The organism is Ensifer adhaerens (genome assembly GCF_028993555.1).
Lineage (GTDB): Bacteria > Pseudomonadota > Alphaproteobacteria > Rhizobiales > Rhizobiaceae > Ensifer > Ensifer adhaerens_I.
Map to the genome: position 1 here is coordinate 229972 of NZ_CP118612.1, position 393869 is coordinate 623840.

At 59.0% G+C, this 393869-nt stretch carries 375 protein-coding genes and 25 pseudogenes (1 of these 400 running past the window's edge); 213 read left to right on the forward strand and 187 right to left on the reverse strand.

Annotated features, from left to right (window positions below):
- Positions 1-104, reverse strand: the 5' end (the start) of a protein-coding gene (locus tag PWG15_RS33905; protein WP_275027856.1) for a beta strand repeat-containing protein. Its footprint begins 5533 nt before the window's first position; the window shows 104 of its 5637 coding nt (coding positions 1-104); its start codon is at positions 102-104; the stop codon falls past the left edge of the window.
- A 1083-nt stretch (positions 105-1187) separates the two neighbouring features.
- On the opposite strand from PWG15_RS33905, the gene PWG15_RS33910 reads away from it, so the two are divergent.
- The 5 genes from PWG15_RS33910 to PWG15_RS33930 all read left to right on the forward strand — a co-directional run bounded on the left by PWG15_RS33910 (position 1188) and on the right by PWG15_RS33930 (position 7650).
- Positions 1188-2897, forward strand: a complete 1710-nt coding sequence (locus tag PWG15_RS33910) for a peptide ABC transporter substrate-binding protein (protein WP_275027857.1) — start codon at positions 1188-1190, stop codon at positions 2895-2897.
- 23 nt (positions 2898-2920) lie between these two features.
- Positions 2921-5617, forward strand: a complete 2697-nt coding sequence (locus PWG15_RS33915) for an adenylate/guanylate cyclase domain-containing protein (RefSeq protein WP_275027858.1) — start codon at positions 2921-2923, stop codon at positions 5615-5617.
- 286 nt (positions 5618-5903) lie between these two features.
- Positions 5904-6170, forward strand: coding sequence for a hypothetical protein (locus tag PWG15_RS33920; protein ID WP_275027859.1), 267 nt, complete (start codon positions 5904-5906; stop codon positions 6168-6170).
- Positions 6171-6327: 157 nt separating this feature from the next.
- Positions 6328-7008: a hypothetical protein gene (locus PWG15_RS33925; protein WP_275027861.1), complete on the forward strand. Its 681-nt coding sequence runs from the start codon at positions 6328-6330 to the stop codon at positions 7006-7008.
- A gap of 294 nt (positions 7009-7302) precedes the next feature.
- Positions 7303-7650 carry a hypothetical protein gene (locus PWG15_RS33930; RefSeq protein ID WP_275027863.1) on the forward strand — a complete coding sequence of 116 codons (348 nt, stop codon included), beginning with the start codon at positions 7303-7305 and terminating at the stop codon, positions 7648-7650.
- Between the two features lie 264 nt (positions 7651-7914).
- Here PWG15_RS33930 and PWG15_RS33935 read toward each other — a convergent pair whose 3' ends face one another.
- From PWG15_RS33935 to PWG15_RS33945, 3 genes are all read right to left on the reverse strand, one after another.
- The gene (locus PWG15_RS33935) at positions 7915-8706 is read right to left on the reverse strand and encodes a hypothetical protein (protein WP_425536850.1); all 792 of its coding nucleotides are present in this window, start codon (positions 8704-8706) and stop codon (positions 7915-7917) included.
- Between the two features lie 9 nt (positions 8707-8715).
- On the reverse strand, positions 8716-9981 hold the full coding sequence (locus PWG15_RS33940; RefSeq protein ID WP_275027978.1) for an alpha/beta hydrolase: 1266 nt from the start codon (positions 9979-9981) through the stop codon (positions 8716-8718).
- A 433-nt stretch (positions 9982-10414) separates the two neighbouring features.
- Positions 10415-12229, reverse strand: a complete 1815-nt coding sequence (locus tag PWG15_RS33945; RefSeq protein WP_275027864.1) for an adenylate cyclase — start codon at positions 12227-12229, stop codon at positions 10415-10417.
- Positions 12230-12876: 647 nt separating this feature from the next.
- Here PWG15_RS33945 and PWG15_RS33950 point away from each other — a divergent pair.
- The 4 genes from PWG15_RS33950 (at position 12877) to PWG15_RS33965 (ending at position 17090) form a co-directional block, all read left to right on the forward strand.
- A complete protein-coding gene (locus PWG15_RS33950; protein ID WP_275027866.1) occupies positions 12877-13302 on the forward strand; it encodes a hypothetical protein in 426 nt (141 codons plus the stop codon).
- A gap of 62 nt (positions 13303-13364) precedes the next feature.
- On the forward strand, positions 13365-13901 hold the full coding sequence (locus PWG15_RS33955) for an OmpA family protein (protein ID WP_425536854.1): 537 nt from the start codon (positions 13365-13367) through the stop codon (positions 13899-13901).
- A gap of 86 nt (positions 13902-13987) precedes the next feature.
- Entirely contained in the window at positions 13988-15430 is a 1443-nt protein-coding gene (locus tag PWG15_RS33960; RefSeq protein WP_275027868.1) for a DUF1254 domain-containing protein, read from the forward strand.
- A gap of 820 nt (positions 15431-16250) precedes the next feature.
- Positions 16251-17090 carry a polysaccharide lyase family 20 protein gene (locus tag PWG15_RS33965; protein WP_275027981.1) on the forward strand — a complete coding sequence of 280 codons (840 nt, stop codon included), beginning with the start codon at positions 16251-16253 and terminating at the stop codon, positions 17088-17090.
- Between the two features lie 246 nt (positions 17091-17336).
- On the opposite strand, the pseudogene PWG15_RS36600 reads toward PWG15_RS33965, so the two are convergent.
- The 3 genes and pseudogenes from PWG15_RS36600 to PWG15_RS33975 all read right to left on the reverse strand — a co-directional run.
- Positions 17337-17439, reverse strand: a pseudogene (locus PWG15_RS36600) (AAA family ATPase); the annotation flags it as partial.
- A 132-nt stretch (positions 17440-17571) separates the two neighbouring features.
- On the reverse strand, positions 17572-17904 hold the full coding sequence (locus tag PWG15_RS33970; RefSeq protein ID WP_275027870.1) for a type II toxin-antitoxin system RelE/ParE family toxin: 333 nt from the start codon (positions 17902-17904) through the stop codon (positions 17572-17574).
- The gene (locus PWG15_RS33975; protein ID WP_275027871.1) at positions 17904-18179 is read right to left on the reverse strand and encodes a type II toxin-antitoxin system Phd/YefM family antitoxin; all 276 of its coding nucleotides are present in this window, start codon (positions 18177-18179) and stop codon (positions 17904-17906) included. Before PWG15_RS33975 ends, PWG15_RS33970 begins: the two co-directional genes overlap by 1 nt.
- Before the next feature lie 439 nt (positions 18180-18618).
- Here PWG15_RS33975 and PWG15_RS33980 point away from each other — a divergent pair, with 439 nt between their 5' ends.
- Positions 18619-19731, forward strand: a complete 1113-nt coding sequence (locus PWG15_RS33980; protein ID WP_275027872.1) for a septal ring lytic transglycosylase RlpA family protein — start codon at positions 18619-18621, stop codon at positions 19729-19731.
- A 495-nt stretch (positions 19732-20226) separates the two neighbouring features.
- Here PWG15_RS33980 and PWG15_RS33985 read toward each other — a convergent pair whose 3' ends face one another.
- The 4 genes from PWG15_RS33985 to PWG15_RS34000 all read right to left on the reverse strand — a co-directional run bounded on the left by PWG15_RS33985 (position 20227) and on the right by PWG15_RS34000 (position 24550).
- On the reverse strand, positions 20227-20637 hold the full coding sequence (locus tag PWG15_RS33985; RefSeq protein ID WP_275027874.1) for a low affinity iron permease family protein: 411 nt from the start codon (positions 20635-20637) through the stop codon (positions 20227-20229).
- Positions 20638-20698: 61 nt separating this feature from the next.
- Positions 20699-20947 (reverse strand): DUF982 domain-containing protein, encoded by a 249-nt coding sequence (locus PWG15_RS33990; protein ID WP_275027876.1) that lies wholly within the window; start codon positions 20945-20947, stop codon positions 20699-20701.
- A 117-nt stretch (positions 20948-21064) separates the two neighbouring features.
- The gene (locus tag PWG15_RS33995) at positions 21065-23002 is read right to left on the reverse strand and encodes an ABC transporter ATP-binding protein/permease (RefSeq protein WP_275027878.1); all 1938 of its coding nucleotides are present in this window, start codon (positions 23000-23002) and stop codon (positions 21065-21067) included.
- Positions 23003-23563: 561 nt separating this feature from the next.
- Positions 23564-24550, reverse strand: a complete 987-nt coding sequence (locus PWG15_RS34000; protein WP_425536851.1) for a L,D-transpeptidase family protein — start codon at positions 24548-24550, stop codon at positions 23564-23566.
- Positions 24551-24735: 185 nt separating this feature from the next.
- On the opposite strand from PWG15_RS34000, the gene PWG15_RS34005 reads away from it, so the two are divergent.
- Entirely contained in the window at positions 24736-24966 is a 231-nt protein-coding gene (locus PWG15_RS34005) for a hypothetical protein (protein WP_275027880.1), read from the forward strand.
- A gap of 247 nt (positions 24967-25213) precedes the next feature.
- On the opposite strand, the gene PWG15_RS34010 is transcribed toward PWG15_RS34005, so the two are convergent.
- From PWG15_RS34010 to PWG15_RS34025, 4 genes are all read right to left on the reverse strand, one after another.
- The gene (locus PWG15_RS34010; protein WP_275027881.1) at positions 25214-25807 is read right to left on the reverse strand and encodes a general stress protein; all 594 of its coding nucleotides are present in this window, start codon (positions 25805-25807) and stop codon (positions 25214-25216) included.
- Between the two features lie 22 nt (positions 25808-25829).
- On the reverse strand, positions 25830-26150 hold the full coding sequence (locus PWG15_RS34015; RefSeq protein WP_275027983.1) for a PepSY domain-containing protein: 321 nt from the start codon (positions 26148-26150) through the stop codon (positions 25830-25832).
- Between the two features lie 205 nt (positions 26151-26355).
- Positions 26356-26610 (reverse strand): hypothetical protein, encoded by a 255-nt coding sequence (locus tag PWG15_RS34020; protein ID WP_275027882.1) that lies wholly within the window; start codon positions 26608-26610, stop codon positions 26356-26358.
- 2347 nt (positions 26611-28957) lie between these two features.
- A complete protein-coding gene (locus PWG15_RS34025; protein ID WP_275027883.1) occupies positions 28958-29233 on the reverse strand; it encodes a hypothetical protein in 276 nt (91 codons plus the stop codon).
- A 172-nt stretch (positions 29234-29405) separates the two neighbouring features.
- Here PWG15_RS34025 and PWG15_RS34030 point away from each other — a divergent pair, with 172 nt between their 5' ends.
- Positions 29406-29708 (forward strand): low temperature requirement protein A, encoded by a 303-nt coding sequence (locus PWG15_RS34030; protein WP_275027884.1) that lies wholly within the window; start codon positions 29406-29408, stop codon positions 29706-29708.
- A gap of 134 nt (positions 29709-29842) precedes the next feature.
- On the opposite strand, the gene PWG15_RS34035 is transcribed toward PWG15_RS34030, so the two are convergent.
- The 6 genes from PWG15_RS34035 to PWG15_RS34060 all read right to left on the reverse strand — a co-directional run bounded on the left by PWG15_RS34035 (position 29843) and on the right by PWG15_RS34060 (position 34630).
- Positions 29843-30139 carry a PRC-barrel domain-containing protein gene (locus PWG15_RS34035; RefSeq protein ID WP_275027885.1) on the reverse strand — a complete coding sequence of 99 codons (297 nt, stop codon included), beginning with the start codon at positions 30137-30139 and terminating at the stop codon, positions 29843-29845.
- 194 nt (positions 30140-30333) lie between these two features.
- Entirely contained in the window at positions 30334-31554 is a 1221-nt protein-coding gene (locus tag PWG15_RS34040; protein WP_275027886.1) for an NAD(P)/FAD-dependent oxidoreductase, read from the reverse strand.
- 187 nt (positions 31555-31741) lie between these two features.
- The gene (locus PWG15_RS34045; RefSeq protein ID WP_275027887.1) at positions 31742-32176 is read right to left on the reverse strand and encodes a pyridoxamine 5'-phosphate oxidase family protein; all 435 of its coding nucleotides are present in this window, start codon (positions 32174-32176) and stop codon (positions 31742-31744) included.
- A gap of 200 nt (positions 32177-32376) precedes the next feature.
- Positions 32377-33423: a glutathione synthetase gene (locus tag PWG15_RS34050; protein WP_275027889.1), complete on the reverse strand. Its 1047-nt coding sequence runs from the start codon at positions 33421-33423 to the stop codon at positions 32377-32379.
- A gap of 482 nt (positions 33424-33905) precedes the next feature.
- Positions 33906-34109: a CsbD family protein gene (locus tag PWG15_RS34055; RefSeq protein ID WP_275027891.1), complete on the reverse strand. Its 204-nt coding sequence runs from the start codon at positions 34107-34109 to the stop codon at positions 33906-33908.
- Positions 34110-34381: 272 nt separating this feature from the next.
- Complete coding sequence (locus tag PWG15_RS34060) at positions 34382-34630, reverse strand: hypothetical protein (protein ID WP_275027893.1); 249 nt, start codon at positions 34628-34630, stop codon at positions 34382-34384.
- A 169-nt stretch (positions 34631-34799) separates the two neighbouring features.
- Between PWG15_RS34060 and PWG15_RS34065 the strand changes: the two genes are divergently transcribed.
- Complete coding sequence (locus tag PWG15_RS34065) at positions 34800-35291, forward strand: YciE/YciF ferroxidase family protein (protein WP_275027894.1); 492 nt, start codon at positions 34800-34802, stop codon at positions 35289-35291.
- 134 nt (positions 35292-35425) lie between these two features.
- Here PWG15_RS34065 and PWG15_RS34070 read toward each other — a convergent pair whose 3' ends face one another.
- From PWG15_RS34070 to PWG15_RS34080, 3 genes are all read right to left on the reverse strand, one after another.
- Entirely contained in the window at positions 35426-35605 is a 180-nt protein-coding gene (locus PWG15_RS34070) for a hypothetical protein (protein WP_275027896.1), read from the reverse strand.
- A 267-nt stretch (positions 35606-35872) separates the two neighbouring features.
- Positions 35873-36901 (reverse strand): DNA topoisomerase IB, encoded by a 1029-nt coding sequence (locus tag PWG15_RS34075; protein WP_342457084.1) that lies wholly within the window; start codon positions 36899-36901, stop codon positions 35873-35875.
- On the reverse strand, positions 36902-37057 hold the full coding sequence (locus PWG15_RS34080; protein WP_275027899.1) for a DUF3309 family protein: 156 nt from the start codon (positions 37055-37057) through the stop codon (positions 36902-36904). It abuts the gene before it with no gap.
- A 278-nt stretch (positions 37058-37335) separates the two neighbouring features.
- Between PWG15_RS34080 and PWG15_RS34085 the strand changes: the two genes are divergently transcribed.
- From PWG15_RS34085 to PWG15_RS34105, 5 genes and pseudogenes are all read left to right on the forward strand, one after another.
- Positions 37336-37656 carry a hypothetical protein gene (locus PWG15_RS34085; protein WP_275027901.1) on the forward strand — a complete coding sequence of 107 codons (321 nt, stop codon included), beginning with the start codon at positions 37336-37338 and terminating at the stop codon, positions 37654-37656.
- Entirely contained in the window at positions 37656-38267 is a 612-nt protein-coding gene (locus PWG15_RS34090; protein ID WP_275027903.1) for a response regulator, read from the forward strand. The genes PWG15_RS34085 and PWG15_RS34090 overlap by 1 nt, the downstream gene beginning before the upstream one ends.
- A gap of 156 nt (positions 38268-38423) precedes the next feature.
- Positions 38424-38645: a DUF2934 domain-containing protein gene (locus PWG15_RS34095; protein ID WP_275027905.1), complete on the forward strand. Its 222-nt coding sequence runs from the start codon at positions 38424-38426 to the stop codon at positions 38643-38645.
- A 32-nt stretch (positions 38646-38677) separates the two neighbouring features.
- Positions 38678-39115 carry a CBS domain-containing protein gene (locus PWG15_RS34100; protein ID WP_275027907.1) on the forward strand — a complete coding sequence of 146 codons (438 nt, stop codon included), beginning with the start codon at positions 38678-38680 and terminating at the stop codon, positions 39113-39115.
- Positions 39116-39138: 23 nt separating this feature from the next.
- A pseudogene (locus PWG15_RS34105) lies at positions 39139-39585 on the forward strand (HD domain-containing protein); the annotation flags it as partial.
- A 219-nt stretch (positions 39586-39804) separates the two neighbouring features.
- On the opposite strand, the gene PWG15_RS34110 reads toward PWG15_RS34105, so the two are convergent.
- From PWG15_RS34110 to PWG15_RS34145, 8 genes and pseudogenes are all read right to left on the reverse strand, one after another.
- Positions 39805-40323 (reverse strand): sigma-70 family RNA polymerase sigma factor, encoded by a 519-nt coding sequence (locus PWG15_RS34110; RefSeq protein WP_275027909.1) that lies wholly within the window; start codon positions 40321-40323, stop codon positions 39805-39807.
- 235 nt (positions 40324-40558) lie between these two features.
- On the reverse strand, positions 40559-42604 hold the full coding sequence (locus PWG15_RS34115) for a PAS domain S-box protein (protein ID WP_275027911.1): 2046 nt from the start codon (positions 42602-42604) through the stop codon (positions 40559-40561).
- A gap of 144 nt (positions 42605-42748) precedes the next feature.
- Positions 42749-46453 (reverse strand): response regulator, encoded by a 3705-nt coding sequence (locus PWG15_RS34120; RefSeq protein ID WP_275027913.1) that lies wholly within the window; start codon positions 46451-46453, stop codon positions 42749-42751.
- Positions 46454-46716: 263 nt separating this feature from the next.
- Positions 46717-47169: an aspartate 1-decarboxylase gene (gene panD, locus PWG15_RS34125; RefSeq protein ID WP_275027916.1), complete on the reverse strand. Its 453-nt coding sequence runs from the start codon at positions 47167-47169 to the stop codon at positions 46717-46719.
- Between the two features lie 59 nt (positions 47170-47228).
- On the reverse strand, positions 47229-48890 hold the full coding sequence (locus PWG15_RS34130) for an electron transfer flavoprotein-ubiquinone oxidoreductase (protein WP_275027918.1): 1662 nt from the start codon (positions 48888-48890) through the stop codon (positions 47229-47231).
- Between the two features lie 95 nt (positions 48891-48985).
- Positions 48986-49492: an aldehyde dehydrogenase family protein gene (locus tag PWG15_RS34135; protein ID WP_275027919.1), complete on the reverse strand. Its 507-nt coding sequence runs from the start codon at positions 49490-49492 to the stop codon at positions 48986-48988.
- Between the two features lie 91 nt (positions 49493-49583).
- Positions 49584-50015, reverse strand: a pseudogene (locus PWG15_RS34140) (aldehyde dehydrogenase family protein); the annotation flags it as partial.
- A gap of 7 nt (positions 50016-50022) precedes the next feature.
- A complete protein-coding gene (locus PWG15_RS34145) occupies positions 50023-51639 on the reverse strand; it encodes a 5-guanidino-2-oxopentanoate decarboxylase (protein WP_275027920.1) in 1617 nt (538 codons plus the stop codon).
- A gap of 468 nt (positions 51640-52107) precedes the next feature.
- On the opposite strand from PWG15_RS34145, the gene PWG15_RS34150 reads away from it, so the two are divergent.
- The 9 genes from PWG15_RS34150 to PWG15_RS34190 all read left to right on the forward strand — a co-directional run bounded on the left by PWG15_RS34150 (position 52108) and on the right by PWG15_RS34190 (position 60532).
- A complete protein-coding gene (locus PWG15_RS34150; protein WP_275027921.1) occupies positions 52108-53049 on the forward strand; it encodes a LysR family transcriptional regulator in 942 nt (313 codons plus the stop codon).
- Between the two features lie 104 nt (positions 53050-53153).
- A complete protein-coding gene (locus PWG15_RS34155) occupies positions 53154-53927 on the forward strand; it encodes an ABC transporter ATP-binding protein (RefSeq protein WP_275027922.1) in 774 nt (257 codons plus the stop codon).
- Between the two features lie 24 nt (positions 53928-53951).
- Positions 53952-54722, forward strand: a complete 771-nt coding sequence (locus PWG15_RS34160; RefSeq protein ID WP_275027924.1) for a transporter substrate-binding domain-containing protein — start codon at positions 53952-53954, stop codon at positions 54720-54722.
- A gap of 54 nt (positions 54723-54776) precedes the next feature.
- Positions 54777-55454: an ABC transporter permease gene (locus PWG15_RS34165; protein ID WP_275027925.1), complete on the forward strand. Its 678-nt coding sequence runs from the start codon at positions 54777-54779 to the stop codon at positions 55452-55454.
- 7 nt (positions 55455-55461) lie between these two features.
- Positions 55462-56139, forward strand: a complete 678-nt coding sequence (locus PWG15_RS34170; RefSeq protein WP_275027927.1) for an ABC transporter permease — start codon at positions 55462-55464, stop codon at positions 56137-56139.
- 374 nt (positions 56140-56513) lie between these two features.
- The gene (locus PWG15_RS36605) at positions 56514-57182 is read left to right on the forward strand and encodes a carbon-nitrogen hydrolase family protein (protein ID WP_425536855.1); all 669 of its coding nucleotides are present in this window, start codon (positions 56514-56516) and stop codon (positions 57180-57182) included.
- 88 nt (positions 57183-57270) lie between these two features.
- Complete coding sequence (locus PWG15_RS34180; protein ID WP_275027930.1) at positions 57271-58776, forward strand: FAD-binding oxidoreductase; 1506 nt, start codon at positions 57271-57273, stop codon at positions 58774-58776.
- On the forward strand, positions 58773-59522 hold the full coding sequence (locus PWG15_RS34185; RefSeq protein WP_275027932.1) for an electron transfer flavoprotein subunit beta/FixA family protein: 750 nt from the start codon (positions 58773-58775) through the stop codon (positions 59520-59522). Before PWG15_RS34180 ends, PWG15_RS34185 begins: the two co-directional genes overlap by 4 nt.
- Positions 59523-59545: 23 nt before the next feature.
- Complete coding sequence (locus PWG15_RS34190; protein ID WP_275027934.1) at positions 59546-60532, forward strand: electron transfer flavoprotein subunit alpha/FixB family protein; 987 nt, start codon at positions 59546-59548, stop codon at positions 60530-60532.
- Positions 60533-60573: 41 nt separating this feature from the next.
- On the opposite strand, the gene PWG15_RS34195 is transcribed toward PWG15_RS34190, so the two are convergent.
- Positions 60574-61473, reverse strand: coding sequence for an NAD(P)H-binding protein (locus tag PWG15_RS34195; RefSeq protein ID WP_342457085.1), 900 nt, complete (start codon positions 61471-61473; stop codon positions 60574-60576).
- A gap of 186 nt (positions 61474-61659) precedes the next feature.
- On the opposite strand from PWG15_RS34195, the gene PWG15_RS34200 reads away from it, so the two are divergent.
- The 5 genes from PWG15_RS34200 (at position 61660) to PWG15_RS34220 (ending at position 64095) form a co-directional block, all read left to right on the forward strand.
- Complete coding sequence (locus PWG15_RS34200) at positions 61660-62073, forward strand: winged helix-turn-helix transcriptional regulator (protein ID WP_275027936.1); 414 nt, start codon at positions 61660-61662, stop codon at positions 62071-62073.
- On the forward strand, positions 62070-62525 hold the full coding sequence (locus tag PWG15_RS34205) for a DUF2971 domain-containing protein (protein WP_275027937.1): 456 nt from the start codon (positions 62070-62072) through the stop codon (positions 62523-62525). The genes PWG15_RS34200 and PWG15_RS34205 overlap by 4 nt, the downstream gene beginning before the upstream one ends.
- Positions 62526-62634: 109 nt before the next feature.
- Entirely contained in the window at positions 62635-62901 is a 267-nt protein-coding gene (locus PWG15_RS34210; protein WP_275027938.1) for a helix-turn-helix domain-containing protein, read from the forward strand.
- A 497-nt stretch (positions 62902-63398) separates the two neighbouring features.
- The gene (locus PWG15_RS34215; protein ID WP_275027940.1) at positions 63399-63677 is read left to right on the forward strand and encodes a type II toxin-antitoxin system Phd/YefM family antitoxin; all 279 of its coding nucleotides are present in this window, start codon (positions 63399-63401) and stop codon (positions 63675-63677) included.
- Entirely contained in the window at positions 63664-64095 is a 432-nt protein-coding gene (locus PWG15_RS34220; RefSeq protein WP_060520843.1) for a hypothetical protein, read from the forward strand. The genes PWG15_RS34215 and PWG15_RS34220 overlap by 14 nt, the downstream gene beginning before the upstream one ends.
- 367 nt (positions 64096-64462) lie before the next feature.
- On the opposite strand, the gene PWG15_RS34225 is transcribed toward PWG15_RS34220, so the two are convergent.
- Positions 64463-65218: an SDR family NAD(P)-dependent oxidoreductase gene (locus PWG15_RS34225; protein ID WP_275027942.1), complete on the reverse strand. Its 756-nt coding sequence runs from the start codon at positions 65216-65218 to the stop codon at positions 64463-64465.
- Positions 65219-65375: 157 nt separating this feature from the next.
- Entirely contained in the window at positions 65376-66317 is a 942-nt protein-coding gene (locus tag PWG15_RS34230; RefSeq protein WP_275027943.1) for a LysR family transcriptional regulator, read from the reverse strand.
- A gap of 326 nt (positions 66318-66643) precedes the next feature.
- Between PWG15_RS34230 and PWG15_RS34235 the strand changes: the two genes are divergently transcribed.
- The 5 genes from PWG15_RS34235 (at position 66644) to PWG15_RS34255 (ending at position 70025) form a co-directional block, all read left to right on the forward strand.
- Positions 66644-66946, forward strand: a complete 303-nt coding sequence (locus tag PWG15_RS34235) for a hypothetical protein (protein ID WP_275027944.1) — start codon at positions 66644-66646, stop codon at positions 66944-66946.
- A gap of 130 nt (positions 66947-67076) precedes the next feature.
- Positions 67077-68210 (forward strand): beta-keto acid cleavage family enzyme, encoded by a 1134-nt coding sequence (locus tag PWG15_RS34240; protein ID WP_275027945.1) that lies wholly within the window; start codon positions 67077-67079, stop codon positions 68208-68210.
- Positions 68211-68298: 88 nt separating this feature from the next.
- Entirely contained in the window at positions 68299-68760 is a 462-nt protein-coding gene (locus PWG15_RS34245) for a VOC family protein (protein WP_275027947.1), read from the forward strand.
- Positions 68699-69454 (forward strand): carboxymuconolactone decarboxylase family protein, encoded by a 756-nt coding sequence (locus tag PWG15_RS34250; RefSeq protein WP_275027948.1) that lies wholly within the window; start codon positions 68699-68701, stop codon positions 69452-69454. The genes PWG15_RS34245 and PWG15_RS34250 overlap by 62 nt, the downstream gene beginning before the upstream one ends.
- Positions 69441-70025 (forward strand): hypothetical protein, encoded by a 585-nt coding sequence (locus PWG15_RS34255; protein ID WP_275027950.1) that lies wholly within the window; start codon positions 69441-69443, stop codon positions 70023-70025. Before PWG15_RS34250 ends, PWG15_RS34255 begins: the two co-directional genes overlap by 14 nt.
- A gap of 219 nt (positions 70026-70244) precedes the next feature.
- Here the strand turns inward: PWG15_RS34255 and PWG15_RS34260 are convergent, their stop codons facing one another.
- Complete coding sequence (locus tag PWG15_RS34260; protein ID WP_275027951.1) at positions 70245-72011, reverse strand: hypothetical protein; 1767 nt, start codon at positions 72009-72011, stop codon at positions 70245-70247.
- 1201 nt (positions 72012-73212) lie between these two features.
- On the opposite strand from PWG15_RS34260, the pseudogene PWG15_RS34265 reads away from it, so the two are divergent.
- The 4 genes and pseudogenes from PWG15_RS34265 to PWG15_RS36610 all read left to right on the forward strand — a co-directional run.
- A pseudogene (locus tag PWG15_RS34265) lies at positions 73213-73557 on the forward strand (DDE-type integrase/transposase/recombinase); the annotation flags it as partial.
- A gap of 346 nt (positions 73558-73903) precedes the next feature.
- A complete protein-coding gene (locus tag PWG15_RS34270) occupies positions 73904-75241 on the forward strand; it encodes a type II toxin-antitoxin system HipA family toxin (protein WP_275027953.1) in 1338 nt (445 codons plus the stop codon).
- 4 nt (positions 75242-75245) lie between these two features.
- Entirely contained in the window at positions 75246-75533 is a 288-nt protein-coding gene (locus tag PWG15_RS34275) for a type II toxin-antitoxin system RelB family anti-toxin (protein WP_275027954.1), read from the forward strand.
- Positions 75534-75681: 148 nt separating this feature from the next.
- The gene (locus tag PWG15_RS36610) at positions 75682-76152 is read left to right on the forward strand and encodes a proline racemase family protein (RefSeq protein WP_425536852.1); all 471 of its coding nucleotides are present in this window, start codon (positions 75682-75684) and stop codon (positions 76150-76152) included.
- Positions 76153-76261: 109 nt separating this feature from the next.
- Here the strand turns inward: PWG15_RS36610 and PWG15_RS36615 are convergent, their stop codons facing one another.
- Positions 76262-76558 carry a PAS domain-containing protein gene (locus PWG15_RS36615; RefSeq protein ID WP_425536853.1) on the reverse strand — a complete coding sequence of 99 codons (297 nt, stop codon included), beginning with the start codon at positions 76556-76558 and terminating at the stop codon, positions 76262-76264.
- A gap of 283 nt (positions 76559-76841) precedes the next feature.
- On the opposite strand from PWG15_RS36615, the gene PWG15_RS34280 reads away from it, so the two are divergent.
- The gene (locus tag PWG15_RS34280; protein ID WP_064817045.1) at positions 76842-76988 is read left to right on the forward strand and encodes a DUF1127 domain-containing protein; all 147 of its coding nucleotides are present in this window, start codon (positions 76842-76844) and stop codon (positions 76986-76988) included.
- Positions 76989-77419: 431 nt separating this feature from the next.
- On the opposite strand, the gene PWG15_RS34285 is transcribed toward PWG15_RS34280, so the two are convergent.
- Positions 77420-77740, reverse strand: a complete 321-nt coding sequence (locus PWG15_RS34285) for an ArsR/SmtB family transcription factor (RefSeq protein ID WP_275027955.1) — start codon at positions 77738-77740, stop codon at positions 77420-77422.
- Positions 77741-77942: 202 nt separating this feature from the next.
- On the opposite strand from PWG15_RS34285, the gene PWG15_RS34290 reads away from it, so the two are divergent.
- Positions 77943-78401 carry a transposase gene (locus PWG15_RS34290; protein ID WP_275027956.1) on the forward strand — a complete coding sequence of 153 codons (459 nt, stop codon included), beginning with the start codon at positions 77943-77945 and terminating at the stop codon, positions 78399-78401.
- 161 nt (positions 78402-78562) lie between these two features.
- Positions 78563-79147, forward strand: coding sequence for a hypothetical protein (locus tag PWG15_RS34295; protein WP_275027957.1), 585 nt, complete (start codon positions 78563-78565; stop codon positions 79145-79147).
- A 30-nt stretch (positions 79148-79177) separates the two neighbouring features.
- Here the strand turns inward: PWG15_RS34295 and PWG15_RS34300 are convergent, their stop codons facing one another.
- Together PWG15_RS34300 and PWG15_RS34305 are read right to left on the reverse strand one after the other, a co-directional pair.
- Positions 79178-79585 carry a PAS domain-containing protein gene (locus PWG15_RS34300; RefSeq protein ID WP_275027958.1) on the reverse strand — a complete coding sequence of 136 codons (408 nt, stop codon included), beginning with the start codon at positions 79583-79585 and terminating at the stop codon, positions 79178-79180.
- Between the two features lie 91 nt (positions 79586-79676).
- Positions 79677-79928: pseudogene (locus tag PWG15_RS34305) on the reverse strand (IS66 family transposase); the annotation flags it as partial.
- Between the two features lie 255 nt (positions 79929-80183).
- On the opposite strand from PWG15_RS34305, the gene PWG15_RS34310 reads away from it, so the two are divergent.
- The 14 genes from PWG15_RS34310 to PWG15_RS34380 all read left to right on the forward strand — a co-directional run bounded on the left by PWG15_RS34310 (position 80184) and on the right by PWG15_RS34380 (position 96606).
- On the forward strand, positions 80184-82223 hold the full coding sequence (locus tag PWG15_RS34310; protein ID WP_275027961.1) for a tetratricopeptide repeat protein: 2040 nt from the start codon (positions 80184-80186) through the stop codon (positions 82221-82223).
- Between the two features lie 372 nt (positions 82224-82595).
- On the forward strand, positions 82596-83243 hold the full coding sequence (gene nthA / locus PWG15_RS34320) for a nitrile hydratase subunit alpha (RefSeq protein ID WP_275027303.1): 648 nt from the start codon (positions 82596-82598) through the stop codon (positions 83241-83243).
- Positions 83243-83899: a nitrile hydratase subunit beta gene (nthB, locus tag PWG15_RS34325; RefSeq protein ID WP_275027304.1), complete on the forward strand. Its 657-nt coding sequence runs from the start codon at positions 83243-83245 to the stop codon at positions 83897-83899. Before nthA ends, nthB begins: the two co-directional genes overlap by 1 nt.
- Complete coding sequence (locus PWG15_RS34330) at positions 83886-84242, forward strand: nitrile hydratase accessory protein (RefSeq protein ID WP_275027305.1); 357 nt, start codon at positions 83886-83888, stop codon at positions 84240-84242. Before nthB ends, PWG15_RS34330 begins: the two co-directional genes overlap by 14 nt.
- A gap of 336 nt (positions 84243-84578) precedes the next feature.
- Positions 84579-86948: a LuxR family transcriptional regulator gene (locus PWG15_RS34335; RefSeq protein ID WP_275027306.1), complete on the forward strand. Its 2370-nt coding sequence runs from the start codon at positions 84579-84581 to the stop codon at positions 86946-86948.
- Positions 86949-87130: 182 nt separating this feature from the next.
- Positions 87131-88159 (forward strand): ABC transporter permease, encoded by a 1029-nt coding sequence (locus PWG15_RS34340; protein WP_275027307.1) that lies wholly within the window; start codon positions 87131-87133, stop codon positions 88157-88159.
- Positions 88159-89019: an ABC transporter permease gene (locus PWG15_RS34345; protein WP_275027308.1), complete on the forward strand. Its 861-nt coding sequence runs from the start codon at positions 88159-88161 to the stop codon at positions 89017-89019. The genes PWG15_RS34340 and PWG15_RS34345 overlap by 1 nt, the downstream gene beginning before the upstream one ends.
- A 1-nt stretch (position 89020) precedes the next feature.
- Positions 89021-90691 (forward strand): ATP-binding cassette domain-containing protein, encoded by a 1671-nt coding sequence (locus PWG15_RS34350; RefSeq protein ID WP_275027309.1) that lies wholly within the window; start codon positions 89021-89023, stop codon positions 90689-90691.
- Positions 90692-90738: 47 nt separating this feature from the next.
- Positions 90739-92298 carry a hydantoinase/oxoprolinase N-terminal domain-containing protein gene (locus PWG15_RS34355; protein ID WP_275027310.1) on the forward strand — a complete coding sequence of 520 codons (1560 nt, stop codon included), beginning with the start codon at positions 90739-90741 and terminating at the stop codon, positions 92296-92298.
- Positions 92291-93421, forward strand: coding sequence for an S-methyl thiohydantoin desulfurase family protein (locus PWG15_RS34360; protein ID WP_275027311.1), 1131 nt, complete (start codon positions 92291-92293; stop codon positions 93419-93421). The genes PWG15_RS34355 and PWG15_RS34360 overlap by 8 nt, the downstream gene beginning before the upstream one ends.
- A complete protein-coding gene (locus PWG15_RS34365; protein ID WP_275027313.1) occupies positions 93418-93690 on the forward strand; it encodes a hypothetical protein in 273 nt (90 codons plus the stop codon). The genes PWG15_RS34360 and PWG15_RS34365 overlap by 4 nt, the downstream gene beginning before the upstream one ends.
- A 104-nt stretch (positions 93691-93794) precedes the next feature.
- On the forward strand, positions 93795-95372 hold the full coding sequence (locus PWG15_RS34370) for an ABC transporter substrate-binding protein (protein ID WP_425536856.1): 1578 nt from the start codon (positions 93795-93797) through the stop codon (positions 95370-95372).
- 668 nt (positions 95373-96040) lie between these two features.
- Complete coding sequence (locus PWG15_RS34375; RefSeq protein ID WP_275027986.1) at positions 96041-96280, forward strand: type II toxin-antitoxin system ParD family antitoxin; 240 nt, start codon at positions 96041-96043, stop codon at positions 96278-96280.
- Entirely contained in the window at positions 96277-96606 is a 330-nt protein-coding gene (locus tag PWG15_RS34380) for a type II toxin-antitoxin system RelE/ParE family toxin (protein ID WP_275027316.1), read from the forward strand. Before PWG15_RS34375 ends, PWG15_RS34380 begins: the two co-directional genes overlap by 4 nt.
- A 332-nt stretch (positions 96607-96938) precedes the next feature.
- On the opposite strand, the gene PWG15_RS34385 is transcribed toward PWG15_RS34380, so the two are convergent.
- Together PWG15_RS34385 and PWG15_RS34390 are read right to left on the reverse strand one after the other, a co-directional pair.
- Complete coding sequence (locus PWG15_RS34385) at positions 96939-98435, reverse strand: GNAT family N-acetyltransferase (protein ID WP_275027318.1); 1497 nt, start codon at positions 98433-98435, stop codon at positions 96939-96941.
- 762 nt (positions 98436-99197) lie between these two features.
- Positions 99198-100070 (reverse strand): LysR family transcriptional regulator, encoded by an 873-nt coding sequence (locus PWG15_RS34390; protein WP_275027319.1) that lies wholly within the window; start codon positions 100068-100070, stop codon positions 99198-99200.
- 94 nt (positions 100071-100164) lie between these two features.
- On the opposite strand from PWG15_RS34390, the gene PWG15_RS34395 reads away from it, so the two are divergent.
- Positions 100165-100884, forward strand: a complete 720-nt coding sequence (locus tag PWG15_RS34395; protein ID WP_275027320.1) for a glutamine amidotransferase — start codon at positions 100165-100167, stop codon at positions 100882-100884.
- 12 nt (positions 100885-100896) lie between these two features.
- On the opposite strand, the gene PWG15_RS34400 is transcribed toward PWG15_RS34395, so the two are convergent.
- Both PWG15_RS34400 and PWG15_RS34405 read right to left on the reverse strand, forming a co-directional pair.
- Positions 100897-101448, reverse strand: a complete 552-nt coding sequence (locus PWG15_RS34400) for an IS630 family transposase (RefSeq protein WP_275027321.1) — start codon at positions 101446-101448, stop codon at positions 100897-100899.
- A gap of 7 nt (positions 101449-101455) precedes the next feature.
- Positions 101456-101848, reverse strand: coding sequence for a helix-turn-helix domain-containing protein (locus tag PWG15_RS34405; RefSeq protein WP_275027322.1), 393 nt, complete (start codon positions 101846-101848; stop codon positions 101456-101458).
- A 104-nt stretch (positions 101849-101952) separates the two neighbouring features.
- On the opposite strand from PWG15_RS34405, the gene PWG15_RS34410 reads away from it, so the two are divergent.
- The 4 genes from PWG15_RS34410 to PWG15_RS34425 all read left to right on the forward strand — a co-directional run bounded on the left by PWG15_RS34410 (position 101953) and on the right by PWG15_RS34425 (position 105311).
- Positions 101953-102645, forward strand: coding sequence for an aspartate/glutamate racemase family protein (locus PWG15_RS34410; protein WP_275027324.1), 693 nt, complete (start codon positions 101953-101955; stop codon positions 102643-102645).
- 402 nt (positions 102646-103047) lie between these two features.
- Complete coding sequence (locus PWG15_RS34415; RefSeq protein ID WP_275027325.1) at positions 103048-103845, forward strand: DUF1194 domain-containing protein; 798 nt, start codon at positions 103048-103050, stop codon at positions 103843-103845.
- Positions 103846-104018: 173 nt separating this feature from the next.
- Positions 104019-104693 carry an XRE family transcriptional regulator gene (locus PWG15_RS34420; protein WP_275027326.1) on the forward strand — a complete coding sequence of 225 codons (675 nt, stop codon included), beginning with the start codon at positions 104019-104021 and terminating at the stop codon, positions 104691-104693.
- Positions 104694-105311 (forward strand): RES family NAD+ phosphorylase, encoded by a 618-nt coding sequence (locus PWG15_RS34425; RefSeq protein ID WP_275027327.1) that lies wholly within the window; start codon positions 104694-104696, stop codon positions 105309-105311.
- Positions 105312-105659: 348 nt separating this feature from the next.
- Here PWG15_RS34425 and PWG15_RS34430 read toward each other — a convergent pair whose 3' ends face one another.
- On the reverse strand, positions 105660-106592 hold the full coding sequence (locus PWG15_RS34430; protein ID WP_275027329.1) for a LysR substrate-binding domain-containing protein: 933 nt from the start codon (positions 106590-106592) through the stop codon (positions 105660-105662).
- An 87-nt stretch (positions 106593-106679) separates the two neighbouring features.
- Here PWG15_RS34430 and PWG15_RS34435 point away from each other — a divergent pair, with 87 nt between their 5' ends.
- From PWG15_RS34435 to PWG15_RS34445, 3 genes are read left to right on the forward strand one after another with little or no spacing between them, the layout of a single operon-like run.
- A complete protein-coding gene (locus tag PWG15_RS34435) occupies positions 106680-107159 on the forward strand; it encodes a RidA family protein (RefSeq protein ID WP_275027330.1) in 480 nt (159 codons plus the stop codon).
- Positions 107156-108349: an aminotransferase class V-fold PLP-dependent enzyme gene (locus PWG15_RS34440; protein ID WP_275027988.1), complete on the forward strand. Its 1194-nt coding sequence runs from the start codon at positions 107156-107158 to the stop codon at positions 108347-108349. Before PWG15_RS34435 ends, PWG15_RS34440 begins: the two co-directional genes overlap by 4 nt.
- A gap of 15 nt (positions 108350-108364) precedes the next feature.
- Positions 108365-109147, forward strand: coding sequence for an SDR family oxidoreductase (locus PWG15_RS34445; RefSeq protein WP_275027332.1), 783 nt, complete (start codon positions 108365-108367; stop codon positions 109145-109147).
- A gap of 340 nt (positions 109148-109487) precedes the next feature.
- Here the strand turns inward: PWG15_RS34445 and PWG15_RS34450 are convergent, their stop codons facing one another.
- Positions 109488-109730: a type II toxin-antitoxin system RelB family anti-toxin gene (locus PWG15_RS34450; protein ID WP_275027334.1), complete on the reverse strand. Its 243-nt coding sequence runs from the start codon at positions 109728-109730 to the stop codon at positions 109488-109490.
- An 87-nt stretch (positions 109731-109817) separates the two neighbouring features.
- Between PWG15_RS34450 and PWG15_RS34455 the strand changes: the two genes are divergently transcribed.
- Positions 109818-110708: a LysR family transcriptional regulator gene (locus tag PWG15_RS34455; protein WP_275027335.1), complete on the forward strand. Its 891-nt coding sequence runs from the start codon at positions 109818-109820 to the stop codon at positions 110706-110708.
- Between the two features lie 51 nt (positions 110709-110759).
- On the opposite strand, the gene PWG15_RS34460 is transcribed toward PWG15_RS34455, so the two are convergent.
- From PWG15_RS34460 to PWG15_RS34470, 3 genes and pseudogenes are all read right to left on the reverse strand, one after another.
- A complete protein-coding gene (locus tag PWG15_RS34460; protein ID WP_275027336.1) occupies positions 110760-111083 on the reverse strand; it encodes a type II toxin-antitoxin system RelB family anti-toxin transcriptional regulator in 324 nt (107 codons plus the stop codon).
- Positions 111073-111432, reverse strand: coding sequence for a type II toxin-antitoxin system RelE/ParE family toxin (locus tag PWG15_RS34465; protein ID WP_015241874.1), 360 nt, complete (start codon positions 111430-111432; stop codon positions 111073-111075). Before PWG15_RS34465 ends, PWG15_RS34460 begins: the two co-directional genes overlap by 11 nt.
- A gap of 404 nt (positions 111433-111836) precedes the next feature.
- Positions 111837-112122 (reverse strand): annotated as a pseudogene (locus PWG15_RS34470) (GSU2403 family nucleotidyltransferase fold protein); the annotation flags it as partial.
- Positions 112123-112266: 144 nt separating this feature from the next.
- Here PWG15_RS34470 and PWG15_RS34475 point away from each other — a divergent pair.
- Positions 112267-112575 carry a type II toxin-antitoxin system RelB/DinJ family antitoxin gene (locus tag PWG15_RS34475; RefSeq protein ID WP_275027338.1) on the forward strand — a complete coding sequence of 103 codons (309 nt, stop codon included), beginning with the start codon at positions 112267-112269 and terminating at the stop codon, positions 112573-112575.
- A pseudogene (locus tag PWG15_RS34480) lies at positions 112572-112854 on the forward strand (type II toxin-antitoxin system RelE/ParE family toxin). Before PWG15_RS34475 ends, PWG15_RS34480 begins: the two are co-directional and overlap by 4 nt.
- A 141-nt stretch (positions 112855-112995) precedes the next feature.
- On the opposite strand, the pseudogene PWG15_RS36620 reads toward PWG15_RS34480, so the two are convergent.
- The 7 genes and pseudogenes from PWG15_RS36620 to PWG15_RS34515 all read right to left on the reverse strand — a co-directional run.
- Positions 112996-113193: pseudogene (locus PWG15_RS36620) on the reverse strand (hypothetical protein); the annotation flags it as partial.
- A gap of 120 nt (positions 113194-113313) precedes the next feature.
- Entirely contained in the window at positions 113314-114444 is a 1131-nt protein-coding gene (locus PWG15_RS34490; RefSeq protein ID WP_275027339.1) for a serine hydrolase domain-containing protein, read from the reverse strand.
- Positions 114404-114679: a serine hydrolase gene (locus tag PWG15_RS34495; RefSeq protein ID WP_275027340.1), complete on the reverse strand. Its 276-nt coding sequence runs from the start codon at positions 114677-114679 to the stop codon at positions 114404-114406. The genes PWG15_RS34490 and PWG15_RS34495 overlap by 41 nt, the downstream gene beginning before the upstream one ends.
- 42 nt (positions 114680-114721) lie before the next feature.
- Positions 114722-116047, reverse strand: a complete 1326-nt coding sequence (locus tag PWG15_RS34500) for an amidase family protein (protein ID WP_275027341.1) — start codon at positions 116045-116047, stop codon at positions 114722-114724.
- Complete coding sequence (locus PWG15_RS34505) at positions 116037-116912, reverse strand: ABC transporter substrate-binding protein (RefSeq protein WP_275027342.1); 876 nt, start codon at positions 116910-116912, stop codon at positions 116037-116039. The genes PWG15_RS34500 and PWG15_RS34505 overlap by 11 nt, the downstream gene beginning before the upstream one ends.
- Before the next feature lie 85 nt (positions 116913-116997).
- Positions 116998-117936: a transporter substrate-binding domain-containing protein gene (locus tag PWG15_RS34510; protein ID WP_275027345.1), complete on the reverse strand. Its 939-nt coding sequence runs from the start codon at positions 117934-117936 to the stop codon at positions 116998-117000.
- 23 nt (positions 117937-117959) lie between these two features.
- Entirely contained in the window at positions 117960-118727 is a 768-nt protein-coding gene (locus tag PWG15_RS34515) for an amino acid ABC transporter ATP-binding protein (protein ID WP_275027346.1), read from the reverse strand.
- A 115-nt stretch (positions 118728-118842) separates the two neighbouring features.
- Between PWG15_RS34515 and PWG15_RS34520 the strand changes: the two are divergent.
- Positions 118843-119019 (forward strand): annotated as a pseudogene (locus tag PWG15_RS34520) (ornithine cyclodeaminase family protein); the annotation flags it as partial.
- A gap of 143 nt (positions 119020-119162) precedes the next feature.
- Here PWG15_RS34520 and PWG15_RS34525 read toward each other — a convergent pair.
- The 5 genes from PWG15_RS34525 to PWG15_RS34545 form a co-directional block, all read right to left on the reverse strand.
- On the reverse strand, positions 119163-119900 hold the full coding sequence (locus PWG15_RS34525) for an ABC transporter ATP-binding protein (protein WP_275027347.1): 738 nt from the start codon (positions 119898-119900) through the stop codon (positions 119163-119165).
- A complete protein-coding gene (locus PWG15_RS34530) occupies positions 119897-120694 on the reverse strand; it encodes an ABC transporter ATP-binding protein (protein ID WP_275027350.1) in 798 nt (265 codons plus the stop codon). Before PWG15_RS34530 ends, PWG15_RS34525 begins: the two co-directional genes overlap by 4 nt.
- Before the next feature lie 11 nt (positions 120695-120705).
- Complete coding sequence (locus tag PWG15_RS34535) at positions 120706-121983, reverse strand: ABC transporter permease subunit (RefSeq protein WP_275027351.1); 1278 nt, start codon at positions 121981-121983, stop codon at positions 120706-120708.
- Between the two features lie 2 nt (positions 121984-121985).
- Entirely contained in the window at positions 121986-122951 is a 966-nt protein-coding gene (locus tag PWG15_RS34540; RefSeq protein ID WP_275027352.1) for a branched-chain amino acid ABC transporter permease, read from the reverse strand.
- A gap of 102 nt (positions 122952-123053) precedes the next feature.
- Positions 123054-124241: a branched-chain amino acid ABC transporter substrate-binding protein gene (locus PWG15_RS34545; protein ID WP_275027353.1), complete on the reverse strand. Its 1188-nt coding sequence runs from the start codon at positions 124239-124241 to the stop codon at positions 123054-123056.
- Between the two features lie 171 nt (positions 124242-124412).
- Here PWG15_RS34545 and PWG15_RS34550 point away from each other — a divergent pair, with 171 nt between their 5' ends.
- Positions 124413-125252, forward strand: coding sequence for a helix-turn-helix domain-containing protein (locus PWG15_RS34550; protein ID WP_275027354.1), 840 nt, complete (start codon positions 124413-124415; stop codon positions 125250-125252).
- 4 nt (positions 125253-125256) lie between these two features.
- Here PWG15_RS34550 and PWG15_RS34555 read toward each other — a convergent pair whose 3' ends face one another.
- Genes PWG15_RS34555 through PWG15_RS34565 form a run of 3 tightly spaced genes read right to left on the reverse strand, consistent with a single transcriptional unit; the run spans position 125257 to position 128380 of the window.
- Positions 125257-126636, reverse strand: a complete 1380-nt coding sequence (locus tag PWG15_RS34555; protein ID WP_275027356.1) for an aspartate ammonia-lyase — start codon at positions 126634-126636, stop codon at positions 125257-125259.
- Positions 126633-127622 carry an asparaginase domain-containing protein gene (locus PWG15_RS34560; RefSeq protein ID WP_275027358.1) on the reverse strand — a complete coding sequence of 330 codons (990 nt, stop codon included), beginning with the start codon at positions 127620-127622 and terminating at the stop codon, positions 126633-126635. The genes PWG15_RS34555 and PWG15_RS34560 overlap by 4 nt, the downstream gene beginning before the upstream one ends.
- Complete coding sequence (locus PWG15_RS34565; RefSeq protein WP_275027359.1) at positions 127619-128380, reverse strand: aspartate/glutamate racemase family protein; 762 nt, start codon at positions 128378-128380, stop codon at positions 127619-127621. Before PWG15_RS34565 ends, PWG15_RS34560 begins: the two co-directional genes overlap by 4 nt.
- A 450-nt stretch (positions 128381-128830) precedes the next feature.
- Between PWG15_RS34565 and PWG15_RS34570 the strand changes: the two genes are divergently transcribed.
- Positions 128831-129109 (forward strand): CopG family ribbon-helix-helix protein, encoded by a 279-nt coding sequence (locus tag PWG15_RS34570; RefSeq protein ID WP_275027360.1) that lies wholly within the window; start codon positions 128831-128833, stop codon positions 129107-129109.
- Positions 129097-129387 carry a type II toxin-antitoxin system RelE/ParE family toxin gene (locus PWG15_RS34575; RefSeq protein ID WP_275027361.1) on the forward strand — a complete coding sequence of 97 codons (291 nt, stop codon included), beginning with the start codon at positions 129097-129099 and terminating at the stop codon, positions 129385-129387. The genes PWG15_RS34570 and PWG15_RS34575 overlap by 13 nt, the downstream gene beginning before the upstream one ends.
- 375 nt (positions 129388-129762) lie before the next feature.
- Here PWG15_RS34575 and PWG15_RS36500 read toward each other — a convergent pair.
- Both PWG15_RS36500 and PWG15_RS34580 read right to left on the reverse strand, forming a co-directional pair.
- Positions 129763-129904: pseudogene (locus PWG15_RS36500) on the reverse strand (Fic family protein); the annotation flags it as partial.
- A gap of 245 nt (positions 129905-130149) precedes the next feature.
- Positions 130150-131166, reverse strand: coding sequence for a LacI family DNA-binding transcriptional regulator (locus tag PWG15_RS34580; protein WP_275027362.1), 1017 nt, complete (start codon positions 131164-131166; stop codon positions 130150-130152).
- A gap of 137 nt (positions 131167-131303) precedes the next feature.
- Between PWG15_RS34580 and PWG15_RS34585 the strand changes: the two genes are divergently transcribed.
- From PWG15_RS34585 to PWG15_RS34615, 7 genes and pseudogenes are all read left to right on the forward strand, one after another.
- On the forward strand, positions 131304-132338 hold the full coding sequence (locus PWG15_RS34585; RefSeq protein ID WP_275027363.1) for a Gfo/Idh/MocA family protein: 1035 nt from the start codon (positions 131304-131306) through the stop codon (positions 132336-132338).
- A gap of 10 nt (positions 132339-132348) precedes the next feature.
- Positions 132349-133251: a sugar phosphate isomerase/epimerase family protein gene (locus PWG15_RS34590; protein ID WP_275027364.1), complete on the forward strand. Its 903-nt coding sequence runs from the start codon at positions 132349-132351 to the stop codon at positions 133249-133251.
- 59 nt (positions 133252-133310) lie between these two features.
- Positions 133311-134543, forward strand: a complete 1233-nt coding sequence (locus PWG15_RS34595; protein ID WP_275027365.1) for an ABC transporter substrate-binding protein — start codon at positions 133311-133313, stop codon at positions 134541-134543.
- Positions 134544-134743: 200 nt separating this feature from the next.
- Positions 134744-135646, forward strand: coding sequence for a carbohydrate ABC transporter permease (locus PWG15_RS34600; protein WP_275027368.1), 903 nt, complete (start codon positions 134744-134746; stop codon positions 135644-135646).
- Positions 135643-136470, forward strand: a complete 828-nt coding sequence (locus PWG15_RS34605) for a carbohydrate ABC transporter permease (RefSeq protein ID WP_275027370.1) — start codon at positions 135643-135645, stop codon at positions 136468-136470. Before PWG15_RS34600 ends, PWG15_RS34605 begins: the two co-directional genes overlap by 4 nt.
- A complete protein-coding gene (locus PWG15_RS34610; protein WP_275027371.1) occupies positions 136467-137540 on the forward strand; it encodes an ABC transporter ATP-binding protein in 1074 nt (357 codons plus the stop codon). The genes PWG15_RS34605 and PWG15_RS34610 overlap by 4 nt, the downstream gene beginning before the upstream one ends.
- 199 nt (positions 137541-137739) lie before the next feature.
- Positions 137740-137975 (forward strand): annotated as a pseudogene (locus PWG15_RS34615) (GMC oxidoreductase); the annotation flags it as partial.
- Between the two features lie 172 nt (positions 137976-138147).
- Here the strand turns inward: PWG15_RS34615 and PWG15_RS34620 are convergent.
- Both PWG15_RS34620 and PWG15_RS34625 read right to left on the reverse strand, forming a co-directional pair.
- The gene (locus PWG15_RS34620; RefSeq protein WP_275027373.1) at positions 138148-139335 is read right to left on the reverse strand and encodes an IS481 family transposase; all 1188 of its coding nucleotides are present in this window, start codon (positions 139333-139335) and stop codon (positions 138148-138150) included.
- A 101-nt stretch (positions 139336-139436) separates the two neighbouring features.
- Positions 139437-139958, reverse strand: coding sequence for a DUF6428 family protein (locus PWG15_RS34625; protein WP_275027374.1), 522 nt, complete (start codon positions 139956-139958; stop codon positions 139437-139439).
- Positions 139959-140001: 43 nt separating this feature from the next.
- Between PWG15_RS34625 and PWG15_RS34630 the strand changes: the two genes are divergently transcribed.
- From PWG15_RS34630 to PWG15_RS34640, 3 genes and pseudogenes are all read left to right on the forward strand, one after another.
- On the forward strand, positions 140002-140343 hold the full coding sequence (locus tag PWG15_RS34630; protein WP_275027375.1) for an ArsR/SmtB family transcription factor: 342 nt from the start codon (positions 140002-140004) through the stop codon (positions 140341-140343).
- 19 nt (positions 140344-140362) lie between these two features.
- Complete coding sequence (arsK, locus tag PWG15_RS34635) at positions 140363-141565, forward strand: arsenite efflux MFS transporter ArsK (RefSeq protein ID WP_275027376.1); 1203 nt, start codon at positions 140363-140365, stop codon at positions 141563-141565.
- Positions 141566-141795: 230 nt separating this feature from the next.
- Positions 141796-142422, forward strand: a pseudogene (locus PWG15_RS34640) (TSUP family transporter).
- A 59-nt stretch (positions 142423-142481) separates the two neighbouring features.
- On the opposite strand, the gene PWG15_RS34645 reads toward PWG15_RS34640, so the two are convergent.
- From PWG15_RS34645 to PWG15_RS34665, 5 genes are all read right to left on the reverse strand, one after another.
- Entirely contained in the window at positions 142482-143252 is a 771-nt protein-coding gene (locus PWG15_RS34645; protein ID WP_275027377.1) for an SDR family NAD(P)-dependent oxidoreductase, read from the reverse strand.
- 259 nt (positions 143253-143511) lie between these two features.
- Positions 143512-143703, reverse strand: coding sequence for a DUF6494 family protein (locus PWG15_RS34650; RefSeq protein WP_275027378.1), 192 nt, complete (start codon positions 143701-143703; stop codon positions 143512-143514).
- Between the two features lie 107 nt (positions 143704-143810).
- Positions 143811-144092: a GDCCVxC domain-containing (seleno)protein gene (locus PWG15_RS34655; protein ID WP_425536841.1), complete on the reverse strand. Its 282-nt coding sequence runs from the start codon at positions 144090-144092 to the stop codon at positions 143811-143813.
- A 183-nt stretch (positions 144093-144275) separates the two neighbouring features.
- Entirely contained in the window at positions 144276-144899 is a 624-nt protein-coding gene (arsH, locus tag PWG15_RS34660) for an arsenical resistance protein ArsH (protein WP_275027379.1), read from the reverse strand.
- A gap of 155 nt (positions 144900-145054) precedes the next feature.
- On the reverse strand, positions 145055-145912 hold the full coding sequence (locus tag PWG15_RS34665; RefSeq protein WP_275027380.1) for an aldo/keto reductase: 858 nt from the start codon (positions 145910-145912) through the stop codon (positions 145055-145057).
- Positions 145913-146081: 169 nt separating this feature from the next.
- Here PWG15_RS34665 and PWG15_RS34670 point away from each other — a divergent pair, with 169 nt between their 5' ends.
- From PWG15_RS34670 to PWG15_RS34720, 10 genes are all read left to right on the forward strand, one after another.
- Positions 146082-146975, forward strand: a complete 894-nt coding sequence (locus PWG15_RS34670) for a LysR family transcriptional regulator (protein ID WP_275027381.1) — start codon at positions 146082-146084, stop codon at positions 146973-146975.
- A 127-nt stretch (positions 146976-147102) separates the two neighbouring features.
- Complete coding sequence (locus PWG15_RS34675) at positions 147103-148179, forward strand: alpha/beta hydrolase (RefSeq protein WP_275027382.1); 1077 nt, start codon at positions 147103-147105, stop codon at positions 148177-148179.
- Between the two features lie 54 nt (positions 148180-148233).
- Positions 148234-149337: an alpha/beta hydrolase gene (locus PWG15_RS34680; protein ID WP_275027383.1), complete on the forward strand. Its 1104-nt coding sequence runs from the start codon at positions 148234-148236 to the stop codon at positions 149335-149337.
- A 155-nt stretch (positions 149338-149492) separates the two neighbouring features.
- A complete protein-coding gene (locus PWG15_RS34685) occupies positions 149493-149837 on the forward strand; it encodes a carboxymuconolactone decarboxylase family protein (protein ID WP_275027384.1) in 345 nt (114 codons plus the stop codon).
- A 1-nt stretch (position 149838) separates the two neighbouring features.
- The gene (locus PWG15_RS34690; protein WP_275027386.1) at positions 149839-150330 is read left to right on the forward strand and encodes a (R)-mandelonitrile lyase; all 492 of its coding nucleotides are present in this window, start codon (positions 149839-149841) and stop codon (positions 150328-150330) included.
- Entirely contained in the window at positions 150323-150796 is a 474-nt protein-coding gene (locus PWG15_RS34695) for a cytochrome P460 family protein (protein ID WP_275027387.1), read from the forward strand. The genes PWG15_RS34690 and PWG15_RS34695 overlap by 8 nt, the downstream gene beginning before the upstream one ends.
- A gap of 34 nt (positions 150797-150830) precedes the next feature.
- Positions 150831-151529 carry a DUF4405 domain-containing protein gene (locus tag PWG15_RS34700; RefSeq protein WP_275027389.1) on the forward strand — a complete coding sequence of 233 codons (699 nt, stop codon included), beginning with the start codon at positions 150831-150833 and terminating at the stop codon, positions 151527-151529.
- A 1124-nt stretch (positions 151530-152653) separates the two neighbouring features.
- The gene (locus tag PWG15_RS34705) at positions 152654-153094 is read left to right on the forward strand and encodes a universal stress protein (RefSeq protein ID WP_275027390.1); all 441 of its coding nucleotides are present in this window, start codon (positions 152654-152656) and stop codon (positions 153092-153094) included.
- Between the two features lie 242 nt (positions 153095-153336).
- Positions 153337-153459, forward strand: a complete 123-nt coding sequence (locus PWG15_RS34715) for a hypothetical protein (RefSeq protein ID WP_275027391.1) — start codon at positions 153337-153339, stop codon at positions 153457-153459.
- A 435-nt stretch (positions 153460-153894) separates the two neighbouring features.
- Complete coding sequence (locus PWG15_RS34720; RefSeq protein WP_275027392.1) at positions 153895-154209, forward strand: c-type cytochrome; 315 nt, start codon at positions 153895-153897, stop codon at positions 154207-154209.
- Positions 154210-154608: 399 nt separating this feature from the next.
- Here PWG15_RS34720 and PWG15_RS34725 read toward each other — a convergent pair whose 3' ends face one another.
- The 3 genes from PWG15_RS34725 to PWG15_RS34735 form a co-directional block, all read right to left on the reverse strand.
- Positions 154609-155142: a CYTH domain-containing protein gene (locus PWG15_RS34725; protein ID WP_275027393.1), complete on the reverse strand. Its 534-nt coding sequence runs from the start codon at positions 155140-155142 to the stop codon at positions 154609-154611.
- 681 nt (positions 155143-155823) lie between these two features.
- Positions 155824-156603: a polyphosphate kinase 2 gene (gene ppk2, locus PWG15_RS34730; RefSeq protein ID WP_275027990.1), complete on the reverse strand. Its 780-nt coding sequence runs from the start codon at positions 156601-156603 to the stop codon at positions 155824-155826.
- A gap of 197 nt (positions 156604-156800) precedes the next feature.
- Positions 156801-157019: a VIT1/CCC1 transporter family protein gene (locus tag PWG15_RS34735; protein WP_275027394.1), complete on the reverse strand. Its 219-nt coding sequence runs from the start codon at positions 157017-157019 to the stop codon at positions 156801-156803.
- Between the two features lie 287 nt (positions 157020-157306).
- On the opposite strand from PWG15_RS34735, the gene PWG15_RS34740 reads away from it, so the two are divergent.
- The 3 genes from PWG15_RS34740 to PWG15_RS34750 all read left to right on the forward strand — a co-directional run bounded on the left by PWG15_RS34740 (position 157307) and on the right by PWG15_RS34750 (position 161248).
- Positions 157307-157546 carry a hypothetical protein gene (locus PWG15_RS34740; RefSeq protein ID WP_275027395.1) on the forward strand — a complete coding sequence of 80 codons (240 nt, stop codon included), beginning with the start codon at positions 157307-157309 and terminating at the stop codon, positions 157544-157546.
- Between the two features lie 249 nt (positions 157547-157795).
- Positions 157796-159901 carry a mechanosensitive ion channel family protein gene (locus tag PWG15_RS34745; RefSeq protein WP_425536842.1) on the forward strand — a complete coding sequence of 702 codons (2106 nt, stop codon included), beginning with the start codon at positions 157796-157798 and terminating at the stop codon, positions 159899-159901.
- 69 nt (positions 159902-159970) lie between these two features.
- Positions 159971-161248: a DUF2254 domain-containing protein gene (locus PWG15_RS34750; protein WP_275027396.1), complete on the forward strand. Its 1278-nt coding sequence runs from the start codon at positions 159971-159973 to the stop codon at positions 161246-161248.
- A 46-nt stretch (positions 161249-161294) separates the two neighbouring features.
- Here PWG15_RS34750 and PWG15_RS34755 read toward each other — a convergent pair whose 3' ends face one another.
- From PWG15_RS34755 to PWG15_RS34770, 4 genes and pseudogenes are all read right to left on the reverse strand, one after another.
- Positions 161295-162104, reverse strand: a complete 810-nt coding sequence (locus PWG15_RS34755) for a MarC family protein (protein WP_275027397.1) — start codon at positions 162102-162104, stop codon at positions 161295-161297.
- Between the two features lie 273 nt (positions 162105-162377).
- Entirely contained in the window at positions 162378-162854 is a 477-nt protein-coding gene (locus PWG15_RS34760; protein WP_275027398.1) for a Rossmann-fold NAD(P)-binding domain-containing protein, read from the reverse strand.
- 461 nt (positions 162855-163315) lie between these two features.
- Entirely contained in the window at positions 163316-163714 is a 399-nt protein-coding gene (locus PWG15_RS34765; protein WP_342457087.1) for a GNAT family N-acetyltransferase, read from the reverse strand.
- A gap of 186 nt (positions 163715-163900) precedes the next feature.
- Positions 163901-164932, reverse strand: a pseudogene (locus tag PWG15_RS34770) (zinc-dependent alcohol dehydrogenase family protein); the annotation flags it as partial.
- 370 nt (positions 164933-165302) lie between these two features.
- Between PWG15_RS34770 and PWG15_RS34775 the strand changes: the two are divergent.
- Positions 165303-165989, forward strand: a complete 687-nt coding sequence (locus PWG15_RS34775; RefSeq protein ID WP_275027399.1) for a pentapeptide repeat-containing protein — start codon at positions 165303-165305, stop codon at positions 165987-165989.
- 314 nt (positions 165990-166303) lie between these two features.
- Here the strand turns inward: PWG15_RS34775 and PWG15_RS34780 are convergent, their stop codons facing one another.
- The gene (locus PWG15_RS34780) at positions 166304-167656 is read right to left on the reverse strand and encodes an adenylate/guanylate cyclase domain-containing protein (RefSeq protein WP_275027401.1); all 1353 of its coding nucleotides are present in this window, start codon (positions 167654-167656) and stop codon (positions 166304-166306) included.
- A 457-nt stretch (positions 167657-168113) separates the two neighbouring features.
- Between PWG15_RS34780 and PWG15_RS36625 the strand changes: the two genes are divergently transcribed.
- Positions 168114-168470, forward strand: a complete 357-nt coding sequence (locus PWG15_RS36625) for a hypothetical protein (RefSeq protein ID WP_425536857.1) — start codon at positions 168114-168116, stop codon at positions 168468-168470.
- A gap of 43 nt (positions 168471-168513) precedes the next feature.
- The gene (locus PWG15_RS34785) at positions 168514-168837 is read left to right on the forward strand and encodes a hypothetical protein (RefSeq protein ID WP_275027402.1); all 324 of its coding nucleotides are present in this window, start codon (positions 168514-168516) and stop codon (positions 168835-168837) included.
- A gap of 27 nt (positions 168838-168864) precedes the next feature.
- On the opposite strand, the pseudogene PWG15_RS34790 reads toward PWG15_RS34785, so the two are convergent.
- Positions 168865-171176: pseudogene (locus tag PWG15_RS34790) on the reverse strand (heavy metal translocating P-type ATPase).
- 81 nt (positions 171177-171257) lie between these two features.
- Positions 171258-171758, reverse strand: coding sequence for a universal stress protein (locus tag PWG15_RS34795; protein WP_275027404.1), 501 nt, complete (start codon positions 171756-171758; stop codon positions 171258-171260).
- A 138-nt stretch (positions 171759-171896) separates the two neighbouring features.
- On the opposite strand from PWG15_RS34795, the gene PWG15_RS34800 reads away from it, so the two are divergent.
- Complete coding sequence (locus tag PWG15_RS34800; protein WP_275027405.1) at positions 171897-173147, forward strand: MgtC/SapB family protein; 1251 nt, start codon at positions 171897-171899, stop codon at positions 173145-173147.
- Here the strand turns inward: PWG15_RS34800 and PWG15_RS34805 are convergent.
- Positions 173137-175812 (reverse strand): cation-translocating P-type ATPase, encoded by a 2676-nt coding sequence (locus PWG15_RS34805; protein WP_275027406.1) that lies wholly within the window; start codon positions 175810-175812, stop codon positions 173137-173139. The two genes, PWG15_RS34800 and PWG15_RS34805, sit on opposite strands and share 11 nt — an antisense overlap.
- Positions 175813-175845: 33 nt before the next feature.
- The gene (locus tag PWG15_RS34810) at positions 175846-176502 is read right to left on the reverse strand and encodes a BON domain-containing protein (protein ID WP_275027993.1); all 657 of its coding nucleotides are present in this window, start codon (positions 176500-176502) and stop codon (positions 175846-175848) included.
- Positions 176503-176641: 139 nt separating this feature from the next.
- Between PWG15_RS34810 and PWG15_RS34815 the strand changes: the two genes are divergently transcribed.
- Entirely contained in the window at positions 176642-177094 is a 453-nt protein-coding gene (locus tag PWG15_RS34815) for a pyridoxamine 5'-phosphate oxidase family protein (protein ID WP_275027407.1), read from the forward strand.
- 57 nt (positions 177095-177151) lie between these two features.
- Here PWG15_RS34815 and PWG15_RS34820 read toward each other — a convergent pair whose 3' ends face one another.
- The 3 genes from PWG15_RS34820 to PWG15_RS34830 all read right to left on the reverse strand — a co-directional run bounded on the left by PWG15_RS34820 (position 177152) and on the right by PWG15_RS34830 (position 180888).
- On the reverse strand, positions 177152-177985 hold the full coding sequence (locus PWG15_RS34820) for a universal stress protein (RefSeq protein WP_275027408.1): 834 nt from the start codon (positions 177983-177985) through the stop codon (positions 177152-177154).
- Positions 177986-178240: 255 nt separating this feature from the next.
- Complete coding sequence (locus PWG15_RS34825) at positions 178241-180130, reverse strand: hybrid sensor histidine kinase/response regulator (RefSeq protein WP_275027409.1); 1890 nt, start codon at positions 180128-180130, stop codon at positions 178241-178243.
- 17 nt (positions 180131-180147) lie between these two features.
- Positions 180148-180888 (reverse strand): helix-turn-helix domain-containing protein, encoded by a 741-nt coding sequence (locus tag PWG15_RS34830; RefSeq protein ID WP_275027411.1) that lies wholly within the window; start codon positions 180886-180888, stop codon positions 180148-180150.
- Between the two features lie 139 nt (positions 180889-181027).
- Between PWG15_RS34830 and PWG15_RS34835 the strand changes: the two genes are divergently transcribed.
- Entirely contained in the window at positions 181028-181768 is a 741-nt protein-coding gene (locus PWG15_RS34835) for a response regulator (protein ID WP_275027413.1), read from the forward strand.
- 35 nt (positions 181769-181803) lie between these two features.
- On the opposite strand, the gene PWG15_RS34840 is transcribed toward PWG15_RS34835, so the two are convergent.
- Positions 181804-182247, reverse strand: a complete 444-nt coding sequence (locus tag PWG15_RS34840) for a hypothetical protein (protein WP_275027414.1) — start codon at positions 182245-182247, stop codon at positions 181804-181806.
- A 220-nt stretch (positions 182248-182467) separates the two neighbouring features.
- Here PWG15_RS34840 and argF point away from each other — a divergent pair, with 220 nt between their 5' ends.
- From argF to PWG15_RS34865, 5 genes are all read left to right on the forward strand, one after another.
- Entirely contained in the window at positions 182468-183463 is a 996-nt protein-coding gene (gene argF, locus PWG15_RS34845) for an ornithine carbamoyltransferase (protein ID WP_275027415.1), read from the forward strand.
- 90 nt (positions 183464-183553) lie between these two features.
- Positions 183554-185149, forward strand: coding sequence for an MBL fold metallo-hydrolase (locus PWG15_RS34850; protein ID WP_275027416.1), 1596 nt, complete (start codon positions 183554-183556; stop codon positions 185147-185149).
- Positions 185150-185197: 48 nt separating this feature from the next.
- A complete protein-coding gene (locus tag PWG15_RS34855) occupies positions 185198-185764 on the forward strand; it encodes a hypothetical protein (RefSeq protein WP_275027417.1) in 567 nt (188 codons plus the stop codon).
- A 62-nt stretch (positions 185765-185826) separates the two neighbouring features.
- Positions 185827-187149, forward strand: a complete 1323-nt coding sequence (locus tag PWG15_RS34860; protein WP_275027418.1) for a trypsin-like peptidase domain-containing protein — start codon at positions 185827-185829, stop codon at positions 187147-187149.
- 53 nt (positions 187150-187202) lie between these two features.
- Positions 187203-188315, forward strand: coding sequence for a site-2 protease family protein (locus PWG15_RS34865; RefSeq protein WP_275027420.1), 1113 nt, complete (start codon positions 187203-187205; stop codon positions 188313-188315).
- A gap of 11 nt (positions 188316-188326) precedes the next feature.
- Here PWG15_RS34865 and PWG15_RS34870 read toward each other — a convergent pair whose 3' ends face one another.
- From PWG15_RS34870 to PWG15_RS34905, 8 genes are all read right to left on the reverse strand, one after another.
- Positions 188327-189526, reverse strand: coding sequence for an efflux RND transporter periplasmic adaptor subunit (locus tag PWG15_RS34870; protein WP_275027421.1), 1200 nt, complete (start codon positions 189524-189526; stop codon positions 188327-188329).
- Between the two features lie 3 nt (positions 189527-189529).
- Positions 189530-191893, reverse strand: coding sequence for an ABC transporter permease (locus tag PWG15_RS34875; RefSeq protein WP_275027422.1), 2364 nt, complete (start codon positions 191891-191893; stop codon positions 189530-189532).
- 9 nt (positions 191894-191902) lie between these two features.
- Positions 191903-192622 carry an ABC transporter ATP-binding protein gene (locus PWG15_RS34880; RefSeq protein WP_275027424.1) on the reverse strand — a complete coding sequence of 240 codons (720 nt, stop codon included), beginning with the start codon at positions 192620-192622 and terminating at the stop codon, positions 191903-191905.
- A gap of 51 nt (positions 192623-192673) precedes the next feature.
- Positions 192674-193132, reverse strand: a complete 459-nt coding sequence (locus PWG15_RS34885) for a host attachment protein (RefSeq protein ID WP_342457077.1) — start codon at positions 193130-193132, stop codon at positions 192674-192676.
- A 16-nt stretch (positions 193133-193148) separates the two neighbouring features.
- Positions 193149-193979 (reverse strand): universal stress protein, encoded by an 831-nt coding sequence (locus PWG15_RS34890; protein WP_275027425.1) that lies wholly within the window; start codon positions 193977-193979, stop codon positions 193149-193151.
- A 70-nt stretch (positions 193980-194049) separates the two neighbouring features.
- Positions 194050-194574, reverse strand: a complete 525-nt coding sequence (locus tag PWG15_RS34895; protein ID WP_275027426.1) for an Hsp20/alpha crystallin family protein — start codon at positions 194572-194574, stop codon at positions 194050-194052.
- A 152-nt stretch (positions 194575-194726) separates the two neighbouring features.
- Positions 194727-194978, reverse strand: a complete 252-nt coding sequence (locus PWG15_RS34900) for a hypothetical protein (protein ID WP_275027427.1) — start codon at positions 194976-194978, stop codon at positions 194727-194729.
- 87 nt (positions 194979-195065) lie between these two features.
- The gene (locus PWG15_RS34905; protein ID WP_275027428.1) at positions 195066-196022 is read right to left on the reverse strand and encodes a glucokinase; all 957 of its coding nucleotides are present in this window, start codon (positions 196020-196022) and stop codon (positions 195066-195068) included.
- A 128-nt stretch (positions 196023-196150) separates the two neighbouring features.
- On the opposite strand from PWG15_RS34905, the pseudogene ppsA reads away from it, so the two are divergent.
- A pseudogene (gene ppsA, locus PWG15_RS34910) lies at positions 196151-198524 on the forward strand (phosphoenolpyruvate synthase).
- Between the two features lie 28 nt (positions 198525-198552).
- Here the strand turns inward: ppsA and PWG15_RS34915 are convergent.
- Both PWG15_RS34915 and groL read right to left on the reverse strand, forming a co-directional pair.
- Positions 198553-198873, reverse strand: coding sequence for an ATPase inhibitor subunit zeta (locus tag PWG15_RS34915; RefSeq protein WP_275027429.1), 321 nt, complete (start codon positions 198871-198873; stop codon positions 198553-198555).
- Positions 198874-198899: 26 nt separating this feature from the next.
- Complete coding sequence (gene groL, locus PWG15_RS34920; protein WP_275027430.1) at positions 198900-200522, reverse strand: chaperonin GroEL; 1623 nt, start codon at positions 200520-200522, stop codon at positions 198900-198902.
- A 187-nt stretch (positions 200523-200709) separates the two neighbouring features.
- On the opposite strand from groL, the gene PWG15_RS34925 reads away from it, so the two are divergent.
- Complete coding sequence (locus PWG15_RS34925) at positions 200710-201498, forward strand: universal stress protein (RefSeq protein ID WP_275027997.1); 789 nt, start codon at positions 200710-200712, stop codon at positions 201496-201498.
- 58 nt (positions 201499-201556) lie between these two features.
- Positions 201557-202558, forward strand: coding sequence for a hypothetical protein (locus tag PWG15_RS34930; protein ID WP_275027431.1), 1002 nt, complete (start codon positions 201557-201559; stop codon positions 202556-202558).
- On the opposite strand, the gene PWG15_RS34935 is transcribed toward PWG15_RS34930, so the two are convergent.
- The 3 genes from PWG15_RS34935 to PWG15_RS34945 all read right to left on the reverse strand — a co-directional run bounded on the left by PWG15_RS34935 (position 202541) and on the right by PWG15_RS34945 (position 204942).
- A complete protein-coding gene (locus PWG15_RS34935) occupies positions 202541-203521 on the reverse strand; it encodes a ribose-phosphate diphosphokinase (protein ID WP_275027432.1) in 981 nt (326 codons plus the stop codon). The genes PWG15_RS34930 and PWG15_RS34935 overlap by 18 nt on opposite strands.
- Before the next feature lie 82 nt (positions 203522-203603).
- Positions 203604-204446, reverse strand: a complete 843-nt coding sequence (locus PWG15_RS34940) for a helix-hairpin-helix domain-containing protein (RefSeq protein WP_275027434.1) — start codon at positions 204444-204446, stop codon at positions 203604-203606.
- 76 nt (positions 204447-204522) lie between these two features.
- The gene (locus tag PWG15_RS34945; protein ID WP_275027436.1) at positions 204523-204942 is read right to left on the reverse strand and encodes a DUF3775 domain-containing protein; all 420 of its coding nucleotides are present in this window, start codon (positions 204940-204942) and stop codon (positions 204523-204525) included.
- A 108-nt stretch (positions 204943-205050) separates the two neighbouring features.
- Here PWG15_RS34945 and PWG15_RS34950 point away from each other — a divergent pair, with 108 nt between their 5' ends.
- From PWG15_RS34950 to PWG15_RS34960, 3 genes are read left to right on the forward strand one after another with little or no spacing between them, the layout of a single operon-like run.
- Entirely contained in the window at positions 205051-205215 is a 165-nt protein-coding gene (locus PWG15_RS34950) for a hypothetical protein (RefSeq protein ID WP_275027437.1), read from the forward strand.
- A gap of 10 nt (positions 205216-205225) precedes the next feature.
- Positions 205226-206767, forward strand: coding sequence for a bifunctional aminoglycoside phosphotransferase/ATP-binding protein (locus PWG15_RS34955; RefSeq protein WP_275027438.1), 1542 nt, complete (start codon positions 205226-205228; stop codon positions 206765-206767).
- Positions 206768-206794: 27 nt separating this feature from the next.
- Positions 206795-207556, forward strand: coding sequence for a diacylglycerol kinase catalytic domain-containing protein (locus PWG15_RS34960; protein ID WP_275027439.1), 762 nt, complete (start codon positions 206795-206797; stop codon positions 207554-207556).
- Between the two features lie 481 nt (positions 207557-208037).
- On the opposite strand, the gene PWG15_RS34965 is transcribed toward PWG15_RS34960, so the two are convergent.
- From PWG15_RS34965 to PWG15_RS34980, 4 genes are all read right to left on the reverse strand, one after another.
- The gene (locus PWG15_RS34965; protein ID WP_275027440.1) at positions 208038-208343 is read right to left on the reverse strand and encodes a c-type cytochrome; all 306 of its coding nucleotides are present in this window, start codon (positions 208341-208343) and stop codon (positions 208038-208040) included.
- A 33-nt stretch (positions 208344-208376) separates the two neighbouring features.
- Positions 208377-208775: a hypothetical protein gene (locus tag PWG15_RS34970; RefSeq protein WP_275027441.1), complete on the reverse strand. Its 399-nt coding sequence runs from the start codon at positions 208773-208775 to the stop codon at positions 208377-208379.
- 209 nt (positions 208776-208984) lie between these two features.
- Positions 208985-209635 (reverse strand): thioredoxin domain-containing protein, encoded by a 651-nt coding sequence (locus PWG15_RS34975; protein WP_275027442.1) that lies wholly within the window; start codon positions 209633-209635, stop codon positions 208985-208987.
- Positions 209636-209640: 5 nt separating this feature from the next.
- Positions 209641-210117, reverse strand: a complete 477-nt coding sequence (locus tag PWG15_RS34980; RefSeq protein ID WP_275027443.1) for a hypothetical protein — start codon at positions 210115-210117, stop codon at positions 209641-209643.
- A 138-nt stretch (positions 210118-210255) separates the two neighbouring features.
- On the opposite strand from PWG15_RS34980, the gene PWG15_RS34985 reads away from it, so the two are divergent.
- From PWG15_RS34985 to PWG15_RS35025, 9 genes are all read left to right on the forward strand, one after another.
- Positions 210256-210825, forward strand: a complete 570-nt coding sequence (locus PWG15_RS34985; RefSeq protein ID WP_275027445.1) for a TetR/AcrR family transcriptional regulator — start codon at positions 210256-210258, stop codon at positions 210823-210825.
- Between the two features lie 112 nt (positions 210826-210937).
- On the forward strand, positions 210938-211087 hold the full coding sequence (locus tag PWG15_RS34990) for a hypothetical protein (protein ID WP_275027447.1): 150 nt from the start codon (positions 210938-210940) through the stop codon (positions 211085-211087).
- 323 nt (positions 211088-211410) lie between these two features.
- Positions 211411-211641, forward strand: a complete 231-nt coding sequence (locus tag PWG15_RS34995) for a ChaB family protein (protein ID WP_275027448.1) — start codon at positions 211411-211413, stop codon at positions 211639-211641.
- Between the two features lie 5 nt (positions 211642-211646).
- Positions 211647-211988 carry a DUF5335 family protein gene (locus PWG15_RS35000; RefSeq protein WP_275027449.1) on the forward strand — a complete coding sequence of 114 codons (342 nt, stop codon included), beginning with the start codon at positions 211647-211649 and terminating at the stop codon, positions 211986-211988.
- Positions 211989-212062: 74 nt separating this feature from the next.
- Positions 212063-213046: a zinc-dependent alcohol dehydrogenase family protein gene (locus PWG15_RS35005; protein WP_275027451.1), complete on the forward strand. Its 984-nt coding sequence runs from the start codon at positions 212063-212065 to the stop codon at positions 213044-213046.
- Positions 213047-213099: 53 nt separating this feature from the next.
- Positions 213100-213744, forward strand: a complete 645-nt coding sequence (locus PWG15_RS35010) for a phosphoribosyltransferase (protein WP_342457078.1) — start codon at positions 213100-213102, stop codon at positions 213742-213744.
- A 412-nt stretch (positions 213745-214156) separates the two neighbouring features.
- Complete coding sequence (locus PWG15_RS35015; protein WP_275027453.1) at positions 214157-215146, forward strand: ABC transporter substrate-binding protein; 990 nt, start codon at positions 214157-214159, stop codon at positions 215144-215146.
- Positions 215143-215967, forward strand: coding sequence for an ABC transporter ATP-binding protein (locus tag PWG15_RS35020; protein ID WP_275027454.1), 825 nt, complete (start codon positions 215143-215145; stop codon positions 215965-215967). The genes PWG15_RS35015 and PWG15_RS35020 overlap by 4 nt, the downstream gene beginning before the upstream one ends.
- Positions 215964-216731, forward strand: coding sequence for an ABC transporter permease (locus tag PWG15_RS35025; protein ID WP_275027455.1), 768 nt, complete (start codon positions 215964-215966; stop codon positions 216729-216731). The genes PWG15_RS35020 and PWG15_RS35025 overlap by 4 nt, the downstream gene beginning before the upstream one ends.
- Before the next feature lie 54 nt (positions 216732-216785).
- Here the strand turns inward: PWG15_RS35025 and PWG15_RS35030 are convergent, their stop codons facing one another.
- From PWG15_RS35030 to PWG15_RS35050, 5 genes are all read right to left on the reverse strand, one after another.
- Positions 216786-218513, reverse strand: coding sequence for a chloride channel protein (locus PWG15_RS35030; RefSeq protein WP_275028000.1), 1728 nt, complete (start codon positions 218511-218513; stop codon positions 216786-216788).
- 194 nt (positions 218514-218707) lie between these two features.
- Positions 218708-219499 carry a sulfite exporter TauE/SafE family protein gene (locus PWG15_RS35035; protein WP_275028002.1) on the reverse strand — a complete coding sequence of 264 codons (792 nt, stop codon included), beginning with the start codon at positions 219497-219499 and terminating at the stop codon, positions 218708-218710.
- A gap of 95 nt (positions 219500-219594) precedes the next feature.
- Positions 219595-220029, reverse strand: coding sequence for a YeeE/YedE family protein (locus PWG15_RS35040; RefSeq protein ID WP_275027456.1), 435 nt, complete (start codon positions 220027-220029; stop codon positions 219595-219597).
- Complete coding sequence (locus PWG15_RS35045; RefSeq protein ID WP_275027458.1) at positions 220029-220457, reverse strand: YeeE/YedE family protein; 429 nt, start codon at positions 220455-220457, stop codon at positions 220029-220031. Before PWG15_RS35045 ends, PWG15_RS35040 begins: the two co-directional genes overlap by 1 nt.
- Before the next feature lie 5 nt (positions 220458-220462).
- Positions 220463-221401, reverse strand: coding sequence for an MBL fold metallo-hydrolase (locus PWG15_RS35050; RefSeq protein ID WP_275027460.1), 939 nt, complete (start codon positions 221399-221401; stop codon positions 220463-220465).
- A gap of 128 nt (positions 221402-221529) precedes the next feature.
- Between PWG15_RS35050 and PWG15_RS35055 the strand changes: the two genes are divergently transcribed.
- The 5 genes from PWG15_RS35055 to PWG15_RS35075 all read left to right on the forward strand — a co-directional run bounded on the left by PWG15_RS35055 (position 221530) and on the right by PWG15_RS35075 (position 224955).
- Positions 221530-222168: a peroxiredoxin gene (locus PWG15_RS35055; RefSeq protein WP_275027462.1), complete on the forward strand. Its 639-nt coding sequence runs from the start codon at positions 221530-221532 to the stop codon at positions 222166-222168.
- The gene (locus tag PWG15_RS35060) at positions 222165-222593 is read left to right on the forward strand and encodes an ArsR/SmtB family transcription factor (protein ID WP_275027463.1); all 429 of its coding nucleotides are present in this window, start codon (positions 222165-222167) and stop codon (positions 222591-222593) included. Before PWG15_RS35055 ends, PWG15_RS35060 begins: the two co-directional genes overlap by 4 nt.
- A 147-nt stretch (positions 222594-222740) precedes the next feature.
- Positions 222741-223745, forward strand: coding sequence for an LOG family protein (locus PWG15_RS35065; protein ID WP_275027464.1), 1005 nt, complete (start codon positions 222741-222743; stop codon positions 223743-223745).
- A 466-nt stretch (positions 223746-224211) separates the two neighbouring features.
- Positions 224212-224568, forward strand: coding sequence for an EF-hand domain-containing protein (locus tag PWG15_RS35070; protein WP_275027465.1), 357 nt, complete (start codon positions 224212-224214; stop codon positions 224566-224568).
- A 141-nt stretch (positions 224569-224709) separates the two neighbouring features.
- Positions 224710-224955, forward strand: coding sequence for a hypothetical protein (locus PWG15_RS35075; protein ID WP_275027466.1), 246 nt, complete (start codon positions 224710-224712; stop codon positions 224953-224955).
- A 366-nt stretch (positions 224956-225321) separates the two neighbouring features.
- On the opposite strand, the gene PWG15_RS35080 is transcribed toward PWG15_RS35075, so the two are convergent.
- Together PWG15_RS35080 and PWG15_RS35085 are read right to left on the reverse strand one after the other, a co-directional pair.
- Positions 225322-225885, reverse strand: coding sequence for a cytochrome b/b6 domain-containing protein (locus tag PWG15_RS35080; RefSeq protein WP_275027467.1), 564 nt, complete (start codon positions 225883-225885; stop codon positions 225322-225324).
- Positions 225882-226157, reverse strand: coding sequence for a PepSY domain-containing protein (locus PWG15_RS35085; RefSeq protein ID WP_275027470.1), 276 nt, complete (start codon positions 226155-226157; stop codon positions 225882-225884). Before PWG15_RS35085 ends, PWG15_RS35080 begins: the two co-directional genes overlap by 4 nt.
- Here PWG15_RS35085 and PWG15_RS35090 point away from each other — a divergent pair, their 5' ends adjacent.
- Genes PWG15_RS35090 through PWG15_RS35110 form a run of 5 tightly spaced genes read left to right on the forward strand, consistent with a single transcriptional unit; the run spans position 226158 to position 232227 of the window.
- Positions 226158-226634, forward strand: coding sequence for a PepSY domain-containing protein (locus tag PWG15_RS35090; RefSeq protein ID WP_275027471.1), 477 nt, complete (start codon positions 226158-226160; stop codon positions 226632-226634).
- On the forward strand, positions 226631-227296 hold the full coding sequence (locus PWG15_RS35095) for a response regulator transcription factor (RefSeq protein WP_275027472.1): 666 nt from the start codon (positions 226631-226633) through the stop codon (positions 227294-227296). The genes PWG15_RS35090 and PWG15_RS35095 overlap by 4 nt, the downstream gene beginning before the upstream one ends.
- Before the next feature lies 1 nt (position 227297).
- A complete protein-coding gene (locus PWG15_RS35100; protein ID WP_275027473.1) occupies positions 227298-228668 on the forward strand; it encodes a sensor histidine kinase in 1371 nt (456 codons plus the stop codon).
- A gap of 4 nt (positions 228669-228672) precedes the next feature.
- A complete protein-coding gene (locus tag PWG15_RS35105) occupies positions 228673-230517 on the forward strand; it encodes a heavy metal translocating P-type ATPase (RefSeq protein ID WP_275027474.1) in 1845 nt (614 codons plus the stop codon).
- A gap of 60 nt (positions 230518-230577) precedes the next feature.
- The gene (locus PWG15_RS35110) at positions 230578-232227 is read left to right on the forward strand and encodes a SulP family inorganic anion transporter (protein ID WP_275028004.1); all 1650 of its coding nucleotides are present in this window, start codon (positions 230578-230580) and stop codon (positions 232225-232227) included.
- A gap of 687 nt (positions 232228-232914) precedes the next feature.
- On the opposite strand, the pseudogene PWG15_RS36505 reads toward PWG15_RS35110, so the two are convergent.
- Positions 232915-233019, reverse strand: a pseudogene (locus tag PWG15_RS36505) (IS1595-like element ISPepr2 family transposase); the annotation flags it as partial.
- Positions 233020-233303: 284 nt separating this feature from the next.
- Here PWG15_RS36505 and PWG15_RS35115 point away from each other — a divergent pair.
- The gene (locus tag PWG15_RS35115; protein ID WP_275027475.1) at positions 233304-233555 is read left to right on the forward strand and encodes a hypothetical protein; all 252 of its coding nucleotides are present in this window, start codon (positions 233304-233306) and stop codon (positions 233553-233555) included.
- A gap of 111 nt (positions 233556-233666) precedes the next feature.
- Positions 233667-234533: a hypothetical protein gene (locus PWG15_RS35120; protein WP_275027477.1), complete on the forward strand. Its 867-nt coding sequence runs from the start codon at positions 233667-233669 to the stop codon at positions 234531-234533.
- 177 nt (positions 234534-234710) lie between these two features.
- Here PWG15_RS35120 and PWG15_RS35125 read toward each other — a convergent pair whose 3' ends face one another.
- The 3 genes from PWG15_RS35125 to PWG15_RS35135 all read right to left on the reverse strand — a co-directional run bounded on the left by PWG15_RS35125 (position 234711) and on the right by PWG15_RS35135 (position 238893).
- A complete protein-coding gene (locus PWG15_RS35125; RefSeq protein WP_275027479.1) occupies positions 234711-236363 on the reverse strand; it encodes a bifunctional aspartate transaminase/aspartate 4-decarboxylase in 1653 nt (550 codons plus the stop codon).
- 145 nt (positions 236364-236508) lie between these two features.
- Positions 236509-237489: a DUF2950 domain-containing protein gene (locus PWG15_RS35130; protein WP_275027480.1), complete on the reverse strand. Its 981-nt coding sequence runs from the start codon at positions 237487-237489 to the stop codon at positions 236509-236511.
- Positions 237490-237510: 21 nt separating this feature from the next.
- Positions 237511-238893: a DUF3300 domain-containing protein gene (locus PWG15_RS35135; RefSeq protein ID WP_275027481.1), complete on the reverse strand. Its 1383-nt coding sequence runs from the start codon at positions 238891-238893 to the stop codon at positions 237511-237513.
- Between the two features lie 282 nt (positions 238894-239175).
- On the opposite strand from PWG15_RS35135, the gene aspT reads away from it, so the two are divergent.
- The 8 genes and pseudogenes from aspT (at position 239176) to PWG15_RS35170 (ending at position 246647) form a co-directional block, all read left to right on the forward strand.
- Complete coding sequence (gene aspT, locus PWG15_RS35140) at positions 239176-240867, forward strand: aspartate-alanine antiporter (protein WP_275025892.1); 1692 nt, start codon at positions 239176-239178, stop codon at positions 240865-240867.
- Positions 240868-241211: 344 nt separating this feature from the next.
- Positions 241212-241460: a CopG family ribbon-helix-helix protein gene (locus PWG15_RS35145; RefSeq protein ID WP_275027482.1), complete on the forward strand. Its 249-nt coding sequence runs from the start codon at positions 241212-241214 to the stop codon at positions 241458-241460.
- Positions 241457-241747 carry a type II toxin-antitoxin system RelE/ParE family toxin gene (locus tag PWG15_RS35150; protein WP_275027483.1) on the forward strand — a complete coding sequence of 97 codons (291 nt, stop codon included), beginning with the start codon at positions 241457-241459 and terminating at the stop codon, positions 241745-241747. The genes PWG15_RS35145 and PWG15_RS35150 overlap by 4 nt, the downstream gene beginning before the upstream one ends.
- A 606-nt stretch (positions 241748-242353) precedes the next feature.
- Positions 242354-244186: a calcium-binding protein gene (locus PWG15_RS35155; RefSeq protein WP_275027485.1), complete on the forward strand. Its 1833-nt coding sequence runs from the start codon at positions 242354-242356 to the stop codon at positions 244184-244186.
- 201 nt (positions 244187-244387) lie between these two features.
- Positions 244388-244558 (forward strand): annotated as a pseudogene (locus PWG15_RS36510) (intradiol ring-cleavage dioxygenase); the annotation flags it as partial.
- Positions 244559-244634: 76 nt separating this feature from the next.
- Positions 244635-244883: a hypothetical protein gene (locus PWG15_RS36515; RefSeq protein WP_342457089.1), complete on the forward strand. Its 249-nt coding sequence runs from the start codon at positions 244635-244637 to the stop codon at positions 244881-244883.
- 938 nt (positions 244884-245821) lie between these two features.
- Entirely contained in the window at positions 245822-246109 is a 288-nt protein-coding gene (locus PWG15_RS35165; RefSeq protein ID WP_275027486.1) for a hypothetical protein, read from the forward strand.
- Between the two features lie 187 nt (positions 246110-246296).
- On the forward strand, positions 246297-246647 hold the full coding sequence (locus tag PWG15_RS35170) for a phasin family protein (RefSeq protein ID WP_275027487.1): 351 nt from the start codon (positions 246297-246299) through the stop codon (positions 246645-246647).
- Between the two features lie 156 nt (positions 246648-246803).
- Here the strand turns inward: PWG15_RS35170 and PWG15_RS35175 are convergent, their stop codons facing one another.
- Positions 246804-246932, reverse strand: a complete 129-nt coding sequence (locus PWG15_RS35175; protein WP_275027488.1) for a hypothetical protein — start codon at positions 246930-246932, stop codon at positions 246804-246806.
- Positions 246933-247228: 296 nt separating this feature from the next.
- Positions 247229-247507, reverse strand: a complete 279-nt coding sequence (locus PWG15_RS35180) for an HU family DNA-binding protein (RefSeq protein ID WP_275028005.1) — start codon at positions 247505-247507, stop codon at positions 247229-247231.
- A gap of 368 nt (positions 247508-247875) precedes the next feature.
- On the opposite strand from PWG15_RS35180, the gene PWG15_RS35185 reads away from it, so the two are divergent.
- Complete coding sequence (locus tag PWG15_RS35185) at positions 247876-248034, forward strand: hypothetical protein (RefSeq protein ID WP_275027489.1); 159 nt, start codon at positions 247876-247878, stop codon at positions 248032-248034.
- 496 nt (positions 248035-248530) lie between these two features.
- Here the strand turns inward: PWG15_RS35185 and PWG15_RS35190 are convergent, their stop codons facing one another.
- The 10 genes from PWG15_RS35190 to PWG15_RS35235 all read right to left on the reverse strand — a co-directional run bounded on the left by PWG15_RS35190 (position 248531) and on the right by PWG15_RS35235 (position 262359).
- A complete protein-coding gene (locus PWG15_RS35190) occupies positions 248531-248776 on the reverse strand; it encodes a hypothetical protein (RefSeq protein WP_275027490.1) in 246 nt (81 codons plus the stop codon).
- Positions 248777-249289: 513 nt separating this feature from the next.
- Positions 249290-251506, reverse strand: a complete 2217-nt coding sequence (locus PWG15_RS35195) for a methyl-accepting chemotaxis protein (protein WP_275027491.1) — start codon at positions 251504-251506, stop codon at positions 249290-249292.
- Positions 251507-251764: 258 nt separating this feature from the next.
- Complete coding sequence (locus tag PWG15_RS35200) at positions 251765-252079, reverse strand: hypothetical protein (protein ID WP_275027492.1); 315 nt, start codon at positions 252077-252079, stop codon at positions 251765-251767.
- The gene (gene cysG, locus PWG15_RS35205; protein ID WP_275027494.1) at positions 252079-253548 is read right to left on the reverse strand and encodes a siroheme synthase CysG; all 1470 of its coding nucleotides are present in this window, start codon (positions 253546-253548) and stop codon (positions 252079-252081) included. Before cysG ends, PWG15_RS35200 begins: the two co-directional genes overlap by 1 nt.
- Complete coding sequence (locus PWG15_RS35210) at positions 253520-256174, reverse strand: nitrate reductase (protein ID WP_275027496.1); 2655 nt, start codon at positions 256172-256174, stop codon at positions 253520-253522. Before PWG15_RS35210 ends, cysG begins: the two co-directional genes overlap by 29 nt.
- Position 256175: 1 nt before the next feature.
- Positions 256176-256505, reverse strand: a complete 330-nt coding sequence (gene nirD / locus PWG15_RS35215) for a nitrite reductase small subunit NirD (protein ID WP_275027498.1) — start codon at positions 256503-256505, stop codon at positions 256176-256178.
- A 10-nt stretch (positions 256506-256515) separates the two neighbouring features.
- The gene (nirB, locus tag PWG15_RS35220; protein WP_275027499.1) at positions 256516-258966 is read right to left on the reverse strand and encodes a nitrite reductase large subunit NirB; all 2451 of its coding nucleotides are present in this window, start codon (positions 258964-258966) and stop codon (positions 256516-256518) included.
- 18 nt (positions 258967-258984) lie between these two features.
- Complete coding sequence (locus PWG15_RS35225) at positions 258985-260229, reverse strand: MFS transporter (RefSeq protein ID WP_275027500.1); 1245 nt, start codon at positions 260227-260229, stop codon at positions 258985-258987.
- A gap of 313 nt (positions 260230-260542) precedes the next feature.
- Complete coding sequence (locus tag PWG15_RS35230; protein WP_275027502.1) at positions 260543-261760, reverse strand: CmpA/NrtA family ABC transporter substrate-binding protein; 1218 nt, start codon at positions 261758-261760, stop codon at positions 260543-260545.
- Complete coding sequence (locus PWG15_RS35235) at positions 261757-262359, reverse strand: ANTAR domain-containing response regulator (protein ID WP_275027503.1); 603 nt, start codon at positions 262357-262359, stop codon at positions 261757-261759. Before PWG15_RS35235 ends, PWG15_RS35230 begins: the two co-directional genes overlap by 4 nt.
- 383 nt (positions 262360-262742) lie before the next feature.
- On the opposite strand from PWG15_RS35235, the gene PWG15_RS35240 reads away from it, so the two are divergent.
- The 4 genes from PWG15_RS35240 to PWG15_RS35255 all read left to right on the forward strand — a co-directional run bounded on the left by PWG15_RS35240 (position 262743) and on the right by PWG15_RS35255 (position 265080).
- On the forward strand, positions 262743-263057 hold the full coding sequence (locus PWG15_RS35240) for a winged helix-turn-helix domain-containing protein (protein WP_275027504.1): 315 nt from the start codon (positions 262743-262745) through the stop codon (positions 263055-263057).
- Between the two features lie 389 nt (positions 263058-263446).
- Positions 263447-263869: a SyrB-like regulator gene (locus PWG15_RS35245; RefSeq protein WP_275027505.1), complete on the forward strand. Its 423-nt coding sequence runs from the start codon at positions 263447-263449 to the stop codon at positions 263867-263869.
- Positions 263870-263989: 120 nt separating this feature from the next.
- Positions 263990-264508 carry a hypothetical protein gene (locus tag PWG15_RS35250; protein ID WP_275027506.1) on the forward strand — a complete coding sequence of 173 codons (519 nt, stop codon included), beginning with the start codon at positions 263990-263992 and terminating at the stop codon, positions 264506-264508.
- A gap of 32 nt (positions 264509-264540) precedes the next feature.
- On the forward strand, positions 264541-265080 hold the full coding sequence (locus PWG15_RS35255) for a hypothetical protein (protein WP_275027507.1): 540 nt from the start codon (positions 264541-264543) through the stop codon (positions 265078-265080).
- A 49-nt stretch (positions 265081-265129) separates the two neighbouring features.
- On the opposite strand, the gene PWG15_RS35260 is transcribed toward PWG15_RS35255, so the two are convergent.
- Complete coding sequence (locus tag PWG15_RS35260) at positions 265130-265333, reverse strand: cold-shock protein (RefSeq protein WP_275027509.1); 204 nt, start codon at positions 265331-265333, stop codon at positions 265130-265132.
- 254 nt (positions 265334-265587) lie between these two features.
- On the opposite strand from PWG15_RS35260, the gene PWG15_RS35265 reads away from it, so the two are divergent.
- Both PWG15_RS35265 and PWG15_RS35270 read left to right on the forward strand, forming a co-directional pair.
- Positions 265588-266037, forward strand: a complete 450-nt coding sequence (locus tag PWG15_RS35265; RefSeq protein WP_275027510.1) for a helix-turn-helix transcriptional regulator — start codon at positions 265588-265590, stop codon at positions 266035-266037.
- Positions 266038-266323: 286 nt separating this feature from the next.
- Entirely contained in the window at positions 266324-267361 is a 1038-nt protein-coding gene (locus tag PWG15_RS35270) for a medium chain dehydrogenase/reductase family protein (RefSeq protein ID WP_275027512.1), read from the forward strand.
- An 18-nt stretch (positions 267362-267379) separates the two neighbouring features.
- Here the strand turns inward: PWG15_RS35270 and PWG15_RS35275 are convergent, their stop codons facing one another.
- Complete coding sequence (locus PWG15_RS35275; RefSeq protein ID WP_275027515.1) at positions 267380-268393, reverse strand: methyltransferase; 1014 nt, start codon at positions 268391-268393, stop codon at positions 267380-267382.
- 191 nt (positions 268394-268584) lie between these two features.
- On the reverse strand, positions 268585-268809 hold the full coding sequence (locus PWG15_RS35280) for a hypothetical protein (protein ID WP_275027516.1): 225 nt from the start codon (positions 268807-268809) through the stop codon (positions 268585-268587).
- 190 nt (positions 268810-268999) lie between these two features.
- Here PWG15_RS35280 and PWG15_RS35285 point away from each other — a divergent pair, with 190 nt between their 5' ends.
- A complete protein-coding gene (locus PWG15_RS35285; RefSeq protein ID WP_275027517.1) occupies positions 269000-271186 on the forward strand; it encodes an adenylate/guanylate cyclase domain-containing protein in 2187 nt (728 codons plus the stop codon).
- Positions 271187-271206: 20 nt separating this feature from the next.
- Here the strand turns inward: PWG15_RS35285 and PWG15_RS35290 are convergent, their stop codons facing one another.
- The 3 genes and pseudogenes from PWG15_RS35290 to PWG15_RS35300 form a co-directional block, all read right to left on the reverse strand.
- Positions 271207-271719 (reverse strand): YHS domain-containing (seleno)protein, encoded by a 513-nt coding sequence (locus tag PWG15_RS35290; RefSeq protein ID WP_275027518.1) that lies wholly within the window; start codon positions 271717-271719, stop codon positions 271207-271209.
- 13 nt (positions 271720-271732) lie between these two features.
- On the reverse strand, positions 271733-272326 hold the full coding sequence (locus PWG15_RS35295) for an ankyrin repeat domain-containing protein (RefSeq protein WP_275027521.1): 594 nt from the start codon (positions 272324-272326) through the stop codon (positions 271733-271735).
- A gap of 68 nt (positions 272327-272394) precedes the next feature.
- Positions 272395-272523: pseudogene (locus PWG15_RS35300) on the reverse strand (BON domain-containing protein); the annotation flags it as partial.
- 296 nt (positions 272524-272819) lie between these two features.
- Here PWG15_RS35300 and PWG15_RS35305 point away from each other — a divergent pair.
- Both PWG15_RS35305 and PWG15_RS35310 read left to right on the forward strand, forming a co-directional pair.
- Positions 272820-273179, forward strand: coding sequence for an EF-hand domain-containing protein (locus tag PWG15_RS35305; RefSeq protein ID WP_275027522.1), 360 nt, complete (start codon positions 272820-272822; stop codon positions 273177-273179).
- A gap of 369 nt (positions 273180-273548) precedes the next feature.
- Positions 273549-274043 (forward strand): DUF4405 domain-containing protein, encoded by a 495-nt coding sequence (locus PWG15_RS35310; RefSeq protein WP_275027523.1) that lies wholly within the window; start codon positions 273549-273551, stop codon positions 274041-274043.
- Positions 274044-274257: 214 nt separating this feature from the next.
- Here the strand turns inward: PWG15_RS35310 and PWG15_RS35315 are convergent, their stop codons facing one another.
- The gene (locus tag PWG15_RS35315; RefSeq protein WP_342457088.1) at positions 274258-275292 is read right to left on the reverse strand and encodes a LacI family DNA-binding transcriptional regulator; all 1035 of its coding nucleotides are present in this window, start codon (positions 275290-275292) and stop codon (positions 274258-274260) included.
- A gap of 260 nt (positions 275293-275552) precedes the next feature.
- On the opposite strand from PWG15_RS35315, the gene PWG15_RS35320 reads away from it, so the two are divergent.
- From PWG15_RS35320 to PWG15_RS35355, 8 genes are all read left to right on the forward strand, one after another.
- The gene (locus tag PWG15_RS35320; protein ID WP_275028006.1) at positions 275553-277037 is read left to right on the forward strand and encodes a sugar ABC transporter ATP-binding protein; all 1485 of its coding nucleotides are present in this window, start codon (positions 275553-275555) and stop codon (positions 277035-277037) included.
- 17 nt (positions 277038-277054) lie between these two features.
- The gene (locus PWG15_RS35325; RefSeq protein ID WP_275028007.1) at positions 277055-278050 is read left to right on the forward strand and encodes an ABC transporter permease; all 996 of its coding nucleotides are present in this window, start codon (positions 277055-277057) and stop codon (positions 278048-278050) included.
- A gap of 101 nt (positions 278051-278151) precedes the next feature.
- Complete coding sequence (locus PWG15_RS35330) at positions 278152-279069, forward strand: sugar ABC transporter substrate-binding protein (protein ID WP_275027526.1); 918 nt, start codon at positions 278152-278154, stop codon at positions 279067-279069.
- A gap of 74 nt (positions 279070-279143) precedes the next feature.
- On the forward strand, positions 279144-280082 hold the full coding sequence (locus PWG15_RS35335; protein ID WP_275028008.1) for a sugar phosphate isomerase/epimerase family protein: 939 nt from the start codon (positions 279144-279146) through the stop codon (positions 280080-280082).
- A 20-nt stretch (positions 280083-280102) separates the two neighbouring features.
- On the forward strand, positions 280103-281137 hold the full coding sequence (locus tag PWG15_RS35340; protein ID WP_275027527.1) for a Gfo/Idh/MocA family protein: 1035 nt from the start codon (positions 280103-280105) through the stop codon (positions 281135-281137).
- 35 nt (positions 281138-281172) lie between these two features.
- Positions 281173-282078, forward strand: coding sequence for a sugar phosphate isomerase/epimerase family protein (locus PWG15_RS35345; RefSeq protein WP_275027529.1), 906 nt, complete (start codon positions 281173-281175; stop codon positions 282076-282078).
- A 22-nt stretch (positions 282079-282100) separates the two neighbouring features.
- Positions 282101-283126, forward strand: coding sequence for a Gfo/Idh/MocA family oxidoreductase (locus PWG15_RS35350; protein ID WP_275027531.1), 1026 nt, complete (start codon positions 282101-282103; stop codon positions 283124-283126).
- A gap of 87 nt (positions 283127-283213) precedes the next feature.
- Positions 283214-283492, forward strand: a complete 279-nt coding sequence (locus PWG15_RS35355; protein WP_275027533.1) for a MurR/RpiR family transcriptional regulator — start codon at positions 283214-283216, stop codon at positions 283490-283492.
- Between the two features lie 145 nt (positions 283493-283637).
- Here PWG15_RS35355 and PWG15_RS35360 read toward each other — a convergent pair whose 3' ends face one another.
- Positions 283638-283982 (reverse strand): helix-turn-helix domain-containing protein, encoded by a 345-nt coding sequence (locus PWG15_RS35360; RefSeq protein WP_275027534.1) that lies wholly within the window; start codon positions 283980-283982, stop codon positions 283638-283640.
- Positions 283983-284063: 81 nt separating this feature from the next.
- Here PWG15_RS35360 and PWG15_RS35365 point away from each other — a divergent pair, with 81 nt between their 5' ends.
- A complete protein-coding gene (locus tag PWG15_RS35365; RefSeq protein WP_275027537.1) occupies positions 284064-284954 on the forward strand; it encodes a LysR family transcriptional regulator in 891 nt (296 codons plus the stop codon).
- A 44-nt stretch (positions 284955-284998) separates the two neighbouring features.
- Here PWG15_RS35365 and PWG15_RS35370 read toward each other — a convergent pair whose 3' ends face one another.
- From PWG15_RS35370 to PWG15_RS35395, 6 genes are all read right to left on the reverse strand, one after another.
- On the reverse strand, positions 284999-285202 hold the full coding sequence (locus tag PWG15_RS35370) for a cold-shock protein (RefSeq protein ID WP_275027539.1): 204 nt from the start codon (positions 285200-285202) through the stop codon (positions 284999-285001).
- Between the two features lie 464 nt (positions 285203-285666).
- On the reverse strand, positions 285667-286992 hold the full coding sequence (gene hisD, locus PWG15_RS35375) for a histidinol dehydrogenase (RefSeq protein WP_275027540.1): 1326 nt from the start codon (positions 286990-286992) through the stop codon (positions 285667-285669).
- Positions 286993-287106: 114 nt separating this feature from the next.
- Positions 287107-287883 (reverse strand): ABC transporter ATP-binding protein, encoded by a 777-nt coding sequence (locus PWG15_RS35380; RefSeq protein ID WP_275027542.1) that lies wholly within the window; start codon positions 287881-287883, stop codon positions 287107-287109.
- A complete protein-coding gene (locus PWG15_RS35385) occupies positions 287883-288686 on the reverse strand; it encodes an ABC transporter permease (RefSeq protein WP_275027543.1) in 804 nt (267 codons plus the stop codon). The genes PWG15_RS35380 and PWG15_RS35385 overlap by 1 nt, the downstream gene beginning before the upstream one ends.
- A 190-nt stretch (positions 288687-288876) precedes the next feature.
- Positions 288877-289869 (reverse strand): ABC transporter substrate-binding protein, encoded by a 993-nt coding sequence (locus PWG15_RS35390; protein ID WP_275027544.1) that lies wholly within the window; start codon positions 289867-289869, stop codon positions 288877-288879.
- Positions 289870-289941: 72 nt separating this feature from the next.
- Positions 289942-291948, reverse strand: coding sequence for a N,N-dimethylformamidase beta subunit family domain-containing protein (locus PWG15_RS35395; protein WP_275027545.1), 2007 nt, complete (start codon positions 291946-291948; stop codon positions 289942-289944).
- Between the two features lie 177 nt (positions 291949-292125).
- Here PWG15_RS35395 and PWG15_RS35400 point away from each other — a divergent pair, with 177 nt between their 5' ends.
- The 7 genes from PWG15_RS35400 to PWG15_RS35430 all read left to right on the forward strand — a co-directional run bounded on the left by PWG15_RS35400 (position 292126) and on the right by PWG15_RS35430 (position 299950).
- The gene (locus PWG15_RS35400) at positions 292126-292971 is read left to right on the forward strand and encodes a helix-turn-helix transcriptional regulator (protein WP_275027546.1); all 846 of its coding nucleotides are present in this window, start codon (positions 292126-292128) and stop codon (positions 292969-292971) included.
- Between the two features lie 301 nt (positions 292972-293272).
- The gene (glmS, locus tag PWG15_RS35405) at positions 293273-293737 is read left to right on the forward strand and encodes a methylaspartate mutase subunit S (RefSeq protein ID WP_275027547.1); all 465 of its coding nucleotides are present in this window, start codon (positions 293273-293275) and stop codon (positions 293735-293737) included.
- Positions 293734-295137, forward strand: coding sequence for a glutamate mutase L (locus tag PWG15_RS35410; RefSeq protein ID WP_275027548.1), 1404 nt, complete (start codon positions 293734-293736; stop codon positions 295135-295137). Before glmS ends, PWG15_RS35410 begins: the two co-directional genes overlap by 4 nt.
- On the forward strand, positions 295134-296615 hold the full coding sequence (locus tag PWG15_RS35415; protein WP_275027549.1) for a methylaspartate mutase subunit E: 1482 nt from the start codon (positions 295134-295136) through the stop codon (positions 296613-296615). Before PWG15_RS35410 ends, PWG15_RS35415 begins: the two co-directional genes overlap by 4 nt.
- Before the next feature lie 23 nt (positions 296616-296638).
- Positions 296639-297901 carry a methylaspartate ammonia-lyase gene (locus PWG15_RS35420; protein WP_275027550.1) on the forward strand — a complete coding sequence of 421 codons (1263 nt, stop codon included), beginning with the start codon at positions 296639-296641 and terminating at the stop codon, positions 297899-297901.
- A complete protein-coding gene (locus tag PWG15_RS35425; protein WP_275027551.1) occupies positions 297898-299073 on the forward strand; it encodes a CaiB/BaiF CoA transferase family protein in 1176 nt (391 codons plus the stop codon). The genes PWG15_RS35420 and PWG15_RS35425 overlap by 4 nt, the downstream gene beginning before the upstream one ends.
- A 28-nt stretch (positions 299074-299101) precedes the next feature.
- Positions 299102-299950 (forward strand): HpcH/HpaI aldolase/citrate lyase family protein, encoded by an 849-nt coding sequence (locus PWG15_RS35430; protein WP_275027552.1) that lies wholly within the window; start codon positions 299102-299104, stop codon positions 299948-299950.
- Here the strand turns inward: PWG15_RS35430 and PWG15_RS35435 are convergent.
- Positions 299901-300857 carry a LysR family transcriptional regulator gene (locus PWG15_RS35435; RefSeq protein WP_275027553.1) on the reverse strand — a complete coding sequence of 319 codons (957 nt, stop codon included), beginning with the start codon at positions 300855-300857 and terminating at the stop codon, positions 299901-299903. The genes PWG15_RS35430 and PWG15_RS35435 overlap by 50 nt on opposite strands.
- 261 nt (positions 300858-301118) lie before the next feature.
- Here PWG15_RS35435 and PWG15_RS35440 point away from each other — a divergent pair, with 261 nt between their 5' ends.
- Positions 301119-302621 (forward strand): fumarate hydratase, encoded by a 1503-nt coding sequence (locus tag PWG15_RS35440; RefSeq protein ID WP_275027554.1) that lies wholly within the window; start codon positions 301119-301121, stop codon positions 302619-302621.
- A gap of 135 nt (positions 302622-302756) precedes the next feature.
- Here PWG15_RS35440 and PWG15_RS35445 read toward each other — a convergent pair.
- Positions 302757-303164: pseudogene (locus PWG15_RS35445) on the reverse strand (EAL domain-containing protein); the annotation flags it as partial.
- 182 nt (positions 303165-303346) lie between these two features.
- On the opposite strand from PWG15_RS35445, the gene PWG15_RS35450 reads away from it, so the two are divergent.
- Positions 303347-304996: a Glu/Leu/Phe/Val dehydrogenase dimerization domain-containing protein gene (locus tag PWG15_RS35450; RefSeq protein WP_275027555.1), complete on the forward strand. Its 1650-nt coding sequence runs from the start codon at positions 303347-303349 to the stop codon at positions 304994-304996.
- Between the two features lie 39 nt (positions 304997-305035).
- Positions 305036-308002: a hybrid sensor histidine kinase/response regulator gene (locus PWG15_RS35455; RefSeq protein ID WP_275027556.1), complete on the forward strand. Its 2967-nt coding sequence runs from the start codon at positions 305036-305038 to the stop codon at positions 308000-308002.
- A 429-nt stretch (positions 308003-308431) separates the two neighbouring features.
- Here PWG15_RS35455 and ligD read toward each other — a convergent pair whose 3' ends face one another.
- Positions 308432-309502, reverse strand: coding sequence for a non-homologous end-joining DNA ligase (ligD, locus tag PWG15_RS35460; RefSeq protein ID WP_275027557.1), 1071 nt, complete (start codon positions 309500-309502; stop codon positions 308432-308434).
- 52 nt (positions 309503-309554) lie between these two features.
- On the opposite strand from ligD, the gene PWG15_RS35465 reads away from it, so the two are divergent.
- Entirely contained in the window at positions 309555-310412 is an 858-nt protein-coding gene (locus PWG15_RS35465) for a thermonuclease family protein (protein ID WP_275027558.1), read from the forward strand.
- A gap of 64 nt (positions 310413-310476) precedes the next feature.
- Here PWG15_RS35465 and PWG15_RS35470 read toward each other — a convergent pair whose 3' ends face one another.
- Complete coding sequence (locus tag PWG15_RS35470) at positions 310477-310965, reverse strand: GNAT family N-acetyltransferase (protein WP_275027559.1); 489 nt, start codon at positions 310963-310965, stop codon at positions 310477-310479.
- Positions 310966-311647: 682 nt separating this feature from the next.
- Between PWG15_RS35470 and PWG15_RS35475 the strand changes: the two genes are divergently transcribed.
- From PWG15_RS35475 to PWG15_RS35485, 3 genes are all read left to right on the forward strand, one after another.
- Positions 311648-311992, forward strand: a complete 345-nt coding sequence (locus PWG15_RS35475; protein WP_275027560.1) for a hypothetical protein — start codon at positions 311648-311650, stop codon at positions 311990-311992.
- On the forward strand, positions 311989-312399 hold the full coding sequence (locus PWG15_RS35480; protein ID WP_275027561.1) for a PAS domain-containing protein: 411 nt from the start codon (positions 311989-311991) through the stop codon (positions 312397-312399). The genes PWG15_RS35475 and PWG15_RS35480 overlap by 4 nt, the downstream gene beginning before the upstream one ends.
- 371 nt (positions 312400-312770) lie before the next feature.
- Complete coding sequence (locus tag PWG15_RS35485; protein WP_275027562.1) at positions 312771-313067, forward strand: antibiotic biosynthesis monooxygenase family protein; 297 nt, start codon at positions 312771-312773, stop codon at positions 313065-313067.
- 189 nt (positions 313068-313256) lie between these two features.
- Here the strand turns inward: PWG15_RS35485 and PWG15_RS35490 are convergent, their stop codons facing one another.
- Together PWG15_RS35490 and PWG15_RS35495 are read right to left on the reverse strand one after the other, a co-directional pair.
- Positions 313257-313547, reverse strand: a complete 291-nt coding sequence (locus PWG15_RS35490) for a hypothetical protein (protein ID WP_275027563.1) — start codon at positions 313545-313547, stop codon at positions 313257-313259.
- 641 nt (positions 313548-314188) lie between these two features.
- Positions 314189-314494, reverse strand: coding sequence for a DUF982 domain-containing protein (locus tag PWG15_RS35495; protein WP_275027564.1), 306 nt, complete (start codon positions 314492-314494; stop codon positions 314189-314191).
- Between the two features lie 592 nt (positions 314495-315086).
- Between PWG15_RS35495 and panD (PWG15_RS35500) the strand changes: the two genes are divergently transcribed.
- Positions 315087-315539: an aspartate 1-decarboxylase gene (panD, locus tag PWG15_RS35500; RefSeq protein ID WP_275027565.1), complete on the forward strand. Its 453-nt coding sequence runs from the start codon at positions 315087-315089 to the stop codon at positions 315537-315539.
- A gap of 57 nt (positions 315540-315596) precedes the next feature.
- Here panD (PWG15_RS35500) and dinB read toward each other — a convergent pair whose 3' ends face one another.
- On the reverse strand, positions 315597-316679 hold the full coding sequence (dinB, locus tag PWG15_RS35505; RefSeq protein WP_275027566.1) for a DNA polymerase IV: 1083 nt from the start codon (positions 316677-316679) through the stop codon (positions 315597-315599).
- Positions 316680-317077: 398 nt separating this feature from the next.
- Positions 317078-318331 (reverse strand): ATP-binding protein, encoded by a 1254-nt coding sequence (locus PWG15_RS35510; RefSeq protein WP_275027567.1) that lies wholly within the window; start codon positions 318329-318331, stop codon positions 317078-317080.
- A gap of 354 nt (positions 318332-318685) precedes the next feature.
- Here PWG15_RS35510 and PWG15_RS36520 point away from each other — a divergent pair, with 354 nt between their 5' ends.
- Complete coding sequence (locus PWG15_RS36520; RefSeq protein WP_342457079.1) at positions 318686-319036, forward strand: hypothetical protein; 351 nt, start codon at positions 318686-318688, stop codon at positions 319034-319036.
- On the opposite strand, the gene PWG15_RS35520 is transcribed toward PWG15_RS36520, so the two are convergent.
- Complete coding sequence (locus tag PWG15_RS35520; protein ID WP_275027571.1) at positions 318997-319206, reverse strand: hypothetical protein; 210 nt, start codon at positions 319204-319206, stop codon at positions 318997-318999. The two genes, PWG15_RS36520 and PWG15_RS35520, sit on opposite strands and share 40 nt — an antisense overlap.
- A gap of 766 nt (positions 319207-319972) precedes the next feature.
- Between PWG15_RS35520 and PWG15_RS35525 the strand changes: the two genes are divergently transcribed.
- Positions 319973-320824: a DUF932 domain-containing protein gene (locus PWG15_RS35525; protein WP_275027572.1), complete on the forward strand. Its 852-nt coding sequence runs from the start codon at positions 319973-319975 to the stop codon at positions 320822-320824.
- Between the two features lie 220 nt (positions 320825-321044).
- Here the strand turns inward: PWG15_RS35525 and PWG15_RS35530 are convergent, their stop codons facing one another.
- Positions 321045-321341, reverse strand: a complete 297-nt coding sequence (locus PWG15_RS35530) for a hypothetical protein (RefSeq protein ID WP_425536843.1) — start codon at positions 321339-321341, stop codon at positions 321045-321047.
- Positions 321342-321700: 359 nt separating this feature from the next.
- Here PWG15_RS35530 and PWG15_RS35535 point away from each other — a divergent pair, with 359 nt between their 5' ends.
- Positions 321701-322012: a DUF736 domain-containing protein gene (locus PWG15_RS35535; protein WP_275027573.1), complete on the forward strand. Its 312-nt coding sequence runs from the start codon at positions 321701-321703 to the stop codon at positions 322010-322012.
- A 46-nt stretch (positions 322013-322058) separates the two neighbouring features.
- Here the strand turns inward: PWG15_RS35535 and PWG15_RS35540 are convergent, their stop codons facing one another.
- From PWG15_RS35540 to traC, 4 genes are read right to left on the reverse strand one after another with little or no spacing between them, the layout of a single operon-like run.
- Positions 322059-322418, reverse strand: coding sequence for a WGR domain-containing protein (locus tag PWG15_RS35540; RefSeq protein WP_275027574.1), 360 nt, complete (start codon positions 322416-322418; stop codon positions 322059-322061).
- A gap of 25 nt (positions 322419-322443) precedes the next feature.
- Positions 322444-324357 (reverse strand): Ti-type conjugative transfer system protein TraG, encoded by a 1914-nt coding sequence (traG, locus tag PWG15_RS35545; protein WP_275027575.1) that lies wholly within the window; start codon positions 324355-324357, stop codon positions 322444-322446.
- A complete protein-coding gene (traD, locus tag PWG15_RS35550) occupies positions 324344-324559 on the reverse strand; it encodes a conjugal transfer protein TraD (RefSeq protein ID WP_275027577.1) in 216 nt (71 codons plus the stop codon). The genes traG and traD overlap by 14 nt, the downstream gene beginning before the upstream one ends.
- A gap of 4 nt (positions 324560-324563) precedes the next feature.
- Positions 324564-324830 carry a conjugal transfer protein TraC gene (gene traC, locus PWG15_RS35555; protein ID WP_275027579.1) on the reverse strand — a complete coding sequence of 89 codons (267 nt, stop codon included), beginning with the start codon at positions 324828-324830 and terminating at the stop codon, positions 324564-324566.
- 251 nt (positions 324831-325081) lie between these two features.
- On the opposite strand from traC, the gene traA reads away from it, so the two are divergent.
- From traA to PWG15_RS35575, 4 genes are read left to right on the forward strand one after another with little or no spacing between them, the layout of a single operon-like run.
- Positions 325082-328387 (forward strand): Ti-type conjugative transfer relaxase TraA, encoded by a 3306-nt coding sequence (traA, locus tag PWG15_RS35560; RefSeq protein ID WP_275027580.1) that lies wholly within the window; start codon positions 325082-325084, stop codon positions 328385-328387.
- Positions 328384-328950: a conjugative transfer signal peptidase TraF gene (gene traF / locus PWG15_RS35565; protein WP_275027581.1), complete on the forward strand. Its 567-nt coding sequence runs from the start codon at positions 328384-328386 to the stop codon at positions 328948-328950. Before traA ends, traF begins: the two co-directional genes overlap by 4 nt.
- Entirely contained in the window at positions 328940-330103 is a 1164-nt protein-coding gene (locus PWG15_RS35570) for a conjugal transfer protein TraB (RefSeq protein ID WP_275027582.1), read from the forward strand. The genes traF and PWG15_RS35570 overlap by 11 nt, the downstream gene beginning before the upstream one ends.
- 13 nt (positions 330104-330116) lie before the next feature.
- Complete coding sequence (locus PWG15_RS35575; protein WP_275027583.1) at positions 330117-330740, forward strand: lysozyme family protein; 624 nt, start codon at positions 330117-330119, stop codon at positions 330738-330740.
- A gap of 21 nt (positions 330741-330761) precedes the next feature.
- On the opposite strand, the gene PWG15_RS35580 is transcribed toward PWG15_RS35575, so the two are convergent.
- A complete protein-coding gene (locus PWG15_RS35580; RefSeq protein WP_275027585.1) occupies positions 330762-331184 on the reverse strand; it encodes a type II toxin-antitoxin system VapC family toxin in 423 nt (140 codons plus the stop codon).
- The gene (locus PWG15_RS35585) at positions 331181-331438 is read right to left on the reverse strand and encodes a type II toxin-antitoxin system Phd/YefM family antitoxin (protein ID WP_275028010.1); all 258 of its coding nucleotides are present in this window, start codon (positions 331436-331438) and stop codon (positions 331181-331183) included. Before PWG15_RS35585 ends, PWG15_RS35580 begins: the two co-directional genes overlap by 4 nt.
- A 322-nt stretch (positions 331439-331760) precedes the next feature.
- Here PWG15_RS35585 and PWG15_RS35590 point away from each other — a divergent pair.
- Both PWG15_RS35590 and PWG15_RS36630 read left to right on the forward strand, forming a co-directional pair.
- Positions 331761-332153, forward strand: a pseudogene (locus tag PWG15_RS35590) (flagellin); the annotation flags it as partial.
- Between the two features lie 960 nt (positions 332154-333113).
- The gene (locus PWG15_RS36630) at positions 333114-333611 is read left to right on the forward strand and encodes a flagellin (protein WP_425536858.1); all 498 of its coding nucleotides are present in this window, start codon (positions 333114-333116) and stop codon (positions 333609-333611) included.
- 55 nt (positions 333612-333666) lie between these two features.
- Here the strand turns inward: PWG15_RS36630 and PWG15_RS35600 are convergent, their stop codons facing one another.
- A complete protein-coding gene (locus tag PWG15_RS35600) occupies positions 333667-334362 on the reverse strand; it encodes a helix-turn-helix domain-containing protein (RefSeq protein ID WP_275028011.1) in 696 nt (231 codons plus the stop codon).
- A gap of 230 nt (positions 334363-334592) precedes the next feature.
- Here PWG15_RS35600 and PWG15_RS35605 point away from each other — a divergent pair, with 230 nt between their 5' ends.
- From PWG15_RS35605 to PWG15_RS35635, 7 genes are all read left to right on the forward strand, one after another.
- Complete coding sequence (locus PWG15_RS35605) at positions 334593-335624, forward strand: ABC transporter substrate-binding protein (protein WP_275028012.1); 1032 nt, start codon at positions 334593-334595, stop codon at positions 335622-335624.
- Between the two features lie 131 nt (positions 335625-335755).
- Complete coding sequence (locus tag PWG15_RS35610) at positions 335756-336538, forward strand: ABC transporter permease (RefSeq protein WP_425536859.1); 783 nt, start codon at positions 335756-335758, stop codon at positions 336536-336538.
- Positions 336535-337338, forward strand: a complete 804-nt coding sequence (locus PWG15_RS35615; protein WP_275027587.1) for an ABC transporter permease — start codon at positions 336535-336537, stop codon at positions 337336-337338. The genes PWG15_RS35610 and PWG15_RS35615 overlap by 4 nt, the downstream gene beginning before the upstream one ends.
- Entirely contained in the window at positions 337335-338417 is a 1083-nt protein-coding gene (locus PWG15_RS35620) for an ABC transporter ATP-binding protein (protein ID WP_275027588.1), read from the forward strand. Before PWG15_RS35615 ends, PWG15_RS35620 begins: the two co-directional genes overlap by 4 nt.
- Positions 338418-338529: 112 nt before the next feature.
- A complete protein-coding gene (locus tag PWG15_RS35625) occupies positions 338530-339396 on the forward strand; it encodes a TauD/TfdA dioxygenase family protein (RefSeq protein ID WP_275027589.1) in 867 nt (288 codons plus the stop codon).
- A 26-nt stretch (positions 339397-339422) separates the two neighbouring features.
- Positions 339423-340073, forward strand: coding sequence for an RraA family protein (locus tag PWG15_RS35630; protein ID WP_275027590.1), 651 nt, complete (start codon positions 339423-339425; stop codon positions 340071-340073).
- Positions 340070-340921: a carbon-nitrogen hydrolase family protein gene (locus tag PWG15_RS35635; protein WP_275027592.1), complete on the forward strand. Its 852-nt coding sequence runs from the start codon at positions 340070-340072 to the stop codon at positions 340919-340921. Before PWG15_RS35630 ends, PWG15_RS35635 begins: the two co-directional genes overlap by 4 nt.
- Before the next feature lie 6 nt (positions 340922-340927).
- Here PWG15_RS35635 and PWG15_RS35640 read toward each other — a convergent pair whose 3' ends face one another.
- Positions 340928-341152 carry a type II toxin-antitoxin system RelB family anti-toxin gene (locus PWG15_RS35640; protein ID WP_275027594.1) on the reverse strand — a complete coding sequence of 75 codons (225 nt, stop codon included), beginning with the start codon at positions 341150-341152 and terminating at the stop codon, positions 340928-340930.
- Between the two features lie 127 nt (positions 341153-341279).
- On the opposite strand from PWG15_RS35640, the gene PWG15_RS36635 reads away from it, so the two are divergent.
- The 5 genes and pseudogenes from PWG15_RS36635 to PWG15_RS35665 form a co-directional block, all read left to right on the forward strand.
- Positions 341280-341675: a helix-turn-helix domain-containing protein gene (locus PWG15_RS36635; RefSeq protein WP_425536844.1), complete on the forward strand. Its 396-nt coding sequence runs from the start codon at positions 341280-341282 to the stop codon at positions 341673-341675.
- A 376-nt stretch (positions 341676-342051) separates the two neighbouring features.
- Positions 342052-342552 (forward strand): annotated as a pseudogene (locus tag PWG15_RS36640) (aldehyde dehydrogenase family protein); the annotation flags it as partial.
- Between the two features lie 26 nt (positions 342553-342578).
- On the forward strand, positions 342579-342965 hold the full coding sequence (locus PWG15_RS35655) for a RidA family protein (protein WP_275027595.1): 387 nt from the start codon (positions 342579-342581) through the stop codon (positions 342963-342965).
- Positions 342966-343619: 654 nt separating this feature from the next.
- Positions 343620-344714: a nucleotidyltransferase family protein gene (locus PWG15_RS35660; RefSeq protein ID WP_275027596.1), complete on the forward strand. Its 1095-nt coding sequence runs from the start codon at positions 343620-343622 to the stop codon at positions 344712-344714.
- 300 nt (positions 344715-345014) lie between these two features.
- Positions 345015-345281: pseudogene (locus PWG15_RS35665) on the forward strand (HlyD family type I secretion periplasmic adaptor subunit); the annotation flags it as partial.
- A gap of 233 nt (positions 345282-345514) precedes the next feature.
- On the opposite strand, the gene PWG15_RS36645 reads toward PWG15_RS35665, so the two are convergent.
- The 6 genes from PWG15_RS36645 to PWG15_RS35690 all read right to left on the reverse strand — a co-directional run bounded on the left by PWG15_RS36645 (position 345515) and on the right by PWG15_RS35690 (position 352447).
- Positions 345515-345691, reverse strand: coding sequence for a cadherin-like domain-containing protein (locus PWG15_RS36645; protein WP_425536860.1), 177 nt, complete (start codon positions 345689-345691; stop codon positions 345515-345517).
- Positions 345609-346895 carry a cadherin-like domain-containing protein gene (locus PWG15_RS35670; RefSeq protein WP_275027597.1) on the reverse strand — a complete coding sequence of 429 codons (1287 nt, stop codon included), beginning with the start codon at positions 346893-346895 and terminating at the stop codon, positions 345609-345611. The genes PWG15_RS36645 and PWG15_RS35670 overlap by 83 nt, the downstream gene beginning before the upstream one ends.
- Positions 346896-347296: 401 nt before the next feature.
- Complete coding sequence (locus PWG15_RS35675) at positions 347297-349090, reverse strand: ABC transporter ATP-binding protein (RefSeq protein WP_275027599.1); 1794 nt, start codon at positions 349088-349090, stop codon at positions 347297-347299.
- A gap of 12 nt (positions 349091-349102) precedes the next feature.
- Positions 349103-350131, reverse strand: a complete 1029-nt coding sequence (locus tag PWG15_RS35680; RefSeq protein WP_275027601.1) for a glycosyltransferase family 2 protein — start codon at positions 350129-350131, stop codon at positions 349103-349105.
- 1 nt (position 350132) lies between these two features.
- A complete protein-coding gene (locus PWG15_RS35685; RefSeq protein ID WP_275027603.1) occupies positions 350133-351236 on the reverse strand; it encodes a glycosyltransferase family 2 protein in 1104 nt (367 codons plus the stop codon).
- Positions 351233-352447, reverse strand: a complete 1215-nt coding sequence (locus PWG15_RS35690) for an acyltransferase family protein (RefSeq protein WP_275027605.1) — start codon at positions 352445-352447, stop codon at positions 351233-351235. The genes PWG15_RS35685 and PWG15_RS35690 overlap by 4 nt, the downstream gene beginning before the upstream one ends.
- A gap of 348 nt (positions 352448-352795) precedes the next feature.
- On the opposite strand from PWG15_RS35690, the gene PWG15_RS36650 reads away from it, so the two are divergent.
- On the forward strand, positions 352796-352969 hold the full coding sequence (locus PWG15_RS36650) for a DNA ligase-like domain-containing protein (RefSeq protein ID WP_425536845.1): 174 nt from the start codon (positions 352796-352798) through the stop codon (positions 352967-352969).
- 458 nt (positions 352970-353427) lie between these two features.
- Positions 353428-354765, forward strand: a complete 1338-nt coding sequence (locus PWG15_RS35700) for a TadE/TadG family type IV pilus assembly protein (RefSeq protein ID WP_275027606.1) — start codon at positions 353428-353430, stop codon at positions 354763-354765.
- 65 nt (positions 354766-354830) lie between these two features.
- Here the strand turns inward: PWG15_RS35700 and PWG15_RS35705 are convergent, their stop codons facing one another.
- A complete protein-coding gene (locus PWG15_RS35705; RefSeq protein ID WP_275027607.1) occupies positions 354831-355334 on the reverse strand; it encodes a hypothetical protein in 504 nt (167 codons plus the stop codon).
- 166 nt (positions 355335-355500) lie between these two features.
- Positions 355501-355605: pseudogene (locus PWG15_RS35710) on the reverse strand (type II toxin-antitoxin system VapC family toxin); the annotation flags it as partial.
- Between the two features lie 260 nt (positions 355606-355865).
- Here PWG15_RS35710 and PWG15_RS35715 point away from each other — a divergent pair.
- The 5 genes and pseudogenes from PWG15_RS35715 to PWG15_RS35735 all read left to right on the forward strand — a co-directional run bounded on the left by PWG15_RS35715 (position 355866) and on the right by PWG15_RS35735 (position 364036).
- Entirely contained in the window at positions 355866-357608 is a 1743-nt protein-coding gene (locus tag PWG15_RS35715) for an adenylate/guanylate cyclase domain-containing protein (protein WP_275027608.1), read from the forward strand.
- 161 nt (positions 357609-357769) lie between these two features.
- Positions 357770-358925 (forward strand): annotated as a pseudogene (locus PWG15_RS35720) (PDDEXK nuclease domain-containing protein).
- Between the two features lie 403 nt (positions 358926-359328).
- Positions 359329-362394 (forward strand): GAF domain-containing protein, encoded by a 3066-nt coding sequence (locus PWG15_RS35725; protein WP_275027609.1) that lies wholly within the window; start codon positions 359329-359331, stop codon positions 362392-362394.
- Positions 362391-362780: a response regulator gene (locus tag PWG15_RS35730; RefSeq protein ID WP_275027611.1), complete on the forward strand. Its 390-nt coding sequence runs from the start codon at positions 362391-362393 to the stop codon at positions 362778-362780. The genes PWG15_RS35725 and PWG15_RS35730 overlap by 4 nt, the downstream gene beginning before the upstream one ends.
- The gene (locus PWG15_RS35735) at positions 362777-364036 is read left to right on the forward strand and encodes an adenylate/guanylate cyclase domain-containing protein (RefSeq protein WP_275028014.1); all 1260 of its coding nucleotides are present in this window, start codon (positions 362777-362779) and stop codon (positions 364034-364036) included. Before PWG15_RS35730 ends, PWG15_RS35735 begins: the two co-directional genes overlap by 4 nt.
- 81 nt (positions 364037-364117) lie before the next feature.
- On the opposite strand, the gene PWG15_RS35740 is transcribed toward PWG15_RS35735, so the two are convergent.
- Together PWG15_RS35740 and PWG15_RS35745 are read right to left on the reverse strand one after the other, a co-directional pair.
- Positions 364118-364537: a type II toxin-antitoxin system VapC family toxin gene (locus PWG15_RS35740; protein WP_275027612.1), complete on the reverse strand. Its 420-nt coding sequence runs from the start codon at positions 364535-364537 to the stop codon at positions 364118-364120.
- Complete coding sequence (locus tag PWG15_RS35745; RefSeq protein ID WP_275027613.1) at positions 364534-364788, reverse strand: FitA-like ribbon-helix-helix domain-containing protein; 255 nt, start codon at positions 364786-364788, stop codon at positions 364534-364536. Before PWG15_RS35745 ends, PWG15_RS35740 begins: the two co-directional genes overlap by 4 nt.
- Positions 364789-365596: 808 nt before the next feature.
- Between PWG15_RS35745 and PWG15_RS35750 the strand changes: the two genes are divergently transcribed.
- The 4 genes and pseudogenes from PWG15_RS35750 (at position 365597) to PWG15_RS35765 (ending at position 367590) form a co-directional block, all read left to right on the forward strand.
- Positions 365597-366082: an adenosine-specific kinase gene (locus PWG15_RS35750; protein ID WP_275027614.1), complete on the forward strand. Its 486-nt coding sequence runs from the start codon at positions 365597-365599 to the stop codon at positions 366080-366082.
- Between the two features lie 350 nt (positions 366083-366432).
- Positions 366433-366732: a HigA family addiction module antitoxin gene (locus PWG15_RS35755; protein ID WP_275027615.1), complete on the forward strand. Its 300-nt coding sequence runs from the start codon at positions 366433-366435 to the stop codon at positions 366730-366732.
- 217 nt (positions 366733-366949) lie between these two features.
- Positions 366950-367183: an AbrB/MazE/SpoVT family DNA-binding domain-containing protein gene (locus PWG15_RS35760; protein WP_275027616.1), complete on the forward strand. Its 234-nt coding sequence runs from the start codon at positions 366950-366952 to the stop codon at positions 367181-367183.
- A pseudogene (locus tag PWG15_RS35765) lies at positions 367180-367590 on the forward strand (type II toxin-antitoxin system VapC family toxin). Before PWG15_RS35760 ends, PWG15_RS35765 begins: the two are co-directional and overlap by 4 nt.
- 201 nt (positions 367591-367791) lie before the next feature.
- Here the strand turns inward: PWG15_RS35765 and PWG15_RS35770 are convergent.
- The 3 genes from PWG15_RS35770 to PWG15_RS35780 all read right to left on the reverse strand — a co-directional run bounded on the left by PWG15_RS35770 (position 367792) and on the right by PWG15_RS35780 (position 375278).
- Positions 367792-369318 (reverse strand): HlyD family type I secretion periplasmic adaptor subunit, encoded by a 1527-nt coding sequence (locus tag PWG15_RS35770; RefSeq protein ID WP_275027618.1) that lies wholly within the window; start codon positions 369316-369318, stop codon positions 367792-367794.
- A 5-nt stretch (positions 369319-369323) separates the two neighbouring features.
- Positions 369324-371084 (reverse strand): type I secretion system permease/ATPase, encoded by a 1761-nt coding sequence (locus PWG15_RS35775; RefSeq protein WP_275027619.1) that lies wholly within the window; start codon positions 371082-371084, stop codon positions 369324-369326.
- Between the two features lie 69 nt (positions 371085-371153).
- Positions 371154-375278, reverse strand: coding sequence for a beta strand repeat-containing protein (locus PWG15_RS35780; protein ID WP_275027621.1), 4125 nt, complete (start codon positions 375276-375278; stop codon positions 371154-371156).
- Between the two features lie 628 nt (positions 375279-375906).
- On the opposite strand from PWG15_RS35780, the gene PWG15_RS35785 reads away from it, so the two are divergent.
- The 3 genes from PWG15_RS35785 (at position 375907) to PWG15_RS35795 (ending at position 379044) form a co-directional block, all read left to right on the forward strand.
- Positions 375907-376146 carry a hypothetical protein gene (locus PWG15_RS35785; protein ID WP_275027623.1) on the forward strand — a complete coding sequence of 80 codons (240 nt, stop codon included), beginning with the start codon at positions 375907-375909 and terminating at the stop codon, positions 376144-376146.
- 469 nt (positions 376147-376615) lie between these two features.
- Positions 376616-377665, forward strand: coding sequence for an ornithine cyclodeaminase (locus PWG15_RS35790; RefSeq protein ID WP_275027624.1), 1050 nt, complete (start codon positions 376616-376618; stop codon positions 377663-377665).
- 44 nt (positions 377666-377709) lie between these two features.
- Entirely contained in the window at positions 377710-379044 is a 1335-nt protein-coding gene (locus PWG15_RS35795) for an MmgE/PrpD family protein (protein WP_275027630.1), read from the forward strand.
- Between the two features lie 12 nt (positions 379045-379056).
- Here the strand turns inward: PWG15_RS35795 and PWG15_RS35800 are convergent, their stop codons facing one another.
- On the reverse strand, positions 379057-380403 hold the full coding sequence (locus PWG15_RS35800) for an amidohydrolase (RefSeq protein WP_275027631.1): 1347 nt from the start codon (positions 380401-380403) through the stop codon (positions 379057-379059).
- A gap of 16 nt (positions 380404-380419) precedes the next feature.
- A complete protein-coding gene (locus PWG15_RS35805) occupies positions 380420-381427 on the reverse strand; it encodes a winged helix-turn-helix transcriptional regulator (RefSeq protein ID WP_275028015.1) in 1008 nt (335 codons plus the stop codon).
- Positions 381428-381923: 496 nt separating this feature from the next.
- On the opposite strand from PWG15_RS35805, the gene PWG15_RS35810 reads away from it, so the two are divergent.
- A complete protein-coding gene (locus tag PWG15_RS35810) occupies positions 381924-382655 on the forward strand; it encodes a winged helix-turn-helix domain-containing protein (protein ID WP_275027632.1) in 732 nt (243 codons plus the stop codon).
- A gap of 153 nt (positions 382656-382808) precedes the next feature.
- The gene (locus PWG15_RS35815; protein ID WP_275027633.1) at positions 382809-383525 is read left to right on the forward strand and encodes an autoinducer binding domain-containing protein; all 717 of its coding nucleotides are present in this window, start codon (positions 382809-382811) and stop codon (positions 383523-383525) included.
- A gap of 14 nt (positions 383526-383539) precedes the next feature.
- On the opposite strand, the gene trbI is transcribed toward PWG15_RS35815, so the two are convergent.
- The 11 genes from trbI to PWG15_RS35870 are packed head-to-tail and all read right to left on the reverse strand — an operon-like array spanning position 383540 to position 393453.
- Entirely contained in the window at positions 383540-384820 is a 1281-nt protein-coding gene (trbI, locus tag PWG15_RS35820) for an IncP-type conjugal transfer protein TrbI (RefSeq protein ID WP_275027634.1), read from the reverse strand.
- A gap of 9 nt (positions 384821-384829) precedes the next feature.
- Complete coding sequence (locus tag PWG15_RS35825) at positions 384830-385270, reverse strand: conjugal transfer lipoprotein TrbH (RefSeq protein ID WP_275027635.1); 441 nt, start codon at positions 385268-385270, stop codon at positions 384830-384832.
- Between the two features lie 4 nt (positions 385271-385274).
- On the reverse strand, positions 385275-386063 hold the full coding sequence (trbG, locus tag PWG15_RS35830) for a P-type conjugative transfer protein TrbG (RefSeq protein ID WP_275028016.1): 789 nt from the start codon (positions 386061-386063) through the stop codon (positions 385275-385277).
- A 41-nt stretch (positions 386064-386104) separates the two neighbouring features.
- Positions 386105-386767, reverse strand: coding sequence for a conjugal transfer protein TrbF (trbF, locus tag PWG15_RS35835; RefSeq protein WP_275027636.1), 663 nt, complete (start codon positions 386765-386767; stop codon positions 386105-386107).
- Between the two features lie 20 nt (positions 386768-386787).
- Entirely contained in the window at positions 386788-387918 is a 1131-nt protein-coding gene (trbL, locus tag PWG15_RS35840) for a P-type conjugative transfer protein TrbL (protein WP_275027637.1), read from the reverse strand.
- Between the two features lie 53 nt (positions 387919-387971).
- Positions 387972-388766: a P-type conjugative transfer protein TrbJ gene (gene trbJ / locus PWG15_RS35845; protein WP_275027638.1), complete on the reverse strand. Its 795-nt coding sequence runs from the start codon at positions 388764-388766 to the stop codon at positions 387972-387974.
- Positions 388738-391188 carry a conjugal transfer protein TrbE gene (locus tag PWG15_RS35850; protein ID WP_275028018.1) on the reverse strand — a complete coding sequence of 817 codons (2451 nt, stop codon included), beginning with the start codon at positions 391186-391188 and terminating at the stop codon, positions 388738-388740. Before PWG15_RS35850 ends, trbJ begins: the two co-directional genes overlap by 29 nt.
- Before the next feature lie 8 nt (positions 391189-391196).
- Positions 391197-391496 carry a conjugal transfer protein TrbD gene (locus tag PWG15_RS35855; RefSeq protein ID WP_275027639.1) on the reverse strand — a complete coding sequence of 100 codons (300 nt, stop codon included), beginning with the start codon at positions 391494-391496 and terminating at the stop codon, positions 391197-391199.
- Entirely contained in the window at positions 391489-391866 is a 378-nt protein-coding gene (locus PWG15_RS35860) for a TrbC/VirB2 family protein (RefSeq protein ID WP_275027640.1), read from the reverse strand. Before PWG15_RS35860 ends, PWG15_RS35855 begins: the two co-directional genes overlap by 8 nt.
- Complete coding sequence (gene trbB, locus PWG15_RS35865; RefSeq protein WP_275027641.1) at positions 391856-392821, reverse strand: P-type conjugative transfer ATPase TrbB; 966 nt, start codon at positions 392819-392821, stop codon at positions 391856-391858. Before trbB ends, PWG15_RS35860 begins: the two co-directional genes overlap by 11 nt.
- A complete protein-coding gene (locus PWG15_RS35870; protein ID WP_275027642.1) occupies positions 392818-393453 on the reverse strand; it encodes an acyl-homoserine-lactone synthase in 636 nt (211 codons plus the stop codon). The genes trbB and PWG15_RS35870 overlap by 4 nt, the downstream gene beginning before the upstream one ends.
- Positions 393454-393869: the final 416 nt, after the last annotated feature.

Consider the following 393869-nt stretch of genomic DNA (forward strand, 5'->3'; position numbering starts at 1 on the left):
TACACAAGCGTGGCGTTGGTGTTGGACGAAGAATCAATATCGTTGTCGGTAAGACCAGTGCTCTCGTCAACGATGATGTCTTGAGTCAAAATGTCCAGTGCCATCAAGAAATCCTCCGAGGAAATGAATTGTAAAAATAGTGATGCTCCGGACACTCAGAAGATAAGGCCGAATCCACGTCAGATACTGAAAATGTTCTTTGTGTAATCCCCATTGCATGTGTTTTCCGGTCGCCAATGTTTCTGTTCGACTTTGCGGCACATGCTCTAAATTCGGACGCTACGCCGCTTCCACAGACCCTTCAAGTAATCCTTAATAACTATCTGATATATCTATGGTTGCATAATATTAGTAAAGCCTTAAGTGTTGGCGGGCCTCCGCCTTGCGCCCTGTTCTGTTGACTCTGCAAGCATGCATTCCCTTCGCCGCATTCCAAAACGGTACCCGACCCGCTCCATTTCCCGGCAATCTGTGGCGGCCGCAAACTGTTCTTCTGTGAACCACAGTGGCATTCTCAAGCAATTGAAAGTGGGATGCTAAACTCATAGGTTGTGCTCGAGGATCAACTCGCAAAGGTATCTGTGTAGGACCTATTCCAGATTCCATCAGACTTAGGTCCTATACGCGCCGCTGCTCGGCGCCCAATCTCAGAACTTTCTGGTGCTGTCCATTCAGCTTCGATGTAACCCGAGGTGATTATTGCTAGCCCGCTTTCAGCGCACTGCCTGCTGAGAAGGCGGCGTCACTCTTTTCGTCATGATTGATCCTAGAGCCAGTCCAAGCTGCAATCGCATACGTGGCAAGTTTTCGATAGGGATTTGTGATGGAGGCCCAAGCTGCTCACCATCGGCGAATCTTCTTCCGTTCGCGTCCAATGCAGCCATTAACTTTTCCAGCCTCCTACGACCGAATGCAATGCTCGTCAGCTCCAACAACTGTGTCGCTGGGAACAGTATTCGGCGATCCCGTGGTGGCAGGCACGATCGGCTTCGCGGCACCGCCTTCGGGAAGGCGTTGCGCTCGTTCTCCACCGCAGCAATTTAACCGGGAACTATTGCCAAGAGCTCGCATCGGGGCCAAATTGCGCGATTGCTAATAATATAAAGGTGGAGCAGCCGATGCGAGACGCTTCACGGCGGGGGGTGGGGTTATCACATGAACTTAGCGCTAGAGGGGCGTTCTTCCTGATGATAATCGCGTTGCTGTTGGTGTGTATCCCGCAACGCGCAATGTCGACGGACTTGGACAGCGAAACGCTGAGACTGTTGTTGTGGCAGGCGCCGAGCACACTTAACCCTCATTTGGCGCCCGGTATCAAGGATCAGACCGCCAGTCGAATAGTCTATGAGCCGCTGGCGAGTTTTGACAGGGAAGGTAACCTGGTCCCCTTTTTGGCTGCCGAGATTCCATCCCGCGAGAACGGTCAGGTCGCTGCCAACGGCAGATCTGTGACGTGGAAGCTGAAACCGAACATCAAATGGTCGGACGGCGTTCCCTTCACAGCGAAGGATGTCCTGTTCACCTTTGCCTACATCACCAACGGAGACGTGGGTTCGTCGAGCAGCGGATCGTATAAGTCGGTCGAGAGGGTTGAGGCCCTCGACGAGTTGACGGTGAAGGTCACGTTCAAAAACGTCAATCCCGCGTGGTCGCTACCCTTTGTCGGTGTGCAGGGGATGATCATTCCGGAACATGTGTTCGCCGCATATAACAACAAAGACGCCACCAATGCTCCAGCCAATTTCGCGCCAATCGGAACCGGCCCCTACCGCCTCAAGGAATTCCGTACGCAAGATGTACTTCTTATCGGCGAAGACGTCGTCAACACGGTCAAGATCATCTTCGAGCCAAATCCCGAGTATCGCGACCGCGCCAGCTTGAGTTTCAAGGAGGTCACGCTCGAGGGCGGCGGCGATGCCAACACTGCAGCGAACGCGGTGTTGAGCGAAGGCATCATCGATTTTGCCTGGAACCTCCAAGTGGGCGAGGCTGAACTCCGCCGGCTCGAGGCCAAGGGAATCGGCAGGGTCGCTCTTTATTGGGGCTCCTATGTCGAGCGCGTGATGCTCAACTTCAGCGATCCCAGACACGAGACGGCCGATGGCGAACGCTCAAGCACGCAGTTTCCCCATCCGATCTTGACCGACAGGCGCGTTCGACAGGCGCTGGCTGTTGCGATTGACCGCGGGAAGATCGCCGAACTTTACGGGAGGAGCGGCCGTGCCGCGGCCAATCTTCTGGTCGCACCGGCTCCCTTCGCCTCGCAAAATACACGATGGGAATTCAATGCCGACAAGGCTCGCGCGCTGCTCGATGAGGCGGGCTGGCGCGACAGCGATGGCGACACCGTTCGGGACAAGGACGGCGTTCCGCTCACGTTGGTTTTCCAGACTTCGTTCAACTCGATGCGAGAGGCAACCCAGGACATCATCAAGGCAGATTTGGCCTCGGTCGGAGTCCGGATAGAAAACAAGCTGATCGATTCAAGCATCTTCCTGGGGGCGACTCCAGACAGCACCAACACAAGACGGCACTTTTATTCCGATTTGGAGGAATTTGCCTATGGAAACAAAGGTCCCGATCCCGGCAGTTACATGATCGGCTGGACCTGCGCTGAAGCCGCGCAGAAGACGAACAACTGGTCGGGATCGAATTGGGCCCGCTACTGCAATGCTGACTACGACGCGCTGTTCCGAGCGTCGGCAATCGAAATCGATCCGGAGAAACGACGCAGACTTTTCGTAGCGATGAATGACCATGTGATCAACGACGTCGCTGTCATTCCGCTCGTCGAGTGGGCCTACGTCTCGGGCCTTCGCAACGACATTGCCGGCTATGATCCGACGCCCTGGGACTCCGAAACCTGGAACATTGCGAGCTGGCACCGCGAGAAGTGATCCGCTGGAGTGGGAGCGGCGGCATGGCGTCTGAAGAGCTGAGCATCAAGAAAACCCGCCAAACGCACCTTGCTCTCTGGCGGATGCTCACGCGAGCGGTCGCGCCGGCTATGCAACGACTCAACATCGGCGGCAAGCTGACAATCGGCTTTGGCGTTCTACTGGCCCTGCTGCTGTTTGTCGTCGGATTGAATTATCTCGTTAGTATTGAAGCCGTCCGCAATATCAATAGAACCACCAATCTGAGTGCGCCAAGCGCAGTTGCGTCGGCGCGGGCGCAGGCGAACCTGCTGCGCATGCTGGGGGAAGTCAGGGGCTATCTGGCTTTGGGTGATGAGTCTTACCGGGATCGGTACCGGCTGGCGAACGACGCATTCCGGGCGGACATGGGTACGCTCGAAGCCCTCTTGCGCGCGAAAGGCGTGTCAGCGACGAGAGCCGCAGGCGGCGATGTTGAGCAGGCGATGCGGGAGTTCAGCGCTAAGCTCGCGGCGTGGAAACCACTGCCTGATCAACTGTTCGAACTGAGAAACGATCAGTTGCGCAGGGAGCCGGCACTCAAAATCCTCATTACCGATGCCAATCCGCTCATCGCAACGATCGTGGCATCGGCCAAGGCCATGATGCTGACCCAACAAAACCGGGAAGCAACGCCGACCAACACGGCGCTCCTTGTAGAGGTCGCGTCGTTTCAGAGCTCGTTTTACGCAATGGTCGCGGGGCTACGTGGTTATGTAACAACCGGGAGGGAAAGTTTCAAATACGAGTACCAAACAAATCTTACCGTCAACGAAACTGCGTGGTCACACATAGCCAAGAGCAAGGTATTGGCGCCCAATGAGTTCACGTTGGTCGAAAAGATTTCGAAAAGCCGCACTGCTTTCCTAGAGCTTGCGCCCAGAATGTTCGACGCGGTGGAAGGCGAGCACGCCCGTGAGGATCTTTATCTTTTCCGCACAGAGGCCGTTCCTCTTGCGGAAAGGATGCTTGAGATCTTGGACAGCGTTGCCAAGCATGAGCAGCAACGTCTGCAAGTCGACCTGGGCAGCGGCAGGGACCAGCTCGTAAGAGCGCAACGGATAATAATTTCTGTTGGCGCATCGGCTGTCCTGCTGGGGCTGCTCCTCGGCACATTATTTCGTGAGAACATTGCCGGTCCAGTCCAGCGGCTAACTCGGGTGGCCGATCGGGTACGCAAAGGAGACTTTGCGGCGCGTGCCAAAGTCGAGTCCGGAGACGAGATAGGAAAATTGGCGGCGACCTTCAACAGCATGACCGCGCAGCTGGGCGAAAACCTTGAGGATCTGGAGAGCCGCCGCAAAGAGCAGGAGACTGCGGCAAGAAGATTTCGCCGCCAGAGTGAGTATCTAGGTGCCTTGCACGATACCTCGCTCGGCTTGATTGCCCGCCTGGACCTTACCGAGCTTCTGTCAGATCTTACTGCCCGGGCAGCGCAATTACTTGGGACCGAACATGGCTACGTCTATCTGGTGGAGGATTCGGGCGAGGCGCTCAAGCGCATGGTTGGGGTCGGGGTATATACCACACACATTGGCCAGAGGTTGATCAGGAGCGAGGGCGTAGCTGGAACCGTCTGGAACACCGGTGAAGCGCTCGTGGTCAACGACTACCAGAACTGGTCGGGGCGCGCCGCAGCAGCGGCTCAGATGGATGTGACCATCCGGGCGATCATGGGTGTGCCGCTCAAATCTGGCGAGACCATCGTAGGCGTGCTCGGCATCGCGTATGACGATGCCTCAGCGCTCGAGTTTGGCGCTGAAGAAGTTGAATTGCTGAAGCGCTTCGGTCAACTCGCCTCGATTGCCCTAGAGAACGCACGACTCCATACAGCGACGGAAAGCGCCAGGTATCAAACCGAGGAAGCGAGCAAACGCGTGCGTGAGCAGAACCACATGCTCGAATCCTTGTCCAGTAAGCTGTCCAAGTACCTTTCCCCGCAGGTCTATGCGTCGATCTTCTCGGGCAAGCAAAATGTAGAGATCTCCTCAATACGAAAAAAGCTCACCGTCTTTTTCTCCGACATCGCTGATTTCACAGCGACTACCGACAAGCTCGAATCCGAGGAACTGACCGAGTTGCTTAATCATTACCTCACTGAGATGGCTAGGATCGCACTGGGGCACGGCGCAACGATCGACAAGTATGTTGGCGATGCCATCTTGGCCTTTTTCGGCGACCCGGAATCGAAGGGTACTAAGCAGGATGCGCTCGCCTGTGTCAGGATGGCGATAGCAATGCAGAAGCGGATGCAGGGGCTGCAGGCGGAATGGGCCAACGCTGGTTTTAAACTGCCGTTCCATCTGCGCATCGGTATCAATACTGGATATTGCACCGTCGGCAATTTCGGCAGCGAGGATCGAATGGACTATACGATCATTGGCGGCGAAGTTAATCTTGCCTCGCGCCTTCAGGCGTATGCCGATCTGGGAGGCATTCTGCTGGCGCACGAGACCTACGCGCTCGTCAGGGACGAGATTGAGGCTGAAGAGCTGCCCCCGCAGACGATCAAGGGTTTTTCGCACCCTGTTCCGTCGTATCGGGTTCTTGGGATTCGGGACGATCAACAAGTTCCCGCAGGAGTGGTTTGCCACATTCAGGAGGGATTACGGCTTGAGATCGACGTCGCAGTACTGAGGGGGGCCGGCCGTGCCGATGCTATTAAGGTGCTCGAGAAATATATGCGAGAGCTGCGCGGTTAATGCCCGAAAGCTGCTGTCGTTTGGCACTTCTGTGGTTGCCTTCCGTTTGGCAAGACGTTTCTGACCAGGAGCGAGTGCGCAGTGGAACTGTGACGCGAGGCGATTTCCGTCGATAACGTTGGCGACCAAACGACAGCTTGCGCGAGTAAACCGCGTCGTACTCCTGTAGGTTACAGTTACGTACCTTGCGCCTTTCCTGCCAGCGCTCACGATGGCAGAAAAAGCAGCGCCGAAATTTGGCATCGCCCTTCCTTGAATTTAGGCACCACACAAACGGATAGATCAAATGGGAAAGGGTGTTGAATTCGTAACGAGCTACTTCAAAACGAGCGGTCAGGCGATCGAGGAACTCGCCGCCCAATGCGAGGCCTTCCGCGACCTCTGTGACGATTTCGCGATAGCTAACGAGGAGAAGAACCGATGGCGGCGCTCCACATCTTCCGATCGGCAACAGCGGATCGCTGAGTATCAGGAACTCATAGACAGCATCCTTATCGACATCGAGCGGGAGCTGGAAAGGTTCGGCAAGGGCCCTTTCGCAAAGCCATCCTAATCCGAGGAAATCATCTTTCAGATCACGCGACAGGAGGCAGTTTGATGATGAACGCGAGTGACCGACTATGCTGTGTCAGAGGACGATAGGTGCGCGCTGCTAATTCAATCTGAGGCTCCTGTAATAGGGCCAACTGGGACAAGAGGGAGTGATACAGATGAACAAATTATCCGGCGTATGCCTGGTCGCCCTGGCGGCGGGCATGCTATCCACCGCGCCAACGTTCGCTCAGGACGCCATCTCAGCGCCGGCGCAAAAGACGATCGGCGCGACAAAATCGCAAATGGTACCGTCTCTGGCCGTTCTCAATTCTGCGGGGGCAAAACTCGAAGACGGCAAGCTCACGATGTCCGGCATCACCGCCAATTCGATCGTCTTTGCCGATCGGCCGGTGCGATCTGCAGGTCACGTCCTGACCTCCGAGTTCATCAAGCAATGGGGTGAGGGAACGGACAGCTTCGCCAAGGACCCCCCTAATGCGACAATTTCAGTCCTGAGCAGCAAAGGCGATTCGGTCGCTGATGCGGTAGTCGTCTTGAAGACCCCCAAGCTAGAGGGTGGCAATCTGACTTTCGACGTTGCCGTCCTGGAAGGTGATCTGGCCGGGGCGGACGGCCCGGCATCGCTGTTTATCGACTGGTTTGCTGCACGAGGCCCGTACGGCGGAGTAGCGGTTGGTGGTCGCGCCCCCGTCTGGCGCGGTGGATGGTATGCGCACCCGGGAGCCTATTACGGTGCGGGCGTTGTCGCCGGGGCTGCCGTCGGCGCGGCGGCTGCCGAGCGTCGCTACTACGCTCCTCCGGCCTGTGGCTACTATCCCTATCCGCCCTGCTACTAAGAGAGAGCCTTGGGCATCAGCAAACACTAATCGTATACGAGGGAATGGCTTCGAGAGAGCCATCCCTTTGCATTCCCTGGTAGGGCGTTTGGGCACTACGCAGCTTCTGACGCAACAGGCGATGGTGCGCGACGGGCGATTACCATTCAAGCGCCACCAACGGGCCTGCTTGCACCGCCTCAACAAAACATAGCCATCCGGCGCCGTTCCCGTGCAGTCGCGACGGGACAGGCCGGTAACCATGCGTTTCGTTGCCGCTTGGCCGCGAGCGCAACCCAAGAGAGGAGCATGACAATGAAACGCATCGCAACTTTTTCCGTGATCGTCGCCCTGTCCGCTTTGAGCTATGGCGGAACAGCTTATGCTCAGGCCGAAATGAACTGGCCAGCCAATATCGAAAAATCGGTGAGTGAATTCAAGGGCGACAAAGTCAGCGTCGTTCAGATCAGCACACTGGCGGAACAGAATCAAACCCGCTTGTGGGTGGAAAACGCGACGCCGGAACAACGTAAAGCCCTGCTCACGGCGATCGAAGCCAACAAGCCCCTCGTCGAACAGTTGAAGGCGCAAAATGTTGAGATAGAAAATATCGGCGGCGCCGAACAGGCCACTGACGGCGGACTGACAATCTACGTTCGCTAACCGTCCTTTGCCGATGAAGCGGGATACGGAAATATACCGCGTCCCGCTTCATTCTCACTCCACAATCCAACTTCCGTGCTAATTCCTCCGGGACAGACATCACGAAGCTGCGCGCCATATCTATAGGCCTGAGGATTGCAGAACATGCAGGGCAGCTTACGCCGGCGCCACTGCCGCTACATGCTGTGCGGGATGCCAATGGCAACATGATCCCGTGTGGATGCCGAGGCCGCCGGATATGAGGCTAACTAAGCGCGATAAGCCCTAGAATTTTACGGCGAGCCCGAGGATTGGACCCTGCTGGACCGCATCAAACAGGAAGCCATCGTTGTTGTAGTCGACACCCAGCGCACGATAGCCGGCGATTGCCGATATTCGATCGTTGAACTCGTAGCCGATAGCCATCGCAACATCCCAGTCGATGTCGGCGCCACCTCCACCCACCAGTCCCCATCCCGTCAGGTAAACGTGCGGGGTCAGGGAATATCTGCCGCGCAATCCAACTATGCCATCAAGCCAGGAGGCATCATCGTTCCGTTCGATGCCGCCCAGGATGCCACCGTTGAAGCGGATCGTGGTCTCGACCGACCAGATCCGAACCCCACCAACGAGGTCCAAATGCCCCTGCGGCGCATCGATGACAGCGTATCCAACGCCCAACAGGCCGGAGAATGTCTGCGAAGTCACATCGACGCCGGTTGCCAGGATACCATCGGGCGTGTCGCCGTCGGCTCCTAGCTTCGTGTACATAATGTCGCCGATAACGCTAAAGCGGCCGTTGCGAGCCTCGCCTGCAGCCATAAAGGCGAAATCGAGATTGCTGAGAATATCCCCGAAGTCTGCGTCCATTTCCACGGTCGGTAGTCCGAATTGCTTCGTTTCTCCCGACAGCCCTGCCATCCAAAAATATGGCGCAACGGAAAACGACCATCCGCTCGGGCCTTCGGCCGTCTGCGGATCTTTCGTGAGAAGAGGGGAAACGTCGGCGGCAAGCGCATTCCCGCCAACCATTGTCACGATTGTGGCCGCCAAGCCGAGATTGATATAGCAATTCATAGCCGATCCTTACTTTTGGTGCGAGCGACACGTGGGAGCGCGCTCTAAGCTCTGATTTGAAACACACTCCTTGGCTGCGACCTTCTCCTTGGCGCCCGACCGGCCCGCTAACCCACTAAGGTGGTGAGCGTAGTTTTCGCGTGTCGCTTGATCGACAACGGCGACCGGTGCAGCGAGGACCAGGCCCGCAGCGCTGCCCGCCGCCGCCGCAACCCCCGTCGTTCCAGCGATGAGGTGATCCCCAAGGCCCATCTTGCTGTCGGTCAACGTCTGGCCCTCGGAAATCCGGGTGCCGATCAATTGGACAACTTGCGGCGATTCCGCGAACTTGCCATGGTGCATGCTGTCTCCGGCCTTCACCTTGGTCAGATCAATGACGGTGATATCGTGGTCGGCCAACTCCTGCTTGTAAGGGGCCTGCTCCGGATCGATCGATCCCAGTCGGGGAATGTCACCCCAGACCCTGCGCGAGAAAGCCAGTGCCCGGTCGTCCTGCGACACGAAAAGAGTGAACCGCGGGTGCTGATTGCCCATGTCCTCGATCTGCGAGCGGAACACATCGACGTCAACGTCGGGGGCTGCGAGCATCACGTTCTTGAACTTTGCCGGCAGGCGACCATTACGGATTGCCATCTGGCGAAGCGCTTCCAAGGTAAGCCAGTTCCCCATCGAATGAGCAAGGATCGAGACATCCTTCACCTCCTCGTCCGCAGCCAGATATTGGAACAGAGATTCCAGCGCGTTGCGGGTATAGTTGGTGCTTTCACGGTCATAGCCGTAAGCCAAGAGGCTGCCCCGCGATGGCCAGGTCACAAGAACGGGCGCGCTCGTGACGCCGGAATCATGAACGATCTGAGCAAAACGGTAGACGGAGTCTTCGAAGCGATTGTTGAACCCGTGGATGAACACGAGCACGCTTTGGTCGGGACTCTTCCTGACCGAAGCGTTCAGCCAGGCCTTAGCTTCAGTCTTTGTCAATTCGTCCGCTTTCACAGTTGCAAAGTCGGTCGCCGGGTTGGCGGGCAGCTTCTTTGGCCAAGCCACCTCACCGACCTTCCGCACAGCGGGGATGGATACGGCGATGTCCGCAAACGTTGGCGCACGCGCCCGCTCGCCCGAGAACATTTCACCGGGCACTTTTGAGCGGTCACGCGTCGTCGTGATCAACATTTCCACCCGGCTTGCATCGGCTGACGTCTCGGCGACGGGCATCAAAACACCCTTCGGGTGGCCGCCGCATCCCGAAACCGTGATGAGCGTCAAGCAAAGGATCATCCGGCGCAGGCGACTTGAGAATGAAGCGACGTGTGCATCGCTGGTTTCAGATTTGATCAAAACGCTTCCGATTCCTGAATCTTGGCTCTAGCAATAATAGACGCCGACGGCACAACGTCTCACGGTCCGCCGAGCCACGCCCGCGACGCTCACAGGCGTCAAAGGGCGACCGACACGAGCCTCGGCGTGCTTGGCAAAACCGTAGAGTCCACGGATCGACATCTGCTCTGCGACAACGATCGCGGGAAGCAACAGCGCGGCAATAAACAGAACGAGCGGATCATAGGCCTATGCCTTCCAGGTGCTTGCAAGCGTCAGTCGCCGGCTGGCGTCTGATATCGGCAAACTGTAGATGCCGCTGAGAATGAACACCCGTAACGTCTGGTAGGCTCTGTGGGGGCAGACTGTAGGATCTGCCCGCTGTGGAAAAGCCTCAGGGGATTTTGCCTGCGGCGGCGGCCAATACCTTCGCTTCGACTTCCTCGGCGCTCGGCACGGGAAGACCCGCCTTGCGCAGCGACGCGATCATCCGCAGATTGTCCATCGGCTGAATGTTGCGTTTCCTGTGCTCCTCGATGATGTTCGGTATGTAGTCCGGACGCATCTTCATGAAGATTTCTCCCTCGCGCCTCGCGTCCTCCAACAATCCAGCGTCGGCGTAGATGGCGGTTGCGACGAGGTGAAACAGAGGGAACTGTTGCAGGTTAGTCTTGCGGATGAGGCTCACCGCTTTATCAGTATCGTTCAGCATATAGGCCGCGAGTGCCCGCGCTCCGTGATAGAAGCTTGCGCCACCAGGATTAAGCGCAAGAGCTCTGTCGAGGAGATCCGCGCCACGCTGCCACTGGCCGCCGATAGCGAGTCGCGTTCCAAACTCACCCAATAGCTCCGTGTCGTTCGGGTTGATTGCCAGGGCCTCCTCGCCGACCTCAAGCGCTTCGGTGAGCTGTTGGTTGAAGAACAGTGCGACCATCAGAGATTGAAGCGCCCGAGTGTTTCCTGGTTCCAGTTCAACTGCCCGGCGGGCCGAGCGCAACGCCCGCTCCAGCGGCGTCGGCTCACCAATCCTGAGGTTGAAGCGGAAGCGATCTTCATCCAGGTAGACGATGGACGACATTGCCCATGCTGTCGCATAACTTGGGTAACGTGCAACGACGCTTTCAAGACACTCTCGGGCGTTGAGATGGGTCTCCGGGCTGAGTTCTGAACGATAGGCATAGAAGCGGAGTGTGCAGTTGTAGATCCCGAGGTCGTCTGGTGGAGGGTTCACCGTTGCAGCATGCGCGATGACGCCATATGGCTGGGCTACAGCGGCCGCAACCTTGTTCGCGACGTCGGATTGGATGGCGAAAAGTTCCCGGCTTGTTAGGTCATCGTCGTAGGTCTGCGACCAGAGGATTGCTCCGTCGGATGTGTCCAATAGACGCGCCGTCACTCGGATCTTAGAACCAGACACCCTCACGCCGCCAGCAAGCAGATAACGAGCACCGAGCCCACCACGAATTTCGGAAGCTTCAACCTGTGGGGAGAGAGTTTTCGACGTTTCACGGCCGAAGACCATGATCTCCTTGAACCGGGGCAGGGCGGTGAGCAATTCCTCTGTCAGCCCGGCTGCGTACAGATGAGCCTGCGGGCCGTCGCCGAGATTGGCAAAAGGTGCGATGACCAGTGTCGGTTCATCAGGCGACTTTGCTGTTCCACCCTGTTTCGCGGCCTCGATCAAACGCTCGCTCCCCCAGTAGGTCGGCGCGACAAGACCGATGAGGCCAACAATGCCAAGCACCAGCCACCCACGACGCGCCCGGGATTGGCGTAGCTGCTTATCTCCCTCCTCGACAGAGGCAGAGACGGCGGCCGTGGACATCGGGCCGTTCCAGGCGAACGAGGGCGCGTAGCGTCCTTTTGGAATATCTATCCTGACGGGATCGTCCTGTCCGGCAACGAGGTAATAGCGCTCGAGCGCTCGCCTTAGCCGCCCGGCCTCGATGCGAACAACCGGGTCATCCTGGGTGAAGTCTTCCTTCCGTTTGAATACCTCGACCGCGATCGTGTAGCCCTTTAAGCGATGGGCTCGTCCCGCAAGGGCCTCCTCGACGACGAAACTGAGAAACGCCGGGCCTCGGCCTCCTTTTGGAAACTCCGCACTGGAAATGATGCGTGCAAGTTGGTCACGAATATCTGTCGGGCTCGGCACAGACCCAGACGATTCCGCCATATTTTCCGATCCGCGTGGCACAAAGGTGTCCATCAATCGCTCCAATTACGCCCACAGTCGCAGCAATCACAGATTTAGTTCGCACTACTTCATGTAACCTACGCTACCGAGGTCAGCTCGTCCAGAATCAGGCCGACAGCCCTGAGGTTCTTTTGCGCGCAGCCGCCGGTTTCCGACGTCGCGCGCGGAAATGCTAGTCGAGTCAATTTAGGCGGATTCGCAGAAAATATTTGATGGAGCTTCGCAGTCGACACGGTGAATGAGGGGCGTTCGCGCGGCCGTGCAAGGGCTGCGCAACTGGTACAGAAAGCCTCGCTGAGGCTCCCCTGTCGCTGGATGCGGCGCATGGAAACCGCAGCGATAGCCGTTCGTGATTGCTTTTCGCAGATCAATGGAGCGCTCCTGTCGGAAAGTGGCTACCGCGCGCGATGGCGCTGATGGGCAACGATGTCATCAGCCCAAGAATCTCTCTTGATTGGCTGCCGTGCCCGAGACCGGCATGTCGGCGAATTGCCACCGTCTAGCCTCCGTTCCTGCGAGAATGCCGACCGTAGCAGGGGCGTTGGATACTGTAACCTACTTCCCTTTTGGCGATCGCATTGAGCATGTCAACGCTGGCTCACGCCTCGGCTATTGGGCCGGGCAGCAGAGTTTAACGCCGTTTTCGATCGGACTTGCCAATGACGAACAGAATTGCAGTTTTCGGAGGAACGATAGTTCTCACTGTTCTTGCCCTCGCCACCGATGGTCGAGCAGACACCATCAGCTATGCCGATGCGGTGAGTTTGCTCGCCAACGACTGCGGCTCGGATATCCGGAAGTACTGCAAGGGGCTCAACCTCGGCGGCGGCCGTATCCAGACCTGCCTTGAGCAGAACGAGGGCAAGGTCTCCCCGGCCTGTACCGTGACACTGGCGAACGTGATCACGTCGATAAGTCAGCGTCAGTCGGCGCAGTCGTCCTTTGCGACGATTTGCAAACACGACATCGCCCAGTACTGCAAAAGCGTCAAAGGGGAGGGCAATGTTCTTTCCTGTCTGAACAAGGCGACGCGCGTGAACGAAGGGCAATGCGGCCAGGCCATCATCGACGCCGGATGGCGTTGAGACCTTTTTTGAGCACGAAAGGCAAGACGATGAAGGGGATTCAATTTAGCGCGTTGCTGACGATGGGGCTCATGATGTCCGCCAGCGAGGGGGTGGCGCAGGAAATCAATGACAAGCAACTTGTACGTACGCTGGGTAGGGTGGAAAGTGCTGCGCCCGCAATCGACGTTGCGCTCCTCGCAGAGGAGGCATCGGCAAGTGCGGGCAAAGGTGTCGCCAACCTTCCGAACTGGCAGAAACTTTCCAAGTTGTCGCAACTGATCGTAGATATCGAATTCGAAAATGGCTCCGTCGCCATCGAGCCGAAATCTTACCGCACGGTTGGTCTGATCGCCGACGCGTTGCATCATCCCAACCTGCGGCGCTACAAATTTCTCGTCGTCGGTCACACGAGTTCGACGGGAGACGCGCAACACAATCTCGAACTGAGTGCGCAGCGTGCGAACGCCATAACTGAGGCGCTTTCCACCACTTTTGCGATCGCACCAGACCGCTTGTATTCGATCGGTGTGGGCGAGGAGTGGCCGCTGGATACAGCCAACCCGAAAGCGGCGGAAAACCGGCGGGTCCAATTGATAAACCTTGGTCTCGTCAAATAGCTCGCGCTAGCCAGCTTTAATCCTGGAGTGGGCGACGAGATTTTCTGCTTCGCTTTTCGTTACACAAATTTTTTGGAGGGATAGTAATGGATATCACGCGTCGTGAGTTGACGGTTGCCGGTCTTGGTCTGATGGCTGCCGGTTCTATGGGGTCTTCGGCTGACGCCAACGATGGACTGGTGGCAAATTTGCCGGAAGGTCTAGACGAATTTGCCTCGGCGGTCGAAGCCTACATCTACGCCTATCCGCTCGTGACAATGGAGATCACCCGCCGCGTGATCACCAACGTCGCCGAGGTCAAAGGAACCCGAGGTCCGATGGGGCATGTCATCAAACTGCGCCAGTATCCGGATGCCAAATTCCGCGACGTGACGGCGCCCAACGCCGATACGCTCTATACGACCGCCTTCTTCGATGTGGGTGATGAACCCTGGGTGGTCAGCCTGCCCGACCTCAAAGATCGTTATGCTCTGTTTCCGATGCTGGACGGCTGGACGACGGTATTCGACGTTCCTGGAAAGCGGACGACCGGTACAGGGGCGCAGACCTTCGTGGTGACAGGACCTGGATGGGAGGGGACGCTCCCGGACGGAGTGAAGGAATACAAGTCGCCAACAAGCATCGTCTGGTTGCTCGGGCGCATCTACTGCACGGGCACCCCGGAGGACTACGCGGAGGTTCACAAACTGCAGGATGAAGTGAAGCTTTACCCCTTGAGCGCATGGGGCAAGGATTGGACCCCATCCAAGGGCAAGGTCGATCCGTCGGTCGACATGAAGACCGCCGTTCGCGAGCAAGTCAACAAGATGGACGCCGTCGAATACTTCAGCCTGTTTGCCGAACTTCTAAAAAGAAACCCGCCGAGCGAGGCAGATGCACCCATGGTGGCCAAGCTCGCCGAGCTGGGGATCGTTCCCGGCAAGGACTTCGACAAGACCAAGTTCGACCCCGCATTTGCAAAGCGCGTCCCTGAGCTCGGTTTTGCTCGCATCATGCTGCATTTCAAATTTAGCGACGGCGACGTTCAGGACATCGACGGCTGGGGCTTCACAACTAAGACCGGCATCTACGGCACCAATTATGTCCAGCGTGCCTTGATAACTGCAATCGGTCTTGGAGCAAACCGGCCACAGGATGCAATCTACCCAACGTCGACGAAGTCGGGAGGTGGGCTGATCAAACGGGCCTACAATGGGTCCGAGAAGTATGTGCTGACGTTCAAGAAAGGCCTTACTCCGCCGGTTGGGGGCTTCTGGTCACTGACTATGTATGATGCGGGCTACTTCTTTGTCGACAACCCGCTGAACCGTTATTCGATCAGTGCAAGGGAGCCGCTCAAGGCCAACTCGGACGGCTCTATCGACCTGTTGATCCAGCACGAATCTCCGGGAGCCGACATGGAATCAAACTGGCTGCCTGCTCCTACGGGGAAATTTATCCTCATGATGCGTCTGTATTGGCCGAACGAGGCCAATCCCTCCATCATCGACGGCACGTGGACGATCCCGCCGGTGAGAAATGTGAGCTAATTGCAAGCTGGCACTGGGCGGCTTCACGCCGCCCATTCGTTGCCGTCACCTGGGCGCGTGATCAATTCGGCCCTCAAAGGCCGGTCTCACGCTCAGCTCGGTCCCTGCAGCGAACCAGCGCCTGGTAGCTACACGCCGTCACAGTTCGGCCTGGCTCGGAAGTTTGACAAATGACCAAGTTGAGCCGGGTTGGCAAAGGCAACGGAAGAAATGGGGAGGGCAACCACATCCTGCCCAGCTCGGATTCATGGGAAAGGGTCTCTGCATGAAGCATGCGGAGTTCGTGACGTACATTCGTCAAACCTATGCTCGCCTTTTCGATCCAGATACGAGCGAGGAGACATGGTCTCTTTTCCTGACTGCCAATACGGGTTGGAACGGCTTGATCGAGGAGTATCTACGGCGCGTCGAAATGTACCTCAGCAAACGCGGGCTGCTTTCCAAGGTCTACATTCGACAAATAGAGGAAAAATGGGGCGGTCTACGCTGCTACCTCAGACCGACGAATGACTTTCGCCTTTCGGCAGAAGCGACCGCTGCGCTTGGCGGCATCTATCACGATATAGCGGGCCGGTCGTACCATACCTGTGACGTGTGCGGTGGAACCGGACGATTGAAGTCCATCAACGGCACATACCTCACCCGATGCAACGATCACATCTCTGACCGCAGGTTCATGACGGGTCTTGCGAGTGTCGAGGATGTGGCGAAGGTATTGGATAGCGCTACCAGCGCACCCCATGGGAACGGCGAGGTCGCGGCTCCACTCCCTTGGGAGGCCAACCTTGTTGACGGTTTCGAAGGTGACCGCTTCTCGCCCATGGGTGGTCTCTACTATCGCGATAATGTCGAGCAACGCGCAGGTTCAGTGGAATTTCAGCGCGACGTCACCTTTGGCAGTGCCGGCGCGTTGAAGCTAAGCGTCCGACCGCTCTTTGACGGCGAAGCCCATCGAAGCGAGCGGGCGGAGGTGTGGGAACGCACGGCTCTGCGCGTACCCTATGACAAGGCAGTCTGGTACGGCTTTTCGGTGAAGTTTGCCGACCCAATCCCGCAGCGGGATCACCGCCATCTGATTGCCCAATGGAAGCGCGAGATCGGCCCGGAGGCGAGGGGTGACTATAGTCCCTTCCTGGCACTTCGTCTGGTTCGGGGTCGCCTTTTTGCGACGGTTGAGACCACTTTTCCGGTGATCCCTGGGATGTTTTTGCCAACTGGCGCACCGGTTCTCACGCCGGTTTGGCTGCGGCCGGGAAAGCGGCAGATGCGTGCACTGGTTGCCACCGACCTTGGCTGGACGCCAGCAGATGGGCACCTTTTCACCGCCTACACGGACCGCATCACTGTCATCCCCAGGGGGCATGAGCTGCCAGCGCCGCATAGTGGCTGGATTGACTTTGCAGTGATGACCCGGCCCGGGCCGGATGGTACAGGGCATATCGAACTCTTTGCCAACGACCGTTGGGTCGTGACGGTCCGAGGCCATATCGGCCATGATGAACAAGGGCTGGGCACTAGGCAGTATTTCAAGTTCGGCCCCTACCGCTCGGCATCTCAGGGCGAATGGACGCTTTACTTCGACAATTTTCGACGCTCCACACGCAGCGAAGATGTTCTCGGACCGGCTGGACTTGCGGCGCTACGCTTAGCAGGCTTGTAGAACCTGGGAGGCGCAACACAACGATGTCATGCCGCTGGAAATTTCCTCAAAAGTGCCGAAATAAAATTTGCCAGTTATGCCGAGGTGGGTAGCAAGCATACGGGCGGAGTGATGAGGGCTTTGGAACGGATGTGCTCTGGCATCAGTTCCGCATCGATCGGAGGTGAGGGTCACAGCACCGCGTTCGTAGCGACCGTTGGCGAGCTGGAGAAAAGGTTAACGCTGCTCGCGACGACCGGCAGATAAGCCCGTCAGGGTTTTGATGGTCGCGAGCGTGCCCAGCTGCAATGCCGTTCTTGATACGACTGTTCTCGCGCAGCGTTAGTTCTTCCGATAGTAGAATGTCGGACGAACCTCGCACTCTAAAGGCGTGGTTGAACAGGCGATTGGTAGAGTTGTCCGACCATACTGATCGCAACCGAAGTCAGACCGCGATTTGCCATGCTGCCGTCTGCGATCGTTTGACCTTGGGGAATTGTTCTCACCTTGTTGCTCGAAACAAGTGTCGTTCAAGCAACGACTGCATGTCTCGGCGCCCGTCGGCGACGCAGTAAATGATGACATCCGATCCGAGGATGCGGTAGATCATCCGCCACGGTTTGTGATGTAGCTCGCGGTATTCGGTAATTCCGATCGGTGCGAGTTCCTTTGGGATGTTCCCTCGAGCTGGCATATCTTCTAGGCTCGAGGCGGCTGCCTCGACTTCGCCAAGTATCCGTTCGGCTGTTTCGACTCCGTCGCGACCGGCAATGAACCGGTAGAGATCCTCGATATCTTGTTCCGCATCTTCGGAGAGTAAGACGGTGTAAGGCATCAGGACCGGGAAACGCGTTGCCGGATCCGCTTGAATGATTCGGATGCGCGATCGAACTTGCCCGCTTCGACTTGCTTATTGGTGAGGGCCAGCACCTTCAACAAAGCGATTGTCTCTTGGGTTTCCTCATACACGGTAACGTCCTGGAGCACGGCTCTTGCCTCGCCATGCACCGTGAGCACGACAGGCTCACGATTTTCAGCCAGCGAACGAACGATCTCGGGCGCATGCGCCTTGAGATAGCTGATAGGTTTTACCTGCTGCGAGAGCTTCATACACCGATCTCCAATTTGACCAGAAGATAGACCTTTAAATGGTCGAAGGCAATCTCTCGGGCTCAGCTCCTAGCGGACGCTTGATCGGCTTGATTTTACCGACACATACTGTTCGGCCTTCGTATCCCATCAAGGCGAGGGATCGTGTGGCCTTCAGGTCTCAGCTGGATCATAGACAAGTGGGTATTTCTTCCCCCCAAAGAGGCCTCACGCGCAGCGAGGCCGGGGTGACTCCAACCACGCTGTGTGCGGTCCCGTGGAACTTTTTGGCGTCAGATCTGATTTTACAGTCACTTCAACGGATGGAGCGAATTAATGGCGAGACCCCAAGTGCAGTGATGCATCGACGAGTGCCACAGCTGCTATTCCGTGGCTGACATGAGCGCTTATGCCGAGGCTTGCCGCAGTTGCATGGAAGTCCGTCGCTAGCGTTGGACAGATGGTCATTGAGGTAAATACGCCTGCGAAAGGTGTGCGATGGTTGGCTATTATGGTGATCTGCGCCTGCTGTGCTACCTGTACGACCACGCAAGCGCCCAACACGAACCGCAGCAAAGCATATATCTCCGAAAAGGTATACGGAGTGAAGGCTAACCCGGTCGCCTACCACAAGAATGTCGCCAAGGGCGGTGGCCGCTATGTGGTTGGCAAGCCCTATGTAGTGAAAGGCAAGAGTTATTTTCCGAAGGAGGACCCGAACTACGACATGAAGGGGGTAGCTTCCTGGTACGGCTCCGCTTTTCGGGGGAGGCGGACCGCAAACGGCGAAGATTATGACCCGAAACACCTGTCCGCCGCACATCCGACCCTTCCCTTGCCCAGCTATGTTCGGGTGACCAATCTTGAAAACGGTTCTTCGCTCATCCTGCGTGTCAACGATCGCGGACCTTATCGAAAGGGTCGCATCATCGACGTTTCCAGCAAGGCAGCAGACATGCTGGACCTGAAGCACCGTGGCACGGCATCCGTTCGGGTGCAGTATGTGGGGCGCGCCCGCTTGGGTGGAGACGACATGCCCTACCTCCTAGCCTCCTACCTCAAGAAGAGGGACGGTTTTCCAGCCGTCAATCCTGAGCCTCAAATCACAACCGGCGTGATGGTGGCCTCGGATCGGTCGATTGGCGACCCGTTGCGAAGCGACAGTCAGTCTTTCTCTCCGACGCGGACGAACTTTGCCGGAACAACGCGGAGCGCCTCTTACCAGACTGGGACGAACTCCGCGGTCACATCGCAGACATCTAACCAACTCGCGATGTTGCGTGAGACTGGCCACCTTAATTCTGATTGGCTGTCCGAATACACACCGTCGATGTCACGAAGCGCCAAGATTGCACCACAGACTCACGAAATACGCTCCCTGACGGGGTTTGGTGTCAAATATTGCCTGGACGAGGACGGCGATGACGGTTTGCGCGACATGTGTGGGGTTCAAGTTCTCCCTCTCGCGGCCGGCAGCGGCACCAAGCGTCTTACCGGGATATTCTCCATAAGGCGACGCCGCTCTTGCCAAAGAGACGGTCGCTGGTGGGGCACAACGTTAGGTCTTACCTAACTCGCAAAGGTTCATCACAGGACGTGCCCGGCAGATTGAGCGTTAAAATTCGAAACGAGGATCAGAAGTTCGATCGGGCCGAGCGATTGACGTTCGCGCCGAGACACCTATTCACCGGCAGGTAACCTCCGACGTCATCCCTTTGGGTCGAATTCGGATTGTCGCACTCGGCTTGCTAGGCGATCGGGAGACGCAGGATGGCATGGGTTTTGGTGAGCGGGCGCGAGCTCAAGCGGTTGTCGAATTTCATTGACGATCGTCATCGCCCGGCGCGATGAGGCCTCGCTATCCGCTAAGCTGTGAAAAGCCCGCTTCGCAGGCGGCGACTGGATGGGCCAGTTCGGGGGCGCTGTAGTAGGTACATGGAGGCGACTGCGACGTCACGATCCATTCCGGCGAGAACTCATAGGGATGTCATCGCGCCAAAAAGGCGGCAAAGCCGGGCGACCTCGACTCTCGGGAATTGAAGGGGTTCGGCGGTCAAGCGCGGCTTGTTTACTTCGACTGGCTTTTTCTCGCATTTCTTTCGTCATGCGCACTCTGCAGCATTGCGTTCGAGCGCCGTGCCGCCTTCTCACATCGAGCATGGAGTTCTTCCAGCTCCTTGTCGGTCAGCCTCTCGATGCCGACGAAATCATTTTCGGCGTCCGTGAACAAAATGATTTCGTCGAGTTTGGCTTGGAGCGCCGCACCGTCGCGGTTTTGCGTGTTCTGGATCAGAAATACCATGAGAAAGGTGACAATGGTCGTTGCGGTGTTGATCACCAATTGCCACGTTTCGGAGAAACCGAAAATGGGGCCTGATAGCGCCCATACGAGGACTGCCGCCACGCAAAGAAGGAAGGCAATGGGGCTTCCCGCGGCATGTGCGATTGAGGTGGCGAACCTTGCGAAAAAACGATCCATGACGCCACCTATGGTTCGACGACCCACGCGGAAGGGATACGCGTGGCAGATTGCGATCGACCTAAGATTGGATGTCGTCGTCCAAGATAGGGAATGAAGATTCGATGGCTGCGCCGATGAAGGCTTTCCGCGAAAGCCCGGGCTCTTCGCCGCGCTCCAACGCGGCATGGCAGTGATTTCTTGCGCGTTCGAAGAACCAACCGCCCTGTGGCATTTCGCTCAGATACTGCAGCGCATCCTCTGGTCCGTTGATGGTGCGCTCGCCTCTCGCACCAACCCTAATCGGGTGATCCCAAATAGCAGGTTGCATTTGCTTTGCCTCGCTTCTCGCGAAGAACGCCTGGCCCTGAGGTTTGTTCCTTCACCCATCAGGAAGATAGCGGCCCGTATCCTTCGTGGGCAGGCGAGGCAGCGGGACCGAGGCAACTTACGTGTCGTTGCCTCGCGCTTTGCGCCAGTCTGCTATTGGCTTCTTGTCAGCGACGCCCGTTTCGATCACGAGAACGCTGTCGAAGACGTCGGCCCCGCCTTCAGATTGTATCGACGAAATATCATGCATGATCGCAACCACCGTGGCCTGTGGGCAATGTTCTTTGATTGACTTATGGAACGCTTGAACCGCCTGGCCATCAAGTGCGCTTGTCGCCTCGTCGAGAAAGATCAAACCCGGCTTCAGCAACAGGATTTTTGCAAGGACGAGTTTCTGCTTTTCACCCCCGGACAGAAGTTTGTCCCAATGTTGCCCCTCGCGACCTTCGCTCGAAAGCTCGCCAGCAAACTCTTCGAGCCCGGCCTCTTCCAACGCGCTCACGACGGCTGCGTCGCCATGCACCGCGGCCTCATCCGGTAGACAGACGAGGTCCTTCAGGCAAACTCCTTGGAGCTTGACGTCTTGAGCGGCGAAAAGAGTTCTTACAGTGTCGGGGGTTGCGATCAGGCCGCGGCCGTGCGCCCAAAGGCCGTTTATCGCCTTGAGAAGTGAGGTCTTCCCACTGCCCGATTCACCGATCATCAACGTCCATTCGCCGGGAGCGAAATCCAGCTTCTCGACGCTCAGAAACGGTTTGTCGTCGCCGGTATGCAAGAGCTCGACGGATTGGATGCTCAACCCTCGTGCGCCGTCCTGCGTTGCGTACTCAAACGCCGAAGGTCCGCTTCGGGCATAATAATCTTGCGGCCGTTGCACCGTTTCTATCGCTTGCGCAAGTTCTGTTATGCGGCGTGCGTCCGCCCTTAACGTTGCAATGTCGGGCATCGCATGAATGAACCAAGAGCATTCATTGATGAGGGCCGTCGCAAGCTCGGCGCCGGTGACATATTCCTGGAGGCTGATGGTCTTGTCGACGTAAGGCAAAAGACCGGGTGCATAGGCGACGATGCGTGAGCCGATGAAATTGTGCACGAGTTCAAAGCCCATGTAGCCCGCAGTTACCCGGTTGAGGCTCGCCCAGGTTTGGTCGATATCTCGATACCGTCGCCCGTGGAGTGTCTTTTGCGCCGGTTCGCCCCTGATGACCGCAACGTGAAAACTGCGGTGCAACAATTGGTTCAACTCGCTGCGATAGCTGCCTTCGGCCGATTGGATGCGGAGCGAGAGGCCTTGCAGGATTCCGCCGAGCCTGGCTGCGATAAATGTATTGAGCGGTACATAGATCGCGATCGCGAGTAGCGTCAGGCAGGCGCTTCCGTAGCTGCCGAGGAAATCAAGTCCTCTGACGGAGCTCGAAGTTTCGATCAGCTTGCCCCCGACGAACCCGAGCGACAGCACAACTCCGGCAATTCCCACGCCAAGCCCGATCGCACCGCCCGTCATGCCCTTTATTGCCTCCTGCACCCTCTGATCGATGTTGTCGGGCGATGAAGACTCTGTCTCGCTCGAGGCACCAAACCCGTTCTGCTGCAGGTGGAAGTGCGTGTGATTGGAATCCAGGAGCGCTTGGTTGAAACGTTCGTCCAACCACTGGCGCCATTTTCGGTGGAGGGTGGTCGAAAAAAAATGTCGTACCGCAGTGAACCCCGCGTCCCTCGTAATCGCAATTGCGGCAAGTGTTGCTGCCGTGCTCAGGAGTGACGAGGGGGAGGTGGGAACAGTGGGATGATGAAAATTGGCGATCCGATTGACCAGTTCGCCAGAGGTCAACGCAAACCAGACACTTGCTTGAGCTGACAATCCTGTGAGCAGCAGGATGAGAAATGTCAGGCTCCAGGCCTCGCGCCAACGCTCGGAAAGCCAGTAGGCCAGCAACAGGCCCCAGAAACTGCGCATGGAGGAAACAGGGCTGCGTGGTCGCCGCCGTTTCCCTCCGGAGGGCCATTTGACCAGTGCTGTTGCCCGTTGTGCGTTGCTGCGCACGACATCGCTCAAACTCATCTTCATGACTTGGGGCGGGGATCAGGCTTGTCAAACTCGAATCTTGTCGCCAGCAACGGACGGCGCGCAGGTACTCCGATGGAATGCAGCGCACGTTTGATGGCGATGGAGTCGAGCGGGTGCAGGAGCCTGACCACGTCGAGCACTGTTTGATCTTGGCTCGTTGCATAAGAATGTGCATATCGAAGCCGTCGAAGCCCTAGTCGAACTCTCTTGAAGTTACGCTGTAGCCGGCGCATGGGATATCCGGCGCCAGCGGCCTCCAGCGGTCTGCAAGGCGCGGCGTGAATGTTGCGAAACTCGTAGGAGGAGTACCGATATCCGCGCTGGAGCGGAGTCAGTGGGGCGCTCGCTCGCCCCCCTTCACAAAAGAAAGTGTCGATGCCGGCGCCCGAGACACGATGATGTCGAACATTGTCCATCGAAAATCTTCTTCCTTCGATTATGAGGTGTGGTAAGCGAACCGATGCAGCGCAGTCTTAGTTGCCCAAACCTAGCACCGCCTGGCTCCTGTGCGCATTGGAGCAGCGCCTTCCAGATCGGGCAGAGGCAGGCCTAGTCGACGAAGTCGACGGTGACTCCAGGTTTGACCATTGCCGCTAGTTCTTCCGCGTCCCAGTTCGTCAGCCGGATGCATCCGTGCGATCCGGATTTATCTATCAATGAGGGCTCCGGCGTGCCGTGAATGCCGTAGGTTGGTTGCGAGAGGTCAATCCAGACGCTGCCGACCGGGCTGTTGGGACCGCCAGGCAATGTCATGATTTTCTTGTTTGTGCCCTGCCGGAAGTTAACTTTGGGATTGTAGGTATAGGGCGGCATCCGAACCACGCCTTTGATCTTCTGCGTGCCGGACGGGGAAGGGTTTTCCTCGCTCCCGATGGTGGCGGGATAGGCCGCAATAAGCGTTCCGTCGTCGGCGAAGGCCAGCAATTGTCTCGTTCGCTTATGCGCCTCAATGCGCTTCACGGAACCTTGCCTCGGACTATCGGGTATCGCGACCCAGATCGTTTCTCCGGCAACAAACTTGGCAGCTGGATTGAGCTCCGTTAGAAGGTGTTCATCCATGTGAAAGCGCTCGGCGAGCTTCTCGACGATGCCTGTATAACCCAGCCGCTCCATCTTGGCCTGTTCCGAATAATCCTTCGGGATGGCTGGGACCAAGCCTTCTGCGTCGCCCTGCGAAATGGCATAGGGCTCAACCGCCGGTCGTTGGTCCGAAAGTCGGTCGATCACATCCGGATCCAGTCTCCCGTCTAAGGGCAGATGCTGCATTGCCTCGAACGCCGCAATCGCTTTGGCTACGTTCTGGCCGTCGTATCCGTCTATGACCCCGGGAGACGTGCCCGCTCGATCGAGAAGTATCTGGAGCCGCGTAACAGCGGGGTCGGGTGCTTGTGCTGGCGTGTTCGATTGATTTGATGGAAGGGCGACAATCATAGCATTGTTGATATCGTCCGGCTTAAGCGGCTGGCCTAGGGCAATTCCTTGGAAGGCTATAAGCAGCAAGGCCGCAAGAGCGATGTTGTTCATTCGCGTCCTCATTTCGAGCCTTTGGACTCTCCCGAACCGGAGCGACCTTAGCGCCCCGCAAACGTCGCACGGTGGCATTTTGGATACTAAACCCGAGCACCAACAATTGGTTCCCGGGTCGAGGAAATGCGAATCGGAAGAAGGGAGAGCTCAGCCTGTTCGGCGGCTACAGCGACGCATGCGTGAGGAGAAAACTCATGGCCAAGGCTGAAACGACACGAGATCATGACAATGTTCGATATTGGGCAGAGGCACGCAAGCGGCGGCCAACCCGTTTGAAATGCGCCGATGAAGATGAGATTTTACGGATTGATTTCAGCGAGCGGGATGTCCAACTGGGGCTGATCTCATGGGAGGAGTCTTTCCGGTTACTCGACAATAATCGACTATTCTTTCTGCACCTGGACAAAGTCGGCGATGGCGCCTGAGACGGTTTTACAAGTTTGGCGATCGCGCCTAGATCAAACAGGAGTCGGGCTTGGAACGTGCCTGGCTGAACAGGCTTCTGCCTACCCGCTTGGAGTTGAAATGGGTTTCGCTGTCGCAGGTTGTAAGGACGAGACTGACGTTTTGAGTGCGATCGCGCCAGTAGCACCCAAAAAATCGGCCCCGAGCGGGGCCGAAATCGAGTTCCCGGGCCGCATGACAAACGCCTCTGCGGCCCTCCTGTTTGCGTCAAAGCCGATAGCGAAGACGGTCTTTCTCGATCTCCTCGGCAGTGTAGGGATCGAGCCTTTCGTCGAAGCCCCTCCAGCCCTGCTCGAGGTATGCCGCGCGGCGTTGTTCGGGATCTACCCAGCTGCCCCGGCGTAGGATGACCTGGGCGTCCGCGTAGAGGCTCTCGTCAACCCGGGCGCTAACAACAGCTCCGCCGCGGCGCACGCCCTCGGCATAGACATGGGCATGGGCCTCGGGGACGCCAGATTCGGTCATCGCGCCGATCAGTCCCCCCGCGGCGCCACCGGCAACGGCGCCGGCGGCTGCACCTGCTGCCGTTGCGGCTAACCAGCCTGCCGCCACCACAGGTCCGACGCCGGGAATGGCCATGACCCCAAGCCCGGTCAAAAGCCCTCCGATGCCGCCAACTGCAGCACCTAGACCTGCGCCTGTGCCTGCGCCTTCGGCAGCGTCGCTGTCTTTGGAGTACCGGTCACCGACATTGTTGGAGACGATACTGATATCGTCAGACGGCACGCCGCGATCTTCCAGCGCGCTTACCGCCGCGCGGGCATCGGAGTAATCGTCAAAGAGTCCACTAACGGTTTTCATGGGGGTTCCTCGCTGTTTTGGATTAGTTGGCGACCACGTTTCCCTGGTAGTCGAGTGCGACCTGGACGGACTTTCCGTCCTTCATGGCGCTGCCGCGCCAGACGCCTTCGCTATCGAGCTTAAGACCGGCAACGTCGGTGTAACCGGCTTCAACGATGCGTTTCTTAGCCTGGTCTTCGGTGAAACTGTTTGCCCCGGCAACCGGAGCGGTGGGATTGGTGGAGTCCGGCGTCGCCACGGCCGGCGTGTCACCGTTCGTAGTCGCCGGAGGCGTGGAAGTCTGCGCGAGCGCGCCAAAGGTCGATACGCCGAGGAATACCGCGGCGAGCAGCAGTTTTTTCATGATGTCTACATCCTTGTTCTCAAGCCCGTGGAAGGCACTACCGGTCAAACTTTGCTCGAGTTTTTTGGTTCCTGAGTTTTTGCCGCTCACGCAGATCTCGACTTCTCGAAAATACGTGTCGGTCTCCTCGAATCTTGCTCGGGGTAGGGACGCTCCGATTGGCGTTGCGACGGGGGGACAACAGACGCCTCGAAGCAGCGCTGGCCTACATGGCATCCATGCCCTTGATCGCATTCTCGAGATGCGATTTGCACTTTTCCATGTCATTGGCAGTTATGGCATCTTTTGCCATGCCCAATTCCTTGGTGGATTCGATCTTCTTCGCGCCGTCGGAGATTTGTCCGATCTGTTGTTCGGCCTTCGCAATCGAGGCTTCGTCACAGACGACATTCGTTTGTGCAATGGCAGGGGCGGCGAACACCGCCAGGACGGCGAGGGTAGCTGCTGATTTCAAGATCATGGTTGTTCTCCTTTCGCCGGCAAGACACCGGCTCGCTTTTAAGATGACCGAACGGCACAACGACGGATCTGTTCCCTCAAACGGGTGTCGAAAATCATAGTTTTTTCAAGGAACTTTCAGGTGATCGGGACGTTTGAGCCCGCGCATTCCGCGCTCATTTAATCGCTTGCTGGTCGACGCTTGTTTGAGGAAATTGGGTCAGTGTCTCCATGTCCGAAATTCGACAAAGCGGAGCGATCGTGGCGGTTGCATTTCGGAAAGGCGGGGTAAATCCTACGAATCACGACATAGCGGGCAAACGATCCTGCGTGCCGCTTCGACAAGACGCTATCGACAGCGCTCTGGCGCCGCGCATGCGCTGCAGGACATGCAGGAACAGCGACGGCATCACAATCAAGGTCGGGAAGCTGAAGCGATAGACAGAAACCCACTCACACCCGGCAAGGTCGCACGCTCGCCTGCGGGTAGTCTCTATATCGCGCTCCAGTCTGCATTTTCATCGGGGCTGCGACATCAGCGCCGTTGGCTGCGCTAGCTACGTGATCGGCCGCATCGATGAACAGCATGCCGCAATCGAAGAGCTTGACCGGATTGGGGAGAAGTCCGGGAACCGCGAACCTCGGAAGTGCGAGATTATCTCGTACCTGCACTCTGTGGGACGCTACGCTGAGATTGAGTTCGCGCCCTGATCTCTTTGACAGTAAAGGAACCTCCTCCGGGGTGGCGGAGGCTCCCTGGGGCAGTGCGCGACTACAAGCAGTACATGTAGCCGCGCCTCATATGCTACACCTCAGCGGTAACACCACAACTCATCCATTCTGGGTAAGACGACTCCGACAGTGCGGAGCCGTTGAGGTGACCGTCGCCCTTGGAGAGCGATCAAGAAGTTGAACTGCGCAACTCCCTCGGTAGGCCCCACATCTAGCGGGGACACTAATGGCAGGTGGGGCCTAGAGGTGCCTCGATCTGGTCAAGGATCGAGAGCATTCTCAAACGTAGGGCGGCGGAAAAGGTTCCGCCATGGGACTACAGTCCCATCCAGCAGGCGCAAAGGTCTTAAGGTCGTTGTCGCACTGTACGTTCGCGTTAGTTTTCTCGTTAGCCCAAGCAGCACAGCCCTTTACTGCCTTGGGTGGGCAACGGCGCCGAGCGCCTCTTTGCACCCGCAGGGCTGAGCTTTGCTGTCGTTGCCCGATTGGGATTGAGGATCTTGCTAATGTACGAACGACACACATACGGCGCACCAGAGCGCAAATTTACGACAGGTCTACCCGTCGGGATGATGCTTCTGTCAGTGGTGGTGATCACCGCTTACCTGCTCGTCGCAGGTGCTTCGAGCGACAGCGGCCGCCCGATCACCACCGTCCTTCCCAAGCCTACTGTGGCCACTTCTCATTAACAAGGCACGGCAAGGCTCCCGGCTAGGTGGTACCCAACTGAGGGAACAGCATGGGCTTGATGCTTGGGAAAGGCTCGTTTGGCCATGGCGCTGCCGCGTCATCGCCAGCAGCTCCGCGAGACCAGGGACCAGAGACTCTTCGATCTCTTCGAGACCTATGCACTGACTTCAACGATACGCGACAACCTCCCGCGAGAGGTGCCCCGACGGGACGATCTGATAGGCGCTCGTCGCCCCGTCGGGCGGCACCTGGACGCTGCTCATAGCCGGCGCTGACGCATAGGGAACATTTCGGATCGGTGGCCGTTCTAGCTTTGCCGGTGATCCACGATGCCGGATCGTCGGCTGGGCTCCAAGAGCTTCACGCGCTCTTCTCCAACGGAGCCCATCGAGGCACACTGTGTGGCTCCGTCCTACCCGCGGAGCCATCCATTCGGGCTGCCTCGACCCTTCACATCGGCTCATTTCCGTTCATCGCGTTCGACATATGCGTCTTTCAATTTGTCGCTCTCGTTCGATGCAAGTGCTTTCTTGGCCATCGCCAATTCCTTGTTGGCGTAGTCCTTCTTCATCGCGTCTTTCATGGCCTCTACGTGTTGGACAAGTTCGATTGAACACACGCGATATTGGACAAGGTAGAAAGCCCAGCAAGCGCGAGTAGCACTGTCGCTGTCAATAGTGTCTTCAGCATCGGTATCTCCGCTTCAACTCGTTGAATGTCGAGCCGACCCCGAGCGAAAGCCGAGACGAACCAGGGCGGACGCAAGACACGCTAACGGCGATGTCGAGTGGCTGACGGACAACGGAGGCTTCTGCGGGCTGACTTAGCGGCGAGAAAGCCGACGGCGGCTGGCCGATGCAGAAGGTCGGTAAGAAGCTTACGGGCCAACTCCGACGGCATCGAACGCAACGATCTCCGGAGGTAACATAATGTCGACCCCACAGCGCCTAGCGACTGCTCTTGGGAACCTCTTCGTCGAAGCGGGTCTTTTCGCGCGCCGGGTCGTCGTCGAGGATCTCCTCAACGCTATCTTCGGGCAAGGCCTCGTCCGATTCCATGTTGGCCTCATCGCGGCTCGGAACGGGCGGCACCCGGCCGTCGGGATCTGCTCCCGACCGGTCTGGCGCTGGAATCGGTTCGAGATCCATCTCTGGCGGACGTGGCTTCGAGATGGGCTCCGGCATCGGTTCGTCGCCGGCTTTTACGTCGTTGGGTTCGCTCATCACGTGATTCCTTTCCTGTTGGAAAATGAACCAGCGGCCGCCGGTAATGTTCCGTATCGGGAGGCATTCTAATGAGCAGCGTTCCTGAGTGGATCGGCAAGAGCGATGACGAGAAGGTGCCGCGAGCCATATGGCGGCGTCTGTCAGCTTTCCGCCAAGAAGATCATGGCCGATGAAGCTTGGGATATTCGCATCTCTCTTCACCGCGGGCAGGAGGTCGCGGCAGAAAGGGCGAAAAGGAAAACGGCCGGAACCTGTCGCTCACAACCTGTTCACCTATGGGCATCTTCCGATCATGGCCCGGATTATTCTGACGGCTGTTGGCCAGAACTTTTCCCTTTCGAATGCGGAGGAAGATGCCAGCCTGACGACAGCGTCAGTCGTGGTCGGTGGCCCGGCACTATTCCTCTGTGGCAACGTATGGGTGAAGCTGAAGGGGGCGAGCCGTTGCCCGTATCTCACATGGCCGGCCTAATGGCACTCGGTTCGTTGATGGCGGCGTTCTCGTTTCTGCCGACCTATGCCCTCAGTCTAGGCGCGGAGGGTGGAAGCGATGTTCAGGTTCCCACCCCATGGCCAAGTTCTATGAATCCGCCAGCGCTCCGGTTGTTAGTCCAGATGCTCTGGCATTTCCTTGAGCTGATCCTTCGTCCAGGTGGTGATGGCATGAACGTCGCCATCATCGTCGCGCATAAAGTCGAGATCCGCCAGCGGCAAGGCTACCGGTTTCGCACCAATCCCGAGGAAGCCGCCAACATCGATGATTGCGGTGCTGTTGGCGCCGACGCCGTGAAGGTGATCTACCGTTCCGACCTTGTCATCGTCCACGCCGTAGATGATCGCCCCCTCTAGGTTTGCGGGCGTCAGTTCGGAAGTATCAAGGCGCACATGGTTGGTATGGTCCATCTCTCTAGTCTCCGGTTAAGTCGGGCTAACAGAACTGATTCAGCGGAAAACGGTTCCATTGATCATGGAAGCCAGATCAACTCCCATCGCTACAGCCCACCTGCATCAGGCGCCCGAGCTTGAGAAAGGTTTTTTGTCGTGATCAGTCGCAAGTTGCCGAGGTGCGCCCCGGTCAAGGCGAGTTCGCAAAATCTTCAGCGAAACGCGAACAATTCGCTGTCCGGATCCTGGTGCCCCAATATTGCCGACGACACGATTTCCGCGGCGATCTGGCTATAGGTGATGCCGTTTCCGCCATATCCCATCACAGCATAAACGTTTTTCAGCGCTGGAACCGGACCGATTATCGGAAGCCCGTCGGCGGCCACGCCGAAGGCTGCAGCCCATTGGTACGCTGGCTCGGCAATTGGTATTTTCAGGAGTGCCGACAGCTTCGCCCGCAAAGTTCTGGATTTCGAACTGAGCTTGACGGAGTCCTGATGTGCCGTGGGGTCCTCTTCGTCCTCGCCTCCGACGATAATGCGACCATCCGCGGTCGAGCGAATATAGAGGTAGGGATCCGATCCCTCCCATACCACATAGTCCTTGAGCCAGTTTGGCCGCGGATGGTGTGGTTTGGTTGCGAGTGCCCAGGTGGAGACAATCCGGTGCTCTTGGTTGGCCACCGCATCAAGGAACTCGTAGCCGGTGCAAAAGACGACATGCCTGGCCTGTATGATCTCTCCTTTTGATGTCGCGGCGGCGTTCCAGTCATGGAGGCTGCGAATATCCGTGATCTCAGTGTCTTCTACTATCGCCACGCCTTCTGCCTGTGCCTTGCGCCAAAGGCCGGCGGTCAATTGTGCGGGATTTGCGGACGCGGAGATCGCGGCTTCGATTGCAGCGGTCCGCTCCAATCCAAAATTCTCACGCAGTTGGGTGGCGTTGAGAAACACTGCTGAAATGCCAGCCTTGTCGCGCGCCGCAGCCTCAGCTTTAAGCGCTCTTGCACCATAGGTGTTTCCAGCCAGGTACAGCGATTTCTTCCGCTCAAGATGGCAGCAGATCCCAAGATTGTCGACAAGCGAGGTTAGCGTTTCCACGGCCCTGGCGGAGCGTTGCCAGGCGCGCCTGGCTTTGGCTTGTCCAACCATCGCAGTCAGCCTGTGCAAAGGCACGTCGATCTCATGCTGGATCATCGCGGTGCTGGCCAGGGTGCTGCCTTGCACCGGTTGGCGTCGATCGACGACGAGGATTGTCAGGTTCTGTTTGGCAAGAGACAGGGCCATCAAAGCCCCTCCAATGCCGGCGCCAACAATCAGCACGTCGACGATGTTGGCAGGGATGCGTTGTTGAGCCGCGATCTGGACCTTCCGGGTGGTCGTCCACAATGGCTGGAAGGACCGCAGTTTTCGCTTGCGCGTGATTGTCTGCAATTCGTGGCTCTCCTGTGTGCGTCGTACTCCTCGGTGCCGTCTCAGGTAGGGAGACATGAGAAGAGCTGGGCCGGGCGGTCGACTAGTCAAGCTGCCCGGTCCAACGTTCGCCGGCCCAACTCTGCCTCGTTCGGCCGAAAGCAATGGCTGGGAGGGACGCTGCGATGAAAAGAGAGGCCATGCCGCCCTATGGGATCGTGATGTTCCCGCTGTCGTCGCCATCCCAATAACTGATCCGCGACGCGCGGACTTTGATCAGCACGAGACCGTGTGTGTCTACGCCTTGCGGGAACCAGCTTCCGAGATCGCTCACCCAGTGCTTCTTGAACATCTCCCTGTCCTTGACGAGAGAGGCGTTCCCTTCAATCGCAATGAATATACCGAGCTTACCGAGCAGGCTTGGAGGAGCAGTGTAGGTGAGACCAACCTGAGGGTCCGCATTTATGTCGGCAATCTTGCGCGAGTCCCAGTAGCAGAAGAACCAGGAATCTCCGTCGTACTCCACGTCGCCATTATTGCTCATCGGTCGGCTGCGGACCACGCCATCCACACTCTTTGTTGAAAGCATTCCAAAATCGATGCTCTTCAGTTCCTTGGAGATGTCACTCAGTGTCAAGCTCATTGTCGTGCTCCTTTGGCGACTGCTGGTCTTAACCGTGCTTGCTCAAAGAGGTTCCCTTGCGTGTTCGAACAATGTTGCCTGTCAATGAGCTACGGTCGTTTCGACAACACTGTTTCCGGAGGTAATCTTGCCACGCACCACGACGTCGGGCAGTCCGGTCGGCCGCGTCGGCGGAACGGGAGCCATTCTACGGCTGAAGGTTAAAGGGTCGACAAGATGCGGTTGCTCAACGCACCGCGGTACGTTTTCCTGATTTCGACTTTGTTCTCAAGCGAATCCAGGATGTCCTCGCAGAAGTCGACATCACAAAGTTCACGAATGGTCTGAAGTCCGCCGGGCGTAAACACGTTGATCTCCAACAACTTGTCCCCGACGATATCGAGACCGACCAGGAACATGCCGTCCTCGACGAGCTTCGGGCGCAGCGTTTCCGCGATCGCCAGCATCTCTTTCGTGACGTTGGCTGGTTTTGGCGTCCCTCTGGCATGGAGATTGGAGCGCACATCTCCCTTGGCGGGAACGCGCCTGAACGCAGCATAGACGTCACCACGCCTAAGCGGCCTTCCGTTCATCAGGAACAGCCGCGTATCGCCTTCTGAGGCTTTTGGAAGATAACCCTGGGCAATTAGATAGCCGACTTCGCCAACACCGTCGACGATCTGATTGAGATTTGATTCAGTGCTGGTTGCGATCCTGAAAACGTTCTTTCCGCCCGATCCCTGCAGCGGTTTGATAATCACGCCATCCGGATGCTTCTCTATGAACGCCCTGATTTCCTCGATATCCCTGGAGATCAATGTTGTGGGGCGAACAGAGGCTGGAAAATCCTGGAAGTAAAGCTTGTCCTGGGCCAAGGCTAGGCCGCAGGGGTCGTTCACGACGATCGTGCCCCGTTCGGCGGAGAGGCGACCGAAATTGGCGCCGGCATGTGCGGCCCAAGGTCGGCTATCAGCATCTTCCGAAGGGTCATTGCGCAGGAACAACACATCGACCTCTTCAACGTTGACGAGGGTTCGTTCGCGCTCCGGTGCCGTCAGAGCGCGCAGAAGCGTCTCCGGCTTTTTGGGCCGAGCCTCCGTGAAGTCTGCCGCTCGGAGCATCAAGGCGTCGTCGGGGCGCAGGATGAAATCGCCCGGCGCGACGTAGAGAACGTCATGCCCACGCGAAAGCGCGGCGAGCGCCAGCGATGTCGTTGTGAACGTGGGTCTCTCAGTCTCGAGCGTGTTGACGAGGAAGGCAATGCGCATGGCTGCTCCTAGCTGGGGGCTGGTCATTTCCGGATCGCGTCGGCTGCAAGCGTCGGCGCGTTATCTGCGAAAATTAGAGCGCGTGGCCGCCATACCAAGCCTGCGGAACAACGCGCTGATCAAATGGTTGGGCGCGGGAAAGGAGGTTTTCGATGATTTTGATCCTACCGGAGTTCGATTGCCGAGGCGGCGAGGTAGCTGACATTTCGGGCCTCGTTGCATCGATCAAATGTGCCTTGAATGCTGAGGCCTCACTGGAGACGAGAAACCTCAATTTCAGGGTGCTTGGGAACAGTGTCGTCATTGAAGGCGCGGTCGATCTGCCAGGAGGGGCGAGTGTTGTTCAGCGGCTTGCTGACCATCTCGCCGGTCCAGGTCGTGTCATCGTCCGGATCAGCTGTCCGCGCGATTGAGTAGGATGACAACCGATCGGTCAGTGCTGCCGGGCAGCGCCCGGCAGCCGTTGCGATAAGGCCTACCGCTCAAAATGCCTGACGATCGTACCAGTCATCCACCTCGCGGCGAATGCGGTCCTTCTCGATGCCGTAGAGCTCCTGGATTCTGCCTTCGAGCTGTTCGCGATTGCCGTCGATCTGATCGAGATCGTCGTCGGTCAGCCGACCCCACTGCTCCTTGATTTTGCCCTTTACCTGCTTCCAATTTCCTTCGACACGGTTCCAATCCATGACGGTTCCTCCTTTGGTTTAGAACACTAGCCAAACCCTCAAGCATCGATTTGGTTCTCACGATCGTTGACATCCGGCCGACAAGCATACCGTTGGTCGAGATGTCCCGCGTGAAGGGACGCAAGCGGGGCACCCAAAAAAGAAGGCCTCCACGAAGGAGACCAAGGGCGAGTTTCCGGTGTGCATCCAACTCAGCTTCGCCGCGTTGGTTCCGACTGAGTGTCGTGCTGCGGTTCGCTCCGTTGATGCGCTAGTCGGCTTGATGATCTTCTTCAATCGATGCCACGTATGCTGCGCTCACGCATGAATTGATCGAGATTGGACCGGGCCGGACCCAACCGAACGAAGATTTCGCGCGCTTCCATGGGTGCAAGACCATATTTGGCTATGAACTCTGCCAGGTCATAGTGACCCCGATAAATGATTTCCTTTGGATCTACGACCCTGGCGCGAACCCGTCTCGGGACAACCTGCCCGTCGATCGGCTTGGAATCACGCAAAGCGGATTGGTTCTCTTTCATTTTGGCCTCCCATTTTTCTTGGCGGCATCGACGCTCCGCTGGAACCTGTGCCGAAACGAAGGCCGCGCGTCTGTGAGCCAAGTCTTCCAAACCGCATTTTGTTCCCGTGCGGAACCTTTGCACCTGCGCGATGTTGGAGCGGCTCCACCAGACCGCAAAGGAGATTGTTATGCCAGAAAAGACGCTTGAAACGCTGTTTCATGATGGCCTGAAGGACATCTACTACGCTGAAAGGCAGATATTGAAAGCACTGCCGAAGATGGCGCGCGCGGCGCAGTTGCCGGATAGCAAGGCAGCGTTCGAAAGGCACCGGGACGAAACTGAAGTTCATGTGGAACGTCTGCAGCAGGTCTTCGAAATCTTCGGCAAGCGCGCCCAGGGAAAGACCTGCGAGGCCATTCAGGGCATTATCGCGGAGGGCGAGGAGATCATGGAGGAATTCAAGGGGAGCCCTGCACTTGATGCGGGTCTCATCTCGTCTGCCCAGGCGGTCGAGCACTATGAAATTTCCCGCTATGGCACCTTGAGGACCTGGGCCAAGCAACTCGGGCTGCAGGAGGCGGTGTCGCTTCTCGACCAGACCCTTCAGGAAGAAGGCGCCACCGACAAGGCACTGAGCAAGCTTGCGGTGACAGCGGCGAATATCAAGGCCGCCGCCTGATGGCGTTGGACGCTTGGAGGCGGAGACCCTTCAAGCGTCCGCTTCTGCTCTTCGAACGTCAGCTTCAATTCCGTAGATCGAAGTCAAGCGCGAAGCCAGGGCAAACTGAAGAGCCGTGGATCTGCACCTTGAGGTCAATCGACCCTGCCCATCAGGGCAGTGCCGAGGCTGCCGAGGGCGAAGGAGGCGCCGAATGCATAGATCTGCAGCGCTAGTGCAAGCGGATCGATCACACTGGTATGCCCGAGAGCGCGCGGATAAAAGGCAAGGATTACCACTGCCGTCAGGGTGCCGATGACGAACCCTGAAAACATGTGCCATACCACAAAGCGTATGAGCTTTGGCATTTCGGCACCCCGTTTCTGGCCGAACTATCCGGCCATGGTTTTCAGCGCTTTCGGGCCTCGGATCACATAGCGGAACAAAGCCATGGCCGTCGGCTGGATGCACCGGTCCGATCCAATCCACTTGCGCCCGTCTGGACCTCCCGTAAAGATCCATGCCCAATCGCGCTGACACGCATTTGTTCCGCGAGGCATTTGGCGTTGTGGAGGCCGAAAAGGGCGGAAGGTAATCGGCCCTCACCTTGACGCTTCGGTCTCAAGGAACCGCAGCAAATGAAGTTCGTCCGCGCGTAATCCTGCAATGGGCCGCGCGTTCCTTCGCCGCTTTCTCGTGGACGATGTCGCATCTCGATCGGAAAGCGCGAGAATGGCAGGGTGGATGTAGCTCTTGCGACAGACCGCTTTCGTATTGTGCAGGACTTGCGAGGCCGCTTCGCACATGTGCTTGATGGTGGGTCGGGTACCGCTGTTTAACGCTTGCCGCGCGGCGGCGAATGCGGCGACACTTCCGGCCCAGGTCCTGAACGTCTTTGCCGATATTGGTGCTGCGGCAATCTCGGCGAGGTAGCGGTTGAAGCGGCCAGAATCGATCGGTTGCGGGCGGCCCTCGGGGTCGATGGATACAAAAAGCTCCCGCCCGGGCAGATCCGAGATTTCCTCCAGAACGCGTTGCAGGCGAGGATTTTTAAGACGCCGTCTGATACGGCGTCCGCCCTTTCCCTTAAAATCCAGTTCAATACAATCCGGCTTAATTCTGAGATGGCGCTTCAGGAGCGTTGTGGCGCCATAGGTCCCGTTTTCGGCCACATAGGTCGAACTGCCGATGCGAAGGGGTTCCTGGTCGAGAAGCGCCGCAAGCGCTGCAAGCACCGTTGTTGCGGCTACCGTTTCTCCTTCCATCTGGCGCCTGACCTTTCGACGTATCCGCGGCAAGGCCCGGGCGAAGGCTGAGAGTTGATCGAATTTCTCCTGATTGCGCATCTGCTGCCACTGAATGTGATAGCGGTACTGCTTCCTGCCTTTGACATCATAACCGGTGGCCTGAAGGTGGCCGTTTTCTTTGGTGCAAATCCACACGCGCTCGTAGGCAGGCGGCAATCCGAGCGCCTCGATCCGGGAGATGATCTTGGGATCCTTGAGGAGGGAGCCGTCCGGACATCGATAGCGGAAGCCCTTTTTTAGGCGCGTTCGGGTAAAACCGGGCTCCGTGCCGGAGACATAGACAAGCTCGGCGCCGGCCGGCTGCATGGCGTTGGCCGCATCCAATCAGATACGCCCCATCAACAGGAGAACGACAAGGACGACGACGATCACTCCAAGCAACCCGGAGGGACCATAGCCCCACCCCGAGGAGTGCGGCCAGGCAGGGAATGCACCGACCAAAAGCAGGATGAGAATTATCAACAACACAGTTCCGAGCATGGTTCGGCCCTTTCGTTTGGTTCAAACACTCTCAATCCAACCTCAAGCGAAAAGGAATGTTCCGACGCGGGGGGGGCGAAGCGGGGTTGGAAATCCGCGCGGGAACGATTGCCGTCGACGCGCGTTTTTGCTGACTGAAGATCAAAGGTTTGAAGAGGTCGCGGCGGCAGAGAGAGGTCTGTGCGCACACTTGGCATTTGGTTCCGGTTATGCTTGCGCAACGGATTGCGCCGCGTACAACGTGCGTCGATACGGAATGAGAAAAGGTTGGCTTCCCCTTGCGCAAGGTCTATCCTTTTGGTGGCCTCCTCGCGGAAGGCGACGAGCAAATCCGAACTCGCAATGGTTTGACGGCTGGGACGAAGATGGCTTCGGTCAAGAAGACGAGCGACGACGCCGAGAAAATTTTCACAACCGACGCTACGGACCAGCCCGTTGGCGCCGGATGCGCCGAAGTCGACGATATTCCGGATCGTCTGCTGATACTTGCAAACAGGCTGCAAAAAGCGCTCGACTCGCGCAGAGTGGCCCATGGCGAACACCCCCGGCTTCAAGAAGAATTGAGGCGGTCATTAAAGCGGATCGAGGACGAGAAATGATGCGCGACCTGCAGCAATTGCGGGTATTGGTTGCCGAGGATGAATTCCTCGTCGCAAACGACATTGCGCTGTTGTTGGAGGAGGCAGGAGCAACCATCATAGGCCCGACACCTACGGTACAAGAGGCGTTGAAAAGCCTTTCGGTTGCGGAAAACATCCAGGTTGCCGTTCTCGACATCAATCTGAACGGCGAGTTGATCTATCCCGTTGCCGACGAACTCGCACGCCGTTCGGTTCCGCTTATCTTCTTCAGCGGCTATGAATCTTTGAATCTTCCCGAGCGTTTCAGTAGTTCGGCACGCCTTAGTAAATGTGTCAGCGCCTCGGATCTCGTCAGCGCCGTCTTTGAACAGCATCTTCAGAATTTGTCGACGTTGATGCCTGTTGGGACCGAATTCCATGAGTACAGCATTGTCGACCTCGTGCCCGGGCTTCGCTTAAGGGCACGCCGACTGATGGTGAACGTGGCAGCGGCCGATGGTCTGGTCGAGCGCACGCTCGAGCGAGCCATTGTTCTGGCGCCGACCAGGCGAAGGTCCCAGCCGCTTGGTGAGTGGCTTCACGCGCTGATGGCGATCATCCACAGCGAAAGTCCTTTTGGACCCAATTGAACGGTGCACGGTGTTCCGCACGTGAGCCGACCGCACCGTCCCCGCTACCTGACACAAAACACCTTCGCGGCTTGAGCTGCTCCCGGGAAAATTGACTGGAACAATTCTTTGTTTCCTTGGTTTGCGATTTCAATCCACCAAGGAGGATTCATTGTCATGGATGACAAAGAGGAACGTATCCGCCGCCGCGCTCATGCCATTTGGGAAAGCGAAGGGCGCCCTTTCGGCGAGGAGGAACGGCATTGGGAACAGGCACGTCGAGAAATTGAAGAAGTATTGCCGTCCCAGTCGACTGATTCGAGCGAAGGTGAGGGCACGGGAACGATCGTCGCGCCGGCGACAGCTCCCCACGGTAGGGCTCCGGCCAAACCCGAATGAGCCGACCAAAGCTTAACGGAAGGAATGGATCAATGCGTATCGCCGAAATCATGAGCAGAGATTTGCATGTGGCGCGTCCCGATGACCTGGTTCAAAATATTGCACGCGAGATGGCTGACAACGATATCGGGTTCCTGCCGGTCGGCGAAAACGACCGCCTCGTCGGAATGATTACGGATCGCGACATTGTGGTGCGATGTGTGGCGGACGGGCGTGATGGGAAAACCCGTATCGGCGACATCATGACGACCGATGTCAAATACTGCTTTGACGACGACGAGTTGTCCGAGGTCGCGCGTAAAATGGGTGCCGAACAGATTAGACGCTTGCCGGTCGTCAATCACGATAAACGGCTCGTCGGCATCGTGTCCTTGGCCGACGCGGCGCGGGGAGATCCGGGGCTTGCGGGTGTCGGGCTGAAGGGTGTCACGTCGCCAGGCGGTGCTCACAACCAAAGGCCGCCGCAGTGACCAATGCGCGCGAAAGCCGCCTCTTGTGGCATTCACCGGTTCCCCCGTCTGAGACAGAAGAATGCAGTTGGGCGCGAGAAGTGGCAGCGCATGCGCATGCCGGTCAGCGCGACAAGGCAGGCGAGCCCTACTTCGACCACGTTCAGCGCGTTGCGGACGCTGTCGCCGGGGAGAAGGCTAAGACGGTCGCTTACCTGCATGACGTTTTGGAAAAAGCACCGGGCTGGACGCTCGAACGATTGAGGGAGGTCGGCTTTTCTGCGGAGGTCATCAGCGCCGTCCGGGCACTTACACTTCAGGCGGGTGAGACGAAGGACGCCTTGACCCTTCGCGCTACGTCAACCCCCCTGAGCTTGGCAGTGAAGCGAGCCGATTTGCAGGATAATCTGCGGCAATTGGAGGGGAAAGGCGAAAGCGGCGCTGAATATCGACGCAGACTCTACCTGTTGGACCAGGCCTCACGAGGACAAGCCGCACCGCCAGAACCTCGAAACGATGGTGAACTCACAGGTCAACGATCGGCCCGCTCGCCCACCAACAGAGACAAGTGGAGGATCGTTTATCATGCCAATGTTGCCGTTAGAGCGGTTCTGGCGATCCTCTTCGGCCTCTTTGTTGCGGCCGTCGGCTTGGCGGTTTGGATTCTGGTATCCTGATAGGTGTTTGTCCGTATAAGGATGGAGGTAATTTCAGGGAACTGGAACGCCGCCCATCCGGTAGGCAAGTTCGTCGCGCGCTCGGCTGAGCCTGCTCTTAATGGTGCCGACTGCACAGTCGCAGATGTCGGCCGCTTCCTTGTAGCTTAGACCATATCCAGCAACCAGGATCAGCACTTCGCGATGATCGGGCGCCATGGCTTCGAGCGCGCCGCGCAGTTCGTGGGTCAAGACGCACCAGTCCTGCGATGCCGGCATCGGGATCGGTAGCTCGGCGCAATTGACGGGGCCCGGCGCTTCGCGTCGACGCAGCTTGTACTGAGTTCGAAAAGCGTTGTGCATGATGGTGAAAAGCCAGGATTTTAGGTTGGTTCCAGGCTCAAAGCCGTCAATGCCGCGCAATGCTCGAAAGAGCGTTTCCTGTAACAGATCATCCGCTTCGCAACTCGACGACACGAACGTGCGTGCAAACGCCCGAAGGGCCGGAATGAGGTCGACAACCTGGGTCTCCAGCGGCGGAGGCCGCTGGTTCGTTTGGTGTATAACAGGCATTGAAGCTTGCCTTTCGCAACAGTGCAATGGGCTCCTCTAACAATGCGCCGTCGGCATTTAAGTTCCGGCTACAATGTAATGGGCCGATAGGTCCCCGTTCGACCTGTGAGATGTTTGGCATTGCCTCCCGTCAGCCGGACATCGCGTCAGTCTCGAGATTGTCGCGCCACTGTATTTATTGGGCCACACCGGCAATCGACAGCCGGGCCGTTGAGCATTGCAAGGGAAGGCTAGGCTAATCGTGCGGCTCCAGCCGATCCTTCGGAACAACGAGGTGTATGACGAGCCCATCGGGATGCCACTCGCGCAGGATTTCTCCCCCGAATTGCTTTTCAATGGTTAGTTTCGCGAGCTTCGTGCCGAAACCTTCAGCCGTTGTTTCGACGACCGGCGGGCCGCCGCGCTCGGTCCAGATCAGTTCGAGCGAAGCCCCTCGGTCAATGCAATCGAGGTCGAGATAGCCAGTGTCCGTTGAAAGCGCCCCATATTTGGCGGCGTTGGTCGCAAACTCATGTACGACGAGCGAAAAGCCGGTGATCGCCGCGCGCGAGACACCCAGATCGCATCCCCGCGTCGTCACCCGGCGCAGGCCCCGGCCGTTCTCGCCGTCATATGGCGACAGGATTGTGGCAAGGAGCGGCTGCAGGTTGGCCCGACCTTCGCTTGAACCATCGCCAAGGGGCGCTGGCAAGGTGAGCACGTGGGCCCGGGCCAGCGATCCCAATCGTGCGACAACAGCAGAGGCGAGTTCGTCGGTCGACGTTGCCGATTTGGCGCTCAGCGATACCACGCTGCTCGATACCATAAACAGGTTCTTGACCCTATGCGCCATCTCCTGGATCAGCAGGTCCTTTTGCTGTTCAGCTTGCTTGCGTTCGCTGATGTCGCGGGCAATCTTCGAGGCGCCAATGACCACGCCGGCATTGTCGCGGATTGGCGAGATCCTGAGCGAGATCGGCATCAACCCGCCATCCTTGCGCTGCCGGAGTGTCTCGAAGTGATCAACGCGGTGGCCAGAGCGCACTTGTGCCAGGAAGTCCAGCTCCTCGCCCTGGCGATCATCGGGAATCAAAAGCGTGACCGATCTTCCGATGGTCTCTTCGGCCGTATAGCCGTAGAGCCGCTCGGCGCCCGCGTTCCAACTGCTGATGATGCCATCCAAGTCCATTGATAGGATTGCGTCTTCCGAGGATTCGACGATCGCGGCAAGCTGGTGGGCGGCATGTTCGGCCTGCCGGCGGACGGCGACCTCACGCTCGGCGGCCTTGAGCAAGTGGGCGTTGTCGATCGCGATTGCGGCATGAGCGGCGATGGAGGTCACCGCGTTCTCCGCGTCGGCGGCAAAGATGCCGGGTAGATCATGACCGAAGAACAACCCGCCATGCACCTCGCCCGAACGCGAAACCACCGGAACTGCCAGATAGCTGACGACCGGCAGATGCCCTTTTGGCATGCCGAAATGCGGTGCCGATTGGCCATAGCGCGGGTCGACACGGATATCGTCCGAGCGCACAACACCCAGACCGCGGAACGTCGGCTCGAACACGGCGGTATTGCGAGGCAGCTGGAACTTGTCGAAAGCCGCGCGCGGAGCTCCCGAAAGTGCGTAGAGTGTGTAGTGCTCGCCTTGTGGGTCGATGAGATTGTAGAAAAAGGCACCGAATTTTGCGCCGGTAAGTTCGGTTGCCGCGTCCGTCACCGTCTGTACGATGCGATCGAGATCGAGATTGCTGGCTATCGCCTTTGCAATCCGGTCGACCGCCTCCAGCCGGCGTTCGGCAGCCTTGCGCTGGGAGATATCGAGAATGCTGACATAGGCGCGCTCGTGGTGTGCTCCCTCGAAAGTAATCGTGAAGACAACGTCCAATCGCCGTCCTCGCAGCGTGCGAAGAACAGTGTCGCTACCAAATCGCCGGCGTCCTTCCCAGATCGTTATCAACTCTTCCATGAAAATCGGCGCCGTTTCGGGGAGGAAAACGTTTGCGAGCGATCTTAGCAGCTCGCCCTTCTCGGCCGCCTCGAACAGCTCCACCGTGAATGGGTTGACGTCGATGATGCGCACGCGCGCTATCGCCTCGTCCAGTCGGTCAGGGTGCGCCTCAAGATAGGCACGCAGATCCTCAATGCCGTCGGACCGAAACGTCTTGAGGAGCTCGGATACGCCGGAAAAATCCTGTTCCCACACGGCGACCCCAGCGTATTCGAAAATGTCGCGAAACCTTCTTTCGCTGTCACGAAAGGCCTGTTCAGATGCCTTGGGATCGCTGATTTCGACCAGCATTTTGGTTGCTCCCACGAACTCCGGTGACATGTCATCATCGACGGCAGGCACAAATCAGGGCAGGGGATTGCTGCTCAACGGAGCGACCCAAATGGTACCTCAAGCAAGTACAAAAGCAATCCGCAACGCCGCCGACTCCTTTGGTCAATGACGCAATCTAAGGACCGCATTGGACTTCGCTACAAGCAATGCTGCGGCCTCGATCAACTGCTGAGAAGTGAAAGGCTTCATCAGTAGCCTCGCGCCGGCAAAGCCCGTTGGCAGTGCCTCACGGCCGTAACCCGTGACGAAGACAAACGGGATTTTCTTCCGGGCCAAGGCGGCCGCGATCTCTCCGACCGATTGCCCGTGCAGGTTCGCGTCGACCATCGCCCCGTCCAATTGCTCCCGATCGATGATGCGCAACGCATCGTCTATCGTCGACGCCGGCCCCACCACATGGGCATGCTCGTCCTCAAGCACCGAGGCGATCTCAAAGGCAATCAGGGGCTCGTCTTCAATGATCGCAAATTTCTTTCCGTTGATGTTCGCCGAACCCGAGTTCACGCCCAGCGGAGAGCCCTTCGATAAGGGACCCGCGGCCTCAGTTGGATTGCTTTCAATGAAATCCGGCTCCAGCGGAAGAACGATCTCCCAACGTATCCCGTTTGCCTCGATCGAGCGATGCGCATGGCCGCCGCCGCCGCTTAGTACCTGCTCTATCAGCTTCGTTCCAAAACCCTGGTCGCCTAGCGACTTTACGGATGGTCCGCCTCGTTCTCGCCAGTCAAGGCGAAGAGTGTCGTCCTTCAGAACCCAGTCGATTGATACCGTGCCGGCCCGGGTCGAAAGCGAACCATACTTGACTGCATTGGTCCCGAGTTCGTGCACCATCATAGCCATATGCAGCGCCGTTTGCGGATCGAGCCTAATTGGCGGACCGGAGACCACGACACGATCATCGTCAACCGCTCCAGGCAGCAGTTGATCGCGGAAAATGTCTTCCAGCTCCGCACCCTCCCAGCCGGTACGGCTCAAAAGCGAGTGCATTCGCGACATCGACTGAAGGCGCCCGCTGAAGCTCTCGGTGAAGGCCGCCGGATCCTTGGCTGAACGCAGCGTCTGCCGCGCAATCGCCTGTATCGACGCGAGCATATTCTTGACCCGGTGACTGAGTTCGCTCAGCAAAAGCTGCTGGGTTTCTTCTGCACGCTTGCGGTCGGTAATGTCGCGGGCTGCGCCGAACCACTCGATGATGTCTCCGTCGTTGCCGAGGAGGGGTACCGCACGCGAATGGGTCCATCCAAGACTTCCGTCAACCAGTATGACCCGGTGATCCATTTCGAAGGTAGTCTTGTTCCGGATGGCATCCTCGATATTCGTCAGGATATGTGTCTGATCGGCGGCAGGGATATATCTCTCGAGCCAACTGTCACTTGGATCCTCGGTGTCGGCCACAAAGTCCTTGCCTTGCAGGTATCGCATCTCCCGCCAGTCAGGGCTCATGCGATAGACGATGTCAGAGCTCGCTGTGACGTAGGCGCGAAACCGCTCCTCGCTTGCTCGCAAACTCTCCGCCGCTTTGGTTCGCTGATGGGCCATCTTGAGATGCGCCTCGACGCGCGCCAACAATTCACGTGCGCTGAATGGCTTGATCAAGTAGTCGTCGGCGCCTGCCTGCATGCCCTCGATCCGGCTTTCTTCGCCGGCGCGTGCCGACAGAACGATGATTGGAATGGTGCTTGTTTGCTGGTCTGAACGAAGCCTCTCGAGCAATTCCAGTCCATCAAACCCTGGCATCATAACGTCTGTGAGAATGAGGTCCGGTCGTCGAGAAGCTATTGAAGCGAGTGCTGCTTGCCCATCGCCGACGACCGTCACGTCGTACTGGCCGCCGAGTAGACGGCGCATGTAGTCTCGCATGTCAGAGTTGTCATCCACGACCAACAGGGACGGGCGGCGACCATTGCTCGCCTGCACTACGTGGGCAGCAGGTTCGACTTCGGATAGTTCTGCGTCTTGGTCTGAATCGGGCAGCCATCGAAGGGCCTCTTCCACGAAAGGCGAAATGCCAATTGCTGTTGATGGGCGACTGTCACCTGTGCCGGCTTGATCGGTTGCCAGGTGGCTGTTTCCTTGTGGGATGGCGACCCTTACAGTCGTGCCTTTGCCAAGATGGCTGTCGGCCGAGACCGTCCCACCGTGAAGCTTTACGAGTTCCTGAACAAAAGCCAGTCCGATGCCGGATCCTTCCCGACTACGCCCCTTGGCGCCTTCGACGCGATGGAATCGCTCAAACAGTCGAGGCATTTCTTCGGGTGGAATACCGATTCCCGTATCGCAGACCGTCAGAACGAAATTGTCTGCATCGGTCGTCAGCTTGACAGCGATCTCTCCTTCCAAGGTGAATTTGAAGGCATTGGAGAGAAGGTTGAGAACGATCTTTTCCCACATCTGACGATCGACGTGGGCCGGTGCGGGAAGCGGAGGCGTATCGACGGTCAGGCGCAATCCCGCTTTTTCCGTCGCGGATCGGAAGGCGCTTGCAAGTTCCGCCGTTGCTGAGGCGAGGTCGGTCGGCTCGAATTGCGCCTGCAGCCGTCCCGCCTCTATACGTGAGAATTCCAGCAGCGTGTTCACCAGCTTGAGCAGCCGGAGGGAATTGCGGTGAGCGATGAGCAGCCGCTCACGATCGCCGGGCAACCGGTCGCCTCGCGCTATCAGGTCTTCGATATGGCCGAGCATCAGCGTCAGCGGCGTGCGAAACTCGTGACTGACATTCGAAAAGAACACGGTCTTTGCGCGGTCGATCTCCGCCAGCGCTTCGGCGCGTTTGCGTTCGTCTTCATAAGACTGCGCATTTGATATCGCGCTTGCGACTTGCGCTTTCATGAGTTGCAGGAAGTCGTAATAATGCTCGTCCAGTTTCAAGCGTGGATTGATGCCAACGACCAGAAAGCCGGTTGCTTCCCGTGCGTTGGCGGCGGCCACCGGCAGCACGATTGCCGTGTGCGGAAGATCGCGTGGAGTTTCACCTGCAGTTGCCGGGAAACGCGAACCCAGATCATCCACGATTCTAAGTGCTAAGGTCGTGTCAAAGTGCCAGCCTTCGCCACTGTCGTGCTGCGTCAGCCTCACAGCTTGCGGGCACATTGCATGGCCATGCTCCAGGCCGGACAGCCCGGAAAGGCGCGCCCGTTTGCGGGCGGGATCGAGTAGGTAGAGAAGGGCGAAGGGAACATCCCTTTGGTGCTTTGCGAATGTCTCTGCGGCCGTCGTGCACGCTTCGATAGGTGTGCGCGCATCGCCCGAACGAGATGCCAGATCGCGAAGCACAACAATCCGGCGCTCTCCAATGACCTTGTCAGTAATTTCGGTCACGGTGGCGAGGACGCCGCCGATCCCGTTTTCGGCTGCTTCGTCAGGAACGGGGCTGTAGGCAATGGTGAAATGGGTCTCTTCGAGGAAGCCGTGCCGGTTGATCTCCAACTCGATGTCGTCGTTCCACGTCGCGGGCCCACCGTTGAACGGAGTGTCGATCAGTGGCTTCAGGATATGCCAGATCTCGCTCCAGCATTCACTGACCGGTTTGCCGAGCGCCCAGGAGTGCTTGGCGCCAAGTACCGGCCGATAGGCATCGTTGTAGATTGAAACATATTGCGGCCCCCACCACAGCAGCAGCGGGAAGCGGTTCACCAGGAGGAAAGGGATCATGACCCTCAGCGTCGGCGACCATTGCTCCATTGGCCCGATGGGCGTCGCGGACCAGTCGTAGTCCTGAATCAAGGTTTCCATCTCGCCGTGGCCCGCAGGCGACGAAGCATCGATGAGGGGCTGGTCCCGGTCGGCCGTGCTTTTGGCGTCTGACATGACGCGGATCCCCGATAGACTACGCTTAAGGACCTTAAACGCCAGGTACTGAAAACAGTTCCGATTCCGCGCTCGGCGGACTAAGTGAACTTGGGAGCGGGGTGTCCAGTAGACAATCACGGACCGCTTCGTGATCCGTGCCTGAGATCGCATAATGTATCGAATGGAAGGGGAGGCGCGCGGCGACGGAAATCTTCGTGCTTCGGTTAAACCGCCTCACTGTGCTTAATGTTGTTAAACGCACAGGTGTAGCGGGCTCTGGGTTAAAGACCGGTCACCGGCTGTGGCGTCGGTAGAGCAGTATTGGTTTCATTAAGAATACTGAATGCATACCGCCCCTTAGCGTCTACGTCGACCGAGTAGGTCAAGCGTTCCCGTATGCGATTGTTTTGGTCGAACGTGATCACCTTGGGTTTTAGTAGAGTAATCGCGGCGTCGTCGACATAGAGGGAGTTGCAGATGATTATCGCGTCGCCAGGCTGGCACGTGCGGGCGGCCGCACCGTTGAGGATACAGCATCTCGATCCGCGTTCGCCAAGGATGACATATGTGGAAATTCGCGCGCCCGAATTCCTGTTCCAGATTTCCACGAATTCCATTGGGAGGATGCCAGCGGCCTCACAATGATCGGGGTCGAGGGTAATCGATCCGTGATAATTGAGGTTTGCTTCGGTCACGTAAATGCCGTGCAGCTTACCCGCGACAAGCTTTCGCATCGTTCCTCCTCGTCAACTTCGTACAGGCACCGTGGAAATGACCCCCGCGCAACCCGAACTTACATGTTTGGATAGACCGGGCCTTCGCCTCCCTGCGGTGGCACCCAGTTGATGTTCTGGTTCGGGTCCTTGATGTCGCAGGTCTTGCAGTGCACGCAGTTCTGCGCGTTGATGACGAAGACTTGCCTGCCGTCCTTTTCCACCCACTCGTAGACGCCGGCCGGACAGTAGCGTGTCGACGGACCGGCATAGGTGTCGTGCTCTGACGACTTCTGTAGCGCCATGTCCTTCACCTGCAGGTGGATCGGCTGGTCTTCCTCGTGGTTGGTGTTCGACAGGAACACCGAAGAGAGCCGGTCGAAGGTGAGCACGCCATCCGGCTTCGGATAGTCGATCTTCTGGTGCGCGACAGCTGGCTCGAGCGACTGCGCGTCGGTCTTGCCGTGTTTCAGCGTGCCGAAGAAGGAGAAGCCAAAGAGCTGGTTGGTCCACATATCGAGACCGCCGAGCGCGACACCAATCGCCGTGCCGAACTTCGACCACAGCGGCTTGACGTTGCGCACGCGCTTCAGGTCCTGGCCGATGGCGCTGTCGCGCCAGCCGCGCTCGATCTCGATCGGCTCGTCATTGGCGCGACCGGCCGCGATCGCCGCCGCCAGCTTCTCGGCCGCGAGAATGCCCGACAGCACCGCATTGTGGCTGCCCTTGATGCGCGGCACGTTGACGAGACCGGCCGAACAGCCGATCAGCGCGCCGCCGGGGAACGACAGCTTCGGCACCGACTGGTAGCCGCCCTCGGTGATCGCACGGGCCCCATAGGACAGCCGCTTGCCGCCCTCGAAAGTACCGCGAATGGCGGGGTGCGTCTTGAAGCGCTGGAATTCCTCGAACGGGAAGAGATAGGGGTTCTTGTAGTTGAGGTGCACGACGAAACCGACGGCAACCATGTTGTCTTCGAGGTGGTAGAGGAACGAACCGCCGCCGGTCTTCATGCCGAGCGGCCAGCCGAAGGAGTGCTGCACCAGGCCCGGACGATGGTGCTCGGGCTTGACCTGCCAGAGTTCCTTGAGCCCGATGCCGAACTTCTGGACGTCGCGGTCTTTCGACAGATCGAACTTGGCGATCAGTTGTTTGGCGAGCGAGCCGCGCACGCCTTCGCCGATCAGCGTGTACTTGCCCAACAGCGCCATGCCGCGGGCGAAGTTCGGGCCCGGCTCGCCGTTGCGCTCGATGCCCATGTCGCCGGTGGCGACACCGATGACGGCGCCCTCGTCGTTATAGAGCACTTCGGTTGCGGCAAAGCCCGGATAAATCTCGACGCCGAGCGCTTCGGCGTGGCCTGCCAGCCACCGACAGACGTTGCCGAGGGAGACGATGTAGTTGCCGTGATTGTTCATCAGCGGCGGCATCATGAAATTCGGCAGCCGGATCGAGCCGGCGGGCCCCAGGAACAGGAAGTGGTCGTCCGTGACTTCGGTCTTGAACGGATGGTCGGCTTCCTCGCGCCAGCCCGGCAGCAGCCGGTCGATACCGATGGGATCGACGACGGCGCCCGAGAGAATATGCGCGCCGACTTCGGCGCCCTTTTCGAGCACCACGACAGACAGATCCGGATTGACCTGCTTCAGCCGGATCGCTGCTGCAAGACCCGCCGGCCCCGCGCCGACGATCACAACGTCGAACTCCATGCTCTCGCGTTCGGGCAGATCTTGCTCGGTCATAGGGTCATCATCCTTTAGCGGGCCCTCGGAGGGGCACCCGCGTGATTGCCAATGGGCGCGGTCTTCGTATTATTGCCGTGATGGTGGAGCTTCGTTTAGGGTCGCAGGCGTGAGGTAATGTGCTTGGTTTCAAGGTAGGACGACATGCCCCATGGACCAAGTTCGCGGCCAATGCCACTCGCCTTGAAGCCGCCCCAGGAAGTCTGAACGAAAATGGCCTGCGGGCTGTTGATCCAGATGTGGCCAGCTTCGATTGCGTTTGCCACCCGGAAGCCCTGCTGCTCGTCGCCGCACACGACAGTAGCAACTAGCCCAAAATCGGAGTCGTTTGAGAGTGCGACCGCCTCTGCCTCGGTCTCGAAAGTGCGGATGCAAAGGACTGGGCCGAAAATCTCCTCGCGCCAGCTCGCAACAGGCACATCGATGAAAACAGTCGGTTCGATAAAACAGCCGTCCAGGTGGGGCGGCTTGCCGCCACCTGTGAGCAACGTCAATCCTTCGGCCTTCCCGTGTTCTATGTAGGCGAGCACCTTGGCCTGCTGAGCCATCGTCGTTATCGGGCCGATTTGGGTACCATCGTCCAGAGGATCCCCCGCCTTCAAGGCCTTGGCTCCGGCGGCAACAGCTTCGGTCGGGGGCGACCTTCCACGAAGTCGTCACCGGCGGAAAATTCCACGGTACTATCAGGCTTGCGACACCTGCTGGCTCTTGCCGCAAGCGGGCGCGGAAGCCGAGATGGGGGAGGGCCACCTCGGTATCTTGACGGGTCTCCAGTGCAATTGCCTGTTCAGCGTGATAGGCAAAGGATGCCGCTGCATCGGACACATCTATGCGCGCCTCGCTGAGCGGTTTGCCATTGTTGCGTGAAGACAAGCGAGCGAGTTCTTCTGCCCGGTCCCGCAGCCTCTCAGCGATGGCTATGAGATAGTGGGAGCGTCCACGCCCTCCGGTGTCGCGCCACGCGGGCAAGGCCGCTTTGGCGGCGGCCACGGCCCTTGCGACATCCTCGGGGCCGCCCGAGGAGACCTCGTGATAGGGGACGCCGCGGTAGGGATCGAATATCAGTATGCGGCCGGGCACCGTAGGATCTTGCCATTGACCATCTATGAATAGCTGGTGCCGCATGACTTCCTCACGCTGCCAGGGCTTTGGCGAAGTCGGAGTTAGCCCGGATTTCGATGACGGTCGGAACTTTGCGGTCGATGGAGGCTTTCAATTCGGCTTCGAGTTCTGGGAGCGAGGTCGGGCGGGATGCATGGCAGCCAAGCGCGCCAGCGAGTCCTATGAAGTCGGGAGTGAAGATGTCGACGCCGATCTGCGGGATGTCCCGCTCCGCCATGAAGGCCTTGATCTCTCCGTAGCTCGCGTTGTTCCAGATGACGACAGCCGTTGCGATGCCAGCCTCGACAGCGCTTGCGAGTTCCTGCACCGAGAACTGCAGGCCCCCGTCGCCGATGATGCAAACGGAAGGGCGGTCCGGCGCGCCCAGTTTCGCGCCGAAGGCGGCGGGCAGGCCGTAACCCAGCGTGCCATAGCCGGTGGAGGAGTTGAAGAAGGAACGGACTCGCGGCGCCTGGTAGAACTGGTTGATGGCATAGACCGGTTCTGTCTGGTCACCGGCGACCATTGCGTCCGGAAGCACGCTGGAGATGATCTCCATCAGCTTCGCATGGGTACGACAGGCAGGCCACAGACAGGCCTCGACCTTGTCACGCACGGTCTTGGCACGGAACGCGCCGTCTCGGGCTGGCCTATCTTCGCCGAGGGCGGCGGTGAGACATGCGGTGGCGAGCTTTGCATCGGCAGCGATCGGCACATCCGGGCGCAGACTCGTGACAGCCTGCGCAGGATCGATGTCGATGCGGATCAGCGGGCCACCGAAGCTGAGCGGCTTCGGCTCGGGGTACATCTCCGTCTCGCCGAATTCCGTGCCGATCGCGAGGATCGCGTCGCTGGCGGCCAGCTCGTCAAGCAACGGCTGCATGCTCAGGTTGCCTGTCATCGTAAGCGCATGACCAGGCATCAAGATCCCGCGACCGTTGATGGTCATGAAAACGGGGGCGTCGAGCTTGCGTGCGATGGCGGCGATTTCTTCCGCAGCGTCGACGGCGCCGCCACCCGCAACGATCATGGGACGCTTCGCTGCCTTGAGGATCGAAGCTGCCTTCTCGATCGCGGCTGGCTCAGCGGCGGCTCGACCCGGGAGCGGCCAGGCTTCGGCCGAAAGATGGCTTGCGGAAGCGACGATGACGTCGAGCGGGATCTCGATATGAACCGGGCGCGGGCGCGCGGATCTGAAGACGGTGAAGGCGCGCGCCATGACTTCGGGAAGCTGGGCCGGATCGAGTAGCGTGTGGCTGAAGGCGGCAACCCCGGCTACGAGATTGCGCTGGGAAGGCAACTCGTGCAACCGGCCCTGGCCCATGGAGAGCTGGTCGCGGGAGTTAACTGCGGAGATCACGAGCATAGGCACAGAATCCGCGTAGGCCTGGCCCATGGCGGTTGCGATGTTCGTCATGCCGGGGCCTGTAACTATGAAGCAGACACCTGGCTTGCCGGTGACGCGCGCATAACCGTCAGCCATGAAGCCTGCGCCCTGTTCATGACGTGGCGTCAGGTGGCGGATGCTCGTCGCCGGCAGGCCGCGATAGAGTTCGACCGTGTGCACCCCTGGGATGCCGAAAATATATTCGACGCCATAGGATTCCAGAATTCGCACGAGGTATTCGCCTGTAGTGACGTGTTCCACTGCTTTATCGCCTTTGCGCGCTGGCTGGGTCGATTGCCACGTCGGGACCGTTTGCGCGCCTTGTCCAAGCAAACTTATACGTCCGTGGCGAGGCGCCTGCCCTCAAAGGAATGGCATTGACCAGCCGTGTTGACGGTGGACGACTAGCAGGACGTCGTGGATGGAAAAATATGAAAGATTGAAAGAAACGTTGCCTTTGAATGCAACTATCGGGGCACTCGAAGAGTGTGATCGAGTTTGAATCTCATTGACGCGGCGATGGCGATAAAATTCAGTGTTATTTACGTGGTTATTGATGAATATTGTCATCTTTATGGTTGCGTTGCCGCAATCCGAAGCTGCTAAGTAAATTGTTCAGGCGAAGATAAGTAATAAATCATTTTCTACGGTAAGATATTGTTGTAAATGCGAATTTGTTGACACGCATTCTGTCTAGGTCCAACGTGAGCGACGCAGGAGGTGGTTCGTATGAAACCAAAGCTTAACAAGCGCCGAAAATTACTTGGTCGCGTCAGCGATTCAGATATGCACCTATTCCGTGTTTTTTGCGCCGTCGTTAACTGCGGCGGCTTCTCGGCGGCGCAGGGCGAACTTGGAGTGGGAAGGTCCACTATTTCGAGGCAGATCTCTCATCTGGAAACGCGGCTGGGGTATATGCTCTGTCATCGGGGACGCAGTGGCTTCGTTCTGACTCAGCACGGCGAGCAGGCCTTTGCGCTGATTGAAAAATTCTTGTCAGCCTCCGAGCAATTCACCGCTGACATGGCCGCAATCAACGACGATTTCGTCGGACGTCTGAACATTGCGATCGTCGATTACTGTTTCACTGACAAGCGCAACCCCGTACTACCCGCTATACGCGAATTCCGGATGTTCGCGCCACGGGTCGAGATCAACCTTGTCGTAGATTCGCCAAATGCAATTGAACGCGGCATTCTGGACGGCAGCCTTCATCTTGGCGTCCTCCCGGTCTATCGGCAGTTGGAGGAGTTGATCTACACCGAGCTCTACGAAGAAACGGCCAGCCTCTATGCAGGCTTGTCTCATCCGCTGGTGGAAGAACTGCGGGCCGATGCCGAGCTGCCGATCGATCGCATCACGCGGCATGAGCTGGTGTTTCGCGGTTATCTCGAAGGAGAGAAGCTGCTCAAGTTCAAGCAGCAGTTTCGCCGCGGTCCCACTGTTCTCCAGACAGAGGCGCAGGCTGCTCTGATCCACGCCGGCGCATATCTCGGGTTTCTGCCAAGACACGCCGCCCATGCCGACCTGGTATGCGTTCGCCCGGAGGTCTTCGACCATTCCGCCTCGATCTGCGTCGCGGTCAGCCGTGGGCGCCGTCGTTCGATGATAGCAGGAGCTTTTTTGGAGCGATTACAGGAGGGCAGCGCCTCGCATGCACAGCGCGGTTAGTTGCACGGAAGCGCACCCAACAGTGCAGTCACGGTGATTTAACGCGAGATCAAAATCGTCTTCTCTTGTCGCACTGACCAACGACGAAAACGGAGACGATGGCGTTGAAACAGACTCCTCCCCTTGAAGTCCGTGACATCCGCAAATCCTTCGGCAGCCTGGAAGTTCTCAAGGGCATTTCCCTGACGGCGCATCAGGGCGATATCATCTCAATCCTCGGCTCCTCTGGGTCCGGAAAAAGCACCTTTCTGCGCTGCATTAACTTCCTGGAGCATCCGACCGAGGGAAAGATCTTCGTCGATGAGCGAGAGGTCGTGCTCCGTCGCAATCGCGAGGGGCAGCTTGAACCGCGCGACGCGAAAGAATTGACCGAGTTGCGCGCACGCCTTGCCATGGTGTTCCAGAGCTTCAACCTTTGGCGGCATCTGACGGTGCTGGAGAACGTGACCATTGCGCAAATTCATGTAAAAGGCACCAAAGCAACTGACGCAGATACGAGATCGAAGCATTTCCTCGAACGAGTGGGGATGTCTGCCCGTCTCGACTTCTATCCCTCTCAGTTGTCAGGCGGCCAGAAGCAACGCGTCGCGATCGCCCGTGCACTTGCCATGGAACCCGAGATCCTCCTCTTCGACGAACCGACCTCGGCCCTCGATCCCGAAATGGTGGGCGATGTGCTCAAGGTGATGCGGGATCTGGCCGAAGAGGGACGTACGATGCTCGTGGTTACTCATGAAATGGCCTTTGCGCGGGACGTAAGTACACGCGTGATGTTCATGAACCAGGGACTGGTCGACGCCATCGCGTGTCCCCAGGAGATGTTCCGCAATCCCGCGGACAAATCGGCCCGCTGGGCCGAGTTCATCGCAAGAATGTAAAAAAAGCGACAGGGGAACAAATACATGTACAGAATACTGAAATTGTTGGCCGCCACGGTCATTGTGACTGGCTGCGCGGGCGAGGCCTTGGCCGAAGACCTGACAATTCGCTGGGGTACGGAAGCAGGCTACAAGCCGTTCATGTACAAGACGGAGGATGGCGAACTCGCTGGCTTTGACTACGACATGGGCAACGCGATCTGCGAGGAATTGAAGGCCAAATGCTCCTGGGTGGAACAGGATTGGGACGGCCTCATTCCTGCTCTCCAAGCTGGAAAATACGACGCTATCCTCGCGTCCATGTCGATCACGGAAGAACGCAAGCGTGTGGTCGATTTCACTGCAAAATACTACAAGATTCCCTATCGCTTCGTTGGACATACCGACGGAGAGCTGACCCCCGACCAACTCGCCGGGAAGACGGTCGGCGTGCAGAGTGGCACCGTTACTCAAGTATATCTGGAACGCGTCATGCCCGACGTGATCGTCAAGACCTATCCGACCCAGGACCAGGTGTGGCTTGACCTTGCCGCGGGACGGATCGATGCGGGCTTCGCCAACGTTATCGTCGCCGAGGACAGCTTCCTATCCAAGGAGGAAGGCAAGGATTTCGATTTCTTCGGTCCGGACTATACCGTGTCGAAGTATTTCGGCGATGGCACGGGGATCGCCTTGCGAAAGACGGACACCGAGCTACGCGATGCGATCTCAGACGCAATCGCTAAGCTGCGCCAGGATGGCACTTACGCAAAGATCAATGCCAGATATTTTCCGTTCGACGTTTACGGGAAGTGATCCGCAACGGTGCCACCCCCAAGTCGGGTGGCACCCAGCCAAGGATAATGCTGCGTGGATACGTTGCTCGCATACGGACCAATGGTTCTCTCGGGCCTCGGGTTAACCATTGCGCTGTCTCTCTCATCACTGACGCTCGCTGTGCTTTTTGGGCTCATGGGCGTGTGGGCTAAGCTGTCGCGCAACCTTTTCCTGAACGCCCTGGGCGGTGGATATACCGCCCTGGTCCGAGGCATCCCCGATCTTGTCTTGATGCTGATCATCTACTTCGGAGGCCAGAACCTGATCAATTCGCTGGGCGAAGTTTCGGGGCTTTGGGACTACGTAGAGATCAGTCCTTTCGCCGCAGGAACGTTCGCGATCGGCCTCATCTTCGGGGCCTACATGACAGAAACCTTTCGAGGTGGGTTCCTGGCCATCGACAAAGGGGAAATAGAAGCAGGACTGGCTTGTGGGATGAGTTCCGGCACCAGGTTGCGACTAATCGTGTGGCCCCAGATCGTCCCCCTGGTGCTGCCCAGTTTCACCAACAATTGGCTGGTGCTTCTAAAAACCACCGCTCTTGTGTCAATCATTGGGCTCCAGGACGTGATGTACAACGCCAATCAGTCGGGACGGTCGTCACAACAGCCGTTCCTGTTCCTGCTGCTCGCCTTTGCCATCTATCTCGGCCTGACAATCTTGTCGGACCTCGGGCTGCGGCAAATTCGCAATCGCTACAGGCTACGGTAGGCACCCCATGGACTATGCATTGATTATCAGAAACTGGCCCCTCTTCGCACAAGGACTGGTAGTGACTGTGTCCATCGTGGGCCTGTCACTGGCGCTCGGTGCGGCCTTGGCGATCCCGTTGGCCCTCGTACAAGCCTACCGCGTCCCATTCATGGGTCGCGTTGCTGGTTTATACTGTTATGCGATCCGCGGAACCCCATTGCTGGTGCAACTCTACGTACTTTATTATGGCTTGGCTCAGTTTGCATCGATACGGGCTTCGGTGTTCTGGCTGCTTCTCGGTAATGCTTATTGCTGCGCTGTGCTCGGCTTCACGCTCAACAGTGCCGCCTATGTAGCAGAAATATATCGCGGCGTTCTTGTGAGTCTCGACAAAGGCGAAATCGAAGCGGCATCTGCGTATGGCATGACCCGACCACAGGTGATCCGCTTGATCGCCCTGCCGCAAGCTTTCCGATTGTCGCTGCCGGCCTATTCAAATGAAGTGATCTTTCTCCTGCACGCAAGCGTCATCGCCTCAACCATCACGATAGTGGACATTCTGGGGGCGGGTCGCAAGCTGAACGCAACCTATTACGTTGTGTACGAGGGTTTTTTGACGGCCGCGTTTCTATACTTGGCGATCGTCATCTTCATCACACTCGTTTTCAGGAAAGCCGAGCGGAAGTTCCTGGCATTTCGCTGACAATCGCCAAGTCGTGGCAGGATCGACAGCGGAGAAACCTCATAACCTTTGGCATTCCCTACTTCGGTTCGAGGGATGAATCCTGGTCGGCGAGCCTGCTCCTGAAAACGTGTCGCGGGACGGAACGTCCGTCAAACGATGAACTGCTCGGCACGATCTGCGCTGATGCAAGCAATGTGGTGGAAGAGAAAGAAATGCTGACCACTCCCCAGGCTGAGACGGCAAACCCAGTAGAACAGTTGACACGAGCGCCCCGCGATCCAGTCCGCTTTTTGATTGCCGGCATTCAAATGCGCGTTCCGATTTGCGGGGGTAACGTCGAAGCGATGACAGCTCAGTTGCAGAGGGCCGTCGGGGATTACCCCGGTCTCGACATGATCGTCTTCAGTGAACTTGCATCGCACGGCCCGTTGCATGCCTGCATGGCCTGGGATCCCGAGGCAGACATTTCCATTTTTCGCGAGCTTGCGTCCATGAATGGCGTCTGGCTTGTCCCGGGATCGATGTTCATCCGGCGTGACGGCAAGATTTACAACCAGGCCGTCGTGATTGATCCGAGCGGCGCTATTGTCGGGCGTTGCGACAACCTCTTTCCGTTCGTGCCAACCGAGGTTCGAACCGCCGATAGCAGGGACTTCCTCGTCTTTGACATACCATTTGTTGGCCGTTGCGGCATCAGCATATGCCACGATGTCTGGTTCCCGGAGATAGCTCGCACGCTGAGCAACCTTGGCGTCGAGGTACTGCTTCGTCCCGCACTCACTGGGACCACAGATCGACCGGGGGAGATGGCCGTCGTGCAATCCACGGCGGAGGTGCTCCGATGTTACGTTTTCAATGTGAACGGCCTTGATGCTGGAGGCGTTGGCCAGTCGCTGGTAGTCGACCCGACGGGGCGCATCGTTCACCAAGGCGGCCAGAATCCGGAAATCTTCTGCATCAATGTCGATTTCTCTCTCGTCCGTCAAACGCGCGCGGGGGCCCAACCGTCTCGCCCAAGCGTTCAAACCATATCTGTGCCCTTCGACCGGCCTCGGCGATGAACGATCAAGATTGGTGAACGAGATGGCCCACGAAACTGGCGGTCGCCATCGGCGGCTTGGCTACTCGCCGCAGAGGGGATGTAATTTCATGATCTATGAGGACCAATCAATGAGCGGCATTCGAACACAGGCACCGGCGATTTCGGAGGATACGATCAAGCGGCTGAAGGAGGCTGTCGGTCCGTCGGGCTGGAGCACCGACGCGGAGGCCCTCGATGCCCATACCGTCGACTGGCTCGGTCAGTTCCGCGGCCCGTCTCCGCTGCTTATGAAACCCGCCACAACAGAAGAAGTCGCCGCGATCGTGTCCATCTGCGCGCAAACTGGAACCCAAATCGTGCCGCAGGGGGGCAATACCTCGCTGATGGGTGGTTCTGTGCCATTCGGCACGGGAAACGAGATCGTCATCAATCTCTCGCGCATGAACAAGGTACGCTCGGTCGATCCCTTCAACGATACGATCACAGTGGACGCGGGTTGCATTCTCGCTTCAGTGCAGGCCGAGGCGGAGAAGATCGGTCGGCTTTTCCCCTTGCGATTGGGAGCAGAAGGTAGCTGCCAGATCGGGGGGAATATCGCCACCAATGCCGGAGGCACCAATGTGCTGCGCTACGGAAATACACGTGACCTTGTGCTTGGCTTGGAGGTCGTGCTTTCGGACGGCCGCGTTTGGAATGGCTTGCGCGGATTGCGCAAGGACAACACAGGATACGATCTGAAGCAGCTTTTCATAGGTAGTGAAGGTACGCTCGGCATCATCACCGGTGCGGTTTTGAAACTGTCGCCTCTCCCGGCTTCGGTCGCAACAGCGATCTGTGCGGTGTCCTCGCTGGATGCGGCAGTCGAATTGCTCGCCTACTGCAAGGATCGCGCGGGCGATCTGATAACAGCCTTCGAGCTTCTCCCGCGTACGGGAATTGAGCTGGTCTTGAAGCATTTTCCAGTAACTCGTTTCCCACTGGCGGAAATCCATGACTGGCATGTCCTCCTGGAGCTCTCGTCCGGCGCGAACGATTCAGAGCTCGCTCGCATGATGGAAGAGCTGCTGACAGAATCTTTTGAGGCCGATCTGGTGCTTGATGCTGCGGTCGCTGCTTCTGGAGAACAGAGCAAAGCCTTCTGGCTTCTGCGCGAGGGCTTGGCGGAGGCCGATGTCCTCGAAGGTGCGTCGATCCATTGCGACGTTGCCGTTCCGCTTTCGGCCATTGCAAGATTTCTGCAGGAGGCGACAGACGAAGTCGAGCGTGTTTGCGGAGGAGTTCGCGTCGTCGCGTTCGGTCACGCAGGCGATGGCAACATTCATTTCGGCATCGTGCAGCCCGTGGACAGCTCTGCGGAGTCTTTCCGCGCCAGGGAGCACGAGATCAGTGAACTCGTGCACGGCGTTGCCCATCGCTTCCATGGCACGATATCCGCCGAACATGGCCTTGGGCGTCTCAAGCGTGATGCGCTCCGCACCTATCGCGACGAGGTGGAGCTCGATCTGATGGCCGCTGTCAAGCGGACGTTTGATCCGAGCAATATCATGAACCCGGGCAAGCTCGTCAACGTCGGTGACGATCCGCGGCTTCCTTGCTTCGGAGACGTAGCATGAAGATCCTGGTCAGTGTGAAGCGGGTGGTTGACTACAACGTCAAGATCCGCGTGAAGGCAGACGGTTCGGGCGTCGAGCTTGCCAACGTGAAGATGTCGATGAACCCCTTCGACGAAATCTCCGTTGAAGAGGCACTGCGGCTGAAGGAAGCCGGCAAGGCTGAGGAAGTCGTCGTCGTTTCCGTCGGTCCGGCCAAGGCCGAAGAGACGCTGCGCACGGCGCTCGCCATGGGTGCCGACCGGGCGATCCTGGTCGAGACCGAGGACCAGGTCGAGCCGCTCGCCGTCGCCAAGATCGTCAAGGGCGTGGCCGACGCCGAACAGCCGGGGCTGATCATCGTCGGCAAGCAGGCGATCGACGACGATTCGAACCAGACCGGCCAGATGCTGTCGGCGCTGCTCGGCTGGGCGCAGGGCACCTTTGCCTCCAAGGTCGAGATCGGCGATGGCAAGGCGACGGTCACGCGCGAAGTCGACGGCGGCCTGCAGACCATCGATATCAAGCTTCCGGCCGTCGTCACCACCGACCTGCGCCTGAACGAGCCGCGTTACGCCTCGCTGCCCAACATCATGAAGGCGAAGAAGAAGCCGCTCGACAAGAAGTCGCCGGCCGACTTTGGCGTCGGCACGGCTGCCCGCCTCAAGGTGCTGAAGACCGAGGAACCGTCGGGTCGCAAGGCCGGCATCAAGGTCAAGTCGGTCGCCGAGCTGGTCGAAAAGCTTAAAGTCGAAGCCGGCGTGCTCTGATTTAAGGAAAGGGAGATTTCATCATGGCCATTCTTCTTCTGGCTGACCACGACAGCAACCACCTTTCCGACCAGACCGCCAAGGCGCTGAGCGCGGCCTCGAAAATCGCCAGTGGGACTGGAACCGATGTGCACATCCTCATCGCCGGCGCCGGCGCCAAGGTTGCGGCCGAACAGGCCTCGAAGCTTGCAGGCGTTGCCAAGGTGCTGGTTGCCGAGGACGCCTCGCTTGCCAACAACCTCGCCGAACCGCTGGCAGCGCTGATCGTCTCGCTTGCCGGCAGCTACGACACCATCGTTGCCGCCGCGACCTCGGTCGGCAAGAACGTCATGCCGCGCGTTGCAGCGCTGCTCGACGTCTCCCAGGTTTCGGAAATCATCGAGGTCGTCTCGTCCGACACCTTCAAGCGTCCGATCTATGCCGGCAACGCCATCCAGACGGTGCAGACGACTGAAAAAAAGCGCGTCATCACCGTGCGCACCACATCATTCTCCCAGGCCTCCCGAGGCCAACTTGCTGCCGTCGAGGAAATCTCGGCGGCAGCCTTTTCTTCAGAGCTTTCGGCTTTCGTCGCCGATGCGCGGTCGTCGTCCGATCGTCCGGAACTGACCTCGGCCAAGATCATCATCTCCGGCGGCCGCGCGCTCGGATCGTCGGAGAAGTTCCAGGAAGTGATCCTGCCTGTTGCCGACAAGCTCGGCGCCGCCGTCGGCGCAAGCCGTGCCGCCGTCGACGCCGGTTATGCCCCGAACGACTGGCAGGTCGGCCAGACCGGCAAGGTGGTCGCTCCCGACCTCTACATCGCCTGCGGCATCTCCGGTGCGATCCAGCACCTCGCCGGCATGAAGGACTCGAAGGTCATCGTGGCGATCAACAAGGACGAGGAAGCACCGATCTTCCAGGTCGCCGACTACGGCCTGGTTGCCGATCTCTTCGAGGTTCTGCCGGAACTCAAGAAGAAGCTCTGCGGCTTCGGGAGGCCCGCAGCGGATACGGGGCTAGAATGGTAGTCTCGGCGCTTCGCGACCCACAGATGGATATGCTGCTCCGATCATCCAGTTTGCCAGGCCTTCGCGTTTTCTCTCGCGAATTGCCTGAATCCCTTCGGCGCGTGTCCGGTTACCTTTTCAACCGTCGCTCTAACCGCAATTGCATGACCCTCTCGAATGGCTTGTTGGTCTCGGAGAAGCATTTGCGCGTAATCCGTAGGAATTGAAGCGGCTTCCATCATCTGCGCCATCTGCTGCTCCAAGACCGGCTGATAAGTGATGGAGTAGCCCGCGGCGGCTGAAATCATCTCGGAGATCTCAGCAAAATTGAACACCTCGGGCCCAGTAATCTCTAGTGTCTGCCCCGGAAGATCGTCGCGTGTGAGAGCCGCAACAGCCACGGAAGCTATATCGCCGCTGTCAACCAGCGCGACTTTTCCTGAACCCGCTGCCGACGCAATCACTCGAGAATAGCGGATGGCCGATAGCATGAAGCCTTCGGAGAAGTTCTGCATGAAACCAGATGGGCGAAGGATTCGCCAATCCAATCCGCTCTCCCTGATCACGCTTTCGAACTGGTGGCGACCCGACCCGGCAGGCTCGGTCGGGAAGGTAACTCCCAGAGAAGATATGGCAACGACACGACGGACGCCGATATCCTTGGCGATCTCAAGGAGCCGTTCCACCAGTAGACCCGGGGAGGCAACCATCGCCGGCGGAACGAGATACAGTGAATTTGCCCCAGAGAGGGATAGCTTGAAGGAGTCTGGGGCCATCCAATCGAAGAATACATCTCTCCCCGAACGCCCCGCAGATCTTACGTTTATCCCGGCGTCGTGCAGTTGCGGAAGCAGTCTCCGCCCGACCAAGCCCGAAGATCCAAGAACTACTACTGTCACCGTGTTTCCTTTCGACTGTTGACCTGCCCAGAAGAATTGCTGGTGATGGAGTCCGCAACGCACCTCGAAGTGCCTTGATCGGGAAACCGGTTTTGGCGTGCGCTTGGGGTGCTGTTGACGCGAGCAGGGCGGCGGAGTTCTGAACGTTCAGCGTCCTGTGGGCCTTCAGTCAAGAACGGAGTGCGCGAAAGGGGGGCAGAGTTGCTCCCAAGCGGATCGCGATGGTGCCATCGATTGCGAACCGGCCTCATGATGTGCAAAGAATATCCGGACGAAAGCACTGCACGCGACGGGGGAATTTTGTTAGAACAAGAAAGACGATTGGCAACCCAAGACCCAGCGTCGTGCCCGCTGGGTCTCGCCATCAACACTATTGGCGGCAGATGGAAGCTGCATATCCTTCGGCTACTCGTGATCGCCGGACCCCAACGCTACAATTCCCTGCTCGCGAGCGTAAGCGGCATCAGTGCGAAAGAACTGACGAGGAACTTGCGGGAACTCGAAACAGCAGGCCTGCTTGAGCCCACGAAGTTAGGATCCAGCACGATCTACGCTCTGACAAAACTCGGCCTCGAGATTGAAGCGCCCTTTCGTGCACTGGGTATTTTCGGTGCTTCATTGGCAGACGTCCGCAAGAAACGAGTGCACGATCGGTCGCGTTGACACTCTCAGGGCGTAGGTATGCCGACAAGCAAACGGGCGTGGTCTTGCGATTTAGGAACATTGACAAGCATTCAATGTGGTCAGAAGCACGCCCGGTTGAATACGCAGACGCTTCTTCTACGATCTTTACACAAGATGAGATCGTAGAAAACGTATTGGGAATCAAACACATTGATGGAAGCAGTCAGTTCCACAAATTGGCGTTTACCAAACGAACTGATTGGGAGAACGAAAAAGAATGGCGGATCGCCTCAAAGGGTAGAGATACGACTAAAGAAGTCGAGGATCTGCCATTTGGCCTCCCTGAACTTGACGGTGTAATATTTGGTAGGTCAACCACAGACGGAGACAAACGAGAAATTAGAGAATTTGCCAGACGCTATCCGAAGGTCGAATTCATGCAGGCGACGGTCAGTAGAGCCAGATTCGATACGGTTCTGGAAGAATGCTGAAGTGTCCGGGGAAATCCGAGAGAAGCGATCGCGCTCAACGCAATGGATTCAAGGCCGACCACGCCCGATCGTATCCTTAGTGTTGACAATCGAGTCCTTTCGCGCGCCCATGGAATTCATGGATTCGATATCAGAGATCACCCGCCTGCTGCGTGCCGCACGGTCACTACTTGGTCTGAGCCAGGAGGAATTCGCGGGACTTGCGGGCGTCAGTCGGCAGATCATCGCGAGAATGGAGCGCGGGGAAGACGACATAGTCGCCGAAAGTATTCAGCGGGTCCGCTCGGCTCTGGAGGAGCAGCGCATCGTGTTCATTCCATCGGAGAAAGGGCGCGGGCCGGGAGTCGCGGAGCGCAGACCGGCAAAAATGACGTGACCGAAGCGGGCCGGCGCCGTTAGCGGGATTTGTTCGCCTCCGACCAATGCCACTTGGCGACAAACGCAAGGCCTTAGAAGATCAAGGCGGAAGTCTGTGATCTTGGAAAGCTCCGACCTGGGGCGAAACGGCCGCCTTCAGTTCGAGGCTAAGGAAGTCTTGCGGCTCGACTCTGGGAAGGACCAGCGGGTTTACGTTCGCCGTGACAGCTGATGTTCGCGCCAGATGGTGAAAAGGCCTGCGCCAACGACGATGATGGCGCCGATGATCATGTTGTGCGTTATCGTCCCGCCAAAGAGTACGAACGGCGAGGATAACGTTGAGTATCAGTTGAAAGTAGGTCACCGGCTGAATTTCGGCGGCTGGCAGCGACGATGGCTTCCGCGAGAACGGCCATCGTTACGGGTCCCTGACGGGATAGGAAGAGCAGAATGAAGTCGTTGGCGTCTTGTAAATTTCCGTAAAGTACGTATTTTACGGAAAAATGGAGGTGCATGATGACATCCACCGTCACTGCCGCTGCGGTCTCCAAGAATTTTGGAGCCTACCAGGACGCAGCCGTGCGCGAGCCGTTGATTATCACCAAGAACGGCCGACCGCGCACGGTTCTGATCGCCTATGAGGACTATCTTCGCTTGATGCGGCGCGAGCGCCAAGTCGAGCTGACGAGCGCGTTGGATGCAGACGAACTCGCTGCAGTCGAAAAATCCACGATGGATCCTGGACTTGACCATCTCAATGCGGAATTGACGAAGGACAAGAATGCTGCCGACTGAGCCAAAGGTCGGCTGGGTCTTCCGCTATTCCTATCTTTGGCACTGGCAGCATTTGGAGGGACGAGAAGAGGGTGACAAGGATCGCCCGGCGCTCGTTCTTGCCATCGTTGCCACCTTGGAAGATGGAACGCCGGTGGTCCGCGTCCTTCCGATCACGCATACGCCGCCCTCCGATCCGGCCGAGGCAGTCGAAATCCCACCGGCGACAAAGCGTCGTTTGGGACTGGATGACGAACGCTCCTGGATTGTCTTGACGGAAAGCAACCGCTTTGCCTGGCCAGGGCCGGACGTCCGGCCGCTCGACACGGATAGCGGTTACCACGGCCCGTTGCCTCCGGCCCTGTTCGAAGAGGTGAAGCGTCGCTTTGTCGGGCTGGCGCGCAGCCAAAGACATCAGGCGACGCCGCGAAGTTCCTAAACGCGTTTGTTCCGGCGATGTGTGCAAATTGGCGCATCCCTTGGCGTTCCGGAAATGCCGGGAACCCATCCCGGCAATCATCGGTTCGCCCGCGTCTTGCGCTGGGATATTGATGCCGTAAAAATGCAACCGAACTCCCGTGAAGCAACGGTCAAGCCGAAGAGCAGATCAACCCTGTGCAAAGGCTTGTTGCGCGTATGTTCACGCTCTGGGCCAAAATGATCGCATAATGTATCGACTGGAAGGGGGCAAGCGCCCGGCATATCGTGAGGCTTGGAGACCTTTGATACGCCGCGCGTCTTTTGCGACAGTTGGTCCTTTGTCGAAAGTCCTCTCGGCCCCCAAAACGTGACCGCTTCCTTGTCGGTCAGACTTGGGCCTGGCCACCGTCGGCGAAGAGTTCGGAGCCGTTGACGAAGCTCGAGTCGTCCGAGGCAAGGAACAGGGTGGCCTTGGCGATTTCATCGGACTCGCCGACGCGGCCGAGAGGGATGCGCGAGGCGAGATAGTCGAGGAGACCCTGCTGCTGTTCCTTGTCGTCGCCAGCCAGTTCAACGAGGCCGGGGGTGCGTGTGGCGCCCGGTGAAACGACGTTGACGCGAATTCCGGTTCCCTTGAGGTCAAGCGCCCAGGAGCGAGCCAGGTTGCGGACTGCCGCCTTGGAAGCGGAATAGACGGAGAAGGCCGCGGTGCCCTCGGTACCGGCGGTCGAACCGGTCAGCACAACCGACGAGCCATGACCCAAGAGCGGAAGCGCTTTTTGCACGGTGAAGATGACGGCCTTCACGTTGCGACCGAAGGTATCGTCGATCTGCTCTTCGGTGATCTGACCAAGCGGGAGCATGTTCCCTCCACCAGCGTTTACGACAAGGACGTCAAGGCGTCCTTGTTCCGACTCCACCTGGGCGAAAAGCTTGTCGAGGTCCTCGTTGCTCTCTGAGTCGGCCTGCACGCCGACTGCAGCCTCGCCGATCTCTGCTACTGCCTTGTCCAAGGATTCTTTGCGGCGGCCCGTAATGTAGACGCGGGCGCCTTCGGCCGCAAAGAGCTTGGCGGTCGAAAGTCCGATTCCGCTGGTTGCTCCAGTCACCACGGCGATCTTGTTTGCAAGTCTGTTGGTCATCTTGTTCTCCTAATGCTGGGCGCGCGAAAGGATCCAGTCCGAACGTGCGGCCTGTTGGAACTGTTTGTAGGTGGCTTTGGCCTTCGGCCTCGTCGCCTCCGATCGGAAGAACCTAGTCGGTCACCCCGGCGGCGAGAAGCCGCTCGGGATGGAGACATTATCCATCTGCATGGATGGTCTCGGTGGCCGAACTGCACCTGGCGTCGACGTCCTCAAAAACTCTTGCCACCCAACCGGCGAAGGCCCGCAGCCGCGGATTCGGGAACCTGTCCGCTGGGTAAACAAGGTGCAGTGAATGGTTTTCCGGCTTCCATGCGGGGAGGAGTTCGACAAGTCCGCCACGCTCGATGTGCGGCTTTGCCAGGAAGCCGAAGCTCTGACCGATACCCAGCCCGGCCAAGAGCGAATTCAAGTGAGCAGTACTTTCGTTGACCGAGATACCGTTGGATGTCGGAACATATTCAGTTCGCTCATCTCCGCGCAGGAACCGCAACGGAAAACGCTTTCCTGACGATGCCGAGAAATAGCTTACGACTCGATGCGCCTGGATCTCATCTGGATGCGTCGGTAGCTCTCGACCTTCCAGGTAGGTGGGGGCCGCGCAGAGAACATAATCGAGCTCGCATAGTTTTCGGGCCTTTAGGCTTGAGTCTGCAAGAGCGCCGCCGCGGATTACACAATCTATCCCTTCGCCGATCAGATCGACGGAGCGATCACTGACGCCGAGCAAGAGATCGATGTCGGGGTATTGGCGCTGGAAATCGGCGAGAGAGGGTATGAGGATGTGGTTTGCCAGGACCGAGCCGACGTCCACACGGAGTCTCCCCTTCGGGGTGCTGCGCGATCCGGCGACAGTGCCGTCCATGTCATCCAGATCGGCGAGCAGACGAAGTGCGCGCTCATGATAAGCGGCGCCTTCCGTGGTCACAGTCACAGACCGGGTCGTTCGTTCAACGAGCTTCGTTCCGAGATGCGTTTCGAGATCCTGCACGAGCTTGCTGACGGAGGACCGGGGCAGGTTCAGCGCGTCTGCTGCTTTTGCGAAGGATCCCGCTTCGGCAACGCGGACGAAGGTTCGTATGGCGAGTATCTGATCCAATTTGATGGCCTAGCTGATCGGAGCTTCGACAATATACCGAGGGCAATGCTTGACGCCATGCATGTTTCTTCGCCGGAAGTCTGCTTCCGGCAGGACTCGAACCTGCCGAAATAGCATCTCGCGGCGTGGCCTCAACTACTTCCGTGGTGGCTGGCTTGCTGATCGACAGGCGGAAAAGTCACAACGCACTTTGGTGCGCCTTTGAAGGCTCGCGCGTTCGTCAATGGACGCTACCCCCGTGTTACCTGCGTAAACTACGCAGGATCAACGTCATCCCAAGTACGCTGCTCTTCGAAAACTGCCGACCTGATAACGGAAGCGGCGCGATGTCAGAGGAACAGCAGCGAAAATCTGGCGAGGACGCCGTGTTGCGGCGGTTTCCTGCCGAACGCCGGACAATCGAGGAGCTGATAGTTCGCGACGGCGACTTTTGTGACATGTGCGAGGCGCTTGCTGAAGCGGAGTCGGCGTTACTGGCGACCGAAGGGCTACCACTCAACGTTCGGGAGACCAGAACCGCTGAGTGGACGGCTTCGATCGACCGACTTGTGGGCGAGATTGCAAGGGCGATCAGGGAATCCAACGTGATCCGCATTGGCTGGTTAGGTGATCTGAAAAGCCGCAGGTGATGAAGCCACGGACGATCGAGCAGGCTCAAGGGCACACACGCGCAATCTGTGAGGCCGAGGGTACCGTTACTGTAATCCAGAGGGAGGAAAGTACATGTACTATACAGATGACTCGATACTGCCTCAAAACATGGCGCCGCTAATCATCACGGCAGCGCCCTACGGCCCGGCATGGCTGCCTGGCGACGCGAGCGACATCCCACTCTCTTGGGACGAGCAGGTCCAGGCTGCGGTGGACTGCTACAACGCCGGTGCCACCATGCTGCACTTCCACGTTCGCAACCCGGCCACCGGCATGGGTTCGACGAACTTCGACCAATACAACTACCTGCTGAAGCGCGTGAAGGAAGCCGTACCGGACATGATCATCCAGGTCGGCGGCTCGATCTCGTTCTCGCCGCACACGGACGGCGCCAAGGCGAAGTGGCTCGACTACGATACCCGCCACATGCTCACGGAGTTGGATCCGAAGCCGGAGTTCGTGACTGTCACGACCGGCACCACGCTCTGGGATATCATGTCCATGAATACCCTGGAGGACGTGAAGGGGACTCACCTGGAGGATCCCAAGGTACTCGCGGCGTGGGCCAATATGGTGGTGGACTCGACGCCCGAATTTTACGTCGAGCATCTCAAGCGTCTTCGGAAAAATGGCATCCAGCCGTACTTCGTGCCAGCGCATGTTCACCAGTGGGAACTCATCGAACGCTGTATCCGCGCCGGCATTTACATGGGTCCGTTGAACATGGCGCTCTGCGCCTACGGTGGAGGGACGCTCGGACGAAATCCATTTGATCTGATGCATTTCCTGCAACGCGTGCCGCAAGGATCGGTCAACACATTCTGGTCCAGCATGAGAGGATTGATTTCCATCTCGGCGATGTCCCTTGTGCTCGGTCAGCACATACGCGTCGGCAACGAGGACAATCTTTGGGGCGCCGACCGCAAGCGCAAGACCACGGTCGAGCAGATTCAGGGTGTGGTGCGTCTCTGCAAGGAGTTTGGCCGCAAACTGGCGACCGCCGAAGAGGCGCGCAAGATCATGAAGGTCGGCACCTGGTACAACAGCGTCGAAGAGACGCTGCAGAACAACGGCATGCCGCCCAACCCCACCGAGTTCAATCCGGGCTTCCTCACCTGGCCAACCGACGGGAAGATCAAGCCTGCTGTCCTCGGCGGCGATTCGCATCCGATCGCCGCATGCATGATCGCACCGGAGCCGGTCCGGGAGGCGCAAGCCGCGTTGATGGCAGCGAGGAAGTAAAAACCGACAACGGCCTATGCGCCTTACCATGGGTGGCCGGCGCTCCGGTGCGGGCCGCCAGTTCCAGAACGAACGCGGGAGAGAAATCATGGCTGGCCGGATAACGCACTTTGAAATCTATGGAGACGAACCGAGCAAACTCGCCGAGTTCTACAGCGCCCTCTTCGGTTGGGGGACTGAGCAGGCGGAAGGCCTGGACTATTGGCGCATTCACCTGGATCCGACCGACACAAGCACCGTAGGCGGTGGCCTGACCTACCGACCCCGTTCCGATCCAAAAGGTTGGCTGCAATTCGTCGATGTCGAGTCAATCGACGATACGCTAGCCCTTGCTCAGCGAATAGGCGCAAAAGTGGTGAGGCCGAAGACCGCAGTTCCTCGAACTGCATGGGTTGCCGTTCTCGCCGATCCGTCGGGAAATATGTTCGCCGTCTGGCAGCCGGACGCACTGGCCTTTCCTTCCCGGAACCAGATTGAGGGTTTGACCAGTGGAACAACAAATCAAGGATGCGCTCGGTCCATGGGAACCCGATGCAGTCGCCCGGCTTGAAGATTGGGATGCAGCATGGGCCGGCCCATGCCGGGCGATGAGCACGAATGCTTGGACGAACAAGGTTCTTCCCCCGAGACTGGTCGAGCTGATCGCGGTCGCGATCAACGTGGCCTGCACCAACCTCTACCCGGAGGGCTCTCGCCACCATATTCGGGCCGCCCTCGATACGGGGGCGACGCCCGACGAGATCTTGACGATCATCAAGATGGCGTCGGTCATGTCCATTCATTCCTGCAGCCTTGGAGCACCGATCCTGCTTGAGGAAGCCAAGTCGTTGGAGAAGGCCCCGGAACCCCGGTCCTCGGTGGCCACGCCCGCTTGCGACAGGATGAAGGAGATCGGCCAGTGGAATGAAGCCTGGAATCCCTTCTTCGAACTCGATCCCAAGTGGACGGACCAGTTCATGGCTGCGGGCGCCGGGATTTATGGCAGCGGCATATTCACGCCGAAAGAAACGGAACTCATCAGCATCGCATTCGACGCATCCTTCACACACATGTACGCGCCCGGCACCCGCCGCCATATCCGGGCGGCACTGAAGCTTGGGGCGACGCTCGCGGAAATCATGGAGGTCCTGAAGCTTTGCGTGGCGCAGGGCGTGCAGGCCTGCAACCTCGCGGTTCCAATTCTTGCAGAGGAACTAATGATCGTCCGTGCAAACAAGCCGGGAACGGGTGATGACGAAGGTTGACCCTGAACTGCCGGACGGAATCAGCGCCGCGAACCAAGGCGGTTCGCCTGAACATCGCGCGAGGCACCTACGCGACCGAGCGGTCGCCGAAGCGAAGCACTTTTTAGTGTTGTTTCTATATCTCTGGGTCTTGTTCGGCCTGTTTGTTCTGAACGAGCGGATCATTCTCCACCAGCACAAGGTCGATTTTGTGTCCCACGGCTTTGCAGTGTTCAATGCCTTTATACTCGCCAAGGTCATGCTGATCATTGAAGATATGAACTTGGGGCGATGGCTGGACAATCGACCATTGATCTACCCGATCCTGTACAATTCCCTCATTTTTTCGACCTTGTTTATCCTCTTCCACGTTATCGAGGAGAAAGTTGTGAGCATCGCTTGGGGCGAGCCGGTTTCCGCGAGCATCCCCAATATAGGCGGCGGTGGAATTGCTGGAATTGCATGCGTCTCCGTAATTCTTTTCTTCAGCCTCATTCCCTTCTTCGCATTCAGAAATCTGGCACGCGCGCTCGGTTTAGAACGCCTGAATTCGATGCTGTTCAGTACGGAAGTCGGGGACCTGGCCGAATAGAGGTGCGGCGCAACTGAGCCGTTGGCCGATTGCACGACAGAGAAGTTCATCGAGCAGCGACCTGCCTGTGCGCCCTCCGGGGGCGCAGTCTTCGTCTTGGAGACAGCCGGGGCGCTTTTGGCGGTCTCGATCATGAAATCAAGATCAACCTAAACGCCTTGTCGTGTGAGCAGCATTTCGTTCTTAGGTTTGTACAGGGGTGCCCTGACCTCCCGGAGCCTACCGCTCGGTGGTCATCGGGCTGTTGGCGAATGGGTGACCATCGCTCGGTTGCACCACGCCTGCCTTCTGCAATGAAGAAAGTAATCTCTCTACATCGGCGGGCCGAACGACGCGCATGGCTATTTCCGATCGGAGGTTCGCAACCAGCTTTGGTGCATTGGTCAGGAGCCATTCTCGCTCACGAACCATGTCGCGGGCTTGGCCGCTCTCAGCGAAGATCGCCGCGGCAATCAGGTGATAGTTGGGGTTTGCCGGTACGCGTGTTTTTGCGATCCACGTGGCGGCCTCGCGAAAATCATCGCGGAAGTAGCTACAAAGCGCGAGGGCGGATTCATAGTACGCCAGCGGACCGGGATTTAGTTGACGGGTCTCTTCGACCATCGCGCAACCCCGCGACCAATCGCCGGAGAGTGCAAGCCGGTAGCCATATTCGCCCACCAGTTCGGTATCATTGGGATTGATACTGAACGCAAGCTCCCCAACCTTCAATGCTGCCTCTATATCGCCGTGAAAATACAGCGCGAACATCTCGGATTGTAACGCTCGAATGTTTTCAGGATCGAGTTCCACGGCTCTGCGCGCAGCGGCAAGGGCACGATCGATCGAAGCCGGGGATGACGAGGGGTCGACAGGATAGCGAAAGCGAATCTCGTCGACGTAGGTTTGAGAGAGGAGCGCCCAGGCGCTTGCATAGGTCGGAAAGCGTTGGACAGCATCTTCCAGACATTTCCGGACGATCGGGTGGGTCTTGGCGTCGAGGCTGGCACGATAGGCGTAGTAGGACAGTGTGCAGGCATAAGCCTGCCAGTCGTCCGGCGCATTGCGCGGCTGTTGATACGTGTCTGCTTGGAAAATTATGCCATAGGGTTGGGCAAGGGTTGTGGCGACCTGGCGCGCTATCTCACCCTCGACCGCAATCAGTTTGGAGGCCTTCAGGTCGCCGTCGTAGCTTTTTGCCCAGATCACCGAGTTATCGATGCCGTTGATGACGCGGGCGCGTAGCCGGAACTGATTGTCGGCCATCTCTACATCACCGGCCAGGATATAACGCTGGTCATCGGAGGGCACCGCCGTGCCGGGAGGTGCGTCGCCCTCGATGGCCACGATGTCTTTGAACTTTGCAATTTGCCCAATGATTTCTCGGGTTAGACCGACCGCTATCGCCCGTGAATTTCCCGCATTGGTCAGGTCGTCAAAAGGTTTCACGAGCAAATGCGGGATGGCAGGAGCCTTGGGGCGCCGGTCGCCACCCATCCACTCGACAAGTAACCAGGAGGAGACGATGACAGCTGCTAGCGATAGAAGCGCGATTGGAAGCATGCTCCGCCAAGATGAGGGTTTGTCGGCTGGAGCAGTCAATCTCGGCAGTTCCCGTGCTTCGAAATTCGGGACATAGCTGCCCTTCGGGACGGAGATGACGATCGCATCCGATACACCGGCCGTGAGGTAGTAGCGGTCCAACGCACGGCGAAGATGACCGGCCTCAATGCGGACTACGGGGTCGGAGTGAGCGTCAAATGTGGCGTCCCGCCCGAACACGATCGTCGCGATAGCATAAGCCTTGATGCGCTCGGCACGGCCCGCGATCGTTTCTTCAACAACATAGGTCAGGAAATTGCGCGTTCGAGCGGTCGCGTCGAAGTCGAGGCTGTCGAGGATGCGGGTGAGCTGGGCCCGTATGCTCTCTGGCGTAAATACGTCATCCCGCCGAAGAAAGGGATTGGCGGGTGAAACGGCTCGGCGAAGGGATTGTAAAGAATCCAAGGCCCCTCCCTCCACGCGATCCTCCTCGCGCGGGATAGTGTCGGAGAGATACTAGCCGAAACGTAGGGACGGCGGAAAGCCAACTTAGAGGAGTAGCCCAATTTGGCGCGAAAGGGACTTGCGGGCCATGAGTTGATCGGAGCATACATCATCGTCTGATGTCCGCTTCTGGGATACCACCATGCTCCACTCAGTGTCCGACTTGGCGCACAATGCTGTCGTTTGCAGACCTAAGCGTGGACGCGCCTAACGGGCCGAACAGACTGTGCTTCCACGAGCCCTGCACGCCCTGTTGCTGTGATGTTCGCGTTTTAGGTCAAAATGATCGCATAATGTATCGACTGGGACGAGTTACACGCCTCAGCTTTTCTATTCGAGATCAGCTAGTTTATTTTTTGCACGGGCTGCTGCACTCCTCGTTTTAGCTTCGGCGTCGTCCGGAACATCCTGCACTTACAGCCTTTGCCAATTTCGCAGTTGTGCCAGATGTCCCCGTTCGAGTCCGTCAGCTTGCAATTGGGTAGCATTCCCTTGCAGTCCGCCCCCTCCCAGCTGCCTTCGCACGTGCAATAGCCGCTGTTGACGTCGCAGGAGAAGTTTGAACTCTGGGACCCACCCAATCTGCTCGCCGCCTGTGCGGCCGTTGCCGTGAGCGCTAGCGCTGCGAAAAGAATGATCATCTTCATTACCCGCCTCCCTCGAAGTCATCACGAATTTCGAAGCCGCTCACAGATGGCGCCGGCGCGTTCTTACTTGGAAGGAACGCCTGCGGCTCTTTGCAACTGTCCCCGCTGTGCATTAATATTCATTTGTGCTAATATAACATGGCTATTCAGGTCGGTCGATGCAGATCCGCCCGTGACGGGGAGGGGGGAAATGAAGCTTGTTTTAGCACTCTTCGTGGCTGTTCTGATGCACGATCCATCGGAGGCCGCCACGCGAAAACTGCTGGGATCGTCGCCCGGCTTCAGCTGCGATGTGAATACCAACCAGTGTACATGCACGGGCACTTGGGACGGCGCCGACTGCAAAGCTATGAACGACAAGGTCTGCGCCGGTGACTCCGGAGTGTTATGCAGCCCGGTGGGCTGCACGTGCAAAATGCGTCTTACCGCAGTGCCGAAACCTCGTATTGATCGAGTTCCTATCGGTGGCGCCAAGAAATTGGCTCCGAATTAGACCAATACTGTAACGGTTATGCAGCCGCCGCAACGCCCAGGCGGCCAAACGCCTGATGCGTAAACTCTTGAAGAGCCAAGGCCGCGCGCCGCGTGTGATGATCACCGATAAGCTGCGCTCCTACGATGTCGCAAAGCGAGAGATCATGCCGGGTGTCGAGCATCGAACGCGCAAGGCATTGAACAATTGGGCGGAGAACTCCCACCAGCCAATCCGGCGACGAGAGCGGATCATGAAGCGCTTCTCGTCGAGGCGGCATCTGCAACGCTTCGTCTCTATTCATGATCCGATTGCCAACTTGTTCCACATCTGTCGTTTGCCACTTAAACGTAAGAATGCGGCCGTTTCCTTGTTAGTTGGCATTTGATTTGAGATTCCGTGGGCTGGAGACCGGTAACTTCTCTGGGGTTTGGGATCAGCGCTGCGAACATGAGCCGTGTCGATGCTGATGACGAACTCCTTGCGTCGATCAACCGGGAAGCTGCATCTCGAGTTGGTGCCGCTCCGCGACCTTCCCCTTGGCACGCCATTCCTCCCTGGAGATCTGTGGCGGCGAACCTTGGGACGTTCATCGACGACTTAACGTGCGTCAGATATCGAATACTTGTGATGAGTCCCATAATTTAGCTTACGCGATTTTGTCGATATTGCCCCCTTTAAGGGTTGATAAAATCGGGTCTTGGCGGCATTTATCCCCTTAAGGGGGTCTAAAAATGAAACTGACGCTGCAGATCCACTTTGACGGCAAATGGCACGACGCTGCAAATCTTGAGCTGAAAGACGACGATGCCGGCTACGTCGGTAGTTCGGTCGTCGACTACGATCTCGACTACTTTCTCGCCACGGCCGCGCAGGGTTTCGCTGCGGGTCAGACCATTTGCGATCACCGCGCATTGTCTGTTCGCTATCCGATTGACCTTGAAAATCGGTACAGCCGCCACTGGCCAGCCTTCCTCCTGGATCTCATGCCACAAGGCCATGCGCGGCGAAAGTTGGCCGAGCACATCGGGCTCGACGAAGCGGCCCGTTCATCGGATCTATCTTTGTTGCTGCGAGCCGCGACGGGCGGAATTGGCAATATCCGCATCAAGGAAGCGGCAGACGCGGAGTCCGCTCGATTGAGCGGCTTGCAACGGCAGGGCGTAACGGAGGCGGATATCCTCGGGCGATCGGACCGCTTTATTGAAGTTGCCGACCGTTTCGCAATGTTAGCTTCCGGTTCTAGCGGATTGCAGGGTGAATGGCCGAAATTGTCAATGACCCAGGCGAAAGACGGGCTCTTTTATCCCGACAGCACCGTGAAAGACGACGATGCCTTACGGCACGTCATCGTAAAGCTTGTTCGTAGCACCGAAGTCGTTGACCGCATCATACTAGAGGGCGAAGCGCTCTATGCGCGAATTGCCCTGGAACTCGGTCTCAACGTCAAAGAACCATCGATCTACGCTGACGGCGTGCTCATCATTCCTCGTTTTGATCGAAGCTTTGGCGCGAACGGACAAACGATCCGCCTCGGACAGGAAAGCCTCGTTTCCGCGATTGGTGTTGCTGAGTTCGGTCACATCGGCACACATGAGGCGTATATCGATTTACTGAAGCGGCACTCGGGCGACCCGAGTGCCGACGTCGCAGAATACTTGAAACGCGATATCGCCAACCTGGCGCTCGGCAATCCAGATAACCACGGTCGGAACTCCGCATTGAGCAAGTACCCGGACGGAACGATCCGACTGTCGCCACTCTTTGACTTTGCGCCGATGCGTCTGGCGAAAGAGGGCATTGTGCGATCTACCCGCTGGGTCTCCATGCGCGACGCCGGCCTGGACCATTCTCCTGACTGGAAACGGATTTGCGCTGAGGTCTGGCCCGATGGCGATGTTCACGCCAAGCTGATAGCTGAGCTGCGGGCTTTTGCACAGCGCCTGAGACTGGCTCCGAGCCATGCGAAGGAGTTGGGAGCGCCGGATGTCATCATCGAACGGGCCATGATGCGCTGCAGCGAGATCGCCGACAGTGTTGAAGTCGCGTTCTCTAAACCGGAAGGAGCTTGATCGAGTGGCCCGATGGAAAAAACCGACGAAAGAGCAGATTTCGGTGATGCGTCATGACGTTGCGGAACACGCGCGACGTGGCGACTTGCGCTTGCCGGATGCTGTGCTGGATATGCGGAAAAGCATTGGCCTCACCCAGCAGGAGTTTGCCGACACCCTCGGCCTCACACGTAGACAGGTCGCGGAAATCGAAGCGGGCACTGCCAACCCGACGTTGGAGACGTTGGATAAGATTGGCCGGCTATTCGGTTTCACAGTTGGCTTCGTGCCGAAGGTGCGGCAGGATCCCTAGACCGCAGCGCTCGGGAACAACATCCGACCAACTCGTGTTCTGGAGGACGTGGTGTTTAGAGCCCGGTCGTCTGGGATTTGCGTGATACGCAACAGCCTTGCCGCGATCTACGCGCTACTCTTCTTGCGTCCCGCCTGGTTTTGATCTGGTGAGCGCGGAGGAAAACGAGCTCGTACGTTTTGCAAAGGCCTTTATTCCAGCCGCGCGCGAAGTTTGTCATCCAACACATCCGATATTCGGCGATGAAGGTCCCCTCACATTCGTGGTGTTCGCTGGTCCGCTCGCAGGGGGCGCCAAGGGTACCTGGGAACGCCGAGTATGCTGCTATGAGTATCCTCGCACGAGTGTTTGCCAGTCGCCGGCGGGAGTTCCGACCACTGCCGCCACGGTTCAACTCTTGAACAGGGGGGCTCTAGCTGTTGGCGATACATTGCGTTCAATCCCGGTGTTCGGCACGGAACTCCATGCACGCATCACCTCAACTGAGGATCACGGTCATCAAGGTGCTCGTGTCGCTGTGACGGGCACCGGCTGGATCACAATGCGGTCGCAGCTTGTTGTGGACTTCAGGGACCCGCTGACCCCGAGAGAAGGCCTGCCGGCGCTGATAACCGGATAAACAAGGAACCATCGTATTCAGACTGATGGGTTCCAGAAGGTATCGGCGCCAGTGGTGGCGATACCTTCGCTCGCTTGAGTTCACGAAAGAAGTCACCCTGCTGGCGCGACTAGGTAAGCAAGGCAAGGGGCGCAATTTGCGCACGTGCCTTCAGCGCAAGTGAAGTCAGTCCGGCTGTTGTTTGCGGCGGCTGCCCTTTCAATAAACCGGAATAGAGCACGGGTATGTCGTCGCGATCGCGAAAACATCGGGCGAAGACGATCACCGAAACATACTGGCCGTTCCGTCCCTTGACGCGGTAGATGGACTGCTGAGCTCGCGCTCCGACAATGGTGTCGGTAATCTGTTTGGCGACGTATGTCTGGTCTTCGGGATGAAAACGATCGAGGTATAAGTTATTTAGCAACGACGTGTGTAGGGAGCGGATTTTGCGGCAGAAATGTTCTGCGATCTGGCGCCTTCACGGACGCCTGTCGTACGCCAACAAATAACCGCAACGATGAGTCTTTGAAAGGAGCCGGCACCCCCATCCAAGTTCGGGCCGCAGTCTATGCAGTTTTTACATGGGAGCGCTGAGTTTTGAGCGCTGCAACTTACCAAAGGCCTGAGCTATAAGGTGTTCATCGAAGCGAAACGAGGCGCCACGGACTGGCTGCCAGGCTTCGAAAGCCCATTGAAAGGGGGATCAAATGAACATCGCACGCTCCATCAACAACTGGCGCAAGTATCGTCAGACGGTCACCGAGCTGGGCCGCATGTCGAACCGCGAACTCCGTGACCTCGGCATCGAACGCGCCGACATCGACCGCGTTGCACGCACGGCCTTCGCCCGCTAAGGCGACCTACACAGACTGAAAATTTGCCAAGCGCCTGCATCTCCTGCGGGCGCTTTTGCTTTTTGGGATCATGGCTTCTGGCAAGGCACTTAGCGGGCATGCTCTGGGCTGAGCCGCGAACCGCGGGAAACGAAACGCCGTGGGAAGGCCGCTTCCAGCCAATCCGGTACGCTGGTCGAATATGTGTTTCCCGTAACTGTGCAGCCCCTCTCTATCCGCAAGTTGGATGCCGCCAAGGCGAGTGGTTGGTCTTCGATACCGCAATTATCTTTTCCGAACGGCAACGAAATCAGAATATCAAACCTTCGAAACGGGAGCCGTCACTTCTAGTAATCAATTTGGTTCTCCCCGCGTCCCGAAACGAGCCATCGGGACGACCGCTCGCCCCGCCGCTTAGGCGGGGCATTTTTCTTAAAGGGAGGGAATAAGCATCAGCCGAGGTTCGCGCCGATTTGCGCGGCTACCGCCGCCTGAATTTTTACAAGGTTAACGACGGTTTCAGGAGAGGCGATCGAAAATCGCATGCCAGCAGCCTTGAAGTTCACCGACAACAAGCCGATTTCGACGAGTTTATGAAGATACTTGTAGACCATTCCTGACGGAAGTCCCACTGCCGCTGCAAGCCTCCCGGTAGGCAGCTGTCGATCTGACAGAACCGCCAAGAGCAGCAGACGTTTCGGGTGCGCGATAGCCTGCAGGAATTTGGCTGCCGCCAGCGCTTGCTGTTCATTCAGTTCAGCTGGCACGGTCAAAGCGATAAGTTCTCATTGCGCGTCGGACGGTGGTGAACGACCCTTAAAGCACGAACAGAAATATGCAAACGCTACGCTCAGGGCCAGTCGTTCTCTTCATAGAGGCAAGGACAACTGAGCGATCTTGCCCAATCAACCGCGTTAGGTTGACAATTGCAGTTCAATCGGTTGAAAACGTGCGAAACTCAACGAGGAAGTACTTATGCCCGAAGAAAACATAGCGGCTGTGTCTATGACAGACGAGGGTGCTCCCGCGAAGGCCCCAGAGCGCAAGAAGCGAAACGCACCGAAACGCCAGGGCGCTACGCCGGGCCCGGCTCGGACGCCGTCAAAGGCATCGACGGAGAACGTAACCGCCACCAAGACCCGTTTCGGCGCCGAAGAAAAGCAGGCGAAGCTCGCGTTCATCGAAGCACAAGTTGCCGGCGCAAGCACGCTGAAAGATGCAGTGAAAAGCGCAGGAATATCAGAGCAAACCTACTATAACTGGAAGAATAGCGTGAAGCCGGATCGAAAACCAAGCGGCGGCTCTCTATCTGCCTCTGACGGGTTTGCGGAACTCGTGGAAATTGAAGCGGAAAACCAGAGGCTGCGCAAGCTTCTGGCCGAAAGGCTGCGCGCTGAGAACGCTGACCTGCGCAAGAAACTGGGACTGGATTGAGATCAGCTTTGCGATGCAGGACCCATTGTTAGCGCGTGGACGCATCCTTATCGCCTTACAGCGCGAAGATGATGGCACGCCCGTGGATTGGTTGAAACGCCAAGCCCCGACCTGTATTGGTGCCGCAAGAGTTTGCGGCATATGCCCTGAGGTGCAAACCTATGAAGCCACCACAACGCAGATTCATCGTTGAGTACAAATCCGGTCGCCGTCTGCCAAAGACGCAGATAGCCTCGATTTGGGGCAATGTGGATCTCCAGGCGCTCGCCCGCGAGGTTGAAGACCAATCGTCACATTTGTTCGGCGCCAATCGGCCCGTCATTCAAGACGACACAGCCCCAGAAGCTGCCTCAAGTAAGCTGGTTTCGGCGCTCGAACCCGTCGTTGACGAAATCGCCCCTGAGGCGCCGTCAGTTCCAGTCTTGGATGTTCCGGGTAGCGTCGCATCGACTTCGGCTGCCCTTGAGGAGATTGCTGAGCCCGCGCCGACCGCAATCGAGCTTCCAAGTGAAGCCGCCGTCAAGCTCGCCAAAAAGACACCTCGAAAGCGAATTGTTCGCACCGTGATGCCCGTTACCAACGTTGCGGATGAGCGTCAAAAGCCACCGGCGAGTGCGGAAGCCACGCCAGCGTCCGTAGACGAGTTGGCCGCCCTTGATGCTGAAAACAAGCGTCTTCGACAGTTGCTGGCCAACCTGCTTCGCGCGCAGAATGCGGAGCTCGAAAGGCTGCTCAAGCGGTTTTGAACAGGCGGGACGCGGCACCCGAGGGGAAAGCTAGTGGGCCTTGTTGTTGTTTGCGGCGGCCGCGCTTTCAAGCACCACCATACCGGAATAGAGCACCGGTGTGTCGTTGCGATCGCGAAAGCACCGGCCAAAGGCGATCACACAAACATACTTTCCGTTCCGCGTCTTGACGCGGTAGGTGGACTGCTGGGCTCGTTCGCCGACAATGGTGTTGGTAATTTGTTTGGCGACGTAGGCCCTGTCTTCGGGATGCACACGATCAAGGTAATTTTTCAGTGGAAGCCCCCGATTGGTTTCTTCGGCGACAAGGCCAAAAAGCTCGGCCAAGGCTGAATCGGCGTAGACGAGATCCTGCGTTATATCCCAGGTGAAAATGCCGGAGTCCGCAGCGTCCACATCCGTGAGCTCCACAACCAGCGTCCGTTCTCTACCGTTCATCATCGACTCTCCCACTGTTTTAGAGAAGCAATTGCTCGGTTCCGATCGTCGCTGATGAGAAGCCGTGGCGCTTGTGCGGGCCTTGTCCTCACGGCGGCCGCGGCGGCAGGTTCTTCAGTCTGGCGATCTCCTCGCGCAAGAGTTGGTTCTCCACCTTCAGGCGGGTGTTTTCCTGGCGCAGCGCTGCATTCTCTTCGCGAAGCTCCGCGTTCTCGGCGCGAAGCTTCGTGACTTCTGCGGAGCGCTCCCGGACCCCACTGACCAGGCCCGTCACAAGCGAACGCAACGCATTCAGCGATAGCGTGTCGGCGTGCTCGGGTGAGGGGAGGCGCTTCTTCGGCATGACCGAAACGAATCTGATTTGCGCCCAAGGCGGAATCCTTGACCCATCACCAACGGCTCACATCGCCCGCTTATGCACAGGTCTTACATGGCGGCCGCGAAAGGGACGCCACCAAATGTGCCCCGGTTACCGAAGCGGCTATCTCAGAGAGACCCACAGTAGATTTCGGGTCCGCCCTGAGCAGAGCTTCTTCCTCTGCCCCGGGCTTGAGAGTAGACTTTCTGCGGCCAATCGGGTCAATCAGGGGGGCGCTCAATGGAGCGCAAGCTGGTCACCATCGTTTGCGCCGACGTGGCAGGATACTCACGCCTGATCGGGCTCGATGAGGAAGGCACGATTGCGCGGCTGCGGGAGCACCAGGGCGCTCTGATCAATCCGAAAATCGCTGAGCATGCAGGGCGGATCGTCAAGACGATGGGCGACGGGTTGCTGGTTGAGTTCGGCAGTCCCGTCGAGGCCGTCCGTTGTGCCGTCGAGGTTCAGGTTGCCATTGCCACGCGCGAGGCCACGATCTCTGAGGATTGCCGTATTCGATTCCGGATTGGCATCAACCTGGGCGATGTGATCGCCGAAGACGATGATGTCCTGGGCGACGGCGTCAACATCGCCGCGCGGCTGCAACTCTTGGCTGACGTCGGCGGAATTTGCGTGTCGCGCTCCGTACGTGATCAGGTTCGCGACCGCCTGGCGGTGGAATTCGAAGACATGGGAGAGCAAAGCGTTCGGAACATCGCCCGCCCCATCCAATGCTATCGGGTCTGTTTCGATGGGGCCGCGCCAAGGCCGCCCAAGCGCAAGATTCGAAAGCGGTGGCTGATTGTCGGACTGGCCACAGTTGGGCTGTGCTGCCTTGCCGGCGGCGTCGTCTGGCTTTCGACAGGGATCGATGTCGTGGAAGGTGGCAAGGGTCCGACATCGGTCGCGGCATCGATCCCTGAGAGCGTGAAAACCGACGCCGAGAAGGAAACTGCGCGGCTGTCGATCGTCGTTCTGCCCTTCCGCAACCTCAGCAATGAACCCGACCAGGATTACTTTGCCGATAGCCTGACCGACGACATCACGACGGACCTGTCGCGGATTGCCGGCAGCTTCGTCATCTCGCGCAACACCGCCTTCACCTTCAAGGGGACATCCAATGACGAACGAACCGTCGCCAATGCTCTGAGCGTCCGCTACCTCCTCGAGGGCAGCGTCAGGCGCACGGGCGATCAAGTCCGCGTCAACGCCCGGCTGATTGACGGCAGCACCGGCGGACAGTTGTGGAGCGAACGATTCGAGCACGACATGCGCGACATCGCGGCTTTTCAGGACGAGGTGACCGGACGAATCGTCAACGCGCTCAGCCTCGAACTCGTCGCCACTGAGGCACATAGGGCGCAACTTGCCCATCCGAACGATCCCGACGCGGTCGATCTGACGATGCGCGGCTGGTGGCTTCTGCGCCAGCCGGCCGATCGACAGCGGATGCTTGACGCGCGCCAGTTGTTCGAGCGCGCTCTGGAAAGGGACCCCCAATTCGTCCCGGGTCTACTGGGACTGGCGACGACCCACGCGGACATGGTCTTTCTGACTTGGAGCGAAGATCGCGACACGGACCTGGAGCGGGCCGACGCCGTACTGGCGCAAGTTCTCGCAGTCGCTCCGCAGAACGCTGTAGCGTCCTATATCAGAGCACACGTGTTCTTTGGTCGCGGGCAGCTTCAGGATGCGATCGACGCCTGCGAAGCGAGCTTGGCACTCGACCACAACTATGCGTCAGCCTATGGTTTTCTTGCTGCAATGGTCCGGCTGGACGGCCATCCGGAGCGTAGCGTCAAGCTTCTTCAGCGGGCCATGCTGCTCAGCCCGCGCGATCCCGAGATGTGGACATGGCTGCAATATCTCGGGCGCGCCCAGTCGGACCTCGGCCAGGCGGAAGACGCGATTGCGAACTTCCGGAGGGCGATCGCCATTAATCCGACGGCCCCAGCCTACCAATGGACCCTGTTGTCCACGGCCTACGCGCGCGCCAAGCGCCCGACGGAGGCCCGAGAGGCCATGGACACGTTCCTGCGTCTGTCTCCGCACCTGATGGACGGCAGGTCGGACGAGGTCATGAGGGCGATGCAGCTCCAGATACAGCTGGCCGTCAGAGGATACTACCTTGGCGTAATTGATGGGGACATTGGAAAACAGACCCGAAAGGCTTTGGCATGGTTTCAACGGGATCAAGGGATCGCCGCCTCCGAGCAGGCGGACGATGAGACAGTTCGTCGCCTAGGGCTGTCGCAAACTGCTTCGGGCAGGGTTCATTAGCCCGCATCCTTTGTTTCCCATCGACAACCGTCATTATGTTACCCTAGGTGACTAGCGCCAGGTTCTGCTGCGAGTACCAATCGTCGAAATCCAAGTGCGATGAGACCGCCCAAGCGAATTTGGTCATGGCGCTCCATGAAGGAAATACGCGGCTAATGGAATTTGGCTGGTTCGCCGCATTATCCCGACAACGGCGTGGTGAGCGAAAACCAGAGACCTTCGCCTTCCCGGGTTTGATACGATTGACTCGTGATGGCCGGTGCAACATTGCTTGACCTTGGTGAAAAACCGCTCGATCATTCACGCCTCTACCCACCTCAAAATGGTGGGGTCGCTTGTTGATTTGGCAGACTACGCTCCTGGAGCAAGGCGATGACAAGCTTCGATTCGCGACGCATTTCCAGTATTCATCACGACCTGCATCAGCACTTGCCCTCCGAGTCCGTGCTGAGAACCAAAGCACTCGAAAGCCTTCTCGTGGAAAAGGGGCTGATCGATCCCGCTGCTATGGACGCCTGGATCGAAATGTACCGCGACGAGATCGGACCCAAGCGCGGGGCGAAAGTCGTGGCGCGGGCCTGGAGAGATCCGTCGTTCAAAAGGGATCTTCTGGAAAATGCGACCGCTGCAATCGAGCAGTTCGGATTTGCTGGGCACGGAACGGGTCACCTGCAGGCGGTTGAGAATACATCAGAGATACACAATCTCGTCGTCTGCACCCTTTGTTCCTGCTACCCATTTTCGATTCTGGGAATTCCGCCAGCGTGGTACAAGTCGAACGAATACAGGGCGCGCGCTGTGCGCGAACCGCGTGCCGTCTTGTCGGAGTTTGGCGTGGAAATTCCCCCGACTGTCGAGGTGCGGGTCTGGGACTCGACGTCCGAAAGACGATATCTGGTGATACCGCAGCAACCCAATGGTGTGGAATCCTGGAGCCAAGAGCAGCTCGCGGAGCTGGTCTCGCGTAATTCTATGATCGGAACGCAAAGGGATCTTTCTCCGACCAGGAGGCAAGCCTGATGGACGGCGTTCACGACCTTGGCGGGCGCGAAGGATTTGGCCCCATTTTAGGCAAGGGTGACGAACGTCCCTTCCGTTTCGATTGGGAAATGCGAGCTTTCGGTCTTGCGCAGGCCGCCGCTGGCGATGCGAACTGGTCGATTGATTGGTTCAGGCATTGCCGCGAGTTGATCGTTCCGGCCGAATATTTGACGCGGCCATACTTCGATCAATGGGTGGTGACGATTGCAGCCCAGATGATTGATGCTGGCTATCTCACATTGGAGGAACTCGATGCCGGCAAGTCGGCATTTGTACGCCAGCCTGGCTATCCGCCTGAAACCGCGGAAGAGGCGCGCGCCTACGTCCAGTCCGCGCGCAGCTACGCTCTTGATTCCGAGGCGCCGCCATTATTCGTCGTGGGCGATGCGGTGCGCGCCAAATCCATGGGACATCCCGGACATACGCGCTTGCCGTCCTATGCGCGGGGGAGGCGTGGAAGCGTGATCGGGCATCACGGCGCCCATGTACTGCCGGATGCATCAGCCGCCGGAACGCCCAGAGGCGAGCACCTTTACACGATTGGCTTTGCCGCGTCCGAGTTGTGGCCGGAAGCCCACGACAGCTGCGATCAAGTTTTCGTCGATCTCTGGGAGAGCTATCTTGAGCGGATCTGACCCCAGGATGGCCCACCTGACGCAAAGGGACGGCGAACCGGCTTTCGCCGAGCCGTGGCATGCTCAGGCTTCCGCGATGGCAAGTTTGCTGGTTGCTTCGGGCGTAATATCAGGAGCGCAGTGGTCTGAAACCCTGGGAGCGAAGTTGCGCGAGGCACAGCTCGCCGGGCAGTCGGATGACACCGAGACCTATTATCGTGCCGTGTTGTCCGCACTCGAAAGCCTCCTCGATGAAGCACGCGCGATTTCCGGCAAGGAATTAATCCAGCGGCGAGATGCCTGGGAGCGCGCATATTTGCGGACGCCCCACGGACGGCCCGTCGTGCTGAATGGGGACGTGTGACCAATCGTTCCTGCTCCTAACAGATGTCCGTCACCAGCTGTCGTACCACAAGGCCAAGAGGTGATCCTATTGACCCGCACACGGACCCGTGCTCGAGCGCGCTTGGTAAACTGGTTCCATCGCGGAGGCCGTGAAACATAAGTGGGGTGTATTGGTGGGCCCGGCAAGACTCGAACCTGCAACCGGTTCAGACCGCAGCAGACCCGATGAGGCGCCGGCAAGACCGGCCAGCCAAAATGCCCACTGAAGATATCAAACATGGCGAGCGCCTTGCCGTTCCCCAATGATGCGTCTCGGTTCTTGCGTGTCCATTGGCTAACGCTCCAGGGGGGCTTCTTGCACCTTGACAGCTGCACTGAAGAGCGCTTGTTCGTGGGTATGGTCGAGATCATCAGACATGGGTTGCTTCAGCGCATTGAAAGCGCGCACGAGCCTGTAGTGGTCGTCGACGCCGTTGCGGGGATGGGCAAGTCAGTCCTCGTGTCACAACTGGCGTCGCGCTTGGGAACCAACGTGTGGCGATCAGATCTCCCACCCAGCCATGATGGTCCTCCGGACGCCGTCATTTGGGACGTGCCGCCAGCATCGGTCAAGATCGAACTCGATGGCGATTTTCTGGGTAGCGACCGCAGAATTGTCATCGCCAAGCGCCCTCAGACGCTTATCCGCGGCCTCAATCGGGCCATTGTCTACGGGCGGGTATTGCGCCTTGACGAGAGGGATCTTTGTTATTCCGTCGACGAACTTACCGCTGCCTTCGGCGACGCTGCCGCCCAGACGCTGAGTGACCGTACCGCCGGCTGGCCATTCTTGGTGCATCTCTTGAGCCAAGGTATTCACGACGAGGGCGATATTGTTCAGTTTCTGATGGACGAAGTTCTCGGAACATTGAGTGACGGCGTGTTCGTTGATCTTTGTCTTGCCCTGTCTGGCGAGCGGCCAGGATCGACCCAGGTCCGTTATCTTCTTGCAGACGCGGTAAAAGAGCCTCTTTCGAAAGCGGTCGAACAGACTTTATCTCGCTGGATCTCTGAGGCGAGACGCGCGCCTGGCATCGCCGCCGCCTATTCAGCCCGCGGTAACGAGACTGACGCCATTGTGGTTCTTCAGCGCGCTGGCCTTCATGAATTGGCGCTACGTTCGTTTTCAGCTTACGGGACATACTTCATCTATGTGTTCGGACCGGACGCCTTTGACCGGGTCCTTGACGGCTTTCATGCCGAATTGGCCGGTCAGAACGAGACCATTGTAACGTCGCTCGCATTGCAGGCGCTGAAGAAGGGCGACGTCCCGCGTGCCCGGCGATTGCTGGCTGATTGCTACGGATCGAGGGCCAACAACGTTCTGAAAGTTCTCAGCGACCGCGCCGCTTTTTCCGCGACCTTTCGTTCTTTCCGCCTCGTCATGCTGATCTATGAAGATATCCCGCTCAGCGATGAACTTCTTGAGCAGGCGACGGCGCTTCTATCCGAGTTTCCTCTTAACGCCCATCTGGAACGGGGAAGTATCTACAACGCGATTCTGGAATTTTACATCCGCCGCAGGCGTTTCGAAGTCGCCCTGGACCTCGCTGCCCGAGCACTCTCGCATTACGAGCAGGCTGGTGTCGCCTTACTGTCGTTTTACATCAATCTGCATCAGGCGATGATTCACTTGATGATCGGCGACGCAATCCGGGCAAGGCGAAGTGCGGAAGAGGCCGCGGTGAAGCTCGCACGGGCGCCATTCCACAGCTCTATGGATACCCGTCTTCTCGGATTGCTCGAGGCCTGCGTTGCTTATGAGGATGGCAAGCCGGAGCCGCTTGCCCAGTTTTTAACGACAGAAATGGACGAATTCTCCCACGGTGAGGTTTGGGCAACCCTCATCGAATTTGCCTTGCAATATGGAAGCCAGGCGCTCAGCGAGCATTTCTCCGTCAACGCCGCGCGTGGCTTTCTTGATCGTTGGCGAATCTACCAAGTCTATAATCGTCAGTTCCGGTTGATGATCGAGGTTCGCGAGGCCGTTATCCTGCAAAATGGTAACCGCTGGCAGCAGGCCGCAGACACACTGGCTTCGATTCAATCACGGATAAATCGCACCTGGGTGGAGGCCGCAGTGGACGAGTTGGCGCGCCTGCAGGATCAAGACGAAATCGCGTTGGCGGTGGTGTGGCTGCGCCATCTTGTTTTCGACAAACCTGATCGTGCGCATCTTGGCCGGCAACTTGCCGCCCTCGCTAACAATCTCAACCTCAGCGGACGTCAGCGCTTGTGCATTGAGGTCTGGCAGGCCTTTGTGGCCAGACGTCAACGCGACCTCACAGCTGCTCGATCCATCCTGCAAAAAGCCTTTGAAAAGGCAGCCCGTCTCGGAACGGTCGCACCGCTTTCCGAGGAGCGCGTCTTCTTGCACGAGCTGACGACCGACAAGCGAATCTCAGACTTCCTGGCGACGATGCCGACCGCGCAATCGATCCTGCGTCGCCTTCGCGACGCCGGCTTTTCAGGTAAAAAACTCGGCGCAGAAAGCGAACTGACCCGCCGCGAGGCTCGTCTCCTCCTGATGATCGCAGAGGGCGCTTCAAACAAATTCATCGCAAATGCTCTGGGGCTCAGTGAGGCGACAGTCAAATTCCATCTCGGCAATCTGTATCGCAAGCTCGGCTGCAATCGCCGGCGGGAGGCGATCGAGGCTGCCAAGGGCATCGGTCTGATCACGTAACGGTTGTCATCCCATTCGGACGCGCTTCAGCGTTTCGCTGCCGACAACAAAACCTATACCTTTCTCATCAAAACCTAGCCTTTCACCCCGTTGTGCGGGTGGCCTTGTTGGCTGGAAACTACCCCGACCGCAAAAAGCGGCAATGAGGACCGGACCATAACCGGCCGAGGGGAGGTTTCCCGATGGGTAATTACTACGTCGCATTGTTTGCGCGACGCGCCGCAGGCTTTCTGCTGGTGCTTTTCGTGCTGTCACTGATGATTTTCATCCTTGCCCGTGTCGTGCCAGGCGATCCGGCGCGCATGGCACTTGGCCCGAGCGCCACTCAAGAGCAGGTCGATCAACTCCGCCAGAGCATGGGCCTCGATGATCCGTTGTTCAGCCAGTATATGACCTATATGGGCCACGCAATCACGGGCGATCTCGGACGCTCGATTGCTTCTGGACGCGCGGTCAGTTCCGACATCGCCACCTTCCTGCCGGCCACTCTTGAGCTCGTCCTCGCGACCATCATTTTCGTCTTTGTCGTTTCAGTACCGCTCGGGGTGATCACAGCCCGCTACCGCAACAGCTGGATCGATAACACCGGGCGCTTCTTTTCACTGATTGGCGTGACGATCCCGAGCTTTCTGTTCGCGGTCATCCTGCAGATCATCGCAGCTGACCATTTCCCATCGTGGCCAACGCTCGGCCGCGTTGATTTCTCCCTTGGCGCGCCGACGGGCCCAACTGGCCTCTTGCTGGTCGACAGCCTCCTGGCCGGTCGGCCGGAGGTGTTTGTGAGCGCCGCCCAGCACCTTGTTTTTCCGACGCTTGCCCTTGCCATGGGCGGCATTGGACAAATCACGCGCATCACACGCTCTGCGATGATCGACCATCAGCGACGTGATCACGTGCTGACGCTCAAATCCTTCGGCGTTCCCGATCGCGTGATCGTATTCCGTTATCTCTTGAAGCTGTCTTCGATCGCACCGCTGACAATCATGGGGCTCGAGTTCGCTTCGCTGATAGGCAACGCCTTCGTTGTCGAGATGGTGTTCTCCTGGGGTGGCTTTGCTTCCTATGGGCTCGAGGCCATCCTGCAGAAGGACCTCAACGCCGTGATGGCCGTGGTGCTCGTGTCGGGCATCTTCTTCATCGCCGCAAATATCGTCATCGACCTGATCATCAGCATCCTTGACCCGCGGCTTCGTTTCAAGGAGGCCCGCTGATGCAGGAGCCCGTCCGCCTGTCCGCCAGCTACATGACCTGGTACCGCTTCAGCAGGAATCCTGCTGCCCTTGTCGGCGCAGCAATCGTGCTCTCGGTGATCCTCGTGGCGATCTTCGCGCCGCTGATCGCCCGCTTTCCCGAACATGTCGGCGCGGTCGTCGACTTCCGCAACCGTCATACGCCGCCAGACATCGTCAACTGGTTCGGCACTGACAAGGCCGGCCGCGATGTCTTTTCTCGCACGGTGTTCGGTTTTCGCGTCTCGCTGCTTTTGGTCATCGGGGTCCTTGGGATCGCGGTCCCGATCGGCTCGGCGCTCGGCATGATCGCCGGCTACGCGGGCGGCCTGACGGAACGTCTTGTCACGGGCTTTACAGACATCATGCTGGCAATCCCGCCTCTCGTCATGGCGCTTGCTATCGGCAATGTGCTCGAGCCCAACCTCGTCAACGCGATGCTCGCGATCACACTTCTGTGGTGGACGTGGCATGCCCGGCTTGTTTATCGCGTGACGAAATCGATTGTTGCTGACGACTACATCGAAGCAGCACGGCTCGCCGGCGCCAGCCATCTGCACATTCTCTTCAAAGAGATCTTGCCGAACTGCATCTCGGTAATTTCGGTCAAGATGACGCTTGATGCCGCCTTCGTCATTCTCTTTGGCGCAACGCTTTCCTTCCTCGGTCTTGGCGTCAAGCCGCCGACCCCGGACCTCGGGTCGATGGTCGCCGACGGCCGCCAGTTCCTGCCCGAAAAATGGTGGGAGGTGCTCGCACCGGGTGCTGCGATTTTCTACGCGACGCTTGGCTTCAACCTGCTCGGAGACGGGCTGCGTGACATGTTCGACGTGGAGGCGTGAGATGACGAAGCAACCTCTTCTCGCGGTCAAGAACCTCGATATCGCCTTCTCCACCTATGGTCGACGTCACCATATCCTGAAGGATATCTCGTTCGAGATCGGCAAGGGCGAACGCGTCGCGCTCATTGGCGAGACCGGTTCCGGCAAATCGGTAACGTCCAAGGCGATCCTCGGCACGCTTCCCGACAACGCCCGCATTGAGCGTGGCAGCATCGAATTTGAAGGCCGCTCGATCCTGGACATGCGTTCCCGAGAGCGCGAGGCCCTCAAAGGCACGGCCTTTTCGATCATCATGCAAGACCCGTTGTCGTCGTTCAATCCGGTGTTCCGGATCGGACGGCACCTGGATGACGTCATGTATTATGCCGATCGCCGCGATGGCCTGGAAAACTCGCGCAGCGAACGCAGACAGCGCATTTTCGACGTCTTGCGCCGGGTGCAGTTGCAGGATCCCGAGCGTGTGTTCGAGGCATATCCTGCCCAACTCTCAGGCGGCATGCGCCAGCGCGTGCTGATCGGCCTGGCACTGCTGCACCAACCGCAGTTGCTCATCGCCGATGAACCCGGGACCGCGCTCGACGTGACCACGCAGGACGAGATCCTAAAGCTGATCAATCGTCTCGTCGACAGCGAGGGGCTGTCGCTCCTGATGATCACGCACAATCTCGGCGTCGTTCGCCAGACTGCCGACCGCGTTTTGGTCATGCGACGGGGCGAGATCGTCGAAAGCGGCAACTTGCATCAGATCTTCAGCGCGCCGCGGCAGAAGTACACGTTCGACCTCATTGATGCGATCCCGCCACTCTACGGTCCCAAAGTTTTCGACCAGCCCCTTTCACAAAGGCCACCGATTATCACCGTCAAGGGCGCCGGCAAGACCTATGTTCTGAAGCCGTTCCTTGGCGCCGGTAAAGCTTATGAGGCGGTCAAGCCAGTGACTTTCTCGGTTTCGGAAGGCGAGATTTTCGGCCTGGCGGGCGAGTCCGGCTCCGGCAAGACGAGCATCGCCCGCATGATCATGGGGCTGATCGCGCCCAGTTGCGGGACCATAGAAATTTCGACAGGCGCCGGACAACCCTCAGCTCAACGGCTGACGCAGATTGTCTATCAAAATCCCGGGACATCGCTGAACCCGAAACGAACTGCGGCCCAAGCGCTGTCTGCTCCGCTTGCCCATGTCGGCCTGCGCGGAAAAGCGGCCACGAAGCGCATGGAGGAGCTAATGGCGCTCGTCAATCTGCCTTCAGCCTACCTCTCGAAGTATCCGCACGAGCTGTCAGGCGGACAGAAACAGCGGGTAGCAATCGCCCGCGCGCTGGCTGCGGAACCGAAGATCATCGTCCTCGACGAGCCCACGTCTGCCCTTGATGTCTCGGTGCAAAAGCAGGTCATCGCGCTCCTGCAGAGACTTAAGGATGAGCTCGGGCTGACCTATCTGTTCATCTCCCACGACCTCTCATTGATGCGCAACTTCTGCGGCCGCATCGCGATCATGCTGAAGGGCGAGATCGTCGAGCAAGACCGAACGGCGGACATATTTGCCGATCCACGCCACCCCTATACCCGCGCGCTGATCTCCGCGATCCCGGTGATGAGCGATGAGGAAGAGGCTCTCAAGCCAACGGTCAGCGCCGAGGAGAGAGGGCGCTTTCTGGTGAAGACCACGGCCTGAAGCCGAGCGAGACAACCGGGCAAGACCCGCCAACAAGGAGACTATCCGTGTATCGATTGGGAATAGATGTCGGTGGTACCAACACCGACGCTGTCATCATGGAGGGACAGCACGTCCTTTCGGGGGTCAAGGCTTCGACGTCTGAGAACGTGACCACCGGTGTCATCGAGGCATTGGAAGGCGCCGTTTCGAAAGCCGGGATCGATCGTTCCAAGATTGGAACCGTGATGATCGGAACGACGCATTTCACCAATGCTGTGATCGAGCGCAAGCATATCAGCCATGTCGCTGCCATCCGCCTCGGCCTGCCGGCGACCTCCAGCCTGCCGCCGCTCGTCGATTGGCCGGACGATCTGGCGGCAGCCGTCGGCCATCACACCTATCTTGTTCGTGGGGGTTATGAGTTCGATGGGCGTGCGATCGCGCCACTCGACGAGGAAGAACTTGTCCGCATCGCCCAGGATATCCGGGCAAAGAATGTCAAAGCCGCAGCGATCACCTGCGTCTTCAGCCCAATCAATTCTGAGATGGAAAAGCGGGCGAAGGCCGTTATCGAGAAGCACTGTCCCGGTCTTCCGGTCGTGATCTCCGGCGATATCGGACGCATTGGATTGCTTGAGCGCGAAAGTGCTGCGATCATGAACGCAAGCCTGCTTCCGCTGGCGGCAAAGACCGTCGACGCCTTCGGCAAGGCGCTTGCCGAAGCGGGGCTCTCCTGCCCCTTCTTCATTACCCAAAACGACGGCACCCTCATGGCCGCCAGGACGGTCCGCAGCTTCCCTGTTCTGACCTTCGCGTCCGGGCCCACCAATTCGATGCGTGGAGCGGCGTTCCTGACCGGACGAAAGGAAGCAATCGTCGTTGATATCGGAGGGACTACTTCCGACGTGGGAGCGTTGCATCACGGCTTTCCGCGCCAGGCGGCAACCATCGTCGATGTTGGCGGCGTGCGCACCAATTTCCGCATGCCGGACGTCTTCTCGATCGGCCTTGGCGGTGGCTCCCTTGTGCGCGAGCTTGCTGGCGGCGAGGTCACGGTTGGACCGCAATCGGTTGGTTACCGTATTGCCAAGGAAGCACTCGTCTTCGGCGGCTCTACCCTCACGACGACGGACGTCGCTGTCGCACTCGGCAAGGCCAGTGTCGGCGACGCCTCCAAAGTTGCCGGACTTGATCGGGCGCTTGCCGAAAAGGCTCATGCAAAGATTGTCTCAATGCTCGAAAATGCGGTCGAACGCAGCCGCGTCTCCGCTGATCCGATCCCGGTGATTGCCGTTGGCGGCGGCTCAATCTTGATGCCCGATCGCCTGGGCGAACTCGAGGTCATCCGTCCGGAGAACTTTGCAGTCGCCAACGCCGTCGGTGCGGCAATCGCGCAGATAAGCGGCGAGGTCGACCGGGTTTTTGCACTCGAAAGAGGACTCACGCGAGAGATCTGCCTGAAACAGGCGGAGCAGGAGGCCACCGAACGGGCACTTTCGGCCGGCGCCGTTGCAGAAACGATCCAGGTTATCGAGCGGGAAGACGTGCCGCTTGCCTATCTGCCGGGAAACGCCACCCGCATTCACGTGAAAGTCGTTGGCGAAATGGGAGGTTACCATGGCTGAGCGCGCCCTTAAAACTTCGAACTACGATCCCGCAGACCTTTGGGTCCTTAACGAAGAAGATCTGGAGGCCCTCGAGATTGGCTCCGGGATTCTCGGAACTGGCGGTGGAGGTAATCCCTATCTTGGCAAGCTACGTGCACGTCTTGCCATGCGCAGTGGTTATCCATTGTCGATCCTGCCGCTCGATCGTCTCGCCGACGACGCGCGCTGTGTTTCAATCGGCGCGATCGGCGCACCGGTCGTGGCCTATGAACGTCTGAAGGAAGGCCGCGAGGGGCTGCGATGCGTGCGTGCGCTGGAAGAGCACCTGAACATTTCGATCGACGCGATCGTCTGCGAGGAAATCGGCGGTTCAAACTCGATGGAACCCCTGATCGCGGCCGCCTTTGCCGGTCTTCCGGTTGTCGACTGTGACGGCATGGGACGAGCGTTCCCGGAAATGCAGATGACGACCTTTTCGATATACGGGCATCGTTCAACTCCGAGCGTGATGTGCGACCTGCACGGCAATACCGTGCTGTTTCAGCATGCGGCGTCGGAGCTTTGGCATGAGCGCATGGCGCGTGCTTGCGTCGTCGCCCAAGGTGGCTCGTCCATGCTTGCCTCGTCACCGACGACCGGTGCGTTCCTGAAGAAATACGCAGTTCCCCATTCCTATACGCAGGCCATCGCACTTGGGCGCGCAGTTTTGAAGGCGCGGCGGGAGCATGCCGATCCGGTGGCGGCAATCTGCGAGCAGGAGAAGGGTCGCACCGTCTTCATGGGCAAGATCGTCGACCTGGAGCGGCAATTGCGCGGTGGCTTTGTTCTCGGCGAGGCAAAGCTTGCAGGCATCGATAGTTTCAACGGCGATAGCGCCTCGGTGATGATCCAGAACGAAAACCTGGTCTTCAGCCGAAACGGCACTGTTGAAGTGTCCGTGCCCGATCTGATCATCGTGCTCGATGTCGATACCGGCATCGCGATCACAACCGAGATGCTTCGCTACGGCCAACGTGTCGCAATCGTCGCGTTGCCATGCCATCCGCTATTGCGATCTCAAGCGGCACTTGAAGTCGTCGGACCGAAAGCTTTTGGCTTTGACGACGTTGTCTTCCGCCCGATTGAGGAGATGCCGGCATGACAGTTGGTTTGAAGGCCAACTGTAGCATCGATGCGGTTATGACCGGGCGCTGCCTTCTCGAACAGAGGCAAAAGGCTGGAGTTAAACGCGGCAAGGCGGTGGTGAACGGCACTGGCGTGGTTGCCGGTCGTCAGCTTGGGGTTGTGTTCCAGAACGCGTCTCAGGCCCGAATTGCGCTTGATGCAGATGGCTACGTGCCCGTGACCCTCGAACAGCTTCGCCATGGTTTCACGGTCAAACTCACCGGTTTTGCGTCCGGCCGGCGATAGCGCTGCCACAGAACTGCGATTTGCCGGCAGCGGCGAACACGAAACCCGGCCGCCACTGGGCGGCCGGCGTCCTCAACGACAACAAAGCAAAAGGGAACACGGATATGAAGAACACCCTCATCACGGGCCTGCTTCTGGGGCTGGTGCAGACGACAGCGCTTACCGCCCCGGCCGCGGCCGCCGAGAAAGTGTCTATCGTCGTCAATGCAACGCAGGAATTTGGGACGATCGATCCCGGCAAGATCAACGATTATACCGAATACATGGCTGCGGTGAACCTTTACTCGGGCCTGACCACCGTAAACCCGGACGGTTCAGTCGTTCCAGAGCTTGCTGAAACTTGGAGCGTTTCCGACGACGATAAAACCTACACCTTCAAGCTGAAGCAGGGCGCTACGTTCCAGGACGGAACGCCGGTCAAGGCGTCGGATGTCGTCTACACGGTCAAGCGGCTGCTCGCAGGCAATGAAGGCCCTTCTTATCTCTTCACTGGCATTGTCGACCCGGAGAAGGTTAGGGCCGTCGACGAACAGACCGTGGAGATAGGGTTGAAGAAGGTCTATGCGCCTTTCATCACCAGCACCCCGCTCATCCTCGTTTTGAACGAAAAGCAGATCAGGGCAAACAGCAGCCAAGAATGGGGAGGGGACTATCTTGCCGATCATCCGGCGGGTGCTGGCCCTTACACGCTTTCGTCTTGGCAGCGGGCCTCGCAAATGGTGATCAACCGCTATGAGGGTTATCACGGTGGTTGGAACAAGGGAAAACCGATTGACGAAATCCGGTTCGTCATCACCCATGACGAGGCAACGGTAAAGGCGCTGGCAGCCAAGGGCGAGCTCGGAATGTCGGCCCGCGCCCAGGCAAACGAAACCTTCGATGCAATCGGAAAAATGCCAGGTTACAAGATCCTGAACGGCACTACGGCAACCGGTTACTATATCAAAATGAACACCAAGGTGCCGCCGACCGACGACATCCACGTTCGCCGCGCCATCGCCTATGCAACGGATTACGACACGGTACGCAAAGTGATCCATCCCGGTGAACCGATGAACGGCCCGTTGGCTGCGGTTTTCAAGGACGCCTATCTCGATGAACTTGCCGCCCCGGAGTACAATCTGGAAAAGGCCAAGGAGGAACTTGAAAAATCGAAATATGCGGGCAAGGGGCCGATCAAGGTTACGCACACGTATGTGACGGGCCTCGCATTCGAGGAGGATCTTGCGCTGCTGATGCAAGCCAACCTGGAGCAGATCGGAATAGAGCTCGATATCAAGCCGGAACCTTGGAACCGGATCACCGAGCTGGCGGCTGAAGTCGACACGACGCCAGCCACCACTCAGGTCGTCTACGGCCCCACCTATCCATCCCCTGACAGCGTTTTCTACGTACAGTACCATTCCAAGGCCAAGGGCACGTGGGCCTCTATGGAATGGCTCGATGATCCGGAAATCGACGCACTCATCGACAGATCGCGCGAGACGCTCGATCCTATCGCACAGAACGCTCTTTATAAGGATATCCAGCGCAAGGTCGTTGAAATGCAGGCCGACGTTTTCCTGACAGTCGAGGCACAGCAATATGCAGCCAGCAAGTGCCTGCAGGGTTATGCCTTCATCCCCATGCAGAGTTGGGACCTGAACTTTTCGCGCTTCTGGTGGGATTGCCAGGCCGAATGACAACGCAAGTTTCCTGATACATCCTGGAGCAGGGCCTCAAATAAACCTTCCGATTGCGAAGAAAACGGGTTCGGGCGGCTGAAGATGTAGATTTCAGCCGCTCAAACCGTTCATCGGCCGGGCGATCGTGATCGGTCGGCAGTCCGACGCGGGCGAGTCAGCCGCAAGTCTGTTTGCGCGCATCAGAACAGGGATTCGGCAACCTTTCGTGACCGAAGAGCGCCAGCCCGGCTTGATCGGAGGAGATGACAAGACAGGCTTTCGGACGGGCACAGCCATCAGCCCGCCGCAGCAAGGTCCCTTCGCCGGGACGATGGATGGGTTAGGCCGTTATGCGATCAGCAGCACGCGGTGACTGCGCCGTTTTAGATTGGCCAACCGGTCCTCAGCAAACCCCATAGAGCAGCGGCAAAGCTCCGACTGCGGACAGAAGCAAGCACTCGGCGAGGGATCAAGCGCACAAGGGATTGACGAGGCGCCCGTTACAGAAGAATCGCATAATGTATCGACTGGGATTTCGCCGTACTGGGGCAAGGGGGCTGGCTAATGCCGCTCTATCGATTTCTGGGATCGACGGTGGCGATCAAGAGTTAGGATTGCAATATCCTGTGCGAGTGAAGGCAAGTGAATTCCTTGCCAAATTTTGCCAAGCAAGATATTTTGGCTTCATGAGCACGATGAACATTTCCCTTCCAGACTATCTGAAGAGCTTCGTCGATGAACAAGTCGCCGGACGGGGCTATGGCACAAGCAGCGAATACATTCGCGAGTTGATCCGCCGAGATCAAGATCGCCTGAAGCTGCGCAGTTTGTTGCTTGACGGTGCTTCCTCCGCTCAGACTGCCCCGGCCGATGCAGATTACTTCACCGGGTTACGCGATCGGGCTCGTGGTCGGCGGAGCAAGTGAAAACCAAGCCGGTTATTCCACGCGAGTTGGCACGTACAGATGCCGAAGCCGCCGTCGACTTTTATGTACGTGAGGCGGGAGCGGACGCCGCCTTAGGATTCGTCGACGCTCTTCAAGCGGCTTACGATTTGATAGCGAGGCATCCAGAATCAGGATCCTTGCGGTATGCGTACGAATTGGGATTGCCTGACTTGAGGGACGTCTGTCTGAAGAGATATCCCTATCTCGTTTTCTATCGCGTGCAGGTTGACCACGTCGACGTTTGGCGTGTGCTTCATGTCAAGCGGGATATCCCGCAATGGATGCAGGGACCGGAAAGCCACTGATCTTTCGAAGACTTATCGCTGAAAGTTGTCAGTGCCTAAGGTTCGACTCCCATCAAGGCGCTAGATAGTCATTGTGGGCGGTCGTCAGTCGAGTCCGACGACCTTTGCCGGGCGAACGTTTGAAAACTCTTCACTCCGGAAATCATGCTTGATTTGAAAAGAGGTGTGCCGACGGCACCTTTCAACCAGCACTCCCGCTTCTTTTTGATGTAGGTGAAGGCAACACACCGGTCTAAGGCGGGGGCGTGCATGCGGATTTCGATTGGGGTTTTCGGTGTGCCCCAGAGGACATCCACGACTCTTAAGCGGAGGTCCGGCATCGGGCAAGCCGTCTAGAATGTCCATGGCGATGCTATAGGCAAAGTCGGCCCCGCGCGCCGATTTAGTGGATGCGCTGGGAGCTTTCCGGAGTTGCAATGTGCCGGGTCGATGATCGCCACAGACTGCTTGAGCGAGGAAGGCGCAACGCCTGCTGGCTGGCGCCCGACAAAGAGCGGCAGGGTCGGTGGCTTGGCCTTGCCCAGGAGCGGCGGCGCCGTCACCCGGACAACGCCTCCGGGTCTCGGCGTTGTAGTCGCGATACCGGTCTGGCTGAGCTTCACCATGCTGATGCTAAGCCCGTCGCGTGCGGACTGGATATCCGGTTTGATCTCGAGTGCCTTGCGAAAGGCATCCGTGGCGTCGGCGTGGTTGTCCAGCGCCTGCAGGGCGTTTCCTAGCCTGACCCAGCCCTTCGCCAGATGTGGCACAACGACCAACAGCTTCCCGAACGCGGCCGCAGCCGCCTGATGGTCGCCCTTATCTGCCAACAGTTGGCCGAGCGCGTAGAGGGTCTGCGCGTGGGCGGGATCGGTATCAAGGATCTGGCGGTAGGCGTTCTCGGCCTCCGCCGTATGGCCTTTCTCGTGGTTCTTGTTCGCCTCGCTGAAGATGCCCGAGAGCGCCCTTGGGTCGAGCCGGTCGCCCAGGTTGCGGCGGGTGCGGGTCTGCACGACCTTAGAGGTGATGAGTTTGTCGCTGGCGCCGAAGGTGTATTTGTATGCCTCGTCGCCGCGCAGGAAGTCATAGGTCCGGTAGCCGTTCGCAATGGCGTGGCGGATGCTGTAGGCGTGCAGCACAAGTCCCGGCGGCACGATCTCGGCGCTCTCGTCGCGCCCGGCCATGTTGAAGAAGTACGTCTTCTTCACCGGATCGATGAAGGTCGCCAGGGCGCCGAGCGGCCGATCCCGGTGCCACAGGACAGGCAGGAACAGGCTGCCATCGGCGAAGGCATCGCTGAGAACGTGCCGGTTGGTGTTCAGGATCCCGGACAGGCGATTGCCCTTGCGGGGCCCCCATCGATTCTTCCAGAAATCAAGGAGGATGCCGACGTCGCGATTGATCGTTACAGAATCCGCCAGCGTGATGCGGAATTCTTCCGAACCGTCCACCTTGCGGAGGAACCGCCTCAGCTTCTGGCGCATGTTGGTGCCGAGCTTCTGCTCGAGATACCCGTCCCATGTCTCGGGCAGGTCGACGGACGGACATTTGGCGTTGTCAACGTTGTCTTCTGCGTTGATCCTGCTCAGGGTCCGCATCGTGAGCTGCTTGTCCTCGAGATTCTCTAGGAAGCTGCGCAAGCGTCCTCTGGACATGTATAGGTTTTCGAGATGCAGATTTGCCCAGTGCATCCTTCTCAGATGCTTGGCAAAGGCCGCCATGGCCGCCCGAGCGAATTCGGGAGCGCAGACCGCCCCAGTGTAGTCCGCGACGTAGGAACCGCCCATGTGGACGTCGTGGTAGAAAATTTCGGCCTTGCCGTTCACCCGGGTCGTCAGCCGCAGGGGCATCAATGCCACGTAAGGTGAAGAGCGCGTGCCCTGGCTTGCAGCCAGAACGAACCATTGGCCTTCGATGTGCCGGAAGAAGGCTGAAATGAATTGCCAGGACAGGAAATACTGCGCGTCCGGATCCGCTCTGTAGAGCTTGTCCCAGTTCTGCTTCAGCCTATCAAGATCTTCCCGTCTGGATATGACGTCGATACGCATACTGCCACCGCCATACTTTTCCAGGAACCTTCTCGTTCATGAAGTCAACTCCAAATTCGCGGCTCCGTCAAGTAAACCTCCGGCTTGACTGCACCTTGAACTCGGATTGACGGCGGTTTGTGTTTAGAAGGTCGTGGTTCAGCTGTGCAATTGATGTGAAGTTCGAATGCTCCCTAACGACACGGCGCATAGTAGCGCTTCACGCGGTGGCGTCTGATGCGAGTACCAGAGTTATGCCGTCGACGTTTGAGCGGCACACCGCTTACGAAAAATGCGAAGCGAACCTTCGCCGACCGAACGGTCCTTCTGATGGATTGCTAAAGGAATGCGACGTGGCTTTTGAATAGGCGCATCACGAATGGCGACCGCTCATAATGAGAGCCCCTTACCGGTAGAACAGGATGAGCATTGTGCGGTGTTTGTTTCCGATTTGGGCGTTTAGATGGTGTTGTCTCATAGCGTCACTGACCTCAACGCATTCGCTGGGATCCAGCCGACGTTCGGGAAGTTCAGACTTGGAAATGAACGTTTGACGTTGCCCAGTGCGGTGCTACCCTCTCGTCTCTACTGATACGACGCCCCTAGTTCGCTCCGAAGCGCATCTAGTGCGCTCGAGTGATGACCCGGGCACCAGATCAGATGTGTACGCACATCCGCGACCTCCGGCGGCAGCGGCGAAATCTGAACCTGTCCTTCGGCGTGAACTGCCCGCAACACCGATCGCGGCATGATCGCTATGCCGGATCCCGCTGCAACACAGGCAACGATGGCATGGTAGGATGCGAACTCCAGCACCCTTTCCGGCACAATCTTCGACATCGCCAGCCAGTCTTCCAGAATACGGCGGTAAGAACAGCCGGCTGCAAATGCTATGATTGTGCGTCCGCGCACGTCGCATGCATCCCTGATCGGTGGCATCGACAATGGGGCGATCAGAGCCAGTTCTTCAGCGAAGGCAACTTGGGTTGCCAACCCTTCGGTATCGAAGGGTTCGGAAACGAGCGCGGCCTCGACATCAAAGTGCCGGACACGACGCAGCAGGGTGGATGAATCGCCCGTGACCAGTTCGATCTGCACATCCGGATATCGTGCGTGGAATGCTGACAAGAGCGGCGGCAGGCGAGCGGCGGCAGTGCTTTCCAGCGTGCCGATGCGGAGTGTTCCACTTGGCCCCCTGGTCTTCAGCGCGGCCTCCGCCTCGGCGGAAAGCCGCAGGAGCCTCTCTGCATAGGTCAGCAAGATTTGCCCGTCGGACGAAAGCACCAGCCGGTTGCGCTGACGCTGGAACAGTTTGACGCCGAGCCTCTCTTCGAGGTTCTGGATTCGCGTGGTGACGTTCGACTGCACCCGCCTCAACTGCGCCGCCGCGCCGGTGATGCTTCCAGTCTCAACGACCGATCGGAAGATCTGGAGTGAGTCGAGGTCAATGTTTCTCAATGTGAGAACCTTTATTCTTAATTTTTCATTTTTCAGGATGATGCGCTAACGGTAAAGACGCGTCAATCAATCTCCGAAGACTGGACGCTAGCCGATGAGCCTGACAGCCCTCCTTCTTCTCCAGACCGGCACCCCACCCGATGCCCTCCGCACAACGCATGGCGACTTGCCGGAATGGTTCGCCTCCGCGCTCGGGCGCCCGGTTGATACGATCCGCACGATCCGTGTCTTCGAGGGAGAGGCCCTGCCGGGGCCAGATGCCGGAACGGCGGCGATCATCACCGGGTCCTGGTCGATGGTGACGGATCGCGAACCCTGGAGCGAAGCGCTGTCCGACTGGATTCGCCAGGCCATGGCACTTAACGCGCCGCTGTTCGGGGTCTGTTATGGCCATCAGCTCATGGCGCATGCGCTTGGCGGTCAGGTCGATTTCCATCCGGGCGGACGAGAGATCGGCAGCCAAACCATCGCGCTTCTGCCCGATGCCTCTGAGGATCCGTTGCTGGCCGACGCTCCAGCCAGGTTCACTGCGCAGTTAACGCATATGCAGACTGTGGCGATCCCGCCGCTTGGCGCCAAGGTGTTGGCACAGTCGGAGCATGACGCCCACCAGATCCTGCGCTACGGGCCCAACGCCATATCGACCCAATTCCATCCGGAATTTACGCCCGAGATCATGGCGGGCGTTATCCGCTCGCGCATCGACGCATTGCATCGGGAAGGGCGTGACGCCGAAGCACTTCTGACGTCCGTTCAGGAGGCGGCATTTCCGGGGCGCTTGCTGCGCGATTTTTTCGCAAGCAAGACCACCTAAAGCATATTGCGTTTAATCGGCCTCATATCCGGCAGCCTTGAAGTAGTTACGGCATTCTGTGACGGAGTAGAGGTTACAGATATCGCCGAGGGCCTGAGCAATGGCGTCGAAACTGCGGGCGGCGCGCTTTCGCAGAAGTGTCTTCAGCTTGGAGAAGGCCATTTCGATTGGATTCAGGTCGGGTGAATAGGGCGATAGAAACAGGAGCCAAGCGCCTCGCGCCTTGACCAATGCTTCGGCCAGTTCGCTCTTGTGAAATCCGACATTGTCGAGAATGACGACGTCGCCTGGCGACAGCGTCGGAGCGAGCTGGGTTTCGATCCATGTCTCGAAGATGCGGCTATTCATCGGTGCGTTGACGATCCACGGCGCGACCATGCCATGCGATCTCAACCCGGCGATGAAGGTTTGGGATTTCCATGAACCGAAGGGGGCATGGCTGCGGTAACGCCGACCTCTCGGCGACCATCCCGAGCGCTTGGTCAGTTTCGTATTGGTCGACGTTTCATCGATAAAGATCAGCCGCGCCAGGGCCTTGTTGAAGAATCGCCGGCGCCGGCGCATCCACAGGTCACGCGCCTGTTCGATCTCCGGGCGTTGATGTTCGCTTGCCCGCAGGCTTTTTTTTATGGCTCAGCCCGAGCCGATGGAGAAAACGGCCAACGTTGGAGCGGTGCACGATGACGCCCCGCCCGGCCAGTTCAACGCACAGCTCGTCCAGCGTCAATTCGCCGTTCTCGGCCAGCCGTCCGCGCATCCAGTCGCCGTGCGCATTCAGTTTGCCGCCACCGACATGGCCTTGTCGTCGCGGTTCAAGCGAGCCGGTCTCTCGCTTCAAGATCACCAGGTTGTTCACAAAACGCGGAGAAACCCGGAAATGGCGCGCTGCCTCCCGATGGCCGTGGCCCTCTTCAACAAACGCAATAACACGACTACGCAACGCGATCGGATGCGATTTGCCCATTCGTGATCTCCCTTCAACGCGAAGGGAATCACACATCCCATGATTCGAGAATCTTGAATCTCAAAAATCGCGATCTGCTTTTAATCGATCGGAGGAACAAGGACATGCGCAAGATTGGCCTCATTGGCGGCATGAGCTTTGAAGGCACGGCTGTTTACTACCGTCAGATCAACGAGACAGTGCACCGCAAACTGGGCGACATGCATTCGGCGGAACTGCTGCTTTATTCCGTGGATTTCCAGAAAATCGTGGACATGCAAAAGGCTGGTCGCTGGGACGATGCGGGCAATTATCTTGCCGACATCGCGCGCCGCCTTGAGAGCGCGGGCGCTGAAGGTGTCTTGATGTGCGCAGTGACCATGCATCTCGTCGCTGAGCCGATTGAGACGGCGTTGGGCGTGCCATTCCTACACATCGTCGATGCAACGGCAGACCGGCTGCAGGTGGCCGGATGCCGCAAACCGCTGCTGTTGGCCACGCGTTACACAATGGAGAACGGTTTCTACCCGGAATGCATGGCAAAACACGGGATTGACGTCATGGTCCCCGATGCAGACGGGCGAACCCTGACCCACAATATCATCTTCGATGAACTTTGTGCGGGCAAGATTTTTGATTCTTCGCGCAATGCTCTGATCGCATTGATTGAGAAGGGCAAAGCCGAGGGGGCTGATTCCGTGATCTTCGGCTGCACCGAGATCTGCCTGATCCTCGATACCGGCAAGTTGCCTTTGCCCGGGTTTGACTCGACGGCTATCCATACCGAAGCCGCGGTCGCCTTTGCCTTGGGGGAGTGACCGCTGCTGGCGCGCCAACGCTCGAGAATGGAAGTCGCCTCGGCCTGTGGCCAAGAACGGAGCAAGGCGAGGGATTAGGCTGGTTCTGATCACTGCAGGTCCGAGGCTAGCAGATCCTCCGGAATGTTCTGATAGGAGACGGGGCGCAGGAAGCGCCTTATCGAGAGTGTGCCGACCGATGTGGCGCCGAAATTCGTTGACAGCTCACGGCGACATTGCACACCAACAATCGTTTCTTTTCAGCGGAGCCTCGGTCCGCGAGCGGCCACACTGCTTGCGCGTAGTCAACCGCGCGCCGATGGGTGCGCGAAGGTTCGAGGTGGAGCTGTAATTAAGCATAAACTAATTCAGATCGGTTGCCTTGTGGTATCCTGCGACAAGGACCACCATGGGGGCGGTGCGATGTTTCGCGAGCTGGTGCTGATCCTTGTTCTCGTCGCATATCCTCAGCGGCCCGCCGCAGCGCCTCCGGACGTCGATTTGGAACTCGTTCTAGCGGTCGACACGTCGGGCTCCATGGACATAGGGGAGGCGCGTGTACAGCGCTTCGGCTATCTGGAAGCGCTCCGACACCCGGACTTCATCAACGCCGTCAAAAGCGGTTATCTTGGACGTATTGCCGTCGGCTATTTTGAATGGGACGGGAAGGTGAATGAATCGTCGGTCGTCGCCTGGCAGGTAATCGAAGACGCCAAGGATGCCGAAGCCTTCGCCGCCAAACTTGAAGCCCGCCCGATCGGCACGCGACACGGCACCTCGATCTCGAGCGCAATCCTCTTCGGCACGAAATGGATCGAAACCAACGCCCATTTCGGAGCGCGCCGCATCCTTGACCTTTCCGGTGACGGGTACAACAACACGGGACTGCCAATCGCAGTCGCCCGTGATGAAGCTCTGGCGCGCGGGATTGTAATCAATGGATTGGTGCTACTCATCAGGCCCACCAATCCAACCGTTCCGCTGGACCGATACTATGCGGAATGTGTCATCGGCGGCCCCGGCTCGTTCATGATCCCCGTGCGCAAGGCGGACGACTTTGTGAGCGCAATCCGCCAGAAGCTGCTGCTCGAAGTGAGCGGGCTAACGCCTGGCTGGACTCCCCAGCCAGCCGCCGTGACACCGCCAGTCGATTGTTTGATCGGCGAGAAATATCCGGGCTTTCTCGAACCGGCATTCCGGAACCTGTTCATACAGCATTAGGGAAATGGCAGTTCTGAAAAGGAGCAGCACGGAGGGCTTTGGAACGGGTCGGTACGGTGGGCCCAGCAGGACTCGAACCTGCACTGTCCGAATACCGCCGTATATTTACGAACTTAACAAACTTGACGAATTTCTCCTTCTTAACTAGATTGTAGTGCAGGAGGCTGAAGACCATGCCCACTACGAAAACTGTTGCTAACGAGCCCCGAAATGCTTCTTCCGACATTGCGCTCTCGATGAAGCTGCCCCGGAAGGCAGATTTTGAGAAGGCGTTGATCAGGCAATACGCTAAGGCGATTAAGCTGAGCCGAAAGGCCGGCCATCAGGTCAGTTTCCGCGTCGTCGTGGATCCGCTGGCCGGAGCGCAGACGATTTCAGTCGTGGAAGAAGAACCGCAGCCTCGTCAGGTTGCGTTTCCGGTTGAAGAGGCGCCAGAGCCGGATGACGAGCTCCAGGCAGCGTTGACTGCAGCACGGGAGCGCGGCCAGCGTCGTGTGGCGGAGATTCTCGCGGAGGATGATATGATGAGCGCGGAAACGTTCGCAGACTTGCTCGGCGTTTCGCGTGTCACGGTCAACACAAAGCGGCAGAACGGGCAGGTTCTCGGTCTCGACGGAGCCAAGCGGGGTTTCCGTTTTCCGTCGTGGCAGCTCGATCGGGACGGTCGGCCCTATGCCGTCCTTCCGAAACTGCACCAGATCCTCGGCGGTGCATGGGCGGTTTACCGCTTCCTTGTGACGCCACATGGTGGTCTGGACGGCCGGAAGGCTCTGGATGCGCTGAAACGTGGTCAGGACGGTGAAGTGGTTGCAGCGGCCGAGAGTGTCGCCCGCGGTGATTTTCGCTGAATGACCGGAATCAAGCCGCCCGCGGGGTTCGAAAATTCCGTGCTCGACATAGAGACCATTCCTGCCGGTCGTCGATTTGGACGAATCTATGCGAGTGCCTTTCCCGACCCGCTAGGATATGGAAAGACGCCGAGCCGGTTCAGTGATCCCCGCCGGCGTGACCCGGCAAGGCGGTTTGGGGTCGTCTACCTTGGCGACACGCTCAAGGTCTGCTTCCTGGAAGCGGTCCTGCGTGATAGGCGCGATGGTCTCGTGGGCGATCTCCCGATTGAGGAGAAGGAGATCTACGCCCGGCGCTATGCGGAGATCGAGACAATCGCGGATCTCCGTGTTGTTGATCTCCGCGATGACCACGCGATCAGAAATGGGAGTTCCGACGGATGTCGCGAAATCTTCCCGCCAAAGCCTTGCGCGGGTGTGGTCATTTGCCTTCATGAGCACCAATCCGTGCCGGACGGCATAATTTATCCATCCCGCCTGAATGGACATACAAATCTCGCGATCTTCGGCCGCGCCATTTCAAAATTGTCGGCGGTACGCGTGGTGCCATTGATTGGAGCACCAGGCCTTGCCACCGTGATAAACGAGCTTCGCGTGAGCCTAGTCGACATCATCTGAGATCGGCATGGTGGTCACAAGTCTTGATCCCATGTGGCTCCCGTGCCGATCACTTACGAGGGGAGCGCAAGGCGTGTTCCCAAGTTGTTCTCTTTATGAGCCGAAATAATCGCATAATGTATCGACTGGAAGGTGCCTCACTGGGGTAGGGCCGGCTATGCTGCTCTACCGGGGAACAACTCCAATTCGCCATGAAGCGCTCTTCCTCTGTCTTGAGGTTGAAGCTGGGCTGCATGCTCATTTTCGGCATTGTGCAGAAATACATAGCGAGGCGTGGAGCGGTATCCGTCGGCGGATCTTGCCGTTGGGACGGCGATTGCCTCGCTCAAAAACGGGGCCGCACGCTCTCTAGACCGATAGGGTCATCTCGGTTTTCAACCAGTCGACAAACGCTTCTATCGCGGGAAGTTTCTTCGAGAGCGGGTCGAAGGCTGCCCAGTACGCTGCTTTCTGTGAGCTCAAGGAAGCTGACAAGGGCCTGACCAGCCGCCCGGCCCGAATATGCTCCCGAACGAGAAGGCCGCGCCCCATGGCGACGCCCTGACCATCAAGAGCAGCTTGCAATACAATGTTGTAGTCAGTCAGGCGGGTCTGCTTGGCCTTCTCAAGCGGAAATCCGGCTGCCTGCGACCACAGCTGCCACTCGAGGCCGCTCTTGGCCTGCAGTATCTCATGGTCGAGAAGATCCAGGGGGGACTGAAACCGGGAGCCGTCCCCGTATAGCGCCGGGCTCAACACCGGAGACAAATCTTCGTTTGCGAGGTGCAGGCAGGGCTGTTTGCTCGCGCCAAAATCGCCAAATCGGATCGCGACGTCCGCTTCTCCGCGCCCGACATCGACAATTCGCAGGGTCGGATCCAATTCGAGTTCGATCGCTGGATGGCTCTTGAGGAACCCGCCAAGTCTGTTGACCAGCCAGTTCGCAGCGAAAGAGGGGAGCAAGCTCACACGCAACGTGGTCTGCCCGGATCGCGAGCGCACCCTCGCAGTGCCCTCCGACAGCACAGTGAAGGCCTCGTCGACGGTGGCAAGAAACATCGTGCCTGCCTCGGTCAGCTCTATGCTCTTGCTTTTACGACGAAAGAGCGGAGTACCCAGAGCACTCTCGAGCTGCTTGATGTGGTGGCTCACCGCGCTTTGCGTAATGAGCAGTTCCTCGCCGGCCAATCGGAAGCTCCCTCGGTTTGCTACCACCTGAAAGACCCTGGCCGCGGAAAGGGGTGGGAGGAATGGGGAACTACGCAACGTGCCGATGCCTCGCGGATGAATGTCGGCTGACATTAACGAATTCGATCACATGACGCAAAGCTTTGAATTGGCGGGCTCCTCGGATTTCTTCCATGAAGCAAGAAAGAAAAGGAGAAGGCGATGACGATATCCATCCGCGACCAACTGGCTACTCTTGGCCTAGAACTCCCTGCACCGACATCTCCGGCTGCGAACTACATTTCGGCGGTCCGCACGGGCAACCTCCTGTTCATCTCCGGTCAGATCAGCAGGGCACCGGATGGTGAGATCATTGCAGGCACCCTGGGTGCAGACATCTCCCACGAACAGGGTGTGCAAGCGGCGCGTATCGCAGCCCTCAACGTTTTGGGATTGATTGCCGCCAAAACAGACGGTTCGCTTTCGACTGTCCGTCGCATCGTGAAGCTCGGCGTGTTCGTCGCGGCAACGAGCGCATTCAAGGATCAGTCGAAGGTTGCAAACGGTGCCTCCGACCTGATGGTTGCGGTGTTCGGCGAAGCTGGGCAGCACACGAGGGCTGCCATCGGTGTCAGTTCTCTTCCCGCGGGGGCAGCCGTCGAGATCGATGCGGTTGTGGAACTGGAGCCGACCAGGTGCTGAGCGACGCAAAAATCGACAGCCTGCGCAACGACACACCCGGCTGCGCCGAACGGATGCACTTCAATCACGCCGGAGCTTCGCTGCCGCCAAGGCGCGTGACTGAAGCAATTATCGACCACTTGATGCTGGAATCGACGCGAGGTCCGATGGAAGCCGCCGCACTGGTCACGGACGAGCTCGCGATGCTTCGTACCAACGCTGTCAAATTCATCGGTGCCGACGAAGGCGAGGTTGCGTTCGGTGGATCGGGGTCTGCCCTTTGGGGAAGCGTCTTTGCCGCGTTGCCACCGCTAAAAGCGGGCGACCGCATTCTCATTGGCCGACAGGAATGGGGCGGCAACGTCGCATCGATGCAGCGTGCGGCAAGCCATGCAGGTGCAAGCATCGAGACCATTCCCTGCATGGAAGATGGCAGTGTCGATCCGAACGCTCTTTCCGCAATGATCGACGACAAGGTGCGCCTGATCTCGCTTACTTGGCTTCCTGCCAACGGGGGACTGATAAACGACGCCGAAGCCATCGGGCGGGTCGCCAACGCGGCTGGCATCCCATACTTCGTGGATGCCGGGCAGGCACTTGGTCAGCTCCCTATCGATGTGTCGCGGATAGGCTGCGATGTTCTCAAGGCGGCCGGCAGGAAATACGTTAGAGGGCCGCGCGGAACGGCTCTCGTCTACGTTCGCGCCCAGTTCCTTGAGAAGCTCGATCCCGGTTTCGTCGATGTGAGCTCCGGCCCTCTCGTGAATGGAAAAGTCGAGCTGAGGAAAGACGCTCGTCTATTCGAAACGTCCGAGGCGCCTATATCACTGCTCTTGGGCCTCGGCGAGGCGATCGCGCTGGCTTTGGAGTTAGGTGTCGAGGCGATCCAAGCCCGCATCGCCCTCCTGGCAACCCAGCTTCGGGAAGGGTTGAAGCTTATTTCGGGAGTCGAGGTGCGCGACCTCGGCACGAAACAGTCGGGCCTTGTATCTTTCACCGTGGAGGGAGTTGCGGCATCGGTTGTGAGAAGCAAGCTAGCCGAGAAAGGCATCTCAATCGGGGCAAACGGCATACCCTACACGCCCTTCGACATGACCGTGCGGGGTCTACAGGAAATAGCCCGAGCCTCGGTCAGTTACTTCAATACCGCGGCAGAGGTCGATGGCCTCGTCCATGCGGTTGAGCAAATCGCAAAAGATGCGATCCAATAGAAGGACGGAACTGTGATGGATCTGGGAATAAGGGGCAAGCGTGCGATCGTCTGCGCGAGCTCGAAAGGGCTGGGCAGAGGCGTCGCGCAGAAGCTCGCGGAGGCGGGCGTGATCGTTACCCTGAACGGTCGTAGCCGGGATACGCTGGAGGCCACCGCGAGGGAACTTCGCGAGCTGACAAGTGCCGAAGTCTATGCCGTGGTCGCCGACGTAACGACCGTAGAAGGACGGCAAGAGCTTCTCGAAGCGGAACCGAAAGCCGACATCCTCGTCACCAATGCAGGAGGACCGCCGCCTGGGCTATGGTCTGATTGGGAGACGAATGAATGGTTGAACGCACTGAACGCCAACATGCTGACCCCGATCCTGCTGATGAAAGCGGTTCTGCCCGGCATGATCGATAGGAGCTGGGGGCGCGTCGTCAACATCACCTCCGCCTCAGTAAAGTCACCGATCCCGGAGTTGGGCCTGTCCAACGCGTCGCGCAGCGGACTGACCGGTTTCGTAGCAGGGACGGCGAGGCAAGTTGCGAAACATGGCGTAACGATCAACAACCTCCTGCCGGGGTCACATGAGACTGATCGTGTAGCCGTGCTTCTCCAGCGAAGGGCAGAAATGAAGGGCATCTCAATCGACCAGGCGCGGCAGGAGGCGCATGCGGACAATCCGACCGGGCGCTTCGGCACCATTGAGGAGTTCGGCGCTACCGCGGCATTTCTTTGCAGCCAGTACGCAGGCTACATTGTCGGCCAGAATATCCTGCTCGACGGTGGCGCTTTCAGGTCGACGCTTGCTTGAGTTCCAACGTCTCGCGGCATGCGGCCCATTTCGCGACACTAACTGCTCGCAGACAGACGACATAATGGATGGAGCCCGCACGGGAACGACACTCACTCGGAGGTCGTTCCCGTGCGGGCTCCACATGGAATTTCCTTGTGGAACATCACCTGTAAGGTGACAGGCTTAGCCACAAGCTGGAGTCACGCGGCAATGACTGAGCGACCGCACCGATAACTGTGCGGCTGCGAGAGATTTTAAGACTAGAGCCGGTGCAGGCGAGGATAGCGTTCTGTGTTTCGAAAGTTGCGTAATGGATCGAGTGAAACGAGTCGGTCGCGACCCCAGGTTGCGACCTCCCTCACTCCGTGACGCGGGATAGCTGATCCATCATTTCGTGCGGATCGAAGCCTAAGAGGGCGGCGAGCTCAAGGAACTCGACGACATCCACGCGACGCTGCCCGCTCTCGAGGCGAGCCACGAAGGACTGATACTCTCCCAACTTTGCCGCAAGTTCGGATTGCGTGAGTCCTGCCGCCTCACGCTTTGCAACCAAAAGCGCGATCAGCGTCCTATGCTTTGCCGTACCGAGAGTCTTGGCCACGATTTGCCCACCTGCCTTGAGATGGGGGCTTCATTTATATCTGATTTTCAGTTATCTTAAATTCAGATATTTCTAGCGGTGGGTCGCATGGAACTACGCCAGCTTTCTTACTTCGTGGCAGTGGCCGAAGAACTGCACTTCAACCGTGCGGCTGCGCGGATGTGCATCGCCCAGCCGGCGTTGAGCTCGCATATCCAGGCGCTCGAGAAGGAACTCGGTGTGCGCCTGCTCGAGCGATCGACACGCCGGGTCGAGCTGACGCGGGCGGGGAAGGTGTTTTACGATCGGGCGGTCCGCATCATTGGTGATGTCGGGCTCTCGATGGACGTGGCGCGGTCTGCTGCCGGCAAGGCGGCGCGCACGATCAAGATCGGAACCGTCTATCCGGCAACGATAGGCGTGCTGCCGGCGTTTCTCGCGCGCATCGGCCGGAAGTTTCCGGATGTCGCGCTGCATGTAACGAGCGGCTCGACCAGCGACATCATACGGTCCATCGAGAACGGCCAGATCAATCTCGGCTTCATCCGTCCGGTCGAGAACATTGGTTCCTTGCGCTTCTTCTCGATTGCGCATGAGCGCTATCTGCTTGCGGTCGGGAAGACGAGCCCATTGGCGCTACGAAGCGAGATCGACATCGAGGACCTTCGCTCGGAGAAGATCATCGCCTTTTCACGTCAGAACCTTTCCTATTCCGAGCGCTATTTCTCCGAGATGTTCGAGACCCATGGGCTGACCGGCAACATCGCCTATAGCTGCGACGATACCTTTTCGCTGGTGTCGCTGGTCTCGGCCGGCCTTGGCATCGGCTTTGCGCCGGAATGGACGAAGGATCTTCCGAACCGTGGTTTCGAGCTTCGGCCCGTGCGCGGCGTCGATCTGAAGATCGGGCTTGGGGTTGCCTGGGACAAGGAAGATCCGACGGCGTCGAGAGACGACATCATCGACATTGCCCGATCGCTGGCGCGGCCGGGTAGGTGAGGAACGTAGGCGCTGCGTGGAAACCGCATGGCCCTTCCGCAGAGTTGTCTCCTAAGACAGCAATCCGAGACCATGCTTTTGCACGATCGAGAGCAGCTTCAATGCGGGGCCGCTCGGCCGCTTCGCGCCCGTTTCCCACTTTTGCACTGTCGATTCACTGGTGTTCAGGTAGCGGGCGAAGACCGGTTGGCTGACATGATTGTTCTCGCGCAGCGCCTTGATCTCACCCGGCGTCAGCTCCTGCGGGACGGACAGGCAAGTCTCGTCGAAGGTCTTCATGGTTTCCTTGTCGATGGTGCCTGCCGCATACATGTCTTCGACGGCGCTATGGATCGCCTCAAAGGCATCGCTCTTGAACTTGCGCTTAGTCGCCATTGCAAATCTCCAATAGGGCGCCGGTCCCGATTTCGGCATCAAGCTCTGCCTGCGTCTTGCGCCGATAGAGTTCGGCAAGCTTCCGGAAAGCCAAGAGCTCGTCGTCATCGATGTTTGCGCGGTCCTTCTTCGCGAACAGATAGGCGAACACCCAGTACTCACCGGCTTTTGCCAGAACGATCGAACGGTGCATGTTATCGTTGAGCCGCTTCTTGAACACGCCGCCACCGAGATCATCAGCCTGTCCGCGTGCGACTTGCTCAATCGCCTTGCAAAGGGCCTTGTCGGAGATCCGCGCCTTCTTCGCTGCCTTGGAAAACCACGCCGTTTTGAAAGTCCGTTCTGACATCGCTTCATATAGCACTAGGTGCTACACCTATCAAGTTGTCGGGAAAAAATGCGGAGACTACGCTGCTTCCCATACCTGATTGGTCCTTGCTGTCATCAAGCGAAAACGGCGTCTTTGCGGGTGAACCTACCACCGTCCCGACGTGCTGCACGCTCGCTGGCGGAACACATTGCAGCCGCCAGGCTGGGCGCTCAGCCTTGACGGTCTGAGCAGCCTCGGCGGCCAGATAGTGTCGACGACGGCCACAGGCGTTGATGCCCACGGTGGGTGCTCCATCGTAGGCTGACAAACACACGCCGGGGACGCTGTTCGTGTCGACGTGAGATCAGAGGCCGTTGCTGGCGATCCGGGCGACGCCGACGGCCGTTGTCGGCGCGACGGAGCGGCTTGCGTGCCTGGGGAAGTCATTTGGAACGATCATCAGCTCTCAACCTCTCCAAGTCAGGCATCTTTGATCCGAGCGCCTTACTGAGGGCCTTCACGCCTTTGGCTGGCAGCCTCAAGAGGCCGTTGCAAAGGCCTTCCTTCCAAGATTCTCCGCGATCCCAATTCGTATTCGTGGCGCGTCTCTACTAGGGCTTCGAATAGTAAGGAGGCCTGCACCAGGTCTTTGTCCGATTTCACGCGCCCTAGCGTGTCAGTGAGCCTTCTGGAGGCTACGATAAGCTTATGGACGGCATAGCGCTCGGGAACCACAGCTCGTTGCCCACTGTACTGTGGACGTTTCCGATTTGGGCGTCTGGGATCGCATAATGTATCGTCAGGAACGTCCTGATCCTGACTGGATTCCGTCATGCAATCGCATTACATTGAATTCAGTGAAGGAGATTGCCGATGGTTTCGAATGCACTCGTTCAAACGCGAATTGATCCCGACATTCGGGACCGTGCTACTGCAGTCCTGCAGAACATGGGTCTAACGGTTTCGGATGCCGTGCGAATCCTTTTAACTCGGACGGCGAACGAAGGCTCGCTTCCACTGGAACTGGTCGGTAGCACTGAGGCTCACGATGCCTGGTTTCGCGCCAAGGTGTTGCAGGCTCTTGAGGACACGCGACCCGACTCTGAGGATGCCGACGCTGAAGCTCGTTTCCGCGAGCGCCGGAAGGCGGCTGCGCGTAAAGCAGGAGCGGTCGACCGATGAGGCTTGTCTGGGCGCAGTATGCGCTTGACGATCGCGATGCTATCTTCACCTACATCGAAAGTGAGAACCCAAATGCGGCGGTTCACGTCGACGAGGAAATCGCGCGCGCCGTTCGGCGCCTGCTAGATTTCCCCGAAAGCGGCAGGCCTGGGCGCGCGCGAGTTGGTGGTTCCACGCACCCCATACATCGTAGCGTACATGCTGATGGCGGATCGGATCCGCATTCTTCGTATCTTGCATGGAGCTCAGATTTGGCCTTACGGGTTTGGGGACGAGTAATCGCACCCCGTCTGCGGTTTGATTCTCTTCAAGGCGACAGATTTGGTGGCGCTCCCTTGCCCGAACCCAGGCTATGCATGCGAGCAGTCGGCAAATACTTCGCTGATCTGATCTGATCTGATCTGATCTGATCTGATCGATCGCGCGGGCGGCGGCTGTGCGTGGCGGGGCGAGGGCTGGATCCTGCTCGGCTTCGACGACCAACCATCCTCGATAGCTATTGTCGCGAACGAACCGAGCGATCGGAGTCCTTGAGAGGCGAGGGCCTCGGATCTCATCCATCGCCCCAAGAGCAAGGATGTCATTTTCGCACAGTAGAACGTCGACCCTGCCGGTGGGGGCGGTCTGTTCGAGACAGCTGCGGGCCGCTTGGTGAGAACTGATAGTGCCCGTCGGACCTTTGCGAGCCATCAACGACGGCACCAACGCCTGTTGGGGGTCCACTCCGGCGCTCCCGTTTTATGTCCAGGGACGTTGGATCTTTACATTGGCACGCATGCCGTTGTGAATGTAGATGCGGGCAGGGTCATTCGGGTGTGCCAGGAAGTGAAACTGCTTGGTTTTCGATTCGTACGAGTGCCCTTCGATGTGGCGCAGCCGGTCCGCAGTGGGAGCACCGCGGTAGGGACGGCTGCCCCCAAACCAGTTCTCTTCGTCCTGGGGAGAGGATATCTCTTCCACTTCGAGCTCCGCTCGCGCGACGGATCTCACCCGAACAGTCGAGTTGAGACGAAGGTAGGTTCCCGTAACCTCGGCATCAGCGGGAAGGCGCCATGCGCCATAGCCCGAAAGTGGATCGGCTCGGTCCGCCGCTCTTCCATCGCGTCGGTTGCCCAGCAATCCGTCGAGGATGGTTTCTGCGAGCCTTCCCAGATGTGAGGCGCTCCAGGCGGCGTTGGTGGCGACGACGACCGTTTCGGGCCGCCCCTGCGCAAAACGGACGGCATAGGCTTGGCCGGATGTGGTTCCGTCATGTCCCCAGCAGGCATAGTCTGCTTTGGTTTGGTACTTCGCCATGCCAAGGCCCCAACCAGCATAGCGCCAGCCGACCGTCGGTACGGTCGCCGGGCCTGCCATGTCGGTCTCCAAGCTGTCGATCCGGAGGCGCGTTCGAACGGCTCGCATCAGTCGGGCAAGATCCGCCGTGGTCCCGACGAGCCCGCCGCCCGGCGAAAGCGCCAGCGGAGCGTACCACCGCGCCGCTGCCACGGCGTTCTGCCCGCCGCTTCCAGGAGATACATAGCCGGTTGCCGATGGGCCGAGGAGCACGTCTTCCGGTCGCGCAGCTACGGAATGGCTCCCGAGGTGGCCCGCAACGGTCGTGCGAACCTGTTCTTCCCAGCAGGCCCTGCTCAGCAGATCCGTCAAATAGCCGGCGATAACGAATGCCGGACCGGAATAGGAGAAGAGCTCGCCGGGGCGCGCCAGGAGCGGCGTTGCGGCAATGGCGCGGGCAGCCATCCGTCGCGCGCAATCGCCGCGTCCGAGATCCACCCACCATTGCGAATCCAGGCCACTCGTGTGGTTGAGGAGGTGGCGAACCGTGATGTCATGGAAAGCGTGCTCGTTGCTTGCCTTGGGCGATCGCAATCACGGGCGTGTCCAAACTCAGGTTCAGCCTGTCCATCGTCTCGAGCAGCACGAAAGCCGTGATCACCTTGGATACGGACCCGAGCTGGAACGCCGTTTCTTCGCCGACCGCGAGGCCCGTGCGCAAATCCGCCACACCGGCATTGAAGCAACGCGTGTGCCTGCCGTCGTCGATCGCGAGCGACACGCCGGGAGCTTCGGCTTCTTCAAGCCACTGCGTCAATATATCGAGCATGTCGGTGCATCCTTTCGTTCCAGGCGTTTGGGTGGGGGGCAATCACGCCGGCGGGCCGGATCGACTGAGTTCTGCGATCTCGGCACTGGCCAGCAATCGGGATAGCGGGACCGTGAGCCCTTGGAGCATGACGGATCGTGTCCATCCCTCAGGCCCCTGTTCGGTCGGCACCGACAGGCTGTCGAGGTCATAGATGTTCGAAAGCACCGTAAAGCGCCCACCTTCGGCCGACAGCGCCCGCGGGGCGCCGGCATCCTTGCGGATATCGGGCCAGGGCACACTCGGCGTCAGCAACATGTCCAGCCCCTCGGCATGAGCCTGCTCGAGAAAGCGTCGCTGGTGATCGGCCAAGCGAAGCCGGGCTACTGCTGCGGTGCCGGGATCTATCATCTCGCCGGTGCGCATGACCTTGTACACGTCCGGATGATAGATCCCGGGATGCCTTTCCATCAGAGGGCGGTGAAAGAGCCAGTTTTCGAAATTCATGATGAGGAAGAAATCCGCCAGCGCATCTTCCGTCAGCCAGAGCGTGGTCGGGACCACCTTGTGGCCTGCTGCTGCGAGCCGAGCCGCAGCGAGGCGCAAGGCCGCGGCGGCGGCGGGATCGATATTGATCCAGGTGATTTCCGGGATCGCAATTGTCAGATGCGCCCGATCGGTGACCGGTCGATCAGATGGTGCGGTGAACAGGGAAGGGCATTGCGCGAGCACGGTGGCGATGTCGGCGGCGCTTCGCGCAAGCAGACCGGTGCTCTGCCCGGAAAGGGCCCCATTCACCTGGCCCTCGTCGGAAAGCACGCCCTTGCGGGGCCGCAACCCTGCGATCCCTGCCAGGGCGGCTGGATGGCGGATCGAGCCTGCAGCGTCGCTACCGACAGCAAGGCGGGTGAGGCCGGCGGCGACCGCCACGGCGCCACCAACCGTCGAACCACCGGCGAAAAACTCTTTGCCACGAGGCGATTGCGTGGTTGCCGGGCCGGCGCTCGAGCAAAACTGGTGCGTTGCCTGTTTTGCGACGACGATTGCACCCGCCTCTTGAAGCCGGGTCACGACAGGGCTCTGCTCCAGGCGCAAGAGCCGCCCGACATCGACCGGTGTGCCCGCCTTCGTGGGTAGGCCGGACACGACGATCGTGTCCTTGATGCCGACGGGGACGCCAAAAAGCCCTGCAGTCTGCCCGGATGCTGAGAGGGCATCGAGCCGATCGAGTTCTCCGGCCAGCCACAACCGTCTGATACCGCAAGAAGACTGGAGCGTTGCATCGCGGCGTTCGGTTTCCGCAAGCAGGGCAGCATAGAGAGCCCATAACATATCCGGCCGTGCTGTCGCCTGCCGCACGAGCGTCATCAACGGTTGGTCAAAGAACATCGATGTAATCCGTCAGGTGCTTGTCCGCTGTGATTAGCCCGCCGAGCCGCAGCCCCTCCGACCAACGCGAAAGCTGGTCGGACCGAACGTCGCCGGTACCGGCCCAGAGATCGAGTGAACGATAGAAGGCAATGACTTGCCGAAGGCGCTCCGGGCTGTAGTGCGTGAAGTGGGGCGCAACCGCCTGGGCGATCGATTCCGTGTCGACAGCACGCAGCCACCTCTGGATACTTCTGAGACCTTGGGAAAAACGCTTGAAGAGCGGTTCATTGCGCCCAATCGCTGTGCGGTCGGCCATGTAGACGCTCCACGGAAGACGGCCGGTTTGCCGGCAGACCAGCAGCGCGGGATGAAGATCGCTGCGAAGGGCGGCTTCACCGTCTATGAAGAGGAGATCGCCGACGCCACGGATGAATTCGTCGATGGCGTCCTTGGCCGTATATCCGATGATCGGCTTGATATCGGCAAGGGATAGTCCCGCCTGTGTCAGTCCGTATGAGAAGGCCGCCCATGCCGTTGGTGCCTCGCCGGGATAGACGACGATGGACTTGCCCCGAAGGTCGACCCATTGAAGATCAGCGGAGCTTGCTGTGCGTTGGGCCAGCACATGTCGTGTCTGCTGGTTGCTCTGTGCCACGATCACCGGGGTCATGCCGGTTTCGGCGAGCCTGACGCCGTAAACGCAGCTGCCAAGGACAAGGTCGGCTTCGCCGCGTTCCATCGCTCCGACAGTGTCTTCGACCGTTCCATTGCCGTGGCGCAGACGCAAATCGATGCCGAGTTCGGCGAAGTAGTTGCTTGCAATTCCGACATACTGCGGGACGTAGGCAAGGTCGTGCGCGCAAGATATTCTCAGTAGATCCAAAGTCGGTTCCCTCGGGCGGCTTTTGGCTGGCGCCGCTACGCCCCTTGGGCGTGGCGGCTGCTATCGCCGTTCTGGACGTCTGTTCTCAGTCGATGCCGCCGAGGTTGCCGGCCGGTTCCGGCTGGTTCACGACAATGTCGTCGATGATGACGTCCGGGTAGCCGTAGTGGTCGGCGATCGCGTGCAGCGTGCCTTCGGCCTTCGTCGCCTTCAGCGCCGTTTCGATCGCTTTCGTCAGCTCCGTCTCCGCTTTCAGCACCGCGAAGCCGCCATTGGCGAGCTTCCAGCCGCGCGGGCTGTCGTCCGGACGGATAATGCGAAACTGACCGGCATTCTCCTTGCTGTTCAGCACGGTCGTTGCCGAGACGAGGCCTGTGATCTCTGAGTCGACCGACCCGCTCTTGACTGCCAGCAGCGCGGCATTCGGATCGGGGAAGGTGCGGACATCGATCTTCTTCTTGCCCAAGGCCTCACACTTCGGCTGGAGTTTCTCCTCGACCCAGGGACCGAAAACGTCGCCGTTGATACGGCTCACGGACTTGCCGCAAAGATCCATCAGACCGTTGATCGACTTGTCATTTTCGCGGGTGAGGACGACAAGGCCGAGTGTGGTGTAGTTGATGAAGTTGAGGATCTGCTCGCGCTTGGCGTTATCGCCCATATCGGCGGCGATCATGTCGGCCTTGCCGGCCTGCAGGCTGGGGATCGTGCCTTCGAACTTGATGTTGTCGAAGGTGACTTTCACGCCCATCTTGGCGGCGACCGTCTTGACGACGTCGATTTCAATGCCGGTCAGCTCGTTCTTGTCGTCGAAATACATCCACGGGGCATAGGGTGCGGAAACAACCAGACGGAGCGTACCGTTGAACTTGGCGGGAACGAGCGCTGCGGCCGCCTTGTCGCGGGTGATCGTTTTGCCGAGTACGACCTGGTCCGTTTGCTCGGCGCGCGCCGCGGTTGCGAAAGCCGTGCAGGCAAGTGCCGCGGCGACGAACGGGGCGAGAAATTTCTTGGTGATGGGCATGCGTGTTCCTCCCTGTTGGGTTGCTAAAGAAGTCTGCGTAGAAATTCCCGGGTTCGGTCATGCCTCGGCTCGAGCAGCACCTCGCCCGGGGGGCCCTGCTCGACGATTTCTCCATCCGCCATGAAGATCACGCGGTCACACACTTCACGGGCAAAACCGATCTCGTGGGTGACGACAATCATGGTCATGCCCTCCCGTGCCAGGGTGCGCATGACTTCGAGCACGTCGCCGACCAGTTCGGGGTCGAGTGCACTGGTCGGCTCGTCGAACAACATGACGCGCGGCTTCATCGCCAGCGCGCGGGCAATCGCGATGCGTTGCTGCTGACCGCCGGAGAGTTGCATCGGGTAGTGGTCGGCCCAGTCGCCGAGGCCGACGAGGTCGAGCAGCCGTCGCGCCTCCCGTTCGACGTCGTCGCGCGGTTGTTTCAGGACGCGGACCGGTCCTTCCATGATGTTTTCGAGAACCGTCATGTGCTGGAACAGGTTGAAGCTCTGGAACACCATTCCGATGCCGCGACGCTGGAAGGACAGCACTTTGTCTGAGACTTCGTGCAACTCGCCGTTCTTCAGGGAGTATCCGACGGGCTCGCCGGCAACGAGCACGCAGCCGCTGTCCTGTCCCTCCAGGTGGTTCATGCAGCGCAGCAGCGTGCTTTTGCCAGAGCCACTCGGCCCAATCAGTGCAACGACCTCGCCTTCGAAGACGTCGAGATCAATGCGCTTCAGGACGACCTTTTGGCCGTAGGATTTCGTGAGCGTTTTCACGCGAACAAGAGGAGAAACGGTCATGGTCAGCCCTTCACTGCATCTGGTGTCAGGCTGCGCAGGCGAAGACCCAGGCGGCGGCCGTGTCGACGACGGACCCGCGCCCGGGTGACTGATTGCCCGAAGCGGCGCTCAAGCCAGGATAGGCATCTTTTCTGCAGACGGAGTGCGTGCGACCCTTGACGAATTGTGCCGCCGCGATGTGACAGCAAGAACCTCGAAAGAGTAGATCACGCTCTATAAGGCAGTGGGAACCGCCTTGGCCGATTTGGCCGCCGCGACGATGGTGTACGAGTCCGCATCCGCCAATAGATGAGCGGTTTGAGACGGCATCGTCTGGCGCAAGCAGCATAGCCCGAATCCTCGGGTGGGTCGGTCACGAGGTGACCCGTCATGTGGCTTCCGTTTGCTGCCACGGGCGACGAAGCCGAAGGGGTGCCCCTCGGCTTCGGTTAGAAATCACGCCGCTCCCAGATAGGCGGCTTGTATGTTCTCGTCGTCGAGGAGACGCGCTGCATCCCCGTGATCGACGATGGTGCCGTTTTTCAGGACATAGCCGCGATGGGCAATGCCGAGAGACATATGGGCGTTCTGCTCGACCAGCAGGATTGTGACTCCGGTCTTGTTGACGTCTTGGATCAGATCGAAGATCCGCTCGACGAACAATGGAGAAAGGCCCATCGAGGGCTCGTCCAGCAAGAGTATCTTGGGGTTCTGCATGAGGGCCCGCGCTACGGCGAGCATCTGCTGCTCGCCGCCCGAGAGGGTTCCGCCAAACTGCTTGCGACGCTCAGCCAGGCGTGGAAACAGTTCGAGCATTTTGTCCATGCGGCGGCTGATCTCTGCCTTCGACCGTACTGTGAAGCCGCCCATTTCGAGATTCTCCAAGACGGTCAGGTCTCCGAAGATGCGCCTGCGTTCCGGCACGTGTGCCAGTCCAAGTTCAACGACCTCGTGAGGCGCGGCGCCGTTGAGTGAGCTGCCATCGAATGTGATCGTCCCCGACTTGATCGGCAGTAGCCGGGAGATTGCTCCAAGCGTCGTGGTCTTGCCCGCGCCGTTGCTTCCGATCAGTGTGACGATTTCACCTTTTTGAACGTGTAGCGAAATGTCTCGGATCGCGTGAATTGCGCCGTAGCACACGTTCAAGCCGCGAACTTCGAAGAATGGCGTCGTTGTCGTTTCACCAGCGGTCATGCTTGGATCCTCTCGATCTTCTTGTCCTGCGTGCGCGCGGCGACCCCGCGGCCAAGATAGGCTTCGATGACGTTCTGGTTTGTGCGGATGTCCTCGGCGCTGCCCTCGGCGATCTTGCAGCCGTGGTCGAGCACCACGATGTGGTCGGACACGGTCATGACAAGCCGCATGTCATGTTCGATTAGAACCACTGCGATGCCCAGTTCCGCTCTGATCCTCAGGATGAGTTCCTTCGCTTCCTCGGTTTCCAGTGGGTTCATCCCGGCGGAGGGTTCGTCTAGCAGCAAGAGCTTCGGCCGCGTGGCGAGAGCGCGCGCGATTTCAAGTCTGCGTTGTTCGCCGTATGCCAGGCTTCCAGCCAGCGTATCGGCCCGATCCGCCAACCCGACGAAGTGGAGCAAGTCGAGCGCATAGGTGATGGCCTCGCGCTCTTCCTCGCGGTAGGCTGCGGTGCGAAACAGAGCCCCCCAATATCCTGTCTTCGTTCGCAACGCATACGCCGTCACGACGTTCTCGAGCGCGGTCATACCTGCAAACAGCCGGATGTTCTGGAACGTCCGAGCGAGGCCTGCCATGGCAACCTGGTCGGGGCGAAGACCCACGAGTGGAGTACCCCCAAGCGTCACCGTTCCGGCATCCGGCTGGTAAATACCGGTCACGAGATTGAACAAAGTCGTTTTCCCGGCGCCGTTCGGGCCGATAACCGAGATGATCGATCCGTGTGGGACGGTCATGCTCACGTTATCCACGGCGGTCAGGCCTCCGAATCCGCGCCTGAGGCCGACGACTTCCATAAGCGCCTTCGTCATGGCGTCGCTCCTTCCACGTTGCGTGCCGAGATCGTGCGGCGCACCGTGGGGACGAGACCCTTCGGACGCAGGAGCATCATGGCGATTAGAATAAGACCGAAGATCAGCCTCTCGTACTTCGAAGGTTCGAACTGGCTTGGAAGGTTCGCAAAGGACCATCCGAGAATTTCGAAGCCGGAAGCTCGCAGGTCGTTCAGGACTGTAGAGAGCGATTTCAGAACCTGAAGGTTCAGGACGGTGACAAGTGCCGCCCCGACGATAGCCCCCCGGATGGATCCAAGACCACCCAGCACGATCATCGCGAGAACTCCGATCGATTGATTGAAGTCGAAGCTTTCCGGGCTGACGAATGTCTGCTTGGCCGAGAAAAGGACGCCCATCACCCCGGCGAATGCCGCACCTGTGGCGAAGGCGATGAGTTTGGTCTTCAAGAGCGGAACACCCATCGCCTGGGCCGCTATTTCATCCTCGCGAATGGCCACCCACGACCGCCCGATCTTCGAACGATCGAGCCGCCAGTTCGCCATGATCGCGAGGCCCACGAGTCCGAGCACAATCAGGTAGTAGACGACTGTCTGCCACTTGAACGCTGGTACACCTGAGTTGGCGAGCGTGGCTGCGACGCTCGTAAGCGGTTGCGCAATGCCCGGGATACCTTGAGGACCGTTGGTGATGTTGACGGGTTTGTCGAGGTTGTTCGCAAGAACGCGGATCACCTCGCCAAAGCCAAGTGTGACGATAGCAAGATAGTCGCCCTTGAGCCGTAGAACTGGCAGCCCGAGCAACGCCCCAGCGCCCGCCGCGACAAAGATAGCGATGATTGCAATGAGGAAGAAGGAATCCCCGGCCATCGGGAACCATGCGCCAAGCAACTCGCCGCCGTGCGGGGAGCTCAAGATGGCCCAGAGATAGGCTCCCACGGCGAAGAATGCGATAAAGCCCAGGTCGAGGAGGCCCGCGAAACCCACCACGATGTTCAAGCCGAGCGCTAGCACAGCGTAGATGCCGACCTGTATCGCCACATCGAGATAGAAGGTGTTTCGCAACCCGATGAAGGGAAGGACGCCTAAAAGAACGAAGGCGACAATGAAGCTTCCGGTCTTCGCATCGATGCTATCGTGATCCGTTGCGAGAAAAACCGTGAACAACAGCCCAATGAAAGCGAGTGTGTCGACGAATCCAGTACCGGTAAAAACAAACACGCACAGCACGGTGAGTAGGCCGACGGCGGCGACGAGACCAATCGTCCGGTGGTTTTGAGAAAGACTGGTCATGATCAAACCTTCTCCGTAGAGGAACGCCCCATCAGCCCGCTGGGCTTGAGGATCAGGATCAGGATCAGGATGCCGAACGCGAAAATGTCCTTGTATTCGGTACCGATCGCATTGTCGGTCAGAAGCGGAACGAAGGTGCCGATCAGCATCTCCAGAAGTCCGAGCAGGATGCCACCCACCATGGCGCCCGGGATCGAGCCGATTCCACCAAGCACGGCCGCGGTAAACGCCTTGAGTCCCGGGATGAAACCTGTGAAAGGATCGACGCGACCGAACTGGAGCGCATAGAGTGTGCCGGCGACACCTGCCAACGCGCCCCCGATCAGGAACGTCTGCAATACGATGCGGTTTACGTTGATGCCCATCAGGCTGGCGGCCGTCCGGTCCGTTGCAACCGCACGGATGGCCTTGCCGAGCCGCGTGCGGTTGACCGTATACGTGAGGCCGCCGAGCATCGCGCCTGCGACTACGAGGATCACAACGGACTTCATTGGCACGCTGAGAGTGCTGCTCACTTGGATCATGTCGTCGAAAAAGGGTATCGACGGGAACGGTCTGATGAACTGCCCAAACAGGCTTTCAACGAAGCGGACCGCATCCTGCAGGAACAGGCTTATACCGATCGCGGTGATGAGCGGCGCGAGCTTGGGAGCATTCGAGCGCCGCAGCGGTCGGTAGGCCACCCGTTCAGCCAGGCCTGCGAGTGCCGCCGCAACTGCGGCGGCTATGGTCATCGCGAACAGTAGCTGAAGCAGCGGGTGCAGGCCCGAACCCAGCAGCACGTAGGTTAGGACCTCGACGGCCACGATGGCGCCCACCATGAATATCTCGGAGTGGGCGAAATTGATGAGGCCAAGGACGCCGTAGACCATGGTGTAGCCCAAGGCGATGGATGCGTAGAGCAGCCCGAGAACCAGCCCATCTGCCAGCGTAGAGGGCAGGAGCTCGAAAAAGATTGAAAATGACATGACCGTGTCCAATGGGACGAACTAATCGTCAGCATGTGTGTTGAAGGTGGCAGCGAACAGCGGTCGCGGGCTGCGAACCCACGACCGCCGCTGTGTCAGCACTCAGACGTCAGGCGCGGCAACTTCCAGCACCTTGACGATCTTGTTGGCGTCGGCCGACTTCGCGGCTTCAATCACCACATACTTCGCGGTCGCGACGTCGCCCTTCTTCGTGAACGAGATCGGTCCAGTGATGCCCGTGAAGTTGGTTTGACGTACTGCCGCCGCCACCTCCGCGCGTGTCGGCATCTCTCCGTCCTTGGCCTTAACTGCAGCGGTGATCGCCGAGATGATCACATGGGCGCTGTCGTACCCGTAGACCGAGTAGACTTCCGGATCCTTGCTGAAGCGCGCCTTGTAGGATTCGACGAAAGGCGCGGCCTCTTTCATTTGCGACAGGGGAAGGGCGGTCGTGGTGAAGTAGACGCCGGTCATGCTTTCAGCGCCTGCGATCTTCTGGAGATCGCCACTGTCGAGGCCGTCGCCGCCGAGGAAGGCTGCTTTCAAGCCCTTCTGACGCATTTGCTTGATGATCAGTCCACCCTGAGGATAGGTGCCGCCGTAATAGACGAGATCCGGCTTGTCTATCCGCGCACGGTTCAAGATCGAAGAGAAGTCGGTTTCGTTTTGATCGACGCCGGTCGATAGGACCACTTCGGCGCCGTTCTTCTTCATCGCCTCTTCGAAAGTCTGGGCAATGCCGGAACCGTAGGCCGACTTGTCGTTGATGATGTAGACCTTCTTTGCCTTGAGGGTCTCAGCGGCAAAATTGGCACCCGCAGGGCCCTGGATGTCGTCACGACCGCAAATCCGGTTTGCGATCGCCCGGGTCGACTCCTGCTCCGTCAAGGTCGGGTTCGTGGCCGCCGGGGAAACCATCACCAGGTTGTCTTTCGCATACACCTCGGAGGACGGGATTGCGACGCCGGAATTATAGTGGGCAACCACCCCAAGCACGGCTGCATCGTTGAGAATGCGGTTCGCGTTCGCTACGCCGACGTTGGGAGTCGCCTGATCGTCCTCGGGTTGCAGGACAATCTGATAGCCGAGATCCCCGACCTCTTTGCTGAACTCGGCTACGGCCAGTTGCGCGCCCATCATGATGCCTTCACCGATGACGGACTGCGGGCCGGACAGGGGCGACTGGGTGACGATCTTGATTGTCTGCTTGTCCTGCGCGAGGGCGGTGCTGGCGAAAAGCGCCGCAGTCGTAGCGGCAATGGCAGCAAGAACGGTTCGTCTGGTGATCATCGGTGAATTCCCCTTTTTTTGATCGTGGTGGAAAGAGCGGCATGCCGCCGCTTCACCCTTGGAGTATCCGTCGGGAGGCGACCGGGGACCATTAGGCGGCTTGCATCATGGTGGCGCTTGTTTATGCTGCGGTAGCATCAAGAAGCCACATGCAGTACTGGAGGGGAGAGCATGCCGAAAGTCGAGGACACGACGGGGAACATGCAACGCAACTTCGCGGAGAACCTTCGGCTTGCTTGCAGCTACGAGCGCTCCGTGTCGGATCTCTGCCGGAACCTTGAGATCAACCGGTCCCAGTTCAATCGCTATATGCGTGCGGCGGCGCGCCCGTCGCCGAATATCCTGAACAGATTGTGCGATCACTTCGGCGTGGAGGCGACGGAGTTTCACCTCCCGCCCGAACACTTCACCCGGATCATCGCTCTGCGTCGCAGAACGGTGAAGCCGCGGCCGCCTTACGCCGACACGGTAGACCGACTGCGGACGGCCTCGTTGCCGACGCTGCGCAGCTACGCCGGCTACTACCATGTGTATTACTACTCGATGAGTTCGCCAGGGATGATTTTGCGCGGGCTCATGCACATCTTCACCCACGACAACGACGTCTACTATCGGCGGATCGAACGCTTTCCTGGGCGGGACTCGACGAGCGAGGCGTTCAAATGCCGGTACACCGGGACCGCACTCTTCCTGGAAGACCGAATCTTTCTCATCGATGTCGAAAGCCTGACGGGCAACGAAATAACTCAAACGATCCTGTTTCCTTCTCGAAGGAACAGGATCGGCCGCCTGACCGGGCTTGTGATGGGAGTGTCGTCGAATAGTCAGCGAAAGATTGCCTGCTCGCGGGTTCTTCTGGAGTGGCTTGGCACTGAAATCGCGATCCGGCCAGCACTGGCGCGCTGCGGTCTATTCTCGCCGGAGACGGCGGAGATCGCGCCCTCGATACGGGACGCGATCGATAACTCTCGGGATCCGGCAACCCCGCTTTTCTATCCGCTTGACGTGTAGCCGTTCACGAGGCTGTCACGTCGATGATGGTAACCGCCGTAGGAGCCGCGTCGGCTTGGACGGGCGGCAACGGGAGCACCTCCGATAGAGTAATGCCCTCCGCGAGCATCCTCTTGGCGATCTGGGCCGCCACATCATAGCCGAGATGGGGAACCAGAGCCGTGACCAGTGCGGTGGAGCGCTGCAGGTGACCTTCGCAGGCTGCCGGGTTGGCCGTGATGCCCTCCACGCACGAGGTCCGAAGTGCTTCGATCCCTCGAGTTAGCAGGCCGACAACGTTCAGAAGACTGTAGGCGATCACGGGCTCCATGACATTGAGCTGGAGTTGGCCCGCCTCTGCGGCCATCGTGACGGTGACGTCCGCGCCAGCGGCGAAGAACGCGATCTGATTGATGACCTCCGGCATTACCGGGTTCACCTTGCCCGGCATGATCGACGAGCCGGGCTGGAGAGCGGGCAGGCTGATTTCACCCAGACCGCCACGAGGCCCGCTGGACAGCAGCCGAAGGTCGCTTGAGATCTTGGAAAGTTTCGTCGCCGAGCGCTTCAGCATCGCCGAGAAAAGCACAAAGGCGCCAGTGTCCCAGCAAGCCTCCACCAGATTGTCCGCCCGCACGAGTGGCAGTCCGGTCACCCGGGCCAGTTCTGGAACAATCTCCACACAGTAGGCAGGAGTTGCATTGAGTCCTGTTCCGATTGCCGTTCCACCGAGGTTTACCTCGTGCAGCAGCTTGGCAACCTCGGATAGCCTGAGCACGTCTTCACGCAGGGTCGTGGCGAATGCCTGGAACTCCTGGCCCAATGTCATTGGCACCGCGTCTTGCAGTTGGGTACGTCCCAGTTTGGCGATGTCCGCGAACTCCACCGCCTTGGCTTCGAAGGCGGCAGCCAGGCGCAGCAGCACCTCTGCCAGGGCTGACGATTCAGTGATCAGAGCGATACGGATGGCTGTTGGGTACACATCGTTCGTCGATTGCGACATGTTGACGTGATCGTTCGGGTGCACGAACTCGTAGCTGCCGCGTGGCAAGCCAAGGTGCTCGAGAGCGCGGTTGGCGACGACCTCGTTCATGTTCATGTTCGTGGATGTTCCCGCGCCGCCTTGGAACACGTCGATCGGGAACTGTGCGTCGAGTGTGCCTGCAATGACATCTGCACAGGCCAATTCGATCGCTTCGGCGATGCGAGGTTCGAGGAGCAGGGTACGCGCATTAACTCGTGCGCAGGCGAGCTTCACCTTCGCCAGTGACTGTATCAGGGGCTGAAAGGATCCCACCGAAACACCGGAGAGTGGAAAATTGGCGACCGCTCTTGCCGTCTGGGGCCCCCAGTAGGCGTTTTCGGGAACGGTGATTTGCCCAAGGCTGTCGGACTCGGTTCTCAAGGTTCTATGCTCCTTCTGACGTTACGCATAGCCACAGGGGCGTCCGAGAGTTCCAACCACAGCCGTACCAGTGCGGCCTCCACCGTTTCTTCGCCGCCGTTTTCCACTCCGATTTCCCATAGGCCCGCACCCGCGGCGTATGCCCCCGGAGCCAGTCCTCCCTGTTCGCACTGGCTCACGGCTCGCAGGCGGCAGCCCTGCGCGATCGCTGACCGCAGCGCTAGCAACACGGACCCTTCCGTCATTATGGTGCCGGCGCCGAATAGCCGCAGCACAGCGCCGTCCAATGTTGAAAGCGTTGCCGAAAGCGTCTCAGCCCTCAATCCGGGTGTGACCGTGATCACCGCGAGGCGTGCCTGCTTGAAGTGCCGGTACCGAGCTCCGACCGCCTCCACTGGAGGCACGACCGGCATAGCGGGACGAAACGAGTCCTCGTCCGACGTGTGGTGTTTGACGAGGCCGCCTGCTGGGAGCACGCGGTCGCCGAAGGCGAGCCAGACGCCCGCGGGTTGCCGCATCACGGCCTCGAGCGCAAGTTGGAGATTGTTCTCAGCGTCTCCGCCAGTGCCCAGCGGCTTCATCGCGCCTGTCAGAACGACTGGGATTCCAAGTCCTACCAAAGCTTGGCTGAGTGCCGCGCCCGTGAAGGCCATCGTGTCCGTGCCGTGAGTGACGATGACGCCTGTGCCACCCCATTTCTGCACGCCTGAAATGATGCGGTTCCAATGGTCGTGTGTGATATCCGCGCTGTCGATCAGCGGGGCGAAGCTCTCGATCGTGATATTGGTATTCGCAGAGGCCAACTCCTTTGCAGCGCGTTCCAGAAGTCCGGCTGAAGGCGCAAGTCCATGCTCGGTTTCACGCATTCCGATAGTGCCGCCAGTATGGATCAGGAGAATGGCGGCCCGGCCTCCGACCGTGCGAGTTCCTTCTGCATCAGGTCGAACGGTGAGGGCGAGGTCTGTTAGATCGACGCCCGTGTTCATGCCACCGATCTTTCTTCGTGGCCGTTCGCCAAACAACTGTTGCCTGCTCCGACGGAGCGATCCACCAACGCGTTCGCCACGAGTTCAGTGACATCCACGAGCGTCTTGCTTGTTGCGATATCCGAAATGAGGGGCAGTTCGGTGCAGGCGAGGATCACGTGTTCGCAGGACAGTCCTTCCACAAGCTCGAGAAAACGGGGGCGCAAGCTCGCGTCGCGGCTGCCCAATCGTTTCACATCAAGGATGAGTTCGTGCAGCGCCATAGGATCGGCCGGCGTCTCGACTTCCACCAAGTCCTTCAGCTTCTGGTAGGCCGACCAGGGCCCGAGACTGGTGACCGGGGCGGCTCCCAGTAGAGCGATACGTCGAACGCCGTGGCCCTGGATCCAATGCTGCAAGGCGTTTTGAAAGGATACGAATTCGCCCGGCAGGTTCAGCGCTTTTATTCGGGGCGCAAACCAGTTCAGCGTGTTGCAGGCGATCGCATAGGCGTCTGCCTGCACGGCCATGATAGCCATCGTCTTTTTGAGACTTTCCCAGACGACGGCCTCGTTCTCACTCAAGTCCATCGAGAGTCCCAGGGAAGGTTCGGAGAGGATCGCGACGCGCGGCGCGTCGAGATCGCCTCGGAACTTGGTGCCGAACAGTTCTTGATTTCGAGCGAGAATCTTCGACCACAGGTCGATTCCCGCTTCAGGACCGGACCCTGCGACGATGCCAATCGATGGCCTCGGACTGTTTGATTGCGCTTTCTTCATGCCGCATTTCCTCCGTGTGAACGGCAGCAATTAAGCGCGCGGCCTTGGTGCAAGCCAATTTGGCGGTTTGGTTAAGCCTGGCTCATCTTTTCGCGGAAATAGCATCAAAGAGCATCAGTGCAATCGGCGGCCAGGTTTCCAAGCACTTGTTGTTTCCTCCGTCGGCAGGCAAGTGGCAGCGTACAAAGCCGTTTCCTGTTTGCTGAACGGGCGGTCGGATGTCTGCGCAGAGGCTACCGGGTTGGCGCGCCCTTTGAGGCGGCATGTGTCCTCGTCGTCAATCCTTGGAGCCACCTATGAGCTCGTCTGCCGCAGGTCTATAGGTTCGAATGCGTTCAAGAGGAGGGATTGTCGGTGGTGTAGCGTGCAGGTTTAGCTGGATCATAGACAACTGAAACAGTAGCACTTATATTTAGCGCTTGGTATTACCTCCAACTAAGGACCGATGCAATGGCATCCCCAACCTCGCTCAAGCTCGATGATGAGCTGAAAGGTCGCGTTCAACACTTAGCTGAAATCCGCCGCCGATCGTCTCACTGGATCATGCGAGAAGCGATTGCGCAATACGTCGAGCGAGAAGAGAAGCGAGAAGCATTGCGACAAGACACGCTGGACGCGTGGGAAGAGTATCAATCGACCGGCCTCCATGCCACTGCGGCCGAGGTCGAAAAATGGCTAACCACGTGGGGAACGGACGACGAGAGCGGCGCACCTGAATGCCACAAATAGTCTTCTCTCCAGCGGCTGTTCGTGACCTAGAGCGCCTCCGAAAATTCTTGCAGCCCAAAAGCCCTTTGGCAGCCAAGCGAGCGGCTGAAGCCATCCTGAAGGGTGTGCAAGCCCTTGGCGCACATCCAAAAATGGGGCGCCTTATTGATGATCTGCCGGATCAGTATCGAGAGTGGCTCATTGATTTTGGAGATAGCGGATACATCACGCGTTACCGCATTGATGAGGGCGTTTTGACAATCCTTGCCGTGCGGCATCAGAAAGAAAGCGGCTTCTGAGAGGAAACCGCGGTTGGACTGCTCACCAGGGAATACCAACGGGCTCACTTGTTCACCTTATGGCGTCTCGGATCGCATATCGATTGGAATGTCCGCCGCCGGGGGCGACGATTTGAGCCGTTGAGTAAGGGCGGCGTTCAAATGGCCTCCCGGAAGCTAGATGATACGGAAATGACCGTCTGACCATGGAGAGCGATCTCCTTGCGCAAGCGGATCGGGGATCGCGTGAAGCCAGCAAGCATTCCTTTCACAGACGCCTACAGGCATAGGTGCATCGAGACCGGCTTTCCCGCTGCCGACGCGCTGAAGGAGGCCGTGCGATCGAGTTCGGCGGTCACTCGAGATACTCATTGGCTGCCGGTTCGACTCCCCTCAAGGCAACAACACAGAAACACCGTCAAGCCGTCCGAGCGCACGCTCGGCCGCGCTGCGACGAGTGAGCAGGTCGGTGATCGCGATGGCGGAACCGGGGGAGGGGGCGCGGCACAAACGCCTTAACGCGTTCACCACTGACAGCGGCGCCTTAATAGACGAAATAGCATTCTTGTTAATTAACGTGCTCGCTCAATTAACAATGGGCACCGGAAGCTGGTTCGAATCCCTTCAAGGCGAAGATGTATAACCGCCTGGATTCCATTTCCGCTGATAGTGCGGCGAGGGTCAGTGCGAAAGATCGCGCTTTTCTCGCGAAGCCCTCGAGCATCGCGAGTTCTTCAACAAAACCGGTATTCGGGGCTTCTGGTGGGACATATCTTATGTCGCTCAATCGCTTTCGCCCGGAACGAGAGCCATGGGCCAGAGTAATCGCGCGGGTTTCGCCGGATAGACGTGGGCAAAAGCCGGCATCGTCGCGAGCAGGGATTCGGCTAGTGCAATTCCGAGATCGCGCAACGACATGCTGAAGGATGTCAGGCGGGGAGACAGGAATTGCGAATGCGGACTTTGGCGGCCGATGATCGCCATGTCTCGCCCAGGTTTTACTCCGGCTTCGACCAGTCCGCGATAGAGGCCGACCGTGATCGCTTCGTTGATGAGAACGATGGCCGTTGGGCGGGTATCAAGCGCGCTCAGTTCGCGTGCAATCTGGTAGCCTCCCGCCTCGTTTGGGGTCGAACGAAACACGTGACGATCATCGAGGCAAAGCCCGTGTCGGGCAAGGGTTGCCCGGCACTGATCCTCAAACACATAGCCGAGGTTCATGTCGTCATGCGGCCGAGTGACGGCAATGTGCTTGTGACCGCGGGCAACGAGCCGATCTATTGACGCCTCGGCCATGCCCTCGAAATCCAGATCGAGCCAAGGCTGACCGACATCCGTCAAGCTTCGTCCAAGCGTGATGAACGGGATCTTGCGCTTGGCTAACAGTTCGAAGCGGGCGTCGTGGCGTCGGGTCGCCGAAAGAATGATGCCGTCGGCAAACCCGCGCGCAACGACCCGCTTCAGATAGTCGTTCGGATCCTCCTGCGAGGAGCAGAGCAGGGCAACAAGATCGAGCTTGTGACGGGCAAAGACGGTCTGAACACCGTCGAAGACGCTCATGAAGAAGGTGTCGCCCTGGCCGGTGATTTCAGACCCGGTCTGCATCATGAAGCCGATGACGCCGGTCGCACCTTTCCTGAGGGCTCGGCCCGATTGATTGGCGACATAACCAAGGGATTCAGCTGCCTCAAGAACCCTTTTTCTGGTTTCCTCGTTGACGTCGGGCTTGCCGTTCAGCGCGCGCGATACGGTGCCGATCGAGATATCGAGGTGTTCGGCAAGTTCGCGAATCCCCTTCATTTTTCCGCGTTCCTCCCCAGACCCGCGAATGGTCATTTTCTCACCTCTTGACATAAAAACCCGTTGCCGCATAGTATCGTAAACGTTTACGGAAGCCAATTGAGGAGTTGGCGCTTCCATTTCTTGGAGGAAATCACGTGAGACACAGGGCCGTTTTGTGCGGGTGCGGAGCTATGGCCAAAGGTTGGCTGAGAGCTCTGGCAGAGAGCAGTGTTCTTCGCGACAAAGTGGAGATCGTCGGCCTTGTCGATCTGGATCAGGCGACCGCAGAAGCGCTCGCCAGCCAATTCAACCTTGGTAACATCCTGATCGGTACGGACCTGCCGGAGGTTCTTCGCGAAAGCCAGGCGGACCTGCTCTTCGACATCGTCGTTCCTGCGGCGCGCCGCGCAGTGGTGGCCGCCGGCCTTGCGCATGGTTGCCACGTGTTGAGCGAGAAGCCGATGGCCGCCACGCTCGATGAGGCGCGCGAATTGCGCCGGCTCGCGACCGAGGCCTCGCGTGTTCATGCTATCGTGCAAAACCGTCGCTTCATCAGCGGTGTCCGTCGCATTCGTCGCCTCATCCAGTCAGGCGCCTTGGGCGAGCTGACGGCGCTGCATTGCGACTTCTTCCTCGGTCCGCATTTCGGGGGATTTCGCGAGCAGATGGACAATGTCCTGCTTTTGGACATGGCCATCCACACCTTCGACGCGGCGCGCTTCATGTCGGGCAAGGAACCCCTCGCGGTCTATTGCCACGAATACAACCCGCAGGGTTCTTGGTATCGCCACGGCGCCGCCGCCAATGCGATCTTCGAGTTTTCCGACAACGTCGCTTTCACCTACCGTGGCTCCTGGTGCGCTGAGGGTGCGAATACGAGCTGGGAAAGCGCGTGGCGCATTACAGGTTCGAAGGGCACGTTGCTTTGGGATGGCGGCGAGCGGTTTGAGGCCAAAGTCGTCACGGGTCGTGAGGGTTTCCTGCGCGCCGTCGGGCCGATTGCGGTGCCCGAGGTCGAAGACGGTGCGGACACGCACGGCCACGCGAGCGTCATCGAGCATTTCATCCACGCGATCGAGGCGGGAACCGTGCCGGAAACTGACGGCAGCGACAACATCAAGAGCCTTGCCATGGTCTTCGGCGCGATCGACAGCGCTCGAGACGGCAAGCGCGTCATCATTGCAGCCTAGGGAGCCAATCTTGAAGAACCCCAGCAAATCCATTCGCGTCGGAACGATGATCTCGGCCACTAAGGGCGGTGCCGACAGGCGCATCAGCCAGATCGCCGACATGGGCTTTGAAAGTTTTGAGCCCTTCTTCTGGCAGACGACCAACGGCCAGGACCTCGCCGAACTTGGCAAGCGTTGCGTCGAGGCGATCGGCGATCGCGACATCACCATCTCCACGCTCGGCATGTTCGGCAATCCGCTGGAGACGACCGAGATTGACGAGCAGACCCTTAAGGGCTGGCGAGACTGCATCGACAACGCCCACCATTTCGGCGCTACCTGCGTCGCCGGTTTCACCGGCCGGCTTCGCGGCAAGCCTCTGACCGACAGCCTGACGCGGTATCGGGAAGTCTGGTCCGAGTTGTCGAAACGCGCCGCTGACAAGGGTGTGAAGATCGCGTTTGAGAACTGCGCCATGGACGGCAATTGGCACACCGGAGACTGGAACATCGCGCACAATCCGGACGCCTGGGAACTCATCTTCAACGAGACGCCGGACGATCATATCGGGCTCGAATGGGAGCCGTGCCATCAGATGGTTTATCTGATCGATCCGCTGCCGCAGATCCGCAAATGGGCGAAGAAGATCTTCCATGTGCACGGCAAGGACGCGACCATCCGCTGGGACGTCATCCGCGAGCATGGGATCTTCGGCAAGGAAAAGTTCGTCTTCATGCGTACGCCCGGTTTCGGCGACACCAACTGGACCGACGTGATTTCCGAGCTTCGGCTGGCCGGCTGGTCCGGCTCGATCGACATCGAGGGCTGGCATGACCCGGTCTATCGCGACGATCTGGAGATGACGGGCCAGGTCCATGGCCTGAATTACCTCAAGACCTGCCGGGGCGGCGACTTCGTCATCGACCCGGCCTGAGACGTGCATGTCGGCCGGCATGGAGGATGCCGGCATGGGGATAACCAAAGGAGGAGAAAATGGCTATCCGCGGATCCGCAATCCTGGGCGCGCTCGCCCTTGCAGGTGTCTCTTTATTCGGACTTTCGGCCAAGGCAGAAGATGTCACGATCAACGTCTGGTCGCTCGATCGCGACATACAGCCCGCACCGAACCTGATATCGGACTTCAACAAGCTGAACATGGGCATCAAGGTCGAATATCGACAGATCCAGTTCGACGATGTCGTCAGTGAGGCGATGCGTGCCTATTCGACCGGACAGGCTCCCGATATCATCGCCGTCGACAACCCGGAACATGCGCTCTTTTCGTCGCGCGGTGCCTTCCTCGATCTCACGGACATGATCGCGAAGTCGACCGTGGTGAAGACCTCGAACTACTTTCCAGGGCCGCTTGCGTCTACCATGTGGGACGGCAAGAACTATGGCCTTCCAAAGGCGACGAACACGATTGCGCTCTACTACAACAAGGACATGTTCAAGGCGAAGGGCCTCGATCCTGAGAAGCCACCGCAGACCTGGGACGAACTGGTCGATGCGGCTCGCAAGCTGACAGACCCCGCCGCCAACGTCTACGGGCTCGCCTTCTCGGCCAAGGCCAACGAGGAGGGGACGTTCCAGTTCCTACCGTGGGCCCAGATGGCGGGTGGTGGTTACGAACACATCAATTCGGAGGGCGCCGTCAAGGCACTCGACACGTGGAAGACGATCATAACCGAGAAACTGGCGTCACCGGATACGCTGACCCGTGGACAGTGGGATTCGACCGGAACGTTCAATTCCGGCAATGCCGCCATGGCGATCTCCGGTCCATGGGAACTCGACCGCATGGTGAATGAGGCGAAGTTCGACTGGGGCGTCGCGCTGCTGCCGGTGCCTGAGGTCGGGGCAGAGCGTTCCTCGGCCATGGGTGATTTCAACTGGGCGATCTTTTCCAACACTGAGCATCCTGCTGAAGCGTTCAAGGTGCTCGAGTATTTTGCCTCCCAGGACGACCGCATGTTCAAGGATTTCGGGCAGCTACCGGCTCGCTCTGACATCGCGATCCCCGAGACTGGCGTGCCGCTGAAGGACGCGGCCCTCAAGGTCTTCATCGAGCAGCTCAAATTCGCAAAGCCGCGTGGACCCCATCCCGAATGGCCGAAGATCTCCAAGGCAATCCAGGACGCAATCCAGGCAGCCCTGACCGGACAGATGACGTCGAAGGATGCCCTCGACCAGGCGGCTGAAAAGATAAAGGCGGTCCTTGGCTAAGGCCTCTGGCAAGGCGGCTTGCATGCTTCCGGACTGACCGAAACAGCAGGCCGCCTTTCACAAGCGCCTCAAGCCGCTTGAGGCGCTCGGGCGGAAAACCGTAAACCATGCCGGCGAGGCCGGCGTGCTTCTGATCGTTCTAGTTTGCAGGCCGGGTTGTGCGAGCCGTGTATGCTGGCGCCTTGGCGGCGGAGGAGTTCATGAAACGCTTTTTATCCAGCATGATCGACGGTCGCGGCTTCGATATCGGCCTTGTCAGCTTGCCGCTCGCCTTCTTGCTCGCGCTCTCCGGCCTGCCGCTGCTCTACAATATCGCCATGAGCTTCCAGGAAGTCGACATGTTCAGCCTCGGCAGCTTCTGGCGCCCTTTCGTCGGCTTCAAGAACTACCGCGACCTGTTTGCCCAACCGGAAACGTGGCCGATCCTTGCCAACACCGCGACCTTTGTCGTCGCCTCGATCGCCGGCCAGTTTCTCGTCGGTTTCAGCCTGGCATTGTTTTTCTGGACGAACTTTCCAGGCGCCTCGTGGCTGCGTGGCCTGTTCCTCGTGTCATGGGTGATGCCCGGGCTTGTGGTCGGCGCGATATGGAACTGGATTCTCTCGGGCGACTTCGGCGTGCTCAACTTTATCCTGCGCGAAGCGGGTCTTATCGACGGCAATATCTTCTGGCGCTCGGACCCCGCCTTCTCGCTCTGGGCCGTGATCATCGCAAATGTCTGGCTCGGCACATCCTTCAACATGATCCTTCTCTCGGTCGGCCTGTCGGCCATCCCGCGGGATCTCTACGAGGCATCCGAACTGGACGGTGCCAATGTCTGGCAGCGTTTCTGGACGATAACCTTGCCGATGATGCGCTCGTCCATCGGCGCCATTATCGCACTCGGACTGATCTTCACGCTGCAGCAATTCGATCTTTTCGCCGCCATCACCTCGGGAGGGCCGAACAATGCGTCGAACGTCACGCAATACTGGGCGTGGGACTTGTCCTTCCGGCAGTATGACTTCGCCAAGGGCGCGACGATTTCGGTGATTATGATTGTTTTCGTGATGATCGCTTCGGTTGTCTACGTGCGTTCGACGCGGCATGAGGTGCGTGGATGAGCCCTCAAACCCGGGACCGCTTGTTGCTCGCAGTCGCGATCATTCTCGCCTGCATCTATCTCTTCCCGCTCTACTGGATGTACATCACCACGATCAAATCGGGATCGGAGATGTTTGCCACTCCGCCGACCTTCTGGCCGACAGATCCGCAATGGCAGATCTTCGGTAGCGTCTGGCAAAGCCGCAACATGGGCCGCTACATCTGGAACTCTCTGGTCATCGCCTGCGGCGCGGTCAGTGTCATCACCGTGCTCGGTGTCGGCTGTGCCTACGTGCTTGCGCGCTACCGCAACATCTGGGTCGATATCGGCCTATTCCTCATTCTCATGCTGCAAGTGCTTCCGGCGTCGCTCATGGTCACGCCGATCTTCGTGGGCTTTTCCCAGATCGGCCTGCTCAATTATCCTCGTCTTGCGGTGATCCTTGCGATCGCCGCGAAAAGCATGCCGTTCTTCGTGGTTCTGGTGCGCGCGACCTTCATGAGCGTCCCGCAGGAATTGGAGGAGGCCGCCCTTGTCGACGGCAATTCGAGGGTTGGCGCATTCTTCAACATCGTCTTACCGCTCGCACGAAACGGTATCCTCGTCAGCGCCATCCTGATCTTCATGCAAGCCTTTGGCGAGTTCGTTTATTCGAAATCGATGATCCAGGCCGTCGAACTGCAGCCGGCAAGCGTCGGGCTGAATTCCTTCATGGGGCCGAACACCAACGAGTGGAACAACATCATGGCCTATGCGGCGATCTACGTGACGCCGATCCTCGCCATCTTCGTCCTCCTGCAACGCCGTATCGTCTCTGGCCTTACCTCGGGAGCGCTCAAATGACCGCCCAGATCGAACTGACCAACGTCAACAAGTATTATGGCGCCTATCACGCCCTGAAGGACATCGAGCTTTCGATCCGCAAGGGCAGCTTTACGGCCCTTGTCGGCCCCTCCGGGTGCGGGAAATCGACACTGCTGCGGTCCCTGGCAGGCCTGGAGAGCATTTCGTCCGGCACCCTGAAAATCGCCGGTGAAGTCATGAACGCGATGCCACCGCGCAAGCGCGACGTGGCGATGGTTTTCCAATCATACGCGCTGTACCCGCACATGACGGTTGAGGAGAACCTCACCTACAGCCTGCGCATCAAGGGCGTTGCCAAGGCTGAGCGCAAGAAGGCGGCCCAAGATGTCGCTGCGGTGACCGGGCTTACGAACCTGCTCGGCCGCTATCCGCGTGAGCTTTCCGGCGGACAGCGTCAGCGCGTGGCGATGAGCCGGGCGATCATCCGCCATCCCAAGGCATTTTTATTCGACGAGCCGCTTTCCAATCTCGATGCAGCCCTTCGCGTTCACATGCGCAAGGAAATCCGCGCCTTGCACGACCGCTTGGGTGCCACTTCGGTCTATGTCACCCACGATCAAGTCGAAGCAATGACCATGGCGGACCATGTCGTCATCATGCGTGATGGCGTCATAGAACAACAGGGTAGCCCCCTTGATCTCTATGATCGGCCAGCCAACAAGTTCGTTGCCGGGTTCATCGGATCGCCCGCCATGAATTTTCTGCCGGCCGTCGGCGGTCCGGATGGCCGGTCGGTCATCCTCGATCTCGGTATCAAACAAACGGTCGCCCTTGAACGCGCCGTGCAGCCGGGGCAGGCCTTGATCGTTGGCTTGCGCCCGGAGAGCATCGAACTTGCCGCGGCGCAGGAGGGCGTTGTCTCGGCGCAAGTGGCGCTGGTCGAATCGACCGGGGCGACATGCTATTTGACCATGGCAACGACGCCCGAGCTTCAGGTGGTCTTCAACGGACGATCGCAGGCGCAAGCTGGCGATCGGGTCGGACTGAACTTTGCATCTCGCAGCATTCATCTTTTCGACGCAAAAACCGAACGGCGTTGGTCGGATTGAGGGCAGATCCAGGCGGGCCAGTAGTGCTTGCAGCCCTACATCAGGGAATTGCGAACGATCGCGACATGTCGCTAAAATCGATCGAGACGACGCGCGAAATTCTCCCGTGCGACCGCCAGTACATCAAGATCGAGCGATTGCCGGCCCCGACGCCAAGTCGAAGCAGGATATCATGACCTACGTTCGCCAATATGCGTGCTGCGACTACCATCCGATCGGCACATTAAGATGTGGGTCGATGAGAACGCGGTCGTGGATCCGCAGCTACGGGTAAGAGGCCTGCGCGGTCTGCGCATCGCGGACTCATCAATCGCGCCCGTGCTCCTCAGTGGCATCACGAACGCACCGACCATGATGATCGGTGAGAAAGCGGCGGACCTGATTAAGCATGGGGTGCCTTTGAGGCTGGAACGGAAGGATGCTATTCCGGCTTGAGTGCTGGGCAGGGCCAAAGCTAATCCTCGCTGCTTGGCAGTTGGACCGGCTCAGTAAGACCTGGTTCTTGATCCGACTACATGCCTAGCAATCGGGTGTCGACGGTTCGAATCCAATTAAGGCGAGGGATTGGGTGCTTGTCCATACCGGAGACATGGGTAACAGTTTGTTCCTAAGACATGGGTGACAACCTCGTGCCGAACGGGTTGTCGATGGTTTGCAAGGTTCTCTGTTCCAGGTCGATATATCCGAGATCATAGTGCATGAAGGAGACGAGCCAAATGCCGTCGTCGACCTCCTTGATGCCGAGTTTCTGGCCGGCCAGCACAGTCGAGATGTTGATCTTTTTGCGATAGATGCAGATGCGGCCGCAATTGGTCACCAGCGCGTCCCTGTCATGGAACGGGTAGTCGATCTCCGGCAGGCCGTCGTAGGGCCGCGATGATCCTGTGTAGACATCTGCGGGAGCCTTCATCGCCAACGCCTCGTGCGGCCGCTCCTGATTGAATTCGCTGACAAAAGCATCGAAGCGGGCCTGCTGCTGGAGGATGTTCCTACCGGGTGGTCGGGTCGCTTCTTTCTTCAGCGTCAGGTGCATGCGCTCATGCCGGCCGTTTTGTTGCGGACGGCCCGGCCTGATGCGCTCGAGCGCAATACCGAGCCTCAGCCACCAGACCGACAGCTTCGAGAGATTGTAGAGCCCGTTGGGACTGGCAAACAGCAAGCCGTTGTCGCTGCGGATCGCAAGAGGCAGGCCGTGTTCGGCAAACAGCCGGCGGAACGCCTCAAAGACACCCGGTTCGCGCGTCGATTCGAAGGCTTCGCAGGCGAGCAGGTACCGCGACGCCTGGTCGGTGACCGTCAGCGGGTAACAGTATCGGCCATTGCCGAGCTTGAACTCGCCCTTGAAGTCGGCACACCACAGATCGTTCGGCATCAGTGCCTGCGACAGCGGCGTTCCTTCGGCTCGACAGCGGTGTCGCTTGCGGGCATGAGCGACGAGCCCGTGCCGGTCGAGTACGGCATGCACGGTGCTCTTGGAGGGCACGCGCACATCGCCGGCAAGCTTCCTGACCAGCAACTCCCTGATCTTCCTGGCGCCCCAATGCGGCTTGTTCTTCTTGCACGAGACGATCATCGCCTCGACCGGCTCAGGCAACTGGTTGGCATAGCGCACCGGCCGGCGCGACCGATCCGTCAGCGCCTCCAGCCCCTCGTCCTTGTAGCGGTTGAAGATCTTGTAGCCAGTCTTGCGCGAGATGCCGAACTCCCGGCATACATCGCTCATGCCTTCGCCCTCCAGAAGCCGGGCGACAAATCGCAGACGTTCCTCCATCACCGAAGTCTCTCTCCACGGCATCAACACCTCCGCCAAAGCGGAAACTGTTACCCATGTCTCCGGTACAAAACGTCACCTATGTCTCGGGTCGGGCATGCTCGGCCGTAAGGCGCCTCAATCATTTAGCCGCAGCACTCCACGACCGTCGAAGACCCGCAGCACCGCGTTTTATTGGATTTGTGTTCAGCCAGCCAGCGGTCCCGAGGCTTGCAACTGGCAGGACGTGGTGTCAGCGTTAAGTGGAGAGCACCGTCTTCCACGGCGGGAGCGTTCGCTGAGAATAACTGCATCGGCCCGACGCCATCGCTCACTTCGAAGGTCAGTTTGGCGGAGCCGTCGAGACGGACGTGTTCGGAAACCTTGCGGACGATGGCCGAGAACTTCCCGGCCGTCATATGGGTTCGCTCGCCCTCCTCGATGTCCCAAAGCTGCACGAAGATTTCCGACCAGGCTTCCGGATTTGCCCCGCAATCAAGCGCGGAGAACTGGCCAGCCTTGACCTCTGTCACGTGATAGCTGGGCTTCACGGGCTTCCCGTCATACAGGAAAACCAGGGGCAGGTCCGGTGTCTCTGCGGCTCTACCGAGCAACTCCCCGAGGGAGATGTCGGTTTTGTCGGATTGGCTATTGTCGATCGTGCTCATTTGCGACTACCCTCAAATTCAATTATTCAAGGATTATTGAAATATGGACGATCGTCAAGCCCTCTCTTCCTTCGCCGCGCTTTCTCAGGAAACCCGACTCTCCATCGTGAGAACCCTGGTCGTCGCCGGACCTGAAGGTCTGGCCGCCGGCGCGATTGCCGAACGCATGGGCGTCTCTCCATCAAACGTCTCGTTCCACCTCAAGGAACTTGAGCGCTCCGGTCTCATCGCCCAGCGCCGAGAGTCGCGCTCGATCGTCTACAGCGCGAGTTACGACACGTTGGCCGACCTGGTGACGTTCCTGATGGAAGACTGCTGCGCGGGACATCTTGGCATCCGCGGCTCGGTCGAGCGATCCACAGGTTGCTGCCCGAGCGAAGTATAAGCCGTCAAGGAATACGTCATTGCATACGACCAAGGTTCCGGCGGGCATCGTTTCCGCTCTCGGTGTCACGCAGATCATCGGCTATGGCACCCTCTATTACTCCTTCAGCATCCTCGCCCCCGGAATGGCCAACGACCTCGGCATCAGCCTGGAGCGGGTCTTCGCGGTCTTCTCAGTCTCCCTGTTCATTGGCGGACTGTCGGCTCCCTTCATCGGGAGGCACATGGACAAGATCGGCGCGGCGACCGTGATGACGCTTGGATCGGCCCTCGCAGCGTTCACCCTCGCGCTGTGTGCGTGGTCGCCGTCCGTCACCCTCTTCGCCCTGGCTATCATCCTGCTGGAGGTGTCCTCCGGGATGGTCCAGTACCAGGCGGCCTTCGCCACACTTGTCGAAAGCGAACCTCGCACGGCGTCCCGCAGCATCACTTACCTCACGCTCATCGGCGGCTTTGCCTCCACCATCTTCTGGCCGATCGCCGCGACACTGACCGGATACCTGTCCTGGCGCGAGATCTATCTGGTGTTCGCCGCCCTGAACCTTCTCGTCTGCATGCCCCTGCATTACTGGATCATGCGTGACGGAAGAATGGGCTCCAAGACGGACGAGACAAGAACCCGCGAGGTCGTCGTCGGCGCTCTCGAGCCACAGGCGCGTCGCCGCGGCATGCTGCTGGTCTCCTTTGCCTTCTCGCTTTCGGGCTTCACTCTCGCCGCCATCCTTGCCCACATGGTACCGATGCTCGGCGCGATCGGACTCGGCAGTGCGGCGGTCGTGATCGGTTCGCTGTTCGGTCCGGCCCAGGTCATGAGCCGTCTGATCAACATGGTTTTCGGAAAGAGCCTGTTGCCGCCAGCGCTTGCCATTGTCTCCGCGGCGCTGATGGTTGTCGGCGCGGTGATACTCGGGGTGTCGGGTGATTGGTTGCCAGGTGCTGTGGCCTTCGCCATCTGTCTTGGCCTTGGGTCGGGGATCAACAGCATCGCTCAGGGGAGCCTGCCGCTCTATCTCTTCGGGTCCGCTGGCTACGGCGCGATCACGGGCAAGATGGCTGCGGCAAGGTTGGCGACTGGCGCGGCCGCCCCGTTTGCGTTTGCGGCCGCGATGAACCAGTTCGGGACAACTTTTTCCCTTTTCGTCATCGCCGCGCTGGGTACGCTCGGAATCCTGGCGTTCGTCGCTGTCGCCTCATCGGTGCGTCGCGACAGCGTTGGCGGATGACAACCGAACGTACATAAGACTCCGCGGGTCACCGCCATGAAAGCCAAGCCTCCGTGAACACTCCGATCAAATCCACGACCTCACGCAGTCAGCCGGCCGCTTTCGGCGGCGGAGCTATCATCGGTGCACTCGGTGGTTTGGTCGGGCTTGGCGGCGCGGAATTCCGTCTGCCGCTGCTTATCGGCGCATTCAATTTCGCGGCGCTCGAGGCGGTGATCCTGAATAAGGCAATGAGTCTTGTCGTCGTCTTCCGCGCTACCGTTTCGAGCGGGGGACCATCCCTTTCGGCCAGATCGCATCGAATTGGCCGATCGTGCTGAACCTTCTGACAGGGAGCCTGATTGGTGCCTGGTTCGGCGCAGGATGGGCCCAAGGTTGAGATCGGAGACCCTCTACAGGGTAATATCCGTTCTTCTCGTCGCGATCGCAGTCGTCTTGGTGCTTGGACACGGCACATCGGCCGGTCAACCGCTTCTGACGGGAAGCCAGCAGATTGTCGCCGGGATATCCGCCGGTTTCGTGATTGGCATCGTCGCGTCGCTGCTGGGCGTCGCCGGGCGCGAACTCCTAATTCCGACGCTGGTTCTGCTCTTTGGCGCGGACATCAAGCTCGCCGGGAGCCTTTCACTGGCGGTGAGCCTCCCCACAATGCTCGTAGGCTTTACCCGCTACAGCCGCGACCAGAGCTTTTCGGTTTTGGGTCGCAACAGGGGATTCGTTGTCGTGAGGCCGCGGGTTCGGTCGTGGGGACGTTTGTCGGTGGATTGCTACTCGGCATCGTCCCCAACTCGGTCCTCCTTCCCGCGCTCGGCGTGATCCTGTTGCTGTCCGCCGTGAAGGTCTGGCGGCACGGCTGACAGCATTTCTTCCCTAGATCAATTTGAGGTGAACGCTTTTCCAGTTCGGCTGCGTGGCCTCAGGCGACGGACCATCCACCGTCCACCAGCAGGTTCGCCCCAGTGATCAGGCTCGCAGCCGGGGACGCAAGGAAGACTACGGCACCCACCACATCATCGGTTTCACCGATCCGGCCGAGAGGAATGTGATCGAGCGTCGCCTTGCGGTTATCGGCATCGGATAGAAAAGGTGCTGTACCATCCGTGTGGATGAACGTCGGCGATACCGTATTCACCGTGACGTTGTAGCATGCCCATTCGGCTGCAAGGCAGCGCGTGAGGTGGTTAATTGCCGCCTTGCTCATGCAATAAATTGCCTCGCCGCGCAGCGCCACCGTACCGGCCTGTGAACTGATATTGATGATCCGGCCCCCATTTCGCTCGATCATACGACGGCCCACTGCCTGGGTCATCAGGAAGGTGCCCTTGATGTTGACATTGAGTATCTCGTCAAGGTCCTTCTCCTCAACGAGTTCCGCGAGATTGCCCGGAGCCACCCCGACATTGTTGACGAGGACGTCGATCCGACCAAACGTAGCAAGCGCCGCGTCGACGGCTTGTGCGATATGGGCCTTGTTGGGAATGTCCAGTTCAACGGGCAGAACTTTTCGTCCCGCGTCCTCGAGTTCGGCGATCAGACCCACTGACGTTGCGACATCGCGGACCCCCAAGACAATATCTGAGCCTGCTGCAGCACAGGCAAGTGCGCAAGCACGTCCAATGCCACGGCTCGCGCCCGTCACCAAAGTCACCTTGCCCTCAAGGCTGAAATCCGGCGCACTCTTCCGCATCATTGCCTCCCTCGATGAAGCTCATTTATTGCAGCGTCGGCGTGCGGATGCCAGGTGTTCTGCTCATGTCGCGCACGCGAAGTCCGTCGGATCAACGTCGCGCTCGTCGAGAACGACCTTGGGGCAGTAATGCGCGGGCTGTAGGCTTGGCTCGGTGGGAAGATTGAAGCTTCCGGCCCAGTGCGGGCGCGATGCCTGACCGATCTTGGTCTTATTGAGAAGTATCGGCATGGGCGTTTCGATCTATGCTTCGTCAGACCTATGGAAGTTCGATTTCACCGTTCACCACGTGGTTGAGACGCGTGCCCTCTGCCGTCAGCGTCATGCGGACCTTCAGCTTCTTGCCGCCGAACTGCCCCTCGCGCACCGCCTCTTCGATCTTACGCTGCGAGGTGACACCGACTTCCTTCAGGAACTTGCGGATCGACATGTTGAAGGCGTCTTCGCTCATCGTGGAACTCCTCGGCGTCCTTGAGGGAGCAGCGTGGGCGCATGTCCTTCGCCCGAAATGCGCCGGCATAGCCCAATACGGACGTCAGCCTTGCCTCTCACCCCACGTTAGGAACCGACGCAACAACTTGCGGCTCCGTTGTTGTGTCTGGCTTCCTGGATTGGCGGGCAAGGCACATCGGCAAAGGAACAGAACACACAGCAGTCCCCGGATTTTGGCCGGAGCATCGTGCCGCATCCGTTGCAATCATAGAAAAACCGACAGTCGTCGGTGGGCATCGTTTCCGTAGCCCGCTGGCCGCAATTCGGACAGGTGAGGGTTGATTGAAGCTGTATCGTCACTCTTTGTGCCTCGGCAACGGATGCTTTCAGGTGACGCCCGTCATCCATTGCTGAATAGCCTACTGGAAATATCGCCTCGTGCATAGTTTTTGCGTCATGCGCGCTAGGTCAGTCTTTCGAAAGGCTGCAATGGGCCGCCATAAGCGGACAAGGCGTTGGTTCGCTTTGGCCAAATAGCGGCCATTGCGATTGCAAGATGACCGCTATCGGAACATTGCCGATGGCGTTTGACTAAATCGTTCTCAGTGACACCCGCTTCTCCAACTCGGCCGCGTGCTCCTTCCGCTCGCTGTAGCGATCAGGTGGGTCGAGGCGTCCCGCGTTAGCAGCGTGAACTTTCACCAGCTCCTCGCAGACATCCACAACGCGGTCGTAGTAGGACGACGGTTTCATCCTGCCGTCGGCGTCGAATTCCTGGTATGCCTTGGCGACGGACGACTGGTTGGGGATCGTGACCATCCGCATCCAGCGGCCGAGTGCGCGCATCTGGTTCAGGGGGTTGAAGGACTGGCTGCCACCGGAGACTTCCATGATCGCCAGCGTCTTGCCTTGAGTCGGCCGGATCGATCCGATCGACAGGGGAATCCAGTCGATCTGGGCCTTCATGATGCCCGTCATCGCACCGTGGCGCTCGGGGCTGACCCACACCTGGCCTTCCGACCATTGCGACAGGTCGCGCAGCTCCTGCACTTTCGGATGGCTGACCGGAGCCTCGTCGGGAAGCGGCAGTCCCCTCGGATCGAACATCCGCACCTCGCACCCCAACCGCTCGAGCAGACGCCTGGCTTCGTGCGCGAGCAGCCGGCTATTTCGCGACGCTGTCCGTTCTGGCGGCCGATGGGCGGGCGCGTTCACCAAAGACGCGGCGGTGGCATGCCGTTCAAGAACAGGTCATGAGTCCGTTTCCCTTCAAGGCGAGAGGTTAGTAGTCAGCCTCCGGCTCAAGGCGAACAACAGCTTTGAGCCGGCCGACTGATCAGGGCCAACGTTGGAATGGCGATTGCGTTGGTTCAAAGCCTGCGCGTGCCAAGCCACTTCACCATTTCGGGATCGCGATGATCGAAGAAGCTGCTGGTCTTCTGGTCAAGTGAGCCGATCGCTGCCACATCTTCCTGGTCCAGCTCGAAATCGAAGATCGAAAAGTTCTCGGCCATCCGCTCCTTGCGAACGGACTTCGGGATGGCGACGATGTTGTGCTGGATCAGCCACCGGAGCACTACCTGTGCGATGCTCTTGCCATGCTTCGTGCCAATCGACTGCAAGAGGTCGTTGGTGAAAAGCCCGTTCTTTCCCTCCGCGAAAGGACCCCATGCTTCGGGTTGAACGTTGTGTTCCTGAAGCAGCTTCAGTGCGTCGTCCTGGTGATGGAATGGATGGATTTCGATCTGATTGACCGCGGGAACGATCTCGTTGTGAAGCACGAAATCCACCAGGCGGTCGGGATAGAAGTTGCTGACGCCGATCGCGCGAATGCGACCCGCCTTGTGCAGCTCTTCCATCGCCCGCCACGCGCCGTAGACATCACCGAAAGGCTGGTGGATCAGCCAGAGGTCAAGATAGTCGAGCTGCAGCTTGTTCATGGAGCGTTCGAAAGCCGACTTGGCACCCTCATATGTCGCGTCCTCGATCCAGAGCTTGGTGGTTACAAACAGATCGCTTCGATCAATTCCGTGGTTGCGGATCGCGTTGCCTACGGCCTCTTCGTTGCCGTATGAAGTGGCGGTGTCGAGCAAGCGATAGCCGACATCGATAGCGTCGCGAACGCTGCGCTCGCACTCGGCGAGGTCGGGAACCTGAAAGACGCCGAATCCAAGGATCGGCATCTCGATCCCGTTGTTCAGGGTGACTGTAGGAACGGTAGTGGTCATCTTCTTTTCCTTTGTCCGAAGCTGGCGTGAGGCATTTGCAGTCCCGTTAAATTACCTGGTCTGGACCGTCCTCCACAGCGAAGCCGCGTTATGATGACGGAATATAGCTCTTGCCCACCATGTCGATTAGGGCCAGTAATCGGGATGACGCTATAAGGATGTCTAATGAATGCCGCAGGAGAACTTCAACGATCTGGTCGCTTTCGTAACGGTCGCGCGCGAGGAAAGCTTTACGCGGGCGGCCGTGAAGCTCGGAGTTTCGCAGTCTGCGCTCAGCCAGACCGTCCGAGGTCTAGAAGAGCGCTTGGGACTGCGTCTGCTGACGCGAACGACGCGCCGCGTGTCGCCGACCGCGGCGGGCGAACGACTTCTCCAAACGGCAGGTCCGCGGTTTGAGGAAATCCAGGCGGAGCTTGCGGCGCTCAGCGAGATGCGAGACAAGCCGGCGGGAACGGTCAGGATCACAGCAGGCGAGCACGCCGCGATCTCGGTCCTTGCACCTGCTCTCGAGAAGTTTCTGCCAGACAATCCCGATGTCAACGTCGAGATCACTGTCGACTACGGCCTGACCGACATCGTTGCCGAGCGCTACGATGCGGGGGTCCGGCTCGGCGAGCAGATCGCCAAGGACATGATCGCGGTCAAGATCGGTCCCGAGATGCGCATGGCCGTCGTCGGCGCTCCGTCGTATTTCCGCCAGCACCTTTGGCCGGAAGTCCCGGAGGACCTGACAGCCCACAACTGTATCCAGATCCGCATGCCGACCTACGGCAACATCCTGCCCTGGGAATTCGAGAAGGATGGCCACGAGCTTAAGGTCAGGGTCGAGGGGCAGATGGTGTTCAACAACATCGCGATGCGTCTCGATGCGGTAAGACGCGGTATTGGTCTTGCCTACATGCCCGATGACCTTGTGGAGGAAGACATTGCCAACGGAAAACTGATCCGAGTTCTTGAAGACTGGTGCGCTCCGTTCCCCGGTTATCACCTGTACTATCCGAACCGACGTCACGCTTCGCCCGCATTCGCCCTCGTCGTCGAAGCCCTCCGGTATCGGGGATAAGCGTAATCAACGGAACGTGATTAAGAAGTCAAGCTAATACGTTCAATCGGAAATGGGTCCCTAATCATCTGAATGCTGCTCGGTTAGCCTCCTTCCAACTTCATGTTGCAAGGCAGGTCCACCGAACATGTTCGCCAGAACCTTCTCCGCCATCGCTCTCTCCGCACTCATCCTCTCATCAGGTGCGGCTTACGCCCAAGCGGTCTCCAAGCCGGAGCCGCTCACGATTATAGAGCAGGGCAGCTTCGCTGTTGGCGGCACGGTATCGAGCACGCCGGGAACCTACAACAACAACGCCCCGACTGCTGCAGGCCAGACACTGCATGGCGACCATGCCTACGTCTTCTACCAGGTGCCGCAGACCCCGAAGGCACTGCCGATCGTGATGCTGCACGGCGCTTACCAATCGGCCCGGAGCTGGGAAACGACCCCGGACGGTCGCGAGGGGTTCCAGAACATTTTTCTGCGCCGTGGATTCCCCGTCTATCTCGTCGATCAGCCGCGCCGTGGCCGTGCGGGGAACAGCACCGTTGCGACGACGATCGAGCCGACTCCCTACGATCAGCTTTTCTTTGACCAGTTCCGCATCGGCAAGTGGCCGAATTACTTCGCAAACGTCCAGTTCTCCGGAGAACCCGCAGCCCTCGATCAGTTCCTGCGTGCCGTCACGCCGAATACCGGACCTTACGATGCCGCAGTCATTTCGGATGCGATGTCGGCACTGTTCGACAAGACCGGTCCCGGCATCCTCTTTACCCATTCGCAGGCCGGCGGTCCCGGTTGGCTGACGGCGATCAAGAACCCCAACGTCAAGGGCATCGTTGCCCTTGAGCCGGGCAGCGGGTTCATTTTTCCGGAAGGCGAGGTTCCGGCCGACATGCCAAGTGCCGCCGGAACGCTCAAGGGCGAGGCCGTACCCACCGCCGATTTCGAGAAACTGACCAAGCTGCCGATCGTCATCTACTACGGCGACAATTTCCCCGTCGAGCCGACCGCCGAGCGCGGGCAGGACAATTGGCGTGTGCGCCTGGCGATGGCGAAGCTCTGGGTCGGCACGGTCAACAAGCACGGCGGCGATGCGACGCTTGTCCATCTCCCGGATGTCGGGATCAGGGGAGGCACCCACTTCCTGATGTCGGACCTGAACAACGTCGAGATCGCCGATCAGATCTCGAAGTTCCTCGCTGACAAGAAGCTCGACTGAACATTCTGCAGGTGGTCCCCGAGGCGGCCGGCAGAAAAGTGCAAGGAGGTCTCGATGACCGAAGAAATCTTCAACGCAAGAAGACGCGAATTCCTGGGAGCATCCGCTCTCATCGTCTCCGGTGCGATCTTAGGAGTGTCCCCAATGACAACCAAAGCTGTCGCCGCCGACTATAAACAGAACCCGTTCACGCTCGTCTACGAAGGCGCCATTACCAAGAACGAGCCCGGCAAGGTGAACATCCACCCCGTGAACTACAAGCTCAACGGGCTCAATATCGTCGCCAACGTCTACACGCCGGCGACCTACGATCCCGCACGTAAGTATCCCACTATCGTGTTGGCACACCCGAACGGCGGTGTGAAGGAGCAGACGACAGGCCTCTACGCCCAGCGGCTGGCAGAACAAGGCTTCATCACGATCACGGCCGATGCCGCCTATCAGGGTGGAAGCGGCGGCGCGCCACGCAGCACCGACAAGCCGCAGTTCCGTATCGAAGACATCCACGGAATGGCGGATTTCATCAGCGGTTTCCCAGGTGTCGACACCGCCCGTCTCGGTCTGTTCGGTATCTGCGGCGGCGGTGGCTATTCGCTGGCGGCGGCCAAGACCGACAAGCGCTTCAAGGCCGTGGCGACACTCAGCATGTTTAACTCCGGGCGCGTCCGCCGCAACGGTTTTGAGGACAGCCAGATGGACACCATTCAGCAGCGCCTGCAGCAAGCATCAACGGCCCGAGCCCAAGAAGCGGCTGGCGGTGTAGTGCTCTATTCAGGGGATGCCGATCTGACGGACGCGCAGATCGCTGCTCTGCCCTTTGACCTCTATCGCGAGGGATATGAGTATTACTGGCGCACCCACGCTCATCCAGGTTCCACCTTTCGTTACACCACAAGCAGCCTGATGGATCTGATGCGCTGGGACGCGACCGACGAGATCGCGCTCATTGACGTGCCACTGCTCATGATCGCAGGCAGCAAGGCGGACACGCTCTACATGACCGAGGACGCCTTCTCCAAAGCGACTGGCACGAAGGACAAGGAACTCTTCAAGATCGAGGGTGCGAAGCACATCGAGACCTACTGGGTTCCCCAATATGTCGAGGCGACTTTGTCCAGACTGACGCCCTTCTTCGATCGGCACCTGGCTTCCGCGTAAGAACCCTTCCGAACGACCGCCCCGCGTGCCCCGCAGCCCTTAGGCCCAGCCGACTTCCTGGGGGCGACAGCATATCGAGAGGAACAAACTTGCAAAAACTCATCTCAGGAATCCTTGGCGCCGCCATCGTCTTCGGAGCCGGATTGGAGGTAACCATGGCGCAGGACGCAGGATCGAACCGTGAATCCGCGAAGTCCCGCACCCAGCAACTGATGGGCGACATCGCGCCGAAACTGGCGGAGCTGACGGATGACGTCCTCTACGCCGACATCTGGGAACGTCCGCAGCTCTCCCAGCGTGACCGCAGCCTGATGACGGTCAGCGCGCTGATCGCACTCAATCGACCCGATCAGCTCAGGGCGCATCTCGTCCGAGCAAAGGCGAATGGCCTCAGCGAGGAGCAGCTCGTTGAGACGATCACCCACATGGCCTTCTATTCCGGCTGGCCTAGTGCGGTGTCTGCGCTTGCCATCGCCAAGGACGTTTTCGCGGAGAATTAGAATGACCACCAAGTCTCTGATCACAGCCGCCATGGCGCTCGGTGCCACCACTGCCTTCGCCGAACCTGAGCGCAAGGTTTCTGTGATGCGTGCGAGCTCGCAGGAGGCGACGGCCGGCGCGCCAGAACACTTCACCGGTTCCGTGAAAGTGCAGTCTCGCTTCCAGGCGACTCCACCAGCCCGTTCCGGAGGAGGACTGGTGGCCTTCGAACCCGCCGCCCGCACCGCCTGGCACACCCACCCGTTGGGCCAGACCCTGATCGTCACGGACGGTGCAGGACTGGTCCAGCACTGGGGAGGCGACATTCAGGAGATTGGACCCGGCGACGTCGTCTGGATACCGCCGGGCGTCAAGCACTGGCACGGAGCCGCTTCCGAACAACGCATGTCACATATCGCCATCGCCGAATCCCTGGACGGCAAGACCGTCGACTGGATGGAGCACGTCAGCGACGAACAATACGGACAGAACAGCGGAGATGTCGGTGAGTAGTATTCTGAGAGCTTTCGGTGCTGCCACAGTCGTGGCCACCAGCGTCTTGCTGGTCGGCATACAGGTTCAGGCCGAACCGACGCGCGCGACGATGCCCGATATCGACAAGCTCGTTCAATACACGACGGTGACCCGTGGCGAAGTCACCGAACATATCATGACGACCCGCGAAGCCATCGAGGCGGTCAAAGCCGGGGAGCCGATTCCGAATGGCACCCAAGTCGCGCTGGTCGATTACCGCGACGGTGAGGTTTTTCGCTACTTCATCATGGAAAAGGGGGAGAACTGGGGACAGGACTACGACGAGAGCCGTCGCACCGCCGACTGGCAGTTCCAGTGGTTCAAGCCGGACGGCACGATCAACATGGACGAGAACACTGCACGCTGTCAGCGGTGCCATACATCACGGTCGGACAGGGAGTTCCTCTACACGTTCAACGACATGCGTCGGTTCGAGTTCGAATGAAAGCGCTCCAAGCAAATAGGTCGGGAGGCACGGAGTGACGACTGTGTTCCGCGTTCGCCTCCTTCTTGATCTTATTACCGTCGGGCTGATCATTACATGTCTCGCCTACTGGTGGCTCGACAACCTGTCCCACGAAGTCTTTGGAACGGCGCTGTTCGCGTTGGTACTCGGCCACAACGCGTTCAACAGGCGTTGGTATCGAAACGTTCGAAAGAGCAGGCGTGATCCTGTCCGGACATTCAACATCTTCACGATCATCTGCCTGGCGATCGCGATGCTTGTCATGTTTGCGACGAGCCTGCTGATCTCGCGTGATCTCTTCGCGTTCGCTTCGTTGGATGGGGCGTTTGCAGTCCGGGAGATCCACATGTTCGCAGGATACTGGACGTTGTTGATCGTCGCGATCCATCTGGGAACACGCTGGATGGTCGTGATGAACACGTTCCGCTCGATGTTGGGTCTTTCCTCCCCGAGTGCCGCCCGCACTATAGTTCTTCGGGCGGCTGCCGTGGCCATTGCGATTTGGGGCGTGAGAAGTTCACTCGAGATGGCGTTCGGTTCGAAACTGATGCTGACCTACTCGCTCGATATGTGGGATTTCAATGAAAACACAGTCGGCTTTTTCATGAACTACGCATCGATCGTCGGGCTTTACGCAGCGCTGGTCCACTACGGTCTTGGCTTGCTGGGAGCGGTCAGAGCAAGTGGGCGCGAAAACCGCCAACGTGGGTGAGCGGGATGACCGCTAATGCCGCGGAGCTGCCAACTTGCCTAGTTGGTCGAATGTCCGCGTCCGGCCAGCAACTGCCGACTTGAGGGTGCAGTGCTGCGTTCCGGACTTCGCATGAGGGTCAGAGAGAGCCGTTCTTCCACGGAGCCCTGTGCCCGGCTTGTTGCGACGATGTTCGCCTTCTGGGCCAAGAAGATGGTGTTGTCTAATCGCTCGGCATAGATCAAGCTCTTTTTGACATGCTCAGCAACGGTCGGCCGCATCGCTCATCAGGGAGCGCTTGAGGCGCTTTACCTCGAGCGGAATAACGAGATGTGGTCGCCAAGATCGGAGTAAAGCGCAGGATCATCCGGACGCCTCGCGAGCGCTGCGGCGATTTCCTGGTTTAACTCAATCTCTTCAACCGTCCCGTCAGATCCGAGGTGGATACTTTGGCGACATTTCTTCAGATTTGATGCGGTGCCTCTGGAAGATTTGTGATGCCTGGCTGTACCGGGATGGGCATTTTAGCCCCCGAACCATGGTTTGAGCGCCCTGGAGCGCGGCACGCCATTCGGCCGGGACGAGCATTTGATGCCATCGTAGTTCTCGGTTGGGGCATCTATGTTGAAACGCCCTGTTCGAAAATGGCCCTGCCGGCGTGATTTTGATCGACGTCAAAGAGGAACTTGCACCATTATGTGATTGTTAAGGGAGGCACTGCCACGCCACTGAAAAGGACGAGACTGCCGCCCGCGCCTGAACTGCTTATCCTACACTTGCCGGTGGACAGATATGAGTGATTTTACGCGATACTACATGTGCTCGACCCGACTTCATATTAGCAATCACTAAGCTTGCCGTAATTTGGAGTTGTCTGTGCAACGCACCGGCCACAGGGACGCCAAGCTCTTCAGGTGGCGCGCGGTGGAATTTTTTGATTGGCGGGCGTGCCGGCGCGCAGGAGACGTGGCTATCCTGCACCGACGCGAAGGACCGGAACATCGGCTCATGCCAAAGGACAAGCCGACAAACCTGAGGGGAACCGCAATGAGGATCCCATATGCCGCTGCTTCGGCGATGGTTGCCCTCAATGTGACTCAGGGCGATGCGGCTACCTTGATTACAATTTCAATCGGGAGGCTTCCATGTTCAGCAACATCCTCATACCTACCGATGGCTCACCGCTCGCGACTCTGGCCGTGGATGCCGCCATCACGTTCGCAAAGGAAGTGGGCGCCAAAATCACCGTCTTTATCGTGACGGAGCCTTTTCACCTCGTTTCTCTGGATGCGGAGCAACTTAGCAACACCCGGGCGCAATATGAGGCGCTCTCCGAGGTGCACGCTGTAGAGACGCTTCGTGCCGCTCGGACAAAGGCCGAGGCGGTCGGCGTTCGCTGCGTCACCGATCAAGCCAGCGCGCGCGAGGTTTACCTTGAGATCATCAGAAAAGCGCAAGATATCGGCGCCGATCTGATCATCATGGCTTCGCACGGCCGCGGTGGTGTCGGCGCCTTGATCATCGGCAGCGTCGCCGCCAAGGTTCTTACGCATTCGACCATCCCCGTCCTGATTTACAGAAAATAGCACGAAGACAGAGACAAGTTCGTTCGGAGTTCGGCATGCTGGCGAGCGCACTTTCTGGGTTGGTTTTGTCATCCTTGCAACAGCAGCGGCAGGGCGGCACCGATACCGAAGGTAAGTATCGTTGTGCTAACAGTCGAGAGGTTCTCTCCTCTCGACGCCAGGACCGAGGCCGAGCACAGAGTAGGGCCGACAAAAGGAATACAAAAGGCTCCGGGGTTCCAGCGCGTTCAGGTGATGCGCAGATGCGGGAGGAGTTCGTTGCCGACGTCATCCGCATGACCGATGCGCCGGAGTTGCCAGGAGCGTCGAACGAGCAAGGGAGTCACACCGCTACCACCGTCACGCTCGCAGCAGTTCAGTCCTGACGATCCACTGGAGAATCTAACCGAAAGTGCATCATGCCGATTTTGATGGTGTAGAACGGCCCTCCGAGCCGTCGCCGACGATGACTATGATGGTGGTCGAATGTTTCGACACCGGGGGAGATCACACCGAAGTCTTCACCGCGCAGCTCGAGGCCGCCCGATCGGCACGCGACGCAGTACCTCGATCTCGAGCGCAATCCGATTGTCGGTCGTCCTGCTGATAAGTACAGTGTGGTTTCAACAACCCGTCCGAAGCGAGCACAGTCGACGGCGGAAACTTGGAAGGAAACGTCCGCCGCCATCGTCGCGAGACCAGAACCTTGGTGGTCATGAGCCCATTTTACGGTGCGAGTTGGGCTTAACCGCTCGCTGGCATTGACGCGAACGGACCGCGGTCGATCTGTCAATCGACGCGATGAGTTAGGGGAGATCGCAATGCGGATAACGATCGTCTTAATGATTGCCGGCATCATTGCAACGGTTCCGACGGTCCAGGCACAGGACATCAAGCAGGGGCGCCAACTCGCGCTTGAGGTCTGTGCTGCCTGTCACGCCGTCCTCGCCGATCAATCGCAGTCGCCGATTGCGGAAGCGCCGAGCTTCGAGACAGTTGCTGCGACACCGGGAATGACCGCAGCGGCACTTAACGTTTGGCTCACGGCCCAGGACCATCCGACCATGCCGAACATAGTACTCTCGCAGACCGATGTTCAGGACATCTCGGCCTATATACTCAGCTTGGGGGAATAGGGACTTGCACATTGATGACCGTGAAGCAGCGGTACCCGCCGGCCAGCAACGCTCGCCAATGTATTTTCACTCCTTTCGTCACAAACGAGAGTCTGGCTCCGCCGATCAAGTTCAGGTAGACCCTGTCAAGGAGGTTAGGCCGCTCGCCGATCAGGCAATCGCTTGCCGGCGCAGAGGCGAATGAAGCAGAGTGTCAGCCTACTGCGAGCGAAACTGAGTCGGTCGTTTTCGGCACCCCCACTGCTCCGCAACGGGAGTAGTGGGGCGAGGCTACCCGCATCGACCCGATATTTTATACGCTGCCTGGGGGAATGCATAACGAGTTCCTATCCGTGTGAACATTTGGTTATCTTCGACAATCGTCGCGGGCCTCTTCATCAGGCCGTCTCTGTGCACGCCTTATTTGCTGCGCCTCTCAGCAAACATCCGGAGAGAACGACGTTGGTCGATTGTTGCAGCCACGCTCATATCCGTTGGGTTGCCATGGGTTGCTGCCAGGACTCGATTCGAGAAACGCGAGTTCCCGGTCACCTCGGGCCCGAGCCAATCGGGGAGCACAGGGTTGTCGGCGTGGTCCAACAATTCAACTTCTGCAATGACGAGGCCGCGATGCCGGCCGGAATAGACGTCCACCTCCCAGGTGTGGCCTTGATGTTCCACTTCGAAGCGCGTTTTTTCGATGGCGCCTTGAGCGTACTGAAACATCTCCTTCGCGTCGGCGTAGGGGATGACGTATTCGAACTCCTCGCGTCTGCCTTGACCGCTTCTAATTTTCACCGTCAACTTAGCGGTCTGTGCATCAATCGTCCTAACCCGCACGGTTCGGTTTTTCGTCGCCACAAGATAGGCTTGCCGCAACACAGACCCTTCTGAAGCCTCCTCCCGCCAGCGATCGTCAAGCACCAGGAACTTTCGCTCAATTTCTGCGGTCATGGCTGCCTCATTGATTGAAGGTGCCGTTACGTTGGCTCCAGATTTACGGAGCTTGCTTATCTCCACTTCAACATTGCGCGTTCGTTGGCCTTCCGCATTGATCCCCGTCAATATGGTCTTGATCCGCAAGATCAGACGGCTGGTCGGTTGTCTGGTCGCGACACCACAGTCTACAGGGACGGATGTGCCCCGGCGGGCTTTCTAACGTGACGACGAGCACTTTCTCTCTGCCTGTGTGGGAAGAGCATTGAGTTTTTAGCAGTGGCAGCGGTTGGTCGGGGGTGATCGTCACAGGCGTCGCGCGGCCGATGTCGCGAAACAGAGACATTTGTTCATGGCCGCTGAGCAAATCAGAGAGGTCGACGGCTGGTGGTCTGTCGTGGCAACCGTAGCCCCTGAGCGGCCTCGTCTTTTACGTGACAGATAGCGAAAGATGGCGTTCCCGAAAGGGCGATTGTTGGATATACGTCGAGTTTCGCGTCACGCAACTGTCTACAAGACTCGTGGTGTTCGAGAACTCGTTCGTCAAGGTCATCTAAAAATGGCTCGGCGCCCGGTCCAGAAAGAAGCCAACATCGCCTGGGACGCCACCTGGGAAGTCGACGCCGTCACTGTGCGAAACTATTGCCCCGCGACTGACCGGACTGAAGGTGGGCGCCTTACTCGGCGCGCTACGCTTGTTTATATGACGTTTGGAACATATCGACGCACATGCGGACTTTCGACATAGTCGTCAGGTCGCTTCTGACGTTTCCCCAATTCCGGTTCAACGAACTTCACCTTGTCGTAGGGGATGACGGAAAGGATGTGCGAGATACAGTTGATGCGCGCCCGCTTCTTGTCGTCGGATCGAACAATCCACCACGGGGCGTATTCCGTGTCAGTCATCCGGATCATCTCATCGTAGGCAATGCTGTAGTCCCACCAGCGTTGATAGGATTCGACGTCCATTGGACTGAGCTTCCATTGACGAAGCGGGTCGCCGATGCGCTGACGGAACCGCCGCTCTTGTTCGTCCTCGCTGACATCCAGGAAGTACTTGAGAAGTATGATCCCGCTCTCGACGATGGCAGCTTCGAAACGCGGAGCGAGCTCGAGAAAGCGCCGTGCCATCTCTTCACTGCAGAAGCCCATGACACGTTCGACCCCTGGGCGGTTGTACCAGGAACGATCGAATATCACGACTTCGCCGGCGGCCGGCAGGTGCGGTATGTAGCGCTGCATGTAAATCTGGCTCTTCTCCCGATCGGTCGGCGCCGGCAGGGCAACGACGCGGAATACGCGTGGGCTGACGCGCTCGGTAATGCGTTTGATCACCCCTCCTTTTCCCGCTGCATCGCGCCCCTCGAAAATGATAACAACGCGTGCTTTTGACTTCTTCACCCAAGCCTGCAGATGTGCGATCTCTACCTGTAACCGAAGCAGTTCCTTCCCATAATCGACAGCGGCTGCATAGCCCATCACTTCGCCGGAAGTCGCGTTCTCGAGTTTTTCGCGCACTGCCCGGCCGTCTTTCTTCGACCTGTCTTTGTTCTTTCCTTTGCCGTTCTTTGACATGGTTCCATTTCCTCCTTTGACGTGATCCTGTCGCGCAGTCGCTTGACAGGCCAGCGGCGTCTGGTGGCGTTAAATTCCTCAACCCTTGCGCGGCGCGAGCCTCATCCGCCCAAGGCTATTGCTATCGCCACCATGACCAGGCCCACCGCAACCATCAAAATCCCAATGCGCAGCGGCGCTCCCGCATGGCGGCCCAGGGCATAACCGGTAACGAATAGCAGTCCGATCGCGATCCCATTGGAAAGACGCAGAGCGTTTGTGGCGTCGCCTATGAAAAAGAAGGGTGCGACGACCGGAATGGTGAGCAGAAAGACGAGCACGAATACAACCAGGGCGCCGGCGAAGTCTTGTGCCCGAACTCGAACTCGCGTTTTGTCGGCGGACAGACTGTTCAGATACAGTCGGATTCGCTCGAGGTCGTCGGCTGAGAGCGCTGGCAGGACCAGAGATGGGGGCGCCTGCAATGACCGATCGTGCGATTGATGCGCGGGCTGCCGTCTGAACTGCCTCAACGGTTCTTGTTGAAAGTCGGCGCTCTGCTGTCGAACTCATCAAAAACATCACTGCGTCAATAATCCCCCATGCCAGGTTGCAGCTGAGCGCTCCGATGATCATCGCCTTGATATCCGCGCTGCCAGCATGGGCGACGCCAAGTGAGCCTATGAATGTCATCACCATGATCAAGCCGAAAAGAATCTCAGCTGCGCGGTCGACCGGATTAAGCACGCGCCGGAATGGCGACCCGTTTTGGGGTGTTGCAATGGTATCGATGACCGATTGTCTGCCACCGTCGTTCATTGCGAGCCTCGACCGTCAAAATGGAGGTAAAAAACCATTAGCGTTTTAGCTAAATCTACTATGCCAGCGTCGGTGCGCGCTTAAATTGATCCGCGTCAATGTCCGGTCTGAGTTTTAGAAATATCTTCTTTAGAAACGCCGTCGGTCTCGTGTGTTGCTCGTGAAGCTCATCGCCACAACCGGACAAGGTCGAAATTCACGCCGTCCATCTCGACTGCCAATGCCCGTCCAGCGGTTTCAGTTCAGGAACGAACCAGGCCCTGCCGCTGGGGTCGACAACAATTCAGGTACGTTGAATATGAAGGCAAGTGTGTCCAGTTTTTCGTGTTCCTGGGGTATCTGGATCACCCTTATTGCGGTGGTCGTCCTTTCAGTTATGCCCGACATATCGTTGGGAGCAACCAGTCCATCAGCGGGGGTGACGGACCTGCCGCCTGAAAAAGTGCGACAGTTTCTCGATCTTGCAAACAACCCGGAGGTCAAGGCGTGGCTAGAGGGTAAGGTCGCTGTGCAAGCTCCGGCCGCGGATACTTCGATAGCGGACGCGATCTCCGATTGGGGAGCAGCCGTTAAGGGCCGAGTTGCTGCTGTCGTCGGCGCAATCGATCGAGTGCCAGACGAGATCGCGAATTCTTCTGCAGTATTTGTGCGTGACGTAAACGCGGGCAAGCCCGGCCTGGTTCTCATCATCTTTGTGGCCTTGCTTGCGGTCGGCTTTGGCGCCGAGCGGCTAATTTTGAGTGTGCTCGCCAGCCGCAACACAGACGGGTCGAGCGTGGACCCGGTACAGGCGGCGATGTCGCACGCCGTCGCTCTGGTCACCTTTTCCCTGGCAACCATTGTTCTTTACCTGTTGTTCGATTGGCCCCCCCTGCTTCGCAAGACGATCCTGCTGCTGCTTGTCGCGTTCATAATGTTTCGATTGATCCACGGCATCGCCCGATTGCTGCTGGCTTTTGACGGCGTTGACAAAGAACCTGAAAATCAGTCATCCGTCTCTCAAGTCGATACCGTAGCTCGGTTCTGGCTTCGCCGTATCGATCTCGTCGCCGGTCTGACATTGGCCGGCTGGGTCGTTGTGAACGTGATGTCCTCCTTGGGTTTTTCCGCGGAGGTTACAAAGCTTGCCGCATTCGTGCTCGGGTTAGGCATCCTTGGGATCGGGATCGAGGTGGTTTGGCGGCGGCCAAGGGTGACTACCTCCGTCATCGTGCGATCTCTGCTGTCTGTATACATGGTCCTACTCTGGCTTGCGTGGGTCGGTGGTCTTCTCGGGCTGCTGTTTGTGGGTATCTATTCCCTGGTTTTACCAGGCGTTATCCGCAGCGTCGGCAATTTGGCCCAAGCCCTGGCAAGCCGAGCGCAATTGAGTGGGGCTTTCGGGGTCTTGTTGAACGTGGTGATCGTCAGGGGCGCGCGTGCGCTGGTGATCGCCGCAGCTGTGGCGTGGCTTGCCTATGCCTGGCGATTCAGTGCGGCAGCTCTGGCCGGTAGCGAGATCGGCAAGGTTGTGGTCAATGGCGCATCGAACGCAATCGTCATCCTGCTCGTGGCCGACTTGTTTTGGCAGTCGTCCAAGGCGCTCATCGCCTACCGCATGGACCTTGCGGAGCATTCAAGCGATACCGGAGACAATCTGACCCGAAGCAACAGGTTGCGGACCTTGCTCCCTATTTTTCGCAATACGTTGGCGGTCCTGATCGGCGTTATCGCCATATTGACAATCTTGTCTGGCTTGGGCGTGCAGATTGCGCCCTTGCTTGCCGGCGCCGGCATATTTGGTGTTGCCATCGGCTTTGGCTCGCAGACCCTGGTAAAGGACGTCCTCAGCGGGGTCTTCTACATGCTGGACGACGCCTTCCGCGTTGGCGAGTACATCCAAAGCGGCAGCTACAAGGGAACTGTCGAGTCGTTTAGTCTGCGATCCGTACGTTTGAGGCATCACCGCGGACCTATCTTCACCGTCCCGTTCGGAGAACTTGGCGCGGTCGAGAATATGAGCCGAGACTGGGTGATCGACAAAATGACGATCAACGTCACTTACGATTCCGACATCGAGCTGGCTCGCAAGCTCATAAAGAAGATCGGTCAGGAATTGGCCGCGGACCCGGAATTCGCGGCAGACACGTTGCAGCCCTTGAAAATGCAGGGCGTCGATAGCTTCGGGGATTTCGCGATCGTCCTGAGGCTCAAACTCATGACCAAGCCCAACGCGCAGTTTGCCATCAAGCGGCGCGCTTTCATGATGATCAAGAAGGTCTTCGATGAAAATGGCATCAAGATCGCCGTGCCTACGGTCCATGTGGAAGGAAGTGGCGAATCTGCGGCTGCGGCCGCCCATCAGGTTCAGCAGTCGGCAAAAGCGGCACAGGTTGCCGAGGCGGCGGGCCAAGCCGTGGCCTGAGTACGTTCGTCAATCTCGTGCGTAACCGCCGCCGGAGGCTCGTCGGTCCAAGGGAGGCCATGTCAAAAGATGAGCTGGAACAAGTTATATGCTCTCAAGAGCTACATGCGTGCCTCCTTGTGGATCATCCCATTTTTTGCGCTCATCGCGCAGCAGGCCTTTTTTCGCGCAGTTCTCACTTCCGAGAAATGGATACCGTGGATCCCGCCTTGGCCCTTGGGGGTCGATGGCACGGTTGCTGCAATGCAGGCGATTGTAAGCCTGGCGCTTTCGTTTCTCGTTTTCACATTCGGCTCACTGCTTGTGGCGATACAAATAGCCAGCGGACAGCTAACGCCGCGGATCATCGCGACCACGCTGCTGCGAGATAATGTTATCCGGTTTACCGTGGGCTTGTTCATCTTTACGCTGCTGTTTGCCATCGGCGCCATAAGCCGCGTGAATACGTCGGCTCCGGCCTCTATAATATGGATCTCGGCAGCCCTTGGCGTTCTGTCGCTGGCAGCATTTCTTTACTTGATCGATTATTCTGCTCGTTTGTTGCGCCCCGTCAGCATCATCCATAATGTCGCCGAGCAAGGTTTCGCCGTCATTGAAGGTGTATATCCGGAGAGCTGGAAGGAAACCGACGGGCAGCATCAGGCCCGTGACACATTTGGAAAGCCGGACAGGCTCGTCTTGCATTCTGGTTCGTCAGATATCATCCTTGCAGTGGACGTCAAATACTTGCTGAACCGAGCAATCCGGGCAGACGGTGTAATTGAGCTTGCGGCACGTGTCGGTGACTTTGTTGCCTATGGCCAACCGTTGTTCCGACTCTATGGTGGCGCCGGGCAGATCCCCGTCCATGAGTTATGCGGTACCGTCGCATTTGGGCGTGAGCGAACCATCGAGCAGGACCCGACTTTCGCCTTCAGGGTGATCGTCGATATCGCTACGAAGGCGCTTTCAAAGGCGATCAACGACGCAACGACAGCCGTGCTGGCAATCGACCAATTGCATAGGCTATTGGGGAGCGTCGGGGGGCGGGATCTGCGTAATGAGCGTCTTTGCGATGACGGCGGGCGTTTGCGTGTCGTGTACCCAACACCGGACTGGGAAGACTTCGTACAGCTCACGTGTCGCGAAATTAGGATCTATGGAGCCGATAATCTTCAGATTGCGCGGAGGCTTCGTGCCATGATCGACAATCTCGAAGACGTGTTGCCCGAGAGCCGGAAACAAGCGTTGCGGGCTGAACGCGATCTGCTCAATCGGATGATCGACAAGGCATACCTATTGCCCGAGGACGCTGCCTTGGCACGTATCGCCGACACGCAAGGGCTCGGTGGCTCAGCGGAGTCGTGAATGCCTGCGGCGAGGACGGCTCAAAGCCGTCGCTACTAGTGAATTCTTACCACTCCAACATTCTAAAGCTGTGTAAAATGATCTGAAGACCGAGGGCTGCTTGGGTGACGCCAAGCACCACAGCCAAGACCTGAAGCGAAGTTCCGACCCATTTTAGTATGAAATCTGCGAATAGCATCGCGAGCCAATCGAGCCCGAGTATCAACAGTACGATGGCGGTCACGGTGAGGCCCTCGGTTTGGCGATTGCCTGCGAGCGTCGCAAAGACGATGACCGCTGCGATCCCGTAAGGTGTGACGATCGTTGGAAAAGCCAGTGGCGAAAAGGCCAGTTTCAGATCTGGCGCACGGTCGGGTGCCGAAGTGTGATCCGTTAGATTTGCTGATTGCTGCAGTATGGTTCGCAGCGCCACCAGAAAAAGGACAATGCCTCCAGTCATGGCCAGCACCGGTAGTGAAATTTCAAAGTTCTCGAGCATCGTCCGCCCAAGAAGGCCAGCTACCGCCAGGGCGCCGGCCGAAAAAAATATTGCTCTTTGAGCGACCTGACGTCGAACCGTAGGATCCCAATATTTGGTTATTGCCATAAACGGCATCAAGATCTTGATCGGACCCAGCATCAGAAAAAGCATGAAGAAGACTTTTCGCGCGCCGAACTCGGCCTCAGGCATCGCTGCACTAACCGGCGCTTGTGCGAAAGACTGAACTGGACAGACCACCAACAACAGCAGCAGCGTGGTGATTAGACCGTTTGGAAAACGAGAATCGTGCGGCCTACAGAACGCTCTAGACGAGCAAGTCTTGTGGGTGCTTGATATCGCAAGCTTCGCAGTGATTGTCCGCAGCCATGTTGTCATCGAACATTCTCCGGTTAAGGATCATTGGCATTGTCCCGGAAGCCGAGCGTGACAGGGCTTCCGGGTGCCGCATCCCGTCGTACGGCTCCTATAGCCCCAGAACGACGCCGGATCGGGTCACGGCCAACCTCAAGAGGTGCCGTGCGTCCTGGTGGGTGGCATCTCCGAGAGGGGGATTCCGCAGCTTTTTTGCATGGCTTTCCAACCATTGGGTGATTGATCGTTCCAGTCTGCCCACGTTCGAGGCGTCAATCGAAGCACGTTTCGCCCGTGTCACCGGGCGAAAACATTATCTTGGTCAAAGAACGCGGTGCTGGTCGCCGTTTCTGCCGCATCACCCGGTTTGATTGGGGCTGCGATTTCAACGCGATTGGCAAGAATGCTTTGTTTGCGAAGCACTCCGTACATGCGCTTCATAATCACAGAGATATCGCGTATTGCCATGTGCGAAGATGTTGCCGTTACTTCTGTAGAAGGCACGGAGCATACTACCGCATCCACCTTCCCAAAAACCCGGGTTGCTGTGTTGCACAAGGTCTCCAAGTGTGAAACATCGAAAATGTCTGCAAACAATGCGATAGCTATTCCTCCGCTTGCTTCAATGCCGCTGATGACCTCGTTCACGGCCGTCGTGTTGCCTTTAAACGGGATAATAATGTTGACATCGGAGCCCCCAAGTCGCATCGCGATGTAGGCGCCCCGCTTCTGATCGCCAAGTACAATGATCGTTTTGCGTTCCTTGACCCGCATAATTTCGTTCCTCTAAGGTCACGGCGGCCCGCTTCGCACCCAAGGACATCCAAGCAGAATCGCAACCGCTCACTCGGGGATGAAGTTTGCCATGAGCTGGGGGCGTCTAAACTGGTCATTCCCATAGTTATTTTATCAGCTGAAGGGTCGCTGGGATTTGATGCTGCGCAAACTTGCGTCGGACCAGAGATCTTTGGTGAATGTCCAGCTTGCACCGAATCCTGCCTCAAGCCCGAAAGCGCTTTATGGCGACCAAGGCATCGTGCGCTATCGCCGTGTGGGGCAGAAGCCTCTTCTTGTAAGCGCCGGGCTGGGGAGTTCTTCTGCAAGCGCTGTGTCTGAGAGTTTAAGAGCCGACAGCATATCGGAACGGGTGGTAACGTCACTTAGACGGCCGAGGTAGTAGGCTCCCGAACCTTTGCCCAAAATCGCTGGCGTCCGCCAATTGCTTGGTCTGTGCTTTAGCGTTGACGCAGATCCTTGCGGATGAGGATGAGGGTCGGATCATCCGCATAGGGAACTGCAACGAAACCCTGTTCCCTCTCCACTTCGATTGCCTCATGGTTTGCGCGGCTTTCGAGCGATTCGAGGGACTTGGCGCCCGCGGCTTCCGCAAAGCGGGCGACATGGCGCAGCAATTCCCAGGCGACACCCTTGTGTTTGTGTTCGGCACGTACGGAGATCGCGACTTCCGCTCTCTCCGTCGACGCGTCACACGCTACAATGGCGGTGGCGATGATCATCTCACTATCCTCGCCAAAAGCGAGAAAGTTCTCGGTCGAGCGGTGATCGACCTTAGTCATAGAGAGAAGACGCTCGCGGCTAACTTCTCGAATTCCGCCCAGAAAGCGGAAGCGCATGTCTTGCGGAGTTACATGGGTGAAGAAATCTGCCAGGAGTACATCGTCTTCCGGACGGACGGAACGAAGGTGAAGGACAAGACCGCTGCGCGTGAGTAGATTGCAGCTCCAGACGTCGGTTGAGGATGAGGCCTCGGTGCGCGGTTCTGTGGCGTCGCGCGCGCGAAGAGGTTGCGCAGCGTCCGTCTCGATTATCACTTTCAAAGCTTTCGTGCTCGCAGCGTTGGCAAAAGTCTCATAGGCATCAGCAATCTGCCTGAGGTTGAAACGATGCGTGATCAGTTTTTTTGGGTCTATTTTTCCCGATTGCACGGTCTTTAGCAGCAACGGTGTCGTTACCGCATCCACCAGCCGTGTGGTGATGGCAATGTTGCGCGACCATAGCTTTTCCAGATGCAGGTCGGCCTTGACGCCGTGGACGCCGATGTTGGCGATTACGCCGCCAGGCGCGACGATCTCCTGACACAGCTCGAAGGTGGCGGGGATCCCAACCGCCTCAATCGCGGTGTCGACGCCCTTGCCTCCAGTCTGTGCCAGCACCTGTCGAGAGGCGTCCCCGCCGCCCGCCTGGATCGTCTGCGTCGCACCGAAACGTTTCGCCACGTTGAGCCGGTTCTCGTCGAGATCAATCATGATGAGGTCGGCTGGAGAGTAGAGCTGCGCCGTCAGCAACGCGGCCAGTCCGATTGGGCCGGAACCGACGATGGCAACTGACCCGCCAGGCTGCACCTTGCCGTTCAGCACGCCGCATTCAAAGCCCGTCGGAAGGATGTCGCTCAGCATGACGAGCGCCTCTTCATCTGCGCCTTGCGGGATCGGGTAGAGACTAGTGTCGGCATGGGGGATGCGGACATACTCGGCCTGTGTGCCATCGATCGTGTTGCCGAGAATCCAACCACCGGTGGTGCAGTGAGAGTACATTCCGCGCCGGCAATTGCTGCACTTGCCGCAGGACGAGATGCAGGAAATCAGGACGTGGTCGCCTTTTGCGAACTGGGTCACCCCAGTTCCCGTTTCCACCACGATGCCCACGCCCTCATGGCCGAGGATACGACCGGCTGTGCAGGTTGGAACGTCACCCTTGAGGATATGCAGATCGGTCCCGCAGATCGTGGTCCTCGTGATCTTGACGATGGCGTCGGTCGTCGCAGCGATCGCGGGTATCGGGCGCTCCGTCAGCGACTTGAGTCCCGGTCCTTCATAGACGAGCGCCTTCATCGATTCTCTCCTCCGCAAGGTTCGTTATCTGCCGCGAACATTGGCAATTGTGCACGTGCCTCCGCGAACCTGCTTTGACGCGGGTCAAAGATCGGATGAAGCGTGCGCATTGCACCGGGGGCGGCGCTCGCGCTCATGGCCGATCGGGCCCATTGATCCGCGTCAATGTCTGAGCGAACGAAGCTCGGTAACAATAAGAAGCAAAATCGGTTTTGAATTATCCGGTCGATTGAAGGGCGCGGGATGTGGCAAGAGTCACGGGATTGGAATCGTGATGCGATACAATGACTTTAAGATCGAATCCACGCCCACCCGTTGCGTCGGAATAACGTCGGAGCGCATCTTCCGAACGCGCCGGGGCTTGATGCCAATGTCACTCACCTTGATGCTCGGCATGGTAATGGTGGCTCTTGTTTCCAGGGACTCTGCACAGGCCTCGCACTGCAAGAGCTGGCCGATGCCCGGTTTGAACTGGAGCGGCTGCAATAAGAGCCACCTCATGCTCGAAGGAGCCGATCTGGAGGGCGCAAACCTATCAGGCACTGATTTTAGCCTGACCGATCTTCGTGGTGCCAACTTAACCAGAGCCAATCTTGAGAAGGCGAAGCTCGTGCGAGCTTCGCTCGCCGGGGCCACCGCGAAGACAGCAAACTTTACGCGCGTGGAAGGGCACCGCGCGAGCTTCGTTCGCTTTTCAGCTGAACGTACCTCATTTACCAGCTCCGAATTGCAGCGCGCTGATTTCAGCCTCGCGCGGCTGATCGATGTCGACTTCGAGAAAGCGGAGCTTGGCCGCGCCAGATTCACCGGCGCGAAACTCGAAAACGTTCGATTTTCGCTCGCAAACCTGTCTCGGGTCGACTTTACCGGCACATCGTTCGCGGGATCGACAGCATTCGACCGTGCTGTTCTCTTCCTGACGCGAATTGAGGGAAGCGATTTGTCACGAGCAACCGGTTTGCGGCAATCTCAAATCGACATAGCTTGCGGCGACGCCTCCACGAAACTGCCGCACGGCCTTTTCGCGCCGGCGAGTTGGCCTTGCATGTTCCATTGATACCGTTTGGGCTTTCGAATGTCCCGGGGTGAGCGTGGGCAGCCTATAAGTCACCGCTTCTGTGCGTCCTAATCGTAGTGGCAGCTACGCCGACCACCCGGCTCGTCTCCGCGCCTGAACATGTAACGCTAACTGAAGCGCGGCCGCGGCCAAGCCTGCCCATATCCCGTCTCAATCAGGCGATCGTGTGTGAGCCAAATGCTTCCGACGCAAATCGGGGGCGCCGCCGTCGGGAACGAAACGTCTCGCAACATGGGATTGAGCAGCAAGGTATTGCCACCATTAACCTTTTGCAAGCTAGTTACCTTAGCGCTTCATTCGTGTGGCTTGGTCCCCGAGAACGCATAAAGTGCCACATGCTCGCCACGTCCGCCCAATGGCTCTCGGCTTACCGCGACCCAGGCGCGTTGTTGTCCTGCCTGCATCACGACCGTCTCGGAGGCAAGCAGCGTGGCATCGAAACGTTTGGTAGCCTGTTCTATCTTCGCAGCGACATTGACTGTGTCGCCAAGCACCGTGAACTCAAGGCGATGTTCGTCACCGACAAGTCCGTAATACATCTCGCCGCTGTGGATGCCTATCCCGACGCGGATCGGCGGATCGAATCCGCGCTTGATGTTCCATTGGTCGACGAGCGAAAGAATCCGATGCGCGCACGCTATGGCACGAGCGCAATCATCCTCCCGTGGCTCTGGAATGCCGAAGACTATTAGAGCGCCGTCACCTATGAATTTGTCGATCACACCTTCTGAGGCCTCGGTTGCACGCATGACTCGTCGCCGAAAGGAAGAGATAAAGACGGACAGTCTCGCGGGATCCAGTTTTTCTGCGTAAGCGGTGAACCCGCGTATATCGACAAACAAAATCGCGCCCTGCTGGCGGCGGCCTTGCCGCCACGTAACAACATCATTGTCCCCCACTAATGGCACGATTTCTGCTGGCAGGAAGCGGGCAAGGTTTGCGCGCTTGGCTGTCTCGCGCGCAATACGTATCAGAAGGCGGCGAGAACGCGCCATTGCCAGCGCCGTTACAAGACCCATCAGCAACAGCATAATGGTCCGCATGATATAGGGAGGAAGCGAAAGAAGGCGGCTTACTCCCTGTGTCTCAGCGGGGTTCGCATCGCCTGTCGGGCTAAAGCCAAGCCCAGCTGCAACGCCGACGACCGCGATCATTGTTGCCGCTGTGGCCCACAGTTGAACGATTGGCCTGTATCGAAGCGCGCCGACCGCGAGGAGCAGGGGCACGGCCCAGATAGTTGGTATGGTCACCACCCAGTTGCCCGCCAGGCCGATGTCGTTCAGGGCAAAATAGAGACTGGCTCCTATAATCAATGCGTCGCCGGTAACGAGGGCAAAGGCCATCCAGGGCCTGAAGTGACGTCTGATCACAAGCAGGAATGAAGTGATGCCGAGGGTCAGAAAGGCCGCAACCGTAGTCAGAGCCGTTACGCGTAGTTGCGTCAAGTTGTACTCTTGAGCGAAGCCGGCGGTTTCAGAGGAGACTAGGAAGCCACTCAAAAACAAGGCAAGACCCACTGTGATCCGAACCCATCCGATCGTGTATTCGGCTTCGTTCTCCGATTCCCAGAACGCTCTTTCGACTGCGGAACCCGCCGGGTCAGACCGGTGTGGATCAGAGCGAAATGCTTGTTGAAACTTCCACATGAACATATCTTTCGCAGGGCTCACTTCGCAGCCAGCTGGCTAGAGCGGTCGCCGCCCACATATTAGCTTGGCGGAACCGATTGCGTGAAGGGCGCAACTTGCGGCGAGATGTGCCCGACGAACACAACAGCGAAGGTTGCGGGGTTGGGTTTGTCGCCGCAACTACCATCACCTTTTCCCCAGTGGCCGGTGGGGCCCGACGCAAGCCGAAACGTCGAGCCTCTCTGTTCTGAGGTTCACAAAACGACAACTAGCCGGCACATTGGGCCTGCCGGCGTGATTTTGACCTACGTCAAAGAGGAGCTTGCCAGAGTATGTGATTGCTGAGAGCAGGTAGTGGGTGTATCGCGGAGCTGCCTTGCCGCACGGAGGGGACAGCGATGAAAAACAAATGTCGTCATTGCCTCGAAGGTCGAGCTGCACCACCCTCGACGAAGTGCTGAAGGCAAACGAACGAATGCGCCTCCGCGAAGCCTATCCTTGGGTTGTTTCCTTCGCCTTCTGCCTGCTGCACGGCTTCGGCTTCTCCGGCGCGCTGCAGGAAATCGGCCCTACCGAAATCGGATGTGCAGCTGAGCCTCTTGACCTTCAACATCGGCATCGAAGCCGGCAGAACCTCTTCGTTGCCGCGCCTTTGGGCGGCACTCGCGGTCGTCAGGTCTTCAACCCGGTCTTGCCCGCCGGGTACTGGCCTACGCAGTCGGCACCAGCGCGATGCTCTGGCTTTTTCCTAGGATCGCCAACCTCGCGTTCGATTGCTTCGGTGTTCGCAATTGAAGGTATGACTCGCGGAAGATCGAGGCCCTCAGTCTAGTTTCATTTGTCACGTTTTAGCCTACCCAATCGGAGATCGAAGCATGAGCGAATTTCAGAACAAGGCTGTTCGGCTGACCGTGGCGTGCGGTGGTGCCGCATCGGTGACCAACATTGCGGAATGTCAAAAGAGGTTTCTGGCTGCGGCCCTGGAACTCAACCGCGCGCTTGAGCACAGAACTGATCATCCTGTTGACCGGTCATTGGTGGGAGCAGGAGCTACGAGACGTATCGACCTCATTATTGGTGATCTCATGAAAGAACTGGCGGTTGTCGGCCACCTGTTCGATATCGATATCATGCAAGCCGGACACAATACCCTCGATCGCCGCATGGAAGAGATCAAAGGCGCACTCAACCGGTCCTGATAGCCTCGCCGGTTGGGCTTCCTCTCGTTAATCGCCTTCAAGGGCACGGTAGATTTCCTGTTCCTGGGCAAAGTTCAGTCTCACGACCGCTTCGAGCCCATGAAGCAGCCGTTGGATCTCATAGAGTTGCTTCGGGCTTGGACCAGCAATGTTGATCGCCCGGCGAAGGGAGGTCAGAAGATGTACCTGGCGCTGAATTTCCATGTGGGTGCGGCTCATGCCGGCGAGGGCATGCGATGCGCCGAGTCGCCGGCGAAGCAACGGATACAATACGCAGTCGTCTTGGCGCTCGTGGGGAAGAAGTCGCTCGCGCAACAACGCATCCAAATCGGCCAGGCGCTCGCGGGCTTCCGGTTCAGGCAGATGCTGTATCCGTTCGGTCGTGTGCCTGATCTCGTCGACGACGGACATGAGGTTACGGTGTTCTGCTTCCGAGCTCTTGTTGTGACAGTTGATTAACTCGACCCCATCGGCGAACCGGGTGAGCGAGCGCACGCAGGCCGTTAAGAATGGCGACGACGTCAATCGCCTCCTGAACAAGGGCTCCGTCGACCGGCGCGAGATAACCGAGCGCGGCAGCAACCATCCCGGTAACTGACAACCCCATCCCGACATAGACACTCTGAAGGGCAATGCGCCGGGATCGTTTTGCTATATGGACCGCACTGACAAGACGATCCAATCGGTCAACCAGAATGACGACATCGGCCGCTTCCGTCGACGCTGCGGCGTCCCGGGCGCCCATTGCGACCCCGACATCGGCTGCGGCGAGGGCGGGCGCGTCGTTGATGCCGTCGCCCACCATAATGACTAGCCCGGTCCTCCTCTCCGTCTCAACTAAATGCGCCTTATCTTCCGGCTTCATTTCCGCGACGATGTTGTCGATGCCCAGAAACGCGGCCAGACTTTTAGCGATGCAGCCCGGTCGCCGGTGGCGAGTACAATTCGTCCAATGCCGGCTTCGCGCAACTGCCTGAGAACCGTGCCGGTTTCTTGCCTGACTTCATCGGCGAGGAGGAATGCCCCTGCAAGAATGCCGTCCTCCGCCACTGCGACGGCGACCGTGCCCTCCCTCCTGATCCAGATCTCGATTTCACGCGAGAAATCGGTGTCATCGATGATGGGACGGATGAAGTCCCATCCGCCGACGGCTATCTGCCGCCCCTTGATCCGGCCTGTGATGCCGGAGCCGGAAAACTCCCGCAGTTCGGATGGCGATAGAAGGGTGAGCCCGCGCTCGCGGGCGGCAGGACAACGGCACAGGCGACAACGTGACGGGACGCCTGGTCGATCGAGGCTGCCAACCGTAGAACCTCTTGCGCGGCAAGGTCGTTGCGAACCTTTGTCTCCAAGAGCTGGGCCCGGCCGTCTGTTACCGTCCCTGTCTTGTCGAGCATCACGGTCTTCGCGCGCGCAAGCATTTCGAGGGCGCCGCCGCCCTTCACGAGGATGCCTTTGCCCGCGCAGCGAGACACGCCGGAGATGAGGGCGACGGGCACTGCGAGAATGAGTGGGCAGGGGGTGGCAACCACCAGCACCGCCAGTGCCCTTGTCGCCTGTCCTGAAAGTACCCAAGCGATCGCTGCCAGAAGAAGCGTCACCGCGAGAAAGCCGAGCGCATATCGGTCCGCGAGACGAGACATTGGCGCCTTGGCGTTTTTCGCAGCCTCGACCAATCTTGCAATACCTTAGGTGCTCTCGTTCGCAACGCGCGAGGCGACCATCTCGAACGGATCCCCCGGATTGATGGAGCCGCTCATCAAGTACTCGCCGGATCGGTGGAGGACCGGCAGGGCCTCGCCGGTCAGGGCGGACTCGTCGAGCACAGCCGAGCTGCCTGCCAAGCGACCATCAACTGGCAGGACCTCGCCACTGCGCACGAAAATCCGGTCACCAGGCTCGATGACGTCGATCGCGACTTCTTCGAATTGCTTGCCCGTGAAACGCGCCGCGGTGCGCGGTACCCGGCCTAGCAATACCGTGAGTTCATGGCGTGCTCGCCGTTGGGCAAAGTCCTCAAGCGCTTCTCCACCGGCATACATCATTGCGACGATGATTCCGGCGAAATGCTCCCCCAGCAGAAGCGCGCCACTCATGGCCAGAGCTGCGATCAAATCCAGGCCAAATTCTCCCCTTGCCAGGATTGTCCCAATCTCCGTGACCAGGCTTGCAAGGATAATTGCCGTTCCCACTCCCCATATCCACAAGCTGAGGTCCGGACGGTTCGCCAACCATGTGAGCGCACCCACAGCGAGGGAGGCCGCGCTCACCGCGAGAAGCGCACGTCTCGGCCATACTTCTTCTTGCCATCGAAGGGCAAACGTGTGCTGCGCGCTCAAGAGCCAGTTCCTCAAATCGTCATTGCGGTCAAGCTCGCGGAGCCCCTTGCGCACCAGCCCAACCGCTCTTCTTTGCAAGCCTCAGCGTACGATAAGCACCGAACAGTGCGCGCCATGCGCCACCTTCTTCGACACGCTCCCGAGAAGCATCCCCTTCAAGTGTCCAAGGCCCCGGCTTCCAACGACGATCAAGCTTGCGCTGATCTCCCTTGCAGTCTCGAGAACGGTTTCGGCGCAGTCGCCCATGTCCAGTCGCGCAGAGACATACTCGACACCGAGCCGGCGTGCCTCGTTTCGAGCTTCCTCCACAATTGTCTTGCCGAACGCCAGGGCACTCTCATCGATGCCATCGCCGGGGGTGCGGGAGAGTTCTGCCGGCCTCGACATGCCCGGGATCATGTTGCCGATGGGAAAGACGCGCCCGGAGCCGGGAAGTCCGTTCGCTGCGCTTGCAAAACCAGGTGGAACGACATGGAGAACGGTCAGGGGAGCGCCAATCGCCTTGGCAAGCTTTGCGGCCATCGCGACCGCGCCGCGCGCTCCGTCGGATCCATCGGTTGCGACAAGGATATGGTCATCCATGGAAAACTCCTCTCAGCGCAGCCTCATGCATTGTCAATCCGCACGCATTGATCGTCGTCAAAGACAGGATCGAAGTTAACTGGCCAGAAATGAAATGGGTAGGTCTCAGCGCGTGTACGACCCTTGGGAGCAATGCAAATGGAACCGCTTATCCTTAGCCTGGGGCTCGCACTTGCAGTTGGCCTTCTCGTCGGGTTGGAGCGGGGATGGCGCGAGAGGGATGCGCCGGAAGGCAGCCGAACCGCCGGCATTCGGACCTTCGGGATTTCAGGCCTGCTTGGCGGTATCGTGGCTGCCGTGTCGGAAGCCCAGCAGAACGAGTTCGTTTTTGCTGCGGGTTTGCTGGGGTTCACGATGAGCTTGACCTGGTTCAAGTTACGTGAGGCTCAGCGCGATGAGGATTTCAGCGTGACCAGCGTGGTAGCCGGATTGTGCGTTTTTTCGCTGGGCGGGCTGGCGGTTGCGGGCGACTACAAGGCTGCCGCTGCAGGCGGCGCGGCTCTGGCAGCAGTTCTTGCCAGCAGAGAACTTCTTCACAATCTCCTCAAGCGGCTAACCTGGCCGGAACTGCGTTCCGCTCTCGTGCTTGCGGTGATGACCGCCATCGTACTGCCGCTTCTGCCGAACCGGACGATCGACCCTTGGGGCGGCTTCAATCCCCGCGAGGTGTGGTTTCTCACCGTGCTGAGTGCGACCATCTCATTTGCCGGATATGTGGCAACACGCCTGCTGGGCTCAACGCGCGGGCTTCTTGTCAGCGGTCTTACGGGCGCAATCGTCTCGTCCACTGCAGTCACGGCAAGCTTTGGACAAAAGGTACGTGCTGGGGAGCCGGCTCGGCCGCTGGCAGGGGCAGCAAGTGTCGCTGCGGCTATTTCACTGCTGCGCGTACTCGTCATTGTCCTTGCACTGTCCCCCCGGCTTCTTCCGCTCGTTTTGGCGCCGCTGCTGACGGCAGCCGTCGTATTCGTCGCGTGCGGAAGCCTCTTGATGGCCAAGAGGGCGTCCGGTGCAGGCCAAGACGTCGAAGCACGAAATCCCTTTGAACTTATGCCGCTCCTTGTCTTTGCCAGTCTATTTGCCGCCACGGCCACCCTTGGCGCTGCAGTGGTGGCGAGGATTGGAAACAACAGCTTGATTGGCATTTCGGCCGCATCTGGCATCTTCGACGTCGACGTCGCCGTACTGACCGCCTTACGCTCCGTTGGCGGAGCGATGCCTTTGCCAACTGTCGGCGCCGCGGTTCTGGCAGCCGCGCTCGTCAATGCGGGGGGACGAATATTCGTGGCGATCCTGTCCGGAACAGCAGGATACTGGGTGCCACTCGGCCTCGTCTCGCTCGCTGCTGCTGCATCCGGCGTAAGCACCTACGTCATGACTATGCAGTAGATTTGCCACGCAGCCGCCACTTGTCGAATTCCATGATGAAGAGGACAGAAGAGGTAGCAACCAAAAGCATTGCCCATTCGGCCGGTTTCATCGCTGAAACCTGAAGGGTATCGCTGAGGAGCGGAACGTACATTGCGGTGATGTGGAGGCCCAAGGCTGCGGCAATGCAAAAGACCAGGAGCGGATTGCCAAACATGCCGAGCGCGAGAATGGACTTCCGCTCCGAGCGACTTGCAAAAGTCTGGAAATTTTCGAACAGAACAAGCAGCAGCAAGAGCATGTTGCGGGCATCGCTTTCACTGTAGCCCCGTCTTAGAGCGAGATAGAACATCGCGATACCTCCGCCTCCCATAACGAGCGTCGTTTGGCAGAGGCTGCGGATCATCACCCGATCGAAGATCGGTTCATTCGGCCTGCGCGGCGCACGGGAGAGTTCATCGCCCTCGGGCCCCTCGCTTGCAAGAGCGACATCCTGGATGCCGTTGGTGACAAGATTGAGCCACAGGAGTTGCACGGGTAGAAGCGGCATTGGCAGTGCGAGGGTGGCGGCAAAAAGAAACAACACAAGTTCCGCTGATCCCGTGGAGACGAGCATGAAGATGACCTTACGAATGTTGGCGTAGGCGACGCGACCTTCCTTGATGGCACTGACGATTGACGCAAAATTGTCGTCTGTAATGATAATATCGGCGCTCTCCTTGGCGACGTCCGTTCCCTTGCGGCCCATCGCCGCTCCGATGTGCGCGTGTTTTAGGGCAGGCGCATCGTTAACCCCGTCACCCGTAACGGCGACGAAGTGTCCGTTGCGCGAAAGCGCGAGAGCGAGCGCCAGTTTTTGCGATGGGGCGATGCGTGCATAGATGCGCCCCCGGCGGGCGAGCGCGTCAAGGCTTGCTTGCCCCTGCGCTTCGGCCCGGCTCACCTCTTCGCCAGTGACGACCTGGTCGATCGTGAAGTCGAGGCCCGCATCAGCCGCGATCGCCGCGGCGGTCTTTGGATCGTCGCCGGTAAGCATGATTACCTGAACACCAGCCGCGTGACAGTCGCGGATCGCTTCGGGCACTTCTGGTCTGATTGGATCCCGCATGCCGACGAGGCCGAGAAAAACGAGGTCGACGAGAAGGTGCCGGCCACACCCGCCATCGTCCTCGATCATCGTTTCACCTTCCGCAAACGCCAGCACGCGCAAACCTCGGGCAGCCATCTCCTCCTTCTGACGCACGAGCCTGTCGCGGTCGATCGTTATCGCCCGGCCGTTTATCTCCATTCGGTCCGACATTGCGGTGAGGGATTCGGCTGCCCCCTTCACGAAGATGCGCACCGCATCGCCATGTCGATGAAACGATGCGGCATATTTGATCTCCGGCTCGTAGGGGATTCGGGCAATCAGAGGATAGTCATCCTCAATCGACTCTCTCGGCAGGCCCGCCTTGTGGGCGGCGGCCAGGAGCGCGACATCGACCGTGTCGCCAACACTGGTCCACCCATCTTCACCCCTTACGAGCGATCCTTCATTGGGTAGAGAGGCGGCCCGCAGAAGGGCGGCCGCACGATCACGTGCCTGGTCGGGGGACGCGTCCTTTCCGCGGATGTGGCAGGACTCGATATCGGCATGCGTGTCGCAGAAAAGGTCCGTTCCATCGGGTAAGCGAATGTCAGTGACCGTCAACTCATTCAGCGTCAAAGTGCCGGTCTTGTCGGTTGCGATTACCGTGCATGATCCGAGCGCTTCGACAGCGGGCATGCGGCGAACGATGACATGTTTCCTGGCCATTCGACGCATACTGATCGCCAAGGCGACCGAGATCGCGATCGGTAGACCCTCGGGGATGGCGCTCACGGCCAGCCCGACCGCCATCATGAAAAGGTCGGTCGCGGGCAAGTCGCGGGCGACCCCGACAAGTATCAACAAGACCACGACGGTTGCGACGACCAGGGCAATGAGTTTTGAAAAGCCCTCCAATCGGATCAGCAACGGCGATCTGGCAAGGGGCGCCATCCCGATGTCGCTTGCTATCCTGCCTATTTCGCTGTTTTTTCCCGTCGCGTCGACGATACCACGCGCGCGGCCGCGTGTGACGAGAGTACCGGCGTATGCCATGTAGCGTCGTTGTTCATCGCCTGTGACGGAAACCGGGGTTGGTGACTTTGCAACCGGCGCGGACTCGCCCGTTAGCAGAGACTCATCGCAAAAGAGTCCGTCAACCGCGGTCAGCCGCATGTCTGCCGGCACGCGTCCACCGGATTCCAGAGCCACAAGGTCACCAGGCACGATCAGTCGTGCGTCAAGCTCGACCAACTGCCCGTCTCGCACAACATTGGCTTTTGGCTGCTCGAGTTTGCGCAACGCCGATGCCGCCTGGCCGGCACTGTGTTCCTGAATGGTTCCGACGATGGCATTTGCAACAAGGACGACCGCAATGAAGAAGGCATCCTTCACATCACCCATTAGAAGCGACACGAGCACCGCGGCCAGCAGAATATAGATCAGTGGGCTCCTGAATTGGCGCACGAATGTTTCGACCACCGTCCCTGCCCTTGGTTCGGGCAGGGTGTTTGAGCCACACTTGGCCAACCGGCTATGGGCCTCGTCGCCGGTCAGCCCCGCATAGCCGCTATTTTCCTCTTTTTGCCGAGCGAGGCTGGGGAGCATCGGATCGGACATCACGGGCACCTTGTAGTAAACCACGCAGGGTGCCTATTTGTCCGAAACTGTCAGATAATCCGTAACCCCGCTCACCCCTTTTGCAGACCAGGCAGCCTGCTCGGCGGTGATACGCTCTCGCGAGCTTTGCACTTTCCCGCGCAAGGTCACATGGCTGCCAGAAACTTCGACCTCGATGTCCTCGGCCTCGATTTCGGCATTCCGCCTCAAGGCTTGCTTGATGCCGTGGCGGATGTCGACGACATCCATCCGTGGCCGGATCCTCAACTGGTTGTCGATGCCCGTTACACCGGAGAGTTGGCGAACCGAATGTTCGGCCGCCGAGCGTTGAAAGTAGAAATCGACAGTGCCGGCGAGCGTAACGAACCCGTTCTCCACCTTCACCTGAATATCGCTCGGATCGGAAATAGCCGCACCCCAATCGAGGATCTTCAAGACACGGCTTGCGATCTCGTCATCGGCAGTCTTCTTGTGCGCGGGCAACCGCACGGCGATTTCCTCCGCGATCGCCCGGACACCTTTGATGCGTCGAGCAGCCTGCTCGGCGGTGTGCTTTTCGGCAAAGCTGTGGACATGACCGGTCAGGGTCACGATGCCGTTCTCTACCGTTACGCCGATGTTTGCAGCGTCGACGCTGGGCTCATACTCGAGTTCGTCGAGAATATCCTGTCGTAAACTGATGTCGCTCATGGTCATCATCTCCAAAAGTCTCCTCGTCCAGTTTCTGCCAACAGTATGCTTGATCGTCGCCTGTCGGTCTTTGAGGGGCGTCAAAGCGCCCACGCACACAAGGAATTAATCTTGAAATATCTGTTCACGGAGGTGGATGATGATCATCAAGGAAATGTCCCGCCACGAATGCAGCAGCGTCGTTGAGGGGGGCCATGTGGCTCACCTTGCCTGTTGCGTCGACGACAGGCCCTATGTCGTGCCAATCACATATGCCTACGCCGGAAATTGCCTCTACGCATTTTCCATGCCCGGTCAAAAGATCGACTGGATGCGCAAGAATCCCAATGTTTGCCTGCAGATCGACGCAGCCTCCGGGAGCGAGTGGAAAAGCGTCGTGATCTACGGGCGCTATCAGGAACTTGCCCCGACCGGGCAATGGCACCGCGAGTACCTGCACGCCTGGTCGCTTCTCGAAAAGAGAGCAAACTGGTGGGAACCGGGTGGGTTGAAGCCAGCTCCGCAAGAAATAGCCGGCCATTACCCGCACCTGTTCTTCAGTATCGACGTACTCGAAATGACCGGGCGGGCGTCTTGTGAAAATGAGACCTGAACCAAAACAAGTGCGCCGCTCGACGGCGGCGCACTTCTTTTCTTATGTTTCGGTGGCTCAATGAACCATCAGCACAGGGACCGTCGGTGACTCGATCATGGCCTTGGTCACCCCGCCGAACATGCGTTCTCGAACCCGCGAATGACCATAGGCGCCCATGACGATGAGGTCGGCCGCGGTGTCGAGCGCATGCTGCAAAAGCACCTCGCTGACCTGACGCCCAGCGCTCGGCAGCCTGTCGACGGTGACCTCGATGCCATGCCTTGCGAGGTAGGTCGCGACATCCGCCCCCGGTTCTTCCCCGTTCCTTGCCGGCGCAGCCTTGGGATCGACAAGCACAACGTTGACGCTGTCGGCGTTCTTCATCATTTCAAGCGCTTCGCGTGCGGCTCCCGTCGCTTCGATCGTGGAGTTCCATGCAAGCAGGACCTTTTTCGGTGCCAGCGTCACCGATTGGCGGTTGCCAGAGAGAAGGACTGGGTGGGCTGAACGGAAGAGCGCACCCTCGATGGCGTGCGAACGAAGCCGCGAACTCGCTTTGAGGCTTGCCCCAATCAGGGTCACGTCAGCGTAACGTGCGCGCTCTCCAATCTCATCCTCCACCCACGCTTCCTCCGGGTAGGTCCCTTGGACATCAAACGATACCCCAAGGGCTTCCAGGGTGGCGCGGGACTTCCTAACGGCGTCGCCGAGCTTCTCGGTATCGCCGGCACGCACGTCAAGCCACGCAACCGACATCGCGGCGTAGTCGCCGAGTGGCACAGGGGCAGCAAGTTTGACAAGAAGAACGGACAGGTGCGCGTTCCCGGCCACGCAAAGATCCGCCGCAGTTCTTACATCGACATCATAGTTATCCGCATCGGCAACCAGTAACACAGTCTTGTATGGCATCGCTCCATCTCCCGAATTGACGTTTGGGCTACCAGTCAATCTACGCACGGCGTGGCAAACGGCATTGACGGCCATCAAAGATCGTCCTTAGAAGCTCGACTGGAGTGCCCATGTACTCAAGTATCGAAGAGATGATCGGCGATGGAGAAGCCGCCGCATGGCACGGGTCGCCGTCTTGGTGTTTTCAGGGGAGTACCCGCACTGAACCCTTATCCGCTCGATGTACTGCAAAGGTCTTCCATTCAAGTGAGCGCATCAATCGAGCAGTTCTCGCAGGCATTTTGCGAGTTTTCTCGCCGTGTAGGGTTTGAGCAGCCACAAGGCGCCTTCCGGCAACATTTCTTTCGCAAGGCTCGGAGCCGCGTAGCCTGACGTTACGAGTATTTTTATTTCAGGACGAAATCTGCGGACGTGGTGCGCGAGCTCGTTACCGGTCATGCCGCCGGGCATGACCATGTCCGTGAACACAAGAGAAATCTCCGGGTGATCGGCGAGGCGCTGAAGAGCCTCAGCACCGGTCTCGGCCTCAACGACGCCATAGCCGGCGTCCAAAAGCCGCGCGACCACAATGCGGCGGACACGGGCGTCGTCCTCGACAACGAGAATGGTCTCGTGTCCTCGCGCTAGCGGCTCCGGCGGCGGATCGTTTGGCTCGCCTGTCTCGCCGGACTGGGTTTTTTCCTTCGCTGCCGGCAAGAAAAGCCGCACGCTCGTGCCGCGGCCTGGTTCGCTATAAAGTTGGACATGGCCGCCCGACTGCTTGACGAAACCGTAGACCATGCTGAGGCCGAGACCGGTACCGGCTCCGGTGACCTTGGTGGTAAAGAAAGGTTCGAACGCACGGCGCCTGACATCGTCCGACATGCCGACACCGGTATCGCTGACGCAGACCAGCACATAGCGCCCCATCCTGGAATCCGGATACATGAGGACGTAATCCTGGTCCAGGTTCGCCTTCGAGACCTCGATGGTGAGCCGTCCGCCCGCTCGCATTGCATCGCGCGCATTCAATGCGAGGTTCAAAAGCGCGTTCTGGAATTGTGCGACATCGACCAGAACGACATTGTCGGCGCCACGAACCAAGGTTGACAGCTCCACTGTCTCGCCGAGTGTGCGTCCGAGAAGATTTGCGAAGGTGCCGATGAGACCACCCACGTCGACGAGCTTTGGAGTAAGGGGTTGACGCCGGCCGAAGGCAAGCAGTTGAGCGGTTAGCTTTGCGCCATCGTCCGCCGCCGCCTGCGCCTCTTTCAGGAGGTCCGTGACGCTCTGATCGTCGACAAGCCCCTCGATCATTTCGAGGTTGCCGGTAATGACAGTCAACAGATTGTTGAAGTCGTGCGCGAGTCCGCCGGTGAGTTGGCCGATGGCCTCCATCTTCTGTGCCTGACGCAGTTCCTCGTCGACGCGCTGACGGCTGGTCAGATCCCGAATGAAACCGGTGAAGATCCGCCCTCCGGCGGATCGGGCTTCTCCTACGGACAATTCCATGGGGAATGTCGTGCCGTCCTTGCGCCTGCCGGTTACAACCCGTCCTATCCCGATGATCCGCCGCTCGCCTGTGCTTAGATAATTGTTGAGGTAGCGATCATGTGCCTCGCGATCGGGAGACGGCATCAGCATCTTCACGTTCGAGCCGCGGACCTCGTTCTCCTTAAAGCCGAAAAGTCGTTCCGCCGCCGCGCTGAACGAGGTGATCAACCCCGTCTCGTCAATCACCACCATCGCTTCGGGCACGGTGTCGAGGATCGATCTTAGATGGGCTTCTCGCGAGACAAGGTCGGCCTCGGCGTGTTTCAAGTTGGTGATGTCGCTGTCAAACCGCATGATATGATCGCTTTCACCATTTGGGGCACCGATCCAGAGGCTGGCGACGAAGACCTTGCTTTCATCCTTGCGCTTTTGCGCCAGTTCGCCGGACCATGACCCGTGTCGTTGAACCTTTGCGTGGATGTCTTCGATGGGCTCGGGGAATGTGGTGGAGAGCAGGTGATGAATCACTTCACCTTGCGCTTCAGCCTCGGGCCAACCGTAGAGTCGCTCGCAGCCCTTGCTCCAGTGACTGATCCTTCCGCCGGTCTCATGCACGATCAGGTTCGCGTCCTTAAGGAGACCAACGATTTTCCGGACCGCAGTTTGCGCCATCTTCAACCGCCATGTTCTCAGGCGAAACCGGTTCGCCTAATCCTATTCGACACCGCAACTGGACGAAGATCGCAACCGTCGCCATCCGCGATCGATTGAAGCATATGTCTTTTCAAGACGATGATCGAGCGCCTGTCGGGCGCAGCGATAATGTCGTTGCTTGCGAATTTCGTTATGGTGCGAGATACCGTTTCGATGGTCATGTTCAAGTAGTCGGCAATATCAAGCCGGGTCATCGGCAGATCGACGAAGTCCGTCTGCTCGCCGTCCCGGTCTCTCGCCATGAAAAGCAGGAAGTTGGCAACCTTCTCGTCGGCGCTGCGTCGCGAAAGCAACACCGCCTGATCCTGGGCCGCTGTCATTTCGTCGCACAGCTTGGAAAAGAGCTGGTTTCGCAGGTGCGGCTGGCGCGCCACTTCGTCTTCGAAGCGACGGCGGGGATATCGCCGCAATCTCACCTCGGTTATCGCTTCGACCGTATAGAGATAGCGGTCCTTGAAAGAGACGCCCAGGAGATCACCAGAATGCAGGAACCCGACGATGACCCGGCGGCCGTCGGCAAGCAGGCGCAATGCGCGCAACATGCCGTCCTCGACCTGAAAAACATAACCGGCATCGTCCCCTTCCCAGAACACCGCCTGACCCGGCGCAGCTTCGATGATCGGCTGAAGACTGAAGACCGACGATAGATCCGGGGGCGCAAGAGAGCAGCCCAGCGCTCCAAGACCGCCGCCGATAGCAACTGATTGAAGGGTCATCGCGCATCCTCCATCTGACGCTCAGTGTGGAGATTTCAACATCCGTGCGTGAACCGGCATCGACGCGCCTGCAACAATTGGTGCTATAGTGTAACCGAATGTAACAGCATGTCGGGGCAGACCAACTTCGGGGAAGGTTATGGCAAACGCTCGAAACGAGCCGGAGCTTGTGCTCGTTGTGGATGACGATCCACGCATAAGGCAGATGTTGTCACGCTATTTCGAAGGGGAAGGCTATCGGGTCAGTCTTGCCGGCGATGGTCGCGAAATGCGCAACAAGCTCGAGAACGCCCATGTCGATATCGTTTTGCTCGATCTGGGGCTCCCGGGAGAGGACGGGCTGTCGCTGGCCCGTGAGCTTCGCGCCCATTCGGACATTCCCATTATCATGTTGACCGGTAGGGACGACGTGGTTGATCGTGTCGTTGGCTTGGAAATCGGCGCCGATGACTATGTTACGAAGCCCTTCCACCTTCGCGAAGTTCTTGCACGGGTAAGAGGCGCTCTTCGCCGTCGGCGTCCTCCGACCGCATTGGTTCCGGAGATTCAAACGAGCGAGACCTTTTGTTTCGAAGGGTTGCGTCTCGACGTTGCTCGCCGTCGGTTGACATCTAGGGACGGCCGCGAGATCACCTTGACGACGGCCGAGTTCGACATGCTCTGCACTCTCGTGAGACATGCCGGCCGCGTCCTCAATCGGGATGTGTTGATGGATTTGACGCGCGGCAGATCGTTGGAGGCCTTTGACCGCGCAATCGACGCCCAAATAGCGAGATTGCGCCGCAAAATCGAAAAGGACCCGCGCCGTCCAGAGCTGATCAAATCGGTCCGAGGTGTGGGCTACGTATTCAGTGCGCGGACGATGAAGCAGAACGCTTAGGCTTTCGTCTTCGTGATCGAGCTTCGCGGCGGTTTTCAGCGTAGCGGGATAAATACCCCGTCCGCCTCCCGATCAGGCGCTCCGTTGGCAGCTGGCCATCGGCGCGGCTCAAAGCTTGCGATATGAATGGCGCCGCAATGCCTATCGAGCGCCCGCGCCCTCAAATATCGAAGCAGGGCGTCGCAGACGCCACGTGCGTCGCCGGCGCTGGCTATGGCGAAAACGGGGACGGAGAGGTATCTGCCCCGTCGTTCATTATGCCGGGCACGCAGGATGGCGATACCCCTGATGTAACCGAGCGAATTTTCGACAACTGCGATCTCCTCGACAAAAGGGGAGGGATATTTGCGCATGAGAGCCGCTGTGCAGATCTGCCGCCATGCATCGAGGTCGATGTCGCAGCCCGCGGCGCCGATCAGGCAATAGGCCCGCTCGATCTGCGCTGCTTTGATTGGGGCGACGGCATATGCGGAAGCCATAATATCCTTCCCGATGATTGGATCGGATTGAACGGACCGGCCGAACCCAGAGTTTTGTGCCGTGCGATTGCAGGCTCGCCATCCAGGATGGGTTGGTAAGGCTCACTATGGCCGTAGTTTTCCCGTGAGTCGGGAAGCCGTCATTGACGAGCATCAATGCCGGCAACCGATATCTGTCTTTTATTTGTTTCAAAGAGCGCCTCAGTAAGGAGGAAGCGCCATGCCGGTTGATCTGCGCGGTCGCAGCGTGCTCACCCTTGATGAGCTGACTGCCGAGGAAATCCACTACCTGCTTCGGCTTGTCGCCGATCTAAAGAAAAAGAAGCGGACTGGGACCGAGCTCAAGCAATTGAGCACCAAGAACATCGCGCTCCTGTGCGAGCGAGATTCGATCCACGCACGCGCCGCCTTTGAAGTCGCGGCCCACGATCAAGGTGCCAATGTTACCTTGATCGGACCGTCAACCGGTCACACGCGATATCGGGATTCGGTCAAGGACACCGCCCGTTTTCTCGGCCGGCTGTATGATGCAATCGGGTATATCGGCCATTCCCAATCCGCCGTCGAAGAGGTAGCCAGATGGGCACGTGTGCCTGTCTACAATGGAATGACGGACGAGTCGCACCCCACCCAAACTTTGGCCGACCTGGTGACGATGCAGCAAAGCAGCGAGAAGCCTCTCGATGATATGATCGTGGCCTTCCTTGGGGATGGGCGCAGCAACGTCGCACGATCATTGGCAGTGGCGTCCTCAAAGCTTGGCATCGACCTCCGCATCATTTCGCCACCGAGTTTCTGGCCGGAAGCGCCCTTCGTCGAACGTGTAACGTCGGTTGCTAGGGATAGTGGCGGCCAGATAACTGTGCTGGAGCACGTTGGTACCGGCATTCTCGGGGCAGACTTTATTTGCACGGCTCCCTGGTTTACCGAGGGAGACGTCCGCTGGGCCGAGCGGGTGAGGCAGCTTGCGCCCTTCGCCATCAGAGAGAATGCGATGGAAGCGACCGACAACCCGCACACAAAGCTGATGCACAGTCTGCCCGCCTGGCACTGGCGGGAAGATGAGGCCGGCGCCCGTATCGCCAAGCGTTTCGGCGTCGAATGCATGGAAGTGTGTGATGGTGTCTTTGAATCCAAATCCTCGATCGTGTTCGATCAGGCTGAAAATCGCATGCCGGCAATCAAGGCGCTTCTCGTGGCCACGCTTGTCAGTTGATCGCGTCGATCGGAACCACCCGTATCTTGCGGTTGAAGCGAACCAGTTCCTGGGGTCTCGCGCCCGACGACCAAAATGAGGCTTGTGCAGATGATCACTCAACCGCTCATTCGCTTTCATGGAGCCGCAGGCACTGTTACCGGCTCCTGCCAACTCATCGAGTTCGGCTCGACAAGAATTCTGATCGATTGCGGGCTATTCCAAGGGTCCAAGACGGAAAAGGAGCTCAACTATCGTCCGTTCCCGTTCGATGTCGACAGTATCGATGCAGTGATCCTGACGCATGCACATATCGACCACTCCGGCCTTTTGCCGAAGCTCGCCAAACTTGGCTACGGGGGCCCGATTTTCGCAACACCGGGCACGGCCGATCTGTGCTCCGTCATGCTGCCAGACTCTGCTCATATCCAGGAAAGCGAAGTCGACCAGCTCAACCGCCGGAACCTCAGGCGTGGGAGACAACCGGTGACGCCGATATACAGCGCTCGTGACGCAGCTGCGGCGGTCACGTTATTCAGGCAGGTGCGCCTCGGCGCATGGGAGAGGGCGGCCGACGGAGTGCGTTTTCGCTTCTGGAACGCCGGCCACCTGCTCGGTTCGGCGTCCGTCGAAGTCGAGCTGGACACGTCCCCAACGCCCCTTAGATTGCTTTTTTCGGGTGACATCGGCCCACAACACAAGCTTCTCCAATATGACGCCGCCGCACCGACCGGCTGGGACTATGTCGTTTGCGAAAGCACCTACGGCGACGTCGAGCGGGAAGATGCCACCGACGAAACCAGGCGGCGCATTTTGTGCACGGAAGTGTTGGAGGCGACCCATCCAAACGGCGCGTTGATCGTGCCATCCTTCGCGGTGGAACGAACCCAGGAGCTTCTCACAGATCTCGTCTACCTGATGGACACGGGTAAGATTGAGAAATGTCCAATCATCATCGACTCGCCTCTGGCGACGCGTGCGAGCGAAATCTTTCGGCGGCACGCGCGGGAACTCGAGAATGGCGATCTGCTTGCCAAGGCTCTGCAAGCAAAGAACGTGCGCTTCACGGAGACCCCCGAGCAGTCGAAAGCAATCGATTTCATGAAGGGATTTCATATTGTCATAGCCGCCAGCGGAATGTGCGAGGCCGGTCGCATAAGGCATCGCCTGAAGAATTGGCTTTGGCGGGACGAGGGAACGGTGCTCCTTGTCGGCTACCAGGCCGCGGGCACGTTGGGACGTATTCTTGAGGACGGCGCCTCCGTAGTGCGCATTCAAGGCGAGGACATTCGCGTGCGCGCACGCATCAGGAAGCTGGACATCTATAGCGGGCATGCCGATGGCAAGGAGCTTGCAGAGTGGGTGCGGTCACGCGAGCCGATCGGCGCCGGCGTCTTCCTGGTGCACGGTGAAGATGCGGCTCTGGAGGGGCTGAGACAACGTCTCCAGACATTCCTGACTGAGGAGAAGGTAGTTCGTCCGCGTTTGGATGCTGCGTTCCGTTTAGAGGCGAAGGGAGCGGTCGAAGTATCCGAAGGCGTCGCCCCACCACGTATCGATCCACTTCGCGCCGGGCGCATGGACTGGAACAACGATTTGCAATCGCTGGTACTCGATTTGCAAGCGGAATTGGCCAAGGCAGCCGATGACAAAGCCCGGGGCGTGGTCATTCGTCGCGTTCGACGGGCATTGAACGAGGACGCTTGAGCCGGAGCTCACGCTAGCGACCAAGTGAATAGACCTGGAGCAGGCACGTTGGACGCAATATCATCAACCGGCGACCGCCATACGATCCTGATCCGCATCGATCAGTTGGCTCGGCTCTTCAATTCGCTCGATCCTACACCCTTCCATGAGCGGGATCTGGACGAGGACGCTGAGCGCTTCATTGTAGAATGGGCTGAGGAGGCCCCTAAAGATCGAGCAATTGCAATCGTCGTGCAATTGCCGCCGGAGGAAGTCGATACGGCGGTCATACGCGTCGTCCAGGAGGCGATGCGCTACAATTTTGAAAGCCGCGCCAAGCAGGCCAGTCACGAGTTGCGGCAGCTCCTGAGGGAGGGTCGGCGAGCCTTGTTCATCGGCGTTCCGATCCTGGCAAGTAGCCTGATCGCAAGTCAGCTCGTGACCAATCTGTCCGGGGAGGGCGCATTCTCGCGTGTGGCCAGCGAAAGCCTGGTCATCTTCGGTTGGGTGGCAAACTGGCGGGCGCTGGAGATATTTCTCTACGACTGGTGGCCAATCCTGCGACGCGGCCGGCTCTATCGTCGTCTGGCTGCAGCTGACGTTCAGGTTCTATCCCACACATTTGGTGTTCCTTGATGCGCGTCAATGCGCGCGCGCACACAGATGAGATCCTGACTTCATAGTCAGGAGTGTAGGATATGCAGAATCTATCATGTTTTCTGCTTGCCACCGCGATCAATGCTTTCACCACTTCGCCAGCCCTGGCAAGTGGTGGCGCAGGGTTCTCTGACGCCCTGGCGCGGGTAACGCCAGCGGTCGTTGGCATCAGCAGTACCGCCAGCCGCATATTGACGAACGACTTGCTGGACGATGCGAACGTTCGAAAGATCCTGGGCCTGCCCGACAATGTCCTCATCGTACAGAGCGATGCCACTATTACGGGATCTGGCGTCATCATCGACGCAGAACATGGCTACATCGTTACAAACAGCCACGTAATCGCCGATGCCGATGACATCGCCGTCACGCTCAAAGACGGCCGCGTTCTGCTGGCCGAAGTTGTGGGCAGCGATCCGCCAACCGATCTTGCCGTGATCAGGATTGAGGCGCCGAGCCTCGTTGCCCTTGACTGGGGGCGATCGTCCGTTCTGAAGGTTGGCGATTTCGTGGTAGCAGTAGGCAGTCCCCTTGGCTTGGAGCAGACAGCAAGTTTCGGGATCGTAAGCGGGCTCAGTCGCTCGGGACTCGGGATCGACGACTATGAGGACTACATCCAGACTGATGCCGCACTCAACCCGGGAAACTCCGGCGGCGCGCTTGTCAATGAAGCGGGCGAGCTTCTGGGCGTGATACGCGGGGCACCGCCGCCGAACGAAGGCGCCCAGGGCGTCGGTTTTGTGATTCCTTCTGAGCTGGCGTCCAAAATCGTTAGCGCTCTCATAAAGGATGGAGAAATTAGGCGCGGTTCGCTCGGCATGTCCGTCGTCCGCTCGCAGGCAGGCGATACCGCAACACAGGTTCTGGTCGTTGACCGGCTCTCCTGCAGTTCGGCCGCAGAGCGCCAAGGAGTGAAGCTCGGCGATGCCGTGACTGCCCTCAACAATCACGCGGTCTCGACTGAGGCCGCCTTCAGGAATGCAGTCAGCCTGCTGGCGCCCGATGCGCAGGTTACCCTCGATATCCGCCGAGAGGGGAGGACGAAACGGCTGGAACTGAAGCTCGTCGATCCCGAGAGCGTTCACGGCGCTCTGGTGCATCGCACCCTCGACTCAGTGACCCTCGCCCTGCCGATTGAGCCGGCTTCGCGCGCATGTACGCCCAACGGGGCAGTACTCGTGGAGGTGCCGTCCGACAGCGTAGCGTATGCGGCTGGGCTCAGAGCGGGTGACTACCTGACATCGATCAATGGTGAGCCGGCCGTCTCGACGTCTGGGATTCAAGCCCTGTTGGACGCCGCAGATGGCAATGTTTCGTTCGATATCCTGCGCGCAGGCACAGCGTATCGATTTGTGGTTCCGTAGACGCAATTTTTCGACGATCGGCTTTTGGAAAAGAATATCGGAGCGAGAATACCATGCAGTGGTCCTTGAAACTGGGTACCGTCGCGGGGACCGAAGTCCGCGTTCACGTAACATTCGCCCTTCTGCTCATTTGGATCTGGGTCATGCACTACCGGATCGGTGGCCCGCCTGCCGCCTTTGAAGGCGTTGCTTTCATCATCAGTGTCTTCCTCTGTGTAGTGCTTCATGAATTCGGGCACATAGCAGCCGCCCGCCACTTCGGCATCAAGACACCGGATATCACTCTTCTGCCGATTGGAGGCCTGGCGCGGTTGGAGCGCAACCCCACGGGGCCGCTTGAGGAGTTCGTGATCGCCATCGCAGGCCCGCTCGTAAACGTTGTGATTGCTGGCCTCGTCGTCATGGTCATCGGGGGAACCTTGGGCTGGGAACAACTGCTGGCGCCGCAGGATCCCCGCGTAGATTTCCTGACGCGGCTCGCGGGGGTCAATATTTTCCTCGTCGTGTTCAACATGATCCCTGCCTTCCCGATGGATGGCGGGCGCGTCCTCCGGGCAATTCTTGCCTGGCGTCTGCCCTGGGCGCGGGCCACCACGCTTGCGGCTCGCATCGGACAATCCATCGCGGTAGCCATGGGTGTCTTTGGTGTCTTCTTCAACCCGTTGCTTATTCTCATTGCAATCTTCGTCTATTTCGCCGCGGAGACCGAAGCGCAAGGCAGCGAACTTCAGGAGATTTCCGCTGGCACGAGCGTCTCTGACGTGATGATTACCGCCTTCGCGACCCTCGGGCCCGAGGCGCGTGTCGGCGAGGCCGTAGAGCTCTTGCTTGCAACGAGCCAGAGCGAGTTTCCCGTATTGAACGAGGCCGGCCGGTTCGAAGGATTGATGACGCGCGAGAGCATCGTCCAGGCGATGAAGGAAAAGGGTGCTGGCGCGCCGGTGATCACGGTGATGCGCCGCGACATTCCGACAGTCGATGAACAATCGCCCATCGAAATCAGTCTGAGGCTGATGCAGGAAGCAGGCACGCCTGCCGTGCCAGTAGTCGATCGCAGCCACCGCGTTGTCGGCTTCATCAATTACGAAACCATCGGGGAATTGCTGATGCTTCGCAACGCCGATGAACGCTTTCAGCCTGGTGGACGTGTTCGCCACTTGCCTTGATCATGTCCGACCTATCGCTCGATGATTGCGATCCCTTCCGTAATGCGATCACTCGGGTAGAGAATGACCTGTTCGCCCGGACCAAGTCCGTCGCGGATCTCCACTTCCAGGCTGTTACGTTGGCCCACGACCACCATTCTTAATCGCGCGTGGCCTTCCTCAGCGGTGAATACCGCCCAATTGTCCGTCTGCCGGAACAACGCGCCTAGCGGCAGTTTGAGTACATTGCCTTCGAAAAGGATAATCCGGGCGTCAGCCCGATAACCGTGCCCAAGAGTTGGCCATTGTGCCGATGGATCGGTGAAATCGAGAACAACGTCGACGCGTTGTTCTTCGATACCCAGTGCCGAAACCTTTGTCTGACCGAATGGCTCGATCCGGCGCACGATTGCGTTAAGATCTTGCCCACCCCAATTGGTCACAATAGCCTTTTGACCTGGTTTGAGCTGGACGGCGTCCTCCGAGAGAAGATTGACGATGAGCTCCATGTCATCGGGATCGCCGATCTCTAGCAGGGGGGTGCCGGCATCGACCACGCCTTCACTGCGGCGCATGACCCTTAGGACCACACCATTTACGGGCGCGGTCAATGCAACGCACTCGCAGGGTCCGCTACGGTTCCTCATTTCCTGTCGTGATAGCAGGCGTGAGCGCGCCTGGCTAAGTTCGTGGCGCCTGACGTTGAGCGCTGCCTCCGCCGTCGCGAGGTTGGCCTCGGCTACATTGTAGATGCGCTCCGCATCGTCAAGAGTTCGCTTCGAGATTGTGTTGCGCTCCATCAACAGACGCGCGCGGCCTCGCTCTGCCTCCGCAAAGGCGAGGTCGGCCTTTGCCTTGTTGAGTTCGGCGGCAGCGAGGTTGTAGGCGGCCCCTGCTGCTTCCACCGCCGCTCGTTGCTCCGCTTCCGTTCTCACGTCTAGGAAAGCTGGAGCCGCCGGTTCAATCTGGCCAAGCAAGGTTTCTCCAGCCTTAACGGGATCGCCCGCCTCAGCGGTTATGCGCTGTAGCTGGCCGCGAAGAGGCGCATGAAGAGTGTAGACTTCGCGCACGCGGGTCTCACCTTCCTCATCGATCGTCACGCGGAGCGGACCGATCTGTAGCGTCGCCAGGTCCACCGGAACCGGCTGGGGTTGCAATGCATAGGCGAGTCCGATTACCAGAACGGCCGCCAGGCTTCCCCAGATTGCCAGTCGCTTTGGGGCCGTGCGCACCTGCTACTCCCTTGTCTTCAGCGCAGCGATCAGATCCAACTGGTCGAGCCGGCGACGCGCGACTGCGGCGCAGGCCAATACCGAGGCAAGCATGATGATCGCGGCCTTGCCATAAGTAGCATTTTGAAGCACGAGTGGCACACGGTAGAGTTCGGTCTCGAACGCGCTCGTCATCCAGCATGCGAGCGCCAAGCCCATTGCGGCGCCGAGAGGAACGGCGAGCCATGTGAGTAACCCGACTTCCCCCAGAAGAATGTAGGAGATTTCCCAACGCGTGAAGCCGAGTATGCGCAATGTTGCAAGCTCCTGCGTTCGCTCGGAGATGGCGATGCGGATTGAATTGTAAGTTACTCCCACCGAAAGCGTCATCGAAAACGCGACGAAGAAGCCAATGAAGATGAAGATCGTCTCGCCCATGGTTTTGTAGAATGTATCGATGGCAGCGTGCCGAAACTGAATGGAAGCTATGCCAGGCATGGCCTTCAGTTTTGCGAGGAGGTCGGCTCGGCTGGCCGCGTCCAAGCGGATGTGCACACCACTCACAGCACGACCGTCTCCAGCAACGCGATTGAGGGCTCCCATCTCCATATATGCGGGCTTGCCAATGTAGGTCTCGAACACTTGCACCACGCGCATGCTAATCGAGGCCTGGTGCCCCTCCAGAAAGTGGAGAATAACGGTGTCGCCGATCTCAATATGCAGAAGATCCGCAAGTTTTCGAGAAACAATCAGGCCGCCGGGCGGAATTTCAAGGCGTCCGCGCCAAACGTCGAATACGGGGCTAAGGTTTGCGCTTAGCGGCACTCCGATTATGCCCTGGCGCTCGGCATAATGCCCGCGGGTGATGCGAGCGGGTACATAACGATAGGGTTCGACCGATAGTACGCCTTGGAGATTCTCGAAGTCCCTGACGGTTTTGAACGGGCGAAGTTCGTTGAATGCGACCGTGGCGTCCTGGTGTTGCCCGCGTTCAAAGACCGTTTCGGCAAGAGAGTCGATTGCATCAACCCATTGGAGAGCCATGACCATGACAGCTGTCGACATGGCTAGTCCAAGACTTGTGAGCAATGCCCGTCCGGGCCATCGCATGATCCGACGCACGATCATGCGGGTCGGCCCGTCGATTGTTGCGGCGAATGCGGGACGGGTTGTGAACAGGCGTCGATAGACGGGAGGTGAGGGCGGTTTCATAGCCTCGGCTGGCGGCAGCCGAACGGCGCGATAGCTCGCCGTCAGGCTGCCGGCGAGCGCGGCAACCAGACTAATTGTCGCGGACGCCAAGAATGCGACAGGGCCAGGTCGATAGAGCAGGAAGGGAAAGCGGTAGAATTTTGTGTAGAGTTCAGTATTCCAGTGCCCAAGCCATGCGCCGATCAGCGAGCCAAGCGCGATGCCGACGGCTCCTATTGCAAAGACGAGTTTGAAGTAGTGCCAACCGATTGTCCAGTTGGCATAGCCGAGGGCCTTCAGCAGGCCGATTTCCCGGCGCTCGGTATCGACGAGTCGCGCCATTACCAGGTTCGTCAGGAAGGCCGCCACGGCGAGGAATATGGCCGGCATCACGCGAGACAGGTTCTTCTGTTGTGCAATTTCGCTTTCGAGGAACCAGTTCGAAGTCTGGTCGCCGCGACTGTAGGCCCCGATGCCACCGTGGGGCTCAAGAATGTCATCGAGCCGACGAATGACATCGTTGACGTCGGCGCCTGGCAATAGGCTGAGCGCAACGCTATTGAAGGAGGCCTTGAGGTCGAAAGCTGCGGCTAAGGCGTCCCGTCCCATCCAAAGGATACCGAAGCGTTCGTCGTCCGGCATCAGCCCGCCTGGAGCAATAGCGTACACGAATTCCGGGCTGAGCGCGGTTCCCACGATCTGCAATGTGCGCTTGCGACCTCGCAAGATGGCTTCAATACTGTTACCGGGCGTCAACCGATGCGCTTCAGCAAATGGCTCGCTGACGACGACCTCATCGGGTCGGGTGGGGTCGACCAAACGTCCCGAACGGATCACGAGCGCATTCAAGAGCTGCGGGCTTCGGTCGGGCAGGGAGATTACCTGCGCGACGACTGGCTCAAGATACCCGCCGATGTTGATGATGGCGCGCTCGTCGATTCGTGTTTCGATCAGCCTGGCGCCCGGGATGTCCGCGATGTCGCGCCTGCGGTATTCTGGCACGCGCTTGGCGTGAGCAAATACATCGGCAAAGCGGGTCCGCTCATAATAGGCGGCAGTCGTTTCCTCCAGTGCCTCGATCGTTGTCAATGACATGATCAGCAGCGCCGTGCCCGATGCTATAACCAATGCGATCGCCAGAAGCTGAGCCTTCATTTTCCAGAGCTGCCGTAGTAGTTTTCGGTCGAGGCTGGTCATCGCGGCTACTCACCAACTCAACTCACTGGGCGCGCGTTGCGTAGTGTTACACCGCGTTTCAATGATGCGGCCATCCGCAAAATAAAGGACGCGATTGGCAATTTCGGCGATTACAGCATTGTGGGTGATGAGTGCAGTGGTGGTGCCCAGCTCCCGATTGATCTTGAGAATGGCCTCGAGAACGAGAATTCCAGTCTTGCTGTCGAGAGCACCTGTCGGTTCATCACAAAGCAGTAAGTCGGGTCGCTTTGCGATCGCCCGAGCGATCGCAACACGTTGCTGTTCTCCGCCGGAGAGCTGTGCAGGAAAATGATCGAGGCGATCGCTCAGCCCGACAAGCGCCAATGCATCGGCGGGCGGCATGGGATCCCTGGCGATCTCGGTCACCAAAGCCACGTTTTCGCGCGCAGTCAGGCTTGCGATGAGATTGTAGAACTGAAACACAAAGCCGACGTGGTTTCGCCTGTATTGGTTGAGCGCACGCTCACTGCCAAACGAAAGCGGATGATTGCCAAAGCGAACTTGGCCAGACGTGGGTGTGTCGAGACCGCCCAGGATATTGAGTAAGGTGGATTTGCCGCTTCCGGAAGGTCCGAGCAGCACCACGAGTTCAGCTTTGTAAAAATCGACATCGACGCCGCGAAGGGCAGACACCTCAACTGCGCCCATTCGATAGACCTTCGTCAGGTCTCGCGCCTCAAGCGCGGCGGCCCCGTCTTCGATTTCCACTGACCTTCCCTTTTGATTAGACGATCGGGCACCGGCATTCCAATCTATGCCCTAGTCGGTAAGGTACTTTTCAATATCCGCGACCTCGAAATTGACGAGATCTTTCCCCAGTTCTGCGCTGATGACGGACCGCGCGTGTGGGTCGAGTTCGGTGCGCAGCTGGCCGAGCACGCGTGGGGGCGCTGCCAGTACGAGGCGTTGGATACCCTCGTTGCGGACAAGGCCCGAGACCCTCTCAGCAATATTTGCGACGAACCTTTCTTCGGCCTGCCGGTGCAAGTCGGTCTGCTCGACCTTGCTTCGCGCTCCGCCGACCGATTGAAAGACCCTTCCCTCGCGATCGCTCCCCAGCATGCGCGCCGGTGCTCCTGGATTTGCGACGGATTCGATCACGATCAGATTGAGGAGTTCAGAGTCCCCGGCGTTGCGCATGATAAGGGCCCGGCCTCCGTCGCACGCCAAAACCCAGCAATTGTGCGGAATTCTTGGTTTCATGGCTTCACCTCTCATCTGCGATGCCCCCCGTTCAGTGTGCCATGAGGATTGGCAACTTCGCCTCGTTGAGCATGGATTTCGTGACACCCCCGAGGATGAGCTCCAAAAGCTTGGAATGCCCGTAGGCACCCATGACAATCATGTCGGCGTTGATGTCCATTGCATGCATTTGCAGCGTCTCGGTCACAAAGTGACCTGCGCTCGGCAGGGTCTCCACCGAGACATTGATGCCGTGGCGGGCGAGATACGTTGCGATATCGGCGCCCGGTTCGCCACCGCTCACCCTCAAGGCCGCAACGGGGTCGACCATTGTGACGTGAACGGATTGAGCCATCTTCATTATTTCGAGCGCATCTCTTGCGGCATGGGCCGCGCTCGGGCGCGAATCCCACGCGAGTAGGATCGTCCTCGGCCGCAATGTCGCGACTGCACCGGGCGGTACAAACAGGACTGGACGACCAGCTTGGAAAAGCCCGCCGCTTACAATCTGTGACTTCAGCTCGTCGCTCGCAAATACACCGGGGCCGGCCAGGATCAGATCCGCGTAGAGAGCTCTTTCGCCGATATCGTAAGCGGGGCCTGCGACCTCCGCGTACACGCTGTCGACATCAAACGACAACCCGGCCGATGCCAGGCGCTCGCGGATCTTGACCATATGATCTGAAAGCCGCTGCAGGTTGCGCTCGCGCACTTCCAGCCAGCTCGGCGACAGCGTCTGATAGCGTCCGGTAGGCACGGGGGCCATGGTGACGACCAGGGTGCTGAGATGTGCACTCACCTCGCCGCCCAGGTTCATCGCGATCTCTAGATCCTCGGCGGCTCCATCGTCTGCGAGCACGTTCAAAATCGTCTTGAATGACATGATATCCTCCCTTTGGCGGTCAGCGCTCCGCAAGGCGCTTGAGCCCCTGCGGAGCGGAGCGCCGAGCCCGTTAGGCGGCCTTCACCTGGATCTTGCGATCGTTCTGCTGAGCCTCGGTGGTTTTTGGCAATGTGACCGTCAGCACGCCTTTCGAAAACGTCGCCGCAATCTCTTCGGCTTTCACGCCCTGAGGCATCTTGAAGGTGCGCTGGAAGGAGCCATAGCGCCGCTCGGACAGGACGTATTCCCTGTCCTTTTCTTCCTTGGCCTCCAGCTTTTCGCCGCGGATCGTCAGATTTCCGTTCGAGACCTTAACCTCTATGTCTTTTTCCTCGATCCCTGGCAACTCGGCGGTGATCTCGTAGCTCGCCTCTTTCTCGACGAGATCAATCGCTGGCGCGAGCGCCCAGGTCGGCAGGACGGTTGAGCTGTGAATATGCACGGGGTCAAACGACCGGCGCCAGAAGCTCGGAGTGAAGTCGTCGAACAGGCGGTCGATTTCAGCCCGCAAACCTTCAAAGGGCATCCACGATTGCGCGCGGGAGCGAGGAGCTTCGTCTTGCTTGATGGGGAGTTTCGTCGGTGTCTCAGTCATGACTGGTTTCTCCTTTGAGTAAACGTGGGACCTGGCCGGCGACCGACAAAGGACATGGAAAAGAGGCGCTTCGACCCTCCATCCGCCTTTGGCCTTCGACCAGTAGACCGGACAATTAGACCGCGATCTGCAAGCTGGTGCATTGACGCCCGTCAAAGCTGGCTCCCTCGCTGCTTTGACGCAGAGCAATGCAAGGCATTGCCATTCGTGTTGTTGTTCACCAAAGCGCGACGTTCAGGGATTTCCAGATGACCCGGCGTGACATACGGCACATGATACAGGCGGTCCTGTTGAACTGGCTTCTGCTGATCCTGATCGTTCTCATGATCGCTTCGGTCTTCAGTGTGCTCCTGATAAAGGGGGTTTTTCTCAAGGAAAGACAGGTGCGCGTCGAACCGTCTCAAGGTCTGGTCGCCTCTTGTTGCACGGTTCAGGCTTAGCGCAGACTGCGTTCATCGCCGAACCCGTTGGCTCGTAATTGGGCAAGCGGCTCAATCCAGGCGCCCGGCGAGTGCCAAAGCCGCGCCCTTCAAAATCGCGTCGTCGCTGCGGATGATGAAAATTGGTATCTCCGCAAGCCAGGCCGACCGTCGGCCCTTCGCTTCGAAAGCTGCTCGAAACAAATCGGCCTTCAACCGTCGTTCCATTCTTCGCGGAATGGCCCCCCAGAGATAAATGCCGCCCCTGGCATCATAGAGAAGAGCTATGTCACCAGCGAACCTGGCCAGCCAGGTGGCGAAATTGTCCACGGCCTTCGCGGCCACCGCGTCGCTCCCGCTTAGTGCCGCATCGATGATGCTGGAGGCCGGCGAGCCGCGCACGGCCTGACCGGCACTTTCGAGCAGCAACTCATTAAGATGGCAAAGACCGGCCTCCGACAGGAGGTTCTCGACCGAAACGTAGTCGGTAGCGCAACGGATGCGCTCGAAAATGTCAAATTCCCCACGCGTCTGGGGGGCAAAGGATATACTTCCCGCATGGGTTCGGTGCGCGGTCCATGCGCCATCGCCCGGGGTCAGCGACGTAACGCCGAGCGCCTGCCCGACGCTGATGATCGCCTTCGGCGTGTCAGGTTCGACCTTTTGTCCGCTGATCAATTTTGTGTCGTGTAAAGTCAGATGAGGGAGAACCAATGCCAGCGCGTCGAGCGCCTCGACCTTGAAAACTCGCGAGGGTGAAGTGCCCCAATCGAGTTGTTCTGCCAGATCATGATGAAGGCGATCTTCGTCGGTAGCCGGGCCGCCGTTGATGACCGCGACGCCGATTGCAGAAGTCGCGACGGGAGTGGACTGGATATAGGCGGCCAGCGCGTCGGTCACGCAGGAAAAGGCGTTGTTGTCGAACTGTACGTAGTGGTCGATCGATAGCCGGTCGTAGTCTGTGACCGCAAGGCGTGTGTGTGTTTCGCCTATCTCCGCAACGATTGCCTGACGCGCCAACTTGCCCACCGCAGGTCCTCCTCCCAACGTTCACGAGATTGTGCCGCAAGTCCACCGAATGCGCTTTGACGGCCGTCAAGGTCAGACCCCACTTAGGGGTTTAGGATTTGCCGGTTCTGAATGCTGGAGGCTTTGGGATGATATCCGTTATTTGGCTCGAAAACGTCAGACGAGGCGACATCGGTGACGTTGGCGGCAAAAATGCCTCGCTCGGCGAATTGATCAATGGGCTCTCCGGGAGCGGTATCAAGATTCCGGGTGGATTTGCCACGACGGCGCAAGCCTATTGGCGCTTCATCGATTTCAACGGCTTGCGCGAACCAATCCGCGCGCTTGTGGCCGCATGGGAATCCGGGCGCGACGCCCTTTCCCAAACCGGTACGGCGATCCGCGCCCTCATCCTGCAGGGTGCCTGGCCCCCCGACATCGAGGAAGACCTGATATCGGCCTATCGCAATTTGTCGAAAAGGCTTGGCATCGAGGCCGCGTCCGTCGCGGTGCGCTCGAGCGCCACCGCTGAGGATCTGCCAGCGGCGAGTTTTGCAGGGCAACAGGAAAGCTACCTCAACATCGCTGGCGAACGAGCACTCATGGATGCCTGCCGCCGCTGCTACGCGTCCCTCTTTACGGATCGTGCCATGGCATATCGCCAGGCAAACGGCTTCGAGCAGATGAAAGTGGCGCTCTCGATCGGCATCCAGCAGATGGTACGCTCAGACCTTGGCGCAGCCGGCGTCATGTTTTCGATCGAAACGGAGACCGGGTTCAACAAGGTTGCCGTCATCAATGCGAGCTGGGGGCTTGGCGAATATGTCGTGAAGGGCACCATCGATCCCGATGAATATCGCGTCTTCAAACCGTTGCTCGGCATTCCTGACGTTGTGCCGATAATCGAAAAGAGACGTGGCTCCAAGGAACGCAAGCTCGTCTACGGCGATCGGTCATCCCCGACGCAAGGCGTCTTGACAAGCGTCGAGGAGAGGGCGGGGCTCGTCTTGAGCGACGAGGAGATTGTCAAGCTGGCCCGGTGGGCCGTTGCAGTTGAGACGCACTATGAATGTCCCATGGACATCGAATGGGCGAAAGATGGTCAAAACCAGGAGATCTGGCTCGTCCAGGCGCGCCCGGAGACGGTGCAGTCACAGGCGGCGACCAACTTGCTGTCGACGTACCGCATCAAATCCAAGGGACGACCGATCGCTCGGGGACTTGCGATCGGCAACGCCATAGCGTCGGCGCCCGTATGCCTTGTCGAAACTGCGGGCAATCCTGATCGCTTTGTCGACGGAGCTGTTCTGGTTGCAGCGACCACGGATCCGGACTGGGTTCCGCTGATGAAACGTGCCTGCGCTATCGTCACCGACCATGGCGGCCGGACGTCACATGCCGCAATCGTCAGCAGGGAGCTCGGTGTTCCTGCGATCGTCGGCGTTGGAAACGCAACGCAGTTGCTTCACCCGGGGGAGGTGGTCACCGTATGCTGTGCTGAAGGTGATGAGGGCACGATCTACGAGGGGCGGGCGGACTTTGCCGCCGAGGAAACAAACCTCTCCGACATACCTGAAACGCGAACAAGGGTGATGCTGAACCTTGCCGATCCGCAGGCTGCATCCAGGTGGTGGCGGTTGCCGGCCGACGGCATCGGGCTTGCGCGCATGGAGTTCGTGATATCGAATACCATCCAGATCCATCCGATGGCGCTTGTCCACTTCGACGGCTTGCGGGATCAAGCCGCCAGGGAGATTATCGACACCCTGACGCGGGAATACACCGACAAGACCGAGTACTTCGTGGACAAGCTCTCAGCCGGGCTGGCGCGACTTGCCGCTGTCGTATTTCCGAAACCGATCATCGTTCGCATGAGCGACTTCAAGACCAACGAATATGCCGGTCTTTGCGGCGGAACGCAGTTTGAACCGCAAGAGGAAAACCCAATGATCGGCTTTCGTGGAGCCTCCCGCTACCATTCACCCCGCTACAGGGATGGGTTCGTGCTGGAGTGCCGTGCCACGCCTCCGACGGAGGATGGGCTTTGAGAATGTCGCGCTCATGATCCCCTTCTGCCGCTCTCCGCAAGAGGCGGAAAAGGTGTTGGATACGATGGCCGAGAATGGATTGAAGCGGGGCAACGGGCTTGAGATCTACATCATGTGCGAAATCCCTTCCAATGTCATTCTGGCAGCCGAATTCGCGCGGCACTTTGACGGGTTCTCGATCGGCTCGAACGATCTGACCCAATTGACGCTTGGCATCGACCGAGACTGCGAGGACCTCGCCGCCGACTTTGATGAACAAGACCCAGCGGTAAAGTGGATGATCCGCAAGGTCATCGGCGACGCAAAGGCGGCCGGCGCCAAGATCGGGCTTTGCGGACAGGCACCGAGCGATTATCCCGAATTCGCCGCGTTCCTCGTCGACTGCGGAATTGATTCAATCTCCGTCACGCCCGACAGTTTCGTCGCTGTCAAACGAATGGTCGCGACTGCGGAAGCGAAACAGGAGAAAGGGTAGGGGATCGAGGCGAACGGAGCGTAAAGCGTCATTCCTCGGCTTCGAGCTGCTCGGCTGCCACATAAAGGAGCGCACGCATTTTCTCCTGTAGCATGGCCTTGTCGGCCGCCACGTTGGCAGCGCGCAGATCATCGAAAACCTTCAGCAAGACATCATCATCTCCCGGATCTGTTTGACCGGCCGCGATCACCTCTTCCACATAACCCGGTACGTCCGCGCGACCGATAACCTGCGCCGCCCACCTCGCCAGAATGCGATTGCGTCGATCGCGAACCCGGATTGCTCTTTCGAAATCAAGGAAATACTTTTCTTCGAGAGCCTTTTGGCGTTCGTTCAATGCGATCATCATCATGATACTCCGACATCTTCTGGGGGCTAAGCTTGGATGCCGGGCTCGACAAGACCGTCTCTTGCCGGCTCCGGTATTTCTGTCATGGTGGCTTCGGTGAGCAATAGAACGCTTGCAACCGACACCGCATTCTCAAGCGCTACGCGAACGACCTTTGTGGGATCGATAATGCCGGCAGACATCAGGTCGACATACTCCTTCCGCCCGGCGTCAAAGCCGTAATTGCCTTCCGCCTCCATCATTTTCGCCACGACGACGCCGCCATCTGTGGACGAGTTCTCTGCGATCTGGCGTGCCGGGAGTTCGAGCGTGCGCTTCAGGATCTGCACGCCGGTGCGCTCGTCGCCTTCACAAGTCCTCTCCTCATCGGTAAGGGCATTTACGCATCGCAAGAGGGCAAGGCCGCCTCCGGGAAGAATACCTTCGGCTACCGCCGCCTTGGTTGCGCTGATGGCGTCGTCGAGCGCTTCCTTCTTCGACTTGAGTTCCGCTTCCGTGGCAGCACCCACCTTTATGACGGCAACCCCGCCTGAAAGTTTTGCCAGTCGCTCCTCGAGTTTTTCTCGGTCGTAGTCACTCGTCGTCGTGGAGATTTCCCGCCTTATCTGGTCGGCGCGGCCGGCAATCGCCTTCTTATCTCCCGCGCCGCCGATGATCGTCGTCGTATCCTTTGTGATGACCACCCGTTCGGCGCGACCTAGTTGGTCGGCTGTCACCGTTTCCAGTTTGATGCCCAATTCTTCGGAAATCAGCTGACCGCCGGTGAGTATGGCTATGTCCTGAAGCAGCGCCTTTCGCCGGTCGCCGAAACCGGGTGTCTTCACGGCACAGTTTCGAAGCGTTCCCCGCATCTGGTTGACGATCAGCGTGGCCAGCGCTTCCGTTTCAACGTCCTCGGCGATGATCAGCAACGGGGTTCCGGACTTGGCGACGGCCTCAAGCAGGCCGACGCAGTCTTTCAGCGACGTGATCTTCCGGTCAAGAAGCAGAATAACAGGATTCTCAAGCGACACTTCCATCCGCTCCGTGTCAGTGACGAAGTAGGGCGAAAGATAGCCGCGATCGAACTGCATGCCTTCAAGGACATCAAGGACGGTCTCCGTAGATTTAGACTCTTCGACGCTGATGACACCTTCGTCGCCGACACGCTCCATTGCTTCCCCGATCAGGCAGCCGATGTGCGTGTCGTTGTGCGCCGAGATGGTTGCGACCTGTTCTTTTTCGCGCTTTGAGGAAACGGGGCGCGAATTTCGTTTGAGTTCGGAAACGGCGCGCTTGAGCGCCCGGTCCAGGCCTCGTTTGATATCGATCGCGCTTGCGCCGGCCACGACGTTGCGAAGGCCGTCGGCGAAGATCGCGTGGGCAAGAATGGTCGATGTGGTCGTTCCGTCGCCGACGATTTCGCCGGTCTTTTCTGCGGCCTGCCGCAGCATCCGCGCACCGAGGTTTTCCTCTGGGTCCTTGAGATCGAATTCCTTGGCGATCGTCACGCCGTCATTGCAGACGATCGGCGAACCCCACTTTCTCTCAATCAGCACTGCCTTGGATCGGGGTCCGAGTGTAACTCGAACCGCGTCGGCGAGCTGAGCAGTTCCCTTCAGGATCTTTTCGCGCGCGGCTGAGTGGAAAAGAACTTGCTTGTGCGCCATGGTTCCGACCCTCCGTAAACTACCGTCTAGCACAGGAGGAGAGATGCGGCCTTGATGGGCGTCAAAGACATCTTCATTTGCGCCGCCGCACCTTTGACGGCGGTCAAGGCGAGACTGGTCGATTGGTGCTTTGATGAAGCGATCGAAGTCCCAGAGTGGGGTCGCAGCGATGATTTACAATACGATAATGGTAAGCTTGAGCCTGCACGAAAGTGTTGCGCGGCAGCTAAGATTTGCGCGTGACGTGGCGTCGCGCTTCGAGGCGACCCTCATCGGGTTCGCAGCCGGCGACATTCGCATCATAACGGCGGCGCCCCCCGGCGTGGTCATGGACGATGAATTCATGCGCCTCGAAGCGATCGATATCGAACGCCGTCTGGAGATGCTCAGGCGAGAGTTCGAGGCTGAAGGCGGAGCCGTGGATCTGTTGCGGACAAGCGTTGGTGATCCTACGAAGGATCTCGCGACCGCTGCTCGATCGGCCGACCTGGTTATCGCAGGCATATCGCAAGTCGGAGGCGAACAGGTTGACATCGGTGAACTGATCCATTCGGCGGGCCGCCCAGTCCTTATCCCCAGAGCAGATCTTGAGCCGCTCGCAGCCCACAAGGTCGTCGTTGCCTGGAAGGATACGCGCGAGGCCCGGCGCGCCGTGGTCGATGCGATGCCGTTCCTCGTTCATGCCCGTGAGGTCCTTGTCGCATCAGTCGAAGATCAAGGAAAACAACGCGGCGTGGAAACAGTGAATGATGTTGTCCGCCACCTGATCCATCACGGTGCAAGAGCCCGGGGAGAGATCTTCAGCTGCGAAGCTCCTTCTGATGGCGAGACCCTCATCAATGTTACCAAGCAGTTTGGTGCGGATTTGATCGTTTCGGGAGCTTACGGCCACAGTCGCCTGCGCGAGTGGCTGGTGGGAGGTGTCACCCGATCACTGCTGCGTGAAACCTCTCTCCATCGCTTGATGTCGTCCTGAGCCAAACGCCAAGCGGTTCGCGCGAATTTTGACGGAAAGGCGGAAAACCGTGTGTTCGATGTCCGCTCTGGATGCGAAGATTCGCTTTCTCAGCGACCCGGGATCGTTTCCTGATCGTCCATCGAGGATCGAAGCCCGGGAGACCCATATGTCGTGGGTCTTCCTGGCGGATGATTGGGTGCTGAAGCTGAAGAAGCCGGTCACGACGTCCTTCCTTGACTTCAGCACGATTGACGCCCGCCACTTCTTCTGTTGCGAAGAAATTCGCCTCAATCGCCGGTTGGCCGAGGAAACCTATAGCGGGGTCAAGCCTCTGTATGCGAACTTTTCCGGCAACCTCACTTTTGAGAAAGTCGGAAGAGCTGTCGATTGGCTCGTTGAGATGAGGCGGCTCCCCGAAGCCCACATGCTGGATCAGCGCATACAGGCGCGTGACCTCGCACCGGCGGAGCTTATTGGCACGGCTGAGAAGCTTGTACGCTTCTACGCTGGCTGTCGGCCGGAGAGCGTCGATGGACACATGCGCCACCTCATGGATGAACTCGACATCACGCGAATGATCTTGCTGCGGCCGGAGTTCGATCTGGAGGCAGAAGGCGTTGCTGCCTTACTGGAAGGCATCGGTCGGGGATTGCAGGTGATGCGGTCAAAAATCGAGGAGCGAATAAAGAACGGGTGCCTGGTGGAAGGACATGGCGACTTGCGGCCCGAACACATCTGCCTCGTCAGGCCTCCCCAGATCATTGATTGCCTGGAATTCAACCGGTCGATGCGCCTCGTCGACCCATATGATGAGATCGGTTATCTTGCTCTCGAATGCGAGGTTTTGGGCTCGGGCTGGATCGGTCAATTGTTCCTCACGGCCCTGGAACGTACGCTCGGAAATCGCCCTTGTGATCGCCTGATGGGGGTCTTTGGCGGAATGCGTGCCTTGTTGCGGGCACGACTTTGTCTTGCCCATCTTCTTGAAACACCTGTGCGCGAACGTGAGAAGTGGCGGCCGCTCGCGCTCACCTACCTCAAGGTGGCAAGGGCTCGCTTGTCACTGGTCGTCTCCTGAGTGTGCGGCAAGCAGCGGGACGCCGGCATGCAGGCGGCGAATGGATTCGGCAAAAAGCGGTGCGCTGCTCACGACCTCCACACAGTAGCGCAGGAGGTCTTCCGATATATGGAATGGAGAAGCCGAGTCCGTCACGATCGTCCTGTCGATCGCGGGATGAGCCAGAACCGCCTCGCAGCCCCGGTCAAAGAGCGCATGGGTGGCGAGAGCATACACGGCATTTGCACCCCGCTGGCGGCAGGCTTCCGCTGCTCTGAGCATTGTTTTGCCCGTCCCCATCATGTCGTCCACAATAAAAACGTTCGCCCCTTCGACGTCACCTGCGAATAAGTGACCCGAGACGATCCCACCGCTGCGACGCTTTTCCATGAACGCAAGCTGAGCCTCATTACCGGACAAATGTTCGTAGTATTCCCGCAAGAGTTGCGCGCGTTTTATGCCGCCGGCGTCAGGTGATAATATCATCGTCCGCTCGGAGCCGGAGAGGTTTGCAATGGTCCCGCTGAAGAGTTTCCGAGTGTCGAGGTGAACCGTTACACAGCGGAAGGCGTTCTGAAATGCCGAAAGGTTGTGGACGTCCAAAGTCACGACCGTGTCGATACCCACCGCCTCGAACAGTTGTGCCACGTATCGTGTCGTCACCGGGTCGCGTGACTTGGTCTGTCTGTCTTTACGAGAGTAAGCGAGATAGGGCGCGACGGCGGTTACGCGCGCCGCGCCGTGTTCGCGGCACGTGGCTGCAAAAAAAAGCAATCTACACAGCTTATCATTCGCCGAACCTTCCGGCGAACCATTCAAGGTATGTATGATGAAAACGTCGTTGCCGCGCACGCTGACAAGCGGACGTGCCTTATGCTCCCCGCCTTCAAAGTCACGCTCTTCGTGCTCGGCAAGGGGGACCTCGAGTTCGTCAGCAATGGCTCTTCCAAGCGCCATCGTTCCGTTGAGAGCGAAAATCTTCATGAATGCTAGCATGATCCATGGTGTCGCGACACTCATTGACGACGGTCAAGGATCCAAAACTCTTGCGCGGAAAAGCTCGCGGTCATGCTGGCGCGATCGGCTCAGTCGGCTCGGCGTTGCGTTGCAACAGATCGCGTCGCACCACGCGTTTTCCCTCCGTCGACCCATGCGTGCTGGTCGTCACGATGCTCCGCCCCTCAGGCTCGTCGTCCCGTTGATGGTAAATGACCACCCAGTCTTTCGTTTTTCCCAGTTCATGGGCACGCCTGCTGTTGGAAAATAGAACGGTGAAATGCCAGTCTTCCACTTTGGAGTGCATGACAGGAAGCCAGGCTTCATGTGTCGGGTTGAAACGCCTGGGGGCTATCAGGCGTAGCGCGCCCGCAGCAGCCTTGTCTCTATAGGCACGGTCGACTTTGAGCAAGAGCGCAACAGGCGGTTGGCTCGATTTTTTCCAAAGGTAAGGCGTTGATCGCCGTGCGAGGCGCTCAGCCAGTGCGGAAGCGATCATTTGCTTTCGCCTGGGTCCGATGCCTTTCAGTGCGAAGTTGCCGAAATGGATGGCATTCTCCAAATCTTCCAGGGTCTCGAGCGTTCCTTCTTCCGCCAGCACGCCAGCCAGTCGCGGCCCAATTCCGGGAATGGTGCGAAAGAGCACCTCCGGTGCAAGTTCACCGCGCAGCCTTTCCAGTTGCCCCCAACGGCCGCTTCCGACCATTTCAATGATGGCGCCAGCGATTGCCTCTCCGACCGCAGGCAATGCTACGAGGGCTTCCCGGCCTCCTTCTGCGAGAATTGTGGCGATCGGCCGGTTGAGCGCGGCGACAACGTCGGAGGCACGGCGATAGGCACGGGGTCTGAAGTTGTCCTCTCCCTGTTCCTCGAGCAAACCTGCGTATTCACGCAGTTGCTGGGCGATCACCATGTTGTCCCTCCGTGCCTTATCCTGGGCGATCGGACCGGTCACTCTTGCCACGCCGTCCTCCTACTCGCATCGAGCGCTATAGGCGTCCCTTCTCGTACTCCTGGCAAGACTCTCCGAACGCAGCCATCGCCTCTTCCAGGTAATCCGGAAGAAGCGGTGTTCCGATCAAATAGGCGGCCGTGTGTTCATTGTGAGCGTCGGCGGCCTCTGCGCGAATTCGCTCCCAGTCGCCCACCGTGTCGTCTCCGCGGCCGAGCCAGCAAAGGGCGACGAGGTCGATCTGCTCGTCCTCGTTCATCGCGGAGATCGTGCTCTCCAGCTCGGATTCGACGGGATCATCCGGTCGGTCTTCAAGCACGGAGATCATATTGTCGTCTGTGGCATTAGAGGCAGGGTCAACGTCGGAAACAACATCCTTGGCGTCGAATTCGCGCGCCTTGATGATGAGATAGCAAACTGTATCGGGTGAGATCGACAGGTCCCAGGTTCTGGTCATCTGAATTCTCCAAGCTTGCCGAATGGCCCACTTTCGTCTTGTCACAGCGCTCAGTTCAGCGGCCAAACGTTCCTGTTCATAATCGCAGGCTTGCACCGGAGCGCTTTGATGATCGTCAAAGTGGCCAAGACGTTGGGAGGAATATCCCTCTTGGCCCTGAAGATTTCGCAGGAAGGATTGATCAGCGTCAACGCGACAAGGGCGGATGACGCGCATGATTACCAATGGAGTATAAGCGCGGTTCATCGCGGGCCGCCGCCATTCGCCACTTAAGCGAGGGAACATGCTCGTTCACGACCAGACCAGTGCCATAGCATTCTTGAGCGACCGGCATACGCACGGAAGCGATGAAATAGAACACATTGAGACTCATATTTCGCATGTTTTTCTCACCCGCGATCGCGCTTTCAAGATGAAGCGCGCCGTCAAGCTTCCGTACGTTGATTTTTCTACGCCGGAGCTGCGGCTGGAAGCCTGCAAACGCGAGGTTCGCCTGAATTCGGTCACGGCACCCGGTCTATACCTTGGCATCCGGACGATCTCGCGCGACTTGGCGGGAAATCTTCGATTTGGCGACGGCGAGCTTGTCGAGCCGGTTGTCGAGATGGTTCGCTTCGAGCAGGATGCACTGTTCGATCGGATGGCCACGCAGGGACGGCTGAACGCGAAGCTGCTGACCCAAGCGGCGCGCATGATTGCCCGTTACCACCAGAGCGCACCTGTCGTCCATCGCAGTTCAGGATCTGCAAACATTGGCGCAGTGCTCGCCATCAACAGAGCTGGTTTTGCCATCGGCCGCGTGTTCGAAGAAACCGAAGTCGCCACGATCACTCAGCTCTTCGAAGAAATGCTGAAAGAGAATGCGGCGCTTCTCGATGGCCGAGAGACCGCTGGAAAAGTCAGACTTTGCCATGGGGATCTGCACCTGCGCAACATATGTCTCATTGAGGGAGAACCTTGCCTATTCGATTGCATCGAGTTCAACGATCAGATTGCGACGATCGACACCCTCTATGATCTGGCATTCCTTTTAATGGACCTGTGGCACAGAGGATTTCCGCAATTTGCCAACCTGGTCATGAATCGCTACCTCGATGAAACGAATGATGACGACGGCTTTGTGCTTTTGCCATTCTTCATGGCCATAAGAGCGGCCGTCAGGGCCCACGTGATCGCCACTCAAGTTGCCGAGGGCCGAAACGCGGCTGATCTTACCTCTGAGGCACGTTCCTACTTTGAGTTGGCACGCACGCTCCTTGAAAAAGTTCAACCGCGTCTCATCGTGATCGGCGGCTTCAGCGGCTCAGGTAAGACGACCGTAGCCGATGCGCTGGCCGCCCGGGTTGGCGCCCCACCCGGCGCACGCATTATCGAGAGTGACCGCATTCGCAAGGCGTTGCACGGTGTTGCAGCTGAGGTGCATCTCGATGCGGATGCCTATCGGCCAGATGTCTCTGACAAGGTCTATTCCGAAATGGTTCGCCGCAGTTTGGCTATCACGAAGGCCGGCGGGTCTGTTGTCGCCGATGCCGTGTTCGATCGTCTGGAGAACCGCAGTCTTATCGAGGTTGCATCTGCGGCCGCAGGTAGCCGGTGCGAGGCCGTCTGGCTGCAAGCTGACGCGCAGGTCTTGCAGCAGCGTGTTTCGGGCAGGCACGAGGGGCCTTCCGATGCGGATCTGCGCGTTCTGGCCCGGCAGTTATCGTGTGGGCAAAAGCCACCTGCCTGGCGCTTGATCGATGCGCAACAGCCGGTTGGCGAGATCGTGGACGAGATCCTGGAGCCTGTAGAAGTGGGGCACCAATATCCCTGCCGTGTCAGTTGAAGACAGAATCCTGCTTATGGTTTGGCCATGAAGATCACATTTCTTGCCTCCCCGAGACCAGCTGCACAGGAGGCGCTGGAGCAATTCGTCTGCAGGTACGGTCAGAGTTCGGTTTCGGGTGCCGACTATGTCGTAGCCATAGGGGGCGATGGTACCGCTCTGAAAGCCCTTCATGCGCTGCTCGAAGGGCCGGCGAAGCCGGTCTTCCCAATGCGGACGCAGGGCTCGATCGGGTCTCTTTGCAATCCGTTGCAGTTGTCCGATCTCATGGACCGGATGATCAACGCCATCCCCGTTGATCTGCCGGTGCTGCAAGCCGATGTCGAACGATTGGGAGGCCAGCGAACGACTATCTTTGCAATCAACGAGATTGTGCTTACTCGACAGCGCCTGCAACAGGCGCGTTTCAAGCTGACTGTAGACGGAGGGAGCGCACCGGCGACGATTGCGGGCGATGGTTTGGCGCTGGTGACGCCACTCGGAAGCACGGGCTATAACCAATCGTTGGGCGGTCCGCGTCTGCCCCTTGGCTCTCATCTCCTCGCGTTGACCGGCATCGCGCTGACACCCCGGTTTCCGTGGCATCGCTCGGTCGTGCACGACCACATCATCCTAGAAATAGAGGTCGTCGAACCCGAGCATCATCCTGTTCAAGTCGAGACTGTCGTTGAAATCGTACCCGGAATCCGTCGGGCGCGCCTCAGTTGCAGCGGCCACTGCAAGGCCACTCTGCTCTTGGATCGGGAGGTATTGAATTCGCTGACGGCATTTCACGGCCAGATTTGCTGAACTGAGTGGGCGTTGGAAATGCGGCGTTGGCACCAGCCGGTACTGCCGTTAACACGATCGCCTGGAGCAGTTCCGTCCACCCGATAGCGCGCAGATCAAAGTTCAAAGTGGCTGGCTGACCTGGCATGGGAAAGTCGATTGGCAACGTCAAAGGGCTGGAGCATTTCGCTCGCGCCCTTGCTGGCGTCGTTGCTGTCACGAGCCTGATCGAAATCAATCCGCGCGCTTTCGCGGCCGACGTCAAGAAGCGCATCGCGGATGCCATGACCGACTCACTGTCGGCTAGCCCCGTCTTCGGCCACCGGTTTGCGCCAGAGTGGCGAGCGGAGAGCGCAGGCTGCTCGTCGCATTCGGGTCCTCTGCATCTCTGCATCTGCGTCGACGTTGGATCTGGATGGGCCGCGCTACACCGCCATCGTTTGCGACGAGCATTTGCCTGAGCGTCGGGACGCCCGCCTATCTCATCGTCAGGCTCACGGCCTCACGGTCGCTGTCCCTGCGACATGATGTAGGCGGTCAGATCAGCAATTTCTGTGCGCGTGAGTGAGAGATCCGGCATCCGTGAATGCTGCGGCGCCGACAGAAATGTCGACAAACGGGCAGTATCCAATTTTCCCGATTTTTTCATTTCGGAGAATGTCGGAACGTTGTCTGATCCACGTTGCTGTCCGGGAGCTGTCACGTGACATTCACTGCACCATCGATTGGCGATGGCGCGACCGCGCGCGAGATCGGCCGAGCCGCTTTGACCGCTGTGCAGCAACAAGAAGACGGCGGCAACCTGCAAAACCCTGGTTCGCTCCCATGGTAAGGCTGGCATTTACATCACCACCTGTGCAGCCATGTTTTCGACGAAACGTTTCTCGTCGTCGTGAAGACGTTTGGTCGTCTTCCGGATGGAGGCCGAGCCCATGTCTGCGAAGCGCGCTCCTCCATTGACATAGTCGAACAGCGCGTTCTGCCAGAAGGTGCACCATATGTCGAACAGATCGTTTTGGTGATCCGGCGATTGACAGTCTTCCAAAAGGCGTAAGTCGCTGTTGAGACGGTTTTCCAAGAACTTCAACGCCTCAATCTGATAGCGAAGGGCGGCCTCAATGGCCGTCGCCTGCAAATGCCCGAGCGGCCACAAGGAGCCCCTCACTTCGACCGAGGGAATTGCGGGTGAGGGAAAGAACCAAAAAGGCGTGCTTGATTGATGCGGATTTGTTCGTTGCATGGGCATCACTCCAGTTGCTGAAAGGACCCAGTCCTGGTGGCTGAACAGGACGCCAATACGGCCAGGAAACTACATCTGCAACTTATCGAAGCCCGCCATCTTCGTCCTTGATGCCGATCAAAGCTTCTTCATTTGGTGACGGCCGAAGGGGCTCATCGTTCCTTGATCGGCGTCAATCTCCGATGCCAGCCGTTAACTCGTACCTACACTCATTCGAGGCTCCGTGACGATGCCGTCGTGGTCAAGGTCCACGCCGTCGCGTCGGCTACCTCACTGCTGGCTCGAAACCGGTTGGCGAGCGCAAGAACCTCGTCCCCGCTCCAATGGTCGTCAACGTGCTCGCCATATTTGCAGGCAAGGATGCGGCCGTCGGGCGCAACGAGGAAATCCGCCGGCAACCCGAAACGGCCGCCTTCAGGTGCCAGCGGTGGTAATGGCTTGCGCCCGAGCAAAGCCCGCGGCAATGCGACCAGAACGGCTCGGAGAATCGTGCCCCAGGCTCTGCGGTCGCTTAAGGCACGCGGATCCGTCTCCACGCCGAAGGCGCGGTAAATCTGCTTGTCGGAATCGGCAACCAAATCGAAGGGCAAATCATCGACGTGACGCAGCAGCATCTCCTTTCCCGAATGGAACAGGATCAATTCGCGTACGACTTGCTCCATCTCGCGGCGACGGCGGACAAAGCCGCGCAAGTGAAGGCTGCAGACCGGGCAGCCTGCGAAGCGGCGGAACTGGATGTGCGTCGCCCGCGGATCGAAGGCTATGTCCACGATGCCACCGTGCACTGTGGCGAACATCTTGAGTGGAACCGGGATTCCGACGGTGAGACGCCGACCCGACGCGTGGGGATGCGAGGTCATCTGCCTTACCTCCGGAGCATGCGGACGGTCATGACCGTTGCCAGAACGGAGAGCGGGAACTGGGCAATTCCGGTTATCTCGAAGAACAGGTCGTTCGGCTCTTCGTAGGGCGGGTTCGGGAAGATCGCGCGGAAGGTGTCGCCACTGACGATCAGGTAGGCAATGTTCTTGACGACGTGGTTGTAGCCGCCCTCGACATAACCGACGAGAATGATGGGCACGGCCAAGACCACTATGGCGCCGGCCCATGTAAAGAGGCGGGCTGAGCGACCCGTCGGCGCATACCAACCCGCAGACAGTAGCATTGCGACGAGGGCCGCCACGGGCAAAATGAAATAAAGTACATGCAGCCGCCAAGGTGTATCTAAAATCGCGGCGCCGTAGGCGTGATGGATCGAGGTGAGGGCGAGCAGCAGAAGCGCCGAGATCCCCGCCCTAAGGTGGGTGTTGGCTGCTGAGGGGCTTGGCACGAATCCGGTCATCGTTTGGGTCTCCTGGGTTGACTGGAAGACCGCGGAGTATCACCTTGCCGAACACGTTGTTCGGAAATTGCCGGACAACTGGGAGGCCGAGTCCGGAAACGAACAGGGCCTCGGCGGAGTCCGGGAAAAGGAACTGGTATGGCGATCGACCGCAGGGTGATGCGAACCCGCACGGCACTTTATGATGCGCTGGTGTCACTGATCCGACGCAAGGACTATGCGCTGATCACGGTCGAGGACATCCTTGCCGAGGCCAATGTCGGCCGCTCGACCTTCTATGCGCATTTCACCTCCAAGGACAACCTGCTCGAGCGCAGTCTGGATAGGCTGAGGGCGCTACTTGTCTCTGTCCAGGAGCCCGACGCCGAGGAAGGTTGGGACCTAGCGCGGGCGCTGTTCGAACATGTCGGCGAATATGCCGACGTTCAGGCAGCCCTTTCCGGTGGTCATGGCGGGGCGGTGCTGCGCGGGGCCGTGGACAAGGTGTTGGCCGATGTGCTGCGCGGGTCTATCAGTGGCGATGAACTTGGTGAACTGCCGAGGGAACTGGTCATCCAGCAGGTGGTCGCGACCTTCAATACGACCTTGCGCTGGTGGCTGGAGACGCGGCCGGAGATGCCTGCGGGCGAGGCCGATCGGCTGTTCCGACGGCTGCTGTGCGGCGGAATTCCGCAAAGCGGTGCCTTGCCATTCATTGCGGCTGCTTAGAATTGCCTTGGCACCATCCTTCCAAATATGTTTCTCAGATGTGCAGACGAGATTGACGACGGCATGTGTACGATGCCGAAAGAGGAGCCTGATATCGCAGGCCGAAAGACGGATGGACTGCCATGATGGAAAAGACAGCGCCTGCGTGCTCTCGGACATGGGTGTCTTCGACAATCAGAACCAGTGGGCGGAAGCGAAATGCCAAACCAGCGCTACCGAAGTTGCCGATCTGGATAATGCGGGCGGTGAGCGTGTCGCCTGACCCCGGGGTGGTGCCCCACGGTGAAGAATTACATAACATATACAATTAAATAGCGGTTCCCGGTTTCATCCTCTCCAGCGCGGCAGCGGTAATGGTGCCCGGAGGGGAGCTTTGCGGACGCGGGGATGTGTTTGCATTGCCAGGCGGCCCTATTTAGGTCAGGCGATTTGATCGCCGACAATGCCAAGCCCCCTGAGATGGGTTAGGTTTGTGCCAAATCGATGGCGCGTTGAGCGATTGTCGAGCCGAGCGCGTGAGTTTGAGGAGCCGTCTGAGAAACTGAAGCGGCATTTTCCCCGCGAATCGCTGGTAGAGTGATACCAATGCCCTATGCTTCCAATATCGACCTGCCGGCATCCCTGAGGCGCATCTTACCGGGCCGTGCACTGGATATTTATCGCGAGGCATTCAATCACGCATTTGTCTCTCACCAACACGATCCGCGCCAGGAACAGACTTCGCATCGAATAGCCTGGGGCGCCGTGAAGCGGCGATATGTAAAGGTCGGGGGTGGCTGGCTTGAGCGTACCCCGGTCATCGACCAAAAGGAGTGATGAACATGAGCAGTCGCATCTTGGATCGATCCGAGTGGCATTTCTTTTTTGATAGCATTGCAAAGGCCCTTCGAGGAAAGCGGGTGCAAGTCGAAATTACCGGCCTGCGACTGGGTGACCAGATACAGACGAAATCTGTCCCGTTGGTCGGCATCACCTTCGATCCCAAGGGCGACCTGCTGGAGATTGCTATGGAGGGATTGGATCATCTCATTCACAAGCCCTCAAGCATTGCAATCCGCGAAGAGGTTGATGGGCTCAGTGGTCTGGAAATCGTGGATTCAGAAGAGCACCGCCAGATTGTCACCCTTACGAGCCCGCTTATGCTTTCCGCGCCACGGGACTGAGCAGGAAGATACGACCTTGCCCCGGAATGTGGCCAGGAGGTCTTGGCCTGACTTGAATTCAGTTGAGGTGCGTGATGAAGGCGATGGTACTTGAAAAGCCTGGGACATCCCTGGTTCTGAAGACCCTTGCCGACCCGTGCCTAGGCCCCGGCGAAATCCGAATACGCGTGGAAGCCTGCGCCGTCTGTCGCACCGACCTCCACGTTGTCGACGGAGACCTCGATCATCCGAAACTCCCCCTGATACCTGGCCATGAAATCGTCGGGGTCGTCGAAACCGTCGGCGAGAATGTCGATCGAACTCTTGTTGGAAGCCGTGTTGGCGTGCCGTGGCTGGGCCTCACCTGCGGCCATTGCTCCTATTGCCGTGCCGGCCAGGAGAACCTGTGCGACAAGCCGCTGTTCACGGGGTTTACCCGCGATGGCGGGTTTGCCACCCACGTCGTCGCCGACCAACGATTTTCCTTCAAGCTTGAGTACGCGGACGATCCGGTGGCTGTCGCGCCGCTTCTTTGCGCCGGCCTTATTGGCTGGAGGTCGCTCAAAAAGACAGGTAATGCAAAGCGCCTCGGCCTTTTTGGCTTTGGCGCCGCTGCCCACATCATTACCCAGATCGCGACATGGCAAGGGCGCGAAATCTATGCCTTCACCCGACCCGGCGACGTTTCGGCACAGCGTTTCGCAATCAGTCTCGGCGCAAACTGGGCCGGTGGTTCGGACGAGACCCTTGAAGGGGTACTTGACGCCGCCATCATCTTTGCGCCAGCGGGCGAGCTCGTGCCGACGGCGCTGCGCGCAGTGCGCAAGGGAGGGCGCGTCGTGTGTGGCGGCATACATATGAGCGATATTCCTCAGATGTCCTATTCCCTTCTCTGGGGTGAACGCGAAGTCGTTTCGGTCGCAAACTTGACTCGGGCAGATGCCTTCGAGTTCTTTCCCGTCGCTGCAAGAGCTCGGGTGAAGACCCACACGGTCGTCTATCCCCTCGAAAGAGCCAACCAAGCTCTCGAGGATCTTCGCCACGGCAGAATGAACGGGGCAGCCGTCCTCGTTCCGTAAATCTGAATGAGGAGCCGGTAAGACTGTCCGCCGTGAACATCGCTGGAGTGTAAATGATGCGCTTTTCTGATCGATCCGAGGCAGGGAGGCAGCTCGCTCGGGCTCTTGAGCACTATCGCGGCCACGATGTCGTGGTGCTTGGTCTGGTTCGCGGGGGCTTGCCGGTCGCCGCTGAGGTTGCAACCCATCTTCAAGCGCCTCTCGACGTGATGCTGGTCCGCAAGATTGGCGTTCCATGGCACCAGGAACTCGCGATGGGGGCAGTCGTTGACGGGAACAAGCCAATTGTTGTGCGGGAGGAAGAGGTCATCGCCCTGGCACGAGTGACGGAAGCGCAGTTCGACGCCGCTTGCGAGCGAGAAATCGCCGAAATCGAGCGTCGCAAAGAAGTGTATTTCGCTGGTCGCGCTCCCATCAATATTGCGAACCGCATCGCGATCGTCGTTGACGACGGCATAGCCACCGGAGCGACGATCCGGGCAGCGATCGAAGGCATCAGCAAACGCCAGCCTGCAAGAATAGTCGTCGCGATGCCAGTGGCTTCCCCGGAAGCGCTTGCGTCGCTGCAACGAAAAGTCGACGAAGTTTGTTGCCTGGTTTCCCCACAACCGATGCACTCCGTTGGTTCTTTCTATCAGGAATTTCCGCAACTGAGCGACGACGACGTCATGCGTGTTCTTGCCGCCCACAGCGACTAGGTTAAAACGCGAACCGTTTGTCGGTCGTCGTCTCAATTACCCCACCCTTGCCGGCACGCTTCGTTGCTTGAAGCCAAGTCGTTTGTACAAATACGGATCAATCGAGCCTTCCATTCTTCTGCATCAGATATTTCGACGCGGAGATCTGGCATGTCCGATATGCCTTGGCGAGGATCGCGTGACGCGAACTGGTGCCGCAAGGCTGGTCCCGATGTTGGCCAAGCGATTTGCAGAAGAGTGTATGTTGCGCAGGATCAATGCCGAACCTTGCAAAGCGGGCAATATGACAGGGATGGCGCACCGCAGATCCCGTTTTGCGGCACGAAGGTACGTGCCATCGTGAGATATCGACGGGCGAGGGAAGGGGCTCGACAGGATAAACTATCTCCCTTTTTCGAGGCAGGATCATCAGATGGTTATCGGGCGGCTGCAACGAAGACATATTCTCGCAATGGCAATCGCAGCAGGGCTGTGCGTTGCTGAAACCACAGTAAGCCTCGCCACGAAAGTAACCATTCGCATCGGCCATTTCCCAAACATTACTCATGTTCAGGCGCTGGTGGCCAGAAGCTTTGAACATCGCGGACGAAGCTGGTTCGCCGATCGGTTGGGGCCAGGCGTCGTTATCGAATGGTATGCCTACAACGCCGGCCCGAGCGCCATGGAGGCAATCTTTGCCGGCAGTCTAGATCTTGCTTACGTCGGACCGAACCCGGCAATCAATGCCTATGCACGTTCTGCTGGAGCCGAGATTCGGATCGTGGCTGGCGCCGTGAACGGCGGCTCTGCACTGGTCGTGCAACCGGGAGAAAGGCTTGCCACACCGACGGATTTCCGCGGGAGACGGATCGGGACACCTCAATTCGGAAATACTCAGGACGTCGCGGCCCGAGCTTGGCTGCGAGACGGCGGCCTGCGAATTACGCAGGCCGGCGGGGACGCCTACGTGGTGCCGACTTCAAACCCGGAGCAGTTGTCTCTCTTCAAAACCCGACAACTCGATGCTGTGTGGACTGTGGAGCCCTGGGTTTCACGCCTCGAGCTGGAAGCGGCCGGCAAGGTGCTGATTGAGGAAAGGCAGGCGGTCACGACGGTGCTCGTCTCAAGGGTTGGGTTTCTTGAGCAACATCGCGATCTCGTGCATCGATTTGTCCAGGCGCACCGCGAACTCGGAGAATGGATTAGCCGCCATCGCCAGGAAGCCCAGGCTATGGTCCGCGAAGAACTGAAAGCGGATTTTCGGGTGACGATGTCCCCGGATCTTGTATCTCGGGCATGGCCGCGCATGTCGGTTACCAGCGATATCGCGCTTTCCGCTTTGCAGGAATACGTGGCAAAAGCACAACGCGTTGGCTTCCTGGCTGCAGTGCCGGATCTTTCTCACTTGGTCGAACAGCCATGATCAATCGCGCGCCTTTTGTTGGAGCAGCCACGCAGCATTGCAGTCTCGCGACGAGCAAGCTCGATGTTCAAACGGTCTCGAAATGGTTTCGAACGTCTCGGGCCAACGTGCACGCGCTAGCCGACGTATCGATGCAGGTTGCCGCCGGTCAGATCGTTTGCGTCGTTGGCCCAAGCGGCTGCGGCAAGTCGACGCTTCTCGACATCATCGCCGGTCTGACGCAACCAGATGCCGGTCACGTGTTTGCGGACGGTCAGGAGGTCGCAGGTCCCGGCCGAGAGCGGTTGGTCGTGTTTCAGGAACCTTCCCTTTTTCCGTGGCTGAACGTGTTTGGCAACGTGATGTTCGGCCTGAGGCTTTGCCCAGAGCTTCGTGGTGACGAGCGCCGGGACATCGCACATAACTACCTATCGCTGGTAGGACTGGAAAAGTTTGAAAAGGCGCACGTCCACGAATTGTCGGGTGGCATGAAGCAGCGCGTCGCGCTTGCGCGTGCATTGGCGCCGGATCCGCAAGTGCTCTTGATGGACGAGCCATTTGGCGCGCTCGACGCAATGACGCGGGAGCACCTTTACGACGACGTCCAGAAGATCTGGGCTGACAGTCGTAAGACGGTGGTATTCGTGACGCACAACATGCGCGAAGCAACGTGCCTGGGCGATCGCATTTTACTGATGTCGAGTGCCCCCGGAACAATCGTGCGAAGTTTTGACATCCCGCTGTCGCGCCCTCGCAGCATATACAATGCCGAGTTGGTGGCTCACGCGGCAGCGGTTGCCGATGCGCTCCGCGGCACGATAGGAGGCGGCGAACCGGAATGAGGCGAACAGCGGTCGTTACGGCATTCTTCGCCGGGCTGCTCCTGATTTGGGAGCTGGCCGCCGATACTGGCTGGTGGTCGCCAGTCCTTTTCCCTTCGGCTGTGAGCGTTGCCCGGTATCTTTGGGGCGCAATGAACGACGGTACGCTTCTTGAAGCAATCCGCGTTACGCTCCAACGGCTGCTGCTTGGGTACGTGATCGGGGCGGCGATTGGTCTCCCGCTCGGCGTTCTTACAAGTTCGTCGAAGATCATGGAGGACACGCTTGGTTCATTGGCACTTGGCCTGCAGACCTTGCCGAGCGTGTGCTGGGTGCCCTTCGCCGTGCTGTGGTTCGGGCAAACCGAGAGTGCGATGCTGTTCGTCGTCGTGATGGGTACAGTCTGGTCGGTGATAATTGCGACCAACCACGGAGCTCGAACCATCCCGCCGATCTATTCAAAGGCCGCACGGACCATGGGATCCAAGGGATTACACTTGTGGATGACGGTCATGCTGCCGGCCTCCTTGCCCTTTCTCGTCAGCGGCATGAAGCAGGGTTGGGCCTTCGCATGGCGCTCGTTGATGGCTGCCGAGATCTTCGTGACTATCCTGACCGGTTTCGGACTCGGCCAGTTGCTTCACTATGGGCGTGAGCTGAATGCAATGGATCAGGTGATCGGCGCCATGATGGTGATCGTCTTGATCGGTCTGCTTGCGGATCGAATTCTGTTTGCGCCCTGGGAACGTTTCCTGCATCACAGGTGGGGTATGGATGGCGGATGAAGTTGTTCCATCCTTGCGACCTGACGCTTTGGATCGTGCGTGAGCCCCCTTCTTTTAGAGCTCGCCGGAGATTTCCCTTCTGTTTCGGTCAAGTTCCTCACTATAGCGCCTTAAGGTATGGCTCTCCGTCAGCATACCGAGCACCCGTTGCTCAACCAGGTCGCTGACAACTGCAAGCGCTTCACTTTCGCTTTGGTCGAAGATCGCGACCGCCTGCCTGGCATTCATGGTGGGAAGCAGAACGTCTTTCTTGAATTGCGCGAACGTTCGGATCTGTGCGGCCTCATTCTCTCCTTCGACAAGATTGGAATGGACATCCGCGACGAGTGCGAGCCCGGCATACTTTCCGTTCTGGTCGACCAGGGCGACCCGCTGGGTCGAACCGATCGGAAACGTGTTCCTGAAATCACGCACGGGCATGTCCGCGTTTGCCGTGCGGACATCCGCTCGCATGAGCTTGTCGACCGTAAGATTGCGGATCCAGCCGACGTCTTGGGCGCTACGGATTGTCTCGCCGCGCAAGTGGAAGCGCCAGGTGGCGAACGAATAACCGAACAGCGTCCTGACGATAAAGGACGATGTGATAACCGAGGCGAGCACCAGAACGGTCATTGGAAAATCTCCGGTGACCTCAAGTGCAAGGAAAGTCATTGTCAACGGGCCGCCGATGACGGCGACCGCAAGTGAACTCATTCCGACGACGGCATAGCTTGCAGGAGCAAGAGTCGCCGAGTTCAAATAGGGGGCCCAAAAAGCAAAGAGCTTGCCAAGCAACGCGCCCATGAAAAGCGAGGAGAAGAAAAGCCCGCCGCGAAAGCCTGAGCCGATTGAAACGGCCGAGGCAATCGCCTTTAGCAAGAACAGCACCAGAAGGCTGGTAATCGCGACGTCGGTTTCAAGGTTGAGATGAAGCGCTCCGTGGCCTCCCGACAGAACCTGCGGATTTGCCAGGGCCAGCAAACCTACGATCATTCCGCCGATCGTCGGCCTGGCGAAGCCCGGTAGCGCACTCCTGCGCGCTGTTTCCTCCACGAAAGCAACCCCTTGCATGACTAGAATGCCAACGCCACCGCAGATGGCGCCGAGCAGGAGGGCCGGTACGTAGTCCGCCGGCACTACGTTGCCGACGCTGCCCACGTCAATGCCGGCATCGCTTGCAGTCAACAAGCGCGCAACAAGGTTGGCGCTCAGTGCTGACGCCACCACGGGGGTCAAGGAGATGATCGTGTAGGCGCCGATGATCAGTTCGAACGCGTAAAAGGCGCCGGTCAAAGGCGCATTGAATGCAGCGGCGATCGCTCCGGCAGCTCCGCAGCCCACTAGAATTCGCATGTCCGAACGGCGCAGTTTCAGCCTGCTGCCGAATTTGGATGCTATTCCCGAGGCAACCTGGGTGTAACCCGCTTCGAGGCCAACTGAAGCTCCGAAACCGTTCGAGACAAGGTTCTGTAGTGCGACGATGAGGCTGTCCGTCAACGAAAGGCGGCCGCCATGAAGAGCGTTGGCTTCGATCGGATCAACAAGAGGGCGCTTCCGCCATCTTGCGAGTAGAAGCAGGATGGTTCCAAGTAGTATGCCGCCAGCAATCGGAGCGACGAGCACGAGGATCTTCTCGTCGACGGCTGCGCCACTCAACCGCTCTCCCGCCTCCAGCCCGAAGATCAGCGAGTGCATCATTCTGGCGATGAACGTCATAATCGCCACGCAGAGCCCAGCTGCAATTCCCGCCAGCGTTCCTGCAAGGACGAGACCCAGCTCCGTCCGGCGCGGCAGCCTGCGCATCAATTCCACACTCAGGAACCGGTAAAGCACCGATGGTCGAAGCTTGCGCAAGCGCTTGATGGGGCTAGGAATTCGGGCCGGGTCCTGAGCCATTGTTCTTTCCGGTTGTCGGCTGACGTTTTCGGACACCCTTAGGGCGCCTGGTAAGGCAAGGGATTTAACCCGCTGCCGCAGCTTGTCAAACTCATTCGAGGTCAGGCCGCGGCAATCTGGGTGAAGCCTCGATAAATCATGTATCCGGCCACAGTGAAGATCATGAAGGCGAATATGGTGTTCAACGCACCCTTGCGTGCTGCAAGTCTGGTGGCAATGGCCGCTCCGATCGTGCCACCGACAACACCGCCGGCGATGAAGACTCCCGCAAGCCTCCAATCGACTAGGCCTGACATGGCATAGTTCACAGTCGTTGTCAGGCCGAAGGCAGTCACCGCCACGAGCGATGAGCCAACCGCGAAAAGGATGGGCATATCCGTGGAAGCCATCAATCCGGGCACGATCAGGAACCCACCACCGATGCCGAAAAACCCGGAGAAGATGCCCGTGAGCCCACCAAACGCAATGACTTTCGGCGCGTTTTCACGCGAGCAATGCGCACCTGGATCGCCCTGAACCGCACGGCCCTTGAGCATTAGCGCGCCGACCAGCACCATGAGAAAGGCAAATGCCAACAGCAGATGTTGTCCGTCCATGAGCTTTCCCATGGTCGAGCCAAGATAAGCTCCAGCAATCCCGGCGAGACTGTAGATGCTGGCACAGCGCCATTTGACATGACCGAGGCGCGCATGACCAATCAGATTGGCAAGGGCGTTGGCGGCAACCGCAAAGGCGCTGGTGCCGATCGCCAGGTGCGGGTTCGCAACTCCAACCACATAGGCCATCAGCGGGACGGCAAGAATGGAGCCGCCGCCGCCGAACAGGCCGAGGGCCAGTCCGACAAGCCCTCCGGAAAAAGCGCCGAGCGCATACTGTATTGGTTCGAGTGTCATCTCATGGACTCTGGTGGAATTCGCCGTGGTCAGCCGGCTTTTTGAACTGCGCTGCCGTTGTGCTTCTTGGAATGGCGATCTACCAATCGATCCGATTATCGCGACGCAAGTGCCGGACGCGCCAATACAAAGCGATAAGTGATCATCCCCGTGAGCATAGCGCCCACAAAAAGACCCGCTTGCCATCGGCCCGTCGTCAAAGCGGCGATTGCAGGACCGGGGCAGAGCCCGACCAAACCCCAGCCGACTCCGAAAAGCACGGCGCCGGCAACAAGGCGGGCATCCGGCCCTGTCCCCGGGGGCACATGGAACTGATCGTCGAAGAGCGGAGCTTGCCATCTATTGCGGACAATGTAGGCAAGCGTTGAAGGTATGAGTGCGCCACCCATGACGAAGGCGAGCGACGGGTCCCAGTCGCCAGCAACATCGAGAAAAGCACGCACGCGCGCGGGATTGATCATGTCGGAGACGACAAGCCCGGCACCAAAGAGCAGGCCGCAGACGATGGCCGAAGCTACTTTTGTGAACATCAGATGGCTCCCGCGAAAAGACGCATTGCGAAAACGGTGAGCGCTGCAACCGTCATGAACGTCAATGTCGCAACGATCGAGCGCGGTGAAAGTCGCGCCAGGCCGCAGACGCCATGGCCACTGGTGCAGCCTGAGCCGAGACGGGTTCCAAAGCCGACCAGGAGGCCGCCGATGAGGAGGAGAGGCAAGGACGACGTCACTTCTATCTCTGGTTGGCGGAGGAAGGTAGACGCGGCAAAGGCGCCGCCGAGGACCCCTCCGAGAAATCCCAGGCCGAGCTTGCTGATGCCAGTTCCCGTCAGGCCTGCAGCTGCCGCGACAAGTCCAGAAATCCCGGCAATTCGACCGGTTGTCAGCAGATAAAATCCGGCCGATAGACCGATGAGAAGGCCGCCGGACAGCGGCCACAAGAAGTTGATTTCGCTCATTTCTTTCACAAAACGTTCAATGGAATTTTGAGGTATCGCACACCGTTGTCTTCTGGCGGCGGAAGCTGGCCTGCCCGCATATTGACCTGCACCGAAGGCAAAGTGAGCTTGGGCATTGGAAGCGTCGCATCGCGCTCGCTGCGCATTTTGAAAAATTCATCCTCGCTGACACCGTCATGCACATGGATGTTGCCAGACCGTTGGGCGCCAACTGTCGTCTCCCATGCGTAGTGATCGCGATCAGGCGCCTTGTAATCGTGGCAGAGATACATGCGAGCCTCGTTGGGGAGCTCCATAAGGCGCCTTATCGACCGGTAAAGCTGCCGTGCGTCGCCGCCGGGGAAGTCGCAGCGCGCCGTTCCATAGTCCGGCATGAACAGCGTATCTCCCGGAAAGATTGCGTCGCCGACCACATAGGCGAGGCAAGCTGGTGTATGACCAGGTACGTGCAACACCGTCGCATCCAGCGCGCCAATCTTGAAGCGATCACCATCGTTGAAGAGGTGGTCGAATTGGCTGCCGTCTCGCTGAAACTCTGTGCCGGCGTTGAAGATCTTGCCAAACACTTCCTGGACGCGAACGATCTCGTGCCCGATGGCAAGCCGTCCGCCAACTTCGGCTTGGAGTAGGGGAGCAGCCGAGAGATGGTCAGCGTGCGCATGTGTTTCCAGCAACCAGCGAACGGCAAGACTTTCAGACTTTACGTAATCAATGACAGGTCCGGTCGAATTGCCCGATGTGCGGCCGGAGGCGGCATCGTAGTCAAGCACGCTGTCGATGATCGCGCAGGCATTCGATTGCGGGTCGCGCACGACATGGCTCACCGTAAAGGTTTGCGGGTCGAAGAACGACTTCACAACGGGGCGTCTGGCTGTGTCCTGAAGTGCGTGCTCAATGAGCGCGCGGGCGTATTCCAAGGGGTCGTCGATAATGGAGCCGATCATGTGGTTTTGGTCCTCTGCGGATTCCTCAATATATCTATATTTACATTAATTATGCAAGTATGTATTAGTTGGATTCGGAATCAAGTTCGGCCTAAAAAGGGTGAGGCAGCCGCAAACAGGACATCCGTATGACCGAGACAACGTTTCAACCCATTGCCTATGCGCGCCTCAATGCCTTGGCTCCCGATTTTGCGGCGCGATCCACGAACGGACCCATCACGCTGTCGTCCTATCGCGGTCGCTGGGTGGTCTTTTTTGCCCATCCTGCAAACTTCACGCCGGTTTGCACCAGCGAGTTCATAGCGCTTGCGCGGGCGTCGCCGGATTTCGAGAAGCTTGACTGTGCGCTACTGGGGCTCTCGGTGGACAGTCTCTACTCCCACATTGCCTGGATCCGTGATATCCGCGAGCGCTTTGGAATAAATGTCGCGTTCCCGCTCGTCGAAGACCCCTCGATGGCAATCGCGAAGGCCTATGGAATGATCGATGGCACTTCGGATAGCAGTGCGACGGTCAGGGCAACATACGTCATTGATCCGGAGGGTATCATTCGCGCCATTGTCTGGTACCCGATGAATGTAGGTCGTTCAGTGGACGAGCTGTTACGTCTTGTTGCCGCACTCCAGAGTGCGGAACGAGAGAATGCCGCGGCGCCGGAAGGGTGGCGTCCGGGCAATCCCCTTCTCGAGCACGCGCCCTCGAGCGAAGGAGAGGAGACTGTGCTCCATCCAGGCGAAAGTTGGTATTTCCGGGAGCGGCACACATGAGTGTCGAGACGAGGATCTCACTGGAAACACTTACCGCAAAAGCACCGGAAGCTGCCGAGTTCATGAGGCACTTCAGTAATGCCAACCGGCTGATGCTGCTGTGTTACATCGCCCAGCGGGAGACCGCCGTGACCGACCTTCAGGAGGCGTTGGGGATCAAGCAGCCTGCCCTTTCGCAACAACTCGCCGAATTACGACACGCAGGCCTCGTCAAGACACGACGGGAGTCGCGTCAGATCTTCTATTCGATAGCCGACGGTCGAGCGGAAGCCGTGATGAAACTGCTGTTCAGGCTGTTCTGCGATCCGGAAAGCGGGCCAACAGACGAACCTGCTGTCACAGGCTCGACCGATCCCGTCGTCGAGCAGGCTGCCCTTCCACCAAAGGACGCTGCTCATTTTGCTCGGATTGTGCCACTGACCTAGCCCCCGCAAATGCCACCATCATATATGCACGACACGCGCCGGTTCGCGGTGACAAGACCTTTGATTGGTATCCTAGGCTCCTGGTACACGATTAGTGCCGCCGCCAAACGAATCGAATAACTCCGATTTTTGGGGTATCGTGCTTGAATGAAGGCACGACGTCGGCAGAATGGGGACAAGACAGTTGTTTCACGGCTGGGTACAATACCCCCGCCGCCACATCCTTTGCACCGTACAGAGCCTTTGCCCTGGCAAAACATTAAATCGGCTATAGATGACCCTGAAGCACATAATCGGGTCGAAGCCATCATCAGGAGCGAAAGCTATCGCCTAGCGATCCAGGATCCAAGCTTCCTTGATCGCGATGACGTCCGTGGACCAAGACTCGAAGTCGACTATCTCAAACCGGAACTGTTGTTGAGACAGCATGGAATTGAGGGGACGATCGTCGTCTTCGGCAGTACGCGCATATGTGAACCAGAGGCAGCGCAGCGCAATCTGGGGGCGCTGCGCGCCGCGGCGGAGGGACACCCGGACGCCGGCTCGCTGATGCGCCTTCGAGTAGCAGAGCGGATCCTCGAAAAGGCTCGATTCTACGAGATCGCCCGAGATCTCGGGCGGGAAGTCGGTCGATCCAATCGCGCGCACCCGCAGCAGTCGGTTGTCATCATGACTGGCTCAGGACCTGGGATAATGGAGGCTGCCAATCGTGGCGCCTTTGATGTTGGCGCACGATCAGTGGGTCTCAATATCAGTCTGCCACACGAACAGTTTCCCAACCCTTATGTTAGTCCGGACCTCTGCTTTTGCGTGCATTACTTTGGAATACGCAAGCTTCACTTCCTCATACGCGCAAAGGCGCTTGTCGTGTTTCCCGGCGGTTTTGGTACGCTTGATGAGTTGTTTGAGACACTTACTCTGATCCAGACGCGCAAGATCAAGCCGATACCAATCGTCCTTGTCGGTGAGGAATTCTGGCGCCGAGCAATCGACATAGATTTTCTGGTTGAAGAAGGCGTGGTCGATCCTGAGGATCGCGATCTCTTTTGGTACGCTGAAACAGGTCAGGAAATTTGGGATGACATTCTAAACTGGCACGCGGCGACCGGGGCGCCCCTTTTTCCACCGATTTCCACCAATCTCGGCAGATGAAGGTCTTTTCGGCGGTTGCTACAACAAGCCGTCCGCTGGCCAAGCAATATCTCCGCGAAGTGCCGGACGCAGACCCGGATCGGATGTCTAGTCTAAAGCAAAGCTTACTCCGAGCTCATATGTTTCCATGCAACATCCAGGGGCATCTTGAAGTCGGCCATGCATGCCATGCTCATCGGAACGTAATCCGACCGTGATAGAGTATCCGGCCATAACACAGGGGTGACGCTCTTTGTCAGCGTTTACTCCCCTTTCTTCCCTGCATCTCTCCGCATCCGCTGTACTGCGCAGTAGAAGCAGCCCGCATTCGATACTGTCGAATTGTGCTTGCCTCGAGTTGATGCAGGACAAGGAACCCATCCCGATCTTAAGGTAGATTGGCGTCGTAACGATTGCAGGAGCGTGCGACGCGCGAAGCAAGCGCGCCAAGTGCCACAGGTCTCCTGCGTTTGAAGGGAGGACCCACATGATTATCGCACGAGCCTCATATGCTGCGACTATCGCCGTTCTCGTATCCACCAGCGCGACGGGATCTTTTGCCCAGACCCCGGTAGAAAAACAAGACGAACAACCTGGTTACTCCGAGATGATGCCGGGTGCGATGATGGGCGGCCGCCGCTCCGGCATGAGAGATGGTATGCGGCAAGGCATTATGTATGGGCACATGATGAAAATCATGTTTGCCGTTGCTGATGTAGATGGCGATGGTGCGCTTTCGTTCGAAGAAGTGACAGCGATCCATAAGCGCATCTTCGATAAGGCCGATGCAAACAAGGACGGCAAGGTGACGCCCGAGGAAATGCAGGGCTTCATGCGCGACTAAACGTGGAAATGAGCACTGGAGCGCCGGCGGTGATAGTGGTCCGTCAGCGGCGCGTAGGGAGGGCGGACAAGCAGTTATTTATGCTGGCGCTAACTGCATCATCGGGGTTGGCTTGTTTCTGTTCCATACGCTGGCCAACCGATGGTCCTGATCGCAGACATTTTGCCTGTCGCCGTGGTCATCTACTCATTCTTCTTCGTGGCGATGATGCGGTTTCTACGCCTAAGCGTTATCGTCACCGGGCTTCTGACTGCGATGATGCTTGGGCTTTCGCCCACGCTCGAAGGCATCGCCAGGCCTCTGCTCAGAAGTTCGGCGGCCTATGGGCCGGGATTGATCGCCACTTTCGGCGTGGCGTTCGCGGTATCGCTCTCAGGTGGCGGTTAACCACGGATGCTGGTGGCAACTGGCACGATTTTCTCCGCTACGTTGGTCTTCCGGATGCTGCCTGCCCCTCTCTGCGGATCCTGGAGCGTAGGCACGCGCTTTATCTGGCATCTGTTGAATGCCGTTGCTCTGGGTTTCGCGCTGTTTCGCTTGAGCGCATCTCCACGAGGGACGGGACAAAGCTCGTGCCAAGCGAGGCGTAGTGTCGACCGGCCATTGCAGCCGGACGACCGGAATGTAGTGTTATATCGCGCGACGGCACAAGGCGCTCGGTTGCGTTCTTACTGTAACGTGCGCCCGGCATCGAGCGGCAGGTGCCCGAGTGCGGTTGTTCGCCGCTGTCGGGCACCATGGTCGTACAGGCGATCATTCGACACGTTTGCGGCCCGTGATCATCGCGCGGACCAGATTTTCTTTATGCTCGATGCTGGCGAGTACAACGCCTGCGACGTGCAAGCCGATAAGACCAAGGGTCAGGTTCGCCAGCAGTTCATGCGTCTCCTCCACCCACTCAACACCCCAATAGGCGTCGGTCGTCATCATGTATCCAGTTGCGGCGATGCCGGAGAGCGAGATGAGAAGAGCGATCACCATCGCGCCTCCGGCCGGGTTGTGGCCAATATAGCGTTTGGCCTTCAGTGCTATGCTGTCCAGAAGAAATCTAAGGGTTGTGACCGGGCTGTAGATGAAGTTCGAAAATCGCGCGTGGTGAGTACCGACGAAGCCCCAGATGACGCGAATGACCAGAAGCCCGATGATGACGTAACCCGCCAGGAAATGGGCCTTCTTCCACTCGTCGCCTGTCAGGTAGGAGAAGGCAAACAGCGCGACCAGACTCCAGTGGAACACGCGCACAAGCGGGTCCCAGACCTTGACCGTCGGCGGCGAGCCCGCGCCCGCCGCATCTAGATCCATCGTGCCCATGATCATTCGCTTTCGTTGCCGACCGCAGCGCCGGTCTCGGGGTTGAACACGGTCTCAACCTTGTTGCCCTTGGCGTCGATGGCGTAAACTTCGTAGCAGCTGCCCTCGAGTTTCACCCGGCGTACATCGAGGCCTGTGGCTTTGGCCTTTTCCTTGATGCTAGTCTCGTTAAGCCACTTGTCCTTGGCCGCGCTTGTGCAATTCTGCTCTTCTTCGGCGCGGGCGATACCGCCAGAGGCGGTGGCGAGCAGGAGGGTCGCGAGGATGATCATCTTCATTTGTCTTCTCCATCAAATACCCAGGAGCGGTACTGCTCTTCTGGTCGACGTCGAACCTATGGCAGGCAACATGACGACGACCTGATCACGATTGTCAGTTTCTTGTCATCTGGGATGGGCTATCGGTGTGCGATGTGTTCTTTTCGCATCCTCAGCTTCGTTGCGCTTCTCCTTCTCGGCCTGCCGTTGCCGGGGCCTGCCCGTGCCGACGATGACCGCTCACATGCTACAGGAGACGACGACCTTCCGTCGCGCGATGATCTCAGCAGGCTTGTCAGGGAGGGCAAAATTCGCCCGCTGGCAGTTCTGAAGGTTCAGGTCCTCGCCAAACTGCCGGGCGAATTGATCGATGTCATGGTGGAGCGCGACGACGGCGTTATCATCTATGAATTCCGGATTCTGAGGGACAGCGGCCGGGTCACCGAAGTGGAGGTGGAGGCCGCCTCGGGCAGGATCGTCGAAATCGAGAACGAATGATGCGTCTGCTGCTTGCCGAAGACGATCCGCTTATCGCCCGTGACGTGGGTGCCCACCTTTCGAAGGCGGGCTTCAATGTCGTGCACGAGAAGGACGGAGAGGCGGTGCTATTCGCGGGTGAACATGAGGACTTCGAGGCGGTTATACTCGACTTGGGCCTGCCCACGATTGACGGCCTCACCATCCTAAAGAGGTGGCGTTCTGCCGGCCGAGGCATGCCCGTGATCATCCTGACGGCGCGAAGCAACTGGGAGGAGCGTGTGGAGGGCATCAACGCAGGTGCCGACGACTATCTCGGCAAGCCTTTCCGCATCGCCGAACTGCTTGCCCGACTGCACGCCGTGCTGCGCAGATATTCCGGCCAAGCGAGTGCCGTCCTGTCCTCCGGGCCGGTTTCAATCGACACCCGCCGCCGTGCGGTAATGGTCGATGGAGTGCCGGTGGACGTGACGCCCCTGGAATACAAATGCCTCTCGGTCCTGATGCAGAACCGCAGTCGCGCCGTTTCGCAGATGGAGTTGACCGAACAACTCTACACCCAGGACTTCGAACGGGAGAGCAATTCCGTTGAAGTTCTTATCGGACGATTGCGAAAGAAACTTGGGCGGGACGCAATCGTCACGCGCCGGGGCTTCGGCTACCAGATCGCGGCGGACGAGTGACATGCGGTCGCTCCACAGCCGCTTCATTCTTACATCCGTGGTCGTCGTCTCGATCTGCCTCGCAGCGGCGTTCTTCGCTCTCGTCCAGATATTTGCGGAAAGCTACAGCACGCGCATCCAGAACGAATTGACCGGACACATAAATCGATTGGCCGCCGTCCTCCGCTTCTCGGCGGACGGGAAGGTCCAGCTGCCCGAGAATCCTCCGGACAATCGTTTCCTGCTGCCTTACGGCGGTCTCTATTGGCAGATCGACGACCCAGTCGGGAAAGTCGAGCTGCGGTCGGCCTCGCTATTCGACTACGCCCTGCCGCTGCCACAGGAGGCGCACCCGGTCGGCGTCATGCACCAGTATCGCCTTGCTGGTCCGGACGGAAAGGATGTCCTGGTTCAGGAGCGCGTTCTGTTGTTGGCCGCACCCGAGGGGAAACGGCCTCTCCGCATTGCGGCTGCGGTGAATGCGGATGAGGTCGACAACGCGCGCGCGGCCTTCGCTCTCGACATCATGCCCTATTTGGGCATGCTGGCTGTGCTGCTTGTCCTCATGTCGATCATCCAGCTCTGGATCGGCCTGAGACCCCTCAACCGCATCGGCCGCGACCTCGAGGCGGTGCGTGATCGCAGGGTCGGGCGCTTGGCCGGGGCATATCCCCGCGAGGTCCAGCCGCTCGTCGACCGATTGAACACGCTGCTGGAAACCCAGGCCGCGGCCATGGAGAATGCCAGGGGCCGGGCCAGCGACCTCGCGCACGGTCTGAAGACTCCACTGACTGTCCTCGCCAACAATGCTTTGACGCTCCGCGAAAAGGGCGAAGGCGAAATCGCTGACGAGCTCGACCATCTGGCCGATACCATGCTCTCCCATGTCGAACACGAGCTGGCACGTGCGCGGTTGACCCCGAGCGCGGACCAGCGGAGCGGCGATGCCGACGTCGCCATGATCGTCGACGAGACGATCCGGATGCTTCAGCACACCGAAGCAGGCGAGCGCCTTTCATGGGTGGCCGGCCTGGAGGAAGGCCTGACGGCGCCGATTGATCCGCATGATTTTCGCGAACTGGTCGGCAACCTTCTCGAAAACGCATCGAAATGGGCCAAGAGCCGTGTGGCTGTCACAGCCGTCCGGCGCGAGGGTTTTATCCGGCTAGTGGTCGAGGACGACGGCCCGGGGGTGTCGCCCGAGAGACTGCCGGACCTGCTGCGCCGGGGTGTGCGCCTCGATCGCCTGAAGCCCGGTTCGGGCTTGGGTCTGGCGATCGTATCCGAGATCGCCAATGTCTACAATCTGGCCCTAACCTTGGAGAATCGCGTCGAAGGCGGCTTGCGTGCGGAAGTCGCCTGCTCCGACCCACTTCCTTCTCCGGAGACCTGATGCCATGGAACATCAAAGCGAAGCTAAACTGAAATTTGGTCTTCTGCTTGTTGCGTTTGGCGGGTTGCTGCTTGGGCTCGGCTTGCAGCTCACAGGCCGAGGAGATGCCGCACGAGTTACATGGACAATCGCCACCGCTCCGGTTCTGGCGGCCCTCCTCGTCGAGATAATCCGAAGCCTCTGGCGTGGGGAGGTGGGCCTGGACATCGTCGCTGCGCTGTCGATGTCGGCTGCGCTCATCTTCGGAGAAGCCCTCGCGGCAACGATAGTTGCGCTGATGTACACCGGCGGCACATTCCTTGAAAGCTTCGCGGAAGGGCGTGCGCGCCGCGAGATGCATGACTTGCTCTCCCGCGTGCCGCGTGCCGCGACGCGCTATCGCGACGGAGGTCTGCAGGAGGTTCCTGTCGACGACATCCGGCCTGGTGATCGGCTGCTTGTCCGACAGGGTGACGTCGTCCCTGTTGACGGGACGATCGCGAGCGCCCGGTCCTTCCTCAACATGTCCGCATTAACGGGTGAATCGCTTCCCGTTCCATTTGCTGAACATGAAGACGTCCTGAGCGGCTCGACGAATGCAGGGGATGCGTTCGATCTTATCGCGACGCACGAGGCCAAAGACAGCACATATGCCGGCATCGTACGCCTCGTCGAGGATGCCCAACGCTCGAAAGCTCCCATGTCAAGGCTTGCAGACAAATGGTCGCTCGGGTTTCTGGCGATGACCCTGCTCATCGCCTTCGCCGCATGGTGGGCCACGGGAGACGCCATCCGCGCCGTCGCGGTGTTGGTGGTGGCCACGCCATGTCCGTTAATCCTCGCCGTGCCTGTGGCGCTCGTTGCCGGCCTGTCGCGCGCGGCGCATTTCGGTGTTCTGATCAAGGGGGCACGTCACCTTGAGAATATGGCCCGCATCCACACGCTGGTGCTGGACAAGACAGGGACGCTGACGGACGGCCGCCCGCAGATCGCGTCCATTCAAAGCTCGCTAGGTTACGCCGAAGACGAAATTCTGATGCTCGCAGCATCTATCGATCAGGTGTCAAAACACCCGATCGCGCAGGCTATCGTTACGGCGGCCCGGCAACGGAATCTGGGTCTCGTCGTGCCAACCGACGTGACGGAGGCAGCGGGCGAGGGTGTCGCGGGATATGTAAATAGGAGGCGGGTTGTTGTTGGGGGCCATGGCTACGTCAAGGCCCGCGTTGATGGCCCTCCAAACGCAATTCCTGAGACGGCCGCCGGGTCGGTCGTCGTTGCAGTCGCCATCGACAACAATCTGGTAGGGCATATCGTGATGGCTGATCCGGTGCGCGCGGAAGCGGCCGAGATGCTAGACGGACTTCGCCGCGAAGGGATCCGGCGCATCCTTCTAGCGACCGGCGACCGCGCTGCCGTGGCCGAACGCATTGCCGACGGATTGGGGCTTGACGCACTTCGCTCGGGCCTTTCGCCAGACCAGAAGGTGCTGGTCGTCCTTACGGAGCGGAAGAACGGCCCCGTCATGATGGTCGGCGACGGCGTCAATGACGCGCCAGCGCTCGCAGCGGCCGATGTCGGTGTCGCAATGGGGGCAAGAGGCGCGGCCGCGTCGGCCGAGGCCGCTGACGTCGTCTTGTTGGTCGACCGGATCGACCGCCTGCGCACGGGGATAGAAATCGCCCGAAGGTCACGGAGGATCGCCGTGGAGAGTGTCTTGGTCGGCATTGGTCTTTCGATATTCGCCATGGTGGCGGCGGCCTTTGGCTACCTGGCCCCCGTCGAGGGCGCGATCCTGCAGGAGGCGATCGATGTGACGGTCATCTTAAACGCGCTTCGAGCGATCAGGATTTCACCGAAAGTAGCTTGACGGGGCTCCGCTGATGGGCGTGCTTGTGGGCGGGAGCGAGAGGGGCGTTGGCGGTATCCGATCGTCCATGATTTTGTTGCAGGGATTGTTCTGACCACCATGCTGGTGCCAGTCGGCATCGCCTATGCCGTAGCATCGGGGGTACCTGGGATTTACGGGCTCTACGCGACGATTGTCCCCTTACTGGCCTATGCAGTATTTGGGCCCAGCCGGATTTTGGTTTTGGGTCCTGACTCATCACTTGCGGCAATCATCCTCGCCACTGTCCTGCCTCTCTCAGGAGGAGAGCCCGCGCGCGCAGTCGCGTTGGCCGGCGCTATGGCCATAGTATCAGGTTTGGTCTGCATCATCGCGGGCCTCGCGCGCCTCGGGTTCATCACTGAACTGCTCTCGAAACCCATTCGATACGGATACATGAATGGTATAGCGTTGACGGTTCTTCTCGGCCAGATCCCCAAGCTCCTCGGTTTCTCGATTGAACGAAGCGGCCCATTGCGTGACATATGGGCAATAGGCAAAGCCATCCTGGCCGGCAGCATCAATTGGGCGGCGTTTGCGATTGGTGCCGGAGCGTTGGCGGTCATCCTTCTGCTCAAACGCCACAGGCGTGTACCGGGCATCCTTATCGCTGTCCTTGGCGCGACTGTTATTGCCGGTTTGCTGCAACTGGCAGATCGAGCTGGAGTTTCGGTTCTGGGACCACTTCCGCAAGGACTGCCGGCTTTCCAAATCCCAGTGATCGGCACCTCGGATGTCGTGCCAGTGCTGATGGGTGGGTTCGCGGTCGCGATGGTTTCATTTGCCGACACCAGCGTGCTATCGCGGGTTTATGCCGTTCGACTTGGTTATCGCGTCGATCCCAATCAGGAGATGGTGGGTCTCGGCGCGGCCAACCTCGCAGCGGGGTTTTTCCAAGGGTTTCCGATTAGCAGCAGCTCCTCTCGCACCCCGGTTGCAGAGGCCGCCGGTGCAAAGACGCAGTTGTCTGGCATTGTTGGAGCGATCGCCGTCGCGTCGTTGTTGCTGTTCGCGCCAAATCTTTTGCAGAATTTGCCAAACGCTGCTCTTGCTGCGGTCGTTATTGCCTCGGCAATCGGACTCTTCGAGTTTCATGACCTGAAGCGGATTTACCGAATCCAGCGTTGGGAATTTTGGCTTTCGATCCTCTGCTTTGTCGGCGTGGCCGTATTCGGAGCAATTCCTGGAATAGGCATCGCCGTGGTTATCGCGGTCATCGAGTTCCTATGGGATGGCTGGCGCCCCCATTCGGCCGTGCTTGGGCGCGCGGAGGGCGTCAAGGGCTATCACGACATAACGCGATACCCAAATGCCCGCCGAATACCAGGTCTCGTGCTCTTCCGTTGGGATGCGCCCCTGTTCTTCGCCAACGCTGAGCTATTCAAGGAACGGGTTTCCGAGGCCGTTGCTGAGTCACCGACGGCAGTGAACTGGGTGGTCGTTGCAGCGGAGCCTGTAACGGACATTGATGTTACGTCATCCGATAGTTTGGCCGAGCTTGTTGAAGATCTCCGGGCGAATGGCATTACTTTCCGGTTCGCGGAACTCAAGGATCCGGTGAAGGACCAGTTGAAGCGCTTTGGCCTGTTCGCCGTATTGGGCGACGAAGCTTTTTACCCGACCCTAGGTGCTGCGGTGCACGGCTATCTTGATAAGCATGAGATTGACTGGAACGACGATGACAACTCTTGAAACGGTCGGCGGCTGGTCGAACAGCATTCCTTCGAGTTTGGCGCCACAGGCTTGCGTGCGGGGTCGACGCGGCCATATCGCCGCAACCACGGGCCGTCGCGCCATCAGGCGTCGAGCCATTTTTTAGAAGACGTAGAGCAGAACAAGCGCGGCAAGAAAGCCGGCTGATGTGGCTACAAAGGGGAGCACGTCTACGCAACTCATGGCACCAAACCGCGCGTGAGCTACGATGGTCCGGGGAACGAAAGAGCCCGGCGCGACACCCTGCTGGGCTCGTGGTCTCGCGAAGGTCGACTTACAATGGTATTGCCTGTTCGATATTGGCAGGCGCTATGTCCCCAGATGGCGCGACTGCGACGTCCAGCGTGGTCGACGGCAATCTCTGCTTTCAGGCGACGGCAGAGACTCACCTCAACGGCCAACATGGGGGCTTTTCAGACGCGCCACACCCGAGCAGAGCGTCGGCTCTCAGGAACTCGATCGCTTGCTCTGAACGACCCAGTTGCGGGCGCAATGCTGTCGTTTGCAGACCTAAGCGTGGACGCGCCTTACGGGTCGGACGGAACTGTGCTTCCAAGAACCCTGCAAGCCTTGTTGCTGTGATGTTCACCCTCTGGGCCAAGAAGATCGCATAATGTATCGGGCCCTTATCAACCAAAGACTGCGACTGCTGATTTGACGATAATGCAGCGCGTGTCCCATCCGCCAGGCCGTCGGTTGGCTCACCCCCAGAGCCTCGGCCAGGCGCACCGAGGACAAACCTTTATCCGACTGCAGCATCAGCCACATGCCCAGGCCATGTATCGACCGGAACGAATGCATGGTTCACACCTCAACCAATTTTCCCCTAGGCCAGGTCACAACAATCCCACCCCAGTCATTGCCGCGCCCGAGCCCCGGTTTAACAGTTACGTACTTCCCCTTTTCTCGTAACGAGCGATGATGTTTGCCGACGTCACGGATTTGGGGTTCGAAGCTGTGTGTCTGGCGCCTTCTGCCTGATGCGGGCGAACCCTTCCGTCGTAGGCAATGCAATGAGTAATCCTGCGCGGGCCCACGTGGTCATTGGAGGGCGCATGAGCTTGTTGGAACTGGGGCGGGCTCGGTTGGCTATGGTGTTGCCACATCATCGCGAGCAATTGCGGAGTGCAATGGATGATTACAGCCGTGAACTTTTCGAGGCCTACGCCTTGGCGTCGACGACACTCGATAATCTCGAGCGTGAGATGTCGAGGCGTGAGGATTTGATACATGAATATCATCAAATCTGCCTGGATTTGCAGGCGGAAGTGCTAACGATGCTCACGTTGAAAAGGGATAAGACGTAACCCGGAAGATGCGGAGGACCGCTTCGCGCCGTCATGGCGGGAGCTGGTGTAGTGCGAAGCCCGGCAAGGCAACTGCGGAGATCGAAGGTAAGTGACTTGAAATCTACGAGCATGTCCACTCGCGCTGTTGCTATGTTCCTGGTGAGCGCAGCTCTCGATCCAACAATCGTAGTAGCCTCCACCTCAGAGGAGGAACTGGTCAGCAGCCTTCAATCGTGCGCTTCCCGATTAGAAGCAGGCAGTGACTACGGGGGCTATGTCGAAGGGTTTGACCACGCTCAGGACGTTGTGAGTGGCGCGCTCGAGTTCATGCGCGGCCGAGTTGGTCCGTCCGCAAATGCCGGAAGCGCCCAGGCTGCGAAACAGCAGTTGGCCGCAGATCTTTTGGACAACCCGATGGAGGCTCGGTCGCGAGTAGCGGCTCTTGTAGAGGAGTGCTTGGAGCACGCGGAGGCGACTGAAGCCATATTCAATGGAGCGGAGGCAAGTCGCTCAAGCGAGCTTGAAGCTGCGGCGAACGCACAGCGTGACGCGGTTGTGCGTGCCGAAAGCGAATCCGAACGGGCGGACCAGGCGGAACGACGGGCAATCGCTGCAGAAGCGGCGGCAGAACAAGCAAAGGCCGAGATCGTCATTCTCAAAGAGGAGCACCGCAGAAGGGCAGAAGCGAAGTCGTCTTCAAACGAAAACAGCGGGCCGGGCAACGGGAATGAGAACTCCGTTTCACTGAACGTACGGGAAAACGTGCAGCGTGCGCTTCGGGCAAATGGCTACAATGTCTTCGAAAGCGCCGAAAAGATGAATTGCAGCTGGACCGGTTCGGCGCACCTATGCAAGCGGCCGAGCGGCGGGATGACAGTCAGCATTGCGTCCGATCCATATCGGATCCGCATTCTCAACGCAGACGCTACCATCGATTGTTTGAGGCTCCGCAAAGGAGAAATGGTCGCGCAAGGCAGTGGTGACGACTGCCAATGACCAACCCACTGCCTTTAAGTTGAGGGCAGCTGGCCAAAGTAAATCCTTGCCAACTACACGTGCTATGAAGCCTGCAAGAGCGACCAAACGCGAGAAGCTTGCCCGCCACGGCTTTCATACGTTCGTCTCCGGAGTCGTAGGCAGGCGGCCGGCATGGCTGCCGGCCGCGTCGATCGGCTAGCTGATCTTCAGGCCCTTGGCCGCCTGGTAGGTCTGGACGTAGCCGCGCGCGACAGAGCGCACGGCGCGACCGATCTGCGAATAGGCGTCGTCATTGAGGTTGGCGAAGGAGACGCGCGCCGACCAGCTTGGTGCATCGAAGCCCGAACCGTTGAGGAGCACGATGCCGTGGTCCTCGGCGAGCCGGAAGGGAATGTCGAGCGGATGGATGTTGTCCTTCACCCATTCGACGACATCCTCGCCGACATATTTGCGCAGCCAGAACTCGAAATCGATGATGCCGTAATAGTGGTCGAAATAGATGCCCGGGTTGGACTCGACGCCCATGCCCTCGATGAGGTTCCAGAACCGCTTCGTGCAGATGGCGATGCAGGCCTTCTGGTAGAGCTTCTCGACATCCATCAGCTCGACCAGGCTGAACAGCGACATCATCACCTGTTGCGGCAGCGACAGGCCGGCGGTGTGGTTCAGTGCCACGTCACGGCTGTCGGCAACGATGCGGTCGATGAACTTCACGTCGCGCGGCTTCGGCGTCATCGCCTTGTAGCGCTTTTCCAGGACCTTCTGGATCGGCTCCGGATGCGCCTTGATCTTCTCGTCGAAGATGTTGTCCTGCGCCACCGCGACCACGCCGAGGCGCCAGCCGGTGCAGCCGAAATACTTCGAATAGGAATAGACGCCGATCGTGTTGCGCGGCAGATGGCCGAGCAGCGACTGGAAGCCGGGAACGAAGGTGCCGTAGACGTCGTCGGTCAAGACGATCAGGTCAGGGCGCTTCTTGTTGACGAGATCGACGAGGCGCTTGATCGAATCCGGATCCATCGCAACGGCGGACGGGTTGCCGGGGTTGACCAGGAACAGCGCCTTCACCTTGGGGTTTTCCAGCGCCTTGATGTCTTCGTCGGTGAACTGGAAGCGGTCCTCCTGCTCGGCGCTGACATTGATGGTCTTGAGGTCGTAGTCCTCCAGCTCCGGCATTTCGAGATAGGGCGTGAAGATCGGCGTGCCGAGCGCGATCGTGTCGCCGGCGTTGAGCAGGCGGGCGTTCTTCAAGGCTTTGAAGATGTAGCACATGGCGGCGGTGCCACCTTCGACCGGGTATAGGTCGAACTTCGCCTTCGGCCGGTGGCCGGCGCACATCGCCCACATCAGATATTCATGGGTGATGATCTCGTTGTGGTGCAGCGCGCGGTCCGGAACCGGATAGTTGTCGCCGATGATCGAGTCCGTCAGTTCGTGGAGGAAACCATCAGGATCGAAGCCGAAGGTCTTGATGGCGTAGGCGACGGCATCGCCGAGCGTCTTGGCCGCCGGCACGCCTTCGTCTTCTTCGTCCACGTTTTCCGTATTCTGCAACTGTTTCTTGATCCACTTCTGGAAGCGCGCATGGGCGCCGTCCTTTGGCGGCATGCCGGCGACCCCGGCCTTGGGATCATAATAGGCGCGCTTGGCTTCCGTCAGCGCGAACTGGCCGAGCAGGAAGAAGGCTTCACGGGCGCGTGTCGCCGTCCAGTTGGGGTTGCCGCGGCCGGCGTTGAGGAAGGCCCTGGCGGATTTCTGCGAGCTCGACTTGGCGAGCTTGATCAGCTCGTCCTTGATCTCGAACGGGCTGAGATCGGAAATGCTGTCGTAGAATTTGCGGTCCAACATAGTGCACACTCCCTATGAACGATAAGCTCAGTTAGTCTGCTGGGGCCAGGATGGCGATGACGACGGTGGTCAGCAGCGTGTTGCCGGGCATGCCTAGGGGCAAAGCGCGGCGTTGAGGTTCCCGAATGATCCCGACATCATATCTTCAATCGGGCACCACATCCCATTTGTCGTCGGGATCGAAACGATCGATGAAGGGCACGATCTGTTCGGTGCTCGGCCCGAGGTCACGTTCGTAGACGATGCCCTGCTGGTTGACGACGAAGGTCTTGACTCCGGTCTCGGCGTAAGTGACCGGCCAGGCGATCAAGGCGAAACCGCCGATCATGTTGCCGTTGATGACATAGTCATATTGGCCGCCGGCAATGTTATCGCCTTGCGACGTCAGGATGCGGAAACGGTAGCCGAAATAGCCTTGGCCGGCCTTTGCCTTTTCCAGCGCTGCCTCGTTGATTGAGTCGCCGACCGGGCTCTCGCCGTCGCCCTGATCGGCCGGCCAGTAGAGCCCGTCCGTCTGGCCAGGCGTGCTGATCAGCTTCTGGGCGTATTCGAGCACGCCATCGGCGTCGCGGTCCTGCGAGGCGTATTCCTTTTGCGCATCGACATAGGCCTGTACCGTGTCGATCGCCTGGAGCTCGTTCTCGCCGACGCGACGGTTGATGATCTCCTCAAGCCCGACATAGGTGTCGAAAGCCCACTTTCCGTCCTCGCCCTTGGTGAGCGGGAAGGGCAGCGGCCAGAGCCGATCGCCGAGCTGGATGATCTTGCGTCCTTCGAGATCGCGCACGACGACGTTGCGAGCGGCACCTTCGCGAATGAGCGCGAAGGTATCCATCACCCCTTCACCGGCCTTCAGCTTCTCCGCATTGAGCCCCAGAAGCTTCGCCAGACCGTCGAAATCATTGGCGGCGAGCCTTGCCTTGAATTCGTCGACCGCCTTGGCTGGATCATCGAAAACAGGCGGATCCTCGTCGGCTGCAAAGGCATCGAGGCCTGCAGGCATTTGATCCGTTGGCGCCTGTTCCGCCGCAGTCTGTGTCTGCGAGAAAGAAGCGTTGAGTGGCACGGCGGCCAACGTGAGGGCGATCGCCGTTCCGAGGAGAAACGGATGAAAGAGCTTTGCCATGGTCGTTCTCCTATGATCCGTTCAACGTCTGCGTCCGCCGCCGCCGCGACCACCGCCGCCGCCACGGTGCATTTGCGGCCTGCCGCCACCGCGGCTCATCTGTGGCCGTCCCCCGCCGCGCTGGCCGCCGCCCATGCTCTGACCGCCGCGGCGTGACGAGTTGATTTCGCGCCGCCCGGGATTGACGTTGCCAAGGCCGGACGGTTTGTTCGGCCGGTTCTGCGCCTTGGCGGCCATCTTCTTCTTGCCGCCCTGACGGTTGGCCTGAGAGGGGTTTTTGCCCGCAGGACGATTGATGCTCGGCTTGCCGTCTCCGGCCCGCGCGTTCGCGAGCGCCTGCCCGCCCCCGGCCCCGCCCGGTCGGGCAGCCGGCCTCTGCTGGGCCTTCAGCCCATCAAGCGTGCTCTTGCGCACGTCCCTGATCTGACCGCCGCCGCCACCGCCGGGCCGCGCGTTCGGCCGATCGCGGTTGATCTCGGCGGCGCGGTTGCGCAGGTTGTTGTTGCCGTTCGCCTTGATGTTGTTCTTGATGCTGTTTCGGTCGAAATGCTGAAGCTGGTCGCGGTCGAAGTTGATCTTGCTGCGATCGACATTCTTCCAGTCGACGTCGTTCCACTTCACCTTACCGTTGATGTTGTTGAAGCAGTTGTTGCAGTCGATGTCCATGTCGCCGCCGTTCCAGCGGCCACCCCAGACGCCCCAATCGTCCCAGTCGACGATCGCGGCGAAGGCAGCCCCGGTCACCGCGCCGGCGAAGAAGGCTGCTCCGGGATACCAATAGGCCGGATAGGGTTCGTCATAGTAGCCGATCGGCGCCGGCGCATAGTCAGGCTCGTACAGCATCTCCGGCGGATACTGCGGCACGTAGATCGTTTCAGGGTTGGCCGCCTGGATGATGACATTATCGCCTTCCTGGACCACCTTCACCTTGTCGTCGCTCTTGATGATGTTCTTGGCGACGGCCTCGTCACGCAATTGCTGTATCGCGATCAGCACATCCTTCTGCTGATTGGCGATCGCATCGCCGAAGGACTGAGTCCATTCGAGGTCTTCGCTCATCATCTTGACGATCTGGGGATAGTTGAGAAGTGAGATGACGCTGCCGTCCCAATCGTCTTTCGGCTTCATGTCGGGTTTCTTCGCACGGGCCTCCAGGAACCGTTCCGCCTCGACGATCTGCAGAGGATAGAGCGCGGCAGCGGAAATAAGCGCCACCAGTTCGTCAGGATAGAGCGCGATGCGGGCGACCAGAACTTCGAGTTCGTCGTCGCTGAGCGGTTCCGGCGCTGTCTGCTGTTCAGCGGCCGGCGCACTCGCCGTCTGCTGGGCCATGACGGCCGTGATCGGTGTTGCAACCAGTATCGTCACTGCGCTGCCGAGCGCGATGATCATCTTGCGGACCATAAATTACCTCCAGGCACGAAGGGGGCAGTGATGCCTTGACGAAAATCAACTCACTGCCTTCGTAAGGTGGCAGAACGAGCGGGTGAGTACATCTGCAATATTCACTTCGGCTGGAATTATGGCCCAAGCGTCACGCGATGGAAGATACGTAACAGTTACATTGAGGTGATTTGCGTCAATGCTGTTGCTTCCGTGAGGATCGCTGGGCATCATCACGCTTACTATTCTTCCGAGAAGATACCTCGAGGTAGATGGCTTCGGCGAAGTATTGGGGAAGGCACCATGGTTGACTGGTTCGTAAACACGCTTCGCACTTATCCTGAAATTGCAATATTTCTCTCATTGGCGCTTGGATATTACTTCGGATCGTTCACCTACAAAGGTCTCGGCCTCGGTGCGGTGACAGCGACGCTGATTGCTGCCGTCATCATCGGCCAGCTCGGGATCACCATTTCACCACCGCTCAAGGCCACGTTCTTTCTGATGTTCCTGTTTGCGATCGGCTACGGCGTCGGGCCGCAGTTCGTTCGGGGCATTGCGAAGGATGGCCTTCCGCAGGCGTTGTTCGCTGCGGTCGTGTGCGTCTTTTGCCTCGGAGCGCCCTACATCGCTGCCAAGATAGCCGGTTACGACGTGGGATCCGCGCTGGGGCTTTATGCAGGTTCGCAGACCATCTCCGCGTCAATGGGCCTGGGAACGGATGCCATCAATCGACTTGGACTGGCGCCGGAAGAAACCAAACGTCTTCTGGACGCCATGCCCGTCGCCTATGCCGTCACCTATATTTTCGGCACGATCGGATCGGCGATCGTGCTGGCGTTGATCGGCCCTGCGCTCATGCGTATCGACCTGGAGGCGGAATGCAAACGCTACGAGGCGGAGCAAGGTGGCAAGAAGGAAGCGGGGGGCGCTGGAACCGCCTGGCACCACTACGAGCTGCGCGCCTATCGCGTCCGCGAGGGCGGGCCAGTCGTCGGCAAGACCGCACGCGAAGCCGAATCGATGATCCCTGAGCAGCGGATTTTCATCGAGCGTATTCGTCGCGGGGGAAAGATCGAGGATGCCACGGCAGACACGGTGATCCAGGCAGGCGACGTCGTTGCTGTGGCCGGTCGGCGCGAAGTGCTGGTAAGCGTGATCGGTCAAGCGGCAGAGGAAGTCGACGACCGCGAGTTGCTGGCCGTGCCGGTCGAAGGCGTCGATGTGCTTGTCACGACCAAGGAGGCGAACGGCAAGACGCTGGCGGAGCTGGCACAATGGCCGACGTCCCGTGGTGTATTCCTGCGTCGGATCGCCCGTGGCGCTACGGCGACGGAAATTCCGATCCTTCCGAACACGCAGATCCATCGCGGCGATATCCTGACAATCGTCGGGCGAACGCAGGACACGGCGGCTGCCGCCAAAGCACTGGGTGTGGCCGACCGCCCGAGCGACGTTGCCGACGTTGCCTTCATCGGTGCTGCAATTGCCATCGGCGGCTTGATCGGTGCGCTCGTCTACAAGGTTGGAGATGTGCCGTTTACGTTGTCCACCTCAGGGGGAGCGTTGATCTCCGGACTCTTCTTCGGCTGGCTGCGCTCCGTTCGGCCGAAATTCGGGCGCATACCGACCTCGACGGTCTGGTTCATGAACTCGGTCGGCCTCAACGTCTTCATCGCCGTGGTCGGCATATCATCGGGCCCGGGTTTTGTTGCCGGCCTGCAGCAGCTTGGTTTCAGCCTGTTCCTTTGGGGGATATTCGCAACGACGGTGCCATTGGTGCTGGCAATGTATGTCGGGAAATATGTGTTCCGGTTCCATCCCGCCATTCTCCTGGGGTGCTGCTCCGGCGCACGTACGACGACTGCCTCGTTGGGCATGATCAACGATCGGGCCAAGAGCCAGATCCCTGGGCTCGGCTACACCGTGACTTATGCCGTCGGCAACACCCTGCTGACGATCTGGGGCATGGTGCTTGTGATGATGATGACCTAGAGCTTCTCCAGGAAGAACGCTTGGCGTCTTTCCTAAATAATGCCTGTAAAAACAGATAGTTAGTCTCTGAAATACCATTTCAATCGGAAACGCCGCGGCGGCCGGTTTCGCGGCGTCGTGGATCATTCCACGGATGCAATGCCGAGCGCGGTTTTCGCAATCTGAATTGTCGCTGCCTCAGAGCCGGAACCGCGGACTGGTGGCAGCGGCAGGACTCGAACCTGCAACCAATCCCCCACTAGAAAGCTTCAGAGGACAGCAAACCGATTAAAGTGCCTTGCTAAACCTTGACGAACCAGAGTGGTTCACTAATAATCAAAGTGAACCAAAGGAAGTTAGATCCCATGACTACGGCGTTTACCGTGCGTGTAAAAGACGAAACCGCGAGCAAGCTGGATCAGCTCGCTGAGAAGCTGGATCGGTCCCGCTCTTATATGGCTGCCGAAGCCATCGAAGCTTTTGTTGAGCAGCAGGAATGGCAGCTTGCCGAGATTGAAGCCGGGTTGGCCGAGGCCGACCGGGGTGAGTTCGCCAGCGATGAAGATGTGGCGAAAGTCGTCGGGAAGTACGTCAGGTCTGCACGTCAATCATGAGTGCGAAGCGTATTCGCTGGACGCTTCGGGCGTTGCGGCGACTTGATGAGATCGGCGCGCATATCGAGAAAGACAATCCGGATGCGGCGGCCCGCGTCGTGGCGCGGATTGTCACTGCCGTGGATGCGTTAGCCGAGTACCCTGCCAGTGGGCGGCCTGGTCGTATCAAGAGCACGCGCGAGCTCGTGCTAGCCGACATTCCCTACATCATTCCCTACCGCGTAAGTCGGGATGTCGAGATCCTCACTGTCATGCACGCCCACCAGCAATGGCCGCAGGTTCTCTAGTCACGACCAAACAAAATCCGTCTTTTGTATTGGTGGACTGGTTGCGCCTCAACTAAACGCATGGTGTATTAACTTTCATCAACCTCCCTAAGGGCACGAGCACGCGGCAACGCGATATTGTTGCCAAGCTGTCGTCGCGCGGCCAGGTCCCGCCCGCACCTCGGTCGCCATTTCCCATGACTGCCAGACAGATCAGACGCGAAGTGCAAGTTTTCGACGGCAACCTGCAAGCTTCAGAGCGGTCAGCCCAATCTTGGTTTCAGTCGCGAAAGGGGCACATGACGATCATTGTGCCGTTTGTTCCGGTTCTGTGCGTCTGGGATCGCATAATGTATCGCCCGGAACCGCGTGGGCCGAAGACCCTTAACCACCATTTCCGCTACGCTCGAACATAGAGCCTGCCACTCGCGCCTCTAGCGTTATTGTACTTGGTTGTCGCCAAAATATTTCAATGTACAAAATTTGAAGTAAAGTACGTATAATTATGAATTTAGATTAATATTTGTCGAGTCAAAATACATTTGCTATGAAATGAATATATTACACTCTGTTGTGCTGCGGTACGTGGAGACTGTTTCTAAACTTGATCTGGTGGGGGATGACGAGATGGCCAAGACCGTGGGAAATCCCGGGGACGATATTTTGTATGGAACCAAGGAGGCCGATCGAATTTGGGGTCTTTCTGGCGATGACGACATCGATGCCGGCGGAGGCGACGACCTTGTCGATGCTGGCACCGGCAACGATCGGCTGACGAGCTCAAGCGGCTATGACCGCCTCGACGGTGGCGCGGGCGACGACCGGATCTCCCTCATTAGCATCGGCGGCGCGGTGACTGGCGGCGACGGCATCGACACGCTGGTCGTCGATCTTTCTATGATGTCCGATCAAGTCATGTTCGGCGGAGCCAATGGCCACGGTATCATCGGCTATCAGACGCCGCGCGAGCAGCATCTCTTCTTCCACGATATCGAGCGGATAGAGCTGACCACTGGGAGCGGAGACGATCTGGTTCAGGGAAGCGCGTTCGACGACAAGATTTCCACCGGGGCAGGGGCCGACTTTATTGGATGGTCGTGGCCCGATCCCCACAGTGAGGCGAGTTCCGCCGGTGACGATGTTGTCGATGCGGGTTCTGGTGACGACACGATCATCGACGCGCATGGCGTCAACCATCTGTTTGGGGGCGACGGCAACGACAACATCACTACGACGCTCTCCTCCATCGAGATCGACGGCGGAGCCGGCCAAGACGCGCTGTGGCTCGATGAAGGCGGACGGTCCGACGACCTAACCATCGATTTCGTCGCCGGCAACGCGTCGACGGGCACGATTGTGCGCGGCATCGAGCAAGCCAACATCGTGACCGGCAGCGGCAACGACACCGTGATCGCGACCAACATCACGTCAGTGACAGTGGAAACGGGCGACGGTGACGACCACATCGAAGGTGGAACCAGCGACGACGACATCAAAGCCGGCGCTGGCGCAGATTACCTAACGGGCGGCGGCGGCAATGATTGGATGTGGGGCTTAGACGACAATGACTTCGTGTTCGGCGGTGATGGCGACGATACCATTGGCGGCGACAATGGCGACGACCGCCTAGACGGCGGAGCCGGCAACGACCTAATCAAGGCTGGTGAAGGCAGCGATATGGCGTTCGGTGGCGACGGTCGCGACGTGATAAGCAGTTCCGGCTTTTCGGATGGCGGCAAGGACGTCCTGGACGGTGGCAATGGAGACGACGTGATCTTCGACGCCTTCCCTTACCAAGCTGGATTGGGCGACGGGTCGACCTTGCTGGGCGGCGGTGGCAACGACGAGATTCACGCCTATTTCAGCGGCACCGTTGATGGTGGCGCCGGACAAGACCGGCTCGATCTATCCCTCTACACTCAAGGGGAAGTGATCGATTTTGACGGCACACGCGGGGTGACGCAGACCGGACTGACCTTCATCAATGTGGAGGACTTCTCCGTGACCGCCGGCTACCAAGACGATGTGCTGCGGGGCGGTGACGGCAATGATGTTCTGGAGGGGCTCAGCGGCAACGACTTTCTCGAGGGCCGGGCCGGCAACGATACGCTGCGGGGAGGCTCGGGGAGCAATCAGCTTTTTGGCGGCGAGGGCGACGATATCCTTTCAGGTGGCGATACGACCGACGTCTTGAGCGGCGGAGCTGGGGCGGACACATTCGTCTGGGTTGGCCAAGCAGGTAACACGCAAGGGGTCGATCGCATCGTCGACTTCGACGCGGAGGGCGGCGACGTCATCGAATTCACCGCCCACTCCTACGGCATGTGGGACTACGACGCTTTCCTCGACGCCTCGAACGATACTGCGGAGGGCATTTACGTCGAATTCCGCGAAGGAACCGGCATTCTCATCGAAGGCGTCACGCTCGCTGATCTCTCCGCGAGCGACATCATCTTCTGACTAAGCCCGCAGATACTGAGTACGACTGGCAGGAGGAGGTCCGGTGAGCCGGGGCGGGGTCGGTCGGCTTGGTGGATTCGACGCGGTCGCCCGTATCGCTGCCTCGGCATCGACACAGGAGACGTGGACATTCGCTTCCTTTTCAGCTTCGTCGCCACGCCGATTGTGCTTCCGAGCCTAAGCCATGCAGCCGGCGCTCCGGTGGAGTTGCCGCTTACGGCTAGTTGCGGTGATGATCACGAGCTGACGCCGGCACAGACCGAAGGCCCGTATTTTACGCCGGAGAGCCCTGAAAAACAGGACTTCGCAAGCGATGCACCGGGTGGTGAAAGGCTGACGCTTGCCGGTTACGTACTCACCAAGAATTGCCAGCCGATAGCGAAAGCGTTGATCGAGCTATGGCACGCTGATGAGAGCGGCACCTACGACAACAGCGGATACAAACTCCTTGGATCAATTCATAGATGCAGATGGCAAATGGTGGTTCGAGACGATCGTGCCAGGGCTCTATCCTGGTCGCACCCGGCATTACCACGTGAAAGTCCAGCGGCCCGGTGGGACCGTGCTGACGACGCAACTCTATTTTGCCAATGAGCCGGGCAATGAACGTGGCCGCATATTCAACGCAGCCTTGGTACTCGATATCAGGGCGACGAGCGACGGAAAATTCGGCCGCTACGACTTCATTGTGGCGTAGCTGGCGCAAGTGTTCACCTCGTTACTCGCTGCCGAGCAGCCATGTGGTTGGATGCGGCCGCCACAGGTCCCACACCTATCGCCAGCCGAAATTTCCAAGATCGACGCGACGGGGACCTGAACTCATTCCGAAGACTAGAGACTTGCCGGGTAGCAGCGCTGGGCACGGCTAGAGACTTAGGCAACACCAAATCACCACTGTCATTTGCCGTGCGATCAATCGGAGAGGCACGACGAGAGAGGCTCGCCTCCGCCCCGGATCTTGAGTGGGCTGCTTAGGGCTTGCGTCCCCGCGGCAGGTTGGGGGGGCGGTCCGTAGGTATGTCGCTCGTACATCGCCAAAAGCATCATCCTCCCGTGAGGCAACAGCGCCGGAGCTCTGAGCGGGTTAGAAGAGCCGGCCTTTGCGCTGATGCCGCCCAAGGAAAGGCCAAACTCCCCTGGGTTTGGCAGAAAAATTAGCGCGGCGGAGTGTCCGCAATGAACCTCAGACTTTTGCGCGGGAGCTGTGGGACTGAAGTCCCATGGCGGAAAATTTTCTGCCGCCCTAGGTTCTATTTTGATTTCGGTCACGGACACGCGATCGAGTTCTCTCGGGGCTCCGCTTACCTGAACTCCGCAGTGGTGCCCTTACTGCCGACGTCTGTCAGCCAATAAAACCGTACCGTCCGGGGGGCGGGTCATGGGACCTCTCCGGCACAACTCCTAAGGCAATACATGAGACGGAGCTTCCTGCCAGAGTTCCGAATGTTTGACCTATGCGTGATCGAGGGAGACGCGACGCAGATGATGATCGATGGCCGCCTTTTGTGTATCGGCGACGTTCAACTGGGGAACGCTCTCCGGTATCCGTTAGCAACGTGTCCACCCAACTTGGCCTTTGGATCGACGTGCAAGGCAGGTTTATTTCTCCGCAACGGGTGGCTCTGAGATTCCGCTATGTCTCTCTCCATCGCCGACCTGATCAGAGCCGCCAACGAGATTGAGAAGCTGTCACCCCAGCAGATAGGCCGACTTCTTGAGCAATCTGTCGACACGATCCGCGACATGCGCGAGCAGATCGGGGGCGTAGGCGGCGGGCGGGCGAGGGACGTTACAATCGACTTGCAAGCGGCATCTTCGCGAGCGCCCGATCTCTCACCGGAGGACGCCAGAGATAGCCTTCTCGATGCCGCGTACTTCATTCGGGTGCTCCGCATGATGCAAAGTTGTCAAGAACCAGGTTGACCTAGCGGCCTGAGTCTCGATCCGGAAGTTACGCGTCCCGCGACCCTAACGTTCGGGCCGGGGTGTCGGCCGTTTGTTCGCCAAGTAGTGCTGCCGTTTGTTGCACTGCACACGTGTGTTGACTTTTGTTGTGCGAAGCAACATAAGTGGATGCTTGCAGATCAGGCCGTCACTAAGGAGACACCGGATGTTCAACTTCGACGATGCAAACAAGAAAAGCAAAGAAGCCATTGACGTGGCTGTAAAGAGCTATTCCGCTTGGACCAAGGGTCTCCAGGCTATCGCGACTGAAGCTGCAGACTATTCCAAGAAGTCTTTTGAAGATGGCGTTGCGCACGTCGAGAAGCTGTCCGGCATCAAGAGTGTCGAAGCTGCTTTCGAACTGCAGACCAATTTCATCAAGGCGAGCTACGAAGGCTTCGTCGCCGAGGCTACGAAGATCGGCGAAATGTACGCTGATCTCGCCAAGGACGCTTACAAGCCCTACGAGGCGCCGGTTGCCAAGGCGACCGCAGCTTTCAAGGCCGCCGCGGCCTAATTACTGGGCTAGAGCTAACTTCCAAGGGCCGGTCGCAGCTATTGCGGCCGGCCCTTATTATATTGTTGCGCGGCCTCATCGAGCAAACAGCCAACGAGTTAATATAGCCGATCGCCGCGCGCGCTGGTGAGCAGCTTCGATCCGCGATCACATGCGTCAAGTCAGAGGCGCAGTTGCGTATTCCGTGATGCCTATCACCGATCCAAACAGGTTGATGGGCAGTTGGGCGATCGAACGCTTGGCCAGCGGCGAATTCCGGGAGACGTCGAGTGACTGGATGGTCATAGGTTCCTCCTGTCTAAAAGAGTACTTACGGGATTAGAACACGGGCTGGCTCTGGCTTAAATGGGACTTATGGGATGATTTCGGACGGATCGCGGATGATATCAGCCAGCGTCTCATTCTGTAGTGTTCACCAGCGTATAGATGCTTGTGCGTAAATCCGATCGAAGGTTCGAGGCGGCCAGATAACACCGCCGAAAGGTGGTGCGCAGCGCGGAAAGCATTCTGGCGGATCAAGGTCGTAGCGCCCTCAACAGCCTTCGCATTTCCCCGTTCTCGCCCCGAACCTCCCAGTCGTATCAGCCGTTCAGCGCGTCCTTGAGAGCTTTGGCCGGCGCGAAGGTCAATTTCTTCGCAGCCGCAACCTTAATGGTCGCACCGGTTGCGGGATTGCGCGCCTCGCGCTCAGGCGTGTCCTTGACCTTGAATTTGCCAAAGCCAGGTATCGCCGTTTCGGCGCCGGATGTGGCGGCGGCGGTCACGGCGGCAAAGACCGCCTCGACAACCGCCTTGCTCTGGACTTTGGTCAAGCCGTGTTCGGTCGCGATCTTATCTGCAATCTCATTGGTTGTTGTCATTGTTTTCCCCTCATGATGACGGGGGAAGTCTCGCCTGACGAAATCCCTTTTGTCATCTGGCGTCCCAGCGAGGAGGAGCAAAATGTCGATGATTTCCACAACGCAATCGCCGCTTTTCGGCGAAGTTGGCTCCCGAGCCTGTGAGTGCCCGTTCGATCGATGGCGGGACATTCAAATTCGCCTCGTCATTTCGTGCAGCAAGGTATCGCCCGCCATTTCGAATGACGGGCGATGAGCAAAGTCGAATTCCCATCCACCACGAGCCACAACTCGTTGCCCTCGCAAATGGGCGGCGAAATCCATCGAGCGTAAGTCTCACTCAAGCAGAAGGAAATATAACCTCTAAATCTTTAGGGGTATTTCAGGCGATGACATACGTGTTCGAAGTGGTCGATGAAGCGGGGGCGGTTCGCAACTACGTCGCCAAATTCATGCGTCGGGAAGCCGACAAGTTGGTCGTGGAGCACCGCGGGCTTCAGATGAGGTTCGCGATTTCGCACATCCGCGACTGGTGCGCCGTAGAATAGGGCAGCATCGCTCCGTTCTGAAGGAGCCGTCGGGAGTCTAAAATATTGCCGAGCCGAGGAAGGATCATAGGTCTCATAGCGGAGAGTGACGTTCACATCGACGGACTGAGTATACCTCCGGGGGTCTACTCGGCGACGGTGAGAACGTCTCGATCCTGCCAGCACCGGAAGAAAGCTCCGGAGACCACGTATGAGCTCCATCTGAATGCCCGCGACCTTAGAGCGGTCCGCGGTTTCCTTGGAGATGACCGCGGCGCCAGCATGGATGCGACAACTGCCGTTCAAAAGGGATACTTCACCATCGCCTGATGCGAGCTCGCTCCCGTAGGTCAGGGCGGATGTTGTTGATCACATAGGTCAAGCCATCAGCCAGGAGCGTTGCTCTCTTGCTTCCGATGCCGAGCGTGTGGTGATTGGCCTTCCTAATATCCCTATCGTGGATGTGACTGACGCGGCCAGTTCCACCATCCCTTCGACATTGGCTATGTCGGTCCGCTCATGCAGTGCTTTCTCCGTCAGAGGTCTCGCTCGCAAGATCGTGGAGCGCTTGGGCATCCTCCGAGGCATACTCGGCAGACAAAATGATGGTGAGAAACGCAGCTCGGGCAATGTCTTTTTTCGAAGAATTTGGATGCCTGGCCTTGACGGCTTCGATCAGGGCTTTTGGCTTCATTCCTGGGACTGCCAGTTCCCTGATCGTTTCGGAGATGGTTTCGGTCTCGCGATGTTTCTTCGCTCGCATCGGTTCTCCCTGTGCTGACGTGCAACACTCATATCCGCGGTACATGAGAGATTTGTGATTTAAGTCCGCTGGACGGCTGATCGGATATGGCTAAACGAGAGTTGGCCGTTCGTATGGACCGTCCATCCGTCATAGCAGCTCGTTATTGGGAGGAACGGAAGCTCAGGATGGGAAATCGACAAGGACGGACATCTGCTACCCGTCACTATGAGAGCCGGCCGTGTCGAGCCCGTTGTCCTCCCAATGAGATGCCGCTTACCAATCAACGTCCGTCAATGAGAGGCCCCTAAAATTAGAGGGAACAAAGATAGTCGGAGACCAGAACGAAGGCGCAACCAACCCGACAGCTACGACTACGGCGGCTACAACAAAAAGTCGGGTGAATCTTGAAGGAATACAGACGTAAGCAGGTCGGTGCGGGAGCCCTCGTGCGGGTGCTGTGCTTTCGGCGAGACGCGGACGCCAGACTCAGAGCGTCTGCCAGTCTTCATCGATCGCAGCGCTCCCTCTAGCTCACCCAACTACGCGCATGGTGGCCGAGGAATTCGACGTCGCGGCGGTTTGCACTTGAGAAGCCAGCCCGAGTTCAAAGCCCGACAACAACTGCGATAGCTTCGCGCTTTCTTGTGCGAGGCCAGCCCCAGCAGCATTCATCTCCTCGACCATCGCCGCGTTCTGCTGAGTTGCCTGGTCCATGTGATTGACCGCGGAACTCACCTGCGACAGACCAGCAGACTGTTCCTGCGCGGAAGATGCGATCGCGTCCATATGTGAAGCAGCAGAGCCGACCAATTGCATAATTGCGCCAAGCCCATCACCAGTGTCACCCACTAATCTCACGCCATCGCTGACTGCCACGGCGGAGTTGGCGATCAGACTCTTGATCTCCTGTGCGGCGACTGCCGACCGTTGGGCGAGTTCGCGCACTTCCTGGGCAACAACCGCGAAACCCTTGCCAGCATCGCCGGCCCGTGCTGCCTCGATGCCGGCGTTTAGTGCCAACAGATTGGTCTGAAAGGCGATATCGTCGATCACACCAATGATCTGGTTGATCTGGCGCGATGCGGCTTCAATTCGTTCCATGGCAGCGACGGCGTGGCGAACCACTTCGCCGGATTTGTCAGCGCGAAGACGGACCGTTTGCACGACGTCACGCGCCTCGGCAGCGCGTCTCGATGTGGCATGCACATTGGAGGTAATCTCCTCAAGGGCAGCAGCCGTTTCCTCAAGTGAGGCCGCCTGTTGTTCGGTTCGTCTTGCAAGGTCGTCCGAGGCGCCGGAGATTTCCTGCGAGCCCCCCTCGACAGTTGCGACTGCCGCTCCAACGCCAAGCAGGGCGCTGCGAAGCTGTGAGATGGAGGCATTGAAGTCCTGGCGCAGGGCCTCGAATTGCTGCGCAAGCGGAGATTTGATCTCGCAAACCATGTCGCCAGTGGCAAGTCTGCGAAGACTGCCTGCAAGCGCGGCAGTCGCCTGGTTCAAACGGGCCTCGGCTTCTTCATCCGCGATGCGCTGCATCTCAACGCGTTCAACCTCCATACGACGGCGGTTCTGCGCGGCGTCTGCTTCGAGCTCCCGGTTTCGAATTGCGGCCTGACGAAACACCTCGACTGCATCAGCCATCTGGCCGATCTCATCCCCGCGTCTATCGTTGGCTTCGTGAAGCTCAAGATCCCCCGCTGCAAGTCGACCCATCGACTCCACCATGTTCTTCAACGGCTTGATGATGCTCGTGACCATCTTAAGGCAGAAGTAAACGATGGCGGTGGTAACAGCGATGAAGGTGACCACAAGGACAATGAGGGAGCGCATCGCATTGTCGGCATGCTCGGCGGCAACCGCCGAGATTCCCCGCAACGTCTCGTCCTCGAGTGCCTTCATGGCCTCGATCCGGCTCGTCGCCGTCGCAAACCAGGTCGTGCTGTTCAGGCCAGTAAGAGCAGTTCCTTGTCCCTTGCCGATAATGACGGATCGCATCGCAACCAGATCTTCAAGCGCGGAATTGTCCAGCGCCTTGGCGTAATTTGAACGGTCTACGGGGTTCTGCATGAAGAGGTAGGATTGAAGCAGTGCCGATTGGGCGCCGCCTGACTGAGCAAACCCCACAAAACGTGACTCGTCGACCTTGCCGGCCGTGATGAAGCCATTGCCGGTAGCGCGCTCCTGCCCGGCAAGTTCCTTCGCCTGCAGGAGTTGATTGAAGCCAATGAGACGCGAGGTGATGTCCGAGCCTACGTTTTGCGACGTGACCACCCGGGCAAGGTTCGTCAATCCGCCGATGATATTTGTATAGAACTGAAAACTATCGGCACCAGATGCCGTGAATTGGTCGACTGATAGCCGAAAGGTTGCAACATTTCTGAGGTCGGCTTCCATATGCCTTATTTGCTCCAGAAGCCCCTCCGTTACAGATTGATTTTCGAGCTGCAGGAGCTGCTTGTACCCAGAAAGCACGTTGTCTGTTTGACGACGTGCGGCGACCAATTCAGATTGGTTTGCTCTCCCCTTCGAACCTAGAAAACCTGCACTGAGCCCACGCTCGATCTGCAATCGGTGAATAATGTTGCCGATCTCGCCGACCTGGGCACTGGCGACTTCGATCTCTTGCATATGGAGATAAGTCTGCCACTTGTCCGAGATCTGGAGATAGAGGAGGCCGCCAAGTGCAATCAGCGGAAGGAGCACGGCGGCCCAAAGGCGCGATGCAATCGAAAGATCAGTCGTCTTCATAGGAACTCCAGCATGAATTCAGACGCTGAGCTGCAACGTATGAATTTCGGCCAAAATAGAAAACGAGGATTGACGACTTATTAATTCCGCTTAGATCAGCGATTTTTATTTAGATTGACGATAGTCAATATTCAAGAAGTCTGGACATTGCTTATTTTATACACAAATTGGCGTCCTTTTGGGCCGTGCGTGGGCGCGGCTTTTGCAGATCTGGCGATTAAACAAGCTTGGTGATCGTCGCCTTGCCGTGAAACCAACTCACATTTGAACCGGAGAGAACGACAGATACGCAGCAAGGCTGATTGCCGACAGTGCGACGGTTATCGCAGCCGGTTGTCTCTTCACAATCGAGCTGGCAAGGACCCCGGCCAGCACGATCAAAAATCCAAACCATGGCGTGTTGCCTGCGAAAGCCAGCCCCAAGGCCGACAAGCTAATGGCGGTGGCTGCGGTGGTAAGCGGCGCGGCCGCCAGTGCGACGCTCGACGCTGAGCTAAAAATGCACGCGAAGCGATTCCAACTGAGGCTGATCGCCAGAATGAGTAGTCCCGGGGAAATCACATCCAATTCCATCAGTGAAACCTGACTGCCCGAACCGGGTTGCCGGCGACATCACCGGCATCGAGGGCCTCATTTCCGCAGGCTGCCAAAGCTCCACCCACGGCGATCAGGACGGGACTTTCGTAGCCGATCGTTTCCATGCCGCTCGCAAGGCTGGCGAGGTTGCCATGCCATTCCCGCTGAGTGGCCCGGCTGACGTCGCTGACCACGACCACCCTGGTGGAAGGCTGCAGACCCTCGCTGACCAGCCGCTCGGAAATAAGCGGCGCTGTCCTGCCGCCCATGTAGAACACGGTTGTCGTGTGGGGATCGGCGACGGCCGCCCAGTTGATATCGGCCGGTAGTCCGCCATGACGGGAATGGCCAGTGATGAAGCGTACCGATTGGGCATGGTCGCGGTGGGTGAGCGATATGCCGAGGCACGAGGCCATGGCGCTTGCAGCTGTGATGCCGGGGATAACGTCGACGGGAATGTTTTCTCGATTGAGATGGGCGATTTCTTCGCCGGCGCGCCCGAAGATCATCGGGTCCCCGGATTTGAGGCGAACGACGCGCTTGCCGGCCTTGGCGAACGCCAACATCGTTGCGTTGATGTCCTCCTGCTTGCAGCTCTCGCGGCCACCGCGTTTCCCCACCAGCATGCGTTTGGCCTCGCGGCGGGCAAGTTCAAGCACCTCGCCGGAGACAAGATCATCGAACAGGATCACATCGGCCGCTTGAAGGGCGCGGACGGCTTTTAGTGTTAGCAGTTCGGCGTCGCCCGGACCGGCGCCCACGAGTGTGACGCGGCCGACGGCGCCGGCAGTGCTGCGGATCCGATCTGCGTCTGCTAATAGACCAGGCATTGTGTCCGCATTCGGCTCGCCAGCGCCGAAGGCTCGATCAACAAAACGCTCCCAGAAGTTTCGGCGCTGAACCGAGGTGAGGGTGTCCGTCACATAGGTGCGGACGGTCTGCGCGAGTTGAGCCCAGGATTTGAGTGACTGCGGCAGGAGGGTTTCAATCCGCCGGCGGATAGCCTGGCCAAGGATGGGAGCAGCACCATCGGTCGAGATGCCGATCACCACAGGCGAACGGTTGACAATCGAGCCGAACTTGAACTGGCAGAATGTCGGCTTATCGATAACGTTGACGGGAATTCCGGCGGCCGCCGCGCGATCGTGAAAGCCGCGCGCTTCCCCTTCGGTCTCGCAGTCGCCGACAGCCAAAGCAAAGCTCTTGAAGTATGCCGTCTGCCACGGCGCATCGTGGTGGACAAACTGGTCAAGCTTCTCTTGGAAGACGTCGGAGAGCTCTTCGGCAGGGCAGAAGACATGGACCTCTGCGCCAGCTGCCGCCAGGAGTTCAGCTTTCCACGCAGCTCCATCGCTGCCGCCGGCGACCAGAACGGATTTTCCCTTGAGATCAAAGAACACCGGTAGCGAAGAGAGCGTAGCGATACGCTCCTGTCGATCACTCTGCAGCTTGACGGAGGCAACCATCGATAATCCCTTTGATTTCGACGCGGCAGGAGCCGCAATTGGTTCCGGCATTGAGTTGCTTGCCGACCGCTTCGAGCGTATGGCAGCCGCCCGCGACTGCGCCCACGATCTGATTGACGCCGACCGAGAAGCAGGAGCAGACGGTCGCGCCAGGGTCCATCTGATCCGCTCCCGGCCGACCGGCAAGAACCGCTACGCGTGCCCGCATCGTCTCAAGTCGGAGACCGAGTTGCTTCACGGCCCAGTCGCGCGACACGCCGACAGGTTCCGGTGCGCCATAAAAGGCGAGCAGCAACTGTTCTCCGTCAAAGAAGCCATGGCGCTGCTGTTGCGTCGGGTTGTCTGCATAGGCGAGATGTTCACCGCGATCCCACAGCCCGAAGGTATCGCGGCACCACGTCTCGATATCGTCAAGCGGTTTGTCGAAGCCGAATTCCACGCGCCAGCCGGCTTCGGCCTTGGAAATTGCCCAATAGGGCGCATCCAGTCGCTCTGGTCGTGAGGCAACAACCGCAAAACCAAAATAGGCGATGTCGGCCGGGCTGGCCCTGACGCCAATATTCTTCAGTGCGGGCTGGCCAGATACCGGGTCCGTGCGTGGCGCCAGCAAGACATCCACGCGTGCGTTGGCCGCATATTCGTCATTCCAATGCATCGGCACGAACACACTGCCACGCGGTTGCCGCTCCGTGATCAGCGCGCGCAGCACAACGGAACCGAATGCATTCTCCAGCCTCACCAACCCGGCCTTGCCGATCAGGAGGTCGGTGGCATCGGTCGGATTGATTTCGACGAATGGCTCGGCGAGATGCGAGGAGAGCCTCGCTGCTTTGCCGGTGCGGGTCATGGTGTGCCATTGGTCGCGGATGCGTCCGGTATTGAGAATAAAAGGCGTGTCTTTGCTCGTGCGCTCCTCGCGCTCGGATTTCACAGGGATGAACCTGGCCTTGCGGTCGGGCGTGTAGAACTCACCATTGGCGAAGAAGCGCTTGGCGCCTTCGGGGTTGCCTTCGCGATGTGGCCATTGGAACGGTGTCATTGCCTCGAAGGTATCAGGTGAGATCCCGGCTTTCGCGCCGATGTCGAAGTCGCGGGTGCCGCCGTTTTCAAAGGCTGAAAGTGCTGCATGCTCGGCGAAGATTTCGGCGGGACTGTTGTAGTCGAAGCCGTTGAAGCCCATGCGCTTGGCAACCTGAGCCATCTGCCACCAGTCCGGTTTTGCTTCACCGGGCAGATCGAGGAAATTGCGTTGGCGGGAAATGCGCCGCTCGGAGTTGGTGACGGTCCCATCCTTCTCTCCCCAGCCGGCTGCAGGTAGCAGCACATGGGCGAGGGCGGCGGTATCGGTGTTTTTTTGGATGTCGGAAACAACCACGAAGGGACAGTTGCGGATGGCTTCTCGCACCCTGTCGGCATCCGGCATCGAAACGACCGGATTGGTCGCCATGATCCAGAGAGCCTTGATGCGGCCGTCGGCAACGGCCTTGAACATTTCGACAGCCTTGAGGCCGGGTCTTGCCGCGATTGTCGGCGATTTCCAGAAGCGCTGCACGCGATTGCGCGCGGCCTCGTCTTCTATGTTCATATGGGCTGCGAGCATGTTGGCAAGGCCGCCAACTTCGCGTCCGCCCATGGCATTGGGCTGGCCGGTGAGCGAGAACGGTCCCATGCCGGGCCGGCCGATGCGTCCGGTTGCCAGATGACAGTTGATGATCGCATTGACCTTGTCGCTGCCGATCGAAGATTGGTTGACGCCTTGGCTGTAGCAGGTGACGACCTTTTCCGTCGTCTCGAACAGCCGATAAAAAGCCAGCAATTCGGCGACGGATAGACCGGTTTCCTTCGAGATATCCGAAAGGCTCCTGGTTTGCGATGCTTCAAGCGCCTGTTGGAAACCAATCGTATGGGTCGATACATAGCCTTCATCGGACGCCGACGATCCGGCGAGATGGGCGAGCAGCCCGTTGAAGAGGGCAACGTCGCCGTCTGTCCTGATCATCAAGTGCATGTCGGCGAGATCGGCGCTGACGGAGCGGCGAGGATCGATGGTGACGATCTTCAGGTCCGGTCGGCTTTGCTTTGCCGCCTGAATGCGCTGGTTGAGAACCGGATGACACCAAGCAAGGTTCGAACCAACAAGTATGATCAGATCGGCAAGCTCCAGATCCTCGTAGCAGCCGGGAACCGTATCCGAGCCGAAAGCGCGACGATGGCCGGCGACGGAAGAGGCCATGCAAAGTCGGGAATTGGTGTCAATGTTGCCTGAGCCGATGAAGCCCTTCATCAGCTTGTTGGCGACGTAGTAGTCTTCGGTCAGACATTGACCCGAGACATAAAATGCGACCGAGTCCGGCCCATGCTCGGCGATCGCCTCACGGAATTTCGAGGCCACGAGATTGAGCGCGTCATCCCACCCAGCGCGCTTTCCATGGACTTCCGGGTGGAGCGCCCTTCCGTCCATGGAAAGCGTCTCGGCGAGCGCCGAACCCTTCGAACAGAGCCGGCCGTAGTTTGCCGGATGATCCGGGTCGCCCTTGACGGAAACTGCGCCGTCGTCGGTAACTGTCGCGACGACCCCGCAGCCGACACCGCAATAGGGGCAGGTTGTCTTGACGGCCTTCTCCATTCTACTCGGCCGCCATCATCAGGCTTTCAAGCGCGATGAAGAGCGCGCCATCATCGTTGCGCAGCGCGATCGTCTTCACCGCCCCCTCATCCGCGCCGAGCGCTTTGCCGGTCTCGAGCGATATCACCCAGTTGTGCAGCGGGCAGGTGACAGCCTTGGCATGGACGATGCCCTGCGAGAGCGGCCCGCCCTTGTGCGGGCAGTGATCCTCGATGGCGAAAGCCTCGTTCTCCGCGGTGCGGAACACGGCAATCTTTCCTTGAGGCGTTTTCACGCAGCGCGCGCCCCGCAGCGGAATGTCGGCAATGTTTCCAATGGCAAACCAGGTCATGGCCGATCTCCTATTCCGCAGCTTGGGGGTAGCCGATGGTCGCCATCGGCCGGAACTCGTGTTTGTCCTTGCCGGAGACGCGCTCCGACCAGGGGTCGACCTGGGCGAACTTCTGACTGAAGACGAAGCGATCGAAATAGGCCTTGCGCTTGCCCGCATCACCCATGATCTGGCGGCGGATCTCGTCGAGACCGACGCGTTTGGCCCATTTGTAGATGCGCTCGAGATAGCGGGCCTGTTCGCGGTACATCTGCGTCAGCGCCACGATATGCTCCAGCGCCTCGTCCTCGCTCTTCACCAGGCCAAGGACTTCCGTGCCCTTGATGTCGAGACCGGCGGCGCCGGCAAAATGGATCTCGAAGCCCGAGTCGACGCAGATGACGCCGATGTCCTTGCAGGTCGCTTCCGCGCAATTGCGCGGACAGCCGGAGACCGCCATCTTCAGCTTGGCGGGCGTCCAGGAACCCCACATGAACTTCTCGATGCGAATGCCGAGGCCGGTCGAATCCTGCGTGCCGAAGCGGCACCAGTCGGAGCCGACGCAGGTCTTCACCGTGCGCAGGCCCTTGGCATAAGCCTGACCGGAAACGAAGCCAGCCTTGCCGAGATCGGCCCAGACGGCCGGCAGGTCTTCCTTCTCGATGCCGAGCAGGTCGATGCGCTGGCCGCCCGTCACCTTGACGAGCGGGATCTCGAACTTGTCGACCACATCGGCGATCGCCCGCAACTCGCCGGAATTGGTGACGCCGCCCCACATGCGCGGCACGACCGAATAGGTGCCGTCCTTCTGGATGTTGGCATGGACGCGCTCGTTGATGAACCGCGACTGGTAATCGTCGGCATATTCGTCCGGCCAGTCGCAGACGAGGTAGTAGTTGAGCGCCGGCCGGCACTTGGCGCAGCCGCAGGAGGTCTTCCACTCCAGCTCCTGCATGACGGCCGGAATGGTCTTCAGACCCTTGGCCTTGATCAGCCGGCGAACATCGTCGTGGCCGAGTTCGGTGCAGGTGCACATCGGCTGCACGGCGGCCGGATTGTAGGTGTCGCCGAGCGTCAGCGTCATCAGTTGCTCGACAAGTCCGGTGCAGGAGCCGCAGGATGCGGACGCCTTGGTATGGGCACGCACGTCGTCAAGCGAGGTCAGGCCCTTCGCACCGATCGTCTGGACAATCTTACCCTTGCAGACGCCGTTGCAGCCGCAGATCTCCGCATCATCCGGCAAGGCTGCAACGGCCGCCATAGGGTCCAGCGGCGACCCTCCCTGATAGGCCTGGCCGAAGATCAGCGTTTCCCGCATTTCGGAAATATCGGTCTGCTTCTTCTTGAGATCATTGAACCAGGCACCATCGGCGGTTTCACCGTAAAGAACCGTGCCGATGATGCGGTTGTCCTTCAGAACGACCCGCTTGTAGATGCCGCCGGCGGCATCGCGCAGCACGATTTCCTCGCGGTCATCACCGTCAGCGAAGTCGCCGAGCGAGAACAGGTTGATACCGGTCACTTTGAGTTTCGTCGGCGTATCTGAGTGCACGAAGGCGGGCGAGCGGTCGCCGGCCAAATGCGATGCGGCAACCCGCGCCATTTCATAGAGCGGCGCCACGAGGCCATAGACCATGCCGCCGACCTCGGCACATTCGCCGAGCGCCATGATGTCGCCGTCGGAGGTCATCATGCCGTCGTCGACGACGATGCCGCGGTTGACGGCAAGGCCGGCGTCCTTGGCTATACCCGCATTCGGTCGGATACCGACCGCCATCACCACCAGTGTCGCCGGGATGATGCGGCCGTCGTCGAGTTCGATGCCCTCGACCTTGCCGTTGCCGATGACGGCCTTGGTGTTGGCCTTGCAGATGACCTTGATGCCGCGCTCCTCGACGGCTTTCTGCAGCAGGTAGCCGGCAGCCGGATCGAGTTGGCGCTCCATCAGCGTCGGCATCACGTGCAGGACAGTCACATCCATGCCGCGCGAGGCAAGGCCGGCGGCCGCTTCAAGCCCGAGCAGGCCACCGCCAATGACGACCGCCTTTTCGCGCGACTGGGCGGCAAGCAACATTGCCTGCACGTCGTCGAGGTCGCGGTAGGTGATCACACCTGGCAGATCCTTGCCGGGCACCGGAATGATGAAGGGCACGGAGCCTGTTGCAATCACCAGCTTGTCGTAGCTCTCGGTGACGCCATGGTCGGACGTGACAGTCTTGGCGTCACGGTCGATGGCTACGATCTTGTGGCCCTTGTAGAGCGTGATGCCGTGCTTGATGTACCAGCCGTCGCCGTGGATGATAATCTGCTCGTAGTCCTTTTCGCCCGAAAGGACAGGGGAGAGCATGATGCGGTCGTAGTTGACGCGCGGCTCGGCGTTGAAGATCGTGACCTGGTACTGTCCTGGAGCCTGTTCGAACAGGTGCTCCAGCATGCGTCCGGGCGCCATGCCGTTGCCAATAATGACGAGCTTTTGGGTCATAATTCCAAGTCCTTGAGATTAGGCAGTTGCCGTGGCGGTCGCGGAATGCGCCTGACGTTCCATCCGCATTACGGACACGTGCATCCAGACGAGAGAGATCGCGACGATCGCAAACAGCAGCAGAAAGCAGCTGGACCACAGGCCAGTAATGTCCTTGAGAAGGCCGAAGGCGATTGGCAGCAGGAAACCGCCCAGTCCGCCCATCATACCGACGATGCCGCCAACGGCGCCGACGTTGTTCGGGTAGTACGCCGGGATATGCTTGAAGACGGCCGCCTTGCCGAGGCTCATGAAAAACCCGAGCACGAAGATGACAATGATGAAGAGGAAAGGAGTGATCGACGCCGCCGGCAGCGACAGGACGAGGGTTGCTGCGCCGCAAACGACCAGCATCGCGTACATGACGCTTCTCGCGCCCTTCTTGTCGGACAGGAAGCCCCCAAAGGCGCGGAAGATGCTGCCTGGAATGGAATAGGCTGCGGCAATCATGCCGGCGACTTCGAGGTTGAAGCCATAGACACCAACCAGGTAGCGCGGCAGCCACAGTGACAGGGCGACAAAGCCGCCGAAGGCGAAGGCATAGTAGAGCGAGAAGCGCCAGACCTGAATGTTCTTCAGCGGAGCGAATTCCTGCAGAAGGCTCTTGGATATCACGCCGCGATTCCGGCGCTCACGGAAAGCGGGATCGTCGGTGGTCGAAAACCAGAAAATGATTGCCGTTGCCGCAAGGACCAGGGCCCAGATCTCGGCAACTGTCTGCCAACCCCATGCGATCAGCACGAACGGTGCTGCGAACTTCGTGACGGCGGCGCCGACATTGCCCGCGCCGAAGATGCCGAGTGCCGTCCCTTGCCTTTCCGGCGGAAAGAACGGTGAAACGTAGGCAACGCCGACCGCGAAGGAGCCGCCGGCAAGACCAACCCCCAGGCCCGCAATGAGCATTTCCGTATAAGTCGTGGCATAGCTCAGCAGAAAGGTCGCCAGTGCCGATGCCAGCATTGTGAGCGTGTAGACGAGACGACCACCATAACGCCCGGTCCAAATTCCAAGGACGAGACGGACGACGGATCCGGTCAGGATGGGCGTGCCAACCAACAAGCCGAACTGTGCCTCACTGAGGCCGAGATCCTGCTTGATGCGAACACCGATGATGGCAAAGATCGTCCACACGGCGAAACAGACCGTGAAGGCAGACGTGGAGATCCACAGTGCTTTGGCGGGTTCGCCGGTATACATCGAACAGCTCTTCTTAGAACGAGACATGACTTCTCCGCGGCTCGACAAGGTCGCGCCTATCAAACGTTGAGGGATCAGAAATGCGAAAAGGGGCACGTCAGGGTAACGCGTACGAAAGTACGCGGGATATCCTGCTCAGCGACTTTGCGTGACGCGCCCATCGTTGGACGCTGTGCGGCCTTTCGGCTCAGAAATTACTATGCAAGGGTCGTGCCAGTTTCAGAATCGGCATGGTTTGGCCCTTTTGGGCCAAATCTCGCTCTGAGCGGGCGCGGAAAGGCGATTAAATCATCGGCACGTGCCGTCTGAATCTATTAGGTGCCTATAAAATAGGCGTGGATCACGGCTGTTTTTGAGCAGCGAGATATTCGTCGATGCGTTCGGGATCAAAAAGCCTACCATCGAAAAAGCCGTCAGGGCCAAGGGTCAATACGCCAGTGGAGCCGACCGGCGTCTCCATGTGCAGCGCGCCCTCGACCTTGGAGCTTGCGGACGGCATCGCGAGACCGAGCGTCTTTAGGGCGCTCCGGTAAATATCGGGCCTATAGGTATTGCCGGCGACCCGCTGGTGGGAAGCGGTATGCTCGACCTGGCCCCAGCGAACCATCTGCGTGTAGAACCATAGCGCGTGGCTCTTCCAGGGAAATGTCGCCGCTTTGGCGTTTGGGACGAAAAAGTCATTCACTGTTTGCGTGTAGCGACCGCCAATTCTGAGTTCGCCCGTCAGTGCGGGGCGCAGCCATTCCGCGGACTTGTTTATGTACGCGGCTCCCGAGAGCAATCGGGCGAGTTCCTCATAATTGTCCGGCTCGGCGCACCAGAGCGACGCATTGTAGATCGCTCTCAGCAGCGCGGCGAGCGCTTCGGGATGACTATCAGCCCAACGGGCGTTCACGCCCAGTACCTTTTCCGGACTGGACTTCCAGATCGCTGCCTTGACGGTCGCGAGATGGGCTCCACGTTTGAGAACGCCAAACGTGTTCCAGGGTTCGCCGACGCAATAACCGTCGATTGTCCCGTCTTTCAGTGCGTTGCCCATATCGGCAGGAGGCAGCGTCACGATCTCGACCTCGCGTTCGGGATCGATGCCACTTGCCGCAAGCCAGTACCGCAGTTCGTAATTATGCCCGGAGTAAGGGTGCACGACACCGAAGCGAAGCGGGTCTGTTGCCCCTTGCGTGATCACTTGCCGCAACGCGGCGCCGCTGGAGCGTGCATCGAGGTCACCGGTCGCACCGTTGTCGACCATCTTCCACCAGAGATTGCCCGACACAGTGATCGCATTGCCGCCGAGCCCAAGCGCCATGGGAACGATCATTCGCGGTGCGGGCGCGGTGAGCCCGAGATTGCAGGCAATCGGCATGGGCGCAAGAATGTGGGCGACTTCGAAATGTCCGACCGCCAACCTGTCCCTGACCGTGGCCCAGGAGCGTTCGCGCACGAGCGTGAGGTCCACCTGCTCATCTTCCGCAAAACCCTTCTCTTTGGCGACGATGAGGAGAGCACTATCCAGAAGCGGCAGGAAGCCCGCCGTGATTTCATGCCTGTTCTTCCTCATGCGTCGGCTCCAGGGTCGAGCAGGCTAGCCGCAGTGATAAGGCTTTGAGCGATCTCGACGATTTTCCTGTTCTGGCCCATGGCCGTTCGCCGCAACAAGGCATAGGCCTCCTCCTCAGACACCCCGCGGGTGCGCATCAGCACCGCCTTTGCACGATCAACCAGCTTGCGGTTTTCCAACTCGCCGCGTGCTTCTTCAAGCTCCCGGTTCAATCTCGAAAATGCATTGAAGCGGCTTATCGCCATTTTGAGGATTGCACGCACACGTTCCTGCTTCAGGCCGTCGACAATGTAGGCTGAAACGCCAGCGTCCACAGCAGCCTCGATCGATGCTTCGTCGGACTTGTCTACGAACATGGCGATAGGCCGTTTTACCGCGCGTGATATCTGGAACATGCTTTCCAACATGTCTCTGTTGGGATTCTCGAGATCAATGACGATGACGTCAGGATCGATCTCTGTGATCCTCCTGGCAAGACCATTCATGTCCGCGATGATTGTGACCTGAACATATCCCGCATCCCGCAACCCGTGTTCAATGACCGATGCGCGAATGCGGTTCTCATCGATGACCAGTACGTTCAGACTGCTAGGTTTCATGAGGCCGACGACACAAATTTTCCGACATTCATTCAATATCAGGCCTGCGGTCGAAAGAAGGCCGAGATGACCTAGACGGCTCACCGGGTGCGGGGAGATTCGATCTAGAAAGAATTACTGATGTGACATGAAGGCAAATCGTAGCGAAGGGAAGGTCTGTTTCTGCGATTTCGGTACGCTGCGGCAAGAATGCCGACCCGAAGCTCCGCGAGATCGCTTCCGATTGTAAACACAAGGAAGCCGCTTGATGCAGGGCTTGTGTGGCCGGTGGGTCGGGGAAGTCAGATCGCAGTTTGCTGGGTGTCACGGCATTGCATTTCGCTGTCCGTCGGATGTAAGACGGCTGCTGCGTGCCGGATCAGCGACCAAGATATGGCAAAGCCGTGACCTCCGAACTGAATGAACAGCAGGCCCATGAGGCTGCAAAGCTCCTGCAAGCTATCGCGCATCCGAAACGGCTTTTGCTGTTGGCAGCGCTTTCCGATCGACAGTTGTCTGCTGGTCGGCTCGCGGCCGCAGTCGGGCTGCCGCCCGGAATGGTGTACAAGCACCTCCACAAACTCGTTGAAATTGGCATGCTCACGGTGAGCGCCAAGTCCGCGGGTATGCGGTTTTCCATCGCTTCTCCCGAGACCGCATTCAAACTCATGGAGATCCTGGCCGTGTTGCCGGTGCAGATATCCGGAAATGTTGCTTGAAACGCCGGCAGGTGTGGCGAGGCTTAGCTAACCCAATGTGCCGGAAAGAAAGGCCCCGGCGGTAGGCGGGGCGAGTATCGCACCCATATGGCTCAAAGGGCGCGGGGAGGATTGCAGTCCAACAGAAACTGCTCATGTACGCTACGCGCATAGCTCTGGGGAGGGAAGGTCTGTTTCCCCGATTTCGGTACGCCCTCGCATAAAAACTCGGCCACTAACGTCGCAGCGCGAACCGCTGCATCGCGGCCGGCGTCTGGTACGCCTTCGGTTCTCGTATCAACCGGTGATGGCGTCATGCGCCAACGCATAGATGATGCCGCGATGCGCAGTTATTGACTCTGCTGTCCGCCCAATGGAAAAAGATGATCGGTTTGAGAGGGGACACACTCATGGCAGACGAGAGCAATACCGAAATCGTTGAGACCGCGCCGCTGGCGGAAGTCGCGCCGCCCAAGAAGCGTCGGGGGCCGCGGCCCAAGAATGTCGTTGCGGAAGCGACTGCCGAGTTGCCGGAGGCAGGTGCTGCCCAGCCGGTGAGGGGACGCCGGAAGCGCGCAGATAAGTCGGCGGACGCGAAGCTTTCGGTAGAGGCACCGGCCGTTGTCAAAACCCGGGCAAAGAAGGTCGCCAAGGGCGCCGCGAAAACCCGTGAGGCAAAGCAGCCGACAGCGGCGACGGCTCCAGCTCCAGTCCTCGACGACATTGCAGATCTTCTCCAGCTCGAAGAAGAGAATGCACGGCTGCGCAAGGCGCTGGCCGAGAAACTGCGTGCCGAGAACGCCGAACTGCGCAAGCGTTTGGGCCTTGCCTGATCAATCGGTTGAGGGCCGATCGGATAGCCTGCTTGGCCCTTTTCATCGCATTCTGTCTGGCGCTCGTTTGAGGGCTGTGGTCAAGGATGCGGGTGCCATTGATCGGGTTGGCGGCGCACTATGAAAGCACCATGGAAATATCTGGTCCAGCTGGCGTCCCGGGGGCGAACGGTCAAGGCGCCGGAAAGTCGTCCTGAAATCGAGACCGAGGAGCTGGCAGACGACGTTGCTGACCCGATCGCGGAAGCCTCAAACGAGGAGGCAAGCAGTCTCGACGCTCCGAACATCGATACCGAAGTTGCTGCGGTTAACGAAGGTGACGGGACACTCACTATAGCAGTCGACCGGTTAACTGCCGACGCTCAGGAGATGCTTCCGGAACCCGCCGGACCACCAAGGCCACCGCCGACGGAAAGGCGGAAGCGCATTCGGAAAACGAGCGTCGGCGATGTTGTAGTGTCTAACGTCGTCGAGTATGGAGAAGGCACTTCCGGTGTCCCACAGCCGCCGATGACCTTCGTCGACGAGATGACCGCACTGGACGAGGACGTCAGGCAACTAAGACGCCGGCTTGCAGAAAAGTTGCAGTTGCAGAATGCGCAGCTCAAAAGAATGCTTCGGCGATATGACACGCCGTAAACTGTTTTCGCACCCTTAAACGTTGGAGCCGCATGAAACCGCAGCAGCGAAAGTTTATCGTCGAAGTCAAATCGCCTCGCCGGCGGTCGACGACCAGCCAGTCTTCGATATGGGGTGATACGGACCTCAAAGCCATTGCGCGCGCGGCAAAGACGGATGCACCGCATCTGTTCGAACCGGCTCAGCGCATGGAATTGCCTTCTCCAGTGACCACTGAAGAAGTTTTGCCAAACGAGGGTGCCGTAATCGAGGTTGCTGCCTCGATCGCAAATCTGGCGGCCCCGACAGAAGGCGGCCGTGGTATTGAAGATGCTTCCGGTTCTGCTCCGATCCTGCCCTTGGAAGTGGATCGCCCGAAGTCTATCTCACAAAAAAGGAAGCCGAAGCGCCAAGGCTCAGCGCGCCGGGGTCGTCCTATTGGCAGCCGGACGGTTATCGCTGCTCCCGAGGCAATTGACGACCTTGCCGCGCTCGAGGAAGAGAACCGCCGTCTGAAAGCGCTGCTTGCGCAACGGCTTCGGCAGGAAAACAGCCTGCTCCAACAAATGCTTGAGCGCTTCGAAACAAGCTGAACGGTGGTTCGCTGGCCTTCGTCGTTGTCACTGTTGTACAGTTGGCAACTCAGGCTGACCTGACGTTTTCGGCTCGCGACTTTCCTGTCTTGCGATCCTGTCCAATATCGTAGCTGACCTTTTGACCATCCCGAAGCGGACCTGCGCCTTCAACGGCGGACACATGGACGAATACATCCGTTCCACCGTTCTCAGGTGAGATGAAGCCGTAGCCCTTATCCTGATTGAAAAACTTAACAGTACCAATTGCCATATCATCCTCGTTTGTGTGGGGCTCTGCAGTCGTGCGGAGCCTAGTCAAGCTCTTGGTCTTCCGCAATCACGCAAACGGGTGAAGCTGCGGCTCGGATGGCGCGCTGTCGAGCGTTCAGGTGTGCTCATCGAAAGTCGAGCGCTCGGCCGAAATCTCATCCGGCCGATGATCGCCGGCACGCGCCGGCGGAGCTAGCAGGAATGCCGAGATCGTCAAAAGGGTGGCGCCAATCCGCCGCCCTCGCTCTCCTTGTAATGATCCAGACAATCGCTGCGGCTTTCTTCGTGGGTGATGCCTTTGCGGACCTGCTCGAATTTCCTGGTACCGCCCATGCCTTGGTCGAGGCAATGGTTGCCGTGGCACTCGTTCTTGGCATCCTGATAGGAGGGTGGCAGCTTCGCTTGACGCTGGATGCGATGCGCGAGCAGGAGCGCTCCCTAGAAACGGCGCGGGGGGAGCTTGCCCGAATTGTTGACATGCAGTTCGCTGCTTGGGGACTAACCTCCGCCGAGAGCGACGTTGGGCGGCTCGCCCTAAAAGGGCTCGATGCGCCCGCGATTGCTCGCATCCGGAACGCAGCGCCCGGAACGGTTCGTGCCCAACTGACACGCGTCTATGCCAAGGCTGGTGTTTCCGGGCGCGAGCAGTTCATGGCGTGGTTCTTCGAAGACCTCATGCACGAAAGGTTGCTCCCACCGGAGTGAGCGTGTTGATTGTGTCCTTCTAATTGACTGCTGCTCGAACCTGCGGAACAACTCGCAGAAACGGCTATAGCCATCCAACCACAAAGGGTGCTGAGCGGCCATAGGATCGAGACCCCGGAACATCCGCTTCTATTGAATTCTGCTCCGCCCCAACCAGGGGCCCCTCTCGTTTGACCTGGGTCAATTGCAACGCGGCTCCGCTGGTTCAGTGTTGCTGGTGGGTGCCCGGTACCTAAGCCTTGCGCTTGCCTCCGCAAGACCACGATCCAACTCGGAGGAGGCCGACATGAAATCAATTCGAATCGTTGCTCGTCGTTTTGGCGGGCCGGAGGTGTTGGAAACGGTTCAGGAAGAGGCGCCAGAGCCAGGCCAAGGCGAAGTGCGGGTGCGCGTGTTCGTTGCTGGCGTCTCCTTCGCAGAAATGCTGATGCGGGAAGGCATTCATCCGGAAAAAACCACCCTGCCATTCACGCCGGGCTGGGACATTGTCGGTGCCGTCGAAAAAGCCGGAGAAGGAGCCTCTAAGTTGACCGTCGGTCAAATCGTTGCGGCACTGCCAATACATGGCGGCTACGCTCAATACATTTGCCTGCCAGAGAGTGAACTCGTTCCTGTTCCCGCTGGCCTCGATCCCGCCGAGGCCGTAAGCCTTGTGCTTAACTATGTAACGGCCCATCAGATGATCCATCGCCTTGCACATGCAACAGCAGGACAACGGGCACTCGTTCATGGTGCCGCCGGAGGAGTTGGCACCGCCTTGCTGCAACTTGGTCGCCTGGCATGTCTGGATATGTATGGCACCGCATCTCTGGCGGATCATCAGATCGTATCGGATTTGGGCGCCACTCCGATCGACTATCAGAAGAGCGACTTTGTCGAAGAGATTCACCAGCTAACTGGTGGAGGCGTCGATATCGTCTTCGACGGAGTTGGAGAAGCCAATGTCTGGCGCTCATTTCAGGCTCTGAAGCCGGGTGGCTGTGTTATTGCTTATGGCTTCACCTCGTTCTTACAAAAAGGAAAGCTTTCAGGTGGTTTGCGCTACCGTCTTCGCGGCATACTGCGCCCCGCATGGTACGCGCTCCGCGCTTTCCTTTCGCCCGGCAGACGACGCATTCTCCCCTACAGCATACAGTATCTGAAACGGTGGAGACCCGCATGGTTTCGGGAAGATTTGAGCACGTTGCTTAATCTCCTCCGGGACAAAAAGATCAAGCCAATGATCGCTGACCGGATTCCGCTCGGTGAGGCTCGCCGTGCACAAGAACTGATCGGCCGGGGATCAGTGAGGGGCAAGCTCGTGCTGGTTTGCAATGCCGGCTAAGGCGCGTCGCGTTCCGGCTCAGTCGGGCTTGAAGCCGATCACCATCGAGTCCGGCCCCAGCAACGGCTCAACGCGTGTGGACACGAAACCGGCGTCGCGCATCCAGGCCTGGCAGTCGGCGCCGGTGTAGTCGAACCCACCGCGGGTCTCGATCAGCATGTTTAGGCTCATCAGCAGGCCGAAGGCGTTGCTGCGGCGCTCGTCATCGATGACGGCGTCGTAGACGATCAGGGCCCCGCCGTTCGGCAGCGCGGCGAAGGCCTTTTCCAGCAGCATCCTCTTCTCGGCAAGATCCCAGTCGTGCAGGATATGCCCCATCACGATCACATCCGCATTCGGCATCGGGCCGTCAAAGAAGTTTCCGCTTTGGAAGCGGATGCGGTCAGCGAGGCCCTGCCGGGCGACGAACTCGTCGAATATCGGCTGCACGGCGGGCAGGTCGAAGCCGATGGCCTTAAGATGCGGATGGGCTCGCGCGATCGCCACCGGCACCATGCCCTGCGCAGCGCCCACATCGGCGAAGGTCGTGTATTTCGACCAGTCGAACCTGGCAGCGATCGCCTGCGCCGCATCGGCGCTGATCCCGCTCATCGCCTCGAGGAACCCGCGCAGCCGTGCCGGCTCCGCATAGATCGCGGCAAAGAAGTCCTCGCTGTGCTTGGCTTCGTTCTGCGGCTCTCCGGTGTGCAGGGCTTCGGTCAGCGAGCCCCAGAAACCGTAGAGCCGGGCATTGGCCATTTCGAGGATGCCGCCGATATAGGACGGCTTCGCCTTGTCGAGGAAGAGGTCCGTATCAGGGGCGTTGCGATAGCGGCCGTCCTCGCGTTCGAGCAGCTTCAGGGCCACCAGCGTGTCGAGGAAGTCGCGGGCCGAGCGGGGATGCAGTTTCAGCCTGGCCTGCAGGTCGGTGAGGTCGGCCGGGCCGGCTGCGAGCTCGGTAAAGACGCCGAGCTCGACCGCGCTGAGCATGGCTTTGGAGGCCCAGAACCCCATGCCGAGCTGCATGATGTTGTCCGGCGTCGTTGCGCTCATCGCTCGTCTCCTTGTGGATCGTGTCGTCGAACGGCATCTGGGATTGGTGCGGAAACCGAAGCGGTCCGGCGGCGCCGCGAAGCCGAGGACGTTCCGCCTCGTCGAGGCACCCTGCAAGGGAAAATAGAGCTTTTTACGATGAGGTGCAATTGATCAGGAATCACTAATAAAAACCCAATGGCAGCCACAAATCAGGCTGCAGCAATTATGATGTCGTCGCGGATCAGTCTTGCTAGTTCGACTTCGTCGGTTACGCCAAACTCATACCAGTTGATCAGCGATTTGGCGGTTCGCCCGCCTTCCTGGCTATCGGCGCGATATCCGCGCGCGTCACACCAGTCTCGCAAGATCCGGCGAAGCACGACAATCGTTTCTGACTGTGACACTCCCGACGGAAGAGCGGCACGTTCGATCACGAATAGGGCGTGTCGAAGGCCGGGTAATCAGAGGCTGCGAACGGCGATGAGCGAGCTCGCCTGGCTGCGGCTGCGCCATCGTGAGTGCTATGCGATGTAAGATCGCAATGGCTTCATCCGGAACTTGCGATGCCTGCGCGCCTTCAAAATGGTACGATAGAGTTGGCCATTGAAATCGTGGGCAGGGGAAATGGACAGGCGGCTCACCGCAATACTTTCTGCTGATGTGGTTGGTTATAGCCGGCTCATGGGAGAGGACGAGGTTGGCACGCTGGAGCGCCTGAAGGCCTGCCGCCGGGAGTTGATTAATCCCGCAATAGCCGACTTTCATGGCCGCATCATCAAGCTCATGGGCGATGGTGCGCTCGTTGAGTTCGCGAGCGTTGTGGATGCAGTTCAATGCGCCGCCGTGATCCAGCGGAGAATGGACAACTTCAACCAACCTGCTTCTGCGGCGCAGCGAATTCGGTTCCGTATTGGCATCAATCTCGGGGACGTGATCGTCGAAGGCGATGACATCTACGGCGATGGCGTGAACATAGCCGCCCGGCTGCAAACCGTCGCTCAGCCTGGCGGTATCTGCGTATCCGGGACTGCGTTCGATCATGCCGTCCATAAGGCCGATGTCGGCTTCTCCGCTCTGGGTGAGCAGCGCCTGAAAAACATAGCCGACCCTGTCCGCGTCTATCGCGTTCTCCTTGATCCGTCCGAGGCGGGGAAGGTCGTAACGGCCGCTCGCAAACCCGGTCGCCAGGCTATTGTCGTTGTTGCAGGCCTCGCCGCGCTGCTGATCGGAATTTTTGTGATCGTCATGGGATGGCAATGGTCATTTACCCCGCAGCGTACATCGGTTGCGGTGCTGCCATTTGGCAACCTGAGCGGAAACCCAGCCGAAGATTATTTTACAGATGGCATTACCGACGACCTGATCACCGACCTCGCCAGCCTGCCGGATCTGGCGGTCACCGCCCGGAATTCGGCTTTCGCGTACAAAGGCAAAGCCGACGCAGCGGCGGACATAGGACGCGAACTCGGCGTCCGCTTTGTCGTCGAGGGCAGCGTTCGACGAGTAGGGGATCAAATCCGCATCAATGCACAACTGATCGATATCGCATCCGGCGACCATGTTTGGGCTAAGAGGTTCGACCGCGACGCGGCGGAGGTGTTCGTCTTGCAAGACGAGATGAGCAGGCAGATTGCCAAGGCGCTCGGGTTAGGGTTGACACGGTCCCAAACCGAACGGATTGCCCAGCCGCCCACCGCAAACCTTGAAGCCTATGACAATTATCTGCGGGCCGAGCAGGCGACAAGGACCGGACGCCCTTCAGAGCTGCTGGGGGCCTTGGCACTGTTTGATAAGGCGGAGGCGCTGGACCCCGGTTTTGCTGAAGCCTTCGCGGCCGACGCGCGCGCCACAGCTTACGTCTGGCGAAACGCCTTTGACGATGTTCTCCAGAGCGCGCTGGCGCGAAAACGGGCGTACGACAAAGCAAGCCGAGCCTTGGCGCTCGACCCCGGTCTCGCATCGCCATACGCAATCCTTGCCGTCATTCAGGTCGTGGAGCGACGCTATGATGAGGCCATCGCCTCAGCACGTCAGGCGGCAATGCTCGGGTCTGCCGATGCCGAGGCGCAGATGGCCATCGCATACGTCCAACTGTTCGCTGGAAATCTTGCCGAAGCCGCTGCGGCCGTCGAGACGGCGCTCAAGCACGATCCGAACCTATCGGCTGTGGACCGGTACACTGCCGGCTTAATCTTCTATCTGCAGCGCGACTACGTGAAGGCCATCGAAAGTTTTGCGAACGCGCGCGATAGTTCGCCCGGAAACGGGTACTTCATTACCCCTCTCGCTATGGCTTATGTCCGGGTTGGCCGGCTTGAGGATGCGCGTGCCGCTGTCGCGGAAGGAATCCAGCTGCTTGGCGGAAGTAAATCTGCAGAGTCCCTGGCGGGCTGGCGGATGAGTCATGCCCACTTTCGAAACGAGCAGGACTTGGCATTCATCCTTGATGCCCTGCGCGAGGCCGGGATGCCAGAGTGGCCATTCGGATTCCAGGGCGATCCGCACGACCAGTTGAAGAGCGAGGAAATAGCGAGCACCGTCCTGGGGAAGCTTCTACGGGGCAAGACGGGCCCCTCCGGAAGTCCAGCACTTCTGCAGATTGGCCGCGATGGTAAGGCGGCATTCCGCTCCGCAACGCAGATGATGACCGAAACGGTTTTCATCAAGGGAGACTTGCTCTGTGAGCAGAGCGAAAACGCTTTTGGTCAAGCCGATTGCGGCCCGGTCTACAAACGTGCGAGTTCGACCGATGAAGTCAGCTATGCTTACGTCAATTCGAGCAAGGTCTTCTATTTTTCGCCGGTCAAATAGGCATTCTCGTCCGGGCCGGGTCAGTGATATTGATCCCGCTCGAGGTTAGCCGCGATCTTGGGCCAATTGTTATCGGCTTTGGATACTGCTTCTGCCGCGTGGGCTGCAAACCAGTTGGCACCGCCCTTATCGTAGGTCAAGTAAAGCTTGCCCTCGATAATCTTGAAAGCTTCTGGATCAATGTTGACGGTGACCGACCCGAATGCGACCTCGCCCGCGCAGTAGCCGCCATACTGCGGCGCATACCTCATGGGCTCGCTTATAAACATTTCGCGGTGTTTGGCATTGGCGAAATGCCACGGCGTTCCCAGCCATTCGTAGGAGAATTTTTCGGAGCCTTTCATCGCCTTGCCTTCGGTAAAGTAGGCGACCGGGTCATATCCCATAATTGCCACGCCACCGAAGTAGCCCGTGTTCACCGAGTCATCGGCAAAAGCCGATGGCCCACCGACATTCGCTGTGATCACAAGAACGAGTATCGCCCAGAAGCCGCGATGTCTCCGCGTCGAGATGCGTTCATTCGGGGTCTGCATCGTTCCCTCCTGCTCAATCGTGGATTCCCATACACTTCGTGTAATCCTCGTTGCCAAGTACACTGGCCGGAGGACAGGTCGCGCCATGTCGCTTGAACAGCCGGACGATGTCGATATTGCCTTTCCACAGGGCCCGTGTGATGGGCGCATAGCCGTGAACCTCGACGTGGCGGACATCGGCTCCCCGGGTGAGAAAAAATGTGGCGAGGGCGACATGGTTTTCTTCTGCGGCAACCAGCAGCGGCGTCACACCCGCCTTGTTGGCCGCGTCGTCAAGCGTCGCGCCGTGGTCGAGCAGTAGTTTGCTGATCGGCAAGCTGCCAGAGAAGGCTGCGGCATGGAGTGGGGTAAAGCCGCCAGAGTTTCGCGCCATAACGTCGGCACCTTTACCGATCAGCAATTCTGCGATCGCGAATTGGTCGGTCAGGGCAGCGTTTATCAGAGGCGTTGCCTCATCGCGCGCCCGGCTGTCGACGTCGGCACCCGCGGCCAGAGCCTTCTCAACTGCAACCAAATCGCGGGTCATTACGGCATCGAGCAAGGGACTCCCCGCGGCGGCGATTGTCGCCGTGAAGAGCAGCGCTACCAATGCCAATAACCCGCGCATGGCCGGCCTTCCAAGGTTTCTAAAAATAGCATGGACCCTATTTCTTGGGTAGGCGGCGACTCCTTAGTCTCCACATAGCTATGAACATGACCGGTCAAAGTCACGATCCCGTTTTCGACCGTCACGCCAATGTTCGCCGCGTCAATGATGCCGAAAAACCCGGACAAGATTCCAGTGAGCGGCAGTTTTCCTTCCATAGTACCGGACGGCAAGAAAAACGGGTGGAGCCGGAGTATGAAGCGAACCGGAGTAGCCACTGCAAACCAGGCGGTCAGCTCTAACCTTCGTGCCATGTGAGCATCTTGATTCTGCATTCCAACAACATTTGCTGCCATGCAGGGAACTGGGCCGTGATCAGTTGATATGGCGCAAGGAACCGGCTCGGTCTTAGAGGTAGTCTGGTGCTTGTTTGGATATCGCACGCGCGCCAAAGCGAGGACGCAAATTTAGGGTCTTTGGCAGCAGATATCCTGTGATTGACAGGAGAACGCAGATGACCACGACGAGATCCGCATATGTGGCGATTATCGCCGCGTTCTTATCCGCCAGCCCCACATTGTCCTTCGGCCAAGATACCCCGGCGGAGAAACAAGCTGAGCAACCTGGATCCTCTGAGATGATGCCGGGAGCGATGATGGGAGGGCAACAATACGGCATGATGGGGCGGATGCGGCAAAGCATGATGCATGGCCACATGATGAAAATCATGTTTGCCGTTGCCGACAGCGATGGTGACGGTGCGCTTTCGTTCGAAGAAGTCACCGCAATTCATAAGAGGATCTTCGACAAGGTCGATGCAAACAAGGACGGCAAGGTAACGCCCGAAGAATTGCAGGGCTTCATGCGCGATTAGCGGCGGCGTCTGAGGTCGGATCAAGTAGAGGTGAATTTCACCTTGCGGCATTGTGGGCTCAAGAGCGCATTTTCGACGTGCGGTCGCGCGGCGCCAGATCTGCTATTCGGCGACCCCTCGTGCCTGATGTGGGGTGCATCACTGCTTCGAGCGTGAGGAAGCGATACGCCGCGCTATTCATGTGTGACTTGGCTCGCCGAGGACGGCGTTGCCCCGAAATATGGTGCCGACAGAAGCCCCCCGCACCGGGTCGTCCCCTGGTCACGGGCTGTCATACCGTCCTTTGCCATACTTTATTACGGGAATTTAACTGGTATTTTCACGACGTGGGACGCACACCTTGAGCGTTGAACTTTCCCGAGGACAGTCATGAAGTCGCTCATTTTGAAGTACGCCACGCCTCTCACCGCAACATTCTTTCTCGTCTCTCTAATCAGTGGAGTTTCACTTTTCATTCATGCAGGCCCGGGCGCGATGCACGGCATTCATGAGTGGCTGAGCATGGTTCTTGTTGCGCCGATCATGTTTCATGTCTTACGCAACTGGCGTGCGTTCAGTTCCTATTTCAAGCACGTCCCGATGGTCGTCGCGTTTGGTATCGCTAGCGCCGCAACAGGATTGTTCTTCATTCCTGCGACCGTGCCGACAGGGAGCAAAGACGGGCCGCCGCAGTTCGCCCTTGCCAGCGTTGTGCTTGAAAACTCAGTGGCGAGCGTTGCCCCGATCCTTGGGAAAACACCCGATACCCTGGTCGCCGAACTCAATGCCGCCGGATTTCCAGCGACGCCTGAAGCAAGGCTCTCGGATCTGCCAGCGAAATCACAAAAGACGGATCGGGATTTGTTGCGTGCGCTCCTGCCATAGCAGGGGACAAGTGTCCGGAGCACGGGAGTTTGGGACTGGCCCGAAAGCTCAAACCTTGCGCAGAGGACGGAGCTCAAGCTCGCGCCATAGGTCAGATCCCGGAAGTCCCATATATAGATTCCGCCTCAAACTCCGCTCGACGAAGCGCCCGTTACAGAAGATCGCATACTGTATCGTCGGGAATGGCGTTGTGCGCGCTGGCGCGGATGGCCCTTCAGATGTTCGCAGCCGTGAAGATCTCGAAGGGCAGCGTGTGTTGCGAGACGGTTGGGCTGCGGTTTGTTTGTACCGCTTCGGCCATGGCGCGGACGAGGGTGTCGGCCAACATGCGAGCCGGGTGAGATAGCACGACCTTTATGACGCCCTCTGCCAATCCAGCACGAGTTTCGTTGGTGAGTTCGTGGCCGACCACAATCATTTGTTTGGCAACCGGGCTACCGTCTTCGCGTAACGCGCGCATCACGCCGGTAATGCCCCCGCCAGCGACATAGAGGCCGACGAGATCCGGTTCCGTCTGCAGCAGCCGTCGGGTGATATCGTAGGCGATGTCGGGCTCCTCGAGGGTGACCATTGTTTCCATCATCTGAAACTCGGCGCCGCTCTCGCGGAAAAAAGAACGAAAGCCGGTTTCTCCGAGTTCCTGTGAAAGGTAGCGATGGCTGCCGACGAAAACGGCGACCTTTCCGGGGCGTCGGCTCATATTCGCGACGAACCAGGCCGCGGTCCGGCCCTTCTTGACGTTGTCGTTGCCGACATAGCCCGCCCGTCCGGGGGCGCTTAGGTCCGAGATCATGGTGAAAACAGGGATGCCCTCCGCCTCGAGCCCGTCGACTGCGTGGTTGATTTGCGGGTGATCGGAGGTGATGACGCCGATCGCGTCGACGTCACGGCTGAGCGCCAGCATGGCATTGGCGGTGTTTTCCGGCGCGAGCTCGTCGACGAAGCGGACGATTGCCCGCCCATGGGCGTCCGGATAGGTTTCGGCCGCCTTCGTCAAAACCTCCGCCCACATCTGGTAGAGCTTTCGGTGCGATTGCTTCAAAAGGAAGCCGAACTTCATCACGGGCTTTTCGTTTTCTAGGCGGCGGCGAATGGCCGTCACGCCATGAAAGCCTATGCGTTCGGCCGCTTCCAGGACGCGTTCCGCCGTCTGAGGCCGAACCGGATCCCGCCCGTTCAGCACTCTGTCAACCGTTGAAATACCGACGTTTGCGGCCTCTGCGAGGTCTGCGATGGTGGGGCGGCGCATCACGATTCTCCCAAATAATGAAAGTAATTCTGGTATGTTTTGGGAGATAAATCCAGCGAATAATTGACAGAGTTGGCAAGAAGGACGATGAATTGTCTCCAACGAAAGGCCAGCTGGTGGGTTGGCCGGCGGCGCGAGGAGCGCCGCATTCGGGAGGAAATTCCATGTCTGGATCGTCTGAGTTGGCGGCCGTCGCGGCACGCCCCGACAGCGCACGCGCCTACGAAGCAACTGCAAGCGCGGCGGCGTATGTGCTCGAAATGCGCGGTATCACCAAGGCATTCCCCGGCGTTCTGGCGCTCGATGGGATGAACCTGAAGGTCCGTCCAGGCACTGTGCATGTGCTTGTCGGCGAAAATGGCGCCGGCAAATCTACCCTCATGAAGATCCTGAGCGGTGTCTACACGATCGATGCCGGCGAGGTGGTCTTTCAAGGCGAAGCGCTCGACCACCAAAGCACCGCCGAAGCGCTCGCCCGCGGCATATCGATGATCCATCAAGAGCTTAGCCCGGTCCTCGATATGACGATCGCCGAGAACATCTTTCTTGGCCGCGAGCCGGCGCGGGCTGAAAAGGGACCGTTGTCGCGCTTCGTCGATTTCCGGAAGATGAACGACGATACCAGGGCCTTGCTCGATCGTCTGGGATTGAGGTACCGGCCCGACGAGAAGATGCGTGATCTCAGCGTCGCCGGCATGCAGCTGATCGAAATCGTGAAAGCGATCTCGCGCAATGCCTCGCTTGTGATCATGGACGAGCCGACCTCGGCGATCAGCGATACCGAGGTCGCTATGCTCTTCCGCCAGATCGCCGATCTCAAGGCGAACGGTGTCGCAGTGATCTATATCACTCATAAAATGGATGAAATCTTTCAAATCGCCGATGACATCACGGTGATGCGCGATGGCCAGTTCGTGGCGGCCGGTCCCGCTAGCGAATACGATGAGAACAAGCTCATCGCCCAGATGGTTGGCCGCACCATCACCAGCATCTTCCCCAAGGAAGAAGTCGAGATCGGCCCGGAAGTTCTTTCCGTCCGCGGGCTCACGCGCAACGGCGTCTTTAAGGATGTCAGCTTTACCGTCCGCGCCGGCGAGATCGTCGGACTTGCAGGGTTGATCGGCGCCGGTCGTACCGAAGTGTCTCGCGTCATCTTCGGCCTCGATCGGGCGGACGGCGGCGAGATCTTCCTGAACGGCGAGAAGCTGACGCTGCGCTCGCCAACCGATGCGATCACGCGTGGTATCGCCATGGTCTCCGAGGACCGCAAGGCGGAGGGGCTCGTGCTCTGCCGCTCCGTTCTCGAGAACATCTCGCTCGCCAATCTCGGCAAGTTCGCCCCTGGCCCCTTCGTCAATGCGGCGGCGGAAGAGAAGGCGGCGCAGGACATGATCAAGATGCTGCAGATCAAGACGCCGAACTCGGCGATGATCGTCGAGAACCTCAGTGGCGGCAATCAGCAGAAGATCGTGATCGCCAAATGGCTGCTACGCGATCTGAAGCTCCTCATTCTCGATGAGCCGACGCGCGGTATCGATGTCGGCTCGAAGTCGGAAATCCACAAGCTCATGGTCCAGTTCGCCCGGCAGGGGCTGGCGATCGTCATGATCTCCTCCGAGCTGCCGGAGATCCTCGGCATGAGCGACCGCGTCGTCGTCATGAGCGAGGGGCGCGTCGCTGGAGAGCTGACGCGGGCTCACGCCAATCAAGAGAGCATCATGCGGCTCGCCACGGGAGGACACTGATGAGCACTGATCCAACGATGACCGTCGGCAGCACCGCCACAGGTGCCAGCCATTCCAAGAGGACCGACATGAACTTCGCGCAGGTCTATCGCAAGTATGGCACGATCCTGATCTTCGTCGGGATTTGCATCCTGGCCTCGCTGCTAAGTCCGACCTTTCTGACCGAAGCGAACTTGACCAACGTGTTGCGCCAGGTCGTGGTCGTCAGTCTGCTCGCCTGCGGCGTCACCTTCATCATCATTCTCGGCCATATCGACGTCTCGCTCGGCTCGGTTCTGGCGCTCGCCGGTGTGATGGCGGCAAGCGTCATGGCGATGACGGGGAGCATCACACTGGCTGTCATCGCAGGCATTCTCGTTGGTGCGGTGACTGGCCTTATCAACGGCCTCGTCATCACCTTCTTCCGCATTCCGTCCTTCATCATGACGCTTGCGACGACCACGGTGGCGCGCGGTCTTGCGCTCCTCTACACCGGCGGTTCGCCGATCTCGGGTCTTGGCGATTTCAAGCTGATCGGCCAGGGCTCGATCGGCCCCTTTCCGATCTCGGTCCTCATCCTCGTCATCTTCGTCGCGATCTCCTGGGTGCTTCTGAACAAGACGAAGTTCGGGCGCTATGTCTATGCGGTTGGCGGCAACCAGCGGGCAGCGCTTGCTTCGGGCATCAATCCCGACAGCATTGTCATCAAGGCCTTCATCTTCAACGGCATCCTTTGCGCCGTCGCCGGTATCGTCTTGATGTCCCGCATCAATTCCGGTCAGCCGGCCGCCGGCGTCGGCTACGAGTTCGACGCGATCACCGCGGTCGTCGTCGGCGGCACCAGCCTGATGGGCGGGACGGGCACGATCACCGGGACGATCATCGGCTCGATGATCATCGGCGTCATCAACAACATCCTCAATCTCATGAATGTCAGCTCCTACTGGCAGCAGATCATCAAGGGTCTGATCATCGCAATCGCCGTGATCCTCGATGTCTGGACGAAATCGGCCCGCACGAAAAAGAAGGCCTGATCCCTAAGCCCAAAGCGGCAGCAGCCGCACCTCAACTTGATGTGTCGGAGCGGGCTTCCCGCTCCAGCCAACAGACTTGTGTCATCGAACGGGAGGAACCCATGAAATCGATCGTGAAACTTGCCCTGGCCTGCGCGGTCTCCGTCGCAGCGCTTTCCGCCTCTGCCTTCGCCGCGGACAAATTCGTCGTCGGCTATGCCAACATGGCCGATACGGATGTCTTCGTCATGGCGCGCAAGACCGCCTTTATCGAAGCCGCCAAGGCCGATCCGGATGTCGAGATCAACTTCACCGACGCCAACAACGATATCTCCAAGCAACTCGACCAGATCGACAACCTGATCGCCCAGAAGGTGAATGCGATCGTCGTGGTGCCGGTTGATTTCGAAGGCATCGTTCCCGGGGTCGAGAAGGCCAATGAAGCCGGTATTCCGGTAATCGCGCTCGGTATCCAGTCCGCCGGCGGGAAATCGACTTTCGTCGGTTCGAAGAACATCGATGCCGGCCGCATGCAAGGCGAGTTCATGAAGGAGAAGCTGCCGAAGGATGCCAAGATCCTCTATCTGCAAGGCACGCCCGGCCTCTACCATTCGCAGGAGCGTTTGAAGGGCTTTGAAGAAGCGCTGCAGCGTCCTGACGTCACGGTACTCGCCAATCTTTCCGGCAACTATGACCGTGCCGAGGGCATGAAGGTTACGGAAGACTGGGTCCAGAGCTTCCCGCAGTTTGATGCCATCGTCGCTGCCAATGACCAGATGGCGCTCGGCGCCCTGCAGGCCCTCCAGGCGGCCGACCGTCTGAAAGGCGTGATGATCTCAGGCGTCGACGGCACGAAGGACGCGCTTAATGCGATCAAGGCCGGCGAGATGTCGCAATCGATCTTCCAGAACGCCGCGGGCCAGGCAACTGCCGCCTTTGAGGTCGTCGAAACGATCAAGAAGGGCGAGGAGCCGCCGGCCGAGAAGCTCGTGCCGTTCGAGTCGATCACCGCCGAAAACGTCGACAAGTACATGAACTAGTTCCTCCCGGGCAGCGTGTCGGGCCGACTGCCCGGCGCGCTGCCTTCGCAGCCACAACCGGAGTACCTGAAATGATGAAAATGAGCCTTGTGACCGATATCCTCGGTTATCTCCCCTTCGAGGAGATGCTGGACACGGTGTCTGGACTGGGTTTCGAGGCCGTGGAGCTTGGGTGTGGCAACTGGTCGAAGGCCTCGCATCTGCGTTTAGACGAACTGCTTGCGAGTGAAGCTGCGCGGACCGCCTATCTCGACGCTCTGAAGCGGCGCGACCTTTCGATCTCGGCACTCAATTGCTCCGGCAACCAACTTCATCCAGGCCCTTCGGGTGCCGCACATCGCGCAGTGGTCGAAAAGACCTTCCGGCTTGCCGAAAAGCTCGGCGTCAACACCGTGGTGATGATGTCCGGTTGCCCCGGCGGCACGCCGAAGGACGAGCTTCCGAACTGGATCACCCACGTCATCCTGCCCGAGCACGAACAGGCGTTGGACTATCAGTGGAACGAAGTTCTGATCCCCTATTTCCAGAAGGCGGGCACGCTTGCGAAGGAGTGCGGGATCCGCATCGCGATCGAAAACCTCGGCGCGACGATGATCCATAACCCGGCGAACATGCTGCGCCTGCGCGAGCACGTGGACCCGGTGGTCGGCATGAACTTCGACCCAAGCCACCACATGTGGATGGGTGGCGATCCGATCGCGGCCGTGCGCCTGCTGGGCGATGCCATCCATTACATGCACGCCAAGGACGTCCGGCTGGAGCGCACGCTCGCTGAGGCCAACGGACTGATCGACACCTACTGGATCAACGACGTCGCGAAACGCTCCTGGAACTACGTTGCTCTCGGCCACGGCCACGATGTGCAGTGGTGGAAGGAGTTTTTCGCCGTGGCGCGTCTCATTGGCTACGACGGTCCGGTCAGCCTGGAGATGGAAGACGCCGGCATGGAGCCGATCGTCGGCGTGAAGAAGTCGCTTGCCACCCTGAAACTCGCGCTGCCGCGCGACCTCTAACCCTGATCCGGATTGAAACCATGACCCTCAAAATCGGTGTTATCGGCACTGGCGCCATCGGCCAGGAACATATCGAACGGCTTCACAACCGCCTCGTCGGATCGACGGTCGTCGCGGTCAACGACATCAACCTCGATCAGGCTCGGGCGGTTGCTGTGCGCCTGACGCCGGCTGCACGCGTCCATGAAACGGGGCAGGGGGTGGTTAGCGATCCCAATGTCGATGCTGTGGTCGTCACCTCCTGGGGGCCGACGCACGAGGAATTCGTGCTCGCCTCGATCGCTGCCGGCAAGCCGGTCTTCTGCGAGAAGCCTCTTGCCACCACGGCCGCGGCTTGCCTCAACATCGTCAACGCGGAGGTCGCAAGCGGTCGTCATTTCGTCCAGGTCGGTTTCATGCGACGCTATGACAAGGGGTATCGCCTGCTCAAGGCTCAGATCGACAACGGCAATCTCGGGGCACCGCTGATGGTGCATTGTGCACATCGCAATCCGAGCGTTCCCGAGGTCTACGCCGGCGACATGGCGATCACCGACAGCTTCGTCCACGAGATCGACGTGCTACGCTGGCTGCTCGACGACGACTATGTTTCCGCCCAGGTGATCCTGCCGAAGAAGACGCGGCATTCCCGGGCCGATCTCGACGACCCCCACATGATCCTGCTGGAGACCGCGAAGGGTATCCGTATCGACGTCGAGGTCTTCGTCAATTGCCCCTACGGCTACGACATTCAATGCCAGGTCGTCGGCGAAGACGGCGTCGGCTATCTGCCGGAGCCGATGAGCGTGCTGACCCGCAAGGACGCCAGGCTTTCCCATGAGATTCTCCAGGACTGGAAGCTGCGCTTCATCGACAGCTACGACGTCGAACTCCAGGAATGGATCGAAGCGGTGAAGATTGGCGAGGTCTGGGGCCCGACCGCTTGGGACGGCTATTTCGCCTCCGTGACGGCGGAAGCCTGCGTTGAGGCGAAACACTCCGGTCGGATTGTGCCGATCAAAATCGGACAGCGCCCCGCATTTTATGACCGGAAGCCGAAAAGAGCGGCGGCTTGATCAATCACATCTGACGACTTGGTGAGGACACCTTGATGAAAATCGCACTCGACCCCCACATGCATCGCCATCTGCCGCTCGACCAACTGTGCCGCAAGGCGGCAGAACTCGGCTACGACCATATCGAGCTATCGCCGCGAGACGACTTCCTCCCGTGGTGGGTGCGTCCGCGCGCCCACAAGGAACGCGTTCGCGAGTTCAAGAAAGCGCTCAATGACCATGGCGTCAAACTCGCGTCCCTCTTGCCCATGTATCGCTGGGCTAGTCCACATGAAGACGAGCGCCAGGCAGCCGTTCGCTACTGGAAGGAGGCGATCCGGATTGCCGTCGAGATGGACTGCGACACGATGAATTCGGAGTTCGGTCGCGGCCCCTCGCCGGATCGCGGTCACCGCTCGAGCTGCTGCGGCGGCATGCACACGCATGAGCACAGCGAAGCGGCCTGGTGGCGCTCGATCGAGGAGCTGGTTCCCGTCTTTGAGAAGGAAGGCGTGACGCTCAACATGGAACCGCATCCGGAGGACTGGTGCGAAACACTGCATCCGGCAATCGACATGCTGAAGACGATTGACTCCGACAAAGTGAAGTTCCTCTATTGCGCGCCGCACACCTTCTATTTCGGTGACAACATGGCGCAGATGATCCGCGACGCCGGACCTCTGATCAACCATGTCCATGTCGCCGACACCTATAACCACAAGGCATCGTCGGGCCTGCGCTACATCATCAATCCGCCCGGTGCGAAGGTGACGATCCACCAGCATATGGACATGTACCAGGGCGAGATCGACTGGGACGTCTTCTTCTCGACGCTTGCGGAAGTCGGCTTCGACGGCATCGTGACGGCCTGCGTCTTCGGCTGGGAGGAGCGGGCTGATGCCTCGGGGAGGTTCATGCGTTCCGAGATCCAGAAGTACGTCTACAAGTATTTCAAGAAGTAGCCAGGCGGAGAGGGGACGCGGCATGCGTATCGGATTGGTCGGATATGGAACGGGCGGGCGACATTTCCACGCCCCCTTCATTGCCGCTGCACGTGGCGTCGAGCTGGCGGGCGTGGTGGCGCGCGCTCCGGAAACGATTGCCGGGGTACGGACGGATCTACCGGATGTTCCTATCTATCTGAGCCTTTCGGCGATGATCAAAGCCGGCGGGATCGATGCGGTGACGGTCACCACGCCACCGCAGACGCGCCGGGAACTCGTCCTCGAAGCCATTGACGCCGGACTTCACGTCGTCGCCGATAAGCCCTTTGCACCCAGTGCCGAGGCTGGCCGGGAGCTCGATCTTGCCGCAAAGCGAAGGGGCATCGTCCTCGGCGTGTTCCACAATCGGCGCTTGGATGCTGATGTTCTCACGCTTCGCAAGGTGCTGCTATCCGGTCGGCTCGGGCGCCTCTGGCGTATCCACTCTCGAATGGATCTCGACGATCCCCATACGCTGGAGGCTGGACCGACCGGCGGTCTGCTTCGGGACCTCGGCAGTCATCTGGTCGACCAGATGCTCTGGCTCCTCGGCCCGGCTCAATCGGTCACAGCTCATTGGGACCTCGTCGAGCGGGCGGAGGGCCAGACCGATGCAAGCTTCGTCCTGGCGATCGCGCATGCCTCCGGCGTTCATTCGCACCTTTCGGCTAGCAAGCTCAACCGCCTTGCCGTCCGAGAGTTTCGAGCTTACGGCGCAGAGGGAAGCTATGTTTCTTCCGGAACGGACGTGCAGGCGCAGGCAATCTTCGCCGGGAAGCGCCCGGCCGACGACCTCGAAGCCTGGGGATACGAGGCCCCTGACCTTTGGGGAACCCTCAGAACGGCCGAGGTCTCGGAGCGCATCCCGTCCGAACAAGGCCGGTATCACGACTACTATGAAGCTTTCGCCCGGGCGGTCGCGACGAACGGGCCGGCGCCCGTGACGGCCGAAGAGGCGATCGCGGCTCTTGCAGTACTCGATGCGGCAAGGCAGAGCGCAGCCGAGGGGCGCACTGTCCATATCTGACCTCCTACCTGAGCCATGACGGCCACAACGGGACGTTACCGCGATCTTTCTGGCGGTGCTCAACCGATTCTCAAAAAGGGGGCGCGAATGCGGTTCTCGGACCTAAAGATTAATCAGAGCGTAGATGATCTGAAACGGAAAATTGTCTCTGGCAGGATCGCAGTGCGTGGCGCTCAGGGGACGGTTTTGGGGATGCTCTTGGCCCGTCCCGATCTCGTTGCGTTTGGAACGGTGCAGTCTGTCGCCAGCGAATGCGGAGTCTCTGGGACCACGATCGTTCGGGTTGCATGCAAGGTCGGCTATTCCAACTTCAGAGAAATGAAGATTGCTTTTCAGAAGCACATTGTTGAGACCCGCAAAGGGTAGGCGACAACACGTGCTCACTTTGTGGGCGCGAGCCGCCAAACCCGCGCTAGGCGGATAACTTGTCCAGGCTCACAGCTAGCACAAAACTTGCGCGCGACCGACGAAAGGAACTCCGCAGAACGCATAAAATATCGATCGGAACTGGCTATGCGGGTTGTTTCGGGTGCGACGATGCTAATGCTTCGATCATCAGGGCAATTCGCTGTAGGTCCTCGCTTTTCAAAGCCTTGAGCGCGACAGCGATGCGGTCTTGGAATTGCTCTTCGACGGTGCGGACCTTGCTCTCGGTAGTATTCACTCCCAGTAGCTCGTCGACGCTGATACCTAAGACGTCGGCTATGCGGACCAAAGTGGAAAGGTCCGGTTCGCGCGCTCCGCTGACGTAGTTTCCATAGCGCCGGTCGCTCAGGCCGGCGCGGCGAGCCACTTCCGCGTTCGAAATTCCAAGCTGTTCAGCGCGGCGACGTAGGTTCAGGGCAAAGGTATCCATGCCCACATTTTGTTCATGACAAACCACACGGGTCTATGTACGATACGTGGTGTAATACACCAACAAAACGTGGTAGTTGCCATGGAACTCCGCCAACTTTCCTACTTCGTTGCGGTCGCTGAGGAACTGCATTTCAACCGTGCGGCTGCGCGGATGTGCATTGCCCAGCCGGCGCTGAGCGCGCATATCCAGGCGCTGGAGAAGGAGCTGGGGGTGCGGCTGCTCGAACGGTCGACGCGGCGGGTAGAACTGACGCGGGCAGGGGAGGCGTTCTACGATCGAGCCGTCCGGATCATTGGCGACGTCGGGCTCTCTATGGACGTGGCGCGATCGGTTGCGGGCAAGGCGGCGCGCACGATCAAGATCGGAACCGTCTATCCGGCGACCATTGGCGTGCTGCCGGCGTTCCTGGCTCGTATTGGCCGGAAGTTTCCGGACGTTACCCTGCATGTGACAAGCGGCTCGACCAGCGACATCATACGGTCAATCGAGAACGGCCAGATCAATCTCGGCTTCATCCGCCCGGTCGAAAACATCGGCTCCTTGCGCTTCTTCTCGATCGCACATGAGCGCTACCTGCTGGCGGTCGAAAAGAGGAGCCCGCTCGCACTTCGAAGCGAGGTCGACATCGAGGACCTTCGCTTAGAGAAGATCATCGCCTTTTCACGTCAGAACCTTTCCTATTCCGAACGCTATTTCTCCGAGATGTTCGAGACCCATGGGCTGACCGGCAACATCGCCTACAGCTGCGATGACACTTTCTCGTTGGTATCGCTGGTCTCGGCCGGCCTTGGCATCGGCTTTGCGCCGGAATGGATGAAGGACTTGCCGAACCGGAACTTCGAGCTCAGACCCGTGCGCGGTGTCGATCTGAAGATCGGGCTTGGGGTTGCTTGGAACAAAGACGATCCGACGGCGTCGCGCGACGACATCATTGACATTGCCCGATCGCTGGCGCGGCCGGGCAGATAAGGGGAATTCAATGACGCGAACTCCCGAGGTGTGGAATGTGACGTTCAGGCTGACCTGACGTTTTCGGCCTTCGATTTTCCGGTCTTGCGGTCCTGACCAAGCTCATAGCTGACCTTTTGACCGTCGCGCAGTGACGTCGCGCCTTGAAGCGCCGACACATGGACAAAGACGTCCGTTCCACCGTCGTCGGGCGTGATAAAACCAAAACCCTTGTCCTGGTTGAAAAACTTAACGGTACCGGTGGCCATGATCATCCTCGTCGGCAGAGTGGTTGCGTTTCGCGATTCGAGCTTACCCAGCGCCGGTCCTTACAGCAATCGCGCATGGCGTGCACTGTGGTTCGCGGACCTAGGGGGCGGCTGACGCTGCCCCCTTCGCCCCTTCGAGTACCTGCCGCTCAGCTTCCTTCACTCCATGACGTTGCGTTCCGTGCAGCCGGTTCCCCGCGCAGTCGCTTGCAGCCCAATCCCCCGCTGGTTCGCCCGAGTTCGGAAGCAGGAGCGAAGGGCTCCCGCTTCGCGAGATCAAGGGAAAGGGGCAAGGGCATGGCCAAGCAACAAGCAATCTCAACGATCAGTGGCATCTATGAACGCATCACCCAGCGCATTGTCGGGCAGCTCGAGGCCGAGATCTGACCGTGGATGCTGCCATGGGCGCCACGGGCCCATACGTCCGGCGGCCCATTTATGCGGAACGAACCGCCGGCCGAATGTCAGCGGATAGCGGCAAGCCGCAGCGACGAAACCGAATTGGCGTGACCAACGAATCCCTCGTAGCGGCCGAGCCTTTCGGCATGCGGCGCGAACCGACTATACGCATCCTGCGACATGGAGGCGATCGATGTGCGCTTCAGGAAGTCGAATACGGCGAGCGGGGATGCGGTTTTGGCGGCGCCGCCAGTCGGCAGCACATGGCTCGGGCCAAGGACGAAATTGGCGATGCCTATGGCGGAATGCGGCCCGAGCAGGATCTCGCCGGCATGACGGATTTGCGGCAGGTATTGCCAGGCGTTTTCGGCGAGCACGGCCAGATGCTCAGCAGCATAGTCGTTGATAAAGGCGAAGGCCTCTTCTTCACTGGGGGCGACAACGATGCCGCCTTTGCGGCCGGTCAGCACGGTACGCGAGAAGTCGGCGCGATTGGGCGTCATTCTTGCCCAGTGATCGGGAATGCGTTGGGCCACTTCCTCCGCGAAGATCTCGTTCGACGTTACGAGAAAGACCGATGAGTCGGGGCCGTGCTCGGACTCGACGCACAGATCCATCGCGACCAGGTCGGCAGAAACCGTCGCATCGGAATAGATGAGCAGTTCACTTGGGCCCGCGGGGCTACCGGGGTCGATTACCGACGAGAGGAGTTTTTTGGCGGCGACCACCCACGGACTTCCCGGGCCGACAACCTTCGAGCATCTGGGTACGGTCTCCGTTCCGTAGGCCACCGCGGCAATGCCTTGTGCGCCGCCACATTTGAACACCGCCTCGACGCCTGCGATTTCGGCGGCGACCAACGTGGCCGGATCCACCGTGCCGTCCGGGCCCGGCGGGGTGATTACAACGACTTTTTTTACACCTGCCACCTTTGCCGGGATTGCCGTCATCAGCACAGAGCTTGGAAACGAGCCTTTACCGCGTGGGACGTAACAGGCGACCGAATCGATCGGTGTCCAGCGATCGCCGACGATCACACCCTGGTGTGTCTCGTGCAGAGACAGGGTGTCGGGAAGTTGCTTCTCGTGGAAATGCCGGATGTTGTCGGCGGCAAAGTGGAGCGTCTCGATCAGATCCGGATCGACCAGCGACCGAGCTGTGGCGAACTCCTGTGGTGTTGCCCTGATGTCCTTTGGCGACAGGTTCGCCTTGTCCAGCGTACGGGCAAAATCGGCAAGGGCTTCATCGCCTCTTACGCGTACGTCTTCGATGATCGGAACGACGCGGTCGGTGAAGGCGGTGATGTCGCTCTCGGCGCGCTGCAAGAGGTCGTTGCGCTGGTCCGGTGTCAGCTCTGACAGCCGATACATCGAGATCTTGGGGGTGGACATGACAGGCTCCTTGGAATTTGAGGGTAAGCGCCAGCGCCTCAAGAATCCCTGAGTGAAGTTCGCCAGCAATGTCGTTTGGGTCAGGGACGCCGGCTTAGCCGCCGGCAACCCTTGTCAGTGATCGCGCATTTCGGACCGGATGCTGCCGAGGACGTCCGCCTGAAGGGCTGCAAACTCGGCGAGCCGATGCGTTTCCGGGCTTCTCGGGCGTGGAAGGGGCACATCGAAGATCTTCTTGATACGCCCGGGGTTGGAGGCCATCACGAAGATTCGGTCCGACAGGAAGACGGCTTCCTCCACGTCGTGCGTCACGAAGATGACCGTCAATTTCTCACGTTCCCAGACGCTGGTCAGCAATTCCTGCATCTGCACGCGCGTCAGGGCGTCCAGGGCCCCGAAGGGTTCGTCCATCAAAAGGAGCTTCGGCTTGTAGGAGAGCGCACGGGCGATTGCCACCCGCTGTTTCATCCCGCCGGAAAGCTGGGCCGGATAGCGGTCGGCGAAGGCTTCGAGACCGACCAGCTTCAATTGTGCCATGGCCATGTCGCCGGTTTCCGATCGCGGATGGCCGGTCGCCTCGAGCGCGAACTCGACGTTCTTCTTCGCCGTCAGCCATGGCAGCAGCGTGTAGCTCTGGAACACCACCCCGCGGTCAGCACCGGGTCCGAGAATGTCCGTGCCATCGACCTTCAATTCGCCCTCGTCGTGCGTTTGCAGGCCGGCGATGATGGAGAGCAGCGTGCTCTTGCCGCAACCCGACGCGCCAACAAGCGAGATGAATTCGTTCTCCTGGATGGCCAAGGAGACATTGTCGAGAACCGTCAGGCGTTCCTTCTTGGAGCGGCTGGAGGCAAAGGTTTTCGTGAGGTCACGAATGAGAAGCTTTTCCATCAGTGTTTCCCCTCGTAGCGGAACATGCGCTTGCCGAGAAATTTCATGACCTGGTCGCTGATCAGCCCGAGGATGCCGAGCACCACGATGTAGCCGATGGCCGTGTCTGTCTGAAAATAGCGCTGCGCCACGGTGATGCGGTAGCCGAGGCCACTGTTGGCAGCGACAAGTTCCGCAAGGACGACCCATGTCCAGGCCCAGCCGAGCGATACTCTGAGCGTGTCCCAGATCTGAGGCGCGGCGGAGGGCAGGATGATCCTGGTGACAATCTTGAAGTCACTCAGGCCCACGGTTCTCCCAAATCCGATGAAATCCGGCGGTACGCGCTTGATGTTGTCCATGAACATCAGTGCCTGCTGAAAGAAGGTGCCGATCCAGATGATCAGGAATTTCTGGGTGTCGGACGTCCCGGTCCAGAGGATCGTCAGCGGAACGAAGGCGACGACGGGCATGTAGCGGATGAAGTCGAGAAACGGTTCGATCGCGGCGTCCCAGAACCTGTAGTTGCCGATGAGTACGCCTACGGCGAGTGCCGTGACCGACGCGGCGATGAAGCCGACACCGATGCGGTAGACGCTGCTTGCGACGTCGCCGGCGAGCGTGCCATCTGCGGCGAGGCTCCAGAGCCGGGCGACGATGGCGCCTGGCGAGGGGAGGAAGATCGGCCGTATGAGCCCGGCCTCCGCGATGCCCCACCAGAGCGCGAAGAAGATTGCAAACGAACATAGCGAGATGGTCGCATAGGTGGCGGGTGAGATCTCAGCCTGCATGCTGAGAATGGACTTCTTTCTTGGCTTGGCCATGGATAGCCGCGCTCCTGTCGTTTCTACTTTCAGGCAACATTTGCCTAGGGGTTATCGTGGCGATCGGGCGACTGCGCGCCGCAAAACGCGGCAAGCCCGTAGGCTCGCGGCGACCTGTCTTGCGTATCAGAAACTTGGCCATCCGCCCGGCGAAGAAGCTCTGCCGGCGGCGCCGCCAGAGCTTTCGTCATCAGAGCGAGGAAAGGGCTGTCGTATCGATCGCGTCCTTGGCTTCGAAAGACTTGGTGATGAGGCCGAGGTCCGTGCTGGCGACATTGACGGCAGGGAAGGTTTTCGTTGCGAAATCCCCGGTCAGAAGTGCCTTGTTCTCTGCAAGCGTGTAGTAGTGAACACCTGCGAATGTCGTGCCAAGTTCGCTTGCATCGGAGCCAACACCCTTGGCGATGATCGCCTGGCATTCTGCCGGGTTCTTGTTGTAGGCGTCCACTGCGTCCCCCCAGCTCTTTACCATTGCACGGACCTGGCCGGGTCGACCTTTGAGCGTTTCCTCTGTCACGACGAAGCAGTCGCTAATGAGGCCGGGGCTTTCAGCGGCCGTGTAGAGGAGCGAGAGGCCGGGATCGGCCTTGAGCGCGGCCGAGATGTAAGGCTCGTAGGTAACCATGGCGTCAGCCGAGCCCGAAAGGACTGCGGCCGCGGCCTGCGCCGCCGGCGTGTTGATTGTGGTGATGTCGTTCAGCGTCAGACCTGCCTTCTTCAGCGCGTCAGCAATAAGTAGGTGGCTTGTCGAGCCTTGCTCATAGGCAATGGACTTGCCCTTGAGATCTGTAATGCTGGCGATGCTCTTGGGGCTGACGACGGCATCGGCCGTCGAGCTGAAATCTTCGAGAAGCACGATTTTGTAGTGGGCGCCCTGCTGCAAGTGCTGGAGCACGTTGTGCGTTGCGGCGTTCGTTGCCTGGACTTCGCCGCTGGCAAGGATCGCAAGATCCGCCGCATCGTCCACATAGGGCACGAACTCGACGCCTTCGAGCCCATTGGCCGCGAAGATGCCTTTCTCCTGGGCCACGTACCACATGCCATAGCCGATCCATGGCTGGATCGACATCTTGAAGATGCCGGGTTCGACGGTAGCGGCGGCAAAGGCCTTCGAAGAGATGACGTAGGGTGCGGCGACGGCGCCGCCCATCAGCATCATGAGGTTGCGTCGGGAGATGTTCATTCTTTCGTTCCCTTTTATGTTGGCTGTTGCTTGAACCCGGCCGGAGCGCCAATTCTCGGGCCGTGCGTGGGGCTATTTGCCGAATCCCGCGGCAAGATTTTTCATGATTTGTCCGACGGCGTTCTGAGGGCCCGGGCCCGGCAGTGCACCGAGCCAGGCCACCGAACCGGTGCAGAATACGTGGCCGCCTCCCTTGTGACGATAGATCGTCATGTCGGCGCGGCGAAGGGTTTTGCGTTCGACGTCGCCATCGGCGAGCCAGACGTCGGGGCGAACCTGGAAACTGTCATCGAAACCATCGGCCGTCGCGAGGACTACGAGGTTCGGCGGCGTCTCCTGCGAACGGACTACCGCGTCGACTTCATATCCCGCTGCGCCTCCCAGCACCGTCCCGTCGTCTCCGATCGGTTCGTCGCCAATGCCTTCGAACAGCCAGGCGTAGCGGGGGTCGTGACTGCCCTCAAGCCGCCGGTAAGGACGGGAAGCTCCGAAGCTCATGATGAGGTAGGTAACGCCCAGATAGGATTGCGGGTTCGTGAGGCCGCGGTCCTCCCAGGCGCCTCCGGGTTCGCCGGTCATCGACATGTGGGCTTCCCCCGGGCGACCGCTCCAGATGTCGCTCTTTACGCGCCTGAGTTCCATCGTTTCACCTTCATAGGCGACAACCCAGTAGAACCCGTTCCCGCCGAGATAGGCGAGGTTACCGCCTGCATCGAGGTATTGGCGTATCGCAGCCATCATGGGCGTCGACCAATATTCCGGATGGCTTCCCGTCAGGACCGCTCCATAAGGCGCAACCGCGTCCAATCCCTCTTCATGCAGGTCTCTGTCGGTGATGATGTCGATCGCGATGCCTTCTCTTGCGTAGAACTTGAGCAGTTGCAGATCGACGGGCAAAAGGTGTGGGCTATTGGAAAGCGGGTAGTGATAGTCGTCGCGCACGGTTGCCTTCGGGCGCCGCGCCGATGTCAGGCTGACGCCGCTCAAGTCGCTGTGCACGTCGTAGAGGCACAGGAAATCATTATCGATGGCGAACCGGTGCCCACGATCGGTACCGTGCCACGGGTAGCGAACAGGGGGCAGGCGCTCGTCGGCATAGGCAAGATAGGTCGAGGTTGAAACGAGGAAGGTGAGTTTTGCCGCTGGCCGGCTTGGCCTGACAAAGAACGGTAGCCGTTCGACGCCCTGCCGGGTGGAGATCTCGACCGCAAAAACGCCGGAGCGTGCCTCCACAGGAATGGTTACAGTGAGATCGGCGGTCCAGTCGAAGCCACCGAAATCGTCATCGTGGAGATGGATCGCATCGAACTGCGATGGATCGAGCCTCGGGTCATGGATCTCAGAGGTGAACCGGCGCGAGGCGACGGCGAAGGTCGGCATGTTATGGATAGTCAGGGCACGATCGGCGTCTTCGATGGAGCCAAGTTTACCGATCGGGCCGCGGGCCGGAAACTGCCAATGGTGTTCCTGCCCATCGACGAGAAGTCCGATGCGGCCGACACGGGCGTTCAGTGTTTTTTCCTTGTGGGAACCATCGGACCCGATTGCCGCGGGGCCTGTGCCTTCGCCGCGCGGCACCACGATACGGGCAAGGGTCTGTCCATCCCCGGCAAAAAGCGTTGCCTCGATCTCGTTGCCGAGGGTGCGCAGGCTGAGTTCGTACCAGCATTCGTTGGAAACTGCCGTAAACGGATGGCTGCTTTTATCCGTGTGAATGCTGAGTGCGCCAGCTTCGCCCAGCCATACCGATGCTTCCGCGAAACGGCAGACTGGCTTTTTACCGTGATTTTGCGTGAACAGTACCTCGAACCGCAGTTCTGCCGCCGCTTGGGAAACCGGCATTGCCGGCAGCTCGATCCATGAACCGAGATCGTAGTCGCGAACGGCAAAACCGTCACAATGCTTCCGGATCTGCCAAGCCATGACTTCGTGCTCGTCGCGATCAATAGAAACAATCCGTATCGCCGCCTCGGCATCGACGCAGGAGACGTGGACATTCGCTTCTGCGCCGGCTCTCACCGACCACGGCTCGACAAACCCGACAGCGGGCATGGCTGAATGGTTCAGCGTTCGTCTCATGGCGTTACCCCTTGGATGGTTAGCACTTTTAGCCGTGCCTTTTTGCGGATTGGGGCTCATGGCCGGCTCTTCGACAAAACCAGGACGCATGAATTGCATCCGGACCTTCCATCAGAGCTTGGCGTCCATAACCCTTCCGTCTATGGTTTTGGACAATAAACTATCCTTGAGAGGGGCATGTATACCCCGGTGGGGGTACAGGACATGAAAAACTCCCTTCTGAACGCTCTTGCCGCGACGCTCGAAGCCGTCGGCTCGGACGACTTCTATCCGGCGATGTGCGAGTACCTGCGGCAGTGCCTGGAATTCGACAATGTGATTGCAATCGTCTTCGTGGGAACGAATGTCCCACACGTCGCCTATTCCAAGGCCTACGGCTCCGATGTCTTTCGCTATGTCGCTGAGCAATATCTCTCGGGTGCGTATCTGCTCGACCCAATTTACCACTTCCATCTGAAGCGGGGAGAGGAGGGCCTCTACAGGCTTCTGGATGTCGCGCCCGATCAGTTCCGCAGCAGCCGCTATTACAAATGGTACTACGGTCGGATCGGCATTTCCGACGAGATATCAGTCTTTCTGCCCATCAGCGCGAACGCCACCATTACCATATCCATGGGCAAGGATGGATTGTCGGGCACCTCGTTTTCGCAAAAGGCCGAAGATCACCTGAGGCAACACCAGCGCGTGATCCTTGCAACATTGAAGGCGCATTGGGCTGCATTGGGTGCGCCGGCGATCCAGATCGCGCAGGTGACATCGATTACAGAGAGCTTGCGCGATGAGGTGCACAGGCATCACAACATCAGCCTGAGTCCTCGGCAAGCAGAGGTTGCCCTGCTGATCCTGCAGGGACATTCCTCGCCGTCGGTTGCTCTTCAACTTGGTCTGAGTCCACAGACGGTGAAAGTCTTCCGCAAGCAGCTCTACCAAAGATGTGGCATTTCCTCCCAGGCAGAATTGTTCTCTCTGATGATGCCACTCCTTCGGGGAGCTAACGCTCCTAAAATCCCAGCTTCTCGTTAGCGGGCATCCGCCTTCGGTGGGCCTGGGAAGTGCGAGCTCGCGCAACCGCGCGGATTTGAGACCAGCTTACGGTCATGGTTCTCGCATACGCCAATCAAGACACTGATCGCTGCCGGGTTCCGACCGCGCTCTCGTGCTGCCGTGCTTCCAAGCGACATCGCGGCGGGTAAAGCCGATTGGTAAGTAGAAGTTATTTTATGATGCAAAAGGATAATTAATATTGACTTTATTGCATTGATGCCTGAAAAGGCGAGCCTTCGCACGAGATGTCGCGACTGATGGCAGCCTAGAGGGGGTAGCATTGGAAACTAAATTCAGGGTCGTGTTGGGAGTAATCGGTGCGGACTGCCATGCAGTCGGGAACAAGATCATCAAAAGCGTGCTTGAGCCGCTTGGCATAGACGTCATCAATCTTGGCGTGATGGTGAGCCAGGACGAATTCATCGACGCTGCGATTGAGACGAACGCCGACGCGATCCTCGTTTCATCGATCTACGGACACGGCGAAATCGACTGTGTCGGTTTTCGTGGGCGTTGCGTCGAGCGAGGGCTTGAAGACATCATTCTCTACGTCGGAGGAAACCTTGTCATCGGCAAGGTCGACTTCGAGGACGTCGAAAAGCTCTTCAAGAACATGGGCTTTGACCGGGTGTTTCCGCCGTCGGTTGATCTCGAAGAGGTCGCCAAACTTCTCAAGGCTGACATCGTCAAGCAGGCCGCCATTCGTGCGGAGGCGGACTTCCTCGAGGTTCGGCTTGCGGGATGACCATCGTCTCGATTGACATCGGTTCGACCTGGACAAAGGGCGCGGCCTTCAGCCTCAGTTCCGACGGCACCCTTGCACTACTCAACCGGGCCAGCCATCCGACGACGGTGCACGATCTCTCCGAGGGCTTTAGCCGTGTTCTAGGCGGGCTGGTCGGACACGATGACGAGTTTGAACTGTTCTACTCGTCGTCGGCCAAGGGCGGGCTGGCAGTTGCGGCGGTCGGTCTCGTCCCCGAACTCACAAGCGAGATGGCCAAGATGACCGCTTGCTCGTCGGGCGCGAAAGTAACGCAAACTTTTGCTTATGAATTGAGCGATGATGATGTTTCGTCGCTTATGCTGTCTGCTCCGGACATCATTCTTCTGACGGGCGGGTCGGACGGCGGCAATTCTTTCTATCCGGTGCGGAATGCTGGGCGGATCGCCGGAGCCGATCTGGCTGCGGCGATCGTGTTTGCGGGCAACAGGAGCGCGAAGGATGCAGTCGCTCGTATCCTTCAGGGAAAGCATCTGGTTTGTACGGAAAACGTTTTGCCGGCGTTGGACAGCCCGAACCCTGAGCCTGCCCGGGCAGCCATCAGGGACATCTTCCTCACCCGGATTACATCGGGAAAGGGCCTGGACCGCATCGTCGCGGACACCGGTCGGGAACCTTGTCCCACGCCCTACGCACTCTACGAGTTCTGCCAATCGTTGGCTGCCCATGCGCCGGAGCTCGGAGAATTCCTGCTCGTCGACATGGGCGGCGCGACGACCGACGTCTATTCGGTCCACAATCAGGCCCCGACGCCAGGCACCGTCCATCGCGGATTGCCGGAGCCGAGACTGAAGCGGTCTGTGGAGGGTGACCTCGGAATGCGCGTGTCGGCAATCACGGCCGCAGAGGCGGCCCGTGAAGCGCTGGGTTCTGTCGAATGCGCGATTTCGGACCTGGCGTCCTATGCGGCCAAAGTAAAAGCTGCACCAGAGCATCTTGCGGGCTCTGTGGAGGAGCAGCATTTCGACGAGTTGCTTGCCGGGATCAACGTGGCAACTTCCGTCATGCGTCATGTTGGTCGCGCCCATGAGGTGGCAACGGCCGACGGTGTCGTAACGGTGCAGACCGGGCGCGACCTTTCCTCCGTGAGAACCATCATCGGTACCGGTGGCTATCTCTCCCATACCAGAGAATTCTCGCCCGCCATTTGGCTCTCCCAAATCGGCGTCGACAGGCACGGCAAGCGGGTCCTTTCCCCGAGGTGCGAGCGGTATCTGCGCGATCCCATGAACATTTTGCCGCTTCTCGCCAATGTCTCGCGTGGATTTCCAGGCGCTGCGGCGAGGGCGGCGGTCAACCTCCTGACACCCAACCAACCGTCGAAACCACCGCTAACTACGAAGGTTTTGCTAGCGCAATGAGTGACACGTCTACGTTCGAACTGTCCGACAAGAAACTCGACCGGTCGCAGTATGCCCGAGACCGGGATGCCGTCCTGATTACCTGGCACACAGGGAGGGACGTCGACTTTTCCCGTGGTCTCGCGCGCCATAGGGAAATGCCAGATTCCAAGAAGTTTTCAGTCGCGCTCGCTCAAGCCTCGAAGGAACACCGGACCCTGCTTCAACCGCGCGCCGGGGTCGCGTTGCTTCGCGAGCACGTCCAACTCTTGAACGATCTCACACCCTACTGTGACGTCCTTCCCACCACTGTCGACGCCTATACCCGTCACAACCGATACGAAGAGGCCGAAAAGGGCATTGAGCGGTCGCGGGCCGCAGGCAAATCCCTGTTGAACGGCTTCCCACCGGTCAACCATGGGGTCGGCGGATGCGAGCGGCTCGTCGACAGTGTCACGAAGCCTATTCAGGTTCGCCATGGCACCCCCGACGCCCGGCTCATGGCCGAAATCACCCTGGCAGCGGGTTTCTCGAGCTACGAGGGCGGTGGAATTTCCTACAACGTTCCGTATTCGAAGAACGTGCCGCTCGCGCGATCCATTCGGCATTGGCAATATTGTGATCGGTTGGTTGGCCTCTACGAAGAAGAAGGCGTGAGGATCAACCGTGAACCCTTCGGGCCACTGACCGGGACGCTCGTCCCGCCGTTCGTCTCGCATACCGTTGCGATCCTGGAGGGTCTGCTGGCGCTGCAGCAGGGCGTCAAATGCATCACGCTGGGCTATGGTCAGGCGGGGAACCTCGCCCAGGACATCGCCGCCATGCGCTCCCTCAGGAAGCTCGCGAACCATTATTTTTCGATGTTCGGCTTCGAGGATTTCGCGCTGTCGACCGTCTTCCATCAGTGGATGGGCGGCTTTCCGCAGGACGAGGCCAAAGCCTATTCTGTGATCGCACTGGGGGCGGCAGCCGCGAAGTTCGGCGGTGCCACCAAGATCATCGTCAAAACCCCACACGAGGCGAGCGGTGTTCCAACCATGGAAGCCAACCGCGCAGGCCTCCAGGCCACCGAGCAGATGATCAATATGATCGGCGACCAAGGGTTTCTGGCGACCGAGGAGATCGACCAGGAAATGGCGCTCATCGAGCGCGAGGTTCATGCCGTGATGGACCGGGTGATCCTGCTGGGACAGGGGAATCTGGCGAAAGGTGCTGTCCTGGCGTTCGAGGCGGGCGTCATCGACATTCCGTTCGCGCCGGCAAGCGTCAACGCGGGCCTCATGACACCCGTCAGAGACAACAACGGTGCGATCCGCGTCTTCGACCGCGGGAACATCCCGCTGCCCGACGACGTCGTTGCCCTGCACAGAGACAAGATCTCAGAGCGTGCGGCCGCTGAAGGCCGACCCGCGTCCTTCACGATGGTCGTCGACGACGTCCGTGCAATCTCCGCAAGCAAGCTGGTCGGTCGACCCAAGACCGTCGCGCCGTCGCTGTAAGCGTTCCGACCAAGAGGACAAAAATGAAAATCACGAATGTTGAGTTCAGTGCCGGCGTTTCCTCGTTCTACTTCGACGATCAGGCGGCGATCAAAAGCGGCGCGGGCATGGACGGTTTCATCTATGTGGGCTCAGCGACCACGCCGGGGTTCGACGCGATCCGGCAGTCGGGTGAAGCGATCTCCGTCCTCATCGAACTCGAGAACGGTCAGTGGGCGGAAGGTGATTGCGCGGCGGTGCAGTATTCAGGTGCTGGCGGTCGTGATCCGTTGTTTACCGCGGACCGTTACATTCCCTGGATGCGCTCTGTCCTGCGCCCGCTCCTGATAGGTCGCGACGTCACGAAGTTCGCGGAAAACGCACGCTTGATCGATGAGCTTACGGAAGATGGCCGGCAGATTCACACGGCGATCCGCTACGGCCTGTCGCAGGCGTTGCTGGATGCGACCGCGAAAGCGACCAACCGACTGAAGGTCGAAGTCGTCTGCGATGAGTACGGATTGCCGATCGATGCTTCGCCGTTGAAGCTCTTCGGCCAGAGTGGCGATGATCGCTACAACGCGGTCGACAAAATGATCATGAAGCGCGTCGATGCCCTTCCGCACGGCCTGATCAACAATGTCTCGACCAAGCTTGGCGAAAACGGCGGCCGGCTCCAGGAGTACGTCACCTGGCTGACACAACGGATCAAGAAGCTTCGCGGCAGTGCTGCTTATCAGCCCACGATCCACATCGACGTGTACGGGACCATCGGGCTGATCTTCCAGAATGATCCCGTCGCGATCGCGCGCTACCTGCGAGAACTGGAAGAACGCGCCGGCCAGTTCCCGCTTTACATCGAGGGGCCTGTCGACGTCGGCAACAAGCAGGATCAGATCGCGCTGCTCGGCGCGATCAAACGCCAGCTACGCGACATCGGCAGCGAAGTTCGGATCGTCGCCGACGAGTGGTGCAATACCTATCAGGACATCGCCGATTTCGTCGATGCCCAATGCTGCGACATGGTGCAGATCAAGACTCCCGATCTCGGCAGCATCCACAACGCCATCGAAGCGGTTCTCTACTGCCATTCTCACGGGGTCGAAGCTTACCTTGGCGGCACCTGCAACGAGACGGATGTTTCCGCACGCGCTTGCCTCCACATCGCCCAGGCAACCCGGCCCCAGCGCGTGTTGATCAAGCCCGGCATGGGCTTCGATGAGGGGTTGACGATCGTCGCTAACGAGATGCGCCGCAACCAGACCATCCTCCAAGCCAAGCACGCGACTGCGGGAGTGGCACAATGACCATCGATATGCACGACGTCGTTCACCCCACGCCCTATTCAGGCCTTCTTGTCGTCTCGATCGAGCAGGCAGTGGCTGCACCCCTGTGCTCCTGCCACTTCGCGGAAGGCGGCGCTAGGGTCATCAAGATCGAACGCCCGGAGGGCGACTTCGCACGCAAGTACGACAAGGCGGTGAAAGGGGAATCGTCCTATTTCGTCTGGGCGAACCACGGCAAGGAGTCGCTCTGCCTCGACATCAAGGACAAGGCGGATGCCGAGCTGTTGCACGAACTGCTTTCTCGCGCGGATATCTTCATCCAGAACCTGGCACCGGGAGCGAGCGCCCGCGCCGGGTTTGACAGTGCCGAGCTGCGGCGACGCTATCCTCGCCTGATCACCTGCGACATCAGCGGATATGGCGAGACGGGTTCCTATCGCGACATGAAGGCGTACGACTTCCTTGTTCAATGCGAAAGCGGCCTCGTGGCGGTCAATGGAGCGCCCGGCGCTCCAGGAAGGATCGGAGTCTCGGTATGCGATATCGGGGCGAGCATGAATGCGGTCATCGGCATCCAGCAGGCTCTGTATCTTCGATCAAGAACAGGCAACGGCAGCGGGGTAAAGGTTTCGCTGTTCGACACGGCGGCCGATTGGATGACGGTTCCGCTTATGCACACGGTCTACGCAGGCAAGGCTCCTGAGCCAGTCGGGCTCAAGCACCCTTCGATCGCACCCTACGGTGGCTTTAACACCTCAGACGATCACGTCCTTGCCATCTCGATCCAGAACGAGCGGGAATGGGCGCGCTTGTGCGCAGTGGTGTTGGGTGACGGAGCGATCGCGACGGACGCGCGGTTCAAGGATGCAGCCTGCCGCGTTCAGAACCGTCAGGAACTCGACGCACTCGTTGCTGAAGTCTTTGCCAAATCCACCCGCTCAGAACTGGAAGCCAGGCTCCGTGATGCCGGCATTGCATATGGCGGAGTGAATTCCGTCGAGACCTTCTCGAAACACCCGCAATTGCGTCGACGCACGGTGACCCTGGAGAGCGGTGAGCGTGCCGAACTCGCGGGGTCCCCGATCCAGTATTCCTACGAGGATCCGAGCGCGCCCCTCGGACGAATTCCAAGGGTGGGGGAACATACGGCAGCCATTCGGAGCGAGTTCGCGCGGATGCCTCAAGATGCATAGAACACGTGACATCCCCAGATGGCGATCAATGCTGTTCATACCCGCGCACGAGGAGCGCTTCGTCGCGAAGGCTCATTTGCGTGGTGCCGAGGCCATCATCCTCGATCTTGAGGACAGCGTTCCTCCTGCAGCCAAGGATCTGGCGAGGTCATCCCTGCGCTCGGCCGCAGCTCGCCTGAAGGAGCACGGGCTTGCCGTCCTCGTTCGCGTGAACCGCGGTCTCGCGAACTGCGTTGCTGACATAGAAGCGGCTGTGTTTGCCGGCATAGACGCAGTAATGTTGCCAAAGGTGAACGGGCCCGAACACGTTGCGCTCATCGACGAGTTCATTGGCGAGACAGAGGTTTCTGCAAGCCTCGGACACGGCGTCGTAGGCCTACTTCCTATTATCGAAACGCCCGGAGCTCTCGCTGTCGCGAGCCAAATCGCCTCGGTCTCGCCGCGCGTCGTCGGCCTGGCATTGGGCACCGAGGACTTCAGTGCCGCTTGCGGGTTCGAGCCGACCTTTCAAAACTTGTTTGGACCCAGCCAGCAGCTCATTTTCGGCAGCCGGTCCCATCATGTGCCTGCGTACGGCCTGCCGGGCAGCATCGCGAACATAGCTAACGCCGAAGAGTTCCGGCACTCCGTCCTTCAGGCAAAGGAGATGGGGTTTAACGGCGTGCTTTGCGTCCACCCGGCCCAAGTTGCCGCGGTCAACGACGTATACCGCCCCACCGAACCAGAGCTGGCCCACGCCAGGCGCATCGTAGCCGCCTTCGAAGAAGCTACGAGACTGGGGAGAGGGGCGGTCGCCGTGGACGGATCGATGATCGATCTTCCCGTTGTCATGCGCGCAAAAGCTCTTTTGGAAGGTTTCCGAAGAAATCACGCATGAAAGCCGGGCCTTCGTTGACGACGAAGCCTCTGAAAGCCTCGGCTCCAGAACGCAGGGGCTTGCCCTTGAGATTGACCGTGAACCACTCCCGCATCGCGGGCATGTCCTCAGCCGGCAGAATTCGAAGTTTCTGCGCCTGACATTCGAGGGCGATCGTATGGGCGGAGATGAAGGCCAACCCCATGTCAGCCATCACCGCCTGCTTGATGTTCTCGTTGCTGTCCATCACGAGGTAGAGGGGCGGGAGCGATACCGAGTGACTGGTAAAGTAGTAGTCATGGATCATCCTCGTTCCGGACCCTGGCTCGCGCGCGAGGAACTTGAAGGTTGCCAACTCGTGCCTCGAGACGTGCTTCTTCCCGGCTAACGGATGCTCGGGGTGAGCGATAAGAACGTAAGGATGGGATGCAAACGGTACCGCATCAACGTCGATCGATTGAGGCGGGCGTCCCATCAACGCCAAATCGACGCTTCCTTCTTGCAGCAACTCAATAACGGTTTCCCGGTTCGCGATCGTGGTTTCGATCTGGATGTCGGGGTGCGTGCGGCTGAACTGCCGAAGGAGATGTGGGCCGAAGTTTCGCGAGGTTGTGACCATCGCTACCCGAACAAGGTGATCCAGCTTGCCCTGCAGGCCGTCGATGACATTGCACGCCTCGTGCAAAGCCTGTGTCATACGCTCCGCGTAAGGAACCAGCGCGGTCGCCGCCGCAGTCAGTTGGATGGACCGACCATCGCGGTCAAAGAGTGGCGCATCGAGGAACTCGGAAAGGCGGCTCATCTGCATGGAGACAGCCGGCGGCGTGAGGTTCAGCTGCGTCGCGGCGGCTACGAAACTGCGGTGTTCGACTACCGCGAGAAAAATCTGCAGCTGGCGGAGCGTTATTTTCTCAAAGGCGTCAGACATACTTTTGTAATCGCTCTCGGGCTTCATATACGTTGAACGCAAGCAACCGCTTTGCGCCCTCCGCATTCACAAGCCCCATTGATCATTTTATGTGACTCCGCACAAGGTAGCCTCGCGGTCCCGACGCTCGTCAACCGCAGCGGGCGTTGAATGGTCCTTCGCACATATAATCACAATTTCTTATCTAAATGTATTTAAAGATAAGCGTTATTATGACATACCCTTCGACGCCGCGGCATCTTCGTCGCCCTGGAGGGTCCCATGCCTGTTATCGCCGAATCCGACCTCATCGAGAGCGTGAGCGACGCGCTGCAGCACATAAGCTATTACCATCCGGAGGACTATGTTCAGGCGCTGGGAGAGGCGTACGAAAAGGAAGAGTCCCCGGCCGCGAAGGACGCAATCGCACAGATACTGACCAACAGTCGAATGTCGGCAATCGGTCACCGCCCGATCTGCCAGGATACGGGAATTGTGACTGTCTTCGTGAAATGGGGGCAGGGATGCACGTTGGCGTCGAACAGCAGCCTTCAGTCCGTTATCGACGAAGGGGTCCGTCGGGCATACGCACATCCGTCAAATCCGCTGAGAGCTTCGATCGTCAGCGATCCGGCGTTTTCGCGCAGAAACACGCGAGACAACACGCCGAGTGTGGTCCATGTCGAGTTGGTGCCGGGAGACTCTGTGGAGGTGACGGTAGCGGCAAAGGGCGGTGGCTCCGAGAACAAGACCAAGTTCAAGATGTTGAATCCTTCGGATTCCATAGTCGACTGGGTGCTTGAGACCGTTCCAACGATGGGCGCGGGATGGTGTCCTCCGGGGATGCTCGGAATTGGCATTGGTGGAACCGCGGAAAAAGCGATGGTCATGGCGAAGGAGTCCCTCATGGCTCCGATCGACATGGCGCAACTGAAAGCTCGCGGCCCCGAAAGTGACCTGGAGCGACTTAGGATCGAACTCCACGAAAAGGTCAACGCGCTCGGTATAGGCGCACAAGGGCTTGGTGGTCTGACGACTGTGTTGGACGTGAAAATTCTCGACTGGCCAACCCATGCTGCGTCGAAGCCTATCGCTATTGTTCCCAATTGCGCTGCCACGCGCCACGCCCATTTTACTCTTGATGGCAGTGGGCCGTCGTTCCTCCCGACACCCAATTTGTCCTCTTGGCCCGACGTCTCCTGGGGCCCCGACAAACATGCGCGGCGCGTCGATCTCGACCGCTTGACCGACCGGGAGGTCGAAACATGGAAGGCAGGGGACCGACTGCTCTTGTCGGGAAAGATGCTCACGGGCCGAGATGCCGCACACAAGCGAATCCAGGATTTGCTGGGGCGAGGCGAACAATTGCCTGTAAGCTTCAAGGATCGGGTCATCTACTATGTCGGTCCTGTGGACCCCGTCGGCGACGAACCAGTCGGCCCTGCAGGCCCGACGACGGCCACTCGGATGGACAAGTACACGGACATGATGCTCGGCCTCGGTCTGCTGGGAATGGTAGGAAAGGCGGAGCGCGGGGAGGCAACCGTGGCGTCGATTAAGGCGCATCGCAGAGCCTATCTCATGGCGGTGGGCGGAGCCGCCTACCTTGTTTCGAAAGCCATCCGCTCAAGTCGTGTGGTCGCGTTCGAAGACCTCGGAATGGAGGCCATCTATGAGTTCGACGTTAGGGATATGCCGGTCACCGTGGCCGTCGCATCCGATGGCGAGAATGTCCATGCCTCGGGTCCCAGACACTGGCGACAAAAGCTTGCGTCGGGCCTTTAAGAGCCAGTAACCGATAGATGGACACACCTTCGATACAGAAGGTTGGTCCGGCGCCTTTTGTTCACCGTCGGGACCAAAATGATCGCATAATGCATCGAGTGGAATTAAATGACGGGTCGTCGATCGGCCCTGCTGTTAGCGCATTTGGCCTGCCCGAGCCGTCTCGTGCCCTTTGAGCTGAACGAGCTCTCGAGCGTTCTGAGCGGGGAGGGGGCGAGCAATCAGGTATCCCTGAGCCTCATCGAAACCTTCGGCCTTGATCAGGTTGAGTTGGTTCTGGTGCTCTACACCTTCCACCGTTGTGATGATCCCCAGGGAGCTGCCAATTGCTGCGACAGCTCTGACAATGGCCAGGCTCTCCTTGCTGCCTGGAAGATCTGCAACGAAGCTGCGATCGACTTTGATTTTGTCAAAGGGAAACGTTCTCAGATACCCGAGAGAAGAATAGCCTGTGCCGAAGTCGTCGATTGCAATTTTCACGCCGAGTTGTCGGATCGCGTTGAGTATCTGGAGATTGCCCTCACATTCATCAAGCATTACCGCACGTGCGCTTCCTTTCAGGGCGAACGGCCAAAAGCCCCCGGGCACGGAATGTCCGCCGAGCGTCTTCGAAGGGGAAAGGACGCACTCGTCCACCCCATTTGGGCTAAGCCCCCCCTTCGAACCTCAGCCGGCGCCATAAAACCTGATATACTCTCCGCTCGGCCACTCTCGGGGGGCAAAGCATGAGCGATCAATCAGTGCGCATATTGCTTGTTGAGGATAACCCGCTCCACGCAACGTTAATCCAGCGGCTCCTCGACGCCGAAATGCAGTCACGCTGTAGCGTGATCGCAGTGGACCGCTTGAGCGATGGGCTCGGACATCTTGAGCGGGGCGCCATAGATCTGGTGCTGCTCGATCTAATCCTGCCGGACAGTCAGGAACTGGAAACGCTATTCAGAGTTCGCTCGACTGCCCCGAATGTTCCGGTGGTGATCCTGACCGGTCTGGACGATGTGAAGTTGGCGGCGCGCGCCGTCGAGGCCGGTGCCAGCGACTTTCTGTTAAAAACGCGGCTCACGAGCATCGCACTTGATCGGGCCATCCGATACACGCTGTCACGAGCACGCGCCCACGGTGGCGAATGGAACTCGCCGATGTTCCGCCTTGCCCAGCAGCAGTTTCTGAAGGCCGCCCAGATCATGAATCTGGACGACAACATCCGCCAACGGCTGCTATTCCCGCAGCGCACCCAGGTCGTGTCGTTCCCGTTCTTCCGCGACGACCGCGCGCAAGTCGAGACCGTCTTCGGCTACCGGGTGCAGCATGTCCTGACCATGGGGCCAACCAAGGGTGGAATTCGTTATCACGAAGATGTCGATCTTGGTGATGTGGCGGCGCTGGCGAGCTTGATGACCTGGAAATGTGCCCTGATGCGATTGCCTTTTGGCGGTGCTAAAGGCGGTGTGCGCGTCGATCCCACCGTGCTTTCAAAAAGCGAGTTGCAACGGCTGACCCGACGCTATACCGCCGAGATCGTCGACATCATCGGGCCTGACAAGGACATTCCGGCACCCGACATGGGGACCGATGAGCAGGTCATGGCCTGGATCATGGACACGTACAGCCAGCAGGTGGGACATGCCGTGCCCGCGGTGGTGACCGGTAAGCCTGTCGTGCTCGGCGGCTCCCTTGGACGCAAGGAAGCGACCGGGCGTGGGCTGGTCTATGTCGTGGAGGCCGCGGCCGAAATGATCGGACTGGACCTGGCCAAATCGACTGCCGTGATCCAGGGGTTCGGCAATGTCGGTAGCTTCGCGGCGCGTTTTCTGGCCGAGGCGGGCGTCAAGATCATCGCTGTCAGCGACGTATCAACCGGGCTTTACAATCCCGGCGGCCTTTCCGTTGACGCGCTCGTGGAATACGTGGCCACCCACCGGGTGCTGACGGGATTTCCCGACGCTGAGCCAATCTCCAACGCAGAACTTCTGGAATTGGAATGCGATGTCCTGGTCCTGGCTGCGCTGCAAAATCAGGTAACCGCGGAAAACGCTGAACGGATTAAGTGTCGGCTGCTGGCTGAGGGCGCCAACGGCCCCACCACGTTGGAAGCCGATGAGATCCTCAACGAACGTGGCGTGCACGTCATCCCCGACATCCTCGGCAATGCCGGCGGAGTAACGGTATCCTACTTCGAGTGGGTGCAGGGCCTGCAGAACCTGACCTGGACGCTCGATGAAATCAATCACCGGCTCAGGGCGATACTATTGGATGCGTTCGCTCGCACGCGGCGACGCGCGGAGGGTGACAGATTGGACCTTCGCACCGCTGCCTTGATCGAGGGCATCGCTCGCGTCACCGAGGCCAAGTTGCTGCGCGGCCTGTTCCCATAAGCGTAAATAGAATCCCGTCCCGACGAGGAGGGATTGAAGATGACCAGAACCAAAGATGCCGATTCCAACGAGCATTCGAGCACCGCCCGCGCGCTCGCAGCGCAACTCGAGTGCGCTCGTGTGGCGCAGGCCGAGGCCGAAGCAGCGCGCGACAGGCTCCTGGACGGAATCGAGTCAGCTTTGGAAGGGTTCGTTCTCTATGACGCCGATGACCGCATGGTCGCCTTCAATTCTCGCTTTCAAGAATTGTTCGCCCCGAGCGCTAGGATCGGAATGAGTTTTGAGGACCTGATCCACGCCTCCGCAGAGAACGGATTGATACCATTTGGCGAAGTCCCTCCGGAGGCGTGGATTGCACAGCGCTTGAAGCGCCACCGCAACCCTGGCCAGCCGTTCACGCTGAGGCTCAATAGCGGGACGTGGATTCGAATTAGCGAGGGCCGGACCCGCGATGGCGGCCTCGTCGGCGCTTACACCGACGTTACCGAACAGGAGGAACAGCGCGCGCATCTGGAGGAACAGATTGCCGCGACTGAAGCGGCCGTCACCCGCGCAAGAGCCGCTCGCAGACAGCTTTTGGACGCAATAGAATCAGCGCTGGAAGGCTTTGCGCTCTACGACGCCGACGATCGGCTTGTAGTCTACAACACGAGATACCGGGACATGTTCACCGGCGGTGCGGCACTTCCTAAGGAGCCTATCCTAGACAAGCCAGGTCCGCAGTTTGAAGAGCGGGCCCGCGCTTTTGCGGAGAGTGGGGATGTAGATCGAGAAGGCGTCACTGTCGAGGAATGGGTTGCGCGGCGAATGGCGCGTCATAGCAACCCCAGCGGGCCCTTCAAGCTGGTGCTCCGGGATGGAGTCACCCTTCGCGTCAGTGAACACAAGACCGGCGACGGCGGAACGGTTTGTGTCTATTCCGATATCACCGAGCTTGAAGAACACCGGGACCGCTTGGAAGAGCTCGTGGCCAAGCGTACTGCCAAGTTGCAGCAGCGCACGGAACAACTGCACAAGTCACGAGAGGACCTTGAGCGCGCCCGTGACGTGGCCGAGCAGGCTAGCAAAGCCAAGAGCGAGTTCCTTGCGAACATGAGCCATGAGATACGCACGCCGATGAATGGCGTGATCGGCATGGCGGAACTGCTCGCAGGAACCGAGCTTTCCGAACAGCAGCGCAGATATGTTTCGATCATCCTCCATTCCGCCGACACGCTCATGGATCTCATCAACGACATCCTCGACTTCTCCAAGATCGAGGCCGGTCGACTTGAGCTCGAGGCAATCCCATTCGTGCTGCGTGATACACTGGGCGACACGCTGCAGACCCTTGCCAAACGCGCGGCCGACAAAGATCTTGAACTTGCCTGCCACATTTCTCCCGAGGTGCCGGACCACCTGGTTGGAGACCCGACACGCCTGCGGCAGATCATCGTCAATCTGGTCGGCAATGCCATCAAGTTCACGGAGATCGGGGAGGTGGTGGTAGATGTGACACTGGATCAGCAGAATAGTACCGCCGTGCGCCTTCTGTTCCAGGTGCGCGATACGGGTATCGGTATCAAGAAGGCGCAACAGGAGCGGATTTTCGAGGCTTTCGCTCAAGCCGATACCTCGACGACGCGGCAATATGGCGGGACCGGGCTAGGCCTGGCGATCGCTGCGCAACTGGCCGAAAGGATGGGCGGGCGGATGGAGCTCGATAGCTCGCCGGGCTCTGGCAGCGTGTTTACTTTCGCCGCCGATTTCGGACTTGCGCCGGAACCAGAAGTCACACGCCCCGCGCGCGAGGCGCAGTTGCGTGGCCGGCGCGTACTGGTGGTCGACGACAACGCCACCAATCGACAGATTTTGGAGGAAATTGTCGTCAACTGGGGCATGACCCCGATAGTATCGCCGGACGGTGTGGCGGCGCTCCATGCACTCGATCAAGCTGGTGCATTGCCGGACCTCGCGATTCTTGACGTGATGATGCCCGGGATAAGCGGGTTCGACCTTGCCGCGTGCCTCCGACAACGAGCAGGCCTAAAGGAGATGCGGATCGTGATGATGTCGTCCGCCGGTCGGGCGAGTGACGAGGCACTGCTGCGCAAGCTCAGTATTTCGAGGCTCCTGGTGAAGCCGGTCAAACAATCCGAACTCCTGAACGCTATTACCAACGCGCTAGGCGTCTCGATGAGGGAAGACGAGGGTGATAGAGCCGCAGGGCCGGTGCTATCGAAAGCAGTGGTCGGACTAAGTGTCCTGCTTGCCGAGGATGGTGCGGTCAACCGGCAGGTCGCGGTAGATCTTCTCACGAAGCGTGGCCACCGGGTCGAAGCCGTCGGGAACGGCCGGGAGGCAGTCGAAGCCGTCCAACATGGTCACTACGATCTGGTGTTGATGGACGTCCACATGCCTATACTGGACGGGCTTGCCGCGACTGCAGAAATCCGCGCGCTCCCCCGATCCGCGTGCGCCCGCGTGCCGATCATCGCGCTGACCGCGAGTGCTTCGCCGGCCGATCGCGAACGCTGTCTGGCGGCAGGCATGGATGGTTTTGTGACGAAGCCGTTCCGCGCCACCGAACTGTTTGGCGTCGTCGAACAGTACGAGCCGGACATGGTATCGCTCGCCGCTGGACCGGCAACTGCAAGCCCAGTGGAAGCCCTGGCTGCAGACGAGCCTCCGCTGGACTGGAATGGCGCGCTGCGCAATCTTGATGGCGACGAGGCGCTTTTGCGCGAGTTAGTGGCGATGTTCCTTGCCGAATACCCGCAACTGATGGCCACAATCGACGCCGCGCATGCCAGCGGCGATACCAAGGAGTTGCGGCGCGCGGCCCATACCTTGAAAGGCTCAGCGGAGGTTATCGGCGCCGGCCAAGTAGGAATTGCGGCACAGCGGCTCGCGGATTTGGGCCGCGAGGGAGAGCTTGGACCCTTTCCGGAAGCTAGGCAGGCGTTGTCGGCCGCATTGGGTCGCCTGCAGCCAGTCCTTCAGCGAGCGAAATCGGACACCAAGTAGAGCGTTTTGACCAAGTTGAAGGTGCATCAACGAATACAGAGAAATTTCGTGACTGCGTATCTGCGGGAGCCAGTGAAAGTAACATCGCGACGTATCCCGTGCGACATGTCGATCGGTCCGGGGCGCGCCATGAAAGAACCCGCCGCAGTCTTTTCGTTCCCGTTCGGCGGGCAGGTCGATGGTTGATCCCGCTTCGAGTTTGTTCCGTGCTCTTTGCCTTCGACCGCTGCGGTGGTTCAGGCGGTGATGCTCACGCATCTGTGGCGCCGGTCGCGCATCATGAAAGTGGCGATGAAAAAGGCTTGAGCCAACAAGAGTGCGTAGCCCCCGAGTATGATCCCGCACGGCGCCACGAAATTCAGTTGCGGCGCTCGGCTGCGGCTGAATTCTTCAAGGAGTGGAAACCGCGCGCAACTGAACGGGCCGCTGCTACTCTTGTCTATCGAAACGGTAGACGGCTGCATTATCCTGGAACTCGCGCAGGCCCTTGTAGGAGGGATGCCGGAGCTTCTCGTCTGCCGTCCACGCTCGGTATTCGATCTCTGCTATGAGCGTCGGCTGGAGCCAAACGAGATTGCGTTTGTCTGAATAGGTGACTGGCGGCTGCTTCCCTCTCCAGGGCAGCTTGTCCATTTTCTTGCGCAGCTGCATCGCATCGCGCTCCTTAAAACCAGTGCCGACACTGCCAACACAGACCAGGTCCTCGTTCCTGTAGGCGGCAAGCAGCAGGGAGCCGAAACCAGCCCGAGATGCGGTGGACGGTTCATAGCCGACCACGATGAACGCGTGACTCTGGATGCACTTCAGCTTGATCCAGTCGCCGGTACGCCCGGATCGATAGGGGCTGCCCTGACGCTTTCCGACGATGCCTTCCAGGCCCAGGCTGCAGGCGTGAGCAAGCAATTGCGCCGGGTCGGCGTCCACCTCTTCGGAAAGCAGGATTGCGCCGTCGTGACCACGAAGCGCCTCCTCAAGCAGATGCCGCCGGGCACGATACTCGACCTGGCGCATGTCATGGCCGTCGAGGTAAAGAAGATCGAACGCATAGAAGAGGGCAGGCGAGGCCCGGTTTCCGATCTTTTGTCCGGATGCTCCGAGCGATTTCTGCAGCAGGTTGAAGTCCGGTTTGCCTTGCTCATCGAGAACGACAGCTTCGCCATCCAGGATCATCGACGCCGGTCCCAAGGCCCGAGCAGCCTCGGCAATGGCCGGGAACCTGCTTGTCCAATCGAAGCCGCCTCTGGTGAGAACTCTCACGCGACCGCCTTCGATGTGGACGTGCAGACGGTATCCGTCCCACTTTATCTCCCATCCCCAATCGCCGGTGACTGGCGGGCTCTCGGTCAACAGGGCAAGCGCGGGCTCAACGCGATCGGGCATCGGATCGAATGGCAGTTTTGGCTGCGCAGGATCACGGCTGCTGATGCGGCCGCTCTGCATCGCAATCGTTTCGTCACGCAGCAGCGGCTTTGATCGGGGTGGGCGAGGGGGCTTCGTCATTCGGCTAGTTTATCAGCAAAACTTAAAATTGCTTCCGCGTCAGCGATTTGCCATGACCAAGATGCTCGCCTTTGGTCCGGGTTGGGCTATGATCCATTTAGCTGGGGGGCTATTTTTGCTGAGCGACGTCGAAGTCACCTATTATCGCAGTCGTATCGACGATGTCCTGCGTGAAGGGCGGCCGACCGCCTGGCAGCGCCAGTTCCTCATGGACATGCGCCAAAAGATCGAGCGTTATGGCCCGCGTACGCGGCTCACCGGAAAGCAGATGGCGACACTCAGGAAGCTGACGAGGCTACCAGGTCATGCCGATCTTTCATTCATCAAACCGATGCCTTCGAGCCAAGAACCGCGAACCCGCGGACGCCACCGCTACCATTGGCATAGAGGCGGCTACAGGCGCTGGGGTTATCGAGATTTCAAAATCCTTGCGTTGTTGCTCATGGTGATCACGATCGCCGGCGGGCAGATGCTGGCGGAACGGCTACCGGACGGCGGTCACATTGCTTTTCAGCCGGCAGCGTCATCTGCGGGTTTTCAAACTCAATCATTCACGGTCACCGACGGCGACACGGTTCGGATGAGCGACGGCACGCGCGTTCGACTTGTCGGGTTCAACACGCCGGAAAAGTTCGAGCCGAAATGTTCGCGTGAAGCTGCACTTGGAAATCGAGCAAGCGACCGCCTGAGAGAGCTCGTTGCATCCGGCACGCCTGTCGTGACCAGGGTTGCTTGCTCCTGCAAACCCGGAACGGAAGGTACGAACAGATGCAACTACGGCCGGCGTTGCGGAAGGCTCACAGTAGATGGACGCGATGTTGGAGAGATGCTGATCTCCGAGGGCCTGGCGGTTTCGTTCGTTTGCAGCGACACAAGTTGTCCGCCAACGCCACGCCCGTGGTGCAGGTGACAGGGGTTGCCTGGACTGAGGAGGACCCGGCCATATCGCCGGAGGGCGGCAGTGCTCCGCCGGATCACTCTTGCCCGTCGAGCGTCATCTCGACCATCGTCGGGCGAAAGCCCGCTGTAGCAAACAGCCGTTGAGCAGCCTCGTTTCTATGCGCTGTGGAGAGCACAATCAGGTCCGCCCCTCGCGCTTTTAGCTCCGCAATGGCCGCATGGAGGAGCATCCGGCCAATACCCTGACTGCGCTTTTCAGGCGCTACGAAAAGATCGTGAATGACACCCGCCGGTCCTCGGAGCGCCATGTAGTCATAGCCCTCAAGCGAGGCATAGGCGTAACCTACAATTGCCGTTTGCTGTTCGGCGGCGAGAAGCACGACATCGGGATTTTCAAGCTGACTTCGCAGCCATCGGGCATAGGAAGCCTCCGTATCTGTTCCCGTCGCGATGAAGCGGTTCGGATCCCAGTGATGATGCAGTGCCATCAGCAGTGTTCCGTACCTGCCGAGCAGAGGCACATCTTCATCGCGAGCGGCTCTGATCGTGATCGGTGATTGCATTTGCGGCGTGATCCATCGCGTTGTCGAGACAGCCTCGCATCGTAAAGAATTGCAGTCTGTCTCAACAGATCGATTTTTCCGTCCGCTTTATCGAACTCCCGATGGCGGGCTCAGGCTTTCGGGGGTTCAGCCCCAAAAGAACGTGCCGTTCACCGATGCGGTCGTATCGCCGTAATGCCAGTGTTTCACGGCTTTGCGCTTGCCGCACTCCGAGACGTTTCCCCGTCTTCGTCGAAATCGACGGCGTTTTGGAGCGGGGCGGCCGCGATTGTTTTGATTTGTTCAGCGAGAGCCGAAAGCTTCTGGGCAATGTCTTTCAGTTCCGACGGCGAGTTTGCGTCCGAGGGGCTTGCGTTAGCTCCATGTTTGTCCACGTTCTCGTCCCTTGCGGTTGGCCTATGGGAGCTCAGTATATTTCTGAGTTCAAATATAAAGCCACCACGCCCCGCGCGCTTTTGCCTTTTCACACAACCGCCCATTCTGGTCGGGCCGTTGGCACCCCTTTGCTCCAGCTGGAATTGAGCGCGAAACATTGCTGCTTATGCGCCACACTGGAGCGTCGATCGCTACAAAAAATGCTGCATGTGCGAAATAATCTGACTTGGCGCGCCGCAGCGCGGTAGCTTCATCCGTTAGTGCGTGCTAAATCACGGCAATGCACCGATCTGATACAAGCACCGTCATGAGCGTCGCCGACCTTGTGACGCAATTCAAAGTTGCCCAATGCCAATTGAGTGAGACGGCTGACGAGTACGAGAGTGCTGGATTCCGCGCACTCGAGGAGAGGATCGAGCAGCTGTTTCAATCGATCGAACGACGCGTGCCGCGCGACGCAGCCGAATTGCGGACGGTCGCGATCTTCTATCTCGACCTGCTTGAGGACAGTGACGGTGGCTTCAACAAACGGCTTCATGATTGCCTGCGCCAGTTGGTCGACCGGCACATAAAGGATGCATATCCGAACGAGGTTGGATCCGTCCGGGGCGGGCGACGGCATGTGCTGGCAGAGGGGCAGACGGAGAAATGAAGGAGGACGGAGAGCGCACGATCGTTGTCGAACTCTCCGATGCGGATACGGTGGATTCCGGGATCTTCACCTGGGACATAATTCGCGACCTCGTTTATGGAGATTCAGCCCTGGCAGAGCTCTTCGGTCTTGCCGCCAACGAGGTGAGCCAAGGATTGCCGCTGAAGCTATACCTCGACCGGGTCCATCCGGAAGATCGGCCATGGTTGGCAAAGACAATCACGGAAACGATCGTTGGAGGACGGGCCCAGCAGTCGTTCTATCGCGTCAAGACGCGCGGTGGCATCTATGTCTCGGTCGTTGCATTTGGTCGGTGTTTCCAGGATCGCGAGGGAACACCGATCTTGTATTCCGGCATCGTCGTTCTGGAAAGCGCAACTTCGACTAACGACAACCGACGGCATTGACCGGAGGCCAACCGCATCGATGCCTGACGTGTCACGGACCTTTGGTTCCTTCCCCGAGGAGGCGGAGACGCGAATTGTTCCTCCTCCTTGCGGGCTAGCCCGGCATTAGAGTTCCTCCTTTCGTCCTGTGGATGTTCTCCACCCGTTCAAGACGCTTCAGATTTTTGAGGATTTGATCAAGCCGCAGGGCGGCAGGGGCGGCATCATTGTTCCACGGCTCAGTCGACCCGATCCGCGATCCGAAGCTGCAATTTCAGTCCTTGGCGCACTCGGTTCGCTATCTACCGTCCTGAGTGGCGAAATGTTAGTTTCGGACTGTTAGTCGCAGAGGCTTAAATTTGAGTGAGCCGCACGCTTGGGGGGGCGCCGTCATGATTGCTTTCAATGTCGTCCGTTTCAAAGTCAAGCCAGGCATGGACGCAGCTTTTCTTGCCGCACACGAGGGCATTGCGGAAAGCTGGCCAGGCCTACGTCACGCCAACATTATTCAGACCGGAGAGGGACGTTACTGCATCATAGCGGAGTGGGAGAGCATGGAAGCGCTGGCTGCGAGCCGGCCCCAGATGATCGCTACGCTTGACAGTTTTCGAGAGACGCTAGAGGACCTCGGCGGAGGGATGGGTGTGACTGACGCCGTCGGGGGGACTGTCGTCCTGTCACCGAAGTAGCAGTGCGAACTTCAGGGCCATCTTCGTGTCCGCCGCGAAGGGATTGAGCCTTTGCGGTCGGCACATCGCCCGCGATCCAAAGGGTCAGCAAAGCCTGGAACTCGGGATTTGGGGTCGACCGGAGACCACGGGCTTGCCACGGCAATCTCCTTGCGGATGGCCACGCCCATTCCCTCTTGAATGAACCTACTATCGCACCGCGTGTCTTTGCCGCGTTGGCGCGTAGCCTTGGTCGGCGTTGCCCTCGTCGGTCGCAATCGAACTTTGTGGTTGGGGCGAAGCCGCAATTAGCTGCGCACCGATCTGCGTCGCTTGCTCGCCGTCCAATCTGAACTGCAGTGCAGATATATTGTCGAGAGCGGGATCGACGCTGAATTCAATTCTCAGCAAAGCGCCGCCCGTTTCCTCGATCGCAATTTTCCAACCGACGACCGTTGATGCCCTTACTTTGCCGTGCCTATCAGTGTTCCAAGCATTCATAAGCGTGCGACCTTGTTTGTGAGGAAATGAGCAAGGCTCGTCTTGACGATGCGCCGAATTTGCAGGTGCTTGATGGCCGGCGGCGTGGCGGCCCGAATGCAACGCGTTGTTCCGATGCCGGAGACGCGCCTCTTAGAGCGCCCGCCCGACGACCTGGACTGCCACTGTAACTATTGTGGCCGCAAGTGTGAGTGCTGCGCCAAAACGTGCAACCTTCATGCGGCGTTGACGCGCGCCGCTCCAGTCGTATCCCATCGATACACCTTTTGAACCGTGGTTTCAGGCTGCCCCGCATGTGTCGCCAGAACCGTAGCCCGTGGACGGGACTACGATTCCGAGGTGCCGTGATACGCTGGAATTCGATCAGCGACTGAGTGAAGTCTGCGATGCGATGGTTAATTTAGAGTTTACTAACAATGCGTTCGCATCTTTGGAACGAACGTTGTCGAACTTATAGCCCGAACATTTTATGCGTCGCAGACGCTTGTAGCCTTAAGCGTGGTCAGTTTAGCGAACAAGCGTCCGTGTCGCTGATGGCCGTTGCGAAAGCCACAGAAGGTTGCGCCAAATGTAGCTTGTTCATATCGCGCAGCAACCGCGACGCCGGCTGTGACGGGCTCTATCTATTGCCAGGGACACAGTCAGGCCAATGGCTTGTTGCCGTGAGGTCCCGAGCGCGCATGATAGTGGGCAGCAACCGCTGACGTCGCCATGCCAGCCTCCAGGCACGCGCCGATGAAGGCCTCGCGCGCGACAGCAGATGGAACCGAACGGTTCAACGCACCCCGGCACGCCACGACGGCTCGTTCATAGCCTTCTCCGTGCCGTATCGGCCATTCATGTTCCAGAAAATCCAACGCGTCGTAGACCGATGCGAAAATGCGGTTCGTTCCTGACTGCAAGCGAACAGATAGCGGAACCGTCCAAGGTATTTCAGGAAGGCGCATGATGTCCTCCTTCCGTGGGCTAACGGTTTGAAAAAATTAAAATAAATTATAGGTAAACTATACAGCGATAAGCCCCGCCCTTCAACGTCGACACAGTAGTCCTCTCGGAGGGCAGGGCTAGTACCTTCGCCGTACGGATTGCGAGAATGCGGTTAAGGGAACCTGGTGCCGGCCTCCGGCCATGGGCTATCGCGAGGTGTCCGCGGCGGACATCGGAAAGACGATGGAGCTTGTCTGATCGCTGTCGCGCATAGCACCTCCGAATTGTACGTAAGCGGCGCGCACTGCGCGTCAAGAGATCCGGGGCGTCACATGAGCAGATTGATATATTAGCAAAGCCGTACCGGAATCGCCGAAAGCGACCTTTCTTGCGGGGGGCTTTGTTCGTATCTGAGTGTATCGGTTTGGCCGATGGAGTTTTTCTTCCCCGCGTTCAGAGAGCCATCTGGGTGCGAGCCTTGCCCCGCCTTCCCCGGCGGGGCTTTCTTTTCAATCTTTACCGCTTGGCCATTGTCGGGACGCGAAGACTTTCACCTCCGTCCGCAGCGCCAAGATGGGGCGAACCCTGATCAAACGCGAGGTGTGGGAAAGCATGAGAAAGCTGGTCGCAGGAAAGCTTCACGGCATCCACGTCACCGAGGCCAACCTCAACTATCATGGGTCGATCACGCTTGACCCTGACCATTGCGAGGAGGCGGGCATCTTGCCGATGGAGTTCGTCGAGATCTGGAACAAGAACTCCGGGGCTCGCATCTCCACCTATGTCATCCTCGGTGAACGCGGATCCAGGTGCTGCATCCTCAATGGTGCGGCCGCACGGACCTGCCAGCGCGGCGACCAGATCATCATTTGCAACTCGGTCTACCTCGACGAAAGCCGGCTTACCTCCTTGAAGCCGAAGATCCTGACCTTCGACGAAAACAACCACGTACGAGATCGCCTCAGTTATTCGGTTGGGGTCGATGCATCGGGTAAATACACCTTCGAAATCCTCGACGAGGCTGAGACGGCGTTGCCGATACCGCTCATGGTGTCCGGCAACTGATTGCGCGCAGAGGCGGCAGGGTCTGATGCCGTTGGCGCGACCGGCCTTTCGTCTTCCTCAAAGTGCGAACGAGAACTGCGGCGCGCTTTCGAGTTTTGCGCTTTCAAGCGACGACAGGGTCACGCCCAGCAACCGGATGCCTTTCGCAGCCGGGAAGAGCGGCGACAACAGCATTGTCATGACCGCGGCAAGCTCGGCGGCGCTCGCGATCGGTGCCGCGGTCGTCTTACTGCGCGTGATCTGCGTGAAGTCACCCCACTTTACCTTAAGCGTAGCGGTCTTGGCGCAAATGTCGCTCGCCTCGCAATGGCGCCAGACCTTTTCGATCAGCGGTTCGAGGCCGGCCCGGGCGGTTTCGAAATCATGGACGTCCACCAAGAAGGTGTCCTCCGCACCAATGGATTTGCGCACCCGGTCAGCCCTCACCTGGCGTTCGTCAACGCCGCGGGCGATCCAGTAGAAGTAGGGGCCCGATTTTCCGAAGTGTTGCTGCAGGAAGTCGATATCGCGGGCCTTCAGATCGGCACCCGTTTCGATGCCGAGCTTATGCATCCGCTCCGCGGTCGCAGGTCCCACGCCATGGAATTTCTTGACAGGCAGAGCCTTCACAAAGGCCGCGCCATTCTTCGGGGTGATGACGAAGAGGCCGTCCGGCTTCCTCTGGTCGGAAGCCATCTTGGCGAGGAACTTGTTGTAGGAAACGCCGGCCGAAGCCGTCAGCCCGGTCTTTCCCTTGATCTTCGCCCGGATCTCCTCGGCAATCTCGGTCGCAAGCTCCATTCCCTTGAGGTTTTCGGTGACATCAAGATAAGCCTCGTCGAGCGAGAGCGGTTCGATCAGCGGCGTGTACTCGGCAAAGATCGCGTGGATCTGCGCAGACACCGCGCGATAGGCATCGAAGCGCGGCCTCACGAATATCAGCTCCGGGCATTTCCGCTTGGCGGTAACGGACGGCATGGCCGAATGAACGCCGAACTTGCGCGCCTCGTAGCTTGCGGCGGCGACCACGCCGCGCGCCTCTCCGAAGCCGACCGCGATCGGAAGTCCGCGAAGCTCGGGATTATCCCGTTGCTCCACCGATGCGTAGAAGGCATCCATGTCGACATGGATGATCTTTCGTGGGCGCTCAGAGCGTTCCATCACCGATCACTCGCCCCGTGGCCGGTCATCGCAGCAGTTTTTCTTCGGGGAAGGCGGCAGGCTCTTCAACAACGAGACCAGCATGCTAACTCCGTAGGCCATCGAGAACAAACAAAGAACATATCAACGGGAAGCACTGATGCATAGCCCCCGAGAAGTTGTTCCTCCCAAAATGCCTGACGTTCGATCGTTGCCGAGCTACCGGACCGCATCCTTCGTCGCTTGCAGCTTGCTAGATAGACGTCCGCCTGACGGGCTCTGGCGGACGACGTCAGATCTTCTCGCTTGAAGCAAGCGTCGGGAGTCCCGGGAAGGATTCGACTTCGTCGCACTCGGCTCGTCAGAAAAGGAACACTGTTCAAATGACCGCTCAGTTCCATAATAACTCTTACGTGATCTTACATCGTCCACAGAACCGAAATCGGTGCGGCGTGCAATTTTTCGTCGAATGGCGTCACGCGGTCGTGATCGTGCAAAACGATGCCGTGGAGGAAGCGGTCGCCCACCGCCTCCTGCAACTGACGCAGTCCTCTGAAGTCCTCAGCCTTGACCGTTGACGATGCCTTGACTTCGATCCCGACGACGCGCCCGCGCCGGTCCTCGACAACAACATCGACCTCGGTCTGATCCTTCGTTCGATAATGAGAGAACGAAAGTCGACGTTCGGACCATGATGCGAGCTTCATGAGTTCGGACACCACGAAGCTCTCAAGCAATGGACCGAAACGCGTCCTGTTTTCACGGATGCTGTTGACACCGTCTTCGCGCAGGGCTGCGAGCAGGCCAGTGTCGAGAAAATGCAACTTCGGTGTTTTCACCAGGCGGCTAAGCCGATTGTTGGACCATGGCGCGAGCGTTCGGACAAGGAAGAGCCGCTCGAGGATTGCGACATACTTTTGAGCGGTGACACTCGATAAGCCGAGAGCCGAGCCGAATCCACTGTGATTGACCAACTGGCCGGCATGCTCTGCCAGAACATTAAGGAGGCGCGGCAACCTGCCCAACTGATCGATGTTGGCAATGTCGCGCACGTCTCTATCAAGGATAAGCGCCACGTAGTCTTCGAGCCATGCGGTGCGTCGGGCGGGCTGTGTCCTGCGTACGACCTCAGGGTACCCACCACGTACAACGGTCTCCAGAAGATCGTCGCCAAGGACAAATTCGTCCGCTATCACCGGTAACTCTCCCGCAAAGATGCGATCAAGAAAGTGGCCTGGGGTAGATCGGATTTCTGCCTGCGCAAACGGTAGCAATGATATCAGGGCCATGCGCCCGGCAAGAGAATCTGCCACCGCCGGCATATTGGCGAGGTTCGCTGAACCTGTAAGCAGGAAGCGGCCCGGCTCATCGCTGCGATCTACGCTTTCCTTTATCGCCAGCATCAATTCAGGCGCACGTTGAACTTCATCGATAACCGCGCGGTCGAGGCCGCGGACGAAGCCTACAGGGTCGGATTTGGCGGCGCTGAGTGTGCCGGCGTCATCGAGGGTATAATACGGTCGCTCGGTTCCTGAGAACTGTCGCGCAAGTGTGGTTTTTCCTGCTTGCCTTGGTCCGGCGACCAGAACGACGCGCGTGTCCGACAGCGCCGTCTCGACCATGGAGCGTGCCTTGCGTTTGATGAGTGTGTTCGGGCGATTTGCATCGGTCATGCGGCCAATATTAGGTCTTTTGTCGCCTAATTTAAAGCGAAATTCCGTCCAATTTAAAATGTGTCTCACCTTGCCGGGAGGCTGCTCGCTCGAAACAGGAGTGGGCACGGAACGCGACGGACCGGGGCAGTCGGTCCCGGCCATCTTCTTGGCCGGACGGTTCGCATTTCTTCGAATGTGCAGGGAATGATCAATGGGAAGGACTGATCGTTCCCAATGTGCGCGTGGAAGTCGATGAGACCAGCCTGCTTGCACAAGCGCCACTAGGTTCTGCCGTTCGAACGGGCACCAGGCTTGGCGTTCGGGGCAAGAAAGAAGATCGATTTGACAACGGGGCTATAGTCGTCGTGGACGATGGGCTGGTATCTTATCCGCCTCGCTCTCTATGTATTCCGGATAACAAAACCAGTTGCCGCCCTTGCCGGTGCGGATAGCCCTTATTTCGCCAGCCCAGTCGTAGACATCCTGGAAGAAGTGCCGGTGAAGCGCGCGATAATGGGCAAAATCCAGCTCGCCGTCCGGCAGGTCTTCAGTTGCGCGAGAATCGAACATCAACTGCTCGAATTCATCAAGCTGGTCCTGATCTCAGATATCGGCCTCGTTGCGCAGAACATGGGTGCCGGGGTAGCACAGCGGGTCCTCGACGGCATTGTACCGGACCACCGTCAGCCCTTCTTGAAGGCTTTAACGATCTCGCTGCGGTAGGCATCGCCCTTGAGCCCGCTTGCGCTCAGCTTCTGCGACAGCGCTTTCGAGGTGGCATTCATCTTCAGCCCTTCGACCTGGGCGAATTTTGCGGCCTTTTTGCCGCCGATAGGCTGGGTCACGACCTTGCCTGTTACGGCCGAGCGGGCTGATTTCGTAGATTTGGTCATGACTCACCCTATCATTTTCGTCGCACAGCTGCCTACTTCATTATGGGACTTGTGGGAAAGTGCAACTGCCGGCCACTCAGGCGGCACATGCCTGGCCCTTCCTGCGGCCTTGTTGCGGAAGACGCTCGGTACCGAGCTGGAATAAGAAGACGAACGTCCTTATCGCCGGCAAGCCGCCCGTCCTTTCCCCTATGACCTCGAGCAGCCTGAATGCGTTTCCCGCTGAGATCCCCGGCGAGCCGTTGGCGAGCCTCTTCGTTCGGCAGCAACCCCGAGAAAAACGGGCGCGCGATAGTGCAACAGAAAGAACCGATCGGGACGAATTTGACGGTTTGCGAGTGGCGCGCGCTATAATCATCCCGATCGGGGCGGGTTGAAGCCGGTTAAACTGCGCGGAGGAGCGCTTCGGCCGGGGGCCGTCGGTCCCGCTTCCCCTTCGGGCCACGATGTTGAAGCTCCTGCGGCGGCCCTTTTTCCGCCCTTCGCGCGGCGCGAATTCCCGCTTTCCCGCTGACGCGTCGCTATGCTGAAAGCTCCGATACGCTTCGTTGTTAGTTGACCGATCGAGCCCGATCGGTCGAGGGGGCCGAGGGTCTTTGCCCCTTCTCTCCCCTAAACAGTCTTTCGCCCACCTTCCTTCGCTTCCGCTTTCGTGCAGGCGGTTCCCCGCAAAGACTGTTTTCCCCCTCCGTCCCCACCGCTCGCGCGGCCCCGGGAAGCAGGACGCGGCCCTGCTTCGCGGTCCAAGGGAAAAGGAGAAATGACAATGAGCATCTACGCCAAAACTGCCCGATTCGACACAGGTCGTGCTCTCACCGAGGACGAGATGCGTGGCTTTGCACCCTCGATATTTGCCACCTCAGCGCACGAGAGCCGCTCTGAGCGCTTCAAACCGATCCCCACGATCGAGATCCTGCGCGGTCTCATGAAAGAGGGGTTCATGCCGATTGGGGCGCGCCAATCTGTTAGCCGCACCGAAGGAAAAGCGAATTTTACAAAGCACCTCATCCGGCTTCGCCGTCTCGACGATGGCAACGTCTATCACGTCGGCGATACCGTCTGCGAAATCCTTCTCAAGAATGCAAATGACGGAACAAGCGCATACGAGTTGCTCGCAGGGCTTTTCCGCGTGTGCTGCCTCAACTCGCTCGTTGCGCAAACGGGAACGATCGACGCGATCAAGGTCCGACACTCCGGTGATGTTCAAGGAAAGGTGATCGAGGGAACCTACCGCGTACTTGGGGAGGCGGAACGCACTCTGGCGGCGCCGCAGGACTGGTCGGGATTAAAAATGGGGCGTGAGGCAAGGGAAGTCTTGGCGGAGGCTGCACATCTCGTTCGCTTTGGCGACGCCGGAGGGTCGGTGACGAACCCGATCAAGCCGGAGCAATTGCTGGTGCCACGCCGCATCGAAGACCGGGCCGAAGATCTTTGGACCGTGTGGAATGTCGTTCAAGAGAACAGCATCAAAGGCGGATTGCGCGGTGTAAGGCGTGACGAGTTCGGCAGAGCGCGCCGATCGACGTCTCGACCGATTAACGGCATCGATCAGGACATCAAGCTCAACAAGGCTCTTTGGCTCATTGGGGAAAGGATGGCCACGTTGCTCCGCCGCTGACCTTCTCGCGGCCGATCGACCTCCTCGCGTCCGGTATCCACCTGGCCGCGAGGCCATCCCGTGTCTTGAGGGGCGCCCCAAAGCCCCGCCCCTCAAACTCCCCTGCCCACCCGGAACATATCAGCTCGGAGGCCGTGCACGTCGAACTGGCGAGTTCGCCTGGTCGGCCGAGCATTGCAAGTGCAGCAGCATCGGATTGGGCCGGCGCTGTAGGCATCCATCAGGCTGCTGAAGGACGCTCGCTCTGGAGTTGATCGACGACGTCGCTGGCGGCGGTCGGACCCGGTTCTGCCGGAATGGTTGCAAGTGGCTCGTCGGAAACCCGCAGGTCCATCTTTCCCCAGATCGACGCCTTCTGAGCCTTGTTCCGCAGTTTTCTGGACTGTTTGATTTCGACGATGAACGGTCTTGTCTGCTGACGCATATCTCCTCCAGGCGACGAATCGCGATCGAACGATTTCGTGCGGCAAGGCATTCGCAGCTGTGCCTTGATCGAGGATGGAGACAACAACCGCACCAGTCGGATCCGACGACATTCACCGGTAGTGGACGGCCGCCGAACGTTCTGGACCACTATTGGACCTGCTTCGTCACTATGGCCGTGTTTCTTTCCTGTTGCGGTGCTCCCTGCGCGGGCTCGATGAGGCGTGTCTGACCGGAAAACGGCTGACGCCTCGATCGTCTGCCCGCAACGGCACGTGCACTTTTCTTGCCCCTGGCGGCCCGGGCCGCCATTCCCCGCCAACCAACAAAAGTGTGCCTTGCCGTCCTCCATTTCATTGCGGCCAATGGGTGCGGTCCGATCGTCCCCGGTCCTTTCGACAGCCATCGAGGCCGCGAAGGGCGCGGCCCGAAACAACAGAAAGGAATTTCGACATGGCAACCATCGGCTCTTTCACCTCCACCGAAAATGGCTTTACTGGCTCGATCCGCACCCTGGCCCTCAACGTCAAGGCCCGCATCGCCCGGATCGAATCTCCCTCCGACAAAGGCCCCCACTTCCGCATCTACGCGGGCAACGTCGAGTTCGGAGCGGCCTGGCAGAAGAACTCCGAGCAGACCGGTCGCGACTACCTCTCGGTCAAGCTCGACGATCCAAGCTTCCCCGCTCCGATCTACGCAACGCTTGCGGAAGTCGAAGGCGAAGATGGCTACCAGCTGATCTGGTCGCGCTCCATCCGGGACTGAGCACAACTGGCCCCGTCTTCGGACGGGGCCCCATTCGGTCCAGCATTTACAGCATTGCTGTAATTGCTGGATCTGTTGTAGCTGGGTGGCCGGCGACCGGCCGATAACCACGTGCTCGCTTGAGCCGGGCGATATCCAGAAAAAGCCTCACCGCATCGCCCTCTTGGGCGAAGTGGTGGACCCTGCGCTGTCCCGACGAGCCGATACGTCCCCACCGCCTCGTGAGACATGTTTGGCCGAATAGATCCAGTGAAATGTCCATGGCGTAGTACCGGGCCATGTTCTTCGCCGGATCCTTCCGTTCCGCGTAAAGGTGGTACGGCTGAGTGAGCATGACATGAGAATCGCCGATGCTCAGAATCTCGTCCAACGAGAGTTTTGAATCGATCCCTTCTGATCGATTCATGTTTGTGATGGGTCGCCTGGAAAGTTCAGACAGGCTCCGACGGAGCATGAAATCTGCTCCCTTTGACGCAGCCTTGCATGTCCTCTCGTCTGAACCATATGGCGCGACCGCATCTAAGCGGCGCGTTTCCCGCCGTAAACACGATCTGCTCGTCGGCACGCATGCGCAGCACTTCGTCCGGCTGGATGAGCGGCCGGGCAGCAAGTTGCTTTGAGCGGGTGCGTGACGACCCACGTGATTGGAAACTGCGGCTGACCTGATCGACTTCGACGGTCGTCATGCCGCAACGCCTTGAAACATATTCGGCCGTCTCGGGATCGTTGATGGCGGCAAAGGAGACCCAGCTTGCACTCTCGAACCATTTGCTGGTTGCGTCGCGGCCGCCGAAAGTCTCGCGCATCTGGCCGATCGATTGAAAGATCAGCGTGAGTGATATCCCGTACTTGCGGCCGGTGTCGCGCGCCGTTTCGAGGATGCGCAAGTAACCAAGGCGGGCAACCTCATCGAGGAGAAAAAGAGCCAGGTCGTCGCCTGAGCGATTGCGATTGTAGATCGCGTTCACAAAGGATCCGATGATGACGCGAGCAAGGCCCGAATGCGTTTCCAGCGTCTTCAGATCGATGTTGATGAAGACATCCAGAGATCCGGCCAGAAGCTGCTCGGTCGAGAAACTCTTAGATGACACCAGACCCGCGTAGTTCTCATAGGAGAGCCAATGGGTCTCCTTGACTGCGTTGGCATAGACGCCCGAAAAGGTCTCCGGCGTCATGTTGACGAATGCAGCGACATTTTCTCTCACGAAGCCCGAACTCGAGTTCGCGTGAATGGCCTGCAGGCGCTCGCGCAGCTTCGGCTCCGGCTCGGCGAGATTCCTGCGAACTTGCCTCAGCGTCTGGTCTTCCTTGCGGGTGTGGCCCGAAAGGCAGACATCGGCAATGAGTGCGGTCAGCAACTGCAGTGCGGACGCCCTGAAGAAATCGTCACGCACCCCGATTGCGCGACCGCTGTCGCTCATGATCCAGGAGGCCACCGCGGCGATATCCTCCTCCTTGCTTCGGCCGTAACGGCCGATCCAGTCCAAAGCATTGAAGCCCGCGTCGGGTTTCTTCGGATCGAGAATTCGAACGTCCCGGCCAGCGCCTTTTCGATGGTCGATCACCATCGGGGCCACTTCGTTGGAGGGGTCGAGAACGACGAGCGTACTTCCCCACTTGAGCGCCGTCGGTACCGTTACCGAGGTCGTCTTGAACCCGCCTGACCCCGCAAAGACGATACCGTGCGACGAGCCGAAAGAGCCGTCGAAGCACAAGAGCGGCGACCGGCCGCCAGCGCCCCAGGTCTCGGGCTTGTCTGCTCGAAATGGAATGGCCGCGACGCCGTCTTCATCGACCCGGTAGGCTTCTCCAATCACGATGCCCGCCACCTCCGGAAAGAGCCTTTTCGCGCAGGAGAGCTTCATCCATTCGGCTTCACCGTAGATGGCGCGCTTGCCGCGAACGCGCTTCGGCGCAGATTTGGGGAAGGCGGCATTTCCGATCATCGCGACCCGCAATGCGAAGCCCGACGATAGAAGCGCCGCCACGGCTCCGACGACCGCTGCCGGTTCGAAGTCCAGCGTGTGGAACTGCCAGGACTGAGCGAGGCTCGTGTCTACAAAGCCGTCGATGAGGGCGACAGCGGCAGCGGTCAGCCCTCCCCCGAATGCGCCCCATCCCGCAAAGCGGATGTTGGCGGATCCGGCCGCCGCAAACAGGAAGATGGCGCCAACGACCGCCGCCGAAACAGAGGGGATCGCGACGCCTGCCCGGATCAACGCCAGGCGTCCGGCTTCCCGCCCCGCGAAAGACGATAGCCAGTCGCCGGCTCCCTCCATTGTGACAAGGGCGAGAGCCATCAAGGCAAGTGGCGAGGCTGCAAGTGCGATCCTACTCACGCCCATGGCGAAAGGCCTCCGCACCGATTTTCGCCAGCCGAATACGCTCGCCTTCGTCGATCTTCAGGCGCTGGCCAAGATCGATTAAAGCGCCAAGGAGGAGCGCGCGCGACTCGTAGCGCAAGCCCGCTTTGACGATGAGGCCCCCGAGTTCGATCTTTTCCCTGGTGTCCTTCCGCCGGGCATCGATTGTGCCTGCGCGCGCCATCCGCTCAAGCCCCTTCAGCGCCGCCCTGAGGCGTGCCAGGCGTGAGCGACGGGGCCCTGCTCCCTTGGACTGCCGTTCTCCTGCCTTCCCGAAAACGTGCCGCGAGCTTTTCGAAGACGGACTGCAGTTCGCCCTCATCGACCTCGATCTCCCCGAGACCGGCCTTCAGTGCGATGCGGCCAATCCGTTCGGCTTCGCGGGTTTCTGCATTCTTCAGTTGCTCCTGCAACCGGGCGATTTCTTCGCGGATTCGCGAGGACGGTTTCTTCATTCCGGGTGGTCCTTTCATGCCGTTTCGTTTTCGACGGGCATTAAGGTCGCGTAGATCGGCGTGCCGATCTACCAGCACAAATGCGAGTTGGCTGAGCCAACGCCTTTGATCATCATCCCGGCCGTTCCGAAGGAGCGGCACTGAAGGGCGCAATTATACGTCGCTGTTGCGACGTCTCGGTTTGCTTCCCCGGCGTGCGCGTCCCTTCCAGGAACGCGTTGATCTCGTTTTCATCCGGGAGTGATGTCGCCGTGGCTGTCCCTCATTTCTCCGTCAACATCGTTGCCCGTGGCGCGGGACGGAGTGCCGTCATGTCGGCCGCCTATCGCCACTGTGCGAAGATGGACTTCGAGCGCGAGGCCCGCGGGGTCGATTATCGCGCGAAGCAGGGGCTGCTCCATGAAGAGTTCGTGGTACCAGCTGATGCGCCAGCCTGGCTTTCCTCAATGATTGCGGATCGCTCCGTCTCCGGCGCGTCGGAAGCGTTCTGGAACAGGGTCGAAGAGTTCGAAAAGCGCGCCGATGCCCAGCTTGCCAAGGATCTCACGATCGCGTTGCCGATCGAACTCACGCCCGAGCAGAACATCGGGCTTGTGCGCGAATTCGTGGAGAGACAAATCCTGTCAAAAGGCATGGTCGCCGACTGGGTCTATCATGACGCCCCCGGCAATCCGCATGTTCACCTGATGGCGACGCTTCGTCCTCTCACGGACGAAGGGTTCGGAGCCAAGAAGGTGGCTTTACTTGCACCCGACGGCCGGCCACTGCGCAACGACATGGGCAAGATCGTTTACGAGCTCTGGGCGGGCGGCGTCGACGATTTCAATGCTCTTAGAGACGGATGGTTCGCGTGCCAAAACAGGCATCTGGCGCTCGCCGGACTCGACATTCGCGTTGATGGACGTTCCTACGAGAGCCAGGGGATCACGGTTGCGCCGACGATCCATCTGGGCGTTGGCGCCAAGGCGATCGAGCGAAAGTCCACCGCATCGCAGATGCCGGCTTCTCTGGAGCGTCTCGAACTCCAGGAGGCTCTTCGTCAGGCAAATGCGCGTCGCATCGAACGTCGTCCGCAAATCGTGCTGGATATGATAACGCGCGAAAAGAGCGTCTTCGATGAACGGGACGTCGCGAAGATCCTTCATCGCTATATCGACGATGCGGATCTCTTCGGCTCGTTGATGTTACGCGTGCTGCGAGATCCGAGCGCATTGCGCCTGACTGCAGAGGGTACCGACCTTGGAACGGGGCTCTATTCCCCGGCACGATACACGACTCGGGAACTCATCCGGCTCGAAGCGGAGATGGTAAACCGCGCTCTTTGGCTCGCGAGAAGAACTTCGCATGGTGTCCGCGGCGCTTTGCTGGAGGCAACCTTTTCTAAAAATCGAGGTCTTTCGGATGAGCAACAGGCGGCCATTGAGCATCTGACGACGGGGGCTGCCCTTGCTGCCGTCGTCGGTCGTGCAGGCGCTGGCAAGACAACGATGATGAAAGCCGCTCGTGAGGCCTGGCAGGCGGCGGGATATCGCGTTGTCGGCGGGGCTCTTGCCGGCAAGGCGGCCGAGGGATTGGAGAAGGAGGCAGGCATTGCCTCGCGCACGCTCTCGTCGTGGGAGCGTCGTTGGGCGCAAGGCACCGACTGCCTCGACGAAAAGACAGTGTTTGTCCTCGACGAGGCCGGCATGGTCTCGTCCCGGCAGATGGCATTCTTCGTCGAAGCCGTCGTAAGGTCCGGCGCGAAACTTGTCCTCGTCGGCGATCCCGAACAGCTTCAGCCGATCGAGGCCGGTGCGGCGTTTCGCGCGATCGGCGACCGGGTCGGCTATGCCGAACTCCAGACCATTTATCGCCAGCGCGCGCCCTGGATGCGCAGCGCGTCGCTTGATCTCGCCCGCGGCAAGATCGGCGAAGCGATCGATGCCTATCGCGCCAATGGCAAAATAGTAGGTGCGGAGCTCAAATCCGAGGCCATCGAACGCCTCATCACCGATTGGGACAGGGAGCATGACCTGACAAAGACGAGTTTGATGCTCGCGCATCTGCGGCGAGACGTGCGCCTGCTCAATAGCCTAGCGCGCGCCAGGCTCGTCGAACGTGGGGTTGTCGGTGAAGGCGCCGCGTTCCGCACAGCAGACGGAAACCGCAATTTTTCCGCCGGCGACCAGATCGTGTTCCTGAAGAACGATGGCATCCTGGGCGTCAAGAACGGCATGCTTGGGCGCGTGGTGGAAGCGGGTCCTGGCCGCTTCATCGCAAGCATTGGCGAAGGGACACATCGACGCGACGTTACCGTTGAACAGCGCTTGTACAACAATGTCGACCACGGCTACGCGACAACCATCCATAAGTCGCAAGGTGCGACCGTCGATCGGGTGAAAGTGCTCGCGTCGCTGTCATTGGACCGCCATCTCACCTATGTCGCGATGACCCGCCACCGCGACGAACTTGCCGTCTACTACGGTCGCCGCTCCTTCGCAAAGTCGGGCGGCCTGGTGCCGATCCTGTCGCGTCGCAACGCTAAGGAAACGACGCTCGATTACGAGGCACGACCGCTCTACCGCCAGGCACTGCGGTTTGCGGAAGCACGCGGACTGCACCTCATGAGCGTTGCCCGCACAGTCGTCCGTGACCGGCTTCACTGGATCGTCGGTCAGAAGCAAAAACTCGCGATGCTGGGCGCGCGATTGGTCGATCTGGCGTCTTCGATCGGGCTTGCCCGCGGCAAGCTTGAGCGCGCGGCCCCAGCAATCGGAGCTGCAAGACCGATCGTTTCCGCTATCACGGTTTTTGCCAAATCTGTCGAGCAAGCAGTCGCTGACAGGCTCGCGGCGGACCTCAACCTGAGAGAAAGATGGCAGGACGTCTCGATGCGCTTCCAGCTGGTTTACGCTGATCCGCAGGTCGCGTTTGCCGCCGTCAAGGTTGATGCGATGTTGAAGGATACCTCGCTCGCTGCAACCGTCCTTCAAGAGCTTGCTGCCGAGCCACAGCACTTCGGCGCGCTCAGTGGCAGGACCGGGATGTTTGCGAGCCGTTCCGACAAAAAGGATCGCGACGCAGCACTTCTCAATGTGCCGGCGCTCGCCCGAAATCTCGCAGATTATGTTCGCGTACGCGCTGAGACTGAGCGAAGGTGCTTGGCTGAAGAAAATGCCGTTCGTTCGAAGTTGGCGGTAGAGATCCCGGCTCTTTCGCCAGTGACCAGACAGGCGCTCGAACAATTGCGCGAAGGGCTCGAGCGCGATGATCAGGCACGCCATGAACCGTCGCCGCTCCCCCCGTCAATCAGACAGGAGCTGGAGCGATTTTCAGCCGCGGTCAGCCAAAGGTTCGGCGAGCGCACCTTCCCGCAGATTGCTGCGAAGGCCCCGGATGGCGAGGTCTTCGCGGCCGTCACGGCGGGAATGGCCCCTCAACAGAAGAATGAAGTGCGCCTGGCTTGGGACGCGATGCGGACGATCCAGCTGCTTTCTGCGCGTGATCGTGTCGCTGCCGGCCTCAAGCTGTCCGAAACGCAGCGTCAATCACAAGGCAAGGAACTCCGACTCAAATGACAAACGGATCCGCTCGTTCAGGAACAACGCGCCGGTGGCGTCAACGGCCGCTCCTTGTGGTGTTGGCCGGATTGCTGTCATCGCTCGTGATCGTCTTCTACGGATTGGCGTGCGGCTATCGCCTCAACTGGACGCCGAGCCAATCGCTCGGTCTTTGGCGGATCCGTCCGCTGGCAGGTGCGGTCGCCACCGGTGACCTTGTCTTTGTTTGCCCGCCGGACACGCCGCGATTTCGCGAGGCGCACATGCGTGGTTATCTGCGGGCAGGCCTTTGCCCCGGCGGATACGGCCCGCTCATAAAGACGGTGGTCGCGCTTGAGGGACAACGTGTTGAGATCGGCCACAAACTTGAGATCGACGGACGCGTGATTGCTCACGCCAACGTTCGGAAAAGCGATGGTCGTGGTCGCCCGCTTTCGTCTTTCAAGGGCGGGGTCGTTCCGGCCGGCCACGTGTTCCTGCATTCCAGTTTTTCAGCCTCCTGGGACTCCCGGTACTTTGGTCCAGTTCCTGCAGAGGGAATTCTCGGCTTGGCCGATGCGGTGCTGACCTATGCGCCGTGATCTCGTGCTAACGGCCGTGCTGGCGGTCGCTGCCATCGTTGCCGGATGGATCGGTTGGAGCGGAAACCTGCTGCTGTTGCCGGCATCTTGCGCGTTTGCGCTGATCTGGTCGAAGGCGCCGAACCGGATGGCGGTCCTGATCGTCTCGGCCGCATACTTTCTGACGGCCTCTCGTGGGTTGCCGCTCGGCGTTCAGCAGTTCTATTCCACCGACGTCTGGCCGGGTCTCATCTTCTGGCTCGCAGCCTCAGTGAGCTTCGTCCTGGTACATCTGGCGGCCTGGAGCAAGCGCTCGGCCTGGAGGCCGTTCGGCTTTCTCGTTGCGATGTTTCTCATGGCGGTTCCACCCCTCGGGATAACCGGATGGGCACACCCGCTCACCGCCTCAGGCATTCTGTTTCCGGGCTGGGGATGGTGGGGATTGGTTGCCATGACAGCCGGCCTCATGGGCCTCGCAACCCGTATGGGACCGGCTGTCGCCGTTGCCTTGACAGGCTTTTGGCTCTGGTCCGCCGCTATCTGGACCGACCCAAAGCTACCTGCGACATGGCGCGGCGTCGACCTCGAAATGGGGCCTTCGCTTGGTCGCGACGCAACTCTGAAGCGGCAGCGTGACTTGATTGCAACGGTCCATGAGATCGCGAGCCAAGGCGCAGGTTTCATCGTCTTGCCGGAGAGCGCCTTGGGGTTCTGGACACCGACGCTTGGCTCGTTCTGGAAGAAGAGTTTGCATGGGCGCGGGGTCACGGTCATGGCCGGCGCTGCGGTGCTAGACTCCAGTGGATACGACAACGTGCTCCTCATGATCGATGGTGACGGCAGTGACATTCTTTATCGGGAGCGGATGCCAGTTCCGGTTTCGATGTGGCGCCCCTGGGATCCGTGGATCGGCGAGCGTGGAGCGGCGCGTGCGCATTTCTTTGCCAATCCTGTGGTCGAAGTGGGCAAGCGCCGAATTGCACCCTTGATTTGCTACGAGCAATTGTTGGTCTGGCCTGTTCTTCAGTCGATGCTCGCAGGTGCCGACGTCGTCGTAGCCGTTGGGAACGGCTGGTGGACTGCCGGCAGTTCGATCGTCGATATCCAGCGCGCCAACGTGGCAGCTTGGGCCAGTCTCTTTGGCATCCCGCTCGTGATTTCTTTCAACACATGATCTGGAGGCCATCGTGCTTGAGGCGGCATTTATCGAGAAATGCGCAGATCCGTCCCTGGACTTAAACGTGGTCGAGGCGTTCGTCCGCGCGGTCGGAAACGGCGATCCGCTGGCAGTCACGGTCAAGGTCGGCCAAAAGAAGATCCTGGTGGAAAAGGCTGAGACCCCAGAACAAGCGCTCGCAATCGCCCGCCGCTATGTCGGGCACGCAATCGTGCGGGTTGGAATGACCTCGTACCCCGCTCACCTTGGGATAGAGAGTGGCACGGTATTGAGCCCTACCCTCTTTAATGCCTGTGAAAACCTTCGCATGGGGACGGCAATGTTCGCAAAAATCATGCGGATCGTCGCCGCGTGGTATGGCCGAAACGCTAGCGACGAAGCGCTACCCTATGTCCTGTCCGACAGCCTCCATGCGTGGGGCTCGGGTGAGTTCGAGGGTAAGGACGTATTCCAGGCAGAGGATCCGGGCGGGCTGGCAGCCGAACGGGCCGTTCGCTCGCAGGACAGCCGCAACAGCGATCAACCCTCCTTGCCATCGGTCGACGAAGCCCAACCGGGTGACATCACGTCGGCCGATATGCGGATCGATCTGTCGGGGATCGGGTCGAACGCACCCACCGTGCCGGTCCGATAGTTTAATGGCCTGATGGACAGGTCAGGCTTGCCACGGGTCGACCGCGACGACACCGGTCCCTTCAAAATCCGCCGTGTTGCGTGTCACGACGGTCATGTCGTGGACCAGGGCGGTTGCGGCAATCAGCGCATAGGCCTCATTGCGCCGGTCAGGAACATGCAGGTGGGCGCACCGGGTCGCGATAGAACCGTCAATTGGTACGATGCGATCTGCGAATTCCGGACGCACGCGGCTGTCGAGCCAGGACCGGAGCCGGGCGCCCTGCGCGGCATCCCGGCGCTGTACTCCAAGCACACCGCGCTCAAGTTCAAGGATCGTAATGACCGAAATGAAGAACTTGCGTGCGTCCTCTCCGCCAATCCAGGCCACCACATTTGCGTCAGCCTTGCCGTCCCCGACTTTGCGCAACTCCGAAACGACGTTGGTATCGAGCAGGTACTTCAAGACAAGTCCACTTCGCGAGGCATGATTTCGGCCCGCTGCAGCTCAAAGTCGATTGAAGAAAGCCCGGGCATCGCGAGCGCGTCAACAAGGTTCCGGTGCCTGCCGCTCAAGCGCTCGAATTCATCATATGTCATGAGAACGTGCGACGGCTTACCGCGGTCCGTGATGATGACCGGGCCGCTCTTCGCCGCCTTCTTGGCGCCGCTCACGTCATGATTGAGCTCTGGGCTGGAAAGGGTAGTGACGCCCGGCAGCTGCACGGTGGCGAAGCTGCGCCAGACAATGGCTGATCGGCTGAACCAATCGGGCAAGGATAATCGCTCGGCCAACAATGAGGGTAAGAGGCTTCGTGGGTACTGGAGGCCTGCCCGCGTCGTTATGCTTTAGTGTCGCGGATGGGAACCGGATCGGCGGGTGCCAAATGGCAAACCGTGATCCTTAGGTATTTCTACCCTGCGAACCAGCCGTTTCGGTTAACACTTTGCAAACCATAGTCAGCGGGCGGCTCATACAGCCGGCCTGGCATCATGACGATCGCCATTCATTTTGAGAAATTGATAGAATCGGCACCGTTTGATGACAAGCATTCTGACGAACACTTCAGCAATCTCCGCAATTCACCTCCTTCGAACGATCAACTCCAATTCTGCAGAGGCACAGCTCCAGGCGAGCTCGGGGCTCCGCATCCGCACCGCCGCAGACAATGCCGCATATTGGTCAATATCAACCACCATGCGCTCGGACAAACTGTCGATTTCCGCCGTAGCGGACGCTCTCGGCCTCGGTGCGGCCAAGATCGATACGGCCTATGCCGGGATGGAGGCCGTTATCGGTGTGCTGCAAGAATTCAAGGCGAAGCTCGTCGCGGCCAAGGAGCCCGGCGTCGACAAGGCAAAAATCCAGTCCGAGCTTAATCAGCTCAAACAGATGGTCGTAAGTATCGCGACGTCTTCAAGCTTTGGCGGTCAAAACTGGTTGAATACGGATATTGGACAAATCTACGACCTCAATGCGAACAAGGTGTCGCTCGTATCCTCCTTCTCCAGATCGTCAGGAAGCGTCTCTCTCAGTACGATCGATCTTCATCTTGACGAGATCAGCCTGTTCAACACGACAGGGGGAGGCTTGCTCCAGGCCGATCCCCGCGACGTCAAGTCAATCGGCGGCATGAGGCACGACACCGTATATCCTCAAAGCGGCTCGTCCACGATCTATTACACAGAAACAGAAACGCGGTGGATGAATCCAGAGTCGAATTCCGGGGCGCCAGGAGAATTCTCCTTCAATTTTCCGCACGGCTCGCCATTGGATTTCAACAGCCCAGGCGCTGAGATCAAGTTCGATATTATCCTCGACAGGGAATACGACCCCTCTGGAGATACCGGGATCACCGCAGAGCTTCGTGATCTCCCTGGCCCCTACTACCCAGGGTACACAAAGACGGTCACGATCACCAAAGCGCAGGTTGATGCCTATGACGCTAGTCTTGGGGGCGTTATCTCCACGAATACCCAGTTCGCCGGCTTGCTGAACACGCTACTCAGCCCAGAAGGGGCATATGTCAGCGCGAACTACGGCCACTATGAACCGCAGGGCTCGAACAACTGGATTCACGACGACGTGCTCATGAGCATTCAAACGCGGCAGAGCCATGGAGACGGCTCCTATGTCGAGATTGCCAATCTGAGCAGCGCCGGGGTCAGCACGGGCGGCTTGATACAGAAATTCGATTATGGGGAGAGAGGGTCGGGGCTGGCGCTTCAGTTCGATCCCTTTACGCTTCATCTGGACGGCGACACCCCTGACGGGGTCGAAGTCAGCTTTCAATTTGCGATAAACGGTGCTCCCTCCAAATCATATTCATTTGACCGGACATACGTGAACAACCTTCTTGGAAAGGACACCGGGGCCATCGAAACGACCGATGAGATGGTAACTCTGCTGCGGTCCCTGCTCGATGGGGATTGGCCGGACACGGTCATCCAAGTCTCCAGCGCCGATCCGCGCACAATCATCGTCAAGTCGGACCCCTTGATTGATCGCAAGTGGGGCGGCGGAACGCGCGCGGGGTTTTCGAACATCGTCGTCAGCATCGAGCCGCTTCCGGCGATCAACTTCCTCAACATCGACATTAAGCAGCACCCTGACCTGGTCGACCACTACATGAACTACATCGAGGTGTCGGGACAGCGGGTGATCGACGGTGCGGCCGTTCTTGGCGCCCTCAAGCAACGCACCGACATGCAGTCGGAATTCGCAAACAAGCTGATGGACAGTATCGACAAAGGCGTCGGCCGCCTCGTCGACGCCAACATGAACCTGGTGTCGACAAGGCTCAAGGCGCTTCAGACACAGGAGCAACTTGCAATTCAGTCGCTGCATATTGCCAACAACAACAGCGAAGCGATCCTGCAATTGTTCAGGTGATAGAGAGTTCTCCTGCTCGCACTGCGACTGGCGTTATGTCTTGCACCGCCCATTTTTATGGCGCGATACTGTGTCCGCGCTCGATGTGCGTGGCGATCAGCATGGCGACGAGATGTACGGTGTTCCTGGCTCCAAACCTTTCCTTCATCCGCTCAAGACGGTGCTCGACCGTGCGATGCGAGATTGAAAGCGCCGCGGCGATCTCTTTTGCGGTCGCACCCTCTACCAGCAGTTGGATGATTGCTTCGTCGGCGACGTCCATTTGCTCAAGGCGCCGCGGCGGACTGAGCAGGAACTGTGCATAGGACGATGAGATGATCCACTTCGGTTGATCGATGTTGCGCTGGGGTAGCAGGATGCGGTCATAGCCGAGGTTGACGCCGAAAAGACGTGTCTTGACGAGTTCCATGGAAGGCTGCTGGCTGGAGACCACCTGCTGAAGCCGCGGGATCACGGCCTCTTCCATGTAGCTCTGATCCTTGAAATCACCGATGTAGGCGTCGGCGAAAATCTTGTTTATGTTAAGAATACGCGACGTGAAACCGGAATGCCGAATAGCCTTCATATACCAGCGCTTAGGGTCGTTGCCCTCGACAGTAAACACGGTCAAACGCATCTTTATCGACAGCATATCGATGATGTCGCGGTACACGATTTCTGGTGAAGCCGGGTGCTCGGGATCGGTCTGAAGCCAGTTGTCGAGCATCTTGCGCGCGACTGCGCTGAAGGGTGTCTCTCTCGCCATTGCCATGCTTGCCAATCAAATTATCATACGAATTACAATTTAAAGCAGAGCGGCTGCAATAGGGTAAAAATACCCTGAAGCGCTTTCAAATGGACAGCGCGCAACGCGCTCGCAGCGATGAATTAATATCCCTAGGACATTAATCCTAGGGATCGCCGATTAGACCCACGAACTCCCGGCCGCCACCATTCGTCCTGGTTACAACGAATGGGAGAGACACCGTGGGAGCGAAACGCTTGCTTGCGTCTTTGTGCCTGGCAATTTCGGGCATTGGCAGCGGAACGGCGGGAGCCGAAACGCTAATCATCAACAGCTATGGAGGTCCCTACGAGGACATCATCCGGGAGCGGATCATCGAACCGTTCGAGAAACGTTTTGGGATTGAGGTCGTCTATGATGCCGTGGGATCCGCCCAGCAGGACTATGCCAAGATCAAGGCCACCAAGGGACGGCCGGGATTCGATCTGGTCGTCATGACCGCATCCCAGTCGCTGCAAGGATGCAAGGACGGACTGCTCGAAAAACTGACGCCGTCGTCGATCCCGAACCTCAACGCCCTTCAAGGCGAGCTTGCTGCGGTCGCCGGTGCCTGCGGCGCAGTGCACGAGGTCCAATACCTTTCTCTCCTCTACCGGACAGACAAGCTTGCCTCGCAGCCCACCTCCTGGTCCGCATTGCTCGAGCCTGAGCTCGACAAGAGGGTCATTCTTCCGACCTTCCAGAACATCATGGCCGTCTATCTCCTCGAGATGATGTCGGTCACGAATGGTGGGGACCTCATCGACAACGTCGATCCGGGCTTTGATGCCATGGCCAAGGTATCGGCGCAGTCGGTGGGTTTCGAGCAATCCTCCGCAATCCTTGAAAGCTATCTGCGCGAGGGCTCTGTCTGGGCGATGCCGTTCTGGAACGGGCGTGCGCAGCTGATGGTCGATGAAGGCCTGCCGGTCGACTATATCAGCCCGAAGGAAGGGACCATTCCGCTTGTCGCAACCCTCAACATTCCAATCGGTGCCGCAAACAAGGATGCCGCCCGGAGGTTCATCGATTTCTTCCTCGAGAAGTCGAGCCAGGAGGCGTGGGTCGCGGGTTACCGCGTCGGTAGCGCACGCGGCGACATCTCCGTACCTGAAGAGCTGAAGGACCGGCAGCTCACGGCTGGACCGGACGGCGATCGTCTGCACCTGCCCGATCTCCTCCGACTTCAGGAAAAACTGCCGGAATGGGCCGAGCGCTGGGAACGTGACGTCGTTCCGAACGCCCGTTGAGGAGCGCGCTCATGAACAGCCTTGCTCTCGACTTGCATCCGCCGGCGCAACGCCGGCGCACCCCCAGGTGGTTTCAGTTCGCCGCGCTCTCGCCGTCGCTTCTTGTTCTTTCGGTCTTCTTTGCACTGCCGATGGGGATGATGATCGGGATGAGCTTTACTCAGACCGAAACGTTCTCTCCGACCCTCGAGCACTATCAGCGCTTCTTCACCGACGGCCTTTCGATTGCCGGGTTCTGTCGCACTGCCTTGATGTCCTTGCTGGTTGCGGTCAGCGTGACCGTTCTCGGCTATCCGGTCGCCTATTTCCTGGCACGGTCAACCACGCGCTGGCGGGCGGTGGTGTTTGCGCTTGCGCTCGCGCCCGAACTCGCCGGCGTCGTTCTTCGAACCTATGGCTGGCTGATCATTCTGGAAGATCGGGGGTTCATCAATGATCTGCTCCTCCATCTCGGCGTCATCAGCTCGCCCCTCCCCTTGTCGAAGAACCTCTTTGCCGTCGTCGTCGGCCTGACCCATGTGGTGCTTCCCTTCGGCATTCTCTCGTTGATGACGAGTATTCAGGGCATCGACCCGAACCTGGAGCGGGCAGCGCAGATGCTCGGCGCATCGAGGCTGGCGGTGATCCGCACAATCGTCCTGCCCCTCTCCGTGCCCGGCATCGTCAGCTCGATGTTGATCGCCTTCACCATGGCGGCGAGCGCCTATGCCACCCCGGCACTTCTGGGCGGCGCAGGCTTCAAGGTGCTGGCGACGATGATCTACGAGCAGGTGCTTTTCTACATCGATTGGCCGTTCGCATCGGTCATGGCGATGGCGCTGCTCCTCATGATGCTGGCCATCTCGTTCGTCGGCGTTCGCTACGAAAGCCGCCGCAGATTGCGCGCCTCTGTTTCATCGGGAGGTGAAAGATGAACAGGCTTATCTCGATACTCTACTGGATTTCGCTCGGCGCGGTCCTCTGCTTCATCACTCTGCCGCTCATCGTCGTCGTCGCAGCCTCCTTGAGCCCGACATCGGCTGTCACGCTTCAGCCCTGGGAGTGGACGGGGCGCTGGTATGCGGATCTCTGGTCTAGCCGCTGGCTCGACCCGTTCCTTGCGAGCGTGAAAATCGCAACGGTCGTCGCGGCGATCAGCGGGGTGCTTGGATTGTTCGCGGCTTATGCGGTCGTCTACGAGCGTATTCCGGGCAGCGACGCCCTGATGTCTTGCCTTCTATCGCCGCTTTCGGTGCCGCAGATCGTCAAGGGCGTCGCAATCGTGCTCTTCCTCTCGATGATCGGGCTCCAGGGTTTTCTCGGCACGCCGGCGTTGATTGCTGCGCACGTGGTGCTCGCCCTCCCCTTCGTGACCCGCATGGTGGCGACCTCGCTTGCGAATTTCGACGCCAACCTCGATCGAGCAGCCCAGATTCTCGGAGCCGGCAAGCTTCAACGCATCCGGCTGGTGGTGCTGCCGATGATCAAGCCCGGGGTTCTTTCGGGCGCGACCTTCGCCTTCATCATCTCGTTCAACAACATCCCGTTATCGGTTTTCCTGGTCAGGCCCGGCGACAGCACCTTGCCGATCACCGTGATCAACTACCTCGAATACAGCCTCGATCCGGTGCTCGCGGCAGTCAACGTCGCCTCGATGGCCTTCATCCTTACGGTCATCTTCCTCTTCGAAAAGATCGGCGGTTTTTCCGCGCAACTCCATGGTGGCAGCAAATGAACGCACTCGACATCGAACTCGTCTCGGTCAGCAAGTCCTACGCCAGCATGGCGGTCGTCAAGGATATCGACCTCGCAATTCCTCAAGGCGAATTCGTTAGCATCCTCGGCCCATCCGGCTGCGGGAAGACGACCACGCTCAACATGATCGCCGGCTTTACCGCCCCATCACACGGCGACATTCGCATCAAGGGACGAAGCCAGGTCCGCGTGCCGCCGGAACGCCGCAACATCGGCCTGGTGTTCCAGAACTATGCGCTCTTTCCACACATGACGGTAACGGAGAACGTGGCCTTCGGCCTCAAGATGAAGGGCGTTCGCAGAGAAGAAGCCGATGCGACCGTCAAAAGCGCGCTCCGCAGCGTTCACCTCGAAGGAATGGGAGAACGTTACCCGCGGGAACTGTCCGGTGGCCAACAGCAGCGGGTAGCACTTGCCCGGGCGATCGCGCCGAGGCCGTCGGTCCTGCTTCTCGATGAGCCGCTTTCCAATCTCGACTTGAAGCTCCGAGAGGCGATGCGGATCGAACTGAAGGAAATCCAGCAGCAACTCGGAATGACCTTCGTCTACGTCACTCACGATCAGGAGGAGGCCATGGCGATGTCCGATCGGGTGGTCGTCATGTGGCAAGGGGCGATTGCACAAGAGGGGCAGCCTGCCGCCCTCTACCGCGAGCCGAACTCGCGCTTCGTGGCGGATTTCATCGGCAAGTCGAACATCCTGGCGGTGACATCCACGGCAACGCAAGCGGCCCGTCTCGAACTGGTGGTTGGAGATGGATTGATCCTGAAGGCGCACAAGACCGAGCTCTCTGCCGAGATCCGTTACTGCTCGATCCGTCCGGAGAGCATCGCGGTTCTGCCGCCGGGCATAGGGGGGAACGGGGCCGCCAACCTTCTCAATGCCACCGTGCGACGGGTCATCAACCTCGGTGCCGCCTTCGAGATTGATGCCGATCTCGGTTCGGATGTGCGTCTCCACGTGCTTCTCCGCGCGACCCGCGCGAGTGTTCCGCCGAAAGTCGGTGACGCCATTCGTCTCGGTATCGACGACGCCGACATCCAGCCCCTCAGCGCTTGAGGCAGATCGATAGGGTGGAGCGATCAATCCGAAGGCATCGCTATTGGAACCGCGCGATGCCTCCCAGCTACCATGGTGCCGACCGAAAGAGGTCACTAAAAAGGAGATGAAAATGCTTGATAAACAAAGGCTTCGTGCCGTTCAGCATGAATCGAATGTCTGCGCCGATATCGAAGGTTTCGACTTCGACAATTACACTCAGCAGGATATCGACGAGGTCCGCCGCTATTGGCTCCAGCACGGTGTCCTGCGGTTCAAGAAGACGTCCATGACCGACGCCCAGCAGGTCGCCTTCTCCAGGAATTTCGGGGAGTTCGTCATCCATCCGAAGCAGCTCCAGGAGGGCGGGCATCCGACCCACAAGGAAATTCTCGTCATCAGCAATGTCATGACCGACGGCAAGCCGAGTGGTGCCATGGGCAACAGCGAGGCCACATGGCACACTGATACCTGGTTTTACGAGCGGCCGCCGGCCGGCGCTATCCTGCGGGCGGTCGCCGTACCGCCGAGCGGCGGTGACACCTACTTCCTCTCGTCTTACCGTGCCTATGAGACCTTGCCCGAAGCCTTGAAGAAAGCCGTCGACGGCCGGCAGATCTTCTTCCAGAACGTCTACGACAAGACCGGCAAGCTCCGTCTTGGCAAGTCGGCTCCCAAGACCCGCGATTTCCGCGAATGGAGCGGCATGGTTCATCCACTCGTTCGTCTGCATGGCGAGACCGGGCGCAAGGCGCTTTATCTCGGGGGCACCGCCGAAGGCGCCTGGATCGTCGGCATGGCGCTTGACGAAAGCGAATCCCTTCTCGCCGATCTTTGGCAGCACACCACATCGACCAGCGAGGTCTTCGTCCAGCAATGGGATGTCGGCGACATCATGATGTGGGACAACCGTTGCACCATGCACCGCCGGGACGGCTTCGATCCGAACTCCATCCGCATCATGCATCGCACCACCACATCAGGCGAACGCCCGGTCTGACAGCAACGATCATCAGGAGGTCAGACATGCAACCCTACCGGATCAATGACAGGCACCCTCCCCTTTCCGAGGAACTCATAGCATTGATGGGAAAGACCGAAACGGCCACGATCGGTCATGTCGAACATCTCGGTTTCGTCAGCCACGGCGTGCTGCCGCTGTTTCCGGCAAAGGCGGCTGGTTCGGCCGTGACAGTCGCGGCCCCCGGCCGGGATGGCACCATTATCTATAGGGCTGTCGACCTCCTGATGCCCGGAGACTTGCTCGTCATTGCGCGGGTTGATGGAGACGATATAGCCTGTGTCGGAGGTGGCGTCGCAACCGCGGTGGAGGCCAGGGGCGCCGTCGGCATCGTCATCGACGGCCCCTGCACGGACGCCGAGGAGATTGCCGCAACAGGCTTGCCTGTCTGGTGCCGTGGCGTCTCCTCAAAGACCACCAACCGGCGGGTCTCCATCGGCGGTTCGATCAACGAACCAATTGCCTGCGGCGGAGCTGCAGTATTGCCCGGCTATGCGGTTCTTGCCGATCGGGAAGGCGTGTTCGTTGCGCCGCGCGACCAGATGCTCACGCTGGCGCGCGCTGCGATCGCGCGGCAGCAGAATTCGATCGCCGTACGCCGGCACCTCGCGGCCGGCCGTTCCATCTTCGATTTCCAACCGGAAACCACATCATGAAAATAGCGCTCGTCCAAATGAACTCCCAGCCGGATCGCGCCGCAAATCTGCGGCAGGCCGAGCAACTCATGAACCAAGCGCTTGCCGGCAGACCGGATCTCATTGTCTTGCCCGAGCATTTCGATTGGACTGGTGGGACGCCGGCCGAGAAGCGATCGGCGGCCGATCATGTACCCGGAGGCGCAGCCTACAATCTGGTCCAGAGCTTCGCTACCCGAAATCGGGTCGCAATCCATGCCGGGAGTCTTCTCGAAACGTCGAGGACATCCGACCGCATCTTCAACACCAGCGTCGTGTTCGACGAACGTGGAAAGGAAATTGGAGCTTACCGGAAGATCCACCTGTTCGACATCGTTGCGCCCGACGGCAAGGTCTACAACGAATCCGAGGCAGTCCGTCCGGGAAACAGCCTGCTGGTCTACGAGATCGGTGGAATGAAGCTGGCCTGCTGCATCTGCTACGATCTGCGTTTCTCCAGACTGTTCGACCGACTGGCACAGGAGCACGTCGATGCGTTCATTCTGCCGGCAGCCTTCACGCAACAGACCGGAAAGGATCACTGGGAGGTCCTATGCCGTGCCCGCGCGATCGAGTTTCAGGCCTATGTCGTCGCCTGCGGCCAATGCGGTCACTATGAAACGCCCGCCGGCGAGCGGCGCTATATGCATGGACATTCGATGGTTTGCGATCCCTGGGGGAAAGTGGTGGCCGAGGCAGGTGAAGATATAGGCGTGTTGGAAGCCAAGCTTGATCGCAATCGGATAGAGGCCGTTCGCCGCCTGATCCCTATGGCGGCCCATAGGGTAGATGTTCAGAACCTGGAGCTTGTTTGCCGCAGGGAACGTTGAAATCCGTCAGCGCTCGTCTTCACGGTCGGGACGGACAAGCTCCATATGGCTCACCCCAAGTGCCTTGGCGATCTTGTAAAGCGATTGGACCGTCGGATTGCGTCCGCCTCGTTCAAGACCGCTGACATATTGCTGGCTGATGTCCGCTGACGCGGCGATTTCTTCCTGCGTCAGCCCTTTTTCCCGACGCAGGCGCGCAAAATTCCGGCCGACCAACTTGCGCATATCCATGCGCCACTGATGGCAGGACCGAAACTTTGAGTTTATCAACTATAGTATGTAAATGCACGCTATGCGGAGGCGCGCAGCTGTTTGATATCAGCAGGTTCGCTTCGATCTGAGGGGTGCCGAATAGCGAATGGGCAGGCAACTGCAAAGGGTGGACGACGTCGACTTGGAGGTCGGGCGAGAGATTGCCAGGCTTCGCCGGAAGGTCGGCATGCGACAGCTGGATCTCGCGGTACACCTCAACGTTTCGGTCCAGTTGGTCCGGAAGTACGAAAGCGGTCGGATCAGGATCGGTTCCAGCCGCCTCGCCGCCATAGCCTCCGGGCTCGGTGTTCCAGTTGCTTGCCTCGTTGATCGCGGCAGGTCTCAGGCAGAGTTCAGTCGGGCATTGGACGAATTGGTCGCTTTCGTTGCGACCAAAGAGGGCGTGGCCCTCAACAGAGCATTTCAGCGCATCAGGTCGGCTGCCGTTCGTCGATCTCTATTGGCATTCCTCGAGGCGGTCGTAGAAGCCGAGCGGCCGTAAATGTGCATCCTGCTGCGATGTCTACGCACGAGCGGCCTCACGCGCGGAAGAACCCTTCCGATGCGGCTTTGATCTACCGGGATAGCCGGGACAATACCTGTCGCCGAGCGTCGTAGCGAGCGCAAGCCGTCAAAGGCTGGTGCCGTCGTCGGCGATTGGCGACGGCCCGTCGTTGGAATTTTTCCGGCCGATCGGCCGCCGTCAGCATGTTCGATGCTGATCGTTTTACCCTGGCACGGGCTGCCTGAACGATGATGGCAGAAATCGCCAGAAGAGACCCTCCAAATATTCCTGCAGCAATTCAGCGAGTTAACGGATTTCCAGCCGCTCAGCCGTGGTCGATCGCGCATCGCAAAGGACTCCCAAGTTGACAGAGATGTCGCCGACCCGCTTCTACGTGCAGGCGAAAGCCTATGACCGTTCCCTTCGCGCTTCAGCGAAAAGGTCGCCGCAACGAAGGTTGGCACCGGCTTCGACGAGGGCGTACAGATGGGGCCGCTTTGCCACGCCCGGCGGGTGACGACGATGGAAGGTTTCGTACAAAATGCACGCGATCGGGGGGCCGAGATCGTGACCGGCGGCAACCGCATCGGCAAAGCCGGCTACTTCTATGCGCCAACGGTCGTCGCGAGCGGCTCCGATGCCCTGAATTGGCCTTGCTTCCTACGTGTTCACCGCGTCGAGCAGTCGCGCGCAGCACACCGCGCAAGCACTTGCCGCCGGGATGGTCAGCATCAATCACTTCGGCCTGGCGCTACCCGAAACGCCTTTCGGTGGCGTCAATGACAGCGACTATGGTAGCGAAGGGGGAATTGATACCTTCGACGGCTATCTCACTACGAAGTTCGTGACCCGCTTCGACGCACGTCGCGAATGAGCCGCCTTATTTTCTTGGAGAACAGAATGTTTGAAGCCATCGATACCGGATCAGACCCCTGCGACGTGCCGGTCAGCGAGGTCGTGCGCGCCGGCAATCTCGTCTGGTCGGTCCATATTTCCGAAGACCCGGTGAATGGCGACCTCGTCACCGGCGACATTGAAACCCAGACGCGCCGAACGCTGGGGAATCTAGACATCGCGATCCGTGCCGCAGGCGGCACGCTGGCCGATGTCGTGCAGGTTCAGGTCTTCCTCACTGAAAGATCGGACGCGCCAGGCATGAACAAGATCTACGCGGAGTTCTTCAAAGAGCCCTATCCGGTGCGCGCGACCGTGGTGGTGAAGGAGCTCTTGGCCGAAGGCCTTCGCATTGAAATCCTTGCCCACGCGGTTCTCGGCAACAGCGCTTAAGTGGCCGATCATGTTTGAGAAAGTCGAAACCGGTATCGCGCCTTCAAAGGCGCCTTTGAGTGGCACGGTCAAGGCGGGGCGCATCGTGCGCTCCGTGCACCCGAAGCGTCGTCGATCTTCTTTCCGGCTGAATACGCCTGGAAGTACTCGCAACCGCTGGCCTTTCGACGTCTAGGTGAGAGGGCAGTCGGCGTGTCCGTCGCATTGAAGGGAATCGAACCGGAGATCAAATAGCGGCGACACGGCTTTGCCCCTCCTGAGGGCGTTCCCTACGAAAATTCCGTTCTCTACATCGCTCCTTATCCGAAAAAGGCGGCATGTGCTCCACTGCAGCGGGCGGCAACTTCGGTTTTGTCCATCAGCATGATGAGGGTTATCGGATCGACATCGCCGGCACAGGGTGATCACGCTGGAGACCTCGACGGTTTCCATAAAGGCGACGTCGCAATTGCCTTCGCTCTTTTCCGGCGTCGGCGCGGTTATAAGTTTTTGGCAGAAACTTATAACATTGTCAGTTGCGCTGCACAGCGTTATAATTTCTTGGCAGAAACTTATAACGGCGATCAAAACGAGCGACCGCGACTTTGGTCAAGGGGAAGCGCGCGTCAGGCAGATCGCCGCGCTTGTCGACGCTTCTAAAAGGACGAAATGCCAATGATGAGAGAGATCGACATCAGCTATCGGACGATGTTCGCGGAGCTGACGCAGCGGACGCTCGACGGTCAGTTCTTGGCAGACTTCCCGATGGAAGGATGGTTCGTGACCGTGACCGTCAAAGACCGCAATTACTGGTATTTCGATCTCCCAGATGGCCAGGGCAAATACAAGCGAAGCTATGTCGGTCCAGAAAGCGACGAAGAGATCACGGCACGCGTGAAGGCGCACAAGGGGATCAAGGACGACCTCCGGGAGCGCAGGCGCATGGTGAGCACGTTGCGTCGTGCCGGTCTCCCCGGTCCCGACACCTTCGCGGGCGATATCACGAAGGCGCTTGCCGACGCCGGGTTGTTCCGGCTGCGTGCGGTCCTGATTGGGTCGGTGGCATTCAGCACCTATGCGGGGATGCTCGGCGTCCGACTGCCCTCGTCTGCCATGCAGACAGGCGACGCGGATTTCGCGCAGGACTTCGCGATCTCAGCCGCGGTGCAAGACAGCCTTCCACCCATTCTAGATATCCTCCAGTCGGTCGATCCCGATTTCCGAGCCGTGCCGCACCAGGCGGACAAAGCCAAGGTGGTCGCCTTCCAGAACGGTCGGGGTTACCGAGTGGAGTTCTTGACTGGAAACCGAGGATCGGAGGAATACACGGGCAAGCCCTCTCCCATGCCCGCCCTCGGCGGCGCGTCGGCAGAAAACCTCCGGTTCCTGGACTTCCTGATCTACGAGCCTGTCCGCACGGTGCTTCTCTTCCGCGAAGGCGTGAACGTCCTAGTCCCCGCCCCCGAGCGCTATGCCGTCCATAAGCTTATCGTAGCCTCCAGAAGGCTCACTGACACGCTAGGGCGCGTGAAATCGGACAAAGACCTGGTGCAGGCCTCCTTACTATTCGAAGCCCTAGTAGAGACGCGCCACGAATACGAATTGGTCGATGCTTGGGAAGAGGCGTGGGATCGCGGAGATTCTTGGAAGGAAGGCCTTTACAACGGCCTCTTGAGGCTGCCAGCCAAAGGCGTGAAGGCACTCGGTAAGGCGCTCGGATCTAAGATGCCTGACTTGGAGAAGTTGATAGCTGATGATCGTTCCAAATGACTTCCCGGGCCACGCAAGCCGCTCCTTCGCGCTGACAACGGTCGTCGGCGTTCGCCAGCAGGCCCCTGATCTCACGTCGACACGAACAGCGTCCCCGGCGTGTGTTTGTCAGCCTTTCCTGTAGCAGCCACCGTGGGCGACCGCGGAGGCTGCTCAGACCGTCGAGGCTGAGCGCCTAGCCGGGCGGCTGCAATGCGTTCCGCCAGTGAGCGTGCAGCGCGTCGGGGCGGTGGTAGGTTCACCCGCAGGTGTGGCGAAATTCGCCAAGTCCTCGAAAACGCCGAGCTTTTGATGACGACTATCAGCTTCCCGGCGTTTGCCCGCTACAACCTGCCGCCACTCGGCGGCGTCGTGGAGATCGTATCGGCGGATCGCATGATAGAGGAGCGCAGCGGGGCGCGATACTTCGCCGCGACGGTCGTGATTGACAGACACGAACTTACCAAGCTCGAGGGCCGCAAATTGTTGCCCGGCATGACCAGCGAGGCGATGATCAGCACGGGCGCCCGCACCGCGCTTGCTTACCTTGCAGAGCCGATTACGCAGAATTTCCGCCGGGCGATGTGAGAAAAATAGGAATAGCAAGTCGGACTACGGCGGAACGCTCCTGCTGTTTGATGTCGAACCGAACCGTCCCAGCACACTGCCTTCCATGAGTTCCCTCGTTTAGAAGCAGCAAACGCCGCTTCTCAATCACCGGGCCAAGAATTTGATCCCACATGGGGCACGCGCGCGGGGTGTTGTTGAGGTTGTTCAGAACGCGCCCGTTTCAGGCTGAGCATCCCGGTTGTATCCACCACTTAAGCCATTACCTCGAGCGACGGCTTACCGTTGCCATTATCAATGAGCGAGCCCTTCCCGCTGTCGATCGCCACACCGGTCACCGTCAGGGTGTCACCGTCGACGTCGCTGGCATTGGCCAGCAGCTCTGCCTTCGTGATCACGCGACCGCCGCTGTCCTCGGCGATCGCCGTCAGGGTGAAGGCAGAGGTCGTCGGGTCGTCGTTGACCGGGGTGATGTCGAGGCTCGCCGTGCCGGCGACAGTACTCACCATGACCGTCGTCGATCGTGTAGCTGAAGGAGACGCCGGTGTCGTCATTGGCAGCTGGCGTATACGTCCAGGTACCGTCACCATTGTCATGGAGCGTGCCGTCGCCCGCCGAGATTTTCAGGTCCTTTGCCGTCAGGGCGTCGCCGTCGACGTCGTGAGCATTGGCCAGAAGCTCTGCCTGGGTAATCATCCGCGCGCCGTTGTCCTCGGCGATCGCGGCCAAGGTTGCCGCCGTGGCTGTCGGGGCGTCATTGGTGCCGGTAACGGTCCAGGTGACCGAGGTCGGTGTCGAGGCGATGCCGTCCGACACCGCATAGTTCACCGTCACCGTCGTCGTTTTGCCGTCGGCGAGATGGTCGTAGGCGATATGGCTCGGGTCGAGCGTGAAGGAATGGGTGGCGGCGTTATAGCTGACGCCGTCCGGCAGCGTGTCCTGCACATCGACCACCTGCAGCGTCGCGCCGTCATCGATGTCGGTGGCGTTGGCGAGCGCGTCGAGCGTCACGGCCGCTCCGCCCTCGGTGGCACCGTCGCTGACTGCACCCGGCACGGCAGGCGCATCATTGGTGCCGGTAACGGTCCAGGTGACCGAGGCCGGTGTCGAGGCGATGCCATCCGACACCGCATAGTTCACCGTCACCGTCGTCGTTTTGCCGTCGGCGAGATGGTCGTAGGCGGCGTGGCTCGGGTCGAGCGTGAAGGAATGGGTGGCAGCGTTATAGCTGACGCCGTCCGGCAGCGTGTCCTGTACATCGACCACCTGCAGCGTCGCTCCGTCATCGATGTCGGTGGCGTTGGCGAGTGCGTCGAGCGTCACCGCCGCTCCGCCCTCGGTGGCAGCGTCGCTGACCGCACCCGACACGGCAGGCGCATCATTGGTGCCGGTAACGGTCCAGGTGACCGAGGCCGGTGTCGAAGTGATGCCGTCCGACACCGCATAGTTCACCGTCACCGTCGTCGTTTTGCCGTCGGCGAGATGGTCGTAGGCGGCATGGCTCGGATCGAGCGTGAAGGAATGGGTGGCGGCGTTATAGCTGACGCCGTCCGGCAGCGTGTCCTGCACATCGACCACCTGCAGCGTCGCGCCGTCATCGATGTCGGTGGCGTTGGCGTGTGCGTCGAGCGTCACCGCCGAGACGACGGCGCTTCGAAAGAAGATTCGCCGAACTGCGCAATTTCTGGTTCAGCCTTGGAAGCGTGCTGTGGGATGATGTGGTCGATGCGCAGCCATCAGCGAAGGCTCGAGGTTTTCGACGGCCTCATGGCAGACTAAGTCGGACGGTTGGTGCCGGTCGCCAATGACTTCAACCGCCACAAGTCAACTCGAGCGTCATCCACTGGGATGCCCTCCGCTCGCCTTCCTTGTCTCGTCCACTATCTTAAGCTTCCACCGAGATCGCTCTCCCCGTTGGCGGCAACCAGACGAATAGCCCGAGATGGACCGAGCGTCGGACTATTTCAAGAATACCTTCAGCTTCCTCTGGGGCCTGAGGGCCCTTCGAGGGTCTGGCCGGCGTGGACCAACCCCGTTCATACCCGCCGCTCTTCCACAGTTTCGTGCTCGTAAAGCTGGTCCATGGTCAAGCTGGCAACGTCGGCGAAAGGTGCCTGGCTTTTCACCTGACCGCCACCGAGGATGACGACCTCGTCACAGAACGAGATCGTGCTTCGGTGATGGCTGATGACGAGCGTCGTGCGGCGTCCCGCTCTCGACTTCAGCGTGTCGACGATGGCCGCTTCCGACAGCCCGTCGACCGCGTTCGTGGCTTCATCCAGGAGCAGGATATCAGGATCGCGCACCAGGGCCCTGGCGAGTGCCACCCGCTGCCGCTGCCCCGCCGAGAGGCTGGCGCCTCGATAGCCGACGACGGTTTGATAGCCCTGCGGCAGGGCTTCGATGAAACCATGCGCTTCAGCCATCCTGGCCGCATGCTCCACTTCGGCTTTTGTGGCCTCCCGGCCATAGGTGATGTTCTCCAGGATCGTTCCATCGACCAGTTCCAAATCCTGGCTTGCAAGCGCGATGCGGCTTCGCCATTGCACCGGGTCGATCCGGCTCAGAGGAACACCATCGACGAGAATGCTCCCCTCGTCAGGCTCGACGAAGCGGCATAGTAGATTGACGATCGTCGTCTTGCCGGACCCGGACCGGCCAACAAGCGCGGTCGAACAGCCGCCCCGTATTGCGAATGCCGCAGATTGCAAAACGACGTCGCGGGAATCGGAGTGCGGATAGCGGAAAGTGACATCATCAAATCTCAGTTGCCGTCGCAATCCGCCGAAAGGCTCCCTTCCCTCAGGAGACGGAGGCTTGTCGGACGAGTCTAGCAGCCAGCGCACCTCCTCCAGCGAACCACTCCAGCCCTGTATCTGGCTCCAGGACATTTGCAGTGCGCGCATTTGCGGCTGCAAGCGGTAGAGCAGGACCACGAAGGCGACGATGACGGGAAAAGTAACGCCCACTGACCAAGCGCCGACGACGACGGCCAGGAAAAGCATGGAGTGGAGCGTCTCGGTCAAGGGCGGCAGCAGGGCCTGACGGGCCTGTAGCGCGAACGCGGCGCGCCGAACGGCATCCGACGCCCCATCGAACCCGGCCTTTTCCCGCGCCTCCTGGCCGAATACCCGTATCAAGCGGCCGGCGTGAACCAGATGGAGCATCCGGGCCGCCAGTTCGCCGTTGAAGGCGGTGACATCGCGGCTCGGGGCCTTGAGCGTTGCGGACAAGACATAATGCAGGAGCTGGACGAGAACGAGGCCGAGCGCCACGAACAACGTCATTTGCCAGGACAGAAGCAGAAGGAACGCGAGGAGGATGATGGTGGCCGAGCCATTTACCAGCGCCGCAAGCGCGGTTTGCACCGCATCGGAAGCCCGCCAAGACTCGTTTGAAATGACATTGAGCAACCGCCCCGGATTCTCCTTCATCAAGAAGGGATAGCCGACCTGCAGCAATTGAGACGACAGGGCGCCGCGGATCGAATGGCCCGCCTTGCCGTAGATGAAAGTCGCAAGCACCGTATTGGCAAAAGCCAGGACGTTCTTGAGGGAAATCAGGGCAAGGGCGGCAGCCGCTATGACGACCAGCCGATGACGATCGTCCATCCCCGATCCGACTTGCTGGAAGAGAGCGGAGATGCCGCTCAACGCCGCCGGGTCCTGATCGCCAGCGATGATTCCCAGCATCGGAATGATGAGGCCGATCCCGGCGCCCTCCAGCGCCGCACTGCAAAGGCCGAGGATCACCACAAACGGAAGCAGACGCAGTTGGCCACCCAACGCATCACGCAACAGCTGGAGGCTCGGCAAGAGGATACGGAACATGATGGCGTGTCCTCAGCGCTGGAGTTGTTCTTTGGTCTGCTGCTCGACTTGGCCCGCCGTCCGCGCGGAGACGAACAGACCCAGGAACTTGAGAGCGCCAAGCAGGTTCATCAAGGCGATCGGCCAGTGAGAGAGGTGCAAGACAGGGTCAAATCGGGGGCCACCGAAGATTTCGGCGCAGGCAGACCGGACGGTCCAACAGAAATGCCGGAGCAGCCACGGCGCGGTGCGGACGTGTTTCACGCAGAGTGCGCCATTGCCGAGGCTGTAGTTGCGATGAAGCGTCTCGATGGTCGCGCGGGCACGGCGGCCGTGGTGATGAAAGACGACCATATTTGGGACATATTCGATCGGAATGCCGAGCCGATAGGCGCGCACCAGATAATCCGTGTCTTCGGCCGACCGCAGCGGGGCGCCGGCGCCGAAACGTTCATCGAAAGCGCCGACGCGCAGCGCGACCTCGCGGTGCATCGTCATGTTGCAACCCAAGACGAATCCGCCCGGATGAACGTGACAGGTCAACCGTTCGCGTGCGTTCGACCGCTTGATCGTGAAGGGCAGGTCGCTGGCGTCTCCGAGTTCAACGCGGCCGCCGCGGATGATGGCACCTTCACCGCCTGCGTAGTGGCGCTCGAGGTCGCGCAGATAGTTCGCATCGACTTCGCAATCGTCGTCGATGAAGATCAAGATGCCACCGCGGGCGCGTGCCATGGCCGCGTTGCGCGCAGTAGCTAGGCCCGGCCGTCTCTCGACCAGATGCGTGACAGCCAGCGGCGACGCAGAGGTAATCCGAGCAATTCGCTCCGGCGTGTCATCGGTTGATCCGTTGTCAACGACGATCAATTCCCACCGGATGGCAGCATGGATACCACAAGCCGCCTCGATCGATCGGATGCAGGTCTCGAGCGCCTCGGCTCGGTTGCGCGTGCAGACGATAAAGCTTGCAAATGGCGCGTCGCGTGACGTAGGCGCCAACGCGGCCGACGTCTCCGCCACGTCGCCCCGCTCCACCGCTGACCACTTCAAGCCTTCGACGGTCATGCTAGTGCATCCCCTCGCGTGGAAGCACGCTCGCCGCTGGCACGGAACGCAGATATCGCGACAAAGCGTCCAGCCGGCTGGTGGCCGCCAGCGACATCCGGCTGCACCACGGGGCACGGGTCGCCGCGATAAGGCCATATCGTTCCCGACGACGAATGAGCCCCCATTTGCCCGTCTGCGTCAAAAACTCATGGGTGAACTCTGGCCGCCGTTCGTCGCTGACGAGCTGATAGAGAAAATAAAAGAGATTCAACGCGCCCGCCTCGTAGCCTGCACGGGTTTGCGGAGGAAGCGCCGAGACCCTGTCCTCGAGGGAAAGAATGCACCCGGCCGCCTGCCGGATCGTTTTGGACGTCAGCGCAAGACCGATGTTGTTCAGGACGCCGGGATTGTGACAAAGACGTTCAAGCTCGAGGTTTTCGGCAACGATCGCCAGATGTGTGCGGCGCATCTGGCGCTTATGCGTGTTCGTCACGCTGTTGCCGTGAATTCGATAGGCGATCAGCGCCTCATCGATCATCTTCGCGGAAAAACGGTCGGTGACGCGCCGGAAGAGATCAAAATCCTCTGCATGCACATAATGCGCGTCATAGCGCAGCATATCCTGCGGGATGACGCGCCTGTTAAAGACAACGGTCGAGTGGATGAAGATCGTGAAAAACTTCGAAAGCGCCCTGAGGCTTGCCGGTTGGTAGATCGGGTTGGATGTGCCGCGGATGATACGGTCGCCGAGGAGCGTGTCGATGCCGGTGCCGCAGAGCGCGAGTTCTGGCTGCTTAACGAACGACGACACCTGGCGCGATAGCCGCGAAGGATAGGAAATGTCATCGGCATCCATTCGGGCGATGAGATCACCCTTCGCCAAGGCGAGGCCCTCGTTCAGGGTTGCGATCAGCCCGCGATTTTCGCGGGAGACAATGGTAATGCGACCGTCCGCCTGTTGATAGCGTCGCATGATGTCCAGCGAGCGATCACGCGAGCCGTCGTCGATGGCGATGACCTCCAGCCGCTCGTGATCCTGCCTCAAGATGCTTTCGAGCGCCGCGGCGAGATAGGGCTCGGCGTTGTAAACAGGCAGCAGGACGGAAACCAACGGAACGGTCATGGGCAATCTCGACTTATTGCAGATCTAACGTTTGAAAGCGTCTTTCCTCGGGCGCAGGGTGCAACGACGCCCGGAAGATAAGCCGCGACGGTTCGCCCACGAAGGCAATCGGTTGCTTGCCCTGTGTTCATCGGGACAACACCGGAACTGCTGTTCGCGCGCACATAGGGGAAGTGCCGTTTCAGGGCATTGAGCGGCTTCTCGAAAGCGAACCAGGAGACAGCGGCCACGATCAACGTGGCGGAGCCAGCGACGAGTAAGCGTCGCAACCCCTGCTCGGCAATGTCGATCGGTATCCACGCCTGCGCCTTGACGACCAGCGCGAGCACGACAGGATGATACAGATAGACTCCATAGCTAACGCACCCAAGCGCCGTCAACGGCTTAAGTTCGAGTAGCCTGCCGACCCGGCCGCCGAAGCCGGTGGAAGCGCATCCTACCAGCATCGCGACCGGGATGAGCGGAAAGGCTTCGAGGCCGATCCAGACGAGCCAATCGAGCACAGGACCTGTCGAGGTCGATCGTGCCCAAAGGAGCGCAGAGGATAAGATGGAAAGCGGCAGCCAACTGACCATCATCCATCGCGGCCAAGACATGAAGGTCGAACGGTGGACGGCCAGGAGTGCTCCCGCCGCCAGGGCGTCCATCGAGGCGGGAGGCAGCAAATCGCGCGCAAGCGAAGGCTCCCCCGTCAGCGGCCAATAGAAGCGGTAGGCCAGCGAACTGGCAATCACACCGACGCAGACCCGCCCAAGCAAAGGGCGTGGTGTCAGAACAACGAGCAGTGGCCAAGCGATGTAGAATTGCTCTTCAATGCTCAGGCTCCAGGTGTGACAGAGAACCCATGGCGTCCACGCGTCCCTGAGCGCATACCAGAAGTTCGAGATGTAAAGCGCATGCCAGACCCAACCATCCCTGGCGCCCTCCAGGTTGACCAGCCACAGGACGCTCAGCATCCCGAAATAGGGTGGAAAGATACGCACGGCGCGACGCGCGTAGAAGGATTTGAGAGCCATCGCCGGCTCGAACTGAGCAGCGGAACGGGCGTCGAGCAGCAGCCGTGTGATCAGAAAGCCGCTGAGAACGAAGAACAGCCTTACTCCAAGGTGTCCCAAATGGGAATCGTCCGCAGCAAAAAGATGCGCGTACAAAACCATTGAAACGGCAGCGGCTCGCAACCCGTCCAACTGACGGTCGCGCATATTCAGCATTGAACATCCCTTCGGAGTTCCGACCCTTCCAGGCCTCGTTCCTTGTGGAGCCAACTTCTGGTCAGCTACGATTTTGCCGCGAGGTTGCCATTTGCTTCGAAAGAAGCGTGAAAGTCTGATCGGTCGCACAGAGCGTTGAAGGCGGCCCCAAACGGCTAGGGTCGAATAGGGGCCAAACTTTGACCACTTGGTTAGAGCGTTACCCGGACTGTTTGAATCATTTGGTCTTCAAATCGGACTTCAGCCTGCTGTAGAAATCGTTGGGGGGCATCCGGACGAAAGATCCGAAGCCGGTTATCGCCCGCCCTATTCTATGCGTTCGATCTTCTTTACCTCGACGGTCATGACATGCGCCAGGTCGAGTATCGGACCCGCCAGCATCTGCTGGAGGAGGCGCTACCAGGTCAAGAGGGAGCAATCCTGCTTTCGGAAGAGGTGGACGCCGACCCGGCACAATTGCTTGCGCACGCCTATAGCTTGGGCCTGGAAGGCATCGTCGGGAAGCGTGAAGACACAATTTAGATCGCGAGGGGTTCATAGGCAGTTTCGCCGTAACATAGGTCTCCATCGTTAGTTGAGAAGTGAAGTATGGTTTTACTTCTAATACTCGACGAACGTTGAGAGAACACAAAGTGTACGAACCAAATTTTAAAACCCTAAGTATTAAGGGAAAGTTGCCAGACCCGCGGCGGGCGTCGGGCACACCACGCAAGGGGGTGCTGTCGGGGGCGTTACCGGGAAACGGCCACCAGTCTGGAGATGGCGCGTTTCGTTCAGAGTCTCGTCGTCGTACCAGGCTGCATCGCTTAACGGATTTTTAGCCTGCTCCATATTACCTATTTCTAATGTGTGGATTAGGACGGCAGCGCGAGATGCGGTCGACTGGGTCGCATCTCGCTCCAGCTAGAGATTGACGCGCAATTGAGTTGGCCACTGCCCACGAAGTCGTCGTGATCTGTTGAGGGGCAACGAAGCGTAAGATGCTAAGCAATCTGAGGAACAAGCTCGTCCGCCTCCTTAAGGACGACGGCGGCAACTTCGCCATTCTGACAGCTCTGGCGTTGGTGCCGTTGTTTACCGGCGCGTCCATCGCCATCAATCTCGCCCGTATCAATCTTGAATCCGCCAAAATGCAGGACGGGCTCGATGCGGCCGCCTTTTCCGCGGTCAAGTCCTATGGCGAGGGGGCGAATGAGGCCAAGGCGAAAGACCTGGCGAACAACACCTTCTTCGCCAACTTCGGCACGCCGGAGATCGTTGAAGAGATCGGCTCGGAGGGGAGCTCGGCGCCGGTGGAGTCGCAGGCCATCAAAGTCGCCTTCGGTACCCTCGGCGTGGAGACCACGGCGACGGCAACCTATGAGCTCAAGTACGCGCCGCTCTTCTGGGGCCTTAAACCCTATACGATTGATCGCGCAAGCGTGGCAGCCCGCATGCCGGGAAGGGAAGCGTGTATGCTGGCGCTTCACCCAACGGCAACCCGGGCGTTCGAAGTGAGCGGTAGTGCCAGTGTCGATACGTCCGGCTGTACCATCACGTCGAATTCGACCGATCCGCAGTCGATCTATCTCAGCGGCTCGGCCACCCTCAAGACCGAGTGTCTTTATACGGCCGGCAAGGTCTCGGCGACGCTAGCCCATCTCGAGCTTGCTTGCCCCAAGGCCGTGGAGGAGGTTGCGCCGATCTCCGATCCGTTCGGGTCCAAGAAGATGCCGACAACCGGGAGTTGGGTGAGCCTCGCGGGATGCGGCCAGAACTTTGTCGGCGGCGGTAGCGGCAATGGTGACTGCAATGGCACGAGCAAGACGCCGAACAACGTTCCTGCCGGCTATACCGTCGAACTGAAGCCCGGCACCTACGGTGGTTTAGAGATCAAGGGCAAGGTTCTTCTGCGGCCGGGCTACTACATCATCGACGGCGGAAACCTAAAATTCGCCAGTCAGTCGGTGATCAGCGGCGAAGGTGTCACCTTCTTCCTGTTGAACGGTGCGCAGCTCGACATTCACGGCGGCTCGACCTTCAAGGTCAGCCCATCGCTTACGGGTGATTGGGCAGGTTTCGCGATCGTCGCCGCCAGAAACAATACCGCGACCGCGACGATCAACGGCAATAGTGCCTCGTCGCTTGCGGGTATCATCTACATGCCGGCATCGAAAGAGATCCAGTATGCCGGCAACGGCTCGACCGGCGGCGAATGCGTGCGCATCGTCGCGCAGGAGATCACCATGATCGGCAACAGCAGCTTCAAGCTGGATTGCAAGGCGGCGCTTGCCAACAACACCATCAACAATCCTGGTGCGATTCGCCTCCTCAGATAGCAAAAGGCAAACATTTGCAGCACGAGGCAACGCTCCCTAGAGCGCCGCTCCGACAGCGTAGATGGTCAGTCGAGCGATTTATGAACGGCGAATTCAGCGCAACCCCGCCGCACGGCGAGTTTACAGGTGGGTAGTCCAAGGATTGACGACGGGGACGCCCAAAAGCCTCGAAGAAACGTCGGAGGCGTTTTGAGTTTTTCGGCCTTCCGTTCGACGTTCTCAAAGCAGCTATATTTGGATCCGAGCATCGGCCGCTCGTCTTCCTTGATATGGCAGTCAATCAGCTTTCCGTCGTCGGTCAGGCGCTGGTAAGGACGATTGCTGGCGTGATAGCCGCCCACGCAGATCGGCCATAGGTACAGATCCGCCAGTTGCGCCATCGGCGAAGTCTTCTGTTTGGTTTTGAACTCGTAGAGCGTCTGGGTCAACTGCTCGCGGATCAAGGGGCCGTACTTATCGGAATTGTCCCTAGCGAACGGCATTCCCTCCGCCTTTAGAGCCTTGTAGTAGCCCTCCAGGTTTGCATCTTCAGCTTTGTTGCAGCGCTCAGGATGCACGCGCAGCTTCATGCCCGGATGTGCTGAAGGATCTTTGTGGTGTTCACATGCTCGCCCGATTTTGGCTCTTCCCTGCCCTTCCATATCGCAGGATCGAAACCGCCGCGACCAGTTGGTCCGAAAAACTATCCTTCGCGAAAGGGCAATGAGATACAGAGGGTGTCCGGCACCCAGCGGCTCACGCCGACGTTTCCCAAGGATTGATCACGGAGGCACCGGTGTCTTCGAAATCCTTGACGTTGCGTGTGACAAGGATGAGATCGTGAACGATGGCAGTCGCGGCTTGCCGGTAGCCGGGGCATTGTTGGCCCGACGAGCAGTTGGAGGCGTTGCCGCACTCATTGAGCCGACTAGGCTGCTGTAGGTCGCTACTGCCGCCGGGAAGTTACAGAGGGGGCAGCAGAAGCTGATCCAGCTTGGAACACCGCTCGTGATCCCGCGCCGGCGGATCGCGATCCAGTTTCAGACGCTGGCCTGATAGACTTTTGAAACGGGCGTCCTACAATCCAACAACTGCGTTCTTGTGAAAGGCAATCGCGCGAAATGGCCGAGGAACGCGCCCAACGCCGCCTTGCCGCCATCATGGCCGCCGATGTGGTCGGCTACAGCCGACTTATTGAACAGCATGAGGCAGGCACACTTGCAGCACTGAGAGACCGGCGACGGACCGTCCTGACGCCACTCGTGACGCGCCATCATGGACGCATCGTCAAGGTGATGGGCGACGGCGTGCTGGTCGAGTTCGGAAGCGCCGTCAACGCGGTCGTGTGCGCGGTCGAGCTGCAAAACGGGATGGCGGATGCCAACAACGGCCTGCCAGAGGATCGCAAAGTCATTCTCCGGGTCGGCATCAATCTGGGTGATGTCGTCGTCGATGGAGGCGATCTGTATGGCGACGGCGTTAACGTGGCCGCCCGCCTGCAGGGCATTGCCGCGCCGGGAGAAATCTGTGTTGCTGGAAGCGTCTACGATCAGGTCAAGCGAAAGCTCGACTTCGGCTTCGATGAACTTGGTCCGCAAACCATGAAGAACATCACCGAGCCAGTGCTTGCCTATAGAGTCTGGTCGTCATCGTCGATGACGCAGGAGAATTACGTCCCAGTGGAGAAGACGGCCAGGCCGCTGCCCGCCACGCCTTCGATTGCCGTCCTTCCGTTCACCAACATGAGCAACGATCCCGAGGAAGAGTCATTTGTTGACGGCCTGACCGAAGATCTGATCACGGACCTCTCTAGGACCGCCGGATTGTTCGTCATCGCCCGGAACTCGACCTTCGCCTACAAGGGCAAGCCTGTGGACGTGCGCCGTGTCGCACGCGATCTTGGTGTGCGTTATCTTCTCGAGGGCAGCGCTCGGCGGGCTGCGGGGCGGGTGCGCATCAATGCCCAGTTGATCGATGCGATTAGAGGGGACCACCTTTGGGCCGAACGGTTCGACCGTGGCTTGGAGGACATCTTCGCCGTGCAGGATGAGGTGACGGGCAAGATAGTCGAAGCGTTGGTCGGCAGGCTGACGGCCGCGCCTGTGCGCAACAGACCCACGAACTTGGAAGCTTACGAGCTCTGTGTACGTGCGCGGCCTCTGAGCCAGCGAACGGCACTGGACGCGCGAGAAGCGATTTTCCTGCTGGAGCGCGCGATCGCACTAGATCCCGAATACGCTGAAGCGCATCGCTTGTTGGCGCTTAATCTGTGGTTGGGTTGGGAGTTCTGGGACAAGCCGGTGGACCCCACCCGGGCAAGGGCCATGGCGGAAGCGCAACGGGCCGTAACGCTCGACCCGAACGACGCCGGAAATCGCTGGGTACTGGGAATCATCCTGGGATATGAACGTCGATGGGCGGAATCGGATGCTGAGTTTGACGCCACCTTCAAACTCGATCCGAACTATGCTGACGCTTGGGCGATACGCGCAGATCTGACTACGTTGAAGGGCCATCCGGCAGAAGCTATCGAATACGTGCTCAAGGCACTCCGGCTCAACCCGCACCCACCCGGCTGGTATTACTGGATCTTGGGACAGGCCCAATACGCGCTTCGAGATCACGAGTCGGCAGTGCATACGTTGCGCAGGCCCGAAACCTACCGCACGACATCGCGTCGGATTCTTGCAGCGAGCTTGGCGCAATTGGGCCGTCTAGAGGAGGCGCGCCAGGAAGCCGAGATGTTCATGATCAGCAATCCAAATTTCACGATCCGGCATTGGTCCGCCCCACAGCCTTTCCGCGACGAAGACTTGCGGCGGTACTTCGAGGAGGGCTATCGCATGGCAGGGCTGCCAGAGTAGGGTAGGTCTCCGGCCGGCGGACTGGCTCCTCTTCAAGCAGCAGCCTCGTTCAGGCGGTTCAAATTTGAGACTTCAGCTCTGCGCTACCGGACCATCGAATCCGTGCAACTGAATGACGGCAACGGGTCAGTTAGGGACGGCGATCCTAGCCCGCTGAATGTCTGCTATCGCGTTCTGAACGCCAAAAGCTGCCGGTCGGCAGCCGCGTCATCGATCGGTTGGCCGGCGCGATTTCCCAGATGACGGGACTTTCGCCACGAAACCTCAAATACATGCGCGCCTTTGCTGAGCCGTTCCCGGACAAGCAAATCGTGCAACAGCTTGTTGCACAATTGCCCTGGGGCCATAACGTGAAACTCGTCGAAGCCCTGAAAAAGCGATGAAGAGAGGCTGTGGTATGCGCGCCCGGCCGTAGAACATGGGAGGAGCCGGAACGTCCTCGTCCATCAGATCGAAAGCGGTTTCTACCAGCGCCAAGGAAAAGCGCTGACCAACTTTGGTGGACATTGCCCGCCCCTCAGTCAGACTTGGCGCAGGAGTTGAGCAAAGACCCATACAGCTTCGATTTTCTCGCTCTCGGCCCGGCGATATCCGAGAGCGAACTTGAGCAAGGCCTCATCGAGCATCTACGCTCCTTGATGTTGGAGCTTGGCAAAGGCTTTGCATTCGTCGGCAGCCAATATCATCTCGAAGTGGGCGGTCAGGACTATTATCTAAACCTCCTGTTCTATCATCTCCGACTGCGCTGTTTCGTAGTTGTCGAGCTCAAGATTGAAGAATTCAAGCCGGAGTTCGCCGGCAAGATGAACTTCTATCTTTCCGCGGTAGACGACCAACTTCGACACGAGTCCGATGCTCCAAGCATCGGGATCATTCTTTGCAAAGGCAAGAACGAGGTAATCGTCGAGTACGCTCTTCGAGATTCGACAAAGCCGATGGGCGTTGCAGAGTATCGGCTATCCACCGCCCTTCCCCAACCATTACAAAGAGAGCTACCAACCGAAGCTGAGCTTGCGCGGGAATTTCCGTTAATTGTCGCTAGTAAAGCTCCGCATAGAAATCGAGCGTGAAATCCGGTTGTTGATGGCCGACCAAACTGACAGCGAGAGACCTGCCGCGCATGGTCCGATGCTTGCCGAACTCCAGCGTCTCGGACTTGCGCCCAAAGCCGCAGACCAATTTCGAGGCGCCCTTCACACGATGAACAGAGCGGCGCACGGCCAGGACGTCGATCCTGCGGACGCGGCTGTGGCGACCGGGGTTGCAACTGCCTTCCTCGCCGAGCTTCAAGCCATTCGCAACGGCCAACTCTGTTGAATGGCAAAGGCCCGCGGCTGGTCGGCGCGGTCGAACTCAGCGGTCCAGCGGATACATTATGCGATCATTCTGGCACAGAACACAGAACGCGAACGTCTTCGCTACTGCCGTGTACGAGGCTCGTGAAGATCGGCTCCCTTCAACCCGCTGCTGCATTCGCCGATAACGCTTGGAATTGCCGGGTGCTGGCCCTGCGACGATGGAACCGGGATGGGAAGATCGATACCCAGCGGCCGGCCGAACAGGATTACTGTGGCAGCAATTGCGTCTTCCGAGCCCAGATGGAGCATGGCGGTGAAGTAACCTCGTCACACCTGATCAGATGGAGTATTCTACCCATCCTAGCGCCGGCCATGGCGCACCCCGTGGTGGTGACGGTAGCGCTTCGACGCGAGCTGATTGCATGGGGGATACTGCAGTGGAGGGGCGCGGGGCGGATAAATCAAGTGTCAGTCTCAGGCAACAGGTCGAACTGCTGAAGCGGGAGCTTGACGAGGCACTCGAGCAACAGACAGCGACGAGCGAGATATTGCGGGTCATTCCGACCTCAACCAGCTCCGTACAGCCCGTCTTCGATGCGATAGCGAAAAGCGCAGCGAGGCTGTGCGCGGCAGAATTCTGCTTTGTGTTTCGGTTCGACGGTGAGCTCATGCACGCCGTCGCCTATCACGGCGTATCGCGCGAAGGCATTGAAGCGGTAAATGCCATCTTCCCGCGGCCCCCCTATCGGGGCAATATAACGGGGCGAGCCTTTCTCAGCGGTACCATAGAGCAGATTCCTGACGTATTTGCCGACCCTGAATACCAATTGCTCCCGCTGGCGAAAATCGTGTCTTATCGCAGTGCGATCGGCGTGCCGTTGGTGCTGACAGGGCGTCCGATCGGAGCGATCGGCGTTAGTCGACGTGAGGTCGGATACTTTCCAGAACGGCAGATCAAACTCCTGCGAACCTTCGCCGATCAAGCCGTGATCGCGATCGAGAACGTCCGTCTTTTCGAGGAGACGCAAGCGCGCAACCGAGAGATTGGCGAGGCGCTCGAACAGCAGACGGCGACCAGCGAAATACTTCGCGTCATCTCGACCTCACCGACCGATGCGCAACCCGTGTTCGACACGATCGCCCAGCACGCCGCCCGGCTGTGCGGCGCGCAATTCTGCCACGTGTTTCGCTATGATGGCGAACTGTTGCATTTCGTGGCGCATCACCAGCTGGAACCCGAGAGCGCGGTGCTTCCAGCCCCACCTGGTCGAGGCACTGCGGCTGGACGCTCGATCCTCAGTCGATCGGTGGAACAGATACCGGACCGGCTCGTCGATCCGGAATACGTGTTGCACCCCGCCATAAGGGCTCAAGCGTCGAACCACCGAAGCCTGCTGGCCGCACCTATCATGCGCGGCGGTGTTCCGATCGGCACTATTGTCGTGGCACGAACCGAGCTAGGATTGTTTCCCGATCGGCAGGTCGAACTCCTCAAGACCTTCGCCGACCAGGCCGGGATCGCGATCGAGAATGTTCGACTGTTTTCGGATCTGGAGAAGCGCAATCTCGATCTCAAGGAGGCGCTGCAACAGCAAACTGCGACAGCCGACGTTCTCAAGGTCATCAGTCGGTCGACCTTCGATCTGCAGACGGTGCTGGATACGCTTGTCGAATCGGCGGTGCGGCTTTGCGAGGCCTATGATGCGGCCCTTTTCCTAAAGGATGGAGACACTCTCTTCTTGAGGGCGCATCACGGGCCAATACCGATCGATTTCGTCGGCTGGCCAGTGTCGCGGGGCTGGGTGACCGGACGGGCCGTCGTTGACAGAAAACCAGTTCATGTGCCGGACCTGACGGCCGAAGCCGACGAATACCCAGAGGGACAGAGCATGGCCGTGCGGATGGGACATCGCACGATCTTGGCTGCGCCCTTGCTGCGACAAAAGGAGGCTATCGGTGGTCTCGTCATACGACGAACTGAACTCAAGCCATTTGCCGAAAAGCAGATCGACCTTCTCCAGACCTTTGCGGACCAAGCGGTCATTGCAATTGAGAACGTGCGGCTGTTCGATGAGGTGAAATCGCGGACCGCAGAACTGGCCTTAGCGCTGGAACAGCAGACGGCGACGGCCGAGGTGCTGAAGGTTATCAGCCGTTCCGCATTCGACCTCCAATCGGTTCTGGATACCCTCGTAGCATCCGCTGCACGCCTCTGCGATGCAGACATGGCGACGATGACCCGGCCGATAGGCGACGCGCATTATCCAGTCGCCAGCTACGGATTTTCGCAGCAATTCGATCAATATTTTCGAGCGCTCCCGCTGGAGCCGGGGCGCGGCAGCATTGTCGGGCGGACGCTGCTTGAGGTCCGGCCGGTTCAGGTGGCCGACGTCCTCGATGACCCCCAGTACGCCATGCCGGAAGCGCAACGACTCGGAGGATTCCGTACCGTGCTTGGCGTGCCGCTCCTTCGTGAAGGAAGTCCTATCGGGGTGCTCGCGTTGACCCGCTCCACTGTGCGACCATTCACCGACAAGCAGATCGAGTTGGCATCGACCTTTGCCGACCAGGCCGTGATTGCCATCGAAAATGTGCGTCTTTTTCAGGAAGTGCGGGCGAGAACCGATGAACTGTCCCACTCCCTCGACGCACTCAAGGCCACGCAGGACCGATTGATCCAGACGGAAAAGCTTGCCTCGCTCGGACAATTGACCGCCGGAATTGCGCATGAGATCAAGAACCCGTTGAATTTCGTGAACAACTTCTCGGCGGTATCGGTCGAGTTGCTCGAAGAGCTTCAGCAGGCGCTCGACGGCGCGGTAGCCGACGATGCACCGCGCGCCGAGATCGACACGCTCGCCGAGACGATAAAGGGTAATCTTGAAAAGATCGTCCAGCATGGCAAACGCGCCGATTCAATCGTCAAGAACATGCTGATGCATTCGCGTCAGGGGGCGGGCGAGCGCAGATGGACCAGTATCAACGCCATCGTCGAGGAGAGCCTGAATCTGGCCTATCATGGTGCTCGAGCAGAGAAGCAAGGGTTCACGATCGCGCTGGAGACATCGTTCGACCCTCTGGCCGGAGAGGCCGACCTGTACCCGCAGGACATCACACGCGCGCTTCTCAACCTTATCTCGAACGGCTTCTATGCGACGAGCAACCGCGCGGCATCAGAGCCCGGCGCCAGTTACGAGCCGACGCTCGCGGCAGTGACCAGGAACCTTGGAGACAGCGTTGAGATCACTATCCGGGATAACGGCGTCGGAATCCCACCAGAGGTAAGGGAGAAGATGTTCAATCCTTTCTTCACAACCAAGCCTGCTGGTGAAGGAACCGGCCTCGGCCTCTCGCTCAGCCACGACATCATCGTCAAGCAGCATGCAGGTTCCATCGAGGTGGACACAGAACCTGGTCGTTACACCGAGTTTCGCATTCGACTGCCGCGGAACACCCCGGCGATGCCAGCGCGGGAGGGCAGATCATGACCCTCCTCATTTTGGTGGTCGATGACGAGCCCGACGTTGAATCGCTTTTCAAACAGCAGTTCCGCCATGATCTGCGCGCTGGCCGCTTTGTCATGGAGTTCGCACGATCAGCGTCATCCGCACTCGAAAGGATCGTCGATGCAGTCGACGTCACACTCATTCTCATCCTGTCCGACGTTAACATGCCGGGGATGAGCGGGCTCGAACTGGTGCCGAAGGCGAGGAGCATAAGACCCGACGTGCCGGTGATAGTGATCACGGCCTATGGTGATCCGGACACGAAGCGAAGAGCCATCGAATGTGGCGCGGAAGCATTGTTGACCAAGCCGATCGACTTCAACGCGCTGCGAGAAGAAATCGACAGTCGGGTTGGGCGCACCGCATGAACACAAACATACTCGTTGTAGACGACGAGCCGGACCTGGAGATGCTTCTTCTCCAGAAATTCCGGAAGCAGATCCGTGACGGATCGCTGCGTTTCCTGTTCGCCCGCGACGGAGTTGACGCCTTGGCCGTGCTTGCTGCCAATTGCGACGTGGATATTGTGCTGAGCGACATCAACATGCCGCGTATGGATGGCCTGTCGCTCTTGGCGAAGCTTCAGCAATTGGACGAGGACCTATCCACGATAATCGTCTCCGCCTACAGCGATATGGCCAACATCCGCATCGCGATGAACCGCGGCGCATATGATTTCGTCACGAAGCCGATCGATTTTGCCGATCTGGAAGCGACGATTGGCAAGACCATCCACCATGTGGCGACGCTGCGTGAGGCGCAACGCAGGCAGGCGGCGGCCGAGCACGCGCGCGCGTCGCTTTCCCGTTACTTTTCGCCTAACCTCGCCGAACGCTTGGCCAACAGCGCCGACGGCCTTGATCTTGGCGGAAAGCGCCGAGATGTTGCGTCGCTCTTTACCGATCTGACCGGGTTCACCACATTGGCGGAAACGATCGAGCCGAATATGCTCGGGCACCTCCTCAATGATTACATCGTCGGCATGACTGACATCGTGTTCGCCCACGACGGTACAGTCGCCAAGGTCATTGGCGACGCGCTGCACGTACTTTTCGGTGCGCCGGTCGATCAGTCGGACCATGCCAGTCGCGCGATCGCCTGTTCATTCGCACTTGACGGTTTCGCACAGTCCTTTCGTGAACACTGGCGCAGAAAGGGAATAGCCCTTGGCCACACCCGGATAGGTGCACATGCCGGCACGGCTGTAGTTGGCAACTTCGGTGGAGGAAAGTTTTTCGACTATAGTGCTTACGGCGACACCATCAACGTTGCCGCGCGCCTGGAAGCGGCCAACAAGTCGCTTGGCACGCGTATTTGCGTCAGTGGCAACCTCGCTGACGGCATGGAAGGGTTCTGCGGCCGCCCTGTTGGCGACCTCCTGCTCAGAGGCAGAGCGGAGCCGATCCGCGCTTTCGAACCGCTGGGCGCTGAAAACTATACCAGCAGTGCGACGCAGGCGTACATGGCTGCCTTCGCAGAGCTGGAGGCCGGCGATCCTCGTGCCGTAGCTTCGTTCGCTGCGCTGGTCGGTCGCAATCCGGAGGACCCGCTCGCTGGCTTTCACCTGAAGCGACTCATGAACGGCGAATTCAGCGCAACCATCAACCTCAAGAATTTCCACTGATCGGCTGGAATCGGGCCGGGGGTGTCGATCTTATCCCTCGCCTTGAACGCATTCGAACCGGCGACCCGCCGCATGGCGAGTTTACAGGTGGGTCCAAGGATTGACGACGGGGACACCAGCCGCCTCGAAAGGGCTTGTATCGCGTGTTGCAATTGTAAACCCCTTGGAGGCCACGATAGCGGCAATGTATCCATCCGGTGTCGGGAATCCTTTCCCCGCCGCTCGCGCCGTTGCCGCGAGGTCCGCATAGTGCCGAGCCGCCGCAGTGTCGAATGGCAACACACGATCATCGAACAGTGCGAGCAGGCCATCAAGCGTTTCGGCTAACGCCTTTTTGCGCCGGCCCTCCGGTAGCGCAGCGATACCAAACAGTAACTCCGCCAGCGTCACGCTGGACAGATACAAGGTTTCGGCTACTTGGTCATTCAACCACGTGCGCACTGCTAAATCCGGGGCCGGCTTCATCGCTTCGGAAACGACATTCGTGTCTAAGACGATCATTCAAACCTCATTGGCTCAGCCGGCGCTTTGTCTCGCACTTGGTCGAACACTTCAAAATCCTCATTGGTCAGGCCAAGCCGCCCGCTTAGCTCAGCCAAGGCGTCGCCGATGCGTACACGCTGTTCGGGCTTTACCGCACGCTCCAAAATCTCGCGGACTTCCGCCTCTGTGCTGCGGCCGTGAATCGCCGCGCGAACACGCAATGCTCGGTGCACTTCATCAGGCACATTTCGTACGGTCAAGATAGCCATAGTCAGACCCTCATATTCGACTTCATTGACTGCAATATAGGAACAATGCAGTCATTCCTCAAGCTCCAGGATTATGATTATTGAAAGGTTGGCGCCGCAAGGCTCGTGGAAGCACAATTCTGTCCGGCCCATAAGGCGCGTCCACGCTTAGCCCTGCAAACGTCGGCATTGCGCCCACATCCGAGCCGTTCAGCGCGCCGATCGCCGAGCCCAGAAGCTGCCATTCATTCACGTGGAGCAGCGCTGAGCCGCAACGGCCTCAATGCGCGGTGCTGGCGAATTTGTTTGCCGTCGTCGTCAGTTTCTATCCACCGAAGATGAAGCTGGAATGCGAAGGTGCAAAAAAGCAGACTTGGCGGGCATTCGATCGCGGAGATACACGCCATGATTTTGCCCTCCAGCGCCGAAGGGCATTCGGCTACTGGCTATGAAGCTGTCGTCGCTCGATACGACCGAGGGCAAATACGAACCACAGCTTATTTTTGCACTTTGACCCGGGGCCGCTTGGCTCAAAGCAAAAAGGCAGCCACACACCTTTCCATTTAAAAACGCGACGGCGCACGACATCAAAACGTGCACTAAAGAGGAAGTCGAATTCGCCGCGCTTTGCACGGAGATCAACGGGTAGCTAAGGCGCGGTCCTTACTATGAGTAAGAGACTCTTCGGTGTCTAAGCCTCCCGTCGCGCTGGCCGATCCGCGAAGAAGTGAAGGTGCAGCGCAGGGGGCGAAGCGGTCGCATCGGCAGCTTGAAATCGCCTTCCACAGGCCTACCTACCATCACGTTGCCTACATGAAGGAGCGCAGCCATGGAACTCACCGTGGTGCCCATCGTCAAGCCGGACGCCACCAACTTCATCTTTGGCCAGTCGCATTTCATCAAGACTGTGGAGGACCTCCACGAGGCGCTGGTGGGCGCGGTCCCTGGCATCCGCTTCGGGCTGGCCTTCTGCGAGGCCTCCGGTAAGCGGCTGGTGCGTTGGTCGGGTAATGAAGAAGCCATGCTTACCCTCGCACGTGACAACGCATTGGCCATTGGCGCCGGCCACACTTTCCTGATCTTCCTGGGCGACGGCTTCTTTCCCGTCAACGTGCTGGCGGTGGTGCGTGCGGTGCCAGAGGTCTGCCGCATCTATTGCGCGACGGCCAACCCGACGCAGGTGATCGTCGCGCAAACGGAGCTGGGCCGCGGCGTGCTCGGCGTGGTGGATGGCGCCTCACCGCTGGGTGTCGAAACCGACGCGGACATTGCTTGGCGGAAAGACCTGCTGCGAAAGATCGGCTACAAGCTGTAGGCTGCGTGAAATCGACGTGCCTGCACGGTAACGTCGAGCCTATGCCCCAGACGCGCCGCTCGGGTACGAAGAGGGTTCCGAAGCTCATCCTACCTTGTTCGTGGTCCATTTGTGTGACTGCGCCTTCATGGGCCCAAAGGAGCAAACGATTGCTATCGGGAATAAGTATGAAGGGGACGCTCTCGGCCGGTGAAACTGCCCCCACTTTCGACCGGACACTCAGCATAAGCAGGAAGGCTCAAGCACAGGCTTATGTCTAACGAGTTTCGACAGGGACAGATGCAGGCATCGAAGACGTCGAAATCGTTGACTACCATTGAGAGCCAATCGTGGCACACAAGGAGCTTGAGATGACCCATATTCTTCCGCCGGTCCATCCGGGCGAAATCCTCCGCGAGGAGTATCTACGTCCTCTGAACATGAGTGCCGGCGCATTGGCGAAAAAGCTCAATGTTCCTCGCACCCGCATAGAACGCATCGCGGCCGAGCAAACACCGGTAACCACGGATACCGCCCTGCGTCTTGCTAAATACTTCCGCACAACGCCGGAATTTTGGATGAACATGCAGACCAGCTTCAACCTCAAGACAGAAGAAAAAGCGCTTCATGGCGAGTTGGAGTTGATCCCAGAAATCGATAGAACGGCGTAATCGGAGCCTGCGCAATACACCGCCTTCCAGTCGATACATTATGCGATCGTTCGCCCAACCGTGAACCTTATTGCGATCAACCATGCTCAGGACAGCTTGCCGGTGCACGTTCCCCCGACACAAACTTCCCGTTATATCGTCGAACCTCTGCATATGATTTTCTGGAAAAAACCCGAAGTAAAACCTTCAAGAAATCCATCCTTACAATGGTCCGACCATGACGACGACAGTTACAGCCAAGGGGCAAGTCACGATCCCCAAACCAGTGCGCGATCTCTTGGGTATAGTGCCTGGGAGCCAGGTTGATTTCCGTCGCGCGGCGGATGGAAGCATAGTGCTCGTCCATGCCACCAAAAAACAAGAGCCCAGCCGCTTCGCGAAGCTGCGAGGGCACGCTGGCAAGGGGCTAGATACCGACGCGATCATGGCACTTACGCGTGGCGAACCGTGATCCTCGTAGACACGAACGTTCTTCTTGACGTCGCAACCGACGATCCGACGTGGGCTGAATGGTCAATAGCACAACTCGAAGCGGCAAGTCTTCAGGGTGCACTCTGGATTAACGATATCGTCTATTCAGAACTGGCGGTCCGCTACGATCGGATCGAAGAGGTCGACGGTTTCCTTGACTAGGTCGGGTTGGAACTGGCCCCGATCCCTCGAGAGGCGCTGTTTCTGGCAAGCAAGGTTTTCACCCGATATCGCAAAGCGGGGGGAATAAGAACCGGGGTACTCCCCGATTTCTTCATCGGCGCCCATGCGGCGATCAGCGGATGCCCGCTGCTCACGCGTGATGTCAGCCGTTATCGGACCTATTTCCCCACGTTGATACTGATAGCGCCGCACTTGCCGACCTGAGGAGCCCTATCGGGAGCAGGAGCACGTGCAGTTCCGATCGATACATTGTGCGATCCTAAAGGCACAAATCGGAAACAATGGCCGCGGCGTTGGCGCAGGACTTTTCGTATAGGCGATCGCCCTCCTCCGGCGGCGTAACCGTGGAAACCTGGTCGGTTGCCTTTCGTCTCGGCGGCCAAGTGAACTGAATTAGCCGCCATTTCAGTTCTCGAGAAGCCCACGACGACTGCTGTCGAATATCGGCGCAAGGAGATAGGCCGCAAGGCTCTGCTCTCCGTCCATCAACATCACTTCGGCAGGCATTCCAGGAAGTAGCTGCACGTCCCTAAGATCGGCGAGGTCATGTTGATCGACCTCCACTTTGGCGAGGAAATAGGCTGCGCCGGTGCGCTCGTCAGTCATGGCGTCCGCTGAGATCGATCGCAACTTGCCATGGATGAGTGGAAGGTTCCGCTGCCTATATGCGGTCAGTATTACACGAGCGCGCATACCTGGCCGTATCCGCTCGATGTCGATCGGCCGAACCTTGGCGTCGACGATAACGCCGCTGTTGCTCGGAACAATGTCCAGTAATGGCTGACCGGGTTCGATTACTCCACTCTCCGACCTTGCCTGGAGGTTCATCACAATGCCGGCAAGCGGAGCGCGAATGATCGTACGCCTGAGAATATCCTCCCGCGAGGGCAATTGCCCGTTCAACTCCGCCTTCAACCTTCGCGCCTCGGCGAGTTCGCCGCCTATTTTTTCCTGGCGTTCTTCAACGATTGTAAGCAGCTGTAGTTTGGTCTCTCCAACCGCTTGAGCATTCTCTGCGATCTTTGCGCGGTTGCTCGCCTTTGCAGCCGCAATGTTTGCCCGCTCCCGCTTCAGTGCCAATATGCGAGGTTTGCGCTCCAGATGCTTTTCGACGAGAACCTGTGCGGCTGATATTTCCTCGTCGATCAGCGCGATTTGTCCGACCTCTGCGGCAATTACCTCCTGCAAGCCGGCATTCTGCTCCTGCAATTGGCGAACCCGAGCCTCGAGGATCTGCGTGCGTCCCTGATGCGATGCGCGCCGGCTGAGAAGCAGTTGCTGCTGTCCTTCCATCAGTCGCTGCAAGTCAGCCGAGGCGTTGTCGGTAAGGAAGTGGGGAAAGTTGATCTCCGCGCGGTCAGTCCGCTCTGCTTCTAGGCGCGCCTCGGTTGCCAGAACGTGCATAAGCCGTTCTCGAACCTCAGAATTGAGTGCCTTCGCCTTCGTGTCGTCAAGAGTGATCAACGGATCGCCCGCCCTGACCACGTCACCCTCCTGGACATGAATAGTCCGGACGATTCCGCCCTCGAGATGTTGGACAGTCTTGCGATATCCGTCAGGGCTGACGATGCCCGGAGCGAGTGCCGCAGTGGCGAGAGGCGCGACCAGTGACCAACCGACGAAGACGATGGCGAACAGGACGGCGGCAGTGATGCCCAATCGCCGGGGCGACCGTGTAAGATTTGCGAGCGTCCTTGCGGGAGGTTTTGTATGCGAAGTAATGGATCGATAGAGGCGAAATAGCACGAACAAGGCGGCGACGATGGTGCCCCAGATCACGAGGGTAACGGTCGTTTCATTCGGCTCTATGCCCGCCGACGTTAAGTATTTTCCCGTCCCCTCTACGAGCGACGCGTACCCGGCCTTCACTGGATAAAGCCGAACCTGCGGGTTCAATTTGTCCCAAGCGGTCGCGGCAAACGAGGTGTCCATGGGTTTCACTCTGCTACGGAAAGAATGCTTCCACGACCGGGCTTTGACGGGTCCTGGAGAACACCGGATTGCACCAGTCGTACCGATAGCGGCTGAGCCGACCGCATCTGCACAACGTCGTCGCGTGGCCCGAATGCCGCAACGGTGCCGCCGTTCAGTGCCAGGACTTTGTCGGCGCAAGTCAACATCGCTACGTGATGGGTAACGATCAGTACGGTCGTGCGCGCCTGCTTCAGCCTGGAGAGAGCCTCGATAAGCGCGCGGTCCCCCGCCGCGTCCATGTTCGAGTTAGGCTCATCAAGGACAAGAACGGCCGGATCGCCGTAAAGTGATCGCGCAAGGCCAAGTCTCTGGCGCTGACCAAGCGAGATGCGCCGTGAATGCAGCGTGATCTCCGTTTCGTAGCCGTCAGGAAGCGCGAGAATGAGTTCATGAACCCCGGCAAGCCTGGCCGCGCGAATAACGGCCTCGCTATCGACCTCTCGAAAGCGGGCGATGTTCTGCGCAACAGTGCCGGGTAGAAGCTCGACCTGTTGGGGCAGGTAACCGATATGTCGCCCCAGCTCTTCCTGATCCCAGGTAAAGACATCCGCCGCATCGAGACGCACATGGCCCTTGGCTGGCTTCCAGGCGCCGACGGCAAGCCGGCAGAGCGTTGACTTACCGGCCCCCGATGGGCCGATGACTGCACAAGTCTCGCCAGGGGAGATCGCAAAGCCCACGGAACTTAGAATAGGGTGTTGGCCGCCTGGGGGGATGTAATACACGCCTTCGAATGAAAGCCTGCCTTCTGGGCGCGGGAGCGAGACACGCTCGGTGCCATCACTTGCTGACCCGGCGAAAAGTTCCTTCAAGTTCGCCTGAGCAGTCCTTGCTGTGACGAAGGATCGCCATGCGCTTGTCGAGCGCTCGATCGGAGCGAGGGCGCGCCCCATGACAATCGATCCCGCAACCATTGCACCGGCAGTCATTTCTCCGCGAATTACGAAATAGGCGCCGACGGCAAGAATCGCGATCTGCAGCAGGAGCCTCAAGCTGCGCGAGATCGAAAGGATGGTCGTCGTCCTGTCGGCGAGCATCTGCTGTTCGGCAACCACTTCAATGTGGCGGCTCAGCCAACGCTGAAGGATCGCCCGTGTCATGCCGAGTGGCCGAATTGTTTCACCGGCATCGACGAACCGCATCGCGTTCTCCTGGTGCGTCTTGGTGAGGGCTGCGACCTGTTTTTGACGTTTGCGTGTAAGCGCATCGTTTGCAAAGGCGAGGCAGAGCAACAACACTGCGCCGATGGTGGCGACCAGACCAAGCGCCGGGTGCAATATCCAAATGAAGACAAGGAAGATAAGGCTCCAAGGCGTATCGAGAAAGGCGAGGATGGCATCCCCCGCATAAAAGCTCTTGAGATCGCCGACCTCCCTCGTGCCGGCACGCCCTTCTTCTCCGGCAAGCCGCACCTCCATGGCACGTCGCAACATCGGCGCGCTAAGTTCGCTGTCGAGCCAGCCCGCTGCCCTGCCGACGATCATTCGCCTTGCCTGCTCCAGCGCGCCGTAAATTGTGACGGAAAAGATGGCGATCACGGTCAGCCAGAGAAGCGTATCTAGCGATCCACTGGATAGGACACGGTCATAGACTTGAAGCATGTAGATGCTCGTGACGAGCAGCAGCAAGTTGAGAAGACCGCTCAAGACAATCAGGATCGGCAACTGTCGCCTGATCGCGTGGGTAACTTCCGTCAGGCAGGTGTCTCTTGGCTGACCATTCATCGATGCGCTTCCCCCAGACCGTACTCAAACATTTGCGGGCCCGCCCCTCGAAGGCGGGCCCGCAGCCGGTCAAACAACAGCGTCAAGATCTACCGAAAAGGTGTCCTGATGGCTGTCATTGTCGTTGTCAAAGAGTGTCGCCGTGAAATCCAGATCCAGCGGTTGGGCCGGATGCTGCTCGGTAATGCTAAACTCGATCACGGGAATCTTGACAGTGCCACTCCCCATAAAAAGCTGCACGGCGTCGATGTTGTTTGGACCACTGGTGCTGCCGACGAAGAAGCTGACCTGACCACCCGCTTCGGGCGTCAGCGTCGTCACCTTTGCACTTATGTCGCCGACCGTGCCGTCGCTGTAGTAGACGCGATAGAAGATCCCTTCGGTCGACGGATTGTAGCCACCGACCGAATTGTCGATGTAGATTTTCATCCCGCTGAACAGGAAGTGCGGGTCGACGACAAAACTCTCGTCGAACGCACCTCCCTGGGTCGTGGCGCCATCGACGCCGCCATTGGCGTTGCCATCGAAGTTGTTGTTGCCGAGCCCTATCCCGGCGGTGCTGACATTCATCTGCGCCGCGCTGAGATACGTGGCGGTGCTTTGAATGGTGCCTTCACTTGCGTTGAGGAGTGCCTTGATGTCGCTGGCATTGGCCGTCGCGTTGACCGCCGAGAACACGATCTCTTTCGTGGCAACCGTAAGCGTGCGAACCGGGTCGGGCCCTCCTGCATCGAGTGAGCCAGCCGCGCTGGAAAGCGTGGTGGTGGACGAGGGGATAGCCGTGATCTGGAAGTCGTAGGTATCGGCATCAGGGTCGAAAGTCAGAGTGTAGTTCACCGTCTGATTGTTGACGACGCCGTCATTGGTGAAGTCGTCCGTGATGGATCCGGTGAACACGAAGTTCCCGTTCCCGTCCGGTGCAGTCAACGTACCAAGCGACGTATTGACGGTCACGGCACTATTGGAATCGATTTGATAACTGTTCAGCGTGATGTTCAGCGATTTGAACCCGTCTGCGCCGGAAAGATCGGACCAGGTGCTGCTCTTGACGTTCGTGTTGAAGAGGCCGGTTATGTCATTGACGGCGATCGTCGGCGTATCGTCGTCGGCGTTGATGGTGATCGTGTTGGTCGTCTTGTCGCCATCACCATCACTGACCTGATAAGTGACGGTAAAGCTGACGTCGTTCTCGGTATTGTCTCCAGTCTGGCCGTCAAGCGTCGGGTGCAGAATGGCCGCGTCCTGGGTTACCGTGTAGGCGCCGGTCGCTGTGTTCATCGTCAGCGTGATCACCGTCGTGGTGCTCTGCTTGATCAGCAGATTGTTGCCATCTTTGACATAGGTAAAGCCGCTGGGCTGGCCAGTCGTGAGCCATTCGACCAATCCTGCGCCATCCGCACCGAAGGCAAAGCCGACCGTACCCGACGTGTTGGCTGTGTTCGGGTCGACGTCGCCGGTGCCGCCGGCGTTGCCGCCCGTCTCGGTCTCGTCATCGAGCTGCACCGTGATCGTACCCGTCGCCGTCGGCGTGTCATCGTCAGCATTGATGGTAATCGTGTTGGTCGTCTTGTCGCCGTCACCATCATTGACCTGATAGGTCACGGTAAAGCTGACATCGTTTTCGGTGTCGTCTCCGCTCAGTCCGTCAAGCGAGGGATGCGCGATCGCCCTTTCCTGCGTCACGGTGTAAGCGCCGGTCGCGGTGTTCATCGTCAGCGTGATGACGGTGTTGCCGCTTTGCTTGATCAGCAGGTCGTTGCCTGACTTCTCGTAGGTGAAGCCGCTCGGTGCGCCAGTGGCGAGCCACTCGACTGATCCAGCGCCGTCAGCGCCGAAGGCAAAGCCGACCGTACCCGAAGTGTTGGCCGTGTTCGGATCGACATCGCCCGTGCCGCCGGCAATGCCGCCGGTTTCGGTCTCGTCATCGAGCTGCACCGTGATCGTACCCGTCGCAGTCGGTGTGTCGTCATCGGCATTTATGGTGATCGTGTTGGTGGTCTTGTCGCCGTCACCATCATTGACCTGATAGGTCACGGTAAAGCTGACATCATTCTCCGTGTCGTCTCCGCTCTGGCCGTCAAGCGAGGGGTGCGCGATCGCCCTTTCCTGGGTCACGGTGTAAGCGCCGGTCGCGGTGTTCATTGTCAGCGTGATGACGGTGTTGCCGCTTTGCTTGATCAGCAGGTTGTCGCCGGACTTCTCGTAGGTGAAGCCGCTTGGTGCTCCCGTATCGAGCCACGCGACCGATCCGGCGCCATCGGCGCCGAAGGCAAAGCCGACCGTACCCGTCGTGTTGGCCGTGTTCGGATCGACATCGCCGGTGCCGCCGGCAATGCCGCCGGTTTCGGTCTCGTCATCGAGCTGCACCGTGATCGTACCCGTCGCCGTCGGCGTGTCGTCGTCAGCATTGATGGTGACCGTATTGGTCGCCGTATCGCCATCGCCGTCTGTGACCTGATAGGTCACGGTAAAGCTGACATCGTTTTCCGTATCGTCTCCGCTCAGCCCGTCAAGCGAGGGGTGCGCGATCGCCCTTTCCTGCGTCACGGTGTAAGCGCCGGTCGCGGTGTTCATCGTCAGCGTGACGACGGTGTTGCCGCTTTGCTTGATCAGCAGGTCGTTGCCTGACTTCTCGTAGGTGAAGCCGCTTGGTGCTCCCGTATCGAGCCACGCGACCGATCCGGCGCCATCGGCGCCGAAGGCAAAGCCGACCGTACCCGTCGTGTTGGCCGTGTTCGGATCGACATCGCCGGTGCCGCCGGCAATGCCCCCGGTCTCGGTCTCGTCATCGAGCTGTACCGTGATCGTGCCCGTCGCGGTCGGTCCGGAATCTTCGATCAGCAGGTCCGGCCCGATGTCCAAATGTGAGCTTGCAACTTCGAGAAGTTTGAAGGCGCCGATGTCCCAGTCGAGATTGCTGGCGTCCAGACCAGTGTTCGCAATCTTCACCCGATTATGGTCGGAAACGGTCTCGTAGGAGATGAAGTCCTTCGCCCGAAGACCGACGATCGTAACCGTGCCGTCACCGTTGAAGGTGACGCTGAGATTGAATGTCTGCTGGTTCCCCCCTTTGCCGATGGTCCGGGAAACCGTGTCCGTCTCCGGCGTAGTCGTATTGAGGTCGTTATCGATTGCTTCAAGGAGAATGGTATTGCCACTCCTGATCGTGACCGAATGGATCGCGACGATCGTATCGTTCTGGAGTCCGGGCACGAAATCGCCCCCGGTTTCCTTCGCCGTCGTATAGGCCACCATGGAGGCCTGGGCGTAAGGCGAGCCGCCCTGTGTCTGCGAAATCTGCCATTCGGCCGACCTTGCGGACAATAGGGTATCGTAGGTGATGGCGTTGGTATTGCCCTTATCGAGGGTAAGCAGCGACGGCGAGTTGGACACGAAGGTGAAGACCATGGCTTCGCCATTGGCGTCCTTCGATGGATCGACGCCATCCAGCAACTGGTTCGTGTTGCCGATCGTGGTGTTGCCGCCGCCCTTGCTGGTGTTAACGGTTTGATTGGCCTGGTCGGAAATGACGATGATCTGGTTTGATTGATCGCCGAAAGCATTCCAGTTGTTTTGACCCGAGGCGAGTGTGTTTAGGTCGAACGAAAGTTCCTCGGATGCGGACACGAAAAGCGTGTCCGCAAGGATCGACGTCGCATCGTCGTGGTCCAACGTGTTCCCGTGTTCGATCGCCTCGAAGGTAACCATCCAAATCTTAGCGCCAATAAGAGCGCCGTTGCCATCGTAAACCTCCTGAATGTAGGCAGCGAAGACGATGCGTCCGTCAGTGCTGGCACGGCCGAGCACGATGTTGTCATTCGTCGGGTCAGTGTAGAGCAGAACATTGGCGTTATCTGACGTTACGTCGAGGCCGCTGTCGGCACCATTCAACGCGTCACCATTGGCGTCTGTGAACGCCAGGTTGCTTACGGTGGCAGTGGCACTAATCCCGATGAAATTGGAGGAACTTTCCGCGACCCGCCCCCCAGTCGGAAAGGTCGTTGAGAGGCCGAGCTGGCCGATCGAAGTTCCAAACAGCCTGTTGTAAAACGCCGACACTTGGCTTTGCAGCCGTGCGAGCGTCACATCATTGTCGTCCGCATCCCCAGGGACAGAGGGTGTTGCAGTTGCATTCTGAAGGGTTGCACTTTCATCGAGTGTCATGGAGCCGTTAAGCGTGAACGTGATGGTCATTGTTCATCTCCCTCATCAAACCGCCTCAGCATTCGTCGGCTAGTGGTCCTCCAGCTGAGCGCCCCCCGCGCCGGTGCGGATTGGGCGGCAGCAAGTCGCCTTTGAACGTCGGACAAAGGAGTAGCTGCCCGATCCAACGAGATTTGCAGGTCACATTGTTGCGTGGAAAAAATGCCGCTTCGGCGCTCTTCTTGGCTACCATTGCTGAAATCGCCTCGACGCTTGTCAGCGTAAGGCCCCCCCTCCAGTCAGGTCGTCAGCCATCCTCTCAATGTGAGAGCGTCTCCAGGTCCATTCTGGGCCAGGTCGATAGCGGCGGATTATTTTAGAAAGATCTAATTTTATCTTTCCTACAAGTTACCCTGAAGACCTACCCACGAATGCTTATGAGCACTCGAACTTGGAGTAAGGGAACGGGGGCATCCCACTGCTTGCGCACGTCCTTTCGGCACTTCGCCTCCTCCAAGGTCGCGAGCAACAATCGGCCCAAGAGCCGATCCGGCCGATAGCGTTCGTCGGACTGAGGGTTAGCTGTATTATGGAGGCCTAATATAAAGGGGTGTGCGGTGAGATGTGCCTGCCTTTCGGGGCTCTCTTGCCGGCCTACTTGCCTTGACGGGGAATAGAGATGGAAGACGATCGGATGACGATAACCGCACAATTTCAGGGTGTTGAAATCAGTCTCGTGTCACGAGAGCCGCTTTTGGGGACCCTCGAACTGACCTCAATCACGGGTGCAAACATCGAGGTTCCCCTGGATTACTACAGCGCAGAAGCCCTTGTTTCGGCGCTGGTGCAATTCCTGGCCCAAGGCAGCGATGACCGGCAGACATTTGGTCCGACTGATACCGGCGATCTTTCTTTCTGATGTGCACCCCTGAATAATCCATCCCCCGGAATGGCTACAGCCTCGGCAATCCCAACGGTCGGCATCTAATCATTTGGTCCCAGACCGTAGTTGGGCGCCCTGCCTGACCTACCTTCAGAAAACCCGCTTTGTGGCTTTCGCCTGTCCTGACCTCGTTGAAACTGGCAAATGCGCGGCGCTTCGCCACTTAGCGCCGGCGATTTCGACTGTGGAGAAACTGGCCACAAGGCGGCGAACCGCTCCTCTCGATTTCCTCGTTGACGTGGATTGTGAGGATCGATTGCGATCCACCTCACATTTGCCGCGTACGGCGCCGGCAACGGCCGCCGTTGAATGCTACAGCACCGCCTTCGACCTTTAGCCTTTCTGTGACTTCGTCGTTATCTCGGCGCTCAAATCTTGATCAAAACGTAACCTCTGCGCCTCAGCCATTCCCGTATGCTCGCCTCCTCATCTGTGGGAGGCGAGCATGACATTGCACGAACCGGTCCTTAATGTCGTATCGACTGAAGAACTGCGTCGCGTTGGCGCGGAGTTGACGGTCGCCGAAACGCACGCGGCGGTCGAGACCGCGTGGCGCGACATCCGAGGCGGATCTGCAATCGGAGGCAAGGCGGTCCTATCCCTCCCCGAGGACCAGTTTTGGGCCATGCCGGAATTCGAGGCTGAACGCGAGTCTTTCGCCTCCGAGCGGCTCGGGTGGAAGCTTTCGTCGCTCTACAGCGTCAATCCCAGGTTCGGTGGCGTCAAGATCATCGGCGCCAACGCGTTCAATCGCCGGCGCGGGCTGCCGCGGTCGACCTCGACCTACCTTCTCCTCGACAAGACTACCTTGAGGCCCGTTGCTATCTTCGATGGAACCGCACTTTCTGCCGCGCGTACGGGAACCTATGCCTCGCTGGTGCTGGAAACGTTCGTCGAGACACCGATGAAGATTTCGGTCTTTCTCTTTGGTGCCGGGCCGATCGCAAGAAGTGTCATCGACTGCCTTTCGTTCACGGGTTCAGAGCGCATAGAGCGGATCCTCATCCGAAGCCGTTTTCCAGAAAGCGCAACCCGGCTGGCAGATGCGGCAGCATCGTCCACGCCGATTGCCTTGGTTCCGGTCATGGACAATGCTGCCCTTCCCGACTGTGCGCTCGTCGTAACGGCGACGAACGCCCGTGAACCGATCTTCGAAGATCATGAGCTTGCAAGGGACGCCGCGACCCTGCACCTGGGCGGCGACGAGGTTCCCGAGGCTTACTTGAAGCGTGTCCTTCGCACCGGCGCAGTCATCTGCGACGACTTGAAGACCGTCTCGCGTCGAAACTCTCAAAGCGTTTCCTTCTATTTTTCCAGGAAGGGCCTTAGCCTTGAGACGGCAGGCCCGTTGCTTGGAATTGGTGAAATGTCAGCGCCAACCGGGTGGCAGGATTCCCGTCCTGGACCTGTCTGCGTGACCTGCGTCGGGCTCCCCATGCTCGACCTCTATGTCGCTGAGGCGACCTGGGCAAAGCTCCTGAGGGCGCGAGGATAGCAAGCAGAAATCGCTGAAGGCAGGCTCGCAACAGGGAGGTCACGTTGCCGCTCATCACCGAAAATCTCGCCGAGCACATCCTGGCGACCTCACGTTGTTCGCCGAGCTGTGACGACAGAAACATGGCTCTGAAGTGCATGCTTGATCTTATCGGCGCCGCAATCGCAGGCCGGGAGATGCAAGGGCCCCTTGCGGCAAGACGCACGGCTTGCGATCTCATGGGTTCGGGCGCGAGCCCGATCTGGGCAACCGGAGAAACCGCCTCGGTCCTGGGTGCGCTCCTTGCCAATACATCGGCTGCTTCGGCGCTCGATCTCGACGACGGGCACCGCCTGGCGCGCGGGCATCCCGGCGCGGCGGTCATCCCGACTGTTCTTGCCATTCTGCCCGCCACGAATGCACGGGCCGCTGACGTGTTTTCGGCGATCTCGGTCGGCTACGATGTGGGCGTGCGCATTGCCGCGGCGCAAATGCCGGCGACGATCTCCACGCGCCAGACCGGTCGTTGGGCATCTGTTGCCGCAGCTGCGGCGGCCGCGTGCCTGTTGATGCCCCGGGAGGACCAGATTGCGCACGCGCTAGCGATCGCAGCGGTTCTTGCGCCTAACCAGCAAGCGAACGGTAGTTCGGGGTATTCGCGCCTGACCGGCAACGATGTGAAGGAAGGGATTGCCTGGAGCGCGGTTCTGGGTCTCACGGCCGTCAATCTTGCTCTCGCCGGGCATACTGGACCGGCAGACGTCTTCGATCACTTGGAATACTATGACCGGCGAACGATCCTTAAGGGACTTGGCTCGCGGTCCCATCTCGCCGGAACCTACTTCAAGCCCTACGCCTGTTGCCGTTACATCCATGCCGCTCTCGACGCGTTCCTTGATCTGGTCAGTGAGGGCAAGATTGTCGCTGAGGACATTACCGGAGTTGAAATCGAGACTTTCGGTTGGGCGCTGAGGCTCGGCAACGAGCTTCAGCCGGCGACGATCGTCGACGTGCAATATAGCCTGCCCTACTGTATCGCGGTCGCGGCGATCGAGGGACGGGACGCCCTCACGCCTGTGGCGCCTGGCCTCCTCGAGCGGCGAGATCTTACCTCCTTCGCCGGCAAGGTGAAGCTCTCTGTCAGTAGCGAGATCGATGCGTTATTCCCGGGAGAGACGCTTGCGCGGGTGACGGTATCGACCGTTTCCGGCCGCCATGTCTCTGATGTTCGCGGACCCTTCGGTGACCCGCAGCGGCCAATGTCCTTTGCCGACATCGAAGAGAAGTTCCTGCGCGTAACCAGCCAGGCTCTCAGCCCAGAACGTCAGCGCGATATCGTCGATGGAATTCTGGATATGCCGGCAGACCATGGATCCGGCTTGCTGGCTGCGCTGCGCTGAGGCACGTTGCGGCTACAGAATACGAGAATTCTCAACCACTAGACGCCCGTTCGCAATCACATGGCGAACGTGGGCGAAATTGTGAGCATCGCAGATGACGATATCTGCCCTTTTGTTCCTGTCGATGAAACCGCGATCGCCCGCCAGTTCCGGTATTGCGCTGGCGACGTTTCCGGTCGCGAGTGCGATGGCCCGTGGCGCCGGCATTTGTTTCCTGGAAATCATGCGCTGGATCGCAGAAAGGATCGTGTCCCAATCGCCGCCGGCATAGTCGGTCGACAACGTGTCGATGAGATCTGCCTCCGCCAGTGCGTCGAGGTTATCAGGACCATTGCGCCATCGGGTTGCAATGCAGTCGAGCGTCGACACATCGATCGTGACGCCTCTCTCCTTAAGCAATCGCGCTGTCGCCACGGCCTCGTCCGGCAGAAACATCGGATGGTTGGAGTGCCCGGCGATCATCCGCGCGCGCGGATACGTTTCGGCCAGCCGCACGAGGATCGAGGCAGTCGGCGCGGCGTTGTGAAAGATCGCCGCGAGCCGGAGCCGGTGCGACTGAACGGCGATTTCCTCAAGGCCCTTCATAGCGAGGTGGACCGGGGGCATGACCGTTTCGACAACGATCCGACGAAGCCCTTCGACCGTCAGATGGTTCTCCAGCGCGTAATGGTGGATTAGATCGTCGATTGCTTCGCTCGACGCTGCGCCAGAGCCGTCAAGACGTCGTCCTAGCACCGCCTCCTTGAAAAGTCTGGCGATCTTCGGATGGACCGCAACACCCGTGGCCGCTTCGATTGCTTGCGGCAGATAACGGTAGTCCTGCGCACCGCCGCCAAGCGTTTGGCCGCCGCCGGCCTCTCCCAATGCCCGTGCGCCGAGGGAGATCATATCGTCGATGGTCGCTGTCAGGTGATGATGTGCCAACCCCTTGCCATCTGAAACTTGGGCAGCAGCGATACTGCTCGGCGTATGCGCCGTCGTTACCTGAACGTCGAGCGCATGCGATGCCAGTTCACCCCTTCCGATCTCGTCCGGTGTCGCGAGCCCGCACACGTTGAGCAAGGTGGTGGTCCCGCTCATCAGATGCCGATTGCGTTGGTAGAGAATGTCCTCGGTCGAACACGGTGCCGTCCCGGATGGCATCGAAGGGCCCTCGATGCACCCATGGGCATGCCCATTTATTATGCCCGGGATGATGATCGAGCCGTTGGCATCGATGACGCGTTCACCTTCGTTGGCCGCGGGCTGATAGGTCGTCACGTCGGCGATTTTCGATCCTCGGATCCGTACACTCGCTCGCTCGAGGAAGGTAATGCCGTCGCCGGTGATCAGACTGCCGTTGACGATGAGCGTGTCCATGCGAGCCTCCTCTTGGCTATCGGCGATAAGCGGTGTGGTCCTGCCTCGGCCCCGGCAAAGCCAGGCCATAGCCGACACCTCGAACGGCGCGGATCCAGTCAATGCCCGTGAGCCGCAGGAGCGCCTTGCGAAGCCTCGCGACATGGACGTTGACCGTACGCGGGTCGACGAACACGCCGGCCGGCCATGCTCGCTCTATGAGGTCTCGGCGGGAAAACACCCGACCGCTCTCGTGGAGAAGAGTGCTGAGAAGCCGGAACTCGATGAGGCTCAGATGAAAGGGAATACCGCGCCAGTAAGCCTGATGGCTGGCGGTATCGACTGACAGCCCTCCGGACGTGACCCGAGAGGCTACAGCGAACCCGGTCGGGGCGTCCGCCAGATGATGCTTGAGCGCGTTCAGATATTGCTGGGGTTCCACCGGGCATATGAGGACTTCGTCGGCGCCGGCGCGCAAAATCGCTGGAAGCGCGCCAACGGCTTTGGCGCGCAGTAGAGCGACGACGGCTGTCCTGGTGCTCGAAATCTGCCTTTTCAGGCCCTGGCAGAAAGTTGCGGCGCCTATGTCGGGCGCATCGAGAAGCACGGCATCCACGGCCCTTCCTCCGGCGATCAGCATGACGTCTTCGAGATCTGATGACAGATCGGTGGAGTAGCCCGCGACGGTGAGGATGTGCCGATGGGTAAGACTGAACCCGGCATCACGCGAGCTGACGATTACCAAAGGCTTCGAGTTCGTGTCGGAAGGTGGCATCGGCCTGTCTTCCCGGTCACGATGCTGAAGCAACAACATAATGTTTGCACGCATAGGTTTTGATCGCAACATTGATCGAGGAATATGTCTATTAAGAATTGTTTCGGGTGGCCGGACTGCACGCCCATGAATTGATTGGCGGTTGAGATGAATGTTTGCCGCGATCGATTGGAGGCGTTTTGCAAGCCGGTCCATCATCGGCCAGCGTTCAAGGAGATGCTGGATGCCGGATGAGATCAATGCAGCACACCAGAGTTCTGACACGAGCACGTCCAAAGGGCGTTCCAAATGTCGGCCGTCACACCGTAACAATAAAGAGGTCTCTCCATCTTGCCTTGCGTGCCCCCGCTTTCACTCGGGCATATGCCCTTCGATCTCGGTCAAGGATTTGACGGCCGGTGAAGAACGACCGAAACCGCGGTCACACTGAGGTTGCCTCCCGGGACGATCGGCGCGTGAGTAAAAGAGAATCTTTTGGGATCGGGCTGCCGTCTGGCGCATTCGCGCGGCACGACCTGCCGGCGTTATAATGTTTCTGCTGAAAGAAACGCGAACCCCTTGGCGGAAAACGCGCCACGATTCGACCGAAAACGTTCCTAAGTTGGATTGCGGGGCCGCTCCGAACGCTTCGCCGACCGGTTCGAATCTTCAAGCAAGGTAATACCGTTAAGCAGCATTTCTGCGACTTGAGCGCGTCTGTTTGAGACACTAGTTCCCGAGGAGGTTGCGCGGCAATGAGTGCCGTGCCGATCCAGGGGGAACCTCGTTGCCAAGCATCGAACGGATCGCTCAGGGAGCAAAAAAGGTGGTGACCGTCATCAAAGACGAAAAACTGCGCCACCGATTTTCGGCGCTTCTCGTTACGCAGGGGTACGAAGTCCATCAGGGCAATGCCGCTACTATGCGTCGTCTTCTTACAACGCGAACCTTCGACCTTCTTGTCATCGATGCAACCGCTTCATCGAAGGAGTGTCTTACTCTTTGCCGGTCTGTTCGATCCATCAGCGACATCGCGCTTGTTCTCATCGTCGACAGCCATGACGACCGGATCGTCGCCAACGGCCTGGATGCGGGCGCCGATGCATACGTGCTCCGAAGCGGGAAAGCCTTTGATACGCTTGCGCGCCTGCGCAGTGTTCTGCGGCGCGCCGGCTCCGGCTCGCCCGATCAAGAGAATCTGCGCGCAATCCTGTTCGATGGGTGGAGAATTGATCCGCGCAAGCGCACACTGCGCGATCCCGCGGGACACTTGAGAAAACTCACGTCCGGGGAGTTCGATGTCCTCGTGGTCCTCGCGCGCAATCCCGGCAAAGCTTTGTCTCGCAGGCAACTGCTCGAGGCCACCCGGTTTGGTCTGGCCGGGCCGGCCGAGCGTAGCATTGATGTTCACATAGCCCGCCTGAGGAAGGAAATCGAGCCGGATCCGCACCATCCGATCTACGTGAAAACGGTCAGGCTCGGCGGCTACGTCTTTGCCCAGGAGGTGGAACTCGTCTGAAGGCAGGCCTTTGCGGCTGCCATCGAAATATGAAGTTTTGTTACAAGAATGTTACAAAAGGTTGCGACTGCGAGACGCCACATCTAGACCGTGCGAGTTGCCTCCATTTGCGAGAGGCTCGACCCGACCCACCAGAGCCGGAGTAGAGATCGCATGAATGAACGAAGGATTTTTGAACGCCTGATTGAACTTTGTCAGGTTCGCTCATCGCCGAGCGCGCTTACCAACGCACTCGAAGGATTGGCAAGGGCAGCCGGATTTGACTGCTACGCCTACTTTCGTGCGCATCCGAACGATTGCCGGGTGTTCAGCAACTACCCGGAGGAATGGCAGAGGGTCTATCTTGCGCGTTCCTACATGACGCTTGATCCAGTCGTCACGACCGCCAAGAGGAGCACGCAGGTGTTTTGGTGGTCGGTCGACGAGATGCGGCCACGCGTTAGCCCGGAGCTCCGGCGCTTCTACACAGAAGCCGCCGACTTCAACATCAAGTCCGGGCTTTCTGTTTCGGTGTCAGCGGGGTTCGGGCGGTTTGCCATCCTGACCTTTGCGTCCTCCAAGCTCGGCCGGCCCGAAAACTGCCTGCGCGGCGAAACGTCGGCCCTCGGCATAACGGCGGCTGCCGCCCTGCATACCAAGATGGTAGAAGTCGGCCGTCCTTCAAACGCCGTGAGCGCTCTTGGCCTCTCAGGCATTGAGCTTTCTTGCATGAGATGGTCGGCCGAAGGCAAGACGATGCGGGAAATCGCCGACATTCTCGGCATGACGTATTCGGGCGTGCGCCATCATGTCGATGGGGCGAAACTGAAACTTGGTGTCGTCAATATCAAGCAGGCGACCGCTGCGGCGACGAGACGAAGGCTGATCTGAGCGAGCCTGATGGTTCAGCGGTAGGTGCCGGGGAAGATGATGTCCTGGTCGACGAGGACGTTGAACATGTAGCCCGGGCGGATGCGAAGTGTCGGCTGCACGTCGAGGTTCTTGCCGATCGTGCGCTCAGCGACCCGGCCGAAGGTCTCTGCAAAACTGCGGCGAGCAGAATCCGAGGCTGTGTCCCGGTCGCGTTCACGGCCATCTGATGGAAGCGACATGTCGATACCAACTCCAATGAGTGCGACAAGGGCTGCGGAACCGAAAGTTCTCAATATGTGCCGGTCAACCTTGTCCTTGAAGCCGCCGTATCCTGTGGCATCTGTGCCGGCCATTCCTCCGAGCTGTAGCGTGGCTCCGTTCGGAAAAATGAGATCCGTCCAGATCGCCAGCACGCGCGATTGGCCGAAGGCAACTTCAGAGTCGTAGCGGCCGAAAAGCTTTGCGCCTTGGGGGATGAGGAGATGGCGTCCTGTGGCGCTGTCGAAGATCGGCCGGCTCACCTGCGCCGAAATGCGGCCCGGAAGATCGGAATTGATGCCGGAGATCAGCGTCGCCGGAATGACCGAGCCGCGCTTCAGTTCGAAAGGTGATTGCGCCGGCAAGACCCCGTTCGGCAGGTAGCCAAGTTCCTTGATGTCGGTATTGAAGAATGCTTGCTTTGAGGCTTGGCCATTTGGGTCGGCGCCGAACCCCTCCGCCATCGCCTTTGCGTAGAGGTCCGATCCTCGTTGCTGCGACATTGGGATCTCGGGATCGCTGATGTCACTGCCGGCATTCTTATCTCGCACGCCGGCAATCGCAACGGTAAGCGGAGAGTCGAGTGCCGCGTCCCTGGCCTGAAGGCGCGCCATGTCCTGTCTGTGGCGTTCCCGAAGAAGCTGCTCCTTGCGCTCGCGTGCGAGCTGATCCAGCCAATCGCCGTCGTTTTCCAGGTTCCGGCGATCGGCGGTCGCAGGCTCAGGCGCCGCGGCGTTCGAAGTCGTTTTCATTTCCGGCGCGGGACCGTCCGCCAGGGGACGTGTGCTCGGGTTTGCACTCACCGTGGCATCCACCGGTTCGGCGATGATACCGTCGACGATTCCACGCTTCAGGTTTTCCGCAAAGGTCGATGCAGAGCCGTCCGAGGACGCTTCGGGTCCGGTATCGGATCGGGTTCCAAGACCTCTTGAGGAAAGACCAACGACGATTGCTGCCAGGACGATGAGTGCCATTGTGCCTGCCACGAGGAGCGGAAGCCGGTTGACCCGTTTGATGTGTCTCTGGGGGCTCGAGAGCTGCAGCGATTGGACCATTGCCGCCTCCTAAAGGTCTCGCGCTACGGCAAGCGGTGTCGTTGGTTCTGCGCCTCCGGGGTTTGTCCGGTAGGCGCGCGTCAATGTCAGGTTCGGCGTGGAGATGCGGGCGAGCACGAGGTCTTCGAAAGCTGTTAGATCGTAGGCGACGGTAGTTGCCGCCTTCATTGCCTTCGCGTCGCTTGGCTGCTGGACAACCGAGTAGCCCCAAAGCGACAGTGCAGTTGCAAGCGCTGCGCGGGATTGGTCACTGCTTGCTGAAAGGTGCACTTCCGGCAGTTGCTGGTTGTCAATCGTTTCAACGAAACGGCTCGCCATGTCACCGGCAATGGCGCTTTCGGAATTTCCAGAGATCTCGCCAGGGCGCGTATCGACCGTTTGCGAAGATGGGGCGGTCTGGCAGCCGCTGACGAGTGCGGCAAGCAGAAGAGGTTTGATCGAACGGTTCATGGGCCTACCCTCCCCTCTTGATCGTGATTTTCTCCTGGCGCCAGCCGACGCCAGAGATCAGCACGGCTCGGTCTATGTCGACGTCGACGGTCATTAGGCCGTGTTTCATCCGGTAATTGACCGTCCTGTTCTGTCCGCCGGAAACGACGAATAGGACAGGCGCATCCTGGGAAGAAATCGATTTGGGGAATTGAATGTAGGTCTTCTGGCCGTCGGAATAGACGCGCGTCGGCTTCCAACGAGCGCGACCGCTGATCGTGTAGGTGAAGTTCAAAGCTTCCGCGGTGACGCCCACATTCCCGGCCTCCAGGCGGGCGTTCGCATCCGCAAGGCTTGCGGACCTGTCTTCGGGATAGGCGAACCCGACCCGTGCCATGTAAAGGGTCGGGTGAGACTTCAGCTGCAGATGATAGGTGCGTCGCGAGGTTGTTACGACCATCGAGGTGGTGATACCAGGTTCCGATGGTTTGACGACCAGGTGGATCGCCTGATCGCCGGCGGCACCTGACGTTGCGGCCTCGATCTTCCATCGCACGGTATCGCCGACGAGAACGTCCCTGACGATCTCGCCCGACTGAAGCTCGATGTCGCAAACCTGGAGCGGCGAGCAGACGACCGACGGCTGGCTTGCGCCATAAAGAAAAATGACCTTGCCGTCCGGTCCCGTGGTCGTGACGCCGGCCGCCGTGCGCCATTTCGCCGACATTGCCGCTGCCTTTGCCTCTTTTCCCGTGATTGCTTCGGCCCGAACAGGCCCGCTGAGCAGCGCCGAGCTCAAGCCCAGGGCCAGGATGGTTGCCTTGTCGAATTGCACCCGACGTCCCCCCATTTTCGTTAAAGCTGCGCCGTCCAGTCGAGATCCTTTAGGTAGAGACCGATCGGGTTGAGACGGATCACGGCCTCATCCTGGGGCGCCGTAAGCGTCACGGTCGCAATGCCACGGAACCGACGCACGGCCGTCTCCTTTCCCGCGCGGTCACGTTCGAATTCAGTCCAGTCGACCTGGAAGGTCTGGTTCGACAGCGCCACGACGTTGTTTACCTCGATCGCGACGGTCGCGCGCTGCGCCCTTCCAAACGGCGAGTTGTCGCGGAACCAGGCGTTCACCTTTCCGGTCGATGGATCGGCGCTTCTGAGATGCGCGTAGGTTCGGTCGATATACTGCTTCTGGACGACCGCGTCGGGCGTTACGGAGCGCAAGCTCGCGAAGAACCCAGCGAGCGAGGCGCGCACGACGCGCTGATCGGCATAGTCGATCTGCTCGGGGAAGCCAGCACTGACCGATGCGCCCAGTTTGTCGACCTCGACGATATAGGGGACGAGCTTCACTTTCGAACTCTGATAAAGCCCGTAGCCGAAACCGATGATCGCGACTGCCATGGCGCTCGTTCCAACGATCTGCCAAGCGATCGCTGCGCGCACATACGAGCCGTAGCGCTCGTTCCATTCCTGTCGCGCGGCAAGGTAAGGGTTGTCGGGGGCGTCTCTGGCGGCCATCGGCAGGATCCTTTTGAGCTTCAGCGGTGTTCGGATTGCTGTGGTGAACTCCGGGGCGTACCCGCAGGGCTGCCATCAAGTTTCGCGTTCGCAAGCCCCATCAAGGACGCGGCGTGAGCGCCGGGCGCACCAATCGCCTTGTCCTTTGCAGCTGAACCGGCCGCGCGTGCGCTTGCACTGGCCCCTTGCGCCATACCGCGGAGCGTCGACCCAACCATCGATGCACCGGCTGCACGGGCGGCTTGCGCTGCAGCGATGCCGGCCGCAGCACCTCCGGCGGCGAGGAACCCTGCGCCGGTCGCAAAGGAGGCCGCCTGTCCGCCATGGCGAATGGCTTCCATGCCGCCGGAGACCGACGCTCCCTGGACAACACCCTGAAGGATGTTCGGGACATAGATCGCGATGATGAAGACGACGACCGAGATACCCGCGATCGCAAGCGTCGTGACGAACTGCTGCGTGTCTGCGACCGGAGCAAGTGCCAAACCGAGCAGCACCTCCGAACCGATGCGGGCAATCATTACCAGGGCCATCAGTTTCAAGCCAACGCTGAAGGCGTAGACGAGATAGCGCACGGCGAAGTCCTTGGTGTGCGAGGATCCACCAAGTCCGAGCATGATCATTCCGGCCAGCAGGCCGACATATGCTTCGACCATGATCGCCACGAAGATTGCGGCAACGAGCGAGAAGGCGATGACGACGACGACCATGGCCAGAACGGCGGCGATTGCCAGGGCATTGTCCTCGAAAAGCCCGAACTGGACCTGCTTCGACATCTGCGAAGCGACGCGAATTCCAGCGTCGAAGATGTCGGCCGGTGAGGCCGAGCCGCCGCCGGCGCCGATCTGGAAGAGACTGTCGATAACCGCTTTCGCGAAGTCTGGCCCCTGCTCGAGCACGAACGCGAAGAACCCGACGAACATGATCCTTCGGACGAGCTCGGCAAACCAGCCGTCAAGTGATGCTGCCTGCAGCGCAAGCCAGATCGCGGCGAGCGCGACCTCGATGCCGGCGAGGATCCAAAACAGTGAACGCGCGGCCGCGATCGCGCTTGCTTCCCAACCCTTCGCAGCAGCGGCGATCTGATTTTCGAGCTCGGTCAGAGCGCTTCCGTCCTGAGCTTGAGCGTCCATCACGGATCCAAATATCAAGCAACATGGGACGAAGGCCCACCTCGCAAGCGACAAGGGGGATACGGCTCCGGTCACCAGCGAAGCTCCATCTTCTGTCCGCGCGGAGCGGTTTGAGCCGGCGCCCCAAAGAAGCGCTCGCGCCTGGCTTGAGCCAGATCCTCATCTGTCTGGTCGCTTTGGTACCAGGTTGCCATCATCGTCATCTGCTGTGAGACAAGACCTCGCAGCTTTTGCATCTGCCCGACCTGTTCGGCTGCAATCTGATGACCGACTTGCAGCGCCTTCATCTGACCGTCGGAGGTTTCCGAGAGGGTGCGAAGCGAGCGCATCGTCGTCTCCTCGCTCGAAAACTGGTCTGCTGTGAGGCTTGCAGCCTTGAGCGTGCCGGCGATCGTGCCGCGATTTGTCGCCGACCAGGCCTGGTAGCTGGACGAGAACGTTTCCCCGTCCGGCAGGTCGGTCCTGTAGTCGGCATAACTTGCAAAGCGCTGGCGAAGGACGTCGTCCGCATTGCCCATTGAAAAAGCGATGCCTTGCCCGGTGTCTACGACCTTCTGCAAGCGTTTCAGGTCCGCTTCGACCTTGCCCCATGCATGCTGAGGCAGTCGCGCGGTGTTTTGCAGCATGTTTTCGTAGATCCTCAACTGGTTCTGGATCTGCTCGGCGAGCTGGCCGATCTGCTTCACTTGGTTTTCGATCTGGATACCGGACTTTTCGAGGAGATTGATGAGCTCGGCATTGTTGGCGAGCTGTGTCCACTCCGTGGCGACGCCCGTTGCCCCGCCGGCGGCGGTCGGCGAAGCGGTCGATAATGTTGCGACGACCAGGGCGAGACGTTCAACTATCCGCAAGAAGCGTTTCCGCATCGGGAATTCCTCTCAGTTTGAGCCATTCGACCGGCCAGCTTCGGCCGTGCTCGAGATGAAGCGCGCGAATGCGCTTCAGGTCGTCCTTGCCGGCGGCGCCGACAAAGGCGAGAGCCAGAGGACCGAGTGCCATGTCGAAGAGGCGCCGCCCCTCTGGCGAGGTGACGTAGTAGTCCCGCTTCGGCGTGGACGCGGCGACGATCTCGATCTGGCGGTCGTTGAAACCCATGCGTTCATAGAATTCCCGGGCTCCGGGCTGACGGGCTGCTGCATTTGGCAGGCATATCTTCGTTGGGCAGCTTTCTCGCAGCACGTCGATAATGCCGGATCGTTCCGCATCCGAGATCGACTGGGTTGCGAGCACCACGGCACAGTTTGCCTTTCGAAGGACCTTCAGCCATTCGCGGATGCGCTCGCGAAATAGCGGATGGCCAAGCATGAGCCAGGCTTCGTCGAGGATGATGAGGCTCGGCGCACCGGTGAGCCGCTTCTCGATCCGGCGAAACAGATAGGTCAGGACCGGAACAAGGCTTCGTTCACCGAGGACCATCAGATGCTCGATCTCGAACGCCTCAAATGCGCCCAGCGACAACGTGTCGATTTCCGCGTCGATGAGAGCACCCAGGGGACCATCGATGGTGTAGTGCTGCAACGCGTCCTTGATCGCCTTGAGCTGCACGCCGCTCACGAAGTCAGATAATGAACGTCCTGACGCCGTGGCCATAAGCGTGATCTGACGCGAAATAGCGTTGCGTTCTTCGGGGCCGATCGAGGCTCCCTGCAATTCGGCGAGGGTTTCCACCCATTGGCAGGCCCACGCCCTATCCCCCTCCCCTTCCAGATCGAGGAGCGGGCAGAAGCACAGACCGGGTGCCTCTCCGTCGGCACCAATTTCATAGTGACCACCGCCGACTGCAAGCGTCAGGGGCAGCATCGAACGCCCCTTGTCGAAGATAAAAACCTGGGCGCCGACGTAACGGCGAAACTGTGCCGCGATCAAAGCAAGCAGCGTCGACTTGCCAGACCCCGTCGGCCCGAACACGAGGGTGTGGCCAATGTCGTCAACATGCAGGTTGAACCGAAAGGGTGTTGATCCGGATGCCACCTGAAGGAGCGGAGGCGAGTTCGGCGGCAGATACGGGCACGGCGCAAACGGGTTTCCGGCCCAGACCGTGTTGAGCGGGATCAGGTCGGCGAGATTGCGCGTGTTGATCAGTGGTTCTCGCACGTTGCAGTACCAATTGCCAGGCAGGCTTCCGAGATAGGCTTCCGTGGCATTGAGTGTCTCGATACGCGCGCCGAACCCTTCGACCTGCACCGCCTGACGGACCAGTTCGCACTTGTCGCGGACCTCGGGTTCGTCGGCTCCGAAAACAATGACGACTGGCGTGTAGTAGCCGTAAGCGACCAGTTCGGAAGACGCCTGGGCGATGGCGTCTTCGACCTCGGCGACCATTGCAATCGCATCCTGATCGATAGACCTGCCCTCCGTCTGGAAAAGCTGATCGAAGAAGGGACGTACTTTCTGCTGCCACTTCTTGCGGGTGCGCTCGAGTCGTTCACGTGCTTCCTGCGCATCGAGAAAGATGAAACGGGAGGACCAGCGATAGGCCATTGGAAGGCGGTCGAGGCCGTTCAGGATGCCAGGCCAGCTCTCGGACGGTAACCCATCGATGGCGACGACGCCCAGGTGGCGATTGTCGACCAGAGGCGTGAGCCCGTGCTGAAACTCGGCCGTTACCAGCCAATCCAGATAGAATGGGATATCGGGCAATCGGATTGGATGGTTTTCGCCGCTGATGCAGAAGCGGATGAACTGGAAGAGTTCGTCGAAGCGCTCCTTGCGCCCGTCGTCGGCTGGATTGAGTTCCCGTGTCGCCATGCGGCGCAGCGAGATCCAGTTGGCGAGATACTGTTCAACTTCGCGGACACGAGTTCGGAAAAGATCAAGCGCTGTGTCGGCAAAGCCTCTCTTTCGGCTTTCGGGATCCGCGTAGACGTATTTTCCGAGACCACTGCGGCGCTGTTCGATCGGGCGCTGCGTGAGAATGAGCGCATGGCGGCTCTCGAAATGCGTCCCTTCCCTTTCGAAATGCGCCCGCCGCTCGGCTTCGATCGCCCGTGTCACCGGATCAGGGAAATGGGAGCGTTCGGCCGACGGATAGGCGGTCGCCTCCACACGCACGGCCTCGACCTGGATCATCCAGCCGGAACCCAACCGCGCCAGAACGGCATTGATCTGGCGGGATATCTCGTTGCGCTCGAGGTCCGTGGCGCTTTCGCTGTCGGGACCTGCAAAATACCAGCCGGCCATCAGAGAGCCGTCCTTGAGCAGGATGATGCCGTTGTCGACCAGGCCGGCATAGGGAACCAGGTCAGCAAAGGAAGGGTCGGGTGACCTGAAGCGTCGAAGGTTGACCATGGCGCGCTTCAACCTTTGCGCCATGGCGTCGATGTCGGGCGGTAGATGCGGCGGTAGCGAATATGGCGCAAATAGACCTTGCGCATGAGCGGATCTTCCTTGGCCATATGCCTCAAGATACCCATTGCGAGGACCCAGCCGGCGAGCCCGATCAGTGCCGAATAGACGGTCAGGACGACGAAGATCAGAATGACCGTCGCAAGCCCAGTCACAAGCACGAGTTCACGGTCTGCACCGAGCAAGAGGTTGGGTCGCGAGAGCGCGCGATGGATGCGGTTTCGCTCAAGAAGGCAGACGGCCTCACGCATTGCCTGCCCATCCCTTCGTTTGGGGGTGGGAGGATTTGATAATGGTTGCGTCAGCAACAGATGCGCCGGTGGCGCCGAACAGCTGGACGATCTGGGTGGCACCCAGAAGCACGCCGGCGACAAGGACGACATAGACCAGACGGCGGGCAAAGTCGTTGAGTTCCCCGCCGAAGATCAACATGCCACCTGCAATCGCGACTGCGGCAAGCGCGATGTAACCGGCGACAGGGCCGGTAATCGACTCCTGGATGCGTTCGAGCGGACCTTCCCAAGGCAGGCCACCGCCAGAGCCTGCGAACGCCGGATCGCTGCTCAAGACCAGAGTGAGGCCGGCAAGGACTACCGTCGCCAGTTTAACGTCATGCCGCATCTCGGTTTCCTTCCCGATAAGGTTCCAATCGGTAGGCAGTGCCGTCATGACCGCCGACGCGCAGGAGTTCGCCAAGTCGACGGCCTGTCGCTGTCCGTTCAATCGAAACGACGAGATCGATTGCCTCTCCGATCACCGATTGCATCGGCTGGGGGGTAGCTTCCGCGGTCAGTTGCTCGATGCGGCGAAGTGCCGAGCGCGCCGAATTGGCGTGCACCGTCGCGATCCCCCCGGGATGCCCGGTGTTCCAGGACTTGAGCAATGAGAGCGCGGCGCCATCGCGAACTTCCCCAACGATGATGCGGTCTGGTCGCAGTCTGAGCGTACTCTTCAGCAGGCGTTGCATGTCGATTTCGTCGCTTGTACGCAGTGCCAGGGCATTGCGAGAGCCGCAGCGGATTTCGACCGTGTCCTCGAGGATGATCAGGCGGTCGTTTGAGGCGACTGCTGCAATCTCGGCGATGAGGGCGTTTGCGAGCGTCGTCTTGCCGGAGCCGGTTCCTCCCGAGACGAGGATGTTGAACCGGTTATCGACGGCGTGCCGCAGCAGACACGCCTGTTCAGCCGTCATTGAGCCATCCGACACATAATCATCGAGTGGGACGAGGCGAGACGCGCGTTTACGAATGCAAAAAACCGGGGCCTGAACGACAGGAGGCAGCAGACCCTCAAAACGATGCCCACCAATCGGCAACTCGGCGGAGATGATCGGTCGCCGCTCGTCAACGGTGGTGCCGGTCGAGTGAGCGACGCCGCCGATTGCGATTTCGGCCGCTGTTGTATCCATCTGCCCGATACGCGAGATCGTTTGGCCAAGCCGCTCGACGAAGAGGTTGCCGTCTGAGTTAAGCATGATCTCGACGACGGACGGGTCCGCGAGCGCCGAGCGGATATCTGGTCCGAGCACCTCTTCTAGCTTGCGCACCAGGCGGGAAGTTGAGTGCACGGCGGTCATATCGCTGCCGAGGGCTTGGAGCCGCGATACGCCCGGAAGTCCGATGCGTATTCCAGTGGTTTGACGCGGGCGAATATCTCGAAATTAACGTCGAGGAGACCCGCCAAAGCAATGGTTTCGCCAATCGTCTGTGGCGGACCAAAGCGGCGCAGAGGCCAGCCCGCTCGCGAAAGAATGCGTTCGACAGCGACGTCGGTGACCGTCACGACCTCGTTGTGCCCGGATGAGAGGCACCATTCGAGAATACCGGCGAACATGAAGCGAGTGACCTGATGAAGACCCGCGTTCTTGCTGCCTTCAACCGTCGTGTCGACGCAGAAACGCGAGCTTTCGACCATATGCGCATGCGGCGTGTATTCCGCACCGACCAGGAGCTCAGGAAAGATCGAGGACAACATTGTCGGGCCTGTCGCCGGCAGCATTCGAGCTGACCCAACCACTTCGTCATGCTTGGTCAGAGCAAGCACATAGGTCGGCTTCAGATCGTCGAACCTGTCGCGCTCGCGGTCCTCGTCAGTGTTGACGTCCCAGCCGAGGCGTTCACCGAAGATCTTGGCGCGCAAGGCGAACATCTGATCGAGGAAATGCCGTGTGTCCGGCAGGCCTGCATCCCTCAGAGCAATGATTTTCATCGACCATCCTTCCCGCGTTTCGGGATGGATGAGTGCGATGATTGAGGGCATCGTTTCTAGACGCAAAACTGCTGGTGAAAATTCGCCACAGCGATTTTAGGGATGCACGTCTGGCGCGATTCGGGCGGCGCGAAGTGAGTCGCTGGCGGAAAGATGCCCGAAACCCCGAGTTTGGTGCTCCAGCGCGCCGGATGGTTGGGATTCTCCAGTGCAAAAGTGCGAGTGAGTTTAGCGGGCGATTTTGCCAATTAAAGCGTTGAAAAACAACGGTAAAAATGCCTATCTGCGTCACCGTTCGGCGCCGTGCGTTAACCCTTCGTTAACTCTATATTCCTTGTCAGCGGACGTGAATCACTCCTAATATCGGTTTGACCGGGCTTCTAATTGAAAAACCGTTATTTGAGAGCTGCATTGCA

What these genes read in the sequence shown, in the direction of transcription:
- PWG15_RS34955 (WP_275027438.1), top strand. Translation starts at nt 205,226, where the DNA reads ATGCTCGTTCACGACCAGACCAGTGCCATAGCATTCTTGAGCGACCGG.
- PWG15_RS34000 (WP_425536851.1), bottom strand. Translation starts at nt 24,550, where the DNA reads ATGAGGACGCGAATGAACAACATCGCTCTTGCGGCCTTGCTGCTTATA.
- argF (WP_275027415.1), top strand. Translation starts at nt 182,468, where the DNA reads ATGCCGGTTGATCTGCGCGGTCGCAGCGTGCTCACCCTTGATGAGCTG.
- PWG15_RS35325 (WP_275028007.1), top strand. Translation starts at nt 277,055, where the DNA reads ATGACCGTCGGCAGCACCGCCACAGGTGCCAGCCATTCCAAGAGGACC.
- PWG15_RS34020 (WP_275027882.1), bottom strand. Translation starts at nt 26,610, where the DNA reads ATGATCTTGAAATCAGCAGCTACCCTCGCCGTCCTGGCGGTGTTCGCC.
- PWG15_RS34560 (WP_275027358.1), bottom strand. Translation starts at nt 127,622, where the DNA reads ATGAACACGGGCGTCGATCTAACAGACCTCGCCCTCACCGTTCGACCT.
- trbB (WP_275027641.1), bottom strand. Translation starts at nt 392,821, where the DNA reads ATGACCGCCGTGCACTCAACTTCCCGCCTGGTGCGCAAGCTAGAAGAG.
- PWG15_RS34725 (WP_275027393.1), bottom strand. Translation starts at nt 155,142, where the DNA reads ATGACCGCAGAAATTGAGCGAAAGTTCCTGGTGCTTGACGATCGCTGG.
- PWG15_RS35525 (WP_275027572.1), top strand. Translation starts at nt 319,973, where the DNA reads ATGAGCATCTACGCCAAAACTGCCCGATTCGACACAGGTCGTGCTCTC.
- PWG15_RS35290 (WP_275027518.1), bottom strand. Translation starts at nt 271,719, where the DNA reads ATGCAGACCCCGAATGAACGCATCTCGACGCGGAGACATCGCGGCTTC.
- PWG15_RS35380 (WP_275027542.1), bottom strand. Translation starts at nt 287,883, where the DNA reads ATGGAAAAGCTTCTCATTCGTGACCTCACGAAAACCTTTGCCTCCAGC.
- PWG15_RS34820 (WP_275027408.1), bottom strand. Translation starts at nt 177,985, where the DNA reads ATGCCATACAAGACTGTGTTACTGGTTGCCGATGCGGATAACTATGAT.
- PWG15_RS34785 (WP_275027402.1), top strand. Translation starts at nt 168,514, where the DNA reads ATGAGCGAATTTCAGAACAAGGCTGTTCGGCTGACCGTGGCGTGCGGT.
- trbI (WP_275027634.1), bottom strand. Translation starts at nt 384,820, where the DNA reads ATGGTCCAATCGCTGCAGCTCTCGAGCCCCCAGAGACACATCAAACGG.
- PWG15_RS35535 (WP_275027573.1), top strand. Translation starts at nt 321,701, where the DNA reads ATGGCAACCATCGGCTCTTTCACCTCCACCGAAAATGGCTTTACTGGC.
- PWG15_RS35480 (WP_275027561.1), top strand. Translation starts at nt 311,989, where the DNA reads ATGAAGGAGGACGGAGAGCGCACGATCGTTGTCGAACTCTCCGATGCG.
- PWG15_RS34865 (WP_275027420.1), top strand. Translation starts at nt 187,203, where the DNA reads ATGCAGTGGTCCTTGAAACTGGGTACCGTCGCGGGGACCGAAGTCCGC.
- PWG15_RS34680 (WP_275027383.1), top strand. Translation starts at nt 148,234, where the DNA reads ATGACCGAAGAAATCTTCAACGCAAGAAGACGCGAATTCCTGGGAGCA.
- cysG (WP_275027494.1), bottom strand. Translation starts at nt 253,548, where the DNA reads ATGGTTGCCTCCGTCAAGCTGCAGAGTGATCGACAGGAGCGTATCGCT.
- PWG15_RS35165 (WP_275027486.1), top strand. Translation starts at nt 245,822, where the DNA reads ATGTCTCTCTCCATCGCCGACCTGATCAGAGCCGCCAACGAGATTGAG.
- PWG15_RS36520 (WP_342457079.1), top strand. Translation starts at nt 318,686, where the DNA reads ATGGGCTGGTATCTTATCCGCCTCGCTCTCTATGTATTCCGGATAACA.
- PWG15_RS35715 (WP_275027608.1), top strand. Translation starts at nt 355,866, where the DNA reads ATGGCCGAGGAACGCGCCCAACGCCGCCTTGCCGCCATCATGGCCGCC.
- PWG15_RS35860 (WP_275027640.1), bottom strand. Translation starts at nt 391,866, where the DNA reads ATGCGGCATGACGTTAAACTGGCGACGGTAGTCCTTGCCGGCCTCACT.
- PWG15_RS34930 (WP_275027431.1), top strand. Translation starts at nt 201,557, where the DNA reads ATGTCCGCTCTGGATGCGAAGATTCGCTTTCTCAGCGACCCGGGATCG.
- PWG15_RS35125 (WP_275027479.1), bottom strand. Translation starts at nt 236,363, where the DNA reads ATGTTGGACCGCAAATTCTACGACAGCATTTCCGATCTCAGCCCGTTC.
- PWG15_RS34935 (WP_275027432.1), bottom strand. Translation starts at nt 203,521, where the DNA reads ATGAAGATTTTCGCTCTCAACGGAACGATGGCGCTTGGAAGAGCCATT.
- PWG15_RS35180 (WP_275028005.1), bottom strand. Translation starts at nt 247,507, where the DNA reads ATGACAACAACCAATGAGATTGCAGATAAGATCGCGACCGAACACGGC.
- PWG15_RS34455 (WP_275027335.1), top strand. Translation starts at nt 109,818, where the DNA reads ATGGAACTACGCCAGCTTTCTTACTTCGTGGCAGTGGCCGAAGAACTG.
- PWG15_RS34595 (WP_275027365.1), top strand. Translation starts at nt 133,311, where the DNA reads ATGGCTATCCGCGGATCCGCAATCCTGGGCGCGCTCGCCCTTGCAGGT.
- PWG15_RS35270 (WP_275027512.1), top strand. Translation starts at nt 266,324, where the DNA reads ATGAAATCAATTCGAATCGTTGCTCGTCGTTTTGGCGGGCCGGAGGTG.
- PWG15_RS34045 (WP_275027887.1), bottom strand. Translation starts at nt 32,176, where the DNA reads ATGAGCTTGACACTGAGTGACATCTCCAAGGAACTGAAGAGCATCGAT.
- PWG15_RS35740 (WP_275027612.1), bottom strand. Translation starts at nt 364,537, where the DNA reads ATGATCGTCTTAGACACGAATGTCGTTTCCGAAGCGATGAAGCCGGCC.
- aspT (WP_275025892.1), top strand. Translation starts at nt 239,176, where the DNA reads ATGGTTGACTGGTTCGTAAACACGCTTCGCACTTATCCTGAAATTGCA.
- PWG15_RS35340 (WP_275027527.1), top strand. Translation starts at nt 280,103, where the DNA reads ATGACCCTCAAAATCGGTGTTATCGGCACTGGCGCCATCGGCCAGGAA.
- PWG15_RS35130 (WP_275027480.1), bottom strand. Translation starts at nt 237,489, where the DNA reads ATGGCAAAGCTCTTTCATCCGTTTCTCCTCGGAACGGCGATCGCCCTC.
- PWG15_RS34525 (WP_275027347.1), bottom strand. Translation starts at nt 119,900, where the DNA reads ATGACCGCTGGTGAAACGACAACGACGCCATTCTTCGAAGTTCGCGGC.
- PWG15_RS35360 (WP_275027534.1), bottom strand. Translation starts at nt 283,982, where the DNA reads ATGGATACCTTTGCCCTGAACCTACGTCGCCGCGCTGAACAGCTTGGA.
- PWG15_RS34235 (WP_275027944.1), top strand. Translation starts at nt 66,644, where the DNA reads ATGTCAGAGGAACAGCAGCGAAAATCTGGCGAGGACGCCGTGTTGCGG.
- PWG15_RS34830 (WP_275027411.1), bottom strand. Translation starts at nt 180,888, where the DNA reads ATGACCCTTCAATCAGTTGCTATCGGCGGCGGTCTTGGAGCGCTGGGC.
- PWG15_RS34245 (WP_275027947.1), top strand. Translation starts at nt 68,299, where the DNA reads ATGGCTGGCCGGATAACGCACTTTGAAATCTATGGAGACGAACCGAGC.
- PWG15_RS33915 (WP_275027858.1), top strand. Translation starts at nt 2,921, where the DNA reads ATGGCGTCTGAAGAGCTGAGCATCAAGAAAACCCGCCAAACGCACCTT.
- PWG15_RS34050 (WP_275027889.1), bottom strand. Translation starts at nt 33,423, where the DNA reads ATGCGCATTGCCTTCCTCGTCAACACGCTCGAGACTGAGAGACCCACG.
- PWG15_RS35175 (WP_275027488.1), bottom strand. Translation starts at nt 246,932, where the DNA reads ATGACCATCCAGTCACTCGACGTCTCCCGGAATTCGCCGCTGGCCAAG.
- PWG15_RS35335 (WP_275028008.1), top strand. Translation starts at nt 279,144, where the DNA reads ATGAAAATGAGCCTTGTGACCGATATCCTCGGTTATCTCCCCTTCGAG.
- PWG15_RS35120 (WP_275027477.1), top strand. Translation starts at nt 233,667, where the DNA reads ATGTCCACTCGCGCTGTTGCTATGTTCCTGGTGAGCGCAGCTCTCGAT.
- PWG15_RS34185 (WP_275027932.1), top strand. Translation starts at nt 58,773, where the DNA reads ATGAAGATCCTGGTCAGTGTGAAGCGGGTGGTTGACTACAACGTCAAG.
- PWG15_RS35400 (WP_275027546.1), top strand. Translation starts at nt 292,126, where the DNA reads ATGTATACCCCGGTGGGGGTACAGGACATGAAAAACTCCCTTCTGAAC.
- PWG15_RS36650 (WP_425536845.1), top strand. Translation starts at nt 352,796, where the DNA reads ATGCGCCAGGTCGAGTATCGGACCCGCCAGCATCTGCTGGAGGAGGCG.
- PWG15_RS34650 (WP_275027378.1), bottom strand. Translation starts at nt 143,703, where the DNA reads ATGAGCGAAGACGCCTTCAACATGTCGATCCGCAAGTTCCTGAAGGAA.
- PWG15_RS35630 (WP_275027590.1), top strand. Translation starts at nt 339,423, where the DNA reads ATGCAACCCTACCGGATCAATGACAGGCACCCTCCCCTTTCCGAGGAA.
- PWG15_RS34010 (WP_275027881.1), bottom strand. Translation starts at nt 25,807, where the DNA reads ATGAAAACCGTTAGTGGACTCTTTGACGATTACTCCGATGCCCGCGCG.
- PWG15_RS34210 (WP_275027938.1), top strand. Translation starts at nt 62,635, where the DNA reads ATGGAATTCATGGATTCGATATCAGAGATCACCCGCCTGCTGCGTGCC.
- PWG15_RS34690 (WP_275027386.1), top strand. Translation starts at nt 149,839, where the DNA reads ATGACCACCAAGTCTCTGATCACAGCCGCCATGGCGCTCGGTGCCACC.
- PWG15_RS34035 (WP_275027885.1), bottom strand. Translation starts at nt 30,139, where the DNA reads ATGGACCATACCAACCATGTGCGCCTTGATACTTCCGAACTGACGCCC.
- PWG15_RS34280 (WP_064817045.1), top strand. Translation starts at nt 76,842, where the DNA reads ATGAACATCGCACGCTCCATCAACAACTGGCGCAAGTATCGTCAGACG.
- PWG15_RS34760 (WP_275027398.1), bottom strand. Translation starts at nt 162,854, where the DNA reads ATGCGGGTCAAGGAACGCAAAACGATCATTGTACTTGGCGATCAGAAG.
- PWG15_RS35730 (WP_275027611.1), top strand. Translation starts at nt 362,391, where the DNA reads ATGACCCTCCTCATTTTGGTGGTCGATGACGAGCCCGACGTTGAATCG.
- PWG15_RS35185 (WP_275027489.1), top strand. Translation starts at nt 247,876, where the DNA reads ATGACATACGTGTTCGAAGTGGTCGATGAAGCGGGGGCGGTTCGCAAC.
- PWG15_RS35100 (WP_275027473.1), top strand. Translation starts at nt 227,298, where the DNA reads ATGCGGTCGCTCCACAGCCGCTTCATTCTTACATCCGTGGTCGTCGTC.
- PWG15_RS35680 (WP_275027601.1), bottom strand. Translation starts at nt 350,131, where the DNA reads ATGACCGTCGAAGGCTTGAAGTGGTCAGCGGTGGAGCGGGGCGACGTG.
- PWG15_RS35345 (WP_275027529.1), top strand. Translation starts at nt 281,173, where the DNA reads ATGAAAATCGCACTCGACCCCCACATGCATCGCCATCTGCCGCTCGAC.
- PWG15_RS34550 (WP_275027354.1), top strand. Translation starts at nt 124,413, where the DNA reads ATGCCGAAAGTCGAGGACACGACGGGGAACATGCAACGCAACTTCGCG.
- PWG15_RS35305 (WP_275027522.1), top strand. Translation starts at nt 272,820, where the DNA reads ATGACCACGACGAGATCCGCATATGTGGCGATTATCGCCGCGTTCTTA.
- PWG15_RS34310 (WP_275027961.1), top strand. Translation starts at nt 80,184, where the DNA reads ATGGAGCGCAAGCTGGTCACCATCGTTTGCGCCGACGTGGCAGGATAC.
- PWG15_RS34675 (WP_275027382.1), top strand. Translation starts at nt 147,103, where the DNA reads ATGTTCGCCAGAACCTTCTCCGCCATCGCTCTCTCCGCACTCATCCTC.
- PWG15_RS34795 (WP_275027404.1), bottom strand. Translation starts at nt 171,758, where the DNA reads ATGGATGACCATATCCTTGTCGCAACCGATGGATCCGACGGAGCGCGC.
- PWG15_RS34405 (WP_275027322.1), bottom strand. Translation starts at nt 101,848, where the DNA reads ATGGGCAAATCGCATCCGATCGCGTTGCGTAGTCGTGTTATTGCGTTT.
- PWG15_RS35655 (WP_275027595.1), top strand. Translation starts at nt 342,579, where the DNA reads ATGTTTGAAGCCATCGATACCGGATCAGACCCCTGCGACGTGCCGGTC.
- PWG15_RS34160 (WP_275027924.1), top strand. Translation starts at nt 53,952, where the DNA reads ATGTACAGAATACTGAAATTGTTGGCCGCCACGGTCATTGTGACTGGC.
- PWG15_RS35440 (WP_275027554.1), top strand. Translation starts at nt 301,119, where the DNA reads ATGCCTGTTATCGCCGAATCCGACCTCATCGAGAGCGTGAGCGACGCG.
- PWG15_RS35490 (WP_275027563.1), bottom strand. Translation starts at nt 313,547, where the DNA reads ATGAATGCTTGGAACACTGATAGGCACGGCAAAGTAAGGGCATCAACG.
- PWG15_RS34345 (WP_275027308.1), top strand. Translation starts at nt 88,159, where the DNA reads ATGCAGGAGCCCGTCCGCCTGTCCGCCAGCTACATGACCTGGTACCGC.
- PWG15_RS34435 (WP_275027330.1), top strand. Translation starts at nt 106,680, where the DNA reads ATGACGATATCCATCCGCGACCAACTGGCTACTCTTGGCCTAGAACTC.
- PWG15_RS35355 (WP_275027533.1), top strand. Translation starts at nt 283,214, where the DNA reads ATGCGGTTCTCGGACCTAAAGATTAATCAGAGCGTAGATGATCTGAAA.
- PWG15_RS35080 (WP_275027467.1), bottom strand. Translation starts at nt 225,885, where the DNA reads ATGATCATGGGCACGATGGATCTAGATGCGGCGGGCGCGGGCTCGCCG.
- groL (WP_275027430.1), bottom strand. Translation starts at nt 200,522, where the DNA reads ATGGCGCACAAGCAAGTTCTTTTCCACTCAGCCGCGCGCGAAAAGATC.
- PWG15_RS35330 (WP_275027526.1), top strand. Translation starts at nt 278,152, where the DNA reads ATGAAATCGATCGTGAAACTTGCCCTGGCCTGCGCGGTCTCCGTCGCA.
- PWG15_RS34430 (WP_275027329.1), bottom strand. Translation starts at nt 106,592, where the DNA reads ATGTCAGCCGACATTCATCCGCGAGGCATCGGCACGTTGCGTAGTTCC.
- PWG15_RS34575 (WP_275027361.1), top strand. Translation starts at nt 129,097, where the DNA reads ATGCCACAAATAGTCTTCTCTCCAGCGGCTGTTCGTGACCTAGAGCGC.
- PWG15_RS34570 (WP_275027360.1), top strand. Translation starts at nt 128,831, where the DNA reads ATGGCATCCCCAACCTCGCTCAAGCTCGATGATGAGCTGAAAGGTCGC.
- PWG15_RS34940 (WP_275027434.1), bottom strand. Translation starts at nt 204,446, where the DNA reads ATGGTGATCGCCCAGCAACTGCGTGAATACGCAGGTTTGCTCGAGGAA.
- PWG15_RS34975 (WP_275027442.1), bottom strand. Translation starts at nt 209,635, where the DNA reads ATGACCTCGCATCCCCACGCGTCGGGTCGGCGTCTCACCGTCGGAATC.
- PWG15_RS34495 (WP_275027340.1), bottom strand. Translation starts at nt 114,679, where the DNA reads ATGCTCGATATATTGACGCAGTGGCTTGAAGAAGCCGAAGCTCCCGGC.
- PWG15_RS35570 (WP_275027582.1), top strand. Translation starts at nt 328,940, where the DNA reads ATGCGCCGTGATCTCGTGCTAACGGCCGTGCTGGCGGTCGCTGCCATC.
- PWG15_RS35275 (WP_275027515.1), bottom strand. Translation starts at nt 268,393, where the DNA reads ATGAGCGCAACGACGCCGGACAACATCATGCAGCTCGGCATGGGGTTC.
- PWG15_RS35660 (WP_275027596.1), top strand. Translation starts at nt 343,620, where the DNA reads ATGATGAGAGAGATCGACATCAGCTATCGGACGATGTTCGCGGAGCTG.
- PWG15_RS34565 (WP_275027359.1), bottom strand. Translation starts at nt 128,380, where the DNA reads ATGAAGAAAGCGCAATCAAACAGTCCGAGGCCATCGATTGGCATCGTC.
- PWG15_RS34025 (WP_275027883.1), bottom strand. Translation starts at nt 29,233, where the DNA reads ATGAGCGAACCCAACGACGTAAAAGCCGGCGACGAACCGATGCCGGAG.
- PWG15_RS34890 (WP_275027425.1), bottom strand. Translation starts at nt 193,979, where the DNA reads ATGTCATTCAAGACGATTTTGAACGTGCTCGCAGACGATGGAGCCGCC.
- PWG15_RS35235 (WP_275027503.1), bottom strand. Translation starts at nt 262,359, where the DNA reads ATGAAACCTAGCAGTCTGAACGTACTGGTCATCGATGAGAACCGCATT.
- PWG15_RS34445 (WP_275027332.1), top strand. Translation starts at nt 108,365, where the DNA reads ATGGATCTGGGAATAAGGGGCAAGCGTGCGATCGTCTGCGCGAGCTCG.
- PWG15_RS33965 (WP_275027981.1), top strand. Translation starts at nt 16,251, where the DNA reads ATGGGTGGTCTCTACTATCGCGATAATGTCGAGCAACGCGCAGGTTCA.
- PWG15_RS34475 (WP_275027338.1), top strand. Translation starts at nt 112,267, where the DNA reads ATGGTTTCGAATGCACTCGTTCAAACGCGAATTGATCCCGACATTCGG.
- PWG15_RS33935 (WP_425536850.1), bottom strand. Translation starts at nt 8,706, where the DNA reads ATGAATTGCTATATCAATCTCGGCTTGGCGGCCACAATCGTGACAATG.
- PWG15_RS34985 (WP_275027445.1), top strand. Translation starts at nt 210,256, where the DNA reads ATGGCGATCGACCGCAGGGTGATGCGAACCCGCACGGCACTTTATGAT.
- PWG15_RS35785 (WP_275027623.1), top strand. Translation starts at nt 375,907, where the DNA reads ATGGAAGACGATCGGATGACGATAACCGCACAATTTCAGGGTGTTGAA.
- PWG15_RS34365 (WP_275027313.1), top strand. Translation starts at nt 93,418, where the DNA reads ATGACAGTTGGTTTGAAGGCCAACTGTAGCATCGATGCGGTTATGACC.
- PWG15_RS33945 (WP_275027864.1), bottom strand. Translation starts at nt 12,229, where the DNA reads ATGGACACCTTTGTGCCACGCGGATCGGAAAATATGGCGGAATCGTCT.
- PWG15_RS34720 (WP_275027392.1), top strand. Translation starts at nt 153,895, where the DNA reads ATGCGGATAACGATCGTCTTAATGATTGCCGGCATCATTGCAACGGTT.
- PWG15_RS34655 (WP_425536841.1), bottom strand. Translation starts at nt 144,092, where the DNA reads ATGGATGACGGGCGTCACCTGAAAGCATCCGTTGCCGAGGCACAAAGA.
- PWG15_RS34515 (WP_275027346.1), bottom strand. Translation starts at nt 118,727, where the DNA reads ATGACCGTTTCTCCTCTTGTTCGCGTGAAAACGCTCACGAAATCCTAC.
- PWG15_RS35745 (WP_275027613.1), bottom strand. Translation starts at nt 364,788, where the DNA reads ATGGCTATCTTGACCGTACGAAATGTGCCTGATGAAGTGCACCGAGCA.
- PWG15_RS36625 (WP_425536857.1), top strand. Translation starts at nt 168,114, where the DNA reads ATGCGCCTCCGCGAAGCCTATCCTTGGGTTGTTTCCTTCGCCTTCTGC.
- PWG15_RS35135 (WP_275027481.1), bottom strand. Translation starts at nt 238,893, where the DNA reads ATGGTCCGCAAGATGATCATCGCGCTCGGCAGCGCAGTGACGATACTG.
- PWG15_RS35115 (WP_275027475.1), top strand. Translation starts at nt 233,304, where the DNA reads ATGAGCTTGTTGGAACTGGGGCGGGCTCGGTTGGCTATGGTGTTGCCA.
- PWG15_RS35260 (WP_275027509.1), bottom strand. Translation starts at nt 265,333, where the DNA reads ATGGCAATTGGTACTGTTAAGTTTTTCAATCAGGATAAGGGCTACGGC.
- trbJ (WP_275027638.1), bottom strand. Translation starts at nt 388,766, where the DNA reads ATGCGGAAACGCTTCTTGCGGATAGTTGAACGTCTCGCCCTGGTCGTC.
- PWG15_RS35190 (WP_275027490.1), bottom strand. Translation starts at nt 248,776, where the DNA reads ATGCGAGCGAAGAAACATCGCGAGACCGAAACCATCTCCGAAACGATC.
- PWG15_RS34715 (WP_275027391.1), top strand. Translation starts at nt 153,337, where the DNA reads ATGCGGGAGGAGTTCGTTGCCGACGTCATCCGCATGACCGATGCGCCG.
- PWG15_RS34065 (WP_275027894.1), top strand. Translation starts at nt 34,800, where the DNA reads ATGCCAGAAAAGACGCTTGAAACGCTGTTTCATGATGGCCTGAAGGAC.
- PWG15_RS34945 (WP_275027436.1), bottom strand. Translation starts at nt 204,942, where the DNA reads ATGACCAGAACCTGGGACCTGTCGATCTCACCCGATACAGTTTGCTAT.
- PWG15_RS34220 (WP_060520843.1), top strand. Translation starts at nt 63,664, where the DNA reads ATGCTGCCGACTGAGCCAAAGGTCGGCTGGGTCTTCCGCTATTCCTAT.
- PWG15_RS35225 (WP_275027500.1), bottom strand. Translation starts at nt 260,229, where the DNA reads ATGTCTCGTTCTAAGAAGAGCTGTTCGATGTATACCGGCGAACCCGCC.
- PWG15_RS34270 (WP_275027953.1), top strand. Translation starts at nt 73,904, where the DNA reads ATGAAACTGACGCTGCAGATCCACTTTGACGGCAAATGGCACGACGCT.
- PWG15_RS35470 (WP_275027559.1), bottom strand. Translation starts at nt 310,965, where the DNA reads ATGCAATCACCGATCACGATCAGAGCCGCTCGCGATGAAGATGTGCCT.
- PWG15_RS35155 (WP_275027485.1), top strand. Translation starts at nt 242,354, where the DNA reads ATGGCCAAGACCGTGGGAAATCCCGGGGACGATATTTTGTATGGAACC.
- PWG15_RS35600 (WP_275028011.1), bottom strand. Translation starts at nt 334,362, where the DNA reads ATGGCAATGGCGAGAGAGACACCCTTCAGCGCAGTCGCGCGCAAGATG.
- PWG15_RS35675 (WP_275027599.1), bottom strand. Translation starts at nt 349,090, where the DNA reads ATGTTCCGTATCCTCTTGCCGAGCCTCCAGCTGTTGCGTGATGCGTTG.
- PWG15_RS34150 (WP_275027921.1), top strand. Translation starts at nt 52,108, where the DNA reads ATGAAACCAAAGCTTAACAAGCGCCGAAAATTACTTGGTCGCGTCAGC.
- PWG15_RS34060 (WP_275027893.1), bottom strand. Translation starts at nt 34,630, where the DNA reads ATGAAAGAGAACCAATCCGCTTTGCGTGATTCCAAGCCGATCGACGGG.
- PWG15_RS35615 (WP_275027587.1), top strand. Translation starts at nt 336,535, where the DNA reads ATGAACAGGCTTATCTCGATACTCTACTGGATTTCGCTCGGCGCGGTC.
- PWG15_RS34605 (WP_275027370.1), top strand. Translation starts at nt 135,643, where the DNA reads ATGAGCCCTCAAACCCGGGACCGCTTGTTGCTCGCAGTCGCGATCATT.
- PWG15_RS35010 (WP_342457078.1), top strand. Translation starts at nt 213,100, where the DNA reads ATGATGCGCTTTTCTGATCGATCCGAGGCAGGGAGGCAGCTCGCTCGG.
- panD (WP_275027565.1), top strand. Translation starts at nt 315,087, where the DNA reads ATGAGAAAGCTGGTCGCAGGAAAGCTTCACGGCATCCACGTCACCGAG.
- PWG15_RS34070 (WP_275027896.1), bottom strand. Translation starts at nt 35,605, where the DNA reads ATGTTTTCAGGGTTCGTCATCGGCACCCTGACGGCAGTGGTAATCCTT.
- PWG15_RS35520 (WP_275027571.1), bottom strand. Translation starts at nt 319,206, where the DNA reads ATGACCAAATCTACGAAATCAGCCCGCTCGGCCGTAACAGGCAAGGTC.
- PWG15_RS35095 (WP_275027472.1), top strand. Translation starts at nt 226,631, where the DNA reads ATGATGCGTCTGCTGCTTGCCGAAGACGATCCGCTTATCGCCCGTGAC.
- PWG15_RS35700 (WP_275027606.1), top strand. Translation starts at nt 353,428, where the DNA reads ATGCTAAGCAATCTGAGGAACAAGCTCGTCCGCCTCCTTAAGGACGAC.
- PWG15_RS35435 (WP_275027553.1), bottom strand. Translation starts at nt 300,857, where the DNA reads ATGTCTGACGCCTTTGAGAAAATAACGCTCCGCCAGCTGCAGATTTTT.
- PWG15_RS35640 (WP_275027594.1), bottom strand. Translation starts at nt 341,152, where the DNA reads ATGGATATGCGCAAGTTGGTCGGCCGGAATTTTGCGCGCCTGCGTCGG.
- PWG15_RS35210 (WP_275027496.1), bottom strand. Translation starts at nt 256,174, where the DNA reads ATGGAGAAGGCCGTCAAGACAACCTGCCCCTATTGCGGTGTCGGCTGC.
- PWG15_RS34530 (WP_275027350.1), bottom strand. Translation starts at nt 120,694, where the DNA reads ATGGAAGTCGTCGGCCTCAGGCGCGGATTCGGAGGCCTGACCGCCGTG.
- PWG15_RS35050 (WP_275027460.1), bottom strand. Translation starts at nt 221,401, where the DNA reads ATGATCGGCTCCATTATCGACGACCCCTTGGAATACGCCCGCGCGCTC.
- PWG15_RS34805 (WP_275027406.1), bottom strand. Translation starts at nt 175,812, where the DNA reads ATGTCCGATCCGATGCTCCCCAGCCTCGCTCGGCAAAAAGAGGAAAAT.
- PWG15_RS35790 (WP_275027624.1), top strand. Translation starts at nt 376,616, where the DNA reads ATGACATTGCACGAACCGGTCCTTAATGTCGTATCGACTGAAGAACTG.
- PWG15_RS34850 (WP_275027416.1), top strand. Translation starts at nt 183,554, where the DNA reads ATGATCACTCAACCGCTCATTCGCTTTCATGGAGCCGCAGGCACTGTT.
- PWG15_RS35105 (WP_275027474.1), top strand. Translation starts at nt 228,673, where the DNA reads ATGGAACATCAAAGCGAAGCTAAACTGAAATTTGGTCTTCTGCTTGTT.
- PWG15_RS34895 (WP_275027426.1), bottom strand. Translation starts at nt 194,574, where the DNA reads ATGACTGAGACACCGACGAAACTCCCCATCAAGCAAGACGAAGCTCCT.
- PWG15_RS34970 (WP_275027441.1), bottom strand. Translation starts at nt 208,775, where the DNA reads ATGCAACGAACAAATCCGCATCAATCAAGCACGCCTTTTTGGTTCTTT.
- PWG15_RS34835 (WP_275027413.1), top strand. Translation starts at nt 181,028, where the DNA reads ATGGCAAACGCTCGAAACGAGCCGGAGCTTGTGCTCGTTGTGGATGAC.
- PWG15_RS34350 (WP_275027309.1), top strand. Translation starts at nt 89,021, where the DNA reads ATGACGAAGCAACCTCTTCTCGCGGTCAAGAACCTCGATATCGCCTTC.
- PWG15_RS36635 (WP_425536844.1), top strand. Translation starts at nt 341,280, where the DNA reads ATGGGCAGGCAACTGCAAAGGGTGGACGACGTCGACTTGGAGGTCGGG.
- traF (WP_275027581.1), top strand. Translation starts at nt 328,384, where the DNA reads ATGACAAACGGATCCGCTCGTTCAGGAACAACGCGCCGGTGGCGTCAA.
- PWG15_RS34840 (WP_275027414.1), bottom strand. Translation starts at nt 182,247, where the DNA reads ATGGCTTCCGCATATGCCGTCGCCCCAATCAAAGCAGCGCAGATCGAG.
- PWG15_RS33910 (WP_275027857.1), top strand. Translation starts at nt 1,188, where the DNA reads ATGATAATCGCGTTGCTGTTGGTGTGTATCCCGCAACGCGCAATGTCG.
- PWG15_RS34705 (WP_275027390.1), top strand. Translation starts at nt 152,654, where the DNA reads ATGTTCAGCAACATCCTCATACCTACCGATGGCTCACCGCTCGCGACT.
- PWG15_RS35145 (WP_275027482.1), top strand. Translation starts at nt 241,212, where the DNA reads ATGACTACGGCGTTTACCGTGCGTGTAAAAGACGAAACCGCGAGCAAG.
- PWG15_RS34980 (WP_275027443.1), bottom strand. Translation starts at nt 210,117, where the DNA reads ATGACCGGATTCGTGCCAAGCCCCTCAGCAGCCAACACCCACCTTAGG.
- PWG15_RS34815 (WP_275027407.1), top strand. Translation starts at nt 176,642, where the DNA reads ATGATCATCAAGGAAATGTCCCGCCACGAATGCAGCAGCGTCGTTGAG.
- PWG15_RS34385 (WP_275027318.1), bottom strand. Translation starts at nt 98,435, where the DNA reads ATGCCCCTGCGGCTGACGACCCGGGTGAACGGCAAGGCCGAAATTTTC.
- PWG15_RS35170 (WP_275027487.1), top strand. Translation starts at nt 246,297, where the DNA reads ATGTTCAACTTCGACGATGCAAACAAGAAAAGCAAAGAAGCCATTGAC.
- PWG15_RS34360 (WP_275027311.1), top strand. Translation starts at nt 92,291, where the DNA reads ATGGCTGAGCGCGCCCTTAAAACTTCGAACTACGATCCCGCAGACCTT.
- PWG15_RS35685 (WP_275027603.1), bottom strand. Translation starts at nt 351,236, where the DNA reads ATGACCGTTCCGTTGGTTTCCGTCCTGCTGCCTGTTTACAACGCCGAG.
- PWG15_RS35625 (WP_275027589.1), top strand. Translation starts at nt 338,530, where the DNA reads ATGCTTGATAAACAAAGGCTTCGTGCCGTTCAGCATGAATCGAATGTC.
- PWG15_RS34340 (WP_275027307.1), top strand. Translation starts at nt 87,131, where the DNA reads ATGGGTAATTACTACGTCGCATTGTTTGCGCGACGCGCCGCAGGCTTT.
- PWG15_RS34545 (WP_275027353.1), bottom strand. Translation starts at nt 124,241, where the DNA reads ATGATCACCAGACGAACCGTTCTTGCTGCCATTGCCGCTACGACTGCG.
- trbF (WP_275027636.1), bottom strand. Translation starts at nt 386,767, where the DNA reads ATGGCCGCCAGAGACGCCCCCGACAACCCTTACCTTGCCGCGCGACAG.
- PWG15_RS35245 (WP_275027505.1), top strand. Translation starts at nt 263,447, where the DNA reads ATGGCAGACGAGAGCAATACCGAAATCGTTGAGACCGCGCCGCTGGCG.
- PWG15_RS35775 (WP_275027619.1), bottom strand. Translation starts at nt 371,084, where the DNA reads ATGAATGGTCAGCCAAGAGACACCTGCCTGACGGAAGTTACCCACGCG.
- PWG15_RS34225 (WP_275027942.1), bottom strand. Translation starts at nt 65,218, where the DNA reads ATGACCAACAGACTTGCAAACAAGATCGCCGTGGTGACTGGAGCAACC.
- PWG15_RS35390 (WP_275027544.1), bottom strand. Translation starts at nt 289,869, where the DNA reads ATGAACATCTCCCGACGCAACCTCATGATGCTGATGGGCGGCGCCGTC.
- PWG15_RS35475 (WP_275027560.1), top strand. Translation starts at nt 311,648, where the DNA reads ATGAGCGTCGCCGACCTTGTGACGCAATTCAAAGTTGCCCAATGCCAA.
- PWG15_RS35430 (WP_275027552.1), top strand. Translation starts at nt 299,102, where the DNA reads ATGCTGTTCATACCCGCGCACGAGGAGCGCTTCGTCGCGAAGGCTCAT.
- PWG15_RS35825 (WP_275027635.1), bottom strand. Translation starts at nt 385,270, where the DNA reads ATGAACCGTTCGATCAAACCTCTTCTGCTTGCCGCACTCGTCAGCGGC.
- PWG15_RS34950 (WP_275027437.1), top strand. Translation starts at nt 205,051, where the DNA reads ATGATCGTCAAAGTGGCCAAGACGTTGGGAGGAATATCCCTCTTGGCC.
- PWG15_RS35060 (WP_275027463.1), top strand. Translation starts at nt 222,165, where the DNA reads ATGAGTGTCGAGACGAGGATCTCACTGGAAACACTTACCGCAAAAGCA.
- ligD (WP_275027557.1), bottom strand. Translation starts at nt 309,502, where the DNA reads ATGACGAAGCCCCCTCGCCCACCCCGATCAAAGCCGCTGCTGCGTGAC.
- PWG15_RS35085 (WP_275027470.1), bottom strand. Translation starts at nt 226,157, where the DNA reads ATGAAGATGATCATCCTCGCGACCCTCCTGCTCGCCACCGCCTCTGGC.
- PWG15_RS35850 (WP_275028018.1), bottom strand. Translation starts at nt 391,188, where the DNA reads ATGGTCAACCTTCGACGCTTCAGGTCACCCGACCCTTCCTTTGCTGAC.
- PWG15_RS33990 (WP_275027876.1), bottom strand. Translation starts at nt 20,947, where the DNA reads ATGCAACCTGCTATTTGGGATCACCCGATTAGGGTTGGTGCGAGAGGC.
- PWG15_RS35020 (WP_275027454.1), top strand. Translation starts at nt 215,143, where the DNA reads ATGATCAATCGCGCGCCTTTTGTTGGAGCAGCCACGCAGCATTGCAGT.
- traC (WP_275027579.1), bottom strand. Translation starts at nt 324,830, where the DNA reads ATGAAGAAACCGTCCTCGCGAATCCGCGAAGAAATCGCCCGGTTGCAG.
- PWG15_RS35760 (WP_275027616.1), top strand. Translation starts at nt 366,950, where the DNA reads ATGACGACGACAGTTACAGCCAAGGGGCAAGTCACGATCCCCAAACCA.
- PWG15_RS35495 (WP_275027564.1), bottom strand. Translation starts at nt 314,494, where the DNA reads ATGCGCCTTCCTGAAATACCTTGGACGGTTCCGCTATCTGTTCGCTTG.
- PWG15_RS35070 (WP_275027465.1), top strand. Translation starts at nt 224,212, where the DNA reads ATGATTATCGCACGAGCCTCATATGCTGCGACTATCGCCGTTCTCGTA.
- PWG15_RS35075 (WP_275027466.1), top strand. Translation starts at nt 224,710, where the DNA reads ATGGTCCTGATCGCAGACATTTTGCCTGTCGCCGTGGTCATCTACTCA.
- PWG15_RS35750 (WP_275027614.1), top strand. Translation starts at nt 365,597, where the DNA reads ATGGAACTCACCGTGGTGCCCATCGTCAAGCCGGACGCCACCAACTTC.
- PWG15_RS33925 (WP_275027861.1), top strand. Translation starts at nt 6,328, where the DNA reads ATGAACAAATTATCCGGCGTATGCCTGGTCGCCCTGGCGGCGGGCATG.
- PWG15_RS34800 (WP_275027405.1), top strand. Translation starts at nt 171,897, where the DNA reads ATGGAACCGCTTATCCTTAGCCTGGGGCTCGCACTTGCAGTTGGCCTT.
- PWG15_RS35450 (WP_275027555.1), top strand. Translation starts at nt 303,347, where the DNA reads ATGAGCGATCAATCAGTGCGCATATTGCTTGTTGAGGATAACCCGCTC.
- PWG15_RS34670 (WP_275027381.1), top strand. Translation starts at nt 146,082, where the DNA reads ATGCCGCAGGAGAACTTCAACGATCTGGTCGCTTTCGTAACGGTCGCG.
- PWG15_RS33930 (WP_275027863.1), top strand. Translation starts at nt 7,303, where the DNA reads ATGAAACGCATCGCAACTTTTTCCGTGATCGTCGCCCTGTCCGCTTTG.
- PWG15_RS33950 (WP_275027866.1), top strand. Translation starts at nt 12,877, where the DNA reads ATGACGAACAGAATTGCAGTTTTCGGAGGAACGATAGTTCTCACTGTT.
- PWG15_RS34750 (WP_275027396.1), top strand. Translation starts at nt 159,971, where the DNA reads ATGAGCTGGAACAAGTTATATGCTCTCAAGAGCTACATGCGTGCCTCC.
- PWG15_RS34745 (WP_425536842.1), top strand. Translation starts at nt 157,796, where the DNA reads ATGAAGGCAAGTGTGTCCAGTTTTTCGTGTTCCTGGGGTATCTGGATC.
- PWG15_RS35780 (WP_275027621.1), bottom strand. Translation starts at nt 375,278, where the DNA reads ATGACCATCACGTTCACGCTTAACGGCTCCATGACACTCGATGAAAGT.
- PWG15_RS35610 (WP_425536859.1), top strand. Translation starts at nt 335,756, where the DNA reads ATGGGGATGATGATCGGGATGAGCTTTACTCAGACCGAAACGTTCTCT.
- PWG15_RS34540 (WP_275027352.1), bottom strand. Translation starts at nt 122,951, where the DNA reads ATGTCATTTTCAATCTTTTTCGAGCTCCTGCCCTCTACGCTGGCAGAT.
- PWG15_RS36605 (WP_425536855.1), top strand. Translation starts at nt 56,514, where the DNA reads ATGATCGTCTTCAGTGAACTTGCATCGCACGGCCCGTTGCATGCCTGC.
- PWG15_RS35635 (WP_275027592.1), top strand. Translation starts at nt 340,070, where the DNA reads ATGAAAATAGCGCTCGTCCAAATGAACTCCCAGCCGGATCGCGCCGCA.
- nirB (WP_275027499.1), bottom strand. Translation starts at nt 258,966, where the DNA reads ATGACCCAAAAGCTCGTCATTATTGGCAACGGCATGGCGCCCGGACGC.
- PWG15_RS35425 (WP_275027551.1), top strand. Translation starts at nt 297,898, where the DNA reads ATGACCATCGATATGCACGACGTCGTTCACCCCACGCCCTATTCAGGC.
- PWG15_RS35870 (WP_275027642.1), bottom strand. Translation starts at nt 393,453, where the DNA reads ATGAAAATCATTGCTCTGAGGGATGCAGGCCTGCCGGACACACGGCAT.
- PWG15_RS35150 (WP_275027483.1), top strand. Translation starts at nt 241,457, where the DNA reads ATGAGTGCGAAGCGTATTCGCTGGACGCTTCGGGCGTTGCGGCGACTT.
- PWG15_RS34500 (WP_275027341.1), bottom strand. Translation starts at nt 116,047, where the DNA reads ATGTTCTTTGACCAACCGTTGATGACGCTCGTGCGGCAGGCGACAGCA.
- PWG15_RS35370 (WP_275027539.1), bottom strand. Translation starts at nt 285,202, where the DNA reads ATGGCCACCGGTACCGTTAAGTTTTTCAACCAGGACAAGGGTTTTGGT.
- PWG15_RS34030 (WP_275027884.1), top strand. Translation starts at nt 29,406, where the DNA reads ATGAAGCTTGGGATATTCGCATCTCTCTTCACCGCGGGCAGGAGGTCG.
- PWG15_RS35035 (WP_275028002.1), bottom strand. Translation starts at nt 219,499, where the DNA reads ATGACACTCGAACCAATACAGTATGCGCTCGGCGCTTTTTCCGGAGGG.
- PWG15_RS34780 (WP_275027401.1), bottom strand. Translation starts at nt 167,656, where the DNA reads ATGTGGAAGTTTCAACAAGCATTTCGCTCTGATCCACACCGGTCTGAC.
- PWG15_RS34925 (WP_275027997.1), top strand. Translation starts at nt 200,710, where the DNA reads ATGGTAAGCTTGAGCCTGCACGAAAGTGTTGCGCGGCAGCTAAGATTT.
- PWG15_RS33970 (WP_275027870.1), bottom strand. Translation starts at nt 17,904, where the DNA reads ATGCCTTACACCGTCTTACTCTCCGAAGATGCGGAACAAGATATCGAG.
- PWG15_RS34740 (WP_275027395.1), top strand. Translation starts at nt 157,307, where the DNA reads ATGATCATCGCCTTGATATCCGCGCTGCCAGCATGGGCGACGCCAAGT.
- PWG15_RS34410 (WP_275027324.1), top strand. Translation starts at nt 101,953, where the DNA reads ATGCGCAAGATTGGCCTCATTGGCGGCATGAGCTTTGAAGGCACGGCT.
- PWG15_RS34095 (WP_275027905.1), top strand. Translation starts at nt 38,424, where the DNA reads ATGGATGACAAAGAGGAACGTATCCGCCGCCGCGCTCATGCCATTTGG.
- PWG15_RS34170 (WP_275027927.1), top strand. Translation starts at nt 55,462, where the DNA reads ATGGACTATGCATTGATTATCAGAAACTGGCCCCTCTTCGCACAAGGA.
- PWG15_RS35365 (WP_275027537.1), top strand. Translation starts at nt 284,064, where the DNA reads ATGGAACTCCGCCAACTTTCCTACTTCGTTGCGGTCGCTGAGGAACTG.
- PWG15_RS35295 (WP_275027521.1), bottom strand. Translation starts at nt 272,326, where the DNA reads ATGCGCGGGTTATTGGCATTGGTAGCGCTGCTCTTCACGGCGACAATC.
- PWG15_RS35000 (WP_275027449.1), top strand. Translation starts at nt 211,647, where the DNA reads ATGAGCAGTCGCATCTTGGATCGATCCGAGTGGCATTTCTTTTTTGAT.
- PWG15_RS34460 (WP_275027336.1), bottom strand. Translation starts at nt 111,083, where the DNA reads ATGGCGACTAAGCGCAAGTTCAAGAGCGATGCCTTTGAGGCGATCCAT.
- PWG15_RS34510 (WP_275027345.1), bottom strand. Translation starts at nt 117,936, where the DNA reads ATGCCCATCACCAAGAAATTTCTCGCCCCGTTCGTCGCCGCGGCACTT.
- PWG15_RS34115 (WP_275027911.1), bottom strand. Translation starts at nt 42,604, where the DNA reads ATGCTGGTCGAAATCAGCGATCCCAAGGCATCTGAACAGGCCTTTCGT.
- PWG15_RS34240 (WP_275027945.1), top strand. Translation starts at nt 67,077, where the DNA reads ATGGCGCCGCTAATCATCACGGCAGCGCCCTACGGCCCGGCATGGCTG.
- dinB (WP_275027566.1), bottom strand. Translation starts at nt 316,679, where the DNA reads ATGGAACGCTCTGAGCGCCCACGAAAGATCATCCATGTCGACATGGAT.
- PWG15_RS33985 (WP_275027874.1), bottom strand. Translation starts at nt 20,637, where the DNA reads ATGGATCGTTTTTTCGCAAGGTTCGCCACCTCAATCGCACATGCCGCG.
- PWG15_RS34755 (WP_275027397.1), bottom strand. Translation starts at nt 162,104, where the DNA reads ATGACAACATGGCTGCGGACAATCACTGCGAAGCTTGCGATATCAAGC.
- PWG15_RS34875 (WP_275027422.1), bottom strand. Translation starts at nt 191,893, where the DNA reads ATGACCAGCCTCGACCGAAAACTACTACGGCAGCTCTGGAAAATGAAG.
- PWG15_RS35025 (WP_275027455.1), top strand. Translation starts at nt 215,964, where the DNA reads ATGAGGCGAACAGCGGTCGTTACGGCATTCTTCGCCGGGCTGCTCCTG.
- PWG15_RS34620 (WP_275027373.1), bottom strand. Translation starts at nt 139,335, where the DNA reads ATGCCGTGGAGAGAGACTTCGGTGATGGAGGAACGTCTGCGATTTGTC.
- PWG15_RS35350 (WP_275027531.1), top strand. Translation starts at nt 282,101, where the DNA reads ATGCGTATCGGATTGGTCGGATATGGAACGGGCGGGCGACATTTCCAC.
- PWG15_RS34465 (WP_015241874.1), bottom strand. Translation starts at nt 111,432, where the DNA reads ATGTCAGAACGGACTTTCAAAACGGCGTGGTTTTCCAAGGCAGCGAAG.
- PWG15_RS34535 (WP_275027351.1), bottom strand. Translation starts at nt 121,983, where the DNA reads ATGACCAGTCTTTCTCAAAACCACCGGACGATTGGTCTCGTCGCCGCC.
- PWG15_RS34420 (WP_275027326.1), top strand. Translation starts at nt 104,019, where the DNA reads ATGCCCACTACGAAAACTGTTGCTAACGAGCCCCGAAATGCTTCTTCC.
- traD (WP_275027577.1), bottom strand. Translation starts at nt 324,559, where the DNA reads ATGGCGCGCGCAGGCACAATCGATGCCCGGCGGAAGGACACCAGGGAA.
- PWG15_RS34645 (WP_275027377.1), bottom strand. Translation starts at nt 143,252, where the DNA reads ATGCGGAAGAGTGCGCCGGATTTCAGCCTTGAGGGCAAGGTGACTTTG.
- PWG15_RS33940 (WP_275027978.1), bottom strand. Translation starts at nt 9,981, where the DNA reads ATGATCCTTTGCTTGACGCTCATCACGGTTTCGGGATGCGGCGGCCAC.
- PWG15_RS35415 (WP_275027549.1), top strand. Translation starts at nt 295,134, where the DNA reads ATGAGTGACACGTCTACGTTCGAACTGTCCGACAAGAAACTCGACCGG.
- PWG15_RS34215 (WP_275027940.1), top strand. Translation starts at nt 63,399, where the DNA reads ATGACATCCACCGTCACTGCCGCTGCGGTCTCCAAGAATTTTGGAGCC.
- hisD (WP_275027540.1), bottom strand. Translation starts at nt 286,992, where the DNA reads ATGTCCACCCCCAAGATCTCGATGTATCGGCTGTCAGAGCTGACACCG.
- panD (WP_275027916.1), bottom strand. Translation starts at nt 47,169, where the DNA reads ATGCGAAAGCTTGTCGCGGGTAAGCTGCACGGCATTTACGTGACCGAA.
- PWG15_RS34080 (WP_275027899.1), bottom strand. Translation starts at nt 37,057, where the DNA reads ATGCTCGGAACTGTGTTGTTGATAATTCTCATCCTGCTTTTGGTCGGT.
- PWG15_RS34600 (WP_275027368.1), top strand. Translation starts at nt 134,744, where the DNA reads ATGAAACGCTTTTTATCCAGCATGATCGACGGTCGCGGCTTCGATATC.
- PWG15_RS33955 (WP_425536854.1), top strand. Translation starts at nt 13,365, where the DNA reads ATGGGGCTCATGATGTCCGCCAGCGAGGGGGTGGCGCAGGAAATCAAT.
- PWG15_RS34375 (WP_275027986.1), top strand. Translation starts at nt 96,041, where the DNA reads ATGAGCACGATGAACATTTCCCTTCCAGACTATCTGAAGAGCTTCGTC.
- PWG15_RS34630 (WP_275027375.1), top strand. Translation starts at nt 140,002, where the DNA reads ATGGACGATCGTCAAGCCCTCTCTTCCTTCGCCGCGCTTTCTCAGGAA.
- PWG15_RS34255 (WP_275027950.1), top strand. Translation starts at nt 69,441, where the DNA reads ATGACGAAGGTTGACCCTGAACTGCCGGACGGAATCAGCGCCGCGAAC.
- nirD (WP_275027498.1), bottom strand. Translation starts at nt 256,505, where the DNA reads ATGACCTGGTTTGCCATTGGAAACATTGCCGACATTCCGCTGCGGGGC.
- PWG15_RS35015 (WP_275027453.1), top strand. Translation starts at nt 214,157, where the DNA reads ATGGTTATCGGGCGGCTGCAACGAAGACATATTCTCGCAATGGCAATC.
- PWG15_RS35800 (WP_275027631.1), bottom strand. Translation starts at nt 380,403, where the DNA reads ATGGACACGCTCATCGTCAACGGCAGTCTGATCACCGGCGACGGCATT.
- PWG15_RS34295 (WP_275027957.1), top strand. Translation starts at nt 78,563, where the DNA reads ATGAAGCCACCACAACGCAGATTCATCGTTGAGTACAAATCCGGTCGC.
- traG (WP_275027575.1), bottom strand. Translation starts at nt 324,357, where the DNA reads ATGGGCGTGAGTAGGATCGCACTTGCAGCCTCGCCACTTGCCTTGATG.
- PWG15_RS34100 (WP_275027907.1), top strand. Translation starts at nt 38,678, where the DNA reads ATGCGTATCGCCGAAATCATGAGCAGAGATTTGCATGTGGCGCGTCCC.
- PWG15_RS35770 (WP_275027618.1), bottom strand. Translation starts at nt 369,318, where the DNA reads ATGGACACCTCGTTTGCCGCGACCGCTTGGGACAAATTGAACCCGCAG.
- PWG15_RS35410 (WP_275027548.1), top strand. Translation starts at nt 293,734, where the DNA reads ATGACCATCGTCTCGATTGACATCGGTTCGACCTGGACAAAGGGCGCG.
- PWG15_RS34825 (WP_275027409.1), bottom strand. Translation starts at nt 180,130, where the DNA reads ATGGCGCAAACTGCGGTCCGGAAAATCGTTGGTCTCCTTAAGGACGCG.
- PWG15_RS34120 (WP_275027913.1), bottom strand. Translation starts at nt 46,453, where the DNA reads ATGTCAGACGCCAAAAGCACGGCCGACCGGGACCAGCCCCTCATCGAT.
- PWG15_RS33960 (WP_275027868.1), top strand. Translation starts at nt 13,988, where the DNA reads ATGGATATCACGCGTCGTGAGTTGACGGTTGCCGGTCTTGGTCTGATG.
- nthB (WP_275027304.1), top strand. Translation starts at nt 83,243, where the DNA reads ATGGACGGCGTTCACGACCTTGGCGGGCGCGAAGGATTTGGCCCCATT.
- PWG15_RS34775 (WP_275027399.1), top strand. Translation starts at nt 165,303, where the DNA reads ATGTCACTCACCTTGATGCTCGGCATGGTAATGGTGGCTCTTGTTTCC.
- PWG15_RS33920 (WP_275027859.1), top strand. Translation starts at nt 5,904, where the DNA reads ATGGGAAAGGGTGTTGAATTCGTAACGAGCTACTTCAAAACGAGCGGT.
- PWG15_RS35455 (WP_275027556.1), top strand. Translation starts at nt 305,036, where the DNA reads ATGACCAGAACCAAAGATGCCGATTCCAACGAGCATTCGAGCACCGCC.
- PWG15_RS34665 (WP_275027380.1), bottom strand. Translation starts at nt 145,912, where the DNA reads ATGACCACTACCGTTCCTACAGTCACCCTGAACAACGGGATCGAGATG.
- PWG15_RS35855 (WP_275027639.1), bottom strand. Translation starts at nt 391,496, where the DNA reads ATGCGTGAGGCCGTCTGCCTTCTTGAGCGAAACCGCATCCATCGCGCG.
- PWG15_RS34015 (WP_275027983.1), bottom strand. Translation starts at nt 26,150, where the DNA reads ATGAAAAAACTGCTGCTCGCCGCGGTATTCCTCGGCGTATCGACCTTT.
- PWG15_RS34415 (WP_275027325.1), top strand. Translation starts at nt 103,048, where the DNA reads ATGTTTCGCGAGCTGGTGCTGATCCTTGTTCTCGTCGCATATCCTCAG.
- PWG15_RS35310 (WP_275027523.1), top strand. Translation starts at nt 273,549, where the DNA reads ATGAAGTCGCTCATTTTGAAGTACGCCACGCCTCTCACCGCAACATTC.
- PWG15_RS34580 (WP_275027362.1), bottom strand. Translation starts at nt 131,166, where the DNA reads ATGAAGGGGATTCGCGAACTTGCCGAACACCTCGATATCTCGATCGGC.
- PWG15_RS33980 (WP_275027872.1), top strand. Translation starts at nt 18,619, where the DNA reads ATGGTCATTGAGGTAAATACGCCTGCGAAAGGTGTGCGATGGTTGGCT.
- PWG15_RS34860 (WP_275027418.1), top strand. Translation starts at nt 185,827, where the DNA reads ATGCAGAATCTATCATGTTTTCTGCTTGCCACCGCGATCAATGCTTTC.
- PWG15_RS35065 (WP_275027464.1), top strand. Translation starts at nt 222,741, where the DNA reads ATGAAGGCACGACGTCGGCAGAATGGGGACAAGACAGTTGTTTCACGG.
- nthA (WP_275027303.1), top strand. Translation starts at nt 82,596, where the DNA reads ATGACAAGCTTCGATTCGCGACGCATTTCCAGTATTCATCACGACCTG.
- PWG15_RS35395 (WP_275027545.1), bottom strand. Translation starts at nt 291,948, where the DNA reads ATGAGACGAACGCTGAACCATTCAGCCATGCCCGCTGTCGGGTTTGTC.
- PWG15_RS35620 (WP_275027588.1), top strand. Translation starts at nt 337,335, where the DNA reads ATGAACGCACTCGACATCGAACTCGTCTCGGTCAGCAAGTCCTACGCC.
- PWG15_RS35725 (WP_275027609.1), top strand. Translation starts at nt 359,329, where the DNA reads ATGGGGGATACTGCAGTGGAGGGGCGCGGGGCGGATAAATCAAGTGTC.
- PWG15_RS34300 (WP_275027958.1), bottom strand. Translation starts at nt 79,585, where the DNA reads ATGAACGGTAGAGAACGGACGCTGGTTGTGGAGCTCACGGATGTGGAC.
- PWG15_RS34610 (WP_275027371.1), top strand. Translation starts at nt 136,467, where the DNA reads ATGACCGCCCAGATCGAACTGACCAACGTCAACAAGTATTATGGCGCC.
- PWG15_RS34995 (WP_275027448.1), top strand. Translation starts at nt 211,411, where the DNA reads ATGCCCTATGCTTCCAATATCGACCTGCCGGCATCCCTGAGGCGCATC.
- PWG15_RS34395 (WP_275027320.1), top strand. Translation starts at nt 100,165, where the DNA reads ATGAGCCTGACAGCCCTCCTTCTTCTCCAGACCGGCACCCCACCCGAT.
- PWG15_RS34685 (WP_275027384.1), top strand. Translation starts at nt 149,493, where the DNA reads ATGGCGCAGGACGCAGGATCGAACCGTGAATCCGCGAAGTCCCGCACC.
- PWG15_RS35510 (WP_275027567.1), bottom strand. Translation starts at nt 318,331, where the DNA reads ATGACCGATGCAAATCGCCCGAACACACTCATCAAACGCAAGGCACGC.
- PWG15_RS35230 (WP_275027502.1), bottom strand. Translation starts at nt 261,760, where the DNA reads ATGAGGAAGAACAGGCATGAAATCACGGCGGGCTTCCTGCCGCTTCTG.
- PWG15_RS34110 (WP_275027909.1), bottom strand. Translation starts at nt 40,323, where the DNA reads ATGCCTGTTATACACCAAACGAACCAGCGGCCTCCGCCGCTGGAGACC.
- PWG15_RS34370 (WP_425536856.1), top strand. Translation starts at nt 93,795, where the DNA reads ATGAAGAACACCCTCATCACGGGCCTGCTTCTGGGGCTGGTGCAGACG.
- PWG15_RS34400 (WP_275027321.1), bottom strand. Translation starts at nt 101,448, where the DNA reads ATGCGCCGGCGCCGGCGATTCTTCAACAAGGCCCTGGCGCGGCTGATC.
- PWG15_RS34090 (WP_275027903.1), top strand. Translation starts at nt 37,656, where the DNA reads ATGCGCGACCTGCAGCAATTGCGGGTATTGGTTGCCGAGGATGAATTC.
- PWG15_RS34190 (WP_275027934.1), top strand. Translation starts at nt 59,546, where the DNA reads ATGGCCATTCTTCTTCTGGCTGACCACGACAGCAACCACCTTTCCGAC.
- PWG15_RS35485 (WP_275027562.1), top strand. Translation starts at nt 312,771, where the DNA reads ATGATTGCTTTCAATGTCGTCCGTTTCAAAGTCAAGCCAGGCATGGAC.
- PWG15_RS34055 (WP_275027891.1), bottom strand. Translation starts at nt 34,109, where the DNA reads ATGGATTGGAACCGTGTCGAAGGAAATTGGAAGCAGGTAAAGGGCAAA.
- PWG15_RS35005 (WP_275027451.1), top strand. Translation starts at nt 212,063, where the DNA reads ATGAAGGCGATGGTACTTGAAAAGCCTGGGACATCCCTGGTTCTGAAG.
- PWG15_RS34425 (WP_275027327.1), top strand. Translation starts at nt 104,694, where the DNA reads ATGACCGGAATCAAGCCGCCCGCGGGGTTCGAAAATTCCGTGCTCGAC.
- PWG15_RS34810 (WP_275027993.1), bottom strand. Translation starts at nt 176,502, where the DNA reads ATGAGCGACATCAGTTTACGACAGGATATTCTCGACGAACTCGAGTAT.
- PWG15_RS35705 (WP_275027607.1), bottom strand. Translation starts at nt 355,334, where the DNA reads ATGAAGCTGCGCGTGCATCCTGAGCGCTGCAACAAAGCTGAAGATGCA.
- ppk2 (WP_275027990.1), bottom strand. Translation starts at nt 156,603, where the DNA reads ATGGGCTATGCAGCCGCTGTCGATTATGGGAAGGAACTGCTTCGGTTA.
- PWG15_RS33975 (WP_275027871.1), bottom strand. Translation starts at nt 18,179, where the DNA reads ATGAAGCTCTCGCAGCAGGTAAAACCTATCAGCTATCTCAAGGCGCAT.
- PWG15_RS35755 (WP_275027615.1), top strand. Translation starts at nt 366,433, where the DNA reads ATGACCCATATTCTTCCGCCGGTCCATCCGGGCGAAATCCTCCGCGAG.
- PWG15_RS34765 (WP_342457087.1), bottom strand. Translation starts at nt 163,714, where the DNA reads ATGCGCTTCCGCTTTCTGGGCGGAATTCGAGAAGTTAGCCGCGAGCGT.
- PWG15_RS34885 (WP_342457077.1), bottom strand. Translation starts at nt 193,132, where the DNA reads ATGAGAGGTGAAGCCATGAAACCAAGAATTCCGCACAATTGCTGGGTT.
- PWG15_RS35250 (WP_275027506.1), top strand. Translation starts at nt 263,990, where the DNA reads ATGAAAGCACCATGGAAATATCTGGTCCAGCTGGCGTCCCGGGGGCGA.
- PWG15_RS35255 (WP_275027507.1), top strand. Translation starts at nt 264,541, where the DNA reads ATGAAACCGCAGCAGCGAAAGTTTATCGTCGAAGTCAAATCGCCTCGC.
- PWG15_RS35040 (WP_275027456.1), bottom strand. Translation starts at nt 220,029, where the DNA reads ATGTTCACAAAAGTAGCTTCGGCCATCGTCTGCGGCCTGCTCTTTGGT.
- PWG15_RS35690 (WP_275027605.1), bottom strand. Translation starts at nt 352,447, where the DNA reads ATGCTGAATATGCGCGACCGTCAGTTGGACGGGTTGCGAGCCGCTGCC.
- PWG15_RS35320 (WP_275028006.1), top strand. Translation starts at nt 275,553, where the DNA reads ATGCGCGGTATCACCAAGGCATTCCCCGGCGTTCTGGCGCTCGATGGG.
- PWG15_RS34130 (WP_275027918.1), bottom strand. Translation starts at nt 48,890, where the DNA reads ATGACCGAGCAAGATCTGCCCGAACGCGAGAGCATGGAGTTCGACGTT.
- PWG15_RS35815 (WP_275027633.1), top strand. Translation starts at nt 382,809, where the DNA reads ATGAATGAACGAAGGATTTTTGAACGCCTGATTGAACTTTGTCAGGTT.
- PWG15_RS35465 (WP_275027558.1), top strand. Translation starts at nt 309,555, where the DNA reads ATGACCAAGATGCTCGCCTTTGGTCCGGGTTGGGCTATGATCCATTTA.
- PWG15_RS34960 (WP_275027439.1), top strand. Translation starts at nt 206,795, where the DNA reads ATGAAGATCACATTTCTTGCCTCCCCGAGACCAGCTGCACAGGAGGCG.
- PWG15_RS35420 (WP_275027550.1), top strand. Translation starts at nt 296,639, where the DNA reads ATGAAAATCACGAATGTTGAGTTCAGTGCCGGCGTTTCCTCGTTCTAC.
- PWG15_RS34990 (WP_275027447.1), top strand. Translation starts at nt 210,938, where the DNA reads ATGGACTGCCATGATGGAAAAGACAGCGCCTGCGTGCTCTCGGACATG.
- PWG15_RS34625 (WP_275027374.1), bottom strand. Translation starts at nt 139,958, where the DNA reads ATGAGCACGATCGACAATAGCCAATCCGACAAAACCGACATCTCCCTC.
- PWG15_RS34915 (WP_275027429.1), bottom strand. Translation starts at nt 198,873, where the DNA reads ATGATGATCGCATTGAACGAACGCCAAAAGGCTCTCGAAGAAAAGTAT.
- PWG15_RS34200 (WP_275027936.1), top strand. Translation starts at nt 61,660, where the DNA reads ATGATGTGCAAAGAATATCCGGACGAAAGCACTGCACGCGACGGGGGA.
- PWG15_RS35735 (WP_275028014.1), top strand. Translation starts at nt 362,777, where the DNA reads ATGAACACAAACATACTCGTTGTAGACGACGAGCCGGACCTGGAGATG.
- PWG15_RS35200 (WP_275027492.1), bottom strand. Translation starts at nt 252,079, where the DNA reads ATGGAATTGGATGTGATTTCCCCGGGACTACTCATTCTGGCGATCAGC.
- PWG15_RS35030 (WP_275028000.1), bottom strand. Translation starts at nt 218,513, where the DNA reads ATGCGCAGGCTGCCGCGCCGGACGGAGCTGGGTCTCGTCCTTGCAGGA.
- PWG15_RS35265 (WP_275027510.1), top strand. Translation starts at nt 265,588, where the DNA reads ATGATCCAGACAATCGCTGCGGCTTTCTTCGTGGGTGATGCCTTTGCG.
- PWG15_RS35385 (WP_275027543.1), bottom strand. Translation starts at nt 288,686, where the DNA reads ATGGCCAAGCCAAGAAAGAAGTCCATTCTCAGCATGCAGGCTGAGATC.
- PWG15_RS35540 (WP_275027574.1), bottom strand. Translation starts at nt 322,418, where the DNA reads ATGAATCGATCAGAAGGGATCGATTCAAAACTCTCGTTGGACGAGATT.
- PWG15_RS34290 (WP_275027956.1), top strand. Translation starts at nt 77,943, where the DNA reads ATGCCCGAAGAAAACATAGCGGCTGTGTCTATGACAGACGAGGGTGCT.
- PWG15_RS35285 (WP_275027517.1), top strand. Translation starts at nt 269,000, where the DNA reads ATGGACAGGCGGCTCACCGCAATACTTTCTGCTGATGTGGTTGGTTAT.
- PWG15_RS35315 (WP_342457088.1), bottom strand. Translation starts at nt 275,292, where the DNA reads ATGCGCCGCCCCACCATCGCAGACCTCGCAGAGGCCGCAAACGTCGGT.
- PWG15_RS36630 (WP_425536858.1), top strand. Translation starts at nt 333,114, where the DNA reads ATGGTAACTCTGCTGCGGTCCCTGCTCGATGGGGATTGGCCGGACACG.
- PWG15_RS35055 (WP_275027462.1), top strand. Translation starts at nt 221,530, where the DNA reads ATGACCGAGACAACGTTTCAACCCATTGCCTATGCGCGCCTCAATGCC.
- PWG15_RS35195 (WP_275027491.1), bottom strand. Translation starts at nt 251,506, where the DNA reads ATGAAGACGACTGATCTTTCGATTGCATCGCGCCTTTGGGCCGCCGTG.
- PWG15_RS34180 (WP_275027930.1), top strand. Translation starts at nt 57,271, where the DNA reads ATGATCTATGAGGACCAATCAATGAGCGGCATTCGAACACAGGCACCG.
- PWG15_RS35045 (WP_275027458.1), bottom strand. Translation starts at nt 220,457, where the DNA reads ATGAGCGAAATCAACTTCTTGTGGCCGCTGTCCGGCGGCCTTCTCATC.
- PWG15_RS34005 (WP_275027880.1), top strand. Translation starts at nt 24,736, where the DNA reads ATGGCCAAGGCTGAAACGACACGAGATCATGACAATGTTCGATATTGG.